The following is a 461373-nucleotide window of genomic DNA, read 5'->3' on the forward strand; positions in this document are numbered from 1 at the left end:
GATACTCTCGGATGGCCACAGGAATATTATCAACCAACACATATGTAAAACCACCTGCATATTCTGTACCTCTTACAACTGGTCTTAGAAATTGGCTATGTGGTGGACCCTCGTCAATAATCATTACCTTATCAGGAAACTTTGATCTAATTACACTTAAGACTCCAAAATTCCATTTTGGCGCTTTTTCAACTAAATCTTTGCCATTAATAACTTTTGTTGGTTCCCCATGTTTTTCTATAAACTCTTCTCGCTTTGGGGTTAATTTATAACCTTTTACATTTACTTCTCGCAATGCAACAGTATTGCTATAAGTGTCTTCAAAATCTTTAATTGCTTTATTTGCTGCCTCTATTTCTTTAGTGATGCTTTGTTGTATATTAGCTAAAATTTTAAAGTTATACTTCTTTTGTGTTACAGCAGGAAACCATTTTTTGTCTACATTTATTTTAAAGTCTATTGGTTTCCCCTTTTTGTCAACCACTTGCATAAAATACTCGGAAGTAGTTTTATAAATATCATCTATTTGGAAAGAATAGTGACCAGTTGATGCTATTTCTTCATTGTAAAATATTGGATTGTTGTCACCAGACACCATGAGATTAATATCTAAAGGCTTATTAGGCCTTTTATTGGGATTAAAGTACTCACCAATAGTACCTGATAATTGTAAGTGTTTTTCTGGCTTAAAGGTAAATGAAACCAGAGGCTTTTCATTCTCATAAATATAGTTTCTCCAACCTTGAGTAAGCAATAACGCATCTAAGTCTAATTTTCTAGTTCTATTAGAGTTTTCAAAATAGTAATCTGGATATTCAATAAATCCTTTTAACTCAGAGTTCAACAATAAATGTGCTAAAATATTAGAAGTATGTTTTTCTGAAGCATCTCGTCTTTTTTTATTAATTACCAATGCCGAAATAGTTGTTCCTTTATTGACATAAATACTATCTAAACCTACTTGGACCCTAACTTTCTCGCGTTGCGAATAATTGGTTTTATCTGAGCTTAAGCTTATGTATAAGCGTTGTTCGTCCCTATTATTAAAAACCAGACGTTCGCACAATATCTGGTCTTTATCATTACGAACAGTAATCTTTATAATACCATCTGGAAGTGATTCTTTGGGAATAGCTGTGTTTATATTACTTGTTTTATCAAACCTAAATCGCTGGTATTTTACACTACGAGATGACACATCAATAATTAGGTATTTTGATTCTTCATTTTTTGAAGAAACAGACAGCCTCAATTGATCTTGTAGGTCGACAATTGTTATAACACTACTTTTAAAGTATACATTCGGTAAACTATATTTGTAAGTCGTCTCGTCCTTTTTTATCAATGCATAGTAGGACATTCCTGCTTTGGGTTGTAATTTAAAAGTTCCCATACCCAAAGCATTACTTCTAAATGAGGTAATCTCTACGTTGTTGTTATCTTTTATAACTCCATTTACTTGATAACCCAAACCATTGTAATCTAAAGCCTTAAAGCCAACTGTACTTAATAAACCACTAACTAGTTTTCCGCCTTCTGGAAAAAATTGAAGGTCTACATAATCATTATCGACAATAATGGTTTCTGTATAAATATCATCTCCTGTATCAATGAATTTATTCTTCGACTTAACCTTTAATTTTATTTCAGCTTTAGTTACTGTTTCAGGTAATATATGGTCTAATTTATAAATGCCTTCTTCATTTTGTTCTAATGTAAGTGAGTCGATGGTTGTTGCCGTTTCCAAACAAACTTTTAACTCCCCTTTAAAATCTTTATTTAAGATTTTAGGGTTAATATCTGCTTGTATTGATTTATAGTTACCTGTACCAACAACTACATTTATAATTGCTTTTTGTCTTTTGATATCTTCTTGTAGGTTAACAACCTCAATAGCTTTGGAAAACATAAAATCTTCCTCAAAATTTCGATTCCAATATGTGTAGGCTCTTATTCGATACTTTCCTGGTTTGTAACTATTCTCTAAAACAAAAGATCCATTAGAGGCTCCATTAACCAATTTCAGCAATTGACTTTGAATAATATTTTCATTAGCATCTATTAAATCTACATGTAAAATACCACTAAGATCCGATAAGCTGTTGTCATACGATTTTACAACTACAGCTTTATACCAAACAGTCTCACCCGTCTGATAAAGTGTATTATCTACTTGCAAATAAATCTTTTCGGCTAAGCTAGTTCTAGATAATGAGGGCTTGGTAATATCATTAAACACCTGTCCACTACTGTACAAAATTGAAAATACAACAAAGAATAATGCTATTTTTTGTTTCATCGCAAAGCATTTGATATGTAAGATAATCAATTTTCAAATAAAATAGAGTTACTGTATTTCTAACACTATATCATAAGAGTAAATAAAAACACTTAGGAGTATTAATACCGAAGTAAAGTTCTTTAAATTCTTTTAGTTTCAAACTTTTATTAGTTTATTTTGAAAGCACATAAAATTGTCAAAGATGTTGTAAAATTGATTTTGTAATTTAGCACTAACTAAAATTTTAATACATTAATGGGCTTACTCATATTTTACGCCATCATTTCTATTTTCTTTTCTTTTCTGTGTTCTATTCTTGAGGCAGTGTTGCTAAGTATTACACCAACGTTTATTAATGTAAAAAAGAAAGAAGGCAAAGCTTATGCAACTGAGCTTGAAGAACTTAAAAAAGACGTAGATCGTCCGTTAATTGCAATACTAACCCTAAATACTATTGCGCACACAGTTGGTGCAATATTGGTTGGTGTACAAGCTAAAGTGGCTTATACAGAATTATATGGCAATACTAAAAGAAGTATTCTTGGTATAGAATTTACCGAAGATGTAATGGTTGGTTTAGTCTCTACTGTAATGACTATTCTTATTCTGGTAGCATCAGAAATTATCCCTAAAACAATTGGTGCAACCTTCTGGAAACAACTTGCCAATTTTACAGCAAAGGCACTAAATGTTTTAATTTTTCCGTTAAAATGGACAGGCATTTTATGGGTATTACAATTAACCACAAAACTAATAGGTGGCAAAGGTCATGGTAGTGTATTAAGCAGAGAAGGTTTTGTAGCTATGGCAGATATTGCTCACGAGGAAGGAGTTTTTGAAGAAAGTGAAAGCAAAGTCATTAAAAACCTGCTCAACTTTAAAGAAGTACAAGCCAAAGACATAATGACTCCGCGTACCGTTTTAAAAACTGAAAACGAAACCATGAAAGTTAGAGACTTTTTTGAGGCTAACTCTAACATACGTTTTTCAAGAATTCCTGTTTACACAGAAAACTCAGATAATATCACTGGTTTAGTTTTAAAGGACGAGGTCTTCAAAGAAATGGGATTGGGGAATGGAGATAAATTACTGTCTGAAATAAAGCGAAGTATTATTATTGTAAACCGAAGTCTTCCTATTCCAACATTGTTTGAACAACTTGTTGAAAGCCGTAACCATATGGCTTTAGTAGTAGACGAGTATGGCTCTGTAAGCGGTATAGTAACTATGGAAGACGTTATTGAAACACTTCTAGGACTAGAGATTATGGATGAAAGCGATAACGTTTCCGATTTACAAATGCTCGCTAGAAAAAGTTGGGAAAGTAGAGCAAAACGCTTAGGTCTTATAGAAAACGATAACCCTGAAAATTAATGGATACTTATTTTATTGAAACACCCATTGGTTATACTAAAATTTGTGGTGACCAAGATGGTATTTCTTCTGTTTCAATAATAGACAAGCCTGAAAATACTTCTGATAGTATTCCTGAATCTCTATTAGATTGTGTATCTCAACTTAAAGCGTATTTCAACAATCAGCTTACAACTTTCGATTTAAAATTAAATCCTGAAGGCACAGATTTTCAGAAAAAAGTTTGGAACCAACTAAAAACAATTCCTTACGGAAAAACCATTTCTTACTTAGAGCTAGCCAAACAACTTGGAGATGCAAAGACCATACGCGCTGCAGCGAGTGCTAATGGTAAAAATCCGCTATGGATAATTGTACCTTGCCATCGCGTTATCGGTACAGACGGAAGTCTAACAGGTTATGCTGGTGGTTTACATAGAAAACGATGGCTACTAAATCACGAAAGTGAATACAAACAACAAACACTTTTTTAATGTATAAATCTGGTACCGAATTTTTAAAACGTTTTTTTAAAATATCTACCATTTATAAATATGGTTTTAACTGGTCGCCAATGTATCGCAGGACTACTGCTAAACTCATTGAGGTAAGTGACGATTTACATTTTGTAAAAATTAGAATAAAACTCAACTGGAAAAACAGAAATTATGCAGGTACCATTTTTGGTGGAAGCATGCTCTCTGCCACTGACCCTATTTATATGATTCAGCTTATACAAATCCTAGGAAATGATTATGTAGTTTGGGACAAAGCTGTTGAAGCCAGATACAAGAGGCCTGCTAAATCAACAATATATGGTGAATTTAATTTTTCAAAAACGGAAATAGATGATCTCAAAACTAGAGTTGCTCAAGAGAATGAAATAGACCTCTTAAAAACCATGCACTTGGTAGACGAGGAACAAAATATAATTGCTACTTTTAATAAAACACTTTACATCGCTAAAAAGTCGTTTTATAAAGAAAAACTAAAAAACCGTAAAAAACCCTAATATTCCAAAATGAAATTCTTAAAAAAGCTACTCAAATTTTTAGTTATACTTATTGGACTAACTGTTGCTGTACTTTACATAACAGATACAGATTATTTATTAAAAGCTGTTAGAACTATTTATTTAAACGGACATACTACAGCATTTTTAGAAGACTACCAGTATTTTGATAATAAAGAAATTAAAGCGAGTGATAAACCGGAGCCATGGCCACATCACAAAGATTACAATTCCGTAAAACCAACTGATGAACTTTCTAAAGCAAACAAAGATTGGGGAACAATTGCTTATGTCATCATAAAAAATGACAGCATTTGGTTTGAAGAGTACTATGATGGTTTTGGCGAAGACTCTAAATCCAATTCCTTCTCAATGGCAAAAAGCTATGTATCTGGTATGTTAGGCAAGGCTATTATGGAAGGTTACATAAAAAGTTTAGACCAACCTATTTGTGATTTTCTTCCTGCATTTTGTGAAGGTAAAGCAGCAAAAATGACTGTTGGCGATTTAAGTAGCATGGCCTCTGGTACTAATTGGGATGAGCGCTATTATTCACCATTTTCTATTACAACACGTGCTTATTTTGATGACGATTTAGCAAAGGTTAGTAATGGCTTAAAAGTTGTTGAAGAACCAGGACAGGCCTTTAAATATGCTAGTGGTGACACACAAATGCTTGCTATGGTAATTGAAAAAGCAACCGGTAAAAAACTGTACAAATACTTGGAAGAAAGCTTCTGGAAGCCTCTTGGAAGCGAAAATGATGTGCTTTGGCAAGTTGATAGTGAAGATCATGATTTGGTAAAAGCCTACTGCTGTATAGCCGGAAATGCTAAAGATTTTGCACGTTTTGGAAAGCTATATAAAGACCATGGCAAGTGGAATGGTAAACAAATATTAGACTCTGCATTTGTTGCCAAATCCATTACTCCTCGTTTTTCAGAAAGTCCAGAATACGGTTACGGTTGGTGGATGAAAGATGTTAATGGCAAAAGCTTTAAGATGATGCGTGGGCACCTTGGGCAATACGTTATTGTACAACCAGAGGATAATATTATTATTGTTAGACTTGGACACCAAAAATCGCCAGACGCTGGTATTGGTGCCTTTACCTATGATATTAGTTTATATATTGATGAGGCTTATGAAATGTTAGGCTTATGATCTCAAAACTCAATCTAGAAAACATATTGTTCTTAGATATTGAAACCGTTCCAGAGACGGAAAAGTTTTCAGAACTAGATGCTACCAAACAAAGTCTTTGGGAAGCTAAATCTAGATATCAACGTAAAGAAGAGTTTTCCGCAGAAGAGTTTTATAACAGAGCAGGCATTTGGGCAGAGTTTGGTAAAATCATCTGTATTTCTGTAGGTTATTTTAAAATGGAAGGTGATATCCGAAATTTTAGAGTGACTTCCTTTTATGGTGAAGAAGATAAAATCCTGAAAGATTTTAAAAACCTTGTTATTTCTCATTTCAGTCAGAATAAACATTTGCTTTGTGCGCATAATGGTAAGGAGTTTGACTTTCCATACATTGCAAGACGTATGATTATTCATAATATAGAATTGCCATACAAACTCAATCTTTTCGGGAAAAAACCTTGGGAAGTACCTCATCTTGATACTTTGGAGTTATGGAAATTCGGAGATTATAAAACTTATACTTCTCTTAAACTATTAACTAATGTATTGGGCATTCCTTCACCAAAAGATGATATAGATGGTAGTGAAGTTTACCGCGTATATTACGAGAAAAATGATATTGATCGCATTATTACCTATTGTGAAAAAGACACTGTAGCTGTAGCACAGGTTTTCTTAAGGTTGCGAGGAGACGATTTACTTCACAAGACTGAAATAAAACATATTTAATAGTGTATTTTTAATAAAAGAGATGTGATAAAAAAAATAAAGTCCAAACAAAATTGTTTGGACTTTATCATTATTTACAAAGAAGAAGAACTACTGTTTAATGAACTTTTTAGAAATTACTTCATCACCAGCGCTAACTTCAATGAAATAAACACCTTGAGTAAGTGACTCTACATTTATTTCTCTAACAGCATTTCCTCTTAGCACTGTTTGTCCAAGCATATTTACAATACTGTACGACGTCTCAATATCTCCATTACCATTAAGACTTAAATGTAAGACATTTTTAACTGGGTTAGGGTAAATTGTAAGTGACGCTAATGTCAATTCATCTTCATCACCTAAAATATCTGCTCTAGTTCCAAACTCTACCTTTCTAGTACCAGAACAAGAAGTTTCGTAAACCTTAACATTAGAGAATGTAGAGGTATTACCAGAGCCAGCATCATTGTCATTAATAAATACAAGTCTATCCATTGTTCCTGTGTAAGAATCACCAACAGGTATTACATAAGTAGTTGTACCACTCGTATAGTTATCATAGTTAGTAACACCATAATTCTGTGTTCCATAGAATTTAAAATAGAATGAAGACGTTAATGAATTATCATTTTCAAATCCTATTCCATGTATTTCTCCTTCTGATGTACTGCTAAACTCTAATTCTATCACGGTATTAGCTGTTACGGTGTAAGGGAAATCAATATACTTCCAAGTGTTATTAGTTAATGTAAGTGATGCGCCTCCACTACCAATAGAGTTTGCACCATTATTATCTTGATTAGAGAACGAGTTAAGCGTGTAATCATTAAAGTTTATAGTATCGCACTCTGTTCCTCCACCAGAACCATCTGTACTTAATTGTAGGTCGTCTATAGCAATATCACTAGACCAGCTAGAGCCTGTTGTACCAACAAAACGTAAACTTACAACCTGACCTACATAAGAACTTAAATCTATAGACTCTGAATTCCACTGATTACCTTGGTTACCAGATAATGACCATAAGGTAGACCATGTGTCGCCTTCATCGAGAGATACTTGTAAAGTTATTGAACCTACACTTGTACCATACATATGATTTTGGAAACTAAATGTAGCTTGTGACTCATTTGAAAGATCAAAACAAGGGCTTTCTAAAATAGCTGTAGCATTTGCACCTATTTGTCCTGCACTTCCATTTGTAGATGCTTCTAAGAACATATAAAAAGAACCATCTGCACCAGAACTTGGTCCTGTATTAGAAGAAGGTGTACCATTAGAATCATTTATCCAATCACCATCATCTCCACTTGCTTGTGTCCATCCATCACCAGACTCAAAACTTTCAGAATAAGGAAATGATGTCACAGTAGAAGTACAATTTGAAGGTACAACACAAGGTGCACAAGAACCTCCACAATCAACACCTGTTTCATCACCATTTTGAATACCGTCGTCGCAGGTAGGTGCAGCACCTCCGCCAACACAGAATTGAGTTGCTTCTGAACTACCAAAAGAACCACCTGAAGCTAAAGAACCCGAAGCGTCTGTTACTGAGTAAGAACCATTTCCGTAAGAACAACAAATACCATCACCATATGCATCGTTTATTGTAAATGTGTAACAACCATCCGGTAAACATAAATCCTCACTGATTGTAGAGCCGTCTGGCTGAGAACCATAAGTTCCACCTGAAGCTACTGTTTGACCAGAATCGTTAGTTACTGACCAAGATGTTTCTTCAGGGTAATTATCAAATGTAATAGAAACATTAACTAAATTATCGTTACATCCTGTTTGACATGGAGCGCATGAACCACCACAGTCAACACCAGTTTCATCACCATTTTGGATACCGTCTGAACATGTTGGAGTTGTTCCTCCTCCACTACATTTATCAGATAACGCTAGACTTCTTCTTACACCGCCTGGCTCTAAAATAGCACGCATTCTGTCTTTTTGTCCCTGCGTAAATAGGTTCATACAAGAGTCATCACTATAATCCATATAGTTTTGAACCATATCAGTAGTTCCACAAGAAACGTGTCCTGTTGCACAACCATAATTTGCAGCATCAGAAGTTGGAGTGTCACTTACAAAATCATCAGCACCACAAGCGCCATCTCCCCAAATATGTCTTAGGTTTAAGAAATGACCTACTTCATGTGTTGTCGTTCTACCCTTATCAAAAGGAGCTGATAAATAAAACCCTGAACCACCATCACTACTACCAAAATACTGAGGACTCATTACAACACCATCAGTAGATGCGCTTCCGCCTGGGAACTGAGCATAACCCAAAATTCCACCTCCAATATTACAAACCCACATATTTAGGTATTCTGATGTGTTCCATGGATCAACACCACCTTGCGAAGAACTTTTCATAGCGTCATTGGTTCCCCAAGATGTTCTTGTAGATGATTTTCTTGTAATTCCGTTTGTAACATTCCCACTTGGGTCCACTGTCGCCATACAAAACTGTATTTCTGTGTCAGCTGCCTGAGACCAAGTATTATCTGCATCAGAATTTAATCTTCTAAAGTCATCATTTAAGACTTGTATTTGAGATAAAATCTGTGCGTCGCTAATATTTTCGTTAGCATTGCTATAAATAACATGTACAACAACAGGTATGGTAATAATATTACCATCAATTCTGTTCTGTGTCATTTGAGAAATTTTAGCCTGAGTATATTGCTCAATTTCTTGCATCCTATTTTCTAAGCTAGGATCAAGCTGTTTTCGATATTCTAAATTTTGCATAGTTGAACATTCCCTTTGTTGGGCCAACAAGCTTCCAAAAAATAAGAAGCACATAAAAACTAATGTAATCTTGTTTTTCATGTAAAATGTTTAAATAATTAATGATTTTTTTGTTAAAATTTAAATGAAACTATTAAAATTTTGTTAAAACAAAAATTCAACGAAAACGTTTTCGATGAAATACATCCACTTTAAAAAATATTACGTTTTTACCGTAAGGCGTCTGAAGAAAATGACTACATTTACTTATGGCGAACAAAAAAATTCTGAGTGTAAACGGCTTGAATATTTCCGCATTTAAGTCTAATCATGAACATAAAATCATTAACAATATATCTTATGATATTTTTGAAAATGAGATTGTAGCTATTGTTGGTGAGTCTGGCTCAGGTAAATCAGTATCTTCTCTTGCTATAATGGGTTTATTGCCAAAACATGTGCTGAAGATAACTTCTGGTAGTATCCACTTTAAGGAAAAAAGTTTAACGGATACATCTGAAAAAGATTTTCAAAAAATACGAGGCAATCAAATTGCGATGATTTTTCAAGAGCCTATGAGTTCTTTAAATCCTTCGATGCGATGTGGTAATCAGGCTGAAGAAATTTTAAAACAGCATACTACATTATCTGCTTCAGAAATTAAAAACGAAATTTTAGAACTATTTGAAAAGGTAAAATTACCAAATCCCAAACGAATTTATAAGTCCTATCCACATGAGATTTCTGGTGGGCAAAAGCAACGTGTTATGATTGCCATGGCTATTGCTTGTAAACCAAAAATCCTTATTGCTGACGAACCTACAACAGCTCTTGATGTTACAGTACAAAAGGATATTTTATTACTTCTAAAAGAGATACAAAAGGAAACGAAAATGAGTGTTCTGTTTATATCTCATGATTTATCTCTTGTCTCGGAACTTGCAGACAGAGTTATAGTAATGTACAAAGGCGAAATAGTTGAACAAGGTGATACTATTTCAATTTTTAACCAACCAACACATAATTATACCAAAGCATTAATAAACGCAAGACCTTCAGCTGATTACAGACTTAAAAAACTACCTACAATTTCGGACTTTATGAGTGGTGAAATTAATGAAGACATAATCTCAAAAGAAGATAGAAGAGCCAATCATAAAAAATTATACGCTCAGGAACCTTTACTTGAAATTATCGATGTTGAAAAAGTTTACCTTTCAAAAAAAGGGTTGTTTTCAAAAGAGATAGCATTTAAAGCAGTAGATGGTGTTAGCTTTAAAGTATTTCCTGGTGAAACAATTGGTTTGGTTGGTGAGTCTGGTTGTGGCAAATCTACTTTGGGCAATGCAATACTTCAATTAGATAAAGCAACTTCAGGTATTATTAAATATAAAGGACAAGACATTACAAATTTAAGTAAGACAGAGCTTAGAGCATTAAGAAAAGATATTCAAATTATATTCCAAGATCCATTTGCATCACTAAATCCAAGAATGACCGTTGGGAATGCTATAATGGAACCTATGAAAGTGCATAACATTGGTAATGCTTTTGAAGATAGAAAAGAAAGAGTCTTAGATATTTTAAAAAAAGTTGGTCTAGAGACTTCAAGCTTTTATAAGTATCCTCATGAATTTTCAGGAGGACAAAGACAGCGTGTTGGTATCGCCAGAACCATAGCGCTACAACCTCAGCTTATTGTTTGCGACGAATCGGTTTCTGCTTTAGATATTTCTGTACAAGCACAAGTACTTAATCTATTGAATGATTTAAAATCTCTGTTTGGATTTACCTATATCTTTATATCTCATGATCTTGCTGTAGTTAAATACATGGCAGACCAATTATTGGTAATGAATAAAGGTAAAATTGAAGAGATTGGAGATGCAGATAAGATTTACAATTCTCCTGAAAAAAAATATACTAAAAAATTAATTCATGCTATCCCAAAAGGGTTATAGCATGAATATTTTCTTAGTTAACTTTAAAACACCTGAAATTACTCTCATAGTGTTTTTTAAGTTTGAAAACATAACGTTTTCGTTTAAAGTAGGTTCTGGTAGATTTGGTTTAGTTTTCATAAGCTTTAGTTTATGCTAGATTTGGGGCAAAATCTATAAATTAAGTTTATGGTAAATTGGGGTTAATTTAGTTGTTGATTTGGGATTGCTAATATCTAATTATTTTTGAATATTTCAGTTAAAATACAATATAAATCGATTAAATACATACAATTTTAACATTTGTAGTCTATTTCGCCTATTTTTCCTACAAAAAAGCCACATAGCATTATGTGGCAAGATGTAATTTCACACTTAGGATATATTACGTGGACATTTCAGGTATTTCACCTTCAACAATTAAGTGTCCTTCAGTAGCATTTTTTATGTCGTCCACAGTTACACCAGGTGCACGTTCTAACAACTTAAAACCTTTTGGTGTAACCTCAATTACAGCCAAGTTAGTTACTATTTTCTTAACACAACCAACACCTGTTAATGGTAAGCTGCACGATTTTAAGAGTTTTGAGGCACCCGCTCTATTGGTATGCATCATTGCAACAATTATGTTTTCGGCACTTGCTACCAAATCCATAGCACCTCCCATACCTTTTACCATTTTACCTGGTATTTTCCAATTGGCAATATCCCCATTCTCAGCAACTTCCATTGCGCCAAGAATAGTTAAATCAACATGCTGACCTCTAATCATTGAAAAGCTCATCGCAGAGTCAAAAAACGAGGCTCCTGGTAATGTTGTAATGGTTTGTTTTCCTGCATTTATAATATCAGCATCTTCTTCACCTTCAAAAGGAAACGGTCCCATTCCTAAAACACCATTCTCACTTTGAAACTCAACTTCTATGTCATCTCTTACGAAATTGGCTACTAAAGTTGGTATACCAATACCGAGGTTTACATAATAACCATCCTTTACTTCTTTTGCAATTCGCTTTGCTATTCCGTTTTTATCTAACATAACTAATTTCTTTGTCTTACGGTTCGTTGCTCTATTCTTTTTTCGTAGTGAGGTCCTTGGAAAATCCGCTGCACAAATATGCCAGGAATATGTATTTGATTAGGATCTAACTCTCCAACAGGAACGAGCTCTTCTACCTCAGCAACTGTAATATTAGCTGCACCACACATGTTGGGATTAAAATTGCGTGCTGTACCTTTAAAAATAAGGTTACCTGCAGCATCACCTTTCCACGCTTTAATAAACCCAAAATCAGCTTTAAAAGCATGTTCTAGCACATACATTTTACCGTTAAACTCTCTTGTCTCTTTCCCTTCTGCCACCTCTGTACCATAACCTGCAGGCGTATAAAATGCAGGAAAACCAGCTTGTGCTGCTCTTGCGCGTTCTGCTAAAGTTCCTTGAGGAATTAACTCTACCTCGAGTTCCCCTGAAAGCATTTGACGTTCAAATTCGTCGTTCTCACCAACATACGACGAAATCATTTTTTTTATTTGTTTTTGTTGAAGTAATAATCCAAGACCAAAGTCGTCAACTCCTGCATTATTAGATATACATGTTAAGCCTTTTACATTTAACTTAACAAGTTGTGCAATAGCATTTTCGGGAATACCCGATAAGCCAAAACCACCAAACATAAAAGTCATATTGTCCTTTACACCTTGCAAAGCTTCAGTAACATTAGCTACTTTTTTATTAATCATGATTGTATATTTTTTCCTTTTGGAAAAATACGAAACAATGCTATAAATTAATAGTTTCTTGTAAAATAAATAAGGGTGTGACTATAGAGTATTTATTCGAAATCTATTTCAATTTCTCCGTCGTTAGTCTCATCATCAGTATCATCACTAAGATCTCCCTCATCTTTTGCAGTGCAATCTATATTTATTAATAATTCTGAAGGTTTTTCGAATTCAGCTTTGGAGACATTGAGTGATTCATCCGCATAACAAGCTTTCATATATAGTCCCCAAATTGGCAATGCCATAGATGCACCTTGTCCATATGTAATTGATTTGAAATGAGCAGCTCTATCTTCTGCACCAACCCAAACTCCTGTTACTAAATTTGGAACCATTCCCATAAACCAACCATCACTCTGGTTCTGGGTGGTGCCTGTTTTACCAGCAATAGGATTGGTTAATTCATAAGGATAGCCAGTCATTATCTCTTTATACATGGCATTCCACTTATCAAAACCTTTGTGTCTAAGTCGTCTTCCTGAACCTGCTTGAGTCACCCCTTCCATGAGGTTTACAGTAACATAAGCCACTTCTTCGCTCAGAACATCTTTACTTTCTGGTGCTACTTGATAAAGTACTGTACCGTTTTTATCTTCAATACGCGTTACCATTACTGGCTTATTATAAACACCTTTATTAGCAAAAGTAGAATAAGCAGCCACCATTTCGTACACACTAATATCTGGTGTACCCAAAGCTATTGCTGGTACTGGCAAGATATCTTGCTCTACACCTAATTTTTTCGCCATTTCTACTACAGGTTGTGGGCCAATTTCATTCATTAAGCGTGCGGTAATAGTATTTGTAGAACTAGCTAAAGCATCTTTTAAGGTTTGTTTACCTGAATAGTTACCATCTGAATTTTTGGTTGTCCAAGATTCTGGATTACCAAACTTATTGGCTTCGATAGTAATTGGAGTTCTTGGGAAAGAATCGCAAGGCGAAACCTGTAACTGATCTATAGCGGTAGCATACACAAAAGGTTTAAATGTAGAACCAACTTGTCGCTTGCCTTGCTTAACCATATCGTACTTAAAATGCTTATAGTTCATACCACCAACCCAAGCCTTTACATGGCCATTAGAAGGATCCATAGACATCATACCAGGACGTAAAAAGGACTTGTAGTATCGCATAGAATCTATTGGTTTCATAACGGTATCAACTTCACTTGGCTGGCCGTCTAACCATTTAAAAACTGTCATTTCAACAGGTTTATGAAATGAAGCTTCGATTTCTTTATCAGATTTGCCTTGGTTTTTTAAAATTCTCCAGCGTTCACCTCTTCGCATTCCTGCTTTGAGTAAATCGTTTACTTCAGATTTTGTTAATTCTAAAAATGGTGCAGTTGGATTTCTGTCTGGTGTGTTTTGGTGGTCAAACTCTGCTTGCAGTCTTGGCATGTGCAGAGCAACAGCTTCTTCGGCATGTTTCTGCATGCGTGAATCTATAGTTACGAAAACCTTTAATCCATCACTTGTTATGTCATATTTACTTCCATCTGGCTTTCTATTGGATTCTTCTTTAACCCATTCCTTCATGAAGCTTCTTAAATACTCCCTAAAATATGTAGCAATCCCTTGATTGTGTGTTTCTGGCGTGTAGTTTAAATCTAACTCTGTGGCTTGTAATGAATCTTTAACTTCCTCTGAGATATACTCATATTTATGAAGTTGAGATAAAACCACATTACGTCTATTTTTTACACCAACTGGGTTTCTCATTGGGTTGTAAAGTGATGAGTTTTTAAACATCCCAACCAACATAGCAGATTCTTTTAGGTCTAGATCTTTTGGCTCTTTGCCAAAATAAATCCTAGCCGCAGAACGTATTCCATCGCCATTATTTCCAAAGTCATAGATATTAAAATATTGAGCAATGATTTCCTCTTTTGTGTATTGTCGCTCCAAACGAATAGCAATAATCCACTCTCTTACTTTTTGAAGTCCTCTTTCAATTTTATTTTTTGAAACCTGATCTGTAAATAATTGTTTTGCTAACTGTTGCGAAATTGTACTAGCTCCACCACCGCTTCCCAACTTAAAAATGGCGCGTAACGTTCCTCGTCCATCAATACCCGAATGATCATAAAAACGTATATCTTCAGTTGCTATTAAAGCGTCAATTAAATTTTTTGATAAATCTTCATAACTGACAGGTGTACGGTTATCGTTAAAATAAAATTTACCTAAAGTAACACCATCTGAAGAAATAATTTCTGTGGCTAAATTGGTCTCAGGATTCTCTAATTTGGTGTGATCTGGCATTTCTCCCAAAAGTCCCCAAGAGGCAAAAAGAAACAATAGCACTACAGCTAGTAATCCTCCTGTAAAGAGCATCCAAAACCATCTTACATACTTTGAAAAATCTACTGTCGCTGCTTTAGATTTTGATGTTTTCTTTTTTGCCATAATCTTTATTTTTGAGCCTGTTCTACCCTAAAACCAATATCTGTAATGCCTTCTAAATTTTCAACTCCGTTAACTTCTCCATTTTTTCGCATAGCGTGTTGGATATTTACATTGTAATCCCCTTTTTCAGTAAACTTAAAAGGAGCTTTATATCCTCTATACCATAGCTTGTTTTCTTTAATATCTGTAAATCCTGAACCTAAAAGTTCTCCATTAGGCGCAGCCATTTTGTATTCTAAAGTATCCGTTACTGCTCTACCGTTTGGATAATTTAGCTCTACGATGAGAAATAAATTACTGAATACATAATCGTTATTATTTCTAAGATTGACGTAAAGATTATAATTATTGGTAGTGTCTGGTGCTTTAAAATTAAAGGTTGCTACAGAATCTTTATGCCATTTATTTGGAACAGATTTATACTCATCGAACACTGCGTTAGAATCGCAACTTGCTGCCAAAAACAAACTTACAAGTGCTAGTAACAACCTATTAGTTCTTCTTTGCATTTTGTTTTTGATTGCGGTTTCTATTACGATTTTTGTTTCTGTTCCTATTCTTATTACGTTTCTTTTTCGATTTTGGATTATCGAAGCGTGTTAAACTGTCTTGACCTACAACGTTTTCAAATTCTGTTTTAGTGTCTTGTAAGTGTTCTGCTGCATATTCTTCAAGACTTGGAACTTTTTCCTTTTTCTTATTTTTTGCAATTATTTCATTGGCTTGTTCGGTAGTAATAACGTGCCAGTTCATCCATTCGCCTTCATAGGCATACCACATAAGGCCTTTAAAAATGTCTGTCTTCTGACAAACTGCAGTTCCTTTTTCGGTATATAACTTTGTATCGTTTTTAGGAAAAGACTTCAGAGCATCTAAATAGGCATCTAGCTCATAATTAAGACAGCATTTAAGCTTACCACATTGTCCAGCTAATTTTAATGGGTTTAAGGATAGTTGTTGATATCTGGCAGCTGAAGTACTTACGGATCTAAAATCTGTTAACCAGGTAGAGCAACACAATTCTCTTCCACAAGAACCAATGCCTCCAAGTCTTGCTGCCTCTTGTCTAAAGCCAACCTGACGCATCTCAATCCTTGTTTTAAACTCTCTGGCAAAAACCTTGATTAGCTCTCTAAAATCTACGCGTTCTTCTGCAGTATAGTAAAACGTGGCCTTACTACCATCTCCTTGATATTCGATATCAGAGATTTTCATTTTAAGATTAAGGTCTATAGCAAACTGACGTGCTTTAACCTTCATTGGTTCTTCCTTATCTCTAGAGCTCGACCAAATATCGATGTCTTTTTGTGATGCTTTACGGTAAATTTTTAAGACATTTTCTGGGTCGTCAATGTCAATTTTTTTGCGTTTCATCTGAACACGCACCAATTCACCGGTTAAGGTTACCATACCAACATCGTGACCAGATTTTGCTTGGGTAGCAACAATGTCTCCAATGCTCAGGGTAAGATTTTCTGTGTTTTTATAGTATTGTTTTCTGCCGTTTTTAAAACGAACCTCAACACCTATAAAAGGTTCTTGTCCGTTTGGAAGCGACATATTAGCCAACCAGTCAAAAACTGTGAGTTTATTGCAGCTATCTGTGCCACAAGTCCCATTGTTTTTACATCCTTTTGGCTGACCATCTTTACCAGTTGCACAACTGTTACAAGCCATATAGAATTATATATATTGAATCTAGACTATCTAAAGTCTAAATAAAGGATTCATAAAATTATTAAAGAGTAAAGATACTATTATTTCTTTAGTTAACTATAGCTAGTATTTAGAAGTGGGAAACTCTTTTTTAGAATTACCTTTCAAACCATGCTCACATTTTTTTATCCTTCCGATATGGTTATAAACCAACACTTAAAAAATCATGAAAGCAAAAATTACTTTACTAGCTATTATTATAGTCTTTAACCTAAATTATTCTCAAAATGCACCTTCTGAAGTCTTCGGAGGAGAATTCGTTAGAACTACACAAAATTCACAATGCTTAACTTCTGAGCAACGTAATGCTATCTATAAAGAATTAAACGAAAATATTGCATTATTAAAGCGTAATAACAACTTAGCGTTTTCTAATTCTAGTAGAGGAAACCACCCTCTTTTTATATGGCCTGTACAGAAGGCATCAAATGTAGACTATAGCTCTATTTGGGGAATTTCCAATTATGTTGACCACAATCCTAATACACCAAACCAGCTTACGGACTACGATTGCGGAACAAAAACTTACGACACTACAAACGGTTATAATCATCAAGGTGTCGATGTTTTTTCTTGGCCTTTTTCATGGTATGCTATGGATAATGACCAAGCAGAGATAATTGCTGCCGCACCAGGACAAATAATTGCTAAAAGCGATGGAAATTTTGACCGTAGTTGTGATTTTAATACGACAACTCCATGGAATGCGGTGTATATTCAACATAGTGATGGAAGTATTGCTTGGTATGGTCATTTAAAAAATGGCTATTTGACCACTAAGAATATTGGTGATATGGTAGCAGAAGGTGAATTTTTGGGCATTATGGGAAGCTCTGGTGTTTCAACAGGTCCTCATTTACATTTTGAAGTACATACCGATAATACTTATAATCAATTAATAGATCCTTATACTGGTACTTGTAATACAATGAATATGGACTCTTGGTGGCAATCTCAAAAACCATATTTAAATCCTGCGGTAAATGCAGCACTTACCCATACAGCAGATCCCGTTTTTAATACATGTCCGACTACTGAAAACCCTAACTTAAGCGATCAGTTTAATCTGAATGAGCAGGTTTTCTTTACTGTTTTTCTAAAAGATCAGGAACCTGGCACATCATTAAATCTTAGAATCATAAAGCCAGATAATACTGATTTATTTAATTGGAATTTTGATTTAACAGACTATTATCAATTATCATGGTGGAGATGGAACGCTTTTCCAAACATTGAAGGGGAATGGAAATGGGAAGTCTCTTATTTGGGAGAAACAACAACACATACTTTTAATGTTGGAACTCTAAGTGTTGACGAAGCAAATTTAGAAAACACCTCCATTTTTCCGAATCCTTTTAAGGATATTGTAGACATTAATTCTACTGTTAAAATTGAAGAGCTGAAAATTGTAGATGTCTCAGGGAAGTCTGTTTTAAGTCTAAAAGAAAATAATTCTGAAGGTATAAAATACGTTAACTTATCGCATTTGTCTAACGGATTGTATTTTGTGACACTTTATGGTATACAAAATGAGCAGAAAACTATTAAACTCATAAAGAAATAAGTAAAATATTATAAATTGAAAAAGTGCTTCAATAATAAAACTGAAGCACTTTTTTTAAATATCTTTCACCGTAATAATATTTACTGGACAAGCTTTTGAAGCATTTTGACACGACTCTAAAATCTCATAATCTTTTGACTTTAGCGTGAAAAAGCCTTTTTTTTCTTCAGCATGTAACAACACTGATTTTCCATCTTTTTTAGACATCTGAAATTGTTGTGGAGCCAATTCTACGCAATAATTACAACCAATACATTTATTACGTTGTAAGGTGATAATAACCATTAGACCTCAACTTTATTTTCTACAATTTTGTAGAGCTTGTCCGATGGTCTTACCCTAAAATCCAATGGAATGGTTATGGCATCTCCTTTAGTACCTTTTTCTTGTTGTTTGTCATTGACCAGCATTTCTTTCAACTTAAATTCTTTAGCTCCTGTTGTAGGCCCTGTAATTAAAATGGTATCACCAAGGGAAACATCGTAAGCCTCAATCTTAAACTCTCCAATTTTAGCCTTAGGAAAATAATGCACACCTTTACCTATATAAACTTTCTTTTGGGTAGCGTGACTGCCAGAACCTTTGCTCCACTCTCCTAACTTCTGTCCTAAGTAATAACCACTCCAAAATCCTCTGTTATATACTTTTTCTAAATCTTGCATCCAAGAAATAACTTGTTCTTTAGAATACGTTCCATTTTCTAAACTATCTATGGCTTCTCTATAGCATTTAATTACTTTAGCTACATATTCTGGCGCTCTACCTCTTCCTTCAATTTTTAAAACCTTAATACCTGCATCTGCCACTTGATCTAAAAAGTCTATGGTACATAAATCTTTTGGTGACATTATATACTCATTATCAAGTTCCATTTCTATACCTGTTTCCTGATCTATAACCGTATACTTTTTTCTACAATTTTGCTTGCAAGCACCTCTATTAGCAGAAGAATTATAAGCATGTAAACTCATATAACATTTACCAGAAACTGCCATGCAAAGTGCTCCATGACCAAAAATTTCTATCTCTACCAATCTACCTGAAGGACCTTTGATTTGTTCTTTCTCTATTTGCTCTGTAATGTGGTTTACTTGGCGTAAACTTAACTCTCTGCTCAAAACCATAGTGTCAGCAAACATGGCATAGAACTTTACAGTTTCTAGATTGGTGATGTTTATTTGAGTTGAGATATGCACCTCCACATCAAACTCTCTCGCTATGGCAATGACTGCCTGGTCCATAGCTATAACTGCCGTGATATCTGCTTCTTTTGCTCGTTTTACCAAAGTTTTTACGATAGATAAATCATGATCGTATATAATGGTGTTTAGCGTTAAATAGGTTCTTACATTTTTGGCCTTACAACGTTGAGCAATTTCTTCCAAATCGTCTAATGTAAAATTTATCGATGCTCTGGCACGCATATTTAGCTGCTCTACCCCAAAATATATAGAGTCTGCTCCATTATCTAACGCTGCCTGAAGGGATTCAAAATTTCCTGCAGGCGCCATAAGTTCTATCTTTTGCATCTTTTTGTGCTTTATTCTTAATTAAATTCTATCTCGTAATTGAGTTTATTGGATAGTGATCTAAGCTTGGATTTAGTTTTGAAAACATTAGATAACAATAATTTACTCCATCCTATTTTCTTAGAAAAATCATTAAAAGACTCTTCTCTCCAATTAAAACCTTCTTTCCAAAATTTATTTGGTGATATATAACAAAAAGTATAATCGAAAACAAAACTAGAGTCGTTTTCTCCTTTTAATACAGATAAACTATCTGGTGCCATTAAAGTAATATGATGACTAGAGCACTGTTGCCTCACATTTTTTATAAGGTCTAAATAATCATCTTCTAAAGAAGAAACATCAAAGTCATTATACTCAGTATTTCCTATCTTTTGAATTGGTCTTAATTGAAGAATATCAAAACTTTCACCATTAAAATACTTAAAGAAATCCTTGAGTTCGTAAAAGTTATCTTTATTAAAGGTATAGTTTATTCTTACCTTAAAATCATAGGTTTTTTTAAGCGCAACAAAGGCATTTAAAGCATTCTGAAATTTTTCGTAACTGGCTTTTTTCATGAAGCTTTCATAACTCTCTTTGGTCACTCCATGAAGCGAAATTGTAAACTCATCAAGTCCTGCTTTTAAAAGCGGCTCAATGTTTTCTTTAGTTAGTAAGTTTGCGTTTGTAGTTATAGAAATATATGGTACTTTATATTGTTTTCCTAATTCTACAATTCTTACTAAATTTTTATATAATGTTGGCTCGGTACCACAGCCTATTTGCAGTTTTAAAGCACGATTAAAAATCGTTTTTGCAACCTGTTCTAAATCGTCTTCTTTAAACTGTCCTTTAAGTGTTTTTACATAATCTGCATCTGTGAAATAACACATTTTGCAGCGTAAGTTACAAGCTAATACAGGATCTAAATTCACCGCTAAATAGCGCTTGTTGAATTTATGTAGCAGATAAAGCCCTAGAAACTTAATTCTATGGCTTTTTATTTTTCTGTTGAGCTGTAATAGCTTATAAATATTCATTTATTTAGCGGTATTACTTTGTGCTTCAAAAATGTTTCGCAAATCCTTTTTGTATGGTAAGTGATCTGCTCTACCCTTTTTAAATATATCATTGCTGTTACCCTGTCCTTTACGTAATGCTTTTTGTTCTTCGTAAGGCAGTTTTATGATTTCCTGGCAATGTGAAGAACAACAGTTGTCCATTTTTTCCTTACACTCATCACATTGAATAAATAATAAATGACAAGCTTCATTTACACAATTAGTATGTGTGTCTGCTGGTTTTCCACATTGGTGGCAGCTAGCAATAACATCATCACTAATACGTTCTGAGCGTCTTTGATCGAACACAAAGTTTTTGCCTATAAACTTGTTTTCTAAACCTTCAGATTCTACCTGACGTGTATAATTTATAATACCTCCTTCTAGCTGAAACACATTTTTAAATCCCTTGTGTTTGTAATAAGCACTGGCTTTTTCGCAACGAATTCCACCCGTACAATACATCACTACCTTTTTATCTTCCTTGTGCTCTCTTAAATCTTCTTCTATAAGATCTAACGACTCTCTAAAGGTGTCCACATCTGGTGTAATGGCATTTTTAAAATGTCCTATCTCGCTCTCATAATGATTTCGCATATCCACTAAAACCGTGTCTGGATCTTCAATAAGCGCATTAAACTGTTCGGCATCTACATGAACACCTTTGTTAGTTACATCAAACGTATCGTCGTTAAGACCGTCGGCTACAATTTTATGACGCACTTTTACTTTTAATTTCAAAAAAGCAAAATTGTCATGCTCTATGGCAATGTTTAACCTTACATTTTCTAAAAACGTAATGGTGTCTAAATGGTTTTTGAAAGCTTCAAAATTTTCTGCCGGAACAGATAGTTGGGCATTAATACCTTCGTGGGCTACATAGATTCTACCCAAGACATCCAAAGCGTCCCATGCCAAAAACATGTGGTTTCTAAATATCTGTGTATTGCCAATTTTGGCGTACTTGTAGAAAGAGATCGTTAAGCGTTCTTCTCCTGCTTTTTCGATAAGGTCTGCTCTTTCTTTAGCACTTAAGTTATTGTACAGTTGCATGCTATACTAATTTTAAGGTTAAAGAATTATAAAGTACATCGTCGCTAAATCTATGATGTATCTGGGCACAAAGGTATTATTTTTAGACAACTAGCATAAAAAAGCACCTTGAATTTATCAAGATGCTTTTTAACTAACCACTAACTTAAAACTTTTCTGAAAAAGTAAATCTATCTTAGGCACTCAGCTACTGGCAAAACCAGTAGCCTCATTACCTATACCTTATTATAGAAAATTAAAGAACTATTCAGCCTATCCCTAACTTTTAACTTAAGATATTCATAGCAATTATTTCCTTTTTCAATTAGTAGATGTAAAAAGTGTAAAATGGTTGCGTCAAATCTTTAAAAAAATAAAATAAGTGGTATTTTTGATAACAATATAATTTAGAACATAGAAAGAAATGAGTAGTGAAAAAGATGCAAAGTTAAAAGCGCTAAAATTAACCTTAGATAAGTTAGATAAAGCCTACGGAAAAGGAACCGTAATGAAAATGAGTGATCAAGCTATTGTAGATGTAGATGCTATATCTTCAGGTTCTTTAGGCTTAGATATTGCTTTGGGTGTTGGTGGTTACCCAAGAGGAAGAGTTATTGAAATATATGGTCCTGAATCTTCTGGTAAAACAACGCTGACATTACATGCTATCGCAGAAGCACAAAAAGCTGGTGGAATAGCTGCTTTTATTGATGCAGAGCATGCCTTTGACCGTTTTTATGCTGAAAAGCTTGGTGTAGATTTAGAAAACTTAATCATTTCACAACCAGATAATGGCGAGCAGGCTTTAGAAATTGCAGATAATCTTGTACGTTCCGGAGCTATTGACATCGTTGTTGTGGATTCTGTAGCTGCATTAACTCCTAAAAGTGAAATAGAAGGAGAAATGGGAGATTCTAAAATGGGCTTACACGCACGTTTAATGTCTCAAGCCCTAAGAAAGCTAACAGCTTCTATTAGTAAAACAAACTGTACCATGATATTTATTAACCAATTGCGAGAAAAAATTGGTGTAATGTTTGGTAACCCAGAAACAACTACTGGTGGTAATGCCCTAAAGTTCTACGCTTCAGTACGGTTAGACATTAGACGTTCTACTCAGATAAAGGATAGTAATGGTGATGTAATGGGTAATAAAACAAGAGTTAAAGTTGTAAAAAACAAAGTTGCTCCACCTTTTAGAACTGCAGAATTCGATATTATGTATGGAGAAGGTGTTTCTAAGGTTGGTGAAATTTTAGATTTGGCCGTTGACCACGATATTGTAAAGAAAAGTGGTTCATGGTTTAGTTACGAAGATACCAAACTGGGACAAGGACGAGATGCTGTTAAGTCATTAATTAAAGATAACCCTGATTTGATGGATGAATTGGAAGAAAAAGTTCGAGCCTTAATTAAAGATAATCAGTAAATTATAAAAAAATCCTGCTAAAACAGGATTTTTTTTGTTTTAAGACGCAACCCTTTTACTCTTTTTGCATCTACATGTTGAAATTAATTTTTAAAAGACAATGAAAACACGTGTTTTTTTACTTTTTATAAGTTTAACGTTTTTAACTTCATGCAGCTTAGAAAATTCTGAGCCTGAAGTGCGTACCGAATTCATGCCTGTTGAGAGTGTTGAAATACCTGAATATTTTATTCAAGGCAATACTTACGAGATTTTATTGTCTTACATTAAGCCAAGTTCGTGTTATGTCTTTAATAATATTCTTTTTGATATTGAAGGGCATGAAAGAACTGTTTCTATCTTAAATACAGTTTATGTAAATGACAATTGTGAGCTTCAAAACGAATTAACAACGGTAGGATTTGATTTAACAGTCTCTGGTGATAATGTGTATTTGTTTAAATTTTATCAAGGGAAAGATCAAAATGGTGTAGACCAATATCATTTAGTAGAAGTTCCTGTTGTAGATGGTAGAGAAATTGAGTCGATAGAAAACAGATAATTATTAATTAATTCCAATAAAAATGTGAGTTTAGAACAACTCATTAAAAAGTGTATAAATCAAGATGCTAAAGCTCAAAGCCAATTATACAAGCAATATGCAAGTAAATTATTTTCGGTTTGTCTTAAGTATTCTAAAAACTATGTTGAAGCAGAAGACAATCTGCACGATGCATTTATAACTGTATTTAGTAAAATAGATCAGTATAAAAATAAAGGTTCTTTTGAAGGTTGGTTAAAACGTATTGTAATTAACACATCGTTACAGCGCTACAGAGAAAATGTCGGTGTTTTTGATATCGTTAATGAAGAAAAAATCGAAGATGTTAAGGTAGATATTAATGATAAAGATATTAGTATAGATTTTTTATTAAAAATTATACAAGAATTACCTGATAGATATCGATTAGTTTTTAACTTATATGTTTTAGATGGTTATTCTCATGTAGAAATAAGTGAGTTAATCAATATTTCATCAGGAACCTCGAAATCTAATTTGGCAAGAGCCAGAATGATTTTAAAAGAAAAAATTGAAGATTATAAAGCGAGTTTAAATTCGCAATCGTTATAAAATGAACGAAGAGAAAAATATAGATAGACTTTTTCAGGAAAAGTTTAAAGACTTTGAAGTAACGCCTAACGATGCAGTTTGGAATCGTATAAGCGAAAGTCTACCTAATAAAAAGAAAAAGCGTAGAGTTATAGCTTTGTGGTGGCAAATTGGTGGTGTTGCTGCGGTAATTGCTTTACTTCTAACTGTAGGTATATCTCTATTTAATTCATCTGATGATAGTGAAGTGTTGCCTATAATTGTAGACACTGAAAAAACAGAAGACAACTCTAAAAAGGATACTGAATTAAAAGGTTCTAATGATGACAACAACAGCTTGGATAATGGTTCTCAAGATGTAAATATTGCAGATTCTAACGAGAATGAATCAAATAATACTAACGGAAATGAAAAATCCACAACAGAACAAAAAAATAGAAAAGAATTAACCTCTTCTAAAACAAATAAGTCGAAGGGTGTTGCAAATTCAACTGAAAATAAAACTAAAGCAGCTTCTAACTCGCATAAGAGTTTAACAGAATTGAATAACAAAGACAATAACAGTAGAGTCGCTTCAAGTAATGAACATTCTGAAAATAAAATAGAGGAGCAAATCATTAACGATTCTGAAATAAAATCTGTTATCAAGAATACTATTGATAATAAAGACTCAGCAGTAACAGACAAGACATCACCTAATGGCAGTGAAAACGATTCAGACACTCAAAATAACAAAGGGCTAGAAAAAGACACCTCCATATTAAAAGAGGATAACCAAAAAGAATCTATTCTAGATGCTATTGCTGACAATAGCAATAATGAAGAAAATATTAATGAAAAAGAAAAAGAAGATGAACAAAACAGGTGGAGCATTGCACCAAATGTTGCGCCTGTTTATTACAGTTCCCTTGGACAAGGTTCATCGATAGATCAACAATTTAATGGTAATTCTAAGCGTGGTGATATTAACATGAGCTATGGTATAACTGGCTCTTATGCTATTTCTAATAAATTAAAGGTTAGAGCTGGTATTAACAGAGTTAATCTTAGTCAAAGCACCTCTAATGTATTCGCGTTAAGCGGTAGTGAAACTGCCTCAAGAAATGCAGAAGTATCAGTTATGGGTAATATTAACCCAAGAGCTGGGTTTGAAAATATTTCGTTAATGAGTACCGATATGTTTGATAGAAATACCACTCCCGAAATTTTTAACTCAAGGTCATCTGGAAATATAGATCAACGCTTCGGATTTATTGAAGTCCCTCTAGAGTTAGAATATCGTTTACTAGACAAAAAGTTCGGTCTCAATGTTATTGGTGGTTTTAGTACATTCTTCTTAAATCAGAATGAAATCTACGCAGATGTAGACGGTAGCTCTACGTTAATAGGCGAAGCTAATAATATGAACTCTACAAGTTTTAGTGCCAATTTTGGTTTAGGGCTTGATTATAGTTTATCTAAACAATGGAATTTTAGTCTTGAACCTCAGTTCAAGTATCAAATAAACACATTTAATAACACATCAGGTAACTATAGACCATTCTTTATTGGTTTATATACAGGATTGAGTTATAAGTTTTAGGTTTAAATTTTAGGTTAGGTTATTGCAAACAAACAAAGCAATGATGAATGCAATGATGACAAAAGCTACTCCTGGTTAGAGTGGCTTTTCTTTTTTATTCAACTTTTGGTAAATTTTTATTAAGCTCAGTTAAAATAATTGCTTTTGCTTCTTGATTTAAAGCTTTTGTATCTTCTATTTTTAAATGTTCTGTTTGAAGAAACTGATGAATTTTAGCTCTCATTCGCCCAGGACCTCCACTAAAAAATGTGTAAGAAAATCGTTTTTTGTTATCATAAAACGTTATCGGCACTACAGGAATCTTATGGTTTATTGCTAAGCGGAATGCGCCATCCTTAAAATCGTCTAATACAATGTGTTCTTCTGGCACTCCGCCTTCGGGAAAGATACAGATACTCAAGCCTTGTTTCAATCTTCTTTGAGCCCTTAAGAAAACCGCTTGTCTACTTTTAGCACTACTCCTATCTACCAAAATACAGGTGCGCTTATAAAAAAAACCAAATAATGGAATGTTAGCCAATTCCTTTTTTCCTACAAACACAAAAGGGTTTTTCACGGCGACCAACATTAACATAGTATCGGTCATTGATGTATGGTTGGCAATAAACATATAGCTTTTCTTTGGGTTAGGAACTTCTTCTTTTATAACCTTGTAGTTAAACCCCATACCAACAAGAATAAATTTAGCCCAAAAACGTGCTAATTTAAAGAAGAGTGGATACCATTTCTCTCTAGATATTGAAATTAAAAGAATAGGAAATAGTACGATAATTGGTAACGCTACTAAAACATAGAACCAAATGCGGTACAAAACCCAAAACGGATATTTAACTATTGCCATGGCACCAAAACTAGCGAAATAGTTTTGTTAAAAAAATTATCTTTGTAGCTTAAATTATTTTACGCTGTCATTTCGAGCTTAGTCGAGAAATCTCATAATACTTTGAGCTTTTTCTTTTGAATTGACGAGTTTTCAATAGAGTTTAATTTTAATAAGATACCTGCTTTCGCAGGCATTGTTATGGCAAGAATATTAACAGGCATACAAAGTACAGGAACACCACATTTAGGAAATATTTTAGGCGCAATTTTACCTGCTATAGAATTATCAGCAAAAAGCGACAATGAATCGTATTTATTTATCGCTAACCTACATACCTTAACACAGATTAAAAATGCAGAAGAATTAAGACATAATACTTACTCTGTAGCTGCTACATGGTTGGCATTAGGATTAGATGTAGAAAAATCAGTGTTTTATAGACAAAGTGATATCCCACAAGTAACTGAGTTGGCCTGGTATCTCAATTGTTTTTTTCCTTATCAACGAATGAAACTAGCACATGGCTTTAAGGACAAAGCAGATCGATTAGACGATGTTAATTCTGGTCTGTTTATGTATCCAATGCTTATGGCTGCAGATATTTTGTTGTATGACGCAGAAATTATTCCTGTTGGTAAAGACCAAGTTCAACACATAGAATTTACAAGAGATGTTGCTTCTCGTTTTCATGCTAAAATGGGTGAGGTATTTGTTTTACCAGAAGAAAAACTTCAAGAAAGTACAATGCTTATTCCTGGTACAGATGGTGAAAAAATGAGTAAGAGTAGAGATAACTTTATCAATATCTTTTTACCAGAAAAACAACTACGCAAAAAAGTAATGTCTATACAAACCGACAGTACACCTCTAGAAGAGCCTAAAGACTGGAAAACATGTAACTGCTTTGCTATCTATAGCCTATTAGCTTCTGAAGTGCAAATTGAAGAAATGAAAGCTAATTATGAAGGTGGTAATTATGGTTATGGTCATGCCAAACAAGCACTCTATGAGCTTATTTTAGAACGTTTTGCTGAACCAAGAGAGCGTTACAATTACTATATTAGTAATCTAAACGAACTCGATGCTATATTGGCTAAAGGTGCTGCTAAAGCCAAATTAGTTGCTGATGATGTACTTCAACGCGTAAGAGAAAAGGCTGGATATTAAATAATCTCAAACTGCTTTCCAGGTAAAGGCCTTATCACACCTTTTAATTCCATATTGAGTAATATTCCTGCTAATTTATAAGTAGGAATGTTACACCCTAAGGCAATAACATCGAGGATCTCTTTACCGTTTTCTTTTAGATAGTTATATATTACTTTTTCGTCATCATTTAACTCAACAAAAAGTTGCTTTTGCACAGCAGGTTTTTTCTCGTCTTCTAATTGCCAATTCAATATGTAGGGAACATCTAGTGGATTAGATAATAAATGTGCTTTCTGAAATTTTATAAGATTATTACAACCTATGCTCTGGCTGTCTGTTATTCTTCCAGGTACGGCAAAAACCTCTCTGTCATAAGAATTAGCGATATCTGCTGTAACTAGACTACCACCTTTTTCGGCCGATTCAATTACAATGGTAGCTTCACTCAATCCGGCTATAATACGATTTCGTTTAAGAAAATTTTTTCTATCAAATGCGTCTGTACTCCAAAAATCGGTGTAAAATCCTCCATTATTTTCTACCTCAGCAACATATTTTTTATGAACCTTAGGATAAATTTGATTTAATCCGTGTGCCAAACAACCAATGGTTTGCAATCTGTGTTTTATGGCAGCTTTTTGAGCTGTTATATCAGTTCCGTAAGCAAACCCTGAAACAATTACTGGATTGTAGGGCACTAAGGCTTCGACTAATTTTTCGCAAAAGACAATACCATTAGTAGTTATTTTACGAGCTCCAACAATACTGATTATGTGTTTTTGGTTTAAATTAATGTTACCAGATTGAAACAACACTATTGGTCCATCAATACAATGTTTTAGTCTTTCAGGATAAGTGTCTTCGGTAAAATAATGGGCTTTGATGTTGTTGTCTTTAATAAAGCGTAACTCATTTTCAGCTTCTTCAAAATGAATAGCATCAAAAAGTCCTTCAATTGTAATTGTACCTATACCATCAATTTTAAGAAGATTCGATTTTTTCTCTTTTAGTACAGCTTCTGCAGAACCACAATGATTAATTAATTTTTTAGCTGTTGTTGCCCCTATTTTTGGTACATGTTGTAGCGCTAAAGCATAAATTAAATCTTGTTCTGTCATTTAAAATATTGGTTTTCAAACCTACAAGAAACTAAATTTTTCTGATGTTAATAACTAAACCTGCTCAAACTTTTTTCACTTTTAAAAATTTTTAACTTTGTTTTACTATGCAGCTAGAAACTTACATCAGTGATCTTTTATACCGATACGATTGTATTACAGTGCCTCAACTAGGTGCTTTTTTAACTAATCGTGTTTCGGCAAGAATACATAACTCTACACATACATTTTATCCACCAAAGAAGGTATTGTCGTTTAACGAACAATTACAAAATAATGATGGATTACTAGCTAATTACATTGCTGAAGTAGAAAAAGTACCTTATGCTACTGCTAATGACAAGATTTCTAAGCAAGTAAAAGCCATAAAATCTTACCTTATTGAAGGGGAAACTATTCAATTTGAAAACATTGGAGAGCTTGTTTTAAACACTGAAGGTAAAATAGTATTTAATCCTTCTAGCCATATCAATTACTTAACAGATTCTTTTGGTTTATCTCACTTTACATCTCCTGATATAAAACGTGAAGTATACAAAGAAGAGGTTGAGGCTATTGAAGAAACTGCCCCTATTGTATTTACACCAGAAAAGCACTCTAACAATAACTGGTTAAAATATGCTGCTGCAGCTGTTATAGTTTTAGGATTAAGCGGTTTTGGTGCTTTTAAGTATTACAACAATACCATTGAAAATCATAATCAGTTAGCCCAAGAAGAAGCTAATGCTCAACTAGATGCTAAAGTACAAGAAGCCACTTTTGTTATTAGTAATCCGTTGCCTGCTGCTACACTATCTCTAGAAAAGCAAACTGGCAATTACCATATTGTTGCAGGTGCATTTAGAGTTGAATCAAATTCTGATAAAAAGGTAAATCAACTCAGAGAAAACGGTTATAAAGCCAGAAAAATAGGTAAAAATCGTTATGGTCTTCACGAAGTAGTTTATGCTAGTTTTGAGACTAGACTTGAGGCCCAAAGAGCACTCTATAAAATCCGTCGCGAGCATAACAAAGATGCATGGTTACTGATTAAGAAATTAGATTAACCTTTTCTTATCCTTTTATTTACTTAAATCAGCATATCTTTGCACAAATTTTAAAAATTTATGCAACCAAGAACCGCATTTCAGTCTAAAACTGTTGTAACCGACCTTGTCCTACCTAGCGAGACCAATCCTATAAATAATCTCTTTGGCGGTGAATTATTAGCACGAATGGATAGAGCTGCTAGTATTGCAGCAAGACGCCATTCTAGACGAATTGTCGTAACCGCATCGGTAAATCACGTTGCATTTAATAGATCTGTACCACTAGGTAGTGTCGTTACTATTGAGGCAAAAGTATCTCGAGCCTTTACCTCTTCAATGGAGGTCTATATGGATGTTTGGATAGAAGATCGTGAATCTGGAGAATGTGTTAAAGCCAATGAAGCCATTTACACATTTGTTGCTGTTGATGAAACAGGTAGACCTGTAAAAATCCCTGAGCTTATCCCAGAAACTGAACTAGAAAAAGAGCGTTATGATGCTGCCCTAAGACGAAAACAATTAAGTCTTGTTTTGGCTGGCAAAATGAAACCGGCTGATGCTACTGAATTAAAGGCACTTTTTGAGTAGTAGATTCTGAATCAAGTTCAGAATGACAAATTTTTTTGAAACGAAAAATTGCTATGCTGAATTTATTTCAGCATCTTCGTTTTAATTCAATTAAACCTTTTCTAAAACCAATAGTCTTATCATTAACCAAATGTATTAATGATGAAATATTTAGTTTACACCTTAATTTTAGTATTTGCTTTAAATCTTAACTCTTGCGCAAGACGTGTAGTTGTAGCACAACCAGCGTCAGTAACTGTAGTTAAGAAATTACCAAGACAATATAAAGTGGTTAGAGTAAAAGGAAAACGCTATTACTTCTTTAACGGAAAACACTACAGAAAAACCAGAAATGGATATGTTGTTGTTAAAATTTAATTTTTAGCCAACCAATACTCTGGATTTAGTTTTTGGTTATTCTTATAAATTCTAAATCCTAAAAGTGTTTCACCAGAGGTTTTATTTGTAAATGCCTCACCAATAGCTTGTCCTGTTTTAATTTTATCACCTTTCTTTACGTAGATTTTTGAAAGATTGGTGTAAATAGTTAGATAATTACCATGTCTTATCATTATTGCTGGATTTCCTCTTTTAATGACAAGTATTTCAGAAACTTCACCATTAAAAACTGCTTTAACAGTTGCATTCGTCGTTGTTTCTATCTTAATTCCTGGGTTATTGACCTCAACTGAACTGTCTGTTAACGATCTTCCCTTACCATATTTTGCCTTAATCACACCTCTTTCAACTGGCCAACCTAACCTTCCTTTATTAGCTTCAAAGCTTTCACCTACAATTTTGTCTGCTGGTGTTAAAATAAACTTTCCTGTTGAGGTTTTCTTTCCAGCTTTTTTATTTGATGCGGCAATAGCTTCGCGAATCAATCGATTTATTTCTTTATCTAATCGGTCTGCCTCTTGCTGTTTTTGTTTTATTTGAGAGGCAAACTTTGTCATGTCTGCCTTTATAATTGCCATTAACTTTTCGCGCTCTTCTAATTCTTTTTCAAGTTCTCGTTTAGCAATTCTATTTTCCTGAATTAATTTGTCTTTATCGGCTTTTTGCTTAGATAATTCTAAGTTTAGGTCTTGTAACTCTTTTGTTTTCTTTTTTATCAGTTCACCTTGTTCTTTTTGATAATTGGCATATTGTCTAATGTACTGCAAGCGTTTGTAAGCTTGTTTAAAATTATTTGAAGACAATAAAAACATCACTTTACTCTGCTCTGACTTACTTTTGTAAGACTTTACAATCATTGCTGCATAATCATCTTTTAACTCCTGTAATTGTGCTCTAAGGCTTGTTATTTCTTGCTGATTGGTATTTATCTCTCTCGTAAGTAAGTTAGCCTGTTCGTTAGTGATTCTTATAAGATTTTGTCTGCGTTGTACCTTATAGTTAAGGTCCTCTATTAATGAAATTTCAGATTTCTCTTCTTTCTTTTTACCAGCATAAAACGCCTTAAACTGTTTTATCTCTTTTAGTATTTGCTGACGTTGCGCTTCAAGCTTTTGCTGTTTATCACTTTGTGCAATTAATATGCTAGACGAAAATAACATCACTAATACAAATGCAAAACAAATGAAAGTTTTCATTTTTTTAAAATTAAGAGATTTCTCGTCGTTCATGCTTCACTCTGTCGAAATGACATTTAATTTACTTAATAACTATTTCTTTATATCCTGCTGGTATTTTAAAAGGAAATCTAACATCTTCATTCAATGTTAACGATTTAAATTCCATTGTAATGGCAACTTCATCAGAATCTTCGACAGCAATAATTCTAATATCTTTTGGTAAAATTTGGTTTTTCACCTCTTGATATGTAGTATAATCAACCTGAAGAATGCGTTTTTTTAATTGCTGAAACAATTGTAAACTATCCATTTTAAAATGTGATGGATTAATTAAATAAAATAACTCCAATAGTGCACTTTGATCTTTGGGTTGCAACGCATATGAGTTTTCGTTTACAGAGACCTTGTGTGGTTCTTCCTTTAAATCAAATATAGCCTGACCTAATAATATATTCTGCACTTTGTTGAAATCTAAATCCACTCCTACAAAATCACTCAACAATTTATAATCTCCATCAAAGTATTCGTTATCAAGTTTGTTGTAAAATCTAACTTTTTCTGGTGTAATCATCATACGTGCTAAACCAAGCTTAGCGCTTAACCATATCACTTTATCTTTTTCTATTCTAAGGTTAAACGTTGAACCATTCTCTTTTTGGTTTTGAGTAATATCAATTTTTACCTTGCCTTGGAGTGTCTTAAAATCTGCATCGCTTTTTAGATGCTGTTTTATCACTTGCTTAGCCGAAAGCTTATCACTTGCTTCACCTGAAGCCACAATGCTTTTGGTGGATTTACAGTTTGTAACAAATAACAGCATTGCTAAGGCAAATACGATTTTGAATGTATGATGTATTTTGTCGTTTAGTTTTTTCATTCTCTAATGAGATTCCCACTTTCGTGGAAATTTTATTGTTGTGCTTTTATGTCTCTTGCTTTTTTAGCAAACGCTTCAGACTTACTTATATTATTAAGGCCTTTGTGAGCTATGCTTAATTCTGTATAAAAATCGGACTCCATTTTAGGGTTTTCAATTAAATAATCTAATCCTATTTCTAAGTTGTCTATTGCGTTTTTAAAATTGCCTTGTTTATTGTTTGCTACTGCATTTACTAAATATAAAATAGGTTGTGCAGGATACAAATCCAATGCTTCTTTGCTACCCTTAATCACTGCATTATAATCTTGAAGATCTATTTGTAACAACAACACATCTTTTATGAGCTTAAAATCATTTGGGTCTTGTTTAAGCGCTTCTTTAAAGTTTTCTAATGCTTTTGCCTTATCGCCTGACTTTAAATAATACTGCCCTAAGTCACTGTGTGTTTGCGCATCTTTATTATCATCTATCAAGGCTGTAATCTCGACTAAATCTGACTCATATTCTGGGTTATTAGCTACAAAACCAACAAAATCCTTCAGAACTTTTGCCTTAGCATCTGCATTAATTTCTGGACTGGTTAGAGCTATTTTTACAGAGTTTATAGCATCTTCTACTTTACCGTCTTGTAAATAGAATTTATACAATGCCAAATGCACAAACTTTGAATCTGGCTTTATATTTAAGAGATTCTGTGCAGCCTTGTAGGCCTTCTTTCTATCACCAGATTGACTGTATCTGTAAATGAGTTTAAGGTGGTTTTCCTCATTGTTTGGATTGTTGGCTACGCGTTGCTCCAGATTTTCAATTCGGTCGTCTGCATTGCCTGTAATGCTATAAATCTCGTTACGCATTGCATCTCTGGCTTCGCTAACACCTAATTCTTCATCTAATTCATCTAAAAGATTAAGTGCTTGCTTATAACGTTTTTCTCGTATGTACAATGTTGCTAAATCTTCTTTGTAATCTGGATGATATTTTACCAATTGCTTTATAGTTTTAATAGCATTATCTATATCATCTTGCTGAAAATACACGTCGTACAACTCATCTAAAAACCACGCGTTGTCTGGTTGCATACTAATAGCCTTTTTAAGGTTGTCTTCAGCAGCGCCAAAGTTTTTGAGTTTGTTGTAGTTTTTACCAAGCTCAAAATAAATGACAGGCTTTTTAGAATCTAGATTAAGGCATTTATGAAGTGCTTCAACAGCTCTCTCATAATTCTCGATGCCCTTTTGTTTTAAGGCTTCAAAAAAATACTCTTGAAATTCGTCTTCAACATTGCCTAAATCGTCATCTGGTCGTTTATTAAAATCAACTTGAGCCATAGCAAAGCTTGGTACTAAAAATAGTACTAGTAGAAGTTTTGTTATGTGTTGTTTTAATTTCATATTTAGATTCTACGATTTGGCTTCGACAAGCTCAGCCTGACAACTGCTTGATTTCAAAAGTTGTTCCAAACTTGTTTGAATAAGGTTTTTTGCTCAAAATCGGCTATGTTTTTTCGCCGTAACCGAAAGATAGCTAATTGCAATTAATTCCGATTAGGAATTTAGCCGTAATTAGCTATACAAATTGTTGTTGCACATTTTTTTATTCAGCTGGATACATTCTCATATTTTCCATTTCAAATGTTGGTGGATAAACAATTTCAAAGTTTATTGATTGAAAATCATCATAGCTCACGTCAAAACGTTTAAGAATTAGGTAATTACTCCTTATTTCATTCCACTCATTATTTTCTATAGTTTCTTTAGTTAAAAAGAAAAAGGATAAAGTATCATTTAATGCTTCATCAAAAATTTTATCTTGTGTTCGAAATCCACCTAATCTAAAAGTAGACATAGGTAAGATTTTGTTTGTAGTATTTTCAGTACTCAATGTAGTGTCAGGATATTTATAGTCGATAGTAAAATATAATTCAGAATCTGATTCGTTACGTACATTAAACTTATAGGTTTGCTCGACTAATTCCTCACAGCTAAATAATGTAATCAGAATAAAAATCAGAATGAATTTTTTCATTTATAGTACAGTTTTTCATAAATATGCTACAACTAGTGATATATAGACTCCTGCATCACTTCGACTTCGCTCAGTGACCTACACGGGAAGACTATTCCAACACAGTGTAATCTCCAATACTAATTTTGGTAAACTCTCCATTATACTTTACGTGGTTACCAATCATAGCTTCGTCTAAATTAGCATTTTTAATAGTCGTCTGATTCTGTATTAAGCTATTTTTAACGGTTGAATTTTCGATAATGCAATCTTTACCTATAGAAACGTTAGGGCCAACCGTAGCGTTCTTTAAAACTGTTCCTTTGGCGATGAAACAAGGTTCAATCACTTTTGAATTCTCTAAAACGACAGAATCGTCAACTAATTGCTCTTCGCCATCTGCTTTTAAGAAACCTAGCATCTTGGTATTGGTTTCTAGCGTTACGTTTTTGTTGCCACAATCCATCCACTCATCAACTGTACCTGTTTTGAAGATTTTACCATCTGCCATCATGCGCTTTATACCATCGTTAATTTGGTATTCGCCACCATTCATAACGTTTTCATCTAAAACCTCTTGAAGTTTCGCTTTTAAAACTGCGACATCTTTAAAGTAATAGATTCCGATTACAGCCTGATCACTTACAAAGGTTTCTGGTTTTTCTACAAGCTCAACAATCTCTTGTTTGTCGTTCAACTTTACCACACCATAAGCTTCAGGATTATCCACTTGTTTAGTCCAAATCACACTGTCTGCACTTGGGTCTAAATCAAACTCTGCTCTAATCAAGGTATCTGCATAAGCAATAACCGCAGGACCAGAAAGTGATGGTTTAGCACTCATAATAGCGTGACCTGTTCCTAACGGTTGATCTTGTCTGTAGATAGATGCTTTTGCCCCTAAATCTTCAGCCAACTCCGTTAAACTCTCAACAACATCATCTCCAAAAAATGCTGGGTCACCAAGAACAAAAGCGACTTCTTCTATAGGTTGTTTTAATACTTTTGCTATATCTTTTACCAAACGATGCACGATGGGTTGACCTGCTACCGGAATTAATGGTTTTGGAACTGTTAAACTATGTGGTCTAAGACGTGAACCTCGACCTGCCATTGGTACTATTATTTTCATTTTATGAGTTTATTCGTTGATTTGTTTAGTCGTTTATTTGGTGCCAGTACTTCCGAAACCACCTTCTCCTCTATCGGTTTCAGAAAGTTCTTCGACTTCTATCCATTCTGCACGTTCGTGCTTTGCAATTACTAATTGTGCTATTCGCTCTCCGTTTTGGATGGTAAATTCTTCATTAGAAAGATTTACTAAAATCACTCCTATTTCACCTCTATAATCTGCATCTACTGTTCCTGGTGCATTGAGTACTGTGATTCCTTTTTTTGCTGCTAAACCGCTTCTTGGTCTTACTTGAGCTTCATAACCAATTGGCAATTCTATAAATAAGCCTGTGCCTACTATTGTCCGTTCAAGTGGTTTAAGAATTCTATCTTCAGTGAGGTTGGCTCTTAAGTCCATACCTGCGGAGGCTATAGTTTCGTAATGCGGTAAATCGTGAATGGATTTATTTATGATTTTAATTGTCATCTTCTTTTTAGTAATTGTTTAAGTTCTTCTCTTTCTAATAAAGCAATACCTGCAATAAAAATAAGCATTAAAGCAACGTTGAAAAAATAGTTGCCTCTTAGATATTTATAAGACACATAAGATAGCGCTATTGAAAATCCTATATAACCTAAAATTCTTGAAATTTGATAAGGTACTTTATAGTGTTTTTGCCCTAATACATAAGACATCATCATCATTATTGCATAGGCTACAAGCGTAGTCCAGGCTGCTGCTATAAAACCATGTTTTGGTAATAAAATAACGTTAAGCACAATGGTAATAACAGCTCCTACAATTGAAAAATACATTCCAAAACGTGTTTTGTCAGTGAGCTTATACCAAATTGCCAGATTAAAATAGATGCCTAAAAACAAATTAGCAAGTAATACAATTGGTACAATTTCTAAAGCAACCCAATATGCTTCGTCTCGCACAATCAACGCTTTAAAAACATCTATAAATCCAACGATGAATAACAGCATTAATGCGCCACAAATAACGAAGTATTTCATGATTAGAGCATAGATGTTTTTGGCATTTTTCTCTTTTGCATGATTAAAGAAGAAAGGCTCTGCTCCTAGCCTAAAGGCTTGAATAAAAATGGTCATAAACACGGCTAGCTTATAACAGCCAGCATAAGCACCGTTAATGTCTTTACCCAACACATCTGGAATTAACCATTTATCAAAATTCTCGTTAATGACATAAGCAAGGCCTGCAATCATAATCGGTAAGCCATAATTAAGCATTTTTTTGAATATCGCTTTGTCAAAAACCCATTTCGTTTTCAAAAAATAAGGTAACAACAATACTATTGTAACAGCACTTGCAGCAAGGTTTGCAATGAAAATATATTTTACTAAATCTGTTTTATCGTATCCTGAAAACTCAATATTGAACTTTGGAATTCCCCAAAGAAAAAAGAAGTTAAGAACTACATACGTAAAGATATTACTTAGCTTAATAAATGTGAATTTAATTGGTTTTCCTGTTGCTCTTAAATAGGCAAATGGTGCTACCACTAAGGTATCTAAAACCAATACCCCTATTAGATAGTTAAAATAGTCTAAGCGCAGATTTACAAATTCTGCCAAGGTTTGACTAAAAATCATCACAACGACAAACACAAACAATGTAGAAACCAACAGACTTATTAAAGTAGTAGAATATACTTTGTTTTGGTCCTTCTGTTTGCTGAAAAACCTAAAGAATGCCGTTTCCATACCATATGTAAGCAATACATTAAAAAATGCAGCGTACACATAAAAATAGGTGTTGTCAGAATAGCTGGCAGTATCTAATGTGTCTGTGTGTAGCGGTACAAGTACAAAATTCATGAGCCTAGGCAACACCGTTGCTAAACCGTAAATTATGGTGTCTTTAAAAAAGGATTTGAGTACGCTCAATTGCTTAATAATGAAATCGCTTCAAAAATATTAAATATAAATGGGTCTTTGGATACTTAAATAAAAAAGCCTCACTAAAAAGTAAGGCTTTGCTTCTGTTTGTAATATTTTAATTCTCTTCTAACTCTTCATCTAGAGTTGCCATACTATTTGAAGCACTCCTTGAGTAAATAGATGGTGGACCATTTTCGTAGTAAGTACCTGCTACCTCGTTAATTTGGATCACTTTGTGATATTTTAGCTTACCACTTTCTGTATAACTTATAACACACTCATCATCTTTGAGGTCAAAAGGGTAGTTTGCAGGTTTTTCAGGTTTCTGAAATGTATAGTGTCGAGAAGGGTTTTTTAATACCGAAGTGTATTTATTTCCATTTTTAACAAGCTTTCCTTTTAAGTTTCTAAAATAAACTTCGTTTAAAACTACATTATCATTAACGTTAGAAACAGGAACAAAAACATTGATTCCTGTACCTCCAACTTTGATTCCTGCATACCATTCCTGAAATACTACAGACTTCACTGTAAAAGGTGTTTGTTGTTCAAAATTGGTTGTAGCTACCTTAGGACTAGCACATTGAAATAAAGAAGACAATGTACAAGTAAAAATAATGGCACATACTGCCTTTTTTAGATTCTTCATTATAAGTAGGTTAAGATTTGGAAAGACAATATATATGAAAATAATTTATTTTATCGTTGATTTCGACATATAATCGATTAAATACAATTTTATGTAAGACAAATACTAAAAAAACCCAACCATTAAGGTTGGGCTTAAATCTATTTGTATAAGTTAGCTGCTAATTGTTCAATGCCTCTGCACTACTTTATCATTTGGCTTTCGCCTAATTATTCAATGCCTCTGCACCACCAACAATTTCTAAAATTTCGTTAGTAATAGCAGCTTGTCTTGCTTTGTTATAAGTTAATTTTAACTGATCTCTAAGCTCTGTTGCATTGTCTGTTGCTTTGTGCATTGCTGTCATACGCGCACCATGCTCTGAAGCAAAAGAGTCTCTAATAGCCTTGAACAACTGTGTTTTTAATGACTTTGGAATCAATGTTTCAACTATTTCTTGCTTAGAAGGCTCAAAAATATAATCTAAATTAACATTGGCATCACTCTCTACAGGAACAATTGGTAAATACTGTTCGGTCATTACAATTTGGGTTGCTGCATTTTTAAAGCTGTTGTACACTAATTCTACCTTATCAAAATCGCCTTCAGTGAATTTATTCATTATCATTTCAGCAATTTCAGCAACATTATCAAAAGTTAAATCATCAAAAACTTCGCTTTTGTTTGCAATGATATTCCCTTGTTTACCAAAAGCATCATTAACTTTTTTACCTATCGCAAGAATAGAAACATCTTTACCAGCATAAGTCTCAGACAATAATACATTAACTTGCTTAATAATGTTAGAGTTAAATGCGCCTGCTAGACCTCTGTTTGAAGAAATAGCTACTACAAGTACTTTGTTTATAGCTCTTTGCTCAGCAAATTTACTTCCGCTATCTGCATCTAATGTTGCACTTAAGCTTTGAAGTAGTTCTGTTAACTTATTAGAGTAAGGACGCATTGCAGTAATAGCATCTTGAGCTTTCTTCAATTTAGCAGCAGATACCATTTTCATAGCACTAGTAATCTGCATCGTTGAAGATACCGAAGATATTCTATTACGTATTTCTTTTAAGTTTGCCATAATTAGTAATTAGTATTGAGTATTCAGTAGTGAGTGCTATAACATCTCACTACTCAATACTAAAATCTATTTATTATGCTTTAAATTTCGCAGAAAGGTCTTTAGCTACTTTAGTTAAAGTATCAATAACCTCATCTGTTAATTTACCAGCCTTTAATGTGTCTAAAGTATCTCTATGCTTAGCATTTAAGTACTCTATATAATCTCTTTCAAATTCTTTCACCTTCTCTACAGGAACATCTCTTAATAAGTTCTTAGAACCTGCGTAAATAATTGCTACCTGATCTTCTACAGTAAATGGATCGTTTTGGGCTTGCTTTAAGATCTCTACGTTACGCTTACCTTTTTCAATAACGTTAAGTGTAGCAGCATCAAGGTCAGAACCAAACTTAGCAAACGCTTCTAATTCACGGAACTGTGCTTGGTCTAATTTTAATGTACCTGCTACTTTTTTCATAGATTTAATCTGGGCAGAACCACCAACACGTGATACAGAAATACCTACGTTAATTGCAGGACGCACACCAGAGTTAAATAAATCACTTTCTAAGAATATCTGACCATCTGTAATAGAAATTACGTTTGTTGGAATATATGCAGATACGTCACCAGCTTGTGTTTCTATAATTGGTAATGCCGTTAAAGAACCACCACCTTTTACGATTGGCTTTAATGACTCTGGTAAGTCATTCATGTTTTTAGCGATTTCGTCATCTGCAATCACTTTTGCAGCACGCTCTAATAATCTAGAGTGTAAGTAGAAAACGTCACCTGGATACGCCTCACGTCCTGGTGGACGACGTAATAATAATGACACCTCACGATACGCAACGGCTTGCTTAGATAAATCATCATAAACAATTAAAGCAGGACGACCAGTATCTCTAAAGTACTCACCAATTGCAGCACCTGCGAAAGGAGCATATACTTGCATTGGTGCAGGATCTGATGCGTTTGCCGCTACAATAACTGTATAAGCTAAAGCACCTTTATCTTCTAATGTTTTTGCAATGTTTGCTACTGTTGAAGCTTTTTGACCTACAGCAACATATACACAGAATACAGGCTCACCTGCATCATAAAATTCTTTTTGATTTAAGATGGTATCGATACAAACCGTAGTCTTACCTGTTTGACGGTCACCAATAACCAACTCACGTTGTCCTCTACCTACAGGAATCATAGCATCGATAGATTTGATACCTGTTTGCATTGGCTCATCTACTGGTTGACGGAAGATAACACCAGGTGCTTTACGCTCTAATGGCATTTCGTATAAATCACCACCTATTGGTCCTTTACCGTCTATTGGGTTACCAAGTGTATCAACAACTCTACCAACCATTTCTTCACCTACTTTAATAGATGCGATACGATTAGTACGTTTTACTGTTGCACCTTCTTTAATCTCTTTTGAAGGCCCTAACAATACGATACCAACGTTATCTTCTTCAAGGTTAAGTACGATACCTTCTAAGCCACCTTCGAATTCTACTAATTCTCCGTATTGTGCATTAGAAAGTCCATAAGCACGTACAATACCATCACCAACAGTTAATACTGTTCCTACTTCGTTTAATGAAGCACCTGCTTCAAAACCTGAAAGTTGTTGTTTTAAGATTGCTGATATTTCAGCTGGTTTTACTTCTGCCATTTTATTATGTTTTGCCGTAGCGTCGCTTCGAGAACCTCAGCGACCAGCTATTTTAATTTAATGTAAATTCTCTTTTTAAATTATTTAGTTTGTTAGCAATACTTGCATCATATTGCAAATCGCCAACTCTTAGGATAAAACCTCCTAAAATCGATTCATCAACCGTGTTTTCTATTTCGGTAGTTTTGCCTGTAAGCTCTTTTACTTTAGCTAACACTTTTTCTTCTAATTCCTTAGTTAATGGTGTTGCTGAAGTTACCTTAGCTATTTGTGTGTCCCTTAACTGATCGTATAATTGTGTATATTTATTAGCAACATCTCCTAATAATGCCACACGCTTATTTGCAATTAAAGTATCTATTAAGTTTGTTGTAGCAGCATTAGCATTTTTAAACACTGAAGTTAATACTGCTTTTTTGTCTGCAGATCTGACAATAGGATTTACCAAAACTGCATTTAACTCACTGCTTTCTGCAATAGCATTTGCAATTTGCTTCATATCAGTATTAACAGCTTCAGCCACCTTATTGTCGGTAGCTAAACTTAGTACTGCTTTTGCATAACGTATTGCTGCTCTAGACTCTGCCATCTATAATTAGTTTAAAGTGGTTTCACCTAACATATCTTCAACAAGCTTTAATTGCTTGTCTTTGTTAGATAGCTCTTCGCGTACTACTTTTTCAGCAATTTCGATAGATAAACCAGCTACATGACTTTTTAACTCTGCCATAGCAGCTTTCTTTTCAGTCTCAATTGCAGCTTGCGCTTGCTCTATCATTTTGCCAGCTTTTTCTTGCGCTTCGTTAGTAGCATCAGAAATGATTTTATCTTTCATCTCTCTTGCTTCCTTTAAAAGTGCTTCTCTTTCAATACGCGCTTCTTTTAATAAACGCTCGTTATCTGCGTTTAGGTTTTCCATTTCTTTTTTAGCATTCTCAGCAGCATCTAATGCACTTTTAATACCCTCTTCTCTATCATTTAAAGAGTTAAGAATTGGCTTCCACGCAAACTTCACCATTAAAAAGATTAATAGTAAAAACAGTATGGTTTGTACTATAAATAATCCTGGTGAAAAATCGTTTAATAATTGCTCCATTATATATTTACTTTGATTTTTTTAATTTTTTGTAAAACACGTTCCTGCAACCAACCGTTGCAGGAATTCGTGTTTATTAGTTTACATTTTCGATTCTTATTTTCCTAAGAATAAAGCACCGAATGCTAAACCTTCTAATAATGCAGCGATAATAATCATCGCAGTCTGGATCTTACCAGTAGCTTCTGGTTGACGCGCAATACCTTCCATTGCACTTCCACCAATTTTACCTAATCCGATACCAGCACCGATTACAATTAAACCTGCACCTACTAAATTTGGAACTGTCATAGCCAAATAATTTAAATTAATTAAACAAATCTATTAGTGATGATCGTGCTCTTCAACAGCCATACCTATAAATAATGCTGAAAGCATTGTAAAGATATAAGCCTGTAAGAACGCAACCAAAACTTCTATTAACGTGATAAAAAATGATAACACAAGTGACAACCCTGTTGCACCTACTGTACCTAATTCATTCTTTAATGTGAACATAATCGCAATTAAACTCATTACTACAATGTGACCTGCTGAAATGTTTGCAAACAAACGCACAAGTAGTGAAAATGGTTTAATTAAGAAATGACCAGCCAATTCTATTACTGCCAATACTGGTTTTACAAAAATTGGCACTCCTGGCATCCATAATACGTGTTGCCAGTAATCTTTTTTAGCACTAAATGTGTATATGATTAAGGTTAATACCGCTAAAGCTGCAGTAACGGCTAACTGACCTGTTACGTTAAAACCAAATGGCATTAAACCTACTAAATTCATTATCCAAATAAAGAAGAATACCGTTAATAAGTAACCTGTAAATCTTCTGTAGTGTTTGTCTCCAATGTTTGGTCTTGCGATTTCATCACGCACATAAACCACAAGTGGCTCTAATACTCTGCCGAAACCAGTTGGAATACTTTTGTTCTTATATTGCTTGGCTAGTCTAGAGAACCATAGCAACATTAAAAGACCAATTATTAAAATACCAAATACACTCTTTGTAATAGAAAAGTCTAAAACTTTGTAAGCGTTTGTTGGATGATGGTGATCGTCAAAATTAACGGTAGTTGCACCTTCTTCTAATTCGTAAATCTTACTGTGAATCTTAACAAACCTAGAGTCGTTTTTCTCTACGATAACATGACCAGAATCATCATGGTGAAATTCAGAAGACATAAATGTTGTTAAACCATTTTCTCCCCAAACAATTACAGGAAGTGGAAAACCAACGTGTTTTCTTTCACCATCGCTAGTGTATGAAAACAAATGAAAATCGTGAGAATCTTTTAAGTGATGAAGGATGTAATCTTTAACCTCTTGCTCAGTATCTACAATTCCTCCGTCTTGCGATTTTACAGGATCACTAGCATAACCAAAAAAAGCTGTTAACGCTAATACAATCAGTAAGTAAGATTTGATAGGTTTATTTGCTATCTTCATTTTTTTCTTTTGAAAAATATTACTCTAGATAAATTCGGCGCAAAAGTACATAATTTATTAACAATTAAACCAATTTTATTGAGATAAATTAGAAAGAAGTTTTGTTTAGGATTTTTGCTACAAAAAACACCTCGATAAATAAAAAGATTGACATAGGAATAATTAGCGCAATTCGTTGAGCATTAGTAAGGTCTACGGTAAAAACAGACTTGTAGAAAATAACCGTAAAAACTGTGATTTTAAAAATTATAGTGCCAAGATAAATAAAGCCTAATTGCTCTTTTATTTTGTTAATAACGCTCCCTACTTTAAATAAAAAACAGATAACCAAAGAAAAAAGTACAAAGAACAGATATACTTTTTTTAATGAAAAGGGGAGGGAAATATTCTTCTGTTCAATAAAATTATTGTGAAGCAAATACGTTGACACTCCTACAATAGTAAAAATCAGAATGTAAGTAATTAGATTTTTAACCATTACTCTTTAGAAACTTTTATAACCTGAGCAATAACCATATACATTGATGCAAAAACTGCTAACAAAGTTATACTTGGTTCAAATTTATCTGAGTTGTATTTAGAGTCTAACCACATACCTAAGAAATTGCCTGCATAAATGGTAAGTCCCATTTGCAATGCAACACCTGTAAATCTTAAAAATTTATTGTACTTACCCTTGCTGTCTTTGGGCTGTTTGTTCTGGCTGTTTTGGTTTTGCTGGTTCATTAGGTAATGCTTTTACAGTGCCTTTCATGCTACAAGTAGCATTAAAGGTTGCTCCGGGTTCAACTGCTAATTTACTTGTATGTACCTCACCCTCAATGTGTGCAGTAGACTTTAAAGACAATGTGCCAGATAAGATTAATTTACCTGAAAATTTACCTTCAAAATCTGCATTCTCTCCTTGTAATGTACCTTTAATAAAACCCGATTTGCCAATCACTACTTTGCCAGAAGTCTTTACGTTGCCTTCAACAGTACCATCGATTCTAAATGGTCCTTGACTAGCTATATCACCAACTATTTTGGTGCCTTGCGCTATAATGTTTTGTTGTGTACTTGTTTCCATACTCGTTGCGTATTTAGATTTTTTGTTGTCTGAGGAAAACATCGTTGATTTGGTTTTAATTTACTCTAGTTTCAGGTATGCATTTAAGTTTTTATGACGTTGAATAATAGCATAGTTAGGTGACGAAATAGCAAAGTACTCTTTTGTAATTTTAGGTTTTACAGGTCTGCCTCTACTATCTTTTTCGTCTGATTGTAATAATTGAGCAAAACCGCTTGCTCCTTGTATACTTGTAAGACCATGCACTACAACAAATGTTGTGCTTTCATCATATACATCAATTGATGTTGTTAGGTCAAAATATTTAATCTTTTTTTCAATCTCTTCATTGAGTGTTTTTACAAAAGCATCGATATCCTCTCCTGAGCCATTTTCAAATTGATACACGACATTGAAATGCGAAGCCTTATCATCTTCAATAAATTCTTTTTTAGCCAATACTGGAATGGCATTATTAAGCAGTTCTTGTGCTTTTTTGCCTTCGTCTGTATTAGGATAAGTCAGTGCAATGTAGTCTATACCCTTTTTATAATCTTCGAAACCATAAAGGCGTCCTCTGGCAGAGGCTTTTAGAATTTCAAATTTTGGCAGGAAGTCATCTCCTTCTAAACGCTTAATTTGTTTTTCCGCTTCCTCAATAACCTCAGCATATTCTTGTTTTTCAAATTGTTTGTAAAGATTTGTATAGATAGCTTCGGGACTATTCTCATCTTTAGCTAATTCAGATTCTGGGTTTAGTAAGATTTCTGCGTAGCGAGAATCTGGATAATTAGCTACTATGTCTGACTTCATGGCTTCTGCCTTTCTAGATAAGCCTAGCTCTGTGTATATTTTATATAAATTGTATTTAGAAGGTAAAATGAGGCGTTCTTCTGGTGAGTTTTCTAGTAAGTCTTCAAATCGAGATTTGGACAGAGAAAGCTCTTTGAACTTCTCTCTATATATGATACCTAATTGATAATATGCAAAGTTTCTCTCTTTTGCTATACTATCAATGACCTTCTGCTCTTTTGGTAAAGACGCTATATACGCTTCAGGATTATACTGATCTTCCTTACCAGTTACTGAAGCTATAGTTTCTGTTTTTTCTGAATTTTTGATTCCCGATTTTTGGCTGGATAATCGCCAATTGTCTTGAAGCTTTCGGTCTCCCCAAATCTTTAAAAACTCGTTCTTTCCGTAAGCAACAGTTGTAGAATTGTAGAAGTAAAAACTACTTGCTTCGTCTCCACCTTTAGAAGTAAATTCTCCTGGTAACCCTCTAGGGCTTAAGTTAGGCCTTGCATTTTTGCTTTTTGCGGCATTTAAAGCCATGTTTTGTCTAGATTCTTGTTGTCTAGATTCCTCTTCTTTACGCTGCTCTTCTTTAAGTGCTTTTTGCCTTAATTCTTCGGCATACTTATTGTAAATGGCTAATTGTTCTTCTTTTGGCAAACTCACCATACGAAGAATACTATCGTTAACCTGAGCGACACCTTCGTAGTAAATAACATCATCTAAATTTTCGCGCTTACGTTTTAAAATTCTGTAAGGCTTGGTGTTTGGTGTCATTGCTGTTAGTGTACTGTCGTAGTAAGCTCCTGCTGTTTTATACACGTTCTTATCAAAATACATATTACCAATGGTCTCAAAATTGAGCGCTCTTAGAAATTTGTCTGATGTAATTTTACGCAACGATTTGTTATAGTAAGCTTCTGCTAAGCTGTCTGAAGCTTTATTTCTATGAAACTCAGCAATTCGGTGATAAATCTTGTCTAAAAATGGTCTGTTTTCTCGGTTTTCTTCTAACTCTGTTAAATACTCCAAGAATTCTACTTCATCACCTTCGGTTGTATCGAAATTATAAGATTTTTCAAGATGTGCGTTAATGTAAAATGCTCTAGGAATTTGCCTATGCATATCAATAATAGCATCAAATTCCATATTGGCACTGTCTTTTTCTTTGAATTCATTATACAATTGCCCTCTTATAAAATGAAACCGTGCTTTTTCACTTTTAACTTTAGTATTTTCTGCAGCAATACCCAGCAACGGTATAGCACTATCCTTTGCTTTTATATTAATATAGGCTTGTGCTAAGGTCGCGGTTGCATCTGCTAAATCTTGACCTTCAATCTCTTCTTCGTCGAGAAGGCGCTTAAGTTTTTTTATGGCACCTTCATTATTGTCTAAACGCATGTTAGATTTTTCGCGCCAAATTTTTACCTGATTAATCTTGTCGCTTGTGGGATATTTGTTTAAAATATTGTTGAATGCTGCAAGCGCAGGCACAAAACGCTGATCGTAATAACGTGCTTTACCTAGTAATAAGTAGGCTTCATCAATTTGAGGGTTTTTCTCTTTGCCATCAATATTCATTCCGTGTTTTTGTATGGCTTTTATGGCCTTTTCTTCGGCACGTTCAAAATCTGCATTTTTAGATTGTCCTGGCAAGAAAACATCTTCGCTTACTTGCATGCGCTCTACTGGCAGTAATTCCCAAAAATTTTCTGTAAAGGCATCATTGACAGCTAGTTTTCCTCTTTCTAAAGCTATGTTTCCGTTATACAGAATGTTGTATTCGGTACCTAAGGCATGAAAATTTCTGTTGATGAAAGTATCTTTTTTTCGAGAACAATTTTGAACAATAATCGCTACCAAAAAAAGATATAATATGTGCTTTATTTTGAATTTCAACGTTGATTCTATTTAATTAATAGATAACTAAACTTTAGCGCTTTTAGTGTGCTAAGTGGTAAAAATAAGCATCTTTTTGAATTTACGGTGTTATTAAGCTGTTTTTCGAGAAAAGACAAAGCCTAGCTAAACAAAAAAGCCTGTGGATTTTTAAATCTTCACAAGCTTTTTAAAATTGATTGATTGCGTAAATTATTCCTCTTCTTGAGTAGCCATACTGCCAGAAAAATGAGCTTCTAATTCCTTTAAGGTGGTAGGGTTAGTTTCTAAATCTTTTACAACATTCCCTTTTTCCAGGACAACAATGCGTTCGCAAACATCTGTAACGTGCATTAAATCGTGACTAGATACCAAAATAGTAACACCTTGTTTTTGGGCCAAATCTTTAAGAATTTGCTTTAAGCGAATTTGCGTTGTTGGATCTAAATTCGCAAACGGCTCGTCTAAGATAATAACCTCAGGATTACCAATAAGTGCTGCAACAATACCTGCTTTCTTTTGGTTTCCTTTACTCAAATCGCGCAAGTATTTTTTCTTCCCAAGGATTTCTCCGTTAAAGAAATCTTCAAACTGAGACGTTAAGGCATCTATATCAGCTTTGTTTTGTCCTCTTAGATCTCCTATAAAGTAAAAATATTCCTCTGGTGTTAGGTAACCAATTAAAAAGCTTTCATCTATAAATGCAGATGTAAAAGGTTTCCAATCTTCGCTTTGGTCTACTACAACTTCGTTACTGGTAATACGTCCTGTTGTTGGTTTTATTAAATCTAATAACAAACTAAAGTAGGTTGTTTTACCAGCTCCATTATTGCCCACCAAACCAAAACTTTGGCCCTTTGGTATGGTTAACTCGTCTATATTTAAAACTGTGGTTCCGTTGTAAGCTTTTGAAAGGTCTTTTGTATGTATCATGGTTGTGTTGTGTAATTAGTTATCTTGACTAAATGCGTCAATCATTTTGTATTTTGAATCTAAGTAGCGTTGCGTAATAGATTTCATGAGTTTTTTGTGGAGTACTATGCCTGCAACTCCAATTACAATGAGAATTGCAACTCCAGCTTCAAAACCAATAAAGATATTACCTATTGTAAAAAGTACTAGAGGAATTAGCATAATCGGCAACCCAATGATCCATTGCACAGCTCCAGTGCCTTGGTAATTAAAAGCTGCACGTTGATTAAGGTCTATCTTTTTTCTATTGAAAGAGCCTCCGTACAACATTACATGCGAGTTAACACCAATATTGTAAACAGCAGCTGCAAAATGCATTACTAGTATTTTCCAACCAAAGTAAACATAGGGAATTCCTAAGACAAACATAATAACCACACTCAGTATCATTAACACAAATTTTGAACGTAAGTACTGTTCATATTTAATGTTCTGACTCATTAGCATTTTATAATAGCCACTGTCCCAAGCTGGAATAAACTGCCCAAAACTGATTAGGAAAATACCTGTTGAAAAAATGCCTACAAACGACGCTGCATACAACGAGTCTCTATAAATTGGTTGCGTGTAAAAAAACAAACCATATAACAAACCAATAAGCATAAGAAATGCTGAAGATTTGGTGCGCTTATTTCTCCAAATTAGTTTTAGGTCTAACTGCATAAAAGGGGCAATGTCTCCAAAGCGATTAGTCCAAGATAAATCCGCCGCTTTCACTTCTGTAACCTTGGATTTTAATCCACTATCTAAGAATAGTTTTTCTTTTAATATTTTAAAATTGAAAGCATACGCTATCGCTAATAATACTATTGGAATTAGGATTAAAACTGAATTGTTGGAAATACCCATAAAAGCATCACCTACCAAAGACGTCATTGATACAATACCGAAATACTCTAAACCATATAGTACACCAACTGTTGCCAATAATGGTAAAAATGGTAGATCGGTTTTTGAAGATAAAGCTTCAATAATAAAGTTTAGGAAATTAATAATGAGTACTACAATTATTAAAGTAAACATCCAAGGCAGTATCTGAGCGGTTTCGTAACCTTCCCTAATAAGCATTATACTAAATGGAATTATAGCAAATAATGGTAAAAAGTTAAAAAAGGACAAAGCAGATTTACCCAATACAAAATGCACAATGGTAGAGCGTTTTATTGGTAACGTAAGTAATGGCTTAACGCTCATTACTGGTAACTTTTGTAAAAAGAAACGCATCATTAAATCTACTATAAGCCAATAAAACAAAAAGCTGTTGGCAATTACAAATGGATCTTGATCTGGATAAGCTTTCTTTAAAATAAAAAGTAAGCCAAAGCCTAAACCTAAAAACATAACAATAAAGTAAAGTGCAAAAAAGACCAGAAGAATATTTAATGCCAAACTCTTTTGCCAATATGATGAACGGAAATACTGCTTCCACTCTAAATTAAGAAAGTGCTTTATCATAAGCTATTGGTTAGTTGTTTATGTGTTAGTCTCTAAAAGTACCGATTTGTTACAATGAAAACTCTGGGTAAGTTTCATTGAGTAACGCTTCGGCTTTATTTGGTATAAGTTGAAAGCTTATATAATTGATTAAGGTAAGTAACGTAAAGATTATTGAGAAAAACAATATAGCTGTAAAATTTCCAGAAAATCTGTCCGAAATAAGAAACACATTATAAACCTGAGACATAAAAACCAGTGTAGTACCTCCTGCTTGTTTGTAAATCATTTCTTCTAGCATCCATTTTTTATCTGACTTTTCTTTGCGTCTTCTAAACTGCCTGTTTAACTGAACACTTTTGAAAATAGACCATATTGCTATTATTATATAATACCCAACCGAAAGGAATTCTGTGTATAAAGATGAAAATGATAAATAGTACACACAAAACAAACCTAATGTTGTTATAATTTGTGGTACCCTAAACCAAAGCTTAAGCTCATTCCAAAAGTAACGCATATAACGTTTGTTCATAGCTTTTTGCTTTTGCTCAATGGCTTCCATAAACCCAAAAATGCCAAACTTTTTAAAGGCTTTGTCTCTAGCTTCTTCAAAAGTAAGATTGGTGTCTGTTTTCCACATGGTTTCAATATCATTTGCCAGGTGATCTACCAACTCAGTTTGTAAATCATAGTGCTCTACAAAGTGTTTTCTGGTAAACGCGTAGAGATCTTGTATTTGAGATTCGGTAAGTTTCATCATTACAGACATTTTAATTTCAACATCTTTTTATAAGCGTATTTATAAACTTTATAACCAGCAACCATCATTAAAAGATAAACCGTCATAAGGAATGGTAACCATAAGTGTAAGTACGACTTAGGCAGTAATTGAAGTGGTAGGTTTATCATTATCAATCCGAAAGAAAAATAGAACAATCCGTACTGCATATTTACCGACTTGCCTAACTTTTTTATCCATGTCTTAAAAGATTCATACAAAAGCACTAAAATTGGTACAAGTAAAACCGTAAAAGCAATTAATTTTAAGTACTCAGAAAAAATAACAGCTATTCTATTGAACAAGAAGTAAAATGCAATAAAACCAATAAGTGTTGAAGGATTTTTGAGCAGTTTTAAAATTTCATTAAAATGTATTTTTCTGTAAATCTTGTTTGTAGATTTCCAACTTTGCATATGCACTGCCTTTAGATTTTTGTCCCAACCAGCATTAACAAGGCTGTGATTAAAAGCGGTTTCAAAATCTGCAGCACCTTCATAATTTTCAATATCAGAAACTAAATGATCTACCATTTCTAGGCGTACATCCCAATATTTTATACCGCCTTTTTTAAGGTAATTGTCTATAAAATCTATGTTTTCTTTTGTTAGCTTCATTTTTTAAACCAATTTTTCAAATCTATTTTGATATTCGCTTATCCTACTTTTTACCACTAAAACCATGGCTACTAAAAGAGCTAGTGCTAAACTAGACAGAATATAGACCACATAATTATTTTCAACCTTTTTAAAATTTGAAATGTTCCAACACAAATGAAACAAGTGGAACGCCATAACATAAATAAAACCCATGCGTTCTAAGGCAGAAAAACGCTCTAGCTTAAACCATTTTAATTGCACGAAATAAATTACACCAAAAAACACAAAGCCAATAAGTGGCAATACACCAACCCAACTTTTTAATACACTAATGTTAGTTACCATGTTAAGGCTTGTAAAAAGCAACATACAAATAAAAAACGTGAGCAGACTTGGCCATTTTAGTAAGGCTTTAAAGATACTTAGGCTTAATTGTTTATCCGTTGCTTTAATAAACGATTTATTGTTTGAAAGCAAGCTGTGCTTGTTGGCGACCATGTAATCTTTAAAAATAAAATAGAACGCTCTTTGGTCTCCACCCACCATCATAGCTTCAATTTCTGAAGCTACATGGTCCGTCATTTCCATTCTAATGTCTACATGTACAACATCAGAATTTTCGAGATACTGGTCTATAAATTGTATATCTTCTTTTGTTAATTTCATTCTTAAGCCAATTTAGGATTTACCAAAGCTTGCATTGTTTTTATGTATTCCGCTAATTCTTCGAGCTTGTTTGCGGTTTCTTTGGTACCATTTTCGGTTAGCTTGTAGTACTTTCTTAATCGATTATCTACTTTTGCCACCTCAACGTCTAGTAAACCTTGTGCTTCTAATTTGTGTAATGCAGGATAGAGTGCTCCTTCAGTAATTTTAAGCTCACCCTTAGTTAACTCTTTAACTTTTTGGGTAATCTCGTAGCCATACATCTTATCATTTTCGTTTAGCAACTTTAAAATGATGGTATTTAAACTCCCTTTATATAATTTTGAATTACTCATAGTAGCACAAATATACATAATTTTCTTATGTATAAGTTTCTTAGGTATTATAATAATCTTAAAAAAATCGTCAAAACAACCATCCTTCCTTATTTTTGCATAAATTTTTTTGCAATGGCACAATTTTACAACCTTACTATAAAATCTATTGAAAACGTTACTGAAAAATCGGTAGCTATAACTTTTGAAATTCCTGTGGACTTAAAAGACACTTTTTCTTTTAAGGCAGGACAATACATTACTCTAAAAACAGATATTAATGGTGAAGCTGTTAGAAGAGATTATTCTATCTGCTCCTCTAAAAACAGTGGAGATCTAACTGTTGCCGTAAAAGCGGTTGATAGTGGTACATTTTCGGTATACGCCAATACCGCGCTAAAAGCAGGAGATACTATTGAGGTTGCTGAGCCCAACGGTCGCTTTGTTTTTGAACCCAATGAAGCTAAAACAAGAACCGTTGCTGCCTTTGCTGTAGGTAGTGGTATTACACCGATTTTAGGCATTGCCAAAACACTTTTAGAAGAAGAGCCGTTTAGTAATTTTATTTTAGTTTATGGTAACAAATCTTCAAAAGACACGATGTTTTTTAAAGATTTAGTAGAAATGCAAGCCAATTATGGTAATCGTTTTCATGTCCATTTTATTTATAGCCAATCGCGCGAAGAAGGTGCACTTTTAGGTCGTATAGAAAAAAGCACGGTTAATCTTATCATTAAGAACAAGTACCAAGGTGTTAATATAGAAGCATTTTATTTGTGCGGACCAGAAGCTATGATTCATACTGTAAAAGACACATTAATTGAAAACGGTATTAAAGAAAAAGCCATTTTCTTTGAATTGTTTACAGCTCCTGTTGTCGCAGAAAACGAAAATTCGGTTGAAGATTTATCTGGCAATACCAAAATAAAAGTATTGGTGGACGATGAAGACTTTGAATTTGAAATGTCTAAAGAGCAAACCATTCTTGAAGCTGCATTAAAACAAGATATTGACGCTCCGTACTCTTGCCAAGGTGGTATTTGTAGCAGTTGTATAGCCCGTATTACAGAAGGCGATGCTAAGATGCGACAAAACAACATTCTTACAGATAATGAAGTGGCTGAAGGTTTAATCCTTACGTGCCAAGCACATCCTACATCTGCAACTATTGTTGTGGATTATGACGATGTGTAAACTAGATGCTTAGATTTTTAGATCAGTAGACTATTAGACTCTTGCTTAGGCAGGAATTACAGACTTTATTTTTGAAATAATAGTTGTTACAGCAATGCTTCCTGCTACGTTTTTATAGCCTTCAGGATAGTTGTTACCGTAAATAGATGTTGGTATTTTTGGGTATTGGCTGCGATCTGCTGTAAGCTGAAAATCTTTAGGTTGATTAAAAGGCACAAAACCAGCAAAAGGATGGGTAACTCCCCAAATCGTAATCACTTTTACACCAAACATAGCGGCTAAGTGTCCGTTTCCAGAATCCATGGCAAGCATTAATTCTAAATTTGAAATTAACTCCAACTCTTCATCAAACGACATTTTTCCTGCAATAGAAACCACATTATCATACTTAGCCTCAATGTCATTAAGTATTTCTATTTCTTTAACACCACCTCCAAATAAGATAACCTTGTACTCTTTAGATAATTCTGAAATAACGGCCTCCATATTTTCAAGCGGATACGTTTTACTTTCGTAAGCTGCAAATGGTGCAATACCTATTAAAGTTTCATTGCTGTTAATACCTAAATTTAAAACTGTTTTGGATAAAGGTTTTGCTTTTGGAAATTTTGGCTGTGATAAATCAACTAGAAAGCCTAATGCTTTAAACACATCTGCATAACGTTGATGTGTAGTTTTTAGTTGTCTTACTGCTTCACCAGAAACTAAAGCCTTCTTCTCTGCTCTGCCTTTATCAATCTGAATCACTTTTTTTCCGAAGAAAAATAGCTTCAAAATTTTACTTCGTAAAACGTTATGAAGATCAGCAACAACATCAAAACCTAACGTTCTAAGTTCTTTTGACAGCTTATAAAGTCCTAAAACACCTTTGTATTTGCCTTTAAGGTCTGCAGTAAAAACCTCAACGTTTGGTAGGTCTTCAAACAAAGGTTTAAAAAACGCTCTGGTAACAACGGTTACTTTTACTTGTGGATGTTGTGAGGTTAATGTACGCAACACAGGCACCGTCATAGCAACGTCTCCCATTGCCGAAAATCTTATGACGAGTATGTGTTTAGCTGCTGACATTAATTTCAGAAAAGAGATCCTAAAACACGTTCAGGATGACGGCTTATTTTTGCCCTCTTAAAACAGGATTAAGCTCATCGTCGTTGTACATTTTCATTTGTTTATAAACTTTCATGTACTTATCTCCGTTGGCGATATCGTTTAGTAAATCGTCAATTGCAGTGCTAAGATCTTTACGTTGTTCTAGTAAAACATCTAATTTCTTTTGGCAAGCTGCTTTATGAGCTTCGGTAGCGTCTTCTCTCACAGTCTCTAAGTGCATATGATAGATTTTCAATGCCAAAATAGAAAGTCTGTCTATAGCCCAAGCAGGACTTTCAGAATTAATTTTAGCATCTGGCTTTACCTCGACATCTTTATATCTATCTAGAAAATAACTATCAATGTATTCAACAGTATCTGTTCTGTCTTGGTTAGAAGCATCAATCATACGTTTTAATTTTAATGCCGCAACAGGATCTATATTTGGGTCTCTAATAATATCTTCGTAAGCCCATTGTACAGTATCTATCCAACATTTTCTGTATAGTAAATGTGCTATCAGATCTTCATTTTTATCATACTTATTTGTAAATGGTTGATCTACGGTATTTAAAACTTTATAGGTTTTAATTACGTCTTGAAAAATACTGTTTGCTTTATCTGAAAACATATGGAATAATTTGATTTGAATATGCAAATATACTTTGAATTATTAACTTAGCCATTTAAGAAAAAGACATCATTATGCAAATTCATAACCTTTCTGAAACGCCTTCAATTTTAAATACTTTTATGTCTGAAATTAGAGCGGTTAATGTTCAAAAAGACAGTATGCGTTTTAGAAGAAATATAGAGCGTATAGGTGAAATTTTAGGTTATGAATTAAGCAAATCACTTCATTTTGAAGCACACAAGACAGCAACCCCTTTAGGCAACCACAATACAAGTTTATATAAAAATAATATTGTATTATGCTCAATCTTAAGAGCAGGAGTTCCTCTGCATAGTGGCTTATTGAATTACTTTGATGCAGCAGAAAACGCATTTATTTCTGCCTACAGACACCACAAACACAATCCTGAAAGTTTTGAAATTATCGTTGAATATTTAGCTTGCCCAAGCCTTGAAGACAAAACCTTAATCCTTGCAGATCCTATGTTAGCTACGGGACAATCCATGGTAGCTACTTACGAAGCGCTTAAACCCTTTGGCACACCTAAGGATGTTCATTTGGTAAGTGTTATTGGTGCACAAGAAGGAGTTAATTTTGTTTCTAAGCATTTTGATACAAATGCGCACCTATGGATTGCAGATATCGATGATACGCTAAACGAGAAAGGTTACATTGTACCCGGTTTGGGTGATGCTGGAGACTTAGCGTTTGGTAATAAATTACAGCAATAAACTAACAATAGGTGTTATTATTAGTAACGAAATGAAAACTTCTTTGAACCATTTTTCTGAAACAACTTCGATATAATTTGCCATAATTACAGAAAATGGTGCAAATAAAAAGATAAATTCACTCCCGTTCTTAAGAGGCGCAATTATAGCGATTAGAATAGCAATAATAGAAGACCAAGCAATAAGAAAAAGAGAGGGCTTCAATTTTTTGTTTTTGTCTTGTATACTTCTAAAGAAGTAGATCAGTATCCATACAAAAGACGTAAATAGAACTGTAAACTTTAAAATAAAAGTTTTGTTATTATATACAGCGTAATCAACACTTGCAAAACGGCTAAAATTAGTTGGTCTTATATACATATCGTATACACTAATATTATAGGCAACTAGTAATAAGATTACTGTAGCGACACCGACAAAAGGAATAATTACATTTTTTAAGTTGTTTTTAGAATGGTAAATTAAAGCCACTATGACAACAGCGAAAAATAAAATGGCCCAGAAATAAAACAGTGTTGCAATCATAATCCAAAACCCAGCATCAAAAAGCTTTTTCTTAATATGCAGATTGGTTTGTAAACTAATAAGGCGTCTTAAGGCAAATAATATAAATAGATTAGCAAGCAATAAATCTGAATTTTTTAACGCCTCTGGGAACATACCAAACAACAAACCAAAAGTCATTATGGCATAACTATTTTTCTTGTTAAGATTATTTTTTGAAATAATAAAATCTAAAAGAAAAATAAAAAAAACAGTAATAACCAGTCTACTTAAAGCCTTTAAAATTAAATTTATATCTGTAAAAAGTACGCTAAAATTAGAAGTAATAAAGAGTACAACCACAAAACCTGCAACCATTATAAAGTTTATGGGCTTAGATTTACTAAAAATGCTTGTAATCATTTACTGTTTTTGTATTTTTGTTATCCAATTAGATGTTTTAGCTATTTAGCAAAGCTATATTGGATGTGAGTATAAATATAATTTAAATCTCGCTAGCCGAGTAAATTTATAAAGTTATGAAGGATTTCTTTTACGCAATACAAGATTTATTTGTTAATGTATTGTTTGCACCATTAGATTATTTAAGAGAATTAGAGCTTTCTTCTTGGTTTGCCGCAAACATTATGTCTTGGTTTTTTATGGCTATTGGTTTTGTTGCATTTGTTTATTGGATGAAGCAATTAGCAAAATACAACGCTAACAACGAAGAGGACAAGAGTATTACTTCTCACTCTTATTTATAAATCGAATCCAATATCTTTACGATAATACATCTTATCAAAATGTAGTTTTTCTATATTTTGATAAGATTTTTTTATGGCTTCTTGGTACGTGTTTCCATAAGATGTTACAGCCATAACACGACCACCAGAAGTTACCACTTTACCATCTGTATCTTTTGCTCCTGCATGAAATAAGATAGCGTCTTCAATCTTTTCTAGTCCTGTAATTTCCTTACCCTTTTCATAAGCTTCAGGATATCCACCAGATACTAGCATAATTGTTGTTGCGGCACGCTCGTCGATATCTATAGACACATCGGACAGTGAACCGTTTGCCATGGCAATAAAAATTTCAACTATATCTGATTTTAATCTTGGTAAAACCACTTCAGTTTCAGGGTCTCCCATTCTTACGTTATACTCAATGACTTTTGGATCGTTGCCTACTTTAATCAATCCTATGAAAATGAAACCTACATATGGTAAATTGTCTTTCTGTAAACCATCAACTGTTGGTTTAACAATTTTATTTTCAATTTTATTTAAAAATTCATCCGTAGCAAATGGCACGGGAGACACAGCACCCATGCCTCCAGTGTTTAATCCTGTATCACCTTCTCCGATTCTTTTATAATCTTTGGCCGTTGGCAGTATTTTGTAATCCTTCCCATCTGTTAGCACAAAACAACTTAACTCAATACCATCTAAAAACTCTTCAATAACCACTTTAGTACTTGCGTTACCAAATTTGGCATCAACGAGCATATGTTTTAATTCGGTTTTTGCTTCTTCTAAATCATTAAGAATTAAAACACCTTTTCCTGCTGCTAACCCATCTGCTTTTAAAACGTACGGAGCCTCTAGAGTTTCTAAAAATTTATAGCCTTCTTCTACATTATCTTTGGTAAAGCTCTGGTAAGCTGCTGTAGGAATATTATATCGCGACATAAACTCTTTGGCAAATTCTTTAGATCCTTCTAACGCTGCGGCTGCTTTTTGAGGGCCAATTACAGCCACATTTTTTAACGCTTCGTCTTCTAGAAAAAAGTCGTGTATACCTTGTACCAAAGGGTCTTCTGGCCCAACAACAACCAATTCTATATTATTAGCTAGTACGGCATCTTTAATGCCTTTAAAATCGGTAACCGAAAGGTCTAAATTAGTTGCTATGGCACTTGTACCTGAGTTTCCTGGTGCAACGTAAAGGTTAGTGCACTTGCTACTTTGCGTAATTTTCCATGCAAATGTATGTTCTCTTCCGCCAGACCCTAAGACTAAAATATTCATGATTGTGTTTTGTTTGCGCAAAAATAATTGGTTTTACGATGAAAAAACAATTAATTTACATAAACCTTATTGCTCATTTTAGATCTTGCAACTATTCAATTTTTCCTTAAAACTTAATGGCTTTGATATTACCAAGGCTAAATCTGCTTTGCAAAATATTCAAATGCTCAATAATGATGAATTTAAGGTCTATTTAAAGACTAAGCGGCGAGAAATTGTATCCTTTCATACAGAAAATAACAAGTTCTATAAATCGTTTAGCAAGACGGCTAATATTAACAATTGGGAGTCCTTACCTGTTATGACCAAGCGTCATTTACAGCAACCCTTAGAGCAACGCTTAAGTGATGGCTATACGGCAAATTCTGTGTATGTAAACAAAACCTCTGGTAGCTCTGGAGATCCTTTTATTTTTGCAAAAGACAAATGGTGCCATGCGCTTACCTGGGCAGAAATCATGCATCGTTTTGGGTGGTTTGGTATTGACTTTAACACCTCTAAACAAGCTCGATTTTACGGGATTCCTCTGGATAAAAAAGGCTATTATAAAGAACGATTAAAAGATTGGTTTAGTCATCGCTATCGGTTTTCGGTTTTTGATTTGAGTGATAACGCTTTTAAAAACGTATTAGCAAAGTTTCAATCTACATCTTTTGACTATATCAATGGCTACACAAGTTCTATAGTACAATTTGCCAAATTCCTTAAAAGAAAAGATATTGTTTTAAAAACTGTTTGTCCTACTTTAAAAGTCTGCATCGTTACTTCTGAAATGCTTTTTGATGATGACAAAACACTGTTAGAAACACAATTTGGAGTGCCCATTGTAAACGAATATGGAGCATCTGAATTAGACCTCATCGCTTTTCAGAATACAGAAGATCAATGGCAGGTTAATAGTGAAACGCTGTATGTTGAAATTTTAGATGACAACGACAAAATACTGCCTTATGGACAAGAAGGGCGCATTGTAATTACCTCGCTTTACAATAAAGCGCATCCCTTTATTCGATATGATATTGGAGACATAGGGATTTTAGGTGAAAACAGCACCTTAAAAAAGCCTATTTTAAAACAATTAATAGGTCGTACTAACGATATTGCTCATTTACCAAGCGGAAAAACTGCAGCTGGACTTACCTTTTACTACATTACCAAAAGCGTTATTGAAAACGATGGAAACGTATCCGAGTTTGTTATAGAGCAATTACAGTTAGATGTTTTTAAGATAACATATGTGAGTAAAACTAAACTCCTCTTAAGTGAAGAAGAAACTATTAGAAAGGCGATGGTTCAATATTTAGAACCTAATATTTCTATTACTTTTGAGCGTGTTGTAAAATTAGACCGTTCAAAATCCGGGAAACTAAAACAGTTTACATCATTCATAAATTAAGCCAATGAAAAACATAATGATAGTAACGAGTTATTTTCCACCAGAAATTGGTGCGGCTTCTAACCGTATTTTTCATTTAGCTGAAGGCTTACAATCTGACTATAATGTTACTGTAGTAACTCCTTTACCAAATTATCCTACTGGTAAAATTTTTGATGCTTACAAGGGCAAATTTAAAGTGAAATCTCGTGAGAATAATATCACTATTGTTAGGCTTTGGCTATATGCTAGTAAATCTAAAAACAAGTTTGTGCGTTTATTTGCTATGCTATCTTACAGTATGAGTTTGGTGTGGTTTTTTATGTGGCATAAAATTCCGGATAAAGTCATTGTGCAATCTCCGCCGCTCTTGGTTGCTTTTACTTGTATGTTTTTTTTACGGTCTAAAAAACGAAAACTCATCTTAAACGTTAGTGACCTTTGGCCTAGTGCTGGTTTTGAACTTGGCGCTTTAAAACAAGGGTTTGGTTATAAAATGCTTCAAAAACTAGAACATTTTAATTACAAAGCTGCTGATTTGGTTTTAGGACAGAGTAACGAGATCTTAACTCATGTGGGTAAGATTACCTCAAAACCGCAATTGTTTCTTTATAGAAACTATCCAAATATCAACCGACAAGACATTACTGAAACCTCCTTAGATAATAATACTTTGAAAATTGTATATGCTGGTCTTTTGGGTGTTGCGCAAGGTATTTTAAAGCTTTGTAAAGAACTTGATTATGACAATATAGAACTACACATCTATGGTTCTGGTGCTGAAGAAAACGACATCAAAGCATTTATTGAAAACAACAAAGACTTGCCTATACACTTTTATGGAAGAGTTGACAGAGCTAAGCTTCACAGTGAGCTTAAAAATTATGATATCGTGATTATTCCACTATTAAATAGAATTTATGGCTCTGTACCTTCAAAAATATTTGAATACGCTAAATTAGGCTTACCTATGCTTTATTTTGGTGGAGGCGAAGGTGAGGGTGTAATTAATGAGTACAACCTGGGATGGGTTGCTAGAGCTGGTGATTACAATGATCTAAATTCAACAGTAAAATCTATAGAAAAAGAAAAGTTGAATGTTGATTTAAAACAAAAGATTCAACAAACAGCTTATAAAAACTTTGATTTTGAAATTCAGTTAAAACTATTAAAAAAACTGCTCTAATAGGCTTTATCCTCTCCCTTTATGGCATTAATGAAGGTTTGGGCAATAATTTTTATATCTAGCAATATAGACCAGTTTTCTATATAAAATATATCATACTTAACTCTCCCTATGATATCCTTGTCTGTTTCTACCTCTCCCCTAAACCCACTTATCTGAGCTAGGCCTGTGATGCCTGGTTTCACAAAGTGTCTTACCATAAATTTATCAATCTTTTTGGCATACATATTTGTGTGGCTTACCATATGTGGTCTTGGTCCAACAACCGACATGTCGCCGAACAATACATTGAAAAATTGGGGCAATTCGTCTATACTAGTTTTTCTGATAAATCTTCCCACCTTAGTAACACGCTGATCTCCTCTTGTTGCTTGATGTAAATGCGCCGTTTTATTAGGTGTCATTGACCTGAATTTATAACAATCAAACTCTTTATAATTAAAACCGTTTCTCGATTGTTTGAAAAACACTGGGCCTTTTGATTCTAATTTTATAAGTATGGCAATTATAGGTGTAAGCCATGATAGAATAAATACTATAACAATACTAGAGAATAAAATATCAAACGTACGTTTGATAATCATATTTACTGAGTCTTCTAAAGGTATATTGCGCAAAGTAAGTACTGGGATGTAATCATAGTATTCATACCTTAGTTTTTTTGAGTATATCTCCTTACTATCTGGTATAAACTTAAGAATCTTAAGATTGTTATCTGCAAAGTCCACTATATCTGCTATTTGTGAATTTGTTAACTCTGATATAGAACAATATATTTCATCTATATTTTCGCTTAGTATGTATTCAAAACATTCATTTAGAGTTTGCTCTTTATTTTTAAAGCTATAAGTTTTTTTATGTAAATAACCATATTCTGGATTCTTATTAAAAAAATTCTCTAGTGCTAGGGTTTTCTTGTTAAGACCTATAATCACGGTAGACCTGAAATTACCACCAAACGAAACTCTATATTTTTGTAATAAATAATAAATCGCAAATTTAAAGCCTGTGATTAGTGTAAAACATAATAAAGAGTACTTAACAATAGGCCTTGGATAAATTTTTAAGTTATGATATAAACCAGAAAAAGCAAAAACAAGGAGTGTAAAAAGTATTAATTGTTTAACAATTAATGACAATATGTTAACTGGTCTTGTGTATCTGTAAACCTCATAGAATTTAGAATAAACTGACAATAAAACCCAGCCCACAGTAATAAAGGAGATAAAAATAAATGAGTCTTGGGTCTTAAAAAGGTATAATGCCGCAACAGTATTTATGATGCATAAATCTATTAAATAAGAAATAGGTCTTAAATACCCTGAATATCTTCCGTGTTTAAATAAACTCAAATTACTAACCTTTGTTTGAAACTGTAATTTTTTTAATCAGCAAATATGATAAAAATAAAAAAGATACCCGAATATAGCGAATCAATATTTGTTTAATCTACCTCTTAAAACTAAAGCTTTAGTCTCTTTGCTAGTCTTTTTTTTAAACTTTCTCTAGAGCCTAAATAAGAATTTTTTTCTCCGACTTTATGTGGATTAAAAACATACGTATTAGTATCTTTATTATACTGAACATTCTGGTTGTTTTTGAAATACAAATAAAACATTTCTTGCTCTATAAACATTTGTCTGCTCGTGTTTTCTAGTAATACGCTGAAAACCTTTAAATCAACTTTCTCAACACTCTCTATAAAATAAATTTTAAACTCTAATGGTTCCTCTTCTAAACAAAACTCAACAAATTGAGACTCTTCTATTTTTACTATCTCGGATTTTGCAACTAAGTTTTTAGAATTTTTAGAATTATACTTAAGAATTAATAATCCGCTTTTTGAGGTTTCTAGCTCTAGTCTTATTCTAAACATAAACCCACTATCTAAGCAGTTTTTAATACATGAGTTAAGCGAAAATAATGTAAAGAAGAATATTATAAATAAATAGTTTTTAGTTTTCATCTAATAAAATTAGTCTTACTATAAATTAGTATCTTTTGGTGTTCTAAAATTAAACTTTAGTAATTTAGCCGCCAAATTATGAGTAAAACAAATGAAAATAGGGATTGATGCCAAATGGTACTTTAATGGGCACCCAAGCGGTAAAGTTGTCGTGGAAAACATTGTGAATCATATTGTAAAAGAAGATCCTACTATAGACTTTTATATTTTTTTAAGCAAAAAAGATCGTCATTTAAAATTTCCTATTGAACAACCTAATATACACCTCGTATACATACCAAACCTTTTAAATGCTGTAACGAACATTTTTATTATGCCATTTTATACATCTAAATACAATTTGGATGTATGCATATATCAAAACTACGCGCCTCTATTTGGCGCAAAAAAAATTGTAAATTATGTTCATGACGCACTATTTATAGATTTTCCCGAATTCTTCACTTTAAAAGAAAGAATTTACTTTTATCCAATGAAATATCTCTCTAAACGTGCAGACCATGTTATTACAATATCTTATTCAGAAAAAGAACGAATGCTAAAGCACGGGTTTTGTAAAGACAAAAATATTACTGTAGTATATCATGGTCTTGGCTTGGCAAATAATAAACAATCTTTAAATAAGGTAAATATCTTTAAGAAATACGATTTACCTAATAAATTTATACTTTATTTAGGAAGATTGAATGTAAGAAAAAATATTCAAAACCTTATTAAAGCATTGCCTTTAGTCTCTGAAGAAATTTCTCTGGTTATTGTAGGCAAATCTGATCATAAGACATCCAATTTAGACCAATTAATCAACCATTTAAAAGTTAACGACCGAGTCTTTAAAGTTGGTTACATAGATTTTGAGGATATTGAGTTTTTCTATAAAAATGCTTTGATTTTTTGCTTTCCTTCTTTTGCAGAAGGATTTGGCTTGCCGCCTTTAGAGGCTATGTATTATGGGACGCCAGTTGTTGTTTCTAATAAAACTTCTTTACCCGAAGTTTGCGGTGATTCTGCACTTTATATTGACCCAAATGACCCAAGCGAAATTGCCAATCAAATTAATCTTTTATTAGAAAACAATATCCTTAGGAACAACCTTATTGAAAAAGGAAAACAAAGATCTTCAGAGTTTAGCTGGAAGAGGGCCTCTAACGAGATTCTAAACATTTTAAAAACAATATGACAATTAATGAAACTATCAATAATAATTGTTAATTATAACGGGGAAAAATATTTAGCTGACTGTTTAGACTCAATTGAAAAGCAGTGTTGCGATTTTTTATATGAAATTATAATTTGGGACAATGCCTCTAAAGATAATTCTATAGAGTTTTTACAAGCTAATTATAGTGATAAAGTTAAGCTTTTTGCTTCTAATGATAATTTAGGTTTTGCGGGCGGTAATAATGCTGCCGCTAAACACGCAAAAGGAGACTATCTGCTATTGTTGAATAATGATACTATTTTACTTAATCCTTTAAAATCTATTTTAGATTTAATGGATAGAGATTCTAAAATAGGTGTTTTAGGAATAAAGATGTTGAATGGAAATAGGGATTATACTATTTCTACCGGTTTATTGCCCGAACCTTATCATCTATTTTATTTTAAATGGTTTTCAATAATTAACAATGAGTTTGCTTCAGGAAATTTTTTAAGCCACAACCCTATAGAAGTTGGTTGGTTATCAGGTTCTTTTTTAGTAACTCCGAAAAATTTATGGGACGATATAGGCGGTCTTGACGAATCCTTTTTTATGTATGTTGAAGATGTTGACTATAATATGGAAGCGGCAAAACGGGGTTATAAAAGAGTATTTGTTCCCTCTTTGGAGTACATACATTTTGTTGGATTTAATGGTGCAAAAAACAACTTACTCGTAAAAGGATATCGTATTTATATAGCAAAGCATTTTAAGGGTATGAGTAAAATAATAGCTAATGTGTGTTTAAATGCTAATGAACTTGTAAAAAAGATAAAAGGAAATTATTGAAGATTCATTACTTTTTTCATTTTACTTATAACCGTGCTTAACAACTCTACAGTATTTTTTCTAATCCTAGAAATTAAAATACTTGGACATTACTAAAAACCTAGATTAACATACAAGCTATTTATAACCATAACTAGCTATTTGACTTCTAATAATATCATTTAACCATTTCTTTTCTTCTTCACTCAATGCACTACTCCAATTTCCAATCTTTCCCTTATTAAAGGTAGAGCTCTTGACAGAATATATCTTATCACAGACATCTTCCAATTGCTGTGGATCTAACTCAATGGATATGTGTTTACAAATACTTTTTACAGCTGCCTCTTGTTTATGTCTATCTCCACCTCCATTTGGACCTATTAGATGTTCAAATTTTACACACAAAACATTACTAGACTTTGTCCAGGGTAAAAATTTATCTAAGACTTCTGGGAATGGCTCTAGTACATCTTTTTTCCCCTTAACCATTGCTTTTAATTTTTCGATCCTAGAGTCATAAGACGCAATGAATTTATGAGATTTTTGGGTTGTATCCATTTTCTCTATATAATTTAAGTGAGATAATAGTACATCTCTAGGGTCTCGTACTAAATGGATGATTTTTGTATTTTTAGTATTTATAGTTTTTAGAGCCTTTTCATGATATTGCATGTGGCCAAGCAAGAATTGTCCGTTCTTAATTGAAGATAATACCTTAAGCTTTGGTTCAATAGGGTTTTGAGTTTCTAACCTAAGTGTTTTTTTTCCACAATGTCTCATAAATGGCAACTGTAAAAAGAGGCTTTCTAAAAGATGTGTACCAGATTTAGGTAAAGAATTTAATACTACTTTAGGCCCTTGCTTTCTTCCTTTTATCTGTGACTTTTTAAGGCTATGGAAAAAAATCTCTATTCGTTTAGAGAAATAATATCTGTATTTATCTAAGTTGTTCTTTGCTTTCATTTTGGTTATCTAATGTAAAATGTAAAATGTAAAGTGTGCCAAAGAAGAGTATTCCTCTTTGTCTCCATATAACCGACTCGGTTATAAATAATGATATACTTATAATTATAAAGGGTAATAAGTATTTGATTTTAAATGCTCTTTTTAAAGCCAGCGTAAGACTTATAATAAACATTAGTAGTCCAACGATACCAAGTTCTGCAAAAATCTGTAAATATTGATTATGAAAATTATAAGTATGGAACCTTATAGGCGTATTTAATCTTGCATGTATATTTTTTATTTCTTTTTTTGAAGCATCTAAGCCAACACCTAAAAAATATTTTTTTGGTGAGTTCATTATTTCATTAAAAACTCTTACCTGCAATAATCTTGCCTCTATACCTGTATATACCCTACCTTTTTCAAACTTTTTTTCATTTAAAATCTCTGTATAAGATGTATTAAACTCAGAAACAAATCTATTTTTTATTGGGTTTGCAAAAACTAAAACGAATAACGAGGTTATGAAAATAAAACCAAGTAATAGCAATCTATGTAAATTTCTTTTAATTTTAAAAAATACCATTATGGCAGATATAAAAACCGTTGTGGTCAGTATCATTTTAGAAGAGAGAAGAATTAAAAAAAAACCTAAAACTAAAAGCTTTATCGTCTTAAGAAGTACTTTACCCTTATTATCCTGAAGCGTGTATAAAAAACAAAATGAAACCACATAAGATACATATATTGCGTTTAAATCTAAAGGTGATACCAATTCATGGTAATACAAAAATTCTTCAAATTCGTACTTATAATATCTTAAAATAGCTAGTATAATTAAGGTCGCTGCTAAGCAACACACAAAAACTGAAAACCGATTGAATATTTTTCTAACTTCTAGGGGAGATATTTTTGGCAAAAACATACCTGAAATAGCATAAAGAAATAATGGAATTTGCCTCCCTATACCATGTATTGTTTGCGGTTTATCTACAGACCAAATCACCGAAATAATAGAGAACAAACTAAAACACAAAAAAGGAATAATTGCTTTTTGAATATGAAATTGTTTCATCTTAACAATCCATATAATCGAGAAAGCAAACCAAATTCCAAATGCAAGACTACTAAAAAAATAACCTAGCAGAATAGAACACAATAGAACTAATGTTAGGTAACCAAATATCGTTTCCCATATATCATTTGTTCTTCTCATTAAAACAAGTATTAAAAAACTTTAAATAACTTTCATTTATATATTCCCAGCTAAATTTTGTTTCAATTTTATTACTATTTCTTTTAATTAAATCAAGCCTATCCTTTTTGTTTTCATTTTTAATGAGCTCTGATACCTCATCGGCTGACTTAAAATAAAAAGCATCGTCTTCAAGTATAGCATAGTTAAAATCATTGTGATGAGCTGCAATAAGAGAATGAGAACCCATTGCCTCCAATAATGAAGGATTAGTCCCTCCGACAGAGTGTCCATGAAAATATAACCTTGAGTTAAACCTTAAGTTGTCTAAAGTTTCTAAATCATAAATTGCTCCCAAAAATCGTATACCCTTATGTTTACTAAACTTCTTTTTTAAATAACTTCCAAAGGATGTGGAATCTACGTTTCCTATTACACAAAATGGATATTCTGAATTGCTTCTTACATAGCCATCTAAAATTATTTCAATATTATTCTCGGGTTCCATCCTTGCAATGAGTAAGAAGTATTCATTGGTTGCTAAATCCTCGTATGTGAAACTAGCTTTTTCGTTTGGTATAAAAACATTAGCTCCATAAGCAATATACTCAGAGTTCTTATTATATTTTTTTTTAATATATGATTGAATTCCTATAGAGTCTGAAATTAAGTAATCACTTGTTTTAGTGGCGAGTTTTTCTGCATATAATAAAAACTTTTGTACCTTTTTAGAGTATTTACTTCTTTTCCACTCTAAACCATCCATATTCGTAATAATGGTAGGCTTTGAAGGCAACAACCAACCCCAAATAGAACTACTTGTATAGCCTAGCTGTAAAATGATATCATAGTCCCTTTTTCGAGAATCTCTAATGCAATTGAAATCATAAATAAATTGGCCAGCTGTACCTATCTTAGACTCTGGATCGTAAGCATGAATAATATTTACTCCTTTATAATTACCCTTTTTATATGGATGAAGATGAGAGTTGTAGACATATACATCGTGTCCTTTTTCTTTAGCATATACTGCAAAAAAATCGGCAAATTGTTCGAAACCTCCATGATGGTTAGGTATGCCCCTTGTTCCTAAAATTCCTATTTTCATTCTACTCTTTTCATTTTAGACTCCATACTAAATGAAGAGGTCATAGCTAACATCATGCCTAAAATTACTGGCATTATTGGTCTGAAATTATAAATACCGTTAATTACAAGCGTGGAAAAAAGCAGATATAATCCTATACCCGAAACACTGACATAATATATATTTTGTTCAGCATTTAAAGGCTTCTTGTAAATATATGTATACATATAAAAAATCCATAATAGTAATATCACAACTCCTGTTGACCCGGTCTTAAAAAAAATATATCCATAACCATTATGAATATGAGGAATATACTGCATTCCTTCTCTATTCAGCGGAGCTACAAAATCTAAATCTACTAATGAGCCAGCACCCATTCCAATAAAAAAGGGAATATAACTATCTTCTTCGGCCATTGTTTCAACTGCCTTTTTTACTTCATAGGCTCTCCATTTATCCCATAATTGTGTATGGTCATTTATATCAATATCAGCATTAAAAATCTCTTGAGGTGCAATTTTAAGTTTATATAAAAATGACTCTACTCCCTTAGAATCTCTTTTTATATCCATAAATTGAAGAGATACTATAAATCCTAAAATAAAAAATAAAATGCCTATAAAATATATTACTTGTTTCTTTGTTACTTGAGTAACTCTATTAAATGAAATTAAAAATAGAACAATAGCAATCATCGTTGTTCGTGAAAAATAAAATAATATTGATAGCGTAACAACAACAATAAATAAGTTGGTAAACATTTTAGAAAATATTCTAAATTTCCTTTTTCTATAAAAAACTAAAAAAAGACTATAAATAAATGCTTCTTCAGGGCTTCCTTTACCTCCTATTTCCCTTATTCCAGCTGTATTCCAATCATCATCTAAATTTAGATATACTTTGACAATATGTATAACTGAAACTAAAAAACAGTAAAGCATCAACCATTTTATAATAGTGTTTTTATTACTATGGTCTGTACTTTTTATAAAATAATATCCAAAAATTATTGCAAAAATAGGTGTTGTTAAATGTACACAATCCTTTATAAAATCAACTATACTTGGGAAACGGAAAACAGAACCAACTATTGCCAATAAAAAAATTAAAATTAATGGAAATAGTATATTAATAATTCTATTGTAAAATTTGATATGTTTTAAAAAGAAATAAAAAGACACTATAACTAAAAGCATAAAGTTAAGTTCAATAGTAAATTGACTTATCGCAATTAAAATTAGAATCAAGAAGAGTCCTAGATTGTTGTTTCTTGATGGTATTTTAATTATCAGTTTTTCCAAGCTTCAAGATTTAAGTTAAATTTTCTTTCAAGATCATCAATTTCTTTTTTATAGTATGTTAGATATAAATTTTTTCTGGTAGTATAAGGTATTTTCTTTTTGTCCGAAGCTTTTAAGTTTAAACTTTCCAAATACTCTGCTATACGACGCTTAGTTTCCTTTGAACGTATTAAACTTCCTATAGATTTTTTGATTTTGTTGTCTTTATGTATGAACTTTTGCACTTTCTTTAACCTGGGTTCAGATGCAGGATTACTTACTTTCTCTATCTTATACTCAAAATCACTCAATCCAATAAATTTGGCAATATCAATTATGCTCTCTTTAGTTTTCTCAATGAACTCCTCAAAAAGCAATACTTTTATATTTTCCATACCAAAATATTGTTCATATGTTAAGAGTTGTTCTGAATAAAATCCTCTAGAACGGTAACTGTAATGCATTTTATCTTTCTTATTGCTTATTCTATCACTCTCTTTGTCCATTGCCTCTTCAAATGAAAGATTTTCTAATCCCCTTCTCTTTGTCATTAAATAATGGGAATATGCCCTATCTATAGGGTTTCTGAGTATAAATATAATTTTGATTCGTCCAAAAGTATCAAATATACGCTCTGCTGATTCTATAAAATAAGAATATTCTGGATCAACTTCACCATAAAACTCATAAGGCTTAGAATGATCAAAATATTTTAAATAATGGGGGGTTCCCTTACTGTAAATATCTTCATCACTAAAAAAATGAGTTTCTTTTTTTTCAGGTAGACACAATTGATGATGCTGCCCTAAAACATTATGCAATGTGGTTGTGCCTGCTTTTTGGACACCTACACACAGAAAATCAATTTTGTTCATCCCTATATTTTAAAATTTTTGCGGGTACGCCACCCATAATGGCATTTTTTGGCACATCTTTAGTTACAACAGCGTTTGCTGCTATTATTGAGCCCTGCCCTACAGTAACTCCCTTAGTAATTACTGCTCCATAGCCTATCCATACATTATTTTCTATAATAACATTGCCCGTAACTATACCTTGTTGAATCATTGGTAAAGTTGGATTGTCAAATCTATGGTCTGAATCTCTTATTGATACATTTTGAGCTATCATTACATTCTTACCTATAACTATTTTTGAGTTTACCCCAATGGTTGAAAAAGATCCAATAAAACTATTTTCACCAACCTCTAATTTACCCGAACCCTGAATTATAACATCATGTTGAATACTAGCCCCCTGTTTTAAATAAACTTTTAGTTTTGAATTTTTAAAATTAAATGTCTTTATACTAAATCTTTTCTCTATAGAGCTTTTATTTTCAAATTTTATAATTCCTAAAAACTTAAGCCTGTAATAAATAGTATAAAATCTTTTAGACATTTTTTGTCTATATTTTTGTACAACGTATATCATATTCTGAAAAAAGCATAAAAATCAAATTTTTGTTTCACAAAAATTAAACACATTATATTAATCATTAGATTAGACACTAGGCTGGCTATTGCAGCGCCTTCTATTCCATATTTATTTATTAAAAAATAATTTAAAACCACATTAATTATGGCGCTTATTATTGTAAAGTTTCGAAATTGCTTCTGGTAGCTAGTCATGTTTAAAATTTGCCCCACACTACCAGACATAGCATTGAATAACATTCCCAAAGAAATAATTATCAACACCATTTCGCCTGCAATAAATTCATCACCAAATAATCTAAGTATCGGTATTCTAAATATAATTAGAAGAAGAACAAAAGGCAAGCTCATAAACGAAATAATCTTAGTTGCCTTGTGTACTTCTTTCCTAATACCATCTAGGTTATTTCCTTCAAAAAAAGCAGAAATTTTAGGTGCTAATACAGTATTTACGGCGGCAATAATAACTAAAACTAAACTACCTACTTTAAAAGCTACATTATAAATACCAACATCTTCTTCTCTTACCATTGCGCCCAACATTAACACATCGGTCCAACTAGATACAAATAAAAAAGACGAACTAATCATCATTGGCGTAGAGAGTTTTAAAATTTCCTTATGGCCTATACTAATTCTTTTTTTTAAAGGAATTTTAATTAAAGATACTAGCTGAATTAAACCAAAAATACCATAAGATAAAATATATCCAATTATTATAAAGTATGGTGGCCATTTAAAATAATAGCAAAGTAAAACGAATAATAGAATACCTATATTGGGATATAAAAAGTAAAAATTACCATATCGATTAAACTTTCCCTCAACAGTTAAAAAACTTGTGAATGCCTTATGAGATAAAAATAAAATAGACAGTAAACTTACCCATATTAAGTAGTTAGATAATTCTTCTTTTTTAAATACATGAAACGTTAAACTATTTTTAAGTAAGAAAACAGTAATTGTACATAGAGATGATGAGATTAAAACTATGCCTATCGATTTTCTTAAAAAAGTAGAATGACTAATACCCTTAGAATAATGCTTAGTCATTGAGCCTAATTTAATTAAAGCAGTATCAATTCCTAAACAAAAAAAAACACCTAAAAAGCTAATCAAAACTTGACTAATAGATACTAAACCGTATACTTTAGATCCATAAAGGTTTGTAATGGCGAAAACCCAAACAAAGCTTAATGCCATACCTATTATCCTTCTAAAAAAAACACTTCCGGAATTTTTTATTAACTTTTCTAAATCATAATTATTTAGAAATTTTTGTATTTGACTTGTTACTTTAAGTCTCATTAAAACATATTTATTTCCCAGTAATAATTAAGGCAACTCTAAATATATTTTGTCTTCTAAGGTTTTTCTTGATACGAAAAACGGATCAAAAACTCCATCTTTCTCAGCTGCAATAGCTGTAAAGCTTTCTCTATCGTAATTAACAAACTTATTAGGGTTAAAGTTCCAGAAAAAATCTTCTTTAGTGATTAATATCTCATTATCATTACAAGTGATTAAAATTTCATTAAAAACGATAGTTTGAGATTTTTCTGAATTTCCAAACTTCAAAATCAATCTTGTCGGTAAAATATCTTTATCTATTCTAAAAGTTAAAGTTTGAAAATTTTCATTTCCTACAACAGGTATATTAACCGAGTTTTTTCTTGTTATTTTGTTTTGTCCGTCTTCTAGATAAAATAGTGTTAAATCCCCATCTTTTTTTACTGCAGCATTCATTTTTAGAGTAAAGAAACTGTTAGTATCATTACTTATATTATCTTTGGTCTCTATTAAGTCTATTGTGCTTTTTTCGGGATTTTTTCTATCATCATTACAACCTAAAAAAGCAAACGCAATAAATAAGTATATATAAAATTTATTCATGGTTTTTATGAGTGTTTATTAAACTATCATTCCAGCAGCCACAGTCTCATTAGTAGTGTCGTCTACCAAAATAATACTTCCTGTGGTGCGATTCTCTCTATAAGGATCTATCATTAAAGGTTTTGTAGTGCGTATTTTAACTTTAGCAATATCATTCATTGTTAAATCACCGTCCTCATTATTTCGCTCTAAGGTACTAATGTCATATTTATAAACTACTTCTTTAATCATTGCTTTTTGATCGTTAGAAGTATGCTTGATTGTATATTTAGCTCGTGGCTTAGCTGAACTGTTATTTAACCAACAAAGCATCACTTCAATGTCTTGAGATGGTTCTGGTTTATTATTAGTGCGAACTATCATATCCCCACGACTAATGTCTATATCGTCTTCTAAAGTTATAGAAACTGACATTGGTGCGTAAGCTTCTTCTAATTCTTTATCATAAAAATTGATGCTTTTTACTTTTGATGTAAACCCTGAAGGCATTACAGTAACATCGTCACCTTTTCTTAAAATACCACTTGCCACACGGCCAGCATAGCCTCTGTAATCTATGAAGCCTTCTCGTTGTGGTCTAATAACTGTTTGTACAGGAAACCTAGTATCTACTTTATTTATATCGCTACTAATGTGCATTGTTTCTAAAGTGTGTAACATAGGAGCGCCTTGATACCAAGGCATATTTTCTGACTTGTTTACAACATTGTCTCCTAATAGTGCTGACATTGGTATAAAACGAACATCTTTTACAAGCATTTTTGAAGATACTTCTTCAAATTCTGACACAATATTATTAAATACTTCTTCTGAAAAATCAACCAAATCCATTTTGTTTACACAAACAATAATGTGTGGTATTTGCAATAAGGACGCTATAAATGCATGACGTTTAGTTTGCTCAATGACACCATGTCGTGCATCAATTAGAATAGTCGCTACATTAGCTGTTGAAGCTCCAGTAACCATATTGCGAGTGTATTGAATATGTCCTGGTGTATCGGCAATTATAAATTTACGCTTTGGTGTTGTAAAATATCTGTAAGCAACATCAATAGTAATACCTTGCTCTCTTTCGTCTCTTAAACCGTCTGTAAACAGTGCTAAATCCACACCTTCATGACCTTTTTTCTTACTTGTGTTTTCAATAGCTTCAAGCTGGTCTTCAAAAATAGATTTAGAATCGTATAGCAAACGCCCTATTAATGTACTTTTTCCATCATCTACACTTCCTGCAGTGGTAAAACGTAATAATTGATTGTTGTCTAACATGTTATTCTTTATATGAGATGCCAAATATAATTTGGCATAACAGTTAATTTTTTATTTAATATTGATTAAAAGTATCCTTGACGCTTACGGTCTTCCATAGCAGATTCTGATCGCTTATCGTCACTTCTGTTTCCTCGTTCGGTATTTCTCATACCTGCAACTTCAGCAGCAATTTTCTCTAATGTGTCGGCATCAGACTCTACACCACCAGTAATAGTAATATCACCTAACGTTCTAAAACGTATTTTTTTAGTCACCACTTCTTCATGGTCTTCTAGTACTAAAAATTCAGAATTTGGAATCCAAGAGTCTTGTCTCCAAACTACTTCGCGTTCATGTGCAAAGTACAATGAAGGAATTGCTATATTCTCGCGTTTTATATAATTCCAAACATCCATTTCTGTCCAGTTACTTATTGGGAATGCTCTAAAGTGCTCTCCTTCAAAATGCTTTCCATTGAAGATATTCCACAGTTCTGGTCGTTGGTTTTTAGGATCCCATTGTCCAAAATCATCTCTATGAGAGAAGAAACGCTCTTTAGCTCTTGCTTTTTCTTCGTCACGACGTCCACCACCAATAGCACAATCAATCTTATTTGCCTCAATAGCATCAAGAAGTGTTGTAATTTGAAGTGCATTACGCGTAGCATTTTTCCCTTTCTCTTCAGCAACACGACCTTCGTCAATAGATTCTTGAACAGAACCAACAATAAGCTGCGCACCTAATTCTTTAATAATATCATCTCTAAACTGAATGGTTTCTGGGAAATTATGACCAGTGTCAACATGCATTAATGGAAATGGTATTTTTGCTGGATAGAATGCTTTTTTTGCTAAGTGTGTTATCAAAATAGAATCTTTTCCTCCTGAAAATAATATTACTGGGTTTTCAAATTGTGCCCAAACTTCACGTAAAACAAAAATTGCTTCACTCTCTAATTCATCTAAATAATTTAAATAATACTTACTCATTGTTGCTTTGACAATTTTGGTGTAATATAATCTACGATTCGTTGCGCAGCTGCCTCAACCGATTCGTTTTCTGTTTTTATTTCAATATCAGGGCTTTCTGGTGCCTCATAAGGAGCTGAAATTCCTGTCATATTTTTTATTTCCCCAGCGCGTGCCTTCTTGTAAAGCCCTTTTACATCACGACTTTCACACTCTTTCAGACTGGTATTAATAAATATCTCGACAAAGTTAACATCTTTAACGATACTTCTAATGTTCTCTCTGTCTTTTTTGTAAGGCGACACAAATGCTGCAAGTGTCACCAAACCCGCATTTACCATTAAATTTGCAACTTCAGCAATCCTACGGATATTTTCTGTTCTATCTTCGGGAGAAAAGGTTAAATCATTATTAATTCCTTTCCTAATATTATCGCCATCAAGCGTAAACGTTTTTATACCTTTTTGATGAAGTTTTTGCTCTACTACATTCGCTATTGTGGATTTACCTGATCCTGACAAACCTGTAAACCAAAGAAGAAAAGAATTGTGTTGATTGCTCTTTCTTCTGTCATTAACAGAAATTTGATAATTGTGTGGTATAATATTTTTGTTCATATTAATCTTCATTTCTTTTCGTTAAACCAAAATTCACTTTATACCATGCGCGTTCATGCAGATAGTATAATATCATTTTAGTAATCACTTCTGCAAAGCCTATTTTTAATGCAGAGAGAGGATTACCTGAAATAATCCAGGCCAAGGTCATAGTGTCCAAAGTTCCTATAAATCGCCAAGTAAACGTTTTTGCTATATGGCGTTTTCTGCTTTCTAAAATAATTCCATCCTTAGATAAATTAATCTTAAACCAAACACGCTCATGAAGATAATATAATACACTTTTAGTTGTAACTTCCGCAACACCTATTTTTATGCCTGCTAAGGGGTCTCCTGTAATTATCCATGAAAGAACAATAGTGTCTAAAGTTCCTATTATTCTCCAAGTAATCGTCTTTGCTATATGTCGTTTGTAAGAAGCGTCAGCCATATTATTTGCTAACTAGGAAATAACTGTTTAATAAGTTTTCTTTATTATATTTTAATGGCTGATTGGTGTCTTTAGAAATAACCTTTATACCTACCGCGTTACAAATGGCTTGACCAGCGGCTGTATCCCATTCCATTGTGGGTGCGTATCGTGGATACACGTCCGCATTACCTTCTGCCACCAAACAAAACTTTAATGAGCTTCCCTTGGATACAATCTCAACTTCTTTTCCTTCATTTTTTAAAGCTTCAACAAAGTTTAATGTATCTTCATTCATGTGGGATCTACTTCCAACAACTTCAATATTTTTTGAAGTGTTAAGCTTAGGCTGTATTGGTTTTGATAATTTCAAAACCTCATCTATGGTGGTATCGTGTGAACCTAACTCGGCTTTAAATGCGCTTCCTTCTTCTACATTGCCGTAGTAAATTGTCTTAACAGCTGGCACATAAATTACACCTAACTTTGGTATGCCATTTTCTACAAGTGCTATATTAACCGTAAACTCACCATTTCGTTTAATAAACTCTTTTGTTCCATCCACAGGATCTACAACCCAACAGGTATTCCAGGTTTTCCTAACAGTATAATCTATCTGCTTATTTTCTTCTGAGATTATTGGTGTTCCTAATGGTTTTAGAAACAAATTAATTACATTATTTGCTCTTTTATCAGCTTCAGTTAGTGGAGATTTATCATCTTTAATTTCAACATTAAAAGCAGTCTCATAAACATTCATGATAACTTTTCCTGCTTCTAAAGATGCTTTAATGGCTATTTCTAATTGTTTATTCATTTTTCAAATTTTGAATTGCTATTTCTAGACTATCTCGCCAGTATGGTATTCTTGTGTTAAAACTCGTTTCTGCTTTGGTTTTATCTAACACACTAAAGTGTGGACGTTTTGCTGGAGTAGGAAATTGTTTTGTAGATATATTATCTAATTGAATCTCTATGCTGCTAATATCGAAAATGGCTTTAGCAAAATCATACCAACTTGCCACTCCATTATTGCTGTAATGATAAAGCCCATAATTTGAAAAATCATTTTCTATAATATATAAAATTGTCTCTGCAAGATCTTTTGCATAAGTTGGCGTACCTATTTGATCTCCCACAACGCCCAATTTGTTCCTGTCTTTGGACAAACGAAGCATTGTTTTTAAAAAATTACTTCCGTGTTCTGAGTAAAGCCAAGATGTTCTAATAATAAAATACTCCTTTATGATTTGAGTTACTTCTTTTTCTCCTTTTAGTTTAGTTTCTCCATAAGCACCAATAGGCTTGGTTTGATCGGATTCTTTATACGGTATATTATTATTTCCATCAAAAACAAAATCAGTAGAAATATGTATTAACTTAATACTATATTCCTTGCAAGATTCTGCTAAATTTTTTACACCTAACACATTGACTTCATAAGCTTTATCGTAATCAGATTCAGCATTATCAACTGCCGTATATGCCGCACAGTTAATGCACCAATCTATTTTGTTCTCTTTAAAAAAATTCTTGACTTGCTGACGATTAGTTATATCAAGCTGTGTTGAATTTACATATTGAATATTAAATTTTTTACTCTCAAGGTCTTTGATACACATTCCCAACTGCCCATTACTTCCGGTAACTAATATTCTTGGTGTCATTTGAAATATTGCTCTATGGTTGGTAAAATAACATCCTTCTCTGACAGTTGCTCCTCTTCTTTCTTTATTTTCCAATCAATATTTAATGAGGGGTCATTATATATGATTCCTGCTTCGGCTTTTTTATTGTAAAAATTATCGCATTTATATGAGAAAATAGCGGTATCGCTTAGTACCGAAAAACCATGGGCAAAACCTCTTGGGACAAACAACTGTTTTTTGTTTTTTTCATTAAGCTCAACTGCTACATATTGTCCAAAAGTATCAGATTCGGGTCTAATATCTACCGCAACGTCTAAAACTGCACCTTTTACAACACGTACAAGTTTTGCTTGAGCAAACTCACCAATTTGAAAGTGTAATCCCCTAATTACACCTCTTGATGAAAAGGATTCATTATCTTGAACAAAACTAACAGTCTTACCAATCAAGTTATTAAAAGTTTCTTGATTAAAACTCTCAAAAAAATAGCCTCTGTCATCCTGAAATACTCTCGGATCAATAATAAAACAACCTTTAAGTTTTGTTTCGCTAGCTGTCATTTTTTATTTTTTATTAGGCCCAAAAGGTTTTTGCCATAACCACTTTTCAGTAATGGCTTTGCTAAATCTCGAAATTTATCTTCTGATATGTATCCCATTTCATAGGCTGCGGCCTCAATAGAACCAATCTTTAAGCCTTGTCTATTCTCTATTACCTCTACAAACTGTGATGCCTGCATCAAAGAATCAAAAGTACCTGTATCTAACCAAGCGGTGCCTCTATCTAAGATACTTACACTTAGCTTGTTTCTTCTAAGATATTCTTTGTTTACATCTGTGATTTCTAGTTCGCCTCGATGGCTTGGTTTTATGTTTTTTGCGATATCAACAACGTCATTATCGTAAAAATAAATACCTGGAACGGCAAAATTAGATTTTGGTTTTTTAGGTTTTTCTTCAATTGATATCGCTTGTCCTTTTTCGTCAAAATCTACAACACCATAACGCTCTGGATCATGAACCCTATACGCATAAATGATGCCACCATCAGGATTATTGTTGCTCTGTAGGAGTTTTGAAAGACCTGTACCGTAAAATATATTATCCCCTAAGATTAAAGCAACTTTGTCGTCGCCAATAAATTGTTCTCCTATTATAAAAGCTTCCGCGAGACCATTAGGGGACTCTTGTACTGCATATTTGAAAGTACAACCATATTTTTTACCATCACCAAGTAAATCATTAAAAAGAGGTAGGTCTTTAGGTGTTGATATGATTAAAATTTCATTAATACCAGAATACATTAACGTAGACAATGGATAGTAAATCATTGGCTTATCATATACCGGCATTAATTGCTTACTTACAGATAATGTCAAAGGATGTAGTCTAGTACCAGATCCACCGGCTAGTATAATTCCTTTCATTGGTATTGTTTTTTATAATAGGATTGATATTCTCCACTTGTTACATGGTTCAACCATTCTTGATTGTTTAAGTACCAATCTATTGTAATAGACAAGCCTTGCTCAAATGTTACAGATGGTTTCCAACCAAATTCTTTATTTATTTTGCTTGCATCTATAGCATATCTCAAATCGTGTCCTGGTCTATCTTTTACATAAGCTATGAGTTTTTCAGAAGAACCTCTTTCTCGACCTAGTTTTTCATCCATTTGCTTACACAACAGTTTAACCAAATCTATATTTTTCCACTCATTAAAACCACCTATGTTATAAGTCTCTTGATTTTTACCTTCGTGAAAAACTAAATCAATAGCTCTTGCATGGTCTACAACATAGAGCCAGTCTCTTGTGTAATTACCGTCGCCATAAACAGGTAGTGGCTTATTATTTATAATGTTGTTTATAAAAAGAGGAATAAGCTTTTCGGGAAATTGATTTTGCCCATAATTGTTGGAGCAATTTGTAATAACATAAGGGAGTTTATAAGTTTCGCCATAAGCCCTAACAAAATGGTCTGAACTTGCTTTAGATGCAGAGTAAGGTGAATTGGGTGAGTAGCTAGTAGTTTCGGTAAACAAACCTGATTCTCCTAGAGTACCATAAACCTCATCTGTACTCACATGGTAAAATCTTTTTTCCTCTAAATTGTTGTTCCACAATTTCTTAAACGCATTTAAAAGATTTAGGGTGCCTATAATATTGGTTTTAACAAATGCTAAAGGATCTTTTATAGATCTGTCTACATGAGACTCTGCGGCTAGGTGTATAACACTGTCAAATTGGTGCTCTATAAAAAGGTCCTCAATAACTTTTTCATCATTTATGTCTGCTTTAATGAAGTGATAATTCTCTTTATCCTCAACATCTTTTAAATTCTCTAAATTGCCTGCATAAGTTAAGCTGTCTAGGTTGTAAACATTGTAATTAGAGTACTTGTTTACGAATAGTCTTACAACATGTGAGCCTATAAAACCTGCGCCTCCTGTAATTAATAGGTTTTTTTTATACTTCATAAGACTTGACATACCTTATTATTTTCTTTGCTAAATATAAAATAGATAGGAAAATAAAAATTAGAATTGGAAAAATTATGGAATATCTTTCACTTAAATCAACGTATTTAGCGCCTACTTCAGGAAAACTTGACAAAGTATCGAAAAATTCGTCCTCTTCGACTTTTTGAGTTTCTAGCGCACTAAGATCTTGTTGTAATTTTATTTGCTTTTCGATTAACTCATATTCTTTAGTTTCCGTACGTTGTTCTATGTAAGTAAATCCATCTTGTGTGGAAAAAGACTTTCTATCTGATTTCGACTCCTCTTTTTTTATGCCTATATAAACCTTTTTCAAAGAATCAACCTCTTCCAAAGACGCTAAAATTCTATTTTTCTCAATTTTTAAAATAGAATCTCTTTTTTTCATTTTTTTGGCCGAGTAGGCATTGGAGAATGTTGAGTTTAAGCCTACTTCTAGGGATCTAAAAATGTCTTTTTTATGAGATTTTACACTTATTTCAAAAATATCGCCAGAATAAATACTTCTGTTTTCAATAAAATTTTCAAATGAAACCTCTTGAGCTCTTAGACTGTCAATTGATTTTAGAAACTTATCATACTGCGCTATTTGATCATTCTCATTTTCTGGTCCAGGGTGTATTTCAAAATCTATTATCTTTTCGGCATCTGATTCTGAAATATTGAAAATACGTTGTAGCTGAGAATAGTCTTTATCTGCTATTAAGGCATTATAAAAATCTATATTAGCAACTAGTTGAAATTTAGAGTCAAAATAAGGCTTTACCAACATTTTCGAAAGGTAAACGTCTTCTTTTGTTTTCTCTAATCCGTACCCTATAACTGCCGCAATTAACATAGAGCCAAAAACAATTTTATAATTGTCTATTATGGCTTTAATAATTTGAATTATAATAGATAGAAAACCTTTAAAAATAGATTTAAAAAAGTTATAAATACGGTCTAAAAATTTCCCGAAATATTTAAAAATTTGTATTAAATCTACCTCCTCATTTTGAGGGCTTTTTGGTGCTTCTTGATTCATTTATTAAGAATTAAATATTTGTTCTAGTATTTTCTTTGTAATTACGTATGTAGGTCTTACTCCTGACGTGCCTAATCCACCAGAGGCTAGGGTACTCCCTGTTTCTAAAGGATTATCACTGGCGTAGTAAGCGTATCTAACTTTAACATCCTCGTTTATACTTCCTCTTACTTTTGATGCAGCTTGTATGGCTTTTTGATAATGAGCACCTTCCATTTCTAAACCGATAACATTCCAAGTAGATTTTTTAAAGAACTTTAAAATCTCTTTATTTTGTAAGGATGTGCCCAAAACTGTTATCATGGTTCCTTCATAAACATCAACTCCACAATCTACTAAATCCTGTTTACTAAGTTCATTTTTAAAAGGATAATTATCTGCAGTACCTTCAAAAATATGAGCGGATGGTATCATTACATCTCCCTTTCCCCCTTCTAAAATTCCTGCCTTACCCATTATAGAAATAGACTTTACATCTAAGTGGACTTTTCCACCATCAACTTTAATTGGTTTTAAAAACTCATCTAAAGTCTCGTAGGCCTGTTCGCCAAAGGCATAATCCATAACAAAAATTACAGCTTTATCGTCTTTGTTTGTTTCTAAATAATTAAAATCTGTTTTAGAAAAATCTATTTTATCTGTATCAAAAATTTGAACATCTATGTTGGTTCCAGAAGTATCCTTAATATATATCATTCCGTTTTGCAACGCAGATTTCTCTACTTTATTGCGCATTGCAGAACTTTTTGGGCTACTCAAGGTCTCAAAAACTTCAAAAATATTCCTTTTAGCCTCTTCGCCCCTGAGTGTTCCTTTGGCAAATAAGGAATTCATTACACTGTGCATATTAGCACTAATAATATGAATTGGCCTTTGAAGTAAACCGTTTTTGTGTAATACAGATTTTATGTTGTCTGCCCAAATCTCACCGTGGATATGATGCCCTAATCGCTCCCTTAAAACAGGGCTAAATGTAATGGTTCTTTTATTGCCTTTTATTATTTCTTCTATTGCTAGTTTTCCAAGCCAATATACTATATGTAATAATCGCTCAGGTTGACTGTCTATAGCAAATTTAGGGTAGACTTCTGTTAACTCATTAAATGTTCTACCTAAAATATTTGCGGTGTGGGTGATGGCAATTTCTCGTTCTTTTTGGGTTAATTTTTTTGTTGAGATAACTGCCTTTTCAAGCTTTTGCCAATCCCTTACCGTTGAACCTTCTTCATCAATTAAAACTCGCTTACTAATCTTGTGCGATTCAACAAACAAAAATGTGAGATGAGTTAAAATATCATATATTTCTGAACGTCCTCGAGTAATCTCAATATTCATTTGCTCATCATCTATACGATAACAATTACGCCTTCTTTTGGGTGGTATAATTGGCTTAAAGTGAGAGTTTGCATAACCTTCATCACTTGTTAAATTAATAAAGGTACATTCTTCAATGCCTTGAGGTAAACGGTCTATAACATAAAGCAAACCATCTAATTCAGCTTTCTCCTCGCCAATAGATCCATATATTTCTGGCCTTAATAATAAAAGGGCCTCTCGCAAAGTTTCACCAGAAACACCCATTGGTTTATAAAATCCACGATTAAATAGATGACGCATTGTTATATACATGCGTTCTATAGCATTAGAGCTCTCTTGCGCCCTTGTTCTTTCATGTCTCGTGTTAGCTGTACTCATACTCTATTTAGCGTGCAAATATAGCTTTATTTAGTTAATTTGAGATCATTTAACTTATTCGCTATTTTTCTGTCGTTTGACAGTCTTGGTATCTTGTTCTGACCACCAAGTTTTCCTATAGACTTCATATAGTTTTGAAATCCATCTTTTTTAATTTTAGTGATTACCAAAGGTCTTAAAACTTTTCCTTCAATTAAATCAAAGTAATAACTATTCTGTTTTTGAAGTGATGTCTCTAACTTACATATAAACTCTGGTTCATCTTTTGGTTCGTTTTCAAACTCTATAAACCATTCATGGTATGGTAACCCTTTAGAAGGGTTAATTTGTGGAGCTACAGTAAATTCGTTTACTGTAATATCGGTATTTGCCGTAGCCTCTTTAAGCGCTTGCTCTACTTCCTTACCTATAACGTGTTCTCCAAAAGCTGAGATGAAATGTTTTATTCTTCCGCTTACAATAACCCTATAGGGTTTTAATGATGTAAACTCTACCGTATCACCAATATTATAAGCCCATAAACCCGCTGTGGTAGAAATAATCATTACATAGTTAACTCCAAGCTTAACATCTTTAATGGTAACACGATTTGGGTACTCATCAAAGAAGTGTTCTGCTTCTATAAACTCATAGAATATTCCAGAATTTAATTGCAGTAGCATGCCTTTTTGGTCTTGTTTATCCTGAAATGCAAAAAATCCTTCACTTGCGGGATACAACTCTATGCTATCTACTTTTCGACCTATTAAATTTTCAAATTTTGCTCTGTATGGTTCATAATTAACTCCTCCGAAAATAAATAAGTTGAAATTTTTGAATATATCTCCCACTTTTTGCCCTTTCTTATCAATCAATTTTTCAAAGTACATTTGTACCCAAGATGGAATTCCGGATATGATGCTCATATCTTCATTAACCGTCTCTTCTACAATAGCATTAACCTTAGTTTCCCAATCTTCTATGCAATTAGTTTCTAAGCTTGGCATTCTGTTTTTTTGAAGATACTTTGGCACATAATGAGCTACTATACCTGAAAGTCTCCCTAATTTTATACCATGTTTTTCTTCTAAAATTGGACTTCCTTGAAGAAAAATCATCTTACCATCTACAAACTTTGCATTTCCTGTCTCATGTATATACATTAAGATTGCATTTCGTGCTGCTTCTACATGAGTAGGCATGCTTTCTTTGGTTATTGGAATATACTTAGCGCCAGAGGTCGTTCCTGATGTTTTAGCAAAATAAATTGGCTTGCCGTTCCAAAGTATGTTTTCTTCACCATTTACAACACGTTCTACGTAAGGCCTTAACGCTTCATAATCTCTTACAGGAACTTGCTTCTTAAAATCTTCATAAGATTGAATCGTATTGAACTTATGATCTTTTCCAAAAACAGTGTTTTTGGCCTCCTTGATTAAATTTTGAAATACCTTTTCTTGAGTTTCTATAGGTTGAGAAGCCCATTTATTTATGCGTTTTGCAATTAGTTTTGCAAAAGGTTTAGATAGTGCTGCTTTAATTGATTGCATTACTGAAAATCAATAAAATTGGTTGGGTTTACTGGATAGCCTTTACTCCATAGTTCGAAATGAAGATGTGGTCCTGTACTAAATTCGCCTGTGTTGCCAGACATAGCAATAACTTCTCCTGCTTTTACCAAATCACCTTGTGCTTTCGTTATTGCAGCATTGTGTTTGTAAACAGAAATTAACTCTTGGTTATGCTCAATGATAACAACATATCCTGTTTCTACAGTCCATTCGGCAAATATCACCGTTCCATCTGCTGTAGCTTTTACAGGTGTATTGGTTGCAACAACAACGTCCACGGCATAGTGTTTATCTTCTATATTGTAACCTTCTGAAATGGTTCCGTTTACAGGTGGGAATAACACAAAGTTAGTTTGGTTTGAAGCGTCATCAAAAAGATTATATTTATCCTCTTTTTCAACCTTATCTCTTAGTAAAGAATCTTCTCTATTAGTTGTGGTCTGAAGAATTTCAGGATCATTTTTTGCGGCTTCTATAACAGAATCTCTATTAAAATCTACTGTTGATACATCTCCTGTAAGTACCTTTCTAATAGATGCATAATAGCGTTTGTTAAGCTCTAATTCTTGAACTAAGGAATCTGTTTTATAATTAAGCATTGTCGCTTCTTTTTTGAGCTTTGCCGAAGAATAACCCGGTATGTACTCCCTTAATGGTGTAAATGCGATTAAAAGTATTGTAAGGAAAATCAGTAAAATTGCAGATATGGACGTTAAAACAAACACATTGAGACGCGTAAGTTTTATTGCAAAACGTTCTTCGAAAGTGTCCTCGTTTAATATAACGAGACGATACTTATGAAGCAGTTTTTTAGTAAACTTCTTTTCTTTTTTTTTCTTTTTTGCCATTAAAACAAAAATAAATAAAATAGTGAAACAGCATTGGTAATAGTTATTAAAGTTAAAGTAACAGCGCTATTATTAAAGTTTAATTATTAACTTTGCAGTCTAAATTTGAAGTTATGATTTCTAGTAGTATATTTTTAGGAGCCTTTGGACCTTGGCAAATAGTATTAATTGTTGTGGCAATATTACTTTTATTTGGTGGAAAAAAGATTCCTGAATTAATGAGAGGTTTAGGAAGCGGCATAAAAGAATTTAAAGATGCCAGTAAAGATGAAGCTTCCGATAAAAAAGAAGAACAATAAATATTGTGTATATTATTAAAAAAGCCAACTTTAAAAAGTTGGCTTTTTTATTACTTAATTTTAATGGATTTTATAATCGATTCTAGCTCAAAAACATATTCTGCTTTTTGCAATGATGGTGCATAAACATAACCATCAGCAATAAGATAGCGTTTGTTTACTTTATCTTCTATTGCATATGTGATAAATGGGCCAGCCATTGTAAACCCTTTCATTTCCCAAATACCTCTTACCTCGTAAGCTGGTTTATTATCTACAATGGCATCAAACATTCCTGGCGCGTACGCATCATCCACTGCCATATAAATATCATCTTCTCCCGGTATTCTGGTTTTTGTAATGTTGTCTCTCATTTTTACAATATCCACCACAGTACTATCTCCTTGAGATATTGTTTCTAATGGAACTTCATAAAACATGACCTCGATAGTCTTAGAGTTGCTAAGATTTTTTCTAATCCAAAAGAAATCATCATCTGCTTTTGCGATTCTGTAAGCAGAAGGAATATTAACGGTAAATCCTAATTTACTCTCTATGGAGCTTACATCTAACAGATCTAATTTAATACGTCTTTGTTTTTCCTTAACTTCTTCTTTATTAAAAGCATCTATAATTTTATCCTTAGCTTCGGTAATTTGATAGATAATGTCATCATTTGTTTTACCACCAACAATTGCTACCGTTTGAGGTTTTGCAAAGGCCTCATTTGCAATTTTAGTGGTAGGCTCAATAGTTTCACCTTTTTCAATCTTAAGGATTATTCTGCTTCGTGTTGCAAATCCGTCAAATACTTGTGGTGGTATTTGGCGAAGTTTAAACATAGGCTCGTCCACTGGCAAACCATAAATAGAAGCTGCAAAGGTTTTTCTAATGGTTTCCCCTATTTTACCTTCCCACAAATCGTTATCTATAACTACGGAAATACTATTTAAGTTTCCATTAGATTCTGGTAAGTACCTTTTTTTATCGCCTTGCTTTTCTTCACCACAAGCTGTTAGCAATAAGCATAATACAAGTGCATAAAGCGTTCTCATAATTTATATTTTTTGTTGGTTTATTACTCAGACACAATAAGTGTCATTCCTATTTTGAGTTTATTACCACTAATATCGTTCCAATCTTTAAGATTTTGAACAGAAACTCCAGAAAATTTTTGTGCTATACTCCAAAGTGAGTCACCAGATTTTACTTTATATGTTTTTCTGCCACTTGTACTCACTGATGTTTTGGGTTTAGCAGTTTGAGTTGTTACTACAGGTTTTCTTGGGTAGATGGTTAAACGTTGTCCTATTTTTAGATTGTTGCTTCGTAAACCATTCCATCGTTTTATTTGGCTAACCCTTACTCCGTAACGCCTAGCAATTTTACCTAAATAATCTCCGCTTTTTACACGATAGCGTACCTTAGTATCTGCATTAAAGAGTTGTGGTAATGGTTTTTCACGTTTATCAAATTCCGCTTTTGCAAAAGCATAAATTTTATCCTCGTTTGTAGTAAAAACACCGACAGCTTCTCTAGGTAACCGTAAGACATACGTTTTTCCTTCTATTTCAGGTATAATATCTAATTTGTATGAAGGGTTTAAAAACTGAAGTTCTTCAATATTTACACCTGTAGTTTCTGCAACCTGATCTAAAGTTATCATTTGCTTTACATGAATGGTGTCGGTTTGTATTAACTGAAAAGGTGGTCGTTCTGGCTTAAAACCATGTTCTTCAGCATACTCAAAAATATACATAGTTGCCAAAAATGCCGGAACATAACCTGCTGTTTCTCGTGGTAGATTTGCCCTAATGTTCCAATAATTTTTATATCCACCAGATCGTCTAATGGCTTTATTTACATTACCTGGACCAGAGTTGTAAGCTGCTAGTGCTAAATCCCAATCACCAAAAATCTTGTACAATCGCGCTAAATATTTTGCCGCTGCTGTTGTAGAACGTATAGGGTCGCTACGTTCATCTACATAACTACTTACATCTAAATCGTACTCTTTCCCTGTGCCAAACATAAACTGCCATAAGCCTGTTGCGCCTACTCTAGATCGTGCTCTTGGTTTTAATGCAGATTCCACAATTGATAGATACTTCATTTCGAGTGGAATGTTGTAATTATCAAATTCTGCCTCAAACATTGGAAAATAAAAATGACTTAATCCCATTAATCGTTCTAATGAAGTTCTTCTGTGTTTTAAGTAGCGTTTTATAACACTTTCTAAAGACGGATTGTACTCTACGTTAAATGGTGTTCGCGCATTAAGACGCTCTAATCTAGCCTTTAAGGTGTCGGTTGATAATTCTGGATAGTCAATAGGCTCATAGGTAAGCTCTGTAACTGATTTATATATTGTATCGTAAAGAGCGTTACTGTATAATTCTTCAAGCCACTTTTGATCTAATTCTGCAGCTTCAGGATGATCCTTAAGGTCTTTAATATTGAGAGTATCTGGTTCAGCAGGAATAATTTTTCCGCTATTAAGCAACTTTCCATCAATTATAGAATCTCCAGTTTTATGTATTGGAATAATTGTGTCTGTTTTTATTTGAGAAAAACCAAAGCTTACTAAAGCAAAGAGTATAAATGAAATGTTGTATTTGTAATGCATATATTTAAAAAAAGACCTACTATACGTAACGTTAGTAGGTCTAAAAATAGTACTTTTTATAACTAATACTCAATTTAAAAAAGTTGAGCATCTAATTTTTATCATTCAATTATTCTAAAATTGCTGCAATTCCAGGTAGTGTTTTTCCCTCTAGGCTCTCTAACATTGCACCACCACCAGTGCTTACGTAACTCACTTTATTTTCAAAACCGAACTGTTTTACAGCCGCAACAGAATCACCACCACCAACTAATGAAAAAGCTCCGTTTTTAGTAGAATTTGCAATAGAATCTCCTAAAGCTATTGTTCCTTTTGAAAACGATTCTAATTCAAAAACACCAAGAGGTCCATTCCAAAGTATAGTTTTACTTTCGTTTACAACTTTATCAAAAATTTTAAGAGACTCTGGTCCTGCATCCAAACCTTGCCAGCCATCTGGTATTTGTCTTACGTCACAAATCTGCGTATTTGCATCATTACTAAAAGCATCCGCAGCAACAACATCTACAGGTAAATGAATTTTAACTCCTTTTGCTTCGGCTTGTTTCAATATATCTAGAGCTAACTCCATTTTATCATCTTCACAAATAGAATCTCCTATTTTACCGCCCAAAGCTTTAATAAAGGTAAAAGTCATTCCACCTCCAACAATAAGGTGGTCTACTTTATCTAAAATATTCTCAATAACTGTAATTTTTGAAGAAACCTTTGCACCACCAAGTACCGCTAATACAGGTTTTTCACCATCTTCTAATACTTTTTTAATACTTTCAATTTCTTTTGCTAATAAATGACCAAAACACTTAGACTCTGGGAAAAATTGTGCTACTATTGTTGTAGAGGCATGTGCTCTATGTGCTGTACCAAAAGCATCATTTACATAGATATCTCCAAGCTTAGATAATTGTTCGGCAAAGTCTTTATCTCCTTGCTTTTCTTCTTCATGAAAACGCAAATTTTCGAGCAGTAAAATTTCACCTGGTTGTAATGCATTAGCCTTCTCTTCTGCTTCAGCACCAACACAATTTGGTGCAAATTTCACTTCAACACCAAGTATATCTTCAACCTTAGATTTTATGTGTTTTAAAGAGAATTCATCTTGTACGCCTTTTGGTCTTCCTAAATGAGACATTAAAACACAACTTCCCCCATCTTCTAAAATCTTGATAATTGTTGGTTTTGCAGAAACAATTCTTGTAGCATCAGTTACGTCAAAATTATCGTTTAGTGGCACGTTAAAGTCTACTCTTACTAATGCCTTTTTATCTTTGAAATTGAAATCGTTTAGTGTCTTCATTTTTTTATAAAATTTGTATCACAAATATACACGCATATTGCTCAAAAGCCAACTGTATAATTTCAATATAGGCAGAAAATAATGAAGTCGTAACATAGCATAAGTATATCTATTTTAAAACCATAAAATATTACTAGTTTTGCCACATGCAGTTTTCAAAGATTTTAGGACAAACTCACATTAAAAATCACCTCACTAAAAGTGTAGATGAAGGTAGAATTGCACATGCCCAATTATTTGTTGGTCCTGAAGGCTCCGGAACTTTACCAATGGCTATAGCCTATGCACAGTATATCTTATGCAACAATACCAATGGTGAAAATTTGGGTGGTAATGAATCTTGTAATCTAAAATTTAAGAATTTTTCTCATCCAGACCTACACTTTGCTTTTCCTGTAACAACAAGCGACAAGGTAAAAAGCAAACCCGTTTCTAATTTTTATTTGGAAGAATGGAGGCAACTCCTTGATGAACAGCCTTATGGAAATCTTTTTGACTGGTATAAATTACTTGGTGTAGATAATAAGCAAGGTCAAATTGGTGTAGATGAAGCTTATGAAATCGTAAAATCTTTATCCTTAAAGTCTTACGAAGGCGGTTATAAAGTGATGATTATCTGGATGGCAGAAAAAATTAATACTGCTGCCGCCAATAAGTTGCTAAAATTAATTGAAGAACCACCTGAGAAAACCATTTTTATACTCATTGCTGAAGACGAGGAGCAAATTATAAATACAATTAGATCTCGCTGTCAAATTTTACATTTTCCGCCTTTAGCAGAGGATGTTATTTCTGATGCTTTAGTTGAAAATTACCACATAGAAAAATCAGTTGCCAGCAGAATCGCACATCAAGCAAATGGAAACTATAACAAGGCTTGCGACCTTATTTATCAAGATAGTGAAGATATTCAGTTTGAAAAATGGTTTGTTTTTTGGGTACGATCTGCTTTTAAAGCAAAGGGTAATAAAAAATCCATTCACGATTTGATTTCTTGGTCTGATGAAATTGCCAAAACTGGTCGTGAAACTCAAAAGAAATTTTTGGCGTTTTGCCTTAATTATTTTAGACAAGCATTACTTCTTAATTATAGTGCAAATGATCTCGTATACCTAGAACCTCGTTCTGAAAATTTTCAGCTAGAAAAGTTTGCTCCTTTTGTACACAATGCCAATATTATGGATATCTTAAACGAAATACAAGATGCCATTTATCATATTGAACGCAATGGTAGTTCTAAGATAATTCTTACAGATTTGTCCATTAAATTAACGCGTTTACTTCATAAAAAAAGCCAAGCGTAAGCTCGGCTAATTTTGCTTTATTTAGTAAGTATTAATTACTTTTTATAATCTTCATTTAATGCCTTAATTACAGCATCTGTAATATCAGTAGTCTCAGATCCATACATTACAGAATTTGTTAAGTCGCTAGTGCCTAAAATAAAAGTGTAACCATTTGTTTTGCCATAATTCTTAACAAAGGTTTTGAACTTTGACATTGCTGAATCAATTTCGGTTGTAAACTCTTTTTCTAATTCTTCTTTTTCAAACTGAATTTGTTGTCTTAATAACGCATCTCTTTGTTGAAACTCCTGAGCTAATTCTTGTTGTTTTTTAGGACTCATCCTTTGAGCTTTCACAGCTGCGTTTTGATAATCAAATTCAAATTGTTTTACCAAACTGTCACGTCTTTTTATATAAGCGTCATTTTTTGGCTTGTATTTATCTTCAATATCTTTTTTAGCTTGATATTCGTTAATGGCTTTTGTTCTGTCTATAAATCCGATTTTTTGTTGCTCCTGGCAAGACGAAAATGAAATTAAAATAATTAATAAGGCAATTGCTCTTTTCATATTGTAGTTTGAATTAAATTTTTGCAAATGTATAAAAGTTGACTTGTGTTTTGGAAATTTTTTACACCATAGCCAAAATCTATGGTTGCTTTTATTTTAAATAATCAGCATCAATTAAACATGGGTTAAAATAAGGCGTTTTAAGACGCTTTTGATTTTTAGTAATGCGATTGCGTGTATTAAAACAGAACAAGCTTTTATTGGTTGTAATATTAAATATTCTTAGATTTTAAGACGTAAATATGCGAAGAATACTCCTTAGTGCGGTTTCCTTCGAGATTTGAGCGCCATCCAATCCAAAATGCTTTAACAGGATTCATAAAACCCGATTTGTATTTTTCTGAAAGTAGACTCACATAGTAAGCATCAAACTTCATTGGTAAGCTTTTCACCAGTTTTAATTGTTCCTCGTGAAACAATTTTTCTATCGATGTATTTGAAAAATGCCAAAGGTGTCTCGGCACATCATAAGCAGCCCAAAAGTTTTTGTAATGTTGCGCATCGTAACTTTTAAAATTTGGCACAGCAATTACCAAAGTTCCGTTTGGTCTTAATAAATACTTAAAAAGCTTAACGTGCATATCTAAATCTGGTAAATGTTCTAAAACGTGCCAAAGTGTAATAACATCGAAACTGTTTTCTTGTAAAGTTTCTAAATGTTGAATATCGAAAACCGAATTATTGGTTTTAGAATTTGCAATTGCTCTTGCTTGTTCGTTTGGCTCAACACCAACAACATCCCAATTATTATTTTTTGCAATTTCTAAAAAATCGCCTGTACCACATCCAATATCTAAAAGTGTTTTTTCTTCAGATTGAAATGAATTAATCAGTTTCAGTTTTCGTTTTAAAGAAATCATTCTGACTAAATGATACACTTTTTCAAACAGATTTCGCTTGGCATCTGTGTGCGAAATGTAGTCTTCACTTTTGTAATATTCTGAGAGTTTTTCGCTCTGAGGTTGTGGAAATGTTTCCAACATATCCAATGCCTCATTGTGCAATAATTGAAATTCTTCTCCAGAAACGGAATGATCTTTTACGGTGAGATATGTTGGTTTGTCGTTTATCATTAGTTGGTCATTTCGAGAGCCTCAATGACCAAAATCGGTGGCTGAGGCTCTCGAAGCCACCATCGTTGTTCCACGTGGAACATATATGTTTTTAATTCTTGAAATTCCGGCATTCGCAGGAATTTTACCTACCTAAATACACCAATAAAACAGAAATATCGTTAGGTGATACTCCACTAATTCTTGATGCTTGTGAAATGGTTACTGGCTGAATTTCGGTTAACTTTTGCCTTGCTTCCATACTCATAGATTTCAGTTTTGAGTAATCGAAGTTCGATGGAATTTTTACATTTTCAAGACGGTTTAACTTATCTGCATTGTTCTTTTCCTTTTCAATATAACCAGCATATTTAACCTGAATTTCGGTTTGCTCTATAATCTCAGAATCTAAATTGTTCTCAGAAATATAAGCATCAACAGAAGCCACTTTTTGCATATCTTCAATCGTGATATTTGGTCGCGCATACAACTTAAACATCTTATCTTGTTGCTTCACTTTAGCAGAATCTTTTGACTCTAAAATCGGATTTATTTCATCTGGAGTTACACTAGTATCTTTAAAAAACTGAACGAAATTTGAGGCTTTAGACTGCTTCTCTTCCATTCGTTTTAATCGTTTTTCAGAAGCTAAACCAAGTTCGTATCCTTTTGGTGTTAATCTAAAATCTGCATTATCTTGCCTTAAAAGCGTTCTATATTCTGCACGAGAGGTAAACATACGATAAGGCTCTTCTGTACCTTTTGTAATTAAATCATCTATTAAAACACCTATATAAGCTTCATCTCTTTTTAAGGTAAATGGATCGCGTTCTTGTACTTTTAAACTCGCATTTATACCTGCCATTAATCCTTGAGATGCTGCTTCTTCATAACCTGTTGTTCCGTTAATCTGACCAGCAAAATATAAACCCTCAACCAACTTTGTTTCCAAAGTATGCTTTAATTGTGTAGGTGGAAAATAATCGTATTCTATTGCGTAACCAGGTCTAAAAAATTTCACATTTTCAAAACCAGCTACAGAACGTAAAGCATTAAACTGAACATCTTCTGGTAAGGATGTTGAGAAGCCATTCACATAAACTTCAACTGTATTCCATCCTTCTGGCTCTACAAATAGTTGATGTCTATCCTTGTCTGCAAATCGATTAATCTTATCTTCTATCGATGGACAATAACGAGGTCCAACACTTTTAATTCTACCATTAAACATTGGCGATCTATCAAACCCTTCACGAAGTAAATCGTGCACTTCTGGACTGGTGTAAGTCATATGACAAGAACGTTGTTCAGTCAAAGGTTTTGTATCATCTAAATATGAAAACTTCTCTGGGTTTTCATCTCCTGGTTGTTCAATCATTTTAGAATAATCTAAAGATCTTCCATCTACTCTTGGCGGTGTTCCTGTTTTCATTCTACCAGAATCGAAACCAAGTTTAATCAGGTCTTCGGTAATTCCAGTAGCAGCTCTTTCTCCCGCTCTACCTCCACCAAAGTTTTTATCTCCAATATGAATTAAACCATTTAAAAAAGTACCGTTTGTAAGTACAACCGTTTTGGCTTTTACTTCTATTCCGAGAGAGGTTTTCACACCAACAATTTTATGGTTTTCTATGATTAATCCAGACACCATTTCCTGGTAAAAATCGAGATTCGGTGTTTGCTCTAACAGCAATCTCCAGTCTTCTGCAAAACGCATTCTGTCAGATTGTACTCTAGGACTCCACATTGCAGGTCCTTTAGATTTATTCAGCATCTTGAATTGAATTGCAGACGTGTCAGACACAATTCCGCTATAACCACCAAGCGCATCAATCTCTCGTACAATTTGTCCTTTAGCAATTCCACCCATTGCCGGATTACAAGACATCTGTGCAATATTTTGAAGGTTCATTGTAATTAACAACGTCTTACTTCCCATATTGGCAGCAGCAGCAGCAGCTTCACTTCCTGCGTGACCTGCACCAACTACAATTACATCGTAAACTTCATTAAACATTCTGTTCTGCTTTTATCACTTCGAGAGCCTCAGTGACCATTTCAGTTTGGTGGCAGAGGCCCTCGAAGCCACCAAGCAATTGTTCCACGTGGAACAACTAGAATTTCATTAAAAATAAACGTGCAAAGATACATCGAAAACACAAGACTAAGAACGCGTACTCAAATAGTACTCTTCCTTAGAGCGCATCAACTTAGCATCTTCCTCACTCTTGTCTTTATATCCACAGTAATGCAGAATACCGTGAATCATTACACGTGCCAGTTCATCCTCAAAAGACACATCAAAATCTATAGCATTATCTTCTACACGTTCTACTGAAATGTAGATATCTCCGTGTAGTTCTTTTCCTACCGAATAATCAAAGCTGATGATGTCTGTTAACGTGTCGTGATTTAAAAAATCAACATTGATTTTATGCAGATAATCATCGGAACAGAAGATGTAATTCAACTCTCCTTCTTTACAATTTTCTGAATTAATGCTTTTAGAAATCCACTCGGACATCTGAGTTTCATTCTCTAATTTAAAATCGGTTTCGTAATTAAAACTAATCATTGCTTTTGAAATATTCTTGAATCTTTTTCTTGAAATGATTCTGCAAAGGTAGTGCTTGTCTGTTTAATATTTCTGTAGTGTTAAAGTATTGTTTTGCTGTTGGAATTTGACTTGGATTGTTGGTGTCGAAATCCTTCTTATTTGTTTCAGATTCACGCTTCGTATCCTGACCTTGCATAAAGGTGGCATTTTCCAATTTTAATAATTGATGTTGTACATCCATCATCTTTTGAAGCGTTTGATTTGTGAAACCGTAGTTCAATAAATCCAACTCTATATCTTCCATTTGCTTTATCAATTCGCCAGCAGATTCAATCTTACCTTCTTTAGATAAGCGGTCTTCTAGGGCCTGACGTAATTGTTGTTGTTGCTGATAAATTTTGAATAATTCTTCATTTTGTTCTTCTCTTCCACCTTCACCATAACCATCATTTTGTTCTTCTCCATTACCATCTCCATTAGAACCATTTCCGTTTTTACCATTTTTTCCTTTGCCGTCTTTTCCTTTGCCGTCTTTTCCGTTTTTACCTTCACTACCTTCTTGATTACCGTCTCCATCCTGTTGGCCATTTTTTCCGTTCCGCCCACCTTTGCCTTGCTGTTCTCCAGACTGTCCATTCTCGCCACTTTGTCCACTCTGTCCTTGCTGACCTTCTTGTCCTTGTTCTCCTGGCTGTTTTCCCTCGCCTTCTTTGCCTTCGTTGCCTTCTTGTCCTGGCTTTTCACCTTCGCCTTGCTTGCCTTGTTCGTTCTTTTTTACACCCTCTTCCATTTGCTTGTTGAGCTCTTCCTGACTCATAATAATATCCGGAAGTTGCTGTCCGCCACCACCTCCAGATCCTGGCTGCATATTCATTTGCATTTCCATATTATCTAAAACATCACTCAGAAAGCTCGCCAATTCGTTACTAGCTGTAATGACATATTGCTGAGAAGACACACCTTGATATAAACGGTTTTCAGTCAAATGACCAAGCGCTTTATCTATATTGAAATACACCTCTGTGATTTGCTCATTAACTTTCTCAGAAATTTTTGGTTGACGCAGGGACAATGCAAACAAACTATCATCAATGTGCTCAAAGTGCTCTCTTAAATTACTTTGGTTAATGATGTATTTACCGTATTTGTTATTGTTGATATCAATACTTTCAAAAGTATTCATCAGCGCTTCTTGGTCGAAAGAAAACAATAAAAGATTCTCAAGAATCTGACGCAAAGCATCAGCATCTTCAGAGGCTTGGTCGCCTCCACCTCCGCCACCACCAGACATCATTTGCATCATCTGCTCACTCATCTGCTTCATCTTTTTAGCAGCTTTTTTCTGCTTTTCCTGAGCGTTTTGTTGCTGCTCTTGTGCTTCACTAGGCTTACCTGCACTTTCTTTCTCTTGCTTCTTCTCAAGTGCTTCTTTAGCTTCCTTTTGATCAAACTTTATACCATCTTCTAAAAACTCATCTACAGGAACGTTCATCGGTTTCTGCAATCGTCTGTCCTCTTGTTTTAAATCTTCGATATCTTTTTGAAGCTTTTGGAATTCTTTATTTAATTCGTCTTGCTTTTCTTTGGTGTTCTCTTTGTCTTTATTAGAAAGTTCTTCTTGCTTCTTCGCTAAATCGTCTAACTGATTAGCAATTTTTTCAGCCTTTTTCATCACATAAAAACGCTTGGTCAACTCTAAGAGTTGCTTCATACTTCGTTTTTTATTTTTGTTTTGTTTGGCTAGTTCTTCAAGTTTTTGGGTAAACTCTTCTTTGTTGATTTTATCTTTCAGCTTTTCCAGTTCTTCAAGCAATTTTTCATCTTGCTTTAGCTTTTCTTCGTTCTCTTTAAGACGCTCTTTTAAGTCTTCTTTAAATTGGTCTTCTTTCTTTTCTTCCTGAAATTCTTCTAAATTATCCTGCAATTTTTTGTTGAAATTTTTCATCAACTGCTCTTGCTGTTTTTGACGTTTTAAGAAATCTTCAAATTTCTTTTTATCGTTGAAGTTAAGCTCTTGCTTTTCCTTTTGGGTTTTAGAAAATTCTTCAAGCTTTTTGTCTTGCTCTTCTAATTTTTCAAACGTTTTGCCAATATCTTTTATCGTTTCATTTTGCTCTTGTAACTGCTTCTGCTCTTCTTCGTCCTTAGTTAATTTTCGGTAACTAAACACGCTACTTTTTGTGCGCTTATAATTGTGAATAGCGTCGTTATCATAAACCTCAAAATACAATTGGTAGCTAACGCCTTCTTCTAAATTGAATTGATTTGGAAACGCACTCACAAACTCACTAAAATTAGATTTTGAAATGCTAATCGGCTCTACAACTTTCTGAGTTTCATCTTCAGTTGGATAGTACACCAAATTCAGTTTTGACAGACCAAAATCATCACTCGCCTGACCATAGAAGTACATACTTTGCTGATCTAAGGAATCGATTTGCATTTTAATGTTGAGCTCAGGGTGCAAATCCTTAACCACAGAAATGTTGTAAGCCAGATTTTCGTAATCCTTTAGGTTCTCATTACTGGTTGAAATGCTGTAATTATAATTTCTAAATAATCGCTTGGTCGCCTCATAATTGTTATTGTCATTTTTTGAAAACGTTAAGGTATCTTCAGCATAAATATGAACCGCATTTGTGGCTTTGGTCATTGCTTTCCAAGTGACTTTTGTCCCTTCTGGAACAACCGCAGAACCTGTACTTTTTAATACCTCATCTTGCTTTTGTGTGTAGGATGGATAGTCTAACAGCATTTCAAAATTGACCAAGTTTGGTGTGTTTACCACTTGTAATTCATACGGTTTTGAATTGACGTCGTTGGCAGATAAACTGAATTCTATATTGCTTTTCGGTAGATTGAATGTGTATTGAAATTCGCCTGGTGCAACCTGTTGCAAATAATATGATTGACCATTAAACTGAATCTGAGCATTCTCTGGAATAACATCGCCTGCGGTTTTCACCTTTAACTTAAAGTCCTTACCTTCAATAGCTTGAAGGTTTTCATTCAACACAAAAAACTGAAAAGGCGCTGGTGGCTCATAAGCTGTTTTGTAGTTAACCACACGCTCGTAACTATCACTAAACCAATCGATTTTTCCTGTGATGTAAGACAACAAAATGATGACCACAGGAATAGCGGCATATTTTAAATACTTAGTATTGGTCTTAAAATTGATTGCTGATTTAAACGGAATGGGTTGCAATTCTTGCGACTTCTGCTCTATACTTGCCAATAATAAATCGGATTGCTGTGGACTTTGATTAAGCTGAAGTACATTCAATAGTTTATCATTGACTTCAGGAAAATGATTGCCAATCAACTTTGAAGCAGTTTCGTAATCTATACCTTGTCTTAGATTGAATAAATGTGCTAACGGAATAGCAATAAACTTAACAAACAAAGCCACTTCCACAGCTACAAACACCCAAAATAAAATGGTTCTTGCTGTTGGGTTAAGCCAAAACACATATTCTACAAATAGCGTAATAATGAGATATAACAAGCCAATGGCGAAAAATAAAATGGCGCCTTTTAGCAGTTCATTAGTATAATATTTTTTAATGAATTGCTGTAGTTTGTTTTTTATGGTTTCGAAATTGCTCATTCTTGGCTGTTATTTCTTTCTGTCAGTTCGAGCGCAGTCGAGAACCTCATTATCTCACAACAAAAACATCTCGACTGCGCTCGATGTGACAGCGATGTGACATTCTAACTTACTAAACTACAATTTTATTTTAATTGATGATTTCCTAAATTTGGTAAGATTGTGTTAATTTAGAGGGATTAACTGTTAATAATCAGCCTATAAATGAAAGACCTTAAATATTTAGCGGCATTTTCAATCCCAATTATGGCAGTTTTAGGACTTAGTTTTCAGAGCTATTGGGTTTGGGCTACACCTGTTTTTGCATTTGTTTGCATTCCCGTTTTAGAGCTTATTTTTCCTGTGGATACTACTAATCTTCAATCTGAAGAAGTAGATAGCAGACTAAAACGTAAGATTTTCGATTGGTTACTTTACCTCAACTTACCAATCGTTTATGGTATTGTGATTTATGCTTTGATATTAGTTGCTCGTCAACCTTTGGAAACTTATGAGTTTGTTGGACTCATTTTTTCTGTAGGCATTGTTTTAGGCGTTAACGGGATTAATGTTGGTCACGAGCTTGGACACAGACAACAAACTAACGAACGCTTTTTGGGTAAAGCCTTGCTTCTACCCTCTTTTTATATGCATTTTTATATTGAACATAATTTTGGGCATCATCTTCACGCTGCAACACCAGAAGATCCTGCAACTGCAAAATACAATCAAAGTGTGTATTCGTTTTGGTGGACGTCTACGATTAGACAGTATTTTAATGCTTGGAGCATTCAGAAAAAGCTCTTAAAAAATAATAAGAAAACTTTCTTTTCTTTTGAGAATGATATGCTGTGGTACACCATTTTTCAACTATTATATTTAGTTATAGTTCTGGTATTTTTAGGGACTACAGCTTTACTGTTTGCTGTCTGTGCAGGTGTAGTTGGCTTTATTTTGCTTGAAACTGTCAACTACATTGAGCACTATGGTTTACTGCGTTTAAAAACCAAGTCTGGTCGTTACGAACGTGTAAAAGAAATACACTCGTGGAACTCTAATCACGTTATAGGTCGCATTGTGTTATATGAATTAACACGCCATAGCGATCATCATTTTAAGTCTTCAAAAAAATATCAAATCTTAGATTGCCACGATGATAGTCCGCAAATGCCATTTGGCTATCCAACGTCGATGGTATTGGCAATGGTGCCACCTCTTTGGTTTAAGATTATGAATAAGCGTGTGCCGAGAAGCATGGTGTTAAATTAGTTTTCAGTCTCAGTCTTCAGTTCCCAAAACTTTGAACTTTAAACTTTGAACTTTGAATTTCAAAAATTTATCTTTGCCACTGTTCTGGTTGGCACTTGCTTTTGAAGACACTTCGACTACGCTCAGTGTGACAATCAGACTTAATTTTTGAAATTATATTATGTCAAAAAAAGTACGTGTGCGCTTTGCGCCTAGTCCAACAGGACCTTTACATATTGGTGGTGTAAGAACTGCTTTATTCAATTATTTATTTGCCAAAAAACACAATGGCGATTTTGTGTTGCGTATAGAAGATACCGACCAAAACCGTTATGTGGAAGGTGCAGAAGATTACATTGTAAAATCCTTAAACTGGTGTGGTATTCCGTTTGATGAAGGTCCTACTTCGACTACGCTCAGTACAAGCTCTAAAAACGAAAAATTTGGTCCTTATAGGCAAAGTGAGCGCAAGCATTTGTACAAACAATATGCTGATCAATTAATTGCTGAAGGCAAAGCCTATTATGCCTTTGATACTGCTGAAGAACTTAACGCACACAGAAAACAACACGAAGCAGAAGGCAAAACCTTTATCTACAACTGGCATAATCGTGAAAAAGGACGTTTGGTAAATTCTTTAGTACTTTCTCAAGAAGAAACCCAGGCAAAGCTAGAGGCTGGCGACGATTATGTAGTGCGTTTTAAATCGCCACAAGATGAAACTTTGCAACTAAAAGATATTATTAGAGGTGATATTTCTATAGATACTAACATTCTTGATGACAAGATTTTGTTCAAAAGTGATGGAATGCCAACCTATCATCTTGCTAATATTGTAGACGACCATTTAATGGAAATCACACACGTAATTCGTGGTGAAGAATGGTTACCATCATTGGCTTTGCACAAATTACTGTACGATGCTTTTGGTTGGGAAGCACCAGAATTTGCTCATTTACCTTTAATCTTAAAACCAACAGGAAAAGGAAAATTAAGTAAACGTGACGGTGATAAATTAGGGTTTCCTGTGTTTCCTTTGGCTTGGACAGACCCAAAAACCAACGAAGTTTCCAGAGGTTATAAAGAGGATGGCTATTTTGCAGAAGCTGTAGTGAATTTCTTAGCCTTTTTAGGATGGAATCCTGGTACTGAGCAAGAGATTTTCAGTTTAGAGCAATTGGTAAATGATTTTGATTTAGCAAGAGTTAACAAAGCAGGTGCACGTTTTGATCCTGATAAAACCAAATGGTTTAACCATCATTATATGCAACAGCAATTAGACTTGGAACTGGCAGCAGAGTTTCAAGCAAAAAACATCTTGTTGAAAGATATTGATGTGAATTACATTGCTTTAGTTGTGGGCTTAATTAAAGAACGTGCAACGTTTGTAAGTGATTTTTGGGAATTGAGTCACTTCTTCTTTGTGTCACCTACAGATTATGATGAAAAAGCATCTAAAAAGGCTTTAAAAGAAGGTACCGATGAGATTTTAAATAAAGTGATTGAATTGGTAAATTCAACCGAAGATTTTACGGTAGAAAATCTTCAAGCCAATATAAAAGGTTGGATTACTGACAACGACATTGGCTTCGGAAAAGTGATGATGCCATTACGTTTAGCGCTTGTAGGTGCTTTACAAGGACCAGATGTATTTGATATTATGTATATGATTGGTAAAGCCGAAACCGTTAAGCGTATTGATGCTTTGGTGAAGACGATTTAGTTGTGTCATTACGAAGAATGAGGTACAAATGACGTGGTAATCTTTTTTTTTTGAGATTGCCACATCACGCTTTTGGCGTGATTCGCAATGACAAACAATTACTAAAACGTAATAATAGCAGTAAAGGCAATCATAGACTGGTTGCCTTTAAATTTGTTATTATTTGTACCAACATTAAGGTCTTCATCATTTAATTTTCCTAAAATATTAGTAAAACCATAAATATATTGTGCTCTTAGTCTAAACGCACCAAAACCAGCAGACAAACCCACTGCTCCATTTACGTTGAAGTTTGAAATTTTAGAAATATCTTCGGTTAAAAGGGTATCGTAATTAGATATTATATAACCTTCTTTGGAGCTGTCTTTAAGTTCTAAATCTCCGTTGTATTGTAGCATTGGCCCTAAATCTAAGGTTAGGTTACTTCCTATTAATTTAGCATGAAATAAAAATGATAATTGAGCCGTGAGCAACTTGTATTCTACAAATTCTTCTGTTGGATTAACTAATGAAAATGCAGCAATATCAATATGATTTTGAGAAAGCGCAATGTTATAGCTTACATTATACCATTTGTGAGGAATATCTACAGAAGCAGATAAGCCCCCTATAAATCCGGTGTTCTTTTTAGTCACAAAATTATCTGTGATAATATCAAACTGTGTTACACCACCTTGCAGACCTATTCCATTTTTTATGGCATAACGCTTATGTTGAGCAATGCAAAGTGTAACAAAAGCCATACAAATAACTACTAATAAGGTATCTCTTTGTTTTTTCATGATTTACTTATCAATTCGAAACAAATATAGCTTAATTTAGTACAAACATATTTATAACCGTTATTTAACAAAATCGCTATGGATTTTCCTATTTACTTAATACCAATTGTTTTTTTTGGACTCGTTATTTTAATTTCTTCTTTTTTTATTGTCAAGCAACAAACTGCAGCCATTGTAGAACGCTTTGGTCGTTTTCAGTTTATAGCGCAATCGGGTTTAAGATTAAAAATCCCTTTGGTAGATCGTATTGCTGGCCGTTTGAGTTTAAAAATTCAACAATTAGATGTTATCATAGAAACTAAAACTTTAGATGACGTTTTTGTGCGTTTAAAGGTCTCTGTTCAATATAGGGTTTTAACACAGAAAGTTTATGATGCTTTTTATAAATTAGACTATCCACATGAACAAATTACATCTTACGTCTTTGATGTGGTGCGCGCGGAAGTTCCAAAAATGAAACTCGATGATGTTTTTGTTAAGAAGGATGACATTGCGTTGGCGGTTAAAGCTGAATTGAATGACGCGATGTTAGATTACGGTTTTGATATTATAAAAACCCTTGTAACAGATATTGATCCTGATGCTCAAGTAAAAGCTGCTATGAACCGTATTAATGCGTCTGAACGTGAAAAAATCGCCGCACAATTTGAAGGTGATGCACAACGCATTTTAATTGTTGAGAAAGCTAAGGCCGAAGCTGAAAGTAAGCGTTTACAAGGTCAAGGTATTGCAGACCAAAGACGTGAGATTGCTCGTGGTTTGGAAGAATCTGTAGAGGTTTTAAACAGAGTTGGTATTAACTCGCAGGAGGCATCTGCTCTTATTGTTGTAACCCAGCATTATGATACGCTTCAGTCTTTAGGTGAAGAAACTAACAGTAACTTAATTTTACTTCCAAATGCACCACAGGCTGGTAGTAACATGCTTAATGATATGGTGGCATCTTTTACAGCTAGTAACCAAATTGGAGAAGCCATGAAAAATGCCAAAAAGAAAAACGATGACGAATAGTCTCTTCTCTTATAAACAAAAAATCGGAAATTTTCACTTCGGATTTTTTTTATGGTTTAATTTATTATTTCCAACCACAAAGTATGGCTCCCATAATAGCTAAGGTAATTACCCAATAACCAACATTGATTAAGATATACTTCCACCCTTTTCTTTCAAAAAGTGCATTAATTCCTAAAACCGGTAGGACAAAAAATAATGCTCCTATTGCACCATGTAAAGCTCCATGACCATAGTTGCGATGCATATTACCAAACTCTGTCATAAATGCTTGAAATGATTCTGCATCAGGATTTGTAAACGCTAATTGTTGCGCAGCTACTTGATGAATTACCATGCCGTTTACAGTAAAAGCTAACATAAATGATAGTACCAGTGTTATACCAAATATTATAGCAATATTACCGCTTTTCATTTTTTCTTCAGTCATACCAGAAGCTTTCATCCAAGCTGTTCCTAATACGCTTGGGTTGTACCAAATCGCACCAATTAATAAAGGTACAACGGCCGAAACCACAATAGCTAAATAATTTAATTCCATAGTGTTATAGTTTTAGTTAGTTTGAATTAAATGTACAAAAAAACCTCTAAGTCTAATACAAAGAGGTTTATATGAATACGAAAATTACCGTTAAATTAGCTTTCCTTGTTATGATTTTCTATTAATGATTCTAATTGCTCTAAATAGTTCTTTAAATCACTATCATTTAAAGTAGCCTCACCAGAATTATTAGGTAAAGTGCTTCTGGTTTCATCAAGATATTTTATAAGTTCTGGTTGATGATCTTCAATCTCTCTAGTTAATGTTGCTATTTTGGTGAGTATTTTCTGTTTGTTTTCCATAATTAACAGTTTTCTTTAATATAAACATTATAGAATACAATCTCTGCTAAACAATTGTTAAACCTCTGAAGCTTCCGCAACTAGTAGTTCGTTTTTGTCTTCTAAGGCTTTTGTTATAAACTCATTAACAGCATCATTTCGTTCTAAGCCATTTTTAAGCAGTTCTTTTAACGCAATCATTACAGCGATACGTGTACCTGCTTTTTTAACAGCAGTGGCAAATAAGGGCTCTAATTCGTCATAGGACACCTCTTTGGCTAGAGCAATAATTTCAGCTTTTACTTTGGTTTGTTTGTCTTCAGGATAATTAGTGTATTTTTTACCTAATTGTTGAATGACGCTGATTGCTGAACGCTTTTGTTGTTGTGGCTTTGGCTTTGCTTGTATAGTAGCTTGTGGTTTCTCTTTTTGCTTTGCCCAACTATCTCTTAATCCAACAGTTCTATTAAACACAAGCTTTTCCGAAGTGGAATCTTTATCCACAACAAAATAACCCAATCGTTGAAATTGAAAGCGCTCTCCCATTTTAGTATCAGATAAACTTGGCTCTAAGTATCCTGTTTTAATATTTAATGAATTAGGATTTAAAAATTCCATAAAATCTTTGTCCTTATCACTATCTGGTGCTTCGTGCATAAATAAACGATCGTATTCTCTGACCTCTGCAGTTATAGCGTGCTTTATAGAAACCCAATGCAGTGTTCCTTTTACTTTTTTAGAAGTATCTGTGTCGTATGTACAATGAATTTCGGTTACTTCACCGTTTTCATCCTTAACAACATCATTCGCTTGTATAATGTAAGCGTTTTTTAGTCTTACTTCGCCTCCAAGCTTTAATCTAAAAAATTTACTACCAGCTACTTCTTTAAAGTCTTCTTTTTCGATATAAAGTTCTCGTGAAAATGGTACTTTTCTATATCCTGCTGAAGCATCTTCCTGATTATTCTCGGCCTCTAACCATTCTTCTTTATCTTCAGGGTAATTGGTAATAACAACCTTTACAGGATCTAAAACAGCCATGACACGGTTGGCTGTTTTGTTTAAATCTTCTCGAATGCAAAATTCTAATAATGAGACGTCAATGACATTTTCGCGTTTAGCTACACCTACTTTTTTAATAAATTCTCTAATAGAATTTGGTGTATAACCTCTTCTTCGCAATCCAGAAATTGTTGGCATACGCGGATCGTCCCAACCAGAAACTACCTTCTCTTCTACCAATTTAAGCAACTTACGTTTACTCATAATGGTGTAAGACAAGTTTAATCGCGCGAATTCGCGCTGCTTTGGTGGTAAAGGTAAAATCTCTTTAGCATATTCATATACATTGTCCCTAAACCAATTGTAGAGTTTTCTATGAGGTTTAAACTCTAATGAACATAAGGAATGTGAAATTTGCTCTATGTAATCACTCTCACCATGCGTCCAATCGTACATTGGGTAAATGCACCATTCATCTCCTGTTCTATGGTGGTGTGCATACATAATGCGGTACATAATAGGATCTCGCATTAGCATGTTAGGATCTTCCATGTCGATCTTAGCACGCAATACATGTGTACCTGCAGGGAATTCACCAGCTTTCATGCGTTGAAATAAATCTAGGTTTTCCTCAATACTTCGGTCTCGATAAGGACTATTAGTACCTGATTGTGTTGGAGTACCTTTTTGCTCCGCCATAACTTCAGAAGACTGGCTATCTACATAAGCCTTTCCATCTTTAATTAATTGTACAGCCCAATCGTAAAGTTTATCAAAATAATCTGAAGAATAAAGTTCATTCTCCCATTGGTAACCCAACCAAGCAATATCACGTTTTATTGCATCTACATATTCTTGTTCTTCTTTTGTTGGGTTGGTATCATCGAACCTTAAATTTACAGGTGCATTATACTTTTCTCCCAAACCAAAACTAATGCCAATAGCTTTAGTATGACCAATGTGTAAATAGCCGTTTGGTTCTGGTGGAAAACGAAAACGAAGTTTATCTTTTGGTAAACCGTTTGCTAAATCTTCTTCTATAATATGCTCAATAAAATTGAGTGATTTTGTTTCTTCTGACATTATTTAGGTATTAGGAATTAGGTTTAAGATGTTAGTCAAAATGTACTAAAACACAATTACTAATTCAGCTGACAAAATTAAGTAAAATGTAACATTAATGCACCATATGTTACTGATAGAATGTATATAACCAAAATCAAAAAATATGAATTACAAATGTCCAAAATGCGATAACACCACTTACGAATTAGGTGAAATGAGGGCCACTGGAGGTACACTATCTAAAATATTTGATGTACAGAACAAGAAATTTACATCAGTGACTTGTAAAAAGTGTACTTATACAGAGTTTTTTAAAGCTAAAACTAGCGCTATGAGTAATATTTTTGATTTTTTTACGAATTAAACCAAGTTATGAACTAAGCAACGCTTCGCCATACAAATTTCTTGTAGAAATTCACTCGAAGTGACAGAAGGTTTATCTTTGCAGCATGGGAATAATAAAAGTTGAAAATATCCGCGTATTTGCTAATCATGGTTGTTTAAAAGAGGAAACTACTATTGGTAGCGACTATCGAGTAGATGTTGTAGTTAATGCAGATTTATCTAAATCTTCTCAAACCGATAATTTAAGTGATACTGTAGATTATGTGTTTTTAAATAAGGTAGTACGTGAAGAAATGGCAAAACCTTCGAAACTGCTCGAAACTGTTGCACAACATATTATAGATAGAATTCTTAATGAAGATAAACTAGTTTCTAAAGTTTCTGTTTCTGTGAGTAAAATTAATCCTCCTATTGGTGGTGATGTTGAAATGGTAACGATTAAACTTTCTGAAAAACGAAAAAAGTAAGTCTGTATAGGGTAAAACAGTAATAATTTATATATTTGCCCACGCAATAAGGTGTCGTGGCCGAGTGGCTAGGCAGTGGTCTGCAACACCATCTACAGCGGTTCGAATCCGCTCGACACCTCAAAAAAGTCTTTAACAAATGTTAAAGACTTTTTTTAGTTTATAGGATTTACTTTATCTATTTGTTCCTTCCCTTTTTCGTAAAGTTCTGGAAAAAGTCCTTGAGAAAGTAGTAAAATGCCAAAGCCAAGAATAACTAAAGCCACTATTTTTTTAGTTTTAAAAATACGTCTTGGAGTTAGCTTATTTTTTAAACGTTTTGCGGCTGCAATTTTGAATAAATCACATACAAAATAAGACACTAACATAGTGATTATAAAAACAGTTACACCATTCTCTGATTTAGTAATGGAAGTGCCTATAACAATAAATCCTAACCACCCTAAAAGCACACCAATATTAATAAAATTGAGTAAAAATCCTTTTACAAAAAGTTTTCCATAGTCTTTCTTCGGAAGCTTAATTCTGTGGTGTTCTCTAACAATAGATCTAAAAGATTTAGAAATTTTTACAAAAGAAATTAAACCATAAACTACAAGTAACACACCTCCAAACACTAACAATTTAGGATCATCTTTTATTTTATCTAAAAGTGTATCTGTACTCATAAAAATGAGTAATATAAAAACTATGTCAGCTAAAATTACACCAAAATCAAACGCTAGTGCACTGGTAAAACCTTTAGTTGCACTGGTTTCTAATAATACAAAGAAAACAGGACCAATAGTAAAAGCTAAAATTACACCAAAAGGAATGGCTCTTAAGATATCGTCTAACATGTAAACTTGCGGTTTACACAAAAGTAGTAAACAAATTAAGAAATGTTAAACGAAAGCTATCTAGATTTTTTGGTTGAAAGTCTTATTGAAATTAATGTAGAGCGTAGAATTACATACGCTTTACTCGACCACCTAAAACTTTACTTTCATTAATTTGTTTTGGTTTTCCGTAGATATAGACATCACCTCCTGCTTTAATTCTAACATCTACAAGTTCTGAAGCATTAACATAAGCTTCTCCACCAGCATTAACACTTACTTCTGTTTGTTCGGTGCTTAATTGTTCACCATTAAAAACACCACCTGTGTAAATAGAAATGTCCTGATTTTTTGAACTTCCTGAAACATTAATTATTCCACCTGTAACTGCTCTAAAATTAGCATAAGAAGTTTTAAGTTCTGCAGTAATTTCACCACCTTCTTGAGTTTTTAAATCGATTTCAAACTGTTCTATAGGATCGTTAACCACAACATTTGCTCCTTCATTAGCATCAATAACTTCTACAGCTGTGTAGTATAATTTTACTACAATGTCATTACCATCATAGCTTTCTTCTAGTTTCATTCTTATTTTTAGCTTGCCGTTGTTATTTATAACCTGGACATCCTCTTTATTATCTCCTGCAATAACCACTTTATTTTCATCTGATTTTATCATTTTGAGATTGATTAAATCATAGACTTTTACAGTTGAAAATTCGCCAATAGATTTCTCAATAGTATCCTGTGCATTTGCTACTAATCCTAATACTAACGTTAATAATAAAGCATATTTCTTCATAATTTATTTGATTTTGTTTTGCTAAGCAGCGACTTTTACGGCTGTTCCTGTTACAGATACCATGGCATAATTACTTGTCATAAGTTCTATTTCAACTTTAATGCCAACAACAGCATTAGCATTTAATTTTTTAGCATTTTCTTGTAATTGCTGAAAAGCTTTCTCTTTTGTAGCATCAACACTATTTCTTATGGAGTTTAAATATTTAGACATGCTAAAACCCATCACTATCTTTTCTTCAGCTAGTGCTACACCTGTAACTATACCTAGATAATCTACTATTTTAAAGTTTTCTATTGAATTGGTTGTGGTTAGTATCATAAAGAATTATTTTATTAATTATTCTAATACAAGATGCTGAAATAAATTCAGCATGACAAATTATAACTAAGCTAACAGCTTTATTCAGGTTTACCAACTAGGTAAAAATCTAAATGTTTCTTTACTAAATCGGTATCTTTTACTTTAACAATAACCTCATCTCCTAGTTGGTACATGTTGTGAGTATTACGACCAATCATAGCATAATGCGACTGATCAAAATCGTAAGTATCATCTTTCATATCTCTAACACTTACCATGCCTTCGCATTTATTAGATTCTATTTCTACGTAAATTCCCCAATCCGTAACTCCAGAAATAACACCTAAAAATTCTTCATCTTGATGATCTTGCATAAAACGAATTTGCATGTACTTTATAGAATCGCGCTCTGCTTTGGTAGCTAGATATTCCATGTTACTACTGTGCTTACATTTTTCTTCGTAAACTTCTTCATTTGCAGATTTACCGCCATCTAAATAATGCTGTAATAATCTGTGTGCCATAACATCTGGATAACGACGAATTGGTGAGGTAAAATGACTATAATAATCAAACGCTAAACCATAATGACCAATATTATGTGTAGTATATTCTGCCTTAGACATGGTTCGTATTGCCAATGTATCTACTAAATTCTGCTCCTTCTTCCCTACTACATCTGTAAGAAGTTTATTTAAAGATGCAGCAACACTGTTTCTATCTTTAAAATTTAATTGATGACCAAAACGACCAACTATAGTTTGTAGTTGAGCTAGCTTAGCTTCGTCTGGCTCGTCGTGTACACGATACACAAAAGTTTTCTTAGGGTTTTGCTTACCAATAAATTCTGACACTTTACGATTAGCTAACAACATAAACTCTTCAATAAGTTTGTTAGCATCTTTACTCGTTTTAAAGAATACTCCTACTGGATTTGCTTCTTCATCTAAATTAAATTTCACCTCAACCTTATCAAAAGAAATGGCACCAGTTCGCATACGCTTAGAACGCATTTTTTTAGCTAAACGATCTAAAACCATAACAGCCTCTGCAATTTCTGGTTTAGTATTATATTCCTCACCTGTTAGCGATACTTCCTTAGGAATTGTTGTATTTAATTGAGATGCTTCTATAGAATTTAGCGCAACTTTAGGATTGTTTTCAATTATAGCTTGTGCTTCTTCGTAAGCAAAACGTGCATCAGAATACGTTACCGTTCTACCAAACCATTGGTTTTTAATTTCGCACTTATCGTTCATTTGAAATACTGCAGAAAAGGTATATTTTTCTTCGTGTGGTCTTAATGAACATGCGCCATTAGATAAACGTTCTGGTAACATTGGCACTACACGATCTACTAAATAAATAGATGTAGCACGTTCATAAGCTTCATCATCTAAAACAGTTCCTGGTTGCACATAGTGCGATACATCTGCAATATGGATTCCTATCTCATATAAGCCGTTTTCTAAAACTTTAAAAGATAATGCATCATCAAAATCTTTTGCGTCCTTAGGATCTATCGTAAAGGTTAAATCCTTACGCATGTCTCTACGTTTAGAAATTTCGTCTTCTGTGATAGAAATATCTAGGTCGTTGGCAAATTTTTCTACTTCGTAAGGAAACTCATGTGGTAAACCATACTCGGCTAGAATAGCATGTATTTCGGTATTGTGTTCCCCTGGTTTTCCTAAAACTTCTAGTACCTTACCGTAAGGTGAATCAGCTTTTTCTGGCCAGTCTGTTAGTGCTACCAACACTTTATCACCATCTTCTGCCTTTTTAGTTTTGTTAATTGGTACAAAAATGTCTTTGTACATTTTACTACTATCTGCAACTACAAAAGCAAAGTTTCGGTTTTGTTGAATTTGAATGGTACCGACATATTCGGTTTTAGCACGCTTAAGGATATTGGTTATTTCACCTTCAATTTTACCACGTTTTCTGCGTTTGTATGCGTAGAATTCTACTTCATCACCATCTAAGGCCTTGTTAATATTATTTGATGCTATAAATACATCTTCTTCAAAATCGTCTGAAATAATGTAACCGTTTCCTTTAGAAGCTAAATCTAAAATCCCTGTATAATACTCAGCTGTAACTACGGCTTTAAACTTCCCACGATCTACTTGTTCTATTTCTTGCTTGGCAGCAAGTTTTGCTAAAGTTTTTATAATCTGGTTACGGCTACTAGCATCGTTAACACCAATAATAGAAGCTATTTGTTTATAATTAAACGGTTTGTTTCGTTCTTTTTTTAGAATACTTAGAATTGTATTTGTAAGGTTAGAAATCTTTTTTTTACCAGATTTCTTTTTTCTTTTTCTTGTCATTTAATTTTAATCATATTCATTTCCTAAAAGTGTTAGGAATTCTTCATTTAAAACTTAATAAAGGTGGAAGTGAAGTTATTAAGTTTGTTACAAAGCTACACTATTAAAATTTAAAAGTGTTTAGATAAGGTTAAATAAATGAAAATTCACTTATTCACAATTATATATACTATTATCATTTTTCTTTTAAAATTTAAAAAATAAAGTAATGGTTATTATAGTCTGTTAATAGTTAGTATAACTTTTTTAACTTTTATTTTGATAAGTTGAAGTTTACACTTTATTACGGTTTAGTTAACATTAAATTTACATCTAAGGGCTTGATTTTGAATGAACGTAAAATTATTGTAAACAACTGTTAATAACTCATGTTAATAGAAATGACTCATATTTTATTTTCAAAGGACTGTTAATTTCGTCTGTTAGGAGTATGAATAACTTCCTCGAAAAAAGTGATTATTAAATTTTGATTTTAGAATTAAATTCTTGTTTGAAAAAATAATGGAACATTCCTAATTTTTATTTTCAAAACTTGTGAACACTTATTAACAAGTAATTAGAAATTGTATTAACCACATTTTATTATTTGTAATTTTGCAGCACATAACAAACACTTATTAACATGACAATTTCTATCGGTAACGACCACGCAGGACCAGATTATAAACAAGCTATAATACAACACCTTGAAAGTAAAGGTCATACCATTACTAATTACGGTACAGACACAACTGATAGTGCAGACTATCCAGACTTTGTACATCCTGTTGCCAAAGATGTTAATGATGGAAAAGTAGATTTTGGAATCTTAATTTGTGGTACAGCAAATGGTGTAGCTATGACGGCTAATAAATACCAAAATGTTAGAGCTGGTGTTTGTTGGATTGGTGAAATTACAGAATTAACGCGCCAGCATAACGATGCTAACATTATTTGCATTCCGGCAAGATATACATCTATACCACAAGCTATAAAAATGGTAGATACTTTTCTTAATACTGAGTTTGAAGGAGGCCGTCATAAAAGACGTATTGATAAAATTCCTTTATCTTGTTAATACCAATGAGTATATTGGTATGACATGGGTCATTCTCACACACATAATCACTCTGATTTAAAAAGCAAAAAGCTTTTAATAGCAATAGTACTAAACATTGTTATAACTGTAGCTCAGGTAATTGGTGGTTTAGTATCTGGTAGTTTATCTCTTATTAGCGATGCAGTGCATAATTTTAGTGATGTTCTTTCACTTATTGTGAGTTATGTTGCGGCAAAATTATCGCAACAAAAAGCGTCTATTAATAAAACTTTTGGGTACAAACGTGCAGAGATACTGGCTGCTTTTATTAATGCATCTACATTAGTTATCGTCGCTATAATTTTAATAAAAGAAGCTATTGAGCGTTTTCAGAATCCGCAGTCAATAAATTCTAATTTAGTAATATGGTTATCGTTAATTGCAATTTTTGCTAATGGCTTTAGTGTATTATTATTAAGAAAAGAATCTTCGAATAATATTAATCTTCGTTCTGCTTATTTACACTTATTAACAGATATGTTAGCTAGTGTTGCTGTATTAATAGGTGGTTTATTAATGAAATATTATCAGCTGTTTTGGGTAGATAGTTTACTAACATTGTTAATTGCATTATATCTAATTTATGTGGGCTATGATTTATTAAAAACATCAACCAAAATGTTGATGCTTTTTACACCAGAACATATCAATATTAAAGATGTTGTGCGGACTGTTAATAAACTACCAAAAGTTAATAAACTACACCATGTACATATATGGAATCTTAGCGATCATGAGTTACATCTTGAAGCACACTTAGATCTTACAGAAAATATTAGTACTACAGAATTTAATGAACTATTATTACAGATTGAAGCACTCCTTCACGAAGAATTTGATATCAATCATGTTACTATTCAACCAGAATACAATAAAGAAGATCCAAAAGAAGTAATTGTACAAGACTAATGTTAGAAATACAAACCAATACATTCAATCAACTAAATATAACAGCGCTTTATGACTTACTTCAACTAAGAAGTGAAGTTTTTGTTGTGGAACAAGACTGTGTTTACCAAGATATTGATGGAAAGGACCAAAAAGCGTTACATATTTTAGGTTATAAAGATGATAAATTAGTAGCATACACACGTATATTTCAACCAGGTGACTATTTTGAAGAAGCTAGTATTGGTAGAGTAGTGGTAAAAGAAAAAGAGCGACAATTCGGTTTTGGTTATGATATTATGAATGCTTCTATCGAAGCTATTAAAAAGCACTTTAAAACTTCAGAAATAAGAATTTCTGCTCAGACCTATTTAAAAAAATTTTATAACAATTTAGGGTTTAAAGAAGTAGGAGAGGAGTACCTAGAAGATGGTATTCCACATGTAAATATGATTAAGAATTAGTTTGAGGACTTTTTTATAATTCGTGTTACAACAATTTCTACTCGTCGATCTAATTCTGGCTCACCACCAAGTGGAAATTTACGTCTTTGGCCTACAAACTTCATTCTATAGCGTTTAACACCTTTGTCAGCTAAATAATCGTAAACTGTTTTCGCTCTAGCTAAAGAGAGATTACGCTTTTTAGTTTTTCTATCTATAGCATCTCGTGAGCCTTGTGTACAACACACATGGCCTTCTATATTAAAGTAAATATCTGTACGTTCTACTAATATTTCTGCAATCTTATCTAATTTTGCTTTAGATTGTTTGGTAAGGTAACTGTAACCCGTTCGGAATAAAATATTCTCTAATTGAATTTTATCACCTTCCTTTAATTCTCCTCGCAGTAATTCTTCAGTAGTTTCTTTTTTAGGTGTTTCAACAATTTTTTCTCTTGGCGGATCATAAGGTTGTACAATAATTTCAACTTTACGGTTTAAACCACGAATTTTATAGAGATCATTATCATTAACAACATTAAGTAAAATTTCACCTTTACCATCTACATTGGTAATTACAGATTCATCAAATTCATTATTAGAAAACACTTCTTTTATAGCATCTGCGCGTTGTTGAGATAATACCATGTTATAGGAATCACTGCCTCTATCGTCACAAAATCCATAGATAGATATCTTTTGAATATCCATATTTTCTATTTCAGACAAGAATAATAGAAGTCGGCTTTCTTCAGTTTCAGGGATTTCGTATTCATCAGTCAAAAAATAGACCTGGTGCTTTATCTCTTTTTGAGCAAAAGCAAACTGAAAACTTAGGGATATGATTATAAGTAGGGACTTCATTTTTGATTAAATTTTCTAGTATTTTGAAAATTTATATAACATTAAATATAAATAATTTTTTGCAATACGTGTTTTTGTAACTATGCAAGCGTCTAAACATTACCTCAAAATATTTGCATACTGACTTGGGTTATTGAGTATACTCAAAGCTTTTTTAATCTCTGGATTGTTAGCTGTGTAATAGGTGTATAAGCCCTCGCTGTAAAAATAACGTTTAATAATTTCGTCCGTTAATAACGATTTTAATTGGGTTTTATTAGCATCTATAGCATTAGATTTATAAGCTTGTAAGGCTGCTGATAGATTATGATATTCTGAATTAATAACTCCCTCTAATTCTTCTTCTTTAGCAATTTCCATGGCATCACTAATCGCTTTTTCTGTTTTAGTTTCAAAATTAAAACCAGTAGTTTTTAGGTAACTTTTAAAGGATTTAAATTCACTATCTGATAGTTGAAATGTTTTTAAGTTTTCAACTGAATTTTGATAGTAATAATCTGTAGCAAAGTTAAAAACTAAGTTTTCGCTTAAAATAGCTTTTGTTATTGGTGTTTGTTTAGCAAACTCTACTTCAAGATCGGGTTCTATTCCGCCTCCATCATAAACTGGTCTTCCGTTCTTGGTCTTAAATTCGTTGTAGTTTTCTTTTTTAACACGAGTAGCTTTTCCGTTTTCATCTCTATTCCAATAGTCTAAAGATTGTATACAACGACCAGAAGGTGTATAGTAACGTGAAATTGTAATCTTCATTTGTGTCCCATAAGTTAATGGTTTAGGACGCTGTACTAAGCCTTTACCAAAGCTACGTGTGCCAACAACAACAGCTCTATCCATATCTTGTAAAGCACCAGAAACAATCTCACTTGCAGATGCGCTTCTACCATCTATTAAAACGACCAATGGTATTTCTGTATCAATAGCATCGCGTTTTGTGTAATACGTTTTATTGTACTTTTTTACCTTGGATTTTGTAGTAACTACCAATTGGTTTTTAGGTACAAAAATATTAGTGACATTTACTGCTTCGTGCAATAGACCACCAGGATTTCCTCTTAAATCTAAAATAAGTTGTTTAGCACCTTGGTTTTTTAAGGCTCTAAGCGCTCCCAAAGTTTCTGAAGATGCTTTGTCATTAAATTTTCTTAATACAATGTAGCCTGTTTTATCATCTATCATTGAGTAGTGTGGTACAGCTTTAATCTCTAAGGATTCTCTAATAATTTTTACCGTATTGGTTTTACCTTGTCTTTTATAAGTAATGTTAACTTCTGTACCAGCAGCACCTTGTAATAAATTTGCAGCATCATCTTTAAAATCTGATACAATTACATTATCTACTTTAATTATCTCGTCTCCAGCTTTTAAGCCAGCTTTGTCGGCTGCATAGTTTTTATAAGGTTCTACGATAACCAATTTGTCTTTTAGTGTTAAAACTTTAGCACCAATACCTGTATAATCACCAGCATTGTTTATTCTAGAAGCTTCAACATCTTGTTCGTTATAAAACTGAGTGTATGGATCTAAATCGTCTAGCATACTCTTTATAGCAGTATCCATAAGATCTCCAGGATTGGTTTCATCAACATAATTCATGTTTAACTCTTTAAACATGGTTGTGAAAATTTCAATCTGCTTAGCAATTTCAAAGAAGTCATTTTTAAAAGCTGTAGTGCTTAAAAAGATAACCACAGCAACTACAGGTATTGCTATTTTTTTATGTAGTAGGTTTTTCATTTTTTCTTGTTTTATTTAAGAATTTCTCAAATAACAATTTCATTTTGTTATCTATGTCATCAAAAGTTGTTCCATCCTTACTAAGATATAATATCATAAACGCATAAGATGTTGAACTATTGTTAAAATATAAAGGCTTATTAAGCCTGTAGGCTTCTCTAAGTAAGCGTTTTATTTTATTCCTTGCTACAGCTTTTTTATGAAGGCGTTTGCTTACAGAAACACCAGTTTTTAAAATACTGTTGTCTTCAAATTCTGTTTGTAGAAAAATGAGTTTTAAAGGATAGACTGTTACGGACTTACCTTCATTAAACAATCGCTCAATGCTTTTTTTACTTTTTAGTTTGTCTTTTTTTCCGTATTTAAATTGCATTGGCAAATGATGAAGATAACTAATTAAGACCTTTTCTTTGAATTACACCCTCCAAATCTACAACCTTACTTTCTAACTCGTGTAGTCGATCATAGATATCTACAGGTTCAGGCATTTGTTTAGAAGCATACATAGTAACGTACCAAACCTCAACAACCTCTTCTGTATTTATAGTATAAGTTGGATAGTTACCATCTTTATTGTCACTTTTTAAAATGAGTTTATCACGTTCAGCAATTCTATTAATAACACGCTTTAAGACAATACCATCATTTTTACTAACAATAACATAGACACGACCATCTTTAATATCTCTTAAATCTTCCACATATTTACCAAAGACTAAATCACCATCAAAAAATGTTCTTACCATGGAGTTACCTTTAACCTCAAAACATCGATATGTACCATTTGTAAGATGTGGCATGTTGAAAGACGGTAAAGTTTCAATATATTCTGGATCTCCATAACCATTTAGATATCCTGCTCTGGCCTTAACAGGTACATAAATTACATTTTCATTTCCGGTTTGATTTACTGCAATTACCTGAGGCATTCCAGAATATGTTGGATTTATAGCAACCTCAGATTTTAGCATCACGTCACTTTTTCCAAAGAGATAATCAGGATTAATATCAAACTCTTCAATAATTGATGACAATACATCATAACCAGGTTTGGTTTTCTTTCGAGATCCGTCAGATTGAGGACGACCATTAACAATACTGTCTATGGTGGTACCTGTAACACCTATGCGTTTAGAAAAAGCAAAATTATTAAGATTAAAGTGATTAATGATTGCTTTTATTTTATCGTCTATTGCTTCCATGAAGTTGTCAATTTTAAAATAAAACTTTTTACAAAATAATTTAAAATATGTTTGTTTAAATTTGTAAAATGATGTATATTTGTACTCTATTTTGTTGCTAATATAATTAAATTAGTAGTGAATTCAAACATTTGTAATAATTATAAATGTTTTTTCTAGATTTTATTCCAAAGACGTCTTTAAAATCTTAGTAGAAATTCCATAAATCAGTAAAAGCTGAATTATGGAATATTTAAAGTTTATGCCTTGTATTAAGGCAGTTGTACACACATAACCTGTTGGAGAAGCGAAAATTAAACAGTTCTGTGTAAAGAACTTAAATGAATGTATAAACTTTAAAATTAAAAAATGAGTACAAAAATTAAGAATACGCTTTTTCGATTTGTGTCGATGAGAGCGCCTGAATTATTAGATGAAACAAATCAGCAAGAAGGTTTTATTCACAGACAAGATTCTGCTGCTAAAGGAGTTTTCGATACTGCTGTTTCTAACTTAACAGCAAATACTACAAAATGGCAAGCCATGAAAGAAACTGCGGTTAGCTTTGAACCACTAACTGTAGATCGCTTAAAAAAAATTAATCCAAAACTTTATGACCTATCTGTTTGGATCGCAAAAAACAGATTATCCTATGATAAAGAGGTTTTATTACAAAAGATTGAATCGGTAGGTGTAATAGGAGATGGAAAAACGCAAGGAGAGCTTTGGGATAATTTATTTTACCAGATTCTTACTCAAAAAGAGTTTTATGCAAAAGAAATAATCATTCAGCTTTTAATTGCTAATAATTTTATTTCTAATTATAAAGGAGACGAAAGCACTATCAAGAGTTTACTTAATGCTAAAGTTGTATTACCTAAAGCATTATTTGTAGAGGATGAAGGTGATAGCTCTGTTTCTTCAGAAAACAAAGTTGCAAAACCAAGAACATATCCGCCGTCATTAGATATGGTTCAGCAACAAACAATAGCTGAAGCAAGATTATATAACGGAAGACTAGAGCAATTGTCTAAAGAATTAAAAAGAGTAGAGAAGGTTTACAGAAAAGAATATGAGTCATCACTTAAAGTAGCAGAAGAAGATCATCAAAAGGCTATAAAACCGATTTTAGACGACTATAACGCAAAGCTAGAAGAAGAAAGAAAAAAATGGTGCGAGATGCGAGACCCAAATAGCGTATATGATCCTAATGACCCATGTAAGCAACCCAACCCAGTACCAGAGCCACAGCTACCAGAATTTAAATTTGATTTTAGAAGCGAATTAGACTACAGTTTTTTACAATCTAAATTAAGTGCCGAAAGTTTTGATACACTTTCTGAATTAATCTCTCAAAACCTTCCTTTAACAAAGAGCGGAGAACAACTGCGTTTAGATGAGTCTGGTTTTAATTCTTTTGCTGAAGATTTAGCCGGTTTTGCTGATTTGGATGGTATTATACAAGATGTAATTACAGATAATGAAGATACTATTGTAGATAATACACCTGAGGAGGGAAATACTCTCGTGGGTATTGGAGGGGTAATCATTCCTGTAGAAACGACTGACACGGAACAAGATTTTAGTTACAACCTTTGTTCTAGACCAAAAAATGCCTTTAGTTCTGGCTCTGGATATATTGCAAGTATAGGAATGAAAATTCCTGATGCATCATGGACCGTTGCAGATTTAAGCTATACTTTGCATCGTACCGATCAAGATTTTAGTGGCAGTGGAGCGGTATTGCACTCTGTTTCTGGTAATGGACAACGTTTATATATAACGCATATTGATATTGGTTCACCTGAGTTAGCGAATCAACCTAATATAGAGTCGTTTTCTGCAACAATTACATTTACTAATGGAGAAGTAAAATCGATTAGCACACCAGAATTTACATTAGGCACTTGTACTAAAGGATTAGCATCTAATGATATAGATGACCCTAAAAATCCAAACACATCTAATGAAGTTCCGTTTATACCAACAGGTTTTGGCATTAAGCAATTAGGTGTTGCAGACTACAATAAAGTTGAGCAAACCACACAAGGTTATGTAGAAGGAGACGTAGCGCACATAGAAAATATTATGGCGCGTGAGTACAAAAGCAGAAGCACCAGGCGTTTAAGACGACAAGAAGACACGTTTACATCCTCTTCTGAAACGGAAAGTGAGCAACTTACAGATACCACTTCTGTTGATCGTTTTGAAATGCAAAGCGAAGTGGCAAAAGTTATTCAAGAAGCTAAGGATTTCAGTGCAGGAACAAGTTTTAATGCAAGTTATGGAACTAGAAATAAAGGTATTCAACTTGGAGCAAATGCAAATTATGCTACACACAATTCTAGTGAACAAAGCACACAGCAAGCGGTTACAGAAGCTAAGGAGATAACCGAACGTGCTTTAGATAGAATTGTAAGCAAAGTAAAAGAAGAGCGCATTGAAAAAATTGTTGAAGAGTTTGAAGAAAACAATACTCATGGTTTTGACAACAGGAAAGGCGATAAGCATGTGGTTGGTGTGTTCCGATGGGTAGATAAAGTCTTTAAAAACCAAATTATCAATTATGGTAAGCGTCTAATGTTTGAGTTTATGGTACCGCAACCAGGAAAGCTCCATAAATTAGGAATGATTAGTGCACAAAATACTGATGATACATTATTAGTTGAACCGATAGATCCAAGAAAATCTTCAACACAGACTTAAAGATTTCTCTGAGTTAACCGATACAAAACTCAAATATTGGGCTAGTAAATATAATGTAAAAGTTGAAGCTAAACCAAAGCAGTTTATATCCCTTGGAGAATCATTTTCTATTAACCTAAGTGGAGGAGCTTCATTGAGTCATACAGAATCAAACTCAGGAGGAGGGAAGATTAAAATACCAGAAGGCTATAAAACAATATATGCTAATGGAATTTTTAATGCATCGAGCGATAGAGATACGCAAGGAAATATTCTATCACTAACTATAGGCAACAAAACAAAAACCCATACTTCACGTTTTTATAGTTATTCATTGAAATTAAATGACACTATCAATGAATATATTAACGAAGTTCCAGTATCCTATACTTTAGGAAATCATGTGAGTGGTGATATTTCTGCTTCAGTAAAATGTGAATTAACTTCGGAATACTTAAACCAATGGAAGCAGAAAACGTTTAAAGCTATTATTGACGCTTACGAAGAAGCAGTTGCTGCTTTCAATGAAAAATTAGCGCAAGAATCTGCTTTAGGTATTGAAATAAAAGGAACTAACCCAGGGTTTTATAGAGAGTTTGAAAACAAAATTTTACGCAAAAACTGTATATCTTATTTATTAGATCAAAATCCAAGTGCTCTTAATACTTATGGGAAATCTAATCTATTCTACACAAATAATGGTGGCGCACCATCTTTTGGAAATACTGAAGTAAAAGTAAATGAAGAGTTAGATAACTATGCTGCATTTGTAAAGTTTATGGAGCAAGCTTTTGAGTGGGAAATAATGTCCTACAATTTGTATCCATATTATTGGGGCAGTCGCCAAGATTGGCCAAGCCTATATCAGTACGATGAGTCTAACGATCCATTATTTCGCAACTTTATGCAAGCAGGTATGGCAAAAGTTATTGTTACCGTTAGGCCAGGTTTTGAGGAAGCTGTGCGCTACTACATGCAAACCGGTCAAATCTGGAATGGAGGCGAAGTTCCTGTAATTGAGGACGAACTGTACTTATCGCTCATAGATGAATTACGTAAGCCAGAAGGTGAAAAACTTGGTAAAGCTTGGCCAACAAGAGTACCAACAGCTTTAACCATTTTACAGGCACAAAGTATTGGCTTAAATGTCACTAAAGCGTTACCGTTTAACAACGACTTGTCTGATTTTGAAAACCCAGAAGAGGTACCACAATCAGCAGAGATTGAATTGTCAGAAGCGCAAATTGGTATTTCTGAAGGTGATGGAGAACGTCATATTGAAAATGTAGATATTGTTGATGGCTATTTACAACTCAATACAGACGATGAGCCAAGGCAAACCGTAGCTCAAATCTCTATTCAATCTATCAAGAATGCTATAGACGATTTAGTCTAATATAAACACCCTTACCCTTTTACTTGTGCTAAACCAATTTTAGCACCCAAAAACTATTCTACTCTCAATCAATTTGAGAGTAGAATGGGTAAGGTACTAACATAAAACACTATAAATAAAAAAATGGAAGACACAAACAATATGATGGTTACGTCGGTAGGCAATGATTTTGGAGTTGATGCTAAATCACTTGCAAATCTTATTGCTTATGGCACACCATACAAGCCAAAACCCAATGTCGCTATAGATCGTTCTTTGCTTCATACACTTACTATAGAAAACGGCATTACAGTCTGGACAGAAAATATTATTGAAAAAGAAACAATAGGTAGTGGTTTTATTTCCTTGTCTCAATTAGGAAATTATGATATATTTTATGTAAGCCTTCATGAAAGTGGTTATATGCGTATATATGTTGACCCACAAGAGTTTACTGTAAATGATGAAGTACAAATATGGTATCGTAGATTATCTCTAACGGCAGGAGGCATTTTAATACAACCAGAATATGTGCCACCAGAAAATATTACAGAGTTTTCTGGTTTAGATATAGATGGAGAGTCTATTTCTGCAGAGCGGCTATATTATGGTGCAACTTGGAATACCATAGTCTATATAAACGATATTACAGATTTTAATGAAGTTATTATTAGTGATGGGACGTGTAGTCTTTATTATAATTATGAGGAGTTTAAAGTATTTAATAAAAGAACTATAAATCTAGACTTCACAGACCATGAAGGTTATGGGGCGGGTTTTATAGAACAATGGGGAAAGGGTACTACGGATTTTGACCGAACTAAGACCGCAAAAGATATTATTAAGCGCCAAATGAAAGTTATCTTAAGCGATAGAAGTGGCTCTATAAGTCAGTTACCTATGATTAGATTATCACGATTAAATAACAATCAGTATGTTTTAGAATACAAATATGAAGAACAGGCGATGTGTAAAATACCTGACAGTGATTGGGCAATAAAGCTAGAATTTCAATCTTATCAAGGGTTATTATATTTTCTAAATCTTTATTACTTCAACAATAGTCCATTTAATACTAATGCATGCAGATACGAAGCACTTTTTTTAAATGACTACGATAGTTTGTTGGCTCTAAATTTAAGAGCCACAACAGAAGAGCAACTCACTATATTGTATTATCTGCCTTACGACGTACTTATCAACCAAAACCCCATTGACTTATGGCATATTCTTGGTAAGGCCCTAAGGCGTAAAGTAAGTAATAATGGGCTTAACATCGAAGATATTCTTTTGTCCATTTTAAGGGCTATTGTATATAACTTAAGAATAAAGACCACGTACGAAGCCTTTTTAAACGCACTTTTAACAAAAAGAATTAATAACAAGAGCTATCTCTACTTATTGTTCGACAAATTAAACAACGACCGTTTTAGAACCTATATACACTTTTTATGGCAAATATGGTCAGATAGTGCTTACAGTAAAATTGATGACGATAATACAGCACTAACACACGGAGGCGATAACGCAGGGCCAATAGTCGTTCCTTATACCTCAAACAAAACCATAGGCATATATAACACCAGTGCGAGAGATGCTAAATATAATACAGATAGTGATGAGATAAATATAGAATTAGTAGTAGACTATGAGGATATAGGCACAGGCAATTATGACGAATTTCATAGTGTAGAGCAAGCCATTACAGCAAAATACACTTTTCACCCCTTTTCGCCTCTAGCAATAATAAATAACGAAAACCCAAAATTCATTTATGGCACTAGCCAAGAAGGGCAGTTTACACTATTGCCAGCCATTGTACTATTAGCTAATGAAGAAAGTAAGTTTTGGAGTAATCTTATTACCGCTGGCGAGTATGCCATAGACATAGCAACCACCTTGAGTGGAGTAGGAAATATTTTAAAGTTTAGGCACCTCGCTAAACTAAGCTTATTACAAAAAGCTGTAAAAATTGGGGGCTATATTGAGATGACAAGTGGCACGATTAATGCGTTGTTAAAACTCTCAGGTCTTAATGACACTAAATTTGGGCAAGCCTTATCAGAGTATCTTTTTTATTTAGAACTACTCTCACTAGGAGCAGAGTTAAGCAACGCTATTGAAAAAGGGCTTAAAAAAGCAGCAGGTGATGTTTTAAAGCACGAAGATGACTTTATAAAACATCTTGATGAGGTGGAGGTGGATGCGCCAAATGGACAAAAGCGTAAGCTAACGGAGGAAGAAAAGATAAAAATTATAGAGGATATAGGAAGTGCTACAGATGTAAAACCCAAAAGACAATTACAATACAAAAACTTCATTAAAAAATGGAAAGGAAAAAGTATTGCTAACCTTAGCAGGGAAGAAATTGCAGATAATTTAAAAGGGTTTACCGAACAGGCCAATAGAGTAGCAAAAATCATTGAAGATGGTAAAATGGAATTTTATATTTTAGACGAAGAAGCTTTTAAGAATAAATATCTACAGCTAGGAGGTAAGGAAGGTGATTACAAAAAGTATAAAATTGAGGCTTTTTCCTCTGGTAGAGAAAACTATTTTAGATCAGATAAGCCTATTGAAAAATTTATGAGCGAACTGGTACATGAAGGAACACACACACTAGATAATATAAAAATGGACGCCCTTATTGAAAAGGCAAAAACATTGGACGAAATGTTGAAGATAGAGAAACAATTTGGAAACCAATGGTCTTTTGAAAAAAGAGCGTACTTCCATGAGCGGTCTTTTCAGGAAGCCACAGGACTAGGTACAGAATATAAAACAATAGAAAAAATGTTAGAGCACATATTTAAAGTTTATCCAAAGCATTATTAATTATGAAAATAGAGACGAAAGAATTATTCGACGAAATGTTGACTTATAAAAGAAGAAATAGCTTACCAAAACTATATATGAAGCATCTTTTAGAAGCTTTAGAAAAGAGTGTAGATGATAATTTTTCCATATCCATAACAAGATTGTTGAATTGGATTAAAAAAAGTAATAGAAACTCTGTCAATAAAGACACTTATGAATTTTATCACGAAAGTGATAATGGCAGATACCAACAATTATTCAAATATTGTACTGCAATACACAATGTTTTTGTGTTAAATGAAAATAGCATAATATGGCAAGAGTCTGTAAGCGAGGAAGAAAAGTTAGAAATACTTGACTATATAGATAAAAACTATGATTGGAAAATGAGGGTAAGAGCAAGAAAAAAGAAATAAGGATAACTTTTGGGTTTTCTAATCCATAAGAACAATTGTAATTAACAAAAGCCCCACGCTGGCGCTCGTCTGTGACGAGTGAGTTAAATAACAAGTAAAAACAAAAGCTACGGTATTTAATCGTAGCTTTTGTTATTTTAAGGTTGAGCACAGTTAACAGATGCTATGAGCGCAGGGCTTAAAAAAGCTGCAGGTAATGTTTTAAAAGCATGAAGACGACTTTATAAAACATTTGGATGATTTAGCGGTTGAGGGCGAGATTGATGAAGTTGGAAAATTCAGAACCGTTTTAACTCTTGAAGATGTTGCAGAAGGAGGTATAAAGAGATTTAAAAATGTAGACGAAATATTTGATATCTCAGGAGGCAGGTTACTTTTAAAAGATGAACTCAAACGGTTAAAGCATCACTTATGGAATAGATACGGTGTAAGATTAAGATTAGTAGATGTTGACCAAGCTTTAAAAACTAAAAAAACCATCACTAGAAATGGAAAGAAGATTAGTAAATTAGAAGACTGGAACTCTAGAAATGTAGTTGGTAGTTTTAGAGAAGGTCCACCACCAGAACTCTTCTTAAGAAGAAGTTATGCATCAGAATTAACAGTATTCCATGAAATGGTACATTTGAGGTATTGGTTTGATAAAAAACCAAAAGTACATTTTGCTCAAGAGGAAGTCATTGTTTTTGATGAAATTTGGAAGACTAAAGACAGATGGACTAATCAAGAACTGTTAGAATCTTATGAATATGTGTTTGATATTTTGCAACAGAGTTCCCTTAAAAAAGACTTTAAATCATTTACCGACAAATATTCTTCAGAAATAAATCAAATAAGAACTAAAATACAATTTGGAATACAATGAATACTGCAGAAGATAAAATTAAAACAACAGCCTTAAAAGTAATGAATGATATTGATTGGGGGTTTGACACATCAAAAGATATAGAATGCTATTTCGAATCGTTTGATGAACAAGTTGAGCAATTAAAATCACTTAAAAACCATGAAAAATATGAAGAAATATTAGCTTCAATATTTCCTATATGGAAAGTTTTTTTTGAATTTGAATCAGATACCGAAATAGATAATAATGTTATGATTTTAAAAATAAATGATGAAACAAGTGAACCCTTTCAAATACGACACAAACAAGCTAGGTTCGATATTTTAAAAAATGACGAGGGAAAGTACTATACAAAGTTAGCTTGGAGTCAGTGATTTAAAATGATACCCATCGTTAGTAGTCGCCTGTGATGAGCGACATAAAAAGACAAGTAAAGATAAGGGCTACGTGAACATGCGTAGCTTTTATTATTTTGGTGTTGGGCACGAGTTGCAAACTCGCGCCAGCGAGGGTCAGAAGAAGTAGCTAGAATTTTTAAAGATGACCCTACTATTGACGCAATGTTTAGGGGCACAGACATACCGCCAACAATTTGGATAAGAAGAGGTAGAAGAACTACAGATTTGGTCTTGTTTCACGAAACAATGCATTTTGAAGACTTCTTGAGAAGAGGAAAAGAAAATTATTTGCGAGGAGGAACAAGAAGATTAAAAAATGGTAGAATTGTCGAAGTACCAAAAAGGGATGAATTAATAAGGTCTTATCTTCGTGAGAAATATGTTCTTGAAAAAGTACTTGAAGAACAAGCGAATTGGGTCGAAAAATTTGGTAAAGGAAGATGGGCTGATGAGGAAATAGAAGCAAGTATTAATTATTTTTATAATGATTATTATTTTAAATGCTTGAAAGCAAACATAGATGTTACAAAATTAATTTTAAAGTAAATAAATATGAATATAGATGATATTTTAAAGGAGTCTGAGGATCAGTTCAAAAAGACAGAAGAATATTTAAACAGCCTCTCTGAAGAAGAAAGAAATGAACTCAAAGAAAAAGAATTGGAATTGTCGCATAAAGTCAAGGAATTATTAGATAAAAAAGGAATAGGTGTTTCAGATATAGTAACTCATTTTCACAAAGATTATACAATAGGAAATAATGAAGTTATCGATGCTTTTAATACCGTTTACACACCTACCGAAATTCAAAGAGCAAGATCAGTAGTAACGAATGCTGAAACTATGGAAATGCTTTATGTAAGAGCCGGAATAAAAGGGCTAATACCAGTAGAAGAGTATTTCGAGGGTATAGACAATAATTAGATAATTTTTTTTGCAATTAAGTACCTCAGAACCACATAGCGCGGACTTGTAGTCCGTGAACTAATGAACACAAAACAACCACGAACCTTAAAACAAAAGGCTTGTGGTTGTTTTATTTCTGCTAATAGTTTGTGTTAGAGCTTTGGTCTTAAAAATTAAGTATAGTTTTCCCGACGCTATTCAAAAAGGGCTTAAAAAGGAGGCAGGTGATGTTTTAAAGCACGAAGATGACTTTATAAAACACCTGGATGAAGTTGAAGTGGATGCGCCTAATGGAAAGAAGAGAAAGCTTACCCTAGAAGAAAAGGATAAACTTCTTGATGATTTATATAAAGCTTCTGAAAAAACTAGAAACTCAGGAAAAATTACTATTAAAAATGACGGAGTCATTACGGTATCAAAGTTTAATAAAATAGCTCAACGTATTAAAAAGGAGTATGGCGTAGAAATGTTTTTAATAGACAGAAACAATGAAAAATTTTCTAACTTATTTAAAGCGTGGCAAAATAAACCTTTAGAAGGGTTTTGGGCCGATCAGCCATTACGTACAAAAAATTACGGAATTGATGTTGATGGACCAGCGCTATACTTATTTAAGGGTACATCCACACAAGGAATTTATGAAGTAACAAGTTACACTGTGCAGCATGAATTATATCACATGGAAATGTGGCTAAAAGTAAAGGAACGGTTCCCCAATGATTTTATTCGTAAATTTCATCAATTACCAGACGAAGTACACGAAGCCTATGTCTTAAGTGAATTTGTTAAAGCAAGAAAATACACCAAAACTTGGGATGAAGCGGATATTTTAAATGATTTAGATGCTTTTAATTTAAATTTCAGATTTGGTAAATCAAAAAAAGCACTAAAGGATTTTGAGAGCTTTGATTTAGAAACATATTTAAAAGACTTATAACATGAATTATACAGAAGATTATTGTAAAGAATTATTATTGAAAGTGATAAATGATTTAGAGAGACAACGAGGTAAGGAATATTATGACGAAAACAGGCCTTTTGAAGCATATTTTGAAAAAAATCAAAAAAACCTCTATTCTAAAGAGATAATAGAAAATTCTTGGTTAGTATGTGCTCACCTAGAACAAGATGATTACTGGAAAACAGGCAAAATTATTGTGCTGATAGATGATGACTCTGGTAAGGCGCTTACTTTTGTTAATACAAAGTTTGGCCGACCAATTACATTTCCCCTAGAAATAGATGAGGAAGGTAAATATTATATTCCAAATGAGATTTTACCAGAATAAAACCTTCGTTAGCGCTCGTCTGTGGTTAGCGCTAATAAAGTAAGTAAATAAAAACTCCGATTAGATATCGTGGCTTTTGTTATTTTAGAACAATGAGCAGAAAATACAGGTTTTTTTGCAGAGTTTTTCCTGCGTTATAACTATGCTTCTGAATTAACTGTATTTCATTAAATGGTGCATTTAAAATACTGGTTTAACAAAAAACTAAAAACCCATAGGATACAAGAAGAAATTATAGTTTTTGAAGAAATATGGAAAACAAAAAATAGATGGACTAATCAAGAGTTATTAGACTCGTATCATTATGTGATTAGAGAATTAAGGAAAGAAAAACTTTCTAAAGATTTAGAAAAGTTTACTAACAGTTACAAAGCCGAAATAAATCAAATAGAAATAAAAATACAATTAGGGATATTATGAGACACACACCTGAAGAGATAATAAAAATAGCGAAGCACACAATGGATTAGAAAGATTGGAGTGACGAATACATAAAAGAGGAAATAGAATTAAAGTTTAAACGTATATTTCAACTGCACGAAAAAAAATAGGAAGTATGAAATATTTAAAACCAATAATTATATTGTTTTTTTTGTTCAATTTAATGTGTTGCAAAAAATGGGATAAGTCGCAAGGAGAAATGGAAGACATAAGAACATATCAGAATTTAGGGGTTGACGGTTTTTATTATCTCAATAAAAACACAGAAGATATCTCTATTTTACCTTTAATTAAACCGTATTGTTTAATGAGAATTGTAGATGGGGTTTGGAGTTTAGACACTGAAAGTTTAGAAAACGAACTTGGGGGAATTATTGATCCTACACAGTATTTCGGAGTTCAGAACATCTATATTTATGGCTACAAGCCCTACAAAAAGGGTAATAGTGGCCCTGAATTTGATGTGCCCGAAAAGTGGTTTGTAATCAACACGGAGAAACACACGCTTACTTATTTTGATACTAAGGATACATTTAAGGCAGAACTCATGAAGCTTGAGTTAACAGAGGAGTTTCTTGGCCCAGATGAGATATATCAGTCTTTCAAAGAAAACCCCATATTACCATGGTTTCCCGAAGAGATAAAAAAGCAGATGAAGGAGGCAAAAAAGAAAATCGAATAAAAACAAATAGGAATAGCCACAGTGTTTCTGTGGCTATTTTATTGCATATATGTATTTAGCCCTAAACATTCTCTCGCCAACGCTCGTGTGCGATGAATTTTAAAAAGACAAGTAAAAATAAAAGTTAAGTGGGTATCCGTAGCTTTTGTTATTTTAACCCAATAATTTCTAAAAGAATGCTACTTGCTATAGACATACATTATAAATCTACCTATGCCAAAGCTGTTGGTGTATTGTTTCATTGGGAAGATGAGGTTCCACAACGTATTATGACAGATATTATCAATACTGTTGCAGATTATGAACCAGGTCAATTTTATAAACGCGAGTTACCTTGTATTCTTCAATTACTAAAACAGGTAGATGTTAACGCGCTCGAGGCAATTATAGTGGATGGCCATGTGTATATAGATAATGACAAATCATTTGGTTTGGGTGGTCACTTATGGCAAGCCTTGGGAGAGAAGGTCCCAGTTATTGGCATGGCTAAAAAAGCGTTTCATAATACAGAGCAAGTGGCGACACTTATCTATAGAGGTCAAAGTAAAAATCCGCTCTTTATATCTTGTATCGGCATATCTAAGGAAAAAGTTTTAAAAAAAGTGAAATTACTACATGGATCTTATCGCATACCAACGATTTTAAAAACACTAGACCAACACACAAAGAACCAATAAAACAAATTACAAAATTTAACATATTTTATTTGTAAAATGTTTATATTTGTATTCGCTTTTCTAACAACGGTTATCCGTTTGTACAATAAATTTTGTGTTAAGTAGAAACTAATAAACCTAGGTTAAACCCTATTCTGGTTAAGATAATAATAACTAATGTAACCTTTGGTACAGGTTTGGTCTGCTTAAATCTTTAATTTAAACATATGTTTAATAACTAAGGAATAATTCTATTCCAAAATCAGTAATCTTTTAAACAAACAGTAAGATGAACATTATTAATAAAGCGCTATCAGAATATGGCGTTAAGGAAATTGTTGGCTCCAAAGACAACCAAAGAATTATAAGATATTTTACAGATTTAGGTTTTGATGGTAAAAAACTAAAAGATGAAACAGCCTGGTGTAGTGCTTTTGTTAATTGGGTGGCAAAAACCTGTGGTTATGAATACTCAGGCAAACTCACAGCACGTAGCTGGCTATCTGTAGGCGAATCTATCATCAACCCAGAAATCGGTGATATTGTGGTTTTTTGGAGAGAATCTCCAGAGAGCTGGAAAGGTCACGTGGGCTTTTTTATTAAGCAAACCAAGGGCTATGTATACGTCTTAGGAGGAAACCAACGTAACATGGTATGTATAAAGGCATACCCAAAAAACAGAGTGTTGGATTATAAAAAACTAAGAAAACCATGGAAAAAGCCATAAAATTTTTATTCTGGTTACTTACGTTGTTATCACCAGTCAATGGTGTTATGGTCACCATGGTATTTTTAATTGTTGTAGACTTTATTACAGGATCGTACGCCTCATTAAAAAATAGCGTGCCTATTAGAAGTTCTAGAATTGGACATACCATATCTAAATTCTTTATCTACAATTTGGTGATTTTAGCAGCATTCTTTTTAGAAAAACACATCGTTAACGAAGTGCCTTTTCTAAAGATAATCGCAGGCTTTATAGCTATAGCAGAGATAAAATCTATTCTAGAGAATTACAATGCTATTTATGGGATTAACCCATTTAAAGCATTAGCTAATCTTATGAAGTTAACACCCTTAAAAGATGCTATTGAGTCTTTAACCAAAGAAGATTCAAAAGATAAGGATAAACAACAGTAATTCAGACAAGTATTAAAAGCCTAAGAACCTCTCTAACTGAATTTTAGTAAGCAAAATAAGTTAGAGAGAGAGGCTTTCTTTTAAAGCTAATCGTTAGTTAAAGTGTTCCGACTATTGTTGGATTGTATCGTGAACTGGCTAAAGAAAAAATAAATAATCATGAAAGCAGAGAAAACCATATTATATATCATTTTAGCAATCGTTTTAATAAATTTTTTTAATCGGCAGTGCAGTTCGTCAACCCAAGAACAATCACCCAAAGTAACAGTTGTAAAAGATACGATTTGGCAAACCAAAACAGATACGTTTAAGATTCAAACAACCAACTATAAAACGGTTTATGTAGACACAACAAATGTTTCAAAAATTATTGAAGACCAAACGGGTAAACAAATCGTACCAGACCATTTTGTAGAAGCTAAAGCTTATAGAGATACGCTGAGCAACGACGATATAGATATTTTTAGCTATAGTTTGGTGGAAGGTAAACTTTTAAATAGCGAATTATCATACAAACTTAAAGTCCCTAGAGAAATTTCAGTAACCAAAACCATTGAATATCCCAAGACGTACAGAAGTGGTCTATATGTATTCTCAGAAGCAGGCGGTAATATTTCTCAATTTGATAATCTTAGTCTTGGGCTTCAATACAACCGAAAAGTAAAATGGTTTGCTAGTTACCGTCTAAATCTTAATGCTATACAACAGCCAACACATAATGTTGGGATTGGGTTTAGGCTATTCAAGTGACAAAAGTCATGTTTTAAGCATTTTATTTAGAGTAACTTACAAGATACTAATCAAATACAGCTTTATAATTATGGGACATTTAGACGTAAAACAACTTAAAAGCCCCAAGGATAAAGCATTATATATTCGGCATCTTATAAGAGATTTAGAGGCTTTAGATATAATGCTAAAACAAGATTTGATTGAGAAAGAACCTATTAGAATTGGTGCAGAACAAGAATTTTGTATTACAAACAACCAATTTTTTCCCAACAACAATAATATTGAAGTTTTAGAAGCCATTAACGACGATCACTTTACCACAGAAATAGGAAAATACAATCTCGAAATTAACTCAGACCCTTTACTGCTAAAAGACAATTGTTTTTCACTTCTACAACAACAGCTTAAGGATTTACTCATGAAAGCAAAAAAGGGTGCTAAAGCAAGTAACTCTAAAGTTGTACTGACAGGTATTTTACCAACCTTAAGACTAAAGCATATCCGTGAAAACTATATGACGGATAGACCTAGATATCACGTATTAAATAATTCGTTAAAATCTTCTAGACGCGAACATTTTAATATTCACATCAAAGGTGTTGATGAGCTTAATTTAATTCATGATTGTGTAATGTTAGAGGCTTGTAATACAAGTTTTCAAACCCATTTACAGATCAATCCAGATGAGTTTGTAGATAAGTATAATTGGGCACAAGCTATAGCAGGACCAGTGCTTAGTATATGTACAAATTCTCCTATTCTATTTGGTAGAGAATTGTGGGCAGAAACACGTATTGCCTTGTTTACTCAAAGTATTGATACCAGGAGAAATTCATTTATTCATCATGAGAAAGAGTCGCGCGTTAGTTTTGGTGTCGATTGGGAAAGAGGCACGGTAACAGATATTTTTAGAGATCATATTTCGCGGTTTAGAAGTTTGCTAACCTCAAATGAGCACGATGATAGCTTAGAAAAATTAGAACAAGGAGAGATACCAAAACTTAGAGCATTACAGCTACACAACGGAACCGTTTATAAGTGGAATCGCGTTTGTTATGGAGTAGGTGGCGGAAAACCACATTTAAGGATAGAGTGTCGTTATATTCCTGCCGGACCAACACTAACAGATGAGATTGCCAATATGGTATTTTGGGTTGGCTTAATGCTTGGTCAATCAGAAGCATACAACATGGTTCATGAAAAGATGGATTTTAAAGATGTAAAAAACAATTTCTTTAAGGCAGCTCGTAATGGCATGGAAACACAATTTAAGTGGAATAATAAACGCATTTCACCCCAAGACCTTATTTTAAACGAACTCTTACCAATGGCTTTAAAAGGCTTAGAAAAAGTAAATATTTCTTCCGACGATATTTCAAAATATCTATCTGTAATTGAAGCTCGAGCAAAATCACATACAGGTGCACAATGGATGGTAGATAATTATAGAAATCTTCAAAAAACGAAAACCAATTTTGAAGCGCTTCAGAATATAACAGCGTATATGTATAAGCATCAGCTTGACGAGAAAACAGTTGATCAGTGGAATATTTTTAACCCAGACGATAATCTAAAAATTGATGTCAGCCGAATCGTAAAACACAACATGAATACTAAAATACTACTCGTAGACCAAAATGATAGCCTAGAGTTAGTGAGTAGTATAATGCAATGGAAAAATATTCACCATTTACCAGTTATAAACAAAAAGAAAGAGCTCACAGGATTATTAACTTGGACAGATTTAATAAAGCTTGGCGATAAAGATTTAGGCCTAAGGGTTAAGGATGTTATGACTACTGATTTAATCACCATAACTCAAGAAGCACCACTAAATAAAGCAAAAGACTTAATGCAAAAACATAAAGTTAATTGTTTACCTGTAGTTAGAAATAAGGAGCTACTAGGTATTATAACTTCAAGTGATTTTTGAAAGATGAACGTTAACCTACAAGAACATATCAAAACATTGGAAGCTTCAAACCGTATTTTTCATCATATAAAAGGAATTCAATCTGGTGCAACAGTCATTTTTTTTGCTGGTATTCATGGTAATGAGTTTGCTGGAGTTAATGCGCTAAACGCTATAATGCCACAACTGAATAAAAAAACTATTAGAGGAGAAATATTTGGTGTTTATGGTAATATAAAAGCACTTAAAGCCAACAAACGATTCATAGATTCAGATTTAAACAGGTTGTGGACAACTAAACAACTAGAGCGCTTAGAAGCGGAAAAGAATCCAGAAAACGAGCTTTTAGAACAAATAGATTTATTCAAGTTTATAAAAGGTGTTTTAGCTTCTACAGACAATCCAATTTATTTTATTGACCTACACACCACATCGAGTAAAACACTGCCATTTATAACCATCAATGATGCCTTGATTAACCGTAAGTTTTCAGCTTGTTTTAATGTACCTGTAGTGCTTGGTATAGAGGAATATTTAGAAGGTCCTCTATTAAGTTATCTCAATACACTTGGCTATATATCTCTTGGGTTTGAATCTGGTCAACATACAGACCCAAAAGCCGTAAAGAGCTGCGAGGCGTTTGTTTATTTGGTTTTGAGCTATACTAATAACTTAATAAAGCCAGAAATAAAAAAAATTGAGGATTATAAAAACGAATTAAAAAGCGCTTCAAAATCTATAGACTCTATTTTTGAAGTTGTTTATAAATACCATATAGAGCCAGAGGAAAACTTTAAGATGTATCAAGGATTTGAAAGCTTTCAATCTATAAAAAAAGGAACCATTTTAGCTCGCTCTAACGGTCAGGACATTCGTTCAACTTATTCAGCTAAACTGTTTATGCCACTATATCAAAAGTCTGGAAAGGACGGCTTCTTTATTATTAAAACAATACCAAGATTCTTTCTAAAATTATCAGAACTTCTAAGAATAGTAAAAGCAGATCATGTGTTAACTTTTTTACCTGGTATTACCTGGCACAACAAGCAAAAAGGAATTCTAAAGGCGAATCTAAAAGTTGCTCGATTTTTAGCAAAATCTATATTTCATCTTTTTGGTTACAGAAACAAACAAATGGACGAAAATCACCTCTTATTATACAACAGAGAGCGTGTGGCTAAAAAAGCCATGTATAAGAATGAAAAGTGGTATTAAAAAGAGTTAACAGCTATATTTTATCATAAAATTCTTTAAGTAATTCTGAGCTTTTCGCAGTACTATCTTTTACCATACCTTTTGGTGTCTTTTGCATTTTTAATTCATATTGATCGTAAACACCTATATAACGTTTATAGTTTTCGTTTTTCAATACGTTGTCTAAACAATTATCAACTTTTTTATAAAAAACATTTTTTTCTTGGTCAGTTAGTTTACTTAAGTTCCAAGGCTGAAGAAGTATTAGAATTTCATCATCTTCAATTCTGTAGTAATAACCAACATCTTCTTTTCCTAATTTTAGGGTTTCTGTATCTAAACATTGCTGTAACGCGTAACTTATTGGTTCGGTTTCTTTTGTAGGATAAAGTTCTGATTCTAGAAGGTCTTTTTTTAAGGCTTTTATCCAAGCAGGATCTGGCGCCTCTACAACATATTCATAATCATCTGTTGCATCTTCGGTTTTTGTCTCTTCATAAGTAGGATAATCAGTATCGTAATCTTCATCATAATCGTCATTAAAACTCGAATAGATTTTTGCATAAATCACCATGCATATGATAAAAATCACAAAAGCCAGAATAACAAAACAACCCAAATTAAGCCACCTGGCTTTTTTTGGAGGGTTTTCAATAAAAGAATTTTGAATTGCTTTTTGATTATCCGGAGATAAATCTTGTAAATGATATGTTTTTTTACAGTGATTGCACTCCACCACAATAGCCTTCCCAGTAGAAAAAACAGGTATCCAAAATATGTGAAAATAGTTTCCATATACACTTGCAACAAATGAGTTTTCACTATTACAATGTTCGCAAGTTGTATTAGCATTTACTTTGCGAGACTCAATGCGCGCAGACCTTAAACCAAAAAATACAATCATATGTTATTCAGATGAGTAAGTGTTGTTTTCACGCTTTACATCTGCCATCAGTTGTGAAGGGTCAATCTCTATAGATTTGATTGATTTGTTAGCCTCAAAAGAATAAGTTGGCATTGCCCAAGCCCAGTCACTTATAATAGTTGCTGAGGTTGGTTTTTCGCCACGCATCATTTGTAACGGAATGTAAAACTCTTCAGTAGTACCATCTGCGTACGTAACAGAAAGATCTATTGGCATTGGCATTAAACCGATACGCTCTAAGGTAATTGTATTGCCTTCTACAGATTTAACTCCGTAATCTACTGTATTTGTTGTTTGTGCAAAATCAATAAGATACCAGTCTAGCTCAAAATCTGTAACACGTTCTGCAGTACGTACAAAGTCCATTGGTTTAGGGTGCTTAAATGAAAAATCCTCAAAGTACTTTTTTATGGTTTTCTTTAGGTTTTCTTCACCAATAACATAACCTAACTGAGCAATAAATACTGTGCCTTTACTATATGCAGCAGCACCATATACTTGGTTGTATTTATAACGATCTGCATGTGTAGTTAGCGGTTGCTCATAACCAGAGTTAGCAAGCCCAATATAACCTCTGTAAGATCCGCTTAAAGGATTATCACTTTTACTAGATCCAAATTCGTTTTCTGCTAATGTAGAAATGTAGCTGGTAAAACCTTCGTCCATCCACTCATGCTTAGCTTCGTTAGTTGCTAATAAGAACTGAAACCACGTATGTGCCATTTCATGGGCTGTGACTCCAAGTAAACTGCCATAAGATCTTTTCCCCGTGATTAACGTACACATGGCATACTCCATTCCGCCATCTCCACCTTGTATTACTGAGTACTGATCGTAAGGATATTCACCTATGTTTTCACTAAAATAAGTCATTAATTTTGCGGTATCTGGTTGAAGTTTTTTCCAGTTTTCTATGTACTTAGGTTCTAGATCTTTTTTGTAGTAAAAATGAAGTGTTGGCCCATTTTCCATTTCAAACGTATCGTGAATAAAATCCGGATCTGCGGCCCAAGTAAAATCATGAACTTTTGGCGCTTTAAAATGAACAGTTTTCTTGCCTTTTTTGGCTTTTGTTTCACTTTGAATGTAACCTGTGCCACCAACTACATAATCATTGTCTATGGTTAATTTTACATCGAAATCTCCCCAAACACCATGAAACTCTCTACCTATGTAAGGATCTGCATGCCAACCTTCGTCATCATATTCTGCTAATTTAGGATACCATTGTGTCATAGACAGCGCTACACCTTCTTTATTATTTCTACCAGACCGACGAATTTGTAAAGGTACCTGGCCATCAAAATCCATATCAAAGGTTACACTTTCGCCTGGTTGAATAGGTTGACTAAGTTTTACCTCAAGTACTGTACCTACAGTTTCGTGAGCGATGTCTTTACCATTTTGTTTAAGGGAATTTACTTTTATATAACCTATTTCGTTAGGTTGAAGTTTACTTATTCTATCACCAACTCTAGGATCTGGATCAGCTATGGTTCTAGACCTAACATCCATTTCACTTCCTGGCTGAAACGCGTTGAAATACAAATGGTAATACACACGATTGAGTACATCGGGTGAATTATTGGTGTATACTAATTTTTGCTTACCTTGATATTGAAACGTCTCAACATCCATATCAATTTCCATAGCATAGTCTACATGTTGTTGCCAATATCCATAAGAAGAAGTGCTAACGGTAGACTTTGGTGTGTTTTTTACTGGATTTTCTGTGGCTCCACACGATAGTATTATAGCAAAAACAGAAAGGTTTAGAAGTAATTTTTTCATTTCAAAATGATTTAAAATTAAAAGGTAACTATTCTAGTTTAAAAAGTAGAACAGTTACCTTATTTAAAGTCCCATTAGGGTTTATTTTATTTTTGAAGCCATGATTAATGCATTGTAGGCATTAACAATTTTCCCAGATTTAGATAAATCTGCAAAAGGTTTTACGTTGTTAGCATCACCACCCACAATAACTTTAGTTGTTAATGGTAACCCAGAATCTAAGATTACTTGCTTAACCTGAGCAGCAGTTAGTTTAGGATATTGCGAACGAATTAAAGCAGCAATACCAGCAACACCTGGTGCTGCCATAGATGTACCTCCTTTAAAGTCGTATTCGTTTTCTGGTGTAGTAGAATAAACAGAAGAACCAGGTGCAAAAACATCTACATTCTGCTTCCCGTAGTTAGAAAAACCAGACACCATTTTAGAGCCATAATTTTGGGTTAAAGAACCTACTCTAATGTAGTTATCTGCTACTTCAACAAAATTTACATTATCATCTGGGAAATTTGGTTCTACATCAATGTCATTACTATCATTACCTGCTGCGTGTATAAAAACTACATCATTATCTGCCGCGTACTTAATAGCATCTCTTACCCACTTACTATGAGGGGAAAATGATTTTCCAAAACTTCCATTTATAACCTTTGCACCATTATCTACCGCATAACGAATAGATAGCGCCACATCTTTGTCGTATTCATCTCCATTAGGTACTACACGTAGCGCCATAATCTCAACATTGTTAGCCACACCATTTGCGCCTAAACCATTGTTGCGCTCAGCCGCAATGATACCAGCAACGTGTGTGCCATGAGACTCAGATTTTTTTACATGCTTTACGTTTCCATTTCCATAACCAACGTCTGATAAGTCATTGATATCATCATTAGTTGTTCTACCAGAAAAATTGATGTTTAAGTTATAGTTTAAGCGCTCATTGATAGACTCTAATGCTTCTTTAATTTCTTTTTTGGCATCTGCCATAGACTCTAAACCGTTACTATACATGTACTGCGCCATACCTTTTGCTTGTTGTACAGCTTCATCTTCAGAATCTATTGCGTTAACATCTTCTTTTGTGTAATCTTCTTTACCTGTAGCTTTAGCCAACGTTTCATCAGCAGAAACTACTCTTTGGTGAATTTGATCGTATTGTGTTTTACGACCAGTCCATAGTTCGTATTCAGATGCTTGTAGCGCTACAGCCTCATCATATCTTGGGTTTGAAGTGTCTTTGGCAGCAATCATACGTACATATTCCAATTGCTCGTCGTAGGCATCACCTAGGAAATTCCACCCATGAATATCATCAATGTAACCATTTTTATCATCATCTTTTCCATTGTTCGGCACTTCGTCTTTGTTGGTCCAGATAACGTCATCTAAGTCTTCGTGGTCTATATCTATACCAGAATCAATTACGGCAACGATTACTTTTTTACCCTTTTTGCCTTTAATTATTTCGTCATAGGCTCTGTCTACAGCCATACCAGGAATGGTATCTCTTTCTAAATCTAGATGTCCCCAATTTTTCTTTTCAGCTTCGGTTAACTCAGTAACTTTTAATGGAGAAGTATCAATATTTTCTACTGGTGTAGATAAAATATCTGCTGTACCACCACAACCCATAAAGAGTGCTGAAGAAACAAATAGGTACGCTAATGGTTTAATGTTAAATTTCATGTGTTGATGTTTATTTTTAATTAAATATTTCCTTACAAGTATAAGTTTCGTTAAGCCTTACACCTTTTTCAGTATGTTTTACAGTAATAATTTCGTTATGAGCATCGTGCTCTAAGAAGAGATAATAATTTTCATCTGCTGCCATATTTAAAAACAACTCTTTTTCATCTAAGGTTAGTAATGGCCTGGTATCGTAACCCATTACAAACGGTAGGGGTAAATGACCTGCAGTTGGTAATAAATCTGCCATAAAACAAATGGTTTTTCCATTGTATTGTATCATAGGAATCATTTGCTTATCGGTATGTCCATCGGCAAAGAAAATGTCAAAATCTAATTCTGAATTTTTTAAAATCTTATCTTCAGGTAGAGCTGTAAATTTTAATTGTCCACACGCTTCCATTGGAAGAATATTTTCTTTTAAAAACGAAGCCTTTTCTCTTCTGTTAGGTTCAGTTGCCCATTTCCAATGATCAGCATTGCTCCAAAAATGTGCATTTATGAAAGCAGGCTCGTAACCTGTTCGGTCTTTATTCCAGTGAATACTACCACCACAATGGTCAAAATGTAGGTGAGTCATAAATACATCTGTAATATCGTCTCTATGAAAACCGTATTTAGCTAATGATTTATCTAGAGTGTCATCTCCCCAAAGATAATAGTAGCCATAAAACTTATCACTTTGTTTGTTACCCATTCCTGTATCTATCAATATTAACCGATTACCATCTTCAATTAACAAACAGCGAGCCGCAATATCAATCATATTGTTGTTGTCAGCAGGATTGGTGCGTTGCCAAAGCGATTTTGGCACTACACCAAACATAGCACCACCATCTAGTTTAAAATTACCAGCGTTTATAGGATATAACTTCATAGTCACGCAATTTACCAAATTAGCTTGTAAAAGAGAATATCCTTTTGAATTTATTAGGATTTTTACGGTTATAAAAAAAAGGCTATTTTCGAAATGATTTTAAAAATATCACTATGGTTGAGTTAGCTGGCATAATTATTCTTGGAATTTTAGCACAATGGGTTGCTTGGAAATTTAAAATTCCAGCTATTTTACCATTAATACTTATTGGTCTTTTAGTTGGGCCTATTGCTGCCGAATTTATAAACGAAGATGGAACAAAATGGATTGAACCTATTTGGGACGAAGAGCAAAAAAAAGGATTATTTCCTGGTGAAGGATTATTCTATTTTGTGTCATTGGCCATTAGTATTATTCTGTTTGAAGGAGGTTTAACACTAAAACGAAGCGAAATAAGAAATGTTGGGCCTGTTATAACCAAGTTGATTACGGTAGGTGCTGCAGTTACGTTCTTTGGCGCTGCGGTTTTGGCCCACTATTTATTTGGCCTCAGTTGGGATTTATGCTTCTTGTTTTCTGGATTAATCATCGTTACTGGACCAACTGTAATTACACCAATTCTAAGAAATATTCCTTTAAAACGCGATGTCTCTACAGTTTTAAAGTGGGAAGGTATACTTATAGATCCTATAGGCGCATTAGTTGCCGTATTGGTGTTTGAGTTTATTTTTGTTGGAGGTGAAGTTGGTTTTACAAAAACTGCATTGGTAGAGTTTGGTAAAATTATTCTATTCGGAACAACATTTGGATTTACTTTTGCCCATGCATTAGTGTTTGCTATTAACAAAAAATTCATTCCGCATTACCTTCTTAATGTGGTTTCCCTTTCGGTAGTGCTTTTGGTTTTTATAGAATCTGAAATTTTTGCACATGAGTCTGGTTTATTGGCTGTTGTGGTTATGGGAATGGTAATAGGAAACAGTAAACTAGACAACATTAAAGAGTTACTGTACTTTAAGGAGTCTTTGAGTGTGTTGTTGATTTCTATCTTATTTATACTCCTAGCAGCAAATATCAATTATCAAGACTTAATGTTATTATACAGATGGGAAACTTTAGCCCTTTTCCTAGCTGTGGTTTTAGTAATAAGACCGCTGGCAGTTTTCATAAGCGCTCAAGGATCAACACTAAGAACTAACGAAAAAATGTTTATTAGTTGGGTTGGCCCAAGAGGTATTGTTGCTGCTGGTATTGCTTCTCTTTTTGGCAGTAAACTTAGGGCAGAAGATGTTGTTGGGGCAGAATACATCACTCCTTTGGTATTTATGATTGTATTGGGAACAGTATTACTAAATGCAACTACAGCGCGTTTGTTTGCAAGGGTTTCAGGAGTATTTTTATCTAAATCTGAAGGTATTTTAATTATAGGAGCATCTAGAGTATCTCGTATTGTTGCTCAGTATTTGATTGACAACGGAAGACATGTTGTTTTGGTAGACAGTAACCAAAATAATGTAAATGAAGCCCAGGCAATGGGTATTGAAGCACATACGGAAAACATTTATTCAGAAACATTACAAGACAATGTGGAGTTCAATGATATCGGCTATTTATTGGCATTAACAGGAAATGCAGATATTAATCGTTATGCGGTAGAAAAATTTGGTGCTCAGTTTGGTGAGAACGGTTCATTTAGATTGGCGTCTAAGGCTGAATTAGAGAATAGCTCTATTTCACCAGAAGATGGAGTGTTTACATTGTCAGATGACTTCAATAATCTCATGGAGGTTACAGAAGAGTATCCAGAAATACACGAAGTTGCAGTAAAAGATTTAGATTCATACCACACTATTTTAGAGACAATTAAATCTGATAAAGATCAAATTCCTTTATTTCTTAAAACAAACAAGGGAGAAATACACATTATCCCTTCTATCGATGATGATGTAGAAAAAGAGATTGACGCTAAAAGCCGATTGGTGTATCTTGGCAAAGGAATTACAGACTAGTCATTTAACTTTAAAACGGCCATAAAAGCCTGTTGAGGTATCTCTACATTACCCACTTGGCGCATACGTTTTTTACCTTTTTTCTGCTTTTCTAACAGTTTACGTTTACGTGAAATATCACCACCATAACATTTTGCCGTAACATCTTTACGAAGTGCTTTGATTGTTTCGCGCGCAATAATTTTGGCACCAATTGCAGCCTGAACAGGAATATCAAACTGTTGTCTTGGTATAAGCTCTTTTAGTTTTTCAGTCATCTTTTTACCAATCGTATAGGCATTGTCGGCATGTACTAAAGCAGAAAGTGCATCAACGGTTTGAGCGTTTAATAAGATATCTACTCTTACCAGTTTTGAAGCGCGCATACCAATTGGCGAATAATCAAAAGATGCATAGCCTTTAGACACGGTTTTTAAACGGTCATAAAAATCGAATACAATTTCAGCTAGAGGCATATCAAAACTAAGTTCAACACGTTCAGTTGTTAAATACGTTTGATTAGTTATTTGTCCGCGTTTTTCTATACAAAGACTCATTACAGGACCAACAAAGTCAGATTTTGTAATTATAGTTGCCTTAATATATGGTTCTTCGACACGATTTAAAGTAGAAGGTTCTGGTAAATCTGAAGGATTATTTACAATAACAATCTCATCAGGGTTTTTATTAGTAAAAGCGTGGTAACTTACGTTTGGTACAGTAGTAATTACCGTCATATCAAACTCACGCTCTAGACGTTCTTGTATAATTTCTAAGTGAAGCATACCAAGGAATCCACAACGGAACCCAAAACCTAAAGCAGCAGAACTCTCTGGAGCAAATACCAAGGATGCGTCGTTTAGCTGAAGTTTTTCCATAGAGGCGCGTAGCTCTTCATAATCTTCTGTATCTACAGGATAAATACCAGCAAAAACCATAGGCTTTACATCCTCAAAACCAGAAATAGCATTTTTAGTGGGTTCTTTTGCATCAGTAATGGTATCACCAACTTTTACCTCGCGAGCATCTTTAATTCCTGTTATTAGGTAGCCAACATCACCAGCTTTTATTTCTTGCTTTTTAACCTGAGTTAGTTTTAGAGTACCTACCTCATCGGCAAAATAGTTTTTACCAGTATTAATAAATTTAATGTTTTGCCCTTTTTTAATAGATCCATTTATCACTCTAAAATAGGTTTCTACACCTCTAAAAGGATTATAAACAGAATCAAAAATAAGTGCCTGCAAAGGCTCGTCTGGATTACCTTGTGGCGCAGGAATGCGCTCAATAATTGCTTCTAAAATGTTTTCTACACCAAGTCCTGTTTTTCCACTTGCAGGAATAACTTCTGAGGGATCACAACCTAATAAATCTACGATATCGTCTGTTACCTCTTCTGGATTTGCACTTGGTAAGTCTATTTTATTAAGTATAGGAATGATTTCCAAGTCATTTTCTAAAGCTAAATATAGATTAGAAATGGTCTGCGCTTGTATACTTTGTGCAGCATCAACAATAAGTAATGCACCTTCGCATGCCGCAATAGAACGGGAAACTTCATATGAAAAATCTACGTGACCAGGCGTGTCAATAAGGTTAAGAATATATTGCTCACCTTTATAGGTGTATTCCATTTGAATGGCATGAGACTTTATGGTAATACCACGCTCACGTTCTAAATCCATATTGTCTAGTAGCTGATCTTGTTTTTCTCTATCAGTTACAGAACCTGTAAAATCTAATAAACGATCAGCAAGTGTACTCTTACCGTGGTCTATATGTGCAATGATGCAAAAATTGCGAATATTCTTCATTTCTCTTTTTCTAAAGCGACATTAAGTCTGCAAATATAATTGATTTCTGGTGCTTTATAACAACAAAAAATAACAATTAAGCGTCGATAAACTGTGTAAAAACCATAATATAAAGTAAAAAACAATGTTTATATTGCAGTTACAAACCTAACTAATGATTGTTTACCTACGCTCTTTTTTAAGCGCATTTCTTTTTGTGCTTTCTTTTAACACTTTTGCTCAGAATTATTCCATTTTAGGCAGGGTCATTGATGCAGAAAACTCACCTATTGAATTAGCAAATGTTATTCTTTTGCGAGGCGAAGAAAAAGAATTTCTAATTGGTACATCTACAGATGACAATGGTTATTTTAATTTGGTCAACTTAAGTCCAAACACATACTACTTGAAAATAAGTTTTATTGGCCTAGAAGAATTTGAGCAAAAAATTATACTCACAGGCGATTTAGATTTAAAAACGATAATACTTAAAGAAATTTCGGAGAGTTTAGATGAGGTAACTGTTGTTGCAAAAAAGCCAACCATTACCCGAAAACCTGATCGCTTAATTTTTAACGTAGAGAACACAGCGCTAGTTGAAGGCTCTACGCTTGGTGTTCTTAAGAATACTCCTGGTGTTATCGTAACAGAGGGAAGTATAAATATTAAAAGTGCCTCAGCAGCAATTTACATTAATGGAAGAAGAGTTCAGTTAACATCAGATGAACTAATGCAGCTTTTAGAGAGCGCGCCAGCAAACAGTATAAAGTACGTTGAAGTTATAACCAATCCGCCAGCAAGTTATGATGCCGATAGTGGTTCGGTTATAAATATTGTAATGAGTAAAAATCTCGTAACCGGATATAGAGGTACTGTTTTTACAAATTATACACAAGGCGTATTTCCTAGGTATAATGCTGGTACGAGCCACTATTTTAAAAATGATGATATTAACCTCAACCTCAACTACAGTTATACTAATCAAAAAATAAATAGAGATCAAGATGATACAATAAATTATCTGGACAACACTGGTGATATTGATGAAGTGTGGAAATCTAATGTGAATAGAAACACATGGACTGAATCCCATAACCTTAATCTCAATTTTGATTATTTTATAGATGAGCGTAATACGTTGAGTCTAACCAGTACAGGACTATACACGCCTTACTTTAAATACAAGATTCATAACAACACCAATATCTTTGATACCGATAGTAATTTCTTATCAAGCTTTACTGCCGATAATTTATCAAGAGACGACAAGTATAATATTGGGACTGATTTAATCTATAGACACGATTTTAAAGATAAATCTAGCTTGTCTTTTAATGCGCACTACACGATTTATGATTACGAGCGCAACCAGAATGTATTTCAAGATGAGCCTTTAGAAATTAATGATTCACAATTTCATACTATTGCAAATCAGGATACCCAAATTTTAACAGGTAGAATAGATTATGCATTACCGCTTAAAAACACATCTAGTTTAAGCGCAGGGTTAAAGATTTCTAACGTAAACACAGAAAGTGATATTACACGGCTTGATATTACAAATGGTGAAGAAGTATTAAATACTGAAAATTCAAATGCCTTTGATTACGATGAAAATGTTCTTGGTGCTTATACCAATTTTAGTAAATCTTGGGATAAATGGGATATTAATATTGGATTGAGAGTAGAGCAAACTAATATCGAAGGAAAATCCATAACACTAAACGAAACAAACACTCAAGATTACTTTAATTGGTTTCCTAATGCTAGTATAACCCATAATATTTCAGATGACGTGAGTGTTTCGGGCAACTATAAACGAAGTATTTCTAGACCAAGCTATACAGATCTAAATCCATTTACATTTTTTCTTAATGAGAATACTGTAGTTTTGGGAAACCCTAATCTACTACCAACTTATACAGATGATTATAAGATTAGTGTTGACTTTTTGAAGAATTTCACCTTTTCATTTTATTATACAAATTATGATGGCCCTATAGAAGAATTGCCAAGACAAGACAATGAAACCAATATAATTGCTTTCACACCTACTAACATAGATAAAAGAGTGGACTATGGTTTTGATTTAGAGTTTAATTATTATCCGTCAAACAGGTTTAATATTTATGCAGCATCCTCAACATATAATATTAATGAAGAAGTGAATTTTGGAGAAGGTTTTGTTGAATTAAATCAGTGGTCTCAATTATTTATGATATCGCCTGGCCTGACACTTCTTAAAGATAATAGCTTAAATATTAATGCAACATTTTTTTGGTTTGGGAAAAACCTTCAGAGTTTACAGACTGTTGAAGACAGATTAGTTTCTACAATTAGCGTTTCAAAATCACTTTTAAAAAACAAAGCAGTATTATCTCTGAGTATAGATGATCCGTTTAACATGCAGGATTATGAAACAACCATCAATTATCTTAATCAATCAAGCTTAAGACTTGATGATATTGATAATAGATTTGTAAGAGTCGGATTCAGTTATAAATTTGGAAACACTGAGCTCAATACTAACGAACGCACAACTTCAGAAGAAGGACGCGAAAGGTTAAAAGATTTAAAAAACTAATCTTGCCACTCAGCGATAAATAAATTAGTATCTCTTGTGCCACCATTATTTCGGTTAGAAGAGAAAACTAAATACTTACCATCGTTAGAAAATACAGGAAAAGCTTCAAAAGTATTGCCATGAGTAACACGTCTTAGGTTTTTCCCGTCAATATCAATCATGTAGAGATTAAAAGGAAAACCGATTTCACTTTCAAAATTAGAAGAAAATAAAACCTTCTCACCACTAGGATGAAAAAATGGACTCCAATTAGCATTACCCAAATCCGTTAATTGTCTCATATCGCTCCCATCTGCATTACAGATAAAAAGCTCCATGTCGCTAGGCTCTACCAATCCTTTAGCTAATAAATCTTTATAGTCTTTTTGCTCTTTTTCCGTTTTAGGACGCGACGCTCTAAAAATAAGCTTACTTCCGTCTGGAGAAAAGAATGCACCACCATCGTAACCAAGCTCGTTGGTAATTTGTTTTACGTCTGTACCGTCTATGTTCATGGTATACAGTTCTAGGTCACCACTTCTTGTAGATGTAAATACAATTTTATCACCTTTTGGAGAAACCGTTGGCTCGGCATCATAACCATCTTCAAAGGTTAATTGTTTCACAATGTTACCCTCTAAGTCGGCCACAAAAATGTCGTAAGTATCATAGATTGGCCAAATGTATTTACCATTTTCTTTTACAGGAACTTGTGGGCACTCATCACCTCCCAAATGTGTAGATGCATAAATAATATGTTTATTATCTGGTAAAAAGTAAGAACAAGTGGTTCTTCCTTTCCCAGTGCTTACCATTGGTGGAGCAATGCTGTCGGTAAAAGTTTCTTCTGCATTCATTAAAAACATTTGATCGCAATTAACTCCCCATTTTACATTGTTAGACTGAAACACCAATTGTTTATCATCAAAACTCCAGTAAGCTTCTGCATTATCACCACCATAAGTAACCTGTCTTAGCGATTTAAAGTTAGTTTCTTCAGGATAGATTAATGATTCGTTCGTCTTTGTTTTGCCAGAGTATCCATCTGTACCAGATGATTTAGTTTCGTTTTTACAAGATAGAAATGAAACACAAATAAGAAGAATAACAGTAAGTCTGTTCATGGTTTATAATTATTATATGAGCTTTAATACTTAATTTTGCAAAAATAATATTTAGTGATGAAAAATATAGTGTTTTTGTTTCTTTTAGTAAGTGTGTTCGCTTGCAAGAAAGAACCTAAAGTTGCAGAGAACAAAATAAAAGAAGATGTTTATTTTTTAGCTGATGACAAGCTAGAAGGTCGTCAAACAGGCACTGAAGGTGAGAAAAAAGCTTCTGAGTACCTGATTAAGCGTTTTAAGGAAATTGGGCTCGAAGCAAAAGGAACAAAAGGTTTTTTACAACCTTTTTCATTTAAACCAAAAACAGACCCTCACAAAGAAGTTGAGTTTACTACTAATGCAGACAGCACAATTACTGGGAATAATGTAATAGGTTTTATAAATAATAATGCTGAAAAAACAATCATTATTGGTGCGCATTACGATCATTTAGGCTATGGTGGTGAAGGCTCTCTTTATAGAGGAGAAGAGAAAGCCGTGCACAATGGAGCAGATGATAATGCGAGTGGTGTAGCTATTATGTTGAATTTAGCCGGAAGACTTAAAGTTAAGAACGATAATGCAGAAACGAAGGATGAAAATAATTATTTATTTATGGCTTTTTCTGGTGAGGAAATGGGTTTGTTGGGTTCTAATTATTTTTCTAAAAATCCAACTATTGATGCCAAGGCTATCAACTATATGATTAACATGGATATGGTTGGAAGATTAAAAGCAGATAGCACTTTAGCGGTTTATGGAGTAGGCACTTCACCGATCTTTAAGCAAACCATAAAAGCACACAATGATAGATTTAAATTGGTTCAAAATGAAAGTGGAGTAGGACCAAGCGATCACACTTCTTTTTACTTAATAGATGTGCCAGTATTGCATTTTTTTACAGGCCAACACGAAGATTATCATAAGCCTGCAGACGATTCAGACAAGTTGAATTATGACGGGATGAATCTAATTTCTGATTATATTTTCGATATCATATCAGATCTCGATGATAACGGCGAATTAGCGTTTAGAAAAACCAAAAATGAAAGTGAAGAAACACCACGGTTTAAAGTTGGTTTAGGTGTGGTGCCAGACTATTTGTTCGACGGAAAAGGTATGCGTATTGATGGCACAAGAGAAGAAACACCAGCCTTTAACGCTGGCTTACAAAAAGGTGATATTGTTGTAAAACTTGGGGATAGTACAGTTACAGATATGATGAGTTATATGCGAGCGTTATCCGTCTTTGAAAAAGGGGATGAAGCAGCTATTACTGTTAAAAGAGGAAGTGAAACAATCGAAACAAAAGTGAATTTTTAAACCAGTCAACAAGTCTTTTCTTTAAAAAAAATATTTAATTGTACATTTAAGCCTAATCTAGATCAATTATAATGAAAAAATTATTATCACTTCTTTGTTTATTTACACTTTTCTTTGCCTTTACTTGTGAAAACGAACCTTTAGATTTTGATGCCGAAACAGGCGGAATGGATTCTGACTTATTGGGCGAATGGAATCTTGTAGAATTTGATGTTGAAGTAAGTACCTCTACTAATTTTCAAGGACAAGAAATTTCTTCGGACGTAGAAGTTTATAGTACAACTGTAGATTATACCTTGAATTTTACCGAAAGTAATTTTACTACAAACGGCAGTTATAGTTACGTAGCTGATATTGTTGCTAATGGTATGAATATTGAAGGAGAACCTTACACACTAGAAAATGTTTCTGGCAGTGGAAGCTATTCCGTAAATGGAAATGAAATGACAGTAGACGGATCTTTCTTTGAGTTTTCTTTTGAAGGAATGGATTTTGCTGAGCTCAACGGTGAACAAACAGCAACATTTGAGATATCTGATAATGGGCAAACATTAATATTTAGCCAAAACGAAACAACAACAGAAACCGATGCTGCAACAGGAGTTACTTCTACAAGCACCCAAGTGTCTAGTTCTGTATGGACAAGAGGTGCTAACTCATCTCCTGATTGTACAGCAGAGGAAGCAACCAACGAAGCTGCTGCCGCATATAATAACGACAACACTAATGAAAATTTATGCATAGCATACAAGGAAGCCTTAGAAAACCAAATAGCAGAATGTGGTGATCCTGACGGTAGTTTACAAGATATAATAGATGATCTAGGAGATTGTTCCTCTGGTGCTGCCAGTTCTGGTGTATTAAAGGTAACAACAGGAACTTTACCAATAGACTTTACTCAGCAAACCGTTTCAATAAATGAAGGAATAATTACTGTTGAAGGTGTTAGCGAAGGCGGTAACTATCAAATTTATTTTCAAGTTACTGAAGGAGACACAGGTACAGATGTTTTTCAAAATTTTGTACTAACCATAAACGGCACAGAGTATTTTCCATCTACGCAAGGGTTTGACGATTTTACTTCAAACACAACCGCTAGTTCTGAAAACATTTTACAAGCAACATTTTATGGCATAGTAGAAAGTGCTGCAGGTGCTGACTTAAGCCTTACCCAAGGCCAAGCAGACGTGATGTACTAAACATGAGTAGAAAGAAGTTTTGAGCTTCTTATTTATACATAAGTGGATTTTGATATATATTATGAAACAAAAGCATATAGTAACTAAAATCCACTTAATTATTTCTGTTTTGCTTGTAATTCCTGCAGCATGCATTTATGGTTTTGCTCCTCAGTATTTTTTGGACATCTCTCACCAAACAATAGATGAACGCAATTTCTCAAAAGCCATTATGGGCATTTATTTAGCGTTTTCAATATTATGGATTCTAGGTATATTTAAAAGAAGATTTCTAAGTTTTGCATTATTGTCTAATGTTTTATTTATGATGGGTCTTGGCTTGGGCAGAATAATTAGCTTAGTATTAGATGGCACACCTTCAATTATTTATGTCATAGGAATATTTGGGGAATTACTTTTAGGTTTTTATGGACTTTGGGTGTTGAATAGTAAATATTATAAAAAGATGTAATTTTGCTCCAAAATTTTATACTTGGCAAAAATAGGCGACATAGAGTTAGGTGAGTTTCCATTGCTATTAGCACCAATGGAAGATGTGAGTGACCCTCCATTTAGAGCATTGTGTAAAGAACAAGGAGCAGACGTAGTATATACAGAGTTTGTATCAAGTGAAGGTCTTATTCGTAACGCGGCTAAAAGTGTCATGAAATTAGACATTTACGAGAAGGAGCGTCCTGTTGGTATCCAAATTTTTGGTGCTAATATGGAAAGCATGCTACAGACCATAGATATTGTTGAGAAATCTAATCCAGATATAATAGACATTAATTTTGGCTGCCCTGTAAAAAAAGTAGTTTCCAAAGGTGCAGGTGCTGGAATTCTTAAAGACATCTGTCTTATGGAGCAGCTTACTGCCGAAATGGTAAAACGTACAAACCTACCCGTTACCGTAAAAACTAGGTTAGGCTGGGATCACGATTCAATAAGAATTGTCGAAGTAGCAGAACGACTGCAAGATGTGGGCTGTAAGGCTATAGCCATTCATGGTCGTACAAGAGCGCAAATGTATAAAGGTAATGCAGATTGGAAACCAATTGCTGAGGTAAAGAACAATCCAAGAATGCATATTCCTGTGTTTGGAAATGGTGATGTAAACACACCGGAGCGCGCTGTAGAAATGCGAGATGAATATGGTTTGGATGGAGCTATGATCGGTAGAGCAACGATAGGTAATCCTTGGTTTTTTAAGCAAGTAAAACATTATTTTAAAACAGGTGAGCATTTAGCACCAATATCTATGCAAGAACGTGTAGAAGCCGCACGTCGTCATCTACAAATGTCTATAGATTGGAAAGGAGAAAAATTAGGTGTTTTTGAAACCCGAAGACACTATACTAATTACTTTAAAGGCATTCCAAACTTTAAGGAATATCGTATGAAAATGGTAACTAGTGATGACTCTAAAGATGTTTTTGATGCTTTTGATGAGGTCTTAGATAAGTTTGGGGATTATCAGTTTGCTTAAATCTGTATTAAGGTCTTGGTTATTCTTTGAGAAGCTAGTCGAGACGCTATGATGCCTAGCCCAAAAATGGTTATCAAAACCAAAAAGACATTAAAAACTTGTAATCGTACAGGATAAGCCAATTCTGGTGTTAGCATAATGAGCTCAAATTGCTGCTGAAAAAATACGATTAGCAAACCAATTACCACACCCACAATGCCGCTAATGATGGTCATGAGGCTACCTTGCCAAAAGAAGATAGATTTTATTGTTTTTGGTTCTGTACCTAAGTTAAAAAGCGTATTTAAAGACTTCTTTTTATCTAAAATCATCATAATTATTGCACCAATTACATTAAATAAAGCAATAATAATAACTAAGGTAAAAATGAGGTAAATGGCGAGGTTTTCGGTATTTAACATTTTAAACAAAGCATCATTTAACTGTTCCCTGTTTTTTATGACAAATCTATTTTTAAAGTTAGCGTCTATAGTATTTCTAATGTCTTCTTCATTTGCCTCAGGGTGTATTTTTAATTCTAAAGCACTTATTTGGTTGTCTTTATAGTTTAATAATTGTTTGGCTAGAGAGATATCAGAAAAAATATATTTATCATTTAATTCCTCATTAATATCAAACAAACCTACATTATTAACGTAAACAGCGTTGTAAGCACCTTTAATAGAACTAATCTGTCCTTTTCCAGGTTTAGGAACATATAAGGATAAGGCGGTTCTAAAATCTAATATTCCAAATGAAAGGTTATGAGAAATCCCCCAACCAGAAACCACTTCGTTGCTGTTTGGGGCAAACCAATACCCTTTGCTAACCATTGAATCGATTTGTGTTACATTTAGGTAGTTAGCGTCCACACCCTTAAGCGTAGCAAGTAAATTCTTGTTTTCAGATTTTATTATGATGCGCTCTTCAATTATTTCAGAAGATGATAAGATGCCATTAATATGTTTTAGGTTGTTTCTATCTTCCTTAGAAAATGTAAAGGATTTGCCCTCAACAGGAAGTAACTTTAAATCAGGATCCACAAATGATGAAAACTGAAGACTATAATCCTTTAAACCTGCAAATACAGAAAGAACAATAAACAAGGCAGCAGAGGCAATAATCACACCACCAGACGCAATTAAGGTCATAATGTTTATAGCGTTGCTACTGCTTTTAGAAAACAGGTAGCGTTTTGCTATATATAACGGAAAATTCACTTAAGATTTTTTACGCTTGTCTAATAAGTCTGTATTGTCTAACGGGTTGTCTTCACCCTTAAGAGAACGCTCTATACCGTCTATATATTCTAAAGAATCATCAATAAAAAATTCTAATTGAGGCATTCGCCTTAGTTGATGACGTGTGCGCTGAGATAATTCGTGTCTAATTAATGGCGTGTTAGACCTAATACCTTCTAATAGTGATTTAGCCTCTTTATTAGGAAAAATACTTAAGTATACCTTAGCAATAGATAAGTCTACTGTTACATTAACTTTTGAAACAGAAATAATCACACCCTTTAGCCCTCCAGAAGATGCAGCATGCTGTAACACCTCTGCTAAATCTTGTTGTAAAATACCTGCTATTTTCTTTTGCCTATTACTTTCCATATTGCAAAAGTAGAGCATATTTAAAGATTATGGTATTTTTATATAACAAAAATCATAGTTTGAAAGAAATGAAATCCATTTCTTTGGCAGATGTTAGAATTCAACACTTAATAAAATGAAAAAAATTGAACATATTGGTATTGCGGTAAAAGACATTGAAAAATCAAACGGATTATTCAAGGCATTGTTTGATAAAGCGCATTATAAAATTGAAGATGTGGAAAGTGAAGGTGTAAAAACATCTTTTTTTAAATGTGGGCCCAATAAAATAGAATTGTTACAGGCCACAAATGAAAATAGTCCAATAGCTAAATTTATAGAAAAAAAAGGCGAAGGAATTCATCATATCGCTTTTGCCGTAGATAATATCGAAGAAGAGATTAAGCGATTGACAGAACAAGGGTTTGAAATGATCCATAAAGTTCCCAAGAAAGGTGCAGATAACAAAGTCATAGCATTTTTGCACCCAAAATCTACAAATGGCGTTTTGATTGAATTATGTCAAGACATTAGGGATTAAAATTCTTGTAGAGTTTTAAAATATATAGTAATATTGCAAACTCTTTAGAAATAAAGAGATTGGTAACAACCAATAGGTCCTATAACTCAGTTGGTTAGAGTATCTGACTCATAATCAGAAAGTCCCTGGTTCGAGCCCAGGTGGGACCACAAAAAGCCCTTCTGAAACAGAAGGGCTTTTTTATTTTTATATAATATTTATTTCATTTAGGATTGTTTAGACCTTCTAAGAATAAGAATTAATATTATATTTGCGTTAAATGTTCGTGATTTTTGTGCGTATCTTCCCTAATTTTAGCACATTTTAAGTATTTCATCGACAATATTTGCCGTTTAAAGACGTTTTTTAATTGAATTTATTTTGTTAGATAGGTTTTTTTATTACATTTACGCACCCTTAATTGATAATATGAATAATAGAAAGGTAGTTGTCCTAATTTTATTTTTATCCATGGGTTTCGCCTCTGTGGCACAAGGAGCTACACCTCCACCACCTATGCCTCCGCCTCCGCCAGGTCTTCCAATCGATGGTGGTGCTATTCTGTTATTTGCCTTAGCGTTAAGTTTCGGAATTTATAAAGCGTATAAAATTTCCAAGAAAACAGCTTAGTTTCTCAAGTCGTTGAGACGTTTTACGTATTTCCCTATAACATCAAATTCTAGATTTACTGTATCACCCACTTTTAAGTTTTTGAACGTAGTGTGTTCATAGGTATAAGGAATTATTGCTACAGAAAATTCGTTTATTTTAGAATTTACAACTGTTAGACTCACACCATTTACAGTAATAGATCCTTTTTCTATGGTTATGTTGCTCAGAGACGTATCATACGTAAAGGTATAAATCCAACTTCCATCTTCTTCAATGACGGCAGTGCACTCAGCAGTTTGGTCAACGTGACCTTGAACAATATGCCCATCTAAGCGATCACCAAGTTTCATAGCGCGCTCTATATTTACAAGATCACCTGTTATTAACTTTCCAAGATTAGTTTTGTCCAATGTCTCCTTAATTGCTGTAACAACGTAGTTATCATCATTAATAGAAACAACGGTTAAGCACACTCCGTTATGAGCCACACTCTGGTCTATTTTCAGTTCAGAAGTTATAGAGGTTTCTACCGTAATATGAAGATTTTCTCCCTCAGCAGTAAGATTTTTTATAGTTCCCAAATCTTCAATTATACCTGTAAACATAGTATCCGCTTTATTTAGTTAAATTTGCATTTGCAAAGTTAAGGACACAATTCAACACCTTTGCACCTTTTAATAAAAAAATAGGATAATTTGTAGTATGAAGAAAGAAGAAAAAGTTGTTGTAGGTATTTCTGTAGGAGATCTTAATGGAATAGGCCCAGAAATTATTATAAAGGCTTATGAAGACAATAGGTCTTTAGAGTTAAGTACACCTGTAATATTTGCTTCCGGAAAGACAATGCAGTTTTTTAAGAATCATTTTAAAAGTAAGATAAATTTTTTCAACATTGACACACCAGAAAAAGTAGTTCATGGTAAGGTAAATGTCGTTAATGTTTGGAAAGAACCAGTAAAGGTAGAATTTGGGAAAGAAGACAAAAAGATAGGCGAATATGCTATAAAGTCTCTAGAAGCAGCAACCAATGCTTTAAAAAAGGGCACAATAGATGTTTTAGTAACCGCACCAATTAATAAGCACAATATACAATCAGACAAGTTTAAGTTTCCAGGACACACTGATTATTTGGCAAAAGCTTTGGGTGGTAAAAGTTTAATGTTTATGGTTGCGGGAAATCTACGTGTAGGTTTACTTACTGACCATGTACCTCTTAAGGATGCCGCCAATCATATTACTGAAGATTTGATTAGAGAAAAAATAGCAACAGTAACAAAATCTCTTAAACAAGATTTTGCCATTAATAAACCAAGAGTTGCTGTTTTAGCAATTAATCCTCATGCAGGTGATAATGGTGTTATTGGGAACGAAGACGATATTGTATTAAAACCAACACTAGAAAAGATAAGAGAAGAAGGAAGTTTGGTCTATGGCCCATATTCAGCAGACAGCTTTTTTGGTTCTAATAATTATAAAAGTTTTGATGCCGTTATTGCTTCGTATCATGATCAAGGATTGATTCCGTTTAAAACAATAGCATTTGGAGGAGGTGTAAATTATACCGCAGGACTCAATAAAGTTAGGACTTCTCCAGACCATGGAACCGCATATGAAATCGCTGGAAAAGGAAAGGCGGACGAAAATTCGTTTGTGCAGGCTATTTATACAGCTATCAGAATTTTTAAAAACAGAGAAGAGTTTAGTTATTATTCAAAAAACCCACTGAAAAAAGCCTCAAAATAGATATTAACAAAATTTGTTGACATCTGAGCTTTAAATAACTAAAAATTTATATATTTGCAGGCTCAAAATGAGTGTGGTAATGAAGGCATTAAAAGATTTTACAATTCAATTTGTTGGATTAAAAGAAGGAGAGCACAATTTTGATTACACCATAAGTAATACGTTCTTTAAGAATTTTGAATACGAAGAGTTTAATGAAGTTGATGTAAAGATTGACTTAAAACTCATTAAAAAAACAACATTATTAGAGTTGTATTTTGATGCATCTGGTTTTGTTAATGTTAATTGTGACCTAACAAACGAACCTTATAACCAAGACATTGAAGATGAATTTAAACTTGTTGTTAAGTTTGGCTCTGAGTACAACGATGATAATGAAGATATCTTAATTATACCTCATGGTGAATATGAGATTAACGTAGCTCAGTATATTTATGAGCTCATTGTTTTGGCAGTACCTGCTAAACGAGTACATCCAGGTATAGAAGATGGTACATTAAAATCTGAGATACTTTCAAAATTAGAAGAATTAAGCCCAAAAGAGGTAAAAGAAGATAGAACATCAGAGGAAATAGATCCTCGTTGGAATAATTTAAAAAAACTATTAACGGATAAATAACATTTAAAATGGCACATCCAAAACGTAAAATATCTAGAACAAGAAGAGATAAAAGAAGAACACATTACAAAGCTTCTGTACCTCAAATAGCTACTTGCCCAACAACTGGTGAGCCACACTTATATCACAGAGCACACTGGCATGAAGGAAAATTATACTACAGAGGACAAGTATTAATAGATAATTCTGCTGAAGAAGAAAACTTAGCATAAGTATTATGCACGCATATAATAAAACGCTCACTTGTGGGCGTTTTTTTTATTTAAATTTTCTGAATAAGTGAAAAACCACTTAATTTGCATAATTATTTGCCAAAAAATGCTAAAAACTGAATAAAAACAGTTTGTTTTTGTCATTTTTCAATACTTTTAATTAATATAAAAGCTAATAATGAGTAAAATCACAGCGGCAATAACAGCTGTAGGAGGTTATCTACCAGAATACGTGCTTTCTAACAAAATCTTAGAAACCATGGTAGATACCAACGACGAATGGATTACAACACGCACAGGTATTAAAGAGCGTAGAATCCTAAAAGAAGAAGGTAAAGGAACATCATTTTTAGCTATAAAAGCAGCTGAAGACTTAATCCAAAAAACAGGATTAGATCCAAAAGAGATTGATTTGGTTATTGTTTCTACAGCAACACCAGATATGAAAGCTGCATCAACCGCAGCTTATACAGCAACCCAAATAGGTGCTGTTAATGCATTTTCTTACGATTTAGAAGCTGCATGTTCGAGTTTTTTGTTCGGAATGTCAACAGCAGCCGCATATATTGAATCTGGGCGATACAAAAAAATACTTCTTATAGGAGCAGATAAAAATTCATCATTTATAAATTATAAAGACAGAGCGACTTGCATCATTTTTGGTGATGGAGCAGGTGCTGTTTTGTTTGAGCCTAATGAAGAAGGATTGGGACTTCAAGATGAGTTACTGAGAAGTAATGGTGAAGGGCGTGAGTTTTTACAAGCTACCTACGGCGGCTCATCATATCCTATTACACAAGAAGCTTTTGATGAGGGCAAACACTACGTTTTTCAAGACGGAAGAACTGTGTTTAAAAACGCCGTATTTAATATGGCAGATGTAGCAGAGCGCATCTTAGAAAGAAACAACTTAACAAATAATGATATTTCTTGGTTAGTTGCACATCAGGCAAACAAAAGAATTATTGATGCCACAGCACAGCGGATTAACTTAGAAGACAAAAAAGTAATGATGAATATAGAGAAGTACGGAAACACGACTTCTGCAACATTACCATTATTACTTAATGATTATGAGTCCCAACTCAAAAAAGGCGATAATTTAATATTTGCAGCCTTTGGAGGAGGATTTACTTGGGGTTCAATTTATTTTAAATGGGCATACGACCCAAAATAGAAACTAACTAACAAAAACTATTTAAATATTATGGATTTAAAAGAAATTCAGAACTTAATCAAATTTGTAGCTAAGTCAGGTGCAAGTGAAGTTAAGTTAGAAATGGATGATGTTAAAATAACAATCAGAACAGGATCAGACAATGAAACAACAATTGTACAGCAGGTACCTGTCCCTGCAGCAGCACCAGTTGTCCAACAACAAGCTCCGGCTCCCGTAGCAGCAGCGCCAGAAACACCTGCTGCAACTGCTCCCGCAACTGACGATTCTAAATATATTACTGTTAAATCTCCAATCATAGGAACATTCTATCGTAAACCATCTCCGGACAAGCCTGTTTTTGTTGAGGTTGGTACCGAGATTAAAGAAGGTGACGTTCTTTGTGTTATTGAAGCTATGAAGTTATTTAACGAGATAGAATCTGAAATATCTGGTAAGATTGTCAAAGTTTTAGTAGATGATTCTTCACCGGTAGAGTTTGATCAACCGTTATTTTTGGTTGATCCATCATAACAATTGAAAATTCCAATTCACTAAACCCAAATCCAATTATTTGGTTTTTGGTGCTTGGAAGTTGAATTTTTAAACTAAAAGTTATGTTCAAAAAGATACTTATTGCAAATAGAGGTGAGATAGCACTTCGTGTTATTAGAACCTGCAAGGAAATGGGTGTTAAAACCGTGGCAGTTTACTCTACCGCAGATGCAGACAGTCTTCATGTTAAATTTGCAGATGAAGCTGTGTGCATTGGCCCAGCACCTAGTAGCGAATCTTATTTAAAAATTTCAAATATAATAGCAGCTGCAGAGATAACCAATGCAGATGCCATTCACCCAGGGTACGGTTTCTTGTCCGAAAACGCCAAGTTTTCAAAGATATGTGAAGAACACGGTATAAAGTTTATTGGGGCATCTGAAGAAATGATTGCTAAAATGGGCGATAAGGCCACAGCCAAGGCAACAATGAAAGCAGCTGGTGTACCATGTGTTCCAGGTAGTGAAGGTATTATAGCAGACTACAAAGAGTGCGAGAAATTAGCCGAAGAAGTAGGTTATCCTGTAATGCTAAAAGCCACAGCAGGTGGTGGCGGTAAAGGTATGCGCGCTGTTTGGAAAAAAGAGGATCTTAAAGCCGCTTGGGATTCTGCGAGACAAGAATCCAAAGCAGCGTTTGGAAATGATGATATGTATATGGAAAAACTTATTGAAGAGCCAAGACATATCGAAATTCAGATTGTAGGTGATTCTAGGGGTAAAGCATGTCATTTGTCAGAAAGAGATTGCTCAGTTCAAAGAAGACACCAAAAACTAACGGAAGAAGTGCCTTCACCGTTTATGACAGACGAGCTTAGAGATAAAATGGGTAAAGCTGCAGTAAAAGCTGCCGAGTTTATTAATTATGAAGGTGCAGGTACTGTAGAGTTTCTGGTAGATAAGCACAGGAATTTCTACTTTATGGAAATGAATACTCGTATTCAAGTAGAGCACCCAATTACTGAGCAAGTTATTGACTTTGACTTAATCAGAGAGCAAATTTTAGTGGCTGCTGGCGTTCCAATTTCAGGAAAGAATTATACACCAAACCTACATTCTATTGAGTGTAGAATCAATGCTGAAGATCCATTTAACGATTTTAGACCATCACCAGGTAAAATAACAACTTTACATGCGCCTGGAGGTCACGGTGTACGACTAGATACACACGTTTATGCTGGTTATAGCATTCCGCCAAATTACGACTCTATGATAGCAAAGTTGATTACTACTGCGCAAACAAGAGAGGAAGCAATTAACAAAATGAAGCGTGCTCTAGACGAGTTTGTTATAGAAGGTATAAAAACCACAATACCATTCCACAGACAACTTATGGAACATCCTGATTATTTAGCTGGTAATTATACCACTAAATTTATGGAAGACTTTAAAATCAAGCCTGAAGAAGAATAAAAAAAGCGACCCAATGGTCGCTTTTTTGTTTTCAATCTTTAGCAGTAGATCGATAATATTTTAAAATTATCCACTTCGGTTGTAAATATCTTAAAGAATTATGGTTTTTTTTGTAAAGTCTTAATAGAACCAATACCTTTGTTACCACAATTAAAATATTCAATAATGAAAAATAATTACCCAAAGTTCTTTTTAAGCTTTTTGGCGACCTTATTCTTTATGTCGTTAACTAATGCGCAAAAAACAGAGCTCACCTGGTCTATAAATAAAGACCAAATTAATAAAGAGGATGTAAATTTTTATAAGTCGAAACCAAAGCATTCAACGTTAATAAACATTGATATTGACGAATTGAAACAACAATTGACTAATGTTCCTAAGCGTCAATATTCAAATAAAAACGAAGGTATTGTTCTTCAATTTCCAAACCAAGACGGGAAGCCACAATCTTATTTGGTACAAGAGGCTTCGGTAATGGAATATGAATTACAAATGCAATTTCCGGAAATAAGATCTTTTGTTGGGAAGGGTATTGATAATCCTGCTGCTATAATGAGATTTAGCATATCACCTCAAAAGGGTTTTAGTGGTATGGTATTGTCTGATGGAAAAACAGTTTTTATAGAGCCTTACACATCAGATTTAAGAACTTATATTTCTTTCATTAATTCTAATGAAGATGGCCCAAGAGAAAGTTTCATTTGTGATACAGAATATGACCCAGCAGATCTTAAAATCTCTCAAGATGATATTTCTGCTTTAAGAAATGCTAATGATAGTACATTAAGAACATATCGTTTAGCTTTAGCTTGTACGGGTGAGTATGCTCAATTTCATGGCGGAACAGTAGCTGGAGCCTTGGCAGCTATGAATGTAACAATGAACAGGGTAAATGGTGTTTTTGAGAGAGATTTAGGTGTAACTATGGTTTTAGTCTCTAACAATGCTAGTGTCATTTTTTTGAATGCGGTAACTGATCCTTACACAAATAATAACGGAGGTATAATGTTAGGGCAAAATCAAACTACATGTGATGCAAATATAGGTTTTGCAAATTATGATATTGGACATGTATTTAGCACAGGCGGTGGCGGGATAGCAACATTACGTTCACCTTGTACCATCAATAAAGCAAGAGGTGTAACTGGATCTCCTGTGCCACAGGGTGACGCTTTTGATATAGACTTTGTTGCTCATGAGATGGGTCATCAGTACGGAGGGAATCATACACAAAATAACAATTGTCAAAGGTCTCCAAACACATCTGTAGAGCCAGGTAGTGCCTCTACAATTATGGGTTACGCAGGTATTTGTGCCCCTAATATCCAAAATAATAGCGATGATTATTTTCACAATGTAAATATTATAGAAATGTGGGCTAATGTTTCTACAGGAAATAGTAGCTCGTGTTTCGCCGGAAGCGCTACAAACAATGTAGCTCCTGTAGCTAACGCAGGTGCAAATTATAGTATTCCTAGATCTACAGCTTTTGTATTAAGAGGTACAGCAACAGATGCTGATACTGCTTCAGGACTAACGTATTGTTGGGAACAAATAGATACAGCACCAGCAACCATGCCACCAGTATCTACAAACAATGCAGGCCCAATGTTTAGATCTTTAGATCCTTCGACGTCTCCAGATAGATATATGCCGCCATTGAGTACGGTTTTGTCTGGTTCTTTATCTTCGACATGGGAAGTTGTACCTTCAGTTGCAAGAACAATGAATTTTTCTTTAATAGTTAGAGATAATGAAGCTGGTGGTGCAGCTACAGACTCTGATAATATGGTTGTTGATGTACAAGGCGGCACACCATTTACAGTAAATACTCCACCAACTTGGGGTGCAAACTCTAGTCAACAAGTAACTTGGGTTGTTGGTCAGACAAATTCAGCACCAATTAACTGCCAGACAGTAAATATTTTGTTTACTACTAATGGCGGGTTTTCATTCACAACTCTTGCTTCAGGTGTTCCAAATACAGGAAGTGCTACAATCACAGTTCCAGGTGTTGGTAACACAAATAATGCAAGGATTTTAGTAGAAGCAGCAGATAATATTTTCTATGCTGTGTCAAATACTTTTTCAATCTCAAGCGCTCAAGATTTTAGTATTAATGCTACAAATGGTGATATAACCGTCTGTAACCAAGACACAGCCTCAATAGATTTTAGTTACGTGACCTCTAACGGTTTTTCTGAAACAACATCATTTAGTGTTTCTGGTGTACCAGGTGGTGCAGGCTCAAACTTAAGCCCTATGTCATTAAATTCTGATGGCACAGTAACCTTAAATCTAACAGGGTTAAATGCTCTCCCAAGCAATACTTATACGATTACACTTACTGCTAGTTCGCCTTCAATAACAAAGCAAGCTACAGTAGATATAACAATCACTGATGGTGTTTGTCCTTCTGAAGGTGATTTGAGTTTTCAAACAAGAACTACTGGTGTTATATTTAATACGATTAACAATCTAGATGCAGGTTCAAAGACTTCACCATATTCAGACTTTACAAATATTTCAACAGATGTTGAAGCGGGTATGGATTACGATTTATCGGTTAGAGCCAACTCAGATGGCAATTATCAGATAATAACTAGAGTTTGGGTAGATTGGAATCAAAACTGCTCATTTGATGACCCAGGAGAAGAATACGATTTAGATTTAGGTACCACAGCTAATATTGCAGATCAATTGACAGATGGATCTCCGTTAACAATTACTGTACCAATTGACGCAGCAGATGGAACAACTACAATGAGAGTAAGTACAAAGTATACTCCACCAGGTGCTAATGATTTCCCTACATCATGTGAGACAGGTTTTGATGGTGAGGTGGAAGATTACTCACTAAATGTAATTAATAATCTTAGTGTAGATGATAATGAGTTAGATAATTTGAGTATTTATCCAAACCCAAATAATGGAACTTTTACCGTTGGTTTCAACCCGAAATCTGGTGACGACATTAATATCGAAGTACATGATATTAGAGGAAGAGCAATATTTACAAAAATATTCAATGGTACGAATAGGTTTGATGAAGTTATTCAGTTAAATAACACTCAATCTGGTGTTTATTTATTGAGTATTTCAGATGGTCCACAAAAAGTAACAAAGAAAATTGTTATTGAATAATTAACTACTATAATATTTAAAAAGCTCCTAAATTTAGGAGCTTTTTTATGCTATGAATTTATCGTATTGGGAAATAAAGACTTGGTTATCCAATGTTGACTTTACAGTTGTTGGCAGTGGTATTGTAGGTTTAAGTTGTGCACTAGAGTTACGACAGAAGTATCCAAATGCTAAAATAATTGTGCTTGAAAAAGGCATTTTACCTCAAGGAGCTAGTACAAAAAATGCAGGTTTTGCTTGTTTTGGAAGTTTAAGTGAGATAATCGATGACTTAAACCATCATTCTGAAGATGAAGTTTTAGATTTAATTACAAAGCGTATCAATGGCTTAAAACTGCTACGAGAAACTCTTGGGGACCAACAGATAGATTATAAACCTCACGGTGGTTACGAGTTATTTTTAAATAGTGATACTCAACTTTACGAATCGTGTAAAGAAAACCTTGACAGAATCAACCGCTTATTAAATTCTATTTTTAATGCTGATGTTTTTTCATTCAGACCCAATAATTTTGGTTTTAATCATGTGAAAAATCAATTGAGTTTTAACCAATTTGAAGGTCAGATAGACACAGGAAAAATGATGGATGCGCTATTAAAAAAAGCAAGCTCAGTTGGTATTAAAATCCTGAATAATTGTAATGTGAAAACTATAAGTGAGGATAATGGACGTGTACATATTCATACAGATAATTTTCAATATACATCCAATAAAGTCCTTATAGCAACGAATGGTTTTACATCACAATTAATTTCTGAAAAAGTAAAGCCCGCTCGTGCTCAGGTATTAATCACAAAACCCATCAAAAACCTTAAAATTAAAGGCACTTTTCATTTAGACAGAGGCTTTTATTATTTCAGGAATATTGATAACAGAATTCTATTTGGTGGTGGTAGAAACCTTGATTTTAAAGGAGAAGAAACCAACCAATTTGGCGAGACAGAACTAATTCAAAACAAGCTTGAAGAGCTTTTGAAAACAACTATAATTCCAGAGACAGAGTTTGAAATAGAGCATAGTTGGTCTGGCATTATGGGAGTTGGTAATCAGAAAAAATCAATTGTAAAACCATTAAGTGAGAATGTGTATTGTGGCGTACGCCTTGGCGGCATGGGTGTAGCCATTGGTAGTTTGGTTGGTAAAGAACTCGCAAATTTATTAGACTAATTAAATTCCTGCGAAGGCAGAAATCTCATAGGTAATTCATGGCGGAAGAAATCAGAATAAAACAACACCTATATACTAAATGTCAAGACGCCTTAAACAGCCGACTAAAAGTCTTACGACAAAAAATCCTAGACCTGCAAAGCGACTTGCAATCAGAGACTAAAAGTTCTGCAGGCGACAAACACGAAACTGGTCGTGCTATGTTACAATTAGAGCGTGAAAAAGCTGGTCAACAGCTTGCTGAAATTCAGAAGCAATCTGATTTACTGAATAGAATTAATACTCAAAACATCCAAGATACTGTAGCTCTAGGCTCTATTGTATACACTACTCAAACTAATTATTTTTTAGCGGTAAGTGTGGGCGAAATAAATTTTAATGAAATTTCTTTTTTTGCCATTTCTCCTGCAACTCCAGTTGCTAAATTATTGATTAGTAAAACTATAGGTGATACTGTAAAGTTTCGTGACAAAGAAATCGCCATCACAAAAATTCTTTAAAATACAGTTATTCCTTCATTGCCTCTAAAAACTATCGTAACTTCACAATAAAAAGTTTGCTGTGTTACGTTTAATTTTAGTCTATCTTGTTTTTGTGTGTTCAAATTTTGGCTTTAGTCAGAATAACTCAAGTATTGATTTTATTATAAAAAATTTAGGAATAAATGTAGATGGTCATTTCAACACATTCACCATTAATACTGAGTTCGATGCAGATAATCAATTAACTGAAATTTTAAGTAAAATTGAGGTTGCGTCTATTGAAACTGGGATTGATAGCAGAGACGAACACTTGCTAAAGGAAGACTATTTTCATCAGGAAAAACACGAGTATATCACGCTTCAAAGCACATCGATTAAAAAGGAAAGCACTACAGAATACCTTATCTCAGCCAACCTTACCATAAAAGGAAAAACAAAGGTAATTTCAATACCTGTTAAGGTGCAAAAGACGGATTCAGGCAGAACCAAAATAACATCTTATTTTGAAATTAACAGAAGTGATTTTGATGTTGGTGGTGGCAGTTTTGTAATGAGTAAAACGGTAAAAATCAATGTAACACATTACCACGAGCAATAATGCAAAAGCAATATTTTGATGTTATAATTATTGGTGGTGGATTAGCAGGCTTGTGTTCTGCTATTCACTTATCAAAACATGACTTAAAGGTGTTGCTCATCGAAAAAAACAGCTATCCAAAACACAAAGTTTGTGGTGAATACATTTCCAATGAGGTGTTACCATATTTAAATTATTTAGGCTTTAACCCATTTGATTTTGGCGCTAAGCGCATTTCAAAATTCGAGTTAACCACACACAACAATAAAAAGATTGAAGCTAATCTACCACTTGGTGGATTTGGGATGAGCCGTTATGAAATGGATTTTCAGCTCTATCAATTAGCATTAAAGTATGGAGTTTCGGTTGAGCAGGATACCGTAGTGGACGTTGCATTTAAAAATGATGAGTTTCAAGTCGAAACAAAATCTAACACCATCTTTACTTCAAAAATTGCCATTGGTGCCTTTGGGAAACGCTCAAATTTAGATGTAAAATTCAAACGTGATTTCATTAGAAAGAAGTCGCCATATCTAGGAGTGAAAATTCATGTATCAGGAAATTTCCCAGAAGATAAAGTAGCGCTTCATAATTTTAAAGGAGGTTATTGTGGCGTTTCAAAGGTTGAAAACAACCATATCAATCTATGCTATATTACTAGTTATGATGCCTTTAAAAAGCATAAGGATATAGAATCGTTTCAAGGTGAGGTGGTTTTTAAAAATTCCGCATTGAAACATATTTTTCAGCATACAGATACTGTGTTTGAAAACCCCTTAACTATTAGTCAGATTTCTTTTGAAACAAAAAATCCTGTTGAAAATCACATATTAATGTGTGGTGACTCTGCCGGAATGATTCATCCTTTATGTGGCAATGGCATGGGAATGGCTATAAGAAGTGCAAAAATAGTGTCTGATGGCATTGTAGAGTTTTTAAATGAGGACACTAAATCTAGAAGTCAACTGGAGATATCTTATACCAAGACTTGGCGCAAAACGTTTGCCTTTCGATTAAAAATCGGTCACGCTATTGCGTATTTATTCAGGCAAGATTGGTTAGCGCCAAAATTACTTGTACTTTTAAGAGTATTTCCGTTTTTGGTGCCTCAAATCATAAGAATGACGCACGGTAAATTGATGAAGATGCCATAAGTTAAAATATAATGTAATTGTCATGCTGAGCTTGTCGAAGCATCTATTTAAGAATTAAAAATGTTTATTGACACCACATATCGAAGTGACGCCACAGAAATTATGGACGATTTTACCATGAAAGGTGAGTTGTTGCGTGATACACTCGATAAATTGGGTAAAATTAATAAATGGTTAGGAGGCAATAGTGTCACTATTAATGGTGTAGAACAACTATTAAAAGACTATTCAAAAGCAGAACTTATTACCATAATTGACCTTGGTTGTGGCCATGGCGATATGTTGCGTTTACTGGCCGATTTTGGTAGAAAGCATAATTATAAATTTAGACTCATTGGAATTGACGCCAATAAAGATGCGATTGACTATGCCACGGAATTATCTAATAGTTACCACGAAATAAGCTTTCAAAATCTTGATATTTTTTCTGAAGAATTCAAAAATTCGAATTTCGATATTGCGCTATCAACGCTTTTTTTACATCATTTTAAAAGTGAAGACATAGAACAATTATTAAAATTACTGACATCTAAAGCAACCTTAGGAGTTGTTGTTAATGACTTACACCGAAGCAAACTCGCATATGGTTTATTCAAATTATTAGGTCTGGTAATTTCAAACGAGATGATTGTACAAGATGGCCTAACGTCAATTTTGCGAGCATTTAAACGCAAAGATTTAGAAGAATACGCAAACCAATTACAACTTAAGTCACAAATCCGTTGGAAATGGGCTTTCCGCTACCAATGGTTGATTAAAACATGATGAATACTAATAAACAGATTCCTGCTTGAACAGGAAATTAATATGGCTGTAAGAATAACATCAGTTGCAAAGCAACTACCACAATATACAAGAGAAACCAAAGATATCCTGCCCTTTGTGGAGCTTTGGTTAGAGGGACAAGAAGAACGTTTTAAACGTAAGGTCCTAAAGATTTTTGAGAATGCCGCAGTGGATAAACGTTATTCCATTATGGATGCCGAAGAGGTATTTTTAAAGACCTCATTTGAAGAAAAAAATGACATATATACTAGAGAATGTATAAAGATTGCAGAAGCGTCATTAATAAAAGCACTTGATAAAGCACATCTACAACCAACAGATATTGATTATATCATAACCGTTTCCTGCACTGGAATTATGATTCCGTCATTAGATGCTTATTTAATCAACAGGCTGAAGATGAAACAAGATATCGTGCGTTTGCCTGTAACCGAAATGGGTTGTGCAGCAGGAGTTTCTGGAATTTTGTACGCCAAGAATTTTTTAAAAGCAAATCCGAGCAAACGTGCAGTTGTCATTGCGGTCGAATCACCAACAGCAACCTTTCAGCTAGAGGATTATTCTATGGTTAATATTGTAAGTGCCGCAATTTTTGGAGATGGTTGTGCAAGTGTAATTTTGTCGTCATATAAAGATGAACAAGGGCCAGAAATTATAGACGAGGCTATGTACCATTTCTTTGATGCAGAACATATGATGGGTTTTAAGTTGAGAAATTCAGGACTTCAAATGGTATTGGATCAATCAGTGCCGCAGACCATTGCAGATCATTTCCCAAAAATTATTCATCCCTTTTTAGAACGAAACAATCTAACCATTAAAGATATTGACCATTTGGTGTTTCATCCAGGTGGAAAAAAAATTGTTCAAACCGTTGAAGAGCTATTTGGTGATTTAGGCAAGAATATTGACGACACAAAAGAAGTGTTAAGACTGTATGGCAACATGAGTAGTGCAACTGTGCTATATGTGTTAGAACGATTTATGGATAGAAATTTACCAAAAGGAGACAAAGGTGTTATGTTAAGTTTCGGACCTGGATTTTCTGCACAACGTATATTATTAGAATGGTGACAAAATGGGTGTTTTGTTATGCTGAACTGTCACGCTGAGCTTGTCGAAGTGTTGTTTCAGCATCTCACTGATACAAAGAAAAATGACTAAAGAATTTCAAAATAAAAACTATTGGGCCTTAATTTTAGGTGGAAGTAGCGGTCTCGGTTTGGCAACAGCAAAAAAGTTAGCCAAACACGGCATGAATATTTGCATTGTGCACCGAAGCCCAAGATTGCAACAGGAGGTGATTTTAAAAGAATTTGAAGTTATAAAACAAGAAGGTGTTCAATTTAAATCATTTAATAGTGACGCGTTTAAAACCGAAAAACGTAAGTCAATAATCGAAGAACTGAAATCATTACTTGGAGATAGTCACAAAATCAGAACATTGGTTCATAGTGTTGCAAAAGGTAATTTAAAACCAATGATTTCAGATGAAAACACTGAGCTCGAACATGATGATTTCGTACTAACTATTCAAGCTATGGGAATTAGTTTGTACGACTGGGTTAAATCGGTTTTTGAAGCAAGATTATTTGCTGAAGACGCTCGTATTATAAGCTTTACAAGTGAAGGGAATTCAAAAGCTTGGAAAAATTATGCCGCTGTTTCAGCTGCAAAGGTTACACTTGAGGCCATAACTAGAAACATAGCCTTAGAATTTGCACCACATGGCATTAAAGCCAATTGTATACAAGCAGGAGTTACGGACACAGTTTCTTTACGAATGATTCCTGGAAATGAGCAAATAATAAAGTACACATTAAAACGAAATCCAAACAAGCGCTTAACCAAACCTGAGGATGTGGCCAATGTTGTTTATTTACTTACAAAGGATGAGGCTTCTTGGATTACAGGAACGATTATTCCAGTTGATGGCGGCGAACATTTATCGTAGATAAAATTCCTGCGAAAGCAGGAATCTTTTTTAATTAGTACAGAACTGTCACCTTGAGCGCAGTCGAAAGGTCTTAAAAATGAAGAAAGAAGAAATCATAGCATTATTACCTTACGAAAAACCATTTTTATTTGTAGATGGTATTGATTCAATTTCTGAGGATGGCATTTCTGGGCATTATACATTTAAAGACGATGAGTTTTTTTATAAGGGCCACTTCAAAGGCAATCCTATTACGCCAGGTGTTATCCTTACAGAATGTATGGCACAAATTGGTTTAGTGTGTTTAGGAATTTATTTATTAAAAGATGAACTAAGTGAAACTCAAAAACCACAGATAGCCTTGACAGCTAATCAAATGGATTTTTATTTACCAGTATTACCAGGTGAAAAAGTGAATGTACAATCAGAAAAAACGGTATTTCGATTCAATAAATTAAAGTGTAATGTAAAAATGGTTAACAAGGATGGTGAACTTGTTGCACGAGGAACCATTTCAGGCATGTTAAAAGTATGAGTAAGCGAGTAGTTATAACAGGATTAGGCGTTGTTGCACCAAACGGAGTTGGTGTTTCAGAATTTACAGATGCATTAAAAAATGGCACGTCCGGAATTTCATTTCACCAAGAATTAAAAGACCTAAACTTTTCCTGCCAAATAGGCGGTATTCCAAAGGTAACAGATGATCTAAAATCTGAATATTTTACTGATTTACAATTGCGAGGTTTTAATAGTTCGGGTATTTTATATGGCTGTATTGCAGGTGTAGATGCATGGAAAGATGCAGGACTACAAATTGATTCTAATGGTGATGTTGATTATGAAACAGGACTCATATTTGGTACAGGAACTTCTGGTGTAGAAAAATTCAGGGAAGCCATTTACAAGCTCGATGATGGTAATGTAAGACGATTAGGAAGCACAGTTGTTATACAAACTATGGCAAGTGGTGTAAGTGCTTACCTCAGCGGTATGCTTGGATTGGGCAATCAAGTAACTACGAACTCTTCTGCGTGTACAACAGGCACCGAATCGTTATTAATGGGTTATGATCGAATTAAAAGTGGAAAAGCAAAACGCATGCTAGTAGGAAGCTGTAGTGATCACGGACCATATATTTGGGGCGGTTTTGATGCCATGCGCGTTATGACTTATAAACACAATGATAGTCCAGAAGAAGGTTCAAGACCAATGAGTGCGTCAGCTTCTGGATTTGTTCCAGGAAGCGGTGCAGGTGCTTTGGTTTTGGAGTCACTGGATAGTGCTCTTGAGCGTGGTGCGCATATTTATGCTGAGGTTTTAGGTGGTGAAGTTAATTCAGGCGGTCAGCGCCAAGGCGGAACCTTAACTGCACCAAATCCTGAGGCAGTTCAGCGTTGTATAAAAAATGCATTAAAGCATTCAGGTATAACAGCAAAGGATATTGATGTTATAAACGGCCATCTAACTGCGACTTCAAAAGATGCCTTGGAAATTGAAAACTGGACTAAAGCCCTAGGAAGACAACATAAGGATTTCCCATATATCAACGCTACAAAGTCACTGATTGGTCACTGTTTGGCTTCGGCTGGGTCAATTGAGTGTGTAGCAAGTATTATTCAGCTTAAAGAACAATTTGTGGCGCCAAATATTAATTGCGAGGATCTTCATGAAGACATTGCAAATTTAATTGATTCATCAAAGGTGCCAACGCAAATCATTGAACACGATATTGACGTGATTGCAAAGGCTAGTTTTGGATTTGGAGATGTTAATGCTTGTGTTTTATTTAAGCGATTTATAGCGTAACTTTACAATTCAAAAATACGCTATGAACAACGACGAATTAATTACCAAATTAAAAACTATAATAGCACCTTATATTCAAGATGAGGAAGCTTTCAAAAACCTTTCTGAAGACACAGATTTTGTAAAAGACTTAAAGATTAACTCTGCAAATCTCGTGGATATTATTTTGGATATTGAGGACGAGTTTGATATTCGTTTGGAAAACGACGATATGGAAAAAATGCTAGATGTAAAATCTGCCATGGCGATCGTCACTTCTAAACTCAACAAATAATGATTGGCAACGACATTGTTGATCTTAGCGAAGCTCAGAGGGCTTCAAACTGGCAACGTCCTAGATTCTTAAAAAAGTTATTTTCTGAAGCTGAACAACATTATATCAAAACTTCTCACAATCCATTCGTAATGGTTTGGCGTTTATGGAGTATGAAGGAAGCGTCGTATAAATTGTATACACAACTCAATCCAAGTCGATTTTACAACCCAAAGGAGTTTCAGTGCAGTATTAAAGGCAATAAAGGAACTGTAAGGTTTAAAGATTTTAAGTGTTACCTTGAAACTAAGACCACATCAAATTACATCATTTCTGAAGCCAGATTAGAACCAAACAAGCTAACTTCAACAATTGTAAAATTCAGCACAACTAGCCATAAAGAACAGAGTGCAGTTCTTAAATCGAAATTATTAAATCGATTTGGAATTGAATATCACTTAAAAAAAAGAGAATTTAATATTCCTTTTTTGTCTAATGGCAAAGACAATTTTAATATCAGTTTAACGCATCACGGTAATTATGGTGCTTATGCCATAGCATAATCATGAAACGACTAAAACGCATCATACCAGTTATCATTAAATTCAGAATCGCAATAATTGCTGTTTTGGCTGTACTTATGGCGTTTTCGGGTTATCAAACGCTTAACAAGTTAAGTGTAGATAATTCATTGTCGATTTGGTTTCTAGAAGATGATCCTAGTTACAAAGCTTATATTGATTTTCAAGAAAATTTTGGGTCTGATGAAATTTTTATTGTCATGCTTCCTGTTGAAAATGCTATTGGCGAAGCAGAAGTGAGCAAACTAAAAGAATTACATCAAACGGTTGAGGCCTTACCTTATGTAAAGACAACTTTTAGTCTTGCCAAAGCGAAATATCCTATATACTCAAATAACAACATAAGATTTGATGATTTATATAACCCAAAACGAAGTGAAAAAGGCTTAAAAAGTCTGTTTTCAAAATTATCAAATATCACGTCACAATTGGTTACTGAGGATTATAAAAATCAGTTGTTTTACATTCAAATGAAACCGACGCCAACCATCGAGGAAGACCGTCAAGAAATTGCTGTAGAGATTAAAAATGTGATAGATCAAACGTATTCAGATTATTATCTCACGGGTCCACCAGTATTGAATGAAGCCTACAGTAAAGGAATTTATAAAGAGAGTTTAATCTTTGGGATTCTTACGGTTTTAGTGATAACCATATTGCTGTTATTTTTGCTTCCAAGCAAACGCTACCTGCTTATTGCGTTACTCTCTGTTGCGGTTCCGGTTAGTTTATTATTTGGATTAATCACATCGCTAGGTTTTGCCTTGAATATGATTTCCATGCTGATTCCTACAATTTTAATGGTCTACAGTGTTAGTGATGCCGTTCATATTATAAATATTTACCATAAAGAAGGTCTTGCCAATGGTTCTTTTTCAAAAATTGACCTCATAGCTATTGCTATACGGAAGAGCTTAACACCGTGTTTTTATACTACTTTAACAACGCTTGTTGGTTATTTTGCTTTGTATTTATCACCATTACCAGCCTTTAAGAATATGGGTGTTTTTACCTGTATTGGCCTATTGTTGAGTTTCTTTTTGGTATACATCATTACGATAATAGGTTTTAGTTTTATGAATTTAAATTTCGAAAAAGCCAAACCTATTTTAAGTTTCAAAAATTATTCTCAGTCGCGTTTTATTGAATGGTTGAATGGTTTTACGAGTCAATATAAAAATTCACTGATTGTAGGTTTTACGGCAGTGCTTTTATTCGGAATATATTCTATTTTTCAGGTTAAGATTGATACTAATTCTAGAGATTTATTAGCAGAAGGAAAAGCTAAAACAGATTTAAGAACTGTTGAGGTTGAATTAGGTGGAAGCAACAGGCTACAGCTCAATATTGCAATAAAAAATGATGAAGTTATTTTAGGGAAAGACGCGATAAATAAATTAGAAACGTTTCAGAACAAGCTCGAAGCTAATCCTTTGATTTCCAATCCAGTTTCTGTAGTCACCATTAAGTCTTTTTTAGAAAAACGCAATCCGGTTTTGTTTCAATCTAATGTTTCAGAAGCCAAACTCAAAAACACACTTAAGAATGTAGATTCTAATGACAATAGCTTCTTTAAATTATTTTCTGAGGATTTATCAACCGCAGGTTTTACGTTGACCTTAATGGAAATGCGAACTTCAGAATTAGAGCAGGTTTTAGAGGATATAAAAGAAGCTTTTCAAGCTACATTCGACACAGACAAATACGAGCTCAAAATCAATGGATTTGCAGTCGTCTTTGCACAATTGAACAAATTTATTTTAGAGACACAGTTTAAATCCTTTTTTGTCGCCTTCTTTGTCGCCTTTTTATGTCTTTTGATATTTATAAAGAATTTTAAAACCACCATTTTAGTACTTATTCCAAACATTTTACCATTGGCTATGCTGGCTATTTTAATGAGTTTATTGGATATTCCATTGGATGTTACTACAGCCATGATTACACCAATTATGTTAGGAATTGCGATGGATGATACCATACATTTAGTCCATAAATACAGACGAAGTAAATACATAACAGGTACACCAGAAGAGCGCATGGATAATGCAATGCGCTATACGGGAAATGCCTTATTTTCAACGACCATTGCATTGGTTGGTGGATTCCTTATTATAGCATCGAGCGCTACACCTTCAGTACAAGATTTTGGATTGCTTTGTGCAGTAACTGTGGCTATGGCATTAATAACTGATGTTTTTTACTTACCAGCCTTGTTGAAAAAACTAGACAAATAGCTTATTGAACAATTTCGAAACACACATTTGAACCCGATTTTATTTCGGTGTGATGTGTGATAAAAATTGAATGCGTTTGATACACTGCTTCAATCAGCCAAGAGTTTCCGTTGAAATAGGAATGCTTTACAACTGCTTCAAAGTTTGATTGGTCTGTAATTCTGAGCTGATGTGCGTAGTATAAAGTATTATCAATTTCTGAAAACTCACCAAAAAATGAAGCTACTAGTGGCAGTTTAGGATTGTTGTATATATTTTGAGGCGTGTCCTTAATAACGATTTCTTTATTATGAAGCACCATCATTTCATCAGCAAATCCAAGCACATCATTTTTGTCGTGTGTTGCCACCACACAGCTGATATCTTTCTCTTTTAAATAACCAAATATACTTCGTCGTAAGGACTGCTTTTTAAAATTATCGATATTGCTAAAAGGTTCATCTAACAATAAAATCTCAGGTTCCTTAGCCAATGCTCTTGCCAATGCCACACGTTGTTTTTGGCCACCACTTAGATTTTTGACTTTTCTATTTGCAAAAGCTTCAAGTTCAACAACCTTAAGTAATTCATTTGTTCTTAGTTCTTTTTGTTCTGGGTAGAAACGTGACAGGTGTTTCCCAATATTCTCTGAAACGGTTGTGTATGGCATTAAATCGAACTCTTGAGTCACATATTTCATAAAATCGTAACCCACAACCAAATTAAAAGCTGGACCAAGAATTTGTTCGCCATTCCACCAAACTTCACCCTGTTTTAAATCGTATTCACCAAAGATGAGCTTAAGAAGCGTGCTTTTGCCAGAACCACTTTCGCCAATGATAGCAAGCGTGTCACCTCTTGGAACATCGAAACTGATGTTTGACAACACTTTAGATTTGGTATAGGCAAAAGAGACGTTTTTAACTTGAAGCATGGTGCAAAAATACCACAAAAAAACCGCTTGATTTCTCAAACGGTTTTTTTAATGATTGATTATTTATATCATTTTTTGATAAACTTTCTCCTGATGCTTCTACCATCGGATTCAATTCTAAGGAAGTAAACACCGCCTTGAAGACTAGAAACATTTAACTCATTATTAGTTATCATTTGATTGAAAACGCGTTTGCCAGAAACATCAAAAATAGTTGCAATTTTTTCTGTTAAAACAGCCGAAGCTCTAATTTTTAAAACATCTTCAACAGGATTAGGATAAATAGAAATATCAGCGAATGCTTCCTCCTCTATACTCAGAGGGGCTGAACCTTCAACAAGAATATGAGTTGAATTAATACTTGGATTTTCAAAAACATCTACCACTCCAGATGGCCAGTAAACTCTAATTTCTGTAATTGAGGTCTCGGTGCCGAGTCCAAAGTGCACGTTTAATGAGCTCATAAATTCAAAACCTTCACCGCTTCTCACATCTCTTATTTGAGTTCCGGAAGGTGTAACCAGTTCAACACGTGCTCCAATACCATTTCTGTTACTATAATTTGGTGTAACATGTGCCATACCTACAGTGTTTATTTTAACCCAATTGTTACTATTACCTTGGTTATAATATCTAACACCATTGTAGTACGCGTCTATGAATCCGTCATTGTTTAAATCACCAAAACTACCGTTCTTATAGTTAATCTGTTGATCATCTGCATCCTCAAACGTCATATCTCCTTTTCCGTACATTATAGAGCCATTGCTAATAATATCAAGGTAACCATCGTTATCAATGTCGTGAACAGAACTCTCCCACCCTGTAGGTGCGACAATTCCAGCTCCAGAAGTAACATCAGTAAAAATGTAATCGTTATTAGGGTTTCCATCATCTGAAAAACCACTGTTTTCCATTAATTTATGAGTACCAGAACTCGCACCAACAAATACATCCATATCACCATCATTATCAAAATCGCCCCAGGCAGAGGACCAGGTTTGCATTGGATCTGCCAAGCCTATAATAGCAGCATTCTCGGTAAACGTACCATCACCATTGTTGGTCACCATAATATTTGTTCTTCTTTCAACTGCTCCACCACATTTTGCAACAAATAAATCAATATTTCTATCATTATTATAATCTATCCAGATAGAACCATAATCACCTCCTGAAGGATAATTGCCCAACGAATAAGGTGCACCAGGCGTAACATCAGATTGATAAAAAGTTAAGTTTCCTGAACCGTCGTTTATAAAATACACGTTTGGCTCTACGTCGTGACAAACAAAGGCATCAAGATTACCATCATTATTTATGTCAACAAAATTTGAGCGTTGGGAGAATACGTACTGCGTTGTGGATTGCTCTGTAAAACTTGTACCGTCATTACTCGCTTGCATAAACGTAACACCACTACCAGCACCATAAAGCAAGTCTGTTTTTCCATTAGCGTCAAAATCTGCCGCAGCCATACTCCATGTTGGTAAATAGTCGGCGTTTGGTGTAGTTATATTAATATTTGTAAAAGACCCATCTGTATTTTGTTGTTGTATGTTAATATTTGTTGAGGTAACACCAACAATATCATCTAAAAAGTCACCATTCATGTCTACCACCGCTAAGTCAGATCCACTAACACTTATAGGTTGCTGAGAGAAATTAATTCTTGAAGGAGCTTGTGTCGTAAACGTATAAGGACCAGAGAAACCAGATGTTTCCCCTGTACAATTAGATTGAACATAAAAATCATAGCTAGTACCAGATGATAATCCATTTAAATTATAATTTGTTGCATTAAGATTGTTTACAGCATTTCCTGAGCCTTGCGTAAATCCTTCTGTTCCCCATTCAATATTCCATGAGTTTGCTATACCATTTTCTGTCCAACTCAAAATAGCTGAATCTAAAGATATTGAAGTTGCATCCAAACTACTTGGATCAGGACAACTCGCTCCTTCTTCTATACATAAGTCAGCAGTTCCGCTTTGCTGATCCTTCCAAATCACAGCATAATAGGTTGCACCAGGTGTTAAACCTCCTACTAGACCAGACGAATCGCCAGCATTGAATCCATTATTGGTACATACAGATACAGAAGCACCACCGCAAGAGTCGTACACTTCTAAACCAATACTATTTGCAGCTCCACTAAAATTAAAAACTACTGAACCAATGGTAGGTGCGGTAAAACTCACAAAATAGCCATAGTTTCCTACAGCATCACAACTAGGGTTTTCATTAGAAGCATCGATATCAATTGCTGTACTGAAGTCAAAAGTCGTCGGTGTTGCTGTGCTACAGTCTTGTTCTACGGTCATGCTTATTGCGGAAGCACATGCTACACCAGAAGGCGAGGCTGTTCCAAAACCAATTGGTCCAACAAAATTTGATAAATTACTAGCTCCACCACAATCAGATTGTATATAAAACTTATAATCTGTATCTGCTGTTAAACCTGTTAAAGTAAAGGGATTTGATGAGGTTGTAATAACATTTCCCGTTCCAGGTGTAAATCCAACCGGACCCCATTCAATATTCCATGCTGTTGCAACACCGATTTCAGTCCAAGTTAAGTCTGCAGTGGTTTCAGTAATGTTAACAACATTAAGGTTAATAGGGTCTAGGCAAGAATTAGAAGGGTCTAGAGACGTAATTGTTGGAGAAGTTAAGCACCAGCCCCATTGCCAACCATTTTGATCATCATAATTAATACGATATCTAAAACCTGATAATTGTGTAGCAGTAAATCCTGTTATATCAAGAACTCCTGTTGTGTAAGATTCTGTATTAGAACATGTTTCGTAATCAGAACCAGCAGAATTACCTGTGAATGTCCACAATGTGTACCATGTTGTTGTGTCAGCATCATAAGCTTCTATTGATAATACATCGTTTCCTAATGGTCTATATACGTAATCACCGCTTATAATGATCCAATTTTCACCAGCAGAACTTGCTGCAGTTAGATCAATTACAGGTGACGTCGCTTGTATCGTGTCATCAGAGCTTGATCCCGCAGCGTCATCATCAAAAGTAAATGTTGAGCCAGTAGTCGTAGGGTTAGATAAAAGCCCAGTAGCAGTATATGTTCCTGTTAAAGACCAGTTACTATTTGGCCAATTTGCGTTTTCATTTAAAACCTGAGCATTGCCCAAGCAAAATGTAAAAACCGCGATAAGTAAGAGTGTAATTTTTTTCATATCTTTTTTTGTGTTAGTCGCAATTATTTAAAGAATTTATCCATTCTTCTATTAGGTCAATACCTTCTTCGTGGTTAGTTGTTCTTCCTAATAAAGGCATTCTAAAAGATTCATCAGTAGTACTTATTCTGTAATAAAGTATGGATAGGTCGGTGTCATTGGGCTTTACAATATAAGAATTTGGAATGAATTGAGTTTCAGGCTCTACACAAACGCCTAAATTTGCTAAGTCTTCTGTTAAATGAAAAGCAAATCTCATGGGTCTGTAATTGCAATGACCATCATCAGAGTGGCAATGTGCACAATTTATATCTAGATAAGAGCGGACCCTTGCTTCAAGAGGTTGAGAATTATCATCCCAAGCGACAGTGGAATTTATATCATCTGGAACATCAGAGTTTAAATATCCAAATTCTATAAGTTTACGCAGTTGGTTTGCAGCACCATCAGTGTAGTCATAATTCTTATTCAAATTCTGAGGCTTTAAACCTATAGTTGTTGGATCGTCTAATTGGTTGTGACAAGTAAAGCATTCGGCTCTAGAAGGTATTCTATAATTTGTCGTCTTTATATCTTCACCCTCTAACCAACTTAGATTAACGATACTGCCAGAGTTTGTAAAAAAAGCTTCCGTTTGTGCTTCATTCCAGACATAATTTGCAAAATCCCATCCAGTTTCCTTTTTATACATGAGTCGCGTCTCAATAATTTTTGTCGAATTATCGGGCTGTACATTGTTGTAAAAGAAACTTTTTATAATAACACTTCCTACAGGAAAATCTAAAGGTGTATAATCATTAATATAGTTAGCTTTTACTCCATTAGGCATCCATATGAAACGTTTTTTCTTTGCATAATCTGTAAATAAAGGTGAAATGAGGTCATATGGAAAAACACCAAACGTAGGATTAAGGTTATTTAAATCTCCTTCGAAGAAATTATATGATGACAAAGTTTCGTGCGGAGTATCACCTTCAAACATATTTACAGTAGATAAAGATGAAATTGATAAAGAGATACTTTCTGTTGAGCAATTTTCAGATGTATCACATATAATGTATTGCATAGAATCTTGACCAATAGTGTTTGAATTTGCAGTGTAAACTATGAAATCATCATTAACATTATCTGGTGTATTATTATCATTAATTACTGCAGAACCTAAAGATGGCTGCGTTATAGATAGCGTACCTGATTGGGGAATATTAGAATCGTTATTGAATATAAATATCTCAATTCTAGAGTTTTGAGATAAGAAAACTTCGTCTGGATTAGTTTCAATAGATAAAGGCGTTGTGCTGTCGTCTGATTCACTACAAGATGACAATGATAAGATAGTTAAAAAAAACAGTTTTAGAATGTAATTCTTTTTCATGTATTGATGACAACGTATTAGTAAAACAGCTTCAACAAAAAAACTCCTACTTTTTTAACAAAAATAGGAGTAAATCTAAGACTTTTTAATTAAATCTTTTATAATCAATTAAAAAAAGATAAACGACAATGTAAAATACCTTAAAATTAAAATACGTGAAAGGTTAACCTTTTACTTTTTCCTTTGTTTTACTTGGTAGTACATCAAAGCCCATATTATAAAGAGTAAACCCGAAAATATCAGCGTATTGTTCAATGGTTTTACTTACAGGAGTGCCAGCACCATGACCAGCATCGGTTTCAATTCTAATAAGTGTTGGGTTGTCACCAGATTGCTTGCTTTGTAACTCCGCAGCAAATTTAAAACTGTGAGCTGGAACCACTCTATCATCATGATCTCCAGTTGTTACCAAAGTTGCTGGGTATTCAACCCCTTCTTTTACATTATGCACAGGTGAATAGCCTTTTAAGTAATTAAACATTTCTTTACTATCCTCTGCTGTACCGTAGTCGTATGCCCAACCTGCACCTGCAGTAAAAGTGTGGTATCGTAACATATCTAAAACTCCAACAGCAGGCAATGCAACTTTCATTAAATCTGGTCTTTGCGTCATTGTTGCGCCAACTAATAAGCCTCCGTTAGATCCGCCTCTAATAGCTAAATAATCTGATGAGGTATATTTTTCTGAAATTAAATATTCCGCTGCAGCAATAAAGTCATCAAAAACATTCTGTTTTTTCATTTGAGTACCTGCATTATGCCATTTTTTTCCATACTCTCCACCACCACGCAAATTAGCTACAGCATATATTCCACCTTGTTCCATCCATACGGCATTTGTAATACTAAAACTCGGTGTAAGAGAGATATTGAAACCACCATAACCGTATAATATAGTTGGGTTTTTACCATCGAGCTCTAAACCTTTTTTGTGCGTTATTATCATAGGAACTTTTGTGCCATCCTTAGAGGTATAAAACACTTGTTTGCTTTCGTAATTTTCAGGATTAAAGTCTATGTTTGGTTTACGATATAATTTAGATGTTCCTTCCTCAATATTATATTTGTAAATACTGCCAGGAGTAACATAATTTGTAAAAGAATAATACAATTCTTTTTCTTCTTTTTTAGCACCGAACCCACCAGCACTCCCAACGCCAGGTAGCTTTACTTCTCTTACAAGTTTTCCATCGTAATCATACTGCAAAACTTTAGAAACAGCATCTACCATATATTCTGCGAAGAAATAACCGCCTCCTGTAGATGGGCTAAGTACATTTTCGGTTTCGGGAATGAAATCTTCCCAATTTTCTGGTTTTGGGTCTGATGCATCTACGGTAACAACTTTTTGATTAGGTGCATTAAGGTTTGTCATAATATAGAGTTTAGAACCTACATTTTCTATGATGTTAGAGTCTGAGTCAGTATGTCCTAAAATTTCAACAAAAGGAGCGTTTGGTTTGGTAAGGTCTTTTATATAAAGCTTATTTCCTGACGTAGAGACTCTAGGCGTGATGATGAGATAGCGGTCATCTTCCGTTACGCCACCATAAATATAGCGATGCTTTTCTTCTGGAGTACCACCATATATTAATTGGTCTTCAGATTGTTTAGTACCTAGCTTATGATAATAGACTTTGTGTTGGTCTGTTTTTGCAGAAAGCTCACTCCCTTTTGGTTTGTCGTAGCTTGAGTAATAGAAGCCTTCGTTTTTGTACCAAGACATACCACTAAACTTAATATCGACTAAGGTGTCTTCAACGATTTCCTTGGTCTCAGTATTCATTATTAGAATTTTCCTCCAATCACTACCACCTTCAGAAATTGAATATGCTAGTGTTTTTCCATCTTTAGAAAAACTTAGACCACCTAAGGAAATTGTTCCATCTTCTTTAAAAGTATTTGGATCTAAAAAGACCTCTGCAGTCTCTGGATCGGCATTATTTTTATATCTGTAGATGACGTACTGGTTTTGTAACCCATCATTCTTGTAGAAATAGGTGTAATCACCTTCTTTAAAAGGGGAACCAATTTTTTCGTAGTTCCATAGTTTAATAAGACGTTCTTTGAGCTCTTCTCTGTAAGGGATGTTATCTAGGTAGCCAAACGTTGCTTCATTTTGAGACTTTACCCAGGCTTCGGTTTCGGCACTTCTGTCATCTTCTAGCCAACGGTAAGGATCGGCTACATCTTCACCAAAGTAATTGTCTACGGTGTCAACCTTTTTGGTTTCGGGATAGTTTACAGTAATAGGTTTCACTTTTTCGGATTCGTTTTTACAGGAAACAAAAATACTTAGTAATGCAGTACTTAGAAGTAATTTTTTCATAATTGGTTTTTAAAATTAAACCTCAATAAAAGCCTGACTTAAGACTGTATTGAGTTGAATATTTTTAGATGTAGATGAGTTTCTAACATCTTCGTTAGAAAACGAGATTAAAGATACAAAATTTTAAGATGGGCCTAAAAATTATAGAAAATCTAAATGAGATTATTATTAACCAAGTATTCTGCAATTTGTATGGTATTTGTAGCAGCACCTTTTCTAAGATTGTCACTAACTACCCAAAGGTTTAGAGTATTAGGCTGAGAGCCATCCCTTCTTATTCTGCCCACAAACACATCGTCTTTACCATTAGCATACATTGGCATTGGATATACATTTACATCTAAGTTATCTTGTACAGTAACACCTTGGGTATTATCTAATATTTGCCTTACTTCGGTTAAGTCAAAATCATTTTCAAATTCCACATTTACAGCTTCGCTGTGTCCTCCTGCGGTTGGAATTCTTACAGCAGTAGCTGTTACGGCAATAGTTCTGTCATCAAGGATTTTTTGAGTTTCCCTTACCAGTTTCATTTCTTCTTTTGTGTATCCGTTTTCTTCAAAAACATCACAATGAGGTATAGCATTTTTGTGAATTGGGTAATGGTAAGCCATATCTCCTTTTTTACCAGCTATTTCATTTTCTAATTGCTCTACAGCTTTTACACCGGTTCCAGAAACAGATTGATATGTAGATACAACAATACGTTTTATTTTGTATTTACGGTGAAGTGGTGCCAATGCCATAACCATTTGTATAGTTGAACAATTAGGATTGGCAATAATTTTATCTTCTTTGGTTAATTCGCCAGCATTAATCTCTGGTACAACAAGTTTTTTAGATAAATCCATTCTCCAAGCTGAAGAGTTATCGATAACAGTTGTACCAACCTCTGCAAATTTTGGTGCCCATTCTAAAGACGTACTTCCTCCAGCTGAGAATAGTGCTATATCTGGTTTTTTTTCAATTGCAGAAGGTATGCTTATAACTTGATGTTGTTTCCCTTTAAATTCTATGGTTTTACCAACAGAACGCTCAGATGCTACCAAAAGCAATTCATCGATTGGAAAGTTTCGTTCTTCAAGAACATTCAACATAACATTACCTACTAATCCAGTTGCACCTACTACAGCTATTTTCATCTGTTATTTTTAAAAAATTATGTGACAAAATTAAACAAAATAAAGCCCTCAATATTAATAAAAGAGAAGCTTTTAACATTAAAAAAGTATAGTGTTAATTATTTAACTTTTTAGTTTTCAAAAAGAAAAACCCAGACCTTAAGTCTGGGTTTAGTTAATAGATATGTAGTATAGCGGTAGCTATATTTTATTTACTTTTTTAAAGAATCTCTGATCTCCATTAATAAATCTATTTCAGACGGACCTGCAGGTTCTTCTGGCGCAGGCTCTTCTTTCTTCTTCATTTTGTTAACACCTTTTACAACCATAAACATTACAAATGCTACAATAATAAAGTCTATAACATTAGTTAAAAAAGTTCCGTATTCTAACCATACTTCGCCTACCATTTCTCCTGCGTCGTTTAATTCCCCATCTTTTAATTTGTGTCTTAATGCTTTAAAGTCAGAATCGAATATCAAACCAATTAATGGCGATACAATTCCACCTGTAAATGCTGTAACTACTTCTTTAAAAGCAGCACCCATTACAAAACCAACAGCAATGTCTACAAGGTTGCCCTTCATTGCAAATTCCTTAAATTCTTTTAACATAATTTAGTGTTTTAAATAGTTAGTATATATGTTAGTGAGATACTAAAATAAGTAAAAAGTCACAATTTGTTAAAAAAACCTTAAGTAGAGATAATGTTTCTACTAACACGTTGAGATATTGCGGTAATAATTTCATAAGAAATTGTACCTGAAGATTCTGCAAGATTAGAGGCCTTGTGTGAGCCATCAAAGATGATAACTTCGTCTCCTTCACTACAGTCAATATCCGAAACATTAACCATGATCATGTCCATGCATACATTACCAATGATTGGAGCTTTTTGTCCGTTGATAAACACAAAGCCTTTCTCTTTACCATAAACTCTTGTAATGCCATCAGCATGGCCAATAGGTATTGTAGCGGTTTTCTCTAATCCTTTAGCCTTATAAGCTCTATTGTATCCTACGGTTTCTCCTTTTTCAATATTATGGATTTGAGATATTACTGACTTTAAACGAGCAATAGGTTTTAATTTTTGGTCTTCTAAAACGGAGTTTCCAAAGCCATAAAGTCCTATGCCACTTCGCACCATGTCTAAATGTCCTTTGGGATAGTTTATAATTCCTGAAGTGTTACATAAATGCAACCATGGCTTGTAGTCTAATTTAGACTTAAAATCTTCAGCTATAGACTTAAACGATTTTATTTGATTATTAGTGAAGTCTGTTTCATTTTTGTCTTCACTGGCAGCTAAGTGCGAAAAAAGAGACTTCACTTTTATGGATGTAGTTCTGTTGAGTTGTGAAGCTATATAATCCACATCATTTCTACCAAAACCAAGACGGTTTAAGCCTGTGTTAAATTTAACGTGGATAGGATAGTCCTTTTGAGATTGATCTTCTGCAACCGAAATGAATTCATTTAAAATTCTTGCACTATAAATACTGGGCTCTAAACAGCGTTCTATTAAAGTTTTGAAATTAATTGGCTGTGGATGAAGTACCAAAATAGGTGTCGTAACACCAGCATCTCTGAGTAAAACACCCTCTTTAGCGTATGCAACAGCTAAGTAATCTACATTGAGTGATTCTAAATGTTTGGCTATAGCAACGGAATCACTGCCATATGCAAAAGCTTTAACAACAGCTAAAAATTTAGTGCTGGGTTGTAGTTTGGATTTTAAATAATTGAAATTATGTGTTAAGGCACCTAAATCAATTTCAAGAACAGTTTCATTCGCTTTTGGCATCAGACTTATTTTCTTTAGCATTGATTTCTTCAGCGTCTTTTACTTTCATTTGTCTCACTTTATCTCTAAGCATGGACTTATAAAAAGCAGCACGACTTAGGGGTTCGTATTCTTCAACTTCACCAAGCAAGACCAAATCATCGCTCTGCGCTTTTCTGTAACTATACTGCGCTAAATTTCCTGTTTTGGTACAGATAGCATGCACCTTTGTAACATACTCTGCAGTTGCCATAAGGTAAGGCATAGGACCAAAAGGGTTTCCTTTAAAATCCATATCCAAACCAGCTACAATAACACGAATGCCTTTGTTGGCTAAATCATTACAAACCCTAACAATTTCATCATCAAAAAATTGCGCTTCATCAATGCCAACGACATCACAACCATCTGCTAAAATTGGAATATTTGCAGCTGCAGGCACTGGAGTGGATCTGATTTCATTAGAGTCGTGAGAAACCACCATTTCGTCATCATACCTTACATCTACTGCAGGTTTAAAAATTTCAACTTTTTGTCGGGCAAATTGAGCACGCTTTAATCTGCGAATCAGCTCTTCGGTTTTACCAGAGAACATTGATCCACAAATCACTTCAATCCACCCAAATTGTTCTTTATGATTTACCGTATTTTCAAGAAACATTTCGTAATTTTAGCACTAAAACGTAGTCAATTTTCGTTTGTATAAAGGTCAATCAAAAATATTAAAAATCAAAAGCAATTAGGATGAAACATATACTATTTATTTTTAAATAAGAATAGTATAGTTTGAAATGTTACATCTGACTTTGTTTAACATTAAATCAAATGATATGAAAAAGAAATTAGAATCAGAATTAATAAGTATAGCACATAGGATTCTAAAATTAAAAGGACGAGAAGATGTCGATAGAATGCATGAAGAGGTTGCCAAGCTTTATGAAAAGCTAACGGTTTTAAAATTTGCCCACGAAAATTTTGAAGATGACATGCCAACTATTGGTAATGATTCTTCATTTTTTGGGATGCTAGATACAGCTTTTAATAATACCGTAAGTGATAATATTGAGGTTGGAAACAAAACCTATGTTAATCTTGATGAGGTAGAGGACGACGGCATTATGGAACCTGTAATGGAAAAGATTAAAGACATGGTAGCTCAGATGCCAGGCGAAAGTCAACAGGTAGATATCATGGTTGAAGAAGTGGTTGCCAATGAAAAACCAAAAACTATAGAGTTTGAAACCATTAGTTCTGATTTTGGCAATATTCCAGAGTTTGAGCCTATTGAAGATGCTAAAAAACGTGAAGCTGAGCAAGCTAAAAAATCATTAAATGATAAATTAAAAGGGAACGGATTACAGATTGGATTGAATGATAAATTAGCCTTTATAAAACATCTTTTTGAAGGTAAAAGTGAAGACTATGACCGTGTCATCTCTCAAATTAACACTACAGACTCTCTTGCAGAAGCCAGAGCACTTATCTACGAAATGGTAAAGCCAGATTATAATAACTGGGAAGGCAAGGAAGACTACGAAGAACGCTTTATAGAAATTGTTGAAGGTAAATTCAGTTAATAATTAAGATAAACATACCCTTGTAGAGGCCTTGCTAATCCATTAATTTCTAAAATGTAAAAATACGTACCAACAGGAAGTAATCCTGACGATGCAGGTATGCCTCTATTTGCTCTACCATCCCAAGTATTGTCGTAATTATTGGTTTGATAGATTAATGTACCATAACGGTTATAAATTTTAATTCTATTATCAGGAAAGCGTTCTATGCAAGGAATTACTAAATAGTCATTTTCTAAATCTCCGTTAGGAGAAATTCCTTCAGGTACAGACAAGCAGTTAGATATTTCTACAATGGCTTCATCTTCATTGTTAGTCTCATCTCTATCCACTTCATTTAAAGTATTGAGAAAAGCAACATTCAATAAATTGGTTGACGAAACTACCAAGACCGTAATCTGTAAAGTTTCGGATTGGCTTGGGTTTAAAACAGGGATTGCCCAAGAAAATGTATTATCATCAAAAACTCCAGAGCTGACTGTAGCGGAAATGTATTCATACCCAATTGGAAGTGCGTCTAAAACTTCAACAGCAGACGCTTGAGTTGTACCCACATTTGTTGCAGTGATAGTAAATGTTACTTCCTGACCAACAATAGCTTCTGTTGGCTCAACAGATTTTAGAATTTCTATATCTACGTTAGAAGTATCTACAATAACATTTAAAGTAGCACTGACTTGTGATGCATCTAGGTTATTGGTGTCACTTATGTTTTGAAAGTCATTAAGGTACGTACCAGCACTGTCTGATGTTACCATTACTGAAAATGTACAACTCTCAACTCCGTTCGGAAAGGCTAAATCCGTAATTCCAACAAAAGTATCTCCAGCAGCTCCAGTAAATGTAGCTGTACAACCATTAGCCTCTACCCAAATCGGAGATGAAGATAAGGTTACGCCTGCTGGTAAATTATCCGTAAATGCGATTCCATTTTGAGTTGGATTGGTTGCGATGTTATAAACCGTAAAAATCAATTCGCTTTCACCTCCTTCTAAAATTGTATCTGGCACAAACATTTTTTCTAATATTGGTGAAATCACCTGAACACTATTTACCGAGATATTAGTTTCTGGAGTCAACTCTTCATTGTCTGCTGCACTCGGAAAAGCTTCGGCAATATTGTTAAACCCACCACCAAAACTTGGAGCAGCAACAGGAATAGTGACTCTAACCGTAGAACCTGCTTCCATTGTGGGAATAATACCTGTTATAGAATTGCCACTAATGTTGAATGTAGAAATACAGGTAGCACTACCAGATGTAACGCTACAGTTTGGTGTACCTAAAATAGTAAAAGCATTATCTAAGATACTTTCAAATTGTACATCAATAGCGCTAGAGCTTGTTACACTATTACTAATATCTACAATCCAATCAAAAGATTCTCCAGTATCTACTTGGGCAAATTCAGGATACGTTTGTACTACTAAATCTATACAAGGCGCAAAGTATGTTTGTACAAAAGCAGTGTTATTGCCAAGATTAGTCTCAGGAACATTGTTTACATAATTAACTCGCACATAATTTGTGCCAATCATAGGTAGTGTAGAACATTCTGGCTGCCAATCTATGGTAACGATAAATGACACTGAACTATTTGCTGGGAGTATCCAATTGTCCTCGGGCAAAATTTCCCAAAAGGTGTCAAAACTACCATCTTCAGTTACACCATCAAAAGTAACACCTATGTTAGTATTTGCAATAGTAAAACAGGAAGCAGTACCAGTTGTTCCCGAACATTCCACACTCACTAAAGTTCCAGTAATAGGTACATCACCAGCCAATGGAACAGGCATGTGGTCTTGTACTTGTATAGGTTCATCTGTATTACCATCATTGGTTACAGTAATTTCATAGGTTATTTCGCCCCATTCTGCAGTATTTGTTTGCGAACTTCCAATAGGAGATTCAGGGAAAATTTGAGTTTTTGTAACCTCAATATCAGAAATATCCTCTTCATCGCAAGGTTCCTCCGTTGGAAGTGTAAGATAGTTATAGTAATAATTGTTGTCTGGATTTATATCTATGGTTTGAGTAGGTAAGAGTACTATCTGACTTTTTATTGTAGCGTCCACCTGATTTGGAAAAGGGTTGCATGGTGGTTCAAGAAAAATAACTACAGTCTCAATAGTTATTGTGGTATTAGGTTGAAGTACAAACTCACTAGTAACCCATAATTGACCATTATCTGAAATTGTAAAATCTTCACAAGTAACAGGTCCAGTAGTTGCTGTACAACTAACAGAAATGATGTCCCAATCGACATTTGCGGATAAATTTTGGATAAAGAAAAACAAAGGAGCTTCAGAAGGCCCATTATTACATGCTGTTGTAACTAAAGAAACTTCTTCATTATAGTCTATATCTGTAGTATCTGTGGGATCAACAATTTCGGTTTCAATACAAACATCTGTTGTTGGGCATTGGTCTGCGTTTGGAAGAATAGTTTCTACAAAATTAGATAGGTTTGATGAGACATTATCATGGTTTAAACCTATTTCAATAAAGCTATCAACCATAATAGGCATAGGGTCTGGCGAGCATGTAAAGTTGGTGTAGCGATATACCATTTCAAAAGTAATACTTCCTCCAGAAGTAATTTCAGCACCATCATTAAAATTAAATAATGTTGGAGCAGTAACACTATTTGATGAGTTTACAGTTGTAGAAGCCGTAGTAAGACCTGTTAAATCAGGACACATAGTTCCGTTAGTACTATCTATACACTCCAAAGAAATGAACTCGGCAAATGGCTGACCGTTACCAACCATTGATGTTAAAATTAATCGACCTCTAATAATGTCCACAGGAAAGTCTATCTCACTATTATTGGTAATAGTAAATTGATAAGTAACCTGGTCTCCCCAAGCACTAACAGGCGTTCCCGGAGTAGGTGAAATTTGGGTGTGAGTTACTTCAAAATCAATAACAATATCCAACACATCTATAGAAATAATAGATTGGTTATTACTAGTGTTAGTATCGGTAGTACCTGTGGGTGGACTTATTGTTCCATTAACTGCAATACCGCCTAAGTTGGTTGGTGCAGAGGCTAAAACCAAGAGTTCTACACTAGAGTTGTTGGGCATATTAGCCACAGTAGCTGTCAAAACATTTGCTGTAATTACAATACCTGAAACATCGGACGCTCCGTTAATATTATTTTGAGAACTTGTTGAAATTATAGTAATCTCATCATCAAAATCTATGGAAATACTTGCGTTACTAACAGTATTACCAGAATTAGACAGCGTGATTAAATATTGAAAATCTTCATATATATCTACTTGCGAAATAGGAGTGCCATCAAGATTTTGAGCCTCAATGTTTATAGATAAATCTGTGGTTTGGGTAAATAAAAAAGAGGCATTACATAAAAGGAATAATAAAAGACAAAGTGATTTCTTCACAGGTTGGTTTTCTATCTAGATGTAGTTTCTTACAAATGGTTGCGTTAAGATATTCAAAAGATTGTAAATTTGAGATTAAGATTTATAACACATGAAACTATACCTAGTTCCAACACCAATTGGAAATTTAAAGGATATCACTTTTAGGGCCATTGACGTTTTAAAAGAAGCAGATCTTATACTTGCCGAAGACACTAGAACATCTGGAAAGCTTTTAAAGCATTTTGAAATTACCACTCCTATGCAAAGTCACCATATGCACAACGAGCATAAAACGGTAAATAGTATTATTGAAAAACTAAAGTCTGGACTTACAATTGCTGTGATTAGTGATGCTGGTACGCCTGCGATTTCCGATCCTGGATTTTTGCTGGTTAGAGCTTGTGTAGAAAACAATATTGAGGTTGAATGTTTGCCAGGCGCTACAGCCTTTGTGCCAGCTTTGGTAAATAGTGGTTTGCCAAACGATAAGTTTGTGTTTGAAGGGTTTTTACCAGTAAAGAAAGGTCGCCAAACCCGATTGTTACTTTTAGCCGAAGAAACCCGAACCATGATTTTTTACGAAAGTCCACATAAGTTGGTAAAAACCTTAGGACATTTTTGTGAGTATTTTGGTGAAGACAGACCAGTTTCTGTATCAAGAGAGCTTACCAAACTTTATGAAGAGACTGTAAGAGGAACAGCAAAAGAAGTTTTAGAACATTATACCAACAAACCACCAAAAGGTGAGATTGTTGTTGTGGTTGGTGGGAAGAAATAAACCTGTATTGATATGCTAGGATAAGTCATAGATAAAGCCACAATATGGTGTTCAGAGAAATCTTTAAACGAAACCACTACTAAAAAACAGCATTTAAAATGGCAATCAAATCTTCTGGCTTATATATGAATAGTAAAATAAAAATTATTATTAAAGGATAAATTAGTTTGTAAACTAAAAAGCGTATTATCTTTAGTGAATACTTACCTCTTATTTTAGGGAAATTTGCCATAACTAGTTCATTTTATGCTAAACTAAATCAAGCAAAAATGTTTTGCTGTGACATGGTTTGCAATATGGTAAGAAAAAACACAACAGAAACTTTTTAATACACTGATAATTAGACTACTAAGTTTTAAAATTTTTTCATAAAATAGAAAAAACCTCACCATTTCTGATGAGGTTTTTTAACATTAAAATATTTGAGAAGTTACTAATCTTTAATCTCAATACTATTCCCTGAGATCCAAGTTTTGTTGTCATCTCCATAATACAGATAAACAGTACTTGCAGGTGCTTGGTATTGGCCAGCAATATCAGCTTTTAAGTCGAGCCTAATAGTTTTGGTTTCTGAAGCTTTAAATTCTCGCCAGTAAAACACCAGATAATTATCAAAAACCTCATAAAAAGCCACTTTATTTTCTTCTAAAATCTTTTTTAATTGCCATGGTTGAGCTGTTGTTCCAGATGGTATGCCAACAATTGTGGTGACCATACCCAAGGGTTCTGCATTGGTGTTTGCCACAGCGATATTAAAACTCACATTATCGCCAACCATGTGGTTTTGTCCAGTAATTGTTGTTTCGAGTTGTAAAGGACAAGCCTCTGAACTATCTGGTAACGTGCTATCCCAATTTACATTCAAAGTATAAGGAAATGTTGTCTTTGGGTTATTAAACTTAACTGCAATAGTCTGTTTTCCTTGTTGTAGATAGTTCTCAAAACCGTTAATGGTAATTTTTCCATCGTCTGAAAGTTCTAATTTTTTAGTTATCGATTTACCATTAATTACTAACGTGATATCATCGTTTTCCTCAAGTATTTTTTGCTTTTGACTTTTTGTGTAATTAATCAGTGCTTTAAGAGCCATTGCTGTTGCTTGTGTAGATCCAAAACGGTTGTTTTTACGTTGCTTAATCAGATAATCTATGCCTTCTGTTACAAGCATAGTATTTTCGTTTTTTTCATCCATTAAAGCTAGTACTGTAAGTGCTACGGTTTCTATCTGTTTAGAGTTACCATAAGATCTAGTAATTGTATTTTCTACAGGTATTTTTTCAAAACCATACTCCTCAATATTTGTTTTTATTTTGGTTAAAAGTGTTTTAAAGTTCGTTTCTTTATTGAGGTTATGACTAGCCATGGCCAGTAATGCCATTTTATAAGTATCACTACTTTTTATGGCATCTGCATAGGCTGTGTTATATTCTAACATATAATCTGCATTGACACCAGATTCGCTTAATGCATAGACAATGTAGGCGTTGGCAACATCTGTTGGAGAACTAGCAAAACTATCATAGCCTTTTTTACTTTTTTTGAAACCACCTTTACCGTCTTTTCGGCTTAAAAGCCAATCTACAGTTCTGGAAATCATTTTGTCGCTTACACCATCATATACTTCTTTCATTTCAGTAAATTCCAAAATACCATAAGCGGTTAAGGTTTCGTGAGGAGGAGTATGACCAAACCATTCAAAACCACCTTTAGAAGTTTCAAAACCAATAAGTCTTTTGTAGCCTTGTTTTATAAAATCTAGGGCTTTAGCTTCAATTTCAGGATTGCTTTTGCCAGCTTCCTTAAGGTATTTTAAGACCATAATATTAGGATATGTTGAAGATGATGTTTGCTCAAAACATCCATAAGGCTGACGGATTAATGACTCAATACCATCCATAACATCACCTACAATGTCTGTATAAATATTAAACTCTGTGGTAATACTATTTTTAACAGCATGGTTAATTTCAAAGTCAAACAGTTGAGATTCTGAACCAGACAGTGATAAAGAAGTTGGGAAATAAGGGCTTAAAATGGTTACCTTTTTCTTGATGATATCCTTATAATCTTCAGATTCTGCAAGAATGGAAATGTCTAAGTCTCTACCCTTTTCAATAGGTATAACTTTTATGGTTTTGGTGACAGCGTTTTTAGCTTCCACGTTTAGTTTTTCGTCAATAGACGATACCAACTTTAAATGTTTCCGTAATAGAAACTTTAAATTAGTTGCCATGGCTTTTTCAGTTTCATTGGTAATGGTAATTGGTAGTGAAACGGTATCATTCAGCACCATGTAATTAGGTGTTTTAATGTCTATGTTCAATAACTTCTTTGTAGCGTATAATTTGTCAGCTTTACCTACAAGGCCATTATAACCAATGCCTTCAGCAGAAATTTTAAATGACGTTACAGCATCAGAGTTATAAAATTCAATTTTGGCAACACCATCAGCATTAGTTTGTACCACAGGATTCCAGTATATGGTTTGTCTAAAATCGGTACGCTCTTCTGGTAGATTTTTTCCTTCATAAATTGGCATGTAGAAACTTCTTGGAGTGTTTGTGTAGTTTTGGTTATAGTGATAAAATTGCTTTACAGCGTAATTTTTATAATCTCTGTTATTTAATCGTTTTATTGCGCCACTACTATTTGGGTATTTTCCGTGTTTTGTATTTATAAGAATAACACCATTAGAACCTCTACAACCATAAATGCTAGTTGCAGCAGCATCTTTTAGAATTACCACATTATTTACTTGCTGCGGATTGATGTCACCCAAGGCCGAACTATCGTAAGGCACACCATCTACCACAATAAGAGGCTGATTATTACCAGATACACTTCCAAAACCTCTGATTCTAACCGTTGGCGCGCTTCCTGGTTGTCCACTACGATTAATTACGTTTACACCAGCAACCTCACCAGCCAAAGCATTTAATACAGAATTACCATTTGATGCAATCTCTTCTGAAGACACAATTGATGCAGCACCTGCAAAGCTTTTTTTACGTGTAATACTGTAACCCACAACGACAACTTCGTCCAAGCCATTTTTATTTTCTTCTAAACCGACAGAGATTTGTGCCTTTTGTTTAATAGCCTTTTGTAGCGGTTTTTCATTTTTAATAAAAGATTTAATATTCTCTTTGTTTTCTATGGTTTTAGTTGGTGTTTGGCTGTAATAGTTTCCTTTTTTTAAGGTTGTTTCTTTAATAGTAACATGTTCTCCATTGTCATTATAGGCTAATAAAGTCAAATGATAATTATTGTTGAATTTAAAAGTAAAAGAACCATCTTCTTCGGTGTCAAAAACCAAAACTTTATTTCCCTTACTATCAAAAAGCAGCAAATGTGCTTGTGTTGGTTTTCCTTTTTTATTGAGTACCACACCAGTTTGTACGGCACTTTGTTCTGGTAGGTATTGTGCATTTTTTTTAGTAACGGTAGGCGCATTAATATAGTCTCGCCAACCATGAGTTAGCATCACATAATCTATTGCTTTTTTTGATTTTGGCTCTTTTGGATTCAAGTAAAAATCTGGTTTATGAATTTTACCTTTCAATTCAGAAGACACCAATAAATAAGATAAAATATGGTCTTGCTTGTCGTCAGTAAAGGACAGTAATTTATTATCCGCAACGGCTAATGATAAGTTTGCAGAGATAGGATTCTGCTTCTCATCGTATGTTTTTATACTAAGTTTTACTTTTTCTCTAGTATTGTACACTTCCTTATCTAGGCTGAGGTCTACATGAAGTTTTTTGTGAGGATTTAGAAACACCAAACGCTCTGCAAATGTACTGCCATATTCATTTTTTAGACTGAATTTGGTAATACCCATAGGATATTCTGAAGTGTTTAAGCTTATATTTTTCTTGAGACCGATTTCCTTTTTTAAAAGCAATGTACTTGCATTAGAAACCTCAAGAAATAAAGGAGTGCTATAAGTTGAAAAAATATCTAAATTGGTGGATAGACTATCAGTTGTAACAGAAAACCGAACACCATTTTCATGCACTTTTGGTAGCTGAATTAATTCCTCAGAACGAAAAGGTTCTATGATCTTAGCATAGTAAACTTCGTCTTTAATTGGGTTAAAATTGAAGCTTCCCATACCATCATGATAACTTCCAAAGTTTGAAACGGTTTCTCCTTTCGCATTTAGAATATCGCCTTTGAGATCTACAGGTTTTCCAAATTCATTAAGAGCTTTAAAAGCAACGTTGTTTAAAGTACCAGCTATAATTTTACCACTTTCGGGCAAAAACTGAAGATCAATTGTATTTAAAACCACAGGAACAGCTCTTGAGATAGATTCTGTAGTGCCTTTGTGATATACCAAAGCGTTTAAAACCACATCAACGGACGCCAAGTTCTCTGGTAATGTAAAGCTAGGTTTGGCTTTACCGTCTTTGTCAGTAACCACTACATCATTTATAATGCCTGTGCCTTTTACACTCACTTTATACGTAACTTCTGTGTGCGATAAAGGTTGATTTTTTAAATCCTTAACTTCAAGATTTGCTATAACCTCAGAGGATTTTCCGTAGCCTTCTTTTTCGAATTTTAAATTAAGCAACAGCTTAGGTTTTACCACTTTTTGAATAGTGATTTTTTTGGTGAAAAATGAATCTTCACCATAATTACGCATCCAATTGGTGTAGCATTTTAAAGTATAAATCCCACCAACCCAATCAGAGTTTATATCAAAATTTCCGTAAGCATATCCTTGTTTTACATTAAGATTTAAGGATGTTACAACAGCACCTTTAGGCGAAATTAATTCCGCATGCATTACATCGCTAATGGTCGTAATAGTATTGTCTGTACCTACGATATAAGATTTAAACCAAATGGTTTCTCCAGGAAAATAGAATGGTCTGTCGGTTTGTGTGTATATCTTCTCTAATGGATTATTAAAGGCTTCAAAAGCTTTATAAGACAGTAACGTAAAGAAGCAAAGTCCGGCAATTACCAAAAGTTTGGTATTTTGTATACGTTTTTTCATGGTGTTTAAATTTTTAAGTTGACTTTTAATCCAACCTCACTCATTAAAGGAGTATTGAAAAAGTTAAGATTATGTCCAGAATTGGTATCAAAAAGTGATGAATAAGGAGATGCTCCTCTGAATTTTGTAAATGTGATGAGGTTATGAGCGTAAAGTCCTATTTCAACTTGTCTGAAAAAATCATGATTGTTTTTAGCAAAATCATAAGATAGTTCGACGGTTCTTAGGTTAAGATAGCTGGCATCTTCAATGGCTTCTTCTGCAACACCACTGAAGCCATAGCGAACAAATCGGTTGTTTTCAATACCATCTTCAGGATTATAAAAATCTACAGGAATTGTATTGGTATTCCCTTGTGCGTTTACACCATTAAAAACATAATTTGTAATCTTTCTTTGATCTGCAGATTGTTGTGATGTTCCAAAATAGTTGAGTACATTTTGAGTACCATTCCATGTATCTCCACCTTTTTGGAAGTCTAATGTGAAATTGAATTTTAATTTCTTCCAGGTAAACTGATTAGAAAATCCAAGTGTAAAATCTGGTATAGGATTGCCAATAATCTGTTGTTCTATATCTACAATTGGGTAGCCATTGCTGTCTATTACTATGTTATTTTGAGTATCTCTTTCAAAAGCAGTTCCTACAATAACACCAGCAGGTTGACCAACGATTAAATTTTTAGATACATTCTGAAAACCTGCAATTGGCACACGCCCTTCATTATTATATAGTTTGGTAACCTTATTTTGGTTGGTCATAAAGCTTAATCTGCTACTCCAATGAAATTTGTCAAACCATTCAGAAACTTCTAGTTGTAGCTCTAGACCTTTATTGGTAATATCTGCAATATTTTGAAGTTGAAATTGATTACCTTCTAAAACAGGGAACACACTTCCTTTGGTTTTTGAGCCAAAATAGCTTGTAGTGAAATTCCAATTAACATCCCATAAATAGAAATCTAAATCGAGATTTAAGGAATAATCGTGTCGTTCTTCTAAATCTATGCCTTCGTTAATAAATAAATCTATATTACTAGTGTAGCCAAGACTTTCTGAAGGTAATAATTGCAGACTGTTATGACTCTGATTGTTGTGAAAAAGAGGCATTTCATTAATATCAAAAGCACTTGTTGCGCTGAGGGAGAAATCGCTAAAATCATAGATGTCTAAAATATTTGCTAAATCAACTTTTATAACAGATGAAGGTAAAATCAATTTATTTTTCTGAATGGAAGAGATATACGCGGTATTACTAAATACAATTTTAGAGTGTCTCTTATACTCTAGAGCGATAGATTGATGTGGTCTTAGCACATTTCTATTAATACGATTAGAAATTACACTTGTATTGTTTGGGTTTGAAAAGGTAAATGCATCAAATCCTTCAGATTCTTTAAATGTATAATCTAATAGCTCATTTTTAAATCTAGTAACGGAACGTACATCTATTGTAAAATCTCCCAAGTATTTTTCATAGTGTAAGTCTAGCAAAGCATTGAAGCTATTGTTTTTTATGGTTTTGTTACTTAGATAACCGTTTTCAAATCCAACAGTATTGGCAAACAAACCAAAGTTTTGCTCGTTTTCTGTTGTTTTATAGCTGAGTTGACTTCCTATTGAAAAGTTATCACCAATATTTATGTCATTTTCTAGGTTGGCTACAAATAAGGTGTTGGCATCATAGTTTTTATTGTTAAACAACCATTCAGAATTGTTATAATTGGTTGGACTAAAACTACGTTGTGTATTGTCTGGTAAAATGCTGCCCTGACTATTGTCAAAAGTCACAGGTGTTACCCAAGCATTTAAAAGGAGGTTGTTTCTAAATCCATTTATATTAGGTTGGTTATTTTTCCAGTCACTATACTTAACAAAAGATTTCCAACTTAGTTTTTCACTATTACCATAAAGCGTTTTAAAATTTATTGTGAGATCGTTATTTATTTTTTGTGCTCTACCAAAAATATCATCTGTATTGTTATGACTAAAGTCAATTCCAGTTGTCCATTTATTGGTTTCAACATCAAAATAGACATTGGTAAATCTATTGATAGCAGTATTTAAAACGCTATTGTTGTACTGTTTAGAGCTAACGCCAGTTCCATTGCCCAGCGCAACCAATTTACCGTTCTTGTCATATATATAATTACTTCCGTCAAACTCTAAAGTATTTAGGTTTGGTCCATAGGAAAAGATATTTCCCGTTTCTGGTCCTAAAAAAGCTATAGATCCATTTTCGGTGGCACCTTGGCTAAAAGAAGATTGTAATTTTGGCAAGTTACTTTCCTTAACAAATTGAAAACTTAAGTTAGATTTTACACCAACCTGAAAATAAATATCCGGATTAAAATAGGTTAGAATAACATGTTTTGGGTCAACATTAATGTCTTTAACCCTGCGTAAGGAGTTGTAATAGTCTTTTTTATTGTAACGGTGTTTTGCATCTGCAATAGAGGGTATTTCAAAGCTTTTCTTTTTTTTCTTTTTCAAAGCTTCACTATAAGCGTCAGCTTCAATAAGTTTTACTTTTACTCGCTTAACCTCTATTTTTTGGACGGCTCCAAACATATCAGCTGTTACTGCAATTTCCTTTGGATCCATACCAACATAGCTAATAACTATAACATCACCTACGTTACATTTTATACTGTAATTACCATCAAAATCAGTAACTACTCCATTGGTAGTTCCTTTAATTAATATGCTAGCACCAGGCAAGGGCAAGCCGTCTGATGAAGTAGTGAGCGTGCCTGTTACTGTTCCTTCTTGAGCAAAACAGAACACTGGGAATAATATGAGCAATACGAATATTTTAAATGAAATTCTAGCCATAGTTGAATGTGTTGGTTAATTCAAATGTATAACCAACTTCATTGGCTAGAAATAAGGAATGAGTGAAGTACCCAAATGAATGAGTAAAGTGTATAAAACAAAAAACCTCACCATTACTGATGAGGTTTAATAAAATGATACAAGAAAAAAATCTTTTAGTTAAACAACTTAGAATATTGGGCGGCTTCAACAGGATTGGACTGTACATTAACACGCTTTATTTCCTTACCGTCATCGTTAAGCTCTACTATAAAAAGGCTATCGCGTTCTTCAATTTTCCTTAAGTATGCTTTGGTGCTTCCGTCTTCGTTAAAGAATTTTATGGTTTCATAATCATCGTAATTAGAAGACACCATTTCAGAGTATAATTTTCCATCTTTGAGGCGTTGCGTAATGGTTCGGCTATTTTTTATATAAGATTGTGATACTATATGACCCAGCATATTGTAATAAAGCGTTTCCACCTTTTGACCGTTTTCATATTTTATTTCAGACTCTACCTTTCCTGTATCAAAATACGTAAATTGACTATCTACTAAAACCCCATTTTTATACATACTTTTTTTGGTAAGGTTTCCTAAAGGGTCGTACCTTAACTCTTCACCGTTCAGTTTTCCATTTGCATATTTTGAAAAAGAGAAAATTTCACCATTTTCATGAAATACTATATAATCTCCATTCAATAAGCCTTTTTTACATTCAAACTCTTCCCACTTTTTAGTTTCGTCACCTACAACATAGTAGCCGTCCATAAGCTTGGTGGTTTCGGCTAAGCGATAATAATCTAAACCGTTGTAACTATCTACTAAGTAAGAATTACGTTCAATAAAGGTAAAGGAATCATCTTTTGAGGTTTCCTTTTCTGACTTACAGCCGAATAATATGAGGCTTAAAGTTATAACAAGACTATACTTTTTTAGTAACATAATTTTTTTAGTATTTGGTTCCATCATGCTTTCCTTTCTCCCAACCATGTTTACCTAAGTATTTGTCCGCACTCTCTACAGCACCAGTTTCAATATCTGTACCCATAGAGTCGTTCCAACGGTTGAGGTAACCAAATAATGAAATTACTCCAAGCATTTCTACAATTTCACCTTCATCCCAATGTTGGTAGAGACGTTCTTTTATTTCTGCATTAACCGCATTTGGTACTTGGCTTGCAGCTAAACTAAAATCTAAAGCTGCTCGCTCTGCCTCATTAAATGCAGGATGCGTTCTGTACTCCCATATATTATCTAATTGCTCTTGTTCGGCACCATAACGTTCTGCGGCTCTTATAGCATGAGCCTGGCAATATCGGCAACCGGTAGCATTACTGCTAACCCAAGCAATCATACGTTTTAAGGCTGAAGTTACACGACCTTCGTTTGCCATTACGGCTTTATTCAAATTAATAAAGGCCTTGCTAATGGCTGGTCTGCGCTGCATTGTTAAGACCGAGTTAGGACAAAATCCTAGTGTTTCATTAAAGAATTCTGCTAATGCTTTGGTTTCTAAATCGTGTTCTGGAGATAACGGAGTTACTAGTGCCATAGTTATTTTTTTAGTGGTATTTTTGAATGTACAATATAGCAGTTCTAAAAATTAAAGTAAAAGAAATGGCACATAAAATAGTTACACATTGGCAAGGAGGACTAACATTTGAATCGGACAACCCTAGTGGAAAAACCGTAAAAATGGATACAGATATTGAAGGGCAACCAGAACGTTTTGGATTGTCTCCTAAAGCCATGATGTTATCATCTTTGGCTGGTTGCTCTGGTTTAGATGTGATTTCTATTTTAAATAAAATGAATGAAGAGATTGATGATTTCAAAATTGAAGTCTCAGGTGAATTAACCGACGAGCATCCTAAATATTATCACAGTGTGCAGGTTGACTATCATTTTTATGGCTCAGATCTAAATAAGAAAAAGTGTGAACGTGCCGTTAATCTTTCAGTCGAAAAATATTGTGGCGTCATGGAGATGTTTAGGCAGTTTGCTGAAGTAAATACTGAAATTTTTTATCACATAGGAACTAAGCACAACATGTAATCTTGTATGCGTTGGATTTTAAAACCTAAGCCAGATGCTTCAAAAGTCGAAGCTTTAAAGAACGCACTTCAGGTTGATGATATTGTAGCAACATTATTGTTACAACGCGGCATCGAAACTTTTGAGGATGCCAAGACGTTTTTTAGACCAAGTTATAACGATTTGCATAATCCATACCTTATGAAGGATATGGACAAGGCCGTTGCACGCATAGAGGAAGCCATTGCAGAGGGTGAAAATATTTTGGTGTATGGTGATTATGATGTGGATGGTACTACGGCTGTGGCTTTAATGTCCTCGTATTTAAAAACAAGAACGGACAATGTTGCTACCTATATTCCAGATCGCTACGAAGAAGGTTACGGTGTGTCTTACCAAGGTATTGATTTTGCTCACGATAACGATTTTACACTTATTATAGCTTTAGATTGTGGAATAAAGGCGATTGAAAAAGTAGTTTATGCAAAAGAAAAAGGAATTGATTTTATTATTTGCGATCACCACAGACCAGGAAATGAAATTCCTGATGCAGTTGCGGTTTTAGATCCCAAACGAGAAGATTGTGAGTATCCTTTTAAAGAACTTTGTGGTTGTGGAGTTGGTTTTAAGTTAATCACTGCTTTAGCCACTAAACAAGGGCTAACCGTAGAAGATTTAACTGAGTATCTCGATTTGGTAGCCACAGCAATAGGTGCAGATATTGTACCTATTGTTGGCGAAAATAGAGCACTAGCTTATTTAGGTTTGCAGGTTATTAATGCCAATCCAAGACCAGGTATAAAAGCCATTATTGCAGAGGTTAAAAAAGAAGAACTTTCCATTATTGATGTGGTCTTTATAGTAGCGCCACGTATTAATGCAGCAGGACGAATGAAACATGGTAACCATGCTGTAACCTTATTAACCGAAACCGATTTTAATCTGGCAGCGAGTTATGCTGTGGATATCGATCAATTTAATACAGACCGAAAGGAAACAGATCGACTTATTACTGAAGAAGCCTTACTTCAAATTGAAAAAAATGAAGAACAAGACCGATTTACAACTGTAGTTTATGACCAAAATTGGCATAAAGGTGTTATCGGTATTGTTGCTTCTAGACTTACTGAGACCTATTACAGACCAACATTGGTATTTACAAAAAGTGGAGAAAAACTAGCCGCTTCGGCACGTTCTGTAAAAGGTTTTGATGTGTATAACGCTTTAGAAGCATGTTCGGAATTTATAGAACAGTTTGGCGGCCATAAATATGCTGCAGGTTTAACGTTATTGCCAGAAAACTACGAAGCATTTAAAGCAAAATTTGAAGCTGTTGTAAAAGATACTATAGATCCGAAGCTATTAACACCTGAGTTAAAGGTAGATTTGAAGATAGAACTTAGCCAGATAGATCATAAACTTTATAGAATTGTGCGACAATTTGCACCATTTGGACCAGGAAATATGACGCCAGTTTTTATGACACAAGGTGTACAAGATACTGGTTGGGGAAAATGTGTTGGAGAAGATGATAAGCACTTGCGTTTTACTGCAAAGCAAGCTGATAGTGACCCTATAGTCTGCATAGGTTTTGGACTAGGAGATAAACTAGATATTATTAAAAACAGAAATACCTTTGATGCAGCCTACACCATTGATGAAAATCATTGGAATGGTAATATAAGTTTACAGTTAAAATTAAAAGATATAAAAGTATAACTCTTGGCAAAAACAGATCCATATGCAGCACTCCGCTTTAAGGAGTTTAATATATTTTTATTAGTAAGATTTGCCTTGGTATTTGGTTGGTCCATGCAATTTGTTGTTATAGAATGGCAGGTCTATTCTTTAACGAATGACGAATTAAGTTTAGGAATCATAGGGCTTTGCGAATTTTTACCAGCGTTCTTTTTAGCACCTTTTGCAGGTCATATTGTAGATCGAAAGGAAAAACGTAATCTTTTTACATTATGCATAGCACTATTCTCTTTAATTAGTTTTGGCTTGTTTTGGTTGACTTCAGAACAAATCGAAGCAAGTTGGAGTACTAAAAGCATCTTAATTGGTATTTATAGTTTGGTGTTTTTTGGAGGTGTTTTAAGAGCATTTTTTGGTCCAACCATTTTTTCATTAATTGCTTTAATAGTACCTAAGTCGGCCTATCCTAATGCAGCAACATGGAGTAGTAGTACTTGGAAAGGGGCAAGTGTTTTTGGTGCTCTGTGTGGAGGTTTCTTGATAGCTTGGATAGGTGTACACTATACCTTAGGAATTATTTTTGGATTAGTAATGTTAGCTTTGCTGTTTGTGTTTAGAATAGGTAAAAAGCCAATTTTAAACAAAGCAACAAACGAATCTATAAAAGAAAGTCTTAAATCTGGAATTAAATTTGTCTTTAATGATAAGGTTATTTTAGGCGCATTAACTCTAGATATGGTCGCTGTACTTTTTGGTGGAGCAGTAGCCATTTTTGCAGTCTTTGCCAAAGATGTATTGGATGCAGGTCCTAGAGGATTCGGAATTTTAAATGCGGCTTTGTCTTCTGGAAGTATTATAACCATGGTAGCTACAACTTATATTCCAATCACAAAAAACACAGGAAAGAAACTATTAGTAGCTGTATTCGGTTTTGGTGTATTTATGATTGTGTTTGGCGCTTCAAAATTACTGTGGCTTAGTGTTATTGCCTTGTTCTTTTCTGGTGTGTTTGATGGTATCTCTATGGTGGTACGTCAAACCATTCTTCAACTTAAAACTCCAGATCATATGCGAGGTCGAGTAGGTGCAGTAAACTCTATGTTTGTTGGGTCTTCTAATGAGTTAGGTGCAGTAGAGAGCGGTATAGCAGCACGTATTTTTGGCGCACCTTTGGCAGTTGTTCTAGGTGGTTCGGTTACGCTTTTAACGGTTGTTATTATGAGCTTAAAAAACAAAGCATTAAGAGAGCTCGATTTACAAGAAGATATCGAAGAGAAGTTCGATGAAATAAAGTCTTAATATTCTTTCAATTCAAGCGTAGAGCCATCAAAAACTCCATAGGTATAATATTGAATCCAGTCACCTAGGTTCATATATCTTGAATTAGTATTTAGCTGAATATCTAACGGCAAGTGCCTATGACCAAAAACAAAATAATCATAGTGTTGTTGTTTAAGTTTACTTTTGCAATAGGTGACCAACCACTCATTGTCTTCCCCTAAAAACGTGGCATCATCATCACCAGAAATCAATTTGTTTTTTACTGATAAATATTGAGCTATTCTCACTCCAATATCTGGATGTAACCATCTAAATAACCATTTAAAAAATGGATTAGTAAAGACTTTTTTCATGCGTTTATAGCCCTTATCGCCTGGCCCTAAGCCATCTCCGTGACCAATAAAAAATGTACTTCGACTACGCTCAGTATTCATTTTAAATGTGAATTCTTGAGGTTTATGGAAAACAGGAATATTGAGTTCGTCTTCAAAATAACCACTCATCCATAAATCATGGTTACCCACAAAATAATATACTGGAACTCCTGAGTCTGTAATCTCTGCTAATTTACCTAATGTCCTAGCAAAACCTTTTGGAATAACTGTTTTATATTCAAACCAAAAATCGAATAAATCTCCCATTAAGAAAATCGCTGCAGCATCATGTTTTACGTGGTCTAACCAAGCTACAAACTTTCTCTCTCTAGGACGAGAAGCTTCCATGGTTGGCGCACCTAGATGGTTGTCTGAAGCAAAATATATTTTCTTGCCTTTTGGGATTTCTATGTGATGATTTTTACTCATTTTCAGAAGCATACCACTCAGCGAAACTAGTGGCCGTTTCTTGAAGTTTTAAGGAATGTAGTTCTATATTGTTTGGTAAACGCTTTTTGATTTTTTGGGCAAAATCAATAATCATCATTTCAGTTGTTGGCTGGTAATCTACCAGAATAACATTATGACCACGATTTTTTAAGTCTGTTGCTAGTTCGAGATGAGGTGTGTTTTTGTTAAAAATCATGCTATGATCAAAAACATCAACAATTTCATCTTTGACAATTTTTTTTAAATCGCCAAAATCTATCACCATCCCGTGCTTCACGTTTTTGTCGTCTTGGATTGGTGAGCCAATAACAGTAACATATAAATAATAGCTGTGACCATGTAAATTTCTACATTTACCATCGTAACCATGCAATGCATGGCCAGCTTCAAAAGAGAATTGTTTTGTAATTCGGATTTTACTCATTTCAAAAAAATAATACTGCAAAGATATTATAAATGTAAAGCGAATAACTTTTTAGATTACATTTGCGCACTTTTTTAGAAATTAAATATAAAGCTAAATGAAAACTCTCCTTAATTTTTAGACTAAATTGAAAAGTCTATTTGAATCTATTTCGTTTTCAGAAAACGTTCTGTACGAGAATATTATAGCAGATCTAGGATCTAAACAATACACCATTATTGATGATTTTTTTACGAGAGATGAGGTAACAGCCTTAAGAGCCTCGTTATTGCAAAAGTACGAGGAGGACAGTTTTAAAAAATCAGCAATAGGTAACCGAACTAATGAAGTTATAAAGGCCAAAGTAAGAGGCGATATTATCCTTTGGATTGATGAGCAAAATATTAATGTGTCTGAGCAGTTGTTTTTTGATAAAATAAATGACCTAAAAGATTATCTCAACCGCACCTGTTTTTTGGGTATAAACCAAAAAGAATTTCACTATGCTATTTATCCAGAAGGGACATTTTACAAGCGCCATTTAGATACATTTCAGAATGATGATAGAAGAAAACTCTCTTTTGTCTGCTATTTAAATGAAGAAAACTGGAAGCCTGAAAACGGTGGAGAACTGGTATTATATTTAGAAAATGGAGAAAAAACTATTTATCCTTTTCCTGGTAAGGTGGTAATTTTTGAGAGTCAGATTTTAGAGCATGAGGTAAAACCTGTTAACATGCAAAGACTAAGCATTACTGGTTGGTTAAAAACAAGATAGATTAACGTCTTTTGTTTCTGTTATAAAAGTAGATGATAATAAGTACGATTGCTAAGATTAAAAAAAGTCTATTTCCCATATTACTCGTCTTTTACTCTTTTTTTGTTATATCTATAAACTAGATAAGCAATTATCACTAAAACTACAAATGGGATCATTGAGCCAATAAACACTCCAATACTATAGTTGTCGTCTGGTGCGTTTTTTAGTTTTTCTTCAATATTAACTTCTTGTAGAAGTGATACTAATAAGTTCATAAATAATAGCGTTTATGCTTCTTAATGATTATTGTTCAAATTTAAGTGTTTTGGATTAGTGTATTGAATGTTTTTCTAAATTTTATAATTAGTGGAAGTCCTCTTGCTATAATCCAAAGTGTAAAGGCGATGAATATACCGTGAAGTTTATAATCTAAAGCATCAGTAGTAAAAATAACAGGAATAAATACAAGAAGCGTTGAAAATAACAATACGTTTCTTAGGTATTCCATCTTTCCTAAACCTTTAAAAACACCATCAAATATAAAGGCAAGCGCACATAAAGGTTGCATAGCAAGAATCATCCAAAACACCTTACTAAATTCTTCTAACACAGCTTTATCGTCTGTAAAAATAGAACCGATTGGATAATAGAAAACCGCACCAACTAAGCCAATAATTACTCCGACGACAATACCATATTTTATGAGTTTATTACTTAGGGCTATGAGTGTTTTATAGTCTTTAGCACCATACAATTTACCTGATAATATATTTCCTGCACTTGCATAACCATCAATAAGAAACGCCCCTAAAAACCAAAGATTAATAGCTATTGTATAAGCTGCGATATATGTAGTGCCATACTTTGTGGCATAGCTTGTGCCAAAATACAAAGCTACATTAAGCGCAATAGTTCTAATAAATAAGTTGGCAATCATTAATGTAAAACGATTAATCTCTTTGTTAAAAGGAAATTTAACCAACAAAGGAATGTCTGTTTTTTTAAGTATGTAATAAACAGAGAGAAGTGCCATTATTACCTGAGCAAAGACACTTGCATAAGCGGCTCCTTTAATATGCATAGCAGGAATGAACCCTTCGATACCATAAACCAAAACAACATCCAAAATAATATTGGCTACTGCACCAGTAATAGCAATAAGCATTGGATGATAGGTGTTTTGCAAGCCTCTAAATGTACCAAAAACAGCTATAGTAAAGAGTGTAAACGGAAAACCAAACACACGTATATGGTAATAGTCTACACTGTATGTTAGAATTAAATCTGAAGCATTATAGAGTTTAAAAATCTGTGAAGCTAACGGATAAGTTATAGCAATAATGATTACACTAAGCGATGTGATAATAAATATGGCTTGTGCAGGTAGGTTTTTTACTTCGCTTAGTTGATCTGCGCCTAAATATTGAGATACAATAGAAGATATTGCACTACGCGTTTGTCCTAAAACCCAAATGAGCATGGATAAAAATGTGGTAACGATACCTACAGCAGCTAAAGACTCTGTGGCATTTAAGTCCATATTACCAATAATTGCAGCATCAGTTAAAGATAAAATAGGCTCAGAAATACCAGAGATTAATGCTGGTATAGCAAGTTTATTAATTTGTTTTAAAGTAATTTTTGTTGTGCTCAAAGGACTAATTCGTAACAGTGAAAAGGATATTCGCTTTGCTTAGGAAAATAAATATCTCCCAATCGTTTATAGCCACGAAGTTCGTAAAACTTTTGGTTTCTTTTGTTCTGAGAAAAGGTATCTAATCTTATAGAGCGATAGTTGTTTTCTATAGCGTATTGCTCTGCAAAATTCATGAGTTGCTGCGCAAAGCCTTTGCCTTGTATAGAAGGGTGAATAGCCAAACGATGAATGTAAAGATTGTGGTCGTTTTTTGTTAACCATTTTATAGGTTTATATTCTTCATCCATAAAGGTTGAAATAACAATTGTACCTCTTATCTCAGCGTCTAATTTTAAAACATAGAGCTCTCCTCTTTCAACATCCTTAATAAAAGCTGAAGCATTAGGATAATGCTCATTCCATTGATAAATACCATTAGCAATCATGGTTTTTGCACAGGCTTTTGTTAACTCCATAATCGTTTCTATATCTTCAATCTTCCCTTTTCTAATCATTTTTAAATTGTACTTTTGTTTTAACGAATTATAACTATGAAACATCCAGGATTAAGCTTTAATGATAAAGCGAAAAATATGTTAGGATGTTCCATGTGACCATTGAAAAACAATAAAAATTAGCACATGAAAACGATTTTAGTTCCTGTTGGGTCTTCAAAAAACGCAAAATCGCATTTGCAATATGCCGTTGATTTTGCCAAAGCATTTGGTGCAAAGTTATATGTGGTTCAAATATATAACGTTTACACCAAAGCAGGAACTATGATAAAAGTAGATCATATTTTAGAGCGAGAGTCTAAAGCTTTTTTAGAAGCACACGTTGCTTCTATTAATACTAGAGGTGTTGAGGTAGTTACCAAAACCTTTAAAGGAAAATTAATTGATACCATTGAAAAAGTTAGTCATGCTTTAGATGTGGATTTAATTATTTTAGAACCAAGGACCAACTCCATTAAAGATGAAGTTTATTTAGGAAAAACCTCTGGGAAGATTATAAAAAGAACTCAAATACCAGCATTAATTGTTCCAGAAGGTTATGTTTACAAACCAATAGTAAAGATGTTATTGGCTTTAAAATCTGCTATAATTAAGCGCGAAGGAGTCTTACAACCAATTCACAGTATAAAAAACCAGTTTAAAGCAGTTCTTAATTTATTATTAGTAAAAACACCGTATCATAATCCTGAAGATTTTGAAGTAAATGAAGAACTAAAGGCGATTATTACTAATACGACTAAAGCTGAAAGCCCAACAACCTTTCAGGCTGTATTGGAGCATTACAAGAATCATAGTCCAGATTTGTTGTGCGTGGTAAGGCGCAAGCGAGGGTTTTTCACGAAACTTTGGGAAGATGATGTCATTTTGAAAAAAGATTTTCACAGTTCTACTATACCTGTTTTAGTGTTGAGTGGATTAAAGTAATGTTAATATTAAATGTAGATAATACCAAAAGGATATATATTTTTATTATGTATGTTTTCTTATGTTTTTATTTTAGGATGGCTACATAATAAGAAGTTTATGAAGTCTCGGTTTTATTTAAATAAAATAAAATCTAAAGGTTATTTTTATGAACTAGGCTTTTATTTATTAGTTTCAATAGTGTTTATAATAACTCTTTTTTTAATAAGTTTTATATTGTTAGAGATATTGAGTATATATTGAATTTGGGGCATTAGCTCAGCTGGCTAGAGCGCTACGCTGGCAGCGTAGAGGTCATCGGTTCGACTCCGATATGCTCCACAAAACTCGTCATTTTAGACGAGTTTTTTATTTTATAAATTCAATTATAGAAGAAACTACATTACTTAGTTCAGAAGTAAGCGCTTCCTCATTCCAAGGGTGTCTAATATTAAACACATGATCGGCTCCTTTTATAATTTCCAGTTGACTTTTTGGGTTCCATTTATGCAAAGCATAAGCCTCATCTATTTTTACAGAAGTATCATTATCGCCATGAATTATTAAGTGTGGCACTAATAGTTGTTTTTCTGCTTTCTCTATATCTAGTCGTTCCTTATTAGCTTTAAAATCTTCGTAAAATTGGTAATAATGCGGCATTTGTTGTTTGGTTCTACCATTAACAACATATTTTACACCATCCTCTTCCCATTCTTTTAGATTTCCTATTGTAGCAGTTCGTTTTGCAAAATCGCAAACACTTGCTAAGGTGATAAGTTTTTTTACTCTTTTATCTTCTGATGCTTTTAGAATAGCAATACCACCACCTCTACTATGGCCAAGAAGAGTAAGGTTGTTTATATCAACAAATAAGTTGTCTTTAAACTCAGTGGTAACCCAATTAATAACATCGTTAAGGTCATCTAATTCAATAGAATAATTGTTTTTTCCAAAAGCTTCTAAGTCTGGAAAATCTATAGGATTTTCCATAGTACCTCCATTATGCGAAAAATTAAATTTTACGAAACAAACACCTGCCTCTGCAATAGATTTTGCCATAATATTCCAAGCTCCCCAATCTTTAAAACCTTTGTAACCATGACAAAAAATAATAATTGGTTGATTAGAGATTTTTTCAGAATAGAATGTGTCTAATAGTATTGGTTTTTTATCTGTTCTATGTAATATTTTATTTTTCTCTATTTGCATTAGTCTAGTTCTTTTTCAATAAAGTTTATATTAGGATTACATATTTCTGTTATGAGTTTTTTAAGTTCAATTTCAAAACTTTTTAATGTTTCTTCAGTGATGAGTTGATTCTTGTTTCTACTATAAGTAGACTCTTTTTTACCAAACTTTAAGAACCCACCATTTAAATTTTTAAAAGAAATGATACCTGCTTCTATAGGTAAATCAATCTGTTTTTTCTTGTGCATCATGTAAGCGTAACATAAAACTTGGAAAGATTTACTATACTTATCATAATCTGTTGTGAGGTCTTCCCAATCGACAATTTCTACTTTACCTTGGTCTACTTTACCAGATTTATAGTCTATAACACGTGTTACTCCATTAAATTGATCTATTCTATCAACCTTACCAGTAAGACGTATTGAGTAAGGAATAGTATCAATATTCAACTTAATTTTTTCGTCAGCTTCAATGGCAAGTATTTTAATTTGGTTACCTGCTTTAAGTTGTTCAATTTCAGAATTTATAAAATTTGAAATGTAACGTTGGGCAATTTCAAAAATGATGAGGTTTTTTCCAGAACTAAAATCTCCATCTTTGTATAGCTTCTTAAAATGGTGTGTTACGGTATCTCTTATATGAGATTTTAACTCTTTAAGTGCATCAATAGTAAGTAATTTACTAACAAAAGGTTTGTAAAAGTCCTCTAAAGTATTGTGAATTACTGAGCCTAGCGTGTTAGCAGCAATGTTCTCTTCTACATCTATAAAATCTTTAATACCTAAAATTTTTTCGTAATAGAAGTCTATTGGATTTCTAATGTAATTGGTTAAAGATGAAGGTGAAAAACCGTTACTAGAAAGTTCCTTTAATTTTGAAATGACAGATTCGGTTTTTGAAATTTGTCTTAGATTTTTTTCTAATACAGGCACATCAGGAGAGACGACTGTATGATTAATCTTGTGAATGCCTTCTACCTCCATTTGCGTTATAAATCTACTTTTTTCACCACCTTTTAGCGTGTCAACTTCTGTGTTGTATAAGATATACACATTTTTTGCACGTTGTATTAATCTATAAAAGTGATAGGTGTAAACAGCGTCCTTTTCTTTATAGGTTGGCAGTTTGTTTTGAAGCTTAACATCAAAAGGAATAAAAGAGTTGTTTGTTTTACCTGAAGGCAATATACCTTCATTTACAGAGCTAATTATAACAGTTTCAAAGTCTAGAACACGAGATTCTAACATTCCCATTATTTGAAGCCCTTCTAGCGGTTCTCCTTTAAAGTCTAAAGTTTCTGTTTGTAAAAGATCATTATAGACGCGATATAAACTCTCTATAGAGTTTAAGTAATGGTAGTTGTCGTTGAGTTCAGTTAATTGGTTAAATAAGGAATGAAATCTGTATAAATATTCGAGCTCTAAGCCTTTATCGTTTTTATCATTGCTGACATTGTTTTTAATTAAGTATATTAAATCTGAACAGTAGTTTAATGCTGTTTTTGGATTGTTTTTCCAGGGTTTAAACATTAAATCTAATATTCCATGAACATCTTTATGGGAAATCTTTTTAAGTTCTTCCAATGTTATGTATACTAGATTGTTTTTTTGAATATATGCTGATATACTACTTAAGTTGTTACCTTGTTCTGTTTCAAATAGACTGTAAATAGAAGAATGCGATATAGGGTCTATTACCTCTCTAAAATAGTATCGATCTGTACTTTTTTTATGAATGGAAAACAAAAGATCAAACAACGAAGCTAAGGGAATAAATTTAAGTGGAAGCCCCATAGTGACGTTAATTTGATTAATCTGTTTGGGTATAGAATTTAAAACAGGGATTAATAAATTTTCTTCTCCAAGAACGACAGCAGTATTCTTTAAGTCGTTATTCTCTAAACCGATTTTTTCTAAAATTTGCCCAATATACTTTGCTTGGCCTACCAATTTAGGCACACCAATAACTTGAATGTTTTTCTTTTCGCTGTAATTCGATGCTATCCAATTAAAAGGATTTGTTTTAAAGAAATTCCATTTAGCTCTATGTTGCCTTATAAATAGGCCAGCATCATGTATATCATCTTCTAAATAAACATTATCAACATCCCAATAGATATGTGCCATATCATTTTGCAATAAGCCTTGAATAATAATAGACTCGCTAGTGTTAAGAGCATTAAACCCTAAAAAAACATGCTTTTTGTCAGAGTTATTTTCTATATATGCCTCTAAATTTTCTACAGCTTCTCTGTAAACTAAACCTTGATATCCATGTTTTTCGTTAAGGAGTTTGTCTGTAAAAACCTGATAATAGTTTTTTAGCTGCCTCCAAAATTTTAAATAAGACTTTACTAGATTGGTTGGTTCTGTTTCTAACGACCAATGATCTAATTCCTTAACAGCAAGTAGGTAGTCAAAAATAGCATGTTGATTTCCGAGATACCGATCTATTTCATTAAAGTCTTGTATTAGTATTTGTGCCCAACCTGAAAAAACTTCGAATGGTTCTCGACTCTCTTTTGGTGTAACTTCTGCGTAAGCACTATATAGTTGGAATAGAGTATCTGTATTAGACAAACTTTTTAAACCTGACATTTCCTCAACAAATTCTTCAATACTAAGAATATGAGGTGAAAAAACAGGACGATCGATTATTTTAGAAAGATGGTGTTTTAAAAAAACACCCGCACGTTTGCTTGGAAGAATAAAATATAGTTCATCTAAATTGTTGCTCTTGTATAGGAGGTCTAATAGTACAGACTTAATAAAACTACTCATTATATAAAAATAAAAAACGCTCCGAATTTCGGAGCGTTTTATTAATATATTTTAAGTTTATTTACTTAGTTTCTCAACTTAACTTCTACACGTCTGTTTTCTTTTCTACCAGCTCTTGTTTTGTTATCAGCTATAGGATTCTCTTCGCCATAACCGGTAGCGGTCAATCTTTCAGCACTAATACCGTTAGCGATCAAATAATCTCTTACTGCATTAGCTCTTCTCTCAGATAGCCTTTGATTGCTAGATTTAGAGCCCACACTGTCAGTGTGACCACCTATATCAAAGTTAGCCTTAGGATATTGTTTGAAAATAGCTGTCATAGCCTGTAAAACTTGATCTGTTTCTTTTTTGAAAGAAGCTCTTCCAGTATCGAATAAGATAGTTCTTGCATAACTATTTAATTCGTCGATGACTTCTTGAGTTGGGTTAATTTCTGGACATCCATTATTAGCCGCTACACCTGCTTCATTAGGACACTTATCGTCTTTATCTAAGATACCGTCACCATCAGAATCTGGCCAAGGGCAACCGTTGTTAGCAGCAGGACCAGCTTCGTTAGGACAGTTATCATCACCATCTGCTACACCATCACCATCAGCATCTGGACAACCCATTAAAGATTTTAATCCAGCAACAGAAGGACACTTATCGTCTTTATCCATAACACCGTCACCGTCAGAATCAGGACAACCGTTAAATTCAGCTAAACCAGCAGTATTAGGACAATCGTCTTTAGAATCCTGAATACCATCGTTATCAGAATCTGGACAACCATTAAAAATCTCTAATCCTGCCTCTTCTGGACAAGCATCTTCTTGATCGTATATACCATCACCGTCCGTGTCTGTTCCACCAAATTTAAATACTACTCCTAGAGAATGTTGAAAATGCTTAGGAAGGTAGTCTTCGAAAGCGTGTTTATACATTGAATTAACATCAATACCGACTTTCTCACTAACCCAATATCTTAGACCTAGTGATCCGTTTAAAGTACCAGCACCAATGTTATCTAACCAAGTGTAACCACCACCAACACCAAGATATGGGTCGAATGACTTTGAATTGATTAAATCCATGAAACTATAAGAAATTCTACCGTCAATTCCGAAGTATGTTAAGTCATCAACTTCATTAGTTCCAGCTTCTGTGCCGTCAGGATTTAAATTAGTTCCAAACTTATCAATTTTGTTCAAAGAACCTGTAGCAGTAAACGTAAAACCGTCACTAAGGTATCTAGAGACAGAGATTGAAGATAATGATCCCATTATGTTCCAGTGATCTGTTACGTTAAAATACTCGTCAAAATAGTCACCTTGAGGTGCGTTTTCACCTACAGGGTATGGGTCTACTGCGTTAGTACCTATTGTTACAGCCCATGGATTATTCCTGTCTTGAGCATGTGTAGTACTAAAGCTTATAAGTAGCACCACAACAAAAAGTAATCTGCTAAGATTTTTCATATTCTAATTAATTTTAATTTTAAGTGTTAATTGTTGGCAAATGTAAGTTGTTAAATGTTATTAACAAAGACAAATATATAAAAATATTGTTACATCGCCCTAAAATAAAGAGTTTGTAACCATTTTAAATAATTTCGAGTCTTTTCCCAACCTTAATGAATGCACTTATTGCTGTATCTAGCTGTTCTTTTGTATGTGCAGCAGATAATTGTACGCGAATTCTTGCTTTTTCTTTAGGGACAACCGGATAAAAGAAACCTATGACGTAAACACCTTCTTCTAAAAGCATATTTGCCATAGTTTGTGAAAGCTTCGCATCATATAACATGACAGGTACAATAGCAGAGTCACCGTCAATGATGTCAAAACCAGCTTCTTTCATGCCTTTTTTGAAATATTTAGTGTTCCAATCCACTTTATCTCTGAGGGTTGTATCATTTTTGAGCATGTCAAAAACTTTGATAGAGGCGCCAACAATTGCAGGTGCTAAAGAGTTTGAAAAGAGATAAGGACGAGAGCGCTGACGTAAAATTTCAATGATTTCTTTTTTGGCAGTTGTGTATCCTCCCATTGCACCACCTAATGCTTTACCAAGTGTTCCTGTTATAATATCAATTCTACCTAAAACTCCTTTTTCTTCAAGTGTACCAATACCTGTTTCTCCAATAAAACCAGTAGCATGGCATTCATCAATCATTACCATGGCATCGTATTTATCTGCTAAATCACAAATCTTATCTAAAGGTGCTACTAATCCGTCCATAGAGAATACGCCATCAGTAACAATGATTTTAAAGCGCGCGCCATTTTCATTAGCAGCAATAAGTTGCTTTTCTAAGTCTGCCATATCGTTGTTTTGGTAGCGATATCTTGCAGCTTTACATAGTCTTACTCCATCAATAATAGAGGCATGATTTAAAGAGTCGGAAATAATAGCGTCTTCAGCAGTTAAAAGGGGTTCAAAGACTCCTCCATTTGCATCAAAAGCAGCTGCGTATAAAATGGTGTCTTCAGTACCATAAAAATCCGCTATTCTTTGCTCTAACTCTTTGTGTATGTCTTGCGTACCGCAAATAAATCGAACAGAAGACATTCCAAATCCATGGGTATCTAAAGTCTCTTGAGCGGCTTTTATAACTTCAGGATGAGAAGAAAGTCCTAAGTAGTTATTTGCACAAAAGTTAAGGACTTTTTGCCCAGTGTTTAAAGTAATTTCTGCACCTTGAGGCGAAGTGATAATTCGTTCTTCTTTAAAAAGACCTGCATCTTTAATAGCTTCAATTTCTTGTTGTAAATGAGCTTTAATATTTCCGTACATAATTTTTGTGTTAGTTGTTTCGCAAAGATACTATCTTGAAATTAGACTTCAACGACTTCAACAGTTTCATTTATGTAAACAAGAAATTTGCAAGTTACATCATGGTTCATTGTTTTTAGAACAGAAGCATAAATGTTGAGTTGAGATTTGTGAGAGGGCATTTGATCACCCGTTTTATAGTCAATTATCACAACTTCATTTTTTTGATTGATATTGATACGATCTGGTCTGTGAAGTTCTCCAGATGGTGTTACAATATCTCTTTCGTTGTAAACCTTGTGGTCGTTGTTATAGTATAATTTAATTTTTGGATGTTCTATAACTTGCATTACAATTGTTCTAAGAGTTTCTTCATCTGAGGCTGTTATATCTCCAGAGGCTAATAAATCGTCAATGGCAAAGTCAATATCTTCTTGTGTTACGATTTTGGATAATAAAAGATGCACTAAATTACCACGCTCTATAGCTCTTCCTTGTTTGGTATCCCAAAGTTGGCCGGCTTTTGTTATGATTTTTAAATTATGATCTTCTTTTGGTACAGAGATTAAATTAATAGAAGATGTTTCTGTTTCTGTTTCTGTTTTTTGGTTTAGATTTTTTGAAGTGCCAAAACTGTATGTAATCGTGCTGTCGGACCATAATCCTTTGTTTTGTAAATAAGAAATAAACATGCCTGAATATGTTTTTTCGCTCACAACACCTTTAGCGCTAATGTCTTTTTTTGTTATGATATATAACTGCTCTACAGCTCTGGTTAAAGTCACATACAGAAGATTAATGTTGTCTAATTCTAATTGAGATTTTCGAGTTTTATAGAGCGCTTTACCATCATCACCAAAGTGTTCAACATCACTATTGTAGTTGAGTAATAATGTTTCAAAATTATTGTAATTATTTTGCTCTACAGGAAACCAAACTTTTGGTTCTATTTCTTGATAAATATTTAGATCTGCAAATGGAAAAATAACCACAGGAAATTCTAACCCCTTAGATTTATGAATGGTCATAATCTGTACGGCATTATTATTTTTTGGAGAAATAACACTGAGACTGTCTTTTTTCTTTTCAAAATAATTTATGAACGACGACAAATCTGAATTTTGCTTTTGTGTAAATTCTAAAATAACATCTAAGTAAAATTGAAGAAAGGCATCAGATGAGTTGTGAAGATTAAATGTCCTAATAAGTTCTTCAACAAGATCGTATAGAGGCACTTGTAGTAGTTTGTTTTTGTCTATGTAGATATTTAAATCTTCAAGTTTTTTGAGCATTTCATCAAAATCAATGGCTAAATGAGCGCTGTAAAATGAATGCTTATCCTCTACATTGTGTTGATTTGCAATAAAAGTTAAAATATCAATTTTTAAACTATCATTATCAGGTTGAAGCAATAGTTTTAGAAAAGCATCAAGAAACTGAACTTTGTCAGAGTTCTTTAATAGTAAGGTTTCAGAAGAGGTGATTTTAATGCCTTTTTCACTCAAGAATTTAGCAATCTCTATACCTTCTTTTCGTTTTCTTACAATGATACAAATGTCGTCTAAAGAAAAGCCGTTTTTAAGGCATTCTTCAATATTTTTTAAAGTGCTATTGGTGTACATTTCACTAGCATTATCCTCTTTTGAAATGTCTAAAAACTCAATGTTAACATAACCTTCTGTATTTTGAAATTGCTTTTGTTTAGAGTTTAAGTAAAGTTCAGCATATCTACTATCGTTAAAATAATTTTGACTCAAAAACAGAAAAAAAGCATTGTTAAAATCTATAATTTCTCTAGCGCTTCTGTAGTTTGCATCTAAGCTTAGTACTTCTGCTTCAATCTGAAAAGGTTTGCTAGATCTGTTATATAAATCAATAAACTGTTCTGGCTCACCACCTCTCCATCTGTAGATAGATTGTTTGGCATCTCCTACAAGCATTGCAGAACCATTAGATGCAGAGAGCGCATTATCCAGAAGTGGTACCAAATTTTCCCACTGCATATTAGAGGTGTCTTGAAACTCATCTATAAAGTAGTGTTTAAACTTTTCGCCCAGACGTTCATAAATAAATGGTGTAGGTTGGCCTTTTATTTCATTGCTTATAATTTTATTAAATTCTGAAATAAGCATTTTGTTTTGATCCTCTTTTAAGATGTTTAGTTCTTTCTGAATAGCATTTAATACAGAGAGTGGAGTTATATTTTTATAGAGGCCTTGTTTTAGTTTTAATTCAAAAACTAAATCTTTTGTTTTTAGAAAAGCTTCAGCCAGGTTCGGTTGAATGCTGTTTATGGTGCTTGCAACTGTATCTGTAACACGTTTTGGGTAAAGCGTATTGCCTTCTGTTAGGTCGTTTTGCCATGCAGAGGAAAAAGAAATGCTAAAATTACCTTGCGCTAAGTTGTGAAAGTGATTAGGAAGCGATTTTCTATTAAAATCATCAAACTGTAACCCGCACTCGTCAATTAGAGAAAGTACTGTCTCGGCCGTAGTTACAATATCCTTTTCGATTACAGTGCTATCCTTTATTAAGGTAGATTTTAAGGTTTTAAAGTCTTCAATCGTTTTGTTTTTAAACGTCTCAATGGCTTCTAAGTCGTTTTCATTAACAAGAAGTTTGGCTATTTTGTTAAAGTCGTAGCTAATGTCCCAGCTTCTGTCATCATCAGCTTTTTCAATCGCAAAATCAACTAGTGTTTGGGTTAAAACGTTGTTATTTCCAGCTCTAGAAATTAAATTATCAACCGCTTCGTTAAGAAGACGTTCTTGGTCTAGCTCTACTTCAAAATTTACAGGAAGTTTTAGATCGTGAGCAAAAGTTCTAATAACTCTGTGTGTAAAACCATCTATTGTAGAAATATCAAAAGCACCGTAGTTGTGCATGATGTGTTTCAATATTGTCTTAGAACGATTTATTAAGAATTCAGGTGATATAGATAGTTCATCACAAATTGCGCTAAACATAGGATGAGGCGCTATAAGGCTCTTTTCCTGAGAAAAGACTTTTAGCATTTCTATAATACGCTCTTTCATCTCACCAACAGCTTTGTTGGTAAATGTTATAGACAAGATGGACTTGAACTGTTCATTGTTTTTGGACTGAACAAGAATTTTTATGTAAGTCTTCGCCAAGGTAAATGTTTTACCACTACCAGCAGAAGCATTGTATATTTTGAAGGCTGAATCTTGCAAAAGATAAATTTTATACCAAAATAGGGAATCTTAATAATTTATTTAGAACTTCTTGTTTTCAAAATTGTAAATTTGTTAAAATCGAAATACTAACACTAAAAAACATACACACTATGGCTTTTGAATTACCAAAATTAAAATATGCATATGATGCACTAGAACCACATATTGACGCACGTACAATGGAAATCCATCATACTAAACATCACAACGGTTACACAACAAAGTTAAATGCTGCCATTGAAGGAACAGATTTAGAAGGAAAATCTATTGAAGATATTTTAACTAACCTAGATATGAACAATGCTGGCGTTAGAAATAATGGCGGTGGTTTTTATAACCACTCTTTATTTTGGGACGTAATGAATCCTGAAGATAAAGGTTATTTATCAGGAGAATTAAAAGATGCTATTGAAGCAGAATTTGGTTCTAAAGATGCCTTTATCGAAGCTTTTTCAAAAGCTGCAGCTACACAATTTGGTTCAGGTTGGGCTTGGTTGTGTGTACACAAGGGAGGTAAGGTAGAGGTTTGCTCTACTCCAAACCAAGATAATCCGCTAATGCCTGGCGTTAGTTGTGGTGGCACACCAATCTTAGGATTAGATGTTTGGGAGCATGCTTACTACTTAAACTATCAAAACAGAAGACCAGACTATATCGATGCTTTTTTCAAAGTAATCAATTGGAATGAAGTTGAGCGTCGTTATGCTGAAGCTAAATAATATATTTATTAAATATAGTACAAAAGCCAGACTAAAAACGTCTGGCTTTTTTATGATGTGAAATTAAAATTCTTAAGAGAATTAAAAATGAAAAAAGGTGAACAGAGAGTTCACCTTTTTTGCCCCAAATCTACCATAAACTTAACCTACTTATGTTATGGTGAGTCAAATATAAGTTTACAATAATTTAATAATTAAATTTTTCGGATAAACGACTTATATATTAGTCTAAGCGTGGATAATACGTTGATTAATGAAAACTAAGTCTAAAAGTGAAAATTAATTTAAACGAAATGAGTTAAAGTAATGCTTTAATAATGTCAATAAAAAAAGGTGAACACTGTTCACCTTTTTTTGCCCCAAATCTACCATGAACTTAACCTACTTATGTTATGGTGATACCAATGTAATTTTAATTTGTTAAAATGGATGTAAATATTAGACGAAAAGCATTTATTATCGATTAAATACATATTTTTTCGGATTAAAAGCTGAATTTACATGATAATTAGTAAGCGCGCTCTTTGTTACCTTCATAGAAATTAATGAATGCTCTGTTAACTACTCTATTGCCTCCAGCTGTTGGATAATCTCCTGTAAAGTACCAATCGCCCAAGTTTTTAGGGCAAGCTTTGTGTAGGTTTTCAACAGGCTGGAAAATGATTTTTACTTCAGCATTAACAGATTCATCACTTAGTAACTCGGAAATCTTATCTGAGATTTGTTCATCTGAGAAATTGTTATAAATCTCCTTAACATAGTTAACCACATTTTTGTCTTTAAGGTCAACTTGCTTTAAGCATTTTTTATACACTTCCTCAACTATGTGGTATTGCTTGTTGTCCTTCAATAACTCTAAAGCGGCTCGAAATGCAACTAAACTTTCTAGATTTGCCATATCTATACCATAACAATCCGGATAACGTATTTGTGGTGCTGAAGACACTACAACTATTTTTTTAGGTTTTAGTCTATCCATCATTTTTATGATACTCTTCTTCAGAGTAGTACCTCTTACAATACTATCGTCAATAATAACTAGATTATCTGTTGGTTTTATTACACCATAGGTTACATCATAAACATGAGCCACTAAATCGTCTCTACTACTGTCTTCTGTAATAAAGGTTCTCAGCTTAACATCCTTTATAGCTATTTTTTCTATTCGTGGTCTCTCTGAGAGAATTTCTTCAACTTTTTCTGCTGATAATTCTCTTTGACCATTAAGTATAGCTTTGGTTTTTTTATGATTTAGGTGCTCTTCAACCGTATCTATCATTCCAAAAAAAGACGTTTCAGCTGTGTTAGGTATGAATGAGAAAACAGTGTTTTGTGTGTCATTTTCAATAGCTTCAAGAACTTTTGGCATTAATAGCCTTCCAAGTTCCTTTCGCTCTTCATAAATTTCAGCATCACTTCCTCTGGAAAAATAAATACGTTCAAATGAACAGGCTTTTCGTTCTAATGGCTCTAAAATTTTCTTAATCTGTGTATCACCGGATTTTTTAGTTATGATAGCATGTCCAGGATCTAACTCCTTAACATCATCAAAAGCAACGTTAAATACAGTTTGTATTACAGGTCTTTCTGAAGCTACAACAACAACTTCATCATCTTTGTAATAATAAGTAGGTCTAATACCAGCAGGATCTCTTAAAACAAAGGAATCTCCATGGCCTAATAAACCTGCCATAGCATAACCACCATCCCAATTTTTAGCAGCACGTTTTAAAATCTTGCTAAGTTTTAAACGTTCTGCAATAAGCGGAGAACACTCAATTTTGGAATATCCTTCTTTTTTTAGGTCTTTGTAGATTTTGCTAACCGCATCATCTAAGAAATGACCTATCTTTTCCATAACAGTTATGGTGTCTGCCTTTTCTTTGGGATGCTGACCAATGTCCACTAAGTTGTTAAATAGCTCATTGACATTAGTCATGTTAAAGTTACCTGCAACAATGAGGTTTCTATGCATCCAATTGTTTTGTCTTAAAAAAGGATGAACACTTTCTACACTATTTTTTCCAAAAGTACCATAACGCACATGACCTAGTAATAATTCTCCTATGTATGGAATGTTCTTTTTCTGTAGTTCAACATCATCCTTATATTCAGGATTTTGTACCATTTCTTTGTTAATACGCTCATTGATTTGAGAGAAAATATCTTGAATAGGTTGCTGAGCTATAGAACGTACTCTGCTTATATAACGTTCTCCAGGTTTAGTGTCTAATTTAATACTTGCAAAACCAGCACCATCTTGTCCTCGATTGTGCTGTTTTTCCATCATTAAGTACATCTTATTCACACCATAAAACGCACTACCATACTTTTTTTTGTAATAGTCTAATGGTTTTAAAAGCCTAATAAGTGCAATACCGCACTCGTGTTTTAAAGCATCACTCATGTTATGTAATAAAAAAACGCGCTAAAAAATTAAGCGCGCTGGTTTTTAAGTTAATTCTATATCAAATTGTGTTAGACTTTTAAATTGGTCTAAACGTTTATGCACTTCTTCAGTTTTCAAATTTTCCATGCGCTTTGTGCCAAATTTTTCAACACAAAACGAAGCCAAGGTAGAGCCGTAAATTACGGCTGTTTTTAAATTTTCAAAAGAGTAATCTTCAGTTTTCGCCAAATAACCTGCAAAACCGCCAGCAAAGGTATCACCAGCACCTGTTGGGTCAAAAACTTCTTCTAATGGTAATGCCGGTGCATAGAATACGCTGTCATCATGAAATAATAAGGCTCCATGTTCCCCTTTCTTAATAACCACATACCTTGGTCCCATTTCATGAATTTTTCTTGCGGCAACTACCAATGAATACTCACCTGTTAGCTGTCTGGCCTCTTCGTCATTAATGGTAATCACATCAACGTGTTTGATGGTGTTGTGTAAATCTTCTAGCGCACAGTCCATCCAAAAGTTCATGGTATCTAAAATTACCATTTTAGGCTTGGTTGTCATTTGATTTAATACACTCATTTGGGTTAATGGGTGTAAATTCCCTAGCATAACCACTTCAGCATTTTTGTAATTTTCAGGAACTTTTGGTTCAAAATCCGCAAGTACATTTAGCTCAGTTACTAAAGTGTCCCTTGAGTTCATGTCATTATGGTATCTTCCACTCCAAAAGAAGGTTTTTCCGTCTTTTACAATTTCTATACCAGACACATCAATATTCTTATCAGATATAAGGTCTAAATATTGCTTTGGAAAATCACCACCAACTACTGAAACAACTGCGGAATCTACATTAAAATTTGAAGCAGCTAAACCGATAAATGTACCAGCTCCTCCAAGGATTTTATCGGTTTTACCAAAAGGTGTTTCAATAGCATCAAAAGCTACGGTTCCGACAATTACTAATTTACCCATTAAAGTAAGTTTGAATTAAGGTGCAAAAGTACATAAAATATATTGCTGATGAAATATACAATGTAACATCTAAATTTAACTATTTCCGACCAAAATCCGCAGGAATTTCTCCCCAAGCTTTGGTTTCCCATTTAGCTATGGTTGTTGAATAGTCATTTGTTTTTAGCCACTTTACAGCGCGATCTACAAGCCCGAAAAGCGCTTTGTTCTTGTCGTTGCGCTTTAACTTAGAGTTACACATTTTTTTGCGCACCCAACTCATGGCGGTTTTAGAGTCTGTGTAAATAATACGGTCGCTATTATGTTGTTTTAAAAATGCCAATCCGTGAACAATGGCTAAAAATTCGCCAATGTTATTAGTGCCTTCTTCAAAAGGACCTTGTATAAAGAGTTGTTTTTTTGTTTTGGTATCTACACCACGATATTCCATTTTACCAGGATTGCCAGATGAAGCAGCATCAACAGAAATGGAATTATAATTGGGTTGTCCTATTTTTTTGAGTTGTTCAGCAGAGAGTTCACTTTTAAAACTCTTGGATTTACCAATGTAATCTTTTGGGCCATCTCTAAGAGCTTTTTTTGCAGCTTCAAAAGTGGCAAAAGATTTATACTGAGCCCCTTTAAAATCTTTGATTTGAGCTTTACAATCATCCCAAGATTCAAAAACACCAGTGTTATGGCCTTTCCAAACCGTGTAATATTTCTTTTTCTTTTTTGACATTTTTGTCATCCTGAACTTGTTTCAGGATCTCATTATTAATACACTGTTCAGTGATTGTTTAACAATTCCTCAACAACCTTCGGAAAATGCTCCATTTCCAATTCATGAATTTTAGCAGCTACATCTTCTGCAGACTCTAATGGTTTCACCTCGCATTTGGCCTGAAAAATAATTGCTCCTTCGTCATAATTTTCATTTACATAATGAATTGTGATGCCTGTTTCAGTTTCTTTATTTTCCACAACAGCATTGTGTACGTGCATACCATACATGCCCTTTCCTCCATATTTTGGCAGCAAAGAAGGATGAATATTTATAACTTTATTTTCAAATTCTTTGAGAATAAATTCAGGGAATTTCCACAGAAAACCAGCTAGCACAATTAAATCTGGTTGAGCTGATTTTAAAACATTAAGAACATCTTCAGACTTACTGAATGCTATTCTGTTAAATGACAAAGCGCTAACATTTAGTCTTTTACACCTTTCTAAGACTTTGGCATGAGGATTGTTGGTCAATACCTGAATAACAGACGCATTATCGCTGTTTTGAAAAAACTTAATTAAATTTTCAGCATTAGATCCGCTTCTGGACGCAAAAATTACAATACGTTTCATAAATTGGCTATCAATGGGCTATTATTCAGAACAAAAAAAAGAATAATAATTAACAATTAGGCGCAAAACCGAAATACTTATACCGATTTTCGGCATTAAGATGCACATTTTATCGGTAAAGATGATTTTTAAAATAAAGTTTTTTATTTTTGCGGTCTAATTAAAACTTAAAATTAAAAGATTATGTCAGACATTGCATCAAGAGTAAAAGCGATTATCGTAGACAAATTAGGTGTTGATGAAAACGAAGTTGTAACTGAAGCAAGCTTCACTAACGACTTAGGTGCAGATTCATTAGATACTGTAGAATTAATCATGGAATTTGAAAAAGAATTTGATATTCAAATCCCAGACGATCAAGCTGAAAACATTGCAACAGTTGGTCAAGCTATATCTTATATAGAAGAAGCAAAATAAGACTTTTTTTATGGAATTAAAGCGAGTAGTAGTTACTGGTCTAGGTGCACTTACACCTATTGGCAATACCAAAGACGAATATTGGAATGGTCTTGTTAATGGAAAAAGTGGTGCTGCCCCAATCACGCATTTTGATGCTGAGAAGTTCAAAACGCAATTCGCTTGTGAAGTAAAAAACTTTGAAGTTACTGACTTTATTGATAGAAAGTTAGCGCGTCAAATGGACAAATTTTCGCAATATGCAATGGTGGCGTCAGATGAGGCAATCGCAGACTCGAAATTAGATTTAGACGCAATAAATAAATACAGAGTAGGAGTAATTTGGGGAGCTGGTATAGGTGGTTTAGAAACATTTCAGGAAGAAGTGCTTAACTATGCTGCTGGTGACGGTACACCTCGATTTAGTCCTCGTTTCATTCCGAAAATGATTGCAGACATAGCGCCAGGAAACATATCTATTAAATATGGTTTCATGGGCCCTAACTATACAACGGTATCTGCTTGTGCCTCTTCTGCCAATTCAATGATTGATGCTCTAAACACTATACGTTTGGGTCATTGTGATGTTGTAATTACTGGTGGAAGCGAAGCGGCAGTTACTATCGCTGGTATGGGAGGATTTAACGCTATGCATGCTATGAGTACTAGAAATGATAGTCCTGAAACTGCCTCAAGACCTTTCGATGCAAATCGAGATGGTTTCGTATTAGGTGAAGGAGCAGGTTCTATTGTTTTAGAAGAATATGAGCACGCTAAAGCAAGAGGAGCTAAAATCTACGCAGAAGTTGTAGGTGGAGGGTTGTCTTCTGACGCGTATCATATGACAGCGCCACATCCTGATGGAATTGGTGTTGTTGCGGTAATGAAAAACTGTTTAGAAAATGCAGGTTTAAAACCCGAAGATGTAGATCATATTAATACACACGGAACATCCACACCATTAGGAGATGTTGCCGAATTAAAAGCTATATCAGAAGTGTTTGGGGACCATGCTAAGAACATTAATATTAATTCAACTAAGTCTATGACTGGTCATTTGTTGGGTGCTGCTGGTGCAATAGAAGCAATTGCCTCTATATTAGCATTAGAAAACGGCATTATACCACCAACAATTAACCATGAAACAGTAGACGAAAATATAGATCCAGAATTAAATTTAACGCTCAATAAAGCTCAGAAACGAGATATTAAAATAGCAATGAGTAATACATTTGGATTTGGCGGACATAACGCTTGTGTATTATTTAAAAAATTAGACTAAATCCCGAATGAGTTTCATTCGTAACATATTAAAAAATTCCCGTTCATTCGATGACGGGAATTTTTTTTTAAAACTCAAAGATATTCTTGGTTTTAAGCCAAGATCCCAAAATTTATACATTAAGGCCTTCACACATCGTTCGATGAATATTAAGGATAAAAAAGGAAATCCTATTAATTACGAACGCTTAGAATTTGTTGGTGATGCTATGATAAGTTCGGTTATTGCGGCTTACCTCTACGAACAGGTACCACACGGTGACGAAGGTTACCTTACCAAAATGCGCTCTAAAGTAGTAAGTAGAGAGCATCTCAATGAATTAGGTAAAGAGTTGAATCTTATTGATTTAGTGCAGAGCAGGATACCAAAATCTAATTTTGGTAACAATATACACGGTAATCTTTTTGAAGCTTTGGTTGGTGCTATTTATTTGGATAAAGGCTATAAGACATGTGAAAAGTTTTTATATAAAAGAGTTATTAATCCTCATGTAGATATAGAAACTTTAGAGGGCAAGGTTATTAGCTATAAAAGCCTACTGATTGAGTGGTGTCAGAAGGAGAAAAACACTTTTGATTATGAAGTGTACGAAGATACAGGTAATGACGAGTTAAAACACTTTTCTGTTAAGCTTAGTATTAATGATAAAGTGGTGTCTAAGGCTAGGGCAACTTCAAAGAAGAAAGCTGAAGAAAAGGCTTCTAAACGCGCTTTTTTTGCTTTCCAAAAACAAATCACCAAGCTTATTTAAATAGTGGTCAATAGAGGTTAATATCTAAAGTTAAAATCTACAACGTTTTCGTAGATTTTATGGGTTAAGATTAACTAAAAGTTGACATTATCAACCTATTATTGTGCTATATTTACCAATTAAAGGAATAACTGTATGGCGTTGCATAAACTTTTGGTTGATGATTTTTATGACGATACCTACAAACTCATTGCTATACATTGTGTGTTAGAAGATTATCGTTTAGCCTATTTACTTAATCATAGTTTAGACCTCAGATTACAAAGAAAAACAGAAGATTTAGATATGGAATATTTAAAATCTTCGTACAGTATTTTTGAGTGGAATAATGCTTCGCAATATGTAACCTGGAACTTAGTATCCAATGTTTGTAAAAAAGAAGAAGATAGTTTGTACAGTACAGGCTTATTTCAAACCAATGAAAAAGTAATTAAGACATTTAATCTTGTTCCGGAATATAAAAGGGTAGATTATTTTATTAAGATTTCTGATGAAATTCAGAATGTAAATGAAAAGCTTATTCTAAATAAGCTTCAAAATATTCCTCAGATAATTACAAGTTATTCTGTTAATCCGACTGAATTAAAATCTAAAAATCATTTAATTTTTTGAATTGATGCCAAACAAAAAAACCAAAATAGTAGCCACATTAGGCCCAGCAACGAGTAATAAACAAACCTTAAAAGCAATGCTTGATGAAGGGGCTAATGTGTTTAGAATTAATTTCTCTCATGCTAACTATGATGATGTAAAAGAGCGTATTAATATGATCCGCGAACTTAATGAAGAGTTTGGGTATAATGCAGCTATATTAGCAGATTTACAAGGACCTAAACTTAGAGTAGGTACTATGAAAGGTGAGGTAATTGTAAATGAAGGAGACGAAATAATTTTTGCTACCGGAAAGCGCTTCGAAGGCACAAAAGAGCGTGTCTATATGACTTATGAGAAGTTTCCACAAGATGCAAAACCTGGTGAGCGTATTTTATTGGATGATGGAAAACTTATTTTTGAAGTTGTTTCAACTGACGGAAAGAAAGAGGTTAAAGCCAAGGTAATTCAAGGAGGACCATTAAAATCTAAAAAAGGTGTTAACCTACCTAATACGAACATTTCTCAACCTGCTTTAACTGAAAAAGACATTGAAGATGCCATTTTTGCAATTGGTCAGGAAGTAGATTGGATAGCATTATCTTTTGTGCGTCATGCAGAAGATTTAATGGAATTAGAAGAACTCATCAAAGAGCATAGCGAGCATAAAATTCCAATTATTGCAAAAATTGAAAAACCAGAAGCCGTAGAAAATATAGATAAAATCGTTGCCTATTGTGATGGTTTAATGGTGGCTCGTGGTGATTTGGGTGTAGAAATACCAGCGGAAGAGGTACCGTTGATTCAGAAACAATTAGTATTAAGAGCTAAGCGAGCCAGAATTCCGGTAATTATCGCTACCCAGATGATGGAGACTATGATTACCAGTTTAACACCAACTCGTGCAGAAGTAAATGACGTGGCTAACTCAGTAATGGATGGTGCCGACGCAGTTATGCTTTCTGGTGAAACTTCAGTAGGTCAATATCCGGTTCAGGTCATTCGTCAAATGGCAAATATTATTAGAAGTGTAGAGGATTCTCCTTTAATTGAAGTGCCTCAATCTCCACCACACATTCGTACAAAGCGTTATATTACCAAGTCTATCTGTTATCATGCGGCTAATATGGCTAACGAAATTAATGCAAAAGCCATTTCAACATTAACAAATAGTGGTTATACAGCTTTTCAAATTTCTGCATGGAGACCACAAGCACATATTTTAGTTTTTACTTCTAATAAGAGAATTCTTTCTCAATTAAGTCTTCTTTGGGGAGTTAAAGCATTTTATTACGACAAATATGTAAGCACTGATGAAACTATTGAAGATGTAAATGCCATAGCGTGTAAAAAAGGCTATTTAGAAGTAGGTGATATGTTGATTAGTTTAGCTGCTATGCCAATTCAAGCAAAAGGTATGGTCAACACCTTACGTGTTACTGAGATTGAGAGCTGTAGCTTTTAAGAAAGAAATTAGCATTAAATATTCTAGAAGCTTTCTAAAAAGTATGAGAATCTGTCATTCTGAACTTATTTCAGAATCTCAATAAACTGATTTTCAAATTGTTTTAGAATCTGAAACGAGTTCAGATTGATAAAGCATTAATTCTTTAGACAATCTCTTTTTATTTAAAAGTCAAACCTTAACTGTACACTAACAGATTTTTTATCTTCTATATTTGGTTTAGAGGGTTTGTTTTTATCTGTATTTAGATTAGACAATGATATCCCTAAAAGTCGAACCGAGTTGTTCAATTTTTCTTGATATAAAAGCTCTTTCGCGGTTTCTAAGATTATAGATTTGTCACCGACAAAATAAGGAAGTGTTTTGCTACGCGTTTGTAAAGTAAAATCACTGTATTTAATTTTTAGTGTTATTGTTTTTCCTGCTACTTTACTTTTTTCTAATCGTCTAGAAACTTCTTCTGCGATGTGATCTAACTTTTCTAGCATAAAAATTTCTGAAGAAAGATTTTCACTAAAAGTACGTTCTGCTGCTAACGATTTTCTAATACGATTTGGTTTTACTTTGCTATTGTGAATACCTCTGACAATATAATAGTAGTAACGACCAGATTTTCCGAAATTCCTATCTAAATATTCAAGACTTTTGGCCTTTAGATCCTTACCAGTAAAAATTCCTTTTTGATACATTTTTTCGGCAGTAACCTTACCAACACCATAGAACTTTCTAATATCCAAATCTTCTAAAAACTGAAGCACATCTTCTGGGTTAACAGTCTTTTGCCCATTTGGTTTATTGTAATCACTAGCAACTTTAGCAATAAATTTATTGATAGAAATGCCTGCAGAAGCTGTTAAGCCCACTTCGTCATAAATACGCTGTCTTATCTTTTGAGCAATTAAAGTGGCGCTTGGAAGCCCTATTTTGTTTTCGGTGACGTCTAAATAGGCTTCATCTAAAGACAAAGGTTCAACCAGATCTGTGTAGTCAAAAAATATTTTACGAATTCGGTTAGAGATTTCCTTATATCTGTCAAATCTCGGTCTAACGAATATAAGTTCTGGGCAGAGCTTTTCAGCCAAACGACCAGACATAGCACTTTTTACACCAAATTTTCTGGCTTCGTAGCTTGCTGCACTTATTACACCACGTTTTCCGCCACCGCCTACAGCAATAGCTTTACCTTTTAGTTCAGGATCATCCATTTGCTCAACAGAGGCATAAAATGCATCCATATCTACATGAATTATCTTTCTAATTGGTAAATCGTTTAGCATAGTGTAAATTTAGGCATTAAATACCGTTTAATGACTGTAGAAATAGAGCGTAAATTTTTAGTAACTTCTAATGATTTTAAAAAAGAAGCCGTTAAAAGTTATAGTATAAAACAAGGATTTTTAAATAGCCATAAAGAGCGGACAGTTAGAGTTAGATTAAAAGAAAATAAGGGATATTTAACTGTAAAAGGAAAATCCTCAGACGATGGATTGGTTCGTTTTGAGTGGGAAACTGAAATTACAAATCAGGAAGCAGAGCAGCTATTGTTACTTTGTGAAGAGGGTATAATTGACAAGAAGAGATACGTAGTAAATTCTGGTTGTCATACTTTTGAAATAGATGAGTTTTTTGGTGATAATGAAGGTTTAGTTATTGCCGAGATAGAATTACAATCCACAAATGAAGATTTTAACAAACCGGATTGGTTAGGTAAAGAAGTTACAGGTGATATACGATATTATAATTCACAATTAAGTAAACAACCATTCAAAAATTGGAATAAATGAAAAATATATTATTAACGATAATATTATTTTGCTTTTTAGCATCATGTAAAAATGATAAAGAATCAGGTAAAATTAAGGAAACAGTTACAGAACAAGCGACTATCAAGGCACCAGTTGAAAAATCTAACGTTTCGAAAGAATCAGGAAAGTCAGTCGCAGAGCTAAAGGCAGAACTTATAAGTAAGGGTTATCAGGTATTTGATTATGTAGATGAAAAGACTAAGGATACAACTTTAATGCAGCAGTATTTTATAGCTTTTTTAAAAAACGGACCAATTAGGAATCAAAATGAAGAAGAAGCAAACCAATTACAAAGTGAGCATTTGGAACATCTAGGTAAAATGTATGAGTTAGGATACGCAGACATTTCTGGTCCTTTTGGAGATGACGGAGAAATAAGAGGAATTACAATCTACAACGTGCCAACATTAAAAATGGCAGATAGTTTGGCTAATGCTGACCCAATGGTAAAAGCAGGACGCTTGGTTATAGAAGTCCATCCTTGGTGGGCAGCTAAAGGTTTTTCATTGCGTTAATAAAAAAACGCTCTGATTTCTCAGAGCGTTTATACTTTATTTATTTTATTGAATTTACTATTGCGCTTGAGGTCCTCCACTCACAATTTTAAACTCAGAACGTCTGTTTTGAGAATGTTCTTCATCGGTACAATTAGAGCCACAATTAATCTTAGGTTCATTTTCACCTTTACCTTCTGCAGAAATGCGAGAAGCATCAATACCTTTTGAAATCACGTACTGTTGTGTGCTCTTAGCTCTGCGCTGAGATAGTCTCTGGTTATATGAATCTGATCCTCTGCTATCTGTATGAGATGTGGCATTGATTACCAAATCAGGATATTTTTTCATGATTTGAACTAGTTTATCTAACTCAAATGCCGCCTGTGCCGTAATATTAGATTTATCAAAATCAAAATAAATTGGGTTTAGCACAATTTCTTCAGGAGTTATAATTTTCTCTATTGGGTCTAAAGAAATTTGAACTGCTAATTCTTCTTCACTTGTTCCTTTTACAGGTACTTTTTTGCTCTCAAAATCATCCATTACAACTTCTAGTTCAGTGTCTTGTTCACACTCAACTATAAATTCTGCCACACCTTCTTCGTTTGTAGTTTTTGTAACCACTTTATTTCCTTCAGCATCATATAACGAAACAGAAGCGCCATTTACAGGCTCTCTTGTTTTATCATCTAAAACAGTCGCGGTAATTAAAACATCACAAAGTGGTTGAAGTTTTTTAAACGCGTAAACGTCATCACTTCCTTGGCCGCCATCTCTGTTAGAAGACACAAAACCTTCTTCTGTTTCTTCGTTAATCATAAAGGCAAAGTCATCACCATTACTGTTAATAGGAATACCAACATTTCTAACAGGTGCCATTTTACCGTCTATCACTTTAGTGTAGAAAACATCCATACCACCTAGTCCTAAATGACCGTTAGATGAGAAGTAAAGTGTATTGTTACTACTTATGTAAGGGAACATTTCTTGGCCTTCAGTATTAACTTTTTGCCCTAAATTTTCAGGCTCACCTAAAGTGCCATCTTCATTGATTGGTGCTTTATAAAGGTCAAAGTTACCATAACCTCCAGGCATATTAGATGAAAAATATAATGTTGAACCATCTGCACTTACAGAAGGATTTTTAACAGAATAATTTTCGCTATTTATATCTAAACTTTCAACCGAATCCCAATCACTTCCCAACTTAGTAGCTTTAAATAAATACAGTTGGCTATAACGAACTTTGCTTAAAGAATCTTTTTGAAAATCTTTTTCAAAGTAACTCTCTCTAGAGAAATACATTGTTTTACCATCTGGAGTAAAAGATACTAGACCTTCATGATGTTTAGTGTTAATCTGGTCGTTCATTAAAGTCGCTGTACCATAAGAACCATCCGAGTTTTTAGTCAGTGTATAAATGTCTAAGAATGGTTCTTCGTTCCAACCGTAAGTTTTACGATTGTCATTTCTTGCAGATGTAATATAAAGTTTGCCATCATTTTCAATACCACCAAAATCAGATTGAGCGGAATTGAACCCAGCATCCTGAACATTAAACTTTTTACCTTGCTCTAAAATCTTCGGTAAGTAGTTAGGGTTTTTTCTAAAAGCAGTTGCCCTATTATCGGATGGACGCATAGAAGCAAATTTCTCCATTTGCTTATTAGACTCTTCATACTTTCCGTTAGCTTTAAGCATTTCAGAATATTTATAAATCATCTCAGGATTGTCACTACTCTCTAAAGCTTTTGCATACCATTTCTCAGCTTCAACGGTATTAAAGATATTATAATAACATTCAGCTAACTGCCCATATACGTATGAAGAAGTTTCTCCTTTGTCTATAAGCTTTTTATAGCTTTCAGCGGCATCTACATATTCGAACCTAGCGAATTCTTTGTCAGCCTTTTTAGTGTTTTTGTTTTGAGCAGTTAAGCATAAACTACTCATCAACGTGATAAATAATAGTGTTTTTAAGTTTTTCATAATTGTTTAGCTTAACTGATTAAAAGTATCTAGGAGAACGTGAAACTCGTTTCGGAAAATTAAGATCGAATAGCAACATAACTTCATGTGAAGCAGGTGCAAATGCTTTTATTTCCGAAGAAACAGCATCATAGGCATAGCCTACTCTAATCGATGGGGATAACGCAAAATTAACCAATCCTGAAAACGAATCGTCTAATCTGTAAGAAGCACCAATTTCAAATTTCTTGAAGAACCTAGCGTTGAGGTTTACATCAAAAGACGTTGGCGCATCAAATGCAGACTTTACCATGAATGATGGTTTTAATTCTGTATTTGGTGATAAATCGAAAACATAACCACCAGTTAAGAAATAGTGTTGCGTTTCAGATCCTATTTTGTTTCCATTAGAATCTAAGTGTACCGAAGACAACATATTAGGTACCGATAATGACAAGTAATACTTATTTGTATAATAAAAGAACCCAGCACCAATGTTTGGTGTAGTTTCATTTATTTGCATCCCAAAGAAAGGGTCACCTGCATCAATAACATCAACGTTACCACTGGTAAGATTTATATCATGGAAAGTGGCACCAGCTTTAACACCAAATGCTAAGCGGTGTTCACCACCTAATTTTAAGGTATAAGATAAATCAACATAAGCATTGGTCTCTTTTACAGGTCCTATTTGGTCTGCAATTAAAGACACACCTAAACCTAGATTGTTTCCTATTGGTGAGTGTCCAAAAAATGTTCCTGTTTCAGGACCACCATCTATTTTGGTCCACTGATTTCTGTATAATAATCCAAAAGACAGATTTTCTCTTGAACCAGCATAAGCTGGATTTATAATATTCATATTATACATGTACTGTGTGTACTGTGGATCTTGTTGCCCGTACATTTGAAATGCTAGGAGCAGAACCGCTATTATCGTGAGTTTTTTCATTATAATTTAAGTTGATTCAGTTAGTTGATTATCTGTTTATATATACCCATGCGCTCTTTGTCTTCGCACCACCTTCATAGACAACAGTATAGAAATACGTTCCTACAGGTAGCTCTTCACCATCGTTAGTTTGGCCTTCCCACTCATCTACATAGTTGTTTTTAGAGTACACAAGTGTTCCGTTTCTGTTAAAGATTTCAAGCCTAACAACATTGAAGCTACTTAAGTCAAAACTATCATTTAAGTCATCATTATTTGGTGATATACCTTCTGGGAATATACAAGACTCTAATTCTTCCACAAAAGTGGTCACAGTATTTGTACAACCAGTAGCATTAAAAGTAATTTCGGCAGAATAATCTCCTGAAACTAAAACAGTATCTAGAGTTAAACCATTAGCTCCTGCTATAACCACATCATCTAATAACCAAGTAACAGAAACATCAGAAGCAGAGAAGTTGTCAGGAATAATACCTATTGAAACTGGTACAGTAGCATTAGGACAAACTTCGTACTCAAACTGTGGGTCAAAAGTAGCCTGCGGAACAGTATTTACAATTAATTCGAATGAATTTACAACGTAACAATTAGGGAGTGTTGCATCTTCAACTCTCACATATATAGTTGTACTTCCTGAAGAATATAAACCAGGTAGTGCATCAACATTATTCTCAGCATCCTCTTGAGAACTATGATATGTAACGTTGTAACTCGATGCATCTTGCGTTCCTAAAACAATACTGGTATGCGCATCTAAATCAAAATCAGCCATATCGTCAACTAAACCATCCGAGTCATCACATTCCTCAATGTTTTGACTAGTTGCTGTTTGAGTTGGCGCATTTATAACAAGACTAAAAGAAGCAACGTTATAACACCCTGTAGCATTATCTTCTAAACGAACATAGATGGTTTCAGCGTTCATTCCATTATATGGAGACGTCAGTTCTGCGGTATCAGCTTCAGCATCTTCCATACTTGCATGATAAGAAACCGTGTAGTCTGTTGCATTTAATCCATTAAGAACGGTAACATCATTATCTGTTAATGAGAACTCTGCAGTTGTGTCAGCAGAACAAGTTTCTAGATCCATTGGTGAGCCTATTGCTGGCGCAGGTTGTACTACCAATTCAACTTCTGATAGTTGTCTACAGCCTAAGAAGTTGTCGGCTTGTGCAGCAGTATCTTCTATTCTTATTATTAGTGTTTCTCCTGAAGACATATAAGGCGATGATACTGGATTTATTGCTTGATTAGCATCAGCAGTGCTAGTGTAATAACTTACCGCAAATTCAGAGCCTAAGCCTAATGAAGCTGTTAAGGCATCTAAGTCAAACATTTCTGTACCGTCAGCTTCTAGACCATCACAAACTGTAATGTTTTGAGGATCTACAGTTGGGGATTCGTTATATAATTTAACATCAATCAGTGCTGAGAAGTAGGTTTCACTTTGGTCACAAATTCCACCTAATACCTGAACTTGATATGTCCCAGATTGGGTTACGGTTAGGTTAGGTTGGTTGTAATCAGGAATTATAAAACCGTCTTGGTACCATCTATACTCATCCACAGAATAGAACGTACTAGCTGTTAATTCTACGCTTTCAAATCCACAGAATTCAAAAGTTTCATCTGGTGTCAAAGGATCTTCTATGTCATCTTCTACATCACCACCTTCTATAGCTAAGGTAACATCACATACAACATCACAATTCGTTCCATCGGTTGGTCCGGAGTCTTGAGTAAACGTGTAGAAACCTGATTGCTGTGAGAAATTAGTAATTAATATAACATATACTGAATTTGCAGGCACACCAGTTAGCGTAATAGTTTCACTAGCAGTTGCTGAGTAACTACAATCTGCTATGGTTTCTGGCAATAAGTCCACACAACCGTCTTGTTGATCTACAAAAGGTCCCCAAACAATAAAGTCGATATCTAATGGAGTGCCAGTTGTACTTGTTTGATCTAAACTAAACTCATAGTCTCCAGCTTCATCAAAATTAATTGTGTTCCATTGTGGATCTGGTTGAGAGAATAAACAATCGTAATCTAAATAAGGAGGAGCAACCTGATCACCAACAATACTTTCGTACTGTATTGAAGGATCGGCACAGATTGGTAAAGCGTCTAAACAATAAGCAGGTATACCTAATGTACTTATACAAAGGTCAAAAGTACTAGTCTCAGTTGTACTACCAGCAGAGAAAATTCTAATGTAGTATGTGTCGCCAACAACTAAGGAAGGTGTTAAACTAAACGTATCATCAGAACAGTAAATTTCAGTCAGGTTATTACAATCACCACTATATAATGCATGGTCTAAGTTGGTTGTGCCACCTGTTATGTTCTGAATATCTATTATTTGCTGATCACCAGCAGCTGTAAACTGGAACCAAACATCATCATCTGGATCACCACTGCAGCTTCCACTTGGAACTCCAGAAGGAGTTGCCGCTAAAATAGTTCCAGGGTTTACAGTATCACAACTTTCATCAGTATTAACCACTGCAACTGTAGCTGTCGTACACTCATCATTATCAGGTGGACAAGCTAGTACTTCATAAGAGTCACTACTTATAGTACAATTATTATCTTGTTCGTTAGCAACAAAAACCTTAACAGAATTTCCAAAAGGGAATGGGCCAGCTTGGTAAACACCAGTAGCTAAAGCCTGTACTGTACCAGCGTCAAAATCGTTTGAGATTTCTAAAGAGGTTGCATCACCCATACTAGTTACATCTACATCAATATAGAATTGATCTGTAGTACAGTCTGTATTGACTGAGAAACTAGCCTCAGGTAATGTACATGTTAACTCTTGAATATTAACCGTAAAGTCTAGCGTCACACCCCAAGAACCATTATAACATGGATTAGGAGGATCTTGACCAGCATCAGCTGTACCTATACGCATTCTATGAACGCCAAGTGGTGCTGTTAATGGCATAACAAATGATGCGTCTAATGTTGTTGGGTTTGCGTTAGTAGATTCACCAGAGAATACAAGTTCAGTAGCTTCAAATTCTAAGTTATCATTAAAGTCTATCCAAATATTAGTATCATATGTAAAACCAGTGGCAAAAGTAACTGCAACATTGGTTTCGACACCTTGGAAGACATTAACTGTTGGAGACGTTTGATCTTCATAAGTAACATCTCCTAAACTAGGAAAGTCTGTGAATCCAATAGTGACATTCGTAACTCCCTGACCATCATTACTTGATGGTTCTGATTGACAATAACCAGTATAGAATGAAGCTGGACCAGCAAAAGAACTCAAGTTTGTAGGGTCACATTCTGATTGTACGTAAAAATCGTAATCAGTATCAGAGGTTAATCCTGTTAAAACATAAGGATTAGTTGTAACACCAGTAACCAATGTACCTGTTCCAGGTGTAAATCCTGCAGGCCCATATTCTATGTTCCAAACTGTAGATGTTCCTGTTTCAGTCCAACCAACTTCGGTAGATGTTAAACTTAAGTTATTTGAAGTTAAATCTGTTGGTTCAGGACATGTAGGTATTCCTCTTACACGGAAGTTATCTACAAAAACATCATTATCTTCAGGGTCATCAACAGTACCTTCAGAACCTAAGATACCGAATTGAACAGTTTGACCAGCATATGCCTCTAAAGTCACTACAGGATGTTCACCAGTAGCAGGAACAACCGAAGTACTATCGTAAGTTAGAAGTGGAGTCCATGTGGCTCCATTATCGTTAGTAATAAGTAGTTGAACGATGTCATCTGATCCTAATGTACCAGCATTAGTTGAACTACCAAATTGCATAATTCCAAAATCAAATTCTACTTGGAAAGGTCCTCCAGTTAAATCAAACTGAGGGGAGATAATCCAATCACTCTTAGTAGCAACCCATAAATTAATTTTGTAAGCACCTGTAAAACCATTATTAAGGAAACCATCCGCTCCCCAAGCACCAGCACCAAAATCACCAGGACCTGTTGTGGCATCACCACTATCAGCCTCATCCCAACAAGTTGGTATAATAGTATCAAATTGTTCTATGTAATCAGGCGTAAAAACATCACAAGCTGTTGTAAAGGTAAAGGCTGTTGAGAAGTCACTTGTATCTCCGCCACCACAATCGGCTTGTACGTAGAAGTCATAATCTGTACTTGCCATTAAGCCAGTAATGGTGTATGGATTAGTAACACCTGTTACAGTAGGCACACCAGTAGGAGCATCTCCTGAAGGGACTACCTCAATATTCCATACTGTAGCAGTACCATTTTCTGTCCAGCTTAATTCAGCACCATCAGTAGTGAAATTTGCCGCAGCTAAATTTGTTGGGAAAGTACAAGTAGGACCTTCCTCTATACACACATCTGCTGTTCCAGCTTGAGTATCACTCCAAATAACAGCAAAATAAGTATTACCAGGAGTAAGACCTCCAATAATATCAGAACTGTCACCAGTATCAAATACGTTGTTAAAACAGCCAAGGGATGTTCCGCCACAAGCATCTAACACTTCTAACCCAACACCATCAGCAGCACCACTGAAATTAAAAACAACCGAACCTACTGCAGGAGCAGTAAAGCTCACCCAGTATCCAAAGTTTCCAAAACCATCACAAGAAGGGTTTTCATCTGCTGCATCAATATCTTCTCCAATACTAAAATCGAAAGTTGTAGGAGTTGCAGCATCACAGTCAGCCTCAACAATCATAGGAAATGCTGATGCACAAGAAGCACCAGGAACAGCAGTATTGAATGTAATAGGGCCTACAACACTTGAAGTAGAGCCGCCACAATCTGCAACTAAGTAAATATCATATGATGTTCCAGTTGTTAGACCTGTAAAATTAAATGCTGTACTAGTCAGCCCTGCTTCTAAAGTGCCAGAACCTGGTGTAAATCCAGCTATTCCCCATTCTAAATCCCAAAGCGTTTCTGTTCCACCAGCAGTCCAACTCATATCTGCAGTTGTTTCGGTAACGTTTACAATTGTAATATCTGTAGGTTCAGGACATGAAACTTCAAAAATATTTATATCATCAAAGGCAAAACCTTCATCTACAACAGAACCATCAGAACCAAAAGCTATTCTTAAAATAACATTAGACTGACCTCCTAAACCAGTGAGTGCATGTCTTGCTGTTACCCAAGCATTTGTTCCAGCTGCACCAGTTCCAGACCAACCTTCTTGTTGACCACCAGGATTACCGTTAATGGTATCATCAGTGTACCAGTTATTTGGATCACCGTTAGCACCAACGTTAACCCATGTAGTACCACCATCTATAGAAGATTGAAGTACTGCACCATCCCAACTAAACTCAGCATCATACCAAATACTTAATTCTATTGAGGGAGCAGCCAAGGCTGAGAAGTCAAAAACTGGACTTGTAACCCAAGAATTTTCGTTTGTGTTATAAGTGCCCGTGAGATTTGTTACCCAGGCATTTGTTCCGGAAGCTGCACTATTAATTATAGGAGCAGCTGGTGTGCCTAAAGCCCAAGTACCATTTGTAGTGTTTTCGGCCACCCAACCACCATCACCAGACTCAAAGTCCTCAGTGTATGGAAAAGTAGTTATTTGTGCTTGTAAACTTGTTATCGTAACAAATGAAAGCAGAAATAAAAATAGAGTAATCTTTTTCATTATTAATCGGTTTGTTAGAAATTATTTAACCCTTTATAATATGTTGATTATAAAGGATTTATTTTTTTTAATTTTTGTGAGGCTTGGGGAAGCATTTAAGGACGTTGATTAGTCGTTCTTTTTTGCTCATTCGAATATATAAAAAATGCCTAGTAACGTAATGTTAACATTACTATAATAGATGAACGGCTTTATTTATCGACAAATGGTTTAAGGGGTTTTAAATTGTAAATAAACAGGAAAATGATCACTATATCCTCCTTTGTATTTTTTGCCAACGTATGTCCTAAAAGGCTGCCCTTTGTATTTACCATGGTATTGCGTTACAAACTTAGAATTAAAAACATCTGCTTTGATAAATTTTAAGTTAGTACCATCAGGATCAAAAAAATTTCCGCTGATAAGGATTTGATCGAACATGTTCCATTGAAAATTGTGATTTAAGCTACCTTTATTATAAGAAAGTACGGTATTGAAAGGGTTATATAATTTACTCTCTTCTTCTAACAAAGTAATACTGCGATCCCCTGGGTTATCATTAAAGTCTCCCATTACTATGACTTTAACATCGCCCTCTTCATTTTTAAGTCTCGTAATTATTGAATTTACTACTTTAGCAGCAGCAAGTCTTTTATATTCTGTTTCTTTTTCACCTTCTCTTCGAGACGACCAATGATTTACTATTATATGTATGGTTTCATTATTTAATTTTCCTTTTACCAATAATATATCTCTGGTATAATCTCTTTCACCAGTTTCGGTTTGTAGAAATACTGAAAATGTTTCTGAATATTCTACTTTAAAAAGATTGTCTTTATATATTAAAGCAACATCGATTCCGCGTTCATCAGAAGAATCATAATGAATATAACTGTATTTTTCAGAGATCAGATTTTCACTACTTACTAAATCTGATAAAACTTTTTTGTTTTCAACTTCAGCTAAGCCTATGATTGCGGGAGCTGTCGCTGTATTTTCTTCCCCAATTTTGGCAATAACGCTTCCTAATTTTCTAAGCTTATTTTTATAGCGTTTGGGAGTCCATCGTTTTGCTGACGTTGGTAAAAAATCATCATCATTTGTTAAAGGATCATTTTCTATATCAAATAAATTTTCGATATTATAAAATGCTATAGTGTGGGTATTAGAATCTTTATTCATGCAATAAAAATATAGCTTTTTAAAAATATACTGAGGAAAATCCATTTCCTTAACTTTGTACTTTATTTAATATATGCTAGAGAAAAAAGATATAGAATTAGAAAGTGTTGTACTCATTGGTATTATTACTCAAGACCAAGATGAAGAACAATCTAAAGAGTATTTAGATGAGCTTGAGTTTTTAACCTACACTGCAGGAGGAGATGTTGTAAAGCGATTTACTCAAAAAATGACCCAACCAAACCCTAAAACCTTTATAGGTACAGGTAAGATGGAAGAGGTAATGCACTTTGTAAAAGAGAATGAAGTTGGTACTGTAATATTTGATGACGAGCTTTCGCCAGCGCAAGAACGCAACATCAGTAAAATATTGAATTGTAAAATTTTAGATAGAACCAATCTTATCTTAGACATTTTCGCGCAACGCGCACAAACCAGTTATGCCAGAACTCAGGTAGAATTGGCGCAATGCGAATACCTGTTACCACGATTAAAAGGAATGTGGACACACCTTGAAAGACAAAAGGGTGGTATTGGTATGCGTGGTCCTGGTGAAACGGAGATAGAAACAGATAGACGTATTGTGCGCGACAAAATTGCATTGCTAAAGGCTAAGATAAAAACCATCGATAAACAAATGGCTGTGCAGCGAGGCAACAGAGGTAAGATGGTGCGTGTGGCTTTAGTAGGTTATACCAATGTTGGTAAGTCTACATTAATGAATGTGATTAGTAAAAGTGAAGTCTTTGCTGAAAACAAACTCTTTGCAACCTTAGACACAACGGTTAGAAAGGTAGTAATTGGCAACTTGCCATTTTTAGTAAGTGATACTGTAGGTTTCATCAGAAAATTGCCAACGCAATTGGTAGAGTCTTTTAAAAGTACCTTAGATGAAGTTAGAGAAGCCGATTTGTTATTGCACGTGGTGGATATTTCGCATTCTAATTTTGAAGAACATATAGAGTCGGTAAATCAGATTTTAGATGAAATTGAAAGCAAAGACAAGCCAACTATAATGGTTTTTAATAAAATTGATGCTTACGAGCCAGAACCTTTTGATGAAGAAGATTTGCTAGAAGAACGAACCAAAGCAAACTTTACCATTGAAGAATGGAAAAAAACTTGGATGTCTAGAGTTGGCGATAATGCCCTTTTTATTTCGGCATTGAACAAAGAAAATATGGACGAATTTAGAAAACGTGTTTATCAAGAAGTACGAGAAATTCATGTTACTCGTTTTCCATACAATCATTTCCTATATCCAGACGTTGAAGATATAGAGTAAATTATCTTCAAGATGACTACAAATGCCAACCAATTTAAAATTCGGATAAAAAAGATTTTTAAAAACAAGTGGGTAAAATGGCTTTCTGTTTGTGCAGGTGCCATTTTGCTGTTCTTGGTTGGTCTTTATATCAGTATATATTTAGGATTCTTCGGAAAGCTACCAACAACAGAAGAACTCAGTTCCATAAAACAAGAGCAGGCTACCCAACTTTTGGACCACAATGGTAAGTTAATTGGCAAGTATTACATTTATGATAGACAACCTGTAGAATTCAAAGATTTCCCCAAGCATTTAATAGATGCTTTAGTTGCAACAGAAGACAGCCGTTTTTACGAGCACGATGGTGTAGACAATATTAGTCTAATGCGTGTGTTTGTAAAGAATTTAATTCTCAGAGATAAAAGTGCTGGTGGTGGAAGCACGATAACGCTTCAACTTGCCAAGAATTTATATGGCAGAAAAAATTATGCACTATTTAGTATGCTCATCAATAAGTTCAAGGAATCTATTGTAGCCAAGCGTATTGAAGATATTTACTCTAAGGAAGAAATTCTAACACTTTACCTGAATACGGTTCCGTTTCCGGATAATACTTATGGTATAGAAAGTGCTTCGTTAAAGTTTTTCGACAAATCCGTAAAAGACTTATCGCTAAACGAAGCTGCTACTCTAGTCGGAACCTTAAAAGCCAATACTTATTATAATCCGCGAGTACATCAACAACGTAGTGAAGACAGAAGAAATGTAGTGCTCAACCAAATGTTTAACTATGGCTACTTGGCAAAAGATTCTTTAGAGTTTTATAGTAATGAAACATTAGAACTCGATTATAAATCCTACAATCACGATTTAGGTTTAGCGCCTTATTTTAGAGAAGCTGTCAAACAAGAGCTTTCAAAAATATTAGATACGCTAAAAACACCTGATGGTGAAACCTATGATTTGTATAAGGACGGATTGGTTGTGCATACAACGTTAGACTACCAAATGCAACAATATGCTGAAGACGCAATGAAATCGCACCTTACAAAATTGCAAAGTGATTTTGAAGCCTCTTACGGAAAGTATGCACCTTGGAATGATAATTCTAAAGTTTTAAAAGCAGCCATTCAAAAGTTACCAATCGTTAAAAAGTATAAAGAAGCAGGCTTGTCTGATGCGCAGATTAAAGATTCTTTAAGCGTAAAAAGAAACGTTGAATTATTCGGTTGGAAAGGAGATACAATCAAAAATGTTTCTGTAGTAGATAGTTTGAAGCATTATTTGAAGTTTTTAAATACAGGAATGCTATCCATAGACCCAAAAACAGGTGCGGTTAGGACTTATATTGGCGGCATTGATTATCGGTTTTTTAAGTACGACCACGTTTCTCAAAGCGAGCGACAAGTTGGTTCAACCTTTAAACCTTTTGTCTATACAGCAGCAATTGAAAATGGTTTAGACCCTTGTACGTATTTTGCACTTAGCGAAGTAACCTATACCAATTATGATGATTGGACACCAAGCAATGCTGGCAGCGATGAAGAAGAACCTCATATTAATTATACTTTAGAAAACGCTTTGAGTAATTCTGTAAATACCATTGCAGTTAAGGTGTTGGAAGAAGTTGGTATACCAAAAACCATTAAGCAGGTCGAAAAATTGGGTGTCACGCACGAGTTGCCCAATAAGCCGTCTTTGGCATTAGGTGTTTCAGAAATAAATTTGAAGGAACTCACAGGTGCTTATGCGAGTTATGTCAATAAGAGTAAACCTGTAAAACCATTTTTAATCACAAGAATTGAAGATAAAAATGGAAATGTTATCGCTAATTTTGAGCCAGAAGTTGCTGGAGAGCAAGCTTACAATGATTATACAAGGCAAGTAATGCTTCAAATGATGAAATCTACAGTAAATTCTGGTACAGCAACACGATTGAGAAACACCTACGGATTGCGCAACGACATCGCAGGAAAAACAGGGACAACACAAAACAATAAAGACGGTTGGTTTGTGGCCTTAACGCCAAAATTAGTAACTATTACTTGGGTAGGTAACGATAACCATAGTATAGGTTTTAAATCAACAGGAATAGGACAGGGTTCAAATTCGGCATTGCCAGTTTTTGCAAAGTTTTACCAAAAGCTCAATAAAGATTCAGACTATAAATCTATAACTAACGCTAAGTTTGAAAGTCCATCTGAGGATGTCATAGAAGATTTGGATTGCGAACCAACCAAACGCGATGGGTTTATTAAGCGTCTGTTTAAAAGGAAGAACAAAAAGAAAAAGTTTGATTAAATAAAAGGTTGTCTAAAAGAAAGAAATCTGTTATTCTGAATTTATTTCAGAATCTCATTTTAATTGATTTCCAAGATATTTAGAATCTGAAACGAGTTCAGATTGACAAAATAGAACTTTTAGACAACCTTTTATTTGTGCTATAAAGCTAATAGTCTTAGAATTTGTAGCTTAAACCTATGGTGTAGTAAGACTGTAAATCATTATCAGCATCTTCTAAATCTACACCTTGAAAGTTGGCAGCTTCTTGTTGGTTGCTTCTTAGGGCAAAGTCAAAACCAACACCTATCATTTTCCATAAGGTATAGCTAAAGGAGTTAGTCCATGTCCAGTTAGATAATTCACTTTGCTCGTAACTTTGGAATGTAGAAAAGTTCGTTTTAAAGGCAATAGCACCAATTTGTCTTGTATAGTCAGCAACAATCTTGGCACCAGCCGAAGAATTAAAAGCTGCACCATTATCCGCAAACACAAAGTTGTAGTTAAGTGGATGGATGACTACAATTAAGTTTTCTATTGGTGTCCAAGTGGCACCAATACCAACATCTAGAAATCCAGGATCGTTAAAATTATCAATTATTGTTGTTCTATATTCCATTAAACCAGAAATAGCCCATTTTTCACTTAGTTTACGTCCATAAAGAGATGATAAATTAAACACATCTGTTGTTGCATTAAAGTCATCGCTGTCGGTATCAATATCAGTATTATCTAATTTTACCCAAGCCAAATTTGACAGGAGTGAATTTCTCCAAAAGTACTTGTCTTCAATTTTGTTGGCAAACGCATTAAAGGTAATGCCAATATTACCAGAGTTGTTATTTGGTGCACCTTGAGCGTACCAATTATTAAATCCGGATAAACTACCGCCAATAGTACCAAAAGCACCAACTCTCCAGCCAGGTAAAGCATCTATCTGGGCTTGTAAAGCATCTGCTTCTGCCTGAAATTTGTCAGCTTCCGCTTGTTTCTCAGCTTTTTGTGCTTGTAGCTCTTCTTTTGTCTGAGAAAAACCAAACGAAATCGCAAGTATTAAAAATGCTGTTAAAAGTAATTTTTTGTTCATAATGAATTCAATTTTAATAATTTAAGTTGTTATAAGTTTTACAAATATACGTATTTACAGACCTTTTTTGATACCGTAAAACAGCTAATCATTACTGATTAGACCTTAAATTAAATAAGAAGTCACAATTATTTTTTCTGTTTAAATAAAGGAACAGCAGAACAGGCTTCACCAAACATTATGGATTTGGCAATAGGTTTTAATTTTTGAGATAACAGTACTAAAGCGTTGGTAGGAACAGGCTTATGAGAACAACCTTTAACAATTACAGGGACGTTTTGATATGTGCTTAAGTCTAATTCTGAGATGATTTTTGAGTATAATAGCGACTCTAAATGATCTAAAGAACCAATAACCGTTAATTTTGAGAACTCTCTAAGTTCTAAGGAAATAAGCATATATGCCCAGTCTGGGACAATAGCATCTGTTGAGCAATATACGGCTACATAACAGTCTTTATATTGAGACCAATTGTGTTCTGCTACATGTGCTCTGTATTCTTTCTCTCTTAGTACGAAACCTTCAAGCAACCAGTCCTTTATGTCAAACAGAATTCGCTTTCCTTCTGGGTAGAAATCTTCAAGATCAATGACTTTTAACTTACTGTTAGCAACTCTATTTATAATTTCTTCTGCCATAAATTATTTTACAATGTAACGACGCAATCCGTAGTTTGTCTCATCTTGCTCTATAAAATCTAGAGAAATTTTACTTCCATTATGGATTGGACTTTGGATTTTAGAACGATGAATGTTTTCATAGGTCTTTACATCTATAGAAGTCCTTTGGTTTAAAGTTTCAAAAAGATTAATAGAAGCTAACTTAGAAGTCCAATTTTCTTGTACAACACCATCAAAAACTTTTGATTTAGAGCCACTACCGTAGGCTATAAAACCAATGGTTTTTCCGGTTAATTCTAAGTTATTATCATAACTATCAGATAATAAACTTAATAGAGACATAAAAATTGATGCCGTGTACATATTACCAATTTCTGAAGAAGCTAGTTCTCCCTGAGCAATTTTAGTATCTACAAAACGCCTATATAACTGAGATTTATAAGCTTTTTTAGACCAGTCTTTAAGATCTGAATCTTCAGGTTTACCAATTTCATTTTCTAATTCTTCATAGGTATTAGATGCTTTTAACCATTTTAACCAATTATCAAAAATGATGCGTCTTCCATGAAATGCATAAGGTAAATGAAATACTATTTTATGCCAATCATTATTAAAAGTTATATCCTTCTGAGTTCTAAAATGGGTAAGCGCTTCCGTGATCCTATCATTATAACAAGTATTAGAAAACTGACCATCAAAAACAGGCTCTTCTTTGAAAATTTCAACGATATCACTATTGTCAGACCAGAATTCTGAATCTGAGGATGCCATAAATTCATTCATCTTTTCATCGGAAGTATCCAAATTTAAATCCTTGAATACAGCCTTTAAAAGCTCAGCTTTTTTAAAAATTCTTCTTGGTTTAAAAAAGTCTCCTTCACTCTTTGAGGCAATTCCCCAAACGGTATTAATTTCTAATATTGCTGGGTTGTGACTTACCAATACAGCCACTGCACCAGCACCTTGGGTATACTCACCTGTAGAATTGATATCGTACTTAGAAAGGTCTGAAGCAATCACAACAGCTTTTCTATTGGTCTCTTGTTTTACCCAATCAATACTATTGTGTAAGGCATCTACAGCGCCAACACAGGCAAATGTCATATCCAAAACATCGCAATGTTTGAAACTGCGTTTCCCATAAGTTGAAGCTAATTCGTTCTCAACAATTTCTACAGCATAGGTTGCAGTGGGCTTTGAGCCGTCAATGGCACTTTCAGTCCCTAAATACACTCTGCCAATCTCGTTTGGATCTATGTTATTTTGGGTTATTAAGTTGAGTAAAGCGTTAGCCGCAAAAGTAGCTGCGTCTTCACCAACATTTGGCACCGCCATTTTTTGAAGACCTAATCCCTTTTTTAATTTTTCTGCAGGAATTCCTCTAGCATCAGCAAGATTATCCATCGATACGTAAAGTTGTGGAACGTAAAATGCTATGGCGTCAATCCCTGTCTTATTCATAATGCTCTTTATTATAACATTCCTAATTCCAACTTGGCTTCTTCGCTCATTAGGTCTTGAGACCATGGTGGGTCGAAGGTAATTTCCACTTCGGCATCCTTGACCTCGTTTATAGATTTTACCTTTTCTTCAACTTCTAAAGGTAAAGTCTCTGCGACTGGGCAATTTGGAGTAGTTAAAGTCATTAATATTTTTACCTCGTAATCTTCGTTTACAAAAACATCATATATCAATCCTAGTTCATAGATGTCTACAGGAATTTCCGGATCGTAAATTGTTTTTAAAACACGTACTATTTTATCTCCAAGTACATTAGTATCTAAAGTTGATTCACTCATTTTAATTCAACTGTGTTTGGTATGCTATTGCATACATTTTTAATTGTTTTATCATGCTAACCAATCCGTTAGCCCTTGTTGGCGACAAATGTTCTTTCAAGCCAATTTTATCAATAAAATCAGTATTTGCTTCAATGATATCTTTTGGGTGTTGGTTAGAGAACGCTCTAATTAAGATCGCAATAATGCCCTTTGTAATAATGGCATCACTATCTGCTGTAAATTCTACCTTATCATCATTCATTTCAGCATGTACCCAAACCTTACTTTGGCAACCTTTTATAATATGATCATCGGTTTTGAATTGTTCTTGGATTAACGGAAGCGTTTTACCTAAATCTATCATGTATTGATAGCGCTCTTCCCAATCTTCAAACATAGAAAACTCATCTATTATTTCATTTTGAATTTCTTCGATAGTCATAATCAAACTTATTTAAAACAAAGTTACAAAATCACTATTGCTTAGTCGCATTTTCTGCCATAGATAACACTTTATTAACTAGTGTTTCTATTTCTTTTGGTGGATATCCATGGTCAAACGTAGGTGTCATCATTACAACATCACCCTTTACAACGGATAATGTAGCATTAGGTGCGCCATCATGCAGGCGATTTTGTGTTGGCGGTTCAAGTAAATCAAGATTTTCCACTAAAGAATTACTGAGAAGTTCGTTGAGTTCTTTCCAGTCTTTTGGCTTACACTCAAAGGTGTCTATTTCCTTTAAGTTTCGGTCTTTAGAAATTGTTATTTCAGATTTTGAAATGCCAATATGTTTAAATGCCCCTCTTGTAGACGTTTCATAAATAACCATGAATTTTTTGTAATTATCCTTTACAATAGCACTTTTGCTGGGTTTTGCAGCTAGGCTTTTTGTGGCTGTAAACACTTCTGTAGTTTCGTTCGTAAAAGAAAAACTGTCATTTTTAATAATAAAAGAATTTACATTATTTAATGCCTTTAGAAATGTGCTTTCTAGATTGTTTTTTTCTGTCCCACAATATTTTTTTGAAGCTGCAACTGGCCCGAATTTTATGGTGTTTTCTTTTATGGTATAATTACTAAAAAAGTTATTACAACCAGAAAAACCAGAGACCTGATTGGTAGAATCGTTAAAAGTTATCGTAAGGTTTTGAAAACTTACGTCTTTAGATTCTAATTGTTTTATTTTGTAAGTACCAGATAAACCTGATTGTTGCATATGCTTTTTTTGTTCTGTATGTGTTGCCTTTTTAGAATTACAAGATCCTGTGAGTATAGCTAATGTAAAAATACTTAGTAAAAATTTCATAACTAAAAGTTTTATTTATGAAAGGTACACTTTTGATGCCAAACTCTCAATAATTGAGATTTAAGAATTTTCCCCTTGATTAAAAGTTAAGATAACATCATTATGGCTTTCTTTAATGAAGCAATGAAAATATCTATTTCTTCTTTGGTATTATAAAACATAAAAGATGCTCTAATAGTACCAGGAATCTTGTAAAAGTCCATTATAGGTTGAGCGCAGTGGTGACCTGTACGTACGGCAATTCCCATTTTATCTAATATGGTACCGATATCGTAAGGGTGAATATTGCCTACATTAAAAGATATAACAGAAGTTTTGTGTGTTGCAGTTCCGTAAATGGTTAAACCTTCAATCTTTTGAAGTTTTTGGGTTGCGTAAACCAAAAGTTCGTTTTCGTATTGCGCAATAGCATCAAAACCAATAGCATTCATATAATCTATTGCAGCACCAAAAGCAATACCACCACAAACATTTGGCGTTCCAGCCTCAAATTTGTGTGGCAAATCTGCATACGTGGTTTTCTCAAAGGTTACTTCCGCTATCATTTCTCCTCCACCTTGGTAAGGCGGTAATTTCTTTAACCATTCTTCTTTTCCGTAAAGCATACCAATACCTGTTGGGCCACAAATTTTGTGCGCTGAGCAAACATAAAAATCAGCATCTAGTGCTTGTACATCTGGTTTTATATGTGGACACGATTGTGCACCGTCAATTAAAACAGCAGCACCAACGTTGTGTGCTTTTTCTATAATAGGCTCAATTGGATTTATGGTTCCTAGAGCGTTAGATATGTGGTTTACAAAAACGAGTTTTGTGTTTTGGTTAAGAAGTTTATTAAATTCTGAAAGTACCAATTCACCATTTGTATCCATTGGTATTACCTTGAGAGCTGCTCCAGTTTTTTCGCAAAGCATTTGCCAAGGTACAATGTTGCTATGATGCTCTAAAGCAGAAACTATAATTTCGTCCCCTTTTTTTAAAAGTGAAGAAAAACCATTAGCGACTAAGTTAATACCATGAGTGGTACCAGATGTAAAAATAATCTCATACGCCTTAGCAGCATTAAAGTGTTTTTGGATTTTTATACGTGCTTGTTCATAAGCATCTGTAGCTTCTTGACTTAACGCATGAACTCCTCTGTGAATATTGGCGTTGTAGTTACTATAGTAATCCACAATAGCATCAATGACCTTTTGAGGTGTCTGTGATGTTGCTGCATTATCTAGGTATATTAAAGGCTTTCCGTTAACTTTTCGGTTAAGGATGGGGAAGTCTTTTCTGATGACTTCAGCATTAAAAGGTGTCTCTACTTTCATATTACAAAGATACGAAGCAGAGCCTTCAAACTAAAACTTATAACAATGCTTTAAGACAAGAAAAAAGTATTGTTTTCTATTTTTATAGCATAAACATGATAGATACAAGTTTGCGCTAATAGAAGAATTAAATTTACAAATGACGAAAATTATACAATGCTTTAATTGTGGAGTCTACAACAAAAATAGAGATTTGTGTAAAGATTGTGGTGCTATATTGTCTCATAAAAAAAGGCGGGAAGAACGTCTAAAAGAAGCACAAAAAAAGAGAATAGAGAAAGTGAAAAATCAACCGCCCGGTTTTGTTGAGAATCTACGTCGACACCCTTTTTTCATCTACCGTGCCGTGGGTTGGATTCTCTATTCTAGTTTTATGGTTGTTGGTGCTATCGGAGCCTTCATAGCATGGTTGGTATTTGCGATAGCGGCAGGTTGATTATGAATACGATACTTAGATATTATTTTTTTATCTCCTTGGTAATAGGATCAGTTATATATATCGCTCAAAAACAAAACATCGTTCTGCCTTATATTATCAACAATTACGTAAATGATTTTCTTATCGTTCCAATTTGTTTAACATTGAGTTTGATAGTGTTAAGATACACCAAAAACAATAAACATTACTATCTGAAAATATACCACGCTATTTATCTAGCGTTAATATACGCAGTACTCTTTGAAATCATTCTTCCTAGGATATATGAGCGTTACACAGCAGATATTATAGATGCCACACTTTACCTTTTCAGTGCGATAATCTTCTACACTTTACAGGAAAAAAAAGTAACAATATTAAATAGCCCTCAGTGAGATAGAAAGATCTATTTAAGATTAGAGGTCGAAACCTATATTTACGCCTAATTTATTAGCTATAATCTTAGTAATTCTATTTTTTATTTCAGGAATTTTAACCGAATCTAAAACATTATTACTGAATGCAAACATTAACAATCCTCTAGCTTCTTTTTCAGGAATTCCACGAGAACGAAGATAAAACATGGCACTTTCATCTAACTGGCCAATTGTACAGCCATGAGAGCACTTTACGTCATCTGCAAATATCTCTAGCTGAGGTTTTGTGTTTATACTTGCTTTATCACTCAATAAAATATTGTTATTTGCCTGAAAAGCATCTGTTTTTTGAGCTTCTTTCTCTACTAAAACCTTGCCATTAAAAACACCTGTAGCACTGTCGCCAAAAATACCTTTGTAGTCTTGGTGACTCTCACAATTCGGTTCTATATGATGTACTAGAGTATTGTGGTCTACATGCTGCTTGTTACCGATGATAGTAATACCTTTCATGGTAGAGTCTATACGTTCTCCGTTTTGATAAAAATTAAGATTATTTCTTGTAATCTTTCCACCAAAAGAGAAGGTATGGACCTTGGCAATACTTTCTTGTTTTTGGCTAATGAACGTATTGTCAATTAAAGACGCTGTTTCCCTATCATTTTGAATTTTGTAGTAATCTACGATGGCACGCTTGTTTGTGAAAATTTCTGTAACGGAATTAGTTAAAACAGGATTTTCTGTTAAACTTTGATGACGTTCAATAATTTGTAAATGAGAATTTTCGCCAACCACAACAAGGTTTCTTGGTTGAAGCATTAATGCCGCTTCATTGCCTGTTGAAAAATGTAAAATCTGTATAGGTTTTTCAACGAGTTTATTTTTAGGGATATGTATGTATGCTCCTTCTGCTGAAAATGCTGTATTTAATGATGATAGACTATCTTTTGAGGCAATTTTATTAAAATAGTTTTCAATAACCAGCCTATATTTTGGTTTAGTAAGTGCAGCAGACATTAAGCAAACATCTATACCATCGTGCGTGGTTTGAGATAAATGCGAAGAATATTTACCATCAATAAAGACAATCTTGTAAGCATCTATATCGTGAATAAAGTATTTCTTTACATCCTTAAAATCTAGAGCATCTTCGTGCTTAGGGAACACACTGTAGTCATGCTTTAAAATTGAATTTAAAGAGGTGTATTTCCATGCTTCTTGACGCTTAGTCGGGAAACCTTCGTTTTCAAAATGCTTTATTGCTTCAGTTCTAATATCATGAACAGGCGAATCTACATCGACCATATTTTCGAATGCCATGAAAGAAGATACTAACTTTTCTTTTAATTCCATGTTTTTCAGTATTCAGTATTTAGTAATCGGTATTTAGTTTTTAAAACTATTTACTGAGGACTTTACACTGGTTACTGGCGCTATGCGCCAACTTCTTCTTTAATCCAATCGTAACCCTTTGCTTCTAGCTCATGTGCTAATGCTGCTGGGCCAGATTTAACAATTTTACCATTATGTAATACATGCACAAAATCAGGTACGATATAATCTAGTAATCTTTGGTAGTGTGTAATGACAATAACAGCATTGTCTTTAGACTTTAGTTTGTTGACACCATTCGCAACAATCCTAAGTGCATCAATATCTAAACCAGAATCTGTTTCGTCAAGGATAGCAAGTTTAGGCTCTAACATTGCCATCTGAAAAATTTCGTTGCGTTTTTTCTCACCACCAGAAAACCCTTCATTTAATGAACGTGATAAGAACTTGCGATCTATTTCTAAAAGCTCAGATTTTTCACGGATCATCTTCAACATTTCATTTGCTGGCATGTCTTCCAATCCTTTCGCTTTGCGAGTTTCGTTAATAGCAGTTTTCATAAAATTAGTTACACTAACTCCCGGAATTTCTACAGGATACTGAAATGATAGAAAGATACCCTTGTGCGCACGTTCTTCGGCTCCAAGTTCGTCTAAATCTTCACCTTCTAATAAGATCTCACCTTCCTCAACTTCGTATTCTTCTTTTCCGGCGATTACAGAAGCCAATGTACTTTTACCGGAACCATTAGGTCCCATAATAGCATGTACTTCACCAGGTTTAACCTCAAGGTTTATACCTTTTAATATCGCTTTATCATCTACGCTTGCGTGTAAGTTGTTTATCTTTAACATTGTCTTAGTTTGATAATTTTATAACGTCTTCTTTATTTGGATTTGGTTTTTCAACCTTTAAAATATCTTTAATTTCTAAAGCTTCTTTCCATTTAATATTAGGATCTGTATTTTTAGCTTTTTTAACTCTAACCGTAACAGGAACAGAGGTGTATTTGTGCTCTTTAAGTGGTTTTACCTTTTCATTTAGTTGGTGCATATTATCATCTATAACAACTGCATAAATGGTTCCGTTTTGGGATTCAAATACAGCAGCATTTTGGTCAGCATCATAAACAAATTCGCCTTTCATGGTTATGTAACCATCATTTTGGTCGTATGATTTCGCTCTATTTTCTTCTAAATTAGCTTCTTGTTTGTTTTGGTCTTTACAACTCACAAAGCACATTAGAGCCAATAAAATGATTGCAACTTTTTTCATAGTCTTAGCCTACTGAGCCTTCTAAACTAATTTCTAATAATTTTTGTGCTTCAACGGCAAACTCCATCGGAAGCTTATTAAGTACTTCTTTACTAAAACCATTAACGATTAAGGCAATAGCTTTTTCTGTATCAATACCACGTTGGTTACAATAAAAAATCTGGTCTTCACCAATTTTACTTGTTGTAGCTTCGTGCTCTATTTGAGCAGTTTTGTTTTTAGCTTCTATATACGGAAATGTGTGAGCACCACACTCATTACCCATAAGCAAACTATCACACTGTGAGAAGTTACGAGCATTTTCTGCTCTTGGGCTTATTTGTACAAGTCCTCTGTAAGAATTTTGAGATTTTCCAGCAGAGATACCTTTTGAGATAATGGTCGACTTGGTGTTTTTACCTAAGTGAATCATTTTGGTACCTGTGTCTGCTTGCTGAAAGTTATTAGTAACAGCAATGGAATAAAACTCACCAACAGAGTTATCTCCTTTGAGAACGCAACTTGGGTATTTCCATGTTACAGCAGAACCAGTTTCTACTTGTGTCCAAGAGATTTTCGCGTTTTTCTCACATAAACCACGTTTGGTTACAAAATTGAACACGCCACCTTTACCCTCAGCGTTTCCTGGGAACCAGTTCTGTACTGTAGAGTATTTAATTTCAGCATCTTCTAAAGCAATTAACTCTACAACTGCTGCGTGTAACTGATTTTCATCTCTACTTGGTGCTGTACACCCTTCAAGATAACTTACATAACTCCCTTCGTCTGCAATAACAAGGGTTCTCTCAAACTGACCTGTGCCTGCTTGGTTAATACGGAAATATGTAGAAAGCTCCATTGGGCAACGTACTCCTTTTGGAATGTAGCAGAATGAACCGTCACTAAACACCGCTGAGTTTAAAGCCGCATAGAAATTATCTTTCTGTGGTACGACAGTACCGATATATTTTTTTACAAGTTCTGGATGCTCTTTGATAGCTTCAGAAATACTCATAAAGATGATTCCTTTTTCCGCTAGGGTTTCTTTAAAAGTTGTAGCTACAGAAACAGAATCAACAACCACATCCATAGCAACACCTGCTAATTTCTTTTGCTCATCTAGAGAAATACCAAGCTTGTTAAAGGTTTCAAGAAGTTCTGGGTCAACTTCATCTATGCTGTTGTATTTCGGTTTTTTGCTTGGTGCCGAATAATATGATATTGCTTGAAAATCTGGCTTTTCATATTTTACATTAGCCCATTCTGGCTCTTCCATGTCTTGCCAAACCTTAAAAGCTTCAAGTCTCCATTCTGTCATCCACTCTGGTTCCTCTTTCTTTTGGGAGATAGCCCTAACAATGTCTTCGTTTAGTCCATTAGGAAAAGTTTCAGATTCAATATCTGTGTAAAAACCGTATTCGTATTCTTTGGTTTTTAATTCTTCTCTTAAATCGTCTTCAGTATATTTACTCATTGCATTTTTTTATAGTGAAAATGATTCGCCACAGCCGCATGTACGGTTGGCATTTGGATTATTAAATACAAATCCTGTTCCGTTTAATCCTCCTGAGTATTCTAAAGTAGTACCGATGAGGTATAAAAAACTCTTTTTGTCAACAATGATTTTTACACCATTATCTTCAAAGACTTTATCATCTTCTAATTGCTCTTTGTCAAATTTTAAATCATATGATAACCCAGAGCAGCCACCACTTTTAACACCAACTCTAATGTAATCGGTATCAGGATTGTAGCCGTCATCACTCATTAGTTCGATGACTTTTTTCTTAGCATGTTCAGAAACTTTAATCATATATTAAAGCAGATTAATTCTAAATTGAATGCAAATATACGATTTAACTAAGGTTTAACCATAATTGCTAACATTATATTAGCATATGATTTAATAGAGTTTCCCTATCGATTAAGAAAATTTTGGTTTGGATATTTGAAGTTTAAGATGAAATAATCGTCTAAGTGTAGTCTGTATGTGCTTGTTGGATACGGTTAATTCTTCAAAATTACCATTGGCATCAGTTTTTACAACCGTGTTACAGTGAGAACATGTTAATTCAGCCGTTTGGTCAGAATTTGTTTTAGATTTTACATAATTATGACCAAACACAGCACAGGGCAATGCTTTGCTTGTAGTAGGTTTCATCTTATGAAATTTGGGACTGAAAATGTAAGTAAAATGAAGAGAATTTCATGATTAAAACCGCTATTTTTCGATGAAATACATCTATAAACAAGAATAAACCTACAATTTTAGTTTTGAAAATCAGGATTGTTTAAAAACGAAGGATCAGAAAGTGTGAGCAAAAATGCTTTTAAATCTGCTTTTTCTTGGGTAGTTAATTGCACACCTCCTTGAGCAATTTGTTTCATCAATGGGTCAATTGTTGGAGAGTTTTGAAGCCCTTCGCTGTAATGATTTATAACTTCATCTAATGTAGCAAATCTGCCATCGTGCATATAAGGAGCGGTATAGGCTAAATTTCTTAAAGAAGGGGTGCGAAATTTTCCATTGTCATTAGAGTCTCCAGTGACAGCTCCTAAACCTAAATCTGTAAACGTTGCATCAAGTCCGTTGTTATGAAAATCGTTATTGGTCCAGAGCGGATTATTAGGGTTACCATGGCAATGAAAACAGTCTCCCTTATCTTCCCTTAAAAAGATATCTAAACCAATTAGCTCTTGTTCGGTCAATGAAGTCAACCCTAGTGTGTACCTGTCAAATTTTGAGTTAGCTGAAATCAAGGTGCGCTCAAATTGCGCTATAGCTTTTGTGGTTAGTTCTTTGGTTATGGTTGAGGTATTAAATGCCAATTGAAAAAGTTCAGGGTATTCAGGATGATTCTGTAATCGGTTTATAACACTGTCCCAATCACTATGCAATTCAATAGGGTTTTCTACTGGCTCTTCAGCTTGACGCTCAAGACTCAATGCCGATCCGTCCCAATTAAAGCGTTCTCCATAATTCCATGCCAAATTAAATAAAGGCATTGCATTTCTCGTACCAGAAATACCAGTGACACCTACACTTGTCGGTAGGTTCTCAGCAAATGCATTTTGGAGTGAATGGCAAGATGCACAAGATTGTGTGCCATCTGTAGATAGAATTTTATCAAAAAAAAGTTTCTTACCGAGTGCTATGCCTTCAACGGTTTGAGGGTTGTCTGATGGAATTACAGGTGGAATTATATTGGTCGAAAATATTTCTGGTATTTCTAGAGGCGAAGGTGTAGGTTGGTAACCCGAATCGTCATCAGAACAACTAAAGTATAGTAAAACAACAATAAGGATTAGTCCTTTTTTCATAATTAAAGATTATTGAAAGACCTCTCCTAAACTGAAAACATTTTGTCCATTTTCATACATCATAATTTGTGCTGTAGAATTTGGCATCAGCATTTGATTATAAACATTCAAATCCCACAAATTCGGATTTTTAAACCATTCAGCAATATTCATTTTTACCTCAATTTCTACATCATTACTAATATTTATAGGGCCAAGATTTACAGTAAAAAAAGTATCTTGTGGAAATGTAGGGTTGGGTCCAACATTGTCAACAGCTCTTATAGCATGGTAGTTAAAACCTTGCTCTTCATTATTGGAATTAATGAATTTACCATCAAATTGCATATAATGATAGCCACCGCCCATCATCTCTGGTACATTGAACGAGGCCGAATTTAAATCGATGTAATTTTCGGCATTATCTTCATTGTCTAAGCCAAAAGTAAAAGACACATTTGTATAATTGCCAATAGGAATCTGAGTGTCTGGAGTATATTCCATATTCACTTCATTAGTAAGATCTACTAGATTGTAAACATCGAGTTCAATTTCTTCGCCATTGGCCTTGGTGAATACGATATCAGAAATCACATAACGAAACCTTTCAAATCCAATACTCTCACCATGTGCATTTACATATTGTATGGGTCCGAAATTATAATCTCTAATGAGTGCTCCATCCCAATTATGCGTAAACTTAAATGTAGTCGAAACCTCAGGATTACTATCTGAATCATCACTTGAGTTACATGAAATTAGCAATACTAGTGAGAGCAAGAGAGAAACAAGTTTTTTCATTTTTTTAATCAATTTTAATAATTAATAAATCTGTGAAACCTTCGTTTTCTAAGATATCTCCATCATTACTAGCTGTATCACCAACAGCAATGACCGAACCATTTATTAATTCGACGACGTCATAAGAAAAATCAATATTAGAGCCTCCAACAGTAATTTCCCATAGCAAATTACCATTGTTGTCTGTTTTTAAAACCCAAGCATCATTTTGTCCGTTGTTTTCTAATACATCCATGTCGCTACTTCGTGAACTACCTGAGAGTAAAAAACTATTGTCTTGAGAACCCTTTATCGCTCTGGCAACATCAAAACTAGAGCCTCCTATGGTCTCTTCCCAAATAAGATTTCCTGAAGGTGATATCTTTATAAGCCATAAATCAGCTGCCCCTTTGTTTTGAGATATGTTGTTATCATTGCTTCGTGTGTCTCCAACAATGATGTAATTGCCATCACCAGTTTTTGAAATGGCTCTAGCTTCATCTATTTGAGAGCCTCCAAAAGACTTCTCCCAAATTAAGTCTCCTGTTTCGGAAACCTTAATTACCCAAAAATCATAAGTGCCAATATTGCCAGAAATATCTGTGTCTTCACTATCTGAACTTCCTGCAATTATAAAACCATTATCATCAGTTTGAACAGCACCATAAGGTGTATCGGTAAAGTTGCCACCAAAGTAACGACTCCATTCTAAGTTACCGGAGTTATTTAGCTTTAATACCCAATAATCTCCACCAGCATGTCTATTGGCTGTTCGTGAAGAATTGCCAGCACCACCAGAAGCTGTAACATCTAAAACACCTATAACCAAAAAGCCTTGGTCATTAGTTTCAATCATAGAAATACCAGAATCTGCGCCTTGGTAACCAAATGATTTTTCCCAAGAGATATTTCCAGTAGCATCTAATTTAACGATCCAATAATCTTGTAATCCAGCATTTTCAGTTGTATCTCCATCGGTACTAAAGCTATATCCTAAAATAGCATAACCACCATCAGAAGTTTGAATTATATCACTTCCTCTGTCGTCTGCTGTTCCTCCATAGGTTTTTTGCCACTCTAACTGATCGTTAGCATTAAATTTTAAAACCCAATAATCAAAACTTTCGTCTTGCTTGTCTGTAATATCGTTATCATTACTTTGCGTGTAACCTAAAATCGCATAACCTCCATCTGAAGTTGCAGTAACTGATTGTGCACTATCGTTTTTAGAGCCTCCAAATGTTTTGACAAACGTTAACTGACCATCGTTATTTGTAGATGAATTATCATCACTACTGCAGTTTAATAATAGTAATACAAAAAAACAATATGCGACTTTACTAAACATAAGTGTTAATTAGAAGGTCTTACAATAAATAAACCTCCATTAATATCACTGACGACAATGTTACCGCTTTCAAAAAAAGGATAGATATTCCATGCTCCATTAAAAGACGTATTGTCATCTGGAATGTAGGTGTCTATGAAGCCGGTTTCTGTCATCACGCCAGAGTCTAAATTAGAAATATCGATAGCTCTAAGACCTGCAGTGTAATTAGCGACGTAAAACGTATTGCCAACAACATAGCCGTTGTGGTCTATTGCTGCTGTAGGACCAAGATATTCCATGTGAAATAAAGGATTATCCAGATCACTAAAATCAAATACAACAGTACGGGAGTTGAGCCCAAAACTTATTTCATCAACCTCATCACCAAGTAAGAAATAGACCATGTCCTCGGTAAACCAACCTTGATGCGTATAGCCAATATTTCCGTAATCTATAGTTGAAATTTGAACAGGATTTGACTTATTAGTAACATCAACAATTACGACTTCATTCTCATTGCTGCCTATTAAAATTTCTCTACCTGTATAATCTGCATCCGGCCCATTGTAAGTTATAACTTGGGCATCATGTGAGTAAGCATCGTCAGCGTAGCCACCAGCAGCAATAGGTGCGGTTGGATTTTGAATATTCACAAAATGAGGCCCTCCATTAAAAGTGTCAGAGCCTACTGCGTACGCAAAACCACTGTCTTCATTTATTACGATATTATGAGCACTACCAAAACCATTGTAATTAGCATCTGCAGTAAAAGTTTCTGGTGGATTGGCAACATTTCTTAAACGTGTTAAGTCAAAAACTTGCATTCCATGACCAGGTGCTTCGCTTACTATAAATGCGTGATTATTGTACACTTTAATATCTCTCCAAGGACTATTGGTTGTAGCTGTTGGTAAAGTTCCTAAAAAAACAGGGTTTGATGGGTTAGTAATATCAACAAAAGCAGCGTTGGTTGAGGTTCCAACTAGAGCATATTCGTTTCCGGTTTGAGGATCTGTCCAACCCCAAGAATCGTTGCCTTCTGCACCATCTCCTCCCAAAACATCTATTGTAATCTGACTCATAAGATCGAATCCACTACATGGATGGCCATTAGCTAATCCATTTTCACAAGGAAATTGCGGTAAAATAGTATTGTCGTCACAGATGTCACCAATGCCATCATTATCAGCATCTTCTTGAAGCGGATTTGAAGTCAAAGGGCAATTATCATCAATATCTAAAATACCGTCGTTATCATCATCTTCGTCACAAGCATCTCCAAGACCATCACTATCAGTATCAAGCTGGTCTTCATTGGCAATTGTTGGGCAATTATCACTGATGTCTAAAATAGTATCGTTATCAGTGTCCGTATTATCATTGCCATCATCATCACTAGAGCAAGCCAAAACCATTATAGATAAGGCAGTACACGTAAGAATTTGAAAGAAGTATCTCTTTAGGGCAAAAAAATCCATAACTTTTTTTTAGCAATTTACAGTAAAAATTAAACATTGCTAAAATTACCAAATAATAAATGCCTGTAGAACCTCTTTTATTTAAAAAAGCATAATATTTTTGCAGTATGATAGAAGATAAGAATCCTAAGCGTACACCTTTGAGCGAGTTAGGTGAGTTTAAATTGATAGATCACTTAACGGAGCATTTTAAGATTAGTCATAAATCTACTGTAAAAGGTATCGGTGATGATGCCGCAGTTTTGAGTTATGGAAAAAAACAAATTGTTGTATCTACAGATTTATTGGTGGAAGGTGTACATTTTGATTTGAGTTATGTGCCTTTAAAACATTTAGGCTATAAAGCTGTAATGGTCAATTTGTCTGATGTTTATGCTATGAATGCCAAAGCAACACAAATTACAGTATCTATAGCTGTGTCTAATCGTTTTCCATTAGAAGCTTTAGAAGAGTTGTATGCAGGTATCACTACAGCAGCTGAACTTTACAAAATTGATGTTGTTGGTGGTGATACAACGTCCTCAACTTCTGGTTTAATTATTTCTATTACTGCAATTGGTGAAGTTGAAGAAGGGAGCGAAGTCCTACGTTCTGGAGCAAAACCAAATGATTTGTTAGTTGTAACAGGTGATATTGGTGGAGCTTATATGGGATTGCAAGTGTTAGAGCGCGAAAAGGAAGTATTTAAGGTAAACCCTAATTCGCAACCAGATTTATCAATGTATACCTACATTATTGAAAGACAATTAAAACCAGAAGCAAGGAAAGATATTATAGAGTTACTTCAGAAACTGGAGGTGAAACCAACAAGTATGATTGATATAAGTGATGGGTTGTCGTCTGAAGTTATCCACTTATGTAAGCAAAGTAAAGTTGGGGTAGATATTTATGAAAATAAAATTCCGTTAGATCCACAAGTAATTTCTACATGCGAAGAATTTAACATAGATAGTACAACTGTAGCTTTAAACGGAGGTGAAGATTACGAATTATTGATGACAGTTTCACAAGAAGATTACCCTAAGATAAAAGGAAATCCTAATCTAACAGTAATTGGATATATAACGGAAGAGGAAAGAGGGATGCACTTAATTACAAGGGCAGAGCAAAAAATACCGATTATTGCAAAAGGGTGGAATGCACTTAATAATCAATAATCAGCCATAAGAAGTTTCTGGCTTCTTTCTAAACGCTTATTATGTACACGGTTTAATACCGAATTTATTTCTTTGTGTTTTGGTGTTAATGGGATGAATTTGCCATTGCCATCAATAGTCATTTCGGCATTACAGCGCTTACATTTATATTCTTTTACGTGATACGTTACTACTTTTGAGACTTCGTAATCATGTCCAATTAAGGAGCATAACACATTTTTCATTTTTTGTACTTTTTCTTAGTTAAGGGATAAATTTGTTTTTAAGGATTTTAAATATAAGAAAAAGAGTTATTCACAGGTTATCAACACTTAACAAATCGATGAATTGAGTGTTTTTCGCTTTAAACGCATCATTCGGTTATTGTAAATGCGTTCTAATGCAGAATTTATTTCCTGATATTTTGGTGTTAATTCGGTAAGCTGACCATTACTGTCTGTAGTCAATTGTTTCTTGCACCTTGAACATGTATATTCTTTAACATGATTGGTTACTTTCTTTGTCATTTCGTAGTTGTGACCAAAGAAATCACAATAGAGTTTGGTTGCTGACATAGTAGGTTAAGATTTAAGGTAAACTTTATTAGTTGGTTAAACTTAATATAAAAAAGTTTAAAAAAACGTCAAAAAGTTTTATTTTTCGATAAAACGCAATAATAAGTAAGATAATTCTGATTTATTCTCAATATGACTCATATGTCCTTCCGATAATTCAGCAAAATTTATAGCTGTGTTTTCAATTTTAGAAAGAACCTGTTCTCTGTTGATTAAGCTGTCTTTCTTACCAATGATTATAAATTTATCAGCATTAAGGGTATTAAAAACTTCAAATCGATTCGGTCTAAGCTTCATACCTTCGTTAGCAGCCATGTAACCTTGAAGCGATGTTTTAAGTGCAATGTTTAAAGCCCATTCATATTCTGCTTTGAAGCTTATTCTGCTTTCTGGCGCAAAAAGATTAGCAAAAGACATACGTACTAAATTTTCAAAATTAGTCTTTGCCATGTCGTTGGCACGCGTCCTCAACACTTTACGTTCTTCACTGTCAGCTTCAAATGTGGAATTCATCAAACAAAGTCCCTCGAAAAGTTGAGGTTGTTGTTCTGCTAATGCTAAAGCCACATAGCCTCCCATAGAATGACCAATAAACTTTGCTTTATTAATTTCTAAATGTTGTAAAACCGCAAACACAGCATCAGCCATATCTTCCATTGTGTGTACATAACCTAAAGATTCTGTTTCACCATGTCCTAATAAATCGATACAAATGACTTTATGTGTTCTTGAAATTTCAGGTACTAAGTCGCGCCACATTTCAATGGTTTCTAAAAAACCATGTAATAATACAATGGTCTCACCTTTGCCTGAAACTGTATAATGAATCTTTATGTTTTTGTAATCTATAATCATGGATGCAAAGATAAATGTTGAAATGCGATGACTAAACTTTTCATCAGTAACATTTATTATATTTGAAGTCTTTCATGTTAAAACAAAATACCATGCTTTTAAAACGACTTTTTATTGCCATTCTTTTTATAGGTAGCATCAATGCATATGCACAACTAAAGGAGACCGAAATTGATAAGCTTGTAAAAGAAACGCTCACCACTTTCGATGTGCCAGGCATTTCGGTTGGTGTATTTAAAGATGGAAAAGAAGTCTATGCAAAAGGGCATGGGTTACGCTCTTTAACGTCTAAAAAAGACATGAATTCTGAAACCTTAGTAGGTGTAGCTTCCAACAGTAAAGGCTTTACGTGTTTTGCATTGGCAATGCTCGTCGATGATGGAAAATTAGATTGGGATGATCCTGTGCGTAAGTATATTCCAGAGTTTCAATTGCACGATCCTTGGGTGACCGAGAATTTTACGGTTAGAGATTTGGTAACACACAGAAGTGGTATGGGATTGGGTGCTGGTGATCTTATGTTTTTTCCTGAAGGGAATGACTTTACGGTTCAGGATATCATTGATAACGTGAAGTATTTAGAGCCTGAAAGTTCGTTCCGCAGTCAATTTGCCTATAACAACAACATGTTCATTATTGCAGGCGAAGTACTAAAGCGTGTTAGTGGTCTGTCTTGGGAAGATTTTATAGAAACTAAGATTATGAAACCTGTTGGCATGATAAATTCAAAAGCATCCTACAACAGAGTAACCGATAAATCGAATATAATCGATGCACACACGAGAGCAGAAGGGAAGGTGATTCAGATTCCGCATGATTGGAGCGAAACTGCAAACGCAGCAGGAGGTATTGTGAGTAATGTACATGATATGATGACTTGGGCAAAGTTTTTAATGAATGATGCTGTTACAGAAAAAGGAGAACGTTTATTGAGCGAAGCACAGTTTCACGAGCTTTGGCAATTGCAAACACCATTAAAAGTCAGAGCCAACGATTCGTATGATTCTAATTTTAAAGGTTATGGATTGGGTTGGTTTGTGACTGATTTGAAAGGTGGACATAAACAAGTGTATCATACAGGTGGATTGATTGGTACGGTAACGCAGTTTACCATGATTCCAGATTTAGACTTAGCTATTGTAGTGTTAACCAATCAAATGAATGGTTCTGCATTTACGACAATCACAAATACCATTAAAGATTCGTATTTAGGTTATGAAAACAGAAATTGGTTAGAACGTTTAGGCAAAAGCAATGCTGACTATTTAAAGTATAATGATAGCATTAAAACTGAAGTTTTTGCTCAGGTAGAAAAGGCTAAAAAGCAATTGACAACACCAAGTGCAGAGCAAATTGTAGGCACTTATAAAGACGATTGGTTTGGAGATATCACCATTGCACACGATGGCAAAAAATACAGTATCAAATGCGAGCGTTCACCACGTTTATATGGCGAATTGTTGCCATACAACGCAACAACATTTGTTGCCAAATGGAACGATAGAAGCTACGATGCTGATGTCTTTGTGCAATTCACATTTAATGAAAAGGAAGAAGCCGTTTCTGCAACGATGAAGTATATTGCGCCAATCACAGATTTTAGCTTCGATTTTCACGATTTAGAACTTAAAAAGACTAAGTAGTGAATATTCAACGCAAAGAACTTTTAGTTACAAGCTTCGCCTTATTTTCGCTTTTTTTTGGTGCAGGAAACTTATTGTTGCCACCAATGTTGGGTTACAACTCTGGTGAAAACTGGCTTTGGGTTGCTATTGGTTTTATAATTACAGCCGTAGTGATTCCAATTATTGGCATATTAGCACATGCCAGACTTCAAGGTACGTTGTTTGATTTTGGCAAAAAAGTATCGCCAACCTTCAGTTTAATTTATTGCATTTTAATTTATGTTATTGCAGTTGCCATTCCATCACCTCGAACAGCTGCGGCAACACACGAGATTGCTATTCATCCTGCATTTGGTACGTCGCCATTATTAACCAGTAGTATTTATTTTGCTTTGGTATTGGTTTTTGTGTTGAATCGTTCCAAAATATTGAATCTCATCGGAAAGTTTTTAACACCATTTATAGTAATCATGTTGTTAGTAGTGATTGCAATTGGTTTGTTTTATTCGGAATTTACCACAGGAACACCTCAATTTGACACACCTATCGTTTCAGGAATTTTAGAAGGCTATCAAACCTTTGATGCTATCGGAGCAGTGGTTGTAGGTGCGGTAATTATTGTATCGCTTAACTTCGATAATATGGAAGTAAGTCGATTTGAATCGAAACGAAAACTCATCAGAAATTCAGGCTTTATTGCAGGTTTAGGTCTGTTTGTAATTTACGCTGGATTAATTGCTGTTGGTGCGTATTATGGTTCGGAAATTAGCGTTGATACAGCCTTAAGTAACGATATGCAACGAGCCAGTTTGCTAAGAGATATTAGTATAAAATCCTTGGGAGAATTTGGTAACATGGTTTTAAGTATTCTTATTTCTTTGGCTTGTTTTACCACAGCTGTTGGTATTATTGCTGGTACAGCCGATTATTTTAAAGGATTGTTGAATAATTCGCAAACTGTTTTTGTAGTCACTGCCATCATCGGTTGCGTGTTGGGTGTTATTGTTGGGCAGCTCGATTTTAACTCCATTGTTGTAGTGGCTATTCCTGTATTGTTATTAGTATATCCAATTACCATCATACTTATTTTACTGAATGTTTTGCCTGAGAGACTAGCAACTCCACTTCTGTTTAGAGCTGTAATTATCGTCACTTTAGTATTCAGCATACCAGATGTTATCGGGTTTTTAAGGCCTTCGGAAGGCTTACAAAAGTTAACAGAATACATTCCTCTAGCAAAGCATAGTTTGGGTTGGGTATTACCTGCTGTTGTAACCTTTGGAATAGTGTCTATGTTGAAATCAAAGCCGAAAACCATTTAGTATGAAACATCAATTTTTAAATCATGCTTTCTGTTTTAACAAAACTATCGATACGTCAGTTCGAGTGATTTTGAAGCATAAAAAATTGTATCGAGAACAAATTCTTAGGCTAAAATTCTTATTCTCGATACACGATTTTCTCATTGCAATCGTAAACCGCACTCGAATTGACGAATTTTCATCAAAATTTAGAATGCCATATGATTCTTATGTTCCAAGTAATTGTGTTAACCCAATAGAACCAGTTGCATGAAATACATGGGAAGCAAGGCACGTTTTGCCAAACATATATTACCAATTATTCTAAAAGACCGACAGCCAAATCAATCTTATATTGAGCCTTTTGCAGGTGGTATGAATATGATAGACAAGGTCGATGGTATCCGAATTGCCAACGATCAGCATGAAGAATTAATGGCCATGTGGCAAGCCTTGATTTACGAGAATTGGGATCCTCCAAAATCGGTAAGTGAGGACGAATACAAAGCCATAAAATACAATCAAGACGACTATCCTAAACATCTGGTGGCTTATGTCGGTTTTAATTCGTTTGGAGGCAAATGGTTTGCAGGCTACCGACGCGATAAGCAAGGTAAACGCGATTATTGGGCAGAACATTATCGAAACATTACCAAACAAGTGCCAAATCTCGAAGGTGTTATTTTGTCCTGTAAATCGTATACCGAATTAGAAATTCCTGAAAATAGTATTGTCTATTGCGATCCACCATACGCGTCTACCACTAAATACAGAGATGGTTTCGACCATGACAAATTTTGGGAATGGTGCAGACAACAAAGCAAAGCAGGTCATCAATTGTTTGTGAGCGAATACAATGCACCAGAAGATTTTAACTGTATTTGGGAAAAGCCAGCAAAAACAAGTTTCTCATGGCATGCCGATAACTTACCTGCTAAAAAGAGTGTAGAGCGTTTGTTTGTTTTTGATGGGTAACGTTAGTTGATACTATAATTGTTTATAAAATAGGCGGTATAATCTTCTAGTTTTGTGCCTAAGTAATAAGGTAAATTCATTAGTAAATACGGTTTTTTACCCATTGGAGTTGAATGTTGTTCAACACTAAATTCTCCACTATACATGCGAATCGCATATGGATGGTCGGCTCGATCAATGAATTGATGAAGCGATTTTAGTTTTCCTTCTTTACCAGATTTAATTTCAATAGGAATTAGTTTTTCCTTGTAAGGCATTACCAAATCAACCTCAGAAGACGCTTGTTTTTTTTCTCTCACCCAAAAATTAGGTTTAGAATAAGTAATAGTGTTGAGCGACATTAGTTCTTGAGTAATTAAATGAGGAATAATGGCCCCTTTGTAAGCATTACTTAAGTCTTCTAAAGTCAACATATCTCCTTGAACGTTTAATTCATAATTTACTAAACCAGTGTCTAAAAATTGTAAGCGTGGTGATTTTTTTAAATCTGATTTTACAGGAGACGCTATAGATGTAGTGGGATAAATTAATTGAATAATACGCGCATCATTTAGGTTGCGCATCGCTTCTCCAACTTCTCTGGATTTATAATTGGAGTTACCAAAGTTGTGAAATTTTATACGCTCATCTAAATACAAATGTGCTGTATTCATAATGTGGCGTATAACTCTTGCATCTGTGGCGTTGTTGGCATATTTTTCTACATCGTCTTTGTAGGTTGCCCAAATACTTTCATAAACTTCTGGTAAATCTGCAATGTTATCAGTCTCTAAAAAGGTGTCTATAACTTCTGGCATACCTCCAATAATGGCGTATTGATGAAATAAAACTTTTAGTGTTTGATGTGCAAAATCCTTTACAGGTATTTCATGTAATGCCTCTAATGCTAATGATTGTTGTTTTGCGTTAAGATACTCTAGAAAATTTAAAGGATGTAAATACAAATAAGACACACGACCTACTGGAAAACTCTTTACCTTGTCCATAACGTGCTCAAGCAAAGAGCCAGCTGCTATAACATGTAGTTGAGGTAAGTCTTCATAAAAATATCTTAATAATGCTATAGCTTCCGGTGATTCTTGTATTTCATCAATAAATAAAAGCACCTTGGACATAGTATTGGTCCTAATGTTATTTGCTAAAAACAAAGCATCTACAAGGGTTTTGACATCTGTAAAATCTTGAAAATATCGTAAGTCTGCAGCACGCTCTAGGTTTAATGGAATAAAGTAGTCATAACCTTGAGAAAACGAGTTCACCAAAGTTGTTTTACCCACTTGTCTTGCGCCTCTTAATAAGAGCGGCTTTCGTTTTGGGTTGGCTTTCCATTGTTTTAAGCTTTTGTTTATGTGTCTTTTAAAGTGCAATGTGTTTGTCTATAATTTTAAATTGTAACAAAGTAAGGGTAAATATAACAATATTATGTAACAAAGTAAGGGTAAATATAACAATATTATGTAACAAAGTAAGGGTAAAATGGAAAAGACATCAAAACCACCTTTTCATGGCATGCTGATAACTTACCAGCTAAAAAAAAGTGTGGAACGTTTGTTTGTTTCAATGGATAAATAGAGCCCATTTGCAATTCCTTTTGAGGTTTATCATTTCAATTTTGTTAAGAATTGTCCCCTTGAGGGGACTTTAGGGGTGTTTTTAAATGAAAACATAGATATGCTTGTTATATAATTAACAAATTGTAATTAATTGTGCTATTTTTTCAAAATTTAGGTCAATAGCTTAAAGGTCATCTACATTTGCGCTCTAAAATAAATGCACTATGTTAGTATACAAGTTTGGTGGTACCTCAGTAGGTTCGGTAGTGAATATGAATCATGTAAAAGATATCATTAACACCAAAGACCGTAAGATTGTTGTATTGTCTGCCATGTCTAGCACTACAAATACTTTGGTTGAAATCTCAAGATTGGTTGAGGTTGGTGAGCTTACAACTGCAAAAACCATCATCACAGAACTGAACGAAACGTATAATGCTGTGGTGTACAATTTGTTACAAGATCAAGCATTACGATTGGAAGTGAGCAAGTACGTCAATGCCAGATTCAAGCTTTTATTAGATGCGATTAACGAGCCATTTTCACAAACGTTACATAACAGTATTGTTGCCAATGGAGAATTACTATCTACTTTTATGTTTAGCCGTTTGTTGCAACAAGAAGGGTTTAATGTAAAGTTATTGCCAGCTTTAGATTTTATGCGAATTGATAGCCATAACGAACCCGATAATTTTTACATAAAACAAAATCTTAACCGACTTATTAATACTGTTGAGCCAGCAGATATTTACATTACACAAGGCTTTATTTGTTTAGATGCCGAAGGGCAAATTACCAACCTGCAACGTGGCGGAAGCGATTACACAGCCACCATTATTGGTGCAGCTATTGAAGCCGATGAGGTACAAATCTGGACCGATATTGACGGATTCCACAACAACGATCCTCGTTACGTTAATGATACGCAAGCCTTATCGCATTTATCGTATGATGAAGCTGCTGAGTTGGCTTATTTTGGAGCTAAGATTTTGCATCCGCAAACCGTAATGCCAGTGCGCAATCTTGATATTCCATTACGACTCAAAAACACCATGGCACCACAAGCGCATGGCACATTAATTACCAACCAAATTCATGGTGAAGGCATTAAAGCCATTGCAGCAAAAGATGGCATTACAGCTATAAAAATTAAGTCGGTACGTATGCTGTTAGCACACGGTTTTTTAAAGAAAGTATTTGAAGTCTTTGAGCGCTACGAAACGTCTATAGACATGGTAACCACCTCAGAAATTGCAGTATCCTTAACCATAGACAACACCACACATTTAGAAGCTATTACCGAGGAACTTGAAAAATTTGCAACGGTTGAAGTAGATGATTATATGAGTATTGTTTGCCTCGTTGGTAACAATATTATTTACCATCCTGATACACCAGAACTCTTCCAGGTGTTACAAGATGTTAATGTGCGTATGATTGCTTATGGTGGTAGCAACAACAATATTTCACTTTTAGTTAATACTAGCGATAAGTTAGAAACTTTGCAGAAGTTACAGCGTTATGTTTTTGAGGGTGGTTTTGTGGGAGTTTAGATTGAAGTGAAACAATTCTCACACTTTTTAAGTTCAAGATTTACCGGTTGATTACATTCAACACTGGTAGTGTATACATTCCCTTCAATATCAAAAAACTCTTCAGTGTCTATTTCTTCCCATTCAGTAAAATAAAACCATTCATTTTTTGTGTTAAATTTTGTTTTTCTTCTTTCCAATTTAAACCTTTTGATTCTACGTATTCTTTGGCTTGTTTTTCTGTTTGACAATAATATTGACCATCGTTAAAAATATACCCTTGGTTTATGCCTTTGCCATTGAAGTCACTTTTTCTTTCATATTTTTTCATAATTAAATTTCTTCAAATATAAACAATGATACTTATTGTATGTTGATAGCTGCATACAATAAGTATAGTTTTGGTTTATGGTGAATCAATTCATACTTAAAGAGTTTGGAAATCGAATACGTTTTTTGCGAAACCAAAAAAATCTCAGTCAGGAAGAGCTCTCCTTTGTTACAGGTTTTCATAGAACTTATATCGGAATGATTGAACGTGGTGAACGCAATATTTCGTTGACCAATATTTTGGTTTTTGCTAAAGCATTTGAATTACATGTTGATGAGTTATTAGATTTTAGAAAATCTAACTCAAAATTATCTTTTAAAGATTATCAATTTAAAAAGGATGATTAGATGAATAGAGCATATTACAAAAACTCAATAACCGAATTTTTAAGAGAAGACTCTAGTTTAATTCTTGGGGAATTAAGTTTAAATCACGCAAATCGTTCCCTTGAAGATTTACAGAGAAATGCATGGGTTAAGCAGATTGAAATTCTAAAAAAAGAATTGATAGGTTTAAATGGTTCTTTGTATTTCGAATTTCAGATACCTAGGATGGGTAAACGTGTTGATAATATAATTATAGTTAATGATTATGTGTTTGTATTGGAGTTTAAGGTAGGTGATAATTCATTTGGAAAAAGCGCGGAATTGCAGGTAATAGACTATTGCTTGGATTTGAAAAATTTTCATGAAGGAAGTCATTTTGCAAAATTAGTTCCACTTTTGGTAGCAACTAATGCATGCAATTCTGAATTTAACTTAGTTGAGGTTCTTAATCATAATCAAGTTGTAAAATGTAATCAAATAGGAATAAGAAATGCGATAAATATAATTACCAAGTCTTCTAATGAGGTAATTGATGTGTCTGAATGGGAGAATTCAATTTATAAGCCAACACCAACAATTGTTGAAGTTGCTCAAGCACTTTACAAAGGGCATAAAGTCGAAGAAATATCAAGACATGATTCAGGTAACATAAATCTCAATAAGACATCAAATTATATTAGCAACGTAATTGAGGAGTCTAAGCAAAATAGTAAAAAGTCTATCTGTTTTATTACAGGAGTTCCTGGAGCAGGAAAAACTTTAGCAGGTTTAAGTATAGCTAATGATAGAATGCGCTCGCAAGAAGATGAACATGCTGTTTTTTTGTCTGGAAATGGTCCTTTGGTTGAGGTGTTACGAGAAGCTTTAGCGAGAGACTATGTAATAACATCTAAAGAAAAAGGGGAACGTGTTACAAAAGATGAAGCAAAGAGAAGAACGAATGCTTTTATTCAGAATATCCATCACTTTAGAGATGAATATCTAAAATATATCATTGAGCCAACAGAAAAAGTAGTTGTTTTTGATGAAGCACAAAGAGCTTGGTCTAAAGAGCAGGTACGCTCTTTTATGAAACGGAAGAAGGGTATTGAAAATTTTGAAATGTCAGAGCCAGAGTTCCTAATTGATGTAATGAATAGGCACAAAGATTGGTGTACGGTTGTTTGCTTGATTGGAGGAGGTCAAGAAATTAATACTGGAGAGGCTGGTCTAGAAGAATGGATAAGCGCATTTGAAAAAAACTATAAAAATTGGGAAATTCATTTTTCAAACTCAATAATTAATAGTTCAAATTATATAAAAGAAGAAAAGCAAAGAATTTGGTTAAGAGAAAATGGAGTCTCTGAAACTGATTTACACTTAGCTGTTTCTGTTCGCTCATATAGGTCAGAAAAAGTTTCAGAATTTGTCCATGAGTTATTAGAATTAAATAAAGGTAGAGCAAAAGAGCTTTATTCAGAAATAAAAAAACCATTCCCTATTTACTTAACAAGGAATGTGGAAGTTGCTAAAAAATGGTTAAGGCAGCAAAGTAAAGGAACAGAGAGGTATGGATTAGTAGCTTCTTCGGGTTCAAGAAGATTAAAAGCTATAGGAGTTAATGTGAAAAATGAAATTTCTGCGCCAAATTGGTTTTTAAATCCAAGTGAAGATATTCGTTCATCTTATTTTTTAGAAGATGTTGCAACTGAATTTGATATACAAGGTTTAGAAATTGATAGAACATCTTTGATTTGGGGAGCTAATTTCTATTTGAAAAATGATAATTGGATTTACCAAAACTTTAAGGGTAGTAAATGGCAGAATATAAACAAAGAAGTTGATAAAGAATATCTTAAAAACTCTTATAGAGTCTTGTTAACGAGGGCGAGACAGGGAATGATTATTTGTGTTCCTGATGGTTCTGATACTGACCATACAAGACCAAGGAACTTCTATGATAATACTTATGATTATTTGAAAGAAGTCGGAATAAAAGAATTAAAGTGATAAAAATTCATTTAAAATTGGGATATCGGCTTCAGCCCAATCCAAATTTAATAACTCTTTTTTCCTTGCTAAAAGGAAATTAGAGTGTTCTTTTAAAATTAAATCTCCGGTTAAGTAATTTGCTATAAAGGGAATTAACTTGATTTTAAAATCAGAATACTCGTGTATAACAGGATTTAATCGTTTTAATATCTGAATTTCAATATTCAATTCCTCTTTGATTTCTCTTTTTATGCAATCAATTTCAGTTTCATTCGATTCTAACTTGCCACCTGCAAATTCCCATTTTAAAGGAAGTTTCATGTTTTTACTTCTTTGAAAAGCATAAACTTTATCATCCCTTAAGATGATAGCGCAAGTGACAAGAATTGTTTTCAAATCATTTTTTGTAAAAACCTTTTACCTCTTATAAATAGCTCCAGTAGCAAAATCAACAATAAGCCCAGGAGCAAAAAGTAGGATATCTGCAATAAGCCAACCCACTCTAACATCACGTTGTTGTTGTCCTGGAGCAGGTTTTGTTTTTTGACTCGATGAAATTGGTCCACCTAAAATAGTGGCACATCCTGTGGTACTAAAAAACAAGCTTAAACAAAGCAAGCCTATGCAAATACGTTTCATGTATAATCAGTTTTGGTTATTGTGCGTTCATTAATTCTTCAATCTCGTCGGCTTCAATTGGGATATTCGCCATTAAGTTGAACGGTTCTCCTTGTTGTTGTATCACTACATCATCCTCTAAACGGATACCAAAACCTTCATCTGGAATATAAATACCAGGCTCTACTGTAAATACCATGTTGGCTTGTATAGGTTCGTGGAGTAAGCCATAATCGTGCGTGTCTAAACCAATATGGTGACTTGTGCCATGCATAAAGTACTTTTTGTACGCTGGCCAATCTGGGTTTTCGTTTTGCACATCAGCTTTATCTAATAAACCAAGACCTAATAATTCAGACGTCATTAATTTACCAACTTCAACGTGGTAGTCAGCCCAAATAGTACCAGGCACAAGCATTTTGGTCGCCTCATCCTTAACACGATTTACAGCATTATAGACTTGTTTTTGTCTATCTGTAAACTTACCAGAAACAGGAATGGTTCTACTCATATCACTAGAGTAATTGGCATACTCTGCACCAACATCGAGCAGAATTAAATCACCAGCTTTACACTGTTGGTTATTTTCAATATAGTGCAAAACGTTTGCATTATTTCCTGAAGCAATAATCGGAGTATAAGCAAAACCTTTAGAGCGGTTGTTAAGGAACTCGTGCATAAACTCAGCTTCTAAGTTGTATTCCCAAACACCAGGTTTTGTAAATTCTAAAATGCGTCTAAACCCTTTTTCGGTAATATTACAAGCCTTTTGCATCAATTCGATTTCTATAGGATCTTTAACCGAGCGTAAACGCTGTAAAATCGGATTACTTTTTTCTACTTTGTGCGCAGGAAATTGTGCTTTTATCTGTTTGTTGAATCGTGCCTCGCGTGTTTCCGTTGCTACATTAGCACGATAATGTTCGTTAGTGTTAATGTAGATGGTATCTGCCTGAGCCATGATTTCTTTGAAAACTTTATCGAAATCTTGTAACCAATACACAGTTTTTACACCAGAGGTTTCAAAGGCTTTTTCTTTAGTCAATTTTTCACCTTCCCAAACCGCAATATGAGCATTGGTTTCGGTTAAAAATAGAATTTCACGGTGTTTAGGATTGTGACAATCAGGAAAAAGGACCAAAATACTTTCCTCCTGGTCAACACCACTCAGATAAAATATATTACGGTCTTGTTGAAACGGAATAGTGCTGTCCGCACCAATAGGATAAACATCGTTTGAATTGAATGCAGCTAAACTGTTTGGCTTCATCTGAGAAGCAAAGTTTTTACGGTTTTTTATGAATAAATTGCGGTCTATTGGATGATATTTCATTTGGTAGTTATTTATTGTTTTAATCTACAAAAGTAAATCTTTGCCATTCTGAATTTATTTCAGAATCTGAAACAACACTTCGACAAGCTCAGTGTGACAGTTCAGATTGACAAAAACTAATTTAAAATTTGATACGTCTTTTAACGTCAGTTCGAGTGGTTTTCTTGGATTGCAATTTCAGAGAAATTCAAGAAAATTGTATCGAGAACAAGTGCGACGCAAAAAAACTATGCTTTACTTGTTGTTCATTTAGAAAAAATTCATCAATTCGAGTGAATTTCACGATTGATAATGAGTAAGATTAATATCGAGAATCAGAATTTTATCACTAAGTTCTCGATACAATTTTTCGTACCTCAAAATCACTCGAACTGACGAAAGTTTTTTGATTGCTTTCGGTTTGCTTCACAATGTGCTTTCGATAAGAGATATTTTATCTTAACCAATGCTCAAGCCGACATTTTATTTGTGATTCAAAAATAAACAAAGTAAAACGCAAGCCCAAGTCTATTAAGATAATCTGTTAAACTTTGTTTATAAATTTTGAGGATATATGGATTAATGGCTAAATTCAGCCAACTTTAATTGCTGTCACATTGATCGCAGTCGAAATGTAATTGAAAAATATTTTTAAGATTAGTTCTCGACTGCGCTCGAACTGAAAATAAAAACTAAAACTAACCAACATGTTTAAAACCAAATTTCTGTCATTTGCATTTACCGTGAGTGCTTTAGTAGCCTTTGCACAACAACCAGCAACCTCTGCTGAAACCGTAAAAAATGCTTTAGCGCAAAAGCGTGAAATGGCAAAAACATCACTGGTAAAGCAAGTGCCTTTTGAAAACATTGGGCCAACTATAATGAGTGGTCGTGTGGTAGATGTGGATGTTAATCCAGAAATGCCATCGGAATTTTATGTGGGTTATGCGTCTGGTGGTGTTTGGCATACCACCAATAACGGAACTACATTTAATCCAATTTTAGACAGTTCAGACACGCAGAATGTTGGTGATATTGCTGTGCATTGGCCAACGAGAACTATATATGTTGGTACAGGCGAAAATAATGCGTCGCGTTCCTCGTATGCTGGTATTGGTTTGTTAAAATCTACAGACAATGGCAAGACCTGGGAAAATTTAGGTTTGATGGATGCCCATCATTTTGCGCCAATTTTAATTCATCCAGATAATCCAGATGTGGTTACCGTTGGTGCTACAGGACATTTGTATTCACCAAACAAAGAGCGCGGAATTTATAAAACTTTTGATGGTGGTAAAACTTGGAAACAAACCCTTTTTGTAGATGAGGAAAGTGGTATTATCGATTTGCAACACAGTCCAAAAAACTATAATGTGATGTTTGCAACATCATGGACTAAAGATCGTAAAGCGTGGAATTTTACAGGAAATGGAAACAATTCAGCTATCTATAAAAGTACAGACGCAGGTGAAACCTGGACCAAAGTGTCTAATGAAAAAAGCGGTTTTCCAACAGGTGAAGGTGTTGGTCGTATAGGTATTGCGGTTTTTAATGATGATGTGGTATATGCGGTTCATGATAGTCAGTTTAGACGACCAGACGATAAAAAGAAGGATGATAAAGAAGACTTAACTAAAGACGATTTTAAAACCATGTCTAATGCTGATTTCTTGGCTTTAGACAATAAAAAATTGAATGCGTTTTTAAGAACAAATGGTTTTCAGGAAAAATACAGAGCAGAAAATGTGAAGCAAATGGTGCGCTCTGGTAATGTGAAGCCTATTGATTTAGCAAAGTATTTAGAAGATGCCAATTCTATGTTATTCGATACTCCTGTGGTTGGTGCTGAGGTATATAAAAGTACTGATGGTGGAAAAACCTGGAAGAAAACACACGAGGACTATCTAGATGGTATCTATTATAGTTATGGCTATTATTTTGGTCATATCCACGTGTCACCAGTCAATGAAAATGACATTTACATTTATGGTGTGCCAATTGTAAAATCTAAAGACGGCGGAAAAACATTTACCAGCATAAGTGCAGAAAATGTACATGCCGATCATCATGCACTTTGGATTAATCCAAAAAATCCTAACCATTTAATTGATGGTAATGATGGAGGTATTAATATTTCTTACGATGATGGCGAAAACTGGATAAAGAACAATTCGCCTTCAGTAGGACAATTCTATGCTATTAATGTGGACAACGAAAAACCATACAATGTGTATGGAGGTTTACAAGATAATGGTGTTTGGGTTGGCGCACACAATGCGCGCGAAGATAAAGCCTGGCATCAAGAAGGTCAATATCCATGGAAATCTATAATGGGTGGTGATGGTATGCAAATTCAAATCGATAGCAGAAATTCTAATATAGTATATACAGGATATCAATTCGGTAATTATTACAGATTAAATCTTGAAACTGAGGATGCAGCTTACATTCAGCCTAAGCATACTTTAGGTGAAAATCCGTACCGTTTCAATTGGCAAACTCCAATTTTATTGTCACCTCATAATCAAGATATTTTGTATTTGGGAGGTAATAAATTAATGCGTTCCATGAATCAAGGTAATGATTGGGAAGCCATTAGTGACGATTTAACCAATGGAGGCAAAAAAGGAAATGTGGCTTACGGTACATTAACGTCTATTTCAGAAAGTCCGTTTCAATTTGGGTTAATTTACACAGGAAGCGATGATGGTTTAGTGCACATCACCAAAAATGCAGGTGGCAGCTGGACAAACATTTCAAATTCATTTCCAAAGGATTTATGGGTAAGTCGTGTGATTGCGTCTCAACATAAAAAAGAGCGAGTTTATGTGACTTTAAATGGTTACCGTTGGGACGATTTTAAAGTTTATGCCTTCATGAGTGATGATTATGGGCAAACTTGGAAAGATATCAGCGGAAACATACCAGCATCTCCAGTAAACGTGATAAAAGAAGATCCTAAAAACGAAAATATCCTCTACTTAGGAACCGATAACGGAGCCTATGTGTCTTTTGATAAAGGTACATCTTGGGAAGTATTTTCAAAAGGATTACCGAACGTGGCTATTCATGATATTGTAGTGCAACCAGAAGCTAACGATTTGTTGTTAGGTACACACGGACGAAGCATCTATAAAGCCAATATTGACGCCTTACAACAAATGAATCCCGATTTAAAAGCAAAACCAATTACCATTTTTGAGGTTGGTTCTGTAAGACACTCTGGTCGTTGGGGAAGTGCTTGGAGTCAATGGTCGGATGCTTATGAACCTAGTAAAACGATTCAGTTTTACAGCAACACATCTGGTGAAAAAACGATGAAAATACTATCAGAAAATGGAGCTGAATTAAATAGCTTTAAACTAAACGTTGATAAAGGATTCAATTATACAGATTACGATTTAACCCTTTCTGAAAAAGGAAAGAAAGCTTTGGAAAAAGCGAATAAAGAATTAAAGATTGGTAAATCTGGTAACGGAAAATATTATTTGCCAAAAGGCGTTTATACTATAGAAATCGGCGATGCAAAATCGACTTTAGAAATAAAATAAGACAACCCTAAATCTAAATAATCATGAAAAAAATCATCTTACTTTTTGTAGTTTTTAGCTTATTCATGGCTTGTGGAGAAGATCAGGATGATAATCTTAGCACTTCACCACAATTAATCATAAAACTCAAATTTGATCCTAATCAGGAGCGCTTGGGTAATTTGGGTGAACCAGTTACTGTTCCAGATGGTAATGCAGCACAATCACCAACTATTGAGCGTATGAGTGCCAATTACATTGAATTTGCACCAACAGCAACAACGCTTTTAGGAGAAGGAGAAGTCGTTTATGTAGGTGCAGAAACTGATGCTGGAGGTGCTATTGCAATTGATTTTCAGCAAGCTATATTTGCAGGAGATGGTGAGGTGTTTTTAAGTGTTCCGCTGAGTGAAGTACAAGCAGGTTCTTATGAATGGGTAAGAGTATCATTATCCTATCAAGAAGGTAATATACAAGTTTTAACCGAAAATGCCGGAGAAATCACAGGACGCTTGGCAAGTTTTGTTGGATACAACAATTACATCACAGATTTTGATTTAAACGGAAGTACCATTACTGTAAACGATGATGTCTTACAGGGTTTTTGGGCCTTTGAAGCATTAGGATTTACAACGCAAGGGCAAGCACCAGAAGGAGCAACCACAGTACCTAATCCACTATTTGATTCATCTCCAGTGCCACAAGGCTCTTGTGTGGTTACAGGTGAATTTGTAACACCGTTTACCTTAACAGGAAATGAAACACAAGATGTTGAGGTAACATTGTCCTTTTCAATTAATAATTCGTTTGAATGGACAGAAGTGAACGAAGACGGCAAATATGAGCCATCAGCAGGCGAGCAAGTTGTAGATATGGGCTTAAGAGGTTTAATGCCAAGTGTCTCTAATTAAAAACCATTCTAAATAAATAATTATAGTTTGCACATGTTGCCAAAACGCGATTTGTGCAGTATTTTTGTGAGACTAACAAAAAGATTAGATCTACAATGAGCGGAATTTTAAATTCTTCGATTGGAAGAAAGTTTGCCATGGCACTTTCGGCACTCTTCCTAATGGTTTTTTTACTTCAACATTTTGCTATAAACAGTCTTTCGGTATTTAGTCCAGATGCTTTTAATGAAGTCTCACACTTCATGGGCACATTTTGGGCCATACAATATGTACTGCAGCCAGTATTAATATTTGGGGTAATCTTCCATTTTGTAATGGGCTTTGTACTAGAGTACCAAAATAATAAAGCAAGACAAGTTGGTTATGCAAAATCAAGTAGAGCTGCTAATTCATCTTGGATGAGTAGAAATATGCTGTTGACAGGAGCTGTGATTTTAGCTTTTATGGGATTGCATTTTTATGATTTCTGGTTTCCAGAAATCAATATTAAATTCATTGAAGGAGATATGTCTGGCCTCATAGACCCTAACGATGCAGATAGTGGTTACAGATACTACGAGCATTTGCAACACAAGTTTGTTGACGGTTGGCGTGTTGCTATTTATGCAGTCTCTTTCGTTTTGTTAAGCTTACACTTATTACATGGTTTTAATTCTGCCTTCCAGTCTGTGGGAGCAAATAATAAATATACCAAAGGGTTAAAAGGATTTGGTAAAGTTTATGCAATTGGTGTGCCATTAGGATTTATTCTTATCGCACTTTTTCACTTTTTTAACCACTAAAACTATAGACGATGTCAATATTAGATTCTAAAATACCAGAAGGTCCTTTAGCGGACAAGTGGACAAAACATAAAAACGACATTAATCTTGTAAACCCTGCAAACAAGCGTCTTATTGATGTTATTATTGTTGGTACAGGTTTAGCTGGAGGTTCTGCTGCTGCAACACTTGCAGAACTTGGCTATAATGTAAAAGCATTTTGTTTTCAAGACTCACCAAGACGAGCACACTCTATTGCGGCACAAGGTGGTATTAACGCAGCAAAAAATTACCAAGGAGATGGTGACTCTACTTACAGATTGTTCTACGATACAGTAAAAGGTGGTGATTATCGTTCTCGTGAAGCTAATGTATACCGTTTAGCTGAAGTATCAACGAACATTATTGATCAATGTGTAGCTCAAGGTGTACCTTTCGCTAGGGAATATGGTGGACTATTAGACAACCGTTCCTTTGGTGGTGTATTGGTATCGCGTACGTTTTATGCAAAAGGACAAACTGGGCAGCAACTATTATTAGGAGCTTATGCAGCTATGAATCGTCAGATTGGTCGTGGTAAGATTAAAATGTACACACGACACGAAATGTTAGACGTGGTTATTGTAGATGGAAAAGCAAGAGGAATCATTGCACGTAACTTAGTGACTGGAGAAATTGAGAGACACTCAGCACATGCTGTTGTTTTAGGAACTGGTGGTTACGGAAATGCATTCTATTTATCAACCTATGCGATGGGATCTAATGTAACAGCTGCTTGGAAAGCGCACAAACGTGGTGCATTCTTTGCAAATCCTTGTTATACGCAGATTCACCCAACTTGTATTCCGGTTTCGGGAGATCATCAATCTAAATTGACTTTGATGTCAGAGTCATTAAGAAACGATGGACGTATATGGGTGCCTAAACATAAGAAAGACGTTGAAGCTATTAGAAATGGCAGTTTAAAACCAACAGACTTAGCAGAGGAAGATAGAGATTATTACTTAGAGCGTCGTTATCCAGCTTTTGGTAACTTAGTACCAAGAGATGTTGCTTCTCGAGCAGCAAAAGAACGTTGTGACGCTGGTTATGGTGTTAATCAAACGGGTGAAGCTGTTTATCTAGATTTCGCTTCTGCTATTGAGCGCTATGGTAAAGAACAAGCTTATGTAAAAGGTTTAGATGTAGATGACAAAGCGGTTGTAACAAAACTTGGAAAAGAAGTTGTTGAGAATAAATATGGTAACTTATTTCAGATGTACGAGAAAATCGTAGATCAGAACCCATACGAGACACCAATGATGATTTATCCTGCAGTACACTACACTATGGGTGGATTGTGGGTTGATTATAATTTAATGACCACGGTGCCTGGCTTATATGCTATCGGCGAAGCAAACTTCTCTGATCATGGTGCAAACCGATTAGGTGCATCAGCATTAATGCAAGGGTTGGCTGACGGTTATTTTGTATTACCTTATACCATTGGTGACTATCTAGCGCATGATATTAGAACAGGACCAATCCCTACAGATAGTAAGGAATTCGATGAGGCAGAAAATAAAGTACGAGCGGATATTGACAAGTTAATTAATAATAAAGGTTCTAAATCTGTTGACCATTTCCACAAACGATTAGGAAAAATTATGTGGAACAAATGTGGTATGGCACGTAACGAAAAAGAATTGAAAGAAGCAATATCAGAAATTGCAGCGTTACGAGAAGAATTTTATAAAGATGTGTTTGTGCCAGGTGACCAGAATGAATATAATGAAGAGCTTGCAAAAGCAGGTCGTGTCGCTGACTTTTTGGAGTTGGGTGAGTTGTTTGCAAAAGATGCTTTAGAACGTAACGAATCTGCTGGTGGTCACTTTAGAGAAGAGTACCAGACAGAAGGTGGAGAAGCATTACGTGTCAAGGAATACCAATATGTCTCAGCATGGGAATACAAAGGGCAACCGAGTGAAGCTGTGCATCACAAAGAGCCTCTAACCTATGAAAACATTGAGGTTAAAGAAAGAAGTTATAAGTAAAAGATTGCCATACTAACTACAAAATCAATCAAAAGATATGAACTCGGATATTTTAAAGTTAAAATTAAAACGGATAGATCCAGTAAAGTATGCAATAGTGGCAACATTGGTGTATCTCTTTATATTGCTAATTGTCTACGTACCTATGATTTTATTCGTGTCCCTTATAGGCAGTGCATCTGACATTGGCGCTGGTGCAGCTATGCTTGGTGGCGGTATCTTAGGTATTATATTAATGGTTGTAATTCTGGGAGTATTCGTTTTTGTGCTTACTTTAATAGCGTGTTCAATACTAAACTTTGTTTTAAAGAAAACTGGCGGTATCGATATCGATTTTGAGAAGGCTGGTTTAGATATTTCTCAGATTGGTGAAGACCGTAGAATAGAAAAATAAAAAAAGCTATGATGAATTTAACATTAAAAATATGGCGTCAAAAAAACGCCAATGATAAAGGAAAAATTGTTGATTATCCTGTTTCAGGAATCTCTCCAGACATGTCCTTTTTGGAGATGTTGGATGTATTAAATCAAGAATTGATTGACAAAGGTGAAGAACCGGTAGCATTCGATCACGATTGTAGAGAGGGTATTTGTGGTACATGCTCATTATATATAAATGGTCGTGCTCATGGTCCTCAAACAAAAATCACTGCATGTCAATTGCACATGCGCAGTTTTAATGATGGTGATACTATCTACATTGAGCCTTGGAGAGCAAAAGCGTTTCCAGTAGTTAAAGATTTGATTGTAGATCGCTCATCGTTTGATCGTATTCAACAGGCTGGTGGTTTTATATCTGTTAACACTTCAGGGAATACACAAGATGCAAACGCCATTCCTATTGAAAAAGAAAATGCAGACAAGGCCTTTGATGCAGCTACTTGTATAGGTTGTGGAGCTTGTGTGGCAAGTTGTAAAAACTCTTCAGCCATGTTATTTGTGTCTGCTAAAGTATCTCAATTTGCATTATTACCACAAGGACAAGTTGAAGCTACGGATCGTGTACTAAATATGGTGAAGCAAATGGATGAAGAAGGCTTTGGTAACTGTACCAACACAGGTGCTTGTGAGGTAGAGTGTCCTAAAGGTATTTCTTTAGAAAATATAGCACGTATGAATCGCGAGTATCTTGCAGCTAGTTTCAAGGGCTAATTAGATCCGACAATACAGAGATTTATAAATACCATAATAATCCCAAGGTAAACCATTATCTTGGGATTTTATTTTTTAATTAGATAATGAAGACTACAATTTCATTTTATAAATCCCAGTTATCAAAGCATAATTCTGAAGCCAAACGCATTTATAAAACAATGAGTTTGTATAGTTTACTAAGATTAGCCGTATTTGGTTTTACAGGTTTTGGTGTCTATCTAACGTATCAAAACTGGCAAATTGCTACAATTATAGCAGTTGTTGGTATTGCAATGTTTTTGTTTTTGTTATCAAGATATACAGATTTTAAAATCAAACGCGAACTTCACAAGCGTTTAGCTGTAATAAATAAGGATGAAATTAAAATCGCTTCAGGTGATTTTCATGATAGAGCTGATGGAAAAGTATTTCAAAATCCTGCTCATGCCTATAGTTTAGATATCGATTTGTTCGGTAGAGGCTCTTTCTTTCAATATATCAACAGAACAACTATAAATGAAGGCGCACAATCGCTTGTTAATTGTTTACTGGCCAATGATATTACTAATATTGAAGCACGACAAAATGCGATTAGAGAATTAGCTGATGAGCCTGAATGGAGGCAATACTATTCTGGTGTAGCACAAGGTGTAAAAGTGGAACATTCTGCAAAATCTATTATTGAATGGCTAAAGGATTATAAGCCATTTTTAAACGCAACATTATATTGGTTAACAATAGGTTTTAGTGTAGCTTCAGTGGCGCTTTTGGTCTTAGGTTTTACTGAAATTATTCCAATAAAATATGCTGGATATTGGCTGCTTTTAGGCTTAGCAATTACTGGAAGGTTTTTAAAACCAATCAATAATATTGCCCAAAACACCGAAAAAGCCAAGGATACGTTTAGGCAATATGCTTTATTACTGAAAGAAATTGAACAGAAAGAATTTCAGTCTGAGTTATTGCGACAACAGCAACAAAAAATACAGTCTGAAGGTGAAAAAGCCTCACAGATATTCACTAAATTCTCAAAAACTTTAGACGCTTTAGATAACCGAAATAACTTCATTTCAGCCATTTTTGGAAATGGATATTTACTTTGGGATATTAGGCAAACGTATCGTGTAGAGCAGTGGATTAGTAAATATGCGCATAAGGTTGAGGATTGGTTTGAAGTGGTGACCTTTTTTGATGCCTACAATACTTTGGGCAACTATGCATACAATCATCAAGACTTTACCTATCCTAAAATTACCACAGAAAATATCACAATTAAAGCCGAGAGTTTAGGACATCCTTTATTAAATGCTGAAAAGCGAATTGATAGTGATTTAGAATTGTTGCAAGAGCAATTCTTTATTGTAACAGGAGCCAATATGGCTGGCAAGAGTACCTTTTTAAGAACGGTTGCGCTTCATATCGTCATGGCAAATGTTGGTTTACCAGTTTGTGCTAAAACAAGCAAATACAAGCCGATTAAACTCATAACAAGTATGCGCACTACAGATTCGTTGACAGATGATAGTTCGTACTTTTTTAGCGAGCTCACACGATTAAAATTTATTGTAGACACTATTGCTGAGGACAAAAACTATTTTGTGATTTTAGACGAAATCCTAAAAGGTACCAACAGTACAGACAAAGCCATTGGCTCAAGGAAGTTTGTAGAAAAATTAGTTGGCCAAAAAGCAACAGGAATTATAGCCACGCACGATTTAAGTCTTACCGAAATAGAAAGCGAATTAGAAGCGGTTAAGAACTATTTCTTTGATGCTGAAATTAAAAATGATGAACTCTTTTTTGACTACAAACTAAAGAAAGGTGTTTGCCAAAATATGAATGCGAGCTTCCTATTGAAGAAGATGGAAATAGTGTAGTTGTTAAAAGATGATGTTATTCTGAACTTGTTTCAGAATGACAAAAACTTATCATAATAAAAAAACCCTTCCTGAAAAGCAGAAAGGGTTTCTATATTTTTAAGAAATGAGTTTCTTAAGCCTCAAAAGGCTGTATAGAAACATAAGACTTGTTGTCTTTTTTCTTAGTAAATTGTACGATACCATCAACTTTAGCATGTAAAGTGTGGTCTTTTCCTTGGTATACGTTTTCACCTGGGTGGTGTGTATTACCTCTTTGTCTTACGATAATGTTCCCAGCGATAGCAGCTTGACCACCAAAAATCTTAACACCTAATCGTTTCGATTCTGATTCTCTACCGTTTTTAGAACTACCAACTCCTTTTTTATGAGCCATTGTCTTAAGGTTTTATTTTGTTAATATTAATGGAATAGAAAAATTACTTTTCAATACCACCTTCTAATCTTTCTTGTAATTCTTTTAATTCATCCCACTTACCTTCGGCAGCTAACTGAGCTTGCTTTGGCCAAGTGTCTGTAACAAGATGTGCTAATCTAGAGCTAGCTTCAGATAGAATATTACTTAATTCTTCTGGGGTTGCTTTAGCTACTTTAGCAAAAGTTTCATATCCAGCGTTCACTAAAGCTTCAGCAGCTTTAGGTCCAGCGCCTTCAATTTTCTTTAAATCGTCAGCTTTACCTGTAGCTTTTTTAGCTGCTGCTTTCGGAGCGGCTTTCTCAGATTTTGGTTCAGCTTTTTTAGTTTCCTTCTTAGGAGCAGCTTTCTTAGCTCCAGAAGTAGTAATACCTTCAATTACGATTTCAGTTAAGGCCTGTCTGTGTCCATTCTTAACACGGTAACCTTTACGTCTTTTCTTTTTGAAAACTATTACCTTGTCACCTTTAAGGTGCTTTAAGACTTTTGCACTTACTTGTGCACCGTCTATAGCTGGGGCGCCTAAAGTAATATTGTTGCCATCACCTATTAGAAGAACGTTATCAAAATCAACTTTCTTACCTTCTTCAGTAGATAAACGGTTAACAAAAACTTTTTGGTCTTTTTCAACTTTAAATTGATGCCCTGCTATCTCTACAATTGCGTACATAGCGTAACGTTTTTATTAATTTGTTTATTAATTAAATTTGCTTTTCTCAGAAAGCGGATGCAAATATACTCCTAAATTCCTAATCTACAAACGTTTTAAGGGTTTTCACGAGCTTTTAGGTTCAAATCCCTTTTTTATTTAGAATCAGAAAGTTTAAGTATCTAGTTTTTGCAATTAATTATGTTAAAAAAGCATAAGTATTCCTTATTTTTGTGGGGCTTTGTGTAACAATACATCTTTTGTTAAGACAAACACTAAAACAATTTAAAATTTAAACACTTATTGATAATGAGAAAAAGCTTATTTACTCTAGCACTCTTGTTGTTTGTTGGGTCATTTGCCAATGCGCAACAAGTAGAATTTGAGGAGTACGATTTAGACAATGGAATGCATGTTATTCTGCATCAAGATAATTCGGCACCTGTTGTTACAGTGTCTGTAATGTATCATGTAGGCGCAAAAGACGAAAACCCAGAACGCACTGGTTTTGCTCACTTTTTTGAACATTTATTATTTGAAGGAACCGAAAACATTCCTCGTGGTGAATGGTTTAATATTGTAACATCTAATGGTGGAAGCAATAACGCTAATACTACAGATGACAGAACCTATTACTATGAAGTATTTCCTTCTAATAGTGTTGAGCTAGGCTTATGGATGGAGTCAGAACGATTATTACATCCTGTAATTAACCAAATAGGTGTAGATACACAAAATGAAGTTGTTAAGGAAGAAAAGCGTCTACGTGTTGACAACCAGCCTTATGGTAATTTATTGGCTGAAGTTAAAAAGCGTATGTTTAAGGTACACCCATACAGATGGGCAACAATCGGTTCCATGGATCATTTAGATGCAGCAACTTTAGAAGAATTTCAAGCATTTAATAAAAAATTCTATGTACCAAACAATGCTGTATTGGTTGTAGCTGGTGACATTGATAAGCCACAGGTTAAGAAAATGATTCAAGATTATTTTGGTCCTATTCCTCGTGGAGAAGACGTTGTTAGAGATCTTCCTAAGGAAGAGCCAATAACAGAAGCTATGAGAGATAAAACATATGACCCAAACATTCAAATACCTGCAGTAATAGCAGCATACAGAACACCGTCTTTTAAAGACAGAGATGCTTACGTTTTAGACATGATTTCTAGTTACCTAAGTGGCGGAAAAAGTTCTGTATTGTATAAAAAAATGGTTGATGAGCAAAAGCAAGCTTTAGCGGTCCAGGCTGTTAATATTAGTCAAGAAGATTATGGTATTTATGCACTTTTTGGTTTGCCTTTAGGTGATGTGTCTTTAGATACTTTGATAACAGAAATGGATGAAGAGATTGCTAAAATGCAAACAGAATTAATTTCAGAACGTGATTATCAAAAACTGCAAAACCAGTTTGAGAATCAGTTCGTTAATTCTAACTCTAGTATTGAAGGTATTGCAAATTCTTTAGCCAGATATTACATGTTATATGATAATGTAAATTTGATTAACACTGAAATAGACATCTATCGCTCTATAACAAGAGAAGAAATTAGAGACGTTGCTAAAAAATACTTAAATCCTAATCAACGATTAATTTTAGAATACTTACCAAAGAAAGATGATCAATAAAAACATAATGAATAGAAAAATGAAAACTAAAATATCAGCATTTATTGCATTGTTTTTAATGACAGTAAGTGTAGTAAATGCACAAATAGATAGATCTAAGCAACCAGAACCAGGACCTGCACCTAAAATTACACTTGAAAAACCAGGTGAGTTTAAGTTAAAAAATGGTATCGAAGTTTTAGTAGTAGAAAACCACAAACTACCAAGAGTTTCTATTACATTAAGAATAGATAATAAGCCAATTTCTGAAGGCGATAAGGCAGGTGTTTCTAGTATCCTTGGCGCCATGTTAGGAAACGGAACTACTAACATCCCTAAAGACGAATTTAACGACGAAATAGATTTCCTAGGTGCTAACTTAGGGTTTAGTTCTCAAAGTGCTTTTGCAAGCTCTCTTTCAAAGTATTCTGATAGAATAATCGAATTAATGGCAGATGCTGCAATCAATCCATTATTAACTAAGGAAGAGTTTGAAAAAGAAAAAGAAAAACTAATCGAAAACCTAAAGTCAGAGAAGAAAAGCGTAGACGCTGTTGCTGGTAGAGTAGGCTCTGCATTATCTTATGGTGTAAAGCATCCTTATGGTGAGTTTGTTACTGAAGAAACGGTTAATAATATTGAGTTTGGTGATGTTTTAGCATTCTATGAGAAATATTTCAACCCAAATAATGCTTACTTAGTAATTATAGGTGATGTTGAAATGAGTGACGTTAAACGTAAGATAAAAGATCATTTTGGCAAATGGGAAAAGTCTGCTGGAGTTGAGATTACATTACCAACTCCAATGCCAAATGCGCAATACACACAAATTAATTTTGTAGATATGCCAAATGCAGTTCAGTCTAATATCTCATTAACAAACAATGTAGATTTTAAAATGAACGATGAGGATTACCACGCTGTGCTAATAGCAAACAAAATCTTAGGTGGTGGTTTTGGCAGTTACTTAAACATGAATCTTCGTGAAGAGCATGGCTATACTTATGGTGCTCGTACAAGAATTAGTCCAAGTAGATATGGCGCATCTCGCTTCACAGCAGGTGCAGCAGTAAGAAATATGGTTACAGATAGTGCTGTTGTTGAGACGCTAAAGGAAATCAATAGAATTAAAACTGAGCCTGTAGATACTAAAGACTTAGAAAATGCTAAAGCAAAATATGTAGGAGACTTTATTCTAGATTTAGAAAGCCCAAGAACGATAGCTAATTATGCTTTAAACATAAAGCTTAACGATTTACCAGAAGACTTTTATTCTACATATTTAGAAAAAATAAATGCGGTAACTAAAGACGATGTAATGCGCGTAGCTAACAAGCACTTTAGACCAGAAAACGCACGTATTGTTGTTGTTGGTAAGGGTAGTGAAGTGTTAGAAAACCTTGAGAAAACAGGAATTCCAATAATGTATTATGATGCATATGCTAATAAAACAGAAAAGCCAGTGTTCTCTAAACCTTTACCAGAAGGGTTAACGGCAGAGTCTGTGATTAAAAATTACGTGAATGCTATAGGTGGCGAGGCTGCTTTAAGAGAGGTAAACACAACATTGGAGATTGCGGAAATGACTATTCCAGGCGCACCTTTTAAGCCAACGGCTACTACTAAACAAATGGCGCCAAACAAGTACAAAATGGAAGTAGTTGCTGAAGGTATGGGAACTTTGATGAAGCAAAACTTTGATGGTACTAATGGTTACATGGAGCAACAAGGAAGAAAAATTCCGATGGAAGATAAAGAATTATCTTCTAGAAAATCTACCAAAGGTCTTTTTGATGAGCTGTATATGGAATCTTCAACTATTGAATTAGAAAGCCTGACTACTATAGAAGGTAAGGATGCCTATAAAATAAAAGTAACTAAAGATGATAAAACATCTTTTAGATATTACGACGCAGAAACGGGTTACTTATTAAGAACTGAAACTACCAATGAAGCGCAAGGGCAATCTATAACTACAATTGTAGATTATTCTAATTACAAAGACGTTGGTGGCATAAAAATGCCATATACGATGAAAGTTACCGCAGGCCCTCAATCATTTACTTTTGAAACTACAGAAGTAAAAATCAATGAAGGAGTAACCGCTGAAGATTTTAATTAAAATCATCAAGGTATAATATATTAAAACCGAAGTGAAAGCTTCGGTTTTTTTATTTTTTACGTTTATGAGACAAATAAACTCCTACTAAAATAAGAGTTGCTGCTAATCCTTGAACAATACTAAAAGACTCACCATCTAAAATTCCCCAAATCAATGCTATTATAGGCATAATATAAGTAACTGAAGAAGCAAAAACTGGTGTAGAAATTTGTACAAGCTTATTAAAAACTACTTTAGCTATTGCAGTACCAAAAATAGAGAGGATAGCGACGAAAACTAGAGACTTAAGCAAATCAGGATGGTTTAAGCGTTCCGTAGAGAAAAAGTCAGAAAAAATTAACACAACCAAAGCAGGAACTATAATAAAAACATAATTACCAGCAGCTATAGCTAAAGGTTTTACATCTTGTAAATAACGCTTTATAATGTTAACATTTGCTGCATACATTAATGTAGAGGCAATAACAAAACCAGCATAAAGGTAGTTTTGATTTGGATTTAATTCTGAACCTTTCAAAATTAAAATGGCAGTGCCTATAAATCCAATAATCACACCTAATACTTGTCGTTTAGTTGACGCAATTTTAAAAACTGCAAAACCAAGAATTATTGTGTTTAATGGCACTAACGAGTTTAGAATCGAAGCAACAGCACTATCAATTTCGGTTTCAGCTATAGCAAAAAAGAATGCAGGAAAGAAAGATCCAAGCAAACCAGACAATAGCAACCACTTCCATTTAGATTTAGGAATGTTCTTTAAATGATAAAACCCAACAGATAATAAAATGATCCCAGTAAAAATAGTTCTTATAGCGCCAAGTTGATAAGGTGTGAGTCCTAAAAGAGATTTTTTTATAAGAATGAACGAGCTTCCCCAGATAATGGAAAGAATAAGAAGATAAATCCACTTAATGTTAGGGTTTTTCATACAAGTGTTTTCTAAAAACGTCACAAAAATCGTTAATTCTTTCGCAAGAAACAGCAATATTTATTAGATTTAGCCAAAATTTAAGAGTTAATACTTATGAAGATATTTAAGAATGTAATTGTCGCTTCTGCTTTACTTTTAGCTTTTACATCTTGTAAAGATAAAGCTGAGCCAGAAGTTAAGACTGTAGATGTTGAGGTGAGTAGCAAAGAGGTATCTAAAACCTTAGACCCAAATGCTACTTATGCTAAAGTAGAATTTGGAATAGATGGAATGACTTGTGCCATGGGTTGTGCCAAAACCATTGAAAAGAAAATGGCTAAAATGGATGGTGTAAAGTCCGCCAAGGTAGATTTTGATAAGCGTTTAGCTATGGTAGAATATGATGAAGCTAAAGTAACACCAAAATCATTAGAAGAAGCTGTTGCCAAGGTAGGTGATGTGTATAAGGTAAAAGATATGAAAGTTGTCGGTAGCTTTGATGGTGAAGCTAAAACTTGTGCTGAGACTTGCAAGGACAAAAAAGGCTGTGCAAACAAAACTGAAGCTGAAAAGAAAGCATGTAAAGAAGCATGTAAAAAAGAGTGTAGCAAAAAAGAAGAAAAGAAAGCAGAATAAAAGTTTTCCTAATAATTTAGAAAATATAAAGCCATCTAATTAGATGGCTTTTTTTATGATACTTGAAGAAGTATAAAAGAGAGACCTAAACAACCTACAGGTAAAAGCCAAAGTAGATAAATCGAGTGTTTGGCTTTTAACTTTGCCTTAATAATGTTTCTTTTTTTGCCATTGTATCGCATCCAGTTTTTAAAGATTATAAAAACAGAAATCAAACTAAATAATATCCAAAATTTTGTTGAAGACATTGTTATAAGGTTCATTTGCTTGGCAAATGCCAGAAAGAATGCAGCTAATACTAAAATAATTGTCAATTCTAACAGATTGATATAAAACATAGCCAGTGTAAGGCTGCGTCTGCCTAATGCCTTTTTATAATGATTAAATATTGTGATGTAATAATTGTCTAGCATAAGTTAAATCCTAATATTATTCAATTTATGAAAAAAAGAGGCCATCTAAAAAGACAGCCTCTGTAAAAATTGATAGTATTGTGTTCTACTACATAGGTGTTATAATTTTTACATTTCCTAAATCTCTAGTAGAGGAAATTGATCCGTTTTCACTATCGTAAACAAAGGCAATAAACCCATTACCAGTAACAGTAGAGAGGTCAATTAAATCTGTTTGATCATATTCGTTATCAAAGAACCCTGTATTAATTGGTAAAGCCGCAATTTGATCTGCTCCTATTTCAGTCCATGTAGCAGTAGAAGGATCAGAGCCAGCCGTATAATCAGTAGAGTAATACACTGATAATGGTTCTTCGCCAGCATCACTAAAGGCATCTGCTATTTCTAAAACTAATTGTTCGTCTGCTTGAGCATCAAAATCAAAAGAAGGTGATATCAACCAACTCACCATAGTAGCAGCTGGATTACCAGAACCTTGGAATGCAGAAGCACGTGCATAAAAGTCTCCTCCAAAATCATCAGCTTCCCAGGCTTCTGTTCCAACTGTATTTATAACGTCCCAACCTGCAAGGCCATCAGTAAAGTCTTCTTCGTAAACGATGTTAAAATCGTCTATGTTGAATGGGTCACAACGTTCTACATCTTCAAAATTGATGTCTTCAGGCGAATTTATAACAACATTGAATATTTCTCCAAAGAAATCCTTAGATAAAATAGCCGTCATACTTCCTCTTCCTGAAGGTAATTTAAGTCCCTTAAAATCAGCAAAAGTACTTGTGCTGAATACTGCAGAAGCAGATCCTGCACAACTCTCTAAAGTGCGCTCACCATCAAACTCATCCGAAGGCTCACCAGCGTAAGTCAACGCATCATCTCCTACAGCCTCACTTCTCTTAAATTGTACATCTTCTAATCTTATCATTAAATTTGTCTTGTCATTATTCTCTTCAGTAAATTCTTCTATACTTAAAGGAAACGGTACAATTGTAGCAACTTCGGCAGATCTTTGAACTACTTCATTTTCACTAGAAGCTGGGATTTTTCCAATACGTTCACCGTCTAGCTCGCCAAGCGCTAAAACACCATTAGAAATACCTGCATATAATCCGTTTAATCTTATGTAAACTTTACGACCTACTTCGTAACGTATAAATAAAGGATTAACATCTAATAAGACTTTAAATCCAATAGTTGGATTTTCAGGTTTATCTTGTATAATGATTTCTTCGAAGAAGTTACCTCCTTCATCAGAAGATATTACATAACCTTGTACATAGGTGATAGGTCCTTCACCATCATACATTACGAAGTCTTCATCATTTTCAAAATCTACCTCACCACCATGAAGCTGACCAATATCACCAGCAACAGCGGTTAATTCTATAACATTACCATTTAATTCTGGCTCAGTAACTGTGGTATCTGGTGTACTAAACTCGTCATCTTGTACACAAGCGTTAAATACTACTAAACCTATAAGAAGTAGTATAATTTTGTTAATTTTTAAAGTTTTCATTTTTATAATTTTATTTTGTTCTAACATAGCTTTTTAAAATCTTACATATACATTAAGGTAGTAAGTAGTACCATTTCCAAAGAAATACCTAGGGCCAAATATCGGACCATTGTCTCTAGACTGGTCTTCTTGCATACGACGGAAGTTAGCTAAACGTGATTGCTCAAAACCTCCTGTTTTATATTCTTCATTAAATACATTATTAATGGTTGCAAAGAAACCAACGAAATAATCATTGATTTTCCAAGATTTACCACCAATAATATTAACTAACATGTAGTCATCAAACTGTTCTTGTCTTAAAAGATCCTTTGCAATTGCTTCATCGTAGTCATTAAATGTGTTACCATCAAAATCTGAAGAGAAGTTTGCAGACCTTGCTAAGTTACTTACATCTAAATAAGCATTAGAGAAGAAGTTACTAGTAACTCCAATATTCCAATAGCTAGGATCTCTATATTCAAAACCTATTTGGAAAGCACGTTCTGGTCCTCCAGCTACGTGGTAACCATCTAAATTAGTTGTACCATCTCCAAAAGTAACCTGAGGATCTATATCGCTTCTATTTAAGAAATCTACACTGGTTAAGTACAAATTGGGATTGTTTTGAAATGTGTATTGACCAATAGATGCAGCACCTTTTAATTTAATTGTCGGTGTTACTTGTGCTTCAATACCAAACTCTAAACCAACATGTCTTCTTTCGATATTAGTTAATATTTCTTGTACAAAAGCATCTCCTGAATCAACACCTAAACCAGCTAAGTCTTCTGTAAAATAAAAACCTATATCAGAACCATCTTTAAACCCAGAGTAAAAACCTGTTAATCTAGCCTTCACAATAGGAGATCTAAAAATATAACTTACGTCTACAGATTGAATTTTTTCACTCTCTAACCCTATTACAGTTGCATTAGATTGTCTTGCATTACTAAAAGAGTTTCTGATTGAAGGTGCCTTTGTAAAGTAGCTTGCATTTACATCTACTAGGTGTTTACCGGTTACTTTATAAGTAAAACCACCTTTAATTCCGTAATTAGAGAAATCTAATTTATCACTGTCGCCAAAAGAACCATCATTACCACCTCCTTGGAAGAAGCCATTCTCATATAAACCTGTTCTTTGGTACGTTGTTTGCGATAAGTTAGCACCAACATAGAAGTCTACTTTGTTATATTTAAATTGCGCTTGTGCAAAACCACTTATAACGTTAGCATTCATTTCATAGTTGTACTTGTAACGGTCACCTTCACCAACAATACGATTAGGGTTTCTTACATCACTCTGAGCTAAATTTGCTGCAACTTCATCACTAATTGTAGAGTTGTCATCTTCTTCTGCAAAGAAGTCTACATCTAAGTAGCCTGTGCCACCAAGTAAATCTTCCAATCTTGCAAAATTTTCACTTTTAAGATTTCTATAGCTTACAGCAGCATTTAATCTAATATTGTCAGCTAAGTCTGCATCTAATATAGAGTTAAATGTTAATTGCTGATCTTTTACAACATCAGATTGGACAGCATATAAAGAATTTCCACCTTGATTTCTTAATAAAGCATTAGCTCCATACATACTATTCCAGTCTAATTGACCATCATTTATAAAGTCTTGTTGTGCTAAGTATGCTTGTTGGTAGTCGTAAGCTGTTGGGTTAGCATCTTGTAAGAAGAAACTAGGTAAATTTTGATAATACTCTGGTGTTGGGTTTCTTGCTCCACCTAAGTAAGCGTCTTCACCGTCTATGGTAACTAAACGCGTACCACCATTATCTATTCTAGAATTGGCAATTTCACCAAATTGATAAGCAACATTATTGTTTAATCTTACTTTATCAGATATTTTCCAATAATGATTGAGCATTAAAATAGGCTCATTGGTTTCACGCATTCTAGAATTACGCTGCTCACCATTTAAGTTTCCCCAAAATGGATTATATCGTCTTCCTTTTAAATCATATACTTCTTGTGTAATTGCCGTAGAACGTCCACGTCTGTTTTGAGCGTAGATACCTGTAAAGTTTAAACTATGATTTTCGTTCAATTGCTTTTCTACTGCAACAAATAAAGAGTTAGCGTCGTATAATGTTCCGTCAATGTAACCTTCTTCACCAAAACGTCTAGACCCTAAAACAGAGTAAGACCAGCCGCCTTCTAGCAAACCAGAACTATAGCTTGCCATAACTCTTCCTTGGTAACTTCTGTTTGCAGAAGCATAAGAGATGCGTCCTCCTCTTCTGTATTTAGAGGCACGCATTACAATGTTGTTAGTACCTGCTAAATCACCAAAGTTATAATCGTTAGCAGACATTCCCATTGAGAATTCTTGGTTTCGCTGAACATCATTTAAACCTCCCCAATTTGCCCATTGAGGTCTTCCGTTAAACTGCTTGTTCATCTCAATACCATTAATGAGTACTTTACCATTAGCATTGTCTAAACCTCTTGGTCTAAAGAATGTAGCGCTAAAGTCAAATGCTGCAGCACTTAAAAACACGTCTCTAGAGGCTTGTAAAAGACCAGAGATGTTGTCGGTTAAACCGTCATCTTCACTATTTAAATTATCATCTGAGATGGAAATAATAAAGAGGTCTTTTTTGTCACTTGTGTCAAAGTCTAGGGTCATACCGCTAATATCTACGGTTTGCCCTTGATTAACAATGATTGGGTAACGTTTGGTAACATATCCTACTTTTTCAATTTTCAGAACTTGCTCTCCTAAAGGAACGTTCTGAGTAAAACTAAACTCTCCTTTAGCATCGGTTTTCAAGGTCTGTTCAGTTTCTTCAATAGTAATAGTTACATCAGGAATTGGTTCTCCTGTTGTTCCGTCTAAAACACTTCCTTTAACAACTGTTTGCTGTGCAAAACTTGCTAAAGAGAAAGCGATTGAGAACAGAAATAATAAAAAACTTTTTTTCATACCTAATTTTAAATTGATTGTAATGTTAGATTAAATAATAGTTATTTAAGGCGTGCAAATGTACGTTATTTATAATAATTACATACTTTTGGCAAGCAATTTGCTTAGGATATAACAATTAGATAATATATCAACTATGAAACACCTAAGAAATAATATTGTTTGGATACAATCATCAAACTAAGGTGTTCCATCTGACCTAAACTTAAAAATAAAAAACTATCAGATGAAAATTTTAAAATCTCTTCTAACTCTGCTTGTAATAATCAGTGTTTTTAATGTTCAAGCACAAGAAGAAAAGCGCTTCAAAATACATACAGTAGCGTTCTACAATTTAGAAAATCTATTTGACACTATCAACGATCCATTAAAAAACGATGAGGCAAGCCCAATAATGGAAATGAAAGGAAATCGCGCTGAGGTGTACACAAAAAAGGTAAAAAATATGGCAAGAGTAATTGCCAATATTGGTGCAGACAAAGCAAATAATTCTCCTGCTATTATTGGTGTTTGCGAAATTGAAAACAGAGATGTGCTAGAGGATGTAGTTAACGACCCATTATTATTGGCTAAAGATTATGGAATTATCCACTACGAAAGTCCAGACGGCAGAGGTATTGATGTTGCTTTATTATACCAAAAAGAATTATTTAGACCTATTGACACTAGTACTCATGAACTTGTAATTTATGATGATGTTAGTAGAGATAGGATAAGAACAAGAGATCAATTATTGGTTAGCGGAAAGTTAGATGGTGATTTAATACATATTATTGTTAATCACTGGCCATCTAGACGTGGAGGTGAGGCTAGAAGTAGACCAAAACGTGTTGCCGCAGCAAAACTAAACAAGCGTATTATAGACTCCTTACAATCTATAGATCCATATGCCAAGATATTTACAATGGGAGATTTAAATGATGACCCAACTAACGAAAGTGTAAAAAAAGTACTAAAAGCAAAGAAGGATAAAAAGAAAGTACCGCTTAAAGGTATCTATAACCCATATGAGAGAATGTTTACTGATAAAGGATGGGGAACTACTGCTTATAGAGATGCCTTGAGCTTATTCGATCAAATTATGATGACAAAGCCATTATTAGAAGATGATTATTCTTCATTTAGATTTTGGAAAGCAGGTATTTATAATCCTTCTTACATGTTTAATAAAAGAGGACGTTACAAAGGTTATCCTTTAAGAAGTTTTGCAAATGGAGGCTTTACAAATGGATTTAGCGACCACTTCCCAGTATATGTATACCTTATAAAGGAAGTTAAAGAAGATTCTGAAGGAGTAACCGATAAAGGTTAATCCATTAGATAAAAATAAAAAGGCGCAAATTAAAATTTGCGCCTTTTTTATTAATTAAACCATAAATTCCAAGGAATCTTAGCTAGTACTAACACTAAAGCTAGAGTGTAAAAAATAGCTAGAAGCTTAAACTTGGGCTTAGAAACTAATTTCTTTTTATGTTTTGAGTAGCCAATAGTTACTAATGCTACTGCAATAATCATTGTTAAAGGATGCTCTACAATTAAATTTCTTAAAGCTGAATTTTTCATCACTTCTCCCATGCCGCCAACTTCTTTTATTGTCGAAAAATAATCTTTAGAGAAAAACAAAATAATTCCAATTAATAGCTGAATGTGCATTGTAATTAATGCAAATAACGAAAATCTAAAGTCTACAGGACTATATTCTTTTCCACTAAAAAACTTTATTAAAGCATTAAACGTTGCAATGACTAAGACTAGCAAAACAATGTATGCCCAACCAGAATGTACAAATTGTAGTGTTTCCATTTTACGTGTTTTGATGCAAAAATAAGGATTTGACTATATAAATAATAACTGTTAAGCATTTTGAGTACTTAAAATATGATTTGACGTCAGTTCGAGTAATTTTGAGGCACGAAAAATTGTATCGAGAACTTTTTATTGCAAAAATTCTGCTTCTCGATACAGATTTTTCTCATTTCAATCGAAAAACTCACTCGAAGTGACGAATTTTATTAAATACACAATAGGCATAAATAATATATTTTAATTAGCCACAGTTATCCTATGCTTTATTTCATTGCCCAAATCATCAACTACAGTAATTGTATGGTCGCCTTGCTGAGGTAAAATGGCCATGTCGTGTATGTCTTTTGTTGTTCCGATATATTGGTTGTCAATATACCAATATAGCGTCAACTCTGGTTTAGAGTGTGCTACTTTTAGAATTAAATCGTTGGTGTTACCATCAAAATCTTTGGGTAGAAAAATGGTATTTTGTTGATTTGGATAAATAAATTCCATGTGAATTGCTGAAGTTTCAACACAATCATTTCTAAAAGGCGGCAACGGTTTATAAAACGGATTTTTAGTTTTGAAATAATATTCCTGAAGTGGTGGTAAAACAAACCAAGATGTTGTTTTTAAGTTTGAAATAGTTTCACAAGAAGAATTCACTTGAAATTGCTCAGAAGTATCCAAATGAACAAGTTTGTGAAACGGACAAGGTGCTGTTTTTTGTCCAGAATTTTGAATAAATCTAAGCTCAACATCATCACAAACAGTTGAAGCTTGGTAGCCACTTTTCTTACAAATGCTCACTTCAATCATTTCGTCGTAAGGTCTAGCAAACCATTCACTTTTTGGTAGAATATCAAAAACATCAAACAAAATTGGTGCAGCAGTTTGTACACCAACCAAACCAGGACGACCTTCGCCATCAGCATTGCCGACCCAAACACCAACTACATGATTTTTCGTAGTACCAATGGCCCAAGCATCTCTAAACCCAAAACTGGTACCTGTTTTCCAAGCAATGTTTTGAGATGAGTCATAAAATTCCCAGCTTTCATCACTTTCAGGTCTGTTGACTTGTTTCATACTTTCAAACGTGAAATAGATGGACGCAGCATCAAAAACAGACTTTTCAGAAACCAGTTTTCCGAAGTCGACTTCAGATTCAAAGCTATAAATAGGTTCTACAAATTCGTTGGTAAAATATTCGCTGGAATTGTCATTAAAATGATTTAAGGTTGAAGTCATTGCTGCATAGCTTTTGCACAAATCCCAGAGGTTACTTTCGGCACCACCAAGCGCCAAAGACAAGCCATAATGATTGGCATTATATCTTAAATCCTTCAACTTTAATTGCTTCAAATAATGATAAAAACGGTCTAACCCAAAATCCTGAAGCATTCGTACAGCAGGCACATTCAATGAGCGTGATAAGGCTTCGTTAGCGTGTACTGCGCCATCGTAAGACTTGTCGTAATTTTCGGGTTGGTAACTGCCAAATTGTGTGGGAACATCAGCGACCAAAGTATGTGGTAATAAATCGCCAGCATCTAGCATAGCAGCATATAAAAACGGTTTTAAAATACTACCTGTACTTCTGGGTTTGTCAATAATATCCACACTTTTTTGATGTGCATTATCTGTTGGCGAATTACCAATATAAGTCAAGACTTTTCTGGTTTTAACGTCTAAAACCAATACAGAAATGTTATAAATCTCATTTTGTTTTAAGCTGTTGTAGTGTTGCTTTACAATATGATTAGCTTGTGTTTGTAAAGCAATATCAACCGTTGTTTTTAGTCGCTTACCTTTATTATGTTTAGCTACTTTTTGTAATAAATGCGGTGCAATTTGAGGTAAAGGATACGGTTTTTGTGGTAAAGTTTCAGCGATGGAAAGCTTGTAAGTGAGCTCATCTATAGTGCCATTGTCTAACAACTTTTTTAATAAGCGATTGCGTTTGTCTAGTAGTCGTTGTTGGTTTTTTCCTGGATAAATTAGACTTGGTGCATTGGGTAAAACCGCAAGGGTTGCACTTTCTGCCCAAGATAAATTAGAGGCCTCTCTATTGAAATAGCGCCAAGCTGCGGCATCAATACCAACCACGTTGCCTCCAAAAGGCGCGTGACTTGCATACAGTTTTAAAATATCGTCTTTAGAATGTCTGAACTCTAATCGTGTTGCTAGAATAAGCTCTTTTAGTTTTTCGAGATAGGTTCTAGATTGTCCTTTTCGAGATAAGCGAATCACTTGCTGTGTGAGTGTACTTCCGCCACGTTTTACAGAGCCAGAACTTATGTTTTGTTTTAAAGCTTTAAATATTGAAATAGGATTAAAACCAGGATGCTTATAGAAATATTCGTCTTCAAAAAGTAGAAGACAGGTTTTAAATTTCTCAGGTACACTGTCGGTTTCAGGAAATCGCCATTGACCATCGTCTGCAATTTTAGCACCTAATAATTCATTGTTGTTGCTTGTAATTACAGTAGCTGTTGGGTCTTTGAACAATATTTTAGGTAAACTGAAATAATAGATTGCAAAAAGAATCAAAATCACAATGGATTTTATCCTATTTCGCTTAAAATATCTAATTAACCTATACATGAACTATACAAAAGTGTTTTTTTGGTCTTTTTATCGAAAATTTAAAATTAAGACATAAACTTATCTATATATTTAAACGTGCAAAAATCCCTATTAGATCTTAAAGTCCTATTTTTTTTATGTTTTTCTCTAACAACAGGGAAAGCAGTTGCCCAATTAGGGTTTTGCCAAGGAAATTCTGGTGATCCAATTTTTGTTGAGGATTTTGGTGTAGGTATCCAAGATACTTCATTACCAGCTGGTACAACAACTTACACTTATGCAAATGGACAGCCACCAGATGATGGTTTATACACAGTGTCAAGTAATTCAAATTATTTTGATTGGTTTGATGTAGATGATCATACTCCAAATGATACTAATGGGAGAATGTTGATTATTAATTCAGATTTCACCTCTGGTGAGTTTTACAGAGCAACTATTTCCGGTTTGTGTGAGAATACAACTTATGAGTTTTCGTCTTGGATGATTAACCTATCTCCTTCAAATGGTTTTTGTAGTCCAAATACTATTCCTATTAATGTTAGATTTGAAATATGGGATAGTTCAGATACCAATCTTTTAGCTTCTGGTGACACAGGTGATATTACAAGTACTATAACACCAGAATGGAATCAATATGCACTCGTTTTTCAATCTAATCCAGGTCAGACTTCGGTGATACTTAAAATGCTTAATAATGGATCTGGTGGTTGTGGTAATGATTTAGCGCTCGACGATATAGTCTTTAAGAGTTGTGGCGATTCTATTATAGTAGAGGATTCTGTAAATGCTAATTCAACAGAATTATGTGCAAGTCAAATACCTTTTTCTGATACGATAACGGCAACTCCAGATAATGTGGTTTTTAGCGAGCATTTTTATCAATGGCAGATCAGTACAGATGGTGCTAATTGGTCTGATATTACTGGTGAAACTAATGAAACATTTATTATAAACGATATTACAACCACAGCGTACTTCAGGGCAAAGGTTGCTGAGTTTGCTGCAAATTTAAATGATGCTGATTGTATTACTTTTTCGGATATTTATACAATAATTGTTAATGAAGTTCCTCAACCTCCAAATATTGAATGTTGGCAAACTATAACTTTTGATGATACACTTTGTGATTGGATAGTAACTGGCACACAGCCAAATCCACCTACAGATTTAGAATGTTGGGAAACAGCGACTTTCAACAATACAAGCTGTACTTGGGAAGTAACAGGATCACAACCGGAAATGCCAGAACTAGAATGTTGGGAAACAACTACATTTAATAATGATACTTGTGAATGGGATATTACAGGAACACAACCTGAAGCGCCAACAGATATTGAGTGCTGGGAAACACCAAATTTTAATAATGATACTTGTTCATGGGAAGTTTCAGGAACACAGCCTGAGCCACCTCAAGATTTGCTTTGTTGGCAATCGGTTGTATTTAATGATGATATTTGCGATTGGGAAATAGAAGGTACACAGCCAATAGAGTCTAGAGAAGAGTTTGTATCGTTTTGTGAGGGAGGAGAAGTTACACTCTATGCCACTTCAGACATTGTTAATCCACAATATCTATGGGATTCTGGTGAGATGACTAGTTCTATAACAGTAGATATGGCAGGTAGTTATAGTGTTGAAGTAACGGATGGATGCTTAACTGACATTATAACTTTTACAGTAACAGAAATAGAAATTCCTGAAATAGAAAGTATAACCACTGATGGTAGATCGATAATTGTAAATGTATTGAACAATGGTGATTATCAATATTCTCTAGATGGTGTAAACTATCAAAGTAGCAATACATTCAATAATCTATTAAGTGGTTTGTATACTATTTATGTAAAGTCTTCTGATTGTGATTTTGTGATATTTCAAGATCACTTACATTTTTACATTCAGAAGTTTATAACGCCAAATGGAGATGGTGATAACGACTTCTTTATTTTTAATGTAGCACCGTTTTTTACGTCTTCAGAAGTCTATATTTTTGATCGATACGGAAAACAATTGTACAGTGCCATAAACTCCAATGTGTTTTGGGATGGAACATATAATGGTAGTCCTCTTCCGGCATCTGATTATTGGTATAGAATTGTTTTGGATGGACAAGAAGTTAAAGGACACTTTGCTGTAAGGCGCTAATTGAATCGTCATTGCGAACCCAGTGAAGCAATCTGTTTCTTGTGTTTGAGATTACCATACATCGACTGAGCTCAGTACAGGCTATTATTCGTGCCTCATTCCTCGTAATGACAGTTTGTTATTTTATTCTCGAGATTCCTGCTTTCGCAGGAATTGGTACTCACGTTCAACTTTACAAATTTTTACATTGTACCAATTATACCATTGCTCACGTCCTTTTTGTTGTGCGAGTAAATGTTCAGTATTGGCTTTCCAGCTTTTTATGGCTTCTAAATTTTTCCAATAACTGACCGTTATTCCAGTACCTGCACTGAGCGTGTCACACTGAGCTTGTCGAAGTGCAGTCGAAGTGTTGCGAGCACTATCAATTCCAATAAAACCTTTTTGTTGTCTGGCTAAGGCTTCCATTTTTTCAGCCATTTCTGAGTAGCCTTCAGTGTCATCGGTTTGGGTTGATGTGAATATGACTGCGTAGTAATTTTGTTTATCCTTCATATTTTGTTTTAATAAAACACCCCTAAAGTCCCCTCAAGGGGACAGCCCTCAAAAGTTTAGTTATAACTATTGTCCCCTTGAGGGGACTTTAGGGGTGTAATTTAGTCAAGAGCCTTTTGGCATCTCAAATTCAATGATTTTTTCTGTTACATTATCTTCAAAATCGGTTAAAATCATTTTGATAAATACACGATTTGTCGATACACTCACAGGAAAGTCTTTAACATTATCAATGGTCTTTACATAATTCAACCAATCTTCGCCGCACTTATCTACCACATCATCTTTTAAATCTTTTGTTGCTGTTTCAATAAAAGTAATCCAATCCTTTTCAGTGTATGTCAAAGTCTCATAAGTGTTAGAATTGAGTTGCTTTAATGGCTTCCATTCGGTGTCAAATTGTGTCCACTCGTTAGTGTTGCATTTAGCATCAGCACTCATAAATGAGAAACTATTTTCATAACGTTGAAACAAGCTTACGTGCTTATAGTCGCTATCTACTAAAACGATATTTTTACCTTCTGGCGTTGCGTCTGCGTCAACATTGATGGTTGCTGTTTCGCTATTGTTTAAATCGTGCGAACGCTTGTAATCACTCGTTGCTAAATTTTTAATTTCAACGTTTAAATCTTTTAATTTCAGACGAATGGTTTTGGCAATTTTTTCTGATGATAAATAGCCATCAAACACATAACCAATATGGTTTCTGGTTTCCACCTTAACCCATTCGCCACTTACTTTTTCGCCAGCATCGAGTACAACCAATTGTTTATTGGTTTTTTCTAACACACCAATGGCTTCGCCATAGGCTAATTTTGTTAGCATTTTACCGCTAACATCAGGCTGATCTCTCATAGACAATCCGCTTTCTGCCGATACATAAGCGTTTTGTTGTGCTGTTACTACTAGGATGTTGAATACAAATCCAATCGCTAAAATCATTTTTAAATTTTTCATTTTTTCTAAGTTTTAAATTGAACATTTTAGCGGTTTGTTCTCTTTGGATGCTTGTCTTCCGGACGACAAGTAGTTTAGCTTTGTTTTTGTCATTCTGAACTGTCACACTGAGCTGTCAGGCTGAGCTTGTCGAAGCCTTGTCGAAGTGTTGATTCAGAATCTATTTTAAATTAGTTCAGTCTTTTCAAGTTTCGTCATTTCGAGTGAATTTCAAGCTATTTATAGGTTGAAATTAGTATCGAGAAAAAGAAACCTTTTTTACTTCTATTTGTTCTCGATACAATTCTGACTTTTAGTCAGAATCACTCGAACTGACGTTACTTTTATGAGATTCCTGCTTTCGCAGGAATTTTACTTTTCAACAGTAACCCATTGCCCTTTGTTGCGCACTAAATAATCGTCATTATCATACATTGCTTCGGCTTGCGCACCTGGTAAATAGTAGGTGCCTAAATACGAGGCATTGAGCATTACTGTAAAGGTCTTTGTGCCACGTGTGCCGCTTCTGTCCATATCAAAGAAGAAGTTGACGCGGTCGTCTCTAATATCTGTATATCTGGCTTGGCTTACCGTTGTGTCACCAAAATCTGTAAAACGTGTGTTGACGATATCCCAACCAGATGGGAAAATCTGAGTCAGCGCTACATCATTTACATAATCACTCGTGAGGTTAGAAATGCTTACCGTTGCCACAAAATCTTGACCTTGCTGTAATTTGCGAACATCAATTATGTTGCCTTGTAAATCTTTATAGACTGTTGAAATTGAAAAACCACGCTGAACGGGAAGTTCTTCCCCTAATTTCAGTTTTCCAGAGTTTAAAATTCTTACATAGACCATATTGTCTCTGCTATTATTGACTGTAATTTGATTTGCGCCATCATTCACAGGAATGTTACGTTGAGCAATACCATTTTTAGTATCAATAGTTTCCGATTTTCCGTTTATGGAATAGCTTAGTTTTAAATCTTTTCCGCCATTTTCAACAATAAGTTTACCCATTGCCAATAAACTGTAGGCTGTGGTTTGCGTGCTCATCCATTGGTCACTGGATAACGATTTTGCAATGCTTTTTGCCAATTCTACTTTTTTAGAATCGTTGGTAAGCAGCATAGCTTCCAAAGCCATTGCTCTGTTTCTGTGTAACGAACCGTATGTGTAATTATCAGAATTGATAGGTTGAAAATCAATATTTGCCGTTTTTGCTATCGCTTGACTCGCTTCTTTTTGTCCTGCCAAAGCATAAGCTGCAGCCAATCGCCATTTAGCATCATTCGAAATGTCTTCAAACTCACGTAATCGGTTCATACTTGCTAAATCTGGACTTCCTGCCAATGCTAACGTGTACAATCTGTAGGCTTGTGTTAAGTCACTATGGTAATGTCTGTAACTTGGTCGCCAGTTGCGAGCTGCTTGGCGTTGGTACGCAATCCAGTTGCTCTTGAAAATCAGAGGTAAAACAAACCCTTTCTTTTCGGCTTCAATCATAAAATGGCCTGCGTAACTCGTTCCCCAATCACTTGCGGTTCGCTCGCCGCGCCAATACCCTAATCCGCCATCAGGATTTTGGAAGGTGCCTAAACGACGAATACCATTTTCAATATTTTGCTGTACTTCTTTTTTCTTTTTGTCCGTTAAGTCAAAAATATCTGTTAAGTACAACTGCGGAAATACACTAGACGTGGTTTGTTCAACACAACCATAAGGATAACGAATGAGATATTCCATACGTTTAGAGAAATCCATTGGCGGCAAGGTTGAAAATTCTACCGTTGCATAGTTGGTGCTAGGTTCGCCAAAGGTTGAAAATTCTATCGTTTGATTACCATTGGCAGCCAATTCCTTATCAATAACACGAGAGGTGATTGGGTTAGGATTTTCAACATCAATCTCTACTTTGTAGTTGGACTTTTCGCCATTTCCTGTAGCGATGACTTCAATCGTATTGATACCTTTTGCTTTGGAAACATCCAATTCAAAATACACCATTTTTTCATCTGGTCTATCAAATTGAAGCGATTGTGTTTGCTGACCTTTTACCGTAATACCATCACTTAATTTTAAGGATAGGTTGACGTTTTTCACTTTGTTTTCCATTGCAAAAACGGTAACCGGAAGCGTTACTTTTTCGCCAGGACTTAACTTACGCGGTAAAGTAGCCAAAACCATCAAAGGCTTTTTAACCTGAACAGATTTTTCAGCACTTCCGTAGGCTTCTTTGTTATTGTTTCCTGCCACAACCATTGTGCGCACAGCACCAATATAGTTTGGCATTTTAAGCTGATGTGTTTTGGTTTGCCCTTCTTTCAACAAGAATGGTCCTAGATAAGTTACCACAGGTTTAAAGCGATTGGCTTTTTTGTTTTTGCTTTTGGCTGCAGAACCATCACCACCAATGGCAAACACTTGGTCTATACTACCAGAATACGCACCAATAACATCGTCAAAAATATCCCAAGTTTTTACACCTAAGGCTTCACGAGCGTAGAAACTATCCCAAGCATTTGGTGTTTTAAAACGGGTTAAATCGAGTAAACCTTCTTCAACAACTGCAATAGTGTAAGTCATTGGTTTGTTATTCTTTTCAGATACTTTTATCTCGTACGATTGCTCAGGTCTAATAACTTCTGGCATCTTAATTTGCGGCTCTAATTTGGTAGCAGGATTTTCTACCATCATAGGAATAACACCATACAAACGAATCGGTAAATCGTTAGAAGTTATAGCGTGAGGCTGCAGCAACGAAATATTGATAAATACGTTTGGTGCCATTTCTGGCGTTACAGGAATATCAACTGTAGTCTCGCCAGGTTGCGTTTTTACCCATTGGTGTTTTAAAACTTCCGTGCCATTTTCTATGCTGATTAACGCTCTACCTTCACTACCAGATGGAAAGGTAAGTTTTGCCGTTTCGCCAATAGTATAGTTGTCCTTGTCGGTTGAAAAGACTAACATTTTAGCCGCATCCTTGTCGCCAGATGGCGAATTAGACCACCAATTTTTATAGAAATATGCTGTACGACCAGTAGCGTGACCACTTACTGGGTCCACAATTCTGATGAGGTAGCGTCCACGGTCTTTTTCAGGAATATTGATTTTGAAGCTCGCTTTACCTGAAGCATCTGTATCAATTTCATATTGTTGCATTGGTCTGTGGTAATTGCTAGACACGTAGCTTGATAGGTTATCATAAGAGGAATTCCACCACCAACGCCATTCAATTTTATAGATTTTCACTTCTAATTTTTTGCGCTGAACAGGTTTTCCGTTGGCATCAACTGTAGCAATATCAAAGGTGTGATTTTCGTCTGTAAAGAAAGAATCGTAACGATTGCCTTCAGGCGAACGCAAACCAACAAAACTCTCGTAAGGTGCATACGGAACCGTGAATGCATCGAGTGAAAAATCGCCACCATTTTCAAAAGCACGAACCAGGAATTGTGCGTTTAACATTCCAGGTGCATTTTTCCCAATGTTTAATGTTGAATTTACTTTTGCATTGCCTTCAGTATCAAGATTACCTTCAAAAACATTGGTTTCTTCCGTACTGAAATTACGTGTTGGGTCGTTGAATTCATAGTTTTTATAACCATCAAAACTGGTGTATTTTGTGGTGAATTTCGCCTTAATTTCAGCTTTTAAATTTTTTGCAGGTGCACCGTGAAGCCAAGCCACATTCAAATCGCCTTGAAGCGGTTTGTTGTTGCTGAGCACCTTGTCTTCAAAATCGATTTTAATTTTTAAACGGTTTGGTTTTACCGTTTCAATTTTTAAACTTTTGGTAAAATTGGCACCACCAACCGAGACTTTAGCATTGTAATTTCCGGTTTTATAATCTGATGAAGTAGGCACTTTAAAATCATAGAAGTTGTTGAGATTGTCGGTCGAAACTTTACGATAGACCAATTTGCCGACTGGATCTGTGATTTCTAATTTTACAGGATGGCGTTTTGGTAATTTGTTCGCTTTGTCATTAAGCACAAAGGTTAAAAACAGACTGTCACCAGGTCGCCAAACACCACGTTCGCCATAAATGTAGCCTTTAAGACCACGTTGCAATCTGCTTCCAGAGACATCGAATTTACTTAGAGAGAGTGCGTTGCCATCAAACAATTTTACATAGCTTATGTTGTTGCCTTTTTCAGCAACCGCAAAAGCTGCACGTTTTTTGGCGTCAATTTCTACAATACCATCTTGATTGGTAATACCTTCTGCCAAAGCTTGCTGTTGATAGTTGTATAATGTGATTTTTGTTCCAGATTCTGGATTAGTATCTAAAATATTGGTCACTGCAAAAAAGTAATTGTTATCGTTGCCTTGCTTTGCAATAACACCAAGGTTAGAGCCAATAAGGTTGGCAGCAATGCCTTTGTTGCCGTAGTTGAAATACGATGCTGTACACGGATTATTTCTTTCGCGATAATTGTAATTTCTGTTCTTATAGCTATAAGTAAGATTGTCCCAATAACGCTCTTCTCTTAAGTCTTGCTCTTCTTCGGAAATGTCTTCGGAAGCATAAACATCATCCTCATAATAGTCGTCGTAATAATCATCATAGTAATCGTCTTCATCAACATCTGAAGTTTCAACATTTGACGAACAATCGTATAAAGAGTAGTCTTTTTTGAAGTCGATTTCCACACGATAAATAGCACCAGCATCTGCTTGTAAATATTTAGATAAATCGATGCTGTAGGCTTTCCATTTTCCTGTGTTTTGAGATGGATTTTGAATAAGTGTTATGGTTTCTTTGGCAATGCGACGGCCAACATTTCTAATCGCGTAACTATTGTCGCTATTGAGGTTATTGTCTTGTAAAAACTGAAGTACATTATCTTCAAAAAGTTTGATGATTCTTACATCGACTTTACTCAAATTAACGGCTTCAAAATTGAATTTTAAGTCTTTTGAATTTGGTAAAATAGAACCACTGCTTATTAAACGTACCTGAGGTTTTAATTCTTCAAAAGTTAAGGTTTGGGTATACTGATTTTTAAGTTTGAAACCATCGGTATTTTTAATTCCTGTGAATACATCAACTTTAATGTTGCCAACCAACTTAGTGTCTGGATACACTTTTAGCACATTACCATCGACGATGTATTTTGGGTTTTTTACATTTTGAAGTGTTACCAAACCGGCAAAATTTTGTTGCTTTTGTAGTGGGTCTGAAAAGTTGATGGTTAGGTGCTGCTCAGGATTTTGAATTACATTAGTTTCTATAATGGTAAAGTTGTTTTTGCCAGGAATGTTGAGGTAGTTTTCCCCTTTATTATCTGCGTTAATAGCTTTGCCATCCCAAGAGACAAGGACTTTGTTATCTTCAATCTCGCGCTTAATACTATCGATTTTAAATTCGAAATAACGAGAAGTATCATTGCTTTCTAACCATACAATATTGAGGTCTTTGTTATTTTGAGAAGCTTCTACCAATTTTTTAGCGTCCTCTAGAGCAATAACATCTGCCGATTGTAGCGTTCCTAAAACATATTGCCATTCTTTACTGTACGATTGCACATTGTTGGTAATAAGGTTGAAACTTGGTCTTATGGTTTTAAACTGAAAGGTATAATACTCAAAATCTTTTGGGATATTTTTATAGATGTCAGCTAAATTTACCGTTACCGTGTATTCGGTGTCTGGCTCTAGGTTTTCGTCTGGCGTAAATACAAGGGTGTGCTTGTTTAATGCTTTTAAAGAACCTTCAACATAAGGATGTGTTTTTACGATTTTGGCATCAATGCTTTGCTCTGCTTCCCAACCGCTAACTTCTTCAGCTAAATTAATTTTTATTGGGTCAGCTACAGAGACACGACCAGAAGTAGTGTAGCTGACATAATCACGAAATTTGAAAATGTTATCAGTTTCAACAGGCTTCTTTTTACAGGAAAAAACGATTAGGATGAGAGCTAGGAAGGCAAGGTGCTTTTTGATGCGCATAGTTGATGATGGTATTAAATAAAACTTCAGTAAAAAGAAAGGTAGGTGCATTCTTGTTAAATAAATACTTTGTTTTTTACAGGTTTAGACTTTGAGTGTTTGTTAAATTGTTCTTAAAGTTACAAAAGAAGACTATGGATATGCTATAACTATTTATATAACATGAGGAAACTTTCGAGTTGGGGTTATACCTGTCTGATAGCAACGTAGAATCAGAAGTCATAACAATTATTAAAAAAGCGTTCTCGATACATTTTGCATTTTACTTAGAGAACTCAGTAAAAAGCAAAACACTCGAACTGACGCTTGATTATTAAACTGAAATTATTGATTTTATTTGAGCTTTTGTGTAATTAAGGAATCAACTTTTTGCATCTGGTTATAAGTCTGAATAAACATTGAAGATATTTCATACTCAATATCTGCTATAATCACCAAATTATTTTTAAATCTCAAAGACTCTAATGTTTTATAAGAGATAATGTTTAAAGAGCTAAAATCAACATCGTTGTTTAAGGCTTCAAAAACGTATTTGATTTTTAAATCTAAACCCTTGGTTGAGGATAAATGTAAATCGTTTTGATAAAACTCTAATGTGGCTAGCTCTTTGCTCAGCTCTGAATTTTTAGCATTGTAGGTATTTATATAATTTACAAGATTACTTTGTATAAAAGTATAAGCAGCTGACCGTAAGATATTACCGAGTTTTTCTTGTGTTAATTCACTTTTTGATTCTAGGTTTTTACTCTCAAGTAATTTAATAAAACTCTCAACTGCATCAGGCATCTCTTTTCTTAGTTCGAGATGGTCTTCGATAGAGGCCATGTTCAAGCTATTTTCTTCTTGCAGTTTACTTAAAAGGACAATTTCATTATTTTTTGCTTTTCTATTTTCATTCCAATTATTAATCGCTAGGGCTATGAGTATTCCAATGACTACTAGTAATACTTCACCAAAAGCGTATTTAAAATAATTTTTCATTTTATTTTGGTTGATTAGTGAGCGACGAATATGACGAAAGAATTTTATCATAGTTTTATGTTCTATTTTCAATTTGTATCCTCATCAAAGATGCACTGAATCTTTAATTTCAGATAGTTTAAAGAACTTTATCATTTAATTTTGTAATTGTTCATTTATAAGTTTTAGCAGTGCTTTTATTTCGGTATCGAGTTCTAATCGCCTTTCTATAATATCTTTTGTAAGTGTTAATTTCATTCCTAAAAGATTTCTCACTTTTTTGTTTTTCAGAATCTCTTCATAATCTATGGAAACTTCATTGGCGTTATTAATTTCAGGGATTTCAAATTTTAGTAATTGAATAAAATTGATATTGTTTTCTGAAATATTGTCAATCCTTATTTCTTGAACATTTAATCTATCATCTAAAATATCTGCTAATCTGTTGTACTTAAAATCTAATTGAGTGAATTTCTCACTTATCAATTTGTTCTTTATTAATCCTAATTGATTGGTGTTTTTTAGATTTAAGTATGTTGTTAACGTTGGTAAGTCTCTCTGCAAATCCCAAACTGCTATTTTGAAAATTGAATCGGTAATTTGCTTTTTATAAGACCTGTTATTTTCGCTTGCTACATTTATAGATTTGATAAGAATTTGTTTTAATTCAATTTCTCGGTTAATTAGTGCTTTAGACTGTTCTTCAGCTTGTTGTAAATTGTCTCTTAAACTCTTTAATACTGAAATTTCTTGGATACTACTTTTTCTGTTTTCGTTCCAATTATTTATTTGTAGCGCAATGAGAATTCCAATTACCACAAGTAGTATTTCACCAATGGCGTATTTAAAGTATTTTCCCATTTGATTTTTTTGGATTAGTGATTTGCGGATATGACGGAAGAATTTAATCATTATGATTTTGGCATTTTAAATTGAGCAACTCAATCATTGCAACTATTTCTTTTTTAAGCAATTGCAATAATTGTTTGTTGCGAGAGTTGATGCCTAAATAAAAGACAGCGTCGTTCGTCATTTTCAACCTCATGTCATCTGTGAAATTCACCTTTGATTTTAGTTCTTTTAGATTAACTTTTGACGTGTCAAAGGCATTAACGTTTTCTATGAGTTTTATCCATCCAGAGCTTATAACGTCTTCCATTTCTAAAAAGCGTTTATCCGTAATTGACTTTCCGTTACTTTCTATAACAGCACTTGTATTTGCTAAAGTCTTGTAATAGTCTGCTAATTGATTTTTTAGAGATAAATCTTTGATAATATTTAAGTTTCCGCTAGATTTTATGTCCTCAAAAGCATCTGTAGTGGCGGTAATATTTCTAATTGAGTATTTTATAGATTTTAGAATAAGTGGTGAGATGCTGTCTAAAGGCATTGCATCGTTCTGTAATCTCTGGATTGCGGTGTTATTGACTTCTATTCTTTCATTTAATAGAGCCAAATAATCTCTATAGTTTATCAAATCTTGATTAACATCCTCGAGTAACCTGCAATAATATTGTGCTTCTAATTTTTGGTCTTTCTTAGTTTGGTTCCAATCGTTAATCTGAAGGGCGATCAAAATTCCAATAACAACCAAGATGATTTCGCCAAAAGCATATTTAAGGTATTTTCCCATTTTATTTTCACTCATGAGGTTGTAGCGTATTTGTCTGAAGAATTTAATCATAGCTATTATTTTAGATTAGTATTAATTAAATTCAGCAAACGTTTTATGTCTTCTGTAGTTATTTCTAAATATTCATTCTGACCATCTATAACTAAAGTCATATTAAAAAGATTGGTATAAACTTGTGTATCACTATGTATGTTAACTTCTGAAATATCGGGTAAATTAGAGTGGTCGCGTTGCGTTAATTGTTTCAAGAGTTGTCTGTTGCCCATTTTAGGCATAATGTCATCTACAAATTGGCGCGTTGTCTCTTTAATTCGCTCTTGGGTGAGATTCAAGTTTCTTCTTTGATAGTAAAGTGATAAGTTTTTTCTTAACTCCATATCGGTAATAAGATCAATATTTTCTGAGGCAATCATGTTATCAAAAGCAATAGCGTTGGGCTCAAAAACGTCAAATTCATTCATTACTGACATATACTCTGCAATTGCAGGCACATATCTTTCAGGGTTAGACTGTTCTAACACTATAAATGTTGAGTCTATTTTTGAAGTTTTTAAAGCATTAAATTCTTTGACCTCTTTTATCCTTTCTAAATCACTGTTTAAGCTTATTCTAATTTGTTGTAAATAGACTTGCTCTTTGGATTTTAATAATCGCTTGGTGTTCCAGTTATTGATTTGAAGTGCAATTAGGATTCCTATTACCACGAGGACTATTTCACCAATGGCATAGATTAGATATTTACTGAATTTGTTTTCAGAAAGAAGTCGTTGACGAATTCGCCTAAAAAATTTAATCATTTACTTTCTCTAAGTTGAAAGCAAATTAGGTTGATGGTGTAGCTGAGGTTGGTTAACTATTTGTGTATGAATATAGTAAATTGTTACAAACTATTGCTCATATATCCCAATGGTTAATTCTCCTTTGTCATTCATTGTGGCTCTGTACATACCAGCCGTATTAAAATCGGCTACCATATTTCCGTTTTTATCTACAGCAACAATACCACCATCGCCACCAAGTGTCTTAACTTTATCGAGAACAATTTTGGCCGCTTCTTTCAAGCTCAAACCTTTGTATTCGATAAGTGCAGAAATATCATGAGCCACCTGTGCTCTTATGAAGTATTCTCCCCAACCAGTACTCGATACGGCACAGGTTGCATTATTGGCATACGTACCAGAGCCAATGATTGGCGCATCGCCAATTCTGCCGTAGCGTTTGTTGGTCATACCACCTGTTGAAGTACCAGCAGCAAGATTTCCATTTTTGTCGAGTGCTGCACAACCAACAGTTCCAAATTTTGAATCTTTAATATCAGCATCGTAAAAGTCTAAGTAGGCAGACTCCGTATCAACTTTACCTGCGTTTTGAGCTTCTCGCGCTTTAACACGTTTTAGGGATTTTAGTCGGTTTTCTGTATAAAAATAGGATGGGTCAACAAGTGTTAGACCTTGTTCTTCTGCAAAGATTTCAGCACCTTTTCCTGATAGCATCACGTGTTTGGATTTTTCCATTACAGCTCTTGCTAAATTAATAGGATTCCTAACTGTTGTAGTGCCTGCAGATGCACCAGCGTTTAGGGTTTTTCCGTCCATTATTGAAGCATCGAGCTCGTTCGTTTCAGCATTGGTAAAGACAGCACCTTTTCCAGCATTAAACAAAGGTGAATTTTCCATCACGTTGATCGTTTTTTCAACAGCATCAAGACTACTTCCTCCATTTTTCAGAATGTTATAGCCAACTCTTATGGCTTCTTCGAGTTTTGCTTTGTAAGCTGCTTCTTTTTCTGGAGTCATATTCTTTTTCAGAATAGTGCCTGCACCACCGTGAATGATAATGGCAAATTCGGCAGCTTTAACTTCCGAAGTGGATGTAGTTACAGATTTATTTTTAATTTCAGAACTATTCTCATTTTTACAAGAGAAATAAAGCGAAAACGCAAGAAGACAAATAAGAAGTTTTTTCATGATATTAAGTAGTTTTGTAAGTGCTTTAAAGTTACGTTATAAAGTCTCAGACTTCAAGTTAAACTGATAAATTATTAGTAACTTCGTGGCAAATTTTAATAATTCATAAAAAAAAGACGTATATGGAAGCAATTGCTACCGATTTCGGAATAAAAGAAGCTTTAAAACAATTAGGTGTTAAAGATGTTAACGACGGAACTTCTACAGGCTCAAATAGCTTTGGAAGTGGTGAGTTAATTTCATCTTACTCTCCAACAGATGGACAATTAATTGGTAAAGTTTCTACAACAACTAGAGAAGACTACGATAAAGTTATAAAGACAGCTCAAGACGCCTTTTTACAGTTTAGAGCAATGCCTGCACCGCAAAGAGGTGAAATAGTAAGACAGTTTGGTAACCGTTTAAGAGAGTTAAAAGAGCCATTAGGTAAGTTAGTGTCTTACGAAATGGGTAAATCTTTACAAGAAGGTTACGGAGAAGTACAAGAAATGATAGACATCTGTGATTTTGCAGTAGGTTTATCAAGACAGTTAAACGGGCAAACCATTCCTTCGGAAAGACCAGGACATGTTATGAGAGAGCAGTGGCACTCTTTAGGTATTGTTGGTATTATTTCAGCATTTAACTTCCCAGTTGCGGTTTGGTCTTGGAATACTGCTTTAGCATGGGTTTGTGGTGATGTTTGCGTGTGGAAAGCTTCTGAAAAAGCACCGCTTTGTGCTGTGGCTTGTCAAAATATTATTGCTGAGGTATTAAAAGAAAACAACTTACCAGAAGGTATTTCTTGTATTATAAACGGAGACTATAAAGTAGGTGAATTTATGACAACAGATCATAGAATTCCGCTAATCTCTGCAACAGGATCTACACGTATGGGACGCATTGTTGGTAAAACCGTTGCCGAGCGTTTTGGTAAATCTTTATTAGAACTAGGAGGAAACAACGCTATAATTATTACGCCAACTGCAGATTTAAAAGTAGTTGTGCCTGGCGCAGTGTTTGGTGCAGTTGGTACTTGCGGACAACGTTGTACAAGTACACGTCGATTAATCATTCATGAGTCAGTTTACGATAAAGTAAGAGATGCTATTGTTGGTGCATACAAGCAATTAACTATTGGTAATCCATTAGACGAGAAAAACCACATTGGGCCATTAATTGATAAAGATGCAGTAAACACTTATTTAAATGCAATAGAAAAGGCAAAAGCTGAAGGCGGAAATGTACTAGTTGAAGGCGGTGTTTTAGAAGGTGAAGGATACGAGTCTGGTTGCTACGTGAAACCAGCAATTATTGAAGCTGAAAATGATTTTGAAATTGTACAAACCGAAACTTTTGCACCAATTTTATATTTAATGAGATATTCTGGAGATGTAGAAAATGCAATCGAAATGCAAAATGGAGTTGCACAGGGATTATCGTCTGCAATCATGACTAACGAAATGAAAGAAGCAGAAAAATTCTTATCCTTTGCAGGAAGCGACTGCGGTATTGCCAACGTAAATATTGGTACTTCTGGGGCTGAGATTGGTGGTGCTTTTGGAGGTGAAAAAGAAACAGGTGGCGGACGTGAATCAGGATCTGATGCTTGGAAGATTTATATGCGTAGACAAACCAATACTATTAATTATTCAGATGAATTACCTTTAGCACAAGGGATTAAGTTTGATTTGTAGTAATAAATACTAAATATTTTAAAAGCCATATCTTTAGATGTGGCTTTTTTCTTTTGTGACTTTTTAATCTGCAATGGTTCAGATAATTAGAGAAGGCGTTTTTTTATGAATATTTTGTAACTTCAAACACAACAGATATTTAAGGTGGTTCGTTATTTTTTAAAGATTACATCGGATCTGTATTAAACATTTTCAATATTTTTTAGTCAAAAGAGTATGACTTATAAAGAAGTTCAACATTTATATTGGAGGGCAGGGTTTGGCTTAAAGCCCAAAGAATTGCAATACTTGGCATCATTTAGTAAAGAAGCACTGGTAAACGATTTATTTCAAAAGTCTAAGGATATTATTCCTTTACAAAAGGATTTGTCTTATTTAAAAGCATTTCCTCAAGAACGGCTAAAAAAAGATGCTGAGCTTCGACAAGAACTGGCCAGACGTAATAGAGAAGAAACAAAGGTTTTAAACACAATTTGGTTTAAACGCTTAGAAAAAACACCTAGAGTATTACGTGAGCGTATGACCTTATTTTGGGCAAACCATTTTGTATGTAAAGATATGACGACTGCACATATCTTGAAGTATAATACAACACTTAGAACATATGCTTTAGGTAATTTTAGAGACTTTGTAAAAGCTATTTCTAAAGAGGCTTCTATGATTAGGTACTTAAACTTAAACCAGAATAATAAAAACAGTCCTAACGAGAATTTTGCAAGAGAACTTTTGGAATTATTTACACTAGGCGAAGGTAATTACTTAGAGAGAGACATTAAAGAATGTGCAAGGGCTTTTACAGGATATCGCTTTAAGTTTAATGGTGATTTTTGGTTGTTCAAAAAACGACATGATTATGATGCTAAACAATTTTTTGGTAAAGAGGGTAAGTTTAATGGTGATGATATCATAGACATCATATTAGAGCAAAAACAATGTGCGCAACATATCTGTGAAAAAATTTATTCATATTTCGTAAACACTACTGTAAATAAAGAACATGTTCGTGAGATGGTTGAGGTTTTCTATGGTGAATATGATATTGAAAAGCTAATGCGTTATATATTTAATTCAGATTGGTTTTATAACGAAGAGAATATAGGAATTAAGATAAAATCTCCAATAGATCTTATTGTAGGTATTCAGAGAATGGTCCCTGTATATTTTACTAAAAACGAAGAATTATTTAGACTTCAGACTTTATTAGATCAGTTTTTACTTAACCCACCTAACGTTGCTGGATGGCAAGGTGGAAAATCATGGATAACGACTAATAGTCTAATGTTAAGAATAAAGTTGCCTTCTATGATTCTAGAAAAGGAAAGCTATAGCTATCAATACAAAGGCAATGTTAAAAATCTAAGGATTGTATCAGTAAAAAACAAATACCAGGAAAAACTTACGGTATATGTAGATTGGAAAGCCTATAAGAAAAGCGTTAAAAAGATTTCGCTAGAAATGTTAAAAGACACTTTAATTCTATGTGAAGTAAACAGAGGGACAGCAAACTATATCAGAAGATTTGGGAGACGACCTAGTCGGAAAAATTTAGTAAACTTAATGTCCTTGCCAGAATATCAAATGTGCTAGGTAATAAAAAGTTGGTAAACATGAAAAGAAGAAGTTTTATAAAAAACACAAGCCTTGCAACGGGTATGGCATTAGTGCCAAACTTTTTAAAAGCATTTGATGATTTGGTGCCAAACTTAAATACGCATCGTAATCTGGTAGTTATTCATCTAAAAGGAGGTAATGATGGTTTAAACACTATTATTCCAGTAAATAATGACATCTATTACAATGCCAGACCCAAAATTGCATTAAAGCAGAAGGATACAATAAGGTTAAATGATGATTTAGGCTTTAATAAGAATTTAATGCCTTTAAAAAAGTTATATGACCAAGGTTATCTCAGTATTATAAATAATGTGGGTTACCCTAATCCAAGCCGTTCTCATTTTGTGTCCTCAGATATTTGGCAAACAGCTAGTGATCATAGTAATATTTTAGATTCTGGTTGGATAGGACGTTATTTAGACAAATACGGAAAAAAACCATACAATGCCATCCAGATTAATGATGATTTAGATTTGGCATTACGCGGCGAAAGAAGGAATGGAATAGCTACAAGAAACGCTAAACAACTCTATAGATCTCTTCAAGAATCTGATTTTAATACTATCTTATCCTATTATGATCATAGTCATCACGATGAGCATAACCTAGGGTATTTATATCAAACAATGATAGATGCAAAGTCTTCTGCAAAGTATTTGTATGAAACGGCTTTAGATTCTAATTTATCAGATAGTTATCCAAAAAAATCATCGTTATCTAATCAATTAAAAGTGGTTGGTCAGTTTATTAAATCTGGCTTAGACACAAACATTTATTATACCTCTTTAGCTGGTTTTGACACACACGCAAATCAAATAGGAAGACAAGATAAACTCTTAAAAAACTATGCTGAAGCTATTGAAGCTTTTGTAAAGGATTTAAGAAAGAACAATAGATTTAAGAATACACTAATCCTTACGTTTTCAGAGTTTGGTAGACGGGTAAAACAAAACCACAGTAACGGAACAGATCATGGAGCAGCAAACAATGTATTTGTTATTGGTGAAAATTTAAAAAAATCTGGTTTATACAATAGTTTGGCAAGTTTAAATGATCTAGATGACAATGGAGATTTAAAATATGAAATTGATTTTAGAACAGTTTACGCTACAATTTTAAGTAAATGGTTAGATGTTGATGACAGAATAGTATTAAATCAGGATTTTGAAAAGCTTAACTTTATCTAGAACTTTACAGTCAAAAGCTTTTTTGTTAACTTTAAAATGAAAAGCTAAAATGATGAAGAGTCCATTTATGTTATTAGCATTAATTTTAATGTTTTCGTGTAATTCTGATGATTCCAATCCACAAAGCTGTACAGAAGTATATGTTTTTGGGCTTAACATTACCTTTAAAGATGCAAATACCCAAACCATAATAACGGATGGTATTACTGTTACAGCCAAAGATGGTTCTTACGAAGAGCAACTTACTATGATAGAAGATTCAGATTATTTTTTAGGAGCAGGTGAACGAGAAGGTACTTACATTATTGAAGTAACATCAGATAACTACCAAACCTTTATTTCCAATCCCATTTTAGTTGATAAAACTGAAGACAATTGCCATGTCATTACTCAGATTTTAGAATTTCAGTTAACACCTAACTAAAACAATAAACCTTGTCTCAGGCTTAGCTTAAAAAGCGTGCTGAAACAAGGTTATATAATTGATTAATAGCATTTCAAAGATGCATATTAAATCTTTCTTACTCCTAATTTTTTGATGAATGGTAGAAAAAAATGTATAATCTGCACTCACTTAAAATCATATCCGATAAGATGCAAAAAACAAGGATAAAACAATCTAAAAATCCGACTAAAACTAATTGTATTTTACTTTACGTAAAATTCTAATAGTTTCTTTATAAGACTTATATAAGTCAGAATCGTATTTTTTTACATAAGGTTTTGCATATTCTAATTTTGGTAATGCGTCTTCAAAACCGTTGAGGTAACAAATTAAATAACTTGCTGCTAAATTTTTTAAATCTGAAATTTCATGATTTGCAATTGTAATTCCTTTTTCTAGCTTTTCGAGTAAAGTATTATTGGTGTTATATATGTGATATAATACTTTCCTGTCAAACTGAGGAGGATCAAAAACTAAATTGGCTTCAATAGAATAATTTGCATTTTCATCAAAATGAATAATTTGTTCTTCTAGTTTATAGTACTTAAAAGATTGTTGAAGCCCAAGGCGAACGTACTCTACAATTTTAAAGGAATTGTCGTCATAAAAAATCGCAACTTCATCTAATGCAGAATAAAATAAACGTACTTGTTCATTGATCATTTCAATATCCACACGAGAATAAAAGACTTCATTTTTAACGTGTTTTTTTTGTCCAGACCAGCAGAGCACAAAGTATTCTTTAAAAACTTTGTATTGTGGGTTAAAATCTTGCCGCTTATTCATAAAATCGAATACACCATTTAATGTTAGCTCAATGTTGTTTTGTGCGTGGTTTTCTATAGCAGCAACAATCTTAGAATTAACATCTTTAATTTCAATATCAAACACTTTGGGCATACTCATGCTGCCATCTCTAAAAAAAACGGAGCCTCCATAATATTTCCAGATATTCTTGCGTAGCGAAGTGATTTTGTCAATTGGTCTAATGGTTACCAAACCAACAACCTTATCGTCTGGTAAATGCGGAAATGGAATATTCTCGTATTGTACTATTGGTGGATTGGTGAGGTAAGCGTTGATGAGGTTTTGTATTTTACTATCATCGAAAAAATCGGTACCTACAATTTTATTGTCTTCATCCTCAACACCAATAACAATGTAAGAGTTGTTTTTGGGATTGCTGTTAGACAGAGCGCAAATGTGCTTTAAAAATTTTGCTTTACCCTCCTTGTGGCTTATATCAACTTTTCGCTTTTTGTCATAAAAACTGTTCTCATCGTTGTGAGCCAGTAGGTTTTTTATGAGGAGGCGTTTGTTGATCATAACTGTCATTCCTGCGTAGGCAGGAATCTAATTTACTCCTTTTTCACAATAGTAGAATTCGCTTGTGCAGTACAAAACATTAGCACATCTGCTATATTAACGTGAGCAGGTCTAGATACAGCAAAGTAGATGACTTCTGCTACATCTTCGGGTTGTAAAGCTTTATAACCTTTGTAAACATTATCAGCTTGATTTCCACCTTTAAATCGCACTTGTGAAAATTCCGTTTCTACCAAGCCAGGATTTACTGCAGAAACTTTTATCCCGAAAGGATTAAGGTCTATACGCATGCCTTCTGTTATTGCCAAAACAGCATGTTTGCTACCACAATATACATTGCCTTTTGGATAAACTTCCTTTCCTGCTGATGAGCCAATGTTGATGATATGTCCAGATTGACGCTCAGTCATTCCTGGAATTATAGCTTTACTAACATATAGTAAGCCTTTTACGTTAATATCCATCATGGCATCCCAATCATCAAGACTGCCATCTTGTATTGGGTCTAATCCATGAGCGTTTCCAGCGTTATTGATTAAGATATCAATTTTTTGAAATTCTGTAGGTAACGAAGCAATAGCTTCGAGCGTTTTTTCCTTGTCACGAACGTCAAAATTTAAGGTATGGACATTAGTTTGCTTGGATAAGGCTTTTTCAATACTATCTAATCGTTGTTGTCTACGTCCACATAACACCAAGTTAATACCGTGTTTTGCAAACTCATGAGCAGTAGCTCTACCAATACCACTTGTAGCGCCTGTTATTAATGCTGTTTTTTTCATAATTAAGGAACTTTATGGCCTTGACTCGCTACTAATATTAAAAACCAGTCTTCAAGTTCTAGGTCAATTTTAGAGGCTTCAACAGCTTGCTTAAGTCTTGTTTTATTAGTAGTGCCAACTACAGGATGAATACCAGCAGGATGTTTCATTATCCAAGCTAATAATAGTTGGTCTTCTGTGGCGTTGTATTTGTCCATCAACTCACCAAGTTGTTTGTGTATACGTCTAGTTTGTTCATTATCTTCTCTAAACACAGAACCTAATGGAGACCAAGCCATAGGTTTTATTCCGCATGTTTTCATATAATCTAACGTGCCATCGTGCATTGATTTATGTTGTGTAAGTGAAAATTCAATTTGATTCACGTCGATATCCATTCGTAATCCAATCATTTCCATTTGGGAAGGTGTAAAGTTTGAAACGCCAAAATCTCTTATTTTTCCTTCTTTTTTTAAGATGGTAATTGCCTCTGCTATTTCTTCTGCTACCATTAAAGGACTTGGTCTGTGTAATAGCAATAAGTCTAAATATTCAGTTTCAAGATTTTTTAAAGACTCTTCAACGGACCAAATAATGTAATCTTTAGAGTAATCGTAATGCTTTACTTTATTGTTTCGGCTGTCAGCTAAATATTGAATGCCACATTTTGATATTAACTGAATATCTTCACGCTTAATACCAGAATCGGCAAAAGCTTTGCCAAAATCAGCTTCGGTTGTGTAAGCGCCATAAATATCAGCGTGGTCAAAAGTTGTAATGTTATTAGAAAGGCAATGGTGCATTAAGTCTGCCATGTCACGTTTTGAGAGTTGTTTGCCCCAACTTCCCCAGGTCATGGTACCTGCAATTAATCGAGAATATTTCACTTTTTTTTCAGGTTATATGGATTTTTTTGCAATTGGTGTATAAAAATACTGAAATCTTAAAGATTAAAGTATTCTTGGTATGTAATTATTCCATTTCCCCAAATTATGAAACAATTTCAATCCATCAAGACTTTATGTCTACTTACAGTAGTGTTAACAATGTCGAGTTGTACCAAAGACGATGTAGAAGATAGTACCCAATCAACACAGATTACGGTAAAACTTAAGAGTTCTAATCAATCCCAGAGTAAGGTGTATTTTGATATTCAAGATGTTCAGATTAGAATTGGAGACAACCCTAATAGCACCAGCTCATGGAAGAGTTTAAATACAATAAATCAAGGAGTTTTTAATGTGTCGGACCTTGAGGAGGATAATAAACTTTTGCTGGTTGATGATTTTGAAGTCGAAACTACCTATGTTTATGAAATTAGATTGGTACTAGGTGATAATAACTTTATGGATATCAACCATGTGCTCCATAGTTTAGACTTGGGTAATGCAAAACCTTCAAATTTAATTGAAACACAACTTAATTCTAAAAGACGATATGACGTGGTTATAGATATAGACTTAGATAAGTCGGTTTTTTATAATGAAGATGAAAACATGATGATTTTAAACCCTAAATTATACACAGCAATAAGACAAATTGAATATTAATTATAATAATCCTTAGTTAATGAAGATGTAAGAGCAATACTGTAGTGGTTTTGCTCTTTATTTTTTAACCAATTGTTAACAGCAAAGACCGAATAATTTTAACATTTTGCATCACCGAATAAATCACTAGAAAAGATAAGCTCTTATATTTAACAAATATGGAAGAAACGAGTACAGTTGACATTAAGTCAATTAATGAAAAGATTGAAAAAGAAAGTGCATTTGTTGATTTGCTGACCTTAGAAATGAACAAGGTTATAGTGGGTCAAAAACACATGGTAGAACGTTTGTTAATTGGACTGCTTGGTCAAGGACATATTCTTTTGGAAGGTGTACCAGGTTTAGCAAAAACATTAGCTATAAACACCTTATCTAAAGCCATTGATGCAAGTTTTAGCAGAATACAGTTTACACCAGATCTATTACCAGCAGATGTTATTGGTACATTGATTTACAACATCAAAGAGAATGATTTCTCTATAAAAAAAGGACCAATATTCGCAAATTTTGTCTTAGCAGATGAGATTAATAGAGCACCAGCAAAAGTACAGTCTGCTCTATTAGAAGCGATGCAAGAAAAGCAGGTAACTATTGGTGATGAAACCTTTGTACTAGACAAACCGTTCCTAGTAATGGCAACACAAAATCCTGTTGAGCAAGAAGGAACTTATCCTTTGCCAGAGGCTCAGGTTGACCGTTTTATGCTAAAAACGGTAATTGATTATCCAAAGCTAGATGAAGAACAACTTATAGTAAGAGCAAATCTCAAAGGTTCCTATGATAAAGTTAATCCAGTAGTTTCTGTGAAACAAATCCTAAGTGCCCAAGAAGCAGTTAGAGAAGTTTACATGGATGAGAAGATTGAAAAATATATACTAGATATCATCTTTGCTACGCGTTATCCTGAAAAATACAGACTTGGTGATTTAAAAGCATTAATCTCCTTTGGTGCTTCTCCTCGTGGCAGTATCAATTTGGCTACTGCAGCAAAGTGTTATGCATTTATAAAGCGAAGAGGTTATGTAATCCCAGAAGATGTAAGAGCAGTGGTACACGATGTGTTGCGTCACAGAATCGGAATTACTTACGAAGCCGAAGCAGAAAATGTAACTTCAGAAGACATCATTAACAAGATTGTTAATGAGATAGAAGTACCATAGGATTTTAGATTTAAGAACGATGAATGACGATTTTAAAAATCGCAAAATCAAGAATCTTTAATCGAAAATTGAAAAATGGATACCAAAGAACTTCTTAAAAAAGTACGGAAAATAGAGATTAAGACACGTCGTTTGTCTGATCATATTTTTGGCGGTGAGTACCACTCTACCTTCAAAGGTCGTGGTATGACATTTTCTGAAGTACGTCAGTATCAATTTGGTGATGATGTAAGAAACATAGATTGGAACGTTACAGCACGTTACAACGAACCATATGTAAAGGTTTTTGAAGAAGAACGCGAACTGACCATGATGCTTATGGCAGATGTGTCTGGTAGTAAATTCTTTGGAACAAAAAATCAATTTAAAGATGTAATTGTTACTGAAATAGCGGCAACATTAGCTTTTTCAGCAACACAAAACAATGATAAAATAGGTTTGATTTTATTTTCAGACGAAATCGAACTTTACATACCTCCAAAAAAGGGACGCTCTCACGTATTAAGAATCATTAGGGAGTTGTTAGAATTTCAGCCAAAAAGTAAAAAAACAAACGTAGCCGAAGCTTTGAAGTTCTTATCTAATGTTATGAAGAAAAAGGCCATTGTTTTTGTGCTTTCAGATTTTATAGCAGACGATTATAAACAGAATCTTAAAATTGCAGCTGGTAGACACGATATTACAGGCATAAGAGTTTATGATAAGCACGAAGAGACCATACCAAATATAGGAATGGTGCAAATGGAAGATGAAGAAACAGGCGAATTACTTTTGGTAAATACTTCATCTAAAAATGTAAGACTGAATTACGGTAAATTTTACAGAGAAAAAGTGGATTATTTTAAAGATAGTTTTACCAAGTCTGGTGCTGGTAGTATAGATTGTAGAGTAGACGAAAGCTACGTAAAAAAACTATTAGGATATTTTAAACGAAGAGGTTAATAAGCGTGATGCGCTAAGTTAATTAGTGTAAGGTAAAAAGTATAAAGTGACGAAGAATAACACAAATATAATTAGTCTGAGTGAGAAATTATTAGAAGGAGCAACATCGTGCAATGCAGTTGTAATTCTGATACTATCTACTATCTACTATTTGCTTTTTACTAGCAACGCTTTTAGTCAGGTTACTTCAGAAGTAGATACCACAAAAATCAGAATAGGCGAACAAATCAACTATAAAATAAAAGTTGAAGCCGATTCAAGTGCGTTAGTTGTTTTTCCAGAGGGACAAACCTTTATGCCACTTGAAGCGGTAGAAGCGCTAGATGTTGATACAACTAAAGAAAATTCAAAATTCAAACTGTCTAGGATTTATAAGCTTACTCAGTTTGATTCAGGTTCGTATGTAATTCCAAAGCAAAAAATAATTATTGGCGAAAAGTCATTCTTTACAGATTCTTTACGTGTAGATGTTGGTACAGTTCAAGTTGATACTACGAAGCAGAAACTATACGACATTAAACCCATTATAGAAGTTGAAAAAGGTAATAGTAATTGGTGGAAATGGTTATTGGGAATTTTAGCTGCCTTGGCTTTAGTCGCTTTTTTATTGTGGTGGTTTATCTGGCGAGAAAAACCTCTGACAGAGGAAGAAGAAATAGCCTTATTACCACCTTACGATAGAGCAAAACTAGCTTTAAAAAAACTAGATAATAGTCAATATTTGATGCGTTCAGAAGTCAAAGAATATTATTCTGAACTAACAATGATTATCAGAAAATATTTAGACGAAAAAGTCTATGATCGTTCTTTAGAGAGTACTACGGATGAACTTATTCAAAGACTTCAACTTTTAAAGGAAGGCAATCAATTTGCGTTTACAAAAGAGACTATTCTTAATCTCGAAACCATTTTAAAGCGTGCCGATTTGGTGAAATTTGCTAAATCTGCACCAGACACAGCGCTTATTGAAATGGATAGAGCTACTATTGAAAAAGAGATTGATAGTGTAAAAGCCGTTTTGCCAGAACCAAGCGAAGAAGAAAAACTATTAGACCAACAATACAAAGAAGAGCAAGAACACAAGAGGAAACGCACTAAGGTTGTTATAACAGTTGCCAGCTTAGCGTTATTACTTGTTGCTACATATGTAGGTTTTGGTTTAAAATATGGTTTTAAATACTTAAACGACAGTATTTTAGGGGATGAAAGTAAAGAACTTTTAGAAGGTGAATGGGTCAAAAGCGCATATGGATATCCACCTGTTTATATAGAAACACCAGAGGTTTTAAAACGTATTCAAGATACGCTTTCAAATGATTCAAACAATGAGAAAAAACAAAGAGAATTTGTATTTGATGATGCGAAACATCTTAATGTAAAAGTCATCACAACCGAGAGAGAGACTGTTCAACAAGAGCAATTAGATATTGAGAGAAACGTAGGGCAGTCCATTGAGAAGATTCTAGAAGAATGGGAGTCTTTAAATGTTCAAAATATAATTACCAAAAATGATCAATTCATAACGCCAAATAATGTTGAAGGAAGTAAAACTTATGGTACTGCGGATTTTCCAACTAATGATTCTGACGAAACTTTCGATGGCGAGTATGCCATTTTTAGTTTTGCTACGAAAGAAGGAATGATAGCACACATAATCTTAGTTTGGGCTAAAGAGGACAGCTATGCTGTTGAGATTGTGGAAAAAATTATAGCATCTATAGAGATGAAATCTGACGAACAAGCTAATACAGAACAAGAATCACAGAATTAATGTTTGAAAATATAGAGTTTTTAAATAAAGAATTGTTTTGGTTTCTATTGCTTTTGCCAATAGCAATAGCTTGGTACGTGTTTAAGCACAATAAGCAATCAGCAGAGTTAAAGATATCAAGCATAGAAGGCTTTAAAGGAACATCTTCATTTTGGTCAAAGTTCAAACATATATTATTTGCACTAAGAATACTTGCTTTAACTTTATTAACCACAGCACTTGCAAGACCTAGAACTGTCGATGTTTCTACCAAAACAAAAACAACAAGAGGTATAGATATTGTAATGGCTATAGATGTATCTGCAAGTATGCTGGCAAAAGATTTGCGTCCTAACCGTTTGGAGGCTTTAAAAGAAGTTGCCGCAGATTTTATAGATGGTCGCCCAAATGATAGAATAGGTTTAGTAGAGTATGCTGGCGAAGCTTACACCAAAACACCAATTACAACAGATAAATCTATAGTACAACGTTCTTTAAGAGATATAAAGTACAATACGATAATAGAAGGAGGTACAGCAATTGGTATGGGCTTGGCAACTTCAGTAAATAGGCTTAAGGACAGTAGAGCTAAAAGTAAGGTGATTATTCTCCTTACTGATGGTGTCAACAATTCAGGTTTTATAGATCCAAAAATAGCCAGTGAATTGGCAGTAGAATATGGTATTAAAGTTTACACCATAGGTTTAGGAACCAATGGAATGGCATTATCACCAAGTTCTATAAATGCTAACGGAACGTTTAGATACAGTCGCCAACAAGTAGAGATTGATGAAAAATTACTCGAGGAAATAGCAGATGCTACTGGTGGACAATATTTTAGAGCTACCGACAATGAAAAGCTTGCAGAAATCTACAAAGAAATTAACAAGCTAGAAAAAACAGAAATACAAGAAAAGAAATATTACAATTACGACGAAAAATACAGACCTTTAGTACTCCTTGGAGGATTACTTTTGTTAGTAGAAATTATATTAAGAAACACAATATTTAGAAGCTTTGTTTAGACTAGATGAAAAAATATGGTTTTGGACGTTACTGGCAATACCAGTAATCATATTGTTATTTGTGTTATTGCAAATTTGGAGGCGTTCTGCACAAAAGAAATTCGCAGATAGTCACCTTCTCAGTCGCCTTAGTCCTAATCAGTCTCTCTTTAAAAGTGTTTTAAAGGTGGCAGTGCTATGTGCTGCATTTGGTTGTTTATCGCTAGCTTTAGTAAATCCAAAAATAGGCACTAAATTAGAAACAGTTCGCAGTCAAGGAGTTGATATTGTATTTGCGATAGATGTCTCAAAAAGTATGTTGGCTGAAGATATTGCACCTAATCGATTAGAGAAATCGAAACAATTGGTTAGAGAAATCATTAATAGCCTTGCTAGCGATAGAGTTGGTATTATTGCCTATGCAGGTAAAGCTTTTCCGCAGTTACCAATAACCACAGACTATGCTTCTGCTAAGATGTTTTTACAAAATATGAATACAGATATGTTGTCTTCACAAGGTACAGCAATTCATGAAGCTATTCAGTTGGCTAAAACCTATTATGATGATGACGAGCAAACCAACCGCATATTAATTATTATTTCAGATGGTGAAGATCATGGTGGTGAGGCTGTAGATATTGCCGAAGAGGCATCTGATGAAGGTATTAAAATCTTATCTGTTGGTGTTGGTAATGCCAAGGGAGGTCCAATACCTATTAAGCGAAATGGTGTTGTTCTCAATTACAAAAAAGATAGTAATGGAGAAACAGTTATTACCAGATTAGATGAAAGCACTTTAAGGGAAATTGCAGAAGAAACAGATGGAGTTTATGTAAACGGAAGTAATACAGCAGATGTAGTAGACACCATAAAGAACGTTTTAGATAAAATGGATAAAAAGGAGTTTGAATCTAAACAAATAGCAGACTTTAAAGATCAGTTTCAATGGTTTTTAGGTTTAGGTATTTTATTATTATTTATTGAGATATTCTTTTTAGAGAGAAAAACGGCTTGGTTAAAGAAATTGAATTTATTTAATGAAACATCTAACTAAATCTTTTAATTTAGAAACTAATGACTTTAAAGATGTTCAACGAGACAAAAAACAAATGATTACTAGCGAGCTCAAACTTTTAAATTTTCTTTAACGCCATATATTTAGAGGGTTTGTTACTTTTAAAGTAGAATTATGAAGATGAAGATATACATATTAGTAATAGTTGTTTTGACTGTTTGTTTTGGTTATTCACAAGACAAGAATAAAGAACAGTTAAAGAAAGAAAGAAAGGCTACCGACTTGGTTTATGAAGCTAATGAATTGGCTCAAAAAGAAGACTATATTTCAGCTGAAATGGAGTATAGAAGAGCTATTTCTAATGCACCAAGTAAAGCTGTAGGTGCTTATAATCTTGCCAATACTTATTATAAAAAAGGCAATTATAATGAAGCCTTGTTTAGAACACAAGAGGCTGTAGAAAATGCACAAAACAAAGATGAAAAACATAGAGCTTTTCACAATCTAGGCAATATTTTAATGCAAGAAGAAAACTGTAAAGGTGCGGTTGAAGCGTTCAAAAATGCATTAAGAAATAATCCTTCAGATGAAGAAACTAGGTATAATTTTGCTTTAGCCAAAGAATGTGCCGAACAGCAGCAAGACGGTGGTGGTGAAGACGACAAAAAGGACGAAAATAAAGAAGAAGAAAAAGACAAAGAGAAAGAAGAAAAGAAAGAAGACGAAAATAAAGATAACAAGGATAATAAAGACAAAGGCGACGACGAGAAAAAAGAAGGAGACAAAGAGGAAGACGATAAAGGTAAACCTCAAGATGATAAGAAAGATGACGGTAAAGGCGATAAAGAAAAAAAAGATCCAAACCAAAAGTCTAAACCCAAACCAGGTCAGATGTCTCCTCAGCAAATAAAGAATATTCTTGAAGCTATGCAGAATCAAGAACAAAAGGTTCAGCAAAAAATAAATGCTGAAAAGCAAAAAGGAGCTAAAGTAAGGACAGAGAAAGATTGGTAGTATAGAAAGGAGTTACCTATCATTGTTGCCGTAAAATGAAAATCATCAAAAACATATCGATAATTTTATTTTTGCTAGTATCTAGCATATCCTATACACAAGTAAAGTTTGAAGCCAAAGTAAGCAAACAAAAACTTGGTGTTAATGAACGCTTGCGTATTGATTTTGAGATGAATCAAGACGGAGACAATTTTGTACCACCTAACTTTGATGATTTTACAGTTGTAGGTGGCCCAAATACGTCTTTAAAGAATTTGTATGTTAATGGCAAAAGAACATATCAAAAAACCTACAGTTATTTTTTAGCACCAAAAAAGAAAGGCAAGTTTACCATTAAACAAGCTACTATAGAGATTGATGGTGAAGTTTATAAAACGTTTCCAGTAACAGTTACTGTAACTGCTGCAGTAGATAAGCCAAATGGTCCTCCAGATGCATCAGATATCGCTTCAGACAAAATCCATTTGGTGGCTGAAGTATCAAATAGCAATCCTTATTTAAACGAACCAACAACAGTAGTCTACAAGCTATACGTTTCTACAGAAGTTGGTATTAGCAGTAATTGGAGAGAAAAACAAACACCAAGGTACAACGACTTTTGGAGTCAGAATATAGAAATAAAGGGGCTTAATATTCAAAGAGGTGAATATAAAGGCGAAGACTATCGTTATGTTGTTCTAAGAAAAACGGTCTTATATCCTCAAAAAACAGGCAAATTAAAGTTAGAACCTTTAGTCTTAGATATTACTGTAGAAGTACCTACAGGCAGAGCCAATATCTTTGGTCAGCAGATAATGACTCAGGTGCCCAAAACGGTAACAGCTGGTAGTAGGACTATAAATGTAAAACCATTACCAGAACAAGGCAAACCATCAGATTTTAAGGGTGCGGTCGGTGATTTCGACTTTAAAGTTACAACTTCTAAAAATCAATTAAATGCTACAGAATCCTTACAAGCTAAAATTGAGGTTTCAGGCAGAGGAAACCTTAAACTATTTGAACTACCCAAGTTAACAACTCCAAGTTCTTTAGAGGTATACGAGCCGGAACATAAAGAGAGCGTAAGAACAAACTTGGGAGGTATGCAAGGTAGTATTTCAGATACTTATACCATTGTACCGCAATATCGAGGTAAATACCCAGTACCATCCATATCGTTTTCTTATTTCGATCTTAAAACCGAAAGTTATAAACGCATTACGTCAGACGAAATTATAATAGATGTTGTCGAAGGGCCTACGGCTACTACTGACAATTCAGAAAACACATCAGCAGCTACCAAACAGGCAGTAAAGCCTAATGCAAATGCTTTTGCTTTTATAAAAACAAGTTCTAACTGGGAGTCTATGACAACCAAAGACTTTTTTAAGTCAACAAGTTTCTGGTGTTTGTTATTGTTGCCGTTTTTAGCAATTCCATTAGCTATAGTAATCCGAAGAGAAAAAGACAAACGCAAAGCTGATATTATTGGTAGTCGTGTTAGAAAAGCAGACCGTTTAGCAAAAAAATATTTGAGTGAAGCTAAAAAGAATTTAGGACAGAAGGAAGCATTTTATGAGTCACTAGAGCGAGCTCTTCATAATTATTTAAAAGCAAAATTGCGCATTGAAACGAGTGATTTTAATAAAGAGAAAATAGAAACATTACTTACTAAAAAAAATGTAGAAAGTACTGTTGTTTCTGAATTTATCTCAATTATAGAGAGTTGCGAATTGGCAAGATATACGCCAATAACAAATGTAACTATGCAGAATGATTACGATAAAGCGGCAAAAACAATTTCATTAATAGATAAACAAATAAGGTAGTATGAGAAAGGTATTGTTTCTGTTAGTGGTTTGTATTACTTGTTTTGGTTTTTCTCAAAACAATCAGCTATTTGATGAAGCAAATGCTTTGTATAATGATGGTAAATATGCAGAGGCTATTGATAAGTATGAGGCTATTTTAGATTCGGGACAACATTCTGCAGAACTTTACTTTAATTTAGGAAACGCTAATTATAAGCTTAACAATGTAGCACCAAGTATATATTATTACGAAAAGGCATTACTGCTAAATCCAGATGATGAGGATATTAAAAACAATCTGGCAGGTTACGCTCAAAATATGACAGTTGATGCCATAGAAACAGTCCCACAAGTTGGTTTTGCCAGAATTATTAATAACATAGTTAATACTTTTAACACAGATGCTTGGGCCAAAATGGCAATTGCAGGAGTGTTTATTTTTGTAATCTTATTTTTACTATATCACTTTTCTTACGCAACTTCAAAAAAGCGAATAGCCTTTGTTGTAAGTCTAATTGGTTTATTTTTTGCCTGTTTTTCAGTTGCAATGGCATTTCAGAAAGAAAGTTTAGACCATAAAGATAATCCTGCAATTGTATTTGCAAAGGAATCTAGAGTAAAGTCAGAAGCCAATAAAACCTCAGAGGAGGTTTTCAGACTTCATGAAGGTACTAAAGTACAAGTTTTGGAGACCTACGATGATTGGTATAAAATTGAACTTTCAGACAAATCTACAGGCTGGATTCCTTCAAAAGACATAAAAATCTTAAAGACCTTTTAGATATTGTTAACAAAATCATATATTGTGAGTATTATATTTGCTGGTAGCACAACCTATGATTTTAAAAAAAACAATTGCACTCTGCTTTGTGATATTATTCACATTGATAATAAGTGCACCAACCATTATTGTATCCTGCGATGATTCTGCAGATATTTCTGCATTTTTTGGAATGAACGAAGAGGAAGAGCAAGAAGATATAAAACTTCTCTTTGATTATACAGTTGAACTAACCCAAGATTTTTCAATAGACACTTCTAAAGTTGAACACATAGGTTATACAAGTAATAAATATCGTAAGCCACACTTAAATTTAATTTCACCGCCTCCCGAGAAACGTTTGGTTTAGTTCCCGTCAATCAGAATATTAAAAAAGGTTTCAAAATTTAATTTATAAAAGACTTAGAGGTTCCTCTAAGCATAAATAGTATTTATTATGTTCAAATATTTAAAAAATGATTTGCCAGCGAGTATTGTAGTGTTTTTTGTAGCATTACCCTTGTGTTTAGGAATTGCTGTAGCAAGTGATGCACCACCTTTTGCAGGATTAATTGCAGGTATTATTGGTGGTATAGTAGTAGGCTTAATATCAGGTTCTGAGGTTGGTGTTAGTGGTCCTGCTGCTGGCTTAGCAGCGATTGTACTGGCAGCCATTGCATCTTTAGGTTATGAAGCCTTTTTAGTAGCAGTAGTTTTAGGTGGTGTTATACAAATTATATTTGGAATCTTAAAATTAGGAATTATTGGATACTATTTTCCATCTTCTGTAATCAAAGGGATGTTAACAGGTATTGGTATTATTATCATCTTAAAACAAATTCCTCACTTTTTTGGAATTGATAAAGATCCTGAAGGAAACTTTGTTTTGTTTGGTGGTGGTAGTAATGTGTTTTCAGATATTATTAGTATACCTCAGAATCTTGGTTTGGGCTCAACAATTATTGCACTTGTAGCTATGGGAATACTAATCCTCTGGTCGCAAGTATTAACCAAGAAGCATAACATTTTTAAACTTATACAAGGACCTTTAGTAGCAGTTGTTGTCGGTGTTATTTTCTATATCATAGGTAAGGATTCTTCACTAAATATTGCTCAAAGTCATTTGGTTCAGGTTCCTGTACCAGATGGTATTGATAGTTTTTTAGGTCAATTTACATTACCAGATTTTAGTGTTATTGGTTCTACTGAAGTGTGGGTAACTGCATTTACCATTGCTCTGGTTGCAAGTTTAGAAACCCTATTGTGTGTCGAAGCTACTGATAAACTAGACCCTCAAAAGAGAGTGACACCAACTAATCGCGAATTATTGGCGCAAGGTTCTGGTAATATTCTTTCAGGCTTAATTGGTGGAATTCCAATTACACAAGTTATAGTCCGTAGCTCGGCAAATATCCAATCAGGAAACAAAACAAAAGCAAGTGCCATTATTCATGGGTTCTTTCTATTAATATCCGTGATAATTATACCTAATATTTTAAATATGATACCGTTATCGGTATTGGCAGCAATTTTATTTATTGTAGGTTTTAAACTTGCAAAACCAGCAACTTTTAAAGCTATGTGGAATTCTGGGTGGAAACAATTTGTACCCTTTATAGCAACAGTATTAATCATAGTCTTTAAAGATTTACTTTGGGGAATAGGTATTGGTTTAGCAATTGGTATTATGGTAACATTATGGCATAGTTATAAGAACTCACACTTTTTGCACAAAGAAGGTGAAAATATTGATGACGGTAAGATTAAAATGACTTTAGCTGAAGAGGTGACCTTTTTTAATAAAGCGGCAATTTTAAAAGAATTAGATCGTATACCAGAAAACTCTACCTTAGAATTAGATGTTAGTAAAACACGATTCTTAGATAATGATATTATTGAAATTCTTGAAGATTTTGCTTTTAAAGCTAAAGAACGAAACATAAATATTAAACTATTTTCCCAACGCGGAAATGTTGAGAATCCAGATAGTTTTATAGAGTTTTTTAAACTAGAAAAAATACAATAATTTGAAAATTAATAAGGAATAATGAAAAAAACAGCAATAACAAAAGATATACAGAGCGCACTAACTCCTAATGGTGTTCTACAAGATTTATTAGATGGAAATAACCGCTTTGTTAACGGAAAATTAGAAGGTGCAGATAATTCAGCACTAGTTCAGCAAACAACTGGAGGTCAATTTCCAAAAGCTGTTGTACTATCCTGTATAGATTCTCGTGTACCAGTAGAAACTGTTTTAGACCAAGCTATTGGTGATATTTTTGTAGCAAGAGTAGCTGGGAATTTTGAAAATACCGATATACTAGGAAGTTTAGAATATTCTTGTAACGTCGCAGGAAGTAAATTAATACTAGTCTTAGGTCATGAAAGTTGTGGCGCAGTAAAAGCCGCATGTGATGGTGTTGAGCTAGGTAACATAACAGCAATGTTAGAAAATATTATGCCAGCAGTTAGAAAATCTGCTGATGAGATTCAAGGTGAAGCAAATTCATCTAATAAAGAATTTGTAGCTAAGACTGTAGAAAATAATGTAAGACTGACAATGGATAGAATTCGCGAGAAGAGTCCAATTCTAAAAGAAATGGAAGAGAATGATGAGATTGCTATAGTTGGTGGCGTTTACAGCTTACATACTGGTAAAGTAGAAATGCTTTAAAAGGTAAAAATTTAAATAAGTAAAAAGTCATTCATTAGAATGGCTTTTTTTATGCCTCTTCTTCAGGTATAGCTTCCTGTTCAGCTTCGCTTTTTATGAGATTAGGGAAAATCATTGGAGCAAGAGATTTTACAGGCTTATACAAAACACTTTCTTCTAAATCTTCTTTTTCCATAAAAGGTAGTGTGTTGTTTAGTTTATTAAAAACAATGAGTAAGACACTAAGGATGAGACCTATTTTAAGCGCACCAAACACACCTCCAAGTAGTTTGTTTAGAAGACCCAAAGCCGCAAAATCAGCTAGTTTTGTTAAGGCTTTTCCAGCCAAACTTATAGCCAGTACTATAATTACAAACGTTATTGCAAATGCAACAATATTTATGGTTTTTTCGTTCCAGTCTACTTTAGATTCAAGTAGATCTGAAGCAAAATAGCTAAAGTGAATAGCGCCATATACTCCAAGCACCAGAGCAACTAGCGACGCTATTTCAACAAAGAGTCCTTTAAAAAGACCTCTTATGAATCCAAATAGTAATAGAGCAGCTAAAACAATGTCAATAAAACTCATAAATAAAGCGATTTTGGTAAAAGTACATGATTTTTACCGTTTTAAAATAATAACGATTATTGAGAGCTTTTAGTTTATTAACTTTGAAGCCACAATTTGTAAAGCGATTTATGGCAAGAGACGAACAGTTAAAAGAACGATGGAATTTAGTAGTAGAAAAGCTATCTAAACAGTTTGCAGATGGTGATACGCTAGATTTAGATTCTATAATTTACCTCATTGGTGTACAAGAGCTTGGGCAAATACATCGTGAATACAAAAAAGATCATAAGCTAGATTTAATGCATATAGCCATATGTAAACTTTTGGAACCCTATGGGTTTTATGAGTTTGATTATGTAGATGACGATGGTTGGCCACATTACAAAGTAAAAGAACAGTTACCATTTTTAAAAGCTGGTGAGCAAAGTGTGTTGATGAAAGAGGCCATTGTCAACTATTTTGTTGAAATGGAGTATATCGATTGATAATCGTAGGAAAATACCAAAAAAGCTTTATTTTGCATTCCTAATCTTAAATCAATTATCATGAAAAAATTACTAATTCTTTTTAGCGTTTTTGCTTTAACATTCACATCTTGTAGCAGCGATGATGATGGTGGTTCTCAGGATCCTTTCGTTGGAAATTGGAGATATTTTACGTCTTATGAAGATGGTGTTGAATTTCCTCTAGATGACTGCGAGAATCAAGACACTATAAATGTATCTTCTAATGGTACATTTACAACAACATTGCACGATGATTTTGGTAGTGGTTGCGAGGTGGATGAAGTTTTAAATGGTACTTGGGATAATCTTGGGGAAGGAATTTATTCTTCAACTATCGATGGGGAAACTTTTGTACAAGAAGTGTCATTTGAAGGTAACAAGATGTACTTTGATGAAGTTGATGGTGGTGTTACTTACAGAGACGTTTTCATTAAAATGTAAGTAAATTCCAAATAGTCTTATAAAAACTCCTTATGTTTAGTAAGGAGTTTTTTGTTTTATTCCATAAATTTGCCACTTGCTTTAAAATATACTGAAAATAAAATCAGTACAAAAAATTCAGCATAGAGATGATAGATAAGTTAAAAGAGCTGATAGCAGAGGCGGAAGCGTTTTCTGCACAGTCAAAAGAAGAAGTAGAAGCATTCCGAATTAAATATTTGGGGTCCAAAGGGTTGCTTAAGCAATATTTTGCTGAATTCAAAAACGTGGCAAACGAGCAAAAGAAAGAGTTTGGTCAGACTATAAATCAGCTGAAAAAAACAGCTGAAGATAAAGTCAATACTCTTAAGGAATCTCTAGAAAGCCAAGAAGAAGATAAAGGTCTTTATGGTGATTTGTCGCGTCCTGGTGAGCCAATTGCTTTAGGTGCTCGTCATCCAATATCTATCGTTAAGAATCAAATTATTGATATTTTTTCACGTATTGGTTTCAATGTTAGTGAAGGTCCAGAAATCGAAGATGATTGGCACAATTTTACAGCCTTAAATTTACCAGAATATCACCCAGCACGCGATATGCAGGATACGTTTTTTATTCAGACAGATCCTGATATCTTATTAAGAACACATACAAGTTCTGTGCAGGTACGTTATATGGAAAACAATAAACCACCTATCAGAACTATTTCACCTGGCCGCGTATATCGTAATGAAGCTATTTCGGCACGTTCGCATTGTTTCTTTCATCAAGTAGAAGGCTTATATATAGACAAGGATGTGAGTTTTGCCGATTTAAAACAAACATTGCAATACTTTACAACAGAGATGTTTGGGAAATCTAAAATTCGTTTACGACCTTCTTATTTTCCGTTTACTGAGCCAAGTGCTGAGGTTGACGTGTATTGGGGACTTGAGACCGAAACAGATTATAAAATTACCAAAGGAACAGGTTGGTTAGAAATTATGGGTTGTGGTATGGTAGATCCTAATGTTTTGGAAAACTGCGGGATTGATTCTAAAGCATATTCTGGATTTGCTTTCGGAATGGGTATCGATAGAATAGCCATGCTATTGAATCAAATCAGTGATATCAGATTGTTAAGTGAAAATGATGTGCGCTTTTTAGAACAGTTTAAATCTGCTTTATAAGATTTTGAAAAAAGACATTAATATTCCAGAAGTTAAGGATGTACACGTTGCTGTTGTGCAAGAAGAACATTTAGAGTACAAAACGTTAGACTGGAATGCCTACATTATAAATAATAGCGATAAAGATTTAGAAACTGTACTTATTGTTTCTCAAGGAAAATCTGAAACTAAAATGACACCTCCTATGCGTCATACACTCGCAAAATTACCTGCGCGTAGTTATGCCAAAATTGAGTTTATGCAAGAGAAGGTTTTAGAATTGAATAATTCGTTTAAAGTCACCTTTTTTGAAGGTAACCAAATGTTTGATAAAACCTATGTGTTTAGAAAAAACACTATAAACGAAAAAGCACTTCAAACTATTCCTTTAATGCAGCTGAAAGGTGTTTTAGTGAAATAAATTCCTGCGAAAGCAGGAATCTCTTAATTAAATTCTAGAATTTTTGTCATTCCGCAAATGAGGCGGAATCTATTTTATGTGAGATCCTGAATCAAGTTCAGGATGACAACACGATTTTCAATCCAGCTTCTCAGTTAGTTTCTGAAAAACCTTTTTAGGGTTCTTGTTTTCGTAAAGTATTTCGTAAACCGCATTAATAATAGGTAAGCGCGTCTTCTTTTTGTTCTTTTTGTTGAGTTCAAAAGCACTTTTGGTAGCGTAATAGCCTTCAGCAACCATATTCATTTCCATTTGTGCAGATTTTACGGTATATCCCTTACCAATCATATTACCAAACATCCTATTTCTAGAAAATACAGAATAACCAGTAACCAACAAATCACCCAAATAAGCAGAATTATTGATGTTACGTTTCATCTTGTGCATTTTCTTAATAAAACGTTTCATTTCACGAATAGAGTTACTCATTAACACACTTTGGAAGTTATCACCATAACCAAGTCCGTGCGCAATACCAGCAGCAATAGCGTAAATATTCTTCAGCATAACAGCATATTCTACACCAATAATATCGTCACTAGTTTTGGTTTTTATATAGTCACTAGATAAGTTTTTGGCAATGGCCTTGGCTTTAATGGCATCTGCGCAAGAAATGGTAAGGTAAGATAAGCGCTCTAGGGCAACTTCTTCGGCATGACATGGGCCTGCGATAACCGCAATATTTTCAAACGGAATATTATAAATGTCATGAAAATGCTCACCAACCAACAATCCAGATTCTGGAATGATACCTTTTACAGCGGAAACAATAATTTTACTACTAATATTAGAAGTGAGTTTTTCTAATTCAGAATGCATAAAAGCTGAGGGAATCACAAAAATCAATACATCTGCCCATTCAGCCATTTCATTTATATCATTGCTAAGTTTTAATTGCTCTGTATGAAACTCTACTGAGCTTAAGTAGCTTGGATTATGTTGTTCTTTTAATATGTGTTCTTTGGTGTAAACGCTACGCATGTACCAACCTACTTCATCTAAGTTTTCGCAAAGCATTTTTACAATGGCTGTTGCCCAACTTCCTGCTCCAAATACAGCATATTTTTTAGATTCACTCATAGAATATATGTCGATTTTTGTATTTCAAAAATACATAAAATATAACTGTTTTAAGGCTGTAACAAGTGGCTTCATTTTGAATTTGGCATAGGTTTTGAAATTATAACGATAGTAACCCTAAAAACCGTTGAATTATGAAGACATTGAAAATACTTTTCGGATTTGCACTTAGTGCTACGCTTCTTACGTCTTGTTACACGGAAGAGTTACATATTAATGATAATGGACCTGCAATTTCTTTAGATCAATTATTGCATTCCTATGATCTGTGGTATGTAGATATTAATGCAACACAAGGCTATGGTGAAACCCCTTTTTTACAAATAGCTTTTACCTTAACTTTTGATAATGGTCGCCTTTTTGCCAATAATAATTTGGTTGGCATTGGTAGCCAAGGCAACGGTTTTGGTGTGCAAATAGGAAATTATGATGCCTATAATATGATATTAGACGTAAACCATGTGATTGATGGATTTGATAGTTTTGATGTTTACCAAATAGATCATAATACCATAGAGCTTTACAATCCATTTAATGATACATCTTACTTTTTAGATGGTTATCAGAGATCTACTTTTGATTATGACTTTGTGTTCTATGATAACATTCATTATTTCTTACAAGAGTACGAAGCTTGGGAGAAAGTTTACACAAGCAATTTTGGAGCTATAAACGAGTTTGATAACGAAAGCTATCTACAGTTTTTATCTGGTGGAAACGACTCTACATTTAGAAGTTCTCAGGATGTAAATATTAACAATCCAGACAACATATATTGGGATTATACTGGTGTTTATGGTGTAGGAAATGTTACAGGTAATATGTACCTAAAAACTTTAACGTTAGATTATGATTTCTTCAACAATGAATTCTTTGAATTGAGCGTTATTAATGACGGAACTATAGAGTTATTTCACCCAAATTCTGGAACAGTATATGAGTTTGAAGGTAGAGGATATATTGCATACTATAGAAGTTCTGATGCGCAAGGTAACATTACAAAGAAAGAAGAAATGCCTAAAAAGCGTAAACAAAAAACACCTAAGGTTGATAACCTTAGAGAAAATACAAGAAGCTAAATTTTGGTTGGTTATTTAGTTTCAAAACGCTCAGTCGATACTTGTTGGCTGAGCGTTTTCTTTATTTTGAACTCGAGCAATTCTGAAAATTTTAGTTTTTAATTATAATTTACAATTCTTTCAAAACCACCTCTAAATCCTCAAAAGAATAAGGTTTAGACATGATAATCTTGTCATTGCTTAATAAGAAATACATTGGAGTAGCTGCAATTCCATAGGTTTTTACAATTGGGTTGTCCCATTTGCCCAATCCTATATTATGAATAAAATTCGGATACTTTTTTATTTCTTGCGTCCATTTAGATGGCTCTTCTTCCAAACCAAATGCAACCACTTTTAAGTTGCTTTTATCAGCTGTTAATTCTTTGACTTTTGGAAGTTCATTAAGGCAATGCCCACAGCCACTACTCCAAAACACAAGTAAATAGTATTCAGATCCTTTAAGATCATGAAGGCTTGTCGTAGTTTCAGAAGAAACGATTTCAAAATTTGGAGCTTTAGTACCAATAGACGTGTTCTTGTAAGAACTTATTGTTTCTGCTAATACTTTATTACCTGTTTGATTGGCTAAATCTAATAAATGCTTATCGGTGATATAATTAGCAACGTTATGATTTTCTTGCGATACAAAGCGTTGCCATATTATTTCTAATAGATACGTTTTTATATTCAAATCTTTGCTATCTATGGCACTAGCAACATCGTCTACTAAAGTTTTGTAAGTGTCGTTTGTAGGGTTTTCTACCATGTTAAATACATAAGACACCACACGATCTATCAAAAATGTAGAGCTTTGTAACATATAGTTGCTGAAGTCTATTTGACTGAAATAGTTGTTTTTTACATTTTTAGAATAGGTGTTAAAATCTTCATATTCAGCAGGAATATAAGGTCTATTAGCCATAATAAAGGCAGAAACTAACTTACCTTGCGATGAGTTTTCGTAATTGGTTTGTGTTTCTTTTAAAACATTAAAAACCGACTTAAAACCATCTTTGTCCTTGCCATCTTTTTCGTAATAATTGGCAATGGTTTGATTTACCATATCCATACTTTTTAGGTACGATGCCCAAAGTTTATTTTCTTCTGACTCTGTAAATTCTACACCGTTTTCTTGGCTGAAATTAAAAGCCACAGTTTCTTTGCCATCATAGATAAAATCAAAGTTATTTTCTTCTGGTGGAATTGCATAAACGATTTTATAAATGCCTGGCGCAGCACTAGAATCTATTTTAATTTCAAATTGTCCCTCGTCATTTAATTCGCCATGACTTATATAATTGGCTCCTTCTGGAGTAGCCTCATATAAGAATGCATGTGTAAAATCTTCGGATGGTGAAAATGTACCTTTAACGCTTTGTCCAAAAGCTAAAAGAGGAAGAATTAATAGAATCGTAGCTAGTTTTTTCATAATTAGATTTAAAATTTTGTTGCAAAAAACAACTCCAATAATTAAGCCATAATGGGTTGCAATGCATGTAATGCAGAAGAAACCGTGTTTATCTTCTCAAAAGTAATTAATAATCTTAAACCATTTCTGGTTTGCTTTTCTTTCATTTTGCATTTTGAGGCATTCATTTGTACAAACTGTAAAACTCTGCTAAAGTCATTACTTTGGTAAAATTTACTTTGCTGATCTTGAATAAAGTAACCGATAAGTTTTCCTTTTTTCATGATGACTTTTTCAAGTCCCATCTTTGTAGCAATCCATTTTAAGCGAACGCTATCAAACAAATCTTGAACTTGCGTTGGCAATTCACCAAAACGGTCTATAATTTCAGATTCAAATTTCTGTAATTCTTCTTCTGTTTTTATCTCGTTGAGCTTCGTGTACAGATTTAAGCGTTCTGTGATACTGTTAACGTAGTCGTCTGGGAATAGTAACTCAAAATCGGTGTCTATGGTAATATCCTTAACGTATTGTTTTGGTTTGCCGTCATCTTTGTATAAATCCGCAAATTCAGATTCTTTAAGCTCTTCAATGGCTTCATTTAATATTTTTTGGTACGTATCAAACCCAATATCATTGATAAAACCACTTTGCTCACCACCAAGTAAATCTCCTGCACCACGTATTTCTAAATCCTTCATGGCAATATTAAAGCCGCTACCTAGTTCAGTAAATTGTTCCAAAGCCTGAATACGTTTACGTGCATCTGCAGTCATTGCAGAATAATCTGGTGTTATGAAATAGCAGAACGCTTTTTTATTACTACGGCCAACACGTCCACGCATTTGGTGCAAGTCACTCAGTCCAAAATTATTAGCATTGTTTATAAAAATCGTATTGGCATTAGGGACATCTAGACCACTTTCTACAATGGTTGTACTTACTAAAACATCAAATTCGCCATTCATAAAAGCCAGCATTAATTGTTCTAGCTTTTTACCATCTAACTGACCATGACCGATGGCAATTTTAGCATCTGGTACCAAACGTTGAATCATACCAGCTACTTCCTTAATATTCTCTATACGATTATGAATAAAAAACACTTGTCCACCTCGCTGAATCTCATAACTTATAGCATCTCTTATGGTTTCTTCATTAAAACGAATAACATGACTTTCTATAGGATAGCGGTTTGGAGGTGGAGTTGTAATAACCGATAGATCTCTTGCAGCCATTAAACTAAACTGCAATGTACGCGGAATAGGTGTTGCAGTAAGTGTGAGTACATCAACATTTTCTTTAATAGTCTTTAACTTTTCCTTTACTGCAACACCAAACTTTTGCTCTTCGTCCACGATGAGCAGTCCTAAATCCTTAAATTTTACAGTTTTATTAGCGAGTTGATGCGTACCAATAATGATATCTAAACCACCTTTTTCTAGATTTTCTAAAGTTTCTCGTTTTTCCTTAGCTGTTCTAAAACGGTTCACATAATCTACCGTTACAGGAAAATCTTTTAAACGTTCTTTAAATGTTCTGTAATGTTGATAAGCTAATATAGTTGTAGGTACTAAAACCGCAACTTGTTTACCATTATCTACCGCTTTAAAAGCAGCTCTTATGGCAACTTCAGTTTTACCAAAACCAACATCGCCACAAACTAAACGATCCATTGGTCGTTCGCTTTCCATGTCTGCTTTTATATCTGCAGTAGATGACACTTGGTCTGGAGTATCTTCATAAATAAATGAAGCTTCTAACTCCAACTGCATGTGACTGTCTGGTGCATACTGAAAGCCCTTCTTTAACTTACGTTTGGCGTAAAGTTTAATGAGGTTAAAGGCTATTTCCTTAACACGAGATTTAGTTTTTTGCTTAAGATTTTTCCAGGCTTTACTTCCTAGTTTATAAACCTTAGGTGGTTTACCGTCTTTACCATTAAACTTGGTGATTTTATGTAAAGAATGGATGCTTAAATACAGTACATCACGCTCTCCATAAACCAATTTTATTGCCTCTTGCTTTTTGCCTTCTACATCTATTTTTTGAAGTCCACCAAATCTTCCAATGCCGTGGTCTATGTGCGTAACATAATCTCCAACCTCTAAATTAGTGAGCTCTTTAAGCGTAATGGCTTGCTTTTTGGCGTAACCGTTTTTTAGATGGAATTTATGATAACGATCAAAAATCTGATGGTCTGTGTAAACCGCAATTTTATTGTCGAGATCTATAAAACCTTGATAAAGCGATAATACGACTGTTTTATAATGAATTTCTTCTTGTTCGGCATCATCAAAAATATCATGAAAACGTTTGGCCTGCTGCTCACTTACACATGCTATATAACTGGTAATACCGTTAGCATGATTTTCATTTAAGTCTTCAATTAATAGATTAAACTGTTTGTTAAATGATGGTTGCGGCTTGGTGTTGAAAACGATATTCTCTTTGCTAAAGAAAGATGAAGTACCAAACTCAACCAAGATATACTCTAAAAATTGTCGTTTGAGTAATTCTGAATTACAGAATAATTCTTCGGGTGAGGCATGTTTTACTTCGGTCGATAGGTTTTTGAAAGTGTCTTCTGCCTTTTCAAAAAACTCATCAATTTTTGAAAAAATAAATGATGGGTTTTTAGCAAATAAAACCGTCTTGTTAGAAATATATTTTAAAAAGCTTTCTCGCTGCTCTGCAATCTGCTTGTTAGCGACATTTGGAATGATGCTTACTTTTTTAATGCGCTCTGTAGAAAGTTGCGTTTCTACATCAAAGGTTCTAATACTATCAACTTCATCACCAAAAAACTCAATGCGGTAAGGTTCGTCATGCGAAAATGAAAAGACATCAATAATACCTCCTCTTACAGAAAACTCGCCTGGTTCTGTAACAAAATCTACACGTTTAAATTTGTATTCAAAAAGAACTTCGTTTACAAAATCGATACTCAATTCATTACCTACAGCAATCTTTAAAGTGTTTTTTTCTAATTCTTTTTTGGTTACTACTTTTTCAAAAAGCGCATCAGGATAGGTAACAATAATACATGGCTTTTTGCGAGAATTGATGCGGTTAAGCACTTCTGCTCTTAAAAGTACGTTGGCATTGTTGGTTTCCTCAATTTGGTATGGTCTTCTATAACTGCCAGGATAGAATAAAACATCTTTGTCATTGATAAGCTGTTCTAAATCGTTGAGGTAATAGGCAGCTTCTTCTTTATCATCGAAGATGAGTAAAAACGGTTTTTCAGTAGACTTAAAAACCTCTGAAATAACAATTGACAAAGAAGATCCTACGAGACCTTTTAGGTTGATTTTAGGAGCAGTCTTGCTCTGAGCACAGTCGAAGGGTTGGGCAATAGAATTCTGCAGATTTTGCAGTTGCAAAGTCTGTGAAAAGGTTTGCGAGATAAGGGTTTTGCTCACTAGACGCTTTATTTTTTAGTGAGGTGCAAATATAAGGATGTTTTAACTAAAAAAATGTTTAAAATTTGATGTCTGTTGCGTTCAAGTAAGTGTTGTAAAGCTCAGGATAATTGTCTTTAAAAATAGATTTAATATAGTCTAGAGGTACATCTTCAAAGTGACCGTAATCTTCTAAGTAGGTCATAAATTTTTTACTGTCTTTATTGTATTCTTGTAATACAGAATCTTCGGTACCATCAAAATTTAGTACATCTACATTATACATTGCACAAAGTTCTTTGTTAAATGCAGGTGAGCATTTTTTCCATTTTCCATCAAGAAATACATCAACCAAACCATGTGGTGCAAGCTCGTTAGTGCCTAGTTTAGCTTCTAAGCGTTCTGTGGCAATATGGTTAGAAACTTTTGCCAATCGCAATCGTGCCGGAATATTTACGGCACGTAGTCCTGCTACAAGTAAAATTGCTTTATCTATGCAATGCGCTTGTTGTTTTTTTGCAATATTACTGGCTTTATAATGCTCTTCAGTTAGCCCTATTTCAAAAGGGCTATAACGCCATTCATCCCTAACTTTAAGATATAGATTTTTTATTTTTTTCTGATCTGAAGTTAAGAGGCGAGCATCTTCAATTAAGTTTTGAATTTGAGGGCTTTTATAATCGAAGTAATACGTTTCTTTTAGATATTTGGTATTCATAATAAGATGAGAATCTATGAATAACAAACTTATTATTTTAAATCTAAAACAAATAAAAGAGATGAAATTTTATGAAAGTATGTAATGATAATATTCACTGAATAGCAATTGAAAAATCTTTAGGTTTTCATTTTATTACCTTAAGGTTTAGTATATATTTGCAGGCATATAAAAATACAGATTATGTCAATTTCAGATTTATTTGATAGTGGTTTTAAAAAGCGAAATGAGGATCATTTTGCTGCTATTGTAAGAGTAGCTATGAGTGATGGTGTTATTAACGACGCAGAAAAAGAGTTTTTAGACCGACTTGCTATTCGTTTAGAAATTAGTGAAATAGATTATAAAACTATACTTAAAGATTATCTAAGACATCCAATAAACCCTCCTACATCTTATGACAGACGTTTAGAACGTTTATATGATTTGGCACGCATGGTATGGGCTGATCACATAGAAGGACCAAACCAAGTAAGTTTATTAGAGAAACTTTGTATAGGATTAGGTTTCAATCCAGATAACGTAAAATATATTGCTGATAAAGCTCTAACATTGGTACATTATGAGGTAGACTTAGACGAGTTTACAGAAAAGATGAAGAAAATGAATCAATAAGTTAGATTCAACAAAAAAATACAAGCGAACAACACTTCGACTGCGCTCAGTGACCATGTTCGCTTTTTTTATTCTGCTTTTTGCATAAATTCTTCTGCTTTTTCAACCATATTTCTACTACCACAAATAAAAGGTACACGTTGGTGTAATTCTGTAGGTTGTATATCTAAAATTCTATTGAAACCGTCACTCGCTTTTCCGTTAGCTTGTTCTGCTAAAAAAGCCATGGGATTACATTCGTATAGCAATCTTAACTTTCCGTCACTGGCCTTAGAGCTTTTAGGATACATATATATACCACCTTTTATCATATTTCGATGAAAGTCTGAAACCAATGACCCTATGTAACGACTTGTGTAAGGTCTGTCGCCTTCTTCCATCTGGCAATATTTTATATAATCTTTTATACCCTTTGGAAAATGAATGTAGTTTCCTTCGTTAACAGAATAGATTCTTCCATCTTCTGGGAATTGCATATTTGGATGCGATAAGTAATAAGAACCTATTGCTGGGTTTAAGGTAAAACCATTAACACCATGTCCTGTAGTGTATACCAACATTGTAGAAGTACCATAAATAATATATCCTGCAGCTACTTGCTGATTGCCTTTTTGAAGAAAATCCTCCATTTGAACAGGCGTACCGACAGGCGTAACTCTTCTGTAAACCGAAAAAATTGTACCAACAGATACGTTAACATCTATGTTTGACGAACCGTCCAAAGGATCAATTAAAACTACATACTTATTCTGGTGGTTTTCGTCTTGACTATTAATGGATATAAAATCGTCCTCTTCTTCACTAGCAATACCACAAACAATATTTCTATTGGTCATGGTTTGTATAAATTTCTCATTAGCATAAACGTCTAATTTCTGTTGGTCTTCACCTTGTATATTGGTGTCGCCAGCTGCACCAATAATATCTACTAAACCAGCTTTGTTAACTTCGTGATTTACTACTTTAGCAGCTAATCTAATAGAATTAATAAGTCGAGAAAGTTCACCAGATGTGTATTTAAAGGAGGCTTGATTTTCAATAATAAACTCACCAAGAGTTTGATTGCGTTGAGACATGAAGCGATATATTGGTTAATTGCAACAAATATCGCATTTTTTAATAAACTAAAACGTTTTCGTAGATTAAACTCGTTAAGAAATTGATAAAGTGTATTTTTTTAGAAATAAGCATGAAATTAAAGAATGAATTTTAAACTATATTTGAGTTCACTATTTTAGAAAAATGAACCAACCAAGACTCGCCAGAAAAACCGATATGCCAAGAGTACTAGAACTCATTAACGAATTGGCTGTATTTGAGAAAGAACCTGATGCTGTCGAGGTAACCCTAGAACTATTAGAGTCAGATGGATTTGGAAACAATCCGAAGTTTACCTGTTTTGTTATAGAAGTAGATAATAGGATAGAAGGTATGGCTTTGGTATACAAAAGATACTCCACATGGAAGGGAGAAGTATTACACTTAGAGGATTTAATTGTGAGCCAATCCCAAAGAGGAAAAAATTTAGGAACCCGACTATTAGATAAAGTTGTTGAATACGGTAAATCTTTAGGAGTAAAGCGCATTAGTTGGGAGGTTTTGGACTGGAATGAGCCAGCAATAAATTTCTATGAAAAGAAAGGAGCAAATGTAATGCGAGATTGGGACGTTGTTCAATTAGATGAAAAAGGAATAGAAAACTATTTAAAAAATTGTGATGCGCGTTTATAAATTTGGTGGAGCTTCGGTAAAAGATGCTGAAGGAGTAAAAAACCTTGCTTCAGTTTTAAAGGAAACTGTTTATGAAAACACATTAGTGGTTGTTTCTGCTATGGGGAAAACAACTAATGCCATGGAAGTCGTTATTAAAAATTACTTCGAAAATAAAAGTGAACTACAAAGCTCTATCCACGATGTTATAAAATATCATAATGAAATTCTGTTAGATTTATTTGACAATGAACGTCATGAAGTATTTACAGCGGTAAAAGCACTTTTTGATGAGTTAAATCTATTTTTAAAAAGCAATAAATCGCCAGATTACAATTATGTATATGACCAAACTATTGGTTTTGGTGAGTTAATATCTACCACAATAATCAGCCATTACCTAAATGAGATAGGCTTAAAAAACAAATGGCTAGATGTAAGAGCGTATATTAAAACAGATAACTATTACAGACGTGCCAATGTAAACTGGGATGAAACACAACAATACATTTCTTCAAATTTTGATAAATCAGTACTTAATATTACACAAGGTTTTTTAGGCAGCGACTCTAATAATTTTACAACAACTTTAGGACGTGAAGGAAGTGATTATACTGCAGCCATTTTTGCCTATTGCCTTAATGCTAATAGTGTTACCATCTGGAAAGATGTTCCTGGAGTTTTAAATGCAGATCCACGTTATTTTGAAAATGCGCAGTTACTCAATCAAATTTCTTATAGAGAAGCTATTGAGTTGGCATTCTATGGTGCATCAGTAATTCATCCAAAGACCTTACAGCCTTTACAACAAAAGGAAATTCCGCTGTATGTAAAATCGTTTTTAAACCCAAAAGTAGAAGGCACTTGTGTAAGTAAAGGAAAAGCCATTGAGCCAGAAATACCTTGCTTTATAGTTAAGAAAAATCAGATTTTAATTTCATTATCATCTTTAGACTTTTCTTATATCGTTGAAGAAAATATTAGTGAGATTTTCAGTTTGCTACACCTTTATAAGATGAAAGTAGATGTCATTCAAAACTCAGCGATAAGTTTTTCAGTCTGCATAGATAATATTTACAATAATCGTGATAAATTGTTACAGCATTTAAAGGCAAAATTTAATGTAACATGTTACGATGATGTTAGTCTTTATACTATTAGGCATTACAACGAGGAAGCCATTAAAGCGCTTGAAAAAGATAAAACTGTGTTATTGAAACAATTAACGCGAGAAACCGTTCAAATCGTAACTAAATAACATTTACTACATTTGTTTTATGAGGAAATCATCTGATATGGGATTAGTAACCGCAAAAGAAGTTGCAAAAGCTATTAATGCAGATAAGTATGGTTTTCTGGGTACATTCTTTGGATGGATACTTATGAAGGTACTTAAAATATCTACCATAAATAGGATATACAAGCGAAACAAGCACCTATCTGAATTGGATTTTTTAAATGCATTGTTAGATGATTTTCAAATTAAGTTTGAAATTCCAGAAGAAGATCTAAAGCGTCTCCCTAAAGACGGAGCTTACATTACGATTTCTAATCATCCTTTAGGAGGTATAGATGGCATTTTACTTTTAAAGTTAATGATAGAACAGCGTAGCGATTTTAAAATCATTGCCAATTTTTTACTACACCGAATAGAACCATTAAAGCCTTACATTATGCCAGTTAACCCTTTTGAAGATAGAAAGGATGCAAAAAGTAGCATAACAGGTTTTAAAAATGCAATAATGCATTTACAAAACGGACACCCATTAGGTGTCTTTCCTGCAGGTGAAGTTTCTACTTATAGAGATGGTAAGTTAGTAGTTGATAAGCCTTGGGAAGAAGCCGCAATGAAACTCATAAAAAAGGCTGAAGTACCAGTTGTTCCAATTTATTTTCATGCTAAGAACAGTAGATTGTTTTACAGGCTTTCAAAAATTAGTGATACGTTAAGAACGGCTAAGTTGCCTTCAGAATTATTGACGCAAAAACGAAGAACTATTAATGTTAGAATAGGAAAGCCAATTTCAGTTAATGATCAAAAAGAACACGAAACACTTAATGATTTCTCGGATTTTTTAAGACGAAAAACCTATATGTTGTCTAAAACTTTTGAGGATAAACCTAAGATTTTAGATAACATTAAATCTACCGTAAAAGTACCAAAACCGCCAAAACGTATTATAACTCCAATTGATACAGAACTTATGGTTGCTGAGGTGGAAAACCTTAGAGATAAAGATTGCAGATTGTTGGCGAGTAAAAATTATGAAGTGTTTTTAGCCTCTGCTAATGACATGCCTAATATTTTAAGCGAGCTTGGTAGGCTAAGAGAAATTACTTTTAGAGAAGTTGGTGAAGGTACAAACGAAGCCACAGACCTAGATAAGTTTGACACGTATTATCACCATATGTTTTTGTGGGATAATGATAAAAATATAGTTGCTGGTGCCTACAGAATGGGATTGGGCTCTCAGATTTTTGAACGCTTCGGCATTGATGGATTCTACCTGCAGGATTTATTTCGTTTTGAACCAGAGCTGTATAAAATGATGAGTCAATCTATAGAAATGGGTCGTGCTTTTATCATAAAAGAATACCAACAAAAACCAATGCCTTTATTCTTGCTTTGGAAAGGTATCGTACACACCACATTGCGTTTCCCAGAGCATAAATATTTAATAGGTGGTGTAAGTATTAGTAATCAATTTTCAAACTTTTCTAAGAGTTTGATGATTGAGTTTATGAAATCGCATTACTACGACCCTTACGTAGCTCAATATGTACACCCTAAAAAAGAATTTAAAGTAAAGCTTAAAGATGCTGATAAAGAGTTTGTTTTTGATGAGGCTGAAGCCGATTTAAATAAACTCGATAAGCTAATTGATGAAGTAGAGCCAGGAGCATTACGTCTACCAGTATTACTAAAAAAATACATTAAGCAAAATGCTAAGATTGTAGCTTTTAATGTAGATCCATTGTTTAATAATGCTGTTGATGGATTAATGTATATTAAGATTGCCGATTTACCAGAAAGTACAGTAAGACCTGTTATGGAAGAATTTCAAGCTGAGCTAGAACGTAAATTCATGGATAATCATGATAAGTAGAGTTCTATTTTTTCTGTTATTCCCAATTATTTGTTTATCCCAAACATTAACAGGTACTATTTTAGATGCTTCCACCAATAAACCTTTAGAAACCGTTGCCGTTTATTTTGACAACACTACTATTGGTACTACCACTGATGTTGAAGGACAATTTTCTATAAGTTATTCTGATGCTATACAATCTCCATTGGTAATTTCTTATTTAGGTTACGAAAAGGAGGTTGTTTCAGATTATAGAACCAAAAAGAATATTTTAATAAAACTGAAGCCTACAGATGTAAGTCTAGATGAAGTTTTTATAGACTTTGATGATGGTTTAACCAGAAAACAAAAACTTAAATTATTTAGAAAAGAGTTTTTAGGGGTGTCAAAGTATGGTAAATCTTGTGAGATTTTAAATGAGAATGACATCGTGCTACGTTACGATAAAAAGAGAAAAACTTTGTATGCAAGTGCAACAGTTCCCATTATCATAAAAAATAAAGCTTTGCAATACCAGATATCTTTTGATATGATAGATTTTGAAGCCCAATACCGTTATGCTAACCTAAAACACCAAGAATTTGCTTTAGATAGAGTTGCTTATGCTGGTACATCATTTTATAAAGATCTAGAAAAAGCTAATAAGAAGAGCACAAAGCGAACCCGTAAGAAAGTTTTTAAGGGTTCTGTACAGCACTTTATGCGTGCATTATTCCATAAAAAATTGAGAGAAGAAGGTTACGAGATTTATTTTAAAGGTTTTAAAGTAGAAGCCTATAAATATTTTAAGGTACAAGCAAAAGATAATACAGGCCTTAAAGAGATTTCGCTTAAGCAAAAAGTATCGATTCTATACGACGGAAAAGAGCAAAGTGATATTGATGTGTATGTAGATAGTTTTTTGTTGGATGCTTATGGTAATTATTCAGCTATAAAAGGCGTTTATTTTAATGGAGCTATGGGAAGCCAGCGAATGGGTGATACCTTGCCTTTAGACTATGATTTAAACACAAAAAAATAAACCCAGAATGTTTAGTTCTGGGTTAGATTTTTTAAAGACCTTTAAACCAATCTTGAAATTGGTCACCTAATAAAAAGACAGGTTTTTTTTCTCCACTTAATGAACCTATTAAGCTCATAATCCACATGGCAAATGGTAATATCCAAGCAAAAAAGTTAATAATTGGTATAAGACCAAGTACTAAAGCAAGAAGCATAATACCTAAGACTTGCCTTATATAAAAGGACCCAAGCTCGGTTTTGTTGCTACCGTTCATTATAATAGCAATAATCCAGCCTATAAGAGTAATATGTGCAATAATTGCTACATTTTTACCGTCACTTAAAACCTCTTTAGCTTCATTTGTAAACTCAGAGGCTTTTTCTTTAGCTTCATTGGCAAATTCTTTTGCATCGTCTGCAAATTCACTGGTCTTCTGACTTATCTTTTCACCAGCTTTTTTTGCACTGTCTTTAGCATCGCCAATCATGTCGTTAAGCTCGTCTCCTAAATCTTTATTTTCTTCTGACATAGTGTTTTATGTTTTGGTTAGATTATAAAGTTAGTGAAAAATGTGTTTACTTTTTTCCAAATAGTTTGCTAAAAAATCCTTTAGTTTTTTCTTTAGCCTCATTAAAAGATTCTTTAGCATCTTCTGCCAAGTCTTCTAATTTTTCTTCGGCCTCATCAGCAAATTCACTTAATTTCTCTCCAGCTTCTTCTGTAAACTCAGAGACCTTCTCTTTAGCATTGCTATAAATTTCTTTGGCATCTTCATTAATAAAATCTGTAGCCTTGTCTTTAGCTTTACTAAGCATTTCTTTAGCGTCATCTGCAAATTCTCCCGCTTTTTCCTTAGCAGAATCTAAAGCTTCAGAAGCGCTTTCCTTTAAGTCTTTTACTTTTTTAGAAGTAGAATCTGTGGTTTCATTAACGGTTTCTTTAGCCTGTTCTACAGCATCCTTTGCTTTGTCTTCTGAGTTTTTGTTTTCTTCAGTCATTGTCAATGATTTTAGTAATTATATGTTGAAGAATGTGTAAAATTGTTACAGATTATTTAAATGCTTGGTCTACTGGCTCCCAAAGTTCTATTTTGTTGCCATCATTATCTAGAATCCAGCCAAATTTTCCATAGTCGTATTCTTCCATTTCGCCTACTATTGTGACACCTTCTTCTTTTAAAGTTACTAATAGTTCTTTTAAATTTTCGACTCTATAATTAAACATAAAGTCTTTTTTAGAGGGCTCATAATATTTTGTATCCTCAGCAAAAGGACTCCATTGTGTAGAACAATCGTTACCATCTTGGTCTTTCCACCAAAACGTACAACCATAGGTGTCAGTATCAAAACCTAAGTGTTTTTTATACCAATCTCTTGAGGCTTGCGGATCTTTTGTTTTGAAAAATAATCCACCAATTCCTGTTACTCGTTTTTTCATGTTCATTTACTGCGTAAGCAGAACTCTTTTTAAGTTATACTTTTATTTTTTCTTTAAGGCTGATTCATAAATATCTATCCATTCTTCACTACTCATCTTTTTGGTAAGTTCACCAATGAGCTCAAAAGGTATCTCATCCATTTTTTTAAACCGAATACAACTTTTACCCATATCCAGTTTGCGTTTACAATGCTTAGGATATTCACTAACAAACCAACTAAGTAATTCTTTTTTTGCATAAATGCCCATGTGGTATAAGTTTATAGAGTTTTTTTGTGAAGCAAAACTCATAAATGGCAAAGGTGTTTTAGGATCACAATGGTAACCATCTGGATAAACCGAGTGCGGTACATAGTAGCCAATCATTTTGTATTGCATACCCTCTTCAAAACCTTTAGGTAAATTATCCCTTATAACCTTACGAAGTTTTTTGAGTGTGTCTTGTCGTTCTTCTGGTACCTGACTTATATAATCTTCTGGTGATGTTGCGTCGTATTGCATAATTTGATGGATTTGGTAATCCTCTAAATTAGCAAAATTTCGCTTTAATTTTATCTATGATGGTCTGTGCAAGTTTAATATTGCTCTCAACAGTCCAGCCAGCTACGTGAGGTGTTAGAAGTACATTTTCTGCATTAATAAGATATTCAAAGGCTGCTGGCATTTTGCTAGACGTAAAGAGGTTTTCAAAAGACGACTTTTCGTATTCTAAAACATCTAATCCAGCACCTAGGATTTTTCCAATTTTTAGAGCGTTAACTAAATCTGCTGTTACAACACTTTTACCACGAGCGGTATTGATGAGCCAGAACGGCTTTTTAAATTTATTGATGAATTCTGAATTTACCATGTTTATCGTTAATTCAGTTTGTGGTGTATGTAGGCTTAATACATCTGCTTTTTCCTGAAGATCGCTAAGCGATATTTGGACAGCATTCTCATCACCAACATTGGGTTTAATATCATAACAAAGTACTTCTACATCAAAACCTCTAAGCTTTTTTGCAAAGGCTTTACCCATGTTACCATAGCCAATTAAGCCAACTGTTTTACCATCGAGCTCTATGCCTCTATTGGCTTCTCTTAGCCATTTGCCTTGCCTTACTTCATTATCTGCTTTATTCAATTTATTAAATAGCGATAAGAGCATTCCCAAAGTATGCTCGCCAACAGCATTTCTATTGCCTTCAGGTGCAGAAATTAAATACACGCCTTTTTTTTCAGCATAATCACAGTCAATATTTTCTAAACCAGCACCAACACGACCTATGAATTTAAGATTTGTAGCTGCATTTAAAAATTGTTGGTCAATGGTAAACCGACTTCTTATAATAATGCCGTCATAGGCTTCAATTTTAGCTTCAATTTCTGATTTTGATGACGTATAATCTTCGTGATTGGTAAACCCTAAATCATTCAGCTGATTTAAAAGTAGAGGATGGTTTTTGTCTAAATGGAGAATCTTCATAGTTGGCATTCTGAACTAGTTTCAGAATCTTTTTTTAGTGTAGAGATGTAAAACTTATATTTTCGGATAATACGTTTGCGTCTTTTCGTGTTTTATGGTTCCTGTATGGGCCGTACTTAGTTTTTCAAAAAGCAACACATGCACCTCTTCATCATTTTTCGTATAAGGATTATGTTCTACTCCTTTTGGTACAACAATTAATTCGCCTTCTTTAATGACTTCAGTGCGATCTCTAAATTGCATATACAGTGTCCCTTTAATAACTTGAAATAATTCGTCTTCATCTTCATGACTATGCCAAACAAACTCGCCTTTTAATTTAGCCAGAATCACTTGCATGTCGTCAACTACAGCTATCTGATGTGGATGCCAGTTTTTATTGAATTTTGAAAATTTTTCTTTGATGTTTATTGCTTTCATGTAGTAAAGTTACGAAAGCAGTTATAATTAGATACCCAAAATCAATTTGGCAATCCAGAAATATATCAGGATTCCAAAAATATCGTTGCTAGTGGTAATAAATGGTCCTGTTGCAATAGCAGGATCTATACCTCGTTTATCTAGAAACAGAGGGACGAATGTTCCAATCAATCCGGCAACAATTATTACAGCAATTAAAGATACTGAGATAGCTAAAGCTGTATTAAATTCTCCTTTAGTAATCCAGACAAAAATAAAAAGAAACAAAGCTAAAATAGTTCCGTTTAGTGCTGCAAGCAGCATTTCTTTTATTAAGCGTTTGTTGACGCTTCCTTTTACATCGTCATTGGCAAGACCTTGTACAATGATTGCGCTAGATTGTACGCCAACATTGCCAGCCATTGCCGCAATAAGTGGTGTGAAAAAGAACAAAACAGCATACTTACTAAAGGCTTCTTGAAATCCTTCCATTATTAAAAAAGCGCCAACACCACCAACTAAACCTAAAAAAAGCCAAGGTAAACGTGCTCTGGTGAGTTCAAAAATACTGTCATCAGAATCTACATCTTGGGTAATACCTGCTGCTAATTGGTAATCTTTATCTGCTTCTTCTTTTAAGACATCAACGATATCGTCAATGGTAATTCTACCTAAAAGTGTTTGGTTGTCATCAACTACAGGAATGGCTTCCAAATCGTATTTTGCCATGACTCTTGCCACATCTTCAGCATCGTCTTTTACGTTTACATAATCTACATTATCCTTTGCGATATCTGCAATCTTTTGGTCACTCTTTGCAACAATTAAATCTTTGAGTGATAAGCGACCAATTAACTTTTCTTCTTTATTAACAACATAAATAGAATGTACACGAGTAACTTCCTTGGCTTGTCCTCTGATGCGACGTAAGCAACCAGCAACGGTCCAGGTTTCATAAACTTTTACAAGTTCTTTAGCCATTAATCCACCAGCTGTATCGTCATCGTAGGTTAGAAGTTCTTTAATCTCTGCCTTATGGGCTTCGTCTTCAATTTGAGAGATTACAGCTTCTTGTCGTTCTTCAGGAAGTTCTGAAATAATATCTGCGGCATCATCGGTATCTAACTCTTCAATTTCTTCGGCGATTTCTTTAGCCGATAGATTTTTTAAAACTTTCTCACGATTGTCCTCATCAAGTTCCATTAAAACATCAGAGGTGGTTTCTGAATCCAGAAGTTTTATAACATAAAGCGCATCATCGAGATCTAGCTCATCAAGAATTTCTGCAATATCAGCGTAGTGAAACTCATTTAAAAGCGATTTGAGTTCCTTGTCGTTTTTGTCTTCGACGAGTACTTCTACTTTTTCAATAAGCTCATCTGTGAGTTGAAATTGTATGTTATCTTGAGTTTCTTCCACTTGTTTTTTATGTTTCTCGATACAATTTCAAAAATTGTATTTTGAAATCACTCGAAATGACCTAAAACTTAATTTTGGTCGTTTTCAATAAGCGAAGTCAGCTCAATAAATTGTGAAACACTTAATTGCTCTGGTCGCTGCCCAAAGATAGTATTTGCTTTTAAATTATCGGAAAGATTCAAGGTTTTTAAACTATTGCGCAATGTTTTTCTGCGTTGCTGAAAACCTGTTTTCACGACTTTAAAGAACAAAGCTTCATCACAAGGCAATGTGAAACTTTCTTTTCGTTTTAGCAACAATACACCAGAATCTACCTTTGGTGGTGGGTTAAATACTGAAGGTGGTACTGTAAATAAATACTCAGCATCATAAAATGCTTGTGTTAGAACCGATAGAATACCATAGATTTTAGAACCTTCTTTAGAACAAATACGCTGTGCAACTTCCTTTTGAAACATCCCTGAAAATTCTGGTATTTGATGACGCATCTCCAAGGTTTTAAAAACTATTTGAGAAGATATGTTGTATGGAAAATTACCAATGATAGCAAAAGGTTGCTCTTTAAAAACTTCGGTTAAATCGTATTTTAAAAAATCCTTTTCGTAGATTCTGTCTGAAAGGTTAAGGTAGTTGTTTTTAAGGTATTCAACAGATTCTGTGTCAATTTCTATAACGTGAGTTTTAATATCTTTTTTGAGAAGATATTTAGTCAATATACCCATTCCAGGACCAATTTCTAATACGTCCTTATAGCCTTGCAGTGTTAAGGTATCTGCAATCTTTTTGGCAATATTTTCATCTCTTAGAAAATGTTGCCCTAAGTGTTTTTTGGCTCTAACTTGATTTTGATTTGACACTTGTCCGGAAGTATTTATTTAAAAAGATTCCTGCCTACGCAGGAATGACAAACTTAATTGAAATTTACCGAATACTCATCTATGACTTCTAATTCGGTTCTAAACGCTAACATTTTGTCTGCAAACCGTTTTAGTCCATCGCCTCTTAGACGCTCGGCATCTTCAGCATAATAAGCATCTAAAGCTTCTCTAGAATGCGCCTTATATTGTACAGAATAGGTTGTGCCTCCCATGTCTTCTTTTACTAATACTCTAGTGAGTTTGGCATCTACAAATTTCCCTGTAGCTAAAACTTGCGGAATATGCTCTTTTATCCAACTTAGCCATTCATCGTGAACGGAATCGTCTATGTTTACTGTGACGTTGTATATGATCATAAATTCAATATTCAATTTTGAAGTACCAAATTCCAAAGATAAACCTTTGGGATTTAGTTTTTGAATTTTGTGATTTAGTTTATACTATCACCTCTCAGCATCCTAAACTTTTTTCGAGATTCTATAAAGTAAATACTGTCTTCAAAATCGAAAATAATTTTTTCGTAAAGCTGTTTGGCTTCTTCTGGTTTGGCTAAATGTGTATTGTATAATTCTGCCAAATAATAATGTGCATCGTCCGCTAAGATGTCTTCTCTATAGTCTGCAATAATTTTTAGATAGTTGGCTTCAGCTTTGTTGTATTGCTTTTTCTTTTCAAACAATTTGGCTTGCTGAAATAAAGCTTGGTCGATGATACTTTCGCCTTTATGTTCTTCTAAAACTTTATCTAAAAGCGAAATAGCTTCATCCGTTTTATTCTGAAAAGCGAGTAAATCTGCCTTTGCATAATATTTTAATGCGGTTTGAGTACTGTCTTCCCACTTGTTATCTGAGATTAAGAGTTTTAAATCTAAAGCATCGTTGGCAATAAGTTGTGAGGTTGAGGATTTTAAAATTTTGAGTTGCGATTCTGCCCAATCAAAATCACCTTTATAATAGCTGGTTTTTGCAACTTTAAATCGTGCTTCTTGTGAAATTGTACTGTTTTTTAGACTTAGCTGAATTTGAGAATAAAAAATTAAAGCTTCATTAAAACGTTCTTGTAATACCAAAATATCAGCTAACAGCAGTTTTACTTCAGCTTCTTGAAATTCTGAAATATTCAGTTTCATGCTTTTTCGTAAAAATGATGTCGCGCTTTCGGTGTCTTTTTGATGAAATGCTAAAAACTCACCATACGCTAATTGTAATGGTAAGGTTAATTCAGACTTTCCGAATTGGTCAAATAATTTATTATAGGCTTCATCAATAACATCTAGTTCTTTTTTTGATTTTGCATTTTGAGTATCAATTTCAAGAATATATTGATGCGCTGTCAATGCTGTAGTAGCATCTTGAGTGGTTTCTAAAACGTAATTAAAAATATCTTTTGAGGTTTCACTATCATTATCACTTAATGCTGTAACAGCTAGTTCAATTATTCGATCTAAACTTTCAGGATTACGCTTATACAACGCTTTTTCTTGAATAAAAGATTTGTTATAAGCTTTCTCTTGTACATACAACCAACTCAGAAATTCATACCAATACGGACTAGGTTCTTGCTGAATTTTCTTCAGTAATAATCGCCTTAAAAAAATATTGTTTTCGTTATCCTTATTCTCGGATATAAAATCACTTACGGCTCGTTTTATATTATTGATGTAGTTTGGTCTGTAGGCTATATATTCAATATAGTTCTCAAACATTTTTTCAATATTACCCTGATCACCATAAATTCTAGCTAATTGAATGCTGTAGTTTTTGTCTGGTGTTAAGATTTTACCTTTGTCATACACTTGTATGGCTTCATCTAATAGCGAATGATCTTCAAATTTTTTTGCGACACTGTAAATGTAGTTTGGGTTTTCGTCTATGTAATCTATAGCTTCTTTGTACAGCAGCTTTGCTCTATCTAAACTGTCTTTAAGCTGATAGTTATAGCCTAGTTCTACTACCATAGTTGGGTTTCTGCGTTTTTCGAGCCGCTGAATAATGATGTTTTCGGCAGTATCAAATTGCTCTAATTGCTGATGTGTATCTATAAGTTTGAATAGATACTTATAACTATACGGCTTTTCTTTGTTTAGATTTTCATAAATGACGAGTGCTTTTTTAAACTCCCCTTTTTTATAATAGCTATCAGCTAGCACTTCGCTGTTTTGCGAACTCGCAAAAGAGAGTGTAAGAAAAAGCAATATTAAGAATAGATAGTTCTTCACAAAAAGCGTTTTTGTAAATATAACAAATGCAGTTTCTAGTTATTGTAAATGTTATGATAAAAAAATGCCTAAACGTAGGGTTTAGGCATTTTGACCAGCAAAATAAATGTGCTATTAACCATTATTCGTAATAAATATGATTCAATTACTTTGTCGTGGTTTTTTTAATACTTTATGTAATTAGAAAAAAACTTTGCTTACCATAACAACTAGTGCAATGAGTAGTACAATGCGTTTTACATTTTTCATAATTAGGCTAATCCTTGATTTGGATTGCTAACTTGATAAAAATAAACAAAAAAAGCGAAGAAATACATAAAAAATCGATTAAAAACACGTTTTTTTAACAATTGTGTCCAAAATCTTCGATAGAAAGCGGCTATGAGATCATCTCAAAGCCAGTGTATGGCACTAATACGTCAGGGATTTTAATACCGTCTTCTGTTTGGTAATTTTCTAAAATTCCAGCTAATACTCTTGGTAACGCTAATGAACTTCCATTAAGCGTGTGGCATAACTCATTCTTGCCTTCACTGTTTTTAAAACGTAATTTTAAACGATTGGCCTGGAAAGTTTCAAAATTAGAAACAGAAGAAATTTCTAACCAACGGTCCTGAGCTGTAGAGAATACTTCAAAGTCGTAAGTTAACGCAGAAGTAAATCCTAAATCGCCACCACATAGACGTAGTATTCTGTATGGTAGTTTTAGTTCTTTCAAAATACCTTTTACGTGCTCTACCATGCCATCTAAAGCATCGTAAGATTTAGATGGATGCTCAATTCTAAGGATTTCAACTTTATCAAATTGATGCAGACGATTTAATCCTCTTACGTGTGCACCATAACTACCTGCTTCGCGTCTAAAACAAGGTGTATAGCCTGTTATTGCTTTAGGTAAATCGTCTTCGTTTTGAATGGTGTCTCTAAAGATATTTGTTGCAGGAACTTCTGCTGTTGGTATTAAATATAGATTGTCACCTGTAACATGATACATTTGCCCTTCTTTGTCTGGTAACTGACCAGTGCCAAAACCAGAAGCTTCATTTACTAGGTGAGGCACTTGCATTTCGGTATAACCAGCTTCAGTGTTTTTATCTAAAAAATACGTGATAAGTGCACGTTGTAATTTTGCACCTTTTCCTTTGTAAACAGGAAAACCAGCACCAGTGATTTTGTTACCAAGTTCAAAATCTATGATATCGTACTTTTTGGCTAATTCCCAATGTGGTAAAGCACCTTCAAACAGTGTTGGGATATTACCTTCGCGATACACTTCTTCGTTATCTTCATCTGTATTACCAGCTGGAACTATTGCGTTAGGTACATTAGGAATTTTGTACAACAACTCATTAAGTGCTTCTGCTTTTTCATTTAGCTCTTGCTCTAAAGTTTTAACGGTCTCTTTTAACTGCGTTGTTTTTTCTTTTAAAACATTAGCTTTTTGAGCTTCGCCAGATTTAAATAAGTTACCAATTTCTTTTGATAAAGCGTTAGATTCTGCTTTAGTATTATCTAATTTTGTCTGAAGGTTTCTTCGATCTTCATCAAAAGCAATGACATCATTAATCATATCGGTAGCATCGATATTTCGTTTTGCTAAACCGTTAATAACAGCGTCTTTATTCTCTCTAATAAAAGCAACTTGTAACATATCTAAAAATTTGAAACTACACTAAAATGTGTACAAAATAAGGCAACAAAAGTAATAAGAATTTGAGCAGATAAAAACTATTTTGAAGGTTTATCTGCCGAAGCCGAAGGCAATATCCAATCGAGATGTTTAAAATGATGCCATTCTTCATTTGCGAGGTCTACTTTTGGGTCTATTAATGGTTTAGAACGTTTACCATTAACACTAACGTAAGCTCTAACGTATACTTTAACCGTTTTACCTTTTTTAGTAAAATCTTGTTTTAAATGTTGTGCAAATTGCCATATGATATCTGGTTTTGTACTTGCGCCTCGCTGTTGTTTTTTTGTGAGATAATCATCAAGTTTTATGGGAATTGCATTGTTTGTGGCTTCGTCAATAACACGGTACGATACTCTGCCGCTTTTGGCTCGTAGCATCATTCTCCAAGATAAACGATGGCCTTCTTCTGTCCATAGAACATCATCTTCAAAATAATGATGACGTAGTGGAAGTGCTATATGAATGATAAAATAGACAACAAAGACACTAATAAATACCGAACTGTATTTTGGTACTATAACTTCTTGTGCTTTATAAAATTCTTTCTTCTTAAGAAATATATTTCTAATAAGCTTTGGTTCAAAAAAGAAAAGGCTAAAAGCCAAAGCTAAATAAGGGAAAATGCCAATTTGTAAAACAACTGAATTAAATAAATGAAAGAATATTGCAACAAAAAAGGCAAACTTTCGTGTTGGTTTAAATAGCAAAGCCGGAATAATTAAACCATCAAACAAAATGCCTCCATAAGTGAGAAAATAATGAAGCCACTCTTGTTGTAATATATCACCAATTAGAGGGTAATCTGCCTTACCCTTCATTAGTAAGCTTATAAATGTTGTGTCTAACCAATCTGGATATAGCTTAGCTATTGTGGCATAAGTGTAAAGTATAAACAATTGAATAACAAAAACCCATTTACACCAAGCTGGCATTGAAATACGTTTTATTGAAGGATTTAATCTTGCATCTACAGAGGCATACCTGTTAGCTGGTAGCAACACCATTAAAAAACTTAATATGAAGAGCAAGTAGTAATGATTGTTATAGGAAGATTTTTGCATGAGGTAGGTTGCTGTCCACATTATAGCAAACATAAACATACTAAATCTGTACTTATAGCCTACCATAATGAGTAACCCAAAAATTCCCATAATGATATAGTAGGCATACATCCAGTTGCCAGGTAGTGGTTGTAGCCACTCAAAACCTATAAATGAAAAGGTGAATTCAGGATCAATTAGTGTGCGTTTTACCCAACCAAAAACAATAGCTCCAATAGATTCTAAAAAGCAGAGTAGGCCAAAGATGATCCTAAAGACTATAAGACCAGAGTTGTCTATATGTTTAAACAAAAACTTATGCATTTATTCTTTTTATGTGCTCTAAGGCATCAGTCATATCTTTACTTAATTGCTTTTTTAAAGCATCGAGATTTCTGAATTTCTTTTCGCTTCGTAACCAATGTAAAAACTCAACTCTTAAATTTTTACCATAAATATCCTTGTCAAAATCAAAAAAATGAACCTCTATTGATCTTGTTTTTCCACTAACGGTTGGGTTGGTGCCTATATTCATCATACCATAAACGATAGTGTCTTCTATTTCAGATTTAACGATATATACACCATCTCTAGGTATTAACTTATACGATTCTTTAATATGGATGTTTGCCGTTGGGTAGTCTAGAGTTCTTCCAATGCTTTTTCCTTTTACAACCTCTCCAGAAATATAATAGTTATAGTCTAAATAAGAATTAGCGATTTCAATATCACCATTGTTTAATGCATTTCTAATCTTTGTTGAGCTAACAGTAACATCTTTAATCTCTTGAGCTGAGATTTCTTCAACCTTAAAACTGAATTCTTCAGCAAAAATTTTTAGATCATTAATATTTGCACTCCGATTTTTACCAAAATGATGATCATAGCCAATCACAATCTGCTTGGTATTGAGTTCATCAACAAGAATTTGTTCTACATAGTCTCTGGCAGAAAGATTAGCGAATTCTTTGGTAAATTCTTTTACAATAACTTCTTCGATTCCTAAATTTTTAAGAAGCTGAATACGTTCATCAATAGTGTTAAGAAGCTTTATTTTATCATCTTTTTGAAGCACCATACGTGGATGTGGAAACAATGTTAACACAGTTGGAACCAAACTCTCTTTTTGAGCTAGAGCAACTACGCGCTTTAGTATTTTTTGGTGACCAATATGGACTCCGTCAAATGTACCTATAGTTAAGATTTTTTCAGACTTCAAAGCAATTGCTAATATTTTATCAAAGTTAGGTCTTTAAACAGAAAATTAATAGTGAAGTAGCTTATTTTCCATTAAATTGATTCATGGTATTGTTAACGCCAGCTAAAGCAAAGGATTTAATTAACTCTCTCGAAATTTTAAGACGTTCTTGCAGCTTTGAGTTTTCTTCATCATTCCATTCGCCAAGGACATAATCAACCTGTCTACCTTTGCTAAAGGTATCACTAATGCCAAACCTAAAACGGTTATACTTCGTAGTTTGTAGTTTATCTTGAATGTCTTTTAACCCATTGTGCCCACCATCACTTCCTTTTGTTTTGAGTCTAAGTGTTCCGAAAGGTAAGTTAAGGTCATCAGTGATAACCAGTAAGTTGCTCAAAGGGATTTTCTCTTTTTCTAACCAATATTTTATTGCTTTACCACTAAGATTCATATAAGTACTTGGTTTTAGGAGTATCAATGTTCTTCCTTTAACTTTTAGAGTTGTTACATCTCCAAGTTTTACGGTTTCAAAAGTAGCTTCTTCTTTCTCAGCTAAAAAATCTAAAATTTTAAAACCAATATTGTGTCTGGTATTATGATATTTTTCTCCAATATTCCCTAAACCAACAATTAAGAATTTTTTCATAAGATCTTCTTCATTTTCTATAATGGCATTGCCAAAACCAAGCCACTTTTTTAAGTGTTTCCACATGCTATTAAATTTGTGTAAAAATAAAAAAGCATTCTGTAAAAGAATGCTTTTTTAAATATCTGGAAAGTTTTTAAACTATTCTTGAGCTTCTGCTGCTGGCGCTTCTGCTGCACCTTCAGTAGTTTCTCCATCCTCTTCTTCATCTTCGTCTTCAGCATCAACAATAGCAAGTCTGCTACGTCTCACCTGACAAACAACCGTGTTATCTGGATGTAAGAATTTATAATCTTCATTTTTTAACTCAGTAATGTAAAGCTTGCTTCCAATCTTTAAAGGAGTAATATCTACCTCAATAAAATCTGGTAATTTAGACGGTATAGCTTTCACTCTAAGTTTACGGTAAGGTCTTCTAAGAACACCACCATTTAATACACCTTTAGAAGTTCCTACAATTTGCACAGGAATTTCCATCGTAATCTCTTTGTTTTCAAAGATTTGGTAGAAATCTATGTGAAGAATTCTATCTGTTACTGGGTGAAATTGAATGTCTTGCATGATAGCATTAAATTCTTCACCATTATCTAAGGCAATCACAACTGTATGCGCATTTGCTGTGTATACAAGTTTAGAGAATGCCAACTCTGGTGCAGAGAAATGAATAGGCTTGTCTCCTCCGTATAATACGCAAGGAACCTGACCAGCATTACGTAAGGCTTTTGTTGACGATTTGCCTACGCTTTCTCTTTGAGATCCATTAATTGTAATTGATTTCATTTTAAAAGTTTAATTATTAAATATTTAAATTCCTCATTTTGAGGGCTGCAAATTTAAACATATAATAGAGAAATACTAGCCTTTTGTGCTATTTTTTGAGGTAGAAGAACACTATTTCGGTAATTTCTTTATTTATTCAGGTTTAAATAGCCAAAAACCTAGAATAATTAAAAGTTCTACATTACAAATTTACTACTAATTGACTGGTTGTGGTGTACATTGTACATCACTTCTGCAAATAAATTAGCACAACTTAATACTCTTAATTTTTTACTCTCTTGTTTTAAAGGTATAGAATTGGTAACGATTAATTCTTCGAGTTTTGAGTTTTCTAATCGATCGTAAGCACTACCAGATAAAATAGGATGTGTACAAATGGCTCTAACGCTTTTTGCACCACGCTCCATCATTAAGTCTGCAGCTTTGGTAAGCGTGCCAGCTGTGTCAACCATATCATCAACTAAAACAACATTTTTGCCAGTAACATCACCAATAAGTTCCATGTGCGATATTACATTGGCTTTAGCACGTTGTTTGTAACAAATTACAACGTCGCTCTTTAAAGCTTTAGAGTAGGCGTAAGCACGTTTAGAACCTCCCATATCTGGTGAAGCAATTGTTAGATTGTCTAGATTTAAACTTTTTAAGTAGGGTAAAAATATTGTTGAAGCGAATAAATGATCTACAGGTTTCTCGAAGAATCCTTGTATTTGGTCTGCATGCAAATCCATAGTAATGATGCGAGTTGCACCAGCAGCTTCTAACATTTTTGCTACCAATTTTGCCGCTATTGGCACTCTTGGTTTATCCTTTCTGTCTTGTCTGGCCCAGCCAAAATAAGGCATAACAGCAGTAATATGTCTTGCCGATGCACGTTTTGCAGCATCTATCATCAACAACATCTCCATTAAATTTTCTGGTCCAGGATGAGTAGAGCCAATTATAAAAATCCGTGTACCTCTGATTGATTCCTCATAAGATGGTTGAAATTCACCGTCACTGTAGGTAGAAGTAATAACGTTACCTAATTTAACTCCGTAGGCAGCTGCGATTTCTTCAGCTAAATCTTTGCTTTGTGAACATGTAAAAACCTTGGCTTCTGTGATATTATTAGGCATTTGAGAAAGTAATTATAAAGCGTTGTTAGTTAGATTATATAATGCGTTCAAAGTTAGAAAAATTATTCACTCACTAAAAGCATAAAACCCACTATTTTTAGTTGGTTGCAGAAAAATATTTTATATTTTTGCTGTCCTGTTTTGGCCAAAGTGGTGGAATTGGTAGACACGTCGGATTCAAAATCCGATGCTAGCAATAGCGTGTGGGTTCGAGTCCCACCTTTGGTACGAATAAATTTAAAGGCAAGCATAATATTATGCTTGCCTTTTTTCTTTAGGTTGATTTGGTACATTTTTTGTGGCTAGTTTAATTGAATAACTAACTATAAATCAATCACTGTTATGAAACTACGATCCATTGTTTTCTCGGTGGTTTTGCTATTAAGTTTCGGTATTAATGCTCAAACTGAATTAGAATGCAAAACCAAACTTTCAATTTTTCACGAAGCTGTTAAAGCCAAAAAATACGATGCTGCATACGAACCTTGGTTATATGTTAAGGATAATTGTCCTGATTTAAATCTTGCAATATATTCAGATGGCGAAAAGATATTAAAACATAAAATTGAGAACTCAAAAAACGAGATTCAATTGAGATTTGTAAATGCACTTTTAGATCTGTGGATACTGCGTGGTGAGCATTTTAAGGGTGATACTCCTCAAGGTGAATTTGAAGCAAAAGCCTGTCAGTTACAATACGATCACAAAGAAGAGTTAGGGAAAACAACCTCAGAACTTTTTGAGTGTTTTAATGCTGCTTTTAATGCAGATAAAGAGACCTTCACACATCCCAAAGGTTTATATACCTACTTTTCTTTGATGGTAGAATTATTCGATTCAGGAAAAAAATCTTCTGCAGAGTTGTTCGATACCTTTGATGATGTTAGCGAAAAAATTGATGTTGAAATTCAGAATTATTCTGAAAAATTAAATGCATTGGTAGAGAAAATTGATAATGGCGGAACGCTTACTAATAGCGAAGAAAATAAGAAAAGGGCTTACGAAAGTTATCTTAAAAACTACACGCTTATTCAGAATAATATGAATGTTATAGTAGATAAAAGAGCTACTTGCAAGAATTTAATTCCACTTTACACTAAGGATTTTGAAGTATATCAAAATGATTCTATTTGGTTAAAGCGTTCTGTTAGCAGAATGTACCATAAAGACTGTACAGACGATGATCTTTATGAAAAGTTGGTTAAGCAATACGATAAAGTAGCACCATCGGCAGATACTAAAGTATATATAGCAACACTCTTATTTAAAAAAGGAAAAGATAAAGAAGCTCTTCAATATTTGGAAAAAGCAGGTGAGCTAGAAACTAGATCTTTTAAAAAAGCCAATATTATGTTTAGAATAGGTACTATTCTTAAAGATAAGCAACAGTATTCTAAAGCAAGAAATTATTTATCTGAGGCACTAAAGTTAAATCCTTCAAACGGAAAACCACACCTTTTAATAGCGCTTATGTATCATGATAGTGCTAAGGATAAAAATTGTGGTAAGGATAATTTTGAGCAAAGAGCAATTTTTTGGTTAGCTGCCGAAGAAGCTCAAAAAGCATCTAGAGTAGATCCAACCCTAAATGATTTAGTACAAAAATATGTAGATAGCTATTTAGCAAAAGCACCTGCTAAAGAGAAGATATTTCTTAGTGGGTTAGCAGGTAAAACTTTAAAAATTGGATGTTGGATCAACCGATCTGTTAAAGTGCCAACTATAGATTAATAAGAAAAGATTTCTTAAGATTTAGTATATAAAGCCTAAAGATTAACTTTAGGGTTTTTTATCAATATTAATCGTAACTTTGGCTAACCCAAATTATTTAAATTTAAGCTATGTTAGAAAATTTTTGGTTCAATGTGCAATATGGCATTAACCACGTTTTAGATATCAATGGCTACGACCATGTTCTTTTTTTAATGGTACTTGCAGTGCCTTATGTCTTTAAAGATTGGAAACGCGTTTTACTGCTTGTTTCTATGTTTACATTAGGACATACCTTATCATTAGTGTTAGCAGCTTATGGTGTTGTTTCGGTAGATGGAGGGTTAGTTGAGTTTTTAATACCTGTAACCATTTTAATTGCTGCAGTTTATAATGTCTTTACAGCAGGTAAAAAAGATAGAGGTAAACAAATAGGTTTGCTGTTTTTCACTACATTGTTTTTTGGTTTAATTCACGGTCTAGGCTTTGCTAGAGAGTTTAAAATGTTTGCGGGTAAATCTGAAAACAAAGTAGAACTCCTCTTAGAATTTGCATTGGGTATTGAGATAGCACAGATTATTATCGTATTTATAGTTTTATTCCTTGGGTATCTGTTTCAGACCCTGTTTAGATTTTCGCGTCGCGATTGGGTAATGGTACTTTCAGCAATCGTAATAGGATTGGTTCTTGAAATACTTATTCGTAACGATTACTTATGGTAATACTAAAGTTTTGTAAAACTTTAACGACAGCCTAATTGCTTATACAATTCTATCCTATTATATTCGTTAAATACTTTGTTTAAAACACTTAATGTCAAACAAAAAACAATTACGTTACGATAAAGCTTATTTGCGTATTGCTCAAGAATGGGGTAAACTTTCGCATTGCAAGCGTAAACAAGTTGGTGCACTTATCGTAAAAGACCGAATGATTATTTCAGATGGTTATAATGGCACACCAACTGGTTTTGAAAATTATTGTGAAGACGACGAAGGGTATACAAAATGGTATGTGCTTCATGCCGAAGCAAATGCTATTTTAAAGGTGGCTTCTTCTACACAATCTTGTAAAGGAGCAACTTTATATATTACATTATCTCCTTGCAAGGAGTGTAGTAAATTAATACATCAAGCAGGTATCGTAAGGGTAGTCTATTCTCAATCTTATAAAGATGACTCTGGCATCGAATTTTTGAAAAAGGCAGGAGTAGACATTCAACAGATAGAAGACATTAATTAAAAACTCTCATTTTGTTGAGAGCGCAATATGGCAACAAAAAACAAGTACATACCACTCATTATTGGTGTAGCTATTGCTGCAGGTGTTGTCATTGGCGGAAAGTTAAACTTTACAGATACGTCTGATAACCTTTTTACAACAAATAGTAAAAAGGATAAACTCAATCGATTGATAGACTATATAGATTACGAATATGTAGATGAGGTAAATACCGACAGTATTGTAGACGTTACTGTTAATGGGATTTTAGACAATTTAGATCCACATTCTACATACATACCAAAAGAAGATTTAGAGCGCATCACTGAAAATATGAAAGGTGATTTTGTTGGTGTTGGTATCAACTACTATCCATACAAGGATACTATAGCAGTAATAAAACCAACAGAGGATGGACCAAGTGAAAGCGCAGGAATAATGAGTGGTGATCGTATTCTCCTAGCAGATGGCGATACCATTTACGGAAGAAATATCACTAACGACTATATTTCAAAAAAATTAAAAGGCGATAAGAATACTAAAGTGAAGCTCACAGTATACCGAAAAAGTGAGGATGAAATCTTAGAATTCGAGATTAAACGTAAATCAATTCCAATTAAAAGTGTTGATGCTGCGTATATGTTAACTGATGAGTTGGGTTATATAAAAATGAATCGTTTTGCCGAAACGAGTTTTATTGAATTTAAGACAGCTTTAGAGGATTTGCAAGATCAAGGTGCTACAAAATTGGCGTTAGATTTGAGAGATAATCCTGGAGGTTTTCTGGGTATAGCAGAACAAATTGCAGATGAGTTTTTAGAAGACGATAAGCTGATACTATTTACTAGAGACAAAAAAGGAAGAGAAGAACGTACTTATGCCACAAGAAGAGGTGATTTTGAAGATGGTGAAATCTATATTCTTATCAATGAAAATTCCGCTTCAGCAAGTGAAGTTATTGCAGGAGCATTGCAAGACAATGATAAAGGTATTATTGTTGGAAGACGTTCTTATGGTAAAGGTTTAGTTCAGCGCGAAATGGCTCTAGGAGATGGTAGTGCAGTGCGCTTAACTGTTTCTAGATATTATACTCCGACAGGTCGTTCTATTCAAAGGCCATATACCAATGGAGACAATAATTCGTATTATAACGATTATTATAAACGTCTACGTACAGGTGAATTAGCCGATGAAGAAAATATTAAAGTTGACGACTCATTAAAATTTACAACACCTAAAGGAAAAGTTGTATATGGAGGTGGAGGTATTATACCAGATGTTTTTGTGCCTGTAGACCGTTCTTTTGATAATGAAACGATTAATTATTTAAGACGTCGAGGTCATTTCGGATACTTTGTTTTTGAAGAGTTAGATAAAGATAGAAGCATATATCAAGATGTTACCAAATACGATTTTATAAATAATTTTGAAGTGAGTGACGATATTGTTGTTCGTTTTCAGGATTACGTAAATCGTAAGGAAGGCACCAACATCACGTTTGTGGCTTACAATGATGAAATTAGACGTCTTATAAAGGCAACCTTAGCAAGGCAATTGTTTGATGATAATTCTTTTGAAGAAGTGCTTAATAAGGAAGATATCATGGTGCAAGAAGTAATTCTTCTTAGCAACGAATACCCAAGTTTTAAACAGTAACTTTGTCGTGTACCTTGGTGTGTTTGCCATCATTCCAAATTGTAAGAATATCTGTAGCTACATGAGCACCACTGCCACTAGCAATAGCAAACTGGCTTCGCCATCCTGCTAATGTGCCAGCGACGTATAAGTTGTCTTCTATTAAGTGATCTGTATTTTTCAGCCAGATTCTATCTTTTTCTTTAATAGCTCTAGGATGAGGTTCAATATAATTTTCTAAACCTTTTATGGTAAATAGATTAGTATAACCAACAGCAATAACCACTATTTTAGAGAGGTACTCATTTTTATTGGTAATAACCTTAAAACCTTTATCCTTATGCTCTATGTATGTGGCTTTTTCTTTATCTATTTGGAAAACATGAGGATACAAATCTGCAAGCTGTTGAATGCCGTCGTTTAAAATATCTTTACCTAAAGTGCCTGGTGTAAAACCAAGAACGTTATTAAATAAAGCATTTTGGAGATGCGAGCTTTTTTGATGTGTTATAATACCAACCTTTTTGTCTTTTGCAAATGGTTTTTCTTTTGCAGAGCCCAAGACTAAAGCACAAGATAAACCAGCAGCACCAGCGCCAATGATTAGTACATCAAAACTCATTTTCTTTTTTTGCTTAAAATTTCAATTTTCTTAGAGATTCTAAGGATTTGCAATAGTATAATAGCACAAAGTGCGGCAAAAATTGTAATAATAGCTGTTTGGCTCTCGCCTGTTAGTAATGCGTCAAAATTCAGTTTTGTTGCATTAAAAACTATGAGTGCTAATGCAATAATTGTTAAAATCCAAGTAAAAACTTTCATAATAATATGTTTTAAACCAGCAGCGCTTTAATATTTGCTGCGAATAATTTAACCGCTATTGCTAACAAAATTACGCCAAAAACTTTTCTAATTATGTTAATTCCATTTTTACCTATAAGTTTTTCGATTTTAGCTGATGTTTTTAGAACTATATAGATTACAATAACATTAGAGATAACAGCAACAATGATATTTTCAATTTCAAATTCAGCACGAAGTGATAGTAAAGTTGTTAAACTTCCTGGACCTGCAATGAGAGGAAATGCCAAAGGAAAAACAGAAGCAGTCATTGCGCTACTTTCGTCATCTTTATAAAGCGTTATGCCCAATATCATTTCTAATGCAATAAAGAAGATGACAAAGGCACCAGCTACAGCAAACGAATTAACGTCTATACCAATAAGATTCAATAAACTTTTACCAACAAAAAGAAAAACAATCATAATTACACCAGCAATTAATGATGCTTTTTCACTCTGTATATGACCTACTTTTTTGCGTAAATCGATAATGATAGGAATGTTTCCTACAATATCTATTACGGCAAATAAAACCATGAAAGCAGTAAATATTTGTTTAAATTCTAACTGCATAGCTTTCGTTTTTAAAATTTGGCGCAAAGGTCTTATTTTATTGTGGATTGACAATATTAAATAACCGTAAAGTTTATTTATTTTTGCTTCATGTTTCAATTAGGAAAGACAATAGTTTCAGAAGATATTATAGAAAAGGATTTTGTGTGTAATCTCTCGGCATGCAAGGGTGCTTGTTGTGTAGATGGAGATGCTGGTGCTCCTTTGGATGAAGAAGAAACCAAAATTTTAGATGATATCTATCCAAAAGTAAGACCCTTTTTGCGAAAAGAAGGTATAGAAGTTCTTGATGCACAAGGTGCTTGGGTAAAAACGTCTTACGGAGAATTAGAGACTCCACTTATTAATGGCGCAGAATGTGCTTATGTTATTTTTGATGATAAAAATACGGCGTTATGCGGTATAGAGGAAGCCTATAACCAAGGGGAGATAAGCTGGAAAAAACCTGTGTCTTGCCATCTTTACCCAATTAGAGTAAAGGACTATTCCGAATTTTCTGCAGTGAATTACGAAAAATGGGAAATATGTGATGATGCCTGTACACTTGGCAAAGAATTGCAAGTGCCTATTTACAAGTTTGTAAAAGAGGCCTTAATCAGAAAATTTGGTGAAGATTGGTATACAGAGTTAGAAAAAGTTGCTGAGAAGAATTTTAAATAATTTTTAAGTATTTTTAGTGCTAACACTTTTTGCTAAGACTTTATACATAATCTTTCAGTCTTATTGATTAGACATCGATTAGGTCAATCAAAAAAACAGTATTACTTATTTACGTTTATCTAGGAATCTTATATTTGGATTATAATTAAACGTTAAAAATAATGTATCAAAATCGAAATCACGTATCACCAGACGTTTTAGCCTCAAAAGGTTTAAGATTTGCTAACTTAGTTATTGACTACATTGTAAGGTTTGGTGTTGGTTTCATAATGGGTGTTGTAGTAGCACTAGTATCTGAACTGACAGGAAATTATGCGGTTTATGACTTTGTGGTTGAGTCAGAGGGAAGGCTGTCAGATTACATTTTTGGAATTTTTATTCTATTGATTTATTATTTAACTATTGAAGGTCTAACTGCGCGATCTATAGGTAAATATGTTACAAAAACAAAAATTGTCACTCATGAAGGGTTAAGGCCGGATTTCGGTACAATTTTTATCAGAACATTATGTAGATTAATTCCGTTTAATGCATTTTCTTTTTTTGGCGAAAATGGTAGTGGTTGGCATGATTCTATATCAAAAACCTATGTCGTAGATATTAATAAGTTTGAAAGTAAAAGAGAAACAGAGTTAGGTCTTGAACAAATAGGGAAACTGCCAGAATAATTCTGTGAGATATTAAAGTTTAAAAAGTAAAAAGCACTCAATGCCGAACTATACGGGAGAGTGCTTTTTTTCACCTCTATAAAAATAACGGATTAATTAATTTGCTTCCATTAAAGCAAAGAACTTATCAATATTTGGCATCAGAATAATGCGCGTTCTACGATTTTTGGATCTGTTTTCTCTAGTATTGTTGTCTACTAAAGGTTGGTAGCTACTACGACCAGACGCTATTAATTTTGCTGGGTCTACATTGTACTTGTGCTGTAGTTTTCTTACCACAGAAGTTGCTCTTAATACACTTAAATCCCAGTTGTCTTGTATTTTCTCTGTGTTTATACTTCTAGAATCTGTATGGCCTTCTACCATTACATCTATACTCTCTTCGGAATTAATGACATCTGCCAGTTTTTGTAAAATGTTGTTTGCTTTACTACTTATTCTATAGCTTCCAGAATTAAATAACATTTTGTCTGAAATTGAAATCATAACAACAGTTTCGTTAATGTTTACAGCAATGTCTTCATCTTCATTTAAATCTGAGTTGTTCATCGTTTTTTCAAGATTATATTGAATGGCTAAATTCATAGAATCTTTTAAAGTTTTTGCTTCAGCTACTTTTGAAGGATCCACGTTTTCTAATGTGGCAAGCATTTTTTGCTTACTTTCATTAGACATAACTGTACCATCTTTGTTGACATCGAGTTTAATGTCATTTTCAATTTTAAGACCTTCCACATCATTACTCAACGAGTTTATTTTTTCATTGTATCGGTCTACACGCTCTTGAATTTTCGCGAATTTATTCTCTAAATCCTCTTTTTCTACTTGGGTTTTGGTTAGTTGACTCTTAATCTCACCATTTTCTTGCTCTAAAGCCATGTATTTCTTTTTGGAAACACAAGAACTTAACAAGATTGTTGCTACTAAAAGCATTGAAATTTTTTTCATGTCTTCGTTTTAAATTAGTTTATGTAGTATATCTAGATATACGACCAAATACATTTTTTAGATGTTTAAATGCATAAAATTTTCAGAATTGGTCATAAAAAAGCCTTAGATTCTCTAAGGCTTTCTATATTTCATAAGTTCTAATTTATTCTTCTTGATCTGTACCATTTAATTTGGCAGGCTCAACCGAGCTATCATGAGAATGATAATACTCTTCAAGTAAGTTCATTATGGCAGTTAAAAGATCTTTAGTCTCTAATAATAAACTAAAGTAGAGTGTTGTGTTTTTAGGACTTGATTCTTCGTTTCTTGTGCGCTCTACTTGTTTTTGTATTTTGTCTTTAACCAAATCAAACACTTCGTTTTTATCTTCTAAGACAGCACCAATTTGTTCAAAAGATCTAGACTCAAATGCAGATTGTGTTGTTGCAAATAATGTTTCGAGTTTGCTATCTAAATCTTTAAGTTCTTTAACCTGACTAAACTTTAGCTTTTTATGATTGTTATTAATGTGCTTGTGGCTTGCTTTAGATATGTAATCTAAAGACTGGGTAATATCCTGTAAATGCCCAAGTATATTGATGTAAAAATTACTTGCAGCTACACTAGGTTCGTCTAGGTTTCTAATAAAATAAAAGATATTATCTTTTAGATCATCAATCTCTGTTGATAGTTTGTCTATTTGTCTTCTGTTTTTCTTTAAAAGTTTTAAGTCTTGAACAGCTAGACCGTTAATAGCAGATGTGTAAATTCTATTTCCACGCTTTATAACATTGGCAATATTAGATGCGCTTTCGTGAATAACACCTTGGGTAGAACTACTTTCGGCTTTTTCTAACTGGTCTTCTTCACGCATTATTTTTGAGCTTTTTCTGTGTGATAAATAGCTTCTTATCAATAAGGCTATAGCTAATACTAATAGTCCTGCTAAGGCATAACCTCCGCCATAGTATAATATAAAAGCCATAATTGCGGCAGCTAAAAATGCACTAAAAGCAGTGAAAAACCATCCGCCAATTACATTTAGTACACCTGCAACTCGGTATACAGCACTTTCTGTTCCCCAGGCTTTGTCAGCTAATGAGGTTCCCATGGCTACCATAAAGGTGACATAGGTTGTAGAAAGCGGTAACTTCATAGAAGTAGCAATTGAAATAAGAACAGAAGCAACCATTAAATTTACAGCAGCTCTAACCAAATCAAATGCAGGTTTATCCTGTTCTTTTACAACAACTTTAGGTTTTATGAATTGTTTTTCAGACCAAGTTATGTAAGAATTAGGAAGAATTTTATTTATACTATCATTAAGGCCAATGGTAAGTCTTACAATGTTTCTAGATAAATAATTTGGTTCAAAACGCTCTTTGACTTCGTCTTGTCTTGATAAATCTACAGATGTTTTTACAACAGCCCTAGCCTTACTAGAAAACCAAAGCGTTAGTACCATTATAAGTCCAGCAATAAGCAATAAATAAGGCTCTGTTTGCACAGGTTCACCTAATGCAGACATTACATAATTAGTTGGTTCGGCACCACTTCCACTCCAAGCTTCATATGAGTTGTAAGCGGCAATAGGAACACCAATAAAATTTACAAGATCGTTGCCAGCAAATGCCACAGCTAAGGCAAACGTTCCTACAATGATAATAATAGTATAAATTTTAGCATTTAGAAATTTTACAGCTAAGAAAGAAAAAAGAGTGAAAACCAGAAAACTAGCTTCGACGAAATATACAGGATGATCATTTAAAAACTCTAATATAGCTTCATCCATGAAAGTAGCATTTTTTAGACCTTTAATAATGATAAAATACATAATCGATGATAGGGCAAAACCACTAAAAACAGCGCTATACCAAACTGGTTTTTCTTCAAATTTAAATGATAATAATAATCGTGATACGTATTGAATGATAGCACCTATCGTAAAAGCAACAACAACAGACAGTAGAATACCGAGAATGATTTCAATAGCTTTTTCGTTATTTATGTAGTTGCCTAAATCTATTATAGATTGAGAATTATCTGCATAAATCTTAATAAGTGCAACAGCGACCGAAGCGCCTAATAATTCAAATACAATAGAAACCGTAGTTGAGGTTGGCAGGCCTAGTGTATTAAAGAAGTCTAATAGAAGAATATCTGTAAGCATCACAGCCATAAAAATGACCATGATTTCGTTAAACATAAATTCCCCAGGATTAAATATGCCTTTTCTTGCTACCTCCATCATACCACTTGATGTAAGCGCACCAACAGCAACACCAATACTAGCAACAATCATTATGGTTTTAAAAGAAACGGCTTTGGAGCCAATAGCAGAATTTAAAAAATTTACAGCATCATTACTTACACCAACAACTAAGTCTGCAACAGCTAAGAATGCTAATGCAGCTAGCATATAGACATAAAGGTTTTCCATTTAAAAGAGTAACTATAATTGTAGGCAAATTTCTTCTTTTAATTTCAACGTTATGTTACCTTAATGTTATGATATGAGTTGATATTTAAAAAAATAACGAATTGATTTCACAGTAAATATGGGAGCTTAATTAAATATTATCTAATGTTAATGAGTATTAATTTTGTAATAGTATGAAAATGAGTTAATTAAACTTTTAATGTTAATTTAATGTTATGTAAAAGTTGTTTAAATGTAAAATTAATGTTATGTTTGTAATGTAATTATTAATCAAAGCCCAAATGAATATGAAAAATTTAGTAATTGTTCTTATGATGTTGAGTGTAGCGTTCTCTTACGCTCAAGACAGTAAAGAACCAAAGTTAGAAAAGAAAGGCGACTTAACTTACGTTACGTATTATCATGATAATGGAGAAATAAGTCAAACAGGTATGTTTAATGCTGACGGCAAAGTTCATGGAGAATGGAGAAGTTATGACTCAGAAGGTAATAAAGTAGCCTTAGGAAATTATGATGATGGTAAAAAAGTTGGTAAATGGTTTTTCTGGCAAGGTGAATCTTTAAAGGAAGTTGATTTTATTGATTCTAAAATTGTAAGTGTTAACCAATGGGATAACAAAACTAAAGTTGCCATTAACAATTAATCATTGTTGGTATATTAAATAAAAAAGGCGCTCTTAATTTAAGAGCGCCTTTTTTATTTAATAATACTTGATCTTAATCTAAGAACTAGAACTTGAATGTGTATCCTAACGATATTTCAGTACCTGGTTCTCTCAATGAAAAAATTTGATTACTTGTACCAAAAGATTCATATTCACTTAATCTTTCGTCATTAAGTATGTTGGTTACTTTAATATCTATCGAAGATCTTTTATTTTCTCCAAATGATTTGTTTAATGTAAAGTTTAAGCTGTTAAAAGGTTGTGTGTACACATCTGGTACTTCTCTAATACCAACAACTTCTAAAGTTTCACCTTGTACGTTATAGAACAATCCTGTTTGTAAACCAATATCACTATTGTCGTAATTTAAGCCAACATTTACTAAGTATGGTGCTTGCCCTTGCATATCCCTTTTTCTGTCAATTGACTCACCATCTCTAGCTGAGGCAACTCTACCATCAAACTCGTCATCAGACATGGTTAACTCAGATTTAATTATAGAGAAATTTGCTGTTACCTTAAGGTTGTTTAAACCTTCTGAAATGAAGCCTAAACGTTGTCTTACTTCAAATTCAGCACCATAAACAACAGCATCTCCTAAGTTACCAACAGTAAGCTGAGTTGGAGCAGATACAAAGAATGTTTGCTCAATTACGTCAGTAAAGTCTTTATAAAATCCACTAACTGCAAACATTTGGCCTTGCTCACCAAAGAATTCATATCTTATATCAAAGTTATTGATATAAGTTGGTACTAAGTTAAGATCACCAATAAATAACCTGCTTGTAATTGGGTCAAATATTTGTGCAACAGAAGCTTCTTTAAACGAAGGCCTAGCTGTAGTACGCGAGTAAGAGGCTCTTAAATTAGACTTATCATTAACTGCATAAATAAAGTTTGCAGAAGGGAAAAGGTCGAATTCATCTAAAATTAATTCTCTGTTAAATACGTTGTCGGCATCTTCACCAGTATAAAATGAGTTAAAAAACTCTGTTCTTAAACCTACTACCGTTTTTAATTTTTCTGTGATATTGAATTCTGTAGAAAAATATGTAGCACCAATTTGTTGCTCACCTTCGTAAGCATCTCTTGGATTAAAGTTGTCTGTAAAAACAACAAAAGTACCTGCGTCTGTTTCTGGTGTCCAGATATTTTCCGTTGCTAAAAGGTTGTCTGCGTCACCGTTAGCTATAAACGACTGACCTCCTCTAATGTTAAAGGTAAAATCATCTATACTAAAGTCTCTGAATTTATATGTAAAAGCACCACCAAATTTAATTTTAGCAGGTCGACCAAACATTTCAACAGTTTTGTCAAAATCCGCTTTACCAGCCCATGACTCTTCCAGTAAATGTCTCCACAACTGAATAGGCAAGGTAGATGCAGAAGGACTTAAGAAAGAACTACCGTTATCAGATTGTTGAAAAGGAGTTATTCTATGGTTCTTGTCCATCACTTTAGAAAAAGTAGGGGATAATTTCCATTCTAAGTTAAATGGCTTATCGTCCGTCATGCTATTTAATCTATGCTTACCAGTAAGTAGTAAGTTAGTGATAGAACGTTCAGTATAGGTGATTGAGTTCTTGGTAAGTGGCTCTAAACCACCACCAGTTCCATCTTGTGATATTACTTGGTTAAAGAAACCTGCAGTTGACTCACCATTTTGAACATGAAGTAAATTTACTTTAAACTTAGATTTATCTGTTTTATAGGCTAAACCTAACATACCATTTAAAATCACATTATTAATACCTTCAGAACCTCTAGAGTCTAAGGCAGCAATTAATTCATTATCAGCGGTGTCTTGTGGGTTTTTTATGTAAGCACCATCAAATCTATTCTTGTAAAATGTAGTTTCATTTTTGTAAGAGAAAGATGCTTGGTAACCTAATCTATCATCTCCAATATCATATTGGTTTCCTAATGTAAATCCAAAGTCATAGTTCATACCACTAGTTTCTTGCTTGGCAGCTAATTCCTTTGCAAAACGATCAGTAAGCGTTGTAAGTGTAACAGTGTTAACACCATTACCTAATACTCCTTCTTCAAACTGATATCTATTTACAGGTACGTTGCGTGTACCATCATCATAACCTAACCAATCAGTATCACTACCTTCTGAAGTTAGATATGCATCATTAAAGTGCATGTCTGGGTTGTAACCTCCACCAAACGAAACTGAATATTCAGCTTTGCTAGGAAAATCCTTAGTAACAATATCTACAATACCACCTGTAAAGTCTGCTGGATATTCTGCAGACGCCGATTTTAATACAATAACGTTATCTAATATACTAGTAGGAAATAAATCCATTTGTATAGTATTACGGTCTGGGTCTAAACCAGGTATATCAATACCATTTAAAATAGATTTAGTGTAACGATCACCAAGACCTCTAACGAATACGTATTTATCTCCTTGAATAGAAACACCAGGAACACTTTTTACGGCTGCAGCAACATTGCTGGCTCCAGAACTTTGTATTGCTTGTGAAGATAAACCATCTAGCACCACTGCAGATTTTTTCTGTAGATTTAATACAGCACTTTCCGTATTTCTTTTTGTGGTTGTAGTAATAACAACTTCATCAAAAGAATTAGTTTCCATTAATACGTCTAAGGTCAATACCTCACCATTTTTAATGATAACATCAGAAATTTCTTTAGTAGCGTACCCTACAAAAGAAAAAACTAATGTGTAGGTACCTTCTTCTAGCTCTAGCTCATATTTTCCATCAAAATCAGTGGTAATTCCTTTAGAGGTGCCTTTAACTACAATATTAGCAAAGGCCATTGGCTCGTTGAATTCACCATCAATTACAGTACCAGACACTATACCTTGAGAGAAAGCGGTAGGCGCAAATGACAGAAATATAATAAAAGCTAAGACTTTTAATATTTGTTTCATATAATGTTTTGTTAATCCAATGCCTACCTGGTAGGCATTGGATTTATGAGTGAATGAAAAGTGTTTATTAGAATCCTAAGCCACCCTCTACATTAGAGTAGGTCCAGCTTAAGTTAGAAGTAGTAGCACCAACTGTTTGCGTACCTTCTGTTACTGCAGTTGCAGTAGATCCAAAGCCAGTTACAGTTACTGTTTCTGCTTTGTTAACAAAAATACTAGTAACGTCGGTAACACCTGTAGGCAATACTATTTCCCAAGGACCAAACGTTAAGTCACCATTATTATAGTTTGTTGCTACACCGTCATTGTCTAACTCTACATCCGATTCTGCTTTAAAACCAAAAGCGTATACATTTTCTGTATGACCTTGTGCGTTACTTCTGTAATCTGCATATTCTCCGTTAGCGGTTACAGCGTTACCTATAATGGTAGCATTTTGTAAAGTAAAGGCACCAGAACCTGTTCCTTCAGGACCGTCAATTTCAAAAGCATGGTCAGAAATATCACCTAATACAACAACTACATTATCTATAGTTCCAGAGTATGCTTGGTCAATATCGATGGCGTCATCACCTTGAGCCCATACCAATAAGTTAGAAGCATCGCAAGTACCACCAAAAAATTCTACACCGTCGTCAACGTTTCCTACAACTTCGATGTTATCGATGATTGTACCATTACCAACACCACCTAATGTAAGGCCGTTAATTTCGTTACCTTCACCAATTAAAGCGCCACCATGACGGATTGAAATGTATCTCATACTACCAGAGCTATCGTTAGCGTCTGTACCACCGTAAAGACCAAATGTGTCGTCTGCTGGTATACCTTCAATTTGAGCCTCAGCGATATCGCCAGAGAAAGAACAAGGTGCGTTACCTAAAACGATTAATCCACCCCAAAGACCTCTGTCGTTTTCATCTAAATTAGTACCAGCAGTTTGTCCGCAGGTAATGTTATCTTGAGTAGATGTGAAAATAATTGGCTCAGAAGCTGTACCATTAGCGTTAAGAGTGCCACCTCTTGCTACAATTAAAGCAGAAGCTAAAGAACCCGTACCTGAAGAACCTTTAATGATAGTACCAGGATTGATAGTTAAAGTTGCGCCAGCAGGTACAACAACCTTTTGGTTTAATTGATAAATATTATCGTTTGTCCATACAGTACCATTTGCAACCTCACCAGTTACAGCTACAACAGGGCAATCATCTCCGCCACCACCAGGATTTTCATTAATTATTGTAGTAGATGTTTCTACTATTAAAGGAGCATCATCATCTTTAAAACAACTAGTGAATACTAGTGTAGAAGCTACTAACGTGATTAAAAGTAATTTTTTCATTGAGTTAAATTTTTAATAAACAATTTTTAGTTTTTATTGTGTTGCAAAGAAAAAGTGATATTCTTTTGAAGAGGTTAATCAAAAATTAAACATTTGTAACTATAAGGTTAGTTAACTGTTAGTGAAATGTTATGTGGTTTTATGTTTTAGAAACAATTTCATAACAATAGAATTTATGTAAATAGATAGTTGGATTACTAAATATTTATATATCAAATTATTTATCTTGCAATCTTAATATTCTTATGTATGAACTGGGAGCAATTATTGTCCTTAAAACGTTTTGGTGACGAAAATAAACGGTTGAGAAAAGAACAAGACGAAACACGTGTCGGTTTTGAAGTGGATTACGATCGTATTATATTTTCTTCAGAATTTAGAAGCTTACAAGACAAGACGCAGGTTGTACCTTTATCTAAAACAGATTTTGTTCATACCAGATTAACACATAGCCTAGAAGTTAGTGTGGTTGGACGTTCTTTAGGTCGGCAAGTAGGTAGATTACTCTTAGAAAAACACCCACATCTAGAAAATATACATGGTTACAAGATTAACGATTTTGGAGCTATAGTAGCAGCTGCGGCTTTGGCGCACGATATTGGTAATCCGCCTTTTGGTCATTCAGGTGAAAAGGCAATAGGCGCATATTTTAAGACTGGTAATGGAGCACAGTTCAAATCTAAATTAACGGATAAAGAATATCAAGATTTATGTGATTTTGAAGGTAATGCCAACGGTTTCAAAATACTAACAGAAAGTAGGGCAGGAAGGATAGGTGGTCTACGACTAAGCTATGCTACACTTGGTGCTTTTATGAAATACCCAAAGGAATCATTACCAAAAAAACCAACCAAACATATAGTTGACAAAAAATATGGTTTTTTTCAAAGTGAAAAAGACATGTTTAAAGAGGTTGCTAAAGATTTAGGTCTAATATCACGAAGTGAAACAGACCTGAGCTATAACAGACATCCTTTAGCGTATTTGGTAGAAGCGGCTGATGATATTTGTTATACTATTATAGATTTTGAAGATGGGATAAATCTTGGGTTAATTGAAGAAGATTATGCTCTGGAGTATTTAATAAAATTGGTAAAAGGCAGAATAATAACGAAAAATTATAATGCTCTAAAAACCACCGAAGACAGAGTCAGCTATTTGCGAGCATTAGCAATTAGTACTTTAATCAATGAAGCAGCATCAATTTTTATGAAACATGAAGCTGATATTTTAGATGGAAAATTTGATACAGCACTTTTAGATGTGAGTCAATATAAAGCCCAGATAAAAGATATCATTGATTTAAGTATTAAAAAAGTCTACCGATCAAGAGAAGTTATAAATAAGGAGGTTGCAGGTTATGAAATTTTAAATCAGCTGTTAAATGCTTATGGAAACTTAGCGTATAATGTATACAACGATAGTTTGTCTAACTATGATAAACTGTTGCGAAATCTTTTGCCTGAAACGGTTGGCTTATCTAATGAATCGCTTTACAATAATCTACTTTCAGTATGTTTATTTATATCAAAATTGTCTGATACCAATGCCATGTTATTACATAAAAAACTGAAAGGGAATATCTTATAGAACGCATTTCATCGAATAAATTTGTTATTTAACGATATATTATTTTAATTTATTTCATAATTGGCCCCAAAAAAAACCTACTTATGAGAAATAATATACTCGGAGGCTTAGTCATTTTTGTAGTGGTATTGACTTGCCTATTAATGTTAGACGATATATCTAACGTCCAAGAGCAAGAAGAAAAAAAAGATACTGTACAGATTGAGCAGGTTGAAGGAAAAACAGATTTAGCTGTTGTTGAGGACAGCGAGTAGTTGTTCTACTTTCTTTTTAATTGAAGCAGAATCCAGCTGTTGTAATTGTTGTAATTGCAACACAGAGCCATGGTCAATAAATTTATCTTCAATTCCTAAAACTTCAATGTGATGTTTGTAACTGTGTGCATTTGCAAAAGCTAAAATAGTACTTCCAAAACCACCTACTACGCTACCATCTTCTATGGTAACAATAGTTTTGTGTGTCCTGAAAATTTGATGCAACAACCTTTCATCTAGAGGTTTTACAAATTGCAGGTCATAATGTGATACATCTAAATCTACAATACTATCTTCAACATGTTTTGCCATAGTGCCAATAGATAATATGGCTACATCTTTTCCCTTTTTGAGGCATTCGCCCTTGCCAATTTCAATGATTTTATAAGGTTGTTTCCATTCTAAAAGATGACCTCTACCACGTGGATAGCGTATGGCAATTGGAAAATCAATTCCTAACTGAACAGTGTACATTATGTTTCGTAAAGCAATGGCATCTCTTGGTGCAAAAATCACCAAATTAGGGATGCAATTTAGATAAGCTAAGTCAAAAACACCATGATGTGTTGCTCCGTCTTCACCTACTAAGCCTGCTCTGTCCAAACAAAACACTACAGGTAAATTTTGCAACGCTACATCATGTATAATCTGGTCGTAAGCACGTTGCAAAAAGGTAGAATAGATATTACAAAACGGAATTAACCCTTGTGTTGCCATACCAGCAGCCAGAGTTACGGCATGTTGCTCGGCAATACCTACATCAAAAGCACGATTAGGAAACACTTCCATCATGTATTTTAAAGAACTCCCAGTTGGCATGGCTGGTGTAATGCCAATAATGTTTTCGTTGCTTCTTGCCAATTCTACAATGGTTTCGCCAAAAACATCTTGATATTTTGGAGGCTCAATAGTGCTAGATTTAGCAATAAGTTCACCAGTTTTTGCATCAAATTTACCAGGTGCATGGTATTTAACTTGGTCTTTCTCAGCTTGTTTTAAGCCTTTACCTTTGGTGGTAATTACGTGCAAAAACTTTGGGCCTTTTACGGTCTTTAATCGTTCTAATTCAGAAATTAACAACGGTAAGTCATGGCCATCAATAGGGCCAGAATAATTAAAATTTAAGGCTTCAAAAATATTATCTTGTTTTTGAGTGCCCTTTTTTACATTGGTTAAGTACTGTTTTAGTGCACCAACACTTGGGTCTATGCCAATGGCATTGTCATTGAGAATGACTAACAGATTAGCATCTGTAACTCCAGCATGATTAAGACCTTCAAAAGCCATTCCGCTCGCGATAGAAGCATCACCAATAACCGAAATATGATGCTTATTTTTACCTTTAAGTTGTGATGCAATAGCCATACCTAAAGCAGCAGAAATTGAAGTTGAAGAGTGTCCAACTCCAAAGGTATCATAATCACTTTCACTTCGTTTTGGAAAACCGCTAATACCATTAAGTTGTCTGTTGGTTTCAAAACGATTTTTTCTTCCAGTTAAAATTTTATGACCATAGGCTTGGTGGCCAACATCCCAAATTAATAAATCTTCAGGTGTGTTAAAGGTGTAATGTAGTGCAATAGTCAATTCTATAACACCTAAACTGGCACCAAGATGGCCTTCTTTTGTAGCCACAACGTTGATGATAAACTCACGTAATTCTTTAGCTACTTGAGGTAAATCTTTAGCTTTGAGTCGACGTAAGTCTTCAGGTAAGTTGATATGTTTTAAAAGTGAATTTTGCACCAAGCAAAAATACGAGTTTTTCTAGTCATCAATTACAAAAGTTATAGGCAGATTATAGACTACAGAAATTGCCTTGCCCCTTTGCTTACCAGGCTTAAATTTTGGAAATAAATTTACAACGCGTTTGGCTTCTGCTTCAAAAAGAGGATGAGAAGCTCTTACTTTTATATTTTCTACTTCTCCTATTTCGTTTATGGTGAACTGAGTGAATATTCTTTGTTTACCATGGAGATCAAGAAAACTTTGAGGAGTCTTAAAGTTTTCCTTTACGATTTCTTGTATGCGATTTGAGAAGTAAACTTTCTTTTCTTTAGTGGTTAACTGTTTAGGAGTTTCTGAGAATTCTGGAGGTTGATTAACAACAATAAAACCAACAATTGTGTCGTCTATTTCTTCCTCTACCATAATGTCTCCCATAATTATAGGCTCTACAATGCTATCTTTTTTTGTTGGTAAAGTACATTCCTTAGGCTTTTTGATATTTAACGAATCTAAACCATCACTATTAGTTGTATGAATTGCAACTTCACCAGTTTCAACAATAACCAAACCCAGAAGATCTGGCTTTGGTATAGTTCGGGTTTTTTTCGGTGACTGTATAACTATTGAATCATCTTTTTTTATCAATTCTTTTTTAGGTTCATCAATAATAGAATCTTTAACTTTTGTCTTAGTCTCAACAACTTTTATGCTTTCAATTTTCTTTTTTTGTCCATTTTCATCTTCACAACTAAACAATGTCATTCCCATAGAAATTAAAAGCGCCAACAGAAACAAACGATGAAAACTCTGGTTTTGATGAATGATGGCTTCAGGGATTCTTAAGTTGATACTATCAAGTTGACTTTGTTTTATATGGCCGCAAATGCGTTGATCTTTGTTGTTGTGTAAGTAATGTTGAATAGCATCAGGACTCATTTTTGTGAAATCCACAACGGTTTTAGTACACGATTTACAAAATCGACCTTTTTCGTTTGGTGTCATTTTAGACCAGTCTTCATGGCATGGTTTTGGGATGGAAATAGAATAGTGAGTACTCATAATTAATAGCTTTCTGTTATTTCATCAAAATTCTTGCCGTAATAGAATTTAATGATTTTTGAAATCGTATTTTTACAATAATGATAAAGCCATTTGACGATACATATTACATGAAAAAAGCCCTTCAGGAAGCTGAGGTTGCTTTTGAAAAAGGTGAAATTCCTGTTGGTGCAGTTATTGTAGTAGAAGACAGAATTATAGCCAGAACACATAATCTTACTGAGCTACTAAACGATGTTACAGCACACGCAGAGATGCAGGCTATTACTTCTGCGGCCAATTTTTTAGGTGGAAAATATTTGACTAAGTGCACACTCTATGTAACCTTAGAACCATGCCAAATGTGTGCTGGTGCCTTGTATTGGAGCCAGATTGCAAAAATAGTTTACGGAGCTTCAGACGAGCAGCGTGGTTTTATAGCTATGGGAACCAAATTGCATCCTAAAACTAAGGTTGTTAGTGGTGTTTTAGCAGAAGAAGCTTCAGAATTAATGAAACGTTTTTTTATTGAAAAGCGTAATTTGAATTAACACACATATTTATGCATAAGTTACTAGGAATTGTAGTTTTACTGTTTGCCTTAAACTGTAAATCAGCAGAAAATAAAGCAAAAATGACACAAGAAAATATTATTCTTATTGGAAAAGGTAACCTGCATGGTTCTGGTGCTGAAGGTATAGAGCAACAGAATTTAATAGTTACCTCTTCAGAAGAATGGCAGAATTTGCTTAATAGAATAAACTCAGTTAATAAGGTCTCCAATAGTTTTTCTGAAACTGATATTGATTTTTCAAAATATACTGTGCTTGCAGTATTTGATGAGGTTAAAAATTCAGGAGGTCACAGCTTAAATCTCGTTGTTGAAGAAACTAAGGACAAAATTTTAATAGAGGTATTACGAAAATCACCAGATGGCATAGCAACTTCAGTTATGACGCAACCTTATTATATTGTAAAAATTCCTAAACCTAGTTTACCAATAGATTTTAAATAAAAAAACGCCCAACCAAAGGTTGAGCGTTGCACTAAAAATAAAGTATATCTCTTAAAGGATGCTTACGTTTGCAGCAACCATTCCTTTTCTGCCTTCTTCTTCTGTGTACTCTACATTGTCACCTTCGCGTAACTCTACGCCATTAAGGTTTGATACGTGAACGAAGATGTCTTTTCCTGTTTCTTCGTTTGTAATGAATCCAAATCCTTTTGAATCATTGAAAAATTTAACTGTTCCAGTCATTATAAAAAAATAAAAATTAAAGTGCAAAGGTAAGGTATTAACCAACACGCAAGGTTAATAAATTGTTTTATTTTAAAATATTGAATATAAACAACTTACTTAGTACTTGTTTTCTTTTTGGTTTTCGCGCATTTTATCAAGGTTTTCCTTGGTTAACATGTAGTCCTTAACGTCTTTTCCTTTCCATCTGTAGTAAGAAAATAATGGAAAAACAACCAAGAATAAACCTAATACACCAAAGCCTACCAGTTTTTGAGAATAGTCTACATCTAATATCAATCCACAAACAATGCTGCATAAAGATGCAAGAAAAGCAATAAGGGTCATAATATGAATTGGCTTCATTAATATAAATTCTAAGATGTAAAATTAATCAATTCGCGACGATAAGCTGTTAAAAGCTTAGATTTTGACACAAAACCGTAGTATTTATTATCTCTAATTACAGGTAAATTCCAGGCTTTTGAGCGTTGGAATTTGTTCATCACCTTTTCCATAGAGTCCTCTTCATAATATATGATTTCGGGCGGTTTTTGCATAAAGGTTTCAACCGTAGTTGAGTTATAGAGAGTTTGGTCAAACATTACCGATCTTATATTGTCTAGTAAAATGATGCCGATAAAGTTCTTTTCGTCATCAGTAACAGGAAACAAATTTCGGTTGGATTTAGAAACTCCATTTTTCAACATTTCTCCCAGTGTCATGTCTGGGTGTAATTCAACAAAATTTTGTTCTATCACCGAATCGAGTTTCATTAGGGTAAGAACACTTTTATCTTTATTTTGAGTAAGAAGCGCTCCTTTTTCCAATAATTCTTTGGTGTAGATTGTATGATCTAAGCCATTTTTATTAATGATAAAAGACATAGATGCTGTAATCATTAAAGGTACAAAGAGTTGATAGCCACCAGTAATTTCGGCAATTAAGAAAATGGCAGTTAATGGCGCGTGTAACACACCAGCAATAAGACCAGCCATGCCAATTAATGTGAAATTAGCTTCAGAGACATTAAAACCTAAACCACAGTTATTAATGACTTTGGCAACCACATTTCCTAAGGCACTTCCCATTACTAAGGTTGGAATTATAATTCCACCAGTTCCACCTGCAGCAAACGTTGTGGTCATGGCAATGGCTTTGAAAATGGTAATGCCAAATAAGAGTCCGATAACAATCCAGATGTTATCTAAATGAGAATCAAAAGGTGTGTTGCCTAAAGCTTCAATATCGTTGCCAATTAAAAGGTTGTTAATGAATCCAAAACCTTCACCATAGAGTGGTGGAATAAAAAATAGCATAATACCAATAGCCAAACCACCAACAATTAATTTCTGTCTAGCGGATTTAAACCGATTAAATATTGACGTAACTCCGAAGTAAATTTTTGAAAAATAGATAGAAGCAACTCCAGTTCCTATTCCTAAAAGGATGTAAAATAGTGTATCCTTAATTACAAATTTATCTGAAACGCTAAACTCAAATAATACACTATCTCCCAGAAAAAAGTAGGATGTAATTACAGAAGATACTGAAGCCATCAACAAGGGTAAAAGTGAAGCGAATGTTAGATCTAAACTAAAGACTTCAATAGCAAATATAATTGCGGCAATTGGCGATTTAAAAATAGAAGCAATTGCACCTGCTGCTGCACAGGCAATTAATAAACTTCTGGTTTTTCTATCGATATGCAATAGTCTGCTAAAGTTAGAACTTAATGCAGAAGCCGAAGCAATAGCTGGTCCTAACAATCCTACCGAACCACCAAAACCTACAGTTAACGGAGCTGTGATTAAAGGGTAGTATATCTTTTTCTTATTTATAATGCCATCTCTTTTAGATAAGGCAAAGAGGATGGAAGGAATCGCATGTTCGCTCGGTTGTTTTGAAATGTATTTTACAAACAAGTAAACCAAAAACAAACCAACAATTGGTAAAATAAAATAGATGCTATTTTCTGAAAGTATAATACCTTTTTCAAAAATAGCTTCAATAGCAAATGTGATGTTTTTAATAAAAACTGAAATCAATCCAGCTAATAAACCAATGATGAGACTTAGTAAAAAAATAAAGTTCTTTTCGGAGACATGTTTGTATCTCCAAATGAGTAATCGCTTTAAAAAGATGGACTTCGTTGGCATAGTTTAAAGCTAACAAAAAATCCTGCAAGAAGCAGGATTTAGTAGTTATGATTTTAAATTCAATTTTAAATTGAGTTCCTGCAGTTGTTCGTTATCAATTGGTGCGGGTGCGTCTATCATTACATCTCTACCAGAGTTGTTTTTTGGGAAGGCAATAAAATCCCTAATCGTTTCTTGTCCACCTAAAATAGCAACAAGTCTATCAAGACCAAAAGCAATACCACCATGTGGAGGTGCACCATACTCAAAAGCATCCATTAAGAAACCAAATTGAGATCTGGCTTCTTCCTCAGAGAATCCTAAGTGTTTTAGCATAATTGCTTGTGTTGCTTTATCGTGAATACGAATAGAACCACCACCAATTTCGTTACCATTTAATACTAAATCGTAAGCATTAGCCTTTACTTCACCTGGTTTAGAATCTAATAATTCTAATTGTCCTGGTTTTGGAGACGTAAATGGATGGTGCATCGCGTGGTAACGCTCAGTATCTTCATCCCATTCTAAAAGTGGGAAATCCATAACCCAAAGTGGAGCAAATTCATCTGACTTACGTAAGCCAAGACGTTCTGCCAACTCCATACGCAAAGCACTTAATTGTGCTCTCACTTTATTGGTGTTTCCTGAAAGTACACAGATTAAGTCGCCTGCTTTAGCGCCAGTAACTTCTGCCCATTTTGCTAAATCGTCTTGATTGTAGAATTTATCTACTGAAGATTTAAAAGTACCATCTTCGTTGCAACGGCAATAAACCATACCTAAAGCACCAACTTGCGGACGTTTTACCCAATCAATAAGTTTGTCTATTTCTTTTCTGGTGTATGCATTTCCGCCTGGTACTGCGATACCAACTACCAATTCAGCAGAATTAAATATGTTAAAATCTTTGTGCTGTGCTACGTCGTTTAATTCGCCAAACTGCATTCCGAATCTAATGTCTGGTTTGTCGTTTCCGTATAAACGCATTGCATCATCGTATAGCATTCTTGGGAATTTATCAACCTCAACTCCGTTGATTTCTTTAAGTAAATGACGTGTTAATCCTTCAAACGTATTTAAAATATCTTCTTGTTCTACAAACGCCATTTCACAGTCTATTTGTGTAAACTCTGGCTGACGGTCTGCTCTGAGATCCTCATCTCTAAAACATTTTACAATCTGAAAATATTTGTCCATGCCACCAACCATAAGCAGCTGCTTAAAGGTTTGTGGAGATTGTGGTAAAGCGTAAAACTGACCTTCGTTCATACGAGAAGGTACCACAAAATCACGAGCGCCTTCAGGTGTAGATTTTATTAAATATGGTGTTTCAACTTCAATGAAGCCTTCAGCTGAAAGATAGTTACGTGTAGCTTGAGCTACTTTATGTCTAAAAACTAAACTGTTTTTTACAGGATTACGACGAATATCTAAGTAACGATATTTCATCCGTAAATCATCCCCACCATCAGTTTCATCTTCGATAGTAAATGGTGGTGTTTTTGAACCGTTAAGCACATTTAATTCTGAAACCAAAATCTCAACGTCACCTGTAGGGATATTAGGGTTTTTAGAGGTGCGCTCTTGTACTTTTCCTTTGACCTGGATTACAAATTCACGTCCTAATTTTTGAGCCGTTTCCATAAGGGCTTTAGGGCTTTGATCTTCATCAAAGTAAAGCTGTGTTATGCCATAACGGTCTCTGAGATCTACATAGATCATAAAACCTTTATCCCTAACTCCTTGTACCCAACCTGCTAGTGTAACTTCTGTATTGTTGTGAGTGGCTCTTAATTCTCCACAGTTATGACTTCTGTACATATTCAAAAATTAATCCTGCAAATTTAATCAACTTAAGGGATAAAAAAATAAAAAGCCTCAACAATTGTTGAGGCCTTCACGCTATTAATCACTTTATATGGTTTTATAAAGTTTTCTATTTATCCATTGCAAGTTGAACGTTTTCTTCAATCTCTAAATTATTAGATTCTGATGTTTCACCTTCGTTAAACAATTCAACTCTTGCTTTGTACATTCTCATTTTTAAACGTGTTACCAAGTAGAATAAAATTGGTACTACAATTAAGGTAAGGAACGTAGCTATGAAGAGACCATAAATTACAGTCCATGCTAAAGGTCCCCAAAATATTACGTTATCACCACCAACATAGATATTAGCATCAAATTCACTAAATAATGTGAAGAAATTGATGTTAAGGCCAGTTGCCAGCGGAATAAGACCTAAGATGGTAGTGATTGCTGTTAGTAAAACAGGTCTGAGACGCGCCTTACCACCTTTTACTATAGCTTCGAGTAAATCTTCTTTATGTAAATAGGCTGAATCGTCATAGTCTTTTTCTACTTTTTTACGGTCTATAAGTAATTGTGTATAATCTAAAAGTACCACACCATTATTCACCACAATACCAGCTAATGAAATGATACCCATCATAGTCATCATAATCACAAAAGCAGAACCAGTGATAATTAAGCCACCAAACACACCAATTAAACTTAAAAAGATAGCCAACATAATTATTGCTGGTTTAGAAATTGAGTTGAATTGGAAAATAAGAATGAAGAAAATGAGACCTAGTCCTGCAAAAAATGCACTCATTAAGAATTGCATTTGTTTGTTTTGTTCTTCAATCTGTCCTGTGTAATCTACTTCAACTCCTTCAGGTTGGTCATCAAAACTTTTCATAGCATCCTGAACTTCTGCGACAACAGCAGCAGCATCGGTATAACCAGGTGCTAATGCGGAGTACAACGTTACAATTCGTTTTGTGTCTTTGTGTTTTATAGCACTAAAACCAGAAGTGTTATTTTGTTTGGCTACTGCAGAAACAGGGATTTCTTTTATTTGGCCAGAAGCCATGTCTCTAAAGGTTATTTTCTGATTGAAAATAGCGCTTTTGTTATAACGGTTTTCTTCATTAAAACGGACATAAATATCGTAGTCCTCACCTCCTTCTTTATAGATGCCAGCTTTGGCGCCAAATACAGCGTTTCTTAGTTGTTGCCCAACTTGGCCTGCAGAAACTCCTAATTCACCAGCTTTTTCTCTATCAACAACAACTTGCATAGATGGTTTAGAACGGTTTACGTCAATTTTTAACTCATCAATACCAGCAATGCTTTTGGTGTTAAGGAAATCTCGCATCTTCTCTGCAGTGTTAATTAATTCTGCATAATCTTCACCGGAAAGTTCTAAGTTAATAGGTGCTCCAGCTGGTGGTCCAACAGGATCTTTTTCTACAGAAATTGTAACACCAGGATAAATGTCTTTTAAACTTTCTTGTACCTTTTTATATAGCTCGTTACTGTCTGCGCCTTTTCTATATTTAAACTCACGCATAGTAGCCGTAATCTTTCCGCGATGAGGCATTTCGGCTTGAGAACCACCATCGGTCATAGGATTACCTGCACCTTCACCAACTTGAGATACTGCACTTTCTGTCATGAAATTGTAATCTCCATTCATGTACGCATCTTGGTTGATGATTTTATAGACACGTTGCTCAATATCTTTTGTAATGGCATTTGTCTTTTTTATGTCTGTACCTTCAGGATATTCTATGTAAACAATAATCTGGTTTGGTGTGTTGTCTGGGAAGAATTCTACTTTAGTTCTTTGACTACCAATTGAGGCTCCAAAGCCACCAAATGCAACAAGTAATAAAATGAATGTGATAATGGTAATTGCGATTGGTCTTTTGCCACGTAATGCAGTTCTCAAAGTTCTTTCGTAGATACGCTCCCAACGTGGTAATACTTTATTTTGAAAGCCGTTTGCCCAACTTCTTAAGAATAAACGGTATGCCCAAAGCAATATTACTGTAACAACCATAACACTACCTAAGGCTCTATATGGTCCTCCAAAAATGATTATTAATAGTCCTAAAATTCCTACAACAGCAGAAATAGAAATGATTTGTTTAAAGGTCATTTCTTTATCCTCAGTAGACATATATCTTGAGACTAATACAGAGTTGAAAAATATAGCCACAAATAAAGATGAGCCTAATACAACTGATAAGGTTATTGGGAAATATTTCATAAATTGTCCCATTACTCCTGGCCATAAGCCTAAAGGAATAAAAGCGGCTACAGTTGTGGCAGTTGAAATTATAATAGGAAAAGCAATTTCTCCAATACCTTTTTTGGCAGCTTCCATTCGGCTCATACCTTCTTGGTCCATGAGACGGTAAACATTTTCTACAACAACAATTCCATTATCTACCAGCATACCAAGACCCATAATAAGTCCGAATAGAATCATGGTATTCATAGTGTAGCCTAGAAGATTAAGAATCATTAACGACATAAACATGGACATCGGAATTGCAAAACCGACAAACAAGGCATTTTTGAATCCTAAAAAGAACATTAAAACCGTTACTACGAGGATAATACCGAATATGATATTGTTAACTAAATCATCAACCTGACCAATAGTTTTTGAAGACTGGTCGTTAGAAATAGTAACTTTTAAGTCTGGAGGGAATACATTATTTACTGCATCTTCGACAATAACAACGATTTGTTCTGCTGCTGCAACCATGTTTTTACCAGATCGCTTTTTAACATCTAGCATTACAACTTCCTCACCAAATTCTCTTGCGTAGGTAGTCTTATCTTCATCTTTAAAGTTAACTTCTGCGATATCTTTAAGGTAGATTGCGTTTCCTTTTTCAGATTTTACAACAAAAGACTCTAATTCCTCAGGTGTGTCAATTTCACCAATAACACGTATAGTTCTACGTTGTCCGCTAGAGATTAAGTTACCAGCAGAAATGGTCATATTTTCATTGCTAATGGCACCAGTAATATCATTAAAACTTACTTGTGCTGCCATCATTTTGTAGATGTCTACAGCAACTTCAACTTCTTTTTCTTGGGCACCTCTAATGTCTACTTCTTTAATTTCTGAAAGACTCTCAATCTTGTCTTCTAAATATTCGCCATAAGACTTAAGTTTATCTACAGGATAATCACCAGATATGTTGATGTTAAGAATTGGCATTTCTTCAGACATACTAAGGTCAAAGATATTTGGCTGCACTTTGGCACCATTAAAGGTTGGCCAATCTTCACCAGATGTTTCTACGTCTACTTCATCCTTTATCTTTTGTTTTGCAGCATCTACTGAAATATTCTCGTCAAACTCTACCATAATAGAAGAATAGTCCTCTAATGATGTAGATTGAATCTCTATAACGTTACTAACCGTTTTGATTTTGTCCTCAATAGGGTTAGTAATTAACTTCTCTATATCTTCAGCAGTGTTTCCTGGATAAATCGTACTGATGTAGATTTTTGTTTCTTTAATCTCTGGGAAGTTTTCTCTAGGCATAGACCTATATGCAGAAGTTCCCAAGATTAATATTACAGCAATGAGCACGTACATCGTGGTCTTGTTATCTATAGCCCAAGATGATAAGCGAAACTCTTTGAATACTTTTTTGAATTTATCAGTCATTATAAAAAGACTTTATTTTGGTTAGTTGTTTTATTCTATTTCAAGAATTTTTACTTCTTGTCCGTCCTTAACACTACGTGCACCTTCGTCTATAAGCTCTGCGCCATTTTCTAAACCAGATAATACTTCAATGAAGTCTCCTTCGGTTTTTCCGGTTTTTATAATCACACGTTTAACAGTTGCGATACTGTCATTCTTTGAAGTTGCAGTGTAAACATATTGCTCACCTTCAGCATTTTCTGAAATAATACTCTGAGGAATAAGAATTGCCTTTTCGTTGGTGTAATCATTAATCTTAAGTTTTGCGGTAAGATTTGGTTTTATGGTTTTATCAGAATTTGGTATGGCGACTTCAACTTTAAAAGTACGGTTAGCAGGATTGATGAAATTACCAGCTTGGCGCACAGTTGCAGTCATATTCTTATTAAGTACTGGGAAATTTACCTCTACTGTTTTACCTTCAGTAACATTGGTTAAATAACTTTCTGGTACATCAGTTTCAATGTACATAGAGTTAAGGTTTACCAATCTAAAAAGTTGTGATTGGCCAGGGCCAACAACAGTTCCTTGCTCTGTAATAACGTCATCTATAGTACCAGAAAAAGGAGCTCTTACGATAGTTTTACCGATTTGTTGTTGCATTTGGCTAATCGCTTTTTGCTGTGCTTCGTAATTAGACTTAGCTTGAAGGTATTGAATTTCGCTTCCTATTTTTTGGTCCCAAAGACGCTTTTGACGATTAAAAGTGGTTTTTGCTAAATCAGCCTGAATTTGCATTTGTGCCAACTGTTGCCCTAAGCCACCATCATCTATTTTTGCTAAAGCTTGTCCTGCACTAACTTTTTGACCTTCTTTAACGTAAACCTTAGTTAAAACACCCGAATATTCTGGATAGATAATAATGTTTTGTTTGGTGCTAACATTACCTTGAAGTTCTACAAAATGTTCAAATTTTTCTTCCTTGGCCTTAAATGTTGTAACTAAAGGTACTTTAAGTAACGGATTGAGTTCTTTGATTTTTGCATCTATAGCCTTAATCTGAGATTCCACTTGCTTTTGTTGTTCACTTAGTTCAGATTTTTTAGTTCGTAATTGCTCTAAATTACCAGAAGCAATTAAATCTTCTACAGATTTTGTTTTTTCGCCTCCACCGCAAGAGACCAATAAAACGGTTACTAGAGTTAGTTTAATTATATGTTTCATTTTTTAATTGATTTAAAAGTTGGTTGTTTGGTTTGTTAGTGTTTCTAGCTCAGCTTTTGTATTAATTACGTCTAGCATTGCTTTCAATAATTCTTGTTGAGCAGCGTATAACTGTGTCTGAGCTTGTCTCAACTCAAAGCTAGATCCAATGCCTTCAAAAAATTTGGTTTGATTTTTTCTTTCAATACGCTCTGCTAGAGCAAGATTTTGCTTTTTGTTATTGTAATCTTCAGTAGCAAATTTGTAATTACTTCTTGCAGTTTCAATTTCTAATTTTAGACGTTGCTCGGTTTCTGTGAGGTCATCTTTAGATTTTTCTAAGTTAATTTTTGCACGTTGAGTAGCAGCACTTCTTCCACCAGAACTAAATATTGGCAAGTTAAGGTTGAAACCAAAAGATGAAAAACCAGCCCAATCCTGTTCTTTTTCCAAGAAGGAAAAATCATCTCCAAATCCAAGATACCCTCCGTTGATATATGCACTGAGTTGGGGTAAAGCTTTACTTTTTTCTAACTTTAATAAGAGTTCTTTTGAACGCTTATCGTTTTGAGCAATTTTGTAGTCTACAGTTGAGGTAACATCATTTTCTTGTGTTAAACTTTCAAGAGAAATATTTTTTTCTGCTAAATCTTCGAGATCTTCAGTTAGTGTAACATCAGTATTATAGTCTATACCTAAAGTAATATTAAACATTTGATAAGCAATCCCTCTAAGACGCTTGGCATTGTTTAGACTACTTTCAAGATTAGAAAGCGTAATTTGTAATTGCTCTACACTTTCTTCTTCTTCAAGACCATTTTCATAAATTTTAGTAGTTTCATCTAAATTTTTCTGAAGTACAGCAATATTTTTTTCATATATAATAACACTTTCTTCAGACAGAAGCACATTACCATAGGCATTGATAACTCCTTTCCTTACTTCTAGGTCAGTTTTATCTTTTGCGTTCTTAGAAATTTCTAAAAACACTTTTGCGGATTGAAGCCCTACCAAATACGATCCATCAAAAATTAATTGACTTAAAGTAGCTGTCGCATTTACATTTTGTTTCGTTCCGAATATGACCTCTGTGAAGCCAGATTGGATTTCTGGAATACCAGTAGGTGAAGATAATTCACTGTAATACTCATCAAGGTTTCTAATTTGGCTGAAAGGATCAAAAAATTCGTTAGGTAAAAGTGAAACCTGCTGTTTTAAAAAATTCTGATAGTTTACTGTTGCATTAAGCTGAGGTAAACCACTTGCTGTAGTTTCCCATTTTTGCTGTTTAGCCGCGTCGATATCTCTCACCGCATTTTTGGCTTGTCGGTTATTTTCTAATGCATAATCTATAGCTTCTTGTAACGAAAAGCTAGTAGGTTGCTCTTGAGAATAGCCCAACGATACTACAGATATTACAATTAAATTTAAAATCGTTTTTTTCATTGGTTATTGTTGATTTTGATTGATTTCTAATAGTTCGGTTAGCTTTTCTAACCCTTTTGGTGTACAAATGCCTCTTAGGTGATATTCTAAATAGTAATCCATAAGTGTTTTCATAGAAAAGTCTTTAAGTGGAAATACCATTTGATCTTTAAGGGTCATCATACAATTAAAATAGATTCTTGATATAAACTTCACATCTATATTACTTCTATATAAGCCTAGTTCTATACCTCTGTTCAAGTTTTCAATTACACAGTCTTGCATAACCTCGAACTGTTTTGCTTTAAGAGTAGAATAAATTTTTGGATAATATTTTTGTAGTTGATACTGTGGCGAAGATTTTTCGTCCTTAAGATGATCCATTACAAAAGCTTTTATCTGGTAAATCTCTTCTATTGGATTTTTTTTAAACGAACAGATATGGTCAATACCACAAGATATAGTTTCAAACATGTGTAATGTCGTAGATTCTACCAGCTTTGTTTTGTTAGGAAAATGAACGTAAATCGTTTTCTTAGATATGCCTAATTCATTAGCAATATCATCCATGGTAACACTTTTAAACCCTAGTGTAAGAAATAGTTCAGTGGCTTTATCAATTATTCTTTGTCTCATATATATGCTCCGTACAAACGGACTATCTCATTAAATTAGAGGGCAAAAATACCTATGGAAACTTTAAAAACAAAAAAAGTTTCCTAAGTTTTAATAATTATTTAACATTGTTAACCTTAGTTTTAAATATGATGAAAGCCTTATTTTTGTCTTATGCAAAACATTGAAGCTTATCAAAAGTCCTTTACGAAGTATTTAGAGGATTTTGCTATAAATAGAGAACCTGTTAATCTTTACGAACCTGTAAATTATATATTGAAGTTAGGTGGAAAGCGTCTTCGACCTGTATTAACTTTAATGACTGCTGATATTTTTGGTAGAAAGGCAGAAATGGCAATGAATGCGGCGCTTTCTGTGGAAGTTTTTCATAATTTCTCGTTGATACACGATGATATTATGGATGATGCACCATTGCGTAGAGGAAAAGCAACTGTTCATGAAAAGTGGGATATAAACACAGGGATTCTTTCTGGTGACGCCATGCTTATTTTAGCGTATCAATTATTTGAAAACTATGAGCCTAGAATTTTTCAAGCCCTGGCAAAATTATTTAGTAAAACGGCTTTAGAGGTTTGTGAAGGTCAACAATATGATATTGATTTTGAAACCCGAAATGACGTCACAATACCAGAATATCTAAAAATGATTGAGTATAAGACTGCTGTTTTAGTAGGCGCTGCTATGAAAATGGGAGCTATTGTTGCTGAAGCTTCAGAAGAAGATCAAAATTTAATTTACGATTTTGGACGTTATCTCGGAGTTGCTTTCCAACTTCAAGACGATTACTTAGACGCCTTTGGTAATCCTGAAACATTTGGTAAGCAAGTAGGTGGTGATATTTTAGAGCATAAGAAAACCTATTTGTATCTCAAAACCCAAGAATTAGGTAGTGAGGCAGAAAAATCTAACTTACTAGACTTAATGACTAATATAGCATTATCTGATTCAGAAAAAGTTGAGAAAGTAAAGCTGCTTTTTAATGCTTCTGGTGCGGCAGATGCCACGCAATCAGCTGTTAAGGATTATACCAAAAAAGCGTTTAGTGTTTTAGAGAAATTAAATATTTCTAATGACAAAAAACAATTACTCCTATTGTTTGGGGAGCAATTAATGAATAGACGTGTGTAATGGCATTGCCTGTAAATTTTGAAGATTTAATTGTTGAGGCAAACAAATTAAAACTATATAAACAGTTAATAATTCAGCTTAATAAAGATTTGCTTTTTGCAAATATAGATTTAGAATTTAATGAAGATACTTTGCCCACAAGCCTAAAGTTGGTGCTGCAAGACACTGTTTTTCAACTTATACAACATAAATTCTCAGACTATCTTAATTTGCTTTATCAAGTTGATGTTGCAGAAAAGAAAGTAAGATTGCTAGATGGTGAAGATGTTGTTAAATTATCAGAGGATATTACTTTTCTAATACTACAACGAGAGTGGCAAAAGGTGTGGTATAAAGAAAAATACAAATAGAGGCTGTTTAAAGCTTTTTCAATGGGAATGAAATCCTATTGTGAGCTAAATAATTCACTTCCTTTTTTTGTTAAAAAATAACAAGTAATAGCACCTAATATATTGTAAGGGACAGACAGTAAAATTATAAGCCAGCCAATTTCAAGGCCTTGTACAAAGCCATTTTTTATCATTTTCAAAATCCAATTTGAAGGGAAATAACCGGCTTTCATGTCATAATAATGCCATAACATACCGCCAAATGGAGAACTCAGAAAAATTGTTAGCGTTATTATTACAAGGGTTAGTAGAATTTGCTTGGCAATGGTTTGACTTAAAAATGTTTTAGCAAATATTGTTGCCAGGATTCCATAGAAAAAACACGGTATAGCTATAAATGAAATGGGATATTCCCAATGGTATAAAAACATTCTGAATAGTGCAGCAAACACGTTATGCCTGGGCATTATCATCCACAAAATATAATAGAAAATAGTAGCAAGAATAAAACTTGTTGCCCAATAAAAAAGCAATTTTTTGGTTGCTATATTCAATTTATGTCCTCTCTTTTATTCAGGATATTTTTATTCTAAATGTTCAATTTTCGAAGTCCTTCTCTTTGGGAAGGATTTAGGAAGGGCTTGAGCTTTTAAAACCAAAACCTCACAAAAGGCATCCATGCTTGGTTTTGTATGCTCTTGTCTTCATCATATAGGACGTCGTATCGTATACCAAAAGTGATGTTTCCATTTCGGTAACCAATGCCTAGAAAAAGCGCTGGATACCAATAGTTATCATCCACATTGCTCAAAGACTGCTCGTCAAAATCGCGGTTTACATAAAGCTGTTCAAACTCAGTCGATAGTTGTAATTCTCTATAAGGATTAAACAAGCCGATAACACTGCCTCCAACGACTGTAGATTTAAAAACATCACGTTGCGAGCTGTATTGAAAATTGAGTCCTACACCAGTAGCTACATAAGGATTGAAATTATAAAGAGCATTAGGAGCTATAGCTGCGCTAAAAAAACCATCACCAAAGTTTAAGCCTACACCACCTCCAAATTGAACGTTTTGCCAAAAACCATCATCATTACTAATACTTTGTGCATTTGAGAAAATCACAAAAAAATATAAAATAACACTACTTAAAATCATTTTTTTGGCAGTCTTTAATCTAAATTTTATCATCTCAATAATTCTTTAATCCTTATTTGTTATAAATATAATAAAACCGATAGTTTATCTACTAAAAGTTGTATTTTTGAAGAAATTTTGTTGAAACGACAACGTCTCGTAAAAATAATGGATAAATATTCCTTTCTCAACGCAGCACATACAGCATACTTTGCTGATTTATACGACCAATACCTTAAAAATCCAGATGCCATAGAACCGAGTTGGCGAGCCTTTTTTCAAGGCTATGATTTCGGGTCTGAAAATTATGGGATGGATGGCGAAATAGTAGAAGGTGTTTCTGCTCAAATCCCTGAACAGCTTCAAAAAGAGTTTCAGGTTGTAAAACTTATAGATGGTTATCGAAACAGAGGACATTTGTTTACAAAAACCAATCCTGTAAGAGCTAGAAGAAAATATGCACCAACTTTAGAAATTGAAAATTTCGGGCTTTCTAAAAGTGATTTAAATACTGTTTTCTCAGCAGGCGAAATCATTGGTATTGGCACTTCTACCTTACAAAATATTATTGACCACCTAGAGCGTATATATTGCGATTCTATAGGTGTAGAATATATGTATATAAGAAAACCAGAGGAAATTCAGTGGATACAAGAGAAACTGAATATTAATGATAATCATCCTCAGTTTTCTCCAGATCAAAAGAAAAATATTCTAAGAAAATTAAATGAAGCCGTTTCTTTTGAAAACTTCTTGCATACCAAATATGTCGGTCAAAAAAGATTTTCTTTAGAAGGTAACGAATCTCTTATTCCTGCTTTAGACGCTATGATAGAAACGGCGGCAGAGTATGGTGTTAAAGAGTTTGTGATGGGTATGGCACATCGCGGTCGTTTAAGTACACTTACAAATATTTTTGGCAAGTCTGCAAAGGACATTTTCAGTGAGTTTGATGGTAAAGATTATGAAGAACAGGTTTTTGATGGTGATGTGAAGTATCATTTAGGTTGGACAAGCGATCGTGAAACCGACTCAGGTAAAAAAATAAATTTAAGTATAGCTCCAAATCCTTCTCACCTCGAAACTGTAGGCGCAGTTGTAGAAGGTATATCTAGAGCAAAACAAGACAAGCCAGAAATTGAAGATGCCTCACAAGTTTTACCGATTGTGGTACACGGTGATGCAGCAATAGCTGGTCAAGGTATAGTGTATGAAGTCGTGCAAATGGCACAGTTAGATGGTTATAAAACTAACGGAACTGTACATATTGTAGTTAACAACCAAATTGGTTTTACTACAAACTATTTAGATGGCCGTTCTAGTACGTATTGTACCGATGTTGGTAAAGTAACGTTGTCTCCTGTACTTCACGTCAATGCAGATGATGCTGAGTCTGTAGTGCATGCAACACTATTTGCACTTCATTTTAGAATGAAATTTAAGCGCGATGTTTTTATAGACTTACTAGGGTATAGAAAATATGGTCATAACGAAGGGGACGAACCTAAATTTACACAACCACTATTATACAAAGCAATTGCTAAGCATAAGAATCCAAGAGATATTTATGCACAGCGCTTGATTTCAGAAGGCATAATTGATAAAGATTATGTTTCAAAAATTGAGAAAGAATACAAAGATAGATTAGAGGAAAAACTAGAAGACTCTCGTAAAATAGAGAAAACTGTAATTTCACCCTTCATGCACGAGCAATGGAAAGATTTTGAACGTGTGGATGAAAGCGAAATGATGAAACCAATTGATACAAAGGTTTCTAAAGAACTGCTTTCTGATATTACTAAAGTTATTTCTAATTTGCCTGAGGATAAAAAGTTTATCAGAAAGATTCAACGTTTGGTAGAATCGCGTCAAACTATGTTTGATGAAGATAGATTAGATTGGGCAATGGCAGAACATTTGGCTTATGGTTCATTATTAGCTGAAGGCTTTAATGTTAGAATTTCTGGTCAAGATGTAGAGCGTGGTACCTTTTCTCATAGGCATGCTGTTGTAAAAGTAGAGGACAGCGAAGAAGAGATTATTTTACTAAAAAATGTGTCTGAAAACCAAGGGCAATTCAATATCTATAATTCATTATTGTCAGAATATGGCGTTGTAGGTTTTGATTATGGCTATGCTATGGCAAGTCCTAACACCTTAACAATCTGGGAAGCACAATTTGGTGACTTTAGTAATGGAGCTCAAATTATGTTAGACCAATATATTTCTTCTGGTGAAGATAAGTGGAAAACGTCTAACGGATTAGTAATGTTATTGCCACACGGTTACGAAGGTCAAGGTGCAGAGCACTCTTCGGGTCGTATGGAACGTTACTTACAACTTTGTGCAAAAGACAATATGTTTGTAGCAGATTGTACAACGCCTGCTAATATGTTTCATTTGTTGCGTAAGCAAATGAAGGCTAATTACAGAAAGCCATTAATTGTGTTTACACCAAAAAGTTTATTACGTCATCCTAAGGTAATTTCTACTGTAGAAGAATTTGCAAACGGAAGTTTTCAAACCGTAATAGATGATACAAGTGCCAAAGCTGATAAGATTAAAACATTAGTTTTTGTAACAGGTAAATTCTATTACGATCTTTTAGAAGCACAAGAAAAATTAGGAAGAGAAGATGTTGCTTTAGTGAGGATAGAGCAATTGTTTCCATTACCAATAGATGAAATTAAAAGTATTTTAGGTAAATATAAAAATGCAGAAGATATAGTTTGGGCTCAAGAAGAACCACGTAACATGGGCGCTTACAGCCATATGATGATGCATTTAGATGAAGCAAGAACTTGGAGAGCTGCTAGTAGAAGACCGTATGGAGCTCCAGCCGCAGGTAGTTCTGTGCGTTCAAAAATAAGGCATCAAGAAGTTATCGATTACGTTTTCGATAAGAAAAAAAATAACCAAATAAGAAAGTAAGAATAATTAAACCAAAACAAGGTTAAATACAATAAACGCATGATTTTAGAAATGAAAGTGCCTTCGCCAGGCGAATCAATTACTGAGGTAGAAATTGCAGAGTGGTTAGTAGAAGATGGAGATTATGTAGAAAAAGACCAAGCTATTGCAGAGGTTGACAGTGATAAAGCAACATTAGAGTTGCCTGCTGAAGCTAGTGGTACAATTACTTTAAAAGCTGAAGAAGGTGATGCTGTTGCCGTTGGGCAAGTAGTTTGCTTAATTGACACTAGCGCAGAACCTAAGGCAGATGCAACAACAACATACAAAGGTGGAGACGAAGGCGGAAATGATGACAATGTTGAAGAGAAGTTGGCGAAAGAGCAAGCTGATACAGAAAAATCTGGTGAAAAAGCTCCAAATCCTGCAAAAGAAACATATGCCTCTGGTACACCAAGTCCTGCAGCTAAAAAGATTTTAGACGAAAAGGGAATTGATGCTGGCTCTGTAAAAGGAACTGGTAGAGATGGTCGTATTACTAAAGATGATGCTGTAAATGCCGTGCCATCTATGGGTACACCAACAGGTGGGAATAGAGGAACATCTCGTAGCAAAATGTCTATGTTACGTCGAAAAGTCGCTGAGCGTTTAGTAGAGGCTAAAAATACTACTGCTATGTTAACCACATTTAACGAGGTTGATATGTCTCCAATTTTTGATTTGCGTAAGCAATACAAGGAAGACTTTAAGGCTAAGCATGGAGTAGGTTTAGGCTTTATGAGTTTCTTTACTTTAGCTGTAGTGAGAGCACTAAAAATGTATCCTGCTGTAAACTCCATGATTGATGGTAAAGAAATGATTTCTTATGATTTCTGCGACATAAGCATTGCTGTTTCTGGACCAAAAGGTTTAATGGTGCCAGTAATTAGAAATGCTGAAAACTTAACCTTTAGAGGTGTAGAGTCTGAAGTAAAACGCTTGGCATTAAGAGCCAGAGATGGTCAGATTACTATTGATGAAATGACAGGTGGCACATTCACAATTTCTAACGGTGGTGTATTTGGTAGTATGCTATCTACTCCAATTATCAACCCTCCACAAAGTGGTATATTAGGAATGCACAACATTGTAGAGCGTCCTGTAGCAATAGATGGAAAGGTTGAAATTAGACCTATCATGTACGTGGCCTTATCCTATGATCATAGAATTATTGATGGAAAAGAATCTGTTGGATTCCTAGTAGCTGTTAAAGAAGCATTAGAAAATCCTACAGAATTATTAATGGATAATGATCCAAAGAAAGCTTTAGAAATGTAGATTTTTTCTAATTTAGATATTAAAAAAGCGCAATTAATTACTAATTGCGCTTTTTTTACTCCTAACTAACAAAGAGTAACTAACTAAAATTAATTAAAAAAATTAACAGCTATATTCGCTGAGATAACGATAACAGAACTTACAATTAATAGAACCATAAAAATTTTATCCCTTCTTGTCGTATTGTCTTTCATTGTTTCCATGATGTTTCATTTTTTAAAAAAGCTCTGAACTTTAAGTTCGGCCCAGAGCTTTTTGAGAATATAATCTGAGGCATTGATTAATAGCTTTGTAAAATTCCGAATAATTTTAATGCAATACTATACGTAACTTTACGTATTTTTTGAGTTTTTTTATAAAAAAAAGAGCCTTGGAAGACTCCAAGGCTCAAATAATCCCCTAAGAACTAATTAATAGCTCGTTATTAACCCTTAATTAATAACAGTGTAAAATTCCGAATAATTTTAATGCAATACTATACGTAACTTTACGTATTTTTTGAAAAATTTTAGAGATAATCAGAATTTTCTTTTGCCCAAATAAGAAGACTGTTCTGTTTGCTAGGTAATTTTAATTTTTTAATGATATTGCTCTTGTGCTTTTCTATAGTTCTTGCTGATACAAAAAGTAAATCTGCAATTTCAACACCAGTTTTATTCTGTGCTATAAGACCAACGATTTTGGTTTCGGTTTTTGTTAAAAGTCTTAGTTCCTTAGGAGATTCATCAACTTCTATATAATCTAAAAGTTCAGGGCTAAAATAAGACTTGTCTTTAATTACCGAAGCAATGCAATTTTCTATTTCGTCTAGTGCAAACTCTTTTAATACATAACCGTAAACACCAAAAGATTTGGCTGCGCTATATATTTTTTCTTCTTTTTCAAAAGTAATAAGGACTATTTTTGTTTTAAGGTTTGCCTTTTGACACTTTTCTGCAATCTGTAAACCATTAAAGAAAGGCATTTTAATATCTAGAATTGCAATATCCGGCACATGAGCTTTTATTAATGACAAAGCTTCTTTACCATTTTTTGCACTGGCAAGAACGTTATATTCTTTCTCGTGTAAAAAATCTTGAAGACCTTTTAGTACCAAAGGATGGTCATCTGCTATAATGATGGTAGGGCTCATAAGACTATTAATCAACTAGAATAGTTAAATATAACAAGAATCTACGGGTTAAGAAATTTCTTTAAGTTTTAAATAGAGGTATTTTTTGTCATAATCGATAATGGCCTTTCCCTTTTTTAAAATATCTGCACCAATGATACCATCTACAGGATCTGCATTATGATTAATTAGACCGTTGTTTACATGTGAAAGATTAAAAAGAATCAAAGCGACTCTGTTTTTTTTCCATTTACCAATTTTTAAGTTGTTAGAATTAGAAATTTGAGTAGTCATATTAGAAGCACCAGCTCCAACAGCTTTAATTTCGGAATCTTTTACTCTAAGGTTAAATCTTTCTATGGCTTCAAAACCTACGCAGCTACTTGAAGCACCAGTGTCTAAAATAAAACGCCCTTTAACTCCATTTACAGTAGCCTTTATTTCAAAGTGATTGGTCTTAGTCAATTTGAGTTTTATCTTAGAGTAACCTTTGCCTTCTAGAAAGTCTTTTAACGTTTCCATTTTAAAAATTTGTGTAAATATAATATTCTAAACGATTATTTTTGGCAAATGATTATTACAGATACGCATACACATTTATATAGTGAAGCTTTTGATGAGGATAGAAAAGCTATGATCCAGCGTGCTCTGGATGCTAATATTTCACGTTTTTTTATCCCTGCAATAGACTCTGCTTATACCGAAGCAATGCTTCAGCTCGAAAACTATTTTCCTGAGAACGTTTTTTTAATGATGGGTTTGCATCCTACTCATGTAAAAGAAAATTATAAGGAAGAATTGGCACATGTTGAGGACATGTTGTCTCAAAGGAAATTCTATGCTGTAGGTGAAATAGGAATTGACTTATATTGGGACAAATCAACATTAGATATACAGATTGAAGCATTCAAATATCAAATTAATCTGGCAAAAAAATATAAGTTGCCAATTGTAATTCACTGTAGAGAAGCATTTGATGAGATTTTTGAAGTTTTAGAACAAGAAAAATCAGATGACCTTTTTGGGATTTTTCACTGTTTTACAGGTACGCTAAATCAAGCACAACAAGCCATATCTTATAATATGAAGTTGGGAATTGGTGGAGTAGTGACCTTTAAGAATGGTAAAATAGATCAATTTATTAATCAAATCGATTTAAAACACATTGTGTTAGAAACAGATTCGCCTTATCTGGCTCCAAAACCATATCGTGGCAAGCGAAATGAAAGTTTATATATTATTAAGGTATTAGAAAAATTATCCGAACTTTACGGAATCAGCATCGCAGATGTCGCTAAAATTACAACCGAAAACTCAAAACACGTATTTGGTATATAATATGCAAAAGCCTAATATCCTATTAATATATACAGGTGGAACAATTGGTATGATAAAAGATGCCGATACAGGAGCTTTACGAGCATTTGATTTTGATAGCATCTTAACACGTATTCCTGAGATTCGCCTATTAGATTGTAATATCGAAACCATTTCTTTTGAAGAGCCGATAGACTCTTCTAACATGAATCCTAAGTATTGGGCAGATATTGCTCAAATTATTGAAGTTAATTATCAATCGTTTGACGGTTTCGTGGTTTTACATGGTAGTGACACCATGAGTTATTCTGCTTCAGCTCTGAGTTTTATGTTAGAGAATTTGTCAAAGCCAGTGATTTTTACAGGATCGCAATTACCAATAGGTGACTTAAGAACTGATGCTAAGGAAAATTTAATTACCTCTATTCAAATGGCATCATTACAAAAAGATGGTTTACCTGTTATTAAAGAAGTAGGACTTTATTTTGAATACAAATTATACAGAGGTAATAGAACAACCAAGATAAATGCAGAACATTTTGAAGCTTTTGAGTCTTTTAATTATCCTAATCTAGCAGAATCTGGGGTACACCTTAACATTAATAAGGAGTATTTGTTGAGTGCGAAATCAACAGACCAATTAATTGTTCGAACAAAAATGAACACAAATGTTGGTATTTTAAAGTTGTTTCCAGGTATTTCAAAGGCTTTAATTGAGACGATATTAAACTGCAAAACACTTGAAGGTTTAATCCTAGAAACTTATGGAGCAGGCAATGCAACAACCGAAGATTGGTTTGTAGAATTATTAAAAAATGCAATATCCCGAGGGCTTCATATTATTAATGTATCACAATGTGCAGGCGGAAGTGTTAATATGGGGCAATATGAAACAAGCTCTTCATTAAAGACTATAGGAGTAATTTCTGGCAAAGATATGACTACAGAGGCTGCCATTACCAAATTAATGTACCTTTTGGGAGAGAATATACCACACTCTGAATTCAAAAAAACATATGAAATATCGCTACGTGGCGAAATGACTTAAAATTAACGATACAAATTTTAGTGTTTGAAGTTTTTTTCGTTATTTGGCACACCGTAATTTTTTGGTAAAATTTATAGAGAGGTGGCCGAGTGGTCGAAGGCGCACGCCTGGAAAGTGTGTATACTCCAAAAGGGTATCGAGGGTTCGAATCCCTTCCTCTCTGCATAGATTTTAGGCGATTGTTACATTATTTTTTTTATCTTTAACACTTTAACTAATAAAATTAAGATTAAGAACAATGAAAAGATTATTTTCTATTCTTGCCATAACATGTTTAATGGCTATCGGAACTGTTAATGCCAATGCAACAACATTAGCAACTACAACAGCAACTATCACTACAGTAACTCAAGATGCTGATGAAACAGCAGGCGAAAATTTGAGTTTCCATCAAGAATTAAAAAAGCGTTTTATTGAAGGTGGCCCAGGTTTTATGGGTATTGTACTATTATGTTTAATTCTTGGTTTAGCTATCGCTATTGAGAGAATTATCTTTTTAAACCTTTCAACTACAAACACTAAAAAATTAACTCAAAATGTAGAGGATGCTCTTGCATCTGGTGGTATAGAAGCTGCTAAAGAAGTTTGTAGAAACACAAAAGGACCAGTTGCCTCAATTTTCTATCAAGGTTTAGATAGAGCTGACGAAGATATCGATGCTGCTGAAAAAGCTGTAGTGGCTTATGGTGGTGTACAGATGGGTCAGTTAGAAAAGAATGTGTCTTGGATTTCTTTATTTATCGCATTAGCACCAATGCTTGGTTTCATGGGTACGGTAATCGGTATGATTCAGGCCTTTGATAAGATTGAAGCAGCAGGTGACATGCAGCCATCATTAGTAGCAGGTGGTATTAAAGTAGCACTTTTAACAACAGTATTTGGTCTTATTGTGGCTATCATTCTTCAAATATTTTACAACTACATCATCGCTAAGATAGATAGTATTGTAAATGACATGGAAGACGCATCAATTACATTGATGGACTTATTAGTAAGACACAAAAAATAAAAGATCATATAAACTATGTTACATAAAATATTAAAAATAGTTGCCGCAATTTTAAGTCTGGCTGGGATTGTTTCCCTAGTTAGAATTATTGCTGCTGGTGACGAAGCAATTAAAACAGGCGAAAAAGCCGGTCTTGTAGACCCTATGGCTTACATCGCTTACATCATCCTGATTTTAGTTTTAGCATTTGTGGTGGTTTTTGTAATAAAAAATCTTTTCACAAATACGTCTGGACTAAAAAACACGTTAATAGGAGTAGGAGCATTTGCTGCTGTCTTAATTATTTCTTATGTGGTTTCTGGCGGAGACACAATGAAATACAAACTACAAGAAGGAATTGCAACAGAAGGTCAATCACATATGGTTGGTGCTGGTTTAACAGCATTCTATGTGTTGATTATAGTAGCGGCATTAGCAATGATTTTCTCAGGAGTTAAAAAAGTAATAAGTAAATAATAAGGTATGGCAAAAAGAGCAGCACCAGAAGTTAATGCAGGTTCAATGGCTGACATTGCCTTCTTACTACTTATCTTTTTCTTGGTAACTACTACAATAGAAAAGGACAAAGGTTTATTAAGAAGTTTGCCACCTATTGACGACTCTGAAGTAGAACCACCTATTATTAAACAAAAAAATCTATTTACAGTTCTTATAAACCGTAATAACCAATTGCTTGTAGAAGAAGAGCAAATGGAATTAAAGGATTTAAGACAAGCTGCAATAGAGTTTTTAGATAACGGAGGCGGAACTAATGCAGCAGGCGAAAGTTGTGATTACTGTAAAGGGAAAAGAGATGAGTCATCATCTGACCATCCTGATAAAGCGATCATTTCAATGAAGCATGACAGAGAGACTTCATATGAGAAATATATAGATGTACAAAACGAACTTGTAGCAGCATATAATTTCTTAAGAGAAAGGGAAGCAAAACGTTTGTATGGTAATTTAAAGCAGTATAGAGGTACTGAAAAAGTTTACCAAGCGATGTTAGAAGAGAAAGAGAAGAACCAATTTAGTAAGGATACAATCTTAAACGGTCGTATTGAAACCATTAAGAAGTTATTCCCAATGAAATTGTCTGAAGCAGAACCAGATAAAAGTTAAAAAGTAACAATTATGTCAAAGTTTAAAAAAGGAAAACAAGGAGATTTGCCAGCTATTTCAACGGCATCTTTACCAGATATTGTATTTATGTTACTTTTCTTTTTCATGGTAGCAACGGTAATGCGCGATAGTTCTTTAATGATTGAGAATAGATTACCAAGCGCAGATCAGGTAGAGAAGCTTAAGAAAGATAGAACTGCTTTTATCTATGCTGGTAAGCCTAGTGCTCAATTTAAACAATTAGGTACAGAGCCGGTAATACAATTTAATGATAAAATTATTAAAGTAGAAGAAGTACAAGCAAGTGTTATTGCTGCACAGCAAGAATTAACCGAAGAGTTACAACCAAAATTTGTGGTTGGTCTCAAAGTTGATAAAGACACACATGCAGGTTTAGTTTCTGATATTAAGCAAGAGCTTAGACAAGCAAATACATTAAAAGTAATGTATATTGCCAACGCTAGAGCTGAATAAAAATAGTCTTAGTTTTTATATATAAAACGTCCTGAGTAATCAGGACGTTTTTGTTTTATATCGTATAAAGATTTTGTAGTTTTATCTTTATGAAGAATACTATTTTAGTTGTCTTATTCATTACAGGCTTTTTGGGGTTTTCACAAAATAAAGAAGATAGAGAAAAGTCTGAATTGTATAAAAACTATCGCGAGGATCAGTTTTATATCTCTGTGACTTATAATCTTCTTAATAAAAAGCCTGGTGACATAAGTCAAAGTGGATTTTCAACAGGATTTCACTTCGGTTTTATTAGAGACATGCCAATTAACGACAAACGAACCTTTGCTCTAGGTTTGGGTTTGGGGTTGTCTACCAATTCGTATAATCAAAATATAGCCATTACTGAAGTTGATAACCAAGTTTCATTCGATATAATAGACGAAAGTGAATTTAATGTTTCAAAGAATAAGTTTACGACATATTTGTTAGAAGTTCCGTTTGAGCTTAGGTGGCGAAAGTCTAGCCCAACCGATTATCAATTTTTAAGAATTTACCCAGGCTTCAAAGTAGGATACCTTTTTTATAATTCAACTAAGTTGAAAACAGATCAAGGTAGTGAAAAGCTGTCTAATATTGACAACTTTAATCGTTTACAATATGGATTAACTTTAAGTGTTGGTTATGACACATGGAATATTCATGCATATTATGGGCTAAATCCCATTTTTGAAGATTCAGCAAAATTAGATGGTGAAGAGCTAAATATGAGTGCTTTTAAAATTGGTCTAATCTTCTACATTTTATAACCAATACTTCATAAATAATATCTGAGGGAATAAACCGGTCATTAGACCAATAAAAAGTTCTTGGTTTGTATGTGCCTTAAGATGTAAACGCGATGTTGCAATAGCACCAAGAATAATCATCATTAATGCTATTGTTCCGTTAATATTTATCTTGTAATGAAGACCAATAGCTACAGTAAACATAAAGAAGCCAGAAGCTGCAATCATGTGTATACTTGCTTTAATCTTAAAAATTGCCAGAATAAAACAAGCTAGTGTAGAGCATAATATTCCCAAAAAGAAATAGTATAGTTCTACAATCTCATTTGGTGTTAAAACCCGTATTAAAATTAAGGTAATAATGATACAATTAATAAGTAGTGGTATAAGGCGTTCCTTGGTGCTTTTTAAATAAATAGAATCTACTTTATTTATAGTTTTAAGTAGAAAAAACAATAATATAGGAAGTATTATTGTAAGAATAACTATAGAGAAAATTTTAGCATTCTGTATAGGTTTGGGGATATAACGAGGTGTTTTGTGAAAATAAAACATCACACCAAGTAAAGGCATAATCAAAGGATGAAAAACAAAGGATATGCTTTTAAGAAGAAAATTTTTCATCCAAACAATTATAGTTCTTTTCTTAATCTAGCAACCGGAATATCTAATTGCTCTCTGTATTTAGCAACTGTACGTCTAGCAATTGGGTAACCCTTTTCTTTCAAGATTTTAGAGAGTGCTTCGTCAGTTAAAGGTTTCTTTTTGTTCTCTTCTTCAATTACAGTTTCTAAAATCTTTTTTATTTCTCTAGTAGAGACTTCTTCACCTTGGTCATTAGTCATAGACTCCGAGAAGAATTCCTTTATTAGCTTTGTTCCGTAAGGTGTGTCAACATACTTACTGTTAGCAACTCTAGATATGGTTGAAACATCCATTTCAATTTCATCTGCAATATCTTTCAAAATCATTGGCCTAAGCTTACGCTCATCACCAGTAAGAAAGTATTCTTTTTGATAGTGCATAATGGCACTCATCGTAACAAAAAGTGTCTGTTGACGTTGTCTTACAGCTTCAATAAACCACTTTGCAGCATCTAACTTTTGCTTTATAAAGAGTACAGCATCTTTCTGTGCTTTGGATTTCTCTTTAGTGTCCTTATAGCCCTTAAGCATATTACTGTATTCTCTAGATACGTGTAACTCTGGTGCATTTCTGCCATTAAGGGTTAGTTCTAACTCACCATCAACAATTTTAATAGCAAAATCCGGGACAATATGCTCTACAATTTTATTGTTGCCAGCATAAGAACCACCTGGTTTTGGGTTAAGCCGTTCTATTTCTTCGATTGCATCTTTAAGTTGCTCTTCATCAATACTAAATTTTTGCATTAATTTTTTGTAATGCTTTTTAGTGAACTGTTCAAAGGCTTTATCGATAATCTGACTTGCTAATTCTACTTCTGGATTTTGCTCTTTTCTGCTTAATTGAATACTTAAACATTCTTGCAAATTACGAGCACCAACACCTGCAGGATCTAGTTGATGGACAACTTTAAGCACTTTTTCAACTTCTTCTACAGAAGTAAATACATTTTGAGTAAATGCTAAATCGTCTGTAATATCAGATAAAGAACGTCGTATATAACCACTTTCATCTACACTTCCAACTAAGAAATAGGCAATTTCTTCTTCTTGTTCAGATAGTCTAAATGTATTAAGTTGATTAATTAGATGTTGTGTAAACGATGTTCCGGCTGCATAAGGTACATTCTTTTCTTCATCGTCTGAGCTGTAATTGTTGGCCTGAGTTCTGTAGTCTGGTATCTCATCATCACTAAGATACTCATCGATATTAATATCGTCAGCCTCAATAGAATCGTTATCGTTAAAGTCGTCAACAGAATTGTCAAACTCATCAAAATTGTCATCAGAAGGCTCATCTTTTCCAGTATCTAACGCAGGATTTTCTTCAAGTTCCTGTTTTAAACGTTGCTCAAAAGCTTGTGTAGGAAGCTGTATCAACTTCATGAGTTGAATTTGCTGAGGAGATAGCTTCTGGGATAACTTAAATTGTAAATACTGTTTTAGGGACATTGAAATTTCTGTTGAATATAAAAGTAAGAAAAAAACCTGTGAGGTAACTTATACCTAACAGGTTTAATAATAATTTTAGAACTCTGCGTTTTGCGGTGTTCTTGGATAAGGAATAACGTCTCTAATATTACCCATTCCTGTTGCAAACATTACGAGTCTTTCAAAACCAAGACCAAAGCCAGAGTGTACAGCTGTACCATATTTTCTGAGGTCTAAATACCACCATAATTCTTCTTCTGGTATATCTAATGCCTTCATTTTTTCTTTAAGGACATCTAAACGTTCTTCACGCTGAGAGCCACCTACCATTTCACCAATACCTGGGAAAAGTATATCCATTGCTCTTACGGTTCTTCCATCTTCATTTAAGCGCATATAGAAAGCTTTAATGTTAGCAGGATAATCAAATAAGATTACTGGACACTTAAAGTGTTTTTCAACTAAATAACGTTCGTGCTCAGATTGTAAGTCTGCTCCCCATTCTTCAATGATATATTTAAATTTCTTCTTCTTGTTTGGTTTACTGTTTCTAAGGATATCTATAGCTTCTGTATAGCTTACACGTTTAAAGTTGTTTTCTACAACAAACTTTATTTTATCTATTAAGTTCATTGGGCTACGCTCTGCTTGAGGTAGGGACTTTTCAGCATCTTGTAAACGCTTGTCTAAAAACTCTAAGTCTTCTTTGTTGTTTTCTAGTACGTAGCTTAAAACAGATTTCATAAAATCTTCGGCTAAATCCATGTTGCCAGCCAAGTCCATAAAAGCCACTTCTGGTTCTATCATCCAGAATTCAGCTAAGTGACGAGATGTGTTTGAATTTTCTGCTCTAAAGGTTGGTCCAAAAGTATACACCTTACCTAAAGACATCGCATAAGTTTCAGCTTCTAATTGTCCAGAAACGGTTAGGTTGGTTTCTTTTCCGAAGAAATCTTCTTTATAATTCACGTCACCAGCTTCTGTTAATGGTGGGTTTTTAGGGTCTAGTGTGCTTACTCTAAACATTTCTCCAGCACCTTCTGCATCACTGCCAGTTATAATTGGTGTGTGCATGTAATAGAAACCATTTTCGTTAAAATACTTGTGAATAGCAAAAGACAGCGAAGAACGCAAACGCATTACTGCGCTAAACGTGTTTGTTCTTGTGCGCAAGTGAGCATTTTCTCTTAAAAACTCAAAAGTGTGTTTTTTTGGTTGAATAGGATAAGTTTCAGGATCAGAATCGCCTAAAACTTCAAGTTCCTTGACTTGAATTTCGACGGATTGACCTTTACCTTGACTTTCTACCAATTCACCCTTAACGTGAATGGCAGCACCAGTTGTGACGCGTTTTAATAATGCTTCATCAAAATTTTCAAAATCAACAACACACTGAATATTATTTATGGTAGAACCATCATTTAAGGCTATAAAGCGGTTTGCTCTAAATGTTTTTACCCATCCTTTTACAGAAACATCTTGTAAAGTGATATCTGCTGATAATAATTCTGATACAGTTTTTGTTGTCATTTTAATTTATTTTGAAAAAACAAAGATAATTCTTCTAATCGTTTTTAAAAGTGTCTTCGTTATCGTCTTCCGAAGGTATAATATCAATTGAAGGCTCTTTAAGAACTGTCTTATTTGCAATATTACGTTCTAATGATAATAGTAACGATGGTAATAACAGTAAATTAGATAACATGGCAAACAATAATGTTATTGAAACCAGAGCTCCTAAAGCTACTGTGCCACCAAAGCTGGAAATGGTAAATACAGAAAAACCGAAGAATAGAACGATTGAAGTGTAAAACATACTTACACCAGTTTCTCTTAACGCAGCGTAAACCGATTTTTTAATCTTCCAATGGTTAGCTTGCAATTCTTGTCTGTATTTTGCCAAAAAGTGAATAGTATCATCTACCGAAATACCAAAAGCGATACTAAATACTAATATTGTGGACGGCTTAATAGGTACACCTAAATATCCCATTAAACCAGCTGTTACTAACAATGGTAAAAGGTTAGGAATAAGTGATACAATGATCATTCTAAACGAACGGAACAAATACGCCATAAATAGCGATATAAGTATAATGGCAAGCGTTAATGAAATAACAAGGTTTCTTACAAGGTATTTTGTACCTTTTTGAAACACTAAAGCTTTACCAGTCATGGTTACTTCGTAACGCTCTTTAGGGAAAACTTTATCTATTTTATTCTGAAGATTTTCCTGAATGCGCTCCATTTTATCAGTACCAATATCTTTCATGAAGGTAGTAATACGTGCATATTGCCCAGTGCTGTCTACAAAATTCTTGAGTAAGTCTACATCAGAAGATGAGTTTTTAGCATAAGACAGAATGAAACTGTTTTCTTGGCTAGTAGGTAATTGGTAATATTTAGGATTACCATTAAAGTAAGCTTGTTTGCTGTATTTTACCAAACTAACAACCGATATTGGCTTAGATAGTTCTGGTGTTTCTTCAATAAGTTCTTCAAGCTCATTAATGCGTTTTAAGGTTGCCAATTTCATAACGCCTTTTTTACGCTTAGTATCTACCATTATTTCTAAAGGCATAATGCCGTTAAACTCTTCTTCAAAAAAACGAATGTCTTTAAAGAATTGTTTGTTTTTCGGCATGTCTTCAATCAAACTACCTGATATTATCATTTGATTAATGCCAATCATACTTGCCATGATGAGTATAAATGCAGTAACGTAAATGGTAATGCGTTTGTGTTTTACCATACGTTCCATCCAATCTACAAAACCACCAATCCAACGTTTATTTAAGTGTTCTAAATGACGCTCTTTTGGATAAGGTAAAAACGTATATACTATCGGAATGATAAGTAAACATAAAATGAAAATAGCCAAAATACTCAGCGACGCAACGATACCAAATTCTTTTAGAAGCTTGCTTTCAGTTAAGATGAACGTTGCAAAACCAGAAGCTGTAGTCACATTAGTCATTAAGGTAGCATTACCAACTTTGGTAATAACACGTTGTAGCGACTTTACCTTGTTACCATGCGATTTTACTTCGTGCTGATATTTATTAATTAAAAAGATACAGTTAGGTATGCCAATAACAATAATTAATGGTGGAATAAGAGCTGTAAGCACTGTAATTTCATAGCCAAGTAAACCTAGTATTCCAAAGGTCCACATTACACCAATACAAACAACAATCAATGATATAAACGTAGCTCTAAAAGATCTAAAGAATAAAAAGAAAATTAACGAAGTCACAAACAAAGCTGCACCAATAAAAATCGGAATTTCGTCAACAATGTTTTGAGAATTTAATGTTCTAATATATGGCATACCAGACACCTTGACATCTAGCTTAGGATGTTTTGCTTCAAATTCTTGTATTCTTTTTTCAAGAATATTTATGATAAAATCTTTTCTGGCAGACGTATTAACGATCTCTTTCTTTAGATAAATTGCAGTACGAAGTGTTTTGTTTTCTGAATTAAATAAAAAGTTATCGTAAAATGGATATTTCTTGAAAAGGTCTTCTTGCAGTTTGTTAATTTCATCAAGACTAGATATAGAATCTTTTATGAATGGAACTAAATCAAACTGTTTCTTTTCGTTGTTTTTTACCAGTTTTTGAAGATCTTTTATTGAAAGAACAGTTTCAACTTCATCATAAGGTCTAAAAGACTCTGCAAGGTTGTTCCAAGCATTAAACTGATTAACCGTAAATACACTAGAATCTTTGACACCTAATACAATGAGATTACCTTCTTCTCCAAATACTTCTAAAAAATCGTTGTATATAAGGTTGACTTCATGGTCATCAGGCAACATATTGGCTTCCGTGTAAGTAAAGCGCATATGTTTCCATTGCATACTCAAGAACACTGTAGCTAATATTATGACAAGAAGAATGAATATTTTATTGCGAAGAATAATCCTCGCAACACCTTCCCAAAATCCAGTAGTCAACAGTTTAAACATGTATAAGTTTCTGCGTCTTTAAATAGCAAATAATGCCTTAATTTGAAACGAGCCGCAAAGGTAGAAAAAACCTAAGGATTAGCTAAGGAATTAACACTAATATAATTGACGAAACATCAAAGAATTTAATACTATAATTCTTTTAAATATTAAAGTGTCTTAGGTTGCAGGATTAGGAATAACAGCATGAACATCATTAATGGCTTTTAGCATATCATTTGATAAGGTTATGTTGATACTTTCAATGTTTTCTTCAAGCTGTTTTATACTTGTAGCGCCAATAATATTACTTGTTACAAAAGGTCTTTGGTTAACAAATGCTAAAGACATTTGCGCTAAAGACATATTATTATCTTCAGCTATTTGTAAGTATCGCTTAGTGGCTTCTGTTGCCTGATCACTACTGTATCTAGCAAATCTTGGAAACAGTTTTAACCTTGCATTATCTGCAGCAGTACCTTTGATATATTTACCAGATAAAACACCAAATGCCATAGGTGAGTAGGCTAGTAAACCAATATTTTCTCTGTGTGCAATTTCTGCCAAATCACCTTCAAAAGGTCTACATAGTAAAGAATATGCATTCTGAATGGTAATCATTCTTGGTAAATTATTGTATTTAGACTCTTCTAAGTAGCGCATGGTTCCCCAAGCTTTCTCATTAGATAAACCTATGTGTCTAATTTTTCCAGATTTAATAATTTCATCGAGATTGTGTAAAATTTCATTGAAATTATCTTCCCAGCCATCATTGGCATTATGAATATAATCTCTAACACCAAACGTATTTGTACTGCGCTCTGGCCAGTGCAATTGGTATAAATCTATGTAATCTGTTTGTAAGCGTTTTAGACTGTTGTCAACAGCTTCGTTTAATGCTTGTTTGCTAAAACCAGTAGTTCTTATATGAGCTGTATAATCGCCAGGACCAGCAATTTTAGTTGCCAAGACAACCTTATCTCTATTGCCTGTTTTTGTAAACCACTTACCAATAATGCGCTCGGTTTCGGCATAAGTTTTTGCTTCTGCTGGTACAGGATATAATTCAGCAACATCAAAAAAGTTAACACCTTTGTCTAAAGCCAAGTCCATTTGGGCAAAACCTTCGTCTTGAGTGTTTTGATTTCCCCAAGTCATTGTGCCTAAACATATTTTACTAACTTTTATATCTGTGTTTGGTAAGGTTGTGTATTTCATGCTTACTTCCCACGAAAGTGGGAATCTTATTAATTAAACTTAAATTTTGTAATTCTGAACTTGATTCAGAATCTCATAGAGCATTTGCTCTATCACTACCACAAAAATAAGAAGACCTTTCATGTTGTAAAAACACGAAAGGTCTAAATCTATGTTAAGGTTTTTACTTAAGAGGATTCCTTTCTTAACAGAAGTGACAATTAGATGTCATTCAATAATTTAGAAATCTCATCAAGTTTTGGTGTTAAAATCACTTCAATTCTACGATTTTTTGCTCTGCCTTCCGCACTGTCGTTTGATGCTACTGGTGCATATTCGCCACGTCCTGCTGCTGTTAAGTTTTCAGGATTAATAGCATTGTTTTCTCTTAAAATGTTTACAATAGCTGTAGCACGTTTTGTAGATAAATCCCAGTTGCCACTTAATTGTGCATTGCCTTTGTATGGTACATTATCTGTATGACCTTCTATTAAAATTGCAATTTCAGGGTTTTCCGCCAAAACGCTTCCTAATTGTTTTACGGCTTGTTTTCCTTGTGCACCAACATACCAGCTACCAGACTCAAAAAGTAGTTTGTTTTCCATAGATACATAAACTTTTCCATCGCGTTGTTCTACGGTAAGACCTTTGCCTTCAAAGTTAGTTAAGGCTTTAGAAATAGCGTCTTTTAAAGCTCGCATGTTAGCATCTTTAGCGGCAATCACGCTTTCTAATTCTGCAACGCGTTGCGATCTGCTTTCGAGTTCTTTTTTTAATTTTTCTAAACGCTCATTTTCGGCAGCAAGTGCTTGTTCTTTGGCCTCTAATTGTGCTAAAAGTTCTCGATTCTTCTTAGAATTCTTGGCAATTTCTGCAGAGCTATTTTTTTCTAGTGCATCATAGGATGCTTTAAGATTATCATATTTAGATGATAAAGCTTCTAGTTCAGTTGATAATTGTGCCACTTCGTTTTTTGCTGCATCATGTGCATTGACTAAAGCAGTATAATCGTTATCAAGTTGATTTTTGGATTTTGAAAGTGCTTCTAATTCATCATTTAAGGCTCTGTTGTCCTTTTTTAAGTTTGCATATTTGTCCTCGAGTTCTGTATATATTTTTTTAGAAACACAAGAGGTCATCGTAATTAGTAAAAGTGCGATTAATGAAAGTTTTTTAATCATGGTTGCTATTGATTTGAGAGTGTTTATAAATCTAATTCTAATAAAATTGGGCAATGGTCACTATGTACTGCTTCAGTGAGTATAACGCTTCGTTTTATGTTTTCTTGTAAAGGCTCGCTAACCATGGCGTAATCTAATCGCCAGCCTTTGTTATTAGCTCTTGCGTTGGCTCTATAGCTCCACCAAGAGAATTCTTGTTTTTCAGGATGTAAGTGTCTAAAACTGTCAATAAAACCACTATCAATAAAATTACCTAGCCATTCTCGCTCTTCTGGTAAAAAACCAGATACACCTTTCATTTTTGGATTGTGGATATCTATAGGCTCATGGCAAATATTATAATCTCCACACACTACAAGATTTGGTTTTTCGTTTTGCAATTCGTTTAAATAATTATGAATTAAATCCATGTATTCAAACTTGTGCGATAACCTAGCGTCGTTAGTCCCAGAAGGTAAATACATGCTCATAACAGAGACCTTGTCGTAATCTACTCTGAGATTTCTACCTTCATAATCCATAGATTCTATACCAGTGCCAAATTCTATATGGTTGGGTTCTTTTTTGCAAAGAATTGCAACACCACTGTAGCCTTTTTTTTGTGCGCTAAACCAATAGTTATTTTCGTAACCAGCTTCTGCAAAAAGATCTAAATCTAGCTGCTCTTCCATAGCTTTAATTTCCTGTAAACAAATTACATCTGGATTTGTGGCTTGTAACCAATCAATAAACCCTTTATTTATGGCAGCTCTTATGCCATTAACATTGTACGAAGCTATTTTCATGTTAATTAAATTTCCTGATTTGTATTGTTTTTCTAGCTATTCGGCTAAAATAAATAATAGAGTACTTTTACACTATAAATTTATACTGCTTTTAACGATAAAATATTTCAAACGTTAGGCAGTTATTATTTTAGATGAAAAAAGCGCTATTTCTTATTACATTATTGATGTCTTTTTGGGGTTTTACCCAAGAAAAATCAAGTAATTATAAGAAAATACGTGTCACTGTTGCAGATTCTATTCTCATTGATTCTGTTAGCATAAATCCTTCAAGATTTATTATAAAAACTAAGCAAGGCGTTGTTTTGGATTCTACACTTTATAACGTTGATTTTTCAAAATCTATTTTGAAATTCAACCAACAGATTGAATTAGATTCTATAGATATTGAATATCTACGCTATCCAGATTTTATAACCAAGGTTTACAAACAGCTCGACGATGATATTATTGTAGATCGATCTATTCCTGGGATTGAAACCCTGTACAAGCTTGAAAATTCTTCAAATCAAAATGTTTTTACTCCTTTTGATGGTTTAACCACTTCAGGTAGTATTTCCAGAGGTGTAACGATTGGAAACAATCAAAATTCTGTTTTAAATAGTGAACTCGATTTGCAAATTTCAGGAAAATTGAGTGACAAAGTATCGCTTAGAGCTTCGATACAAGATGCTAATATTCCGTTGCAAGAAAGTGGATATTCTCAGCGATTAGATGAGTTTGATCAAGTTTTTATAGAACTTTTTAGTGACAATTGGAATATTAGAGCAGGTGATATCGATTTGGTAAACACCAAAAGTTATTATGCTAACTTCTCTAAACGTGTGCAAGGTTTGTTGGTAAATGCTAATTTGAGCGACAAGACTTCGGTTTTTGCTTCAGGTGCACTCGTACGAGGTCAGTTTACAACAACCCAATTTACGGCTCAAGAAGGCAATCAAGGACCTTACAAACTACGAGGACCAAACAATGAGTTGTTTGTACTTATTGTTTCTGGTAGTGAGACCGTTTATGTTAATGGTGTGCCTTTGGAACGTGGCGAAAACAATGATTACATTATTGATTATAATGCTGGCGAGATTATTTTCAACTCAACCTATCCGATCACTTCCGAAATGCGTATTACGGTAGATTACCAGTTTAGTGAACGAAATTATTCGAGATTTACTGTGTTTGGTGGCAGTACTTTTGAAACCGAAAAATTACAGTTAAACGTTTCTGTGTATTCTGAAAGTGATGCCAAAAATCAGCCGTTGCAGCAAAATCTATCAACAGAACAAACGGAAATTTTAGCTAATGCTGGTGATGATACTAGCTTAATGGTTGCGCCTTCAGCGACGGAAGAATCGTTTTCTGAAAACAGAATTCTCTACAGAAAAGAAATTGTAGGTGGCGAAGAAATTTTTGTCTTTTCTCAAAATCCCGAAGACCAATTGTTTAGGGTATCTTTTACCTTGGTTGGTGCAAATCAGGGAAATTACATACTTAGTAACGATAATACGGTAAGCAATATTTTTGAATACGTTGCACCAATTGGTGGTGTTCCGCAAGGAAATTACGAACCTATTACCCAACTCGTGGCACCAGAACGCTTGCAAATTGCAGTGCTCAATGGTCGTTACCAGCCAACCGAAAAAACAGATGTATTTTTTGAATTGACAGGAAGTAAAAACGATATCAATTTGTTTTCGAGTTTAGATGATGATGATAATGATGGTTTTGCTGGGAAGTTTAAAGTGAATCAAAAGCTAATAAAACACGATAGCCTTTGGAATTTGTCTGCACTTATTGATGCCGATTTTATTCAAGAGAATTTTAGAACCATTCAGCGTTTGTACAGAGCCGAATTTAATCGCGATTGGAATCTTGAAGATAACAGAGATGATCAAGGAAATTTTATTTTGGGAAATCAACTTTTGCTTACTTCAGGATTGCAATTATCGCATGCTAAAAAGGGAGTGGCTTCTTATAATTTTGAATATTTAGATTACGCTAATAATTTTAATGGAAGTCGTCATAATCTCATGGCAGACTTACGTTTGGGTAACTTTAGGATTTTTACAAATTCAAGCTTTCTCAATAGCGAAAGCACTATTAATCGTTCGACCTTTTTAAGGTCTTATAATCGTGTGGTATATGCCAAAAACAATAAATGGATTGGTGCAAAATTTGCCACTGAGGACAATGAGCAAACCGTTATAGCTACCGATTCATTGACACCATTGAGTCAGCGATTTTCAGCATACGAAACCTTTGTTGGAATTGGTGATAGTACTAAAGTCTATGCTGAGGTTGGTTACATAAAACGCTTCAATGATAGCTTAAGAAATAACTTAGTTGAGCGTGTAAATGCTTCAAACACCTATTATCTCAAATCGCGATTAATTCAAAATAAAAATACCAATCTTCAGCTTTTTGTGAATTATAGAAGTTTGAAGGCTGAAGATGACACCTCTGAAGACGAACAGAGTTTAAACAGCAGATTAAACTACAACCAAAAACTGTTTAATAATCTTGTGCTTTGGAACACAAGTTTTGAAACCAATTCAGGCACGTTGCCACAGCAAGATTTTACTTATGTAGAGGTAGAGGCTGGGCAAGGAGCTTACACGTGGATTGATTATAATGAAAACGGCATACAAGAACTCAATGAATTTGAAATAGCACAATTTACAGACCAAGGCAATTACATACGCGTATTATTGCCAAACCAGGTTTTTGTTAGGACGCATCAAAATAGATTGAGCCAGACGTTGACCATAAATCCTATACAATGGAGCAGTTCTGAGGATAGAACCAAAAAGTTCTTTTCACATTTTTATAATCAAACATCTTATCTTATTGATAGGAAGATTAGAAGAGAAGGCAATAATTTTAATTTAAATCCTTTTGAAGCTGATGAAGACAATCAATTAGCTTTAAATAATAGTGTGAGAAATGTATTGTTTTACAACAGAGGAAAACAGCGCTATACCACTTCTTATACGTTTTTAACCAATACGAGCAGAAGTTTGCTGTCCATCGGATTTCAGGAAAATAAACTCACCAATCATCAGTTTAATTTTAACCATAAATTTGCCACTAATTGGTTGGCAAATGCGCAAGCAAGTTTTGGAACAGATGAAAGTCTTAGTGAAAACTTTGCCAACAGAAATTACCTGATAGAAGAAGAGCGTTTTCAACCTAAATTATCCTATTTGTTTAGTGACAATGCGCAGTTTGATGTCTTTTATCAATACACTTCAAAAGAAAACACGATTGGAAGTTTAGAAGCATTATCACAGAATAATTATGGATTTTCTTTTACCTACAATAAAGCTGCAAAAATTGCATTAACAGGTGAATTTAATTTCTTTCAAAATGAATATGAAGGCAATCCTAATACACCAGTAGCATACCAAATGTTAGAAGGTTTACAGCCAGGAAAAAACTTCACTTGGAGTTTATTGGCACAAAAGAAGCTGACTAAGTTTTTAGATTTAAACCTCAATTACTTTGGTCGTAAAACCGAGACATCTAAAACTATCCATACAGGCACCATTCAGTTGAAGGCTTATTTTTAAAACAAAAAAACTCATAAATCTAAAAAGACCTATGAGTTTTTGTTTACATAAAAGATGTTGATGATTATTGCATCTTCATCAACCATTCCTTAACATCCACTTCTTTTTTTATGATATCTCTCAATTCTTCAGCCTTAACACGCTTTTGTTCCATAGTATCTCTATGACGTATGGTTACTGTGTTGTCCTCTAAACTTTCGCCATCTACAGTAATACAAAACGGTGTACCAGCAGCATCTTGTCTTCTATAACGTCTACCAACAGCATCTTTTTCATCATAAACCACATTGAAATCCCATTTAAGATCGTCAACAATGTCTTTTGCCATTTTGGTTAATCCTTCATCCTTTCTTACTAAAGGTAGAATAGCGGCTTTAGTTGGTGCTAATACAGCAGGTAGTTTTAATACTGTTCTTTCACTTCCGTCTTCTAAAGTTTCGTCTTGTAAACTATTAGAAAAAACCGCTAAGAACATACGATCTAGGCCTATTGAAGTTTCTAACACATAAGGTGTGTAGCTTTCATTATCTTCATGATCGAAGTATTGTAGCTTTTTGCCAGAGTATTCTTCGTGTTGCTTTAAGTCGAAATCTGTTCGTGAGTGGATTCCTTCCAATTCTTTAAAACCAAATGGGAAATTAAATTCTATATCTGTAGCAGCATCTGCGTAATGTGCTAATTTTTCATGATCGTGGAAACGATAATTATCATCTCCCATGCCTAAGGACTTATGCCATTTTAAACGGGTTTCTTTCCAGTAATCAAACCACTCTTTTTGCGTTCCTGGTTTAATGAAAAACTGCATTTCCATCTGTTCAAACTCACGCATTCTAAATATAAATTGTCTTGCAACAATTTCATTTCTAAAAGCTTTACCTGTTTGAGCAATTCCGAAAGGAATTTTTAGTCTTCCCGTTTTCTGAACGTTTAAGAAGTTTACAAAAATACCTTGAGCTGTTTCTGGTCTAAGATATAAATCCATTGCAGTGTCTGCAGAAGCACCTAGCTTAGTGCCAAACATAAGGTTGAATTGCTTTACGTCTGTCCAGTTACGACTTCCTGTTAACGGATCGGCAATTTCTAATTCTTCAATTAAAGCTTTTACATCTGCTAAATCTTCTTTTTCTAAAGATTGGCCTAAACGTTTAAGAATGGTGTCTATTTTTTCTTGATAACCAAGTACTCTGGCGTTTGTAGATACAAATTCTTCTTTGTTGAAGGTATCTCCAAAACGTTTTTCAGCTTTTTTGATTTCTTTATTGATTTTAGCTTCAATCTTAGCGCAATAGTCTTCAACTAAAACATCTGCTCTGTAGCGTTTTTTCGAATCTTTGTTGTCAATTAAAGGATCATTAAACGCTTCAACATGTCCAGAGGCTTTCCAAGTGGTTGGGTGCATAAATATTGCTGCGTCTATACCAACAATATTATCGTGCATTTGTACCATGGCTTTCCACCAATAGTCTCTAATGTTTTTCTTTAATTCTGCACCGTTTTGTGCATAGTCGTATACAGCACTTAAACCGTCATAGATTTCACTGCTCTGAAATACGTAACCATACTCTTTAGCGTGAGAGATTACCTTTTTGAATTTGTCGTCGTTTGCCATGCCACAAAAATAAAAAACCGCTCAAATTAATTGAGCGGTTTTTTAAAAATAATGAGATTGATTTATTTTAATTCTATACTAGTGCTTCCTAGTTTTCTGTTTTCATGGAAAACATTAATAAAATAAGTACCTTTTTTAAGAGGTCTATCTTCTTTGTAAGTCGCTACAGTAGTGCATATGTCTAGGTTTTTGTTGTCAAAATTCACAACTTCTTTTTTACTGTAGATTAAAGAGGTATTACTAAAAAACACTTCGCCTTTATCGGCAATAACGTTATTTTCTGGACTTACAATTTGAATGTAAATTTCTTTATCTCCTTTTTCGGTTAATGGGTTTTCTGTAAGAGCTATACAAACATCCATGGCATTGACACGTTTGGCTCTTATGGTAGCTTTCTTTTTACTATTATTAATTTTAAAGGCTTCAACTCTGACGTTATTAGCTCTTAAAATAGCTGCGTTATCAATGGTCTCGTTGAGAGAATCATTGGCTTCTTCCAGAGCATTAATGGTCAAGTTGTTATTTTTTATAGTATTCATGGCGTAGCGTTTTTCTCTTTCTAACCTGAGATTAGCTGAGTTGAGAGAATCTACTGTAGCCAATAGAACCTTGCTCTTAGTTTTTAAAACCGAGAGTTGGTCTTTAAACTTTGTGATTATTGATAAGTCACTTTTTAATAATCTTAAAGAATCTAAAGCTATTTTAGTTTCTAGTTTTGCCTCTTGGAGCTGCGAGGACATAAGATCATAATCTTGGCTTAGTTCGTCATAACTAGTTAAAATTTCTGATAGCTCTTTTTCTATCAAAACTTTTTCTTGTTTTAGAAAGTCTTCGTAGGATTTAATGGATTTATAATTAGTAAAACTATAGACTCCTAAAACTGTTAAAACAACTAATAAAGAACTTATAATTAATCTGTAGTTAAATAATTGAGGGTTAACTATCATCATTAATTTCTTAGTTGCAGCGAAATTAGAGTATATTGAAGTTCATTTTTATTTTATTCGATTAAGTGGTGAAAAATTTGTTGAATTTGTTTTTTCCTGTAGTTTGCGAAGCATGTAATAATGCTTTAGCAGATAATGAACTAGTTATTTGCACTAATTGCAGACACGATTTACCAGTGACAAATTTTCATTTCGAGAATGCTCATAATGTTAAAAAAGTAGTTTATGGACGTGTAAAACTAGAACAAGCAACAGCCCTCTTGCATTTTTCAAAAAAAGGAATCGTACAACAATTACTTCATAACTTAAAATACAGAGGTCATCAAAATATAAGTGATTTTCTTGGCAGGTGGCTTGGTTCAGAATTAAAAACAATTGAAGCTTATAAAAAGATAGATGTTGTAGTACCTGTGCCACTTTACAAAACGAAGTTGCGACAACGAGGTTATAATCAAGTTGAACAATTTGGAAAAGCAATAGCTGAAGCAATAAATGCTGACTATAATGATACTGTACTCATAAAGACAAAACCTACCAAAACCAAAGTGTTTGAAGGTAGACTTTCAAGGTGGAGTGATGACGGAGCTGTTTTTGCAATTAGTGAAAACTTATCCTTGAGAGAAAAGCACATCTTACTTGTAGATGATATTATTACCACAGGTGCAACAGCAGAAGCTTGCGCTACAGAATTGTTAAAAATTGATAATATTAAGTTAAGTCTTGCTACGATGGCAATTGCCGATTGATTTTTTCGTTTCTAAAGTTTAAAAATTGTTTCTTTGTGTAAAATAATTCTCATTAAATGCGGTCATATCTCACACGAATTTTAGGCATTATTTCCATAGCATTAGCAATAGTTAGCTGTGCAAATCGTGGTTCTCCTTCAGGTGGAGAAAAAGATATAGACCCACCAGTAATAACAAGTGAAAGTCCGAAGAATTTTTCGACTAATTTTAAAGGCAATGAAATACGTATAACCTTTAATGAGTATGTTAAAATTAAAGACTTAAGAAAGCAGCTTATAGTTTCACCACCTATGGATGTTGATCCAATAATTTATCCAATGGGTGGAGCAAGTAAGTATATTTCAATAAAAATAAAAGATACTTTACAGCCTAATACCACATATGCTTTTAATTTTGGTGAAAGTATTGTAGATAATAATGAAGAAAACCCCTATCCATATTATCGCTATGTGTTTTCAACAGGTGAAACCATAGATTCACTTTCGGTAAAAGGCTATGTTGAAGATGCACTTCTAAAGAAACCTGAGACCTTTATTTCGGTAATGTTGTATGAAGTTGATTCTACGTATTCAGACTCAATAGTTTATAAAGAAAAGCCAAGATATATTACCAATACCTTAGATAGTCTTACCACTTTTAGTATCGATAATATAAAAGCTGGCACCTATAAATTAATAGCTTTAAAAGATAAAAATAATAATTACACCTTTGATCAGAAAAATGATAAGATAGGGTTTTATGAAGATGTTATAACAGTACCTAAGGATGAAGATTTTAAGCTCACTCTTTTTAAGGAAGAGGTAAATTTTAAAGCTGTTAAGCCAAAGCAAGAAGGGCAAACCAGAATCATGTTTCCTTATGAAGGAAATTATGAAAATATGCGTATTAAAGTTTTGGGTGAGACACCTGAGGGTTATACCACCAGAGTAACTAAAGATACTGAGGCAGATACGCTTTATTATTGGTATAAACCAAAGTTTGAAATCGATACGACATTCTTTGTGGTTTCTAATCAAAAATATGTAGATACTTTTAAGCATCGCTTCAGAAATCTGGATGCTGATACTCTAACTATAAAGATAATTTCACTCAGAAACTTAAATTACGATAAACATTTTACTGTACAAGCAAGCACTCCTTTAGAGATAATAGATGATTCTAAAATAAGCATAATAGATAAGGACTCTATTGCTGTTGAGTTTAGCACAGAGTATGATTCTATTTTAAATCAATTTAGAGTGCCTTTTAAAAAAGAGGAAGGTCAAAAATACACCATCAAATTGCTGCCTGGTACATTTACAGATTTCTACGGAAGTATCAATAAGGATACAATAGTCGATGGAATAAACGCCAAAATGAAATCGGATTATGGTAATGTTAGAGTTAAATTAATTAATGCTAAGTTTCCTTTAATAGTTCAAATGGTTAATAGCAGAGGTGAGGTGGAGTACGAGCGCTATACTACAGAATCACCAGTAGTGGATTTTACTAATGTAATTCCAAAATTATATGATATTAGAGTCGTTTACGATACTAATAAAAATGGTGTTTATGATACAGGGAATTACCTTTTGGGTATTCAACCAGAGCGTGTTAGTTATATGCCATCTTCTCAGCTCGAAGAAGTAAGAGCAAGTTTCGATTTTATCTATGAGTTTACACTTCTAGACTAAAAGTATCTCTGTCTTTTAAGAAGCCAAGTCTTTCTCGGTATTTGGTAATATGAGATTTTTCTAGTGTTATAACTTCCGTAGTTTCTATGCTTTCAGGAATACTGTCCATACGGTTTCCTAAAACATCATAAGCTGCAGAGTGTCCAGAATATTCGTAATTATTACCATCTAAGCCAACACGATTTACACAAATACAGTAACTCATGTTCTCTATAGCGCGCGCTTTAAGAAGGGCATCCCAAGCTGCAATGCGCACTTTTGGCCAGTTAGCTACGTAAATGAGTACGTCATAGTCTTCAGAATTTCTTGCCCAGACAGGAAAACGTAAATCGTAGCAGACTAAAGGGCAAATTTTAAATCCTTTATATTCGATGATAATTTTTTTAGATCCAGCTGTGTAAACCTTATGTTCGCCAGCCAAGGTAAAGGTATGTCGCTTATCGTAGGTTGTTAATGTTCCGCTTGGCTCTACAAAGACTAAGCGATTATAATAATTCTCATTTTCGGTAATGACCAAACTACCAACGATTGCTGCATTTTTAGTTTTAGATAATGCTTTTAACCAGGTTATGGTTTCACCATCCATAGTTTCTGCTACCTTAGACGCATTCATAGTAAAACCAGAGCTAAACATTTCTGGTAAAACAATAAGGTCAGCATCAGTAATGCCATTGACCTTCTGTTCTAAATTTTTTCGATTTGCTTCCGGATTTTCCCAAACCAAATCCGTTTGTATCAGTGCAACTTCTAGTGTTGTTTGCATAGTATAAATGTACAAATTTATTGCTCAAAAAAAAGCTGCATAAAAAGTAGTTGTTTTGTCAATCTGAACTTGTTTCAGATTCTAAAAACACATCGAAAACTCGGCAGCTAAGACTCTGAAATTAATTCAGAATGACAAGTTTTCTTACTTTTTGTACAGCTTCTGTCCGATATTAGGATTGTTTTACATTTTACTTTTTGCTTTTTTAACCTTTTCGGTAAGCTTTTCAATTTTATCTAACCACTTACTTTCATCAACAGGTGACAATTTACCTTTCTTTTTTAATTTTTCGTACTTCTTTTGGGCTTTTTTAAGGTTGTCTTGCGCCTTTTTATAATTTTTCTGAAGTTTTTCTTTTTTCTTTAAGGCTTTCTCTGCTTTCTTTTGTGCTTTCTCGGCCTTTTTTTGAGCTTTTTCTGCTTTTTTCTTCTCTTTTTCTAGTTTTTCTGCTGTTTTTTGTGCATTTTCTTCTTGTTTTAGTTTTTCTGAAATAATCGCAGCTTCTTTAAAAATCACTTCTTTTTCTTCTACACTTAAAGTTGCGGTAACGTCTTCGCCATTCAAAAATATTTTTTCCTTTTTTACTTCATATGTTTTTTCACCTTGCTTTACTTCCTGAGCAAAACTGATTAAAGAAAAAGTTGATAATAAAAGTATAATGTAATATTTCATCTGTAATAAATTTTAGTTCACTAATGTGACACAAAACATAACAAAAAGTAACTTAAATTCTACATAAAATTTCTGAAGCTTTTATTAAAGTTTCGTCTGTCTTGGCAAAACAAAATCGAAGCACCTTGTCATCTTTGTTATTTTCATTAAAAACCGAAAGTGGAATTGAGGCTATTTTGAATTCTTTTGTCAAACGTTTTGCAAAATCCACATCGTACTCGTCGGTAATTTCAGAATAATCCAACACCTGAAAATACGTACCTTTTGAAGGTGTAAATTTAAAACGAGATTCAGCAATTAAATTCAAAAATAAATCACGTTTTTGTTGAAAGAAATTATTCAAACCAAGATAAGTTTCGGCATCTGCCATATAATCTGCTATGCCTTTTTGAGCAGGATGATTCACAGAAAACAGATTGAATTGGTGTACTTTCCTGAACTCGTTTATTAAATCTTCAGGTGCGCAGCAGTAGCCAATTTTCCAACCTGTATTATGAAATGTTTTTCCGAACGACGCTGTGATAAAACTTCGTGCTTTTAAATCCGGAAACTTGCAAGCACTTTGATGTTGTTCACCATCAAAAACAATATGTTCGTACACTTCATCACTCAAAACGATAATGTTGGTGTTTTTGGTTAATTTTTCAAGTTGAAGCATATCATCTTCTGACCAAATGGTACCACTAGGATTGTGAGGTGTATTAATGATTATCATCTTGGTTTTAGACGAAATTTTTGAAGCCACTTCGTCCCAATTCACACTATAATCTGGCGCAGATAATTGAATAGGGATCGTCTTTCCGCCATTAACTTCAATAGCAGGTTGGTAGCAATCGTAAGCAGGTTTAAAAATGATGACTTCGTCATTCGGCTTTACAAATGCCGAAATGATAGTATAGATAGCTTGTGTTGCACCAGCAGTAACTGTGATTTCAGTGTCTGGATGATAACTTGTATTGTAAAGTAGTTGAAATTTATTCGCAATGGCCAAGCGCAAATCTAAATTACCAGCCATTGGTGCGTACTGGTTGTAACCACTGTTCATGGCATTGGCAACCAAGTCGTTTAATAGTTGAGGACTAGGATAATTTGGGAAACCTTGCGATAGGTTTAAGGCTTTATATTCGTTGGCCAAAGCACTCATTACGGTAAAAATGGTAGTGCCTACATTGGGTAGTTTAGATTGGTGTGCGATCATAATATCTCGTTAAATAGAAAGGTTTTAAAGATATAAAATGTGCTTTTGCTATCTTTACAAAATCAATAAAATATATACTATGCGATTAATAAAATTACTCTGTTTTTTCGTTGTTTTTCAGGTGTCTGCTCAACAAGGCGGTATGTGGATTCCCTCACTTTTAGAAGGCATGAATGAAGACGAAATGCAAAGCCTTGGTAGTAAATTAACTGCCAAAGACATTTACGATGTTAACAATTCTAGTCTTAAGGACGCTATTGGTCATTTTAATGGTGGTTGTACCAGCGAAGTGATTTCTGACAAAGGTTTAGTGCTTACCAATCATCACTGTGGATTTAGCCAGATTCAGTCGCATTCGTCATTAGAAAACGATTATATAAAAAATGGATTTTGGGCAATGTCTCTCGAAGAAGAGCTACCAAATGAAGGGTTGTTTATTGAGTTTATTGTAAGCATTCACGATGTTACAGATACTGTTTTAAATGGTGTAAACGATGCTATGACCGAAAAGGAAAAACAATCCTTAATTACCAGAAACAGCAATGCTGCAATGGCATCCTGGCCAAAAGAAAATTGGCAAGATGTTAAAACAAAGTCGTTTTACGAGGGTAATCAGTATTTCTTATTTGTAACTGAACGTTTTGAAGACATAAGATTGGTTGGTGCACCACCAAGCAGTATTGGTAAGTTTGGTAGCGATACAGATAACTGGGTGTTTCCGAGACATACAGGCGATTTTTCTATGTTCAGAATATATGCCGATAAGAATAATAGACCAGCAAAATACAGCAAAGACAATGTGCCTTACAAGCCAAAGCATTATTTGCCAGTGTCCTTAGATGGTGTTGAAGAAGGCGATTTTACAATGGTTTTTGGCTTTCCTGGTCGTACCAATGAATATCTGCCAGCTGTAGCGATTGAGCATATTACTAAGGAATTCAACCCAACAAATATCGAAATTAGAGAAGCGGCTTTAAAAGTGATTGATGCCAATATGAAAGCCAGCGATGAGGTGCGTATTAAGTATGCGTCAAAACAAGCTAGAATTGCAAACGCTTGGAAAAAGTGGATTGGCGAAAACTTAGGTATTGAAAAAAGTGATGCTGTAGCTAAGCGTCGTGAATTTGAAGCAACTTTTAAAAAAGCATTAAAGGAAAATGGACTAGAGGCAAAGTATGGTCATATTTTACCTGAGTTTGATAAGCTTTACAAAGAATTTGGTTCAATAAATATTAAGCGAAGAAATTTTGTTGAAGTCTTTTTGGTTACGAGTGAATTAATGCAAATGACTTTTAGAGCGTATCAGGTTGAGCAAGCACTTTTGGCAAATCCTGAAAGTTTAGAACGTGCCAAAGCAAGTTTAAAAGGTCGTTTTGAAGGTATTCTAAAAAACTTTGATGCCAATGTAGACAAAGGTGTGTACTTAAATGTAATGCCATTATATGGAAAACCAGTTGATGCTTCAATCTATGATAAAACGGCATTTACGGATTTAGATTCGGCTTTAAAATTATTAGAAGGTGATGCCAAAACTGTGATTAAAAACTTAAACAATGATGCGGCTTATGCTTATGCGAAACCAATCATTGATGAATTTTTTACTACGATTGATACAGAATTTCAACAAAAGAATGAAACTATTTCAGCATTACAAACTGAGTATATGACGGCTTTAATGAAAGCCTTACCAAACGAGCGTTATTTCCCAGATGCAAATAGTACGCTGCGCGTTACTTATGGTCAAGTAAGAGGGTATTCACCAAGAGATGCTGTGTATTATGAGCCTGTGAGCCATCTCAAAGGCGTCATGGAAAAGTATGTGCCAGGTGATTATGAGTTTGATGTACCTCAAAAGCTAATCGACCTTTATGAAGCCAAGGATTATGGTCAATATGCTGATAGCAATGGTAATATGCCTGTTTGCTTTTTAGGAACAAACCACACGACTGGTGGTAATTCTGGTAGTCCGGCCATTGATGCCGAAGGGAATTTAGTAGGTTTAAACTTTGACCGTGTTTGGGAAGGTACAATGAGTGATATGAACTACGACCCAGAAATCTGCCGAAACATAATGGTAGATTTACGCTATGTGCTTTTTATCGTCGATAAATATGCTGGTGCAAAACACTTAATTGATGAAATGAAGTTAGTGCATCCGAAGAACTAGAAATATATTATTTATAAAATTGAACCTCACAATCACCAATGTTTGTGAGGTTTTTTTGTGAAATACATTGAAGTTGAGACGTCAGTTCGAGTGAAATTGCTTTTCTGCAATTTTGTATCGAGAACTTTTATTTGTCAAAATTTTTCTTAGCTAAATTAGGAAGCTTATCAAATTCATTATTTATTAATGCTTCTTTCTTTAACCTAGACCGTTTTTTAATTTGCTTTTCACTTTGGATGGCCGGGTTTATATCAGTAAATTCAGCATAATAAACCAATTCTAAAGGTCTACGATTGTATGTTTAGCTATCAAGATGTTTTCCTGTCGTATGTTCTAATATCCTTTTAGGAAGATTTGAAGTTATTCCTGTGTAATAAGAGCTGTCAACATTTGAGAATATATACATATGATAATTTCGTGTTTTAAATATAAAAACTTCTCGATACAATTTTTTCGTTCCTTAAAAATCACTCGAAGTGACAAATAATAATATTAAAAAAATCCCAAACATTTCTGCTTGGGATTTAACTTTTGGAATTTGAGATTCCTGCGAAAGCAGGAATTCTTAATATCTGTAGTGTTCTGGTTTAAATGGACCTTCAACCGTTACACCAATATATTCAGCCTGCTCTTGCTTAAGTTCTGTAAGCTCAACACCAATTTTTTCTAAGTGTAATGCAGCTACTTTTTCATCTAAATGTTTTGGTAGCATATATACTTGATTTTCATACTTGTCAGAATGATTCCAAAGCTCTATTTGCGCTAACGTTTGGTTCGTAAATGAGTTGCTCATTACAAAACTTGGATGACCAGTTGCACAACCTAAATTTACTAAACGTCCTTCTGCTAAAACAATAATATCATTACCATCAATAGTATATTTATCTACTTGAGGTTTAATTGTGTTTTTAGTATTACCGTAGTTTTCGTTTAACCAAGCCATTTGTATTTCGTTATCAAAATGACCAATGTTACATACTATGGTTTTATCTTTCATTGCCTTAAAGTGTTCTGCACGTACAATGTCTTTGTTACCTGTTGTAGTAATTACGATATCTGCATTACCAACTACAGTTTCTAATTTTTTAACTTCAAAACCGTCCATTGCAGCTTGTAAAGCACAGATTGGATCAATCTCAGTTACTGTTACAATACTTCCTGCTCCTTTGAAAGACGCAGCAGTGCCTTTACCAACATCTCCGTAACCACAAACTACAACACGTTTACCAGCTAACATAACGTCTGTTGCGCGACGAATAGCATCTACAGCACTTTCGCGACAACCATACTTGTTATCGAATTTAGATTTAGTAACCGAGTCGTTTACATTAATTGCAGGCATTGGTAATGTTCCGTTTTTAACACGCTCGTATAAACGGTGTACACCTGTTGTAGTTTCTTCAGATAGACCTTTAATTCCAGAAGCTAATTCTGGGTATTTATCTAAGACCATATTTGTTAAATCTCCACCATCATCCAAAATCATGTTTAATGGCTTGCGATCTTCTCCAAAAAATAAGGTCTGTTCTATACACCAGTCAAACTCTTCTTCTGTCATATCTTTCCAAGCATAAACAGCAGTACCAGCTTCAGCAACGGCAGCAGCAGCTTGATCTTGAGTAGAGAAAATGTTACAAGAACTCCAAGTTACTTCTGCACCTAATGCTTGTAAAGTTTCAATTAAAACAGCAGTTTGTATGGTCATGTGCAAACAACCTGCGATACGTGCGCCTTTTAACGGTTGCTCGTTTTTATACTCTTCACGTAAGCTCATTAAACCTGGCATTTCTGCTTCGGCTAGTTCAATCTCTTTTCTTCCCCAAGCCGCTAACGACATGTCCTTTACCTTGTTTGGTACATAAGGAATTGTTTTTGTACTCATATTGTTTTTTCTCAAATTTTTAAAATGGTTCTTGCCTTTGGGTTTAACATTGAAATGGTTAAATTCGCTTACCAAAAAATGCGAAACCTGCCTTAGGCAGTGCAAAGATAATCAATAGGTTTTACAATATTAAATGCCACTTTACAAAACCATTAATGTAAACTCACAAACTACTGTTAAAATCTGGAAGATTGAAGAGTCTTATAATGAGCTATTTGAACCTTTAGATTTAAAACCACAAAGTCTTGAGCGGGTTTTAAGCATGAAAAGCGAACTGCATCAACGTGGTTTTTTAAGTGTGCGACACTTGCTGCGTGAGTTTGGTTATACAGATCAGGATTTATTTTATGACGACAATGGAAAACCACATCTCAAAGATGGTAAGCATATTTCTATAACACACAGTTTTACGTTTTCAGGTGTAATTATTAGCGATAAAGAAGTTGGTATAGATATTGAAAAGCAGCGTGATAAAATTGCGATTATTGCGCACAAGTTTGTGGATTATGAGTTTAATTATTTAGACAAATCTGCTGACGATTACATCAATAAACTCACTGTAATTTGGGGAATTAAGGAATCGTTATATAAACTTTTTGCAACTCCAGGTATGCTATTTGCAGCACATTTTTTAGTGATTCCATTTACGTTTGAAGATGGCGAAACCATTGCTTGGATAGATTTTAAAGGTAGAAAATACAGATATAATACTGCGTTTTTAGAGTTTGAAGGCTTTACTTGTGCATACGTCGTTCCTTAATTTATGGCCATCTATTCTCACATAAAAAAGTCTATAGCAGAAGACAAAAAGTTACTTGCCGTTTTAATCGATCCTGATAAAACGGAACTTGACACTATTGAAGGCATCGTAACAAAAGTCAATCAATCTGTAGCAACTCACATTTTTGTTGGAGGAAGTGAAGTAGATGAAGGTGCTACTGAAGTTGTAGTACAAGCCATTAAGCGATATACAACACTACCTGTAATACTCTTTCCTGGTGATGTAACACAAATTACAGATGAAGCTGATGGTATTCTGTTTTTGTCTTTAATTTCAGGTCGAAATCCGGATTACCTGATTGGTAAACATGTAGAAGCAGTTTCAAAATTAGCCAAAACACAACTAGAAGTGATTCCAACAGGATATATTCTTATTGAAAACGGAAAGCAAACTGCTGTAGAGCGTGTAAGTAATACCAAACCGTTAAGTAGATCGAATAAGCAACATATTGTAGATACGGCCAAAGCAGGAGCGCTTTTAGGGATGCAACTAATCTACCTTGAAGCCGGAAGCGGAGCAACACATCCAATTGAGCCTGAGATTATTTCAGCAGTAAAAAACACTTTAAATATACCGCTTATTGTTGGTGGAGGTATAAGATCTAAAACCGAATTGGAAGCAGCCTATAAAGCAGGAGCAGATCTTGTGGTTATAGGCACAGCCTTTGAAACGAATCAACATTTTTTTGAACAACTAAAATTATAATTATGCAAATATCAGTAGACTTAACCTTATCTCCTTTACAAAACGATTACGAAGCTCATATTATAAATTTCATTAAAGCCTTGAGAGCTTCAAAATTTACGGTTTTAGAAAATCCATTAAGTACACAGATTTTTGGGGAATTTGATGAATTAATGCCATTTTTAAATGATGCCATTAAAACGTCTTTTGAAAATACAGATATTAGCGTGCTCACCATGAAAGTAGTAAAAACAAACAGAAGTGAATACGAACCACATTTTTAAAATGCCTTTGTAATTAGCTGTCTTAACTATCTCAATAAAATCTGTAGCAAATGATAATTAATGTAATAGGAAGTGTTTTAGTAAGCCTAATAACGGGAATTGTGTTTTGGTATTCTGAAACTAAATCAAATAAAAAGTTAAAAAAAGAAATAACAGACAGATATTCATTGAAAGCTAATTTAGTTTATAAAATTGTTGGGATAGTCTGTATTATTATAGGTGTAATTTTAGTTAATGTTATGATTTTAAATTGGAATGAGGAGATAAAAGTTATTGCACCTATAGTTGCCTCTATATTTTTGATTTCCGGAACATTAATAACTATGTTTTATGATAACTATAGAGTTGAATTTGATGAACTACGAATAATTATTACAAATTGGTTAGGGAAGAAAAAGACCTTTTACTGGAACGAAATAATTAAAATAAACCTTGTCGGTTCAATAAAATGTTTAAAAATAAAGTCTAAAACCAAACAAGCATTAATAAATCAAGATACCATTGGGTTCATTAGTTTTATGGAAATGATGGAATTAAAGACAGGTTATTCAATGGAAAATTTAAAATCATAAAAATTACTATAACTAATTTCTTCCCTCTGGGAATATAAAGATGAACTGCAACAGAAGCGATTATGAGCCAAGTTTTTGATTTTTTCTTTTCGCAATATGCTGAATATGCCACAACTGATATCGTATTAGAAATCGTTGCGGTCGTATTTGGGTTTTTATCGGTTTGGTTTTCTAAGCAAAATAACATTTTAGTCTTTCCAACCGGAATGATAAGTACAGTGATTTTTGTGTATCTTTTATATAAATGGGAATTGCTCGGCGATATGATGATTAACGCATACTATTTTGCTATGAGCGTTTACGGATGGTTTGTTTGGACGCGAAAGGTTGACGAAACACACGTAACGCCAATTTCCAAAACCACATCAAAAGAAAAATCATTAAGTTTAGGTATCTTTTTAGCAACCTTGGTTTTTGTTTTTGTAGTCTATAAAACTTTTGATAAATGGAATGGTTGGGTAGCGTATGTAGATACCATTACAACTGCCATTTTCTTTGTTGGTATGTGGCTAATGGCACGAAGAAAAATTGAAAACTGGATCTTCTGGATTATCGGAGATATTATCTCTGTACCTTTATATTTCTATAAAGGGTTCACTTTCACGAGTTTTCAATATCTTGGCTTTACAATTATTGCAATATTCGGATACTTAGCATGGAAGAAGCACTTAAACAGCAACCAAGCAACTGCATAAAAGTTGTATTATTTGGTCCGGAATCTACTGGTAAAACAACACTGTCTAGGCAATTGGCCAGACATTACAATTCGGTTTGGGTGCCAGAATATGCGCGAGAGTATCTTCAAAATAAATGGAACAACGAAAGAAAAACCTGTGAGCCTCACGATTTATTGCCAATAGCCATAGGCCAAATGAAATTAGAAAATGAATTGGCTCAAAAAACAGATTCCGTACTCATTTGCGATACAGATATACTTGAAACTAAGGTGTATAGCGAAGCATACTACTCCGGTACATGTGACCCGATTTTAGAAGCACATGCTCTAAAAAATTCGTATGACCTCTATTTTTTAACCTATATTGACACGCCTTGGGAAAAAGACGATTTACGTGATAAACCCAATGAAAGAGAACTGATGTTCAAAGCATTTGAAAATACCCTCATAAAGTACAACAGACCATATGTGCTATTAAAAGGAAATAAAGAGGAGCGTTTGAAAATAGCGGTTGAACATATTGATAACCTACTTAAAAATAAACAATGAGTTTTACAGAAAACGACATTAAACAAATTAAGGCTAAAGGCCTAACGCTGCCGCAAATAGAGTCTCAAATAGAATTGTTTAAAACAGGAATACCTTTTACAAACATTGCTGCAGCTGCTACTATTGGTGATGGAATCCTAGATTTATCCGAACGTCAGAAAGAAGAAGCCATATCACATTTTGAAAGTAATAAAAAAGGCTTGTCGCTTCTAAAGTTTGTACCTGCATCAGGCGCAGCCACAAGAATGTTTAAATTTCTATTTAAGTTTTTAAAAGAATACAACCCACAAAAAGAATCTTTAAATGCCTTTATCAATAAGAATGACTCTAAGGACTTAGCGTTTTTTTTAGTTGGATTAGAAAAATTTCCATTTTACGACCAAGTTTTAGAACGCTTACTCGAAAAAGGAATAGATTTTAAAACGTTATCTACCCAAGACAAGGCCATCCATTTTATACAAATAATGCTTAATGAAAATGAGCTCAATTTTGGTAATTCACCAAAAGGACTGCTTCCATTTCATAAATATAAAAACGGTTATATTTCCACTGCTTTTGAAGAGCATTTATACGAGGCAGCCTTATATGCTTCAGAAGATAAGAAGGCTGAACTTCATTTTACAATATCTGAGCGCTATAGAGACAAATTTACAGAAGAGTTTAGACGTATTGAGGAGTATGTTGAAGAAAACACATGTGTATCATTTAATATTTCATTTTCGTATCAGCAAGAATCTACAGATACTATAGCTGTAACACCTAAGGATGTGCCTTTTAGAAATGATGATGATACGTTGCTCTTTAGGCCATCTGGCCATGGTGCACTATTAAAAAACTTAAATGCATTAGATGCCGACGTTATATTTATTAAAAATATAGATAATGTAGTAGTAAAACAATATAAGGAAGAGGTTGCTAAGTATAAGAAAGTCCTCGCCGGAATTTTATTAAAACTACAAAAAGAGTCATTTGAATGTCTCAGAGTGTTAGATAAGGACAATATTTCAGACAGTGAGTTTGAAACTATAGAAACCTTTTTAACCAATAAGATGTGCATTAAAATTTCAGGAGAGTACAAAAAATACCTAAATAAGTACAAAATTGAATACTTAAAAGAAAAATTAAACAGACCAATTCGTATCTGCGGTATGGTTAAAAATGAAGGAGAACCTGGCGGAGGCCCATTTTGGGTGAGAGATATGTATGGTAATTTATCCCTACAAATTGTTGAGTCTGCCCAAATAAATCTTAAGAATAAGAATCAAAAAGACATTCTTACAAACGCAACACATTTTAACCCGGTTGATTTAGTGTGTGGTGTTAAAAACTACAAAGGAGAAAAGTTTGATCTTGAAGATTTTGTGGATCATAATGCAGCTTTTATCACTGCAAAAACCAAACTAGGAAAAGACCTTAAAGCATTGGAATTACCTGGACTTTGGAATGGTAGTATGGCACATTGGAACACTATTTTTGTTGAGGTGCCAATCATTACATTCAACCCAGTAAAAACAGTAAATGACTTACTAAAAGCTCCACATCAAATTGACTAATTGTGGATGTTGAAGCTTTAAAATCTGAGTTAACATATAAAGCTGTCAGAAGCTCTGGTAGTGGAGGACAGCATGTTAATAAAGTCGCTTCAAAAGTAGTACTGTATTTTAATCTTGAAGCTTCAGCACAATTTACAGACGAAGAAAAAATACGCTTGTCCGAGTATTTGCAGAATAGGTTGAATAAACAAGGTGTTTTAATCTTAGATTCTAGCGAAAGCCGAAGCCAGTTTAGAAACAAAGCCTTAGTCACCCAAAAGTTTTTAGATCTTATTGTTGAAGGATTAAAAGAAGAAAAAGAGAGAAAACCAACCAAAGTACCCAAAGCAGTAAAACGTAAGCGTCTCGAAACCAAACGTAAAAACGCTGAAAAAAAGGCAAATAGAAAACCGCCAAAAATCGATTAACTGATGAGTACGTCACTTCGAGTGATTCTGAAGTATAAGAATAGTAACGAGAAGTTTTAATTATTGCAGTTTTTCATTTGCTAATATTTAAATGTGACATATCTTTGCAGCGTTCTCAAAAAAGGGGTGCTTTTTTGATTGACGAATGACGATTTGAGATTGACGATTGATGAATTCTAAGATTCAAAAATCTAAAGTCTAAAATCTGAAATCTAAAATCATTTAGGCTGAGATCATACCCATTGAACCTAGAACAGGTAATGCTGTTTAGGAAACGAGCGTTAAGGAAATGTCTGGTAGACATTTTTAGCGAGTGCGATTAGGTCATCAATGTTGGTTTTACTTCTAAGCATTTAATGACTTTAAAATATGCATTTAATGTTTCAGAATTCTACCAACAAGCATCAAATCTCATTCTAAAACTGCTCACAAAACCAATTATTAACAAAGAATAATTACCTCTTTTTATTCGATTATAAGACTATAGTCGTATGAAAAATTTATTCAACAATCTCTCAAAAACAAAACGACAGAGATTAACAATTTTCATTTTTATTTTAAGCCTTTGTTCAGCTTATGGACAAGAAAAGTTTACAGTTTCAGGTATCGTAACAATTGATAAGGAACCCTTACCTGGAGTAAGTGTGTACGCAGAAGGTACTGAAAAAAGTGTACAAACTGATTTTGAAGGCAAATACGTATTAAGCCTTCCTAAAGGTGAATACGAATTGGTGTTTAATTATATGGCGCCAAACCCTATTCAGAAGTCAATTATTTTGGATAGAAACCTAATTCTGAATGTAGAAATCAATGAGCAGATTAGAAAGCTAGACGAAGTTTTAGTAAAAGCTGTACGTGTACAGGAAAAAGCGCCAATTACACACTCTAACGTTACCAAAGAAGAGATTTCAAAACGCAATTTAGGACAAGACATTCCTGTGTTGTTAAACTTTTTACCATCTGTAGTTACTACAACAGATGCAGGTGCTGGTGTAGGTTATACAGGTATTAGAGTAAGAGGTGTAAGTCCGCAATCTACCAACGTAACTATTAATGGTATACCTTATAATGACGCTGAATCTTTAGGAACATTTTGGGTTAATTTAGGAGATATTGCGTCTTCTGTAGAAAGCTTACAGTTGCAACGTGGTGTTGGTACATCTACTAATGGTTCTGGTGCGTTTGGTGCGAGTATTAATGTACTTACAGATGCTGTTTCAAAGGAAGCTTATGGCGAAATTTCAAATTCATTTGGAAGTTATAACACTAGAAAACATACGGTAAAATTTAGCACAGGATTGTTAAACGATCATATTGAAATTGCTGGTCGTTTGTCTAACATTGCATCAGATGGTTACATCGATCGAGCTTCAGCAGATTTAAAATCATATTTCTTACAAGGTGCTTATGTAGATGACAATACTTTAATCAAAGCAGTTGTTTTTGGTGGTAAAGAAGTAACATATCAAGCTTGGTATGGTTTAGAGGATTTAGATGTATTAAGAAATGATAGAACCTTTAATGTTGCTGGTATCTACACTGATGATGATGGCAACACTCAATTTTATGATAACGAAGTTGATAATTACAGTCAAGATCATTATCAATTGCACTGGAATCAACGTTACAACAATAATTGGTCTACAACTATTGGTCTAAACTATACCTATGGTCGTGGATATTTTGAGCAGTATAAAGAAGATGAAGATTTTGCAGACTACGGTTTAGAAACATTAGACTTTAATGGTGAGGTGGTAAATACCACAGACCTTATTCGTCGTCGTTGGTTAGACAATGATTTTTACGTTGTAAATGCCACTGCGAACTATAAAGACGCGAATATCGATTTAATTTTTGGTGGTTCTTTTAGTCATTATGATGGTGATCATTTTGGTGAAATTATTTGGGCAGAATTTGCCAGCCAAAGCGAAATTAGGGACCGTTACTACGATGGTAATAGTTTAAAAAATGATTTATCAGTGTTCTCTAAAGCTAACTATAAGCTAAATGACAAAGTAAGCCTTTACGGAGATTTACAAGTTAGAAATGTAACCTATAAAACCTTTGGAAACACTTCTGATTTAGTAGATTTTGAAGTTGATAAAGATTTCACCTTCTTCAATCCTAAAGCAGGTATAACGTATGAACTAAATGCAGGTAACAGCCTTTATTTCTCTTATGCCAGAGCTAACAGAGAACCAAATCGTACCGATTTTGAAAGCAATAACGATATTGAGCCAGAACAGCTTAACGACTTTGAGTTAGGATGGAGACACAAAAAAGGAAACTTTACGTTTAATGCCAATGCTTACTATATGTTGTACAACCAGCAGTTGGTGTTGTCTGGGCAGTTAGATGATGTTGGTAACCCAATACGTACCAATAGTGGTAAGAGCTACCGTTTAGGTTTAGAGTTAGAAGCGATAATTCCTGTAACACCAAAATTAACCTTACAGCCTAATATGACCTTGAGCTCTAACAAGAACAAGGAAACTATCATCGATTTTGATGGTGAATTACAAAACTTAGGTAAAACAGACATCTCGTTTTCCCCAGAACTTGTAGCAGCAAATGCAATTGTGTTCCAACCAGTTCAAGATTTACAAATGGCTTTATTAAGTAAGTATGTAGGTGAGCAATACATGAGTAATACTGAAGCCGATGTATCTAAGCTAGATAGCTACTTCATTAATGATTTTAATATTACTTACAAATTATCATTTGAAGGAACAGAGAACTCTCAGCCTATTTTTGATTCTGTAGTGTTCACAGGATTAGTAAACAATATTTTTAATGTAAAGTATATTTCTAATGGTTACTATTATACGTTTGACGATACATGGTCAGATCCTAATGTAGTAACAACTATTGAAGGAGCAGGTTTTTATCCTCAAGCTACAACTAACTTCTTGGTTGGTATGACTTTGAATTTTTAGAAAATGTAAAACTTTAATATAAAAACCCTGTAAACTAATGTTTACAGGGTTTTTATATTAAATGAATCATATTTTTAATTAGAAACCAAATATTGGCCGTTACCTAAATCATCAACTCTATAAGGTTTTAATGTGCATGGCAATGTGTTACCTTCTAAACCAAAACCAGTAGATAGACTATATTGGTTAACATCCTCACAACTAGACTCTACAATGTCTCCACTTACAAATGTTAAAGTTGAACATGCAGAAGGAGTACGACTTGGATCTGCAGCATCCCAAGCATAAAGCGTAGAAGAGGTTAATCGGTATAGCCAAATGCCATTATTTCCTTGGTTAGCAACGTAGACACCATTACCATTAAATTGTAGTTGATTAAACTGAGGTAAATTGGTGTTTACTGTTAAGTTAACGCCAGCGTCAAATAAAAAGTTGCAATTGTTGATATTATCGTCACCACTGCATGACATTGCTATTAATGAGAGGATTATAATCAGTTTTTTCATCCTATTTTTTGGGGCTCAATTTACAATTATTTAAGCTTTGCACTAAATATTTTATATATTTGTAATGTAATCTCGTTGACGCGAGATTTTTTCTTTAGTCCCGAATTTGTTTCGGGATCTTTTTTGAAATAGCACGAGAGATTACAATTTCTAAAACGAATGAATTATGAGTAAAGTATCTTATTATACAGCAGAAGGATTAAAAAAATTAAGAGAAGAATTAAATCACCTTAAGGATGTAGAGCGTCCAAAAGCGTCTCAAGCCATTGCAGAGGCTAGAGATAAAGGAGATTTGAGTGAAAATGCTGAGTATGATGCAGCTAAAGAAGCGCAAGGTATGTTAGAAATGAAAATTTCTAAAATGGAAGAAACTTTAGCCAATGCTCGTGTTATTGATGAGTCTCAACTTGATACTTCAAAAGTATTGGCATTATCTAAAGTGAAGATAAAAAACCAAACCAATGGAATGGAGATGACCTATACTTTAGTAGCTGAGAGTGAGGCAGATTTAGCATCTGGTAAAATTTCTGTGAACTCACCAATAGGGAAGGGTCTACTTGGTAAGTCAGTAGGTGATGTTGCAGAAATTCAGGTTCCAAGTGGTATTATGAAGTTTGATATTCTTGAGATTTCGAGATGACAAATTCCTGCGTAGGCAATAATCTCAATTTATAAGACATATAATAAAGATTCCTTTATCGAGGAATCTTTTTATCTTTATAAGATATTCTTTAAAGCTATGGCCACACTTTTTACTAAAATTATAAATGGTGAAATTCCCTCTTACAAAGTTGCAGAGACAGAAGATTTTTATGCGTTTTTAGATATTAATCCTAACTCAAAAGGCCACACACTTTGTATACCTAAAAAAGAGGTTGATAAAATTTTCGATTTAGACGAGGGAACTTATATGGGTTTAATGCAATTTTCTAGACGTGTAGCTTTAGCGATAGAAAAAGTAATTCCTTGCCAACGTGTTGGGATGACAGTTATTGGTCTAGAAGTACCGCATGTACATGTGCATTTAATACCGCTCCATACTATGGAAAATGTACGTTTTACTCAGAAAGAAAAGTTAACTTCAGAAGAGTTTGAAACAATTGCTAAAAAAATAGCTGATAACTTTGTCTAAAAAGAGACTACGCCTGTTGCAAATAAGATTACTACTGTTACGATGAGCAAATCAAAAAAGATAAATGCCCACGCTAGTGGTTTTAGCTTTATAGATTTTGGTCTAGGTTTCACAGCACGTTTCTGATAGTTTACAACACGCTCAATATCATCTGTCCATCGTACTGGAAAAATAGCAGAGTCACAATTATAGCAGTGTATGTGATGGGAGATTTCAGAAGTTATAGCTTTGTAAAAGATGTTTTCAGTCAACTTTTGTTTAAAGGTGATTTCCAAACCATCATTAGAGTAGCATTCTGGGCAATTATTACTCAGTCTGGCCTCTTTGAGTGTAAAGTATTTTGACGATCCCATACCCAAATTTATAATATTTTTTTAAAACCTTAAAGATGAATTGTTTAACTAGAAGATGTTGTTCAACTTTTCTTTAAAATTAGATTGTTTTTAAGCTAATTTGAATAGTTGTACCCTTACCGATTTCAGATTCAGTAACTTTTATTTTTCCTTTATGATAATCTTCGATAATTCGTTTAGCTAACGACAAACCAAGTCCCCAACCACGTTTTTTTGTAGTGTATCCAGGTTCAAAAATTTTAGTAAATAGTTGCTTAGGAATGCCCTTGCCAGTGTCTGTGATATTTACAAATACTTGTTTTTCAACTTGAGAAATTCTTAGTTTTAAATCTCCTTTACCTTTCATGGCATCAATGGCATTTTTCACTAAGTTTTCAATAGTCCAACTGTATAATTGTGCATTAAGATGTACTAGAATTTCTGTATCAGGATGTTCAATTTCAAAATTAATAAGTTTTGAAGATCTAGATTTCAAGTACTCGTAAGATGATGTCGTAACTTCAACTAAATCTAATGCTTCCAAAGTAGGAGCAGAACCAATTTTGCTAAAACGATCTGTGATTGTTTGTAGACGATCTATGTCTTTTTCAATTTCAGTAATGTATTCAGGTTTTACATTTTCGGTTTTCAAAATTTCTGTCCAACCCACTAAAGAAGAAAGCGGAGTGCCAATTTGATGGGCTGTTTCTTTGGCCATACCTGTCCAAAGCTTGTTTTGTTCAGCGGTTTTAGTACTTCTGTAAAAGAAATAAACCACTGCAGCAAACAACAGTATAATCAATAACAAAGCCAATGGGTAATAGCCTATTTTTTTGAGTAATGGAGAATTACCATAATAAATAGTCTGATAAACCTCACCCTTAACTATAACTTCAATAGGTTCATTTTCGCTTGAAAATTTATCAATTAGATAATTAACGTATGCAGGATCTTTAAGTTTTTCTTCATCTAAATTAATAGAATTATAGCCGCCATTTTTATCAATAACCAGCATAGGTGTACTGGTTGTAGTTTCAGTAAGCACATGCGTGGTCACTGGATCAACATCTTCATCCAAGTTTTCATAAACGCTCCTCAATAAATTATTTTGAGCTACAGACCAAGTTTTGATTTTTACGCGTTCTTCGGCTTTAAATTTTTGAAAAAACGAATACGTATTCCAAAGAATTAGAGTTACAATAATAAATGAAGAGAAAATAATAATCCAACGGATAAGATTTCGGTTTGAGCTAAAGGTCATTAGTTATTACAATTTCTTTTTAAATATAATGTAAAACTGTTAATAATATTGTTTGGATACAGAGGCAAAACACTTTCATCGGCTCGGCAATATAATTATCTTTGTTGAAAATCAGCAAGCTACATGATTTCATTTAATCCCAAAGACCTATCAACAGGTAGATTACATGGTTATTTGCTAAGCGCAGTTGCGCCAAGGCCTATTGCCTTTGCGAGCACAGTAGACAAAGATGGTAATCCTAATTTGTCTCCTTTTAGTTTCTTTAATGTGTTTAGTGCAAATCCTCCGATCTTAATTTTTTCTCCTGCCAGGCGTGTAAGAAATAATACAACAAAGCATACATTAGAGAATGTTGAAGCGGTTAACGAAGTAGTGATTAATGTTGTAAATTATGATATTGTACACCAAATGTCCTTGAGTAGTACAGAATATCCTGAAGGTGTCAATGAGTTTGAAAAAGCAGGTTTAACGATGTTGGCTTCAGATGAAGTTAAGCCCTTTAGAGTCGCTGAATCTCCAATTCAAATGGAATGCAAAGTTAACGATATTGTAAAGTTAGGGACAGAAGGAGGAGCAGGAAATTTGGTGATTTGTGAGGTTGTAAAACTTCATATTTCAGAAGAGGTAATGAATGAGGATAACACCTTAAATCAAGAAGCTTTAGATCTAGTTGCTAGGGCAGGAGGTAGTTATTACAGTAGAGCTAAAAATGGGTTTTTTGAAATCCCGAAACCCCTACAGACTTTAGGAATCGGAGTGGATAATTTACCAGAGCACGTTAGAAACAGTATGATTTTAACTGGAAATAACTTAGGCATGTTAGCCAATGTTGATAAGTTACCAACAGAAGATGAGGTTAAGCAGTTTGTAAATGATATTAGTGAGCGTTATCCAGATATAAAAACGGCAACACATAGAGAAAAACATAAGCTGGCAAGAAATTATTTAAGCTACGGAGATGTAGAAAGTGCATGGAAGTTATTACTTTCGTAAATTCAATTAATATAGAAGGAAAATAAAATTAGATTAAACAAAAATGGAAGTACAAGGACGTATTAAGATGATTGGTGAGACTCAAACTTTTGGTAGTAATGGGTTTAGAAAAAGAGAGGTTGTAGTAACAACTGAAGAGCAATATCCACAACATCTTATGATAGAGTTTATTCAAGACAAAACAGATTTGTTAAATACCTATCAGGTAGGACAGCAGGTTAAAGTTAGTATTAACCTTAGAGGACGTGAGTGGGTAAACCCACAAGGGGAAACTAAATATTTTAACTCTATCCAAGGATGGAGAATAGAAGCTTTACAAGCTGATGCGCCTAGTGGTGATATGCCACCAGTACCACCAACAGAAGCTTTTGAACCTGTAAGTGATTTAAATGAAGATGATCATGATGACTTGCCTTTCTAATAAGAAAGAATTTCAATAAAATTGAAAAGACTTGTTTTATTTAAAACAAGTCTTTTTTATTTTTAATAAAAAAGTCCCAATGGTTAATTGGGACTTAGTATTGTGGTTTTAGGTTTTGACCTTCACAAACAAACTTAAAAAAAAGCAATGATGAACAAAAAATTTATTTAATAAAGATCAGGTCAAATATCAATAAAATTCTTATACTATCAAAACCAAGTCCTTTATTTAACAGTAAAAATCGCTTAAAAGCTTAAATAATGTACTTCTTAACCGATAAAATAGAGTTCCCTGACGTATCTGAAGCCTCTTTTGAAGGCTTGTTGGCTATTGGTGGTGACTTATCTTCAGAACGCTTAATACATGCGTATTCTAGCGGGATTTTCCCATGGTTTGAAGACGAAGAACCACTACTATGGTGGTCGCCAGACCCAAGATTTGTGTTGTTTCCTAAAGATTTGAAAATTTCAAAGAGTATGAAACAGGTTTTGAAAAAAGGTAAATTTAAAGTTACGGTTAATAAGGACTTTAAAACTGTTATTGAGGAATGCGCTTTAGCAAAGCGCGAAGGGCAAAATGGTACTTGGATTACGAAACAAATGATAAAGGCTTATGTTAAACTTCATCAATTAGGATACGCTAAGTCAGTTGAAGTATGGCAAAACAACAAATTAGTCGGTGGACTTTATGGTGTAGATTTGGGTAAAAACGTGTTTTGTGGGGAGAGTATGTTTGCCAAAGTCAGTAATGCAAGTAAAGCTGGATTTATAACCTTTGTACAAAATTCAAATTATCATTTAATAGATTGTCAGATACATACTAAGCATCTTCAAAGCTTAGGAGCTAAGCATATTCCGAGAGCCGAATTTTTAAAATACCTTTAATTAAATCTTAAGAATTGCAGAACTTAAAAAAAACAACTTTTGTTCGGTATTTAGATTAAAAGCTTCAAAACGATATTCTAGACCAAATTGAATTTTAAGGTGTTCTGAGACTAATAACCCTAAGTGCAAAGTAGTTCTGTGGTCTAGTTCAGGTTTTTCATTTTTACCAATGCTTAAGAGTCCTTCCATTGAGTTGATTATATAAGCCTCTCCTATATCTAATTTTTGACCATTAAGAGGAAAATCTAGAGTAAAACGATAACGCGATCTAATGATTGTTTTATCGGAAAATATACGTTGCTCTAATCTAGCACGATGACCAAAGCGTAAAGCTTCATTTTTTTTTGTGTAATTATACTGTTGAGTTAAACGAAGTTCATTACTGCCACCATCAATAGATTCTCTAATACGATACTGTATACCCAAACTAACAGAACGATTATGATCGATGCTTAACGTTGAAAAATGCACAAAATCAAGCTGTCTGTTTTCAAAATCAAAATTTTCTTCTTGATACAAATAATAACGCGATCGAACAGAAAAATTTAATTTGTAATAATCGTTTACATCTGTATTAAAAGAAAAATCTGTCTCACCTAAACCTTCAAAGTCAGACTGAGAAAATAACGTATTATGGACTGAGAAACATGCCAATAAAACTACAAGTATTTTAATATAAGACATGCTCGTAAGACGTTGGATTTATAATTCTGAAATTCACAAATTCGCCTGAAGCGTTGAACGTAAACTCTCTAATATCTCGTTTTTTATCTGTTTTAACTTCTGCAATGATTTCAAAATTTGGAGCTTCGGTTGTGGTGTTTTTCAATATGTTTTTAATAAAAATCACAGGGTCTAATTCTTTTTGATAGACATATTGTTTTTGTGCTTTTATGAATTTGTGTTTGGTAAAGTTAGACCTAAAATAGTCTTTAATTTTAGATTTTTTTTCTTCGTTTATAGTTTTGAATTTGGTAAGGACTTCTAAGTCTTCGATAACACCATCTTTAGTAAACTCAAGGCTACAGCGCTTTTTTTTGTATTTGAATTTTACCTCAAAACTCTGTTTTTCACCATCAGTTTCTTTGTAGAATTTTAAGCGCTTACAATCATCAGGTAAGCTTTTTATAACTTCAATAGCAACTTCTGGAAATTCTGATTTAGTGATACGCTCTTCCTTTTCATTTTTAGTTTGACTAAAAACGAATTGGCAAATAAATATTAAAGCGAGGAGTGTTTTTGTCTTCATTTTTTAAACTTCATTATATCTAAAACAAGTAACTTCATGGTCGTTAACCATACCAGTAGCTTGCATGTGTGCATAAATAACAGTAGTGCCAACAAATTTAAACCCTCTTTTTTTAAGGTCCTTACTTATTTTGTCACTAAGCGCTGTATTGACTGGTGCATCTTTATAATTTTTAACACTGTTCTTTATAGGTTTTCCATCTACAAAATTCCAAATATATTTTGAAAAACTCCCAAACTCATCTTGTATTTTCATAAAAGCTTGCGCATTAGTCACTGTAGCATTGACCTTCAACTTGTTTCTTATTATACCTTTATCCTGAAGAAGTGTTTCAATTTTAGCTTGCTTATAGTTTGCAATCTTTTTGTAGTCAAAATTATCAAAAGCTTTTCTGAAATTTTCGCGCTTGCGTAAAACAGTAATCCAACTCAGACCAGCCTGAAAAGTTTCGAGAATTAAAAACTCAAACAACGTATCATCATCATAAACAGGAACTCCCCATTCTTGATCATGGTAGGCTTCATAAAGCGGATCGCCAACACACCAGCCACATCTGTGCTTTGTCATTTTGTAAGGTTTAGAGTTTTATGCTACTAAGGTAACAAGTGTCACATAATTTATGTGCAATCAGCAGTATTTTTGTATACTGAAAATAAAAAAATAAAACAATAATAGCACTGAGTTATAAACCAATTAGTTTTACCACGATGGAAATTTTAGAAAACACAATGATTACAGATATCATCAAACAAAGTTTAAATAAATCAATAAGCTACCAAGATTACCGAACTTTAGTTGCCTCTCTTGTTGAACAACAATCAACAACAGGTAATGAAAAAACAGAAGCCTTAGTAAATTATACAAAAATGAATGACAGACGTATGAAGCGTTGGGATAAAACGATTAAGCTATCTGATGATGCTATTGAAAAAATTACTGCATATACTAAAAATGTAACTTGGTTAGTGCTAACCGAAAGTTGGTGTGGAGACGCAGCGCATATAATGCCTGTAATTAACAAGGTGGCTGAGCAAAATAAAAATATAAATTATAAAGTAGTGCTGAGAGATGAGAATGAAGATTTAATGAATCAGTTTTTAACCAATGGAGGTAAGGCTATACCGAAGTTAATTGCGATTGATAATGAAACATTAGAGGTTTTAGATACTTTTGGCCCAAGACCTTCAATAGCTACAGAAATGGTTAATGTTTACAAAGCGCAATATGGAAAGCTAACACCAGAATTTAAAGAAGATTTACAACGTTGGTACAATAAGGATAAAGGACAATCTACAATTGAAGACTTGGTTAAACTTTTAGATTAAATTATAGCTGACTGAGCGTAGTCGAATTGGTGACTGAGCGTAGTCGAAGTCAACTTTTCCCTCTAAACAAAAATGTAATTGTACCAATTTGCTTATTTTGAGAAGAAGTATCAAATTGAGTTTCTTTAGCATATTCTAAAGCACGATTTATTAAACATTGGTTGCTGGAATTTGAAGAACCATTAATAGTGGCATCGGTAACAATGCCTTTTCCATTTACCACAATATTTACCACGATTTTACCACCGCTTTCGCACAAGTATCGTGGAATATCATAATCTTGCATCGTTCTTCCTACTAGAGAATAAGTAAGTGTACTTTTGGTTTTAGCGTGTTCGTCTGCTATCTTTTTATTTTCTAAACGCTTGTTTAATTCTTCCTGAAGTTTTTTGTAAGATGCTGTTTCTTCAGAATTTAAAGCATATGCATTACTGTTGGCATATGATTTATTAATACTAGTTTCTTCTGAGATATCACTTGCCTTTGCATCTTCTAGAGCTTTGGTGGTACGTTCAAAATCATTTGCACTTATAGTTTTAAAGTTGCGCATTAGGTCTTTGTATTCCTGGTCTTCGTTAAAAGCTTTGTTGGTAGATTTACCGTCTAGCGCATCAATTAATTCTTGCTCTTCTTCAGTAATTTTGGGTTCTGGTAAAATTTCGTAATAGCTTTCCGTAATGAGTTTGCCTTTTTGTTTTAGTTGAATACTAAACATACTTAACACCACAATTCCTGTAAGTAGGAATGTAATTATTGCAGCTTTATGTTGTTCAATAAACTTCAAAGTTATAAGAGATTCGTGTGTTTAGATATACGAATATAACCATGAAAAAGTTTAAATCACATTAACTAAACGCTTATTAACTTGAATAATGTATAGGGTTTAAATCGTCACTTCGAGTGAAATTCTGAAAAGAATTTTGTATCGAGAAGTAAAGTTATAAAAGAAATTTTCTTGTTTTCGATACAAATTTCACTCACTTCAATCGTGAAATTCACTCTAACTGACGAAAATTTATGTCTTGTTAAATCATTGATCTAGTGGAAGCGTAGCTATATAATCTTCTGGACTTAGTGCATTTTCAACCTTAAAATCACCAATTCGGGTTCGTCTTAAAACCGACAAATGTGCTCCAGAGTTTAGGGCTTCTCCAAAGTCGTGCGCAAGCGATCGAATGTAAGTACCTTTGCTACAAACCACTTTAAAATTCAGCTCTAAGGTACTTTCAAGTGCATTTATATCTGTGATTTCGAACTCAGAGATTTCAATTTCTCTCGATTTAATTTCTACAGCTTCACCTGCTCTTGCAAATTCGTACAAGCGTTTACCATCTTTCTTTATAGCTGAAAATACTGGAGGAAATTGCTCTATTTTACCAATGAATTGTTTGGTTGTTTCGTGAATTAAGTCCTGCGAAATATGGTCTATCGGAAAAGTAGCATCAATTTCGGTTTCCAAATCATAAGATCGAGTTGTACTACCAATAACAAAAGTACCTGTATATTCTTTTTCCTGACCTTGAAAGGTGTTAATCTGTTTGGTCATTTTACCAGTGCAAATCACTAATAAACCTGTGGCTAGTGGGTCTAAAGTGCCAGCATGCCCAACCTTTATTTTCTTAATGGCATAGGCTTTTCTAATGGCCCAACGTAGCTTGTTAACCGCTTGAAATGAAGTCCAGGTTAGAGGTTTATCAATCAATAAAACCTGACCGTCTTTGTAATCTTCTAAAGTTTTCATGATGCGAATGACCAGATTATTGCAATAAGACCAACAATGATGCAGTAGATAGAAAAGTAAGTGAGTTTACTTTGTTTTACTAAAGCAATCATCCATTTACAAGCAAATAATCCTGCTACAAAAGCAGCTATAAAACCAATGCTTAGTGTTGTAAAGTTGGCACTGTCGTAAGTGATCTCTCCACCTAAAATATCTTTAGCAATTTTTCCAAAAATTAAAGGAACAACCATTAAAAATGAAAAACGTGCAGCCTTGGTTTTGTCATTACCCAATAATACCGAAGTAGAAATGGTAGCGCCAGAACGAGAGATACCAGGCAACATAGCAATAGCTTGAGAAATACCAATAACAAACGCATTACTAAACGTTACATTTTTGTTGGTGTCCTTAGCTCTATCTGCCATAAACAACAAAATTGCAGTAACAATTAGCATAATGCCAACAAGTAAGATGTTGCCGTTAAAAAGAGCCTCGAGCTGTTCTTCAAAAAACAAACCAACAATTACAGCAGGTATCATGGAGATTACAATTTTGCTTAGAAATTGTAAATCTTCGTTCCATTCAAATTTCAAGATACCTTTTATGATCTCTATAATATCTTTTCTAAAAATGACAATGGTACTTAGTGCTGTAGCAAAGTGAAGCACTACTGTAAATAATAAACTTTCTTTTGGTAAAGAATTATCGCCAAGAATAGCTTTTCCTAATTCTAAATGACCACTAGAGGATACAGGTAAAAACTCAGTTAAACCCTGTACAATTCCTAAGATAATAGCATCAATAACTTCCATACAACAAATGTATCAAAATTGATATGCTGATTGTTAAAATTAAAGTAGAATTTTATTTTTTAGAGTCCTTGTTAGGATTCAATAGAATGGCATACACCTGGAACCCAAAACCAATAAGCACTAAAGTTGGTGCTAAGCGAATACGTCTCCAGCTAAAAACATCAGGATTCCAAACATTAGGATCGTCACTTCCACCACCAGACATAAGGATAAACCCAACAACAATACATGCCAAACCTATGAGCATAAACTTATAGTTCTTTTTTCCGAAGATAAATTCTGCCTTAGATTGTTCTTTACGTTTTTGTTCGCCCATGCTTATTGGATTATAATTGCAAAGTAATAGTTTTATTTAAAACTTTTGCGTTAAGAGCATCTAAAATTTAATAATACAACTGATCCGTTTTTAAATTCAAGAAGCGTTGCGTAGCAATAAAAGTGCTAATCCAGGTGATGATTACACCCAACACAAAAATACCCACAAAAAGTCCAGTAATCATTACGGTATTTCTAAGTAATTCTAACTCTGGAAAATACTGGTCTAAATAATATAAAACAACTGCCATGCCTGCTAAAGCGACGATGGCACCAACGATACCAAGTTGAACGCTTTTCCAAACAAACGGTCTACGGATAAAACTTTTTGTCGCACCAACCATTTGCATAGTTTTAATAATAAATCGTTTAGAGTATACAGCTAAACGAATAGAACTGTTAATTAATAAAACAGCGATAAGTGTAAATAATCCACTAATGATAAGGACCCAGAAACTAATCTTTTTAACATTATCGTTCATTAGTTCTACAAGGTCATTATCATATCTTATGTCTTCGATAAACGATTTGGTTGAAAGACTTTCTGAGATTTCACTTAGCTTTTCAGTTGTGACAAAATCAGCTTTTAAGTACACGTCAATCGAATTTTTCAACGGATTATAACCCACAAAATCCATAAAATCTTCACCAGTTTCTGCTTTCATCATCTCGGCAGCTTCTTCTTTAGAGACATAGGTAGCTTCTTTAGAATACTCAGCCATGGCTAAACTTTTCTTTAACTGATTTACCTCAACCTCTTTTGCAGTATCATTCAAATAAATTGTCATCACAACTTGCTCCTTAAAATGATCAGCTACTTTTTTAGAATTAATAACCAAAAGACCAAGACAGCCTAAAAGAAACAAAACCAACGCAATACTAATCACTACAGAGATGTATGATGATATTAATTTTCGTTTTTGATACTTGTCAAAAGATGATGCCATAGTAAAAAAAGATTAATTATTAATTAGCAAATCCAGCTATTAGTCTGATTAAAGCAATAATTACGATAATAACAGTAATAATTACATATTTATTTGAAGAAGATTGAGATTTTTTCAGAAAAGAATTGTATTTGAGTTGTTGCGTCTCATTCATTTTTATACTTCTCATTCGGTCTAAGATGCCATTAAACATAGAAAACTCAATCTCACTAGATGCTTTATATCTTTTCAATTCATCACAAACTGCAAGACAATTGTCTACAATTTCATTTTTTTTCTCTTGAATTTTTGGATGGTCTTTTTCAAAAATGGCTTTATTCACATAAGTGAGCACATTGTTTACTAAAGCGCCACTAACTTTTAGAATAACTTCTAAATCTTTGTTACCATCAATTTTCTTCGCTAACTCTTGAGACAGTACATTTGTAGCTTCTAATCTTGGAAGTAAAAATTCAACAATGTTTTCGGTAGTTTCAGCATTGCAAAACCAAGTTGAGTTTATTAGTTTAACAACTTTAGCTTCCTTTTTGGTACCTAAATGTGTATTGTAAATTTCTAAAAACGCCTCCTGATATTTTGGACTTAGCCAATCTATAAATTCACTACTAAAGTTGTTTTTAGTAGGAAACTTTGTAAAAGTATTAAGGTCTTTTTCCGTTATAAGTTTATTTAAGGTCTCGTGTTCTTGAAGAGTTGACTCAAAGTTTTTGCTCATCTATTTTCTATAAGTTTAAGTTGTACAAATTTAGTGAAATAAATATCCTATCGGTTGCGTTGATAGTCAATTTTTAATACCTATCTCTTCATAGATTTTTATGTTTCAGACTTTAATTCTCAGTCAATAAGTTTAAATTTGCACCTTATTTCAAGGAAAACAGGAAGATGAAATACAACTTCAACGACATAGAGAAAAAGTGGCAAGACTACTGGGCAAAAAACGAAACCTTTAAAGCGTCTAATAACAGCGACAAACCAAAATACTACGTGTTAGATATGTTCCCTTACCCAAGTGGAGCTGGTTTGCACGTTGGGCATCCGCTCGGCTACATCGCTAGTGATATTTATGCGCGTTACAAGCGTCATAAAGGATTTAATGTTTTGCATCCACAAGGCTACGATTCGTTTGGTTTACCTGCGGAACAGTATGCGATACAAACAGGTCAGCATCCTGTGGTAACAACAGAGGCGAATATTAAAACCTATCGTCGTCAGTTAGACCAAATTGGATTCTCATTCGATTGGAGTAGAGAAGTACGCACAAGTAATCCTGAATATTACAAATGGACACAATGGATTTTCATTCAGTTGTTTGAATCATGGTACAACTACGATAGCAACAAAGCAGAAAATATTGATACCTTAATCAAAATGTTTGAAGCAGAAGGAAATACCAACGTGAATGCAGCTTGCGATGATGACATTAATCCGTTTACTGCTGAAGAATGGAGCGCTTTTTCAGAGACTGAAAAACAAAATATTCTTTTAAAATACAGATTGACCTATTTAGCAGAAACCGAAGTGAACTGGTGTCCTGCTTTAGGAACCGTTTTAGCCAATGACGAAATTGTAAATGGCGTTTCAGAACGTGGTGGTCATCCTGTAATCCGTAAAAAAATGACTCAATGGAGTATGCGTATTTCGGCTTATGCAGAACGTTTGCTTCAAGGTTTAGATACCATTGATTGGACAGATGCACTTAAAGACATCCAAAAAAACTGGATAGGTAAATCGGTTGGTGCTTCAGTAACTTTCAATGTGATTCCAAATGATGCTGTCACTTCGAGCGCAGTCGAGAAGTCTCAAATCGAAGTCTTCACCACAAGACCAGACACCATTTTCGGTGTGTCGTTTATGACCTTAGCACCAGAGCACGAGCTTGTGACACAAATTACAACAGACGAACAAAAAGCTGAGGTTGAAGCCTACATAGAAGCCACTGCAAAACGTAGTGAGCGCGACCGTATGGCAGATGTAAAAACCATTTCAGGGGTGTTTACAGGTGCGTATGCTGAGCATCCATTTACCAAAGAACCAATTCCGATTTGGATAGGCGATTACGTATTAGCAAGCTACGGCACAGGAGCCGTTATGGCAGTACCTTGTGGAGACCAACGCGATTACGATTTTGCCAAGCACTTTAATATTCCGATTCCAAATATTTTTGAAGGAGTTGATATTTCTGAGGAAGCCTTTGCGTCTAAGGATAACGTTAAGATTACCAATAGCGATTTCCTTAACGGAATGAACTACAAGAAAGCGACTAAGCGCGCTATTTTCGAATTAGAACAAATCGGTCAAGGCGAAGGAAAAACCAATTACCGTTTGCGCGATGCTGTGTTTTCTCGTCAGCGTTATTGGGGCGAACCATTCCCAGTATATTATAAGGATGGTATGCCACAAATGATAGACGAAAAACATTTACCATTAACCTTGCCAGAAGTTGAAAAATACTTACCAACAGAAGAAGGTGAACCACCATTAGGACGTGCAGACGTTTGGGCTTGGGACACTAATACAAACTCGGTTGTGTCAAATGATCTGGTGGCTGAGGCACTCGAAGCCACAAAATCAGACACTTCGAGAACCTCAGTGTCCGATGACGGCATTTACCCACTAGAACTCAACACTATGCCAGGTTGGGCAGGAAGCTCTTGGTACTTCTTCCGTTATATGGAAGAGCAAGCCAACAGAGATGAAGCTTTCGCTACTGAAGATGCACTAAAATATTGGGAAAATGTAGATTTATATATTGGTGGTAGCGAGCACGCTACAGGACACTTACTGTACTCTCGTTTTTGGGTAAAGTTTTTATACGATAGAGGTTTTGTTGGAGTGGATGAACCATTTAAAAAGCTCATTAACCAAGGGATGATACTTGGCACTAGTGCTTACGCATACAAGATTCATTGTTTTATAGCAGCGAAAAATGAAGAAGACACCTCTGAAAAAAGATGGTCTACAGAGGGAGAAGGCTTTATTTCAATAGACTTTTTAGAAAAAGTACTTGATGTAGATAAATTTGTGTATAATGGAAATGAATTTTTTAGTCACGGATTTGTTGATAATCTCGAAAAAAGACTCTCTTATCTAATGGAAGTTTTGGATATGCCAGAAAATATTCAAGAAATGATAATCAAAAAAGAGGAAACTTTAATAATGACTGCTGTTTCAGTTCCTGTTATCGTTGACTATGTTAATTCTAGTGATGAGCTTGATGTTCAGGCCTTTAAAAACTGGAGGCCTGAATCTAAAAATATGAAGTTCTATACACTACCTAATAAAAACTTTAAACTGGTCAGAACAGTCGAAAAAATGTCCAAATCCAAATACAATGTCGTTAATCCAGATGATATTGTAGAAGATTATGGCGCAGACAGCTTACGTTTGTACGAAATGTTTCTTGGGCCATTAGAACAATACAAACCTTGGAATACAGCAGGTATCACAGGAGTACACGGTTTCCTTAAAAAACTTTGGAAGTTATTTCATACGGGAGAAAATGGTGCGTTCTATGTGGACTCTTCCCCTTTGGGGAAGTCGGAAGGGGCTGAGGCTTTAAAAACACTTCATAAAACCATTAAAAAG

419 protein-coding genes, 5 tRNA genes and 1 pseudogene (2 of these 425 running past the window's edge) are annotated in these 461373 nt (G+C 34.0%); 187 read left to right on the top strand and 238 right to left on the bottom strand.

Annotation, left to right across the window (positions count from 1 at the left end; all coding sequences use genetic code 11):
- Positions 1-2299, bottom strand: the 5' portion of a protein-coding gene (locus FC091_RS01145) for an MG2 domain-containing protein (protein WP_138432445.1). It extends 458 nt beyond the left edge of the window; 2299 of the gene's 2757 nt are visible here — the first part of the coding sequence; it begins with the start codon at positions 2297-2299; its stop codon lies beyond the left edge, outside the window.
- A gap of 237 nt (positions 2300-2536) precedes the next feature.
- Here FC091_RS01145 and FC091_RS01150 point away from each other — a divergent pair, with 237 nt between their 5' ends.
- Genes FC091_RS01150 through FC091_RS01170 form a run of 5 tightly spaced genes read left to right on the top strand, consistent with a single transcriptional unit; the run spans position 2537 to position 6520 of the window.
- Positions 2537-3655 carry a CNNM domain-containing protein gene (locus FC091_RS01150; protein WP_138432446.1) on the top strand — a complete coding sequence of 373 codons (1119 nt, stop codon included), beginning with the start codon at positions 2537-2539 and terminating at the stop codon, positions 3653-3655.
- On the top strand, positions 3655-4128 hold the full coding sequence (locus FC091_RS01155) for a methylated-DNA--[protein]-cysteine S-methyltransferase (protein ID WP_138432447.1): 474 nt from the start codon (positions 3655-3657) through the stop codon (positions 4126-4128). Before FC091_RS01150 ends, FC091_RS01155 begins: the two co-directional genes overlap by 1 nt.
- Entirely contained in the window at positions 4128-4646 is a 519-nt protein-coding gene (locus FC091_RS01160) for a DUF4442 domain-containing protein (RefSeq protein ID WP_138432448.1), read from the top strand. Before FC091_RS01155 ends, FC091_RS01160 begins: the two co-directional genes overlap by 1 nt.
- A 9-nt stretch (positions 4647-4655) precedes the next feature.
- Positions 4656-5810 carry a serine hydrolase domain-containing protein gene (locus FC091_RS01165; protein ID WP_138432449.1) on the top strand — a complete coding sequence of 385 codons (1155 nt, stop codon included), beginning with the start codon at positions 4656-4658 and terminating at the stop codon, positions 5808-5810.
- The gene (locus tag FC091_RS01170; RefSeq protein WP_138432450.1) at positions 5807-6520 is read left to right on the top strand and encodes a 3'-5' exonuclease; all 714 of its coding nucleotides are present in this window, start codon (positions 5807-5809) and stop codon (positions 6518-6520) included. The genes FC091_RS01165 and FC091_RS01170 overlap by 4 nt, the downstream gene beginning before the upstream one ends.
- Before the next feature lie 90 nt (positions 6521-6610).
- Here the strand turns inward: FC091_RS01170 and FC091_RS01175 are convergent, their stop codons facing one another.
- Entirely contained in the window at positions 6611-9268 is a 2658-nt protein-coding gene (locus FC091_RS01175) for a M43 family zinc metalloprotease (RefSeq protein ID WP_246035777.1), read from the bottom strand.
- Positions 9269-9516: 248 nt separating this feature from the next.
- Here FC091_RS01175 and FC091_RS01180 point away from each other — a divergent pair, with 248 nt between their 5' ends.
- Positions 9517-11208 carry an ABC transporter ATP-binding protein gene (locus FC091_RS01180; protein ID WP_138432452.1) on the top strand — a complete coding sequence of 564 codons (1692 nt, stop codon included), beginning with the start codon at positions 9517-9519 and terminating at the stop codon, positions 11206-11208.
- On the opposite strand, the gene FC091_RS15365 is transcribed toward FC091_RS01180, so the two are convergent.
- From FC091_RS15365 to FC091_RS01205, 6 genes are all read right to left on the bottom strand, one after another.
- Positions 11203-11328 carry a hypothetical protein gene (locus FC091_RS15365; protein WP_262708972.1) on the bottom strand — a complete coding sequence of 42 codons (126 nt, stop codon included), beginning with the start codon at positions 11326-11328 and terminating at the stop codon, positions 11203-11205. The genes FC091_RS01180 and FC091_RS15365 overlap by 6 nt on opposite strands.
- Before the next feature lie 244 nt (positions 11329-11572).
- Entirely contained in the window at positions 11573-12226 is a 654-nt protein-coding gene (locus tag FC091_RS01185) for a CoA transferase subunit B (RefSeq protein WP_138432453.1), read from the bottom strand.
- 2 nt (positions 12227-12228) lie between these two features.
- Positions 12229-12930, bottom strand: a complete 702-nt coding sequence (locus tag FC091_RS01190) for a CoA transferase subunit A (protein WP_138432454.1) — start codon at positions 12928-12930, stop codon at positions 12229-12231.
- 92 nt (positions 12931-13022) lie between these two features.
- On the bottom strand, positions 13023-15383 hold the full coding sequence (locus FC091_RS01195; RefSeq protein WP_138432455.1) for a penicillin-binding protein 1A: 2361 nt from the start codon (positions 15381-15383) through the stop codon (positions 13023-13025).
- 5 nt (positions 15384-15388) lie between these two features.
- The gene (locus tag FC091_RS01200) at positions 15389-15892 is read right to left on the bottom strand and encodes a gliding motility lipoprotein GldH (RefSeq protein WP_138432456.1); all 504 of its coding nucleotides are present in this window, start codon (positions 15890-15892) and stop codon (positions 15389-15391) included.
- Complete coding sequence (locus FC091_RS01205; RefSeq protein ID WP_138432457.1) at positions 15876-17060, bottom strand: PSP1 domain-containing protein; 1185 nt, start codon at positions 17058-17060, stop codon at positions 15876-15878. Before FC091_RS01205 ends, FC091_RS01200 begins: the two co-directional genes overlap by 17 nt.
- 205 nt (positions 17061-17265) lie before the next feature.
- Between FC091_RS01205 and FC091_RS01210 the strand changes: the two genes are divergently transcribed.
- The gene (locus FC091_RS01210) at positions 17266-18663 is read left to right on the top strand and encodes a peptidoglycan DD-metalloendopeptidase family protein (protein WP_138432458.1); all 1398 of its coding nucleotides are present in this window, start codon (positions 17266-17268) and stop codon (positions 18661-18663) included.
- Between the two features lie 54 nt (positions 18664-18717).
- On the opposite strand, the gene FC091_RS01215 is transcribed toward FC091_RS01210, so the two are convergent.
- Genes FC091_RS01215 through trhO form a run of 4 tightly spaced genes read right to left on the bottom strand, consistent with a single transcriptional unit; the run spans position 18718 to position 22288 of the window.
- Complete coding sequence (locus FC091_RS01215) at positions 18718-18948, bottom strand: ferredoxin (RefSeq protein WP_138432459.1); 231 nt, start codon at positions 18946-18948, stop codon at positions 18718-18720.
- Positions 18948-20192, bottom strand: a complete 1245-nt coding sequence (locus tag FC091_RS01220) for a peptidase U32 family protein (protein ID WP_138432460.1) — start codon at positions 20190-20192, stop codon at positions 18948-18950. The genes FC091_RS01215 and FC091_RS01220 overlap by 1 nt, the downstream gene beginning before the upstream one ends.
- Before the next feature lie 17 nt (positions 20193-20209).
- Positions 20210-21214, bottom strand: a complete 1005-nt coding sequence (locus FC091_RS01225; RefSeq protein ID WP_138432461.1) for a radical SAM protein — start codon at positions 21212-21214, stop codon at positions 20210-20212.
- A complete protein-coding gene (gene trhO, locus FC091_RS01230; protein WP_138432462.1) occupies positions 21215-22288 on the bottom strand; it encodes an oxygen-dependent tRNA uridine(34) hydroxylase TrhO in 1074 nt (357 codons plus the stop codon).
- Between the two features lie 403 nt (positions 22289-22691).
- Between trhO and recA the strand changes: the two genes are divergently transcribed.
- The 4 genes from recA to FC091_RS01250 all read left to right on the top strand — a co-directional run bounded on the left by recA (position 22692) and on the right by FC091_RS01250 (position 26368).
- Positions 22692-23696: a recombinase RecA gene (gene recA / locus FC091_RS01235; RefSeq protein ID WP_138432463.1), complete on the top strand. Its 1005-nt coding sequence runs from the start codon at positions 22692-22694 to the stop codon at positions 23694-23696.
- 100 nt (positions 23697-23796) lie between these two features.
- Positions 23797-24237, top strand: a complete 441-nt coding sequence (locus tag FC091_RS01240; RefSeq protein WP_138432464.1) for a hypothetical protein — start codon at positions 23797-23799, stop codon at positions 24235-24237.
- 24 nt (positions 24238-24261) lie between these two features.
- Entirely contained in the window at positions 24262-24807 is a 546-nt protein-coding gene (locus FC091_RS01245; protein ID WP_138432465.1) for an RNA polymerase sigma factor, read from the top strand.
- Position 24808: 1 nt separating this feature from the next.
- Positions 24809-26368 carry a hypothetical protein gene (locus tag FC091_RS01250; RefSeq protein WP_138432466.1) on the top strand — a complete coding sequence of 520 codons (1560 nt, stop codon included), beginning with the start codon at positions 24809-24811 and terminating at the stop codon, positions 26366-26368.
- A 94-nt stretch (positions 26369-26462) separates the two neighbouring features.
- On the opposite strand, the gene FC091_RS01255 is transcribed toward FC091_RS01250, so the two are convergent.
- Entirely contained in the window at positions 26463-27209 is a 747-nt protein-coding gene (locus FC091_RS01255; RefSeq protein ID WP_138432467.1) for a lysophospholipid acyltransferase family protein, read from the bottom strand.
- A 180-nt stretch (positions 27210-27389) separates the two neighbouring features.
- Between FC091_RS01255 and trpS the strand changes: the two genes are divergently transcribed.
- On the top strand, positions 27390-28358 hold the full coding sequence (trpS, locus tag FC091_RS01260) for a tryptophan--tRNA ligase (protein WP_138432468.1): 969 nt from the start codon (positions 27390-27392) through the stop codon (positions 28356-28358).
- Here the strand turns inward: trpS and dprA are convergent.
- On the bottom strand, positions 28355-29458 hold the full coding sequence (gene dprA / locus FC091_RS01265) for a DNA-processing protein DprA (RefSeq protein WP_138432469.1): 1104 nt from the start codon (positions 29456-29458) through the stop codon (positions 28355-28357). The genes trpS and dprA overlap by 4 nt on opposite strands.
- Before the next feature lie 107 nt (positions 29459-29565).
- On the opposite strand from dprA, the gene FC091_RS01270 reads away from it, so the two are divergent.
- The 3 genes from FC091_RS01270 (at position 29566) to FC091_RS01280 (ending at position 31431) form a co-directional block, all read left to right on the top strand.
- A complete protein-coding gene (locus FC091_RS01270; RefSeq protein WP_138432470.1) occupies positions 29566-30504 on the top strand; it encodes an HU domain-containing protein in 939 nt (312 codons plus the stop codon).
- A 60-nt stretch (positions 30505-30564) separates the two neighbouring features.
- The gene (locus FC091_RS01275) at positions 30565-31074 is read left to right on the top strand and encodes an acyl-CoA thioesterase (protein WP_138432471.1); all 510 of its coding nucleotides are present in this window, start codon (positions 30565-30567) and stop codon (positions 31072-31074) included.
- 141 nt (positions 31075-31215) lie between these two features.
- Positions 31216-31431, top strand: a complete 216-nt coding sequence (locus tag FC091_RS01280; RefSeq protein ID WP_246035778.1) for a DUF6515 family protein — start codon at positions 31216-31218, stop codon at positions 31429-31431.
- Here the strand turns inward: FC091_RS01280 and FC091_RS01285 are convergent.
- From FC091_RS01285 to FC091_RS01400, 24 genes are all read right to left on the bottom strand, one after another.
- Positions 31428-32648, bottom strand: coding sequence for a murein hydrolase activator EnvC family protein (locus FC091_RS01285; protein WP_138432473.1), 1221 nt, complete (start codon positions 32646-32648; stop codon positions 31428-31430). The two genes, FC091_RS01280 and FC091_RS01285, sit on opposite strands and share 4 nt — an antisense overlap.
- 61 nt (positions 32649-32709) lie before the next feature.
- A complete protein-coding gene (locus FC091_RS01290) occupies positions 32710-33507 on the bottom strand; it encodes a DUF4292 domain-containing protein (RefSeq protein WP_138432474.1) in 798 nt (265 codons plus the stop codon).
- Between the two features lie 32 nt (positions 33508-33539).
- A complete protein-coding gene (locus FC091_RS01295) occupies positions 33540-34901 on the bottom strand; it encodes a tetratricopeptide repeat protein (RefSeq protein ID WP_138432475.1) in 1362 nt (453 codons plus the stop codon).
- 202 nt (positions 34902-35103) lie between these two features.
- Entirely contained in the window at positions 35104-35535 is a 432-nt protein-coding gene (locus FC091_RS01300; RefSeq protein WP_138432476.1) for a hypothetical protein, read from the bottom strand.
- Between the two features lie 91 nt (positions 35536-35626).
- Complete coding sequence (locus FC091_RS01305; protein WP_138432477.1) at positions 35627-36646, bottom strand: sugar phosphate nucleotidyltransferase; 1020 nt, start codon at positions 36644-36646, stop codon at positions 35627-35629.
- A gap of 33 nt (positions 36647-36679) precedes the next feature.
- Positions 36680-37114 carry a dUTP diphosphatase gene (gene dut, locus FC091_RS01310; RefSeq protein ID WP_138432478.1) on the bottom strand — a complete coding sequence of 145 codons (435 nt, stop codon included), beginning with the start codon at positions 37112-37114 and terminating at the stop codon, positions 36680-36682.
- Complete coding sequence (locus FC091_RS01315) at positions 37111-38541, bottom strand: oligosaccharide flippase family protein (RefSeq protein WP_138432479.1); 1431 nt, start codon at positions 38539-38541, stop codon at positions 37111-37113. The genes dut and FC091_RS01315 overlap by 4 nt, the downstream gene beginning before the upstream one ends.
- A gap of 109 nt (positions 38542-38650) precedes the next feature.
- A complete protein-coding gene (locus FC091_RS01320; RefSeq protein WP_138432480.1) occupies positions 38651-39184 on the bottom strand; it encodes a hypothetical protein in 534 nt (177 codons plus the stop codon).
- Positions 39185-39389: 205 nt separating this feature from the next.
- Positions 39390-40250, bottom strand: a complete 861-nt coding sequence (gene atpG, locus FC091_RS01325) for an ATP synthase F1 subunit gamma (RefSeq protein WP_138432481.1) — start codon at positions 40248-40250, stop codon at positions 39390-39392.
- Positions 40251-40323: 73 nt separating this feature from the next.
- The gene (gene atpA / locus FC091_RS01330) at positions 40324-41904 is read right to left on the bottom strand and encodes a F0F1 ATP synthase subunit alpha (RefSeq protein ID WP_138432482.1); all 1581 of its coding nucleotides are present in this window, start codon (positions 41902-41904) and stop codon (positions 40324-40326) included.
- A gap of 52 nt (positions 41905-41956) precedes the next feature.
- On the bottom strand, positions 41957-42493 hold the full coding sequence (gene atpH, locus FC091_RS01335; protein ID WP_138432483.1) for an ATP synthase F1 subunit delta: 537 nt from the start codon (positions 42491-42493) through the stop codon (positions 41957-41959).
- A gap of 6 nt (positions 42494-42499) precedes the next feature.
- The gene (locus tag FC091_RS01340) at positions 42500-43000 is read right to left on the bottom strand and encodes a F0F1 ATP synthase subunit B (protein ID WP_138432484.1); all 501 of its coding nucleotides are present in this window, start codon (positions 42998-43000) and stop codon (positions 42500-42502) included.
- Between the two features lie 96 nt (positions 43001-43096).
- A complete protein-coding gene (gene atpE / locus FC091_RS01345; protein WP_014032715.1) occupies positions 43097-43291 on the bottom strand; it encodes an ATP synthase F0 subunit C in 195 nt (64 codons plus the stop codon).
- 33 nt (positions 43292-43324) lie between these two features.
- Positions 43325-44443: a F0F1 ATP synthase subunit A gene (gene atpB, locus FC091_RS01350; RefSeq protein ID WP_138432485.1), complete on the bottom strand. Its 1119-nt coding sequence runs from the start codon at positions 44441-44443 to the stop codon at positions 43325-43327.
- A gap of 88 nt (positions 44444-44531) precedes the next feature.
- The gene (locus FC091_RS15320) at positions 44532-44921 is read right to left on the bottom strand and encodes a DUF6168 family protein (protein WP_138432486.1); all 390 of its coding nucleotides are present in this window, start codon (positions 44919-44921) and stop codon (positions 44532-44534) included.
- Positions 44921-45169, bottom strand: a complete 249-nt coding sequence (locus FC091_RS01360) for an AtpZ/AtpI family protein (protein ID WP_138432487.1) — start codon at positions 45167-45169, stop codon at positions 44921-44923. Before FC091_RS01360 ends, FC091_RS15320 begins: the two co-directional genes overlap by 1 nt.
- Entirely contained in the window at positions 45114-45554 is a 441-nt protein-coding gene (locus FC091_RS01365; protein WP_138432488.1) for a bactofilin family protein, read from the bottom strand. The genes FC091_RS01360 and FC091_RS01365 overlap by 56 nt, the downstream gene beginning before the upstream one ends.
- An 18-nt stretch (positions 45555-45572) precedes the next feature.
- Positions 45573-48188, bottom strand: a complete 2616-nt coding sequence (gene porW / locus FC091_RS01370; protein WP_138432489.1) for a type IX secretion system periplasmic lipoprotein PorW/SprE — start codon at positions 48186-48188, stop codon at positions 45573-45575.
- A 192-nt stretch (positions 48189-48380) separates the two neighbouring features.
- Complete coding sequence (locus FC091_RS01375; protein ID WP_138432490.1) at positions 48381-49100, bottom strand: ABC transporter ATP-binding protein; 720 nt, start codon at positions 49098-49100, stop codon at positions 48381-48383.
- 15 nt (positions 49101-49115) lie between these two features.
- On the bottom strand, positions 49116-50594 hold the full coding sequence (locus FC091_RS01380; RefSeq protein WP_138432491.1) for a DUF5687 family protein: 1479 nt from the start codon (positions 50592-50594) through the stop codon (positions 49116-49118).
- 49 nt (positions 50595-50643) lie between these two features.
- Positions 50644-51336, bottom strand: a complete 693-nt coding sequence (locus tag FC091_RS01385) for a hypothetical protein (protein WP_138432492.1) — start codon at positions 51334-51336, stop codon at positions 50644-50646.
- Positions 51336-51971: a hypothetical protein gene (locus tag FC091_RS01390; RefSeq protein ID WP_138432493.1), complete on the bottom strand. Its 636-nt coding sequence runs from the start codon at positions 51969-51971 to the stop codon at positions 51336-51338. Before FC091_RS01390 ends, FC091_RS01385 begins: the two co-directional genes overlap by 1 nt.
- 3 nt (positions 51972-51974) lie before the next feature.
- On the bottom strand, positions 51975-52619 hold the full coding sequence (locus FC091_RS01395) for a hypothetical protein (RefSeq protein WP_138432494.1): 645 nt from the start codon (positions 52617-52619) through the stop codon (positions 51975-51977).
- Between the two features lie 2 nt (positions 52620-52621).
- Positions 52622-52954 (bottom strand): PadR family transcriptional regulator, encoded by a 333-nt coding sequence (locus FC091_RS01400; RefSeq protein ID WP_076619360.1) that lies wholly within the window; start codon positions 52952-52954, stop codon positions 52622-52624.
- A 114-nt stretch (positions 52955-53068) separates the two neighbouring features.
- On the opposite strand from FC091_RS01400, the gene FC091_RS01405 reads away from it, so the two are divergent.
- Entirely contained in the window at positions 53069-54127 is a 1059-nt protein-coding gene (locus FC091_RS01405; RefSeq protein ID WP_138432495.1) for a ferredoxin--NADP reductase, read from the top strand.
- Between the two features lie 45 nt (positions 54128-54172).
- Here the strand turns inward: FC091_RS01405 and FC091_RS01410 are convergent, their stop codons facing one another.
- On the bottom strand, positions 54173-55195 hold the full coding sequence (locus FC091_RS01410) for a glycosyltransferase family 9 protein (RefSeq protein ID WP_246035779.1): 1023 nt from the start codon (positions 55193-55195) through the stop codon (positions 54173-54175).
- A gap of 43 nt (positions 55196-55238) precedes the next feature.
- Entirely contained in the window at positions 55239-55847 is a 609-nt protein-coding gene (locus FC091_RS01415; protein ID WP_138432496.1) for a DUF4254 domain-containing protein, read from the bottom strand.
- Positions 55848-55921: 74 nt separating this feature from the next.
- On the opposite strand from FC091_RS01415, the gene upp reads away from it, so the two are divergent.
- Positions 55922-56581, top strand: coding sequence for a uracil phosphoribosyltransferase (gene upp / locus FC091_RS01420; protein WP_138432497.1), 660 nt, complete (start codon positions 55922-55924; stop codon positions 56579-56581).
- On the opposite strand, the gene FC091_RS01425 is transcribed toward upp, so the two are convergent.
- Positions 56570-57487 carry a DUF6427 family protein gene (locus tag FC091_RS01425; RefSeq protein ID WP_138432498.1) on the bottom strand — a complete coding sequence of 306 codons (918 nt, stop codon included), beginning with the start codon at positions 57485-57487 and terminating at the stop codon, positions 56570-56572. The genes upp and FC091_RS01425 overlap by 12 nt on opposite strands.
- A gap of 116 nt (positions 57488-57603) precedes the next feature.
- Between FC091_RS01425 and FC091_RS01430 the strand changes: the two genes are divergently transcribed.
- Complete coding sequence (locus tag FC091_RS01430) at positions 57604-57831, top strand: DUF6341 family protein (protein WP_076619351.1); 228 nt, start codon at positions 57604-57606, stop codon at positions 57829-57831.
- On the opposite strand, the gene purD is transcribed toward FC091_RS01430, so the two are convergent.
- Positions 57826-59097, bottom strand: a complete 1272-nt coding sequence (purD, locus tag FC091_RS01435; RefSeq protein WP_138432499.1) for a phosphoribosylamine--glycine ligase — start codon at positions 59095-59097, stop codon at positions 57826-57828. The genes FC091_RS01430 and purD overlap by 6 nt on opposite strands.
- A gap of 85 nt (positions 59098-59182) precedes the next feature.
- Between purD and FC091_RS01440 the strand changes: the two genes are divergently transcribed.
- The gene (locus tag FC091_RS01440) at positions 59183-60493 is read left to right on the top strand and encodes a phenylacetate--CoA ligase family protein (RefSeq protein ID WP_138432500.1); all 1311 of its coding nucleotides are present in this window, start codon (positions 59183-59185) and stop codon (positions 60491-60493) included.
- Positions 60494-60497: 4 nt separating this feature from the next.
- A complete protein-coding gene (locus FC091_RS01445; RefSeq protein ID WP_138432501.1) occupies positions 60498-61658 on the top strand; it encodes a glycosyltransferase family 4 protein in 1161 nt (386 codons plus the stop codon).
- Here the strand turns inward: FC091_RS01445 and FC091_RS01450 are convergent.
- Together FC091_RS01450 and FC091_RS01455 are read right to left on the bottom strand one after the other, a co-directional pair.
- A complete protein-coding gene (locus FC091_RS01450; protein ID WP_138432502.1) occupies positions 61655-63010 on the bottom strand; it encodes an undecaprenyl-phosphate glucose phosphotransferase in 1356 nt (451 codons plus the stop codon). The two genes, FC091_RS01445 and FC091_RS01450, sit on opposite strands and share 4 nt — an antisense overlap.
- 110 nt (positions 63011-63120) lie before the next feature.
- Entirely contained in the window at positions 63121-63624 is a 504-nt protein-coding gene (locus FC091_RS01455; RefSeq protein ID WP_138432503.1) for a hypothetical protein, read from the bottom strand.
- 91 nt (positions 63625-63715) lie between these two features.
- Here FC091_RS01455 and FC091_RS01460 point away from each other — a divergent pair, with 91 nt between their 5' ends.
- Together FC091_RS01460 and FC091_RS01465 are read left to right on the top strand one after the other, a co-directional pair.
- Positions 63716-64801: a glycosyltransferase family 4 protein gene (locus tag FC091_RS01460; protein ID WP_138432504.1), complete on the top strand. Its 1086-nt coding sequence runs from the start codon at positions 63716-63718 to the stop codon at positions 64799-64801.
- A 6-nt stretch (positions 64802-64807) separates the two neighbouring features.
- Entirely contained in the window at positions 64808-65611 is an 804-nt protein-coding gene (locus FC091_RS01465; RefSeq protein ID WP_138432505.1) for a glycosyltransferase family 2 protein, read from the top strand.
- Positions 65612-65728: 117 nt separating this feature from the next.
- Here the strand turns inward: FC091_RS01465 and FC091_RS01470 are convergent, their stop codons facing one another.
- The 21 genes from FC091_RS01470 to FC091_RS01570 all read right to left on the bottom strand — a co-directional run bounded on the left by FC091_RS01470 (position 65729) and on the right by FC091_RS01570 (position 85945).
- Positions 65729-66556: a sulfotransferase domain-containing protein gene (locus FC091_RS01470; protein WP_138432506.1), complete on the bottom strand. Its 828-nt coding sequence runs from the start codon at positions 66554-66556 to the stop codon at positions 65729-65731.
- A complete protein-coding gene (locus FC091_RS01475) occupies positions 66531-67613 on the bottom strand; it encodes an O-antigen ligase family protein (protein WP_171032433.1) in 1083 nt (360 codons plus the stop codon). The genes FC091_RS01470 and FC091_RS01475 overlap by 26 nt, the downstream gene beginning before the upstream one ends.
- Before the next feature lie 124 nt (positions 67614-67737).
- Positions 67738-68841 (bottom strand): DUF1972 domain-containing protein, encoded by a 1104-nt coding sequence (locus tag FC091_RS01480; RefSeq protein WP_138432508.1) that lies wholly within the window; start codon positions 68839-68841, stop codon positions 67738-67740.
- Positions 68838-70124 carry an O-antigen ligase family protein gene (locus FC091_RS01485; protein WP_138432509.1) on the bottom strand — a complete coding sequence of 429 codons (1287 nt, stop codon included), beginning with the start codon at positions 70122-70124 and terminating at the stop codon, positions 68838-68840. Before FC091_RS01485 ends, FC091_RS01480 begins: the two co-directional genes overlap by 4 nt.
- On the bottom strand, positions 70112-70978 hold the full coding sequence (locus FC091_RS01490; RefSeq protein WP_138432510.1) for a sulfotransferase family protein: 867 nt from the start codon (positions 70976-70978) through the stop codon (positions 70112-70114). The genes FC091_RS01485 and FC091_RS01490 overlap by 13 nt, the downstream gene beginning before the upstream one ends.
- Positions 70965-71504, bottom strand: a complete 540-nt coding sequence (locus FC091_RS01495) for an acyltransferase (RefSeq protein ID WP_171032434.1) — start codon at positions 71502-71504, stop codon at positions 70965-70967. Before FC091_RS01495 ends, FC091_RS01490 begins: the two co-directional genes overlap by 14 nt.
- Positions 71505-71533: 29 nt before the next feature.
- Positions 71534-72847, bottom strand: a complete 1314-nt coding sequence (locus tag FC091_RS01500) for a flippase (RefSeq protein WP_138432512.1) — start codon at positions 72845-72847, stop codon at positions 71534-71536.
- Between the two features lie 27 nt (positions 72848-72874).
- On the bottom strand, positions 72875-73432 hold the full coding sequence (locus FC091_RS01505) for a hypothetical protein (protein ID WP_138432513.1): 558 nt from the start codon (positions 73430-73432) through the stop codon (positions 72875-72877).
- Positions 73433-73450: 18 nt separating this feature from the next.
- A complete protein-coding gene (cysN, locus tag FC091_RS01510) occupies positions 73451-74704 on the bottom strand; it encodes a sulfate adenylyltransferase subunit CysN (protein WP_138432514.1) in 1254 nt (417 codons plus the stop codon).
- 65 nt (positions 74705-74769) lie between these two features.
- Positions 74770-75675, bottom strand: coding sequence for a sulfate adenylyltransferase subunit CysD (cysD, locus tag FC091_RS01515; RefSeq protein WP_138432515.1), 906 nt, complete (start codon positions 75673-75675; stop codon positions 74770-74772).
- Positions 75672-76271, bottom strand: coding sequence for an adenylyl-sulfate kinase (gene cysC / locus FC091_RS01520; protein WP_138432516.1), 600 nt, complete (start codon positions 76269-76271; stop codon positions 75672-75674). The genes cysD and cysC overlap by 4 nt, the downstream gene beginning before the upstream one ends.
- A gap of 1 nt (position 76272) precedes the next feature.
- On the bottom strand, positions 76273-76701 hold the full coding sequence (locus tag FC091_RS01525; RefSeq protein ID WP_138432517.1) for a DUF2061 domain-containing protein: 429 nt from the start codon (positions 76699-76701) through the stop codon (positions 76273-76275).
- A gap of 1 nt (position 76702) precedes the next feature.
- Positions 76703-77497, bottom strand: a complete 795-nt coding sequence (gene cysQ, locus FC091_RS01530; RefSeq protein ID WP_138432518.1) for a 3'(2'),5'-bisphosphate nucleotidase CysQ — start codon at positions 77495-77497, stop codon at positions 76703-76705.
- On the bottom strand, positions 77490-78422 hold the full coding sequence (gene rfbD / locus FC091_RS01535) for a dTDP-4-dehydrorhamnose reductase (RefSeq protein ID WP_317128722.1): 933 nt from the start codon (positions 78420-78422) through the stop codon (positions 77490-77492). Before rfbD ends, cysQ begins: the two co-directional genes overlap by 8 nt.
- Positions 78344-78889: a dTDP-4-dehydrorhamnose 3,5-epimerase gene (gene rfbC / locus FC091_RS01540; protein ID WP_138432520.1), complete on the bottom strand. Its 546-nt coding sequence runs from the start codon at positions 78887-78889 to the stop codon at positions 78344-78346. The genes rfbD and rfbC overlap by 79 nt, the downstream gene beginning before the upstream one ends.
- Positions 78886-79755: a glucose-1-phosphate thymidylyltransferase RfbA gene (gene rfbA, locus FC091_RS01545; RefSeq protein WP_138432521.1), complete on the bottom strand. Its 870-nt coding sequence runs from the start codon at positions 79753-79755 to the stop codon at positions 78886-78888. The genes rfbC and rfbA overlap by 4 nt, the downstream gene beginning before the upstream one ends.
- A complete protein-coding gene (gene rfbB / locus FC091_RS01550; RefSeq protein WP_138432522.1) occupies positions 79752-80807 on the bottom strand; it encodes a dTDP-glucose 4,6-dehydratase in 1056 nt (351 codons plus the stop codon). The genes rfbA and rfbB overlap by 4 nt, the downstream gene beginning before the upstream one ends.
- Positions 80797-81852: a hypothetical protein gene (locus tag FC091_RS01555; protein ID WP_138432523.1), complete on the bottom strand. Its 1056-nt coding sequence runs from the start codon at positions 81850-81852 to the stop codon at positions 80797-80799. Before FC091_RS01555 ends, rfbB begins: the two co-directional genes overlap by 11 nt.
- A 3-nt stretch (positions 81853-81855) precedes the next feature.
- Positions 81856-83547: a DUF6909 family protein gene (locus FC091_RS01560; RefSeq protein WP_138432524.1), complete on the bottom strand. Its 1692-nt coding sequence runs from the start codon at positions 83545-83547 to the stop codon at positions 81856-81858.
- A 26-nt stretch (positions 83548-83573) separates the two neighbouring features.
- On the bottom strand, positions 83574-85076 hold the full coding sequence (locus FC091_RS01565) for a GH3 auxin-responsive promoter family protein (RefSeq protein WP_138432525.1): 1503 nt from the start codon (positions 85074-85076) through the stop codon (positions 83574-83576).
- Positions 85076-85945: a M23 family metallopeptidase gene (locus FC091_RS01570; RefSeq protein ID WP_138432526.1), complete on the bottom strand. Its 870-nt coding sequence runs from the start codon at positions 85943-85945 to the stop codon at positions 85076-85078. The genes FC091_RS01565 and FC091_RS01570 overlap by 1 nt, the downstream gene beginning before the upstream one ends.
- Before the next feature lie 113 nt (positions 85946-86058).
- Between FC091_RS01570 and tatA the strand changes: the two genes are divergently transcribed.
- Positions 86059-86244, top strand: a complete 186-nt coding sequence (tatA, locus tag FC091_RS01575; protein ID WP_138432527.1) for a twin-arginine translocase TatA/TatE family subunit — start codon at positions 86059-86061, stop codon at positions 86242-86244.
- Positions 86245-86294: 50 nt separating this feature from the next.
- Here tatA and FC091_RS01580 read toward each other — a convergent pair whose 3' ends face one another.
- The 3 genes from FC091_RS01580 to FC091_RS01590 all read right to left on the bottom strand — a co-directional run bounded on the left by FC091_RS01580 (position 86295) and on the right by FC091_RS01590 (position 90146).
- Entirely contained in the window at positions 86295-87278 is a 984-nt protein-coding gene (locus FC091_RS01580; protein ID WP_138432528.1) for a DUF4837 family protein, read from the bottom strand.
- Between the two features lie 23 nt (positions 87279-87301).
- Positions 87302-88849 carry a LysM peptidoglycan-binding domain-containing protein gene (locus tag FC091_RS01585; RefSeq protein WP_138432529.1) on the bottom strand — a complete coding sequence of 516 codons (1548 nt, stop codon included), beginning with the start codon at positions 88847-88849 and terminating at the stop codon, positions 87302-87304.
- A gap of 109 nt (positions 88850-88958) precedes the next feature.
- A complete protein-coding gene (locus FC091_RS01590) occupies positions 88959-90146 on the bottom strand; it encodes a phosphoglycerate kinase (RefSeq protein ID WP_138432530.1) in 1188 nt (395 codons plus the stop codon).
- A 146-nt stretch (positions 90147-90292) separates the two neighbouring features.
- On the opposite strand from FC091_RS01590, the gene FC091_RS01595 reads away from it, so the two are divergent.
- Positions 90293-91450, top strand: a complete 1158-nt coding sequence (locus FC091_RS01595) for a DNA polymerase III subunit (RefSeq protein WP_138432531.1) — start codon at positions 90293-90295, stop codon at positions 91448-91450.
- 35 nt (positions 91451-91485) lie between these two features.
- On the opposite strand, the gene FC091_RS01600 is transcribed toward FC091_RS01595, so the two are convergent.
- The 5 genes from FC091_RS01600 to FC091_RS01620 form a co-directional block, all read right to left on the bottom strand.
- A complete protein-coding gene (locus FC091_RS01600) occupies positions 91486-92001 on the bottom strand; it encodes an OmpH family outer membrane protein (RefSeq protein ID WP_138432532.1) in 516 nt (171 codons plus the stop codon).
- Between the two features lie 212 nt (positions 92002-92213).
- The gene (locus tag FC091_RS01605; RefSeq protein WP_138432533.1) at positions 92214-93074 is read right to left on the bottom strand and encodes a class I SAM-dependent methyltransferase; all 861 of its coding nucleotides are present in this window, start codon (positions 93072-93074) and stop codon (positions 92214-92216) included.
- A gap of 124 nt (positions 93075-93198) precedes the next feature.
- The gene (mnmG, locus tag FC091_RS01610; RefSeq protein WP_138432534.1) at positions 93199-95070 is read right to left on the bottom strand and encodes a tRNA uridine-5-carboxymethylaminomethyl(34) synthesis enzyme MnmG; all 1872 of its coding nucleotides are present in this window, start codon (positions 95068-95070) and stop codon (positions 93199-93201) included.
- A 147-nt stretch (positions 95071-95217) separates the two neighbouring features.
- Entirely contained in the window at positions 95218-95628 is a 411-nt protein-coding gene (gene ybeY, locus FC091_RS01615) for an rRNA maturation RNase YbeY (protein ID WP_138432535.1), read from the bottom strand.
- Positions 95621-99220, bottom strand: coding sequence for a DUF4175 family protein (locus FC091_RS01620; RefSeq protein ID WP_138432536.1), 3600 nt, complete (start codon positions 99218-99220; stop codon positions 95621-95623). Before FC091_RS01620 ends, ybeY begins: the two co-directional genes overlap by 8 nt.
- Before the next feature lie 204 nt (positions 99221-99424).
- On the opposite strand from FC091_RS01620, the gene FC091_RS01625 reads away from it, so the two are divergent.
- Together FC091_RS01625 and gltX are read left to right on the top strand one after the other, a co-directional pair.
- Complete coding sequence (locus FC091_RS01625; RefSeq protein ID WP_138432537.1) at positions 99425-100468, top strand: alkane 1-monooxygenase; 1044 nt, start codon at positions 99425-99427, stop codon at positions 100466-100468.
- A 160-nt stretch (positions 100469-100628) separates the two neighbouring features.
- On the top strand, positions 100629-102170 hold the full coding sequence (gene gltX, locus FC091_RS01630) for a glutamate--tRNA ligase (protein WP_138432538.1): 1542 nt from the start codon (positions 100629-100631) through the stop codon (positions 102168-102170).
- 101 nt (positions 102171-102271) lie between these two features.
- On the opposite strand, the gene FC091_RS01635 is transcribed toward gltX, so the two are convergent.
- Positions 102272-102952, bottom strand: a complete 681-nt coding sequence (locus FC091_RS01635) for a hypothetical protein (RefSeq protein ID WP_138432539.1) — start codon at positions 102950-102952, stop codon at positions 102272-102274.
- 78 nt (positions 102953-103030) lie between these two features.
- Between FC091_RS01635 and FC091_RS01640 the strand changes: the two genes are divergently transcribed.
- Complete coding sequence (locus FC091_RS01640; protein ID WP_171032435.1) at positions 103031-103963, top strand: SPFH domain-containing protein; 933 nt, start codon at positions 103031-103033, stop codon at positions 103961-103963.
- Positions 103964-104027: 64 nt separating this feature from the next.
- Here the strand turns inward: FC091_RS01640 and FC091_RS01645 are convergent, their stop codons facing one another.
- The 3 genes from FC091_RS01645 to FC091_RS01655 all read right to left on the bottom strand — a co-directional run bounded on the left by FC091_RS01645 (position 104028) and on the right by FC091_RS01655 (position 106870).
- Positions 104028-104504, bottom strand: a complete 477-nt coding sequence (locus FC091_RS01645; RefSeq protein ID WP_138432540.1) for a DUF1761 domain-containing protein — start codon at positions 104502-104504, stop codon at positions 104028-104030.
- Positions 104505-104599: 95 nt separating this feature from the next.
- On the bottom strand, positions 104600-104806 hold the full coding sequence (locus FC091_RS01650; RefSeq protein WP_246035780.1) for a hypothetical protein: 207 nt from the start codon (positions 104804-104806) through the stop codon (positions 104600-104602).
- A 57-nt stretch (positions 104807-104863) separates the two neighbouring features.
- Positions 104864-106870 carry a glutamine--tRNA ligase/YqeY domain fusion protein gene (locus FC091_RS01655; RefSeq protein WP_138432542.1) on the bottom strand — a complete coding sequence of 669 codons (2007 nt, stop codon included), beginning with the start codon at positions 106868-106870 and terminating at the stop codon, positions 104864-104866.
- Between the two features lie 145 nt (positions 106871-107015).
- Here FC091_RS01655 and FC091_RS01660 point away from each other — a divergent pair, with 145 nt between their 5' ends.
- The 3 genes from FC091_RS01660 to FC091_RS01670 all read left to right on the top strand — a co-directional run bounded on the left by FC091_RS01660 (position 107016) and on the right by FC091_RS01670 (position 107785).
- Complete coding sequence (locus FC091_RS01660) at positions 107016-107216, top strand: zinc ribbon domain-containing protein (protein ID WP_076619245.1); 201 nt, start codon at positions 107016-107018, stop codon at positions 107214-107216.
- An 85-nt stretch (positions 107217-107301) separates the two neighbouring features.
- Complete coding sequence (folB, locus tag FC091_RS01665) at positions 107302-107664, top strand: dihydroneopterin aldolase (protein WP_138432543.1); 363 nt, start codon at positions 107302-107304, stop codon at positions 107662-107664.
- Between the two features lie 50 nt (positions 107665-107714).
- A tRNA-Cys gene (locus FC091_RS01670) sits at positions 107715-107785 on the top strand.
- A 34-nt stretch (positions 107786-107819) separates the two neighbouring features.
- Here the strand turns inward: FC091_RS01670 and FC091_RS01675 are convergent.
- The 4 genes from FC091_RS01675 to FC091_RS01690 form a co-directional block, all read right to left on the bottom strand.
- Positions 107820-108503 (bottom strand): LysE family translocator, encoded by a 684-nt coding sequence (locus FC091_RS01675; protein WP_138432544.1) that lies wholly within the window; start codon positions 108501-108503, stop codon positions 107820-107822.
- A gap of 109 nt (positions 108504-108612) precedes the next feature.
- Positions 108613-109284, bottom strand: coding sequence for a head GIN domain-containing protein (locus FC091_RS01680; protein ID WP_138432545.1), 672 nt, complete (start codon positions 109282-109284; stop codon positions 108613-108615).
- Between the two features lie 21 nt (positions 109285-109305).
- Positions 109306-109605 (bottom strand): YbjQ family protein, encoded by a 300-nt coding sequence (locus tag FC091_RS01685; RefSeq protein WP_076619236.1) that lies wholly within the window; start codon positions 109603-109605, stop codon positions 109306-109308.
- An 80-nt stretch (positions 109606-109685) separates the two neighbouring features.
- Positions 109686-111920: a ribonuclease R family protein gene (locus FC091_RS01690; RefSeq protein WP_138432546.1), complete on the bottom strand. Its 2235-nt coding sequence runs from the start codon at positions 111918-111920 to the stop codon at positions 109686-109688.
- 622 nt (positions 111921-112542) lie between these two features.
- Here FC091_RS01690 and rpiB point away from each other — a divergent pair.
- Genes rpiB through FC091_RS01705 form a run of 3 tightly spaced genes read left to right on the top strand, consistent with a single transcriptional unit; the run spans position 112543 to position 114350 of the window.
- Positions 112543-112977 (top strand): ribose 5-phosphate isomerase B, encoded by a 435-nt coding sequence (gene rpiB, locus FC091_RS01695; protein ID WP_138432547.1) that lies wholly within the window; start codon positions 112543-112545, stop codon positions 112975-112977.
- Between the two features lie 24 nt (positions 112978-113001).
- Positions 113002-113907: a cation diffusion facilitator family transporter gene (locus FC091_RS01700; RefSeq protein WP_138432548.1), complete on the top strand. Its 906-nt coding sequence runs from the start codon at positions 113002-113004 to the stop codon at positions 113905-113907.
- Positions 113907-114350, top strand: a complete 444-nt coding sequence (locus tag FC091_RS01705; protein WP_138432549.1) for a GNAT family N-acetyltransferase — start codon at positions 113907-113909, stop codon at positions 114348-114350. Before FC091_RS01700 ends, FC091_RS01705 begins: the two co-directional genes overlap by 1 nt.
- On the opposite strand, the gene FC091_RS01710 is transcribed toward FC091_RS01705, so the two are convergent.
- The 4 genes from FC091_RS01710 to FC091_RS01725 form a co-directional block, all read right to left on the bottom strand.
- On the bottom strand, positions 114347-115192 hold the full coding sequence (locus FC091_RS01710; RefSeq protein ID WP_138432550.1) for an OmpA family protein: 846 nt from the start codon (positions 115190-115192) through the stop codon (positions 114347-114349). The genes FC091_RS01705 and FC091_RS01710 overlap by 4 nt on opposite strands.
- A gap of 99 nt (positions 115193-115291) precedes the next feature.
- The gene (locus tag FC091_RS01715) at positions 115292-116926 is read right to left on the bottom strand and encodes a S41 family peptidase (protein WP_138432551.1); all 1635 of its coding nucleotides are present in this window, start codon (positions 116924-116926) and stop codon (positions 115292-115294) included.
- Positions 116907-117299 carry a ribonuclease P protein component gene (gene rnpA / locus FC091_RS01720; protein WP_138432552.1) on the bottom strand — a complete coding sequence of 131 codons (393 nt, stop codon included), beginning with the start codon at positions 117297-117299 and terminating at the stop codon, positions 116907-116909. The genes FC091_RS01715 and rnpA overlap by 20 nt, the downstream gene beginning before the upstream one ends.
- Before the next feature lie 19 nt (positions 117300-117318).
- Positions 117319-118128 (bottom strand): S24 family peptidase, encoded by an 810-nt coding sequence (locus FC091_RS01725; protein WP_138432553.1) that lies wholly within the window; start codon positions 118126-118128, stop codon positions 117319-117321.
- Between the two features lie 348 nt (positions 118129-118476).
- On the opposite strand from FC091_RS01725, the gene FC091_RS01730 reads away from it, so the two are divergent.
- From FC091_RS01730 to FC091_RS01815, 18 genes are all read left to right on the top strand, one after another.
- On the top strand, positions 118477-120813 hold the full coding sequence (locus FC091_RS01730; RefSeq protein ID WP_138432554.1) for a hypothetical protein: 2337 nt from the start codon (positions 118477-118479) through the stop codon (positions 120811-120813).
- Positions 120814-120946: 133 nt separating this feature from the next.
- Positions 120947-122188, top strand: coding sequence for a hypothetical protein (locus FC091_RS01735; RefSeq protein WP_138432555.1), 1242 nt, complete (start codon positions 120947-120949; stop codon positions 122186-122188).
- 123 nt (positions 122189-122311) lie between these two features.
- Positions 122312-125002, top strand: a complete 2691-nt coding sequence (locus tag FC091_RS01740; RefSeq protein ID WP_138432556.1) for a hypothetical protein — start codon at positions 122312-122314, stop codon at positions 125000-125002.
- A 2-nt stretch (positions 125003-125004) separates the two neighbouring features.
- Entirely contained in the window at positions 125005-125400 is a 396-nt protein-coding gene (locus tag FC091_RS01745) for a hypothetical protein (protein WP_138432557.1), read from the top strand.
- Between the two features lie 232 nt (positions 125401-125632).
- Entirely contained in the window at positions 125633-126265 is a 633-nt protein-coding gene (locus FC091_RS01750; protein WP_138432558.1) for a hypothetical protein, read from the top strand.
- Positions 126262-126621, top strand: a complete 360-nt coding sequence (locus tag FC091_RS01755; protein WP_138432559.1) for a hypothetical protein — start codon at positions 126262-126264, stop codon at positions 126619-126621. Before FC091_RS01750 ends, FC091_RS01755 begins: the two co-directional genes overlap by 4 nt.
- Before the next feature lie 270 nt (positions 126622-126891).
- Positions 126892-127191 (top strand): hypothetical protein, encoded by a 300-nt coding sequence (locus FC091_RS01760; RefSeq protein WP_138432560.1) that lies wholly within the window; start codon positions 126892-126894, stop codon positions 127189-127191.
- Between the two features lie 6 nt (positions 127192-127197).
- Complete coding sequence (locus FC091_RS01765) at positions 127198-127569, top strand: hypothetical protein (protein WP_138432561.1); 372 nt, start codon at positions 127198-127200, stop codon at positions 127567-127569.
- Positions 127570-127672: 103 nt separating this feature from the next.
- The gene (locus FC091_RS01770) at positions 127673-128488 is read left to right on the top strand and encodes a hypothetical protein (protein WP_138432562.1); all 816 of its coding nucleotides are present in this window, start codon (positions 127673-127675) and stop codon (positions 128486-128488) included.
- A 1-nt stretch (position 128489) separates the two neighbouring features.
- Positions 128490-128840: a hypothetical protein gene (locus FC091_RS01775; RefSeq protein WP_138432563.1), complete on the top strand. Its 351-nt coding sequence runs from the start codon at positions 128490-128492 to the stop codon at positions 128838-128840.
- 171 nt (positions 128841-129011) lie between these two features.
- Positions 129012-129260 carry a hypothetical protein gene (locus FC091_RS01780; RefSeq protein ID WP_138432564.1) on the top strand — a complete coding sequence of 83 codons (249 nt, stop codon included), beginning with the start codon at positions 129012-129014 and terminating at the stop codon, positions 129258-129260.
- A 184-nt stretch (positions 129261-129444) separates the two neighbouring features.
- Positions 129445-129963, top strand: coding sequence for a hypothetical protein (locus FC091_RS01785; RefSeq protein ID WP_138432565.1), 519 nt, complete (start codon positions 129445-129447; stop codon positions 129961-129963).
- Between the two features lie 176 nt (positions 129964-130139).
- A complete protein-coding gene (locus FC091_RS01790) occupies positions 130140-130640 on the top strand; it encodes an endonuclease V (protein WP_138432566.1) in 501 nt (166 codons plus the stop codon).
- Between the two features lie 268 nt (positions 130641-130908).
- Positions 130909-131346 carry a TIGR02594 family protein gene (locus FC091_RS01795; RefSeq protein ID WP_138432567.1) on the top strand — a complete coding sequence of 146 codons (438 nt, stop codon included), beginning with the start codon at positions 130909-130911 and terminating at the stop codon, positions 131344-131346.
- Positions 131331-131759 (top strand): phage holin family protein, encoded by a 429-nt coding sequence (locus FC091_RS01800; protein ID WP_138432568.1) that lies wholly within the window; start codon positions 131331-131333, stop codon positions 131757-131759. The genes FC091_RS01795 and FC091_RS01800 overlap by 16 nt, the downstream gene beginning before the upstream one ends.
- 159 nt (positions 131760-131918) lie before the next feature.
- A complete protein-coding gene (locus tag FC091_RS01805; RefSeq protein ID WP_138432569.1) occupies positions 131919-132509 on the top strand; it encodes a hypothetical protein in 591 nt (196 codons plus the stop codon).
- Between the two features lie 70 nt (positions 132510-132579).
- On the top strand, positions 132580-134424 hold the full coding sequence (locus FC091_RS01810; protein ID WP_138432570.1) for a CBS domain-containing protein: 1845 nt from the start codon (positions 132580-132582) through the stop codon (positions 134422-134424).
- A 3-nt stretch (positions 134425-134427) separates the two neighbouring features.
- The gene (locus tag FC091_RS01815) at positions 134428-135618 is read left to right on the top strand and encodes a succinylglutamate desuccinylase/aspartoacylase family protein (protein ID WP_138432571.1); all 1191 of its coding nucleotides are present in this window, start codon (positions 134428-134430) and stop codon (positions 135616-135618) included.
- Between the two features lie 13 nt (positions 135619-135631).
- On the opposite strand, the gene FC091_RS01820 is transcribed toward FC091_RS01815, so the two are convergent.
- The 4 genes from FC091_RS01820 to FC091_RS01835 form a co-directional block, all read right to left on the bottom strand.
- Positions 135632-136501 (bottom strand): zinc-ribbon domain-containing protein, encoded by an 870-nt coding sequence (locus tag FC091_RS01820; RefSeq protein ID WP_138432572.1) that lies wholly within the window; start codon positions 136499-136501, stop codon positions 135632-135634.
- Between the two features lie 3 nt (positions 136502-136504).
- Positions 136505-138313: a M1 family metallopeptidase gene (locus FC091_RS01825; RefSeq protein ID WP_138432573.1), complete on the bottom strand. Its 1809-nt coding sequence runs from the start codon at positions 138311-138313 to the stop codon at positions 136505-136507.
- Positions 138314-138394: 81 nt separating this feature from the next.
- The gene (locus FC091_RS01830; protein WP_138432574.1) at positions 138395-140002 is read right to left on the bottom strand and encodes a S8 family peptidase; all 1608 of its coding nucleotides are present in this window, start codon (positions 140000-140002) and stop codon (positions 138395-138397) included.
- 16 nt (positions 140003-140018) lie between these two features.
- On the bottom strand, positions 140019-140879 hold the full coding sequence (locus FC091_RS01835) for an MBL fold metallo-hydrolase (RefSeq protein ID WP_138432575.1): 861 nt from the start codon (positions 140877-140879) through the stop codon (positions 140019-140021).
- Between the two features lie 113 nt (positions 140880-140992).
- Here FC091_RS01835 and FC091_RS01840 point away from each other — a divergent pair, with 113 nt between their 5' ends.
- Positions 140993-142828: a cation:proton antiporter gene (locus FC091_RS01840; RefSeq protein ID WP_138432576.1), complete on the top strand. Its 1836-nt coding sequence runs from the start codon at positions 140993-140995 to the stop codon at positions 142826-142828.
- Here FC091_RS01840 and lepA read toward each other — a convergent pair.
- Positions 142825-144621, bottom strand: coding sequence for a translation elongation factor 4 (gene lepA / locus FC091_RS01845; RefSeq protein ID WP_138432577.1), 1797 nt, complete (start codon positions 144619-144621; stop codon positions 142825-142827). The genes FC091_RS01840 and lepA overlap by 4 nt on opposite strands.
- A gap of 154 nt (positions 144622-144775) precedes the next feature.
- Between lepA and FC091_RS01850 the strand changes: the two genes are divergently transcribed.
- Complete coding sequence (locus FC091_RS01850) at positions 144776-147184, top strand: TonB-dependent receptor domain-containing protein (protein ID WP_138432578.1); 2409 nt, start codon at positions 144776-144778, stop codon at positions 147182-147184.
- On the opposite strand, the gene FC091_RS01855 is transcribed toward FC091_RS01850, so the two are convergent.
- Positions 147181-148287 carry a TolB family protein gene (locus FC091_RS01855; protein ID WP_138432579.1) on the bottom strand — a complete coding sequence of 369 codons (1107 nt, stop codon included), beginning with the start codon at positions 148285-148287 and terminating at the stop codon, positions 147181-147183. The genes FC091_RS01850 and FC091_RS01855 overlap by 4 nt on opposite strands.
- A 57-nt stretch (positions 148288-148344) precedes the next feature.
- Between FC091_RS01855 and FC091_RS01860 the strand changes: the two genes are divergently transcribed.
- The 4 genes from FC091_RS01860 to dusB all read left to right on the top strand — a co-directional run bounded on the left by FC091_RS01860 (position 148345) and on the right by dusB (position 152253).
- Positions 148345-149589 (top strand): M28 family peptidase, encoded by a 1245-nt coding sequence (locus FC091_RS01860; protein ID WP_138432580.1) that lies wholly within the window; start codon positions 148345-148347, stop codon positions 149587-149589.
- A 71-nt stretch (positions 149590-149660) separates the two neighbouring features.
- Positions 149661-150788 carry a hypothetical protein gene (locus FC091_RS01865; protein ID WP_138432581.1) on the top strand — a complete coding sequence of 376 codons (1128 nt, stop codon included), beginning with the start codon at positions 149661-149663 and terminating at the stop codon, positions 150786-150788.
- Positions 150789-150849: 61 nt separating this feature from the next.
- Positions 150850-151239, top strand: coding sequence for a DUF4345 domain-containing protein (locus FC091_RS01870; RefSeq protein WP_138432582.1), 390 nt, complete (start codon positions 150850-150852; stop codon positions 151237-151239).
- Between the two features lie 21 nt (positions 151240-151260).
- Entirely contained in the window at positions 151261-152253 is a 993-nt protein-coding gene (dusB, locus tag FC091_RS01875; RefSeq protein WP_138432583.1) for a tRNA dihydrouridine synthase DusB, read from the top strand.
- Here dusB and FC091_RS01880 read toward each other — a convergent pair.
- Positions 152250-153452 (bottom strand): ABC transporter permease, encoded by a 1203-nt coding sequence (locus tag FC091_RS01880; RefSeq protein WP_171032436.1) that lies wholly within the window; start codon positions 153450-153452, stop codon positions 152250-152252. The two genes, dusB and FC091_RS01880, sit on opposite strands and share 4 nt — an antisense overlap.
- A complete protein-coding gene (gene rbfA / locus FC091_RS01885) occupies positions 153453-153845 on the bottom strand; it encodes a 30S ribosome-binding factor RbfA (RefSeq protein WP_138432584.1) in 393 nt (130 codons plus the stop codon).
- Positions 153846-153960: 115 nt separating this feature from the next.
- Between rbfA and mce the strand changes: the two genes are divergently transcribed.
- The 3 genes from mce to FC091_RS01900 all read left to right on the top strand — a co-directional run bounded on the left by mce (position 153961) and on the right by FC091_RS01900 (position 154974).
- Positions 153961-154365: a methylmalonyl-CoA epimerase gene (gene mce / locus FC091_RS01890; RefSeq protein WP_138432585.1), complete on the top strand. Its 405-nt coding sequence runs from the start codon at positions 153961-153963 to the stop codon at positions 154363-154365.
- Positions 154366-154440: 75 nt separating this feature from the next.
- Positions 154441-154514 (top strand) — tRNA-Ile (locus FC091_RS01895).
- Between the two features lie 259 nt (positions 154515-154773).
- Positions 154774-154974 (top strand): PID-CTERM protein-sorting domain-containing protein, encoded by a 201-nt coding sequence (locus FC091_RS01900; protein ID WP_138432586.1) that lies wholly within the window; start codon positions 154774-154776, stop codon positions 154972-154974.
- Here the strand turns inward: FC091_RS01900 and FC091_RS01905 are convergent.
- Entirely contained in the window at positions 154971-155561 is a 591-nt protein-coding gene (locus tag FC091_RS01905; RefSeq protein WP_138432587.1) for a riboflavin synthase, read from the bottom strand. The genes FC091_RS01900 and FC091_RS01905 overlap by 4 nt on opposite strands.
- A gap of 97 nt (positions 155562-155658) precedes the next feature.
- Here FC091_RS01905 and pdxA point away from each other — a divergent pair, with 97 nt between their 5' ends.
- The 19 genes from pdxA to FC091_RS02000 all read left to right on the top strand — a co-directional run bounded on the left by pdxA (position 155659) and on the right by FC091_RS02000 (position 174777).
- A complete protein-coding gene (gene pdxA, locus FC091_RS01910) occupies positions 155659-156699 on the top strand; it encodes a 4-hydroxythreonine-4-phosphate dehydrogenase PdxA (RefSeq protein WP_138432588.1) in 1041 nt (346 codons plus the stop codon).
- 79 nt (positions 156700-156778) lie between these two features.
- A complete protein-coding gene (locus tag FC091_RS01915) occupies positions 156779-157318 on the top strand; it encodes a YceD family protein (RefSeq protein WP_138432589.1) in 540 nt (179 codons plus the stop codon).
- 8 nt (positions 157319-157326) lie between these two features.
- Positions 157327-157530 (top strand): 50S ribosomal protein L32, encoded by a 204-nt coding sequence (gene rpmF / locus FC091_RS01920; RefSeq protein WP_111683250.1) that lies wholly within the window; start codon positions 157327-157329, stop codon positions 157528-157530.
- Between the two features lie 178 nt (positions 157531-157708).
- On the top strand, positions 157709-158707 hold the full coding sequence (locus FC091_RS01925) for a beta-ketoacyl-ACP synthase III (RefSeq protein ID WP_138432590.1): 999 nt from the start codon (positions 157709-157711) through the stop codon (positions 158705-158707).
- A 30-nt stretch (positions 158708-158737) separates the two neighbouring features.
- On the top strand, positions 158738-159220 hold the full coding sequence (gene accB / locus FC091_RS01930; RefSeq protein WP_138432591.1) for an acetyl-CoA carboxylase biotin carboxyl carrier protein: 483 nt from the start codon (positions 158738-158740) through the stop codon (positions 159218-159220).
- A gap of 83 nt (positions 159221-159303) precedes the next feature.
- Positions 159304-160653, top strand: a complete 1350-nt coding sequence (gene accC, locus FC091_RS01935; protein ID WP_138432592.1) for an acetyl-CoA carboxylase biotin carboxylase subunit — start codon at positions 159304-159306, stop codon at positions 160651-160653.
- Positions 160654-160818: 165 nt separating this feature from the next.
- A complete protein-coding gene (locus FC091_RS01940; protein WP_138432593.1) occupies positions 160819-163797 on the top strand; it encodes a zinc-dependent metalloprotease in 2979 nt (992 codons plus the stop codon).
- 52 nt (positions 163798-163849) lie between these two features.
- Positions 163850-164965: an NAD(P)/FAD-dependent oxidoreductase gene (locus FC091_RS01945; RefSeq protein ID WP_138432594.1), complete on the top strand. Its 1116-nt coding sequence runs from the start codon at positions 163850-163852 to the stop codon at positions 164963-164965.
- 38 nt (positions 164966-165003) lie between these two features.
- Positions 165004-165465 carry a 3-oxoacyl-ACP synthase gene (locus FC091_RS01950; RefSeq protein WP_246035781.1) on the top strand — a complete coding sequence of 154 codons (462 nt, stop codon included), beginning with the start codon at positions 165004-165006 and terminating at the stop codon, positions 165463-165465.
- 61 nt (positions 165466-165526) lie between these two features.
- A complete protein-coding gene (locus FC091_RS01955) occupies positions 165527-166045 on the top strand; it encodes a YceI family protein (protein WP_138432595.1) in 519 nt (172 codons plus the stop codon).
- Positions 166045-167178 carry an NAD(P)/FAD-dependent oxidoreductase gene (locus tag FC091_RS01960; protein ID WP_138432596.1) on the top strand — a complete coding sequence of 378 codons (1134 nt, stop codon included), beginning with the start codon at positions 166045-166047 and terminating at the stop codon, positions 167176-167178. The genes FC091_RS01955 and FC091_RS01960 overlap by 1 nt, the downstream gene beginning before the upstream one ends.
- A gap of 60 nt (positions 167179-167238) precedes the next feature.
- Positions 167239-167943, top strand: a complete 705-nt coding sequence (locus FC091_RS01965; protein ID WP_138432597.1) for a methyltransferase domain-containing protein — start codon at positions 167239-167241, stop codon at positions 167941-167943.
- A 42-nt stretch (positions 167944-167985) separates the two neighbouring features.
- Entirely contained in the window at positions 167986-169038 is a 1053-nt protein-coding gene (locus tag FC091_RS01970) for a type III polyketide synthase (RefSeq protein ID WP_138432598.1), read from the top strand.
- Between the two features lie 82 nt (positions 169039-169120).
- On the top strand, positions 169121-169918 hold the full coding sequence (locus tag FC091_RS01975) for an SDR family oxidoreductase (protein WP_138432599.1): 798 nt from the start codon (positions 169121-169123) through the stop codon (positions 169916-169918).
- 79 nt (positions 169919-169997) lie between these two features.
- Positions 169998-170435 carry a 3-hydroxyacyl-ACP dehydratase FabZ family protein gene (locus FC091_RS01980; protein ID WP_138432600.1) on the top strand — a complete coding sequence of 146 codons (438 nt, stop codon included), beginning with the start codon at positions 169998-170000 and terminating at the stop codon, positions 170433-170435.
- A complete protein-coding gene (locus FC091_RS01985; protein WP_138432601.1) occupies positions 170432-171706 on the top strand; it encodes a beta-ketoacyl-[acyl-carrier-protein] synthase family protein in 1275 nt (424 codons plus the stop codon). The genes FC091_RS01980 and FC091_RS01985 overlap by 4 nt, the downstream gene beginning before the upstream one ends.
- 22 nt (positions 171707-171728) lie before the next feature.
- Positions 171729-171980: an acyl carrier protein gene (locus tag FC091_RS01990; RefSeq protein WP_138432602.1), complete on the top strand. Its 252-nt coding sequence runs from the start codon at positions 171729-171731 to the stop codon at positions 171978-171980.
- Positions 171980-172522 carry a 4'-phosphopantetheinyl transferase superfamily protein gene (locus FC091_RS01995; RefSeq protein ID WP_138432603.1) on the top strand — a complete coding sequence of 181 codons (543 nt, stop codon included), beginning with the start codon at positions 171980-171982 and terminating at the stop codon, positions 172520-172522. The genes FC091_RS01990 and FC091_RS01995 overlap by 1 nt, the downstream gene beginning before the upstream one ends.
- Positions 172523-172524: 2 nt before the next feature.
- Positions 172525-174777 (top strand): efflux RND transporter permease subunit, encoded by a 2253-nt coding sequence (locus tag FC091_RS02000; RefSeq protein WP_138432604.1) that lies wholly within the window; start codon positions 172525-172527, stop codon positions 174775-174777.
- Between the two features lies 1 nt (position 174778).
- On the opposite strand, the gene FC091_RS02005 is transcribed toward FC091_RS02000, so the two are convergent.
- The 8 genes from FC091_RS02005 to FC091_RS02040 all read right to left on the bottom strand — a co-directional run bounded on the left by FC091_RS02005 (position 174779) and on the right by FC091_RS02040 (position 186165).
- Complete coding sequence (locus tag FC091_RS02005; protein WP_138432605.1) at positions 174779-175690, bottom strand: ABC transporter ATP-binding protein; 912 nt, start codon at positions 175688-175690, stop codon at positions 174779-174781.
- 68 nt (positions 175691-175758) lie between these two features.
- Positions 175759-178896 carry an FG-GAP-like repeat-containing protein gene (locus FC091_RS02010; RefSeq protein WP_138432606.1) on the bottom strand — a complete coding sequence of 1046 codons (3138 nt, stop codon included), beginning with the start codon at positions 178894-178896 and terminating at the stop codon, positions 175759-175761.
- 13 nt (positions 178897-178909) lie between these two features.
- Positions 178910-180271, bottom strand: a complete 1362-nt coding sequence (locus tag FC091_RS02015) for an Ig-like domain-containing protein (RefSeq protein ID WP_138432607.1) — start codon at positions 180269-180271, stop codon at positions 178910-178912.
- A gap of 163 nt (positions 180272-180434) precedes the next feature.
- Positions 180435-182600, bottom strand: coding sequence for a prolyl oligopeptidase family serine peptidase (locus FC091_RS02020; protein ID WP_138432608.1), 2166 nt, complete (start codon positions 182598-182600; stop codon positions 180435-180437).
- A 152-nt stretch (positions 182601-182752) separates the two neighbouring features.
- Positions 182753-183742: an aspartate-semialdehyde dehydrogenase gene (locus tag FC091_RS02025; RefSeq protein WP_138432609.1), complete on the bottom strand. Its 990-nt coding sequence runs from the start codon at positions 183740-183742 to the stop codon at positions 182753-182755.
- 191 nt (positions 183743-183933) lie between these two features.
- Complete coding sequence (gene mscL / locus FC091_RS02030) at positions 183934-184335, bottom strand: large conductance mechanosensitive channel protein MscL (RefSeq protein ID WP_138432610.1); 402 nt, start codon at positions 184333-184335, stop codon at positions 183934-183936.
- A gap of 80 nt (positions 184336-184415) precedes the next feature.
- The gene (alr, locus tag FC091_RS02035; RefSeq protein WP_138432611.1) at positions 184416-185525 is read right to left on the bottom strand and encodes an alanine racemase; all 1110 of its coding nucleotides are present in this window, start codon (positions 185523-185525) and stop codon (positions 184416-184418) included.
- Complete coding sequence (locus FC091_RS02040) at positions 185509-186165, bottom strand: thymidine kinase (RefSeq protein ID WP_138432612.1); 657 nt, start codon at positions 186163-186165, stop codon at positions 185509-185511. Before FC091_RS02040 ends, alr begins: the two co-directional genes overlap by 17 nt.
- 169 nt (positions 186166-186334) lie before the next feature.
- Between FC091_RS02040 and FC091_RS02045 the strand changes: the two genes are divergently transcribed.
- A complete protein-coding gene (locus FC091_RS02045; RefSeq protein WP_138432613.1) occupies positions 186335-187081 on the top strand; it encodes a hypothetical protein in 747 nt (248 codons plus the stop codon).
- On the opposite strand, the gene FC091_RS02050 is transcribed toward FC091_RS02045, so the two are convergent.
- Complete coding sequence (locus FC091_RS02050; protein ID WP_138432614.1) at positions 187078-190491, bottom strand: DUF7933 domain-containing protein; 3414 nt, start codon at positions 190489-190491, stop codon at positions 187078-187080. The genes FC091_RS02045 and FC091_RS02050 overlap by 4 nt on opposite strands.
- A 91-nt stretch (positions 190492-190582) precedes the next feature.
- Here FC091_RS02050 and rsmI point away from each other — a divergent pair, with 91 nt between their 5' ends.
- Positions 190583-191251: a 16S rRNA (cytidine(1402)-2'-O)-methyltransferase gene (rsmI, locus tag FC091_RS02055; RefSeq protein WP_138432615.1), complete on the top strand. Its 669-nt coding sequence runs from the start codon at positions 190583-190585 to the stop codon at positions 191249-191251.
- A 433-nt stretch (positions 191252-191684) separates the two neighbouring features.
- Here the strand turns inward: rsmI and FC091_RS02060 are convergent, their stop codons facing one another.
- From FC091_RS02060 to FC091_RS02075, 4 genes are all read right to left on the bottom strand, one after another.
- The gene (locus tag FC091_RS02060) at positions 191685-196259 is read right to left on the bottom strand and encodes a TonB-dependent receptor plug domain-containing protein (RefSeq protein ID WP_138432616.1); all 4575 of its coding nucleotides are present in this window, start codon (positions 196257-196259) and stop codon (positions 191685-191687) included.
- Between the two features lie 5 nt (positions 196260-196264).
- Positions 196265-199093 (bottom strand): carboxypeptidase-like regulatory domain-containing protein, encoded by a 2829-nt coding sequence (locus tag FC091_RS02065; RefSeq protein ID WP_138432617.1) that lies wholly within the window; start codon positions 199091-199093, stop codon positions 196265-196267.
- Between the two features lie 155 nt (positions 199094-199248).
- Complete coding sequence (locus tag FC091_RS02070; protein ID WP_138432618.1) at positions 199249-200067, bottom strand: toxin-antitoxin system YwqK family antitoxin; 819 nt, start codon at positions 200065-200067, stop codon at positions 199249-199251.
- Positions 200027-200629 carry a carboxymuconolactone decarboxylase family protein gene (locus FC091_RS02075; protein WP_138432619.1) on the bottom strand — a complete coding sequence of 201 codons (603 nt, stop codon included), beginning with the start codon at positions 200627-200629 and terminating at the stop codon, positions 200027-200029. The genes FC091_RS02070 and FC091_RS02075 overlap by 41 nt, the downstream gene beginning before the upstream one ends.
- 65 nt (positions 200630-200694) lie before the next feature.
- Here FC091_RS02075 and FC091_RS02080 point away from each other — a divergent pair, with 65 nt between their 5' ends.
- From FC091_RS02080 to FC091_RS02090, 3 genes are read left to right on the top strand one after another with little or no spacing between them, the layout of a single operon-like run.
- Positions 200695-201132: an OsmC family protein gene (locus FC091_RS02080; protein WP_138432620.1), complete on the top strand. Its 438-nt coding sequence runs from the start codon at positions 200695-200697 to the stop codon at positions 201130-201132.
- A gap of 6 nt (positions 201133-201138) precedes the next feature.
- Entirely contained in the window at positions 201139-202830 is a 1692-nt protein-coding gene (recJ, locus tag FC091_RS02085) for a single-stranded-DNA-specific exonuclease RecJ (RefSeq protein ID WP_138432621.1), read from the top strand.
- 3 nt (positions 202831-202833) lie between these two features.
- A complete protein-coding gene (locus tag FC091_RS02090) occupies positions 202834-204108 on the top strand; it encodes an MFS transporter (RefSeq protein WP_138432622.1) in 1275 nt (424 codons plus the stop codon).
- On the opposite strand, the gene FC091_RS02095 is transcribed toward FC091_RS02090, so the two are convergent.
- The gene (locus tag FC091_RS02095; protein WP_138433065.1) at positions 204105-204875 is read right to left on the bottom strand and encodes a UDP-2,3-diacylglucosamine diphosphatase; all 771 of its coding nucleotides are present in this window, start codon (positions 204873-204875) and stop codon (positions 204105-204107) included. The genes FC091_RS02090 and FC091_RS02095 overlap by 4 nt on opposite strands.
- 10 nt (positions 204876-204885) lie before the next feature.
- Entirely contained in the window at positions 204886-205338 is a 453-nt protein-coding gene (locus FC091_RS02100) for a 6-pyruvoyl trahydropterin synthase family protein (RefSeq protein WP_138432623.1), read from the bottom strand.
- Between the two features lie 127 nt (positions 205339-205465).
- On the opposite strand from FC091_RS02100, the gene FC091_RS02105 reads away from it, so the two are divergent.
- Entirely contained in the window at positions 205466-206095 is a 630-nt protein-coding gene (locus FC091_RS02105; protein WP_138432624.1) for a 2OG-Fe(II) oxygenase, read from the top strand.
- 80 nt (positions 206096-206175) lie between these two features.
- On the opposite strand, the gene FC091_RS15155 is transcribed toward FC091_RS02105, so the two are convergent.
- From FC091_RS15155 to FC091_RS02115, 3 genes are read right to left on the bottom strand one after another with little or no spacing between them, the layout of a single operon-like run.
- Entirely contained in the window at positions 206176-206352 is a 177-nt protein-coding gene (locus FC091_RS15155) for a hypothetical protein (protein WP_171032437.1), read from the bottom strand.
- Positions 206353-206393: 41 nt separating this feature from the next.
- The gene (locus FC091_RS02110) at positions 206394-207731 is read right to left on the bottom strand and encodes an MATE family efflux transporter (RefSeq protein WP_246035782.1); all 1338 of its coding nucleotides are present in this window, start codon (positions 207729-207731) and stop codon (positions 206394-206396) included.
- Positions 207728-208228 carry a GNAT family N-acetyltransferase gene (locus FC091_RS02115; protein ID WP_138432626.1) on the bottom strand — a complete coding sequence of 167 codons (501 nt, stop codon included), beginning with the start codon at positions 208226-208228 and terminating at the stop codon, positions 207728-207730. The genes FC091_RS02110 and FC091_RS02115 overlap by 4 nt, the downstream gene beginning before the upstream one ends.
- 126 nt (positions 208229-208354) lie before the next feature.
- Here FC091_RS02115 and FC091_RS02120 point away from each other — a divergent pair, with 126 nt between their 5' ends.
- Both FC091_RS02120 and FC091_RS02125 read left to right on the top strand, forming a co-directional pair.
- Positions 208355-209152: a universal stress protein gene (locus FC091_RS02120; protein WP_138432627.1), complete on the top strand. Its 798-nt coding sequence runs from the start codon at positions 208355-208357 to the stop codon at positions 209150-209152.
- Positions 209153-209399: 247 nt separating this feature from the next.
- Positions 209400-209473: transfer RNA gene (locus FC091_RS02125), tRNA-Ala, on the top strand.
- 27 nt (positions 209474-209500) lie between these two features.
- Here the strand turns inward: FC091_RS02125 and FC091_RS02130 are convergent.
- From FC091_RS02130 to FC091_RS02150, 5 genes are all read right to left on the bottom strand, one after another.
- Positions 209501-210340 (bottom strand): alpha/beta hydrolase family protein, encoded by an 840-nt coding sequence (locus FC091_RS02130; RefSeq protein WP_138432628.1) that lies wholly within the window; start codon positions 210338-210340, stop codon positions 209501-209503.
- On the bottom strand, positions 210340-213102 hold the full coding sequence (locus FC091_RS02135; RefSeq protein ID WP_138432629.1) for a PD-(D/E)XK nuclease family protein: 2763 nt from the start codon (positions 213100-213102) through the stop codon (positions 210340-210342). Before FC091_RS02135 ends, FC091_RS02130 begins: the two co-directional genes overlap by 1 nt.
- Positions 213103-213167: 65 nt before the next feature.
- Positions 213168-214565 carry an OmpA family protein gene (locus tag FC091_RS02140; RefSeq protein ID WP_138432630.1) on the bottom strand — a complete coding sequence of 466 codons (1398 nt, stop codon included), beginning with the start codon at positions 214563-214565 and terminating at the stop codon, positions 213168-213170.
- A gap of 124 nt (positions 214566-214689) precedes the next feature.
- Positions 214690-215883: a glycine C-acetyltransferase gene (gene kbl, locus FC091_RS02145; protein ID WP_138432631.1), complete on the bottom strand. Its 1194-nt coding sequence runs from the start codon at positions 215881-215883 to the stop codon at positions 214690-214692.
- 41 nt (positions 215884-215924) lie between these two features.
- On the bottom strand, positions 215925-219056 hold the full coding sequence (locus FC091_RS02150; protein ID WP_138432632.1) for a UvrD-helicase domain-containing protein: 3132 nt from the start codon (positions 219054-219056) through the stop codon (positions 215925-215927).
- Between the two features lie 113 nt (positions 219057-219169).
- Here FC091_RS02150 and FC091_RS02155 point away from each other — a divergent pair, with 113 nt between their 5' ends.
- Positions 219170-219778 carry a superoxide dismutase gene (locus FC091_RS02155; RefSeq protein ID WP_138432633.1) on the top strand — a complete coding sequence of 203 codons (609 nt, stop codon included), beginning with the start codon at positions 219170-219172 and terminating at the stop codon, positions 219776-219778.
- A 508-nt stretch (positions 219779-220286) separates the two neighbouring features.
- Here FC091_RS02155 and FC091_RS02160 read toward each other — a convergent pair.
- The 4 genes from FC091_RS02160 to purN form a co-directional block, all read right to left on the bottom strand.
- Positions 220287-222185, bottom strand: a complete 1899-nt coding sequence (locus FC091_RS02160) for an amidophosphoribosyltransferase (protein WP_138432634.1) — start codon at positions 222183-222185, stop codon at positions 220287-220289.
- Between the two features lie 45 nt (positions 222186-222230).
- Positions 222231-223157: a PfkB family carbohydrate kinase gene (locus FC091_RS02165; protein WP_138432635.1), complete on the bottom strand. Its 927-nt coding sequence runs from the start codon at positions 223155-223157 to the stop codon at positions 222231-222233.
- 79 nt (positions 223158-223236) lie between these two features.
- Positions 223237-223878 (bottom strand): ribonuclease H1 domain-containing protein, encoded by a 642-nt coding sequence (locus FC091_RS02170; RefSeq protein WP_138432636.1) that lies wholly within the window; start codon positions 223876-223878, stop codon positions 223237-223239.
- A gap of 47 nt (positions 223879-223925) precedes the next feature.
- Complete coding sequence (purN, locus tag FC091_RS02175) at positions 223926-224495, bottom strand: phosphoribosylglycinamide formyltransferase (RefSeq protein WP_138432637.1); 570 nt, start codon at positions 224493-224495, stop codon at positions 223926-223928.
- 183 nt (positions 224496-224678) lie between these two features.
- Here purN and FC091_RS02180 point away from each other — a divergent pair, with 183 nt between their 5' ends.
- The 5 genes from FC091_RS02180 to pyk all read left to right on the top strand — a co-directional run bounded on the left by FC091_RS02180 (position 224679) and on the right by pyk (position 228980).
- Positions 224679-224912 carry an acyl carrier protein gene (locus FC091_RS02180; RefSeq protein ID WP_008269813.1) on the top strand — a complete coding sequence of 78 codons (234 nt, stop codon included), beginning with the start codon at positions 224679-224681 and terminating at the stop codon, positions 224910-224912.
- A 10-nt stretch (positions 224913-224922) separates the two neighbouring features.
- Positions 224923-226173 carry a beta-ketoacyl-ACP synthase II gene (gene fabF, locus FC091_RS02185; protein WP_138432638.1) on the top strand — a complete coding sequence of 417 codons (1251 nt, stop codon included), beginning with the start codon at positions 224923-224925 and terminating at the stop codon, positions 226171-226173.
- A 7-nt stretch (positions 226174-226180) separates the two neighbouring features.
- Entirely contained in the window at positions 226181-226924 is a 744-nt protein-coding gene (rnc, locus tag FC091_RS02190) for a ribonuclease III (RefSeq protein WP_138432639.1), read from the top strand.
- Between the two features lie 135 nt (positions 226925-227059).
- Positions 227060-227536 (top strand): IPExxxVDY family protein, encoded by a 477-nt coding sequence (locus tag FC091_RS02195; protein WP_138432640.1) that lies wholly within the window; start codon positions 227060-227062, stop codon positions 227534-227536.
- A gap of 4 nt (positions 227537-227540) precedes the next feature.
- A complete protein-coding gene (gene pyk / locus FC091_RS02200; RefSeq protein WP_138432641.1) occupies positions 227541-228980 on the top strand; it encodes a pyruvate kinase in 1440 nt (479 codons plus the stop codon).
- A 164-nt stretch (positions 228981-229144) separates the two neighbouring features.
- Here pyk and dinB read toward each other — a convergent pair whose 3' ends face one another.
- The gene (gene dinB, locus FC091_RS02205; protein ID WP_138432642.1) at positions 229145-230257 is read right to left on the bottom strand and encodes a DNA polymerase IV; all 1113 of its coding nucleotides are present in this window, start codon (positions 230255-230257) and stop codon (positions 229145-229147) included.
- 30 nt (positions 230258-230287) lie between these two features.
- On the opposite strand from dinB, the gene FC091_RS02210 reads away from it, so the two are divergent.
- Positions 230288-230764, top strand: a complete 477-nt coding sequence (locus tag FC091_RS02210; RefSeq protein ID WP_138432643.1) for a CYTH domain-containing protein — start codon at positions 230288-230290, stop codon at positions 230762-230764.
- A complete protein-coding gene (locus tag FC091_RS02215; protein ID WP_138432644.1) occupies positions 230761-231300 on the top strand; it encodes a YciI family protein in 540 nt (179 codons plus the stop codon). Before FC091_RS02210 ends, FC091_RS02215 begins: the two co-directional genes overlap by 4 nt.
- Positions 231301-231357: 57 nt before the next feature.
- Here FC091_RS02215 and FC091_RS02220 read toward each other — a convergent pair whose 3' ends face one another.
- The 4 genes from FC091_RS02220 to FC091_RS02235 form a co-directional block, all read right to left on the bottom strand.
- Positions 231358-233271 (bottom strand): OmpA family protein, encoded by a 1914-nt coding sequence (locus tag FC091_RS02220; protein WP_138432645.1) that lies wholly within the window; start codon positions 233269-233271, stop codon positions 231358-231360.
- A 19-nt stretch (positions 233272-233290) separates the two neighbouring features.
- Positions 233291-234202 carry a PorP/SprF family type IX secretion system membrane protein gene (locus FC091_RS02225; protein WP_138432646.1) on the bottom strand — a complete coding sequence of 304 codons (912 nt, stop codon included), beginning with the start codon at positions 234200-234202 and terminating at the stop codon, positions 233291-233293.
- A gap of 28 nt (positions 234203-234230) precedes the next feature.
- Positions 234231-239831, bottom strand: coding sequence for a T9SS type B sorting domain-containing protein (locus FC091_RS02230; RefSeq protein WP_138432647.1), 5601 nt, complete (start codon positions 239829-239831; stop codon positions 234231-234233).
- A 210-nt stretch (positions 239832-240041) separates the two neighbouring features.
- Entirely contained in the window at positions 240042-240992 is a 951-nt protein-coding gene (locus FC091_RS02235; RefSeq protein ID WP_138432648.1) for an endonuclease/exonuclease/phosphatase family protein, read from the bottom strand.
- 73 nt (positions 240993-241065) lie between these two features.
- On the opposite strand from FC091_RS02235, the gene hflX reads away from it, so the two are divergent.
- Together hflX and FC091_RS02245 are read left to right on the top strand one after the other, a co-directional pair.
- Positions 241066-242277 carry a GTPase HflX gene (hflX, locus tag FC091_RS02240; RefSeq protein WP_138432649.1) on the top strand — a complete coding sequence of 404 codons (1212 nt, stop codon included), beginning with the start codon at positions 241066-241068 and terminating at the stop codon, positions 242275-242277.
- Positions 242278-242289: 12 nt separating this feature from the next.
- On the top strand, positions 242290-244560 hold the full coding sequence (locus FC091_RS02245) for a penicillin-binding protein 1A (RefSeq protein ID WP_138432650.1): 2271 nt from the start codon (positions 242290-242292) through the stop codon (positions 244558-244560).
- A 157-nt stretch (positions 244561-244717) separates the two neighbouring features.
- On the opposite strand, the gene FC091_RS02250 is transcribed toward FC091_RS02245, so the two are convergent.
- The 7 genes from FC091_RS02250 to FC091_RS02280 form a co-directional block, all read right to left on the bottom strand.
- Positions 244718-245626 carry a DUF3078 domain-containing protein gene (locus tag FC091_RS02250; protein WP_138432651.1) on the bottom strand — a complete coding sequence of 303 codons (909 nt, stop codon included), beginning with the start codon at positions 245624-245626 and terminating at the stop codon, positions 244718-244720.
- 128 nt (positions 245627-245754) lie between these two features.
- Positions 245755-246264 carry a DUF2480 family protein gene (locus FC091_RS02255; RefSeq protein ID WP_138432652.1) on the bottom strand — a complete coding sequence of 170 codons (510 nt, stop codon included), beginning with the start codon at positions 246262-246264 and terminating at the stop codon, positions 245755-245757.
- 3 nt (positions 246265-246267) lie between these two features.
- Positions 246268-247707, bottom strand: a complete 1440-nt coding sequence (locus FC091_RS02260; protein ID WP_138432653.1) for a hydroxymethylglutaryl-CoA synthase family protein — start codon at positions 247705-247707, stop codon at positions 246268-246270.
- An 11-nt stretch (positions 247708-247718) separates the two neighbouring features.
- Positions 247719-248045 (bottom strand): DUF59 domain-containing protein, encoded by a 327-nt coding sequence (locus tag FC091_RS02265; protein ID WP_138432654.1) that lies wholly within the window; start codon positions 248043-248045, stop codon positions 247719-247721.
- A gap of 1 nt (position 248046) precedes the next feature.
- Positions 248047-248469 (bottom strand): SufE family protein, encoded by a 423-nt coding sequence (locus tag FC091_RS02270; protein WP_138432655.1) that lies wholly within the window; start codon positions 248467-248469, stop codon positions 248047-248049.
- Positions 248470-248503: 34 nt separating this feature from the next.
- A complete protein-coding gene (locus tag FC091_RS02275; protein WP_138432656.1) occupies positions 248504-249337 on the bottom strand; it encodes an META domain-containing protein in 834 nt (277 codons plus the stop codon).
- An 86-nt stretch (positions 249338-249423) separates the two neighbouring features.
- The gene (locus FC091_RS02280; protein ID WP_138432657.1) at positions 249424-250653 is read right to left on the bottom strand and encodes an aminotransferase class V-fold PLP-dependent enzyme; all 1230 of its coding nucleotides are present in this window, start codon (positions 250651-250653) and stop codon (positions 249424-249426) included.
- A gap of 139 nt (positions 250654-250792) precedes the next feature.
- On the opposite strand from FC091_RS02280, the gene FC091_RS02285 reads away from it, so the two are divergent.
- Complete coding sequence (locus FC091_RS02285; protein ID WP_138432658.1) at positions 250793-251089, top strand: hypothetical protein; 297 nt, start codon at positions 250793-250795, stop codon at positions 251087-251089.
- 398 nt (positions 251090-251487) lie between these two features.
- Here the strand turns inward: FC091_RS02285 and sufD are convergent, their stop codons facing one another.
- From sufD to FC091_RS02335, 10 genes are all read right to left on the bottom strand, one after another.
- Entirely contained in the window at positions 251488-252801 is a 1314-nt protein-coding gene (gene sufD / locus FC091_RS02290; protein WP_138432659.1) for a Fe-S cluster assembly protein SufD, read from the bottom strand.
- A gap of 80 nt (positions 252802-252881) precedes the next feature.
- Entirely contained in the window at positions 252882-253634 is a 753-nt protein-coding gene (gene sufC / locus FC091_RS02295) for a Fe-S cluster assembly ATPase SufC (RefSeq protein ID WP_138432660.1), read from the bottom strand.
- Between the two features lie 4 nt (positions 253635-253638).
- A complete protein-coding gene (locus FC091_RS02300; RefSeq protein ID WP_138432661.1) occupies positions 253639-254055 on the bottom strand; it encodes a hypothetical protein in 417 nt (138 codons plus the stop codon).
- 4 nt (positions 254056-254059) lie between these two features.
- Entirely contained in the window at positions 254060-255508 is a 1449-nt protein-coding gene (gene sufB, locus FC091_RS02305) for a Fe-S cluster assembly protein SufB (protein ID WP_138432662.1), read from the bottom strand.
- Between the two features lie 9 nt (positions 255509-255517).
- Positions 255518-255847, bottom strand: coding sequence for a HesB/IscA family protein (locus FC091_RS02310; RefSeq protein ID WP_138432663.1), 330 nt, complete (start codon positions 255845-255847; stop codon positions 255518-255520).
- 111 nt (positions 255848-255958) lie between these two features.
- Positions 255959-256195 (bottom strand): hypothetical protein, encoded by a 237-nt coding sequence (locus tag FC091_RS02315; protein WP_138432664.1) that lies wholly within the window; start codon positions 256193-256195, stop codon positions 255959-255961.
- A 107-nt stretch (positions 256196-256302) separates the two neighbouring features.
- Positions 256303-257355: a cytochrome-c peroxidase gene (locus FC091_RS02320; RefSeq protein WP_138432665.1), complete on the bottom strand. Its 1053-nt coding sequence runs from the start codon at positions 257353-257355 to the stop codon at positions 256303-256305.
- 9 nt (positions 257356-257364) lie between these two features.
- Positions 257365-258135, bottom strand: a complete 771-nt coding sequence (locus FC091_RS02325; RefSeq protein ID WP_138432666.1) for an MbnP family protein — start codon at positions 258133-258135, stop codon at positions 257365-257367.
- A gap of 4 nt (positions 258136-258139) precedes the next feature.
- Positions 258140-259462, bottom strand: coding sequence for a hypothetical protein (locus FC091_RS02330; protein ID WP_138432667.1), 1323 nt, complete (start codon positions 259460-259462; stop codon positions 258140-258142).
- Between the two features lie 5 nt (positions 259463-259467).
- On the bottom strand, positions 259468-260922 hold the full coding sequence (locus FC091_RS02335) for a choice-of-anchor B family protein (RefSeq protein WP_246035783.1): 1455 nt from the start codon (positions 260920-260922) through the stop codon (positions 259468-259470).
- 107 nt (positions 260923-261029) lie between these two features.
- On the opposite strand from FC091_RS02335, the gene thiL reads away from it, so the two are divergent.
- Positions 261030-262079, top strand: a complete 1050-nt coding sequence (gene thiL / locus FC091_RS02340) for a thiamine-phosphate kinase (RefSeq protein WP_138432668.1) — start codon at positions 261030-261032, stop codon at positions 262077-262079.
- On the opposite strand, the gene FC091_RS02345 is transcribed toward thiL, so the two are convergent.
- From FC091_RS02345 to FC091_RS02355, 3 genes are all read right to left on the bottom strand, one after another.
- Positions 262073-262303 carry a hypothetical protein gene (locus FC091_RS02345; RefSeq protein WP_138432669.1) on the bottom strand — a complete coding sequence of 77 codons (231 nt, stop codon included), beginning with the start codon at positions 262301-262303 and terminating at the stop codon, positions 262073-262075. The two genes, thiL and FC091_RS02345, sit on opposite strands and share 7 nt — an antisense overlap.
- 87 nt (positions 262304-262390) lie before the next feature.
- Positions 262391-262633 carry a DUF1660 family phage protein gene (locus tag FC091_RS02350; protein ID WP_138432670.1) on the bottom strand — a complete coding sequence of 81 codons (243 nt, stop codon included), beginning with the start codon at positions 262631-262633 and terminating at the stop codon, positions 262391-262393.
- 78 nt (positions 262634-262711) lie between these two features.
- Entirely contained in the window at positions 262712-263488 is a 777-nt protein-coding gene (locus FC091_RS02355; protein WP_138432671.1) for an alpha/beta fold hydrolase, read from the bottom strand.
- Positions 263489-263580: 92 nt separating this feature from the next.
- On the opposite strand from FC091_RS02355, the gene FC091_RS02360 reads away from it, so the two are divergent.
- The 3 genes from FC091_RS02360 to FC091_RS02370 all read left to right on the top strand — a co-directional run bounded on the left by FC091_RS02360 (position 263581) and on the right by FC091_RS02370 (position 267389).
- Complete coding sequence (locus FC091_RS02360) at positions 263581-265131, top strand: serine hydrolase (RefSeq protein WP_138432672.1); 1551 nt, start codon at positions 263581-263583, stop codon at positions 265129-265131.
- Complete coding sequence (gene brnQ / locus FC091_RS02365; RefSeq protein ID WP_138432673.1) at positions 265131-266435, top strand: branched-chain amino acid transport system II carrier protein; 1305 nt, start codon at positions 265131-265133, stop codon at positions 266433-266435. Before FC091_RS02360 ends, brnQ begins: the two co-directional genes overlap by 1 nt.
- Positions 266436-266693: 258 nt before the next feature.
- Complete coding sequence (locus tag FC091_RS02370; RefSeq protein WP_171032438.1) at positions 266694-267389, top strand: DNA adenine methylase; 696 nt, start codon at positions 266694-266696, stop codon at positions 267387-267389.
- A 2-nt stretch (positions 267390-267391) separates the two neighbouring features.
- Here FC091_RS02370 and FC091_RS02375 read toward each other — a convergent pair whose 3' ends face one another.
- Positions 267392-268756 (bottom strand): ATP-binding protein, encoded by a 1365-nt coding sequence (locus tag FC091_RS02375; RefSeq protein ID WP_138432675.1) that lies wholly within the window; start codon positions 268754-268756, stop codon positions 267392-267394.
- A gap of 410 nt (positions 268757-269166) precedes the next feature.
- Here FC091_RS02375 and FC091_RS02380 point away from each other — a divergent pair, with 410 nt between their 5' ends.
- On the top strand, positions 269167-270495 hold the full coding sequence (locus tag FC091_RS02380; RefSeq protein WP_138432676.1) for an aspartate kinase: 1329 nt from the start codon (positions 269167-269169) through the stop codon (positions 270493-270495).
- 109 nt (positions 270496-270604) lie between these two features.
- Here FC091_RS02380 and FC091_RS02385 read toward each other — a convergent pair whose 3' ends face one another.
- Entirely contained in the window at positions 270605-270805 is a 201-nt protein-coding gene (locus FC091_RS02385) for a hypothetical protein (RefSeq protein ID WP_138432677.1), read from the bottom strand.
- A 77-nt stretch (positions 270806-270882) separates the two neighbouring features.
- Here FC091_RS02385 and FC091_RS02390 point away from each other — a divergent pair, with 77 nt between their 5' ends.
- On the top strand, positions 270883-271152 hold the full coding sequence (locus FC091_RS02390) for a helix-turn-helix domain-containing protein (RefSeq protein ID WP_138432678.1): 270 nt from the start codon (positions 270883-270885) through the stop codon (positions 271150-271152).
- A complete protein-coding gene (locus FC091_RS02395; RefSeq protein WP_138432679.1) occupies positions 271153-273120 on the top strand; it encodes a DUF2075 domain-containing protein in 1968 nt (655 codons plus the stop codon).
- Here FC091_RS02395 and FC091_RS02400 read toward each other — a convergent pair.
- The 3 genes from FC091_RS02400 to FC091_RS02410 are packed head-to-tail and all read right to left on the bottom strand — an operon-like array spanning position 273112 to position 275053.
- Positions 273112-273498: a (deoxy)nucleoside triphosphate pyrophosphohydrolase gene (locus FC091_RS02400; RefSeq protein WP_171032439.1), complete on the bottom strand. Its 387-nt coding sequence runs from the start codon at positions 273496-273498 to the stop codon at positions 273112-273114. The two genes, FC091_RS02395 and FC091_RS02400, sit on opposite strands and share 9 nt — an antisense overlap.
- Positions 273499-273519: 21 nt before the next feature.
- Positions 273520-273741: a hypothetical protein gene (locus FC091_RS02405; RefSeq protein WP_138432680.1), complete on the bottom strand. Its 222-nt coding sequence runs from the start codon at positions 273739-273741 to the stop codon at positions 273520-273522.
- A gap of 16 nt (positions 273742-273757) precedes the next feature.
- On the bottom strand, positions 273758-275053 hold the full coding sequence (locus FC091_RS02410; RefSeq protein WP_138432681.1) for an aminopeptidase P family protein: 1296 nt from the start codon (positions 275051-275053) through the stop codon (positions 273758-273760).
- A 686-nt stretch (positions 275054-275739) separates the two neighbouring features.
- Between FC091_RS02410 and FC091_RS02415 the strand changes: the two genes are divergently transcribed.
- The 7 genes from FC091_RS02415 to FC091_RS02445 all read left to right on the top strand — a co-directional run bounded on the left by FC091_RS02415 (position 275740) and on the right by FC091_RS02445 (position 285278).
- Positions 275740-278583, top strand: coding sequence for a sialidase family protein (locus FC091_RS02415; RefSeq protein ID WP_138432682.1), 2844 nt, complete (start codon positions 275740-275742; stop codon positions 278581-278583).
- Positions 278584-278606: 23 nt separating this feature from the next.
- Entirely contained in the window at positions 278607-279473 is an 867-nt protein-coding gene (locus FC091_RS02420; RefSeq protein WP_138432683.1) for a hypothetical protein, read from the top strand.
- 95 nt (positions 279474-279568) lie between these two features.
- A complete protein-coding gene (locus FC091_RS02425) occupies positions 279569-280255 on the top strand; it encodes a succinate dehydrogenase cytochrome b subunit (protein ID WP_138432684.1) in 687 nt (228 codons plus the stop codon).
- A gap of 11 nt (positions 280256-280266) precedes the next feature.
- A complete protein-coding gene (locus FC091_RS02430; RefSeq protein ID WP_138432685.1) occupies positions 280267-282267 on the top strand; it encodes a fumarate reductase/succinate dehydrogenase flavoprotein subunit in 2001 nt (666 codons plus the stop codon).
- A 37-nt stretch (positions 282268-282304) separates the two neighbouring features.
- Positions 282305-282661, top strand: coding sequence for a hypothetical protein (locus tag FC091_RS02435; RefSeq protein WP_138432686.1), 357 nt, complete (start codon positions 282305-282307; stop codon positions 282659-282661).
- 11 nt (positions 282662-282672) lie between these two features.
- Positions 282673-283419, top strand: a complete 747-nt coding sequence (locus FC091_RS02440; protein ID WP_138433068.1) for a succinate dehydrogenase/fumarate reductase iron-sulfur subunit — start codon at positions 282673-282675, stop codon at positions 283417-283419.
- 86 nt (positions 283420-283505) lie between these two features.
- Complete coding sequence (locus FC091_RS02445; RefSeq protein ID WP_138432687.1) at positions 283506-285278, top strand: MutS-related protein; 1773 nt, start codon at positions 283506-283508, stop codon at positions 285276-285278.
- A gap of 115 nt (positions 285279-285393) precedes the next feature.
- On the opposite strand, the gene rpmA is transcribed toward FC091_RS02445, so the two are convergent.
- Entirely contained in the window at positions 285394-285654 is a 261-nt protein-coding gene (gene rpmA, locus FC091_RS02450) for a 50S ribosomal protein L27 (RefSeq protein ID WP_138432688.1), read from the bottom strand.
- 43 nt (positions 285655-285697) lie between these two features.
- Entirely contained in the window at positions 285698-286363 is a 666-nt protein-coding gene (rplU, locus tag FC091_RS02455; protein ID WP_138432689.1) for a 50S ribosomal protein L21, read from the bottom strand.
- A 288-nt stretch (positions 286364-286651) separates the two neighbouring features.
- On the opposite strand from rplU, the gene FC091_RS02460 reads away from it, so the two are divergent.
- Positions 286652-287971: a M16 family metallopeptidase gene (locus FC091_RS02460; protein WP_138432690.1), complete on the top strand. Its 1320-nt coding sequence runs from the start codon at positions 286652-286654 to the stop codon at positions 287969-287971.
- A gap of 19 nt (positions 287972-287990) precedes the next feature.
- A complete protein-coding gene (locus tag FC091_RS02465; protein WP_138432691.1) occupies positions 287991-290072 on the top strand; it encodes a M16 family metallopeptidase in 2082 nt (693 codons plus the stop codon).
- Positions 290073-290121: 49 nt separating this feature from the next.
- On the opposite strand, the gene FC091_RS02470 is transcribed toward FC091_RS02465, so the two are convergent.
- Positions 290122-291000 (bottom strand): DMT family transporter, encoded by an 879-nt coding sequence (locus FC091_RS02470; RefSeq protein WP_138432692.1) that lies wholly within the window; start codon positions 290998-291000, stop codon positions 290122-290124.
- 96 nt (positions 291001-291096) lie between these two features.
- On the opposite strand from FC091_RS02470, the gene FC091_RS02475 reads away from it, so the two are divergent.
- The gene (locus FC091_RS02475) at positions 291097-291618 is read left to right on the top strand and encodes a heavy-metal-associated domain-containing protein (protein WP_138432693.1); all 522 of its coding nucleotides are present in this window, start codon (positions 291097-291099) and stop codon (positions 291616-291618) included.
- A 501-nt stretch (positions 291619-292119) separates the two neighbouring features.
- Here the strand turns inward: FC091_RS02475 and FC091_RS02485 are convergent.
- Positions 292120-293547: a DUF5689 domain-containing protein gene (locus FC091_RS02485; RefSeq protein ID WP_138432695.1), complete on the bottom strand. Its 1428-nt coding sequence runs from the start codon at positions 293545-293547 to the stop codon at positions 292120-292122.
- 33 nt (positions 293548-293580) lie between these two features.
- A complete protein-coding gene (locus FC091_RS02490) occupies positions 293581-296466 on the bottom strand; it encodes a TonB-dependent receptor (protein WP_138432696.1) in 2886 nt (961 codons plus the stop codon).
- 226 nt (positions 296467-296692) lie between these two features.
- On the opposite strand from FC091_RS02490, the gene FC091_RS02495 reads away from it, so the two are divergent.
- Entirely contained in the window at positions 296693-297778 is a 1086-nt protein-coding gene (locus FC091_RS02495; RefSeq protein ID WP_138432697.1) for an endonuclease/exonuclease/phosphatase family protein, read from the top strand.
- Positions 297779-297828: 50 nt separating this feature from the next.
- Here FC091_RS02495 and FC091_RS02500 read toward each other — a convergent pair whose 3' ends face one another.
- Entirely contained in the window at positions 297829-298269 is a 441-nt protein-coding gene (locus tag FC091_RS02500; RefSeq protein WP_138432698.1) for a hypothetical protein, read from the bottom strand.
- A gap of 240 nt (positions 298270-298509) precedes the next feature.
- Positions 298510-300861 (bottom strand): penicillin-binding protein 1C, encoded by a 2352-nt coding sequence (gene pbpC, locus FC091_RS02505; RefSeq protein WP_138432699.1) that lies wholly within the window; start codon positions 300859-300861, stop codon positions 298510-298512.
- A 78-nt stretch (positions 300862-300939) separates the two neighbouring features.
- On the opposite strand from pbpC, the gene FC091_RS02510 reads away from it, so the two are divergent.
- Positions 300940-302991, top strand: coding sequence for a T9SS type B sorting domain-containing protein (locus FC091_RS02510; RefSeq protein ID WP_138432700.1), 2052 nt, complete (start codon positions 300940-300942; stop codon positions 302989-302991).
- A gap of 123 nt (positions 302992-303114) precedes the next feature.
- Here the strand turns inward: FC091_RS02510 and FC091_RS02515 are convergent, their stop codons facing one another.
- The 8 genes from FC091_RS02515 to FC091_RS02550 form a co-directional block, all read right to left on the bottom strand.
- Positions 303115-303486 (bottom strand): antibiotic biosynthesis monooxygenase family protein, encoded by a 372-nt coding sequence (locus tag FC091_RS02515; protein WP_138432701.1) that lies wholly within the window; start codon positions 303484-303486, stop codon positions 303115-303117.
- Between the two features lie 105 nt (positions 303487-303591).
- Complete coding sequence (locus FC091_RS02520; RefSeq protein ID WP_138432702.1) at positions 303592-304443, bottom strand: SH3 domain-containing protein; 852 nt, start codon at positions 304441-304443, stop codon at positions 303592-303594.
- A 351-nt stretch (positions 304444-304794) separates the two neighbouring features.
- Complete coding sequence (locus FC091_RS02525; protein WP_138432703.1) at positions 304795-310383, bottom strand: alpha-2-macroglobulin family protein; 5589 nt, start codon at positions 310381-310383, stop codon at positions 304795-304797.
- Positions 310384-310716: 333 nt separating this feature from the next.
- Positions 310717-311415 (bottom strand): DUF6090 family protein, encoded by a 699-nt coding sequence (locus FC091_RS02530; RefSeq protein WP_138432704.1) that lies wholly within the window; start codon positions 311413-311415, stop codon positions 310717-310719.
- Between the two features lie 84 nt (positions 311416-311499).
- On the bottom strand, positions 311500-312204 hold the full coding sequence (locus FC091_RS02535; protein ID WP_171032422.1) for a DUF6090 family protein: 705 nt from the start codon (positions 312202-312204) through the stop codon (positions 311500-311502).
- A gap of 43 nt (positions 312205-312247) precedes the next feature.
- Positions 312248-313027: a DUF6090 family protein gene (locus tag FC091_RS02540; protein WP_138432706.1), complete on the bottom strand. Its 780-nt coding sequence runs from the start codon at positions 313025-313027 to the stop codon at positions 312248-312250.
- Between the two features lie 5 nt (positions 313028-313032).
- Positions 313033-313773 carry a DUF6090 family protein gene (locus FC091_RS02545; protein ID WP_138432707.1) on the bottom strand — a complete coding sequence of 247 codons (741 nt, stop codon included), beginning with the start codon at positions 313771-313773 and terminating at the stop codon, positions 313033-313035.
- Between the two features lie 90 nt (positions 313774-313863).
- Positions 313864-314943 carry an isoaspartyl peptidase/L-asparaginase family protein gene (locus tag FC091_RS02550; RefSeq protein WP_138432708.1) on the bottom strand — a complete coding sequence of 360 codons (1080 nt, stop codon included), beginning with the start codon at positions 314941-314943 and terminating at the stop codon, positions 313864-313866.
- Between the two features lie 122 nt (positions 314944-315065).
- Between FC091_RS02550 and amaB the strand changes: the two genes are divergently transcribed.
- The 4 genes from amaB (at position 315066) to FC091_RS02570 (ending at position 319844) form a co-directional block, all read left to right on the top strand.
- On the top strand, positions 315066-316619 hold the full coding sequence (gene amaB, locus FC091_RS02555) for an L-piperidine-6-carboxylate dehydrogenase (RefSeq protein WP_138432709.1): 1554 nt from the start codon (positions 315066-315068) through the stop codon (positions 316617-316619).
- Positions 316620-316835: 216 nt separating this feature from the next.
- On the top strand, positions 316836-318206 hold the full coding sequence (locus FC091_RS02560; RefSeq protein WP_138432710.1) for a DUF1800 domain-containing protein: 1371 nt from the start codon (positions 316836-316838) through the stop codon (positions 318204-318206).
- 20 nt (positions 318207-318226) lie between these two features.
- Complete coding sequence (locus FC091_RS02565) at positions 318227-319420, top strand: DUF1501 domain-containing protein (protein ID WP_138432711.1); 1194 nt, start codon at positions 318227-318229, stop codon at positions 319418-319420.
- Positions 319421-319469: 49 nt separating this feature from the next.
- Positions 319470-319844 carry a hypothetical protein gene (locus FC091_RS02570; protein WP_138432712.1) on the top strand — a complete coding sequence of 125 codons (375 nt, stop codon included), beginning with the start codon at positions 319470-319472 and terminating at the stop codon, positions 319842-319844.
- A gap of 213 nt (positions 319845-320057) precedes the next feature.
- Here FC091_RS02570 and FC091_RS02575 read toward each other — a convergent pair whose 3' ends face one another.
- The 3 genes from FC091_RS02575 to FC091_RS02585 are packed head-to-tail and all read right to left on the bottom strand — an operon-like array spanning position 320058 to position 322839.
- Complete coding sequence (locus FC091_RS02575; RefSeq protein ID WP_138432713.1) at positions 320058-321191, bottom strand: ATP-binding protein; 1134 nt, start codon at positions 321189-321191, stop codon at positions 320058-320060.
- A gap of 32 nt (positions 321192-321223) precedes the next feature.
- Positions 321224-321973 (bottom strand): SDR family NAD(P)-dependent oxidoreductase, encoded by a 750-nt coding sequence (locus FC091_RS02580; RefSeq protein WP_138432714.1) that lies wholly within the window; start codon positions 321971-321973, stop codon positions 321224-321226.
- Between the two features lie 2 nt (positions 321974-321975).
- Positions 321976-322839 (bottom strand): aldo/keto reductase, encoded by an 864-nt coding sequence (locus tag FC091_RS02585; protein WP_138432715.1) that lies wholly within the window; start codon positions 322837-322839, stop codon positions 321976-321978.
- 105 nt (positions 322840-322944) lie between these two features.
- Between FC091_RS02585 and FC091_RS02590 the strand changes: the two genes are divergently transcribed.
- The 12 genes from FC091_RS02590 to FC091_RS02645 all read left to right on the top strand — a co-directional run bounded on the left by FC091_RS02590 (position 322945) and on the right by FC091_RS02645 (position 335614).
- Complete coding sequence (locus FC091_RS02590) at positions 322945-323502, top strand: DUF4382 domain-containing protein (RefSeq protein WP_138432716.1); 558 nt, start codon at positions 322945-322947, stop codon at positions 323500-323502.
- A 158-nt stretch (positions 323503-323660) separates the two neighbouring features.
- Positions 323661-324662 (top strand): AAA family ATPase, encoded by a 1002-nt coding sequence (locus FC091_RS02595; protein WP_138432717.1) that lies wholly within the window; start codon positions 323661-323663, stop codon positions 324660-324662.
- Positions 324663-324737: 75 nt separating this feature from the next.
- The gene (locus tag FC091_RS02600; protein ID WP_138432718.1) at positions 324738-325604 is read left to right on the top strand and encodes a DUF58 domain-containing protein; all 867 of its coding nucleotides are present in this window, start codon (positions 324738-324740) and stop codon (positions 325602-325604) included.
- Between the two features lie 124 nt (positions 325605-325728).
- Entirely contained in the window at positions 325729-327375 is a 1647-nt protein-coding gene (locus FC091_RS02605; protein ID WP_138433069.1) for a hypothetical protein, read from the top strand.
- The gene (locus FC091_RS02610; protein ID WP_138432719.1) at positions 327375-328379 is read left to right on the top strand and encodes a vWA domain-containing protein; all 1005 of its coding nucleotides are present in this window, start codon (positions 327375-327377) and stop codon (positions 328377-328379) included. Before FC091_RS02605 ends, FC091_RS02610 begins: the two co-directional genes overlap by 1 nt.
- Positions 328372-329412 carry a vWA domain-containing protein gene (locus tag FC091_RS02615; RefSeq protein ID WP_138432720.1) on the top strand — a complete coding sequence of 347 codons (1041 nt, stop codon included), beginning with the start codon at positions 328372-328374 and terminating at the stop codon, positions 329410-329412. Before FC091_RS02610 ends, FC091_RS02615 begins: the two co-directional genes overlap by 8 nt.
- Positions 329413-329553: 141 nt before the next feature.
- Positions 329554-330387 (top strand): tetratricopeptide repeat protein, encoded by an 834-nt coding sequence (locus tag FC091_RS02620; RefSeq protein WP_138432721.1) that lies wholly within the window; start codon positions 329554-329556, stop codon positions 330385-330387.
- Between the two features lie 35 nt (positions 330388-330422).
- Positions 330423-332195, top strand: a complete 1773-nt coding sequence (locus FC091_RS02625) for a BatD family protein (RefSeq protein WP_138432722.1) — start codon at positions 330423-330425, stop codon at positions 332193-332195.
- Between the two features lies 1 nt (position 332196).
- Positions 332197-332958: a tetratricopeptide repeat protein gene (locus tag FC091_RS02630; RefSeq protein WP_138432723.1), complete on the top strand. Its 762-nt coding sequence runs from the start codon at positions 332197-332199 to the stop codon at positions 332956-332958.
- Between the two features lie 103 nt (positions 332959-333061).
- A complete protein-coding gene (locus tag FC091_RS02635) occupies positions 333062-333307 on the top strand; it encodes a hypothetical protein (RefSeq protein WP_246035786.1) in 246 nt (81 codons plus the stop codon).
- Between the two features lie 87 nt (positions 333308-333394).
- The gene (locus tag FC091_RS02640) at positions 333395-334963 is read left to right on the top strand and encodes a SulP family inorganic anion transporter (protein WP_138432725.1); all 1569 of its coding nucleotides are present in this window, start codon (positions 333395-333397) and stop codon (positions 334961-334963) included.
- Positions 334964-334984: 21 nt separating this feature from the next.
- Positions 334985-335614 (top strand): carbonic anhydrase family protein, encoded by a 630-nt coding sequence (locus tag FC091_RS02645; RefSeq protein ID WP_138432726.1) that lies wholly within the window; start codon positions 334985-334987, stop codon positions 335612-335614.
- 49 nt (positions 335615-335663) lie between these two features.
- On the opposite strand, the gene FC091_RS02650 is transcribed toward FC091_RS02645, so the two are convergent.
- Complete coding sequence (locus FC091_RS02650) at positions 335664-336182, bottom strand: CvpA family protein (RefSeq protein WP_138432727.1); 519 nt, start codon at positions 336180-336182, stop codon at positions 335664-335666.
- A 110-nt stretch (positions 336183-336292) separates the two neighbouring features.
- Between FC091_RS02650 and FC091_RS02655 the strand changes: the two genes are divergently transcribed.
- From FC091_RS02655 to FC091_RS02670, 4 genes are all read left to right on the top strand, one after another.
- A complete protein-coding gene (locus FC091_RS02655; protein ID WP_138433070.1) occupies positions 336293-336649 on the top strand; it encodes a hypothetical protein in 357 nt (118 codons plus the stop codon).
- A 60-nt stretch (positions 336650-336709) separates the two neighbouring features.
- Positions 336710-337111: a lipocalin-like domain-containing protein gene (locus FC091_RS02660; RefSeq protein ID WP_138432728.1), complete on the top strand. Its 402-nt coding sequence runs from the start codon at positions 336710-336712 to the stop codon at positions 337109-337111.
- Positions 337112-337239: 128 nt separating this feature from the next.
- A complete protein-coding gene (gene pheS, locus FC091_RS02665) occupies positions 337240-338259 on the top strand; it encodes a phenylalanine--tRNA ligase subunit alpha (protein ID WP_138432729.1) in 1020 nt (339 codons plus the stop codon).
- 4 nt (positions 338260-338263) lie between these two features.
- Positions 338264-338659, top strand: a complete 396-nt coding sequence (locus FC091_RS02670) for a hypothetical protein (protein WP_076621302.1) — start codon at positions 338264-338266, stop codon at positions 338657-338659.
- Positions 338660-338776: 117 nt separating this feature from the next.
- Here the strand turns inward: FC091_RS02670 and FC091_RS02675 are convergent, their stop codons facing one another.
- The gene (locus FC091_RS02675) at positions 338777-339778 is read right to left on the bottom strand and encodes an NAD(P)H-dependent glycerol-3-phosphate dehydrogenase (protein WP_138432730.1); all 1002 of its coding nucleotides are present in this window, start codon (positions 339776-339778) and stop codon (positions 338777-338779) included.
- Positions 339779-339912: 134 nt separating this feature from the next.
- On the opposite strand from FC091_RS02675, the gene FC091_RS02680 reads away from it, so the two are divergent.
- A complete protein-coding gene (locus tag FC091_RS02680) occupies positions 339913-340857 on the top strand; it encodes a nicotinic acid mononucleotide adenyltransferase (RefSeq protein WP_138432731.1) in 945 nt (314 codons plus the stop codon).
- 109 nt (positions 340858-340966) lie between these two features.
- Here FC091_RS02680 and FC091_RS02685 read toward each other — a convergent pair whose 3' ends face one another.
- From FC091_RS02685 to FC091_RS02695, 3 genes are read right to left on the bottom strand one after another with little or no spacing between them, the layout of a single operon-like run.
- Positions 340967-342268 (bottom strand): TlpA family protein disulfide reductase, encoded by a 1302-nt coding sequence (locus FC091_RS02685; protein WP_138432732.1) that lies wholly within the window; start codon positions 342266-342268, stop codon positions 340967-340969.
- 41 nt (positions 342269-342309) lie between these two features.
- Positions 342310-345672 carry a transcription-repair coupling factor gene (mfd, locus tag FC091_RS02690; protein ID WP_138432733.1) on the bottom strand — a complete coding sequence of 1121 codons (3363 nt, stop codon included), beginning with the start codon at positions 345670-345672 and terminating at the stop codon, positions 342310-342312.
- A gap of 58 nt (positions 345673-345730) precedes the next feature.
- The gene (locus FC091_RS02695; protein WP_138432734.1) at positions 345731-346369 is read right to left on the bottom strand and encodes a transglutaminase-like domain-containing protein; all 639 of its coding nucleotides are present in this window, start codon (positions 346367-346369) and stop codon (positions 345731-345733) included.
- Positions 346370-346552: 183 nt separating this feature from the next.
- On the opposite strand from FC091_RS02695, the gene FC091_RS02700 reads away from it, so the two are divergent.
- Entirely contained in the window at positions 346553-346984 is a 432-nt protein-coding gene (locus FC091_RS02700; RefSeq protein WP_138432735.1) for a tellurite resistance TerB family protein, read from the top strand.
- 68 nt (positions 346985-347052) lie between these two features.
- Here the strand turns inward: FC091_RS02700 and fbp are convergent, their stop codons facing one another.
- Positions 347053-348060, bottom strand: coding sequence for a class 1 fructose-bisphosphatase (gene fbp / locus FC091_RS02705; RefSeq protein ID WP_138432736.1), 1008 nt, complete (start codon positions 348058-348060; stop codon positions 347053-347055).
- A 166-nt stretch (positions 348061-348226) separates the two neighbouring features.
- Here fbp and FC091_RS02710 point away from each other — a divergent pair, with 166 nt between their 5' ends.
- From FC091_RS02710 to FC091_RS02725, 4 genes are read left to right on the top strand one after another with little or no spacing between them, the layout of a single operon-like run.
- Positions 348227-348715 carry a GNAT family N-acetyltransferase gene (locus tag FC091_RS02710; RefSeq protein ID WP_138432737.1) on the top strand — a complete coding sequence of 163 codons (489 nt, stop codon included), beginning with the start codon at positions 348227-348229 and terminating at the stop codon, positions 348713-348715.
- Positions 348702-349952 (top strand): aspartate kinase, encoded by a 1251-nt coding sequence (locus tag FC091_RS02715; protein WP_138432738.1) that lies wholly within the window; start codon positions 348702-348704, stop codon positions 349950-349952. The genes FC091_RS02710 and FC091_RS02715 overlap by 14 nt, the downstream gene beginning before the upstream one ends.
- A 19-nt stretch (positions 349953-349971) precedes the next feature.
- Complete coding sequence (locus FC091_RS02720) at positions 349972-351801, top strand: GNAT family N-acyltransferase (protein WP_246035787.1); 1830 nt, start codon at positions 349972-349974, stop codon at positions 351799-351801.
- A complete protein-coding gene (locus tag FC091_RS02725; RefSeq protein ID WP_138432739.1) occupies positions 351791-352804 on the top strand; it encodes a carboxypeptidase-like regulatory domain-containing protein in 1014 nt (337 codons plus the stop codon). Before FC091_RS02720 ends, FC091_RS02725 begins: the two co-directional genes overlap by 11 nt.
- A gap of 31 nt (positions 352805-352835) precedes the next feature.
- Here FC091_RS02725 and FC091_RS02730 read toward each other — a convergent pair whose 3' ends face one another.
- From FC091_RS02730 to FC091_RS02805, 16 genes are all read right to left on the bottom strand, one after another.
- Positions 352836-353315 carry a YtxH domain-containing protein gene (locus FC091_RS02730; protein ID WP_138432740.1) on the bottom strand — a complete coding sequence of 160 codons (480 nt, stop codon included), beginning with the start codon at positions 353313-353315 and terminating at the stop codon, positions 352836-352838.
- Between the two features lie 46 nt (positions 353316-353361).
- The gene (locus FC091_RS02735; RefSeq protein WP_138432741.1) at positions 353362-353784 is read right to left on the bottom strand and encodes a hypothetical protein; all 423 of its coding nucleotides are present in this window, start codon (positions 353782-353784) and stop codon (positions 353362-353364) included.
- A gap of 52 nt (positions 353785-353836) precedes the next feature.
- Entirely contained in the window at positions 353837-354223 is a 387-nt protein-coding gene (locus FC091_RS02740; protein ID WP_138432742.1) for a VOC family protein, read from the bottom strand.
- A 42-nt stretch (positions 354224-354265) separates the two neighbouring features.
- Complete coding sequence (locus tag FC091_RS02745) at positions 354266-354724, bottom strand: DUF1801 domain-containing protein (RefSeq protein ID WP_138432743.1); 459 nt, start codon at positions 354722-354724, stop codon at positions 354266-354268.
- A gap of 28 nt (positions 354725-354752) precedes the next feature.
- On the bottom strand, positions 354753-355691 hold the full coding sequence (locus FC091_RS02750; RefSeq protein WP_138432744.1) for a 2-hydroxyacid dehydrogenase: 939 nt from the start codon (positions 355689-355691) through the stop codon (positions 354753-354755).
- A 54-nt stretch (positions 355692-355745) separates the two neighbouring features.
- A complete protein-coding gene (locus FC091_RS02755; protein WP_138432745.1) occupies positions 355746-356111 on the bottom strand; it encodes a cupin domain-containing protein in 366 nt (121 codons plus the stop codon).
- A gap of 27 nt (positions 356112-356138) precedes the next feature.
- Positions 356139-357509, bottom strand: a complete 1371-nt coding sequence (gene mgtE, locus FC091_RS02760; protein WP_171032440.1) for a magnesium transporter — start codon at positions 357507-357509, stop codon at positions 356139-356141.
- A gap of 68 nt (positions 357510-357577) precedes the next feature.
- Complete coding sequence (gene rsmA, locus FC091_RS02765) at positions 357578-358366, bottom strand: 16S rRNA (adenine(1518)-N(6)/adenine(1519)-N(6))-dimethyltransferase RsmA (protein ID WP_138432746.1); 789 nt, start codon at positions 358364-358366, stop codon at positions 357578-357580.
- A 53-nt stretch (positions 358367-358419) separates the two neighbouring features.
- The gene (locus FC091_RS02770; RefSeq protein ID WP_138432747.1) at positions 358420-358743 is read right to left on the bottom strand and encodes a DUF4286 family protein; all 324 of its coding nucleotides are present in this window, start codon (positions 358741-358743) and stop codon (positions 358420-358422) included.
- Between the two features lie 74 nt (positions 358744-358817).
- Entirely contained in the window at positions 358818-360605 is a 1788-nt protein-coding gene (locus tag FC091_RS02775) for a tetratricopeptide repeat protein (RefSeq protein WP_138432748.1), read from the bottom strand.
- A 379-nt stretch (positions 360606-360984) separates the two neighbouring features.
- Positions 360985-362256 (bottom strand): serine--tRNA ligase, encoded by a 1272-nt coding sequence (gene serS, locus FC091_RS02780; protein WP_138432749.1) that lies wholly within the window; start codon positions 362254-362256, stop codon positions 360985-360987.
- A 77-nt stretch (positions 362257-362333) separates the two neighbouring features.
- Positions 362334-363662 (bottom strand): HTTM domain-containing protein, encoded by a 1329-nt coding sequence (locus FC091_RS02785; RefSeq protein ID WP_138432750.1) that lies wholly within the window; start codon positions 363660-363662, stop codon positions 362334-362336.
- A complete protein-coding gene (locus FC091_RS02790) occupies positions 363655-364557 on the bottom strand; it encodes a bifunctional riboflavin kinase/FAD synthetase (protein ID WP_317128723.1) in 903 nt (300 codons plus the stop codon). Before FC091_RS02790 ends, FC091_RS02785 begins: the two co-directional genes overlap by 8 nt.
- A 61-nt stretch (positions 364558-364618) precedes the next feature.
- Entirely contained in the window at positions 364619-365251 is a 633-nt protein-coding gene (pth, locus tag FC091_RS02795) for an aminoacyl-tRNA hydrolase (RefSeq protein WP_138432752.1), read from the bottom strand.
- A gap of 75 nt (positions 365252-365326) precedes the next feature.
- Entirely contained in the window at positions 365327-365965 is a 639-nt protein-coding gene (locus FC091_RS02800) for a 50S ribosomal protein L25/general stress protein Ctc (RefSeq protein WP_138432753.1), read from the bottom strand.
- A 176-nt stretch (positions 365966-366141) separates the two neighbouring features.
- Positions 366142-367083, bottom strand: a complete 942-nt coding sequence (locus tag FC091_RS02805; RefSeq protein ID WP_138432754.1) for a ribose-phosphate pyrophosphokinase — start codon at positions 367081-367083, stop codon at positions 366142-366144.
- 144 nt (positions 367084-367227) lie between these two features.
- Here FC091_RS02805 and FC091_RS02810 point away from each other — a divergent pair.
- The 5 genes from FC091_RS02810 to FC091_RS02830 all read left to right on the top strand — a co-directional run bounded on the left by FC091_RS02810 (position 367228) and on the right by FC091_RS02830 (position 371670).
- Positions 367228-367311: transfer RNA gene (locus tag FC091_RS02810), tRNA-Leu, on the top strand.
- Between the two features lie 114 nt (positions 367312-367425).
- Positions 367426-368814, top strand: a complete 1389-nt coding sequence (locus FC091_RS02815) for a tetratricopeptide repeat protein (RefSeq protein ID WP_138432755.1) — start codon at positions 367426-367428, stop codon at positions 368812-368814.
- Between the two features lie 110 nt (positions 368815-368924).
- Positions 368925-369515, top strand: a complete 591-nt coding sequence (locus FC091_RS02820; protein WP_138432756.1) for a HupE/UreJ family protein — start codon at positions 368925-368927, stop codon at positions 369513-369515.
- 91 nt (positions 369516-369606) lie between these two features.
- Positions 369607-370035: a deoxycytidylate deaminase gene (locus tag FC091_RS02825; protein WP_138432757.1), complete on the top strand. Its 429-nt coding sequence runs from the start codon at positions 369607-369609 to the stop codon at positions 370033-370035.
- 27 nt (positions 370036-370062) lie between these two features.
- Positions 370063-371670 (top strand): S41 family peptidase, encoded by a 1608-nt coding sequence (locus FC091_RS02830; RefSeq protein ID WP_138432758.1) that lies wholly within the window; start codon positions 370063-370065, stop codon positions 371668-371670.
- On the opposite strand, the gene FC091_RS02835 is transcribed toward FC091_RS02830, so the two are convergent.
- The 3 genes from FC091_RS02835 to FC091_RS02845 are packed head-to-tail and all read right to left on the bottom strand — an operon-like array spanning position 371660 to position 373064.
- Positions 371660-372271 carry an FAD-dependent oxidoreductase gene (locus FC091_RS02835; RefSeq protein ID WP_138432759.1) on the bottom strand — a complete coding sequence of 204 codons (612 nt, stop codon included), beginning with the start codon at positions 372269-372271 and terminating at the stop codon, positions 371660-371662. The two genes, FC091_RS02830 and FC091_RS02835, sit on opposite strands and share 11 nt — an antisense overlap.
- Positions 372268-372471, bottom strand: a complete 204-nt coding sequence (locus FC091_RS02840; RefSeq protein WP_138432760.1) for a hypothetical protein — start codon at positions 372469-372471, stop codon at positions 372268-372270. The genes FC091_RS02835 and FC091_RS02840 overlap by 4 nt, the downstream gene beginning before the upstream one ends.
- 11 nt (positions 372472-372482) lie before the next feature.
- The gene (locus FC091_RS02845; protein ID WP_138432761.1) at positions 372483-373064 is read right to left on the bottom strand and encodes a MarC family protein; all 582 of its coding nucleotides are present in this window, start codon (positions 373062-373064) and stop codon (positions 372483-372485) included.
- Between the two features lie 90 nt (positions 373065-373154).
- On the opposite strand from FC091_RS02845, the gene FC091_RS02850 reads away from it, so the two are divergent.
- Together FC091_RS02850 and FC091_RS02855 are read left to right on the top strand one after the other, a co-directional pair.
- Positions 373155-373724 carry a DUF3109 family protein gene (locus FC091_RS02850; RefSeq protein WP_138432762.1) on the top strand — a complete coding sequence of 190 codons (570 nt, stop codon included), beginning with the start codon at positions 373155-373157 and terminating at the stop codon, positions 373722-373724.
- 161 nt (positions 373725-373885) lie between these two features.
- On the top strand, positions 373886-374392 hold the full coding sequence (locus tag FC091_RS02855; RefSeq protein WP_138432763.1) for an RDD family protein: 507 nt from the start codon (positions 373886-373888) through the stop codon (positions 374390-374392).
- A 96-nt stretch (positions 374393-374488) separates the two neighbouring features.
- Here the strand turns inward: FC091_RS02855 and FC091_RS02860 are convergent, their stop codons facing one another.
- A complete protein-coding gene (locus tag FC091_RS02860) occupies positions 374489-375340 on the bottom strand; it encodes an OmpA/MotB family protein (RefSeq protein ID WP_138432764.1) in 852 nt (283 codons plus the stop codon).
- A 145-nt stretch (positions 375341-375485) separates the two neighbouring features.
- Positions 375486-377762: an inorganic phosphate transporter gene (locus FC091_RS02865; protein WP_138432765.1), complete on the bottom strand. Its 2277-nt coding sequence runs from the start codon at positions 377760-377762 to the stop codon at positions 375486-375488.
- A gap of 287 nt (positions 377763-378049) precedes the next feature.
- Between FC091_RS02865 and FC091_RS02870 the strand changes: the two genes are divergently transcribed.
- Positions 378050-378406, top strand: coding sequence for a toxin-antitoxin system YwqK family antitoxin (locus FC091_RS02870; RefSeq protein WP_138432766.1), 357 nt, complete (start codon positions 378050-378052; stop codon positions 378404-378406).
- Between the two features lie 85 nt (positions 378407-378491).
- On the opposite strand, the gene FC091_RS02875 is transcribed toward FC091_RS02870, so the two are convergent.
- A complete protein-coding gene (locus FC091_RS02875; protein ID WP_138432767.1) occupies positions 378492-381335 on the bottom strand; it encodes a TonB-dependent receptor in 2844 nt (947 codons plus the stop codon).
- Between the two features lie 67 nt (positions 381336-381402).
- The gene (locus tag FC091_RS02880; protein WP_138432768.1) at positions 381403-382677 is read right to left on the bottom strand and encodes a hypothetical protein; all 1275 of its coding nucleotides are present in this window, start codon (positions 382675-382677) and stop codon (positions 381403-381405) included.
- A gap of 249 nt (positions 382678-382926) precedes the next feature.
- On the opposite strand from FC091_RS02880, the gene FC091_RS02885 reads away from it, so the two are divergent.
- The gene (locus FC091_RS02885) at positions 382927-384267 is read left to right on the top strand and encodes a deoxyguanosinetriphosphate triphosphohydrolase (RefSeq protein ID WP_138432769.1); all 1341 of its coding nucleotides are present in this window, start codon (positions 382927-382929) and stop codon (positions 384265-384267) included.
- A gap of 83 nt (positions 384268-384350) precedes the next feature.
- Positions 384351-384521, top strand: a complete 171-nt coding sequence (locus FC091_RS15160; RefSeq protein WP_171032441.1) for a hypothetical protein — start codon at positions 384351-384353, stop codon at positions 384519-384521.
- Here FC091_RS15160 and FC091_RS02890 read toward each other — a convergent pair.
- Both FC091_RS02890 and FC091_RS02895 read right to left on the bottom strand, forming a co-directional pair.
- The gene (locus tag FC091_RS02890) at positions 384495-386267 is read right to left on the bottom strand and encodes a 1-deoxy-D-xylulose-5-phosphate synthase (RefSeq protein ID WP_138432770.1); all 1773 of its coding nucleotides are present in this window, start codon (positions 386265-386267) and stop codon (positions 384495-384497) included. The two genes, FC091_RS15160 and FC091_RS02890, sit on opposite strands and share 27 nt — an antisense overlap.
- A gap of 21 nt (positions 386268-386288) precedes the next feature.
- Positions 386289-387308 (bottom strand): energy transducer TonB, encoded by a 1020-nt coding sequence (locus tag FC091_RS02895; RefSeq protein ID WP_138432771.1) that lies wholly within the window; start codon positions 387306-387308, stop codon positions 386289-386291.
- Positions 387309-387388: 80 nt separating this feature from the next.
- On the opposite strand from FC091_RS02895, the gene FC091_RS02900 reads away from it, so the two are divergent.
- Positions 387389-387838, top strand: a complete 450-nt coding sequence (locus FC091_RS02900; protein WP_138432772.1) for a nucleoside deaminase — start codon at positions 387389-387391, stop codon at positions 387836-387838.
- An 11-nt stretch (positions 387839-387849) separates the two neighbouring features.
- Positions 387850-388302, top strand: coding sequence for a protease complex subunit PrcB family protein (locus tag FC091_RS02905; RefSeq protein WP_138432773.1), 453 nt, complete (start codon positions 387850-387852; stop codon positions 388300-388302).
- 51 nt (positions 388303-388353) lie between these two features.
- Here FC091_RS02905 and FC091_RS02910 read toward each other — a convergent pair whose 3' ends face one another.
- The 8 genes from FC091_RS02910 to FC091_RS02945 all read right to left on the bottom strand — a co-directional run bounded on the left by FC091_RS02910 (position 388354) and on the right by FC091_RS02945 (position 399387).
- On the bottom strand, positions 388354-388545 hold the full coding sequence (locus FC091_RS02910; protein WP_138432774.1) for a cold-shock protein: 192 nt from the start codon (positions 388543-388545) through the stop codon (positions 388354-388356).
- A 99-nt stretch (positions 388546-388644) separates the two neighbouring features.
- Positions 388645-388890, bottom strand: coding sequence for a hypothetical protein (locus tag FC091_RS02915; RefSeq protein WP_138432775.1), 246 nt, complete (start codon positions 388888-388890; stop codon positions 388645-388647).
- Positions 388891-388901: 11 nt separating this feature from the next.
- Positions 388902-390683, bottom strand: a complete 1782-nt coding sequence (locus FC091_RS02920; RefSeq protein ID WP_138432776.1) for a chloride channel protein — start codon at positions 390681-390683, stop codon at positions 388902-388904.
- Between the two features lie 45 nt (positions 390684-390728).
- Positions 390729-392483 carry an aspartate--tRNA ligase gene (gene aspS, locus FC091_RS02925; protein ID WP_138432777.1) on the bottom strand — a complete coding sequence of 585 codons (1755 nt, stop codon included), beginning with the start codon at positions 392481-392483 and terminating at the stop codon, positions 390729-390731.
- Positions 392484-392598: 115 nt separating this feature from the next.
- Positions 392599-396144 carry an efflux RND transporter permease subunit gene (locus FC091_RS02930; protein ID WP_138432778.1) on the bottom strand — a complete coding sequence of 1182 codons (3546 nt, stop codon included), beginning with the start codon at positions 396142-396144 and terminating at the stop codon, positions 392599-392601.
- Positions 396145-396174: 30 nt separating this feature from the next.
- On the bottom strand, positions 396175-397347 hold the full coding sequence (locus FC091_RS02935; RefSeq protein ID WP_138432779.1) for an efflux RND transporter periplasmic adaptor subunit: 1173 nt from the start codon (positions 397345-397347) through the stop codon (positions 396175-396177).
- 12 nt (positions 397348-397359) lie between these two features.
- On the bottom strand, positions 397360-398772 hold the full coding sequence (locus FC091_RS02940; RefSeq protein ID WP_138432780.1) for a TolC family protein: 1413 nt from the start codon (positions 398770-398772) through the stop codon (positions 397360-397362).
- A 3-nt stretch (positions 398773-398775) separates the two neighbouring features.
- On the bottom strand, positions 398776-399387 hold the full coding sequence (locus tag FC091_RS02945) for a TetR/AcrR family transcriptional regulator (protein ID WP_138432781.1): 612 nt from the start codon (positions 399385-399387) through the stop codon (positions 398776-398778).
- A gap of 153 nt (positions 399388-399540) precedes the next feature.
- Between FC091_RS02945 and FC091_RS02950 the strand changes: the two genes are divergently transcribed.
- Both FC091_RS02950 and FC091_RS02955 read left to right on the top strand, forming a co-directional pair.
- The gene (locus tag FC091_RS02950) at positions 399541-400515 is read left to right on the top strand and encodes a polyprenyl synthetase family protein (protein ID WP_138432782.1); all 975 of its coding nucleotides are present in this window, start codon (positions 399541-399543) and stop codon (positions 400513-400515) included.
- On the top strand, positions 400515-400865 hold the full coding sequence (locus FC091_RS02955) for a hypothetical protein (protein ID WP_138432783.1): 351 nt from the start codon (positions 400515-400517) through the stop codon (positions 400863-400865). Before FC091_RS02950 ends, FC091_RS02955 begins: the two co-directional genes overlap by 1 nt.
- A gap of 35 nt (positions 400866-400900) precedes the next feature.
- On the opposite strand, the gene FC091_RS02960 is transcribed toward FC091_RS02955, so the two are convergent.
- Positions 400901-401398 carry a hypothetical protein gene (locus FC091_RS02960; protein WP_138432784.1) on the bottom strand — a complete coding sequence of 166 codons (498 nt, stop codon included), beginning with the start codon at positions 401396-401398 and terminating at the stop codon, positions 400901-400903.
- A gap of 95 nt (positions 401399-401493) precedes the next feature.
- Positions 401494-402036: an alpha-ketoglutarate decarboxylase gene (locus FC091_RS02965; RefSeq protein ID WP_138432785.1), complete on the bottom strand. Its 543-nt coding sequence runs from the start codon at positions 402034-402036 to the stop codon at positions 401494-401496.
- Positions 402037-402150: 114 nt separating this feature from the next.
- Between FC091_RS02965 and FC091_RS02970 the strand changes: the two genes are divergently transcribed.
- Positions 402151-404913: a 2-oxoglutarate dehydrogenase E1 component gene (locus FC091_RS02970; protein ID WP_138432786.1), complete on the top strand. Its 2763-nt coding sequence runs from the start codon at positions 402151-402153 to the stop codon at positions 404911-404913.
- 39 nt (positions 404914-404952) lie between these two features.
- Entirely contained in the window at positions 404953-406209 is a 1257-nt protein-coding gene (gene odhB / locus FC091_RS02975; protein WP_138432787.1) for a 2-oxoglutarate dehydrogenase complex dihydrolipoyllysine-residue succinyltransferase, read from the top strand.
- A gap of 508 nt (positions 406210-406717) precedes the next feature.
- Here odhB and FC091_RS02980 read toward each other — a convergent pair.
- Together FC091_RS02980 and FC091_RS02985 are read right to left on the bottom strand one after the other, a co-directional pair.
- Positions 406718-407341, bottom strand: coding sequence for a DNA-binding response regulator (locus FC091_RS02980; protein WP_138432788.1), 624 nt, complete (start codon positions 407339-407341; stop codon positions 406718-406720).
- Positions 407342-407389: 48 nt separating this feature from the next.
- Positions 407390-407842 (bottom strand): retropepsin-like aspartic protease family protein, encoded by a 453-nt coding sequence (locus FC091_RS02985; protein WP_138432789.1) that lies wholly within the window; start codon positions 407840-407842, stop codon positions 407390-407392.
- A gap of 48 nt (positions 407843-407890) precedes the next feature.
- On the opposite strand from FC091_RS02985, the gene FC091_RS02990 reads away from it, so the two are divergent.
- From FC091_RS02990 to FC091_RS03025, 8 genes are all read left to right on the top strand, one after another.
- Positions 407891-408658 (top strand): TatD family hydrolase, encoded by a 768-nt coding sequence (locus tag FC091_RS02990; RefSeq protein WP_138432790.1) that lies wholly within the window; start codon positions 407891-407893, stop codon positions 408656-408658.
- A gap of 1 nt (position 408659) precedes the next feature.
- Positions 408660-409685 (top strand): asparaginase, encoded by a 1026-nt coding sequence (locus FC091_RS02995; protein WP_138432791.1) that lies wholly within the window; start codon positions 408660-408662, stop codon positions 409683-409685.
- Positions 409686-409760: 75 nt separating this feature from the next.
- Positions 409761-409848, top strand: a tRNA-Ser gene (locus FC091_RS03000).
- Positions 409849-409923: 75 nt separating this feature from the next.
- The gene (locus FC091_RS03005) at positions 409924-410694 is read left to right on the top strand and encodes a MotA/TolQ/ExbB proton channel family protein (RefSeq protein ID WP_138432792.1); all 771 of its coding nucleotides are present in this window, start codon (positions 409924-409926) and stop codon (positions 410692-410694) included.
- Positions 410695-410709: 15 nt separating this feature from the next.
- Positions 410710-411150: a hypothetical protein gene (locus FC091_RS03010; protein ID WP_138432793.1), complete on the top strand. Its 441-nt coding sequence runs from the start codon at positions 410710-410712 to the stop codon at positions 411148-411150.
- A gap of 6 nt (positions 411151-411156) precedes the next feature.
- Positions 411157-411798 (top strand): ExbD/TolR family protein, encoded by a 642-nt coding sequence (locus FC091_RS03015; RefSeq protein ID WP_138432794.1) that lies wholly within the window; start codon positions 411157-411159, stop codon positions 411796-411798.
- Between the two features lie 12 nt (positions 411799-411810).
- A complete protein-coding gene (locus FC091_RS03020) occupies positions 411811-412272 on the top strand; it encodes an ExbD/TolR family protein (protein WP_138432795.1) in 462 nt (153 codons plus the stop codon).
- An 89-nt stretch (positions 412273-412361) separates the two neighbouring features.
- Positions 412362-413060, top strand: a complete 699-nt coding sequence (locus FC091_RS03025) for a porin family protein (RefSeq protein WP_138432796.1) — start codon at positions 412362-412364, stop codon at positions 413058-413060.
- Here the strand turns inward: FC091_RS03025 and FC091_RS03030 are convergent.
- The 7 genes from FC091_RS03030 to FC091_RS03060 form a co-directional block, all read right to left on the bottom strand.
- A complete protein-coding gene (locus FC091_RS03030; protein ID WP_138432797.1) occupies positions 413055-413663 on the bottom strand; it encodes a hypothetical protein in 609 nt (202 codons plus the stop codon). The two genes, FC091_RS03025 and FC091_RS03030, sit on opposite strands and share 6 nt — an antisense overlap.
- 8 nt (positions 413664-413671) lie before the next feature.
- Complete coding sequence (gene rpoN, locus FC091_RS03035; RefSeq protein WP_138432798.1) at positions 413672-415135, bottom strand: RNA polymerase factor sigma-54; 1464 nt, start codon at positions 415133-415135, stop codon at positions 413672-413674.
- 75 nt (positions 415136-415210) lie between these two features.
- On the bottom strand, positions 415211-416644 hold the full coding sequence (gene asnS, locus FC091_RS03040) for an asparagine--tRNA ligase (protein WP_138432799.1): 1434 nt from the start codon (positions 416642-416644) through the stop codon (positions 415211-415213).
- Positions 416645-416678: 34 nt separating this feature from the next.
- On the bottom strand, positions 416679-419087 hold the full coding sequence (locus FC091_RS03045; protein ID WP_138432800.1) for an efflux RND transporter permease subunit: 2409 nt from the start codon (positions 419085-419087) through the stop codon (positions 416679-416681).
- 159 nt (positions 419088-419246) lie between these two features.
- The gene (locus FC091_RS03050; RefSeq protein WP_138432801.1) at positions 419247-420284 is read right to left on the bottom strand and encodes an aldo/keto reductase; all 1038 of its coding nucleotides are present in this window, start codon (positions 420282-420284) and stop codon (positions 419247-419249) included.
- Positions 420285-420484: 200 nt separating this feature from the next.
- Positions 420485-421444 carry an OmpA family protein gene (locus tag FC091_RS03055; protein ID WP_138432802.1) on the bottom strand — a complete coding sequence of 320 codons (960 nt, stop codon included), beginning with the start codon at positions 421442-421444 and terminating at the stop codon, positions 420485-420487.
- Between the two features lie 23 nt (positions 421445-421467).
- On the bottom strand, positions 421468-422229 hold the full coding sequence (locus FC091_RS03060; RefSeq protein WP_138432803.1) for an exodeoxyribonuclease III: 762 nt from the start codon (positions 422227-422229) through the stop codon (positions 421468-421470).
- A gap of 134 nt (positions 422230-422363) precedes the next feature.
- Here FC091_RS03060 and FC091_RS03065 point away from each other — a divergent pair, with 134 nt between their 5' ends.
- A complete protein-coding gene (locus FC091_RS03065; RefSeq protein WP_138432804.1) occupies positions 422364-425792 on the top strand; it encodes a hypothetical protein in 3429 nt (1142 codons plus the stop codon).
- Between the two features lie 64 nt (positions 425793-425856).
- Here FC091_RS03065 and FC091_RS03070 read toward each other — a convergent pair whose 3' ends face one another.
- Together FC091_RS03070 and FC091_RS03075 are read right to left on the bottom strand one after the other, a co-directional pair.
- A complete protein-coding gene (locus FC091_RS03070) occupies positions 425857-427401 on the bottom strand; it encodes a glycine--tRNA ligase (RefSeq protein WP_138432805.1) in 1545 nt (514 codons plus the stop codon).
- A gap of 62 nt (positions 427402-427463) precedes the next feature.
- Positions 427464-428351: a hypothetical protein gene (locus FC091_RS03075; protein WP_138432806.1), complete on the bottom strand. Its 888-nt coding sequence runs from the start codon at positions 428349-428351 to the stop codon at positions 427464-427466.
- A gap of 83 nt (positions 428352-428434) precedes the next feature.
- Between FC091_RS03075 and FC091_RS03080 the strand changes: the two genes are divergently transcribed.
- On the top strand, positions 428435-429094 hold the full coding sequence (locus FC091_RS03080) for a ComF family protein (RefSeq protein ID WP_138432807.1): 660 nt from the start codon (positions 428435-428437) through the stop codon (positions 429092-429094).
- Between the two features lie 56 nt (positions 429095-429150).
- On the top strand, positions 429151-430767 hold the full coding sequence (locus tag FC091_RS03085; RefSeq protein WP_138432808.1) for an Ig-like domain-containing protein: 1617 nt from the start codon (positions 429151-429153) through the stop codon (positions 430765-430767).
- Here FC091_RS03085 and FC091_RS03090 read toward each other — a convergent pair.
- The 3 genes from FC091_RS03090 to FC091_RS03100 all read right to left on the bottom strand — a co-directional run bounded on the left by FC091_RS03090 (position 430751) and on the right by FC091_RS03100 (position 433397).
- Positions 430751-431530 carry an amidohydrolase gene (locus FC091_RS03090; RefSeq protein WP_138432809.1) on the bottom strand — a complete coding sequence of 260 codons (780 nt, stop codon included), beginning with the start codon at positions 431528-431530 and terminating at the stop codon, positions 430751-430753. The genes FC091_RS03085 and FC091_RS03090 overlap by 17 nt on opposite strands.
- A gap of 183 nt (positions 431531-431713) precedes the next feature.
- Complete coding sequence (locus FC091_RS03095) at positions 431714-432202, bottom strand: hypothetical protein (RefSeq protein WP_138432810.1); 489 nt, start codon at positions 432200-432202, stop codon at positions 431714-431716.
- Positions 432203-432254: 52 nt separating this feature from the next.
- The gene (locus FC091_RS03100) at positions 432255-433397 is read right to left on the bottom strand and encodes a methionine aminotransferase (RefSeq protein WP_138433073.1); all 1143 of its coding nucleotides are present in this window, start codon (positions 433395-433397) and stop codon (positions 432255-432257) included.
- Positions 433398-433479: 82 nt separating this feature from the next.
- Between FC091_RS03100 and FC091_RS03105 the strand changes: the two genes are divergently transcribed.
- Positions 433480-435567 carry a S46 family peptidase gene (locus tag FC091_RS03105; protein WP_138432811.1) on the top strand — a complete coding sequence of 696 codons (2088 nt, stop codon included), beginning with the start codon at positions 433480-433482 and terminating at the stop codon, positions 435565-435567.
- A 127-nt stretch (positions 435568-435694) separates the two neighbouring features.
- Here FC091_RS03105 and FC091_RS15385 read toward each other — a convergent pair.
- Positions 435695-435965: pseudogene (locus tag FC091_RS15385) on the bottom strand (GIY-YIG nuclease family protein).
- Positions 435966-436132: 167 nt separating this feature from the next.
- Positions 436133-437449: an adenosylhomocysteinase gene (ahcY, locus tag FC091_RS03115; protein WP_138432812.1), complete on the bottom strand. Its 1317-nt coding sequence runs from the start codon at positions 437447-437449 to the stop codon at positions 436133-436135.
- 133 nt (positions 437450-437582) lie between these two features.
- Here ahcY and FC091_RS03120 point away from each other — a divergent pair, with 133 nt between their 5' ends.
- The 9 genes from FC091_RS03120 to FC091_RS03160 all read left to right on the top strand — a co-directional run bounded on the left by FC091_RS03120 (position 437583) and on the right by FC091_RS03160 (position 445891).
- Entirely contained in the window at positions 437583-438209 is a 627-nt protein-coding gene (locus tag FC091_RS03120) for a 4'-phosphopantetheinyl transferase family protein (protein ID WP_138432813.1), read from the top strand.
- Positions 438210-438212: 3 nt separating this feature from the next.
- Positions 438213-438935 carry a geranylgeranylglyceryl/heptaprenylglyceryl phosphate synthase gene (locus tag FC091_RS03125; protein WP_138432814.1) on the top strand — a complete coding sequence of 241 codons (723 nt, stop codon included), beginning with the start codon at positions 438213-438215 and terminating at the stop codon, positions 438933-438935.
- A 2-nt stretch (positions 438936-438937) separates the two neighbouring features.
- Positions 438938-439198, top strand: a complete 261-nt coding sequence (locus FC091_RS03130; protein WP_138432815.1) for a hypothetical protein — start codon at positions 438938-438940, stop codon at positions 439196-439198.
- A 50-nt stretch (positions 439199-439248) separates the two neighbouring features.
- Positions 439249-439770 (top strand): hypothetical protein, encoded by a 522-nt coding sequence (locus FC091_RS03135; RefSeq protein WP_138432816.1) that lies wholly within the window; start codon positions 439249-439251, stop codon positions 439768-439770.
- 62 nt (positions 439771-439832) lie between these two features.
- Entirely contained in the window at positions 439833-440465 is a 633-nt protein-coding gene (gene pnuC, locus FC091_RS03140) for a nicotinamide riboside transporter PnuC (protein ID WP_138432817.1), read from the top strand.
- The gene (locus tag FC091_RS03145) at positions 440426-440995 is read left to right on the top strand and encodes an AAA family ATPase (RefSeq protein WP_138432818.1); all 570 of its coding nucleotides are present in this window, start codon (positions 440426-440428) and stop codon (positions 440993-440995) included. Before pnuC ends, FC091_RS03145 begins: the two co-directional genes overlap by 40 nt.
- Complete coding sequence (locus FC091_RS03150) at positions 440992-442548, top strand: DUF4301 family protein (RefSeq protein WP_138432819.1); 1557 nt, start codon at positions 440992-440994, stop codon at positions 442546-442548. The genes FC091_RS03145 and FC091_RS03150 overlap by 4 nt, the downstream gene beginning before the upstream one ends.
- Positions 442549-442550: 2 nt before the next feature.
- The gene (arfB, locus tag FC091_RS03155; RefSeq protein WP_138432820.1) at positions 442551-442955 is read left to right on the top strand and encodes an alternative ribosome rescue aminoacyl-tRNA hydrolase ArfB; all 405 of its coding nucleotides are present in this window, start codon (positions 442551-442553) and stop codon (positions 442953-442955) included.
- 491 nt (positions 442956-443446) lie between these two features.
- Positions 443447-445891 (top strand): TonB-dependent receptor, encoded by a 2445-nt coding sequence (locus FC091_RS03160; RefSeq protein WP_138432821.1) that lies wholly within the window; start codon positions 443447-443449, stop codon positions 445889-445891.
- 74 nt (positions 445892-445965) lie between these two features.
- Here FC091_RS03160 and FC091_RS03165 read toward each other — a convergent pair whose 3' ends face one another.
- Positions 445966-446397, bottom strand: a complete 432-nt coding sequence (locus tag FC091_RS03165; RefSeq protein ID WP_138432822.1) for a hypothetical protein — start codon at positions 446395-446397, stop codon at positions 445966-445968.
- A gap of 166 nt (positions 446398-446563) precedes the next feature.
- Between FC091_RS03165 and greA the strand changes: the two genes are divergently transcribed.
- Both greA and FC091_RS03175 read left to right on the top strand, forming a co-directional pair.
- On the top strand, positions 446564-447037 hold the full coding sequence (gene greA, locus FC091_RS03170) for a transcription elongation factor GreA (protein ID WP_138432823.1): 474 nt from the start codon (positions 446564-446566) through the stop codon (positions 447035-447037).
- Between the two features lie 99 nt (positions 447038-447136).
- A complete protein-coding gene (locus tag FC091_RS03175; RefSeq protein ID WP_138432824.1) occupies positions 447137-447529 on the top strand; it encodes an HIT family protein in 393 nt (130 codons plus the stop codon).
- Here FC091_RS03175 and FC091_RS03180 read toward each other — a convergent pair.
- On the bottom strand, positions 447526-447882 hold the full coding sequence (locus FC091_RS03180) for a hypothetical protein (protein WP_138432825.1): 357 nt from the start codon (positions 447880-447882) through the stop codon (positions 447526-447528). The genes FC091_RS03175 and FC091_RS03180 overlap by 4 nt on opposite strands.
- Before the next feature lie 79 nt (positions 447883-447961).
- Complete coding sequence (locus FC091_RS03185; RefSeq protein WP_138432826.1) at positions 447962-449122, bottom strand: sensor histidine kinase; 1161 nt, start codon at positions 449120-449122, stop codon at positions 447962-447964.
- 123 nt (positions 449123-449245) lie between these two features.
- On the opposite strand from FC091_RS03185, the gene FC091_RS03190 reads away from it, so the two are divergent.
- The 3 genes from FC091_RS03190 to aat all read left to right on the top strand — a co-directional run bounded on the left by FC091_RS03190 (position 449246) and on the right by aat (position 451420).
- Entirely contained in the window at positions 449246-450115 is an 870-nt protein-coding gene (locus FC091_RS03190; protein ID WP_138432827.1) for a flavin reductase family protein, read from the top strand.
- Between the two features lie 43 nt (positions 450116-450158).
- Positions 450159-450536, top strand: coding sequence for a DUF3127 domain-containing protein (locus tag FC091_RS03195; RefSeq protein ID WP_138432828.1), 378 nt, complete (start codon positions 450159-450161; stop codon positions 450534-450536).
- Positions 450537-450796: 260 nt separating this feature from the next.
- Positions 450797-451420, top strand: a complete 624-nt coding sequence (gene aat, locus FC091_RS03200) for a leucyl/phenylalanyl-tRNA--protein transferase (protein ID WP_138432829.1) — start codon at positions 450797-450799, stop codon at positions 451418-451420.
- Here aat and FC091_RS03205 read toward each other — a convergent pair whose 3' ends face one another.
- From FC091_RS03205 to FC091_RS03215, 3 genes are read right to left on the bottom strand one after another with little or no spacing between them, the layout of a single operon-like run.
- Positions 451421-452104, bottom strand: coding sequence for a DUF2490 domain-containing protein (locus tag FC091_RS03205; protein WP_138432830.1), 684 nt, complete (start codon positions 452102-452104; stop codon positions 451421-451423).
- Positions 452091-452669 carry a hypothetical protein gene (locus FC091_RS03210; protein WP_138432831.1) on the bottom strand — a complete coding sequence of 193 codons (579 nt, stop codon included), beginning with the start codon at positions 452667-452669 and terminating at the stop codon, positions 452091-452093. The genes FC091_RS03205 and FC091_RS03210 overlap by 14 nt, the downstream gene beginning before the upstream one ends.
- A gap of 3 nt (positions 452670-452672) precedes the next feature.
- On the bottom strand, positions 452673-453236 hold the full coding sequence (locus FC091_RS03215) for a DNA-3-methyladenine glycosylase I (RefSeq protein WP_138432832.1): 564 nt from the start codon (positions 453234-453236) through the stop codon (positions 452673-452675).
- Between the two features lie 140 nt (positions 453237-453376).
- Here FC091_RS03215 and FC091_RS03220 point away from each other — a divergent pair, with 140 nt between their 5' ends.
- Positions 453377-453994: a thioredoxin family protein gene (locus FC091_RS03220; RefSeq protein WP_138432833.1), complete on the top strand. Its 618-nt coding sequence runs from the start codon at positions 453377-453379 to the stop codon at positions 453992-453994.
- 49 nt (positions 453995-454043) lie between these two features.
- Here the strand turns inward: FC091_RS03220 and FC091_RS03225 are convergent, their stop codons facing one another.
- From FC091_RS03225 to FC091_RS03250, 6 genes are all read right to left on the bottom strand, one after another.
- Positions 454044-454778 (bottom strand): hypothetical protein, encoded by a 735-nt coding sequence (locus FC091_RS03225; RefSeq protein ID WP_138432834.1) that lies wholly within the window; start codon positions 454776-454778, stop codon positions 454044-454046.
- A gap of 246 nt (positions 454779-455024) precedes the next feature.
- Entirely contained in the window at positions 455025-455735 is a 711-nt protein-coding gene (truB, locus tag FC091_RS03230) for a tRNA pseudouridine(55) synthase TruB (RefSeq protein ID WP_138432835.1), read from the bottom strand.
- A complete protein-coding gene (locus tag FC091_RS03235; protein WP_138432836.1) occupies positions 455732-456526 on the bottom strand; it encodes an undecaprenyl-diphosphate phosphatase in 795 nt (264 codons plus the stop codon). Before FC091_RS03235 ends, truB begins: the two co-directional genes overlap by 4 nt.
- Positions 456527-456578: 52 nt before the next feature.
- Positions 456579-456842 carry a DUF3098 domain-containing protein gene (locus FC091_RS03240; protein ID WP_138432837.1) on the bottom strand — a complete coding sequence of 88 codons (264 nt, stop codon included), beginning with the start codon at positions 456840-456842 and terminating at the stop codon, positions 456579-456581.
- Between the two features lie 67 nt (positions 456843-456909).
- On the bottom strand, positions 456910-457788 hold the full coding sequence (locus tag FC091_RS03245) for a cell division protein FtsX (protein WP_138432838.1): 879 nt from the start codon (positions 457786-457788) through the stop codon (positions 456910-456912).
- A gap of 19 nt (positions 457789-457807) precedes the next feature.
- The gene (locus tag FC091_RS03250) at positions 457808-458503 is read right to left on the bottom strand and encodes a hypothetical protein (protein ID WP_138432839.1); all 696 of its coding nucleotides are present in this window, start codon (positions 458501-458503) and stop codon (positions 457808-457810) included.
- Between the two features lie 167 nt (positions 458504-458670).
- Between FC091_RS03250 and FC091_RS03255 the strand changes: the two genes are divergently transcribed.
- A protein-coding gene (locus FC091_RS03255) for a leucine--tRNA ligase (RefSeq protein ID WP_138432840.1) crosses the window boundary here: on the top strand, positions 458671-461373 show its 5' portion. Its footprint extends 423 nt past the window's final position; the window shows 2703 of its 3126 coding nt (coding positions 1-2703); its start codon is at positions 458671-458673; its stop codon lies off the right edge, out of view.

This window comes from Winogradskyella algicola, assembly GCF_005869935.1.
Classification (GTDB): Bacteria; Bacteroidota; Bacteroidia; order Flavobacteriales; family Flavobacteriaceae; genus Winogradskyella; species Winogradskyella algicola.

Bases quoted from the DNA above. Each gene is read 5' to 3' on its own strand.
- FC091_RS01150 (WP_138432446.1), top strand. From the start codon at position 2,537: ATGGGCTTACTCATATTTTACGCCATCATTTCTATTTTCTTTTCTTTT.
- FC091_RS01155 (WP_138432447.1), top strand. From the start codon at position 3,655: ATGGATACTTATTTTATTGAAACACCCATTGGTTATACTAAAATTTGT.
- FC091_RS01160 (WP_138432448.1), top strand. From the start codon at position 4,128: ATGTATAAATCTGGTACCGAATTTTTAAAACGTTTTTTTAAAATATCT.
- FC091_RS01165 (WP_138432449.1), top strand. From the start codon at position 4,656: ATGAAATTCTTAAAAAAGCTACTCAAATTTTTAGTTATACTTATTGGA.
- FC091_RS01170 (WP_138432450.1), top strand. From the start codon at position 5,807: ATGATCTCAAAACTCAATCTAGAAAACATATTGTTCTTAGATATTGAA.
- FC091_RS01175 (WP_246035777.1), bottom strand. From the start codon at position 9,268: ATGCAAAATTTAGAATATCGAAAACAGCTTGATCCTAGCTTAGAAAAT.
- FC091_RS01180 (WP_138432452.1), top strand. From the start codon at position 9,517: ATGGCGAACAAAAAAATTCTGAGTGTAAACGGCTTGAATATTTCCGCA.
- FC091_RS15365 (WP_262708972.1), bottom strand. From the start codon at position 11,328: ATGAAAACTAAACCAAATCTACCAGAACCTACTTTAAACGAAAACGTT.
- FC091_RS01185 (WP_138432453.1), bottom strand. From the start codon at position 12,226: ATGTTAGATAAAAACGGAATAGCAAAGCGAATTGCAAAAGAAGTAAAG.
- FC091_RS01190 (WP_138432454.1), bottom strand. From the start codon at position 12,930: ATGATTAATAAAAAAGTAGCTAATGTTACTGAAGCTTTGCAAGGTGTA.
- FC091_RS01195 (WP_138432455.1), bottom strand. From the start codon at position 15,383: ATGGCAAAAAAGAAAACATCAAAATCTAAAGCAGCGACAGTAGATTTT.
- FC091_RS01200 (WP_138432456.1), bottom strand. From the start codon at position 15,892: ATGCAAAGAAGAACTAATAGGTTGTTACTAGCACTTGTAAGTTTGTTT.
- FC091_RS01205 (WP_138432457.1), bottom strand. From the start codon at position 17,060: ATGGCTTGTAACAGTTGTGCAACTGGTAAAGATGGTCAGCCAAAAGGA.
- FC091_RS01210 (WP_138432458.1), top strand. From the start codon at position 17,266: ATGAAAGCAAAAATTACTTTACTAGCTATTATTATAGTCTTTAACCTA.
- FC091_RS01215 (WP_138432459.1), bottom strand. From the start codon at position 18,948: ATGGTTATTATCACCTTACAACGTAATAAATGTATTGGTTGTAATTAT.
- FC091_RS01220 (WP_138432460.1), bottom strand. From the start codon at position 20,192: ATGCAAAAGATAGAACTTATGGCGCCTGCAGGAAATTTTGAATCCCTT.
- FC091_RS01225 (WP_138432461.1), bottom strand. From the start codon at position 21,214: ATGAATATTTATAAGCTATTACAGCTCAACAGAAAAATAAAAAGCCAT.
- trhO (WP_138432462.1), bottom strand. From the start codon at position 22,288: ATGCAACTGTACAATAACTTAAGTGCTAAAGAAAGAGCAGACCTTATC.
- recA (WP_138432463.1), top strand. From the start codon at position 22,692: ATGAGTAGTGAAAAAGATGCAAAGTTAAAAGCGCTAAAATTAACCTTA.
- FC091_RS01240 (WP_138432464.1), top strand. From the start codon at position 23,797: ATGAAAACACGTGTTTTTTTACTTTTTATAAGTTTAACGTTTTTAACT.
- FC091_RS01250 (WP_138432466.1), top strand. From the start codon at position 24,809: ATGAACGAAGAGAAAAATATAGATAGACTTTTTCAGGAAAAGTTTAAA.
- FC091_RS01255 (WP_138432467.1), bottom strand. From the start codon at position 27,209: ATGGCAATAGTTAAATATCCGTTTTGGGTTTTGTACCGCATTTGGTTC.
- trpS (WP_138432468.1), top strand. From the start codon at position 27,390: ATGGCAAGAATATTAACAGGCATACAAAGTACAGGAACACCACATTTA.
- dprA (WP_138432469.1), bottom strand. From the start codon at position 29,458: ATGACAGAACAAGATTTAATTTATGCTTTAGCGCTACAACATGTACCA.
- FC091_RS01270 (WP_138432470.1), top strand. From the start codon at position 29,566: ATGCAGCTAGAAACTTACATCAGTGATCTTTTATACCGATACGATTGT.
- FC091_RS01275 (WP_138432471.1), top strand. From the start codon at position 30,565: ATGCAACCAAGAACCGCATTTCAGTCTAAAACTGTTGTAACCGACCTT.
- FC091_RS01280 (WP_246035778.1), top strand. From the start codon at position 31,216: ATGAAATATTTAGTTTACACCTTAATTTTAGTATTTGCTTTAAATCTT.
- FC091_RS01285 (WP_138432473.1), bottom strand. From the start codon at position 32,648: ATGAAAACTTTCATTTGTTTTGCATTTGTATTAGTGATGTTATTTTCG.
- FC091_RS01290 (WP_138432474.1), bottom strand. From the start codon at position 33,507: ATGAAAAAACTAAACGACAAAATACATCATACATTCAAAATCGTATTT.
- FC091_RS01295 (WP_138432475.1), bottom strand. From the start codon at position 34,901: ATGAAATTAAAACAACACATAACAAAACTTCTACTAGTACTATTTTTA.
- FC091_RS01300 (WP_138432476.1), bottom strand. From the start codon at position 35,535: ATGAAAAAATTCATTCTGATTTTTATTCTGATTACATTATTTAGCTGT.
- FC091_RS01305 (WP_138432477.1), bottom strand. From the start codon at position 36,646: ATGAAAATAATAGTACCAATGGCAGGTCGAGGTTCACGTCTTAGACCA.
- dut (WP_138432478.1), bottom strand. From the start codon at position 37,114: ATGACAATTAAAATCATAAATAAATCCATTCACGATTTACCGCATTAC.
- FC091_RS01320 (WP_138432480.1), bottom strand. From the start codon at position 39,184: ATGAAGAATCTAAAAAAGGCAGTATGTGCCATTATTTTTACTTGTACA.
- atpG (WP_138432481.1), bottom strand. From the start codon at position 40,250: ATGGCAAACTTAAAAGAAATACGTAATAGAATATCTTCGGTATCTTCA.
- atpA (WP_138432482.1), bottom strand. From the start codon at position 41,904: ATGGCAGAAGTAAAACCAGCTGAAATATCAGCAATCTTAAAACAACAA.
- atpH (WP_138432483.1), bottom strand. From the start codon at position 42,493: ATGGCAGAGTCTAGAGCAGCAATACGTTATGCAAAAGCAGTACTAAGT.
- FC091_RS01340 (WP_138432484.1), bottom strand. From the start codon at position 43,000: ATGGAGCAATTATTAAACGATTTTTCACCAGGATTATTTATAGTACAA.
- atpE (WP_014032715.1), bottom strand. From the start codon at position 43,291: ATGACAGTTCCAAATTTAGTAGGTGCAGGTTTAATTGTAATCGGTGCT.
- atpB (WP_138432485.1), bottom strand. From the start codon at position 44,443: ATGAAGATAGCAAATAAACCTATCAAATCTTACTTACTGATTGTATTA.
- FC091_RS15320 (WP_138432486.1), bottom strand. From the start codon at position 44,921: ATGGTTAAAAATCTAATTACTTACATTCTGATTTTTACTATTGTAGGA.
- FC091_RS01360 (WP_138432487.1), bottom strand. From the start codon at position 45,169: ATGAACCAGCAAAACCAAAACAGCCAGAACAAACAGCCCAAAGACAGC.
- FC091_RS01365 (WP_138432488.1), bottom strand. From the start codon at position 45,554: ATGTTTTCCTCAGACAACAAAAAATCTAAATACGCAACGAGTATGGAA.
- FC091_RS01375 (WP_138432490.1), bottom strand. From the start codon at position 49,100: ATGATACATACAAAAGACCTTTCAAAAGCTTACAACGGAACCACAGTT.
- FC091_RS01380 (WP_138432491.1), bottom strand. From the start codon at position 50,594: ATGATAAAGCACTTTCTTAATTTAGAGTGGAAGCAGTATTTCCGTTCA.
- FC091_RS01385 (WP_138432492.1), bottom strand. From the start codon at position 51,336: ATGATGAAACTTACCGAATCTCAAATACAAGATCTCTACGCGTTTACC.
- FC091_RS01390 (WP_138432493.1), bottom strand. From the start codon at position 51,971: ATGAAGCTAACAAAAGAAAACATAGATTTTATAGACAATTACCTTAAA.
- FC091_RS01395 (WP_138432494.1), bottom strand. From the start codon at position 52,619: ATGAAATTAACAAAAGAAGATATACAATTTATAGACCAGTATCTCGAA.
- FC091_RS01400 (WP_076619360.1), bottom strand. From the start codon at position 52,954: ATGAGTAATTCAAAATTATATAAAGGGAGTTTAAATACCATCATTTTA.
- FC091_RS01405 (WP_138432495.1), top strand. From the start codon at position 53,069: ATGGCACAATTTTACAACCTTACTATAAAATCTATTGAAAACGTTACT.
- FC091_RS01410 (WP_246035779.1), bottom strand. From the start codon at position 55,195: ATGTCAGCAGCTAAACACATACTCGTCATAAGATTTTCGGCAATGGGA.
- FC091_RS01415 (WP_138432496.1), bottom strand. From the start codon at position 55,847: ATGTTTTCAGATAAAGCAAACAGTATTTTTCAAGACGTAATTAAAACC.
- upp (WP_138432497.1), top strand. From the start codon at position 55,922: ATGCAAATTCATAACCTTTCTGAAACGCCTTCAATTTTAAATACTTTT.
- FC091_RS01425 (WP_138432498.1), bottom strand. From the start codon at position 57,487: ATGATTACAAGCATTTTTAGTAAATCTAAGCCCATAAACTTTATAATG.
- FC091_RS01430 (WP_076619351.1), top strand. From the start codon at position 57,604: ATGAAGGATTTCTTTTACGCAATACAAGATTTATTTGTTAATGTATTG.
- purD (WP_138432499.1), bottom strand. From the start codon at position 59,097: ATGAATATTTTAGTCTTAGGGTCTGGCGGAAGAGAACATACATTTGCA.
- FC091_RS01445 (WP_138432501.1), top strand. From the start codon at position 60,498: ATGAAAAACATAATGATAGTAACGAGTTATTTTCCACCAGAAATTGGT.
- FC091_RS01455 (WP_138432503.1), bottom strand. From the start codon at position 63,624: ATGAAAACTAAAAACTATTTATTTATAATATTCTTCTTTACATTATTT.
- FC091_RS01460 (WP_138432504.1), top strand. From the start codon at position 63,716: ATGAAAATAGGGATTGATGCCAAATGGTACTTTAATGGGCACCCAAGC.
- FC091_RS01465 (WP_138432505.1), top strand. From the start codon at position 64,808: ATGAAACTATCAATAATAATTGTTAATTATAACGGGGAAAAATATTTA.
- FC091_RS01470 (WP_138432506.1), bottom strand. From the start codon at position 66,556: ATGAAAGCAAAGAACAACTTAGATAAATACAGATATTATTTCTCTAAA.
- FC091_RS01475 (WP_171032433.1), bottom strand. From the start codon at position 67,613: ATGAAACAATTTCATATTCAAAAAGCAATTATTCCTTTTTTGTGTTTT.
- FC091_RS01480 (WP_138432508.1), bottom strand. From the start codon at position 68,841: ATGAAAATAGGAATTTTAGGAACAAGGGGCATACCTAACCATCATGGA.
- FC091_RS01490 (WP_138432510.1), bottom strand. From the start codon at position 70,978: ATGAACAAAATTGATTTTCTGTGTGTAGGTGTCCAAAAAGCAGGCACA.
- FC091_RS01495 (WP_171032434.1), bottom strand. From the start codon at position 71,504: ATGTCTAAAAGATTTTATACTATTTATTACAGGCTTAAGTTTTTAGGA.
- FC091_RS01500 (WP_138432512.1), bottom strand. From the start codon at position 72,847: ATGAGACTTAAAGTAACAAGTCAAATACAAAAATTTCTAAATAATTAT.
- FC091_RS01505 (WP_138432513.1), bottom strand. From the start codon at position 73,432: ATGAATAAATTTTATATATACTTATTTATTGCGTTTGCTTTTTTAGGT.
- cysN (WP_138432514.1), bottom strand. From the start codon at position 74,704: ATGTTAGACAACAATCAATTATTACGTTTTACCACTGCAGGAAGTGTA.
- cysD (WP_138432515.1), bottom strand. From the start codon at position 75,675: ATGAGTAAGTATTATTTAAATTATTTAGATGAATTAGAGAGTGAAGCA.
- cysC (WP_138432516.1), bottom strand. From the start codon at position 76,271: ATGAACAAAAATATTATACCACACAATTATCAAATTTCTGTTAATGAC.
- FC091_RS01525 (WP_138432517.1), bottom strand. From the start codon at position 76,701: ATGGCTGACGCTTCTTACAAACGACATATAGCAAAGACGATTACTTGG.
- cysQ (WP_138432518.1), bottom strand. From the start codon at position 77,497: ATGAATAAACAATTAGAAATAGCCATTAAAGCATCTTTAGAAGCAGGA.
- rfbC (WP_138432520.1), bottom strand. From the start codon at position 78,889: ATGACAGCTAGCGAAACAAAACTTAAAGGTTGTTTTATTATTGATCCG.
- rfbA (WP_138432521.1), bottom strand. From the start codon at position 79,755: ATGAAAGGAATTATACTAGCCGGTGGATCTGGTACTAGACTACATCCT.
- rfbB (WP_138432522.1), bottom strand. From the start codon at position 80,807: ATGAAGTATAAAAAAAACCTATTAATTACAGGAGGCGCAGGTTTTATA.
- FC091_RS01555 (WP_138432523.1), bottom strand. From the start codon at position 81,852: ATGAATCAAGAAGCACCAAAAAGCCCTCAAAATGAGGAGGTAGATTTA.
- FC091_RS01560 (WP_138432524.1), bottom strand. From the start codon at position 83,547: ATGAGTACAGCTAACACGAGACATGAAAGAACAAGGGCGCAAGAGAGC.
- FC091_RS01565 (WP_138432525.1), bottom strand. From the start codon at position 85,076: ATGCAATCAATTAAAGCAGCACTATCTAAACCTTTTGCAAAACTAATT.
- FC091_RS01570 (WP_138432526.1), bottom strand. From the start codon at position 85,945: ATGGCAAAAAAGAAAAAAAAAGAAAAGAAGTTTACTAAAAAACTGCTT.
- tatA (WP_138432527.1), top strand. From the start codon at position 86,059: ATGATTTCTAGTAGTATATTTTTAGGAGCCTTTGGACCTTGGCAAATA.
- FC091_RS01580 (WP_138432528.1), bottom strand. From the start codon at position 87,278: ATGAGAACGCTTTATGCACTTGTATTATGCTTATTGCTAACAGCTTGT.
- FC091_RS01585 (WP_138432529.1), bottom strand. From the start codon at position 88,849: ATGCATTACAAATACAACATTTCATTTATACTCTTTGCTTTAGTAAGC.
- FC091_RS01590 (WP_138432530.1), bottom strand. From the start codon at position 90,146: ATGAAGACACTAAACGATTTCAATTTCAAAGATAAAAAGGCATTAGTA.
- FC091_RS01595 (WP_138432531.1), top strand. From the start codon at position 90,293: ATGCAGTTTTCAAAGATTTTAGGACAAACTCACATTAAAAATCACCTC.
- FC091_RS01600 (WP_138432532.1), bottom strand. From the start codon at position 92,001: ATGAAAAGAGCAATTGCCTTATTAATTATTTTAATTTCATTTTCGTCT.
- FC091_RS01605 (WP_138432533.1), bottom strand. From the start codon at position 93,074: ATGATAAACGACAAACCAACATATCTCACCGTAAAAGATCATTCCGTT.
- mnmG (WP_138432534.1), bottom strand. From the start codon at position 95,070: ATGTTTAATGAAGTTTACGATGTAATTGTAGTTGGTGCAGGTCACGCA.
- ybeY (WP_138432535.1), bottom strand. From the start codon at position 95,628: ATGATTAGTTTTAATTACGAAACCGATTTTAAATTAGAGAATGAAACT.
- FC091_RS01620 (WP_138432536.1), bottom strand. From the start codon at position 99,220: ATGAGCAATTTCGAAACCATAAAAAACAAACTACAGCAATTCATTAAA.
- FC091_RS01625 (WP_138432537.1), top strand. From the start codon at position 99,425: ATGAAAGACCTTAAATATTTAGCGGCATTTTCAATCCCAATTATGGCA.
- gltX (WP_138432538.1), top strand. From the start codon at position 100,629: ATGTCAAAAAAAGTACGTGTGCGCTTTGCGCCTAGTCCAACAGGACCT.
- FC091_RS01635 (WP_138432539.1), bottom strand. From the start codon at position 102,952: ATGAAAAAACAAAGAGATACCTTATTAGTAGTTATTTGTATGGCTTTT.
- FC091_RS01640 (WP_171032435.1), top strand. From the start codon at position 103,031: ATGGATTTTCCTATTTACTTAATACCAATTGTTTTTTTTGGACTCGTT.
- FC091_RS01645 (WP_138432540.1), bottom strand. From the start codon at position 104,504: ATGGAATTAAATTATTTAGCTATTGTGGTTTCGGCCGTTGTACCTTTA.
- FC091_RS01650 (WP_246035780.1), bottom strand. From the start codon at position 104,806: ATGGAAAACAAACAGAAAATACTCACCAAAATAGCAACATTAACTAGA.
- FC091_RS01655 (WP_138432542.1), bottom strand. From the start codon at position 106,870: ATGTCAGAAGAAACAAAATCACTCAATTTTATTGAGCATATTATAGAA.
- FC091_RS01660 (WP_076619245.1), top strand. From the start codon at position 107,016: ATGAATTACAAATGTCCAAAATGCGATAACACCACTTACGAATTAGGT.
- folB (WP_138432543.1), top strand. From the start codon at position 107,302: ATGGGAATAATAAAAGTTGAAAATATCCGCGTATTTGCTAATCATGGT.
- FC091_RS01675 (WP_138432544.1), bottom strand. From the start codon at position 108,503: ATGTTAGACGATATCTTAAGAGCCATTCCTTTTGGTGTAATTTTAGCT.
- FC091_RS01680 (WP_138432545.1), bottom strand. From the start codon at position 109,284: ATGAAGAAATATGCTTTATTATTAACGTTAGTATTAGGATTAGTAGCA.
- FC091_RS01685 (WP_076619236.1), bottom strand. From the start codon at position 109,605: ATGATACTAACCACAACCAATTCAATAGAAAACTTTAAAATAGTAGAT.
- FC091_RS01690 (WP_138432546.1), bottom strand. From the start codon at position 111,920: ATGACAAGAAAAAGAAAAAAGAAATCTGGTAAAAAAAAGATTTCTAAC.
- rpiB (WP_138432547.1), top strand. From the start codon at position 112,543: ATGACAATTTCTATCGGTAACGACCACGCAGGACCAGATTATAAACAA.
- FC091_RS01700 (WP_138432548.1), top strand. From the start codon at position 113,002: ATGGGTCATTCTCACACACATAATCACTCTGATTTAAAAAGCAAAAAG.
- FC091_RS01705 (WP_138432549.1), top strand. From the start codon at position 113,907: ATGTTAGAAATACAAACCAATACATTCAATCAACTAAATATAACAGCG.
- FC091_RS01710 (WP_138432550.1), bottom strand. From the start codon at position 115,192: ATGAAGTCCCTACTTATAATCATATCCCTAAGTTTTCAGTTTGCTTTT.
- FC091_RS01715 (WP_138432551.1), bottom strand. From the start codon at position 116,926: ATGAAAAACCTACTACATAAAAAAATAGCAATACCTGTAGTTGCTGTG.
- rnpA (WP_138432552.1), bottom strand. From the start codon at position 117,299: ATGCAATTTAAATACGGAAAAAAAGACAAACTAAAAAGTAAAAAAAGC.
- FC091_RS01725 (WP_138432553.1), bottom strand. From the start codon at position 118,128: ATGGAAGCAATAGACGATAAAATAAAAGCAATCATTAATCACTTTAAT.
- FC091_RS01730 (WP_138432554.1), top strand. From the start codon at position 118,477: ATGAGTACAAAAATTAAGAATACGCTTTTTCGATTTGTGTCGATGAGA.
- FC091_RS01740 (WP_138432556.1), top strand. From the start codon at position 122,312: ATGGAAGACACAAACAATATGATGGTTACGTCGGTAGGCAATGATTTT.
- FC091_RS01745 (WP_138432557.1), top strand. From the start codon at position 125,005: ATGAAAATAGAGACGAAAGAATTATTCGACGAAATGTTGACTTATAAA.
- FC091_RS01755 (WP_138432559.1), top strand. From the start codon at position 126,262: ATGAATACTGCAGAAGATAAAATTAAAACAACAGCCTTAAAAGTAATG.
- FC091_RS01760 (WP_138432560.1), top strand. From the start codon at position 126,892: ATGCATTTTGAAGACTTCTTGAGAAGAGGAAAAGAAAATTATTTGCGA.
- FC091_RS01765 (WP_138432561.1), top strand. From the start codon at position 127,198: ATGAATATAGATGATATTTTAAAGGAGTCTGAGGATCAGTTCAAAAAG.
- FC091_RS01775 (WP_138432563.1), top strand. From the start codon at position 128,490: ATGAATTATACAGAAGATTATTGTAAAGAATTATTATTGAAAGTGATA.
- FC091_RS01780 (WP_138432564.1), top strand. From the start codon at position 129,012: ATGGTGCATTTAAAATACTGGTTTAACAAAAAACTAAAAACCCATAGG.
- FC091_RS01785 (WP_138432565.1), top strand. From the start codon at position 129,445: ATGTGTTGCAAAAAATGGGATAAGTCGCAAGGAGAAATGGAAGACATA.
- FC091_RS01790 (WP_138432566.1), top strand. From the start codon at position 130,140: ATGCTACTTGCTATAGACATACATTATAAATCTACCTATGCCAAAGCT.
- FC091_RS01795 (WP_138432567.1), top strand. From the start codon at position 130,909: ATGAACATTATTAATAAAGCGCTATCAGAATATGGCGTTAAGGAAATT.
- FC091_RS01800 (WP_138432568.1), top strand. From the start codon at position 131,331: ATGGAAAAAGCCATAAAATTTTTATTCTGGTTACTTACGTTGTTATCA.
- FC091_RS01805 (WP_138432569.1), top strand. From the start codon at position 131,919: ATGAAAGCAGAGAAAACCATATTATATATCATTTTAGCAATCGTTTTA.
- FC091_RS01810 (WP_138432570.1), top strand. From the start codon at position 132,580: ATGGGACATTTAGACGTAAAACAACTTAAAAGCCCCAAGGATAAAGCA.
- FC091_RS01815 (WP_138432571.1), top strand. From the start codon at position 134,428: ATGAACGTTAACCTACAAGAACATATCAAAACATTGGAAGCTTCAAAC.
- FC091_RS01820 (WP_138432572.1), bottom strand. From the start codon at position 136,501: ATGATTGTATTTTTTGGTTTAAGGTCTGCGCGCATTGAGTCTCGCAAA.
- FC091_RS01825 (WP_138432573.1), bottom strand. From the start codon at position 138,313: ATGAAAAAATTACTTCTAAACCTTTCTGTTTTTGCTATAATACTATCG.
- FC091_RS01830 (WP_138432574.1), bottom strand. From the start codon at position 140,002: ATGAAATTTAACATTAAACCATTAGCGTACCTATTTGTTTCTTCAGCA.
- FC091_RS01835 (WP_138432575.1), bottom strand. From the start codon at position 140,879: ATGAAGTTATATCCTATAAACGCTGGTAATTTTAAACTAGATGGTGGT.
- FC091_RS01840 (WP_138432576.1), top strand. From the start codon at position 140,993: ATGGTTGAGTTAGCTGGCATAATTATTCTTGGAATTTTAGCACAATGG.
- lepA (WP_138432577.1), bottom strand. From the start codon at position 144,621: ATGAAGAATATTCGCAATTTTTGCATCATTGCACATATAGACCACGGT.
- FC091_RS01850 (WP_138432578.1), top strand. From the start codon at position 144,776: ATGATTGTTTACCTACGCTCTTTTTTAAGCGCATTTCTTTTTGTGCTT.
- FC091_RS01855 (WP_138432579.1), bottom strand. From the start codon at position 148,287: ATGAACAGACTTACTGTTATTCTTCTTATTTGTGTTTCATTTCTATCT.
- FC091_RS01860 (WP_138432580.1), top strand. From the start codon at position 148,345: ATGAAAAATATAGTGTTTTTGTTTCTTTTAGTAAGTGTGTTCGCTTGC.
- FC091_RS01865 (WP_138432581.1), top strand. From the start codon at position 149,661: ATGAAAAAATTATTATCACTTCTTTGTTTATTTACACTTTTCTTTGCC.
- FC091_RS01870 (WP_138432582.1), top strand. From the start codon at position 150,850: ATGAAACAAAAGCATATAGTAACTAAAATCCACTTAATTATTTCTGTT.
- rbfA (WP_138432584.1), bottom strand. From the start codon at position 153,845: ATGGAAAGTAATAGGCAAAAGAAAATAGCAGGTATTTTACAACAAGAT.
- mce (WP_138432585.1), top strand. From the start codon at position 153,961: ATGAAAAAAATTGAACATATTGGTATTGCGGTAAAAGACATTGAAAAA.
- FC091_RS01900 (WP_138432586.1), top strand. From the start codon at position 154,774: ATGAATAATAGAAAGGTAGTTGTCCTAATTTTATTTTTATCCATGGGT.
- FC091_RS01905 (WP_138432587.1), bottom strand. From the start codon at position 155,561: ATGTTTACAGGTATAATTGAAGATTTGGGAACTATAAAAAATCTTACT.
- pdxA (WP_138432588.1), top strand. From the start codon at position 155,659: ATGAAGAAAGAAGAAAAAGTTGTTGTAGGTATTTCTGTAGGAGATCTT.
- FC091_RS01915 (WP_138432589.1), top strand. From the start codon at position 156,779: ATGAAGGCATTAAAAGATTTTACAATTCAATTTGTTGGATTAAAAGAA.
- rpmF (WP_111683250.1), top strand. From the start codon at position 157,327: ATGGCACATCCAAAACGTAAAATATCTAGAACAAGAAGAGATAAAAGA.
- FC091_RS01925 (WP_138432590.1), top strand. From the start codon at position 157,709: ATGAGTAAAATCACAGCGGCAATAACAGCTGTAGGAGGTTATCTACCA.
- accB (WP_138432591.1), top strand. From the start codon at position 158,738: ATGGATTTAAAAGAAATTCAGAACTTAATCAAATTTGTAGCTAAGTCA.
- accC (WP_138432592.1), top strand. From the start codon at position 159,304: ATGTTCAAAAAGATACTTATTGCAAATAGAGGTGAGATAGCACTTCGT.
- FC091_RS01940 (WP_138432593.1), top strand. From the start codon at position 160,819: ATGAAAAATAATTACCCAAAGTTCTTTTTAAGCTTTTTGGCGACCTTA.
- FC091_RS01945 (WP_138432594.1), top strand. From the start codon at position 163,850: ATGAATTTATCGTATTGGGAAATAAAGACTTGGTTATCCAATGTTGAC.
- FC091_RS01950 (WP_246035781.1), top strand. From the start codon at position 165,004: ATGGCGGAAGAAATCAGAATAAAACAACACCTATATACTAAATGTCAA.
- FC091_RS01960 (WP_138432596.1), top strand. From the start codon at position 166,045: ATGCAAAAGCAATATTTTGATGTTATAATTATTGGTGGTGGATTAGCA.
- FC091_RS01965 (WP_138432597.1), top strand. From the start codon at position 167,239: ATGTTTATTGACACCACATATCGAAGTGACGCCACAGAAATTATGGAC.
- FC091_RS01970 (WP_138432598.1), top strand. From the start codon at position 167,986: ATGGCTGTAAGAATAACATCAGTTGCAAAGCAACTACCACAATATACA.
- FC091_RS01975 (WP_138432599.1), top strand. From the start codon at position 169,121: ATGACTAAAGAATTTCAAAATAAAAACTATTGGGCCTTAATTTTAGGT.
- FC091_RS01980 (WP_138432600.1), top strand. From the start codon at position 169,998: ATGAAGAAAGAAGAAATCATAGCATTATTACCTTACGAAAAACCATTT.
- FC091_RS01985 (WP_138432601.1), top strand. From the start codon at position 170,432: ATGAGTAAGCGAGTAGTTATAACAGGATTAGGCGTTGTTGCACCAAAC.
- FC091_RS01990 (WP_138432602.1), top strand. From the start codon at position 171,729: ATGAACAACGACGAATTAATTACCAAATTAAAAACTATAATAGCACCT.
- FC091_RS01995 (WP_138432603.1), top strand. From the start codon at position 171,980: ATGATTGGCAACGACATTGTTGATCTTAGCGAAGCTCAGAGGGCTTCA.
- FC091_RS02000 (WP_138432604.1), top strand. From the start codon at position 172,525: ATGAAACGACTAAAACGCATCATACCAGTTATCATTAAATTCAGAATC.
- FC091_RS02005 (WP_138432605.1), bottom strand. From the start codon at position 175,690: ATGCTTCAAGTTAAAAACGTCTCTTTTGCCTATACCAAATCTAAAGTG.
- FC091_RS02010 (WP_138432606.1), bottom strand. From the start codon at position 178,896: ATGAAAAAAATTACACTCTTACTTATCGCGGTTTTTACATTTTGCTTG.
- FC091_RS02015 (WP_138432607.1), bottom strand. From the start codon at position 180,271: ATGAAAAAGAATTACATTCTAAAACTGTTTTTTTTAACTATCTTATCA.
- FC091_RS02020 (WP_138432608.1), bottom strand. From the start codon at position 182,600: ATGAAAAAATTACTTCTAAGTACTGCATTACTAAGTATTTTTGTTTCC.
- FC091_RS02025 (WP_138432609.1), bottom strand. From the start codon at position 183,742: ATGAAAATAGCTGTAGTAGGTGCAACTGGATTAGTAGGTAATGTTATG.
- mscL (WP_138432610.1), bottom strand. From the start codon at position 184,335: ATGTTAAAAGAATTTAAGGAATTTGCAATGAAGGGCAACCTTGTAGAC.
- alr (WP_138432611.1), bottom strand. From the start codon at position 185,525: ATGCCAAAAGCGAATGAAACTGTTCTTGAAATTGATTTAGGTGCCTTA.
- FC091_RS02040 (WP_138432612.1), bottom strand. From the start codon at position 186,165: ATGTTTCTTGAAAATACGGTAAATCATAAAGAACAATTTGGGTGGATT.
- FC091_RS02045 (WP_138432613.1), top strand. From the start codon at position 186,335: ATGAAAAAGAAATTAGAATCAGAATTAATAAGTATAGCACATAGGATT.
- rsmI (WP_138432615.1), top strand. From the start codon at position 190,583: ATGAAACTATACCTAGTTCCAACACCAATTGGAAATTTAAAGGATATC.
- FC091_RS02060 (WP_138432616.1), bottom strand. From the start codon at position 196,259: ATGAAAAAACGTATACAAAATACCAAACTTTTGGTAATTGCCGGACTT.
- FC091_RS02065 (WP_138432617.1), bottom strand. From the start codon at position 199,093: ATGGCTAGAATTTCATTTAAAATATTCGTATTGCTCATATTATTCCCA.
- FC091_RS02070 (WP_138432618.1), bottom strand. From the start codon at position 200,067: ATGGTTGGGAGAAAGGAAAGCATGATGGAACCAAATACTAAAAAAATT.
- FC091_RS02075 (WP_138432619.1), bottom strand. From the start codon at position 200,629: ATGGCACTAGTAACTCCGTTATCTCCAGAACACGATTTAGAAACCAAA.
- FC091_RS02080 (WP_138432620.1), top strand. From the start codon at position 200,695: ATGGCACATAAAATAGTTACACATTGGCAAGGAGGACTAACATTTGAA.
- recJ (WP_138432621.1), top strand. From the start codon at position 201,139: ATGCGTTGGATTTTAAAACCTAAGCCAGATGCTTCAAAAGTCGAAGCT.
- FC091_RS02100 (WP_138432623.1), bottom strand. From the start codon at position 205,338: ATGAGTAAAATCCGAATTACAAAACAATTCTCTTTTGAAGCTGGCCAT.
- FC091_RS15155 (WP_171032437.1), bottom strand. From the start codon at position 206,352: ATGAACTTATTAGTATCACTTCTACAAGAAGTTAATATTGAAGAAAAA.
- FC091_RS02115 (WP_138432626.1), bottom strand. From the start codon at position 208,228: ATGATTAGAAAAGGGAAGATTGAAGATATAGAAACGATTATGGAGTTA.
- FC091_RS02120 (WP_138432627.1), top strand. From the start codon at position 208,355: ATGAAAACGATTTTAGTTCCTGTTGGGTCTTCAAAAAACGCAAAATCG.
- FC091_RS02130 (WP_138432628.1), bottom strand. From the start codon at position 210,340: ATGCAAATAGAGAAAAATAAAATATTACATAGAACAGATAAAAAACCA.
- FC091_RS02135 (WP_138432629.1), bottom strand. From the start codon at position 213,102: ATGAGTAGTTTTATTAAGTCTGTACTATTAGACCTCCTATACAAGAGC.
- FC091_RS02140 (WP_138432630.1), bottom strand. From the start codon at position 214,565: ATGAAAAATCTTAGCAGATTACTTTTTGTTGTGGTGCTACTTATAAGC.
- kbl (WP_138432631.1), bottom strand. From the start codon at position 215,883: ATGTACGGAAATATTAAAGCTCATTTACAACAAGAAATTGAAGCTATT.
- FC091_RS02155 (WP_138432633.1), top strand. From the start codon at position 219,170: ATGGCTTTTGAATTACCAAAATTAAAATATGCATATGATGCACTAGAA.
- FC091_RS02160 (WP_138432634.1), bottom strand. From the start codon at position 222,185: ATGAGTGATGCTTTAAAACACGAGTGCGGTATTGCACTTATTAGGCTT.
- FC091_RS02165 (WP_138432635.1), bottom strand. From the start codon at position 223,157: ATGGGTAAATTAGTAATTGTCGGAACCGTAGCTTTTGATGCTATTGAA.
- FC091_RS02170 (WP_138432636.1), bottom strand. From the start codon at position 223,878: ATGTCAAAAAAGAAAAAGAAATATTACACGGTTTGGAAAGGCCATAAC.
- purN (WP_138432637.1), bottom strand. From the start codon at position 224,495: ATGAAACGTATTGTAATTTTTGCGTCCAGAAGCGGATCTAATGCTGAA.
- FC091_RS02180 (WP_008269813.1), top strand. From the start codon at position 224,679: ATGTCAGACATTGCATCAAGAGTAAAAGCGATTATCGTAGACAAATTA.
- fabF (WP_138432638.1), top strand. From the start codon at position 224,923: ATGGAATTAAAGCGAGTAGTAGTTACTGGTCTAGGTGCACTTACACCT.
- rnc (WP_138432639.1), top strand. From the start codon at position 226,181: ATGAGTTTCATTCGTAACATATTAAAAAATTCCCGTTCATTCGATGAC.
- FC091_RS02195 (WP_138432640.1), top strand. From the start codon at position 227,060: ATGGCGTTGCATAAACTTTTGGTTGATGATTTTTATGACGATACCTAC.
- pyk (WP_138432641.1), top strand. From the start codon at position 227,541: ATGCCAAACAAAAAAACCAAAATAGTAGCCACATTAGGCCCAGCAACG.
- dinB (WP_138432642.1), bottom strand. From the start codon at position 230,257: ATGCTAAACGATTTACCAATTAGAAAGATAATTCATGTAGATATGGAT.
- FC091_RS02210 (WP_138432643.1), top strand. From the start codon at position 230,288: ATGACTGTAGAAATAGAGCGTAAATTTTTAGTAACTTCTAATGATTTT.
- FC091_RS02215 (WP_138432644.1), top strand. From the start codon at position 230,761: ATGAAAAATATATTATTAACGATAATATTATTTTGCTTTTTAGCATCA.
- FC091_RS02220 (WP_138432645.1), bottom strand. From the start codon at position 233,271: ATGAAAAACTTAAAAACACTATTATTTATCACGTTGATGAGTAGTTTA.
- FC091_RS02225 (WP_138432646.1), bottom strand. From the start codon at position 234,202: ATGAAAAAACTCACGATAATAGCGGTTCTGCTCCTAGCATTTCAAATG.
- FC091_RS02230 (WP_138432647.1), bottom strand. From the start codon at position 239,831: ATGAAAAAGATTACTCTATTTTTATTTCTGCTTTCATTTGTTACGATA.
- FC091_RS02235 (WP_138432648.1), bottom strand. From the start codon at position 240,992: ATGAATAAAGATTCTAATACCCACACTATAGCATTTTATAATATCGAA.
- hflX (WP_138432649.1), top strand. From the start codon at position 241,066: ATGCTAGAGAAAAAAGATATAGAATTAGAAAGTGTTGTACTCATTGGT.
- FC091_RS02245 (WP_138432650.1), top strand. From the start codon at position 242,290: ATGACTACAAATGCCAACCAATTTAAAATTCGGATAAAAAAGATTTTT.
- FC091_RS02250 (WP_138432651.1), bottom strand. From the start codon at position 245,626: ATGAACAAAAAATTACTTTTAACAGCATTTTTAATACTTGCGATTTCG.
- FC091_RS02255 (WP_138432652.1), bottom strand. From the start codon at position 246,264: ATGGCAGAAGAAATTATAAATAGAGTTGCTAACAGTAAGTTAAAAGTC.
- FC091_RS02260 (WP_138432653.1), bottom strand. From the start codon at position 247,707: ATGAATAAGACAGGGATTGACGCCATAGCATTTTACGTTCCACAACTT.
- FC091_RS02265 (WP_138432654.1), bottom strand. From the start codon at position 248,045: ATGAGTGAATCAACTTTAGATACTAATGTACTTGGAGATAAAATAGTA.
- FC091_RS02270 (WP_138432655.1), bottom strand. From the start codon at position 248,469: ATGACTATCGAAGAAATTCAAAATGAAATAATAGATGAGTTTTCTATG.
- FC091_RS02275 (WP_138432656.1), bottom strand. From the start codon at position 249,337: ATGAAATTTTTACTAAGTATTTTTACATTAGCTATACTCACAGGATCT.
- FC091_RS02280 (WP_138432657.1), bottom strand. From the start codon at position 250,653: ATGAAAGTAGAGACACCTTTTAATGCTGAAGTCATCAGAAAAGACTTC.
- FC091_RS02285 (WP_138432658.1), top strand. From the start codon at position 250,793: ATGACGAAAATTATACAATGCTTTAATTGTGGAGTCTACAACAAAAAT.
- sufD (WP_138432659.1), bottom strand. From the start codon at position 252,801: ATGGAATTAAAAGAAAAGTTAGTATCTTCTTTCATGGCATTCGAAAAT.
- sufC (WP_138432660.1), bottom strand. From the start codon at position 253,634: ATGTTAAAGATAAACAACTTACACGCAAGCGTAGATGATAAAGCGATA.
- FC091_RS02300 (WP_138432661.1), bottom strand. From the start codon at position 254,055: ATGAAAAAAGTTGCAATCATTTTATTGGCTCTAATGTGCTTTGTGAGT.
- sufB (WP_138432662.1), bottom strand. From the start codon at position 255,508: ATGAGTAAATATACTGAAGACGATTTAAGAGAAGAATTAAAAACCAAA.
- FC091_RS02310 (WP_138432663.1), bottom strand. From the start codon at position 255,847: ATGATTAAAGTTTCTGAACATGCTAAGAAAAAAGTCATCGAACTAATG.
- FC091_RS02315 (WP_138432664.1), bottom strand. From the start codon at position 256,195: ATGAAACCTACTACAAGCAAAGCATTGCCCTGTGCTGTGTTTGGTCAT.
- FC091_RS02320 (WP_138432665.1), bottom strand. From the start codon at position 257,355: ATGAAAAAAGGACTAATCCTTATTGTTGTTTTACTATACTTTAGTTGT.
- FC091_RS02325 (WP_138432666.1), bottom strand. From the start codon at position 258,135: ATGAAAAAACTTGTTTCTCTCTTGCTCTCACTAGTATTGCTAATTTCA.
- FC091_RS02330 (WP_138432667.1), bottom strand. From the start codon at position 259,462: ATGTTTAGTAAAGTCGCATATTGTTTTTTTGTATTACTATTATTAAAC.
- FC091_RS02335 (WP_246035783.1), bottom strand. From the start codon at position 260,922: ATGGATTTTTTTGCCCTAAAGAGATACTTCTTTCAAATTCTTACGTGT.
- thiL (WP_138432668.1), top strand. From the start codon at position 261,030: ATGATAGAAGATAAGAATCCTAAGCGTACACCTTTGAGCGAGTTAGGT.
- FC091_RS02345 (WP_138432669.1), bottom strand. From the start codon at position 262,303: ATGAAAAATGTGTTATGCTCCTTAATTGGACATGATTACGAAGTCTCA.
- FC091_RS02350 (WP_138432670.1), bottom strand. From the start codon at position 262,633: ATGTCAGCAACCAAACTCTATTGTGATTTCTTTGGTCACAACTACGAA.
- FC091_RS02355 (WP_138432671.1), bottom strand. From the start codon at position 263,488: ATGATTATAGATTACAAAAACATAAAGATTCATTATACAGTTTCAGGC.
- FC091_RS02360 (WP_138432672.1), top strand. From the start codon at position 263,581: ATGCTTTTAAAACGACTTTTTATTGCCATTCTTTTTATAGGTAGCATC.
- FC091_RS02370 (WP_171032438.1), top strand. From the start codon at position 266,694: ATGGGAAGCAAGGCACGTTTTGCCAAACATATATTACCAATTATTCTA.
- FC091_RS02380 (WP_138432676.1), top strand. From the start codon at position 269,167: ATGTTAGTATACAAGTTTGGTGGTACCTCAGTAGGTTCGGTAGTGAAT.
- FC091_RS02385 (WP_138432677.1), bottom strand. From the start codon at position 270,805: ATGAAAAAATATGAAAGAAAAAGTGACTTCAATGGCAAAGGCATAAAC.
- FC091_RS02390 (WP_138432678.1), top strand. From the start codon at position 270,883: ATGGTGAATCAATTCATACTTAAAGAGTTTGGAAATCGAATACGTTTT.
- FC091_RS02395 (WP_138432679.1), top strand. From the start codon at position 271,153: ATGAATAGAGCATATTACAAAAACTCAATAACCGAATTTTTAAGAGAA.
- FC091_RS02405 (WP_138432680.1), bottom strand. From the start codon at position 273,741: ATGAAACGTATTTGCATAGGCTTGCTTTGTTTAAGCTTGTTTTTTAGT.
- FC091_RS02410 (WP_138432681.1), bottom strand. From the start codon at position 275,053: ATGAAATATCATCCAATAGACCGCAATTTATTCATAAAAAACCGTAAA.
- FC091_RS02415 (WP_138432682.1), top strand. From the start codon at position 275,740: ATGTTTAAAACCAAATTTCTGTCATTTGCATTTACCGTGAGTGCTTTA.
- FC091_RS02420 (WP_138432683.1), top strand. From the start codon at position 278,607: ATGAAAAAAATCATCTTACTTTTTGTAGTTTTTAGCTTATTCATGGCT.
- FC091_RS02425 (WP_138432684.1), top strand. From the start codon at position 279,569: ATGAGCGGAATTTTAAATTCTTCGATTGGAAGAAAGTTTGCCATGGCA.
- FC091_RS02430 (WP_138432685.1), top strand. From the start codon at position 280,267: ATGTCAATATTAGATTCTAAAATACCAGAAGGTCCTTTAGCGGACAAG.
- FC091_RS02435 (WP_138432686.1), top strand. From the start codon at position 282,305: ATGAACTCGGATATTTTAAAGTTAAAATTAAAACGGATAGATCCAGTA.
- FC091_RS02440 (WP_138433068.1), top strand. From the start codon at position 282,673: ATGAATTTAACATTAAAAATATGGCGTCAAAAAAACGCCAATGATAAA.
- FC091_RS02445 (WP_138432687.1), top strand. From the start codon at position 283,506: ATGAAGACTACAATTTCATTTTATAAATCCCAGTTATCAAAGCATAAT.
- rpmA (WP_138432688.1), bottom strand. From the start codon at position 285,654: ATGGCTCATAAAAAAGGAGTTGGTAGTTCTAAAAACGGTAGAGAATCA.
- rplU (WP_138432689.1), bottom strand. From the start codon at position 286,363: ATGTACGCAATTGTAGAGATAGCAGGGCATCAATTTAAAGTTGAAAAA.
- FC091_RS02460 (WP_138432690.1), top strand. From the start codon at position 286,652: ATGAGAAAAAGCTTATTTACTCTAGCACTCTTGTTGTTTGTTGGGTCA.
- FC091_RS02465 (WP_138432691.1), top strand. From the start codon at position 287,991: ATGAAAACTAAAATATCAGCATTTATTGCATTGTTTTTAATGACAGTA.
- FC091_RS02470 (WP_138432692.1), bottom strand. From the start codon at position 291,000: ATGAAAAACCCTAACATTAAGTGGATTTATCTTCTTATTCTTTCCATT.
- FC091_RS02475 (WP_138432693.1), top strand. From the start codon at position 291,097: ATGAAGATATTTAAGAATGTAATTGTCGCTTCTGCTTTACTTTTAGCT.
- FC091_RS02485 (WP_138432695.1), bottom strand. From the start codon at position 293,547: ATGAAAACTTTAAAAATTAACAAAATTATACTACTTCTTATAGGTTTA.
- FC091_RS02490 (WP_138432696.1), bottom strand. From the start codon at position 296,466: ATGAAAAAAAGTTTTTTATTATTTCTGTTCTCAATCGCTTTCTCTTTA.
- FC091_RS02495 (WP_138432697.1), top strand. From the start codon at position 296,693: ATGAAAATTTTAAAATCTCTTCTAACTCTGCTTGTAATAATCAGTGTT.
- FC091_RS02500 (WP_138432698.1), bottom strand. From the start codon at position 298,269: ATGGAAACACTACAATTTGTACATTCTGGTTGGGCATACATTGTTTTG.
- pbpC (WP_138432699.1), bottom strand. From the start codon at position 300,861: ATGTATAGGTTAATTAGATATTTTAAGCGAAATAGGATAAAATCCATT.
- FC091_RS02515 (WP_138432701.1), bottom strand. From the start codon at position 303,486: ATGAAGGATAAACAAAATTACTACGCAGTCATATTCACATCAACCCAA.
- FC091_RS02520 (WP_138432702.1), bottom strand. From the start codon at position 304,443: ATGAAAAATTTAAAAATGATTTTAGCGATTGGATTTGTATTCAACATC.
- FC091_RS02525 (WP_138432703.1), bottom strand. From the start codon at position 310,383: ATGCGCATCAAAAAGCACCTTGCCTTCCTAGCTCTCATCCTAATCGTT.
- FC091_RS02530 (WP_138432704.1), bottom strand. From the start codon at position 311,415: ATGATAAAATTCTTTCGTCATATTCGTCGCTCACTAATCAACCAAAAT.
- FC091_RS02535 (WP_171032422.1), bottom strand. From the start codon at position 312,204: ATGGGAAAATACTTTAAATACGCCATTGGTGAAATACTACTTGTGGTA.
- FC091_RS02540 (WP_138432706.1), bottom strand. From the start codon at position 313,027: ATGATTAAATTCTTCAGACAAATACGCTACAACCTCATGAGTGAAAAT.
- FC091_RS02545 (WP_138432707.1), bottom strand. From the start codon at position 313,773: ATGATTAAATTTTTTAGGCGAATTCGTCAACGACTTCTTTCTGAAAAC.
- FC091_RS02550 (WP_138432708.1), bottom strand. From the start codon at position 314,943: ATGAAAAAACTTCTTATTTGTCTTCTTGCGTTTTCGCTTTATTTCTCT.
- amaB (WP_138432709.1), top strand. From the start codon at position 315,066: ATGGAAGCAATTGCTACCGATTTCGGAATAAAAGAAGCTTTAAAACAA.
- FC091_RS02560 (WP_138432710.1), top strand. From the start codon at position 316,836: ATGACTTATAAAGAAGTTCAACATTTATATTGGAGGGCAGGGTTTGGC.
- FC091_RS02565 (WP_138432711.1), top strand. From the start codon at position 318,227: ATGAAAAGAAGAAGTTTTATAAAAAACACAAGCCTTGCAACGGGTATG.
- FC091_RS02570 (WP_138432712.1), top strand. From the start codon at position 319,470: ATGATGAAGAGTCCATTTATGTTATTAGCATTAATTTTAATGTTTTCG.
- FC091_RS02575 (WP_138432713.1), bottom strand. From the start codon at position 321,191: ATGATCAACAAACGCCTCCTCATAAAAAACCTACTGGCTCACAACGAT.
- FC091_RS02580 (WP_138432714.1), bottom strand. From the start codon at position 321,973: ATGAAAAAAACAGCATTAATAACAGGCGCTACAAGTGGTATTGGTAGA.
- FC091_RS02590 (WP_138432716.1), top strand. From the start codon at position 322,945: ATGAAACAATTTCAATCCATCAAGACTTTATGTCTACTTACAGTAGTG.
- FC091_RS02595 (WP_138432717.1), top strand. From the start codon at position 323,661: ATGGAAGAAACGAGTACAGTTGACATTAAGTCAATTAATGAAAAGATT.
- FC091_RS02600 (WP_138432718.1), top strand. From the start codon at position 324,738: ATGGATACCAAAGAACTTCTTAAAAAAGTACGGAAAATAGAGATTAAG.
- FC091_RS02610 (WP_138432719.1), top strand. From the start codon at position 327,375: ATGTTTGAAAATATAGAGTTTTTAAATAAAGAATTGTTTTGGTTTCTA.
- FC091_RS02620 (WP_138432721.1), top strand. From the start codon at position 329,554: ATGAAGATATACATATTAGTAATAGTTGTTTTGACTGTTTGTTTTGGT.
- FC091_RS02625 (WP_138432722.1), top strand. From the start codon at position 330,423: ATGAAAATCATCAAAAACATATCGATAATTTTATTTTTGCTAGTATCT.
- FC091_RS02630 (WP_138432723.1), top strand. From the start codon at position 332,197: ATGAGAAAGGTATTGTTTCTGTTAGTGGTTTGTATTACTTGTTTTGGT.
- FC091_RS02640 (WP_138432725.1), top strand. From the start codon at position 333,395: ATGTTCAAATATTTAAAAAATGATTTGCCAGCGAGTATTGTAGTGTTT.
- FC091_RS02645 (WP_138432726.1), top strand. From the start codon at position 334,985: ATGAAAAAAACAGCAATAACAAAAGATATACAGAGCGCACTAACTCCT.
- FC091_RS02650 (WP_138432727.1), bottom strand. From the start codon at position 336,182: ATGAGTTTTATTGACATTGTTTTAGCTGCTCTATTACTATTTGGATTC.
- FC091_RS02655 (WP_138433070.1), top strand. From the start codon at position 336,293: ATGGCAAGAGACGAACAGTTAAAAGAACGATGGAATTTAGTAGTAGAA.
- FC091_RS02660 (WP_138432728.1), top strand. From the start codon at position 336,710: ATGAAAAAATTACTAATTCTTTTTAGCGTTTTTGCTTTAACATTCACA.
- pheS (WP_138432729.1), top strand. From the start codon at position 337,240: ATGATAGATAAGTTAAAAGAGCTGATAGCAGAGGCGGAAGCGTTTTCT.
- FC091_RS02675 (WP_138432730.1), bottom strand. From the start codon at position 339,778: ATGAGTGAATCTAAAAAATATGCTGTATTTGGAGCAGGAAGTTGGGCA.
- FC091_RS02680 (WP_138432731.1), top strand. From the start codon at position 339,913: ATGAAGACATTGAAAATACTTTTCGGATTTGCACTTAGTGCTACGCTT.
- FC091_RS02685 (WP_138432732.1), bottom strand. From the start codon at position 342,268: ATGAAAAAACTAGCTACGATTCTATTAATTCTTCCTCTTTTAGCTTTT.
- FC091_RS02695 (WP_138432734.1), bottom strand. From the start codon at position 346,369: ATGAATACCAAATATCTAAAAGAAACGTATTACTTCGATTATAAAAGC.
- FC091_RS02700 (WP_138432735.1), top strand. From the start codon at position 346,553: ATGTCAATTTCAGATTTATTTGATAGTGGTTTTAAAAAGCGAAATGAG.
- fbp (WP_138432736.1), bottom strand. From the start codon at position 348,060: ATGTCTCAACGCAATCAAACTCTTGGTGAGTTTATTATTGAAAATCAA.
- FC091_RS02710 (WP_138432737.1), top strand. From the start codon at position 348,227: ATGAACCAACCAAGACTCGCCAGAAAAACCGATATGCCAAGAGTACTA.
- FC091_RS02715 (WP_138432738.1), top strand. From the start codon at position 348,702: ATGCGCGTTTATAAATTTGGTGGAGCTTCGGTAAAAGATGCTGAAGGA.
- FC091_RS02720 (WP_246035787.1), top strand. From the start codon at position 349,972: ATGAGGAAATCATCTGATATGGGATTAGTAACCGCAAAAGAAGTTGCA.
- FC091_RS02725 (WP_138432739.1), top strand. From the start codon at position 351,791: ATGATAAGTAGAGTTCTATTTTTTCTGTTATTCCCAATTATTTGTTTA.
- FC091_RS02730 (WP_138432740.1), bottom strand. From the start codon at position 353,315: ATGTCAGAAGAAAATAAAGATTTAGGAGACGAGCTTAACGACATGATT.
- FC091_RS02735 (WP_138432741.1), bottom strand. From the start codon at position 353,784: ATGACTGAAGAAAACAAAAACTCAGAAGACAAAGCAAAGGATGCTGTA.
- FC091_RS02740 (WP_138432742.1), bottom strand. From the start codon at position 354,223: ATGAAAAAACGAGTAACAGGAATTGGTGGATTATTTTTCAAAACAAAA.
- FC091_RS02745 (WP_138432743.1), bottom strand. From the start codon at position 354,724: ATGCAATACGACGCAACATCACCAGAAGATTATATAAGTCAGGTACCA.
- FC091_RS02750 (WP_138432744.1), bottom strand. From the start codon at position 355,691: ATGAAGATTCTCCATTTAGACAAAAACCATCCTCTACTTTTAAATCAG.
- FC091_RS02755 (WP_138432745.1), bottom strand. From the start codon at position 356,111: ATGAAAGCAATAAACATCAAAGAAAAATTTTCAAAATTCAATAAAAAC.
- FC091_RS02770 (WP_138432747.1), bottom strand. From the start codon at position 358,743: ATGATCATATACAACGTCACAGTAAACATAGACGATTCCGTTCACGAT.
- serS (WP_138432749.1), bottom strand. From the start codon at position 362,256: ATGTTACAAGTTGCTTTTATTAGAGAGAATAAAGACGCTGTTATTAAC.
- FC091_RS02785 (WP_138432750.1), bottom strand. From the start codon at position 363,662: ATGCATAAGTTTTTGTTTAAACATATAGACAACTCTGGTCTTATAGTC.
- pth (WP_138432752.1), bottom strand. From the start codon at position 365,251: ATGTGGAAACACTTAAAAAAGTGGCTTGGTTTTGGCAATGCCATTATA.
- FC091_RS02800 (WP_138432753.1), bottom strand. From the start codon at position 365,965: ATGAAATCAATTACAATTAATGGATCTCAAAGAGAAAGCGTAGGCAAA.
- FC091_RS02805 (WP_138432754.1), bottom strand. From the start codon at position 367,083: ATGCCTAATAATATCACAGAAGCCAAGGTTTTTACATGTTCACAAAGC.
- FC091_RS02815 (WP_138432755.1), top strand. From the start codon at position 367,426: ATGAAACTACGATCCATTGTTTTCTCGGTGGTTTTGCTATTAAGTTTC.
- FC091_RS02820 (WP_138432756.1), top strand. From the start codon at position 368,925: ATGTTAGAAAATTTTTGGTTCAATGTGCAATATGGCATTAACCACGTT.
- FC091_RS02825 (WP_138432757.1), top strand. From the start codon at position 369,607: ATGTCAAACAAAAAACAATTACGTTACGATAAAGCTTATTTGCGTATT.
- FC091_RS02830 (WP_138432758.1), top strand. From the start codon at position 370,063: ATGGCAACAAAAAACAAGTACATACCACTCATTATTGGTGTAGCTATT.
- FC091_RS02835 (WP_138432759.1), bottom strand. From the start codon at position 372,271: ATGAGTTTTGATGTACTAATCATTGGCGCTGGTGCTGCTGGTTTATCT.
- FC091_RS02840 (WP_138432760.1), bottom strand. From the start codon at position 372,471: ATGAAAGTTTTTACTTGGATTTTAACAATTATTGCATTAGCACTCATA.
- FC091_RS02845 (WP_138432761.1), bottom strand. From the start codon at position 373,064: ATGCAGTTAGAATTTAAACAAATATTTACTGCTTTCATGGTTTTATTT.
- FC091_RS02850 (WP_138432762.1), top strand. From the start codon at position 373,155: ATGTTTCAATTAGGAAAGACAATAGTTTCAGAAGATATTATAGAAAAG.
- FC091_RS02855 (WP_138432763.1), top strand. From the start codon at position 373,886: ATGTATCAAAATCGAAATCACGTATCACCAGACGTTTTAGCCTCAAAA.
- FC091_RS02860 (WP_138432764.1), bottom strand. From the start codon at position 375,340: ATGAAAAAAATTTCAATGCTTTTAGTAGCAACAATCTTGTTAAGTTCT.
- FC091_RS02865 (WP_138432765.1), bottom strand. From the start codon at position 377,762: ATGGAAAACCTTTATGTCTATATGCTAGCTGCATTAGCATTCTTAGCT.
- FC091_RS02870 (WP_138432766.1), top strand. From the start codon at position 378,050: ATGAAAAATTTAGTAATTGTTCTTATGATGTTGAGTGTAGCGTTCTCT.
- FC091_RS02875 (WP_138432767.1), bottom strand. From the start codon at position 381,335: ATGAAACAAATATTAAAAGTCTTAGCTTTTATTATATTTCTGTCATTT.
- FC091_RS02880 (WP_138432768.1), bottom strand. From the start codon at position 382,677: ATGAAAAAATTACTTTTAATCACGTTAGTAGCTTCTACACTAGTATTC.
- FC091_RS02885 (WP_138432769.1), top strand. From the start codon at position 382,927: ATGAACTGGGAGCAATTATTGTCCTTAAAACGTTTTGGTGACGAAAAT.
- FC091_RS15160 (WP_171032441.1), top strand. From the start codon at position 384,351: ATGAGAAATAATATACTCGGAGGCTTAGTCATTTTTGTAGTGGTATTG.
- FC091_RS02895 (WP_138432771.1), bottom strand. From the start codon at position 387,308: ATGAGTACTCACTATTCTATTTCCATCCCAAAACCATGCCATGAAGAC.
- FC091_RS02900 (WP_138432772.1), top strand. From the start codon at position 387,389: ATGATAAAGCCATTTGACGATACATATTACATGAAAAAAGCCCTTCAG.
- FC091_RS02905 (WP_138432773.1), top strand. From the start codon at position 387,850: ATGCATAAGTTACTAGGAATTGTAGTTTTACTGTTTGCCTTAAACTGT.
- FC091_RS02910 (WP_138432774.1), bottom strand. From the start codon at position 388,545: ATGACTGGAACAGTTAAATTTTTCAATGATTCAAAAGGATTTGGATTC.
- FC091_RS02915 (WP_138432775.1), bottom strand. From the start codon at position 388,890: ATGAAGCCAATTCATATTATGACCCTTATTGCTTTTCTTGCATCTTTA.
- FC091_RS02920 (WP_138432776.1), bottom strand. From the start codon at position 390,683: ATGCCAACGAAGTCCATCTTTTTAAAGCGATTACTCATTTGGAGATAC.
- aspS (WP_138432777.1), bottom strand. From the start codon at position 392,483: ATGTACAGAAGTCATAACTGTGGAGAATTAAGAGCCACTCACAACAAT.
- FC091_RS02930 (WP_138432778.1), bottom strand. From the start codon at position 396,144: ATGACTGATAAATTCAAAAAAGTATTCAAAGAGTTTCGCTTATCATCT.
- FC091_RS02935 (WP_138432779.1), bottom strand. From the start codon at position 397,347: ATGAAACATATAATTAAACTAACTCTAGTAACCGTTTTATTGGTCTCT.
- FC091_RS02940 (WP_138432780.1), bottom strand. From the start codon at position 398,772: ATGAAAAAAACGATTTTAAATTTAATTGTAATATCTGTAGTATCGTTG.
- FC091_RS02945 (WP_138432781.1), bottom strand. From the start codon at position 399,387: ATGAGACAAAGAATAATTGATAAAGCCACTGAACTATTTCTTACACTA.
- FC091_RS02950 (WP_138432782.1), top strand. From the start codon at position 399,541: ATGCAAAACATTGAAGCTTATCAAAAGTCCTTTACGAAGTATTTAGAG.
- FC091_RS02955 (WP_138432783.1), top strand. From the start codon at position 400,515: ATGGCATTGCCTGTAAATTTTGAAGATTTAATTGTTGAGGCAAACAAA.
- FC091_RS02965 (WP_138432785.1), bottom strand. From the start codon at position 402,036: ATGATAAAATTTAGATTAAAGACTGCCAAAAAAATGATTTTAAGTAGT.
- FC091_RS02970 (WP_138432786.1), top strand. From the start codon at position 402,151: ATGGATAAATATTCCTTTCTCAACGCAGCACATACAGCATACTTTGCT.
- odhB (WP_138432787.1), top strand. From the start codon at position 404,953: ATGATTTTAGAAATGAAAGTGCCTTCGCCAGGCGAATCAATTACTGAG.
- FC091_RS02980 (WP_138432788.1), bottom strand. From the start codon at position 407,341: ATGAGCCCTACCATCATTATAGCAGATGACCATCCTTTGGTACTAAAA.
- FC091_RS02985 (WP_138432789.1), bottom strand. From the start codon at position 407,842: ATGGAAACGTTAAAAGACTTTCTAGAAGGCAAAGGTTACTCTAAGATA.
- FC091_RS02990 (WP_138432790.1), top strand. From the start codon at position 407,891: ATGATTATTACAGATACGCATACACATTTATATAGTGAAGCTTTTGAT.
- FC091_RS02995 (WP_138432791.1), top strand. From the start codon at position 408,660: ATGCAAAAGCCTAATATCCTATTAATATATACAGGTGGAACAATTGGT.
- FC091_RS03005 (WP_138432792.1), top strand. From the start codon at position 409,924: ATGAAAAGATTATTTTCTATTCTTGCCATAACATGTTTAATGGCTATC.
- FC091_RS03010 (WP_138432793.1), top strand. From the start codon at position 410,710: ATGTTACATAAAATATTAAAAATAGTTGCCGCAATTTTAAGTCTGGCT.
- FC091_RS03015 (WP_138432794.1), top strand. From the start codon at position 411,157: ATGGCAAAAAGAGCAGCACCAGAAGTTAATGCAGGTTCAATGGCTGAC.
- FC091_RS03020 (WP_138432795.1), top strand. From the start codon at position 411,811: ATGTCAAAGTTTAAAAAAGGAAAACAAGGAGATTTGCCAGCTATTTCA.
- FC091_RS03025 (WP_138432796.1), top strand. From the start codon at position 412,362: ATGAAGAATACTATTTTAGTTGTCTTATTCATTACAGGCTTTTTGGGG.
- FC091_RS03030 (WP_138432797.1), bottom strand. From the start codon at position 413,663: ATGAAAAATTTTCTTCTTAAAAGCATATCCTTTGTTTTTCATCCTTTG.
- rpoN (WP_138432798.1), bottom strand. From the start codon at position 415,135: ATGTCCCTAAAACAGTATTTACAATTTAAGTTATCCCAGAAGCTATCT.
- asnS (WP_138432799.1), bottom strand. From the start codon at position 416,644: ATGACAACAAAAACTGTATCAGAATTATTATCAGCAGATATCACTTTA.
- FC091_RS03045 (WP_138432800.1), bottom strand. From the start codon at position 419,087: ATGTTTAAACTGTTGACTACTGGATTTTGGGAAGGTGTTGCGAGGATT.
- FC091_RS03050 (WP_138432801.1), bottom strand. From the start codon at position 420,284: ATGAAATACACAACCTTACCAAACACAGATATAAAAGTTAGTAAAATA.
- FC091_RS03055 (WP_138432802.1), bottom strand. From the start codon at position 421,444: ATGATTAAAAAACTTTCATTAATCGCACTTTTACTAATTACGATGACC.
- FC091_RS03060 (WP_138432803.1), bottom strand. From the start codon at position 422,229: ATGAAAATAGCTTCGTACAATGTTAATGGCATAAGAGCTGCCATAAAT.
- FC091_RS03065 (WP_138432804.1), top strand. From the start codon at position 422,364: ATGAAAAAAGCGCTATTTCTTATTACATTATTGATGTCTTTTTGGGGT.
- FC091_RS03070 (WP_138432805.1), bottom strand. From the start codon at position 427,401: ATGGCAAACGACGACAAATTCAAAAAGGTAATCTCTCACGCTAAAGAG.
- FC091_RS03075 (WP_138432806.1), bottom strand. From the start codon at position 428,351: ATGATGATAGTTAACCCTCAATTATTTAACTACAGATTAATTATAAGT.
- FC091_RS03085 (WP_138432808.1), top strand. From the start codon at position 429,151: ATGCGGTCATATCTCACACGAATTTTAGGCATTATTTCCATAGCATTA.
- FC091_RS03090 (WP_138432809.1), bottom strand. From the start codon at position 431,530: ATGCAAACAACACTAGAAGTTGCACTGATACAAACGGATTTGGTTTGG.
- FC091_RS03095 (WP_138432810.1), bottom strand. From the start codon at position 432,202: ATGAAATATTACATTATACTTTTATTATCAACTTTTTCTTTAATCAGT.
- FC091_RS03105 (WP_138432811.1), top strand. From the start codon at position 433,480: ATGCGATTAATAAAATTACTCTGTTTTTTCGTTGTTTTTCAGGTGTCT.
- ahcY (WP_138432812.1), bottom strand. From the start codon at position 437,449: ATGAGTACAAAAACAATTCCTTATGTACCAAACAAGGTAAAGGACATG.
- FC091_RS03120 (WP_138432813.1), top strand. From the start codon at position 437,583: ATGCCACTTTACAAAACCATTAATGTAAACTCACAAACTACTGTTAAA.
- FC091_RS03125 (WP_138432814.1), top strand. From the start codon at position 438,213: ATGGCCATCTATTCTCACATAAAAAAGTCTATAGCAGAAGACAAAAAG.
- FC091_RS03130 (WP_138432815.1), top strand. From the start codon at position 438,938: ATGCAAATATCAGTAGACTTAACCTTATCTCCTTTACAAAACGATTAC.
- FC091_RS03135 (WP_138432816.1), top strand. From the start codon at position 439,249: ATGATAATTAATGTAATAGGAAGTGTTTTAGTAAGCCTAATAACGGGA.
- pnuC (WP_138432817.1), top strand. From the start codon at position 439,833: ATGAGCCAAGTTTTTGATTTTTTCTTTTCGCAATATGCTGAATATGCC.
- FC091_RS03145 (WP_138432818.1), top strand. From the start codon at position 440,426: ATGGAAGAAGCACTTAAACAGCAACCAAGCAACTGCATAAAAGTTGTA.
- FC091_RS03150 (WP_138432819.1), top strand. From the start codon at position 440,992: ATGAGTTTTACAGAAAACGACATTAAACAAATTAAGGCTAAAGGCCTA.
- FC091_RS03160 (WP_138432821.1), top strand. From the start codon at position 443,447: ATGAAAAATTTATTCAACAATCTCTCAAAAACAAAACGACAGAGATTA.
- FC091_RS03165 (WP_138432822.1), bottom strand. From the start codon at position 446,397: ATGAAAAAACTGATTATAATCCTCTCATTAATAGCAATGTCATGCAGT.
- greA (WP_138432823.1), top strand. From the start codon at position 446,564: ATGAGTAAAGTATCTTATTATACAGCAGAAGGATTAAAAAAATTAAGA.
- FC091_RS03175 (WP_138432824.1), top strand. From the start codon at position 447,137: ATGGCCACACTTTTTACTAAAATTATAAATGGTGAAATTCCCTCTTAC.
- FC091_RS03180 (WP_138432825.1), bottom strand. From the start codon at position 447,882: ATGGGATCGTCAAAATACTTTACACTCAAAGAGGCCAGACTGAGTAAT.
- FC091_RS03185 (WP_138432826.1), bottom strand. From the start codon at position 449,122: ATGACCTTTAGCTCAAACCGAAATCTTATCCGTTGGATTATTATTTTC.
- FC091_RS03190 (WP_138432827.1), top strand. From the start codon at position 449,246: ATGATTTCATTTAATCCCAAAGACCTATCAACAGGTAGATTACATGGT.
- FC091_RS03195 (WP_138432828.1), top strand. From the start codon at position 450,159: ATGGAAGTACAAGGACGTATTAAGATGATTGGTGAGACTCAAACTTTT.
- aat (WP_138432829.1), top strand. From the start codon at position 450,797: ATGTACTTCTTAACCGATAAAATAGAGTTCCCTGACGTATCTGAAGCC.
- FC091_RS03205 (WP_138432830.1), bottom strand. From the start codon at position 452,104: ATGTCTTATATTAAAATACTTGTAGTTTTATTGGCATGTTTCTCAGTC.
- FC091_RS03210 (WP_138432831.1), bottom strand. From the start codon at position 452,669: ATGAAGACAAAAACACTCCTCGCTTTAATATTTATTTGCCAATTCGTT.
- FC091_RS03215 (WP_138432832.1), bottom strand. From the start codon at position 453,236: ATGACAAAGCACAGATGTGGCTGGTGTGTTGGCGATCCGCTTTATGAA.
- FC091_RS03220 (WP_138432833.1), top strand. From the start codon at position 453,377: ATGGAAATTTTAGAAAACACAATGATTACAGATATCATCAAACAAAGT.
- truB (WP_138432835.1), bottom strand. From the start codon at position 455,735: ATGAAAACTTTAGAAGATTACAAAGACGGTCAGGTTTTATTGATTGAT.
- FC091_RS03235 (WP_138432836.1), bottom strand. From the start codon at position 456,526: ATGGAAGTTATTGATGCTATTATCTTAGGAATTGTACAGGGTTTAACT.
- FC091_RS03240 (WP_138432837.1), bottom strand. From the start codon at position 456,842: ATGGGCGAACAAAAACGTAAAGAACAATCTAAGGCAGAATTTATCTTC.
- FC091_RS03245 (WP_138432838.1), bottom strand. From the start codon at position 457,788: ATGGCATCATCTTTTGACAAGTATCAAAAACGAAAATTAATATCATCA.
- FC091_RS03250 (WP_138432839.1), bottom strand. From the start codon at position 458,503: ATGAGCAAAAACTTTGAGTCAACTCTTCAAGAACACGAGACCTTAAAT.